We start from the raw sequence: 461,373 nt of genomic DNA, 5'->3' as shown, positions 1-461,373 counted from the left end.
AAGGTGCTGAAGGTCTGCAGTCTCCGATCGTCAAGTTCCTGGGTGAAGACGTTGCCATGAAGGTAATGGAGCGCCTGGAGGCCAAGAACGGCGATATCGTCTTCTTCGGTGCTGATAAGGAAACTGTCGTCAACGAAGCCCTGGGTGCGCTGCGCATCAAGGTCGGTGAAGACATGAACCTGATCGAGCGCGAATGGGCGCCGCTGTGGGTTGTCGACTTCCCGATGTTCGAAGAAACATCCGACGGTAGCCTGACGGCGTTGCACCACCCGTTCACCGCGCCGAGCTGCACCGCTGCTGAGCTGCTGGAGCAACCTGAAGGCAAGCTGTCTCGTGCCTACGATATGGTGCTGAATGGTACCGAGCTGGGCGGCGGCTCTGTCCGTATCCACGATCAGGAGATGCAGCGTGCTGTATTCAAGGTGCTGGGCATCAGCGACGAGGAAGCGGAAGAAAAATTCGGCTTCCTGCTCAATGCATTGAAGTTCGGTGCGCCGCCTCACGGTGGTCTGGCGTTTGGTCTGGATCGTCTGGTGATGCTGATGACAGGTTCTTCTTCTATTCGTGAAGTGATTGCCTTCCCGAAAACGCAGAGTGCGGCTTGTCTGCTGACAGACGCACCGGGTGAGGTCAGCGCGGCTCAGCTGCGCGAACTGAACATCAAGCTGCGCAAGACTCCCTGATCGCGCACCTGGGGCGACCACTTGAGTCGCCCCATTTCATTGTAAGACACGTATAAGATCACAGAGCCTGCTGGGCTCTGCAATCAATCGAGGATGTTTTATGGCAGGTCATTCCAAGTGGGCTAACATCAAGCACCGCAAGGCGGCTCAGGACGCCAAGCGTGGCAAGATCTTCACCAAGCTGATTCGTGAGTTGACGGTTGCCGCCAAAGAAGGTGGTGGCAGCGTGGAAGATAACCCGCGTCTGCGTGCGGCCGTCGATAAGGCGCTGGGCGCCAACATGAAGAAGGATACCATCGAGAAGGCAATCGCTCGTGGTGCCGGTGGTGGTGAAGGCGATAACTACGACGAGTTGACCTACGAAGGTTACGGCCCCAACGGGGTGGCGATTCTGGTTGAAGTAATGACCGATAATGTCAACCGTACCGTGTCTCAGGTGCGTGCGGCCTTCAACAAGGCGGGCGGCAACCTGGGTACTAATGGCTCTGTAGCCTACCTGTTCGAAAAGAAAGGTCAGATTACCTTTGGTGAAGGCGCCGATGAAGATGCGGTCATGGAAGCCGCGCTGGAGGCGGGTGCCGATGATGTGGTGACCAACGATGATGGCTCCATCGACGTGTTTGCGCCCTGGCAAGAGTTTATGGACGTTAAACAGTCGCTGGTCGATGCAGGTCTGGAGCCGGTCTACGCCGAAGTGGGCATGATCCCGGCCACCACCGTTGAGTTGGATGTGGATGCCGGTGGCAAGGCGCTGAAACTGATCGATGCACTGGAAGATCTGGATGATACCCAGAACGTCTATCACAACGCCGATATTCCTGAAGAAGCAATGGAATAAGCCTTCCATATTGCGGATCACAAGAACCGGGGGCAACCCCGGTTTTTTGTGGGCAATTTAAAGTGCTTTAGTGTATAAATGTACAGCCTTGTGCATTGAGGCCCGTGGGGCTTTCTGTAGTATCGGGAGGAACCCATGCTGATCCTGGGAATTGACCCCGGTTCGAGAATTACCGGTTATGGTGTGATCAACGCGGTTGGTGCTCGTGTCGAATATGTCGCCAGTGGCTGCATTCGCATCAGCGGTGAACTTCTGGCTGAGCGCCTGCAGCAGGTGTATGCCGGCGTCACTGAAGTGATCGAGCGCTACCAGCCACAGGAGATGGCGATTGAGCAGGTATTTATGTCCAAGAATGCCGACTCGGCTCTCAAGCTGGGACAGGCGAGGGGCGTAGCGATCGTAGCCGGTGCCAATCAGGCGTTGCCGGTCGCTGAATATGCGGCTCGCCGCGTCAAGCAATCCGTAGTTGGCAATGGTGGTGCCGATAAGGCCCAGGTGCAACATATGGTTGCGCACTTGCTCAAATTACCGGGGTTACCGCAAGCGGATGCTGCCGATGCCTTGGCAATTGCGCTCTGTCATGCGCACACTAATGCTGGTCAGGTGCCGCAGGTACGTAGTCGAAGCCGCAGCAGTGGCCGTTGGCGGCTATGATTTTTATGGAGACAGTTGATTCGTGATTGGACATCTCAGAGGTCGAATTCTGGAGAAGCAGCCGCCCTGGTTGTTGCTGGATGTTAATGGTGTTGGCTACGAGGTCGAGGCCTCAATGAACACCTTTTATAAGCTGCCGGAACTTGGGGCTGAAATCGGCCTGCACACCCATTTTGTAGTGCGTGAAGACGCGCAGTTGCTGTATGGCTTTGCTGATCAGCAGGAAAAGCTGCTGTTTCGCTCGCTGATCAAGGTAAATGGTGTGGGCCCGAAAATGGCGCTGGCCATTCTGTCTGGCATCAGTTCCGAAGAGTTTATCCGTAGCGTACACAATGAAGACAGTACGGCGCTGGTGCGTGTTCCTGGTGTGGGCAAGAAAACAGCGGAACGTCTGATTGTTGAGATGAAAGATCGATTGAGCCTGTTGCAACTGCCGACGCTGACCGAGCTGGAATTGAGTTCTGGCAATCTGCCGGTGGCCGAGGTGGCTAGTACGGACTGTCGTGCTGAGGCGGAGAGCGCGCTGGTTGCGCTGGGTTACAAGCCACAACAGGCAACACGGGCCATTGAGCAGGCGGCCAAGGTGGTGGGGGATGCGGCTGTGACCGAAGAGCTGATTCGCCAGGCGCTGAAAACCATGGTAACCGGCTGAGTGAAAGGTAAGGCATGAAGATCGAAGCAGACCGTTTTATCACTCCGCTGACAGCTGCGCCCACGGAAGAGGTTCATGACCGGGCGATTCGTCCCAAGCTGCTGGCCGATTATGAAGGACAGCCCGCCGTGCGTGAGCAGATGGAAATTTTCATCGATGCCGCACGTCGTCGCGAGGAAGCGCTGGATCATACGCTTATTTTCGGCCCTCCGGGGCTGGGTAAAACCACACTAGCCAATATCATCGCGCACGAGATGGGCTCCCAGATAAAGACCACGTCCGGACCGGTGCTGGAAAAGGCCGGTGATCTGGCGGCGTTACTGACCAATCTTGAGCCGGGGGATGTGCTGTTCATCGATGAGATTCACCGGCTCAGTCCCAATGTGGAAGAAGTGCTTTATCCTGCGATGGAGGACTATCAGCTGGATATCATGATTGGTGAAGGTCCGGCTGCTCGCTCGATCAAGCTGGATCTGCCTCCGTTCACGCTGGTAGGTGCGACTACGCGGGCTGGTTTGCTGACTTCGCCACTACGTGATCGCTTCGGCATTGTGCAGCGGCTGGAATACTATTCGGTTGAAGATCTGACCGGCATCGTAATGCGTTCAGGGCAGTTGTCGGGTACTGAAGTTGATCAGGATGGCGCGCGAGAAATTGCTCAGCGGTCTCGTGGTACCCCTCGTATTGCCAATCGCCTGTTGCGCCGTGCACGTGATTTTGCCGAAGTAAAAGGGGATGGTTGTATCAGCAAGCCGATAGCAGATCTGGCATTGAATATGCTTAATGTGGATGAGCGTGGTTTCGATCATATGGACCGCCGCCTGTTATTGGCAATGATCGAGAAATTCGGCGGAGGTCCTGTCGGTATCGACAGCTTGGCGGCTGCAATCAGCGAGGAGCGCGACACTATTGAAGATGTGCTCGAGCCCTACCTGATTCAGCAGGGCTTTATTATGCGTACACCGCGTGGCCGAATTGTGACAGACCATGCCTATGTTCACTTTGGCATCGAAAGGGCTGATTAATATCAACCGATGAGCATTCATCGAGATGTGTGCGAAGAGCAGATGATTGAGATCAACTATTAACCAGCGATCTCGCACTACTATGAAGGCATCCATCAAACGGAGGCCTGAGCAATGGCAGCAGTACTGAGTCACGACGAGCTGGAGCATATGGCGGAAGCCTTGCATGAACTGCTGGCGGCGCTGCATGAAGAGCTTGCCGATGAGCTGAACGAGATTGAGCATGTCCGGCACCTGCTTAAGCGCCAGTCGAGTGGTCAATCTGATCGACAGGCTGTCCTTGAAGTGGCTCGCAGGCTCAATCTTGATCATATGCGGCACCATCTGGAGTCAATTGCGGCCTGCAATCAGGCGTTGGAGCGTATTAATCGTGGGCGCTTTGGTCGCTGCAGTAAATGTGGTGAGGCGATTGAGTTGAATCGGTTGCGCGCCGACCCGCTGGTGGATTCCTGCCTGAGCTGCCATGGCTGAGGCTTTGTTTTAAAACCGGCTGCTGTTATTGTTTGTGCCAATCTCAAACCTGATCGGGTTGCCGGCATGCCATTTCAGTGGCCGATACGCGTTTATATCGAAGATACCGACCTGGGCGGTATCGTCTACTACGTCAATTATCTCAAGTTCATGGAGCGGGCTCGTACCGAGTTACTGCGTCATTTTGGCTATTCCCAACAGCAGCTGACACGTGAAGATGTGCTTTTCGTGGTTACGCATGTGGATGGGCGCTATTTGCAACCTGCGCAACTCGATGATGAACTTCTTGTCAGTGTGGTCGTCGAACGAGCATCCGGCGCGCGCGTGAACTTTCTGCAAAAAATTACCCGTGCTTCAGATTCTGTTCTGCTTTGTCAGGCTAAAGTAGCAGTCGCCTGTGTGTCGGCATCTCGGCTCAAACCGCGACGCTGGCCGGCAGAGATGTTGGAGCAACTGATGTCAAGTTCTGTTCAACAGCTTACCCCTGAGGAGAAATAATGGAAGACAAGCTGTCAATCTGGAGTCTCGTGTTGAATGCGAGCCTGGTCGTGCAACTGGTAATGCTGCTGTTAATGCTGGCTTCCTTCCTTTCATGGGTGATGATTTTTCAGCGCAACCAGGTGATGCGCAAGGCTCGCCGCTCGTTGCGTCAGTTTGAAGACCGTTTCTGGTCAGGTGTCGATCTTGGCGAGCTGTTCAGAGAAGTGAGCCAGACGCCCAATGCCAACAGCGGCGCCGAAAATATCTTTCGTGCCGGTCTGCAGGAGTATACGCGCCTGACTCAGAAAACGGGCAGTGACCCCGAAATGGTAATGAACGGTGTTCAGCGTGCCATGCGTGTTGCCATGGCGCGTGAAGAGGAGCGCCTGGAGCGTCATCTGCCGTTTTTGGCTACGGTTGGCTCTACCAGCCCCTACGTGGGCCTTTTTGGTACCGTTTGGGGCATCATGAACGCCTTCCGTGGCTTGGCCAATGTGCATCAGGCGACGCTGGCATCGGTTGCGCCAGGTATTTCTGAAGCCCTGGTGGCAACAGCTATCGGTCTATTCGCCGCTATCCCGGCTGTTATTGCGTTCAACCGTTTCTCGGCTCAGGCAGAGGGCTTGCTGAATGCCTACGATACCTTTGCCGATGAGTTCTCCAGCATCCTCTATCGCCGCGTACATCGCGCTGCCTGAGGCTGAGCAATGATTCGTAAAGAGCGCAAGAAACGCAAGCTGAATTCAGACATCAATGTGGTGCCCTACATTGATGTAACTCTGGTGCTGCTGGTGATCTTCATGGTGACAGCGCCCATGCTGACACAGGGGGTCAATGTTGAGTTGCCTCAGGCGGCGGCCGAGCCGGTTGAAGACCAGAATGAAGAGCCGGTTATCCTGACCGTCGATGCTGACGGGCTGTACTACATCAACGTAGGTGGTGACGAGAAAGACGCCATCAGCCGTGATGAGGTCGCTGAGCGGGTGGGCAAGATTTTGGCCTCGGCTCCCGAGAAGCTGTTGCTGGTAAGAGGAGATAAGGCTGCCAGTTATGACCAGGTCGTGCAGCTGATGGTTCTGTTGCAGCAGGTGGGTGCCAGCAGTGTCGGACTGGTGACGGAATAGGATAGCCTGTGGAGATCAGAAGCTATATCGTTCCGTTTCTGCTGGCGCTGGGAGTGCATGCCGGAGTGCTGGTGTTGCTGGGTACCCACTGGATTGATCATGCCGAGCCTCGGCGTCAGGTACCCAGGCATATCGAGGCTCAGATGATCGACCTGACCGCCTTGGCCAAGCGTGAAGCGGAGCAGGCGCGCGTTGCGGAAGAAAAGGCGCGGCAGGCCGAGCAGGCCCGACAGGCTGAGCGCAAGCGTCAGGAGCAGGCAGCTGCCGAGAAGCGTCGCCAGGAGCTGGCCAAGCGTCAGGCTGAAGCGGATGCCAAGCGCAAGGCGCAGCAGGATGCTGAGCGTAAGCGTCAGCAGGAGTTGGCCAGGCAGCGAGCTGCTGAGCAGAAGCGCCAGGCTGAACAGGCGGCAAAGCGTAAGGCAGAAGCCGCGGAGCGCAAACGCAAGGCTGAAGAACTGGCACGTCAGCAAGCGGCAGAGGCCAAACGCAAGGCGGATGCGGCAGCGAAAGCAGAGGTTGAGCGCAAGCGACAGCAGCGGCAGGCTGAAGCCGAGCTGCAGCAAGCGTTGCAGCGTGAGCAGCAAGCGCGTGAGGCTGCTGCCAGACAGACTTCTCAAGCCGTGATCGGTGACATTCAGTCGTATATTCAGGCGATGCTGCAAAGCAGCTGGCGGATTCCGAGTACGGCACGTAATGGCATGGAGGCGGTTGTAGCGATCCATTTTTTGCCCAGCGGCGAGGTTGATCAAGCCTATATCGATACCAGTAGCGGTAATGCTGCCTTTGATAACTCAGCAATTCAGGCAGTATATCGGGTACAGCGTTTCCCGCGTGTGGCTGAGATCGATCCGATTCTGTTCGAGCGTCGTTTACGCAAGTTGTTGGTTAAATTCAGGCCGGAGGGACTTAGGTGGTGAGAATGAAGCGCGTATTCATGACGCTGGTGTTGATGCTGGTGTCTGTCATGGCCAGGGCCGAGCTTGTGGTTGAAGTGACCCAGGGGGTAGAAGCTCCAACCGCAATTGCTGTCGTGCCTTTTGGCAATGAGACCGGCAGAGCCTTGAATGAAGATGTGGCGGCCATTGTGCAGCAGGATTTGCAGCGCAGCGGCTTTTTTCAGCCAATGGCACGCGAGAACATGCTGGGCTTCCCGGTGCAGCAGTCTGAGCTCTATTTCCGTGACTGGCGCATTGCCAAGATGGACTATGTGGTGATTGGTCGTGCGGTACCGGTAGGTGCGGATGAAATCAGTGTGCGTTTTGAGCTCTACGATGTGCTCCGTGAGCAGTCATTGCTGAGTGAGCAGGTGACTACTGGCCGCGATAATCTTCGGGATGGAGCGCACTTCATCGCGGACCGTCTGTTTGAGCGTTTGACCGGGCTCAAGGGGGCTTTCTCGACTCGGATTGTCTATGTGACAGCGGAGCAACTTGCAGCTCAGAAGCAGCGTTTCAGGTTGCAGCTGGCGGACTGGGATGGTGCGCGGGCGCGTACTATTCTGGAGTCGTCAGAGCCGATTCTGTCGCCGGTGTGGTCAATGGATGGTTCCAAGCTGGCTTATGTGTCCTTCGAAACAGGCAAGCCGGCTATCTATGTTCAATACCTGGCGACCGGTCGTCGTGAGCGCATCCAGTCCTTCCCGGGTCTTAACGGTGCGCCGGCCTGGTCGCCGGATGGTACTCGGCTGGCGCTGGTGCTGTCGCGTGATGGCAACCCGGAGGTCTATGTGCTGGATCTGCAGAGTCGTCAGCTGCAACGGATTACGCGCCACTATGGCATCGATACCGAGCCGAGCTGGTCGCCGGATGGCCAGTCACTGATCTTCACCTCTGATCGTGGCGGACAGCCACAGATCTACCGTCTGGAGCTGAGCAGTCGCAAGCTGGAGCGCCTGACGTTCGAGGGGAACTATAATGCGCGTGGGCGCCTGACGCAGGATGGGCGTTTCCTCGCAATGGTGCATCGCAGCAGTGGTGGCGGCAACGGCTTTGATATTGCAGTGCAGGATCTGAAAACCGACCGTCTCGATGTACTCACCCGTTCCGGTATGGTGGAATCACCCAGTATTGCACCGAACGGAAGTGTGGTGATCTATGCTACGCAGGAAGGGACGCGCGGGGTGCTTTCGGCTGTGTCACTGGATGGGCGTGTGCAGTTCAGGATGCCGGCGGTCAGCGGCGATGTGCGTGAGCCTGCGTGGTCACCCTATCTTCGCTGAAGTGGTAACAGGTATTTAGTACAGTGACGTCAAAATCTGTGCTTACTCTATTTCTATAATTCAAACTTGGTTTCAAGCATTAATACAGGGGAAACAACATGCAGGCAGGTAACCTGACCAAATCCGTGATCATTTCTGCTGCCATGATCTGGGCAGCCGGCTGTAGTACAACCAGCACCACAACTGACGCAGGTTCAGCCGGAATGGGAGCGAGTGATCAGGCTGGCGGTGCGAGCAGCTATGGTAGTGCTGGTGGCAGCCTCAGCAGTGGTGCGGTTGTTACTGCAGAAGACCTGAAACAGCTGCGTACCGTCTTCTACTTCGATTTCGACCAGTCCGTTGTGCGCCAGGAAGGTTTTGCCGATCTGGAAGCGCATGCTCGCTACCTGGCGCAGAATCCGTCTGCATCAGTGCGTCTGGAAGGCCATGCTGACGAACGTGGAACACGTGAATACAACATTGCGCTGGGCGAGCGTCGTGCGCAATCCGTGGAACGCCTGCTGGTGGTCAACGGCGCATCTGCCAATCAGGTGGAAACGGTCAGCTACGGTGAAGAAAAGCCGGCCGTGCTGGGTCATGACGCTACCTCTTGGTCACAGAATCGTCGTGTCGAGCTGAAATACCTGAGCAAGTAATCGGGTTATGATGAAGGGTTGTCGTCGACTGCTGTTTTCGGCATTGGCGTTGTCTGCGCTTTCCGTGCAGGCAGCGCCAGTGACAGTGGTGGAAGTTTCCGAGGTTGGGGCGGGGGGCGTGTCTTCGTCTCAACCGCGGGCAATGTCAGCGCAAAATGAGATGTTCTTCATGCTGCAGCAATTGCAGGATGAGGTGCGGGCTCTGCGAGGCGTGATCGAGCAGCAGCAGTATCGTCTCGATCAGTTGGAGCGTCATCAGCGAGATCGCTACCGCGACATGGATAAGCGGATCAGCCTGCTGTTCCAGCAGCTGCCACAGGGTGCTGGAACAGCGGTAGTGGGGGGCGCTGACAGCGTTGCTGCCGATACTCAAGCTGCTGCTGAAGCTGCACAGTCACAGGTTGCGCCTGTTGATCAGGCGTCCACGGAAGACGCGGAGCAGGGGGCTGGGGAGCAGCAGGTATATGAAGCCGCCTTTGCCAAGGTCAGGGCGCGAAACTTCGGTGCTGCCGAGGCAGAGCTTAAGGGCTTTATCAACCAATACCCCGATAGTGCTTTGCAACCTAATGCCTGGTACTGGCTGGGAGAAGTGTATCTGGCCCAGCAAAATACAGCTGATTCCGAAGCTGCTTTTGCTCGTGTCGTCGAGCAGTACGCTCAGCATGGCAAGGCGGCCGACGCACTGTATAAGTTGGGTGTCTTGTCAGGGCGTTCTGGTAACGCAGCCAAGGCACGACAGTTGATGCAACAAGTGGTGCAGGAATATCCGCAGGCGCCTGCGGCAGATCTTGCACGTGGTTATCTGAAGCCGTAACAAAGATGGGATTGATGAAACAAGATGTAAAACGAGCGGTCGTGCTGCTATCGGGTGGTCTGGATTCCGCCACGGCCTTGGCCATGGCCAAGGATCAGGGGTATGACTGTTATGTGCTCAGTTTTGATTATGGGCAGCGTTCCTTGACTGAGCTGAATGCTGCCCGGGCGATCGCTGAACAGATTGGCGTTGCCGATCATCGAGTGCTGCGTCTGCACCTGGAAGACTTTGGTGGTTCCGCGCTGACCGATACCAATATAGAGGTGCCGGAAGGCGAAACCGAAGGCGTTCCCGTGACCTATGTGCCGGCCCGAAATACGGTGTTTTTGTCGCTGGCGCTGGGGTGGGCTGAAGTGTTGGATGCTGATGCAATTTTTATCGGCGTTAATGCGGTGGATTACTCCGGCTATCCCGATTGCCGTCCGGAATTCATTGCGGCCTTTGAGACCATGGCTAATTTGGCGACGCGACGCGGTGTTAATGGTGACCCTATTCATATCGAAACGCCGCTGATGCATTTGACCAAGGCCGACATCATCGCTGAGGGAACAAAGCTGGGGATTGATTACGCGCTGACCGTATCCTGTTATCAGGCGGATGAAGACGGTCGGGCCTGTGGGCGTTGCGATAGCTGTCGACTGCGTGCCAAGGGCTTTGTGGATGCAGGTGTGGCTGATCCAACGCGTTACGTGTAAAAAAATTCAAAAGGGGCTTGCCATCTGCCTGAATTCGCGTAGAATGCGCAGCCCATCGGGTCGTTAGCTCAGTTGGTAGAGCAGTTGGCTTTTAACCAATTGGTCATAGGTTCGAATCCTATACGACCCACCATCTACCCTTCGATAAATCAGGCTGTCTGCCTGGTTCTTATGTGGGTCGTTAGCTCAGTTGGTAGAGCAGTTGGCTTTTAACCAATTGGTCATAGGTTCGAATCCTATACGACCCACCATTTTCCCGCTTTTCTGTTACAGTTAATGGTATAGCTTCGCTCGAAATCGAGTGAAAGCCCGATTCGATGCATTAACTGTGGTGCAACTATGGTATAATCCACGCCCCATTATTTTTGCCCTCAATGCCCTCAATGGCATTAATCCGCGGGAAGATAAGAACCAGAACTATGTTGAGTAAGCAAGATATCGATGATCGCATCCTGGTACAGGAGCACTTTGCGCAGGAGCACCTGCCATCACAGATGGGGTCTGCTGAAATCGAAGAGTACAAGGAGAAGATCCGTCGACTGCTGGTCGAGAAGGATGCCTGTCTCGTCGCGCACTATTACACCGATGACCTGATTCAGCAGTTGGCGGATGAAACCGGTGGCTGTGTAGCAGACTCCCTCGAAATGGCACGTTTTGGCTCTCGTCACCCTGCGTCTACTCTGATCGTTGCGGGTGTTCGATTTATGGGTGAAACGGCCAAGATTCTGAACCCGGAAAAGCGCATCCTGATGCCGACGCTGGAAGCGACCTGCTCACTTGATATCGGCTGCCCGGCGGATGAGTTTGCAGCTTTCTGCGATCAGTATCCTGATCACGAGGTGGTGGTCTATGCCAATACCTCGGCTGCCGTGAAAGCACGCGCGGACTGGGTGGTCACATCCAGTATTGCGTTGAAAGTGGTCGAGCACCTGGTTGATCAGGGCAAGAAAATCATCTGGGCTCCGGATAAGCATCTGGGTGAATATGTCCGTAAGGAAACCGGTGCCGATATGATTCTCTGGGACGGAAGCTGTATCGTCCATGAGGAGTTCAAGGCCAAGGGGATTCTGGATCTCAAGCAGGTTTATCCCGATGCGGCGGTGCTGGTGCACCCCGAGTCACCGGATGCTGTGGTGCAGATCGCTGATGCTGTGGGTTCTACCAGTCAGTTGATCAAGGCCGCTCACGACCTGCCGAATGAAACCTTTATTGTTGCAACCGACCGCGGTATTTTCTACAAGATGCAGCAGGCGGCCCCTGGCAAGCGTTTTCTGGAGGCGCCGACGGGCGGCTCGGGTGCAACCTGTCGCAGCTGTGCTCACTGTCCGTGGATGGCGATGAACGGCCTGGATAATATCTTGGCCGCACTCGAAAACGGCACCGACGAGATCCTGGTTGATGATGATCTCAGGGAGCGTGCGCTCAAGCCGCTGCAGCGGATGCTGGACTTCTCGGCAGATTAAGCATCTCGTGATGCAATAAAAAGCCCGCAGATCATTTCGATCGAGCGGGCTTTTTTGTGTCTGCTTGGTAACCTAGAACTGCTCTTTCATCTCCTGGCGTAGCGCGCGCGCTTCCTGCTCACGTTGGTCCAGTCTGGCGATATCGGATGCTGTCAGTCCCTTGCCGCGGCGGGCATAGGTGATCTGTTTGAGTGCCAAGTCTATTTGTGCTGTCAGCATGAAGTACTCGATGCGTGCCTCATGTACGCCGAGTGTGTTACCGGCAAGCCCTTCGGTCTCGGCCAGTTGGAACCAGATTTGAGTATCGTTGGGGTAATCTCGGGCCAGAGATTTGTATTCGCGGAGTGAAGCGGATAATTGCTCATTGCTGCGCAGTACGCGGGCGTTAAGGGAGCGTACTGGCCTGCTATCAGGGTAGAGTGCGAGCAATTGGCGTGTCAGTTCCAGCGCTTTAGTGTAGTTTTCTTGCTGTAATAAACCTTCAATGCGGCTGTATTCAACGTAGGGGTGCTGGCGCAGTTCGACAGGCATTTGTGCGCGAGTCTGCTCAGCGAGTTCGAAATCCTGGTTGGCAATGGCAGCTAGCATCAGTCCGTAGCGACTGTAAGCACTGGTGTTGCGGCTGAGGCTGTTGCGAAAATGCTCGAGTGATGCGACTGGAGATTTTGCAAACTGGACATCCATGCGTGCTTTGATCAGCGAGAATTCGGTACTGTTGGATTTCTCGCGCACGTCAGGCAGTTGGCTGGCACGGTTCAGCGAGTCGGCTATGCGTGATTCGGTCACCGGGTGGGTGAGTAGAAACTCAGGTGGCCGTTGACCGTAAAACTGATAATTGCGCTGCAAGCGGCTAAACATCTGGGGCATGGTATGTGGGTCGAAATTGGCTGATACCAGTGTCTGCATGCCGACCCGGTCGGCTTCCTGCTCGTTACGTCGGCTGAAAGCGAGCTGATTCTGCGCTGAAGCCCCCATCGTTGAGGACATCACGGCCACGCCACCTTCTGTGTCGGCTGCGGCAACCAGGATGCCGGCCAGTATGCCTGCAAGCATCAGAGGGCGATTGCGGCGTTCTTCCTCGAGGCGCTGAGCAAAATGGCGTTGGCTGAGGTGGGCCAGTTCATGGGCAATGACCGATGCCAGCTCTCCTTCGCTTTCCGCAGCAAGAATCAGGCCTCCGTGTACGCCAATCACGCCGCCGGGGACCGCGAAGGCGTTGAAGCTGGGGTTGGCAAGCAGGAAGAGTTCAAGTCGGCGGTCCTGAACCTGGCTGTGCGGCAGCAGACGCCACAGCAGGTCTTCAAGATACTGATAGGTAATCGGGTCCTCAAGCATGGGGGCTTGTCCACGCAGTATCCGGGCCCAGTTCCGGCCCAGCCGGTACTCAGATTCCAGGCTGACAATGGAAGATGTGCCATCATTAAGCAGTGGCAGGTTAAAGGGATCTTCGGCGCGGCTGGGGATTGCAATAAGCAGCAGGGAGAAGAGCAGGCTGCTGAAAATAGTGTTGCGCATGAGCATTACTGATTGCCTTCCGAATTATTCTGGCCTGGGTTTAATGATATAGTGCTTGCCATTCGAATGTGTGGCCAGTGTATCGCAGGAATCGTAGTGATGAGACCTCCAGAACATGATCAGGAACTTGATGCCAGCGGATTAAGTTGCCCCATGCCCTTACTAAAAGCCAAGTTGGCACTGCATCAGTTGTCACCGGGGCAGGTACTGAAGGTAATTGCGACCGATGCTGGTTCGGTGCGTGATTTTCCGGCCTACACCGAGGTGTCAGACCATGAGTTGTTGCATACGTTCAGTGACGATCAGCATTTCATCTATTGGATTCGGCGTGGCAAGGACGCCTGAGGTGTAATATGCGCAAAATCTTCAGCAAATGGATCGACCGTTATTTCTCCGATGAAGAAGCACTGTTCCTGTTTCTTCTGCTGGGTGGTGCCCTGGCGGCTATCTGGATGTTGGGTCAGCCGCTGGCGCCGGTGATTGCCAGTGTCATCCTGGCCTTTCTGATGCAAGGCACGGTCGACTGGTTGCAGCGCAGGGGGGTGGGGCATCTTATTGCAGTAATCTCGGTGTTCCTGGTGTTCATCGGCTTTGTCGCCGCCTTCTTGCTGTTTGTCCTGCCAATTGTCTGGCAGCAGCTGGTCAACCTGTTTACGGAGGCGCCGAGAATGGTCTCCGAAGTGCAGGCACAGTTGTTGGTGTTGCCGCAGCGGTACCCTGAACTGGTTTCAGAAGCGCAGATCCGTGAGCTTTTTGCGGCTGCCGGTAATGAACTGAGCCGTCTCGGTCAGTGGGTATTGACCTTCTCGCTCAATTCCATCACCGGGATAGTTACGCTGTTGATCTATCTGGTCCTGGTACCAATTCTGGTGTTTTTCTTCCTCAAGGATGGACGCAAACTGGTTAGTGGATGGACCTCCTTCCTGCCCGAAAAGCGTCAAATGATGACTCGGGTCTGGCATGAAATGGATCAGCAGATTGCCAATTACGTGCGAGGCAAGGCGATCGAGATCCTGATCGTGGGTGCAGTGACCTACATCACTTTTGTGTTTTTCGGCATCAACTACGCGGCGCTGCTGGGGATAATGGTCGGGTTATCGGTGGTGATTCCCTATATCGGTGCTGCCGTCGTTACCTTGCCGGTGATGTTGATTGCGCTTTTTCAGTGGGGCTGGAGCAGTGATTTTATGTACGTGATGATTGCCTACGGCATCATTCAGGCGCTGGATGGCAATGTGCTGGTGCCCTTGCTGTTTTCCGAAGCGGTCAATCTGCACCCGGTGTCGATCATCGTCGCTGTGCTGGTGTTTGGAAGTTTCTGGGGGTTCTGGGGCGTGTTCTTTGCCATCCCGTTGGCGACGCTGGTCAAGGCAATTCTCAGTGCCTGGCCAAGGGTGACGGAAGAAGCGGAAGCCTCCGCCTGCTAGGCGGAGGCTGGTAGGCTTAAAGGTCTTTAACGGCTTCCAGCACTTCGGCGGCATGCCCCTTGACCTTCACCTTGCGCCATTCCTGGCGCAGGACTCCCTCCTTGTCGATCAGGAAGGTGCTGCGCTCGACGCCCATGTATTCACGGCCGTACAGCTTTTTCAACTTGATCACATCGAACAGCTGACACACGGCTTCGTCCTTGTCGCTGATGAGCTCGAACGGGAAAGACTGCTTGCTCTTGAAGTTCTCATGGCTGCGCAGTCCGTCACGGGAAACACCGAAAATCTCGGTATCAAGCGCCTGAAACTCGGTATAGAGGTCACGGAAGTCCTGGCCTTCGGTGGTGCAGCCCGGCGTGCTGTCCTTGGGGTAAAAATAGATTACGATGTTCCTGCCCTTGAGGGAACTTAGTGCAACCTCGGTTTCGCTGGTGGCAGGAGCGGTGAAGTCGGCAACGGGCTGGCCGATGGCGGGTGCAGTCATGATGAAATGTCCTCGGTGACTAAAAAGTGCGGCGTACTACTACGCTCAGTGCACATAATTCGTTTAGAATGCGGCCTTTACGATATCAAAAAAGTGTCTGCTGGTTGAGGCCGAGAGCCCGCACCGGTAGCATGATGCAACAAGTTGAGAGTTCTCAGACAAATGGAGACAGAGATGATTCGCGGCAGTATTGTAGCGCTCGTGACCCCGATGACAGCCAATGGAGAGATCGATTGGGCTGCTCTGGATAAGATAGTGGATCTCCATATCGAGAAGGGTACCGACTCAATTGTTGCTGTGGGGACGACAGGGGAGTCGCCGACTCTGGATTACGACGAGCACCTGGATGTGATCAAGGCGATCATCAAGCGTGTTGATGGCCGAATTCCGGTTATTGCCGGTACCGGCGCCAACTCCACTAAGGAAGCGATCGAAATGACCGATCGTGCGGCCAAGGCTGGTGCAGACGCATGCCTGCTGGTGGTGCCTTATTACAACAAGCCGACTCAGGAAGGCCTTTATCAGCACTTCAAGGCGATCGCTGAAGCCGTGTCCATTCCCCAGATCCTCTACAACGTACCCGGTCGTACCTCCTGTGACATGCTGCCGGAAACCGTATATCGACTGGCAGAGATCGACAATATCGTCGGCATCAAGGAAGCGACCGGTGACCTGGAGCGTGCACGTGAGCTGATTGCCAAGGTGCCGACCGATTTCGCCATCTACTCCGGTGATGATGCGACTGCAATCGAGCTGATCCTGATGGGTGGGCAGGGCAATATCTCTGTTACTGCCAACGTGGCACCGGCTGAAATGGCTGAGCTCTGCCGTCTGGGACTGGCCGGTGAAACCGAAGCCGCTCGAGCGCTGCAGCAGAAGCTGATGCCGCTGCACACCAACCTGTTTGTGGAAGCGAACCCGATTCCGGTGAAATGGGCGATGGCAGAGATGAAACTGATCGGCGAAGGCATCCGTCTGCCGTTGACTGTCCTGTCTGAACAGTATCAGGAACTGGTACGTAACTCACTGCACGAAGCTGGCATCATCTAACAGGATTTGGCATGACTACACTTCGGACCACCTATCTTCCGCTGGCGCTGGCGGTTTCCGTCGCCTTGACCGGCTGCAGTATGGTCGAAAACAACCCTATCTATGGTGATAGCGGCGTCATCCGCGACCGCAGCCAGGATTATGAGTTGGCACGTAAAAGCGAGCGCCTGCAGTTGCCACCACATCTGCGCAGCAAGGATATGCAGGAGCAGTTGGTTGTGCCGGATGTGGGTGTAACTGCTACCCAGAGCGAAGCCGAGTTCGAAGTGCCGCGGCCGGAGTTCTTCTATGCCGAGTCGGGCAGCGACAGTGTCAACTTTCGTCGGGTTGAGGGTGAGAAGGTTATTCTCGTCGATGAACCAATTGCCGATGTCTGGCTGAAGGCGCAGGACTTCTGGGCCTTTAATGACCTCGATGTTGTTCGCTCCGATCCGCGTCAAGGGGTGATGGAGACTGACTGGATCGTGCTCGATGGCCGCGAGTACAGCTTCATGGATCTTTGGGTCAAGCGTTTGACGTTGCAGGACGTTGAAGGGCCGACCCGTAACAAGCTGCGCATGACGTTGCGTCCGGATCCTGAAAACTATGGTCGCACGGCCGTACGCCTCAAGCATGTTCAGTATCCGGAAGGTGCGGATGTGACTAGCATCGACTGGGACAAGCAGGCGCGTGACGTGAGCTACAAGTCCGACATGATGTTCGAGCTGCTACGCTATCTGAGCAAGGCCAGCTCTCAGCAGGCGTCAAACACACTGGTGTCGCTGCAGCAGCAGCGGGCTGACCGTCCGTTGCTGGGGCGTGATTCTCGCGGCAATCCGGTGCTGAAGATCAGTGCGCCCATCGATACTGCCTGGGCACAGGTCAGTGAGGCGCTGGATGCGGCGCAAGTTGATGTGGGCACTCGGGATCAGGAAACCGGTATCTTCTATCTGACCTACACCACGACCACGCCGTTCGATGATACCGAGAAGATGGGCTTCTTCGAATGGCTGCACTCCGACCGCGGCGAAATCAAACTGGATACCAGTATGATCAGCGCAGCGCTGGGTGGCGACGAGGAGTCCGAGGGCGGTGTGCGCTACAGTGCTGTCGGCACCCTGCCGTCTTCTGAGCGGGTCGAAGATGATGGTGAGCTGACCACGGAACTGTCAGATCCTAATAATCCGGCTAACCAGAAAGGCTACAAGATCTGGTTCGGCGGCAAGGTGGTTTATGTCTTCGGCAGTGGCGAGAGCGGCAACTACAATGCCGAGACCGGCAATTACGAACATACCGGTCGCTATCAGCTGAAGCTGAACCGTACACGTTCGGGTGTTTTCCTTTCGGTTCACAATGCTGACGGGCTTGAAGCGCCGGCAATTGTGGCTGAGGAAATTCTCTGGGCCGTTAAGGACCAGTTGCCGCAGGCGCAGTGATCCATCAGCAGAATGTAAAACGGGAGCTTCGGCTCCCGTTTTTCGTTGTGCGGTCTATAGCTGAGGTTTCAGAATGGGCAGGGGGCTTCGAACGCCATCCATTCCCCACTGACGGGGTGCTTGAGTCCCAGCTGCTCGGCATGGAGCAGCAGGCGATCACTGGCGGTTATATAGGGCTCAGAGGCATAGAAGCGATCACCAATGATCGGGTGGCCAAGCGCTTGCATATGCACGCGTAACTGATGTGAGCGGCCAGTGATCGGATGCAGCAGAACCCGGCAGCGATCGTCATAGCTTTGCACGCATTCCCAGTCGGTAGTAGCAGGTTTGCCGTCGACGGGATCCACCATCTGCCGTGGGCGGTTGTCCCAGTCGCAGCGCAGCGGAAGTTCGACACGGCCAGAGTATCGCTCAGGGATACCGGCGATGATTGCCTGATAGCGTTTGGTTGGAACCCGCTGCTGAAACTGGATGCTCAGGTTGCGATGGGCTTCGGCATCGAGGGCCAGAATCAGTAGTCCTGAGGTTGCCTGATCCAGACGGTGAACGATCCGCGCCGTGGGAAAACGCTGCTGGACGCGGCGCCACAGGCAGTCTTGCTTGTCCTCACCGCGGCCGGGGACGCTAAGCAGTCCGGAAGGCTTGTTGACCACGACGATGCTGTCATCGCTGTAGAGATATTCAGGCATGATCACGCTCAAGCAGCAGCATGGACTCGACATGGGCGGTATGCGGGAACATGTCCATGATGCCAAAACGGGTGACCCGGTAACCTGCCGCGGTCAGCAGTGGCAGATCGGCAACCAGTGCAGACGGGTTACAGGAGATGTAGAGTACTTTGCTGGCACCGTAACCTGACAGCTCCTTGACCGCCTCACGTGCACCCGTGCGAGGAGGGTCCAGCAGGATCAGGTCGAAGCCTTCACGGAACCAGGTTGCGTGGCGGAAGCTGGCGCTAAGGTCGGCTCGATAGAAGAGCGCATTCTCGATGCCAGCACGGTTGGCGTTGTGTCGGGCGCGCTCAACCATCTCCGCTGAGCCTTCGATACCGACCACCTGGGCAGCTTTGTGAGCAAGTGGCAGGGTGAAGTTACCCAGACCGCAAAACAGGTCCAGCACCCGCTGTTCGGGCTTTGGATCAAGCCAACTCAGTGCTTGGTCGATCATCGCCTGATTGATTTCGGCGTTGACCTGGATGAAGTCTGTCGGGCCAAATCCGAGCTCGAGGTCGCTGCTGGGGAGTGTGTAGTGAGCCAGCCCTTCATCAATGCTGATCTCCTGATCATTCAGCCCGATGACCAGTTTCAGTTGCAGCTTACGGCTGATCTGCTTGAGTCGCTCCAGCAGTTCATCTTTGGGTTTGCGGGTACAGCGGAAACGAATGAAGCCGTCTGTGTCGCCGCAGCTGAGATCGACGTGGGTCAGGTTGCGGATGTCTCCGAGGTCATTCAATGCTTCGCGCAGCAGGGCAAAGACCGGTTGCAGGCGCGGTGTCAGTACCGGACAAGTATCGATATTGAGTAGTTTGTTGCTGCCACGGCGACGGAACCCCACCAGAATTTCGCCGTCACGCTGGCGCTGGTTGATGCCGATACGTGCCGCACGACGATAGCCGGTGGCGGAACTGATCAGCGGAGGCTCGATCCGCTCCGGTACTACATCGGCAAAACGTGCCAGCTGGTCGAGCACCTGCTGCTGTTTATGCTCGCGCTGCTGTTCAATGCTCAGATGCTGGAGGTCACAGCCGCCACACTGGGCATAATGCGGGCAGGGCGGAATAACCCGGTGAGGGCTTTCGATCAGCACCTCGATCAGTTCGGCTTCGTTATAGCGCTTGTGCTGGGTAGTGATGCGTGCGCTCAGTGTTTCGCCTGGCAATGCTCCGGCAACGAAGGTGGTTTTGCCGTCAATTTTGGCAATGCCACGCCCTTCGTGGCTGAGGCGCTCGACCTCCAGCGTGAGCGGGGGTTGTGATGGGGTGTTGGCTTTGCGGGCACGTGCAGGCGCACCGAACTGAATTCTTTTACGGCTCATGTCATAATTTCCGCGGGATCAGCCGCCCATTGTAGCAAAGCGCGGTCACTCACGTTAATCCATCGTCCCCCTGATATGAGGAAAACCGATGAACCAGGAGCATCCGTTTGCCCCTTATGTACGCATACTTGGCAAGGGCAAGAAGGGCAGTCGTTCGCTGACAACAGAAGAGGCCGAAACGGCCATGGGGATGATTCTGGATCAGCAGGTGCTGCCGGAGCAGCTCGGTGCTTTCCTGATGCTGATACGGATGAAGGAAGAAGCGCCGGAAGAGTTGATGGGGTTTGCGCAGGCAGTTCGGGCCAGGTTGTCACCCCCGGATATGGCTGTGGATCTGGACTGGTCCACCTATGCGGGCAAAAAACGCCGTTTGCCCTGGTTTTTGCTTGCAGCGCTGGTGTTGGCCGGTCAGGGGATTCGTATCTTCATGCACGGCGCACATGGTCATACGCCGGGCCGAATCTATACCCAGGATATGCTGAAGTTGTTCGGCCTGGACGTTGCGGACGACTGGCAACAGGTTAAACAGCATCTCGAAAAGCACAGCATTGCCTTCATGTCGATTGACACTATGGTCCCGAAATTGGGGGAATTGATTGCGTTAAGGCCGGTCCTGGGCCTGAGATCACCGGTCCATACCCTGTGCCGCCTGCTCAATCCGCTTGCCGCTCCCTGTTGCGTGGATGGCGTGTTTCACCCGCCCTATGCCCCCATGCACCAGCGTACAGCTCAATTGCTGGGCACCCGCTACAGTCTCACCATTCGTGGAGATGGGGGCGAAGCTGAAATGAAGCCGGATTCCGACTCGGAACTGCACTGGGTGTGTGACGGTGAGTTGTCAGAAGAGTTCTGGCCACGATTGTATGACCAGCGTCTGGTCAGGGAAGATGAGTTGGATCCTCAGGATCTTGTGCGTTTCTGGCGTGGCGAGATCAGTCATGAATACGGTGAGGGGGCTGTTGTCAGTACACTTGCCGGTGTGCTGCGCCTGCTGTCAAAGGGAGAGCAAAAGCCGATGCAGGAATGGGTGCAGCAGGCCTTTAAACTTTGGCAGGGGCGCAATAAACAGGCGTTTTGATCAATATCCGATCAATTTACTCGGGTTTGGTTTGGGTGTATCCTGAAGTCATCTGATATACAGAATCTTCACAAGGTTTGGTTATGACAATTACGGTTACAAAATCTGCCGAGCGTTATCTGGCAGAACTGCTCGAGAAACAGAATGTAGAAGGCATTGCCGTGCGCCTGTTCGTGACGCAGCCGGGTACGGCATATGCCGAGACTTGCCTGGCCTATTGCCGTCCGGATGAGGTCAACCCGGAAGATGAAATCATGGACATGGAGCTGCTGCGTTTTTACATGGAGCGCAACAGCATGCCTTACCTGGAAGAAGCCTACATAGATTTTGCTGAAGATCGCATGGGCGGTCAGCTGACCATCAAGGCGCCTAATGCCAAAGTACCCAAGGTCTCGCCAGATAGCCCGATGGATGAGCAGATCAACTACATTCTTTACTCGGACATCAATCCGGGGCTGGCGTCCCACGGGGGCGAGGTAAAATTGGTTGAGTTGGTGGAAGAAGATGCAGGTATGATTGCGATCCTGCGTTTCGGTGGTGGCTGTCAGGGTTGTAGTGCCGTTGACATGACATTGAAGGATGGTGTTGAGAAGACGCTTGTCGAGCGTGTGCCCGGTTTGGCTGGTGTACGTGACGTGACAGACCACAGCGTTCGTGAAAACGCCTATTTCAAGTAAACACCTCCTGCTTTTCCCCACGTGAAGGAGGCGATAGTCTCCTTCACGCTCTCTCCGATCAGTCATTCAGTGAAAAAACCTGTTTAAGCAGTTGTAATTGCTCGATCCACCCCCATTGAAAGACTAACCTGATATTACCCAAGTCGCGTCATTACCCGAATGGCGCCCTGTAGAGAGGCACTCCATCATGGAACAATTTGAAGCAAAAGATGACGCCGTGACCGTCGAGCTTCCGGTTCTGCCGCTGCGCGATGTGGTGGTTTATCCCAACATGGTGATTCCACTGTTTGTCGGCCGCGAGAAGTCTATCCATGCGCTGGAGCTGGCGATGGCAAGCGACAAGCAGATATTGCTGGTGGCGCAGAAGAGTGCTTCCGAAGACGAACCTGCTGCCGAGGACCTGTTTGCAGTTGGCTGTGTGGCCAATGTTCTGCAGATGTTGAAACTGCCCGACGGCACGGTCAAGGTCCTGGTTGAAGGTGACTACCGTGCCCGGATTGAATCTCTGCATGAAGAGCCCGAGTATTTCAGTGCAGCGGTCAGCGTGATGCCGATCGAGACTGTTGGCGTGACTGAAGCGGAGGTCTATAAAAAGACCGCGCTGGATCAGTTTGAGCGCTTCTCTCAGGTCAACAAGAAGATTCCGTCCGAAGTGCTGAGCTCATTGCAGAATATTGACGAGATCGGTCGCCTGGCGGACACCATCGCAGCACACATGTCACTGAAGCTTGATGAAAAGCAGAACATTCTGGAAATCCTCGGCGCCCGTCAGCGTCTGGAGCACCTGATGTCGCTGATGGAAGCCGAGATTGACCTGGTCGAGGTGGAGAAGCGAATCCGTGGTCGCGTCAAGAAACAGATGGAGAAAAGCCAGCGCGAGTACTATCTGAATGAGCAGATGAAGGCAATTCAGAAAGAGCTGGGCGATATGGACGAAACAGGTGCTTCCGATATGGAGGAACTGAAAGCCCGTATCGAAGCCGCCGGCATGCCGCAGGAGCCGCTGGACAAGACCTTGAGCGAGTACAACAAGCTCAAGATGATGTCACCGATGAGTGCCGAGGCAACCGTCGTTCGTGGCTACATCGACTGGATGCTGCAGATCCCCTGGGTCAAGCGCTCCCGTGTACGCCTCGATATGAAACACGCTGAGAAGATCCTGAATGAAGATCACTACGGCCTGGAAGAAGTGAAAGACCGAATCCTCGAATACCTGGCGGTACAGAAACGGGTGAAGAAGCTGAAAGGGCCGATCCTGTGTCTGGTTGGACCTCCGGGCGTGGGCAAGACCTCACTGGGTCGTTCCATCGCGCGTGCTACTAACCGCAAGTACGTCCGCATGGCATTGGGCGGCGTACGTGACGAGGCCGAAATTCGTGGTCACCGTCGTACCTACATCGGCTCCATGCCGGGCAAGCTGATCCAGAAGATGTCCCGTGTCGGCGTGAAGAACCCGCTGTTCCTGCTTGACGAGATTGACAAGATGGGCATGGATCATCGTGGTGACCCGGCCTCGGCGCTGCTGGAGGTGCTTGACCCTGAGCAGAACAGCAGCTTCAACGACCATTACCTGGAAGTGGATTACGATCTGTCCGACGTGATGTTCGTGTGTACCTCCAACTCGATGAATATCCCGGGCCCGCTGCTCGACCGGATGGAGATCATTCGTATCCCCGGCTATACCGAGGACGAAAAACTCAATATTGCACGCAAATACCTGATCACCAAGCAGCTTAAGAATAACGGGATCAAGGCGAAAGAGCTCGAGATCACCGATGATGCTGTTGTCGGTCTGATCCGTTACTACACTCGAGAAGCAGGTGTGCGTGGCCTGGAGCGCGAGATCGCCAAGATCGCCCGTAAGGTGGTGCGTGAGCTGGCCCTTGAGGACAAGGGGGGCTCCATTCGTGTGACCGCGGATGAGCTGGAGCACTACAACGGCGTCAAGAAGTTCAAGTTCGGCATGGCCGAAGAGCAGGATCAGGTCGGTCAGGTGACAGGGTTGGCCTGGACATCCGTGGGGGGTGATATCCTCACCATCGAAGCGGCTGTAGTACCGGGCAAGGGGCGCCAGATCCATACCGGCTCCCTCGGTGATGTGATGAAGGAATCGATCCAGGCGGCGATGACCGTGGTTCGCAACCGAGCGCGCTCATTGGGAATTGCTCCGGATTTTCACGAGAAGCGTGATATCCATATCCACGTACCTGAGGGTGCTACGCCGAAAGATGGCCCCAGTGCCGGTATCGGCATGTGCACAGCCGTCGTGTCAGCACTGACCGGTATTCCGGTACGCTCTGATGTGGCGATGACCGGTGAGATTACCCTGCGTGGACAGGTATTGGCGATCGGCGGTTTGAAAGAAAAGCTGTTGGCAGCCCACCGTGGCGGAATTCAAACTGTGATCATTCCAGAGGAAAATACCCGCGATCTGAAGGAAATTCCCGACAATATCAAGGCTGATCTCGATATTCGCCCGGTGAAGTGGATCGATCAAGTACTGGACATTGCGCTGGCCTACCAGCCGAAACCGCTGCCTGAGCCGGAAGAAGAAAGTGCTTCTGCTGAAACAAACAATGCCCGCAATGGCTCAAGTCAGCTAAGTACGCATTAACGCAAAGCCCCGGCAGAAAAGGGCTGCAGCCAGTTGACACCGGTTTCGGGCAGTTGGTATAAAGTTGCAGACTATGCGCTGGGCAACGACAACGGATAGAAATAGACAACGATTTTTACAAGGGGAACATTGTGAATAAATCTGAACTGATTGACGCTATTGCAGCATCAGCTGACATTCCTAAAGCAGCCGCTGGTCGCGCTCTGGATGCGACTCTGGAAGCAGTTACCGAAGCGCTGCAGCGTGGTGAGTCTGTTGCTCTGGTAGGTTTTGGTACCTTTGCTACCAAGGAACGCGCAGCACGTACTGGTCGTAACCCGCAGACTGGTAACCCGATCGAAATCGCTGCTGCTACCCTGCCGACTTTCAAGCCGGGTAAAGCACTGAAAGACGCGGTAAACAAGTAAGCAGGATCTAAGGTCCTGATTGCGACGGAGCGGTAGTTCAGTTGGTTAGAATACCTGCCTGTCACGCAGGGGGTCGCGGGTTCGAGTCCCGTCCGTTCCGCCAACTTTCGATCATGTTCGATTACGTATCGAATGCTTAAAGTGATCTAAAAAAGCGCATTCGTCAGAATGCGCTTTTTTTATAAATCAGAGTGTACGCAACAATGCTTCAAACCATCAGGGAAAATTCACAGGGGATCATCGCCAAGGTGATCGTTGGTCTGATCATCGTCACCTTTGCACTCTTTGGGGTCGAGTCACTGATTGGTCTTGCCAACAGCGAAAAGGCACCGGCTGAGGTCAATGGAGAAGAAATCAGCAACATCGACCTGCAACGCGAGGTAGAGCTGCAGCGCCGGCAGATTCTGTCCCAGATGGGTGAAAACGCGGACCCGGCCGCAATTGATGAAGTAGCCCTGCGCCGCTCGGTACTCGATCGCCTGGTTGATCGGGAAATTCTGCTGCAGTCAGCGAAGAACCAGGGGCTGTATGTTTCCGAGCAGATGATCGACCAAATGATCGTCGCCGATTCAAGTTTTTATGGTGAAGATGGCCAGTTTGATCGCAACCAGTTCGAAGCGGTGCTGAGAAGTGTTGGCCTGACGCCGCTGATGTACCGTGATCAGCTGCGCAAGGCGCTGATGACTGCGCAGGAGCGCAATGCCTACACCCTCTCGTCTTTTGCAACACCTGTGCAGGCTGAACAGCTGGCCAAGTTGGCAGCTCAGACACGTGACGTTGACTGGATTCGTTTTACGCTGGCGGATGCGTTGGCCAACGTTGATGTGACCGAGGAGCAGCTGCAGGCTCGTTATGATGAAAACCCGCAGCGTTTCATGACCGAAGCCCAGGTGGTGTTGTCTTATATCGAACTGAACCAGGCTGACTTTGCTGATCCTGACAGCGTCAGCGAAGAAGATCTGCGCAGTGCCTATGAGCAGGAACTGGCCCGCTTCCAGGCTGAAGACGAGCGTCAGGCATCCCACATCCTGTTTGAGCTGGGAGAAGGTTCTGAAGCCGATGTGCGAGCGCAGGCTGAAGCGGTGCGTGAGCGCATTCTGAGTGGTGAGTTGAGCTTTGCGGATGCGGCGGCCGAATACTCTGCTGACCCGGGATCAGCTGCTGCAGGTGGTGATCTGGGCTTCAATGGTCGTGGTGTCTTTGTGGGTCCGTTTGAGGATGCACTCTTTGCAATGAAGGAAGGTGAGCTTTCTGAGCCTGTTCGCACCGAGTTCGGTTATCACCTGATTCAGCTGAATGAGATCCGTGCTACCGCAGCGCCGACGTTTGCCGAGCGCAAGGCTGAACTCAAGTCGGAGTTGGCGGATGCAGCGGCTGAAGCTGACTATGTTGAAGCGCTGGAGCGTCTGGCTGACCTGAGCTTTTCTGCTGCTGATCTGCAGGTTCCGGCCGAAGAGCTGGGTCTGAAAATTCAGCAGACCGAAGCTTTTGGCAAGAGTGGAGGTGAGACCGCACTGACTTCTAACGCCAAAGTGCTGCGTGCCGCTTTCGGTAACGACCTGTTGGAAGAGCAGTTGAACAGTGCGCCTATCGAGCTGAGCCGTGAGCAGGCTGTGGTTGTGCGTGTGAAGGAAGAAATTCCGGCCCGTCAACAGAGCCTGGAAGAGGTCAAGGATCAGCTGGTGGCCGAATTGAGTCAGGAGCAGGCGGCTGCCGGCCTGAAGAGCCGTACCGAAGAGCTGGTGAAGCAGCTGTCTGAAGGCAAGACTCTGGAAGAACTGGCCGCTGATCTGGCATGGAGTACGGCCGATGCCGTGGCGCGTGATACTGGCAGCATGCCGCTGGATCTGAATCGTGCCGCCTTCGAACTGCCACGCCCAAGCGGGAATCAGGCTAGTCTGGAAGCGATTGAGCTGGCTGGGGGTGATTATGCAATTGTTCGCGTGCGTGCCGTCAACGAACCGGAGCAGGTTGATGAATTGCTGGCACAGCAGTTGAAGCAGTCACTGGGTGCACGTCAGGCGGATTCGTACTTCCGTGCCCATGTTCAGGGGCTGAACGCCAGTGCAGACGTCGAGCGTAACTGATCGCGCTTGATCGACTTGCAGAAAAAAGAGCCACCCTGGGGTGGCTCTTTTTTTTTTAGGGGGGCTGTAGAAGGGATGGACTTGGTGATTAACCTGAATCAGCCAGGAAAGCCCCGCTGTCCAAAGAAGCAGCCGCCATCAGACGTTGGGTATAGGATTGCTTCGGGTTGGTGTACAGATCTTCGGTTGCACCCGACTCGACAACCCGACCGTGCTGCATCACCATGACTCTGTGGCTCATGGCGCGGACAACAGCGAGATCGTGGCTGATAAACAGATAGCTGAGGCCATAGCGCTGTTGCAGGTCACGCAGCAGCTCAATGATCTGCTTCTGTACCGTCCGATCCAGTGCCGATGTGGGCTCATCCAGAATGATAAGCTCTGGTTTCAGTACCAGCGCACGGGCAATCGCGATGCGTTGACGCTGACCACCGGAAAACTCATGTGGATAGCGGTGGCGTACTTCAGGATCCAGACCAACATCGCTCAGCGCCTGTGACACTCGCGCAATCTGCTCCTGGGGTTCCTTATAGCCCTGTACGCCCAGTCCCTCGGCGATGATTTCAAATACGCTCATGCGTGGGCTTAGGCTGCCAAATGGGTCCTGAAACACGACCTGTAATTGCTTGCGCAATGGGGTGATCTGTTTCTGCTTCCATGACGAGATCAGTTGTTGCTTGAAATGGACTTCGCCCTGGCTGCGGATCAGGCGCAGGATGGCCAGTGCCAGCGTGGTTTTACCTGAACCGGATTCGCCCACGATGCCCAGGGTTTCGCCGGTACGCAGCTGCAGGTCAATTCCATCTACGGCGCGGTGGACCTGTTGAATACGCTTGAATATGCCTTTGCGTTGCTCGAACCTCACTTCCAGCTTGCGAGTGCTCAGCAGCTCGGCAGCATCAGGGCTGAGCGGGTGTGGCATTCCTTCGGGCTCGGCGGCCAGGAGTTTGCGGGTGTAGTCATGCTCGGGGCTGCTGAACAGGGCATCGCAGGGGCGATTCTCAAGCAGCTTACCCTGGTGCATGACACAGATACGGTCGGCTACTTTACGCACCACGTTCAGGTCGTGTGATATCAGCAGGATCGCCATGTTGAATTTCTGCTGCAGCGATTGCAGCAGTTCAAGGATCTGCTGCTGGATGGTGACATCCAGTGCGGTTGTTGGCTCATCGGCAATCAGTAGCTCCGGTTCATTAGCAAGCGCCATGGCGATCATGACGCGTTGACGCTGGCCCCCGGAGAGTTGGTGCGGATACTGGCCAAGGCGTTGTTCGGGCTGGTCGATGCCCACCAAAGAAAGCAGTTCGATCACCCGGGTGCGACAGGCCGTAAGGCTGAGCCCCTTGTGCAGGCGCAGGGTTTCACTGATCTGCTTCTCCAGAGTATGAAGCGGATTCAGGGATGTCATCGGTTCCTGAAAGATGATGCCGACTCGGTTGCCCCTGATCTGTTGCATCCGTGATTCCTGGGCTTGCAGCAGGTTTTCGCCCTTGTACAGGATATGGCCGCTGGGGTAGTGCACCTGGCGATCAGATAGCAAGCGCATCAGTGACAATGCGGTCACGGACTTGCCTGATCCCGATTCGCCCACCAGGGCCAGGGTCTTGCCGGCCTCGATATCAAAGCTGACGTCGTCAACGGCTGGTTCGTGGCTGCTGTTGAACTGAACCGAGAGATGCTTGACCGAGATAAGCGCAGGATTCATGTCAGACTTTCCTTGGGTCGAAGGCATCACGTACCGCCTCGCCGATGAAGATCAACAGGGTCAGCATGATGGCCAGTGAGCAGAAGGCCGTGATACCGAGCCAGGGCGCATGCAGATTTTCCTTGCCCTGTGCGACCAGTTCGCCCAGTGACGGGGAGCCAGGGGGCAGGCCGAAACCCAGAAAGTCGAGGGCTGTGAGCGTCACAATGGCGCTATTGAACACAAAGGGCATGAAGGTCAGGGTGGCGATCATGGCGTTGGGCAATACATGTCGATACATGATGCGCAGATCGCTCAGGCCAAGTGCCTTGGCGGCACGTACGTACTCCAGGTTGCGGCCACGCAGGAACTCGGCACGTACCACGTCTACGAGATTCATCCACGAGAACAGTAGCATGATGCCGAGCAGCCACCAGAAGTTGGGCTGCACCAGGCTGGCCAGAATGATGAGCAGGAAGAGCACCGGCAAGCCGGACCATATCTCGATGAAGCGCTGGAACAGCAGGTCGATGCGGCCTCCATAGTAGCCCTGGATGGCGCCGGCACAGACGCCGATGATGGAGCTGGCGATGGTCAGGGCGAGCGCAAACAGCACCGAAATGCGAAAGCCGTAAATGACCCGTGCCAGCACATCGCGACCCTGGTCATCGGTTCCGAGCCAATTGGTTCCGGTCGGCGGGGAGGGGGCGGGCTGGTCAAGGTCATAATTGATAGTGCTGTAACCAAAGCGGATCAGGGGCCAGATCATCCAGCCATCATTGGACTGAACCATCTCCTGCAGGTATGGATCGCGATAGTCGGCTGGCAGGGCGAATTCGCCGCCAAAATCGGCTTCGGTATAGTCGTTCACCAGCGGCCAATACAGCTGTTGCTGATGGCTGATGAGGATGGGGCGATCATTGGCAATCATTTCGGCAAACAGGCTTAGAGTAAACAGCAGCAAGAAGATCCAAAGAGACCAGTAGCCGCGGCGGTTACGCTTGAAGGTCTGCAGACGGCGGCGCTGGATGGGTGTCAATGTCATCCTTCAGACCTCCCGGCTGGCAAAGTCGATGCGCGGATCCACCAGTGTATAGGTGATGTCGCTGACCAGTTTCATCAGCAGTCCGACCAGGGTAAAGATGTACAGGGTGCCGAAGATTACCGGGTAATCACGGTTAATGACCGCCTCGTAGCCAAGCAGCCCCAGGCCGTCGAGCGAAAAAATCACTTCAATCAGCATTGAGCCGGTAAAGAAGATGCCGATCAGTGCGGCGGGCATGCCAGCGATGATCAGGAGCATGGCATTGCGGAACACGTGTTGATAGAGCACGGCGTTCTCGCTCAAGCCCTTGGAGCGCGCTGTAAGCACGTACTGCTTGTTTATCTCGTCCAGGAACGAGTTTTTGGTCAGCATGGTCAGTGTGGCGAAGCTGGAGATGACAGAGGCCAACACCGGCAGGGTGATGTGCCAGAAATAGTCGCCAATCTGCTGCCACCAGGCCAGCTCATGGAAGTTTTGCGAGGTCAGGCCGCGCAGAGGAAACCACTCCAGATAGGTGCCGCCGGCAAAGAGTACGATCAACAGAATGGCAAACAGGAAGTTGGGGATGGCGTAGCCCAGGATGATCGCGCTGCTGGTCCAGACATCGAAAGGTGTGCCATCACGAACCGCTTTGCGAATGCCCAGCGGGACCGATATCAAGTATGTGAGCAGGGTTGTCCAAAGTCCCAGAGAGATGGAGACTGGCAGCTTCTCCACGATCAGTTCGGTCACGGTCTTGTCGCTGTAAAAGCTCTTGCCGAAATCGAACTGGAGATAGTTGACCAGCATCTGATAGAAGCGCTCGTGAGGTGGCTTGTCAAATCCGTAGAGCTGCTCGATCTCGGCTACCAGCTCGGGGTCCAGTCCCTGGGCGCCACGGTAACCGGATTCATTCTGGCTGCCCGCTGCAATATCTGACTGGGGACCGCTGCCGATGCGGTTGCCTGCGGTTACACCCAGCCCCTGCAGCTGCGCCAGTGTTTGCTCGACCGGGCCGCCGGGCGCAAACTGAACCAGCACAAAGTTGAGCAGCAGGATGCCGAACAGAGTCGGGATAATCAGCAGCAGGCGACGAACGATATAAGCGGCCATCAGGGCTTCATCCACCAGGTATCCAGGCCCAGGTCATAGGTTGGACTGACCTTGGGATGTTCGAATTTATTCCAGTAGGCAATGCGCCAGGCGCTGATGTGGTAGTGCGGGATCACGTAATGGTTCCACTGCAGTACACGGTCAAGGGCGCGGGCACGAAGCACCAGCTGTTCGCGGTCAGGTGCGGTGATCAGCTGCTCGACAAGATAGTCGACGGCCGGATCCTGGATGCCAATCAGGTTGCGGCTGCCCGGGGTCTTGGCTGCCTCGGAACTCCAGTAGTCGCGCTGTTCGTTGCCGGGTGAGCTGGATTGGCCAAAGCCGTACACCACCATGTCGAAATCGAACTGGCGCAGACGGTTGATATATTGGGAGACGTCAACGATGCGGATGTCCGCGCTTATACCCAGACGTTCCAGGTTGCGGATGAAGGGTGAAACTACACGTTCAAACTCTTTCTGCACCAGCAGAATTTCGAAATGAAAAGGCTTTCCTTCCGCGTTTACCAGCTTGCCATTCTTCAGGGTCCAGCCAGCCTGTTGCAGCAGGTGAAGTGCCGTCCGCAACTGCTGACGGTTGCGGCCGCTGCCGTCGGTGCTGGGGGCCTGGTAGACCTGGGTGAATACTTCCGGCGGCACCTGGTCACGGACCGGCTCAAGGATCCTCAGCTCGTCCGGGCTTGGTAACTCGGTAGCGGCCATCTCTGAATTGGAGAAATAGCTGTTACTGCGAGTGTAGGCGCCATAGAACAGGTTGCGGTTCGTCCACTCGAAATCAAAAGCGTTGGCCAGCGCTTCGCGTACCCGTTTGTCGCTGAACAGGGGGCGGCGGGTATTCATGATGAAGCCCTGCATACCCCGTGGATTGCTGTGTGCAATCTCTTCCTTGCGGATACGACCGTCATCGAAGGGAGCGCCGGTGTACCCGGTTGCCCAGGCCTTGGAGGCATTTTCACTACGGAAATCGTATTCCCCTGCCTTGAAGGCTTCCAGCGCAACCGTGCCATCTCGGTAGTAATCGAATTGGCGTTGATCAAAATTGTATCGGCCGCGGTTCACCGGCAGATCAGCAGCCCAGTAGTCGCGGCGTCGTTCATAGGTCAGGCTGCGCCCCGGATCCAGTTGGCTGATTGTATAAGGACCGGATCCGACCGGGATATCCAGCGAGGGGGCGGCAAAATCACGCCCAGCCCAGTAGTGCGCCGGCAGAATGGGAATCTCGCCCACGATCAGGGGCAGTTCGCGATTGAGGCTGCTACCGAACTCGAAACGAACGCTGCGTTCGGAGAGTGCCTGGATATCACTGATGCCGGCATAGTAGCTCTTGAAAAAAGGGCTGCCCTTTTCCAGCAAGGTCTCAAAGGTGAATACCACGTCTTGAGCAGTGACCGGCTGGCCATCACTGAAACGTGCTTCGGGGCGCAGGTCGAATTCAATCCAGCTGCGATCATCGGCAACGCGCAACTGTTCAGCCAGAAGGCCGTACAGCGAGAAGGGTTCATCCAGTGCGCGGCTTAGCAGGGTGTCATAGAGCAGGCTGGTGCCATCGGCGACAGTGCCCTTGATGATGAAAGGGTTCAGGCTGTCAAAAGTGCCGATGGAGGCTTCCCTGAGGCTGCCGCCTTTGGGGGCTTCAGGGTTTACATAGTCAAAATACTGAAAATCGGACGGGTATTTAAGCTGTCCATGCATGGCGATCCCATGCCGGGCTTCGGCCGCCGTGGTGAGCGTGGAGAGCAGGCTGAACGCGATGAATGCACTAACCGCAAGGAGGTAGCGGTGGATGTTGACTGAGTCGGACACAGTATTCCCCTCAAGGTCATGCGTGTGATTTTTATAATGAATTCAATTGCCTGTGACAGTTTAATTCCGTTCAGGTTCGCTGTTGCGGGCGAATTGATGCAGGCGGTCATGACGCTCAGACCGCTTGACGCCGTCCGCCTTGAGTTGTTGGTGATGATCATGCAGTCGGGACAGCAACTCCTGGTTGCCGCCGGCGAGCTGTTTGATCAGGTCCTGATCCATCCAGTGCTGGATCTTGCGGAACAGCACCCATTTGAATGCGACCGCCAGAATGACCGAAACAACAATGATGAAAATACTCAAGCTATCCATGGTTTAGCTCGCATCGGCAATGTTGACATACAGGGTCAGGGGCTGGCCGGGACGCAGCAGTTGATCAGCGTTGATCTGGTTCCAGTTGATGATGTCGCTAACGCTCACGCCGAAACGGCTGGCGATAGCTGAAAGCGAATCCCCCTTGCGGATACGGTAACCCACTTTCCGCGTCATGTCGCGGGATTGCATGCTCGGGAGTGTCGGCAGGGTGGCGGCGGCCTGTTCCGCGCTGACGTTAAGTACCAGCAGCTGCTGGCCGGTTCGCAGCGTATCGCCGGGCGCCATCTGGTTCCAGCGTGCCAGCTCGCGTACACCCACGCCGTATTTTTGGGCGATGCTCCAGAAGCTCTCACCGGAGCCGACCTGATGGTAAAGCTTGCGGCTGTGACGTTGCTCCAGCTGCTGGATGCGGGCACGTTTGCGCTGGCTTTCGCTGAGCGCGTAATGGCTTGCGTCATGAGCCGGCTTTGGGACAACCAGTCCCTGACCGATACGGATGGTGTTGCCTTTGAGGTTATTACCTTGGCGAATAACTGCGACCGAGCTATTGAAGCGCTTGGCAATGGTGCTCAGGGTGTCGCCGGCCTGCACTTTGTAACGATGCCAGCTGACACGCTGCTCCGGTGGCAGTTGTGCCAGATGCGCCTGAAGCTTTTCCGCGCGGTCGACCGGAATGAGCAGTTGGTGCGGGCCTTCAGGGTCTGTTGCCCATCGGTTGAAGCCCGGGTTGAGCTGGTAGAGTGCCTTCAGCTCCATTTCAGCCATTTCGGCGACCTGGGCCAGATCGATCTGGCCACCGGTTTCAACGATCTCGAAATGAGGTTCGTTGTCGATCTGTGTCAGCGTCAGGCCAAGCTCGTCTGCATCACGCACCATTTTGGCCACTGCCAGCAGTTTGGGGACATAGGCCTTGGTTTCACGAGGCAGGTCTAAAGACCAGAAGTCGGTCGCTTTGCCCTGCTCGCGATTGCGACGGATCGCTCTGTTAACCGTGCCGCCACCGGCATTGTAGGCCGCGAGGGCTAGCAGCCAGTCACCGTCAAAGCGTTTGTGTAGCTGTTGCAGATAGGTCAGTGCGGCATCCGTAGAGGCGAGGATGTCGCGACGGCCGTCATACCACCAGTTGGATTTGAGGCCGAAGTGGCGTGCGGTACCCGGGATGAACTGCCAAGGCCCGGCTGCGCGGCCATGGGAGTACGCAAAGGGGTCGTAGGCACTTTCGACAACCGGCAGCAAGGCGATCTCAGCGGGCATGTCGCGCTTGAGCACTTCGTTGAGAATGTAATGGTAATACGGCTGTGCACGTTCGGTAACGCGTGTCAGGTACGACGGGTGGCGGTTGTACCAGTTCAGCTGCGTCTGGATGCGAGGCTGTTCAAGGTCGAGCGGCAGCTGCATGTGCTGCCGGGTCAGGGTCCATAGATCAGTCTCAGCCGGGGTGGGCTTGGATGCAACGATGCGGGCCTGGGCGCTTGCTTCGGTTTGCGACAGTGGCTTGGTGGCGATCGCGGATTCTGGTTTTACGGAATTGGTTTGACAGCCGGCAAGTAACATTCCCAATGTCGCGGCCATGGCGGCGGCAGGCACAAGTCGCATCGAATTTCAGTCCTGAAATAACCTTAAAAAACATGATTCTATGGACCCCGGACTTGAGGGTCAATCAGAACTGGTTTTTCCACTCGCGCAGGGCTGCCAGAACCTCGACATCGGTCTGCAGCGGGTTGCCACAGAAATGTTCGGCTGCACGTACGACGTCAGTTTCGCTGGTTCGCATAAACGGATTGATGCGCTTTTCCTGCCCAATGGAGGATGGCAGAGTAGGTTTGTCTGCCTGGCGCAGCTGGTGACAGTGCTGGCGTGCCTGTTGAATATCACTGTTTTCCGGTTCAACGCTGGCGGCAAATGTCAGGTTTGCCAGGGAGTATTCGTGGGTGCAGTACACCTCGGTGTTATCAGCCAGGGAAGCGAAGTACTGCATGGCGGTCAGCATCTGTTTTGCAGTGCCTTCGAAAAGGCGGCCGCAACCGGCCAGAAACAGGGTGTCACCGCAAAACAGCTGAGGTGTCGTGTCCAGGTGCAGGTAGCTGATATGGTCGCGGGTATGTGCCGGTACCTCATGCACGTTCAAGGTTTGTCCGAGCAATTCAATGCTCTCACCGGTTTTGAGCGGGTGAGTGATGCCGTCGTAAGGTGAGTTGGCCGGTCCGTAAACCGGAGCGTCGTACTGTTCGTGCAGCGCCTTGGCCCCGCCAGTGTGATCGTTGTGGTGGTGCGTAATCAGGATCGCTTTCAGTGTTTTATGCTCCTGGGCCAGCCATTGCTGAACGGGTGTCGCATCACCCGGGTCTACCACTATGGCGGCGTCAGGGTCAGCAGAAGTGCTAAGCGCCCAGATATAGTTATCGTTGAAGGCAGGAATGGGAGTGACGATAAACATGATGGTTTCCTGTTGGTTGTGGCGTGGACAGGGCAATTCCTGGTTCAGGGCCTTTTGTGGGTACTGTATACTGAAACGAGTTTACATTCAGGCCAGTACAGGGGCTTTGCATGAAGTTTACTGAGCAACTGCCATACTCGCAGCTGATACCCTTGCTTAGCCATTGGTTTGACAGTCCGCTGGGGCAGGAGTTGCTGCAGCAGGAGCAGGCGTTTGCGGAGGAGGTCTTGCCGACGCTCTTTGGTTATCACCTGCTGCAGGTTGGCTGGGATCATCGTCAATGTCTGTTTCCGGCCAGTCCCGTGTCTCGCAAGGTGATGTTGATCCCCCAGATGCAGCTGGGTGCGGATGCCCGTACGTTGATTGCTCACCCAACGGAGCTGCCAGTTGTGTCCAATGAGATCGATGTGGTCATTCTGCATCATGCCCTGGACTATGCCGACAACCCGCACCAGGTATTGCGTGAGGCAGCGAGGGTGCTGCGCCCGGGTGGGCACGTGTTGAGCTTCAGCTTCAATCCTGCCAGTTACTGGGGGCTGTGGCGGTTTTTCAAGCGTCGCATGCCGCCACTTTGGGGGGGGCATTTCATCAGCCAGGGGCGTCTGCATGACTGGTTGGGGTTGCTCGAAATGACTGAGCTGAAAACGGAAAGTGCCTGTCACCACCTTCCTATTGAAAGCGAGCGCTGGCGTCGACGCCTTGGGCTGTTTGAATGCTGTAGCCGGCGCCTGCCACTCACCAGTGGTGCGGTGATGATGGTGTTGGCGCGCAAGGATGTGGTTGGCATGACTCCGTTAAAAGCCGAATGGAAACAGAAACGCTTGCTTGGCATGCCCGTGCCCGAGCCGAAACCGACCGCCAGAGGATGAACGATTTGAAAGCAGTAGAAATATTTACCGACGGCGCCTGTAAGGGCAACCCCGGGCCGGGAGGCTGGGGGGCGCTGCTTCGTTATGGGGAGCAGGAGAAAGAGCTATATGGCGGTGAATGCGAAACCACGAACAATCGTATGGAACTGCAGGCTGCCATTTCGGCGCTGGCCAGTCTGAAGCGCTCCTGCAAGGTGGTGCTGACAACTGATTCCCAGTATCTGCGGCAGGGGATCATGAGCTGGATGGCAGGCTGGAAGCGCAATGGCTGGAAGACGGCATCCAGGCAGCCGGTAAAGAACCAGGACCTGTGGCAGGCACTGGATGAGCAGGTTGCCCGACACGAGATCGACTGGCGTTGGGTCAAGGGGCATAGCGGCCACCCTGAAAACGAAAGAGCTGATCAGCTGGCTAACCGAGGTGTAGAGGAGTACGGCAAGTCGTGAGTGTACGTCAGATCATACTGGACACCGAAACAACCGGTATCGATCCGGAAGCTGGGCATAACATTATCGAGATCGGTTGCGTCGAGATGGTGCGCCGTAAACTGACCGGTAATACCTGGCACAAATACCTGAAACCGGATCGGGATGTGGAAGCCGAGGCGATTGAAGTTCACGGTATTACTAATGAATTTCTGGCCGATAAGCCCAAATTCGTTGAGTTGGGTGCTGAATTCCTGGAATTTGTGCGTGGCGCCGAGCTGATCATCCACAACGCGGCGTTTGACGTTGGCTTCCTCGATACCGAACTGGCACGGAATGGTTTCAGTGAGCGGATCGAGCAGATCTGCACGGTGACCGATACACTGGCGTTGGCGCGCAAGAAGTATCCAGGTCAGCGCAACAGTCTTGATGCGCTCTGTCGTCGCTATGGTATCGACAACTCGCACCGTGAGCTGCACGGGGCGCTGCTTGACTCCGAGATTCTGGCGGATGTTTATCTGGCCCTGACTGGTGGTCAAACCAGTTTGCAGTTGGGGCAGTCCGGGCAGGACGGTGAGGGCGGAGATGAGCCTATCCGTCGTGTGAACACTGAGGGAATGACGCTGAAAGTGTTGCGAGCGTCTGTCGAGGAGTTGGCCGAGCATGATGCCTTTCTGGATTTGCTGGACAAAAAGAGTGATGGAGCGGTCTGGCGTCAGCTGGACGCCCCAGGGCAAGGGTGATCGATGAAGCGTATGGCGCAGGCGGAACACTACTATCTTTGCCATGAAGGTCGGCTCCTTTGGCGGGATACGCAGCTGGAATTTGCATGGCCGGAAATTCAGGGGGTTCGGGAAACCGTCGAGTGCAGTCTGGAGGTTGAGGATGGCTTTGGCCTCTGGGTGCTGCGCGAGTGCCCCGAAGGCATGACCTCCGAGATGAGCCTGCGCCGAGCGCTGGCACAGGCTGTCGATGAGGCTGAATATGCGCGACTGGCACGCGCGGCTCAGTTGGCGACCTGGTTTGATCAGCACCGCTATTGTGGCCGCTGCGGTTCCTCGCTCGCAGCGCATGGGCAAGATCTTGCTCAAGAATGCCCGCAGTGCAAGCTGGTGCAGTATCCGCGTATCTCCCCCTGCATCATCGTGCTGGTTCGTCGAGGAAGCGAATGTCTGTTGGCGCGTTCAGGGCGCTTCCCGCCCGGTCGTTTCAGTACGCTGGCGGGCTTTATTGAAGCTGGGGAGAGTGCTGAAGCAGCAGTACAGCGGGAAATTCGTGAAGAAGTCGGGATCGAAGTAGAGAATCTGGAATTTTTCGCCAGCCAGTCCTGGCCATTTCCGCATCAGCTGATGCTGGGCTTCTTTGCTGACTATGCCGGTGGGGATCTGGTGCCTGATGGTGAGGAGATACTGGAAGCAGACTGGTTTGGTCGGGACAACCTGCCGGACCTGCCGCCTCCGTTCAGTATCTCACGTCAGTTGATCGATCGTTTCTTTGCTCTTCAGGCGGAACTCAGCGACTGAACAGTTTGCCAAGGCGCGTGGCCAGCATCACGTTGCCTTCGGCGCGCAGTTGTCCCTTCAAATAGGCGCTCATGCCGTCTTGCTCGCCGTTGATGACACGGATGAGCGTCTCTTCATTCAGGTGCAGCACCAGGTTGGGATCCTCATGTTCACCGAAGCGGCTCTGGCAGCTGTTCTCCTCTATGCTGATGAAGAATGACTCGGCATCGGAAAGGCGGAACTGGAACACTGCATTCAGGCCACTGGCCTGGTCGGGGTTGAATTTTTCCGGCAACTTGTTGACGATGCGTTCGAGCGTCAGAGGCGAAGTCATGTTGGGTCTTGTCCTGAAGTGCTTATGGGCATGATCTGTATCGGGTTTATGGTACAGTAGCCCGGACTCTGAAGCGAACCCCTGTGCATGTGCGGAGAGATAGATTGACAGCCTTTTTTGCGGAGTATGGCCTTTTCCTGGCCAAAGTAATCACCCTGATTGCCGGTGTGCTTTTGCTGGTTGGGGGTATAGGTGCACTGATAGAGCGTCGACGTGAACATCGTGAGGGACATATCGAGGTCAAAAGCCTTAATGATCACCTCGAAGATATGAAAACCGATATTGAGGCAGCCGTCGTTGACGAAGCGCTGGCCAAGCAGCATGAAAAGACTCGCCGCAAGCAGGAGAAGGCTGAAGCCAAGGCGCTGAAGAAGACGCTAAAGCAGGGCAAGGAGCCCGAAAAGCCACGCAAGCGCGTCTTTGTGCTCAATTTCGATGGTGATATTCACGCATCAGGGGTAGAAGCCCTGCGTGAAGAGGTCACGGCTGTGCTGACCATTGCGGACAAGGATGACGAAGTGGTGATTCGCCTTGAAAGCCCGGGTGGTCTTGTGCATGCCTATGGTCTGGCCAGCTCCCAGCTGGAGCGGATAAAGAAAAAAGGTATTCGCCTGACAGTCTGTGTGGACCGCGTGGCCGCAAGCGGTGGTTACATGATGGCCTGTATTGCGGATCACCTGGTCGCAGCACCTTTTGCACTGGTAGGGTCCATTGGCGTGGTGGCGCAGTTACCGAACTTCCACCGCCTGCTGCAGAAGCACGATGTGGACTATGAAGTCCTGACGGCCGGTGAATATAAACGCACGCTGACGGTGTTCGGTGAGAATACCGATAAGGGCCGTGAGAAGTTCATCGAAGAGCTGGAGGATACTCATGATCTGTTCAAATCATTCGTATCTGAATATCGTCCGCAGCTGAACGTGGAAAAGGTTGCGACCGGTGAGGTGTGGTTCGGGCGCAGGGCCTTGAACGAACAGTTGATTGATACCATCTCAACCAGTGATGACTACCTGTTCGAGCTTTGTCAGGAGCACGATGTTTTCGAACTGCACTATGAGGTCAAAATCGGCCTGCAGGAGCGCCTGGGGCAGTTGGCGGTCAATACCTCGGATAATTTGCTGCTACGCTGGTGGCAGCGAGTCATGAACAGTCGCTTGATGTCGCGTTAACTTGGAGAGGGTTGGCATGGATGAGTTGCCAAGGCCCAAGTGGAGAAAGACTAATAATATGTCCGCAGATAATACTTTCATGAACTCGACTTCGGATACGTCCAGCCGCATCGTTCAGGCAGCCGAAAAGCTGTTTGCCGAGCAGGGCTTCAAGGAAACCACGATGCGTCAGATCACCACGCTGGCTGATGTGAACCTGGCGGCGGTGAACTACCACTTCGGCTCCAAGAAGGGGCTGATCCACTCAGTGGCCGCGCAGTCCTTGACTCCCTTGTGTAATGCAATTGAGGAAGGTCTGAGCAAGCTGGGTGTCAACTCGCCAGCGCCAGGCTTGCCAGAGCTAATGCATATACTGGCTGTCGCGTTGGTGCGAGTGCATCATCGCACTGATTACTCGCTATCTGTGCTGATGCGCCTGCTTGATCAGGCCTATCGTCCGGCCCAGCAGGATCTTCAGCAGTTTATTCGCGAACAGTATGGCAAGCGAATTGCGGTATTCCTGCACTATCTGCGCAAGAATACATCCGCGCTGAGTGAGCGCGAGTTTTTCTGGCGGCTGCATTTTCTGATGGGATCAGTGATTTTTACATTGTCCAACATGCATGCGCTGGTTGCGCTGGATCAGCCAGATGCCGTGGAAGAGATCGAAGTGGAAGCGATCCTGCAGCGGATGATTCCGGTGATCTGTGCCGGCATGCAGGCACCGGGACAGGAGCACTGATGTCGCTCTGGCTTCGGGTCTCTGTAAAGCAGCAGTTGCTGGAACTGTTGTGCCAGGATGGTGTCACTTGTAGCTATCCAGTGTCGACGGCGCTGGCCGGACCTGGAGAGGCTAATGGTTCAGGTTGTACGCCTCGCGGGCGTCATTACATCCGTGCCTGCATAGGTGCAGGTCTGCCTTCGGGTACCGTTTTTGTGGCGCGACGGCCGACTGGGGAGATATACAGCCCGGAACTGGCCGTACAATACCCGGAACGGGACTGGATCCTGAGCCGAATTCTCTGGTTGTGCGGGTTGGAAAAAGGTTTCAACCGCGGCGGTGATATGGATACACAGCGCCGCTATATCTACATTCATGGTACCCCTGACAGTGAGCCCATGGGGGAACCGCGTTCTCATGGCTGCATCCGGATGCGCAATGCCGATCTCATCGAGCTATTTGATCAAGTGCAACCGGGTACGCCCGTTTTGATTGAAGAGTGATCAAATATGACCACAGGTGTTTTGATGCTGGACCTGGAGGGGCTGGCGCTCACTCCTGAAGAGGCCGCTATTCTGCAGTCCCCTGAAGTGGGGGGGCTGATTCTGTTCAGTCGTAATTATGACACACCCGAACAGTTGCAAAGCCTGATGCAATCGATCCGGCAGATTCGACCAGACCTTCTGGTTGCGGTCGATCAGGAAGGTGGGCGTGTGCAGCGTTTCCGTAACGGGTTCACCCGGCTGCCGCCGATGTCGGTGTTGGGTAAACGCTGGCTGGACAATCCTCACCGGGCGATCGCCCAAGCCCATGAAATCGGTTGGCTATTGGCGACTGAGCTGCGTCAGTACGATATCGATATCAGCTTTGCGCCAGTTCTGGATCTCGATTGGGGGAATAGCAGCGTAATCGGTGATCGTGCTTTCGGTCAGACGCCGGAAGCAGTGACAGAACTTGCCGGTGGTGTCATGGCTGGCATGCATGAGGCAGGCATGGCGGCCACCGGCAAGCATTTCCCGGGTCATGGCTGGGTACAGGCTGACTCCCACCTGGAGCTGCCGGTAGATGAGCGCAGCTTCGATGAGATTGAGCAGCAGGATCTGCGACCCTTTGACGCATTGATTCGCCGAGGGCTTGATGGTCTGATGCCAGCCCATGTGGTGTACCGCCAGGCCTGCTCGGCTCCGGCGGGGTTCTCCACCTTTTGGTTGCAGCAGATCCTGCGCCAGCGCCTGCACTTTGATGGTGTCATTTTCAGTGATGACCTGAGCATGGAAGGTGCCAGCATGGCCGGTAGCTATGCGGACCGCTGTGACCGGGCGCTGGCAGCCGGCTGCGATATGGTGCTGGTCTGCAACCACCCGGAAGGGGCGAAAGAGGTCCTGAAGCACCTGCAGCACCATCCGGTTGATGCTTCTCATCGTCTTGCCCGGATGCGTGCGCGCCCGGCCAGGGTGCCAGATGAGGAACGTCTGCAGCAAAGTCGCACATTGGCAGCGGAGCTGATCAAGGAGGCCTGATGCTGGAACAGCTGCTCGAGCCCATACTCACCCCTCTGTTTCATCAGTGGCCGGTGTTGAGCGATTATGCCTGGCAGGTTGCTGCCACGGTGGTGGTCGCGGCTGTATGGCTGTTGACCGTGAGTTTTAACTGGATCACCGCGCGCATGATCAGACACCTGAGCCAGAAGGCTCCGGTCTGGGATGAGCTGTTTTTGCAATCGATACGTACGCCGCTGCGTTTGTTGATATGGGTGATTGGCCTGTCGCTATTGCTGGAGATTTTCAGTCGCAATGGGCTTCCGGTCGGTACCGGAGTAGGCAGTGAAGTTCGACGTTTCGGGGCAATATTGATTGTCGCCTGGGGACTGCTGCGCTTTATTACTACTGCCGAGAACTTCTTCACGACTCCGGTGAAGGGGCGCAAGCAGGTAGATCGCACAACCGCTGATGCCGTGGCAAAACTGCTTCGGCTGGTGGTAACGATCCTGGCGGGCTTGACCTTGCTGCAGTCTGCCGGCGTCAGCATCTCGGGCATCCTGGCCTTTGGTGGTATTGGTGGTATTGCAGTCGGTTTTGCCGCGAAAGACCTGCTGGCCAACTTTTTTGGCGGGTTGATGGTCTATATGGATCGGCCTTTTCGGGTCGGTGACTGGATTCGTTCACCGGACAAGGATATCGAGGGTACGGTTGAGTATATCGGCTGGCGCCTGACCCGAATCCGCACCTTTGACCAGCGGCCGCTATACGTGCCCAATGCGACCTTTGCCAATATTGCGGTGGAAAACCCCTCTCGCATGCGTAATCGGCGCATTTACGAGCATATCGGTGTGCGTTATGACGATGCTGCCAAGGTGAAGCCTATTGTCGATGATGTACGTGCAATGCTGCAGTCACATCCCGAAATCGATACGCGTCAAACGCTGATCGTGCATTTGAACCGCTTTGGTCCGTCGTCACTGGATTTCATGGTCTATACCTTCACCAAGACCACGCAGTGGGTGAAGTTTCATGCAATCAAGGAGGATGTGATGCTGAAGATTGCCGACATCATTTTCTCGCACGGTGCCGAGTTCGCGTTCCCGACACAAACCATTCACCTCGCGGGTCAGGAGTTGCCAGAGCCGGAGGCTCTGCCTGGAATGGCTCAAGAGGCGGCTGATGTCATCCGCAGCAACTAGTACTCAGACCCGCTGGCTTAAACAGCTGGCGCGGTCCGAAAAAGCCTGGACCTGGATCAGTATTCTGGCAGGTGTTGGCATCGGTCTAATGCTGATTGTGCAGGCACACCTGCTGGCAACCCTGATCAGCGATACCCTGTTTGATCCTGCCTCTACATCCATTGCCTGGCCGCTGATTGGCGGCCTGTTGGTGGCGCTGTTGATGCGTGCGTTGCTGGGTGTGTTGCGTGAATGGGCGGGACAGCAGAGCTCCATTCGTGTTCGGCGGAGGCTGCGCGCGCAATTGTTGCAACAGTTAACTCGCCTGGGACCGGCTTATACCAGTGATCAGCGCAGCGGTGAGCTGGGCAGCGAGTTACTCGAGCAGGTTGAAGCCCTGGATGGTTTTTTTGCCCGTTACCTGCCGCAGATGGCCCTGGCTGCGATGTTGCCACTGATTATTCTGGCGTTTGTCTTCCCGGTTAACTGGGCTGCGGGACTGATTTTTCTGCTGACGGCACCGCTGGTGCCGGTGTTTATGGCCCTGGTGGGCACCCGGGCAGCCGAAGCCAATCGGCGCAATTTTGCTGCGTTGTCGCAGCTCAGTGCCCACTTTCTGGATGTGGTCCAAGGTATTGTGACCCTGAAACTGTTTGATCGGAGTAGGGGGCAGGCTGAATTCATTGAGCGTGGTGCTGAGGAGTTTCGCCAGCGCACCATGCAGGTACTACGGCTTGCCTTTCTGTCATCGGCGGTGCTTGAGTTTTTCGCTTCCATTTCCATCGCCGTGGTGGCGGTCTATCTGGGTTTCAGTTTTCTGGGGCATCTGGACTTTGGTTACTGGGATGCACCGGTTAACCTGTATCAGGGGCTGTTCATTCTGTTACTGGCGCCTGAGTTCTATCTGCCGCTGAGAGAACTGGGTACCCATTACCACGCCAAGCAGGAAGCGGTTGCCGCGGCCGAGCGGCTGCGTGTGCTTCTGGAGGAAGCTCCTGTTGCCATTGATGAGGCAGGACAGGGAATCGATGGTCGGGTAACAGAGGTCAGTATCATCGATGCCCGGCTGCAATATCCGGGGCAAGCGGATCCGGTCTTTTCCGGTGTCAGCCTGAAACTCAAGCCCGGTCGTATCGTTGCACTGATCGGCCCGAGTGGTGCAGGCAAGTCCAGTCTGCTGCAGGCTCTGCTGGGGTTTCGTCGGCTTGATCAGGGCGAAGTTAAGGTCAATGGGTATTCACTGGAGCGTGTTGGTCTGCAGTCGTGGCTTGAGCAGGTGGCCTGGGTCAGTCAGCACACCACACTGTTTCCGGGCACGCTGCGTGACAATTTGCTGCTGGCTGACCCGGATGCCGATGAACATCGTCTTTATGTGACCCTTGAGCAGGCCAATGCGCTCGAATTCGTACAGCGTCTGCCCGAAGGCCTTGATACGGTGGTAGGTGAGCGTGGTACCGGCTTGTCCGGTGGCCAGATCCAGCGCCTCGCGTTGGCGCGTGCCTTTCTCAAGGATGCGCCTGTGTTGCTGCTGGATGAGCCGACTGCCAATCTGGATCGTGAGAGTGAAAGCCTGGTGCTGTCGTCCCTGAAGCAGCTCTGTGACGGGCGAATGGTATTGATGCTGACGCACCGAAAAACCTCGATGTTGCAGGCCGATGAGGTCTGGCAACTGGAGAAGGGTAAGCTGCAGCAGGTTGACGGGGTAATGTCATGAAGGTGCTTTGGCCATTTGTTCGCATGCTGGGTGTCCATCGGGGCTGGGTTGCCCTGGGAGTACTGCTCAGTCTGATAACCCTGTTATCCGCCATTGGCCTGTTGACCCTGTCGGGATGGTTTATCTCGGCATCAGCACTGGCGGGGGTAACCGCGCTGGGGGCGAAGCAATTCAACTACTTTACACCGGGGGCCGGGGTTCGTGGATTTGCCATTTTCCGCACGGTGGGTCGTTATTTCGAGCGTATTACCACGCATGAGGCTACTTTCCGTGTGCTGGCTCATCTGCGCAGCTGGTTCTATCGTCGCCTGGAGCTGCTCGGGCCGGCGCGTTTGCAGTCGTATCGCTCTGCTGACCTGCTGAATAGACTCGTCACTGATATCAATGCGCTGGATAATCTCTACCTGCGGGTGCTGGTGCCGACGCTGGTTGCAGGTGCTGTTGGCTTGCTGGTGGTGCTGTTTCTTGCAGCCTTCAGTGTCGCAGTGGCTCAGGTGACGGCGGTTGCCCTGCTGCTGGCCGGTGTGTTGTTGCCTTGGGGGGCGCAGCTTGCCGGACGACGTGCCGGTCGTACCCAATTGCTCGCGATCAGTGCACTGCGAACTCGGCTGTTGGCACTGGTACAGGGGCAGGTGGATCTGCAGATCTACGGCGGTGTGGCGCCTGCAGTTGAACAGGTCCACCAGGCTGAGGTCGTGCTACAGAAAACACAGCTGCGTATGGCGATGATCAATGGCTTGACCACGGCCATGATGACGCTGATTGCCGGGGGCGCGGGTATTGCGGCGCTGATTCTGGGGATCGAACTGGTACATGAAGAGGTGTTGGTGCCGGCTCAGCTGGCGATGCTGGTGTTCTGTGTACTGGCGGTGTTCGAGGCGGTGGCCCCACTACCGTTGGCGTTTCAGTATTGGAGCAAGACATCGGCAGCTGCAGGGCGCCTGGTAGAGATTACTGAACAAAAGGCCGAGATTAACTTTCCCGATCAGAGTGTGGAGCCTGAGCAACCGGGGCGGGTGGAGTTCAACGATATCTGCTTTCGCTATGACAAGGCTGCGCCCTGGGTGCTGGAGCATTTTTCCTTGTCAGTGTGTCCCGGTGAACGCCTGCTGATTCTTGGTCACACTGGCAGTGGTAAAAGCAGTTTGATCAATCTGCTGGCTCGTTTTCATGAGCCTGACAGCGGCAGTCTGCACCTGGCAGGGCAGCCGATTCAGGCATATGACGAACCGACCCTGAGGTCGCAGATGAGTGTGCTGTCACAGCCCGTCCAGCTGTTCGCCGGCAGTGTGGCGGATAATCTGCGCCTGGCGGATGTTGACGCAACTGATCAGCAGATGTTGCACGTGCTGGCGCAGGTCGCGTTAAACGATGAGCTGGGTGAGGATCCACTGCACTATCAGGTGGGGGAGTCGGGCAGTCGTCTGTCAGGTGGTCAGCGCAAACGTATGGGGCTTGCGCGTGCTCTGCTCAAACCGGCGCCACTGTTATTGCTGGATGAGCCTACTGAGGGGCTGGATGCGAGAACCGAGGCGGTTGTTGTCGGAGCGATGCTGTCGCACTTTAGGGGACGTACGTTGCTGATGATCAGTCATCACCTGCAGATGGCAGAGCATTTCGATCGCATCATCGTGCTGGATCGCGGCACGGTCATCGAGCAGGGAGCGCCAGAAGAACTGATGGCACGCGCTGAGAGTCGCTACAATCAGCTGCGTGCCGTTTGAGGCATTGAAGCTCTAGTTCAGCGAGCGAATGCGCAGCAGAACGCCAAAGCGCGGGTGGTCAATGTAGTGGGTCTCGTTGGATCGCATGCGGCGTGATTGAGTCATGCGCCAACGGTCTGTGCTGCCTGTCAGGTTATCCACTGGGGTGACGACTTCAATAGAGGAGTCCGTCTCGGTTGGGTTCAGTCGCTCTGGCTGTTGTATCGGTAATGGCGCGGATGCCGTTAGTTCCAGTGTCGGCTGGGCATGCAGGAAGCGGTTTTTGTAAACCTTCAGGCTGCCATCCAGCTGGTAGTCGTCAAAATCGGCCTTGATGCGCACCTCTCGCGCCCCGGACTTGCCCCCGATCGACTGCAGCCAGCCGCGATGGTACAGCAGCTTATAGCCACCGCTACGTGACAGCGCGGCAGCATCGCCACCCAGAACCAGGTCGTTCTGGGGCAGTTCTTCAAAGTTGGCCAGCGGATAGCCATCCCAGGGTTGCGGGTAGAGGCTGGCGCTCAGATCCAGTGGTGGCTGCTCTGGCCAGTATTCCTGCTCGACCCCGTTAGAGTTTTCATGGCTGAATACCAGCATTTCCACCTTGTACAGATCTGCAGCCTGGACGACTGTCGGCAGGGTGGTAAGGGCAGCCAGTGCCAGTGAGCGGCGCAATAGGGAGGCCATGAGTTACGAATTCTCCTTGGGGGACAGTTGGGTCAGCAGGCGTTCAACCGCTTCGAAGCGGGAGGCGACCTTTTCCATGGGCTGAGTAAAACGCAATATGCTGGCGCCGTCCAGACGGAAACGGTCCGGCTGGCGCTGAATCATGGTGATCAGCGTCATGGGGTCGACATTCGGCTCGGCTTCGAACTCGATGCGGCCGCCCTTGTCGCCGGCATCCAGTTTGACGATGCCAAGCACTTCTGCGCGCAGTTTGAGGTGGGTCAGGCGCAGCAGGTTTTTGGTAGGCTCCGGCAGCAGGCCGAAGCGGTCGATCATCTCGACCTGCAGCTCGTCCAGTGCCGCGGCACTGTCCGCATTGGCGATGCGCTTGTACAGGATCAGGCGGTTGTGTACGTCCGGGATGTAGTCTTCCGGAATCAGGGCCGGAAGGTGGAGGTTGATCTCACTGCCGTGATGCAGCGGCTTGTCCAGGTCGGGTGTCTTGCCTTCCTGGATCGATTTGATCGCCTGGTCCAGCATCTCCATGTAGAGACTGAAACCAACGCTCTGCATCTGACCGCTTTGCTCTTCACCGAGTAGTTCGCCAGCTCCGCGGATCTCAAGATCGTGGGTGGCGAGGGTGAAGCCGGCGCCGAGCGTGCTTGATTGGCCGATCGCTTCCAGGCGCTTGACCGCATCAGGTGTCATTAGCTTCGGTGGCGGTGTCAGCAGGTAGGCATAGGCCTGGTGGTGTGAGCGGCCGACACGGCCACGCAGCTGATGTAGCTGGGCCAGACCAAATTTGTCAGCGCGGTCAATGATGATGGTGTTGGCACTGGGGACATCAATGCCAGTCTCGATAATCGTGGTGCAGACCAGTACATTGAAACGCTTGTGATAGAAATCGCTCATCACCTGCTCCAGCTCGCGCTCACGCATCTGGCCGTGACCGATGGCGACACGGGCTTCGGGCACCAGGTCATTGATCTCGGCGGCGACCTTCTCGATCGTTTTAACCTCGTTATGCAGGTAATACACCTGACCACCACGCAGCAGCTCACGCAGGATTGCTTCCTTGATCATTGGTTGGTCGCTTTGGCGCACAAAGGTCTTGACCGACAGTCGACGCGCAGGTGGTGTCGCAATGATGGACAGGTCACGAATGCCGGACATGGCCATATTCAGTGTGCGCGGGATCGGGGTTGCGGTCAGGGTGAGGATGTCGACCTCGGAGCGCAGGGACTTGAGGCGTTCCTTCTGCTGTACGCCGAAACGATGTTCCTCATCGATGATCAGCAGGCCCAGATCACTGAAACGGATGTCGCCCTGCAGCAGCTTGTGGGTGCCAATGAGAATATCGACCTTGCCTTCGCCCAGTGCCTCGACGGTGGCCTGTTGCTGCTTGGCGCTTTTGAAGCGCGAGATCAGCTCGACCTCGACCGGCCAGTCGGCAAAACGGTCACGGAAATTCTCGAAATGCTGCTGCGCCAGCAGCGTTGTAGGTACCAGGATCGCGACCTGCTTGCCACTTTGCACCGCGATAAAGGCGGCGCGCATGGCGACTTCGGTCTTGCCGAAGCCGACGTCGCCACAGACCAGTCGGTCCATTGGTGAAGGAGCGCGCATGTCCGTTACGACGGCATTGATGGCGTTGGCCTGATCTGGAGTCTCCTCAAACGGGAAGCTGGCGGCAAAGCGAAGATACTCGTCCTCAGTACACTCGAAGCTGAAACCCTTGCGTGCGGCGCGACGGGCATAGATATCGAGCAGCTCGGCGGCGGAATCCCTGACCTTCTCAGCGGCCTTGCGGCGCGCCTTGCTCCACTGCTCGGTGCCAAGTTTATGCAGCGGGGCGGACTCGTCGCTGGCTCCGGAATATCGGCCGATCAGGTGCAGGGAGGCGACGGGTACGTAGAGCTTGGCCTCATCGGCATACTCAAGTACCAGAAACTCATCGGTCTGTTTATCGACGTTGATGGTTTGCAGGCCCAGATAGCGGCCAACACCGTGATCAATATGAACCACAGGTGCGCCGATGCTCAATTCAGACAGGTGGCGAATGGCCTGATCGGCATCGATCTGTTCTTTTTCGCGGCGACGGCGCTGGAAAATCTGGCGTCCGAACAGCTGGCTCTCGGTGACCAGTTGCAACTGATCATCAACGCAGAGGCCGAGCTCGAGCGGGTAGGTGGTAATGCCCAGAACGGGACGCTGGCTGGCAAAGTCCTGCCAGTCCTTGCATTCGGTTAACGACAGTCCTGACTTGCGAGCATGCTCCAGCAGTGCCTCGCGACGACCGGCTGATTCAGCGCAGATGAGAGTTGGCAGCGGGTGGTTGTCCAGTTCTGCCTTCAGGCGGGACAGCGGAGTCTGGGTCTCGCTGCTGCCAAGGTCCGGTGGCTCCGTGCAGGGCAGGTTGTCCCGGCCTGGCTTGACCTCTTCGGGATCGGTATTGAGGCGCGTTACCGGGTAATCACGCAAGCGGGTAAACAGCTCATCCGTGGCCAGAAAGAGTTCATCAGGGCTCAGTACAGGCCGTTGCAGGTCGCCGCTGCGTTCATCGTGGCGAGTGCGTGCGTCATTACAAAAATGATCAGACGCGGTTTTTAGGGCCTGGTCATGCAAAACCAGGGTGTTATCCGGCAGATAATCGAACAGCGTTGCGGTCTGGTCGAAAAACAGCGGCGCGTAATACTCGATGCCAGGCGGTGTCAGTCCGCTGGAGACATCCTGATACACGGGACAGCGTGTGTGGTCCACGTCGAAGCGTTCGCGCCAGCGCTGTTTGAAACGGGTAATGGCGTTCTGGTCGAACGGAAATTCCCGGGCAGGCAGCAGTCGCACCCGTTCAACCTTGTCGATGGAACGCTGGGTCTCGGGGTCGAAAGTGCGGATGCTGTCGATCTCGTCATCGAACAGGTCAATGCGCAGCGGTTGGTCTGACCCCATAGGGAAGAGGTCGATGATCGCACCGCGGATGGCAAATTCTCCATGTTCATACACCGTGTCCACGGCATGGTAGCCGGCATCGGTAAAGCGTTGGCGCAGGGCGATGCTGTCCAGGCGTTGGCCGGTTTCCAGGAACAAGGCATTGGCCGTCACGAAACTGGCAGGCGGCAGGCGATGTAGCAGAGTGGATGCGGGAACGATCAGGACGCCGCGTTGCTGGTCCGGCAGTTGGTGCAGGGTCTGGATACGGTTGGAGATGATGTCCTGGTGTGGAGAAAAACTGTCATAGGGCAGTGTTTCCCAGTCAGGCAAAAGGGATGCGGGCAGGCTGTCACCACAGAAAAACCGTACTTCCTGCAGCAGGCGCTCAGCACTTTCCATATCCTGGCTGATCAGCAGGATCATGCCGGTATGCTGCTGACTGATCTGTTCGATCAGCAGGCCGGTGGCACTGCCGATGACCTTTCCCAGTCGCTTTTGATCGCCCGGGCCTTTGGGGGTAGGGATGCGGAATAGCGCTGACAACTTGGGCTCCTTGATCCTGCTGAAAAGAATGAAGTTTACCTGTTGCCGGGCATTGGCGCAGCCTCGGAATAAGGTCGGGACCAAAGTCTAGGAACTTGGGTTTGCTCCGGGTCGCTGAAAAGAGGATAATGCGCGCACCCAAATTGAGCGATGACAATTTCGGAGTTACCCCGTGAGCCAAGAACTGATTTTTGCAGACTGGAAAGCCCGCGAAGCAATCGCAGAAGCGATGGTGCCCCTGGTCGGCCGTCTGTACCGTGACCGTAACATTGAAATCTCTGTTTATGGTCGTCTGATCGTTAAACGGTCTGTGATCAATATCCTGAAAGCACACCGTTTCGTGCGCCAGATCGAAGGTGAAGAGATCTCCGTGGTCGATACCTTTCCGGTCCTGGAAGCTGTTGCTGAAATGGATGTAACCAATGCGCACATCGATATTGGCAAGCTGGCGGTAAAATTCCGCGACGAAGGCAATGGTCGTACTCTGCAGGCGTTCCTGCAGGAAGAGCTGGCAGGTGCTTCAAATGAGCCGGCTGAAGCTCATGAGAGCACCGACGTTGTGCTGTACGGTTTCGGTCGTATCGGCCGCCTGCTGGCGCGCCTGATGCTGGATCGTGCCGGCAGTGGTCACTCTCTGCGTCTGCGTGCCATCGTGGTGCGTAAGGGTAAGGCCGACAACGATCTGGAAAAACGCGCCAGCCTTCTGCGTCGTGACTCCGTACATGGTTCCTTCCAGGGCACCATCCAGATCGATGAAGAGAATAACGCGATCATCGCCAACGGCAACTACATCCAGGTGATCTTCGCGGATGGTCCGGACCAGGTAGATTACACCCAGTACGGCATCAAGAATGCGCTGGTAATCGATAACACTGGTATCTGGCGTGACGAAGCTGGCCTGTCACTGCACCTGAAATCCAAGGGCGTTGCGCGTGCGTTGCTGACGGCTCCGGGCAAGGGTGTGAAGAACATCGTAATGGGTGTGAACCACAACGATGTCAACGATGATGATCGTGTCCTGTCTGCGGCATCCTGTACCACGAATGCGATCGTGCCGGTACTGAAGGCGGTCAACGATCAGTTTGGCGTGGTTAATGGTCACGTTGAGACCGTTCATTCTTACACCAACGACCAGAACCTGATCGACAACTACCATAAAGGTGATCGTCGTGGTCGCGCTGCCGCGTTGAACATGGTTCTGACCGAAACCGGTGCTGCCAAGGCGGTTGCCAAGGCTCTGCCGGAGCTGGAAGGCAAGCTGACCGGCAACGCCATTCGCGTACCGACTCCGAACGTTTCCATGGCGATTCTGAACCTGAACCTGGGTAAGGAAACCAGCAAGGAAGAGCTTAACAACTACCTGCGTGACGCTGCGCTGTATTCTGAGCTGCAGAAGCAGATCGACTACAGCAACTCGCCTGAAGCCGTGTCTTCCGACTTTGTCGGCTCGCGCGCTGCTGGTGTTGTGGATGCGCTGGCGACCATCGTTGATGGCAATCGCTGCGTACTGTACGTGTGGTATGACAACGAGTTCGGTTACAGCTGCCAGGTAATTCGCATGGCCCAGCATCTGGCCAAGTGCACCCTGGACGCGTTCCCGAAAGCCAAGCACTGATTGCTGCTGGTTGATGAGAAGGCCGCTAAGTTAGCGGCCTTTTTTGTGCGATTAATTTTATATTTCCAAGCAGAATATATATATATCCTAAAAGTCTATCGTACCGATTACAATTTATTCGCCATTCGCCTAAGTAAAACAGTGGTTTGTAGCAAAATGACAACCGACTCGGTTATACTTGCAGGGATTTTTTGGTGGGAAATCTTTCGGTTGGTCGATCGATGACGAAGCATGTTTCATGCAGCGTTCAGCTTCGTTCGAGCAACAGAAGGCCTCCTGAATATTTTAGAAAGTTGGGTGAGACGAATGATCAAGATCAATAAGGGTCTGGATCTACCGATCGCAGGCGCGCCTGAACAGACCATTCACGATGGTTCCAAGGTGCGTACTGTGGCCCTGCTTGGCCAGGATTACATCGGCATGAAGCCGACAATGATGGTCAAAGAGGGTGACCGGGTGAAACTCGGTCAGGTGATCTTTACCGATAAGAAAACAGAAGGGGTTCAGTACACGGCTCCCGGCGCCGGCACCGTGCGTGCCATCAATCGTGGCGAGCGTCGTGTTCTGCAGTCCGTGGTCATTGAACTGGATGATCAGGAAGAGTCTGTTGAATTCGCCAGCTATCCCGCTGCCGAACTGGGCAAACTGTCCCGCGAACAGATTGAAGAAAACCTGCTGGCGTCTGGTTTGTGGACTGCATTCCGTACACGTCCGTTCAGCCGTGTACCGCAGGTTGGTACTACTCCCAGCTCCATCTTCGTTACGGCAATTGATACCAACCCGCTGGCAGCTGATCCGGCACTGATCATCAATGATCAGGCTGAAGCGTTCAGCAACGGCCTTAAACTGCTGACTCGTATGGGCAGTAAGCAGGTCTTCCTGTGCAAGGCGAGCGGAGCCAATGTTCCGACTGTTGACGGCGTGCGTGTCGAAGAGTTCGGCGGTAAACACCCGGCCGGCAATGCCAGTACTCACATCCATTTCCTGGACCCGGTTTCGCAGACCAAAACGGTCTGGACCATCGGCTATCAGGACGTGATTGCTTTCGGCAAGCTGTTCACTGAAGGCTGTCTGCCAACTGAGCGTATTGTTGCTTTGGCAGGTCCCCAGGTGGACAAGCCGCGCCTGCTGCGCACTCGCGTAGGTGCTTCTACCGAAGAGCTGTCAGCAGGAAGCCTTAAAGCAGGCAAGAATCGTGTCATCAACGGTTCCGTCTGGAATGGTCGTACAGCTATGGGGCCGCAAGCCTTTGTGGGCCGTTATGCCAACCAGCTAAGCGTGTTGCTGGAAGGTGATAGCCGCGACTTCATGGGCTGGATTGCGCCGGGCAGCGACAAGTTCTCCGTGCTGAACATGTTTGCTTCCGTGTTTTCTCCGAGCAAGAAGTTCAATTTCACTACAACGACGAACGGTTCCGAGCGGGCAATGATTCCGGTTGGACAGTTCGAAGCGTTGATGCCGCTGGATATCCTGCCGACACAGTTGCTGCGTGCACTGGTGACCGGCGATATCGTGACCGCGATGCAGCTTGGTTGTCTTGAGCTGGATGAAGAAGACCTGTCTCTGTGCACCTTCGCGTGCCCAGGTAAGTACGAGTACGGTCCGATTCTTCGCGACAACCTGACACGCATCGAGCAAGAGGCGTAAGAGAGGCTGGTCATGAGTTTGAGAACCGTTCTGGATAAAATGGAGCCGCATTTCCATAAAGGCGGCAAATACGAAAACTGGTACGCACTGTATGAGGCAGTGGATACCATTTTCTACACTCCGGGTCATGTGACCAAAACTGCGGCACACGTACGTGATGGTGTTGACCTGAAGCGCATCATGATTCTGGTGTGGCTGTGTACCTTCCCGGCGATCTTCTTCGGCATGTACAACGTTGGTCTGCAGGCCAATACTGCTATGGCCGAACTGGGTCTGACCGAGTCCACTGGCTGGCGTGGTGCCCTGGCGGCATCCCTGACCGGTTTTAGCCCGGACAGCATCTGGGATAACATCATTCACGGTGCGGTCTACTGGTTGCCGATCTACATCACGACTTTTGTGGTAGGTGGTTTCTGGGAAGTGCTGTTCGCCATGAAGCGTGGCCATGAAGTAAACGAAGGTTTCTTCGTAACCTCTGTGCTGTTTTCCCTTATTCTGCCGCCGACTATTCCGCTGTGGCAGGTGGCGCTGGGTATCAGCTTCGGTGTGGTAATCGGCAAGGAAGTGTTCGGTGGTACCGGCAAAAACTTCCTCAACCCTGCGCTGACCGGTCGTGCTTTCCTGTTCTTCGCTTACCCGGCGCAGATGTCTGGTGATGCGATCTGGACTGCGGTTGACGGTTTCTCCGGTGCGACTCCGCTGGGTCTGGCGGCCATGGGTGGTGTTGAAGCGATCTTGAATGCCAATGTGACCTGGTTCGATGCTTTCATCGGTACTATCCAGGGCTCTGTAGGTGAAACTTCGACACTGGCGATTCTGATTGGTGGTGCGGTCATCCTCTTTGCCCGTATTGCGGCCTGGCGCATCGTTGCTGGCGTGTTCCTGGGTATGGTGGCGATGTCCACCGTGTTCAACATGATCGGCTCTGAAACTAACCCGATGTTCAACCTGCCGTTCTGGTGGCACCTGGTACTGGGTGGTTTTGCCTTTGGCATGATCTTCATGGCAACCGATCCGGTATCTGCTTCCATGACCAATACCGGCAAGTGGTTCTTCGGTGCCCTGATCGGTGTGATGGTCGTTCTGATCCGTGTTGCCAACCCGGCCTTCCCGGAAGGCATGATGCTGGCGATTCTGTTTGCCAACCTGTTTGCACCGCTGATCGACAACTTTGTTGTACAGGCGAACATTAAGCGGAGGATGAAGCGTAATGTCGGCTAATAACGATACGATGGGCAAAACTCTGCTGGTCACCATTCTGCTGTGCGTAATCTGCTCAGTTGTGGTGTCTTCTGCAGCGGTTATCCTCAAGCCCAAGCAGGTTGCCAACAAGGAGCTTGACCGTAAGAGCAATATTCTTGCGGCTGCCGGTATCTCTGATCCGAGCAAGAGCGTAGACGAACTCTTCCAGCAGATCACCACGCGCTATGTTGATCTCGATAGTGGCAAGTTTGTCGAAATGCCGGCCGGTTATGACGACACCAAGGCTGCCAAGGATCCGCAGCAGGGTACTCAGTTGGCTCGCAAAGATGATATTGCCGGTATCAAATACCAGGCGAACATCAAGCCGGTTTACCTGGTGCTGAATGCTGAAGGTGGTGTGGCTAAAGTGGTTCTGCCGGTACATGGCAAGGGTCTCTGGTCTACGCTGTATGGCTTCCTGGCACTGGAAGGCGACCTGAACACTGTTGTCGGTCTGGGCTTCTACTCCCATGCTGAAACTCCGGGTCTGGGTGGTGAAGTTGACAACCCGGCTTGGAAGGCGCTGTGGCCCGGCAAAAAAGTGTACGGCAACGATACCACTGATCCCCAGATCGGCCTGATCAAGGGTGCGGTTGATGCGTCTACGCCGAATGCCGAGTTCAAGATCGATGGTCTGTCCGGTGCCACGCTGACCAGTAATGGTGTAACCCACCTGGTTCAGTTCTGGATGGGCGAGAATGGCTATGCGCCGTTCCTGAACAACCTGCGCGCAGGGGAGGCTTAATCCATGTCCAAGACTAAAGACGTTCTGGTAACGCCGATTTTCAAGAACAACCCGATCGCACTGCAGATTCTGGGTGTATGTTCTGCGCTGGCAGTTACCTCCAACATGTCAACTGCCCTGGTTATGACCCTGGCAGTAATGGCCGTAACGGCGTTCTCGAACTTTTTCGTGTCGCTGATCCGTAACCACATTCCGGGCAGCATTCGAATCATCGTTCAGATGACCATCATTGCCTCTCTGGTAATCGTGGTTGACCAGTTCCTCAAGGCGTTTGCCTACGAGATTTCCAAGCAGCTGTCGGTATTCGTTGGTCTGATCATCACCAACTGTATCGTAATGGGCCGCGCGGAAGCCTACGCCATGAAGAATCCGCCGATCCCCAGCTTCATGGATGGTATCGGCAACGGTCTGGGCTACGGTGCTGTACTGATGTTCGTTGGCTTCTTCCGTGAACTTTTCGGTTCCGGTTCCCTGTTCGGTATCGAAATCCTGCCGTTGATCAACAACGGTGGCTGGTACCAGGGTAACGGTCTGCTGCTGCTGCCGCCGAGTGCGTTCTTCCTGATCGGTATGTTCATCTGGATCATCCGTACCTGGAAGCCGGAGCAGGTTGAAAAACCGGAGTATGAAATGGCTCCGAACACCAAGAAGGAGGCTGCGTAAATCATGGAACAGCTGATCAGCCTTGCTGTTAAGGCGATTTTCGTTGAAAACATGGCGCTGGCCTTCTTCCTCGGGATGTGTACCTTCCTGGCGATCTCGAAGAAGGTTCAGACTGCAATTGGTCTGGGTATTGCCGTTATCGTGGTGCTGGTCATCACCGTGCCGGTCAACAACCTGATCTTCAACTATCTGCTGCGTGAAGGTGCGCTTGCTTGGGCCGGTTATCCTGACGTGGACCTGAGCTTCCTGGGCTTTATCTCCTACATCGGTGTAATCGCCGCGATCGTTCAGATCCTGGAGATGTTCCTGGACAAGTTCGTGCCTGCTCTCTACAACGCGCTGGGTGTATTCCTGCCGCTGATCACCGTGAACTGCGCCATCATGGGTGCAGCTCTGTTCATGGTGGAGCGTGACTACAACTTCGGCGAGAGTGTTGTGTACGGTGCGGGTGCTGGTATCGGTTGGGCGCTGGCGATTGCTGCCCTGGCGGGTATTCGTGAGAAGCTCAAGTACAGTGATGTGCCGCACGGCCTGCGTGGCCTGGGCATCACCTTCATCACTGTGGGTCTGATGTCTCTTGGCTTCATGTCGTTCTCCGGCGTACAGCTGTAAGCGATCGACACGGAATGCTTAAAGGATAGGATAAACTGATGAATACAGAAGTCATTATCCTCGGCGTTGTGATGTTTACGGCGGTGGTGCTTGCACTCGTTGCCGTAATCCTCGCAGCCCGAGCCAAGATGGTCAGCTCCGGCAATGTGACCATCGAGATCAACGATGATCCGGAAAAGTCGATCACTGTACCGGCTGGTGGCAAGCTGCTGCAGACCCTGGCTGACAAGGGGATCTTCCTGGCCTCCGCCTGTGGCGGTGGTGGTACCTGTGCGCAGTGCAAATGTCAGGTGACTGAAGGTGGCGGTTCAATGCTGCCGACCGAGGAGTCTCACTTCACCCTGCGTGAAGGCAAGGAAGGCTGGCGTCTGTCCTGCCAGGTTGCCGTTAAGCAGGATATGAAGATTCACGTTGAAGACGACGTCTTTGGTGTGAAGAAGTGGGAATGCACCGTCGAGTCCAACCCGAACGTTGCAACCTTCATCAAGGAGCTGACCCTGCGTCTGCCGGAAGGCGAAAACGTGGACTTCCGTGCTGGCGGCTACGTTCAGCTGGAAGCGCCGGCTCACGTCGTGAACTACAAGGATTTTGATATCCAGCCTGAGTTCCGTGGTGACTGGGACAAGTTCGACATGTGGCAGTTTGTGTCCAAGGTTGATGAGCCGGTTATCCGTGCTTACTCCATGGCCAACTACCCGGAAGAGAAGGGTATTGTTAAGTTCAATATCCGTATCGCTTCGCCGCCTCCGGGCAGCCAGGGGATTCCGCCGGGTCAGATGTCGTCCTACGTGTTCAGCCTGAAGCCGGGTGACAAGATCACCGTGTACGGACCCTTCGGTGAGTTCTTCGCCAAGGATACCGACAACGAAATGGTCTTCATCGGTGGTGGTGCCGGTATGGCTCCGATGCGCTCGCACATCTTTGACCAGCTCAAGCGTCTGAACTCCACCCGCAAGATCTCCTTCTGGTACGGTGCGCGTTCTGTACGCGAAGCCTTCTACGTGGAAGAGTTCGACCAGCTGGCGGAAGAGAACGAGAACTTCACCTGGCATCTGGCACTGTCTGATCCTCAGCCTGAGGACAACTGGACCGGTTACACTGGCTTTATCCATAACGTGCTGTATGAGCACTACCTGCGTGACCATGATGCGCCGGAAGATTGTGAATACTACATGTGTGGTCCGCCCATGATGAACGCATCCGTAATCAAGATGCTGGAAGATCTGGGTGTCGAGCCTGAAAACATCCTGCTGGATGACTTTGGTGGCTGATATTGATGGTTGATCAGATACGTCTGACTAAATGGCTGGCAGCTTCGCTGCTGGCCGTTTTTGTTTTGGGGGTGTTGGGTTGTAACCAGGCACCCAGGGAGTCGGTTATTGGCTTCCAGGGTTTGACCATGGGGACCAGTTTCAGCATGAAATGGGTCGATACCGATGACAGTCGCCTGGCCGGTATCCGCAGTGAAGCGGGAGTGTTACTGGCTAAAATCAACCAGCAGATGTCCACCTATATTGATGACTCCGAGTTGTCTCTTCTTAACCAGGTCGGTACTGGTGTTAAGCATCCTGTCGGTGCTGAATTAATGCAGGTGCTTTTGCTGGCTCAACAGGTCAGTGACAAAACCAACGGGGCTTTTGACGTAACCGTGGGGCCGCTGGTCAATCTGTGGGGTTTCGGCCCCGATGGGCGCATTACCCATCAGCCCGAACAAGCGGCCATTGACCGTTTGAAAGAAAAAATAGGCTACCGATTCCTGCATTTGGATCCTGCTGCTGGCACGGTGCTCAAAGAGCATGATCAGTACGTCGACCTGTCGGCCATCGCCAAGGGCTATGGTGTCGATCAGTTGGCTGCGTTGCTTGAAGTTCATGGCATTCAGCGCTACCTGGTTGAAATTGGTGGTGAACTGCGCATAAAAGGCTTGAAGCCGGGTGATGAGCCCTGGCGCCTGGCGATTGAAGCGCCCCAGGCGGGTGAGCGTCAGGTACAGCAGGTGATCAGTATTCAGCAAGGGGCGGTAGCGACTTCGGGTGATTACCGCAATTACTTTGAAGAGGGTGGTGTCCGTTATTCCCATACCATAGATCCACGGACCGCTCATCCGATTCGGCATCGGTTGGCTTCGGTCACGGTGATTACTGATAATTGTGCTGAAGCGGATGCATTAGCAACTGCCCTGATGGTGATGGGCGAGGAACAAGGTTACAATTTTGCCATCGAACAGGGTCTGAAAGCCCTGTTTATTAGCAAGGCAGATGAGGGATTTGAAACCCGATATACACCTGGATTTGATCCTTATCTGCAAGAATCCATTGGGGGGTAGTGATGGAGACGATGATTCTGACTTTCGCGGCATTGTTGCTGATAGTGGTTGCCATGTCAGTTGGTGTTTTACTCGGTCGTAAACCGATCGCAGGATCCTGCGGCGGCATGGCTTCGTTGGGCATGGATACCGTGTGCGATATTTGCGGTGGCGACCCCAACAAGTGTGACGAAGAGCAGGAGCGCCAGGGTGCGGTGGCACCGGCGGAACTTGCCTACGAAGTTAAGGCTAAAGGTTAATTGTTGTTGTAATCGGGATCTCTAAGCTGGTGTTCGGCCGCAGGTTACTTGGGTCAGCATCAGATTTGATCAACTAAGGGGAAAGTAATGGCTGTATATGACTATGACGTCGTGGTAATCGGTTCCGGTCCTGCGGGTGAGGGGGCTGCAATCAATGCGGCCAAGCAGGGGCGTCGGGTGGCAATTGTGGAGGAGCAGGATACCGTTGGTGGCAACTGCACCCACAAGGGCACCATCCCGTCCAAGGCGCTGCGTCATTCCGTCAAACAGATCATTGAGTTCAATACCAACCCGATGTTCCGTGATATCGGTGAGCCGCGCTGGTTCTCTTTCCCCAAGGTGCTTAAGCGTGCGGAGAAGGTGATTTCCAATCAGGTTATGCTGCGCACTAACTTCTATGCGCGTAACCGTGTCGATGTATTCTTCGGTCATGCCAAATTCCTCAAGCAGGGTGAGATCCAGGTTGAAGGCCGCAGCAGCGGTCGTGAAATCCTGCGGTCGAAGAACTTTGTCATTGCGACTGGTTCCAGCCCCTGGTGCCCGCCGGATATCGACTTCAGTCATCCGCGTATCTATAACTCCGATACCATTCTGAAACTGAGCCATACGCCACGTACGTTGGTAATTTTTGGTGCCGGTGTTATTGGTTGTGAGTATGCCTCCATCTTCAGTGGCCTGGGTGTCAAGGTTGACCTGATCGATATGCGAGACCGCCTGCTGTCATTCCTTGATGACGAGATCTCTGACGCGCTGAGTTACCATCTGCGTAACAACGCGGTGAAAATCCGTCACAACGAAGACTATGAGTCGGTTACGGGTGATGCTCACGGGGTTACCATCTCGCTGAAATCCGGTAAGCGTATTCGCGCAGATGCTTTCCTTTGGTGTAACGGCCGCACCGGTAATACCGCGGGTATGGGGCTTGAAAATATTGGTCTGGAAGCCAACAGCCGTGGTCAGCTTGGTATCGATGAGCACTACCGCACTGCAGCCGAAGGTGTTTATGCTGTTGGTGATGTGATTGGCTGGCCAAGCCTGGCGTCGGCGGCGCTTGACCAGGGGCGTTCCGCTTCTGCCGATATGCTGTCCGAGGATGATTTCCGATACATCAACGATGTTCCGACCGGTATCTACACCATTCCTGAGATCAGCTCTATTGGCAAAACCGAGGAAGAGCTGACTTCAGAGTGCGTACCTTACGAAGTGGGACAAGCGTTCTTCAAGGATACAGCCCGTGCTCAGATTTCCGGTGAGCCGGTTGGTATGCTGAAGATTCTGTTCCACCGTGAAACGCTGCAGATTCTGGGTATTCACTGCTTTGGTGACCAGGCGTCCGAGATTATCCATATCGGCCAGGCGATCATGCGTCAGGAAGGTGAAGCGAATACGTTGAAGTACTTCATCAACACGACCTTCAACTATCCGACCATGGCGGAAGCCTACCGTGTTGCGGCTATTTCAGGTCTCAACCGCATTGCCAATCTGTAACCCCGGCAGCTATTTAAAAAACCGGAGCAATCAGCTCCGGTTTTTTTTGTCCTGCTTCGGCGGCAGATATACGTCATCTTCCAGATAACGGCCCTTGACCTGCAAGCGGGCCTCAATCCAGCGGTTATACAGTTTCCACAGCAGGAAGCCGGGCGTCATCATCAGCATGATGGCAACCATCAGGCCGGCGCCGGCGTGTGATGCCGGAAAAAAATCCACCATCCATTGCAGGATGCCGAGTTCGCGGCCGGCATAGAACCAGAGGATCAGGCCAATGAACCCGATAGCAGTGGCCAGCAGATAGAGGCGGGGGTGGGGCGTATCCAGAGGTTTTTGACTCATCTATAGCGGTCCAGTGGGCTGATCGAAAAGTTTCGACCGCCATCATAGCAGCTACGCATTCGCCTGCTAAGGCATGTGATGTTGCAGGGCGCCGACGTAAATGCCTGCAGCGGTTATGAATTTTTCGATTCTGTTAGAGCTTGCGCAACAACTGTGATTTAATCCTGCACCATGTTTAGACCATTATCGATATTTGTCGGCTTGCGCTATACCGCAGCGAAGCGCGGCAACCACTTCATTTCGTTCATCTCTCTGGTGTCCATGCTCGGACTGATGCTGGGTGTTGCGGCCCTGATCGTCGTGTTGTCCGTAATGAACGGCTTTGACCGTGAATTGCGCCAGCGCATTCTTGGCATGGTGCCTCATGCCACTCTGGCCGGTTATGGCGATCAGGGGCTGGAGGACTGGTCGCCACTGCGTGATCAGGTGTTACAGCAGCCAGGTGTTGAGGGCGCTGCTCCTTATGTGCAGGCGCAAGGCATGCTGACTAGCCGTGGTCGTGTTCAGGGGGTATTGGTTAACGGCATTGACCCTGAACTCGAATCGACCGTATCCATTATCAGCCAGCATATGCAGGAAGGCGATATCGCTCAGCTGCAGTCTGGCAGTTATGGCATTGTGTTGGGGGAATTGCTGGCGCGCTTTCTGGGTGTTGGTGTCGGCGACAAGGTGACGCTGGTGTTGCCTGAGGCTTCAATCAGCGTGGCCGGTGTAATACCCCGGTTGAAACGTTTTGATGTTGTGGGTGTTTTCTCCGTCGGTGCCGAGCTGGATGCCAATCTGGCTTATATCCATTTGGCGGATGCGGCACGTATCAAGCGTATGACAGCGGGTCATGTGGATGGCCTGCGTATCAAGTTCGATGATCTGTTCAGCGCCCCCCAGCAAGCGCGCGCCATTGCGCAGGGGCAGTCCCGTCCGCTCTATGTCAATGACTGGACCCGCACCCACGGTAACCTGTTTCAGGCGATTCAGATGGAGAAGCGCATGATTGGCTTGCTCCTGTTGCTGATTGTCTTTGTTGCGGCGTTCAATATTGTTTCAACCCTGGTGATGGTGGTGACTGACAAACAGTCTGATATTGCCATTCTAAGAACCATGGGGGCTACGCCGGGTGTTATCCTGCGCGTGTTCATGGTTCAGGGGATACTGATCGGTGTTATTGGTACTGCTCTGGGAGTGTTGCTGGGTGTTACGCTCGCACTGACGGTCACCGACCTCGTGGCCTGGATTGAACGCATGCTTGGCATTCAGTTTCTGTCCGCCGATGTTTACTTCATCAGCTATTTGCCGTCGCAATTGATCTGGTTTGATGTTGGAGTTATCACGCTGGCAGCCCTGGCGATCAGTTTTGTGGCGACGCTCTATCCCGCGTGGCGGGCATCACGCACTCAACCGGCGGAGGCGCTGCGTTATGAATAAGGCAGTTCTGACCTGTCAGGGTATCGATAAAAGCTATCAGGAAGCGGGCCAACCGATCCATATCCTGAAATCAATCGATCTGACAGTGGCTTCGGGAGAGCGGCTTGCCATCGTGGGCAGCTCCGGCAGTGGTAAAAGCACGCTGCTCAATATTTTGGGTGGCCTGGATAAGCCTGACGCCGGAGAGGTGCAGGTGGCGGGGCAGTCCCTCTACGGGGTTAATGAACGCCAGCGTTCAAGCCTGCGCAATCACCAGCTGGGATTTGTGTATCAGTTCCATCATCTGTTGCATGAATTTAGTGCGCTGGAGAACGTTGCGATGCCGCTGTTGATCGCGGGAGAAGCCAGCGGCAGGGCAGCCGAACGTGCCGTTGAATTGCTGGAGCGTGTTGGGTTGCAGCATCGCCTTAGACACAAGCCCGCACAATTGAGTGGCGGTGAGCGTCAACGTGTTGCGATTGCGCGTGCGTTGGTGAATGAGCCTGCTTGCGTGCTGATGGACGAGCCTACCGGTAACCTGGATCGTCATACGGCCGAAGATGTGCAGAACTATCTCAACGAACTGAATGCAACGCTTGATACTGCGTTTGTCATTGTCACTCATGACATGCAGCTGGCGGGGCAGATGGAGCGTGCACTGGAGCTGGTTGACGGTGTTCTGAGCGAGTGCCGTACAGCCTGATTCAATGCGAATTGTGCTTGCGCTTGCTGCGCAGTTGAACTCGCTTGCGCCAGCTTCTGCCGACGTGCCAAATCCAGAAGCGGCTTATGGTGACATAACCCAGAAGGCTGAACGCAATTCCGCAGACCAGGCTGCCCAGCAGCAGGGGCCACCAGATGGAGGCGAACTCGGCCTGCATGGTTGCCAGGTCCCATGACCATTGGTGGGCAGGCCCCGACTCCATCCCCAACATCCAGGTACCCAAACGATAGCACGCGTAGAAAATGGGTGGCATTGTGAATGGGTTGGTTATCCAGACCAGACCCACGGAGATGGGCAAGTTGCTTGAAACAAGAATTGCCAGAAGTGCCGCCACGATCATTTGACCGGGAATGGGTAAAAAGGCACAAAAAATTCCAACCAGGAAGGCGCGAGCAACGGATTTGCGCGTCAGGTGCCAAAGGTTGGGGTCGTGAAGGTGTCGGCCAAGCCAGCTGAGATGACGGTGTGACTTTAGCATCTTCTCATCGGGCATGTATTTTTTAATCAGCTTGCGAGGCATTGAGACAGATTCACTGGTTCTGGCGAGTGCGCTCATTATGCCGCCAGAACTTGGTTAAGCCAACCGTAAGGATCAAGGATGATCGCTTATCTTCTTGGAATCATTGGTGTAGCTTTTGCTCCTTCGCTGAGTTGGGCCTGGTGGGGAGTGCTGGTTGGACTATTATTTGCCTGCCTGAAACCGCTTCGCAAGATGGCGTTGTTATTTGCCTGTGGCGGCTTGATAGCCAGTCTGTATGGTCATTGGCAATTGGCACATCGTTTTGAACTGCCGCCACGTGATGTGGAGTTGGCAGCGGAAGTCGTCGGCTTGCCCGATTATCGCGCGGGGCAATACAGCCTTTTGCTGCGCCCCTCGCATACCTCCACCCTGCCGTCAGCCGTTCGACCCTTGCGCCTCATCAAAGCAAGCTATTACGGTAATGATCACTCGTTTGCGGTGGGGGATCAGCTGCAGCTGATTGTCCGACTCAAGTCGCCGCAAGGCTTGAGCAACCCGGCTGCATTTGATCTTGAGCGTTACTACCTCAGCCAGGGGATCGATGCGCGTGGCTACATCCGGCAGGTGATCGATCAGCACTCGGCTGCGCCTTCGCTAATGCAGGCGCGACAGTACCTGGCCGACTGGTTTGACCAGATATTCAGCGAAACGGGCTCGGTTACACTGAGAGCTCTGGTGCTCGGGGATCGCAGCCGTCTGACCTCGGCGCAGTGGGATACCTTGCGTGTCACGGGTACTGCGCACCTCTTTGTCGTCAGTGGGTTGCATGTGGCTATCATTGCCGCGTTGGGCTGGTGGCTGGGGCGCTTGCTGCAACTACCAGCACTCATGCTGCGCTTGCAAGGCTCTTGTTTGCGAATGCTGCCTGGGTTGATTGCGCTCTGCATCGCTGGTGTCTATGCCTGGATGTCTGGCTGGGGAATTCCCGTGCAGCGTGCCTGGCTGATGTTGGCCGTGTTTATCGCGGGTGGCTGGCTGCTTCAGCCCCTGTCTGGTTGGCAGCGCTGGCGCATGGCGTTGTTGGTCATCGTCAGTTTACACCCCTTATCCGTGCTCGAAGCTGGCCTGTGGCTGTCGTTTGCGGCCGTGGCGTTGATTCTTTGGCTATGGCAATGCTCCGCCCAGCCGGGAGGAATTGCCGGGAAGCTCGGTTTTGGTGTGAAACTTCAGCTTGTGCTCTTTATTGGCATGATGCCGTTGATGGTATCGCTGTTCAATCAGTTCAGCCTGCTGTCGGTTCCGGTTAATCTTGTCGCCGTTCCGCTACTGACCCTGTTGCTTTGGTTTTTGCCGGCGTTGCTGATGGTATGTATGTTTAGCGGCGATATCGTCTTACTGGTTGATGAATCCATAGCAGGGATCTGGGGTCTGTTGAGCTGGTGCGCTGAAGTGCCCGGCTTGCACACTGAGGTTTCAGTCTCATTCGGTTATCTTGTGCTTTTGGCGCTGGCCGCGGTGCTCTTGTTGTTGCCGATGCCTATGCTGCAGCGATTCATGATATTTCCCATGTTGGCTCCGGTACTATCGGCTCAGAACCCACAGCTGGATGAGGGTGCATTCACGGCATGGATATTTGATGTGGGGCAAGGGCAGGCGGTGTTGATAGAAACGGCCGGTGGTGCCCTGTTGTATGATACCGGGCCAGGCTATCCCGGTGGTGGTGCTGCTTTTCCATTCGCGATCCAGCCACTGCTCGATATGCAGGGTATACGCCATCTGGATGCCCTGGTGGTGAGTCATGGCGACAGTGATCATGCCGGTGGTTATGATGCTTTAAGCAATAATCTGACGGTTGGTCGGTTTTATGCTGGAGAGCCTACGCCGTTGCCCGGTGCTGTTCAGTGTTCGCAGCAACAGTGGCAATGGGGCGGTGTGCTGTTCAGGTTTCAACGTGCGTTTGTGCAACGGCCCGATACGCTCAGCAGCAATAACCGTTCATGTGTGCTACGTGTCGAAAATGACCGGTGCAGCCTGCTGTTGACCGGGGATTTGGATGCCAGTGGCGAGTACCGGCTTCTCTCAGGTGGTTACCGTCTGCCGGTTACCTGGCTGGTAGCGGGGCATCATGGCAGTCGTGATTCAACCACGGGGGCTTTGCTGGACTGGTTACAGCCGGACAAGGTGTTAATTAGCGCGGGTCGAAACAACCGATTTGGCCATCCGCACGCAGCGGTTGTCAGCCGTTTGGGAGTGAGGGGCATCCCCTGGATGCAAACGGCCGAGGCCGGGGCGATTAAATTGGTTGCCGATTCGGAACACTGTTCGGCTGAAGCCTATCGACGGACAAAAAAGCGTTATTGGACAGCCAGTTAACGCCTTACTCCGGGTAAGGATGCTGTGATAGAGTTGACTCATTAACAGGAGGTGAGTTCAAGGTGTTTGAGATTATTGTTGCCGGTGGCTGGTTGATGCTGCCTATCGTAGCCTGCTCCATTGTGGCATTGGCAATCTGTGGCAATCGACTGCTGGTTTTGCGCCCGCAATTGATCACGCCGTCGGGTCTGTTGGCTGAGGTCTGGGAATTGACCCAGAGTCGGCAGTTGACGGCCGAGCGCCTTGCAGCAATCCGTGCTGCTAGCCCCTTGGGGCGAATCATCGTCTCTGGTCTGAACAACTCACGCCATGGTCGTGAAATCATGAAGGAGAGTATTCAGGAAGAAGCGTCTCATGTGGTGCATGACCTTGAGCGATTTCTGAACCCTTTGGGCACTATTGCTGCCATCACGCCTTTGCTTGGCCTGTTGGGTACCGTCATCGGTATGATCAAGGTGTTCATGGAAATCATGATCCAGGGGACGGGCAATGCCAGCATACTGGCCGGGGGCATCTCCGAGGCCCTGATCACCACGGCGGCGGGCCTTTCGGTGGCTATCCCGGCGCTGGTCATGCACCGTTATTTTCAACGCCGTATCGATAGTCTTGTACTAACCATGGAGCAGGAATCAATCAAGCTGGTTGAAGCCATTCATGGCGATCGCGAAGTCGATATCCACTAAGCGCGGAGGTGGCGGTGAAATTTCAACGTCAACGACGTGAAGAGATCAACATCAACCTGACCCCATTGATCGATGTGGTGTTCTTGCTGCTGATCTTCTTCATGATTACGACCACCTTTACTCAGGAATCTCATCTCAGTATAAGCCTGCCAGAGGCGTCTACTGAGGCCCGCGATATGGCAGATGAAGTAGAGTTCATTGATGTGGTTGTCGGGGCAGAGGGGCAGTTTTCGGTTAACGGCCAGCCGCTGGTAACCAGTGACGCGCTGACGTTGAAGCGGGCCATTTTGAAGCTGGCAGGGGAGCAGCGTGATCTTCCCTTTGTCATTACGGCTGATGCCAATGCCCGGCATCAGGCAGTGGTGATCGTGATGGATGTGGCAGGACAGCTTGGCTTCTCCCGCCTGAGTATTGCGACACAGAAAGCTGGCGACTGATGTCACTGGAGCGTTCATGGTATTCAGGTGCTGGCTGGCTCAAGCTATTGCGCCCCCTGTCATCTCTGTTCAAGGCTCTGGTATTGAGGCGATTCGAACGCCAGCGTCGTACAGGTGCGGCTGCCGCCTGTAATCCTGTGCCTGTGGTGATCGTTGGTAATATCAGCGTGGGCGGTACCGGTAAGACTCCTCTGGTTATTGCCCTGATTGAGATACTCAGGGCTCAAGGCTACCGCCCCGGGGTAGTGAGTCGTGGTTACGGCGCCAAACCTGAATCCCATCCCTGGCTGGTGACGCCCCTTACCCCGCCTGGCGAAGGCGGCGATGAACCCTGTCTTATCGTTCAGCGTACCGGCGTGCCGCTGGTCATCGACCCCGATCGGCCGCGTGCGGTCGAAGCTCTGTTGTCAGGGCATGATTGTGACCTGATCATCAGTGATGACGGGTTGCAACATTATGCTCTTGCGCGGGATCTCGAGATTGCAGTGATTGATGGTGTGCGTGGCCTGGGAAATGGGCGCTGTCTGCCGGAAGGGCCGCTTCGTGAGCCGCCGGAGCGCCTTGCTCATGTGGACTGGGTACTGATCAATGGTGCGGATCGTTGCCCCGGTCTTCCTGAGCTTGCACAGTCACCGGTGAAAATGCAGCTGGTTCCTTCGATGCTGGTACCATTAACCACGGGACCGGAGTTGAACCCTGCACACTGGCCTCACGGGCAACAGGTTCATGCCGTTGCCGGAATCGGCAATCCTGTCCGTTTTTTCGATACACTGAGGGCATTGGGGTTTGAGCCAATCGAGCATCCGTTGGCAGATCATGCCGAGATTACACCGGAAATGCTCGATTTTGATCCGCCATTACCTATTATCATGACGGAAAAGGATGCCGTGAAATGTCGTGCCTTCCAGACGACGGGATGTTGGGCGCTTCGAGTCGATGCGCAGCTGGGGGCGCAGTTCCAATCACAATTTTTACAGCGACTGGCACAGGTGTCAGCGCAACATACAGGACAGCAAAATGGATCCGAAACTGCTTGATATTCTGGTATGCCCCGTATCCAAGGCACCACTGGAGTGGAACAAAGAAACCAATGAGCTGATCTGCCGTAGCAGTGGTCTGGCCTATCCGATTCGAGATGACATTCCTGTAATGCTGGAATCGGAAGCGCGTACTCTGACGACTGAAGAGCGCCTGAAGGAGAGTCAGTAAGTCATGAGCTTCTCCGTTGTCATCCCGGCGCGCTTTGCGTCCAGTCGTTTCCCGGGCAAGCCTTTGGCAGATCTCGCCGGCAAGCCGATGGTGCAGCATGTCTATGAACGTGCCTGCGAGAGTGAGGCGGTGCGTGTCATCATCGCGACCGACGACGAACGCATCGCCCAGGTGGCCAGGGACTTCGGTGCCGAAGTATGCATGACATCACCGGATCACCCTTCGGGCACTGATCGACTGCAGGAAGTGGTGCATACACTGGGTTTTTATGCCGATGATATCGTGGTCAATGTGCAGGGTGACGAGCCGTTGATTCCGCCACGCATCATTAATCAGGTCGCACATAACCTGATGGCCCTGCCGACTGCCGGAATCGCGACACTTTCGGAGCCAATTGAGACCGTTGAAGCCTTGCTGAACCCTAATGTGGTGAAAGTGGTAACCGATCATCAGGGTATGGCGCTGTACTTCAGTCGCGCTCCTATTCCCTGGCCGCGTGATGCATTCATGCAGCAGCAGGACAGGATGCCCGAAGGTTTCTCCTGGCAGCGTCATATCGGCATGTACGCCTACCGTGTCAAGATGCTTAACGACTTTGTGGGGTGGTCGCCGGCACCGCTGGAACACACCGAGTGCCTTGAGCAGCTGCGTGCGCTTTGGCATGGGGTGGGAATTCATGTGGACGCCGCAGATGAAGCACCGCCGACCGGTGTTGATACGCCTGAAGACCTGGCACGTATTGCCGAGCTGCTGGCGGCACAATAAATTTGCCGCCATCTTTGTAAAGAAGGTATTTCCGTGACCAAGAAAACCTCCGTTCTGTTTGTTTGCTTAGGCAATATTTGCCGCTCGCCGACCGCACATGGAGTGTTCGAGCAACTGATCGAGCAGCAGGGCGCATCTGAACGTTTTATGATCGATTCCGCCGGGACTGCAGCCTACCATGTCGGTAAGCCGCCGGATACTCGCACCCAGGCTGCGGCCCGTCGCCGCGGTTATCCGCTGGAGCATCTCAGGGCGCGCGCTGTCGAATTGGCCGACTTCGACAGCTTTGACTACATCCTGGCAATGGATGCAGCCAATCTGCGTGAACTGCGCAGTCTCTGTCCGCGTGGTTTTCGTGGTCATCTTGGGCTGTTTCTCGATTTTGCTGAGAGTATCAAGCACAAGGAGGTGCCGGACCCCTACTACAGCTCAGGTGAGCAGGGGTTTGAAGAGGTGCTTGATCTGGTCGAGAAGGCCAGTCAAGGGCTCTATCGCCACCTGATGCAGGAGTCGCAGTGTTAACAGGATTATCTGCCGAACGCGAGGCTTCGCTGACCGGGCTGAACACCTTCGGTTTTGATGTCGTGGCTGATCAGTTGGTCAGCATTACCGACACTGAGCAGTTGGCGCAATTGATGCGACAGTTGGAGGTTGATCCTCAGCCGCTGCTGGTGCTTGGTGGTGGCAGTAACCTGGTGTTAAGCCGTCGCATACCCGGTGTCGTGGCCCGAATGGCGATCAGGCGCTGGGAGTCCAGAACTGAGGGTGATGAGGTCCTGCTTTGGGTCGGTGCGGGTGAAGGCTGGCATGAGACGGTTGAGCGTACCTTGCAGCAGGGCTGGTACGGGCTTGAAAATCTGGCGTTGATCCCGGGTACAGTCGGTGCTGCCCCAGTGCAGAATATTGGTGCCTATGGCGTTGAGTTGAAGGATTGTCTCAATCGGGTTGAGGTGTACGATCGGCAGGAGCAACGGCTGCGATTACTGGAGGCTGAAGCTTGCAACTTTGCCTACCGTGACAGCCTGTTCAAATCCGGTGAGCCTGGTCGCTATATCATTACGGCGGTTGAATTCAGATTGAGTACCAAGGCTCAGGTCAAGTCTGGTTATGCCGCCTTGCGCGCTGAGTTGGAAGGGCAGGATGATCCTGCACCGGAACAGGTATTTGCGGCAGTGTGTCGGGTGCGTCAGCGCAAGTTGCCAGCGCCGGAGAGACTGGGAAATGCGGGTAGCTTCTTCAAGAACCCGGTGATCAGTACCGCGCAGTGTCACCGCTTGCGTGAGCAGGAGCCTGATCTTGTGTTCTACCCGGATCCGTCAGGCGGCTGTAAGCTGGCAGCTGGCTGGCTGATCGATCGCTGTGGCCTCAAGGGGTATCGCCAGGGAGCAGTGGGGACCTATCCTGAACAGGCTCTGGTGCTGGTGAACTGGGGTGGGGGTGATCGAGCGGCTATTGAAGGGCTGGCTGGCTATATCCAGCAGCAGGTCAAGCGACGCTTTGATGTTGAACTGGAGCCTGAACCGCGTTTCTATCCCTGATACACGTCGGTAGTCAAATACTGAAAAGCCGCTGCAGTTTAACGCTGCAGCGGCTTTTTTGTAGGTTGTAGCGACCGTCCCACGGTCGCTACTGTCTGCCAAGTTCAGCTGTCTTGCGACTGCTGGCGGCGGCGTACTTCACGAGGATCGTTAGGGGCGCGGCCGGCACGACGGCGACGTGTGCGAGGCTCTTCGGACTTGTCCGTGTCTGCCTTGTCCTGATCCTGTTCCGTTGCTTCGTTTACTGCTTCCGGCTGGGCAGGGGCAGTCGCTTCAGCTTCGATTATGGTCTCAGTTTCAGTCTCGGTTTTGGCCTCGGCTTGGGCTGGAGTCTCGACTGCTTCCTTTTCGGCTACCGGCTTTGTGTCTGCCTCTGCCTTTACCACTGGCTCTGCTTTGGCTTCATCCATGGTTTTGGCTTCTTCGGCCTCTACTGGCTGGACTTCAGCTTCAGGCTGGGCTGTCGGTTCTGCCTGCTTCTGAGCGGGCTCGGTAGTGGGTGCTTCGACAGCTTTGGCTTCTTCAGTACCAAGTGTTTCGAGTGGCAGCTCCTGCTGCGTTTCCTCTGCAACTGGAGTGACTTCGGGCGTATCAGATGTAGCCTGTTCGGCATTATCCTGCTGCTTGTCCGATTTGCCACGGCCGCGCGCGGGGCGGCGACGACCACGTGAGCTGCGCTTGGGCTTTTGCTTGTCGTCAGCGTCAGTGTTGGCTTCTTCCTCAGACTGCTCCGTGCGCGTAGTGTCTTCTGTCGGCTGAGTAGCAGTTTCATCTGCAATTGCGGTATTGGTGCTGTCCGGTTCGGCCGTTTTTGCGGCCTCTGCTACTACGCTCTCCGTTGCCGCTTCAGGCGCTGCTTCTGTCTGCTTGGCTGTGGCATCTACTTCGGAAGTGGGTGCCTTTGCCTCTGTCGTCAATGATTCCTGTTGCTCAGCGGTCTCAGAGGTTGCGGCAACAGTGGTTGTCGCTTCTTCGCTGGACAGTGTCTCATTGGTGACTTTTTGTTCACCCAGCAAGGCCTGGATTTCCTGCTCAGCAGCATCATCACGCATCTCTTCCGGAAGCGGGGTGCGAGTAGCCTGGCGCTCGTCGGTATTACGGCGGCGGCGACCGCGGCGACGGGAAGCGCGGCTGCCGTCTTCGCGGCTCTCGGATTTTTCCTGCTTGCTCTGCTGATCATCCTTGTCCGGCTGCTGCTGTTCTGTAGCAGTGGCGTTGTCGGGTGATTTGGCTTCCTGAGTGTCGTCACGACGGCTGCGGCGGCGACGACGGCGGCTGCCTTCCTTCTTCTCGCTACCTTTCTCGCCACCTTTTTCGACAACTTCGCTGTCACCGATCGCGGGCAGATTCTGATCGCGCTCTACGGTGATGATTTCGTCATTGTCGCGCTTATCACGGTTACTGCGGCGACGATCGCCATCGCGACGGTTGCGAGAACGACGATCACGTCCGCTTCTGGAGTCGCTGCTGCGGGCTTCACGGCGGGGGCTCTTGTCCTCAGAGGGCTGTTCCTCTTTGGCTTCACGCTTAGCAGGTTTTTCATCCGCTGCAGCCGGTTTGGCCGTCGAGGTCTTGCTGCCACCGAACAGACTGCGCAGTGCGCCCAGGATGCGTTCGCCAAACGAGGTGGCTTGGATGGGCTGGGGGGCTTCGGCTGCTTTTGCAGGCTCGGCTTTCTCGCTCTTTTGCGGTTTCTCGGCCTTGGCTTCCTGCTTTTCTTCAGCGGCAGGCTGGGGGGCGCGAGTTGGCGGAACTACGGCCTTGACCGCGGCCTGCTCGCGCTTGGCTGCTGGCGCACGGCCGCTCTCTTGCGGTGCGGCTTCAGTTTCCGGCTGCAAATTGTAGCTGGCGTCCTGGGTCGTGGTGACCGTGTGGTCTTCGCGCAGGCGCACAACTTCGTAGTGCGGGGTTTCCATGTTCGGGTTCGGTACGATTACGACGCGCACCTGGTGTCGCATCTCGATGCCGTGGACTTCGTGACGTTTCTCGTTAAGCAGGTACGTAGCCACCGAAACTGGCAGGATGGCCCGGATTTGAGCCGTGCGATCCTTCGAGGACTCTTCTTCAATCAGGCGCAGGATCGACAGTGCCAGAGACTCGGTATCACGGATGCTGCCCTGACCATGGCAGCGAGGGCAAACACTGCCGCGCGATTCTGCCAGCGAGGGGCGCAGGCGCTGGCGAGACATCTCCAGCAGGCCAAAGCGGGAGATGCGGCCCATCTGTACGCGTGCGCGATCCAGCTTGAGCGAGTCACGCAGACGGTTTTCCACTTCACGCTGGTTCTTGATCGGTGTCATGTCGATGAAGTCGATCACGATCAGGCCGCCGATATCACGCAGGCGTAGCTGGCGTGCAATCTCTTCCGCCGCTTCCAGGTTGGTCTGCAGGGCCGTTTCCTCGATATCGCCGCCGCGGGTCGCGCGGGCGGAGTTGATATCGATGGAGACCAGTGCTTCAGTCGGGTCGATCACGATGGAGCCGCCAGACGGGAGTTTGACCTCGCGTTCGAAAGCGGTTTCGATCTGGCTTTCGATCTGGAAGCGGTTGAACAGCGGTGTTTGTTCCTTGTACAGCTTGATGCGGTTTTCGTAGCTGGGCATCACCTGCTGTACGAACAGCAGTGCCTGTTCGTAGACGCTGGGGTTATCGATCAGTACTTCGCCGATATCCGCCCGCAAATAGTCACGCACGGCACGGATGACAACGTTGCTTTCCTGATACACCAGGAAGGGAGCTGGGCGCTCATTAACGGCCTGGACTGCATCCCACAATGTGATCAGGTAGTCCAGGTCCCACTGCAGCTCTTCAGAACTGCGGCCGATGCCGGCGGTGCGCACAATAGCGCCCATGCCATCGGGGATGTTAACGCCTGACAGTGCTTCCTTGAGCTGAGTACGGTCGTCGCCTTCGATGCGACGGGAAATGCCGCCCGCACGCGGGTTGTTCGGCATCAGAACCAGGTAGCGGCCTGCCAGGCTGATGAAAGTAGTGAGTGCGGCGCCCTTGTTGCCACGCTCTTCCTTGTCAACCTGAACGATGACCTCGGTTCCTTCCTTAACCACTTCCTTGATGTTGGGGCGCTGTCCACGTTCCGGCTGTTTGCAGAAGTATTCGCGGGAGATCTCTTTCAGTGGCAGGAAGCCGTGGCGTTCGGCACCGAAATCTACAAAAGCGGCCTCAAGGCTGGGTTCCACACGTGTAATGCGGCCCTTGTAGATATTGGCTTTCTTCTGTTCACGGCTATCAGACTCGATATCCAGATCGAAGAGGCGCTGGCCGTCAACCAGCGCTACGCGCAACTCTTCAGGCTGAGTTGCGTTGATTAGCATTCTTTTCATGTTGTGTGCGTTCTCATAAACGCAACGCTTCTCGCCCTGCTGTGAGGGAGAAAAAATAATGTCCAGTCTTGGGATGCGGCTGCCGATGATGCAAGCAACCTGTGCAGCCACGCAAACGGCGGGCTGTCACGATCGTCAGTGAAGGAAACGCAGACCTATGTCGTTATTGTCTCTGGCTGTGGCTGCCTGGGTGTAAGTACAGGCAGGTTCCTGGTCAGCGTGCGTCTTCACCTCCAACTGAACCTTCCGTCCGGCGAAGGTCGTGAAAGCGTTACGTGAAAGTGTTGTATTTCACGATAAATCTTGTGTTCTGCCATCGATCGGGGCTTGAGCGGCCACTCGTCCAAAAAAAAGGCGGGGCCTGCTGCATGGATTTGAAATTTACTAAAGCCAACCGACCGCAGCATCGCTAGAATATAACAGTTAACCCCCAAAGGCATCAATTGAGAGTCAATCCGTCGGTATGACGCATAAACAACAGCAGCAACAGCAACAACAGGTTCGTTTCGTGGAAGTGGATGCGGACCAGGCAGGGCAGCGCATCGACAATTTTCTGCGTACAGCGCTAAAGGGCGCGCCCAAGAGTCTTATTTACCGCATCCTGCGCAAGGGTGAAATCCGGGTTAACAAGAAGCGTGTGAAGCCGGATACACGGCTCAATGCCGGGGATCTTATCCGTATTCCACCGGTGCGTGTTCCCGAACGGGGTGAAAGTGCGCCTGTTGGTACCGGCCTTGCCGAACACCTGGAAAGTGCCGTGCTTTACGAGAGTGACAGCCTGATTGTGATCAACAAGCCGGCAGGACTTGCTGTACATGGTGGCAGTGGGGTCAGTCTCGGGCTGATCGAAGCTCTGCGTCAAATTCGTCCAGACTGTCGTTTTCTTGAGCTGGTACATCGGCTGGACCGAGATACGTCCGGCTGCATTATGGTGGCCAAGAAGCGCAGCATGTTGCGCTACCTGCACGATGCTTTGCGTATGCGTAAGGTCAACAAGGTCTATCATGCTCTTGTAGTGGGACGCTGGCCGAGTCGTCGCAGCAAGGTGGATGCACCATTGCAGCGTTTTGAACTCAAGTCCGGGGAACGAATCGTCAAGGTCCATCCTGAAGGTAAGCCATCAGTAACTGAATTCAAGGTGCTGAAACGTTATCAGGATATGGCAACACTGGTTGAAGCCCGGCCACTGACGGGGCGCACGCACCAGATTCGTGTGCATACTCAGTTCGCCGGTCATCCGATTGCCGGTGATGTGAAATACACACCTGACGAGGACAACCGCGAGTTCCGTCAGCAGGGGATCAGACGATTGATGCTGCATGCCGCTCGTCTGGAGCTGTCCTTACCGGATGGTGAGCGTTTGCGTGTTGAAGCCCCTTTGGATACCGATACGGAAAGTGCCTTGTCGAGGTTGGCTGCCGAGCAGGCTGTGTGAGTACAGGAAAGGATAGTGATGGATTTGCAGCGCAGGACCGAAATTTTCACGGTTGCCGATCAGTGTTTGACCTCGGGAGAGGTGCCCAGCTCTGAACGTTTGATAGCACAGATGCCGGATGTCGCGCCGGCGCATCTGGAGCAAGTGCTGGGAGAGTGGTGGCAGCAGTTGCCCGTGCGGGTGCGGCTGCAGGAGATGCCGGGCTCAGCCGTGCCAGAGGTGCCCGAGTCAATGCAGCATCTTTTTGCCCGAGTCTGGCGCCAGGCTATGGATGAAGCCTCCAGGCTACATCAGCAGCAGGCGCAGGAATCAGCCCCTGATACAGCAGAACAGCAGCGTGTCTGTGATGATGCCTTGAAACGTTCTCGAGATGAAATCGTCGAGCTTGAGCAGCGTTATCGTGAGCAGTCATTCAAGCTGGATCAGGCACAGGAGCGTCAGACGGCTCTTGAGGGTGAGCTGCACCAGTTGAAGCAAGACCGTGCTTCGGAAGTGACTGAGCTGCAGAAGGAAAAGCAGTTAAGGGTCAATGCTCAGCAGGACCTGGAGCAGCTGCGGAAAACCTACGAGGACGCACAGCGCGTGTTTGATCAGCGCGTCCGTGATGAGCAGCTGCACAACCTGGAAGCGCTGGCGAAGGCGGAAGTGGATACGCGGCACTATCGAAACGCGTTGGACAAGTTGCGCGATGAGAGCGGTCGCAAGGAAGCAGATCTGGCTCGAGAGGCGAATGAGCTGCGAAACCGCCTTTCTCGAAGTGAGGCCAAGGTCGAGACCCTGTCCAGCCAGGTGCGTGCTCAGGAAGAAGCCTTGCGTGAGCTGCAGTCACAGGATGCTCAGCAGCAGCGGGAACAGGCGCAAATCAGTGCGCAATTGCTTTCTGCCAACAACCGTAACAAGCGCAGCGAGGAGCAGTTGCGCCAGCTTGAAGATCGCCTGCAGGGTTTGAACCAGAAACAGGCTGAAACCAGTAGTGACAGTGCACGCCGAGAGGCGCAACTGCGCACTCAATTGCAGCAGCGCGAAGATGAGGTGCAGAAGGTTCAGGCCAAAGCTCAGGCGTACGAGATGCGCGTTGAGGCTCTGGAGGAAGAGATTCGGCGTCTCAAACAGCGTGGCTAGCAGGGCGTTGGAAGTCACTAATTTGACTGTATATTCCCAAGTGTTATATTAAAAAAATCTTTATAACCCGAATAGAGTAAAGTCGATGAAGCTGCAGCAGTTGCGCTACATATGGGAAGTGGCTCGCCACGACCTGAACGTGTCGGCCACCGCCCAGAGTTTGTATACCTCCCAGCCTGGTATCAGCAAGCAGATCCGTCTGCTTGAAGATGAGCTGGGTGTTGAGGTGTTTGCCCGCAGTGGCAAGCACCTGACACGTGTCACGCCGGCGGGTGAGGCGATACTGGCGATTGCTGGAGAGGTGCTGCAGAAGTGTGATGCCATCCGTCAGGTTGCTCAGGAGTTCAGCGATGAGCGTAAAGGCAAGCTTGAGGTGGCAACGACACATACTCAGGCACGTTACGCTCTGCCGGCTACCATTCATGATTTCATCAAGGTGTACCCCGATGTGTCTTTGCACATTCATCAGGGTACTCCGATGCAGATCTCCGAGATGGCAGCGGATGGAACGGTCGACTTTGCCATTGCGACCGAGGCGATGTCCCATTTCAGCGACCTGATCATGATGCCCTGCTATCGCTGGAACCGTTCGGTGGTTGTGCCAGAAGGGCACCCGTTGACTGAACTGCCGGAGCTCACGCTGGAAGCCTTGGCCGAATGGCCGATTATCACGTATGTGTTCGGTTTTACAGGTCGTTCCAAGCTGGATGATGCCTTCACCAATAAGGGCCTTGAGCCTAAGGTGGTGCTGACTGCCGTGGACTCTGACGTGATCAAAACCTATGTTCGCCTTGGTCTTGGCGTAGGTATTATTGCCACCATGGCGTTTGAGGAGGGTAAGGATGACGGGCTGGTTGCACTGGATGCCAGTCATCTGTTCGAGCCCAGTATTACGCGCATCGGTTTCCGCAAGGGCAGTTTCCTGCGTGGCTATATGTATGAGTTCATTCAGACCTTCGCGCCACACCTGACGCCTGATGTTGTTCGCAAGGTTCAGGCGTGCAGCAACCGTCATGACATTGAGGCGCTATTTGAGGGGCTGGAACTCCCTGAGCATTGAAAGGGAATAGGCGACAGGGTACATTGTGGCGCAATTTATTAACTGACTGGAGGCGTCCCGCGTGGAACTGGCTTGTCTTGACCTGGAAGGTGTTCTGATCCCCGAAATCTGGATTGCGTTTGCTGAAGAAACCGGTATCGAGGAGTTGAAAGCCACGACCCGGGATATCCCTGACTACGACGTGCTGATGAAACAGCGCCTGCGCATTCTGGATGAGCACGGCCTGACTCTGCCTCAGATTCAGGACACCATTAGCCGCCTGTCGCCGCTGGAAGGCGCGCGTGAGTTCGTTGATTGGCTGCGCGAGCGTTTCCAAGTCGTCATTCTGTCCGACACCTTCTATGAGTTCGCGGCTCCTCTGATGAAGCAGTTGGGTTTCCCGACGTTGTTGTGCCACAAGCTGGAAGTCAATGGCGAAGGTCGAATCACTGACTACACGCTGCGTCAGCGTGACCCCAAGCGTCAGTCCGTGCGTGCATTCCAGCTGCTGAACTACCGCGTCATTGCTACCGGCGATTCCTACAACGATACCACCATGCTGGAGCAGGCCGAATCCGGTATCCTGTTCCATGCCCCGGATAACGTGATCGCGGAGTTCCCGCAGTTCCCGGCCGTCCACAGCTATGAGGATCTCAAGGCTGAATTCGTCAAGGCCAGCGTGCGTGATCTGACGATCTAAGTCGTTGCAGTATCCTGCCTCGGGCATCATATGCTCGAGGCTGTTCGGAGGAGGTCCTGATCAATGAAACGTTATTTGCGCAAGCCGTTGATGCTGGGTGTATACCTGCCTGCCGCGGCGCTTACGCTGGGGGCCTTCTCATACCAGCCTCTGGAATACTCGCTGCCACTTGAACTGCCGGAGCCCAAAGTGGCTGAAGTTCAGCTGGAAGAGCCGCACACGCTGGCTGAAGTGAGTATTGCTGACTTTGTCTACACCATTCAGCCGGGTGACACGCTTAGTACTATTTTTGAGCGTCTTGGTGTTTCTCAAAAAGAAATGTATCAGGTGTTGGAGAGTGATGTTTCCATTCTGGCGCTGGATACGTTGAAGCCGGGCGACAAGCTGGGTTTTTGGCTGGAAGAGGGCAGGCTGCAGCAGCTTGAACTCAGGTTTAATGTTGCGCATCAAGTCGTCTTCAGTCGTGCTGCTGAGGATACCTTCGAATACAGCGAAGTGCTGGTCGAAGGGCAGTGGCGCGAGCAGGTGGTGTCCGGTGAAATTAATGGCAGTTTTTACACCTCTGCCAAACGGGCCGGTTTGAATGCTGCCGAAATACAGCGCATTTCTGCGCTGCTTCAGGACAAGATTAATTTTCGTCGTGATCTGCGTGCCGGTGACCGTTTCCAGGTTGTACGTGCCGAGCAGTATATCGATGGTGAGGCAACCGGTAATACACGGCTTGAAGGTCTGCGCGTGTTCAATCGCTCACGTGAGTTGACCGCCTTCATGTTCGATGGCAATTACTATGACCTCAATGGCGAGAGCCTGGCGCGTGCCTTCATGCGGTATCCGACCAAGCGTCGTTTCCGCCTCAGCTCCCAGTTCAACCCCTATCGTAAACATCCGGTGACGGGGCGCGTGCGTCCACATAACGGCACCGACTTTGCCACGCCGATCGGAACGCCAGTTTTGGCAACCGGTGATGGTGTGGTCACCCGTGTGACCAAACACCCCTATGCTGGCCTGTATATCGTTATCGAGCATGGCGAGAAATACAAAACCCGCTTCCTTCATCTAAGCAAGGCGTTGGTGCGCAAGGGGCAAACGGTCAGCCGTGGTCAAAAGATTGCGCTGTCGGGAAATTCAGGTCGTTCCACGGGGGCGCATCTGCATTACGAATTGCATATCAATGGACGTCCGGTAAATGCGATGAAAGCCCCGATCCCGGTCGCTGATGCCGTCGGCAAGGATGACCGTATGGCTTTCAATCAGCTTAAGGATCGTTTGCTTGAGCAGATGAATGCCAATCAGGGCTGAGGTCTGATAGCCCCAGCCCTCGTCAGTGGTTAGTCAAGCCGCTGCAATCCGTTGATCAGGTTGTTAACCTTGTTAAAGGTCTCCTGATATTCCTCATCGATCTGTGAGTCGGCGACGATACCACCTCCGGCCCAGCAGTAGATCGCCCCTTCCTGACATAGCAGTGTGCGTATGGTGATGCTGGTATCCATGCGTCCGCAGCTGCTGATATAGCCTATGGAGCCGCAGTAGATTGAACGGCGCTGGGGCTCCAGTTCATCAATGATTTCCATGGCTCTGATTTTGGGTGCTCCGGTGATGGAGCCGCCCGGAAATGCATCGCGCAGGAGCTGCAGAGCGCTGGTGTCGGCGCGCAGTTGTCCTGTAATAACACTGACCATGTGATGGACATTGGGATAGGGCTCGATACTGAACAGCTCGGGCACCTTGATGCTCCCGGGTGTGCAGTTGCGGCTGAGATCATTGCGCAGCAGGTCAACAATCATCAGGTTTTCGGCACGGTCCTTGGCAGAGTGCAATAATTCGTTTGCCAGTGCCTCATCTTCAGGCGGTGTCCGGCCACGAGGGCGGGTGCCCTTGATTGGTCGGGTCTCTACCTGTTCATTTCGATCGCTGAGCAGAAAGCGCTCTGGAGACAGGGACAGAATGGCGCCTTCTGGCATATCCATGAAAGCGGCGAAGGGTGTAGGCGCAACCTGTCTCAGTGCCTGGTAGGCCTGCCAGGGATCACCTTCAAATGTCGCTTTGAAGCGCTGTGCGAAGTTGATCTGATAACAATCTCCCGCATGGATATAGTCATCGATTCGCTGCAGGGCATTGCGATAGTCATCTGCACTTAAATTACTGGCAAAGGGGGTGGTCAGCCGAAATGTCTGTGGTTCGAGGCTGGCTGGTGCTGCCAGTCGTTGTTGAATCTGGTGCAGCAGGCCCAAATCTGCGAGGGGGTGGCTGATCAGGCGACAGGTGCGCAGCTTGTGGTCAACGACAATGGCCCAAAGATATCGTCCGACCAGTAGCCAGGGGTAGTCAATGTCCGCCTCGGCATGTTGTGGCAGTTGTTCAACTGCACGCCCAAGGTCGTATCCGAACAGGCCGATAAGGCCGCCACAGAATGGCAAGTCATCTACGGGTTGTGCAGTGCCCAATTCAGCGAGGCAGTGATCCAGGTAGGCGAAGGGGTCCCGGTGTTCAGTATCCAATGCTCGCTGTTGACCATCGAAAGCCTTGAGCCCTTCAGGGCCAAAGCGGATGATGCGATCCGGTGCGGCTGACAGGATGTCATAGCGGCCACCAAGGGCATCCGGCTGGCTGCTGTCGAGCAGAATGGCGTGTCCAAACGGACGGATACGTTCCAGCAGTTCGTGGGTACTTTGACCGTATTCAAGGAACTGCTGATGAATCAACTGTTGAGTCAACCCGGGTCCTCGGTAAAAGCGAATATTCTATCATCCTTCAGCAGTATGGGGGCGTTCATTGTGACGATGGGGCGTATAATGCACGGGTTGTTTTGGTTGGAAGGTCGTCATGAAACACCCTTGTGAAATTAAGGAAGCTTTGCTGGCATTGCCGGATCAGCAGTTGCATTACCGTATATACCGCAATCGACATGCGATGACTGATCGCCGCTTGCTGTTGATACACGGGGCTGGCGTGGCTGGAGAGGACACCTGGCACATGCTAACGGCCTTTTTGACCCAGTGGAGTGAAATTCTGGTACCGGACCTGCGTGGTGCCGGAAACAGCTACTACCCCGATCGCCAGGAGCATGCCTTTGATGTGTATGATCTGGTCAGCGATATGGGGGCGCTGGTCGACCATTTGGGTTGGTGGCAGTTCGATCTCGGCGGCTATTCCCTGGGGGGGTTGGTGAGCATGTTGCTGAAACAGCGCTATAGCGACCGTATCGGTAAACAGTACCTGCTGGAGTCGGCAGTACTGGATCGTCCAGACTGGGAAAGTACTGTCGAGCTGCGTCGGCGGTATTCCGAGGCGGCTGTTCATCTGCGTTCGACAGATCGCGATCAGGGGATTCGTCAGTTTCTCGATACCATCTCGCCTAATCGCAAGGTTTCACCGCAAACTGAGTCGGTTGCCGTCAGCCGGCTGGCACGCCGGCCATTGGGTTTCGCCCATTCGCTTGATGCTGTTACTTCTGCCATCAATAGCATCGACCGTGAAGCATTGCTTGCAGCTCAAGGAGATGTCAGCAGTTTCATTGGTGGTCAGAGTGTCGAGTTAATGCATCAGCTACACTTGAGTCTGGCTGAGCAGATGGCGAACTGGCACTACTTTATGGTGCCGGGAACCGATCATTCCTTGCCGTTTCAAAAGCCGCGCCAGATTGCGCGCATTATGAATGAGGAGCTTGAACGCTACCTCTAACGGGCTGTTGAAGACCTATCTGCATTGCCGAATGCTTCGATTGAACAGGCCTGAAGTGCCCATTTAGTCCACTAGACTGTGACTTTTCGCCTGTTTTTGTCTTGCCTCGGTTGCTTCGATAGTGGCTTCAATCAGCTGCTAAGCTGTCTGAGGGAATCCCCCTAGACTTTTGTCTGATGTTGACAATTTTTCTCTATGGTTGAGTTGACGCTCGGTTTTGGCACCGGTATTGTTGCTTCTGAAAATATTGTCGACAATCTTGATCAGGGTTGTGCAGAACGTGAGTAAAAAAAGCGGAGAGCTGAAAGTGGTTCCACTGGAACCTGAAACGCGAACACTGGCAGATCGCGTCTGCCGGCAGATCGTGACGGCCATCGTCAAGGGAGAGATCCCCCCGGGCCAGAAGATCAGTGAGCCGGAACTGGCGCGTACCTACGGCATCAGCCGGGGGCCACTGCGTGAAGCGATCCGTCGCCTGGAAGGATGGCGGCTGGTAGAGCGCAAGGCCCATGTCGGCGCTCGAGTGGTTCAGCTGTCGACACGTGAGCTGATTGAGATCTATCGGGTGCGTGAGGCACTCGAAGGCATGGCCTGCCGCCTGGCAGCGAAGAACATGACGGATGAAGAGATCGCCAGCCTCAAGCAACTGCTCGATGAGCACGAAGCCTCGGTTGATCAGCGCGAAGGGCGCTCTTACTTTCAGAAAGAAGGTGACCTCGACTTCCATTACCGAATCGTACAGGGCAGCAAGAACGCCAAGCTGCTGGAGCTGCTTGGCGATGACCTGTACCACCTGGTACGTATGTACCGTTATCAATTCAGTGTTTCCAGTTCCCGTCCGAAACGGGCACTCAAGGAGCATCGTCAAATCATCGATGCAATCGAGTCCCGGGATGAAGAGCTGGCCGAGATGCTGATGCGTCGCCATATCAGTGCGGCCCGTCGCAATATCGAAGCCAAACTGGATACCGAGACCAAACCAGAAGGGGATAAACATGGCTGAGAAACTGACTGCAGGTGCACGCTTCCGTAAAGCTCTGGCTGAAAGCCAGCCGCTGCAGATCGTGGGTACCGTCAATGCTTACAACGCAATGATGGCGACTCGTGTAGGTCACCAGGCGATCTACCTGTCCGGTGGCGGTGTTGCCAACGCTTCCTACGGCCTGCCGGATCTGGGCATGACCTCCATGAACGATGTGGTTGAAGATGTACGTCGTATCACCAGCGCTGTTGATACCCCGCTGATGGTTGATATCGATACCGGTTGGGGCGGTGCATTCAACATTGCACGCACCATCAAGGAGATGGAAAAGGGCGGCGCTGCAGCTGTTCACATCGAAGACCAGGTTGCGCAGAAGCGTTGTGGTCACCGCCCGAACAAGGAAATCGTCTCTCTGGAAGAGATGGTCGACCGTGTAAAGGCGGCTGTAGATGCACGTACCGATGATGATTTCTTCATCATGGCGCGTACTGATGCGTTCCAGATGGAGGGTCTGAACGCGGCTGTTGAGCGTGCTCAGGCATGCCTGGAAGCGGGTGCTGATGCGATCTTCGCTGAAGCGGTTCACACTCTGGATGATTACCGTGCATTCTCCAGCGGCATCAACGGTGCCCACCTGCTGGCGAACATTACTGAATTCGGTGCCACGCCGCTGTTCAATAAGGCTGAACTGGCTGAAGCCGGTGCCACCATGGTGCTGTACCCGCTGTCTGCCTTCCGTGCCGCCAACAAGGCTGCACTGAACGTATACGAGCACCTGCTCAACGACGGTGACCAGAAGGCCGTAGTCGATACCATGCAGACTCGCATGGAACTGTACGATTTCCTCAACTACCACGACTTCGAACAGAAGCTGGACGCCCTCTTCAAAGAAGGCAAAAACAAATAACGATAAGTCATCATCCGCCTTGCGGATCGAGATAACTGGTACAGGGAGGCCTTGCCTCCCGGCAACAGATTAAGGAGATACAGATGGCAGAAGCAAAGAAACTCGGTGGTGCTGGTCTGCGTGGACAATCCGCAGGTGAAACCGCTCTGTGTACCGTGGGTAAAACCGGTGCCGGTCTGACCTACCGTGGCTACGACATCAAGGAACTGGCCGACAAGGCACAGTTTGAAGAAGTTGCTTACCTGCTGCTGTACGGCAAGCTCCCGAATCAGGCGGAGCTGGATGCCTACAAAGCCAAGCTGAAAGGCATGCGTGGGCTGCCGGAAGCGCTGAAGGTCGTACTGGAACAGATTCCGAAAGATGCTCACCCGATGGATGTGATGCGTACCGGTTGTTCAATGCTGGGTAACCTGGAGACCGAAATGGACTTCAGCGAGCAGCATGACAAGGTCGACCGCATGCTGGCCGTGTTCCCGTCGATCATCAACTACTGGTACAACTTCGCCCACAACGGCAAGCGTATCAATACCGAGACCGACGCTGACTCCATTGGCGAGCACTTCCTGTGGACCCTGCATGACAAGAAGCCGGATCCGCTGCACGTTCAGGTGATGCATGCATCCCTGATTCTGTACGCTGAGCACGAGTTCAACGCCTCTACCTTCACTGCACGTGTCTGTGCCTCTACGCTGTCCGACATCCATAGCTGTGTAACCGGTGCTATCGGTTCCCTGCGTGGTCCGCTACACGGTGGCGCCAACGAAGCGGCCATGGCGATGATCGAGCAGTGGAAATCTGCTGATGAAGCTGAAGAGGCGATCATGGGCATGCTGGCGCGCAAGGACAAGATCATGGGCTTCGGTCACGCGATCTACCGCGAATCCGACCCGCGAAACGCCATCATCAAGGAATGGTCCGAGAAGCTGGCCGAGCAGGTGGGTGACAGCGTGCTGTACCCGGTTTCCGAACGTGTTGAAGCGGTCATGTGGCGCGAGAAGAAACTGTTCTGTAACGCGGACTTCTTCCATGCGTCTGCTTACCACTTCATGGGTATTCCGACCGAGCTGTTCACGCCGATCTTCGTGTGTTCGCGTGTCGCCGGCTGGACCGCTCACGTAATGGAGCAGCGTGCCAACAACCGTATCATCCGCCCGTCCGCGGACTACACCGGCCCTGAATCGGCCGAGTGGGTACCGATCGAAGAGCGCGCCTGATGCGCCGGGGTGTAGTCATCACTGGCTACACCCCTTTTATTATCGGTATACCGGCCTGGATGCAGCGTGCCCCTGGGGTACAGATGCATCTTCAAGGCCCGCGTCAATGAATACTACTTGATGGACACCCGACGCCATGAATACAGAATTTCGTAAATCTTTGAAGGGCACTGACCTGGATTACTTCGATACCCGCGCGGCGGTCGAAGCGATTGAAGCCGGTGCCTACGCCAAACTGCCGTATACTTCTCGTGTACTGGCCGAACAGCTGGTTCGTCGCTGCGAGCCGGAAGCGCTGACTGCTTCCCTGAAGCAGTTGATCGAGCGCAAGCGCGATCTGGACTTCCCCTGGTATCCGGCCCGCGTGGTGTGTCACGACATCCTGGGTCAGACCGCACTGGTCGACCTGGCTGGTCTGCGTGACGCCATCGCCGATAAGGGTGGTGACCCGTCCAAGGTCAACCCGGTGGTACCGACTCAGCTGATCGTTGACCACTCTCTGGCCGTTGAAGCACCAGGCTTCGACCCGGAAGCGTTCGAAAAGAACCGCGCCATCGAAGATCGTCGTAACGAAGACCGTTTCCACTTCATCGATTGGACCAAGACCGCGTTCAAGAACGTGGACGTAATCCCGGCCGGTAACGGCATCATGCACCAGATCAACCTGGAGAAGATGTCTCCGGTGATCCAGGCCCGTGACGGTGTTGCTTATCCGGATACCTGTGTCGGTACCGACTCCCACACCCCGCACGTGGATGCGCTGGGCGTTATCGCCATCGGTGTTGGCGGTCTGGAAGCCGAAACCGTGATGCTGGGCCACCCGTCCATGATGCGTCTGCCGGATATCGTCGGTGTTGAGCTGACCGGTCAGCGCAAGCCAGGTATCACCGCCACCGATATCGTGCTGGCCATCACCGAGTTCCTGCGTCAGGAGCGTGTGGTTGGTGCTTACCTGGAATTCTTCGGTGAAGGTGCCGACAGCCTGTCTATCGGTGACCGTGCCACCATCTCCAACATGACACCGGAATACGGTGCGACTGCGGCGATGTTCTACATCGACGATCAAACCATCGATTACCTGAAGCTGACTGGTCGCGAGCCGGAACAGGTAGCGCTGGTGGAGCAGTACGCCAAGGAAACCGGTCTCTGGGCTGATGACCTGAAGACCGCGCAGTACGAGCGTGTTCTGACCTTCGATCTGTCTACCGTTGAGCGCAACCTGGCTGGCCCGTCCAACCCGCACCGTCGTCTGCCGACTGCGGCACTGCAGGAGCGTGGTATCGCTGACGAAGCCAAGCTGGCTGACGCACGCAAGGAAGAGGAAGAGGGCCTGCTGCCGGATGGCGCTGTCATCATCGCAGCGATCACTTCCTGCACCAATACCTCCAACCCGCGCAACGTGGTAGCGGCCGGTCTGCTGGCGAAAAAAGCCAACGAGCTGGGTCTGATCCGCAAGCCCTGGGTCAAGTCTTCCTTCGCGCCGGGTTCCAAAGTAGCTCGCCTATATCTGGAAGAAGCTGGCCTGCTGCCGGAACTGGAAAAGCTGGGCTTCGGCATCGTGGCTTACGCCTGCACCACCTGTAACGGTATGTCCGGTGCGCTGGATCCGCAGATCCAGCAGGAGATCATCGATCGCGATCTGTACGCCACCGCTGTACTGTCCGGTAACCGTAACTTCGACGGTCGTATCCACCCTTACGCCAAGCAGGCTTTCCTGGCGTCTCCGCCGCTGGTTGTGGCCTACGCCATCGCCGGTACCGTGCGTTTCGATATCGAGAAAGACGTGCTTGGCACTGACCAGAACGGTAACCCGGTTACCCTGAAAGATCTGTGGCCGTCGGACGAAGAGATTGATGCGATTGTCAAGGAAAGCGTTAAGCCGGAACAGTTCAAGCAGGTCTACATCCCGATGTTCGACCTGGGCCAGGTTGAAGAAGCGGAAAGCCCACTGTACGACTGGCGCGAGATGTCTACCTACATCCGCCGTCCGCCGTACTGGGAAGGTGCCCTGGCCGGTGAGCGTACTCTGAGCGGCATGCGTCCGCTGGCGGTACTGGGTGACAATATCACCACCGATCACCTGTCACCGTCCAACGCGATTCTGGCCAGCTCTGCTGCCGGTGAATATCTCGCCAAGATGGGCCTGCCGGAGGAAGACTTCAACTCCTACGCGACTCACCGTGGTGACCACTTGACCGCTCAGCGTGCAACTTTCGCTAACCCGAAACTGCTCAACGAGATGTGTCTGGACGATAACGGCGAAGTGATTCAGGGTTCTCTGGCTCGTCTGGAACCGGAAGGTCAGCAGATGCGCATGTGGGAAGTGATCGAAGCCTACATGAACCGTAAGCAGAACCTGATCATCGTTGCCGGCGCTGACTACGGTCAGGGCTCATCCCGTGACTGGGCGGCCAAGGGCGTGCGTCTGGCTGGCGTGGAAGCGATCGTCGCTGAAGGCTTCGAGCGTATCCACCGTACCAACCTGGTCGGCATGGGCGTACTGCCGATGCAGTTCAAGGAAGGTGATACTCGTCACACTTACGCTATCGATGGTACTGAGACCTATGATGTGAAGGGCGAAATTGCTCCGGGTGCAGACCTGACGCTGGTGATCAACCGTCGCAACGGCGAAACTGTTGAAGTGCCGGTGACCTGCCGTCTGGATACCGCTGCTGAAGTGGCTACCTACAAGGCTGGCGGTGTGCTGCAGCGCTTCGCCAAGGAGTTCCTGGAAGCGGAAGGCGCTGCCTGATTTCGAACTCTTGAAAACTGCCCGGGCCATCCATGATGGTTCGGGTATTTCCCGGAGCAGAAACTGGTTCCGTGCCGGGATGTAACTGCATCGGAGACGCCGTAAACCCATTCATGGGGGCTCGCTGTTGCCATCCATGGCGACAGACGGTCCGCTGCAGCCATACCCCGTCACTTCCTCATATTCCTCAGCGGCTTTCTGCATTCGGCAACCGACTTATTTTGGAGCATTTACATGTCCAGTGTTCCCCAGATCAAAGTACCGGCCACCTACATCCGTGGCGGTACCAGCAAGGGCGTTTTCTTCCGTCGTCAGGATCTGCCTGAAGCCTGTCAGGAGCCCGGAGAAGCCCGTGACAAACTGCTGATGCGCGTGATTGGCAGTCCCGATCCCTATGGTCAGCAGATCGATGGTATGGGTGGTGCCACATCATCCACCTCCAAGACTGTCATCCTCGACAAAAGCACTCAGCCTGACCATGATGTTGACTATCTGTTTGGTCAGGTAGCGATCAACAAGGCGTTTGTTGATTGGTCCGGCAACTGCGGTAACCTGACCGCAGCCGTGGGCGCGTTTGCCATCAGTGGCGGTCTTGTTGACCCTGCGCGCATCCCGGAAAATGGTATCTGTACCGTGCGTATCTGGCAGAAGAACATCCAGAAAACCATCATCGCGCATGTGCCGGTCACCAATGGTGAAGTGCAGGAAACCGGTGATTTTGAACTGGATGGCGTCACTTTCCCTGCAGCCGAAGTGGTGATTGAGTTCATGGATCCGGCCGATGGCGAAGGCTCCATGTTCCCGACCGGTAATCTGGTCGACGACCTGGAAGTGCCGGGCGTGGGTACCTTCAAGGCGACCATGATCAACGCTGGTATCCCGACCATCTTTGTTAATGCGTCTGATATTGGTTATACCGGTACCGAACTGCAGAAAGACATCAATGGCAATGCCGAAGCGCTGGCGCGTTTCGAAACCATGCGTGCCTATGGTGCGGTGAAGATGGGCCTGATCAAGGACATCGAAGAAGCGGTTGCCCGTCAGCATACGCCGAAGATCGCTTTCGTGGCGCCAGCGACCGACTATGAAGCGTCCAGTGGCAAGCAGATCGGTGCAAATGACATCGACGTCTGCGTACGTGCGCTGTCAATGGGCAAGTTGCACCATGCCATGATGGGTACTGCATCCGTGGCCATCGCAACCGCTGCGGCTGTTCCCGGCACTCTGGTCAATCTGGCCGCCGGTGGCGGTGCGCGCGAAGCCGTAACCTTCGGCCACCCCTCTGGCACCCTGCGTGTCGGCGCGGCGGCGGAAGAAGTAAACGGTGAATGGACGGCCAAGAAGGCTGTCATGAGCCGCAGTGCTCGCGTGTTGATGGAAGGTTTTGTCCGCGTACCGGGTGATACTTTCTGATCTGCTACCTGTGCTGAAGCATCCTGGCTTTATCCTCGAACGCCTGATGAGTAATCATCAGGCGTTTTTATTCTGTGTCTTGCAAATCAGCTGTTTATTCGCTACTGCTAATAAGCTGTATCCGAAAGACATCACTGTCTGAATTGCGTAAACTGGGAGACATCATTCAAATAGAGTAGATCCCTGTATGACGCGCACGCTACTGCGCTCGGGCTTGAAGCCGAGGGTTGTATATCTAATTATTGTGCTGCTGTTAGTAGTTGGCGGAATTCTGACGGAGTATGTTGTCGGAATGGCCAAGCAGCGTGCTGCTCAAATACGCAGTATGGAGGCAACGGCGCTGTTGGCCAGCATGCGAGCCCAGCTGGAAACCGAAGTCAATTCCGTACTCTATCTGTCCCGCAGTCTGACCACATTTGTTTCAGCCTATCCAGATAGCTCACCCGAACGCTGGTATGAACTCTCGCGCGAAATTATTGGCGACGCGCCGCTGGTACGCAATATTGGTCTGGCCCCTGATAATGTCATGCAGTTTGTATATCCGCTGGAAGGGAATGAAGCGGTCATCGGGCTGGATTACCGTACCAACAAGGAGCAGTGGCCAGCTGTTGAAGAGGCGATCATCAGCGGCAAGATGAAACTTGCTGGCCCCGTGAATCTTATCCAGGGCGGGCAGGGGGTCATTGCCCGTGCACCAATCCATTACCGTCATGGAACAGCGCGGCATTATTGGGGGCTGGCATCGATCGTGCTTGATTTTGACACCTTGATGAACAAGTCAGGCATAAAAGAGACCGCTTCAGGTTTCGAGATCGCTATCCGCGGCCGTGACGGTACTGGTGAAACAGGTGATATATTCTTCGGTGATCGGGCGGTGTTTGTCGACCCTGTAGCCAAAATGCAGATATTTTTCCCCGGTGGTGTCTGGGTGATTGCGGCCAACCCCATTCATGGCATCAATGCGTCCGTGATCTGGATGCGGCTGACTGCTTGGGGGCTGCTGGCAGTTCTGGCAGGCTTGATCATGCTGATGTACCGCTTGTACCGTCTTGCTCACCACCAATCGAACACGGATAGCCTGACCGGTGAGGCCAACAGGCGCTCACTGATGCACCGTGCTGAGCACCTTGCCCAGCTCTATCCTCGTTCCGGAATAGGTTTTGCCCTGTTGTTTATCGACCTGAACCACTTCAAGGCGGTTAATGACACCCATGGGCATCACATGGGTGACCTTTTGCTGATTGCCGCTGCCCGCCGGCTGCGAGATAACTGCCGCGCCACCGACACGCTGGCACGTAATGGTGGCGATGAGTTTATTCTGTTACAGCCGGGTGTTGGACTTGAGGATGTGCGCAGGCTGGCTGCCAAGCTTGAGCAGCTGATGGCAAACCCCTTTGAGATAGCTGGCCTTGAGTTGAGTATTTCAGCGAGCGTTGGATATGCCGTATTTCCAAACGAATCCAATGACTGTGAAACCGTAATCAGCCTGGCCGATAGCCGCATGTATGCTCGCAAACGCAAGAAGAAGGCGTTGGAGCAGCGGGGCAGGCAAGATGATATCGAGGAAGTGGTCGTCGTCGAGTAAACACGAAGTGGTGTTCAAAACTGGGCGGCACGAATGGCCGCCCAGAGGTTGGATCAGCGATCGTTCAGCTCATCCTTGAGTTTTGCATCCATTTCACGCATGCACTTTTCAGTGGCTTCCCAGTCAATGCAGGCATCGGTCACGGACACCCCGTGCTTGAGCTGAGTCAGGTCATCAGGGATGGACTGGTTACCCCATTCCAGGTTGCTCTCAATCATCAAGCCGACAATGGATTTATTGCCTTCCAGAATCTGGTTCGCCACATTCTCAGCGACCAGCGGTTGCAGAGCAGGATCCTTGTTGGAGTTGGCATGGCTGCAATCCACCATGATGTTGGCTTGCTGGCCCGCTTTTTCCAGGGCCTGTTCGCACAGCTTTACGCTGACAGAGTCATAGTTCGGCTTGCCGTTGCCGCCACGCAGGACTACGTGACCGTAGCGGTTACCACGCGTGCGCACGATCGATACCTGACCATCACCGCTCATGCCGAGGAAGCTGTGTGGGTGCAGCACGGACTTCATGGCATTTACAGCGACGTCCAAGCCGCCATCGGTACCGTTCTTGAAGCCAACTGCGCAGGACAGACCTGAAGACATTTCACGGTGTGTCTGCGACTCAGTGGTACGTGCGCCAATCGCAGACCAGCTGATCAGGTCCTGCATATACTGCGGGGTGTTCGGATCCAGAGCTTCAGTTGCCAGCGGAAGGCCCATTTCGGACAGGTCGAGCAGCAGTTTACGCGCAATGTGCAGGCCTTCTTCGATATCGAAGGAGTCGTTCATGTGCGGGTCGTTGATCAGGCCTTTCCAGCCCACGGTGGTACGGGGTTTCTCAAAATAGACGCGCATGACCAGATACAGGGTGTCTTTCACTTCCTCAGCCAGGGCTTTCAGCTTACGGCCATATTCGAGCGCTGCTTCAGGATCGTGAATGGAGCAGGGGCCCACAACCACGAACAGGCGCTTGTCCTTGCGGTCGAGGATATCCTTGATTACCTGACGGCCTTCCATCACGGTTTTGGCAGCGGCTTCAGTCAGCGGCAGCTTGGCCTTGAGGGCTTCCGGCGTGATCAGCGGGATATTGGATTCAATATTGAGGTCTTCTACGCGTGTATCGGTCATCTTATAGTCCTGGCAGCGGCATTTAATGCTGAATGTCGGCTTTATTGGCTAGCCGATCCGTTCTGTTTTACCACATCGCTGCGGCGGTTATAAGTATCTGAAGGTGTGAGATTTAGTGGCCGATACCGGTGCTATGTGCAGGAGTGTTAAACTTGCCATACGTTCAGGACCTGTTGAGAACATTTCGATGCTCTTGAGGTCAGACCTGAGTGATGTGACGAAATAAGGATGATCGCTTTGTTGACACGTGCGCTATTGCAGCCCTTGCTGGTGCTGTTGGTAACCCTTTCTACAACGATGACAGCCCACGCAAGCCTTTTTGGCGGGGTGGCCAGTAATCAGCCTTTGGACGTGGATGAGGCCTTCCGACTGCGTGTCGAAGCAGCGGATGCCGGTATCACTCGGTTGGTCTGGGATGTTGAGCCTGGCTATTACCTGTACCGGGAGCGTATCCAGATCGATATGCCCGAGGGCGTCGAGCTGGTTGAGCGGCACGATGCCAGCGGTGACATGAAAGATGATCCCCTGTTCGGCCAGGTTGAGGTGTATCACAATCTGGCTGAAGTGGCATTGTTGCTGGGGCATAGTGAGGGTGCGAATGACAGTGCCGATCTGCAGGTCAGCTATCAGGGCTGCTGGGAGGGGGGCATCTGCTATCCGCCCGTCACCAAAACGGTCAGTGTCAGCGATTTGCCGGCGGCTGCTGGGCTGAGTTGGCCGACTGACAAGGCATCTCAGGTTGAATCAACGCCTCAAGAAGTAGCTGAGTCAGCGGTCCCTCTGAGTGAGCAGGATCAGTTTGCACGGCTGCTGGCTGACGGCAACTGGCTGCTCATGCTGGGTGCCTTTTTCCTGGCAGGCCTTGCGTTGTCATTAACTCCCTGTGTTTTGCCGATGATCCCGATATTGTCCAGCATCATCGCGGGACAAGGGCATCATCTCAGCACCATGCGTGCCTTCCTGCTGTCACTGGTCTATGTGCTGGCGATGGCGCTCACCTATACTCTGGCAGGTATCGCCGCAGGTCTTTTTGGGGCCAATCTGCAGGCCGCGTTCCAGAATCCCTGGATTATCGGCAGCTTCAGTGCGGTGTTCGTACTGCTGGCCTTTTCCATGTTTGGCTTTTACGACCTGCAATTGCCTTCTGCATTGCAGAGCCGGCTCAGCAATGCCAGTCATCGGCAAAAGGGCGGCACGCTAACCGGTGTCGCGGTCATGGGGCTGCTGTCCGCCCTGATTGTCGGACCCTGCATGGCGGCTCCTCTGGCGGGCGCGTTGATCTATATCGGACAGAGTGGTGACCCTGTGCTTGGCGGCAGCGCACTGTTCAGCCTGTCCATGGGGATGGGCGTTCCCTTGCTGCTGGTGGGTGCCTCTGCCGGCAAGTTACTGCCACGTGCCGGTGCCTGGATGGAAGCAGTCAAGGCGGGCTTTGGTGTCCTGCTGCTGCTGATGGCTGTCTGGATGCTTGATCGGCTGCTGCCGACATCGGTCACCATGTTGCTGTTCAGTCTTGTACTGCTGGTCAGTGCGGTATATCTGGGCGCACTGGATCGTCTGCCGGAACATGCTCGCGGCTGGCACCGTTTCTGGAAAGGAATGGGTGTGGTACTGCTGGTGTATGGCGTGGCTCTGCTGGTGGGGGTGCTCTCAGGTGGCAAAAGTCTGCTCTATCCGTTGCAGGGGGTTGTGGGCGGTGTAGTGGCTCAGAATACTCAGTCTGCCAAGCTGCCATTTGAAACCGTCAGCCGCGAAGCTGACCTGGATCGTCTGCTGGTGCAGGCTCGACAGCAAGGGCAGCCGGTCATGCTGGATTTCTATGCCGATTGGTGTATCTCCTGCATCGAATTGGACTATGTTACTTTCAGTGATGCAGGTGTTCAGCAGTCGTTGGCGCCGTTCAAGCTGATCAAGCTGGATGTTACCGCGAACGATGAGGGAGCCAAGTCCCTGTATCGCCGTTTCTCTATCATCGGGCCGCCGGCACTGATCTTCTATGATGCCAGCGGTCGGGAGCGGCCTGAACTGACTCTGATCGGGGTAATTGACCCGGAGGACTTTATTGCGCAGGTTGGCCGCGTCCAGTTGTAATAATCAACCGGAGGTGATGCGTGAACAGGGGAGTTGCACTGCTGCTGGCGGCTTATGTCGGCAGCTTGATGGCTGCAGATCCGGAGCAGGGCAAGGCGCTCTATTATGGTGTCGAAATTGAACGCACTATTCAGGGCGAGCATTATACCGATGCCAACTGCGAGACCTGCCATGGCGAAGATTTCTATCAGCGCCAGGAGCGCAAGGTGCAGAGCTATGCAGCTTTGGAAGCCTTTGTGGAAGGCTGTAACACCAATCTGGATGTGGGCTGGTTTCCCGATGAGGTGACCGATGTCAGTGCCTGGTTGAACCGGGAATACTACCGTTTCGAGGAGTGAGTCAGAGGCCCCGCAATGAGCGGGGCCTCTGCGTTCAGGGTCCAGCTGAATTCAGGACCCATATACGCTCAGGACTGCAGTTCCGGCAGGTTGCGGAAAAGCTCCAGTGCTTCGGGATTGGCCAACGCATCCTTGTTCTTCACTTCTTCGCCCATGACCACCTTGCGTACGGCCAGTTCGACAATCTTGCCACTGATGGTGCGCGGGATGTCGCTGACCTGCACGACCCGTGCGGGTACGTGGCGAGGAGTCGTGTTGGCCCTGATGGTATCCTTGATCGTCTTGATCAGGTTATCGTCCAGCTCCAGGCCATCCTGCAGGCGCACAAACAGCACCACACGCACATCATTATCCCAGGGCTGGCCGATGCAAAGGCTCTCCAGTACGCCGTCTACCTTTTCCACCTGGCGGTAGATCTCAGCGGTACCGATACGTACGCCGCCGGGGTTGAGCACGGCATCCGAGCGGCCGTGAATGATCAGGCCGTCATGCTCGGTGATTTCGCCATAGTCGCCATGGGCCCAGATATTGTCGAACTGACCGAAATAGGCATCGTGATACTTGCGGCCCTCAGGGTCGTTCCAGAAGGCGACAGGCATGGACGGGAAGGGCTGGGTACACACCAGTTCGCCTTTGTCCCCGCGGACTGGTTGGCCGTTGTCGTCGAAGATCTCTACGGCCATGGCCAGGCCACGGCACTGCAACTCGCCGGCATACACCGGACGGATTGGGCAGCCCAGAGCGAAACAGGAAATGATGTCGGTGCCACCGGAGATAGACGAAAGCTGCAGGTCGGCTTTTATGTCCCGATAGACGTATTCGAAGCTCTCGTGCGCCAACGGTGAACCGGTAGAGAGCACTGCTTTCAATGCGGAAAGGTTGTGGCTTTCGCGCGGTTTAACACCGGCTTTCTCCAGTGCCGCAATATATTTTGCGCTGGTGCCGAAAATGCTGATCTTCTCCTGCTCGGTGATATCCCAAAGTACGCTGGGTTCTGGCGCAAAAGGGGAGCCATCAAAGAGTACAAGTGTACATCCGGTGGCCAGACCGCTGACCAGCCAGTTCCACATCATCCAGCCACAGGTGGTGTAGTAGAACAGGCGGTCATCACGTCCGACATCCGTGTGCAGGATATGCTCTTTCAGGTGCTGCAGCAGGGCGCCGCCCGCGCTGTGCACGATGCACTTGGGCACGCCGGTGGTGCCGGAGGAGTACATCACATACAGTGGATGATCGAACGGCAATTGTTCAAAAACGACCTCTTCAGCCTCGGCATCGATAAAGTCGTCCCATAGCACGGCCCGATCAAGGCCGCTGATATCAGGCTGAGCCTCTATGAACGGCGCGACTACGATGGTTTCCACCGAGTGCAGTTGATGGGCGATACCCTGAACCCGCTCCAGGCTGTTGAGTACCTTGCCGTTGTAGCGATAACCATCGGTGGTGAGCAGTACCTTGGGTTCCACTTGGCCGAAGCGGTCCAGTACACCGTTGATACCGAAGTCCGGGGAGCAGGAGCTCCAGATGGCGCCGATAGAAGCCGTTGCCAGCATGCCGATCAGCGTGGCCGGAACATTGGGCATGAAGCCTGAGACTCGGTCCCCCTGGGTAACCCCCTGTTTACGCAGTGCGCTCGCCAGGCGGGCAACCTGTTTATACAGCTCGGCATGGCTCAATTCGATGCGTGTTTCGTCCTCACCACGGAAGATGACGGCGGGGCGGTCGTCGCGGTAGCGAAGCAGGTTTTCGGCAAAATTGAGTCGAGCTTCAGGGAACCAGCGTGCGCCCGGCATACGGTCAGGGTGCTCAAGCACTGTCTCGCCGCGATTTGAAGCAATTACGCCTGCGTAATCCCAGAGATCGCTCCAGAATGTTGGGCTGTTCTCGATACTCCATTGGTACAGACTGTCATAGCAATCCAGAGACAGGTTGTGCGACCGGTTCAGCTTCTGCATGAAATCGTAAATGCGGGTGCGTTCGCAACGGGACTGGTCCGGTGTCCAGAGTGGCGCTGTCATCGACCTCTCCTGATCTAATTTTTATGGATGAGATATCGTAGCGGTATATCAATGAAAGTTTACGTTTACGTAAACTTTCATTGATCTGTGGATCAGAGTCAAGAGCAGCCAGGGAAAATACCTGACAGAGGGTGTTAACGCAGGTAAGTTTTGCTTATTTCGCGGAAACGGTCGGTCCCCGCACAGCGAAGCCATTCGAAAGCAACCATTTCACGGGTGACCACATAGATGCCGCATTGGCGGAAACGAGCCAGTGCCGCAGCCTTGTCGGCAGGCGAGCGAGAGGATACGCAATCCTCAACGATATACACTTCTCGGTCCTGCTGCTGGAGCTCCAGCGCAGTCTGCAAAACGCAGACATGCGACTCCATGCCGACGAGGATGACCTGATTACGTTCGCCGGCGTTAATGACTCGGCTCGGCTCTTCATCGGACATGGCCGAGAAGTGAATTTTCTCAATGATGTTTTCAGGCCGGATTCGTTCACGAATGCTTGGCAGGGTCGTGCCCAGTCCCTGGGGATACTGTTCGGTTGCAAGGACAGGTACATCCAGCTGGTTGGCGATATCGATCAGCCAGGCGCAATTGGAGACAGTTTGCTCGGCCTGGTGGATGACTGGAGCCATCCGTTCCTGAATGTCGATCACCAGCAGGCAGGATCTGTCGGGATGAATCAGCATAGTCTCTTCCTCCTGTTATGACTGGCTGCAGCATAGCCCGAACAGAACCGGCAGGGAATTGCACAACGGATACGAGCAGGACAGGATAGAAAAAAATGGCAGACCGAGGTCTGCCATCTAAGGGCAAAGTATTATTGCTTGCTTCGGATTAATGGTAACCCGAAGGGAAGATGAGAGTGTCACCGAACCTGAACTCGGCAACATTTTTGTATGCTAGCACAAACCTAAAAGAGATACAGTTTTATGCATTAAAAAAATAATTGTGTATCGTAATGTTTGGCTGTGTACATAATAGGGTGCTGGAGCCCTGTCGCTTTGCATGTTAGAACTGAACAGAATAATGATAAGCCTGTAGCCAAGGAGAACCCATGAAAGTCTACTCAATTGATAGCATCACCCCAGTGATCGATCCAACCGCCTATGTCCATCCCAGTGCTGTTCTGATCGGGGATGTAATCATTGGGCCGCGTTGCTATGTGGGGCCGGCGGCCTGTTTGCGTGGGGATTTTGGCCGTCTGGTACTGAAGGAAGGCGCCAATATCCAGGATACCTGTGTCATGCACGGGTTCCCGGGCACGGATACAGTTGTTGAAGAAGACGGGCATATCGGCCATGGCGCTGTGTTGCACGGCTGCGTGGTCAAGCGTAATGCTCTGGTGGGCATGAACGCGGTGATTATGGATGGCGCAGTCGTTGGCGAGTCATCGATCGTTGCGGCCATGGCGTTCGTCAAAGCCAAATTCGAGGTTCCGGATCGCAGCCTGGTAGCGGGCTCGCCGGCGAAGGTCATTCGTGAACTGGGTGAGCAGGAAATTGCCTGGAAATCAGCCGGGACACGACAGTATCAGGATCTGGCCGTTCGCAGTCTGAATACCATGCAGGAGGTTGAAGCGCTGACTGAGGTTGAGCCGGACCGTAAACGGTTGAGCTTTGATGAAGACGTGGTTCCGCTGTATCAGGTCAAGCAGAAGTCAGAGTAGTCGCGAGAAAGTGGAGGCTGGCGCCTCCACTTGAAACTTACTCTTCAGGCTTTTGATCATCGCCTTCATAAAACTGCGGCCAGTAGCGCTCTACGACCGGGCCGTGGGTATCGAAGGTATGGCAGGTGTTGAGCATTGGCGGCCGTTTGTCGCCATGGGCGCCAAAATCTTCCCGTTTTTCACGTTCGTGATGGGTCGTCTGGTAGGCTGTTGTAGCCAGCACGCCCAGCATTTCCAATAGATGGGTACAACCCTGAGTGCCGCCCAGCAGCTCGCGGGTCAGGCGGGTAAAACCCGGTGCGATCTGGTGGCCGATGAGCTTACGGAAGCTGTCGGCAATCTCCGGACAATAGCGGAAAGGCGTGTAATCCATACAGGCCTCTACGTCGAGGATGTTCAGGTCGTAATCGATAGTCAGACGTAGTGACATCTTGTGCAGAGGCTCGCCGGCCGGAATAACACCATTGTTGCGTTCGGCAACTTGCAGGTCAAAACTCTTGATATCAATGAGTTCGCCCTCGATATCCCAGAGGCCGTCCTTGCGTTTGTAGCCATTGCAAGTGACATGGCGGGTGTGCACCGACTCGCGTTCAGCGGGCGTAGACAGGGGCATGGTAGTTTACCTCGATTGTGTATACGGGCTCAGAGGCCACCAAACCGCTTGTAGAAGCGTGGCGCCGGTTCAGGCAGGGGGCCGTCGGCCGTTTCCTGGGTTTCAGAGAGCCACTGATCAGCCTTGGCATAGATCAGTCGATAGATATTGCGGCATAAAACGCGTGCCGAGGTGCCAGCCCAGTCTGCCGGCAGAAGTTTCTCCGGTAGCAATGGGTCACGCAGCAGCAGGCGTCGGTAGTGATGAATCAGCAGAGTGCGCAACTGGAAACACTGCTCGGGTTCAAGTTCATCGGTCGCTTTCAAGGCGCGCAGAATGGGGCGGAAGCGGTCGAGGAACTGCTGATAGTCCTCAGCCAGCTGCTGCAGGTTCCAGCATTCGTGAACCAGTTGCTTCAGAGCGTCTGATGTTTGGGTGCCAACCATTTCGGCACGCATGTGAATCACTTCATTCTGTACGCAGAGCTCTTGTAAGGTGTTGCTCAGCTCCTGGGCATCGGCCATCGGATGCGCCATGATGCTGGGTGATATGTTGCCAAAACCTTGCCATTCCAGCTCCTTTTTCAGCACCTTGCGCAGCTCGTTATCGAGCTGGTTGGCCAGCACCATGTCCCATTTGCCGTCCCATTCGGGATAGAGTTCAGCATAGATACGACGGAAGGCGCTTTCAAAGCGGCGGCGACCCGAGTCGGTCAGACTGTAATAGCTGCGTCGTCCAATCTGGTTGGAGGTAAGCCAGTTGTCCTTGGTCAGGCGAAAGATTGAGGTTCTGACCAGGCGCTGGTTGAGCCCAAGAGGCTCGAGCAGGTTGATCAGGCTGCCAAGCCAGACTGTACCGCCACGAGCTGCAATGGCATCACCAAAAATGGTGATAATCAGCGAGCCCCCGCGAATGGGTCTTTGTTCCTGGAACTCCTGAACGAGCTCTTCAATACAGCGTATTTTGGTCATGCCTCGAGTCTGTTTGGTCGATACTGGCCGTCGTGCCGGGTTGACCCGTGGTCATTCAGCAACCAGCGGGCAGTGGATTCTAAGTTGCCCAGCGCAGTTCATCAAGGATTGGGCCAGGCTGGAACTGCGATGATTAACAAATGATACAGTTAAAATACTAATAATAAATATAAAGTGTCATATTCATTTGTCCAACCCGAAACGTACTTTCAGCTCATCAGCTATCTATGGCATATCTTGTTGAGGCCGAACGTATCTGCTGTTTGCCAGAAGCGCATTGGAACTATAGCTGCTATCGACAATTGGAAAACGGCAGTTTAATGGGAAAATTCTGGTTTTATGGTGGTTGACTTTACGCATATGGCAAAGTAGCTTTCATCGCAAGCAGGATGCTTTCCATGCAAAATGCATGGGTATTGAAAAGGAGTTCACATGCCTCAAGACGGTTCAGTCGCGCCTAAAGAGCGTATCAATATCAAGTACGTCTCCTCTGCTAAAGGTCAGCAGAGCGAGATGGAACTTCCCTTCTGCACAAGCCGTTCAAGTTCACCGTAGCACTGAACAAGGCTGTCCCGCTGATGTACAACGCCCTCTCTTCGGGTGAGAAGCTGACCAAGGTTGAACTGAAATGGTACCGCACCTCCATTGAAGGCAAGCAGGAGCACTTCTTCACCACCTCGCTGGAGGGGGCAACCATCGTCGACATCAACTGCCATATGCCTCACTGCCAGGACCCACAGAAGGCGGATTTCACCCAGCTGATTGAAGTGTCCAAGGCCTACCGCAAAATCGACTGGGATCACGTCAGTGCCGGTACCTCCGGTTCCGATGACTGGCGCAAACCGATCGAAGCCTGATGCAGGCAGGCGCCTGGCGCTGTCCAGGCGTCTTCACTGGTTTCCAGTCATCCAGCAGTCTTGATCCCACCATTCAAATGTCTGCTGTATTTTGTATGTAGTGGCTCAAAAATCCCGGACACCCATTTAGGTTGTACAGTCGCCACCGAAGAATAGGTGTCCAATGGAAAACAACGTCGTTCGTTTTCAATTGAGTTTAAGCGCGAAGCCGCCAGTCTGGTGGTCGATCAGGGCTATTTCGTTGCCGAGGCAGCTAGAGCAGTTGATGTTGGAGCCAGTCCATTGTGTCGCTGGGTTAAGCAGCTTCGAGAGGAACGGGATGGTGTGCCCCCGGAGTCCAAGGCAAGTACGACGGAACAGCATAAGATTCAGGAGCTGGAGGCTCGCATCAGCCGTTTGGAGCGGGAGAAAACGATCGTACGGGCTGATAGACCAGTCGAGTCAGCATGAGCCCTTCGAGCTGGTCTGTAGCTCCTTTGAGATTGCCCGCTCCAGTTATTACGAGCAAGCATGTCAGGCTTTCGGCACCTGAAAAAATGCTATGAAAGCCAACAAAAAGCCAGATGCCAGGCTGAAGATAATCAGGACTTGCGCGCTACCTGCTCTGAGTTGAATCCCATCAGTGCCAGTACGGTGAATACCAGCGTCGTACCCAGGGTGATTAGCAGCGCCTGCAGGTTCAGCTCCATGTACAGTGCGAAACGCACCAGCTCTACGGCGTGGGTGAAAGGATTAACGCTGCAGATCCAGTACAACCATTCGCTGGATTCGCGCATCTTCCACAACGGGTAGAGCGCAGAAGACATGAAAAACATCGGGAAAATGACGAAATTCATCACCCCGGCAAAGTTCTCCAGCTGGCGTATACGGGACGACAGGAATAGCCCTATGGCACCCAGCATCAGTGCCGTCAGCAATAGTGCTGGCAGCACTGTCAGCAATCCCAGTAGTGGCGGTTCCACATTGACCAGAAAGCCCAGCGCGATAAAGGCATACACCTGGGCCAGCGACAGCAGGGCGATGGCGACCAGCTTGCAGAACAGCAGCCAGGCCCGCGGCAATGGGCTCATCAGCAGCACCTTCATGCTGCCCATTTCACGGTCATACACCATAGACAGCGAGCTTTGCATGCCGTTGAACAGCAGAATCATGCAGCAAAGCCCCGGCAGGATGTAAGTTTCGTAGGTGATGTAGGTTTCATACGGCGGAATGATCGAAACACCCAGTGCGGCACGAAAGCCGGCGGCGAACACCACCAACCAGAGCAGGGGGCGCACCAGTGCGCTGAGAAACCGGGTGCGCTGATGGACAAAACGCAAAAATTCGCGTTTAAGGATCCCTTTCAGAGCGATAGCGTAAGCGGTCATGCGCATGCGGTATTGTCCTTGAGTCCGGTGATCTGCTCGAACGCTTCTGCAAGGGTCGCTGTCCGTTGTTGCCGGCAAATGTCATGGGCCTGTGCGTTGGCCTGAATGCGTCCCTGATGTAACACCAGTACAGGATCGTCTGCGGCTATCTCTTCGATCAAGTGGGTGGCCCAGAGAACGGTTAGTGAATTGTCGCGGCAAAGGTCGCGTACATGGCGGTTGATCGACTGACGGGCTGCCGTATCCAGTCCGACTGTCGCTTCATCCAGTAGCAGGATGGGGGGGCGGTGCAGCAGCGCGCGTGCGATCTCAACACGACGTCGATGGCCGCCATTGAGGCTGCGGATACTGTCGTTGAGGCGGTCGCCCAATCCCAGCCGCTCCAGCAACTCGGCGGCTTCACGTTTGACCTGGCAAGACGACAGGCCGTGCAGGGCGCCGTGGTATTCCAGGTTTTGCAGCACACTCAGGTCGAGGTCGAGGGTGCTCTGCTGGAACACAACCCCAAGCTGTTGTTTGAGCTTGCGTGATTGACACGTGATCGATTGGTCATCCAGCAGTATTTCCCCCTGTTGCAAGCTGTACAGCTGGGTCAACAGGGCATACAGCGTGCTTTTACCGGCCCCATTGGGGCCGAGCAGGGCATTGAGCTGGCCATCGACGAGGCGGAAGCTGACATCCTGCAACGCCTGCCGGGGCCCATACCGAAAACTTAACTGGCGTACTTCAATGCCCATCTGTTACTCCTGATCAATCCACCGTGTCTACTTAAGCGTGTCTAATTCAATGTAACGACGCCCCAGGGGTAGCGGCCAACCTTGATTGACTTGATCACCTTGAGGTCATTAACCTCGATCACGGATACGTCACCGCTCACGCCATTGGTCGTCAACAGATACTTGTGATCAGGTGTGAACTCCATGTGCCAGACCCGGCGGCCTACGAGCAGATAGTCCATTACCTCGTAGGTTTTGGCATCCACTACGGCAACATGGTTGGCCGGGCCCAGGGCTACGAAGGCGTACTTGCCGTCATCCGACAGCTTCACACCGACCGGCTGGATCTTGTCCGGGTGGATGCCACGAATCTGAAAGGTCAGTTTCTTGATGATCTCGCGGCTGGCAACATCCACGACCGATACCGTGCCGCCGATCTCGGACGAGGCCCAGAGAGTGTCTCCCTGCTTGGTGAACTCGACATGACGAGGGCGCTGATCCACCAGCGTATTGTCGATCAGTTCATTGGTTTCGGTATCGATCCAGTGCAACATGCTGGTGGTTTCACTGGTGTTCACCGCCCAGCGCCCATCCGGACTAACGGCCATTCCTTCAGGCTCTACACCCACATCGATCTGGGCCAGTACTTCATGGCTTTGGGTATCGACCACGGTGACCAGGGCGTCATCCTCGTTGGAGATGTAGAGGCGGCGGTTGTCCGGGTGCAGCGAGAACTGTTCCGGGTCCTCGCCGGAAGGCAGGTTGGCGATAATCTTGTGAGTCGCCAGGTCGAGCACCTGGACCGTATCCGAGTCACTGGCACAGATATAGAGCTTGCTGTTGTCCTTGGACAGGGCGATGCCACGCGGTCGCTCGCCCACCTCGATGGTCTTGGTGACTGCCATGGTGTCCAGGTCGATCACCGACAGGGTGTTGTCCTTTTCGTTGGACACATACGCCGTGGCTGCCTGGGCCGCCGGGCTGGCCAGCAGGGCGGTGATCAACAACGATTTCAGGAAAGGGGGCTTGTACATCAGGAGTCTCCTTTGACAGAACACTGGCTTTCGCGCTGGTCAAAACCCAGCGTATCCAGATCGGTAGTCGGGTGCAGATAGCCAGCCTGGGGTGACTGGGATACCAGGGCGCGCGGGTGGATCAGAGGAATGGGCTGGCGCAGTTGTCCACTCCAGTCACGGTATGACAGCTTGCGCCCCTTGAAGGCACCGAGCTGAAATTGCTCGGACAGGATGAAGTTCTTGAGCACAGCTGGATCGGTTTGACCCGTCTGGGTGACCGCTTCAGCCAGCGTCCGTACACCGGCCCAGCTAGCGTAGTCGTGACTGTTCATCCAGCGATCAGCCAGTTTCTCGAACCGGCTCTGCAACTGGGCAGCCCCCCAGGCTTCCACGACACGATGCCAGGTAACCGGGGACATCCCCTGGGTACCGACCACCGGGCGTGGATACCAGGTGTTGAAGGGCACGTATTCACCGAAATCACCACGTTCGTCAGCAACCACGACGACATCATACTCGTCGGTCTGGGTGAATGGGGGCAGCTCTTTCTGCGCGGTACGGCGCAGATCGGTATCGAAACTCCACTGCTTGCGTTCGACGATGGTTGCGCCCATGCGTTCTGCACTGCGCACGACGGAGTCGGCGTACGCCTTGTCTTCCTGTGTCTGACCTTCCAGCAACAGCCAGCGATTCCAGCGCTTGCTGGCCAGCCATTGCGCCAGCGCATCAGTCAGCATGGCACGGGACGGGATGCTGTGCAGCATTCCCGGTACACACTGTTGGGTACGCAGCACATTGTCCTGGCTGCCAGCATTGATCAGCAGTACATCAGCCGGCAGCTCTGCGGCAACAGACACCAGCTGATCCCGTGTCAGGTTAAGCACAAACAGGCGCACACCCTGCTCGTAAAGTGCACGGGTGGCTGGAAGAATTTCTTCCGCCTGATCGGTGCTGTTGGCATGGAGGGTGTAGTGCTGTTTAAGAAAGCGGCCCGTGGTGTTGCTGTCCTTGATGCCAAGTTCAGCGCCCCTCAATCCGGCATCTGCAGGTTCAGGCAGGATGTTGGATAAAACAGGGCCATGGTCCGGTTCAAAACCGATATAGCCAATCTCGATCTCCAGGGGGGCAGGCGTGGCGCTGGCTAGCGAAGACAAAGCCAGGGTCGCGACGCTCAGTAGTCGGGGCAGCGTGTTCATCAGGTTACACTCGGGCGTTATCGTTGTTATAAGTTGAGCTATGAACTGAGCTTAGGGGGGAAAGGGGTGGGTTTAAATATTCAGAAAGTCTGAAACAATCAGTACCGAAGTAGTATGTTTTCGTGAGTGGCGCTCACTAGGATGTTGGGGGAAGATCACAACAAGAACAGGAAATAGCCATGAAATCCCCCATTCGTACCCTGACACTCGCCCTGACGTTGGCCAGTGCAGCGCTGTCCACGACGACCGTCCAGGCAGAGGGTGACCTTACCACCCGTCCCGAGCGCCTTCCCGATCTGGTACTGGGCAGTGAGGTGACTGACTATGCCATGTCTCAAACCCGTTATGAGATGGAAACCGGCAAAGCCTACCGGCTCAAGGTTGTCTCCAGCGGGCTGAAGGAATATGCGATGCAGTCGCCGGAGTTCTTCACTTCGATTTTCCTGCGCAAGGTTGAGGCCGGCGGAATGGAGATCAAGGCGATTACCCTGACTGAACTGGAATTCGAACAGGAAGGCGAGGCTGAGATCTTTTTCGTACCGATCAAGCCGGGCGAATATGAATTCTACATGGAAGGCTTGGAGCACAAGGGCATGGAAGGCGTGTTCAGCGTCCGCTGATAAGGACTGGATCGAATGCGTGCGGTCGTTCGTCTGAATGTGCTGGTGGCAGCTGCCTTTCTGCTGGCCTTGATGCTGAGCCTGTTTGGCCTGATGCGTCAGGCGAAAACAGATATACAACGTGAGCTGGAAGCCGGTATGGCGGTTGCTGGCCAGTTAATTGAAGATGTACAGCATAATCCCGCACGCTTGCCGTCATTACTATCGGTCGACCTGCGTCATCTGAAGCTCTACAGACTTTCAGCGGGCATGTCTCCGCCTCCCTTGCGGATAGAGGGAGTACCTGGCTGGTTTGCACGCTGGATCTGGCCTGTCAGCAGCCCCCAAATCGAGCGTCGAATGTTTTTGCCGGACGGGCATACGCTGGTGTTGATCGCCGATCCCGAGGACGAATTGGAAGAGGTTTGGGAATCCGCACTGCAGGTGTTTGCGTTGTTTATCGGTGGTGCTTTGCTTTCGATTGGCGCCATTACCTGGGGGCTGTCGCAAGGCATGAGGCCTTTTGGCCAGGTGTTGGCAGCGTTGGACCAAATTCAACGGGGTCACTTTACTGCACGGCTGCAGGCCTACTCGGTGCCCGAGGCCAACCGCCTTGCCAGCCACTTCAATCGTATGGCTCAGGCATTGGAACAGGAACAGGCCGACAACCGACGCCTGACTCGTGAGCTAATGGCCTTGCAGGAAAAGGAGCGTGCCTATCTTGCCCGTGAATTACACGATGATCTGGGCCAGTACTTGACCGGTATCAGCGCCCAGGCGTACCTGATCGGCCAAACCGCCAATCAGCCCGAACTGGTCGCCAAAACTGCGCCCAGGATTGTCACTGATTGTGAGGCGATGCAGAAGGGTTTCAGACGGCTGATACGCTCGCTCCATCCGCTAATACTGGAACCATTGGGGCTGGAGGAGTCTCTGCGCAGCCTGGTCGAACAATGGCAACAAAGCAGCGGTACCCATTGCCAGTTGTCGATCAAATCCCTGCCATTACTCAGCGATGAGACTTCGACCCACCTCTATCGCCTGCTGCAGGAAGCCTTGAACAACGTTGCCCGGCACGCCCAGGCTACACGAGTGGTGATCAGCATCGAAACCCGGGGCCAGCGCCTTTATGTAAACGTCATCGATGATGGTCAGGGGATTCCTGTTGGTGTCCGGCCAGGGGTGGGTATCAGGTCCATGCATGAACGGGCTCGCTATATGGATGCGACATTGACCCTGTCATCAGAGCAGGGAAACGGCCTGAAGCTGATGCTGGACTTGCCAATAGTAACCGGAGTGGAAGCATGAGAATTTTGTTGGCCGATGACCACGCGGTCGTACGCCAGGGTTATGCCAGCCTGTTGGCGGCCATGTTGGAAGAATGTGAAATTATCGAGGCCTCCTGCGGTTGGGAATCGCTGTCGCTGTGGCAGCAGCATCAACCTGATGCCCTGGTGCTTGATATTAACCTGCCGGATATCAGTGGTATCGAAACGGCTAAACGTATCCTGCAGCGTGACAGTGGAGCCCGCATACTGTTCTTCAGCATGTATGACGAGCTGCCGATGGTGCAGCAAGCACTCGATGTGGGCGCTCTTGGTTATATCACCAAGTGCAGCAGTCCCGAGGTCCTGCTTGAAGCAGTACGCAAGGTACTGGCAGGCCAGCCATATGTTGAGCACGACCTGGCCACACGGTTGGCGATGCAGCGAAACAGCGGTATGGACCCGCGGCTGGAAGGGATGACCCAGCGGGAATTCGAGATCTTTGTCATGCTGGCCCGGGGGCTTACGCCCAAATTGATCGCTGAGCAGCTATGTATCAGCGTCAAGACAGTCTCCAATCACAGCACGCTGCTGAAAAACAAGCTCCAGGTTTCCTCTACGGCGGAGTTGGTTCACTTGGCAATCCAATGCGGATTGCTGAAGCTTGGCAACACCCTGACCGGATAGTCTTGCTGAGGCTAAGGTTCAAAACATCTAGCATATAGCTAAAAGAACTAAATTCTTTCTTGTAGCCTTAAAATCATTATATAGCATGAAAGATCATAGCCTTTTAAAGGAGTGGTCTCTCATGCGTACCTTAATCTCCATTCTATTGGCCACTGTGCTTGGCTGGTCGTCAGCCGGCATGGCCGCGGAGCCCCTTGAAGTAGGCTACATGCCTATTATTCCTGTTTCTCAGGCCTTTGTAGCACTGGAAAGCGACCGACTTGCTGAAGCCGGCATCAAGGATCCAGAGTTGATCCAGTTCCAGAATGGCCCCGCTATGGTTCAGGCATTGCTGGCAGGCCAGCTGGATATCGCCTACCTGGGCATAGGACCAGCAATGGTAGCCAGAGCCAAGGGGGCCGATATCAAGGTTGTTGCCTCCAATATCGTTGAACAGATCAGTCTGGTAGCCCTGGGTGAACTGGCACCGTACTTTGAGTCAGGCGAGCAGAATACGGCATTCAGCCGTTTTACGGCAGACAAGGGGCGCAAGCCGGTGATTGCGACCTTCCCCGTAGGATCGGTTCCTGAAACCGTGCTGCAATACTGGTTGCGTAAGCAGTTACAGATTGATCCGACACAGATCGAGGTGATATATCAGGGTGCTGCACAAGTTCAGCAGTCCCTGCTGACGGGGGCTGTGGATGGTGCCGCCATACTGGAACCTGTCGTCAGTATCAGTCTGGATCGATTGCCTGAAGCCAGAGTGGTTGCCAGTGGTTCGCAAATGTTTCCCAGCCAGCCTGGGGCCGTACTGATTGTGCGTGAATCTCTGATAAACAATCAGCCAGAGCTGGTACAGGCACTGGTTGCGGTACATGCAGATGTCTCCCGGTTACTGCGTGAGCATCCCGAGCAGACGGTCGCCGCCGTGAAGCGATATGTCGGTGGTGGCAGGCTGCCGGAAGCGATCGTGAAACGTGCTTTAGAGAACTCAAGTGCGCATTTCATTGACGACCCTCGTAAAATCATCGGCGGTACCCAGGCCATGCATGACTTCCAGGCCGAGATCGGGACACTCAAGGCTCATGTAGACCTTAATGAGCTGTTCGATACACGTTTCTACGAGGCGCTTGATCGCTGATGAACCGCGAGCCGAAGTTATCCTTGTGGGCCCGCAGCCCATTGGGACGAGCAGTGCTTGGATTTACTGGGCTGGTTTTGTTCGTGGCGGGCTGGAAACTGGCTCAAGTGACTGGATGGGCGCAGGCCGGAACCATTCCGGACCCTTTTTTGCTCCCCCAGACCCTTGAGGATGAGTGGTCCACTGGGCGCCTGTTACCTGCGATCCTCTCAAGCCTGGTGCATTATGTTTGGGGCCTGGGTCTGGGAACATTTCTTGGTTTTCTGATTGGTGCGGTTACGGCTTCATCCCATTGGGCTGATGCCCTGCATGCCTGGCTGGCGCGTATTCTGCGACCCATTCCTCCTCTTGCCTGGGTTGTCTTCGCTATCGCCTGGTTCAAGGTAAGTCATGCTGGTGCCGCATTTGTAATCGCTATCGGTGTCTTCTGGGTTAATTATTTTGCCACCTGGTCAGCGGTCAGGAACGTTGAGCCCAAATACTACGAGTTGGCCCGCGCTTTTGGTCAGCAAGGTCACCTGAATCAAGCGCTGAACGTTACGCTGCCGGCTTCCGCACCCGGAATACTGGCGGGCATGCGCACAGGAATCGGTCAGGCCTGGATGACGTTGATTGCTGCCGAGTTATTAGGTGTGCCCGGCATGGGGCAGGAGATGAACGCCGCAGCCGGCGTTGGTGCCTACGAGGCAGTCGTCATCTACATGTTGATCATCTCTCTGGTCTACACACTGAGTGATACGCTGTTTGCCCGAATTGAAAAGCGAGTGTTGCAATGGCGCCCATCCTGAACATCGACAATCTGAGTTTTCATTACGGCAACAGCGCAGAGCCGGTGTTTGCCGGCTTGAACCTGCGTATTGAAAAAGGAGAATTTGTAGCGGTTGTGGGCGGATCAGGCGTCGGCAAATCAACGTTACTCAAGTGCGTTGCCGACCTGGCAGACAGCAGTGCAGGATCAATTTTTCTTGATATTCCGGAACGCCGTTCCTGCCGCCGGCGTGCAACAGTGTTCCAGGATGGGCGTTTGTTGCCATGGAAACGACTGAAGCACAACATCGCCTACGGTCTGAAAGGACTTGACCTTAAGCGTGAAGAACGTGAAGCGCGGATCGCCGAGGTGCTTAGCCTGACACGCCTGAGCGAACTGGCAGACCGCTGGCCACATCAACTGTCAGGTGGTCAGGTCCAGCGTGCAGGTATTGCACGCGCATTGGCTGTGCATCCGGAATTGCTGCTCATGGATGAGCCCTTCAGTGCCGTTGACGCTATTACCCGTCAGCACCTTCAGGATGAATTACTGCGGATCTGGGAAAAAACGGGGGCAGCGGTCATGTTCATTACCCACGATATCGAAGAGGCTGTCTATCTGGCTGACAGGGTTGTGGTATTGTCTGGAACCCCGGCACATCTTGCCCTGGATCAGGAGGTAGCACTGCCTCGCCCACGCGGACGAAATGCAGAGGATTTGCAACAACTGGCACATGCCATCGCACAGGAGCTTTAACCATGGAAACACTGAAAGTGTTGATACACGCCCCGACACCGGAAGCTCTACACAGAGCCCAATCCAATGTACGCAACCTGTTGAAACTTGAGCCTGGTGCGGAGGTGGAGCTGGTGGTGAACGGCCCAGCCGCCGCTATCGCCGCAGGGATTGCTGACACTGAGATACTGTCGCGCCTGGTGCTTTGCAGCAACAGCCTTGAAAAACAGGGAGTGAGTGCACAGGATGGGGCAAGAGTGGTGCCGGCTGCGGTACAGTATCTGGCCCGGCAGCAGCAACAAGGTTGGGCGTACATAAGAGCCTAAGGCACAGATTTACACGCCAAAGGTAAACTGCCCAGTGTTGCCGTGCTCAGGTGATTAAGACCAGAACCCGATCAGCAATGCTGACCGGGTAAGATCCATCAATATAATTCGGAAACTCAGGCTGCCTGATGCCATGGACGATGTAGTCTCAAGCCGAGACGGTTGAGGTCCGGTACCAACAGATTCGCTACCAACACCGCAAAGCAAAGACCGTCAGCATAGAGGCCAAACTCTCTGACCAGTTCTGTCACAACACCTATCGTAGCCCCGAACAAAATGCGCGCACTCCGGTTGTCCGGGCTCGTTACCGGATCTGTGGCGATAAAGAACGCTGTGAAAACATAACCGCCCAGGCTCAGGCTGTGGAGGCTTTCCTGAGCACTATGACCGGCCAGAATACACAGAGAGACCGAACAGGTGATCATTGCCAGAGGTATTTCGAATCTGATGACCCGCATCGCAGCAAGCAGCAGTCCTCCGCCTAGATAACCTATCCATGAAAGGAGAGGGGCCGGCTCATCCAAGGCACCTCCAGAGAGTGGTGTTGCACCCGTCATGATATCGACGGGGTAACGAGGTTCTAGCTGCAACTGATGCAGCAATACTTCCTGGGCAGTCAGCCCGAGCGTCCAGGGAGTATTTAGATCCGGAGCAGGCATCAGTTGTTGGTAAAAACAGATGGCAACAACTGCAAGCCCGGCCATGGCGGGGTTTAACCGATTTGCACCCAGCCCGCCATTTGCATGTTTCACCAGTCCCAAAGCTACAACACTGGCGATTGCCATCATCCAAAGAGGTGTCATCAACGGCAGTGCACGAGCAAGAATCAGCGCACACACGAGCCAGCTGAGGTCACTCAGTCCTCTGGCCAATGATTTACGGCAAAGGTATAGCGCTCCCATCTCGACCAGAAGTGCCAGTAAGAGGCACCAAATGACCTGTAACCAGACCACAGGACCGTATTGCAGACCATACAGCCATGTCCCCGGCAACATGGCCAGGGTTACCGTGGCCATGATTCCCTGTGTGCTCCGGGGCATCAAACTCATCCGGTACGACATATCAGGGCTTCCTTTTTTATGGCTCTGAAGCTGTCACGCAGCGGCAGATTGCTGGGACAAACCTGACTGCACGCTCCGCATTCAATACAGGCATCAAGCCGCAACTGTTTCAGGTCATGTTGGTTTCGTGAGCGGGCAGCTTCCAGTAATGACATGGGCTGCAATGCCATTGGGCATGCATCGACACAACGGTTGCATCGAATACAATCAGATTCATCGCCTTTTGCAGGCCAGAGCCGATTGGCACCAAAAATCAGGCAACTGCTGGTTTTACCGGTTACTGCATCAATTTCCTCCAGTTTACGCCCCATCATGGGGCCGCCGACATGAATATCACGGGCGTCAGAATCTGGTTCAGCTATCTTGCGAAGCAGATTGACAGGGTAGCCAAGCGGGACTTCGTAATTGCCGGGGTGTTTACATCTGCCTGTCAGTGTCACTACACGTGATATCAGTGGTTCACCATGAAATACGGCTCTGCCAAGCGCGTAAAGAGATGCCACATTGAGAACCTGAACACCGATTTCGGCTGGCAATTGTCCCGGCCGCAGGCGGCGCCCGCTTAGTGCACGTACCAGCATGGGTTGCCCACCGGCAGGATAGCGCGCAGGCAGCGTTCTGATTTTGACAGAACTGCCTGCAGCGGCAGTGGCCTGGCGAAGGGACCGAATTGCCTCGGGCTTGTTGCTCTCAACGCCGATAAACGTATTAGATACACCTGACAGCTTGGCCAGATAATCGGCCGCCTGGATGACATCGGCAGCCCGTTCGCGCATCAAACGGTCATCACAGGTGAGAAACGGCTCGCATTCAGCACCATTGATCAGCAACAGATCGGGTGTACCAGCACCGCCAAGCTTAAGTCCGGTAGGGAAACCCGCACCACCAAGCCCCGCGAGCCCCATGCGCATCGCATACTCAGCCAGTTCCGACAGGCTGGATGGAATATTGGCTTGTTCACGTGGTCCCCAGCGATCAAGTCCATCGCTCTCAAGCAAAATGGCTTCACTAGTATGGTCACGATCGGCGACAGGGATGCTGACAACGCCACGGACGGTGCCAGAAGTGCTCGCATGGGCCCACAAGTTTTTGCTGTCTCCCGTGGCAATTACCTGTCCCTTAAAAACCTTTTCGCCGGCTTTTACGCAGGGTGCAGCACGGCTTCGTCCTTGCTCGACTGGTATGGTCAGAAGCATACGACCGATGGAAACAGAACGGATTGGAACCTGGTTAGACAGTGATTTATGGTCTTGCAGTCTGACGCCGCCGTACCATTTTTTTGGGGGAATCAGGCTCAAGTTGAATAGGGTGCGCCATTTGAAACCTTGTCGCTGTTCTCTTGGAGCATGGGTAATACATTGCATCAGATGGCTCTGCTTTTACCAGTTAGGCATTTTTGTTGGGCGGGGAATATTATGAAATACCCAAGCCAAATGCAACGCATTAGCATTTGCATTAATGTTTGTGGGTTGATGATGTAAGATACGCTCAAGATTACGGACGTAAGCTGCAGATTTTGTTCAGTGATTGGGCTGACTGATAGGCTGTACTCAAAATCGGCCAGGGTTAATATGCTTCAAAGACGTCCCTGCTTGCGGAGTCGCCGGGTAACCGACCAATGGTATAGGCGACTGGCGAGGGGTCTGAGCAGTGGTAAGCCAATAAGCCAGCCGAGGAGTCGATAGTGGGGTATACGTGTCATTAACACACGATAGGCATCCAGTTCAGACAGGATACGGCCATCGGCCGTGCGAATATGAAGTTCGGTCAGTGCCTTGCGTGGGTCGATTCCCAGCTCAACCAGTTCCTTGTCGCGGCCGGTGATATCAAACCATTCCACCTGCGTGTTGGCATCGGGATCAAGACGTTCATAGTTCTCCCGGTCCTGGATGCATCGTGGACAGGCACCATCATAAAAAACGGTAATCTTGTCGTCTGATTCCGGCATGGCGCGACTTCTATTCGGTTCAGTATCTAACTAATCCTAAGAGTAGCCGATTCTGCTCAGGTACGGTTTTGTATCACCCGCGTCCTAAGACTGAACTTCTTGGCTATGGAGAGGAAGAACTCTGCCCCTGGGATCTGGGTGTGATGCTCAGAGTCGACGACACAATGCATTGCAGAAGACTATGATTTTGTTGTCACACTATCTTCACCAGGACTTTCAGGCACGGTTTACCGCCAAGTCGCTACCTGCAAAATGAGGATTTCAAACGACCCTATGGTGGTTGTGAGTGCGCGCTGAAAGGCGAGGGAGGAAGGTTTACGCGTAGTAGACAGCTCGATAATGCCCTCCATTGTGGGCGGCAATACCATGGCACCTACCATCATGATTGCGGAAAAAGCCGCTGATATGATCAAGGCGGACTGGCAATAGAGTGAAAATGGCAGGAATGGCGTTTAGAACATGAACGCCATTCTGGTTGTTTATTGCATCTGATGCTTGGGCACCATCCAGTCCTGCGGGCAGTTTTTACAGCCTACCATGTGTGTGCCCTGGAAAGTTGCAAAACGGATGCTGGCGCCACGCAGGTCAGTCCCTTGCATGTTGGCGTAATTCAGCTTGGCCTCCTGAAGATTGGCGTTCTGCAGGTTGCAGTTGATGAAGCGGGTTTTGGTCGCCCACACCATCTCCAGGTTGGTTGCATAGAGCACGGCATCAATAAAACGGGCGTTGCTCAATCGGGCGAATGAAAGGTCGGCGCCATCCAGTCGTGTTTCCTTGAAAGAGGCGCCTTGGGCATGCATCGCCCAACCCGCCACGGCAACCATGTTGGCATAATCCAGTATTGCGCCTTTTAGATTGGCCTTTTCAAAATTAGCTCGGCTGAGCAGGGCGTAGCTAAGATCGGCACCACTGAGGTTGGCACCACGAAGATCGGCGTGGCGAAGATCGGCGTAGCGCAGGTTGGCACCACTCAGATCGATACGGTCCAGTTGCTGGCCGGACAGGTCAGTTGCGGGAAGATCAGCACCGGCACACTGGGCTTCAATACCGGGCTCACATTGAGCGGCCACCGCAGATGACAGCACCAGAGTCAGCACGCCGGTTGAAAGCAGGCTAGCTTTTGCCATGATCAGGTCTCCAGAAAAGGGGCCTGCCTGGGAGGCAGGCCCGAGGACAGCATTAACCGTTCACGCGGTCATTGCTTCTTGGCCACCTTGTCTGCCCACTTCGGCAGTTTGAAGGCCCAGAAAGAACCACCTTGGGGCACCGGCTTGGTCAGGTCGGCCATATCGCCACCCCACAGCGGTACGGCACCGCCGTAACCCGACGCAATACCGACATACTGCTCGCCATCCATCTCCCAGGTCACCGGGCTGGAGACGATGCCGGAGCCGGTCTGGAACTTCCACAGTTCTTCACCGGACGTTGCATCAAAGGCTTTCAGGTAACCATCACCGGTACCGGTGAACACCAGACCGCCCTTGGTGCTCAGGACACCCGCCCACAGCGGCAATTTTTCCTTGTGTTCCCATTCGATCTTGCCGGTAATCGGGTTCATCGCGCGCAGAATGCCGACATGGTCGTCATACATCTTGCGGATACGGAAACCCTGCCCCAGGTAGGCAGCACCTTTCTGGTAGGTGACCTCTTCGGTCCAGTAGTCTTCTTTCCAGTGGTTGCCCGGCACATAGAAGAGCCCGGTATCCTGGCTGTACGCCATCGGGTTCCAGTTCTTGCCGCCGAGGAATGGCGGTGATACTTCGATGGACTCACCTTTCTTTTCGCCCGGCTGGGGGGCTGGCGGACGCTGGCCTTCTACTTCGACCGGACGGCCCGTGTTCGGATCGATATGCGTGGCCCAGGTGATGTTGTCGACGAACGGGAAGGCGCGGATGAAGTCACCATCTTCGCGATCGACGACGTAGAAGAAGCCGTTACGGTCTGCGTGAGCGGTGGCCTTGACCGTTTTTCCGCCATCTTCGTATTCGAACAGCACCAGCTCGTTGTTGCCTGAGAAGTCCCATGCATCGTTCGGGGTGTGCTGGTAGAACCAGTCTACTTCACCGGTGGTTGGATCGACGGCTACTTGGCCAGAGGTGTAGAGGTTATCGTAATCCTGGGGATTGCCACCCTCAGAGGTACGTTCCCAGGTGTTCCACGGAGCCGGGTTGCCGGCACCGACGATGATGCGGTTGTTTTCAACATCGAAGCTGGCGCTCTGCCAGGGGGCGCCACCACCGTGGCTCCAGGCTTCAACCTTGCCGGTCTCTGTATTGGGGTCATCCGGCCAGGTCGGTGCACGCGGATCGCCGGTCGGGGTACTTTCCTTACCATTGAGGCGTCCCATGTGGCCCTCAACGAACGGACGCATCCAGATCTCCTTGCCCGTGTCCGGATCGCGCGCAAAGAGCTTGCCTACCACACCGAACTCATCACCGGAGGAGCCGTGTATCAACATCACCTTGCCGGTTTTCTGGTCCTTGATCAGGGTAGGAGCACCCGTCATGGTATAACCGGCCGTGTGATCGCCGAATTTCTTCTTCCAGACGACCTTACCGGTGTCCTTGTTCAGGGCGACTATGGTTGCATCCAGGGTACCGAAGAAGACTTTATCGCCGAAAATGGCGGCGCCACGGTTAACCACGTCGCAGCAGGGGCGGATATCATCCGGCAGGCGTGCCGTGTAATCCCAGAGTTTTTTTCCGGTCTTGGCATCAATGGCAAAAATACGTGAATAGGAGCCGGTGATGTAAATGACGCCATCATGTATCAGTGCCTGGGACTCCTGACCACGCTGTTTCTCATCACCGAAGGAAAATGACCAGGCCGGTGTCAGCATCTCGATGTTCTCAGTGTTGAGCTGGGTCATCGGGCTGTAACGCTGGGCCTTGGGACCAATACCATAGCCAAGAACATCCTCAGGTGTTGCCTGGTCATTGAGAATGTCATTCCAGGTCACTTTCGCGGTGGTGGCCTGTACAGCGGTACTGCTCAGTCCGATGGCGGCACCTAACATGAGTGCCTGTATTTGCTGGCTCAAACCTTTGCGACGGGGCGCTGTTCTTGTTGTTGTCATCATTTCAATACCCTGTTGGTGAATGGCATCAGCGAGGCAATGGCCAGGCTGGTGTGTGCAAGGGCATTGTGCGAATCAGAACTGTATGACGGCCACGGCAAAGCGCCCGCAAGGATCGGGGGTCAGGCAAAGGGGTAAAGGGATATCAACCTGGGTGAGCGGGATTTATTCCCGACAAATCATAAGCTTATGCGTAAGTTTTACGACTTTGGGCGGGGTGTGTCAAACCTTGGTCCTGTTCCTGCTCTGAATTTACTACCAAGGGACCATATTTTGCCTGCCAAGGTGTAATTCTGAGACTGGCGTGCCTGGTTCATCATGAAGTCATCAAAGTCGGGCGGCTGCGCTCGGCATTCCGATTAGCCGATAAAAATAATGGTGACCCCGCATGTCCAAGCTGAACAAGATCACAGGTCTGATGGCCGCTGCCGCAATGGCTACCGCAGTTTCCGGTACTGTTCTGGCACACGGTGATGTGACGCCTCAGGCTGTCGATACAGAAGGCCTCACACCACTGGGTGAAGAGTGGGCTGATACCAACCCTTATCGTGACAGCGATGATTTCGACCGTGCTGTTGAAATCGGTGCCTCTGCTTATAACCAGAACTGCGCCCGTTGTCACGGCCTCGATGGCATTTCCGGCGGGATTGCACCTGATCTGCGTTATCTGACTGCCGACTACGATGGTGACGAGTGGTTCAAATACCGCGTCATCAATGGCGCAGTGCGTGACGGAGCCGTTTACATGCCGAAGATGGCGGAGACGCTGAGCCAGGAAGCGCTTTGGTCAATCCGCAGCTGGCTGGAGACGAAGTATGTTGAGGAATAAGCTGGCCGCGCTGCTTATACCCCTTCTGACAGGCCTGCTCGCTTGCGAGCAGGCTTTTGCGCGTCTGTACGATGATGTCATGGCGTCTGGTTACATCCGCATGGGAGTTTACAAGGACTTCCCGCCTTACTCGTTCATGCGAGACGGTGAACCAGCCGGGGTCGATGTTGAGATCGCTCAACGGGTAGCCAAAGCCTTCGATCTAGAGCTGCAACTGCACTGGATCACCCCTGACGAAAATCTCGAAGATGACCTGCGCAACAACGTATGGAAGGGACACTACCTGGACAAGGACGAAGAAAATCCGCTGGCCATGAAGCATCTGGCTGACGTAATGCTGAGGGTGCCCTACGACAAGGCCTATGCCTACAAGCAGGACTCTCTGGGCTATTTGATCAATGAGCAGGTCGTGATGAAAGCCCCTTATCAGCAGGAGCGGTGGCAGGTTGCTTACGACAGCAAGAAGCTGGAGGCGGTTCGCACCGTTGCGGTATTCCAGTATGAACCCATAGGGGTTGAGGTTGATAGCGTACCCGCTTTCTACTTTACCTCGGCCATGGGGGGGCGCATGCGCAACATGACGCACCATTACGCCTCACCACGTCTGGCCTTTGAGGCCATGCAGCAGGGCAAGGTGGCCGCTGTCATGGCGATGCAGTCAGAAATCGACTGGCTGCTGGGTCAGGCAGGCAGTGCCCAATATCGTCTGGCCGAAAACGGCTTCCCGACCATGGGTAAGCAGACCTGGGATATTGGCATCGCCATCCGACAGACCGACCGTCAGCTGGGTTATGCCGTCGAGGAAGTGCTGGATAGAATGATTCGTGACGGCGAAATGGCTGAACTCTTCGCTGCTTACGGCCTGCGCTATACCAAGCCGGAGTTCTATCAAGTGATGGCGGAGGGAAGCGCTGCCAACTAAGCACCTGCCTGAACAATAAAAACAACACGAGGTAGAAAACATGACAGGAATTTATCGTCTGCTAACAGGGCTTCTGGCCCTGTTTGTCTTTAGCGCTCAAGCGACCCAACCGGATGACCCGCTTGAGTCCGTCATGTGGGATTACACCCGCAAGATTTTTATCGGTAACACAGACTACCGATTCGATCCGAACATCCGGATTGAAGTCCCCGCCTTTGCGGAGGATCCGACCCAGGTGCCTATTACGGTGGATGCTCGTGCTCTCAAAGGGAATATCGACCACATTGTCGTATGGGCTGACCTGAACCCCATCCAGCATATCTTTAACTATTACCCCAGCGAACAGGCCAGTCCCAAGGTTTCATTGCGCATCAAGGTGCAGCAAAGCACGGCCATTCGTGCAGCGGTGCTGACCAAAGATGGCAATTGGCATATTGGTTATGCGCAGCTAGAGGCGGCCGGCGGTGGCTGTACCACACCTAGTATGGGTAATGCCGATCCGTACTGGCAAAGCCATCTCGGGGAAGTAAAGGCCAGGCGATTTAACACCGAAGAAGAGGGCGGGGCGCGCTACAAGTTTCGTGTGATCCATCCCATGGATACGGGGCTGGTCGATGCGATCCCGGAATTTTACCTGCAGCAGGTGGAGCTCAAGGGGCCAAATGGCGACACCGTGGTGCGTATGGAACTGTCACCGCCGGTTTCGGAGAATCCGGTCATCAGCTTTGATCTCAATGATCGCCGTGACGGATACCAGCTTTGGATACGTGATAACGGTGGCAACGAGTTCAGCCAGGCGCTTTAAGGAGGCCACATGAGAATTCTGACAATACTGCTGGCGCTGACACTGGGCCTGCCAGCCAGTGCAGCTCAACTGACATACGATCTCAAGGCTGAAGAAGTTGCCAAGGATACCTGGTTTATTGAGGGCAAGACGGAAGACTTCAGTTTTGAGAACGGTGGCAACATCGTGAATACCGCCTTCATCGTGACTACTGAAGGCGTTCTGGTACTGGATACCGGGGTATCAAAACGCTACGGGGAAGCCCTGCATGAGCTGATCCGCAATACGACGGATCAGCCAATCAAGCTGGTCATCAATACCCATCAGCATCCCGATCACTTTCTTGGCAACCAGGCCTTTGTGTCTGCACCTATTGCATCGCTGCAACAAACACAGCAACAGATCCTGCAGAACGGCAATGCGTTCGCGGAGAACATGTACCGACTGGTGGGCGACTGGATGAGAGGTACCGAGGCTGTAGCTCCCAATCAGCTGATTGAGCCGGGCATGATGCAGATGGGTGATCATCAGCTTGAATGGATTGAACTGACCGGCCACAGCGGTGCCGACCTGGTGCTTTATGACCATACAACCGGGGTGCTTTTCCCGTTTGATATGGTGTTTTATCAGCGCGCACTGACCACTCCTCATACGCCGGGGCTCAAGCAGTGGCAGAACGAGCTGGAGCAGCTGCGGCAGATACCGTTCAAGCTGATGTTGCCGGGCCATGGACCCAGGGTAACCGACCGGCGCGCACTGGATCAGATGAAGGATTATCTGATGTGGCTGGATAGCACGCTGAGATCATCGGCGGAGCGTGGCATGAGCATGACGGAGGTGATGGCCCAGCCCATTCCTGAACGCTTCAACAGCATTGCGCTGCGTCGTGCCGAATTCGAACGTACCGTATTTCATCTCTACGCAAACTACGAAGAATCTGTTTTCGACCAGTGATAGCCCTGAAAAGCCCCATATTTCGGGGCTTTTTGGCGAGTATTACTACCAAGTGAGGAGAAAACTGCTTCGCCGGTTCAATTGTTGGATCTGTGGTCAGATTCAAAAATGCCTATACGGATCGGGAAAATTTCCCGATTTCTCCTGGAAAACAAAAAAATCCTAAAAGGGGACAGCAATGAAGAAAATTGGCCGCAGCAAAGGCTTTGCCCTGACCGCTCTGGTTGCTGCCATGTCCTGTGCCAGCGTTGCACAGGCAGGCATCACCGACAAGGATATCCTTGCCGACCAGATGACCACTGAAGACGTGGTATCCAATGGTCTGGGTCCGCGCGCTCAGCGCTACAGCCCGCTGGACAAACTGAATGCTGAAACCGTCAAGGAACTGCGTCCGGTATGGTCGTTCTCCTTCGGCGGCGAGAAACAGCGTGGGCAGGAATCTCAGCCGATGGTTAAGGACGGTGTCATGTATGTCACCGGCTCCTATTCCCGCGTATTTGCCATCGATGCCAAGACCGGTGAAGAGCTGTGGGAATACAATGCTCGTCTGCCGGACGGCATCATGCCCTGCTGTGACGTAATCAACCGTGGTGTTGCCCTCTATGGCGACCTGGTGATCTTCGGCACCCTGGATGCCAAGCTGGTAGCCCTGAACAAGGACACCGGTAAAGTTGTCTGGAAGAAGACCGTAGCTGACTACAAGGAAGGCTACTCTCTGACCGCCGCACCGCTGGTGGTTAAAGGCAAGATCATCACCGGTGTATCCGGCGGTGAGTTTGGTGTTGTCGGCAAGGTAGAAGCCTATGACGCCAAGACCGGTGACATCGTCTGGACGCGTCCGACCGTTGAAGGTCACATGGGCTACATCTGGAAGGATGGCAAGAAGGTTGAAAACGGTATCTCCGGTGGCAAACCGGGCGAAACCTGGCCGGGTGACCTATGGAAGACCGGTGGTGCAGCAACCTGGTTGGGCGGCACCTACGATCCTGAAGTCGACCTGATGTTCTTCGGTACCGGTAACCCGGCTCCGTGGAACTCTCACCTGCGCCCGGGTGACAACCTGTTTTCATCCTCCCGTCTGGCGATCGACCCGGACACCGGCAAAATCGTTTGGCACTTCCAGACCACTCCGCACGATGGTTGGGACTTCGATGGTGTAAATGAGCTGATCTCCTTTGACTACAAGGACGGTGGCAAGACTGTTAAAGCAGCAGCAACTGCTGACCGTAACGGCTTCTTCTACGTACTGAACCGTGAAAACGGTGACTTCATCCGTGGCTTCCCGTTCGTTGACAAGATCACCTGGGCGGAAGGTCTGGATGACAAGGGTCGTCCGATCTTCAAGGAAGGTGGGCGTCCGGGTAATCCGGCGGATGCCAAAGAAGGCAACAAGGGTGAGCCTGTAGTCTCTGCTCCGTCCTTCCTGGGTGGCAAGAACTGGATGCCGATGGCGTTCAGCCAGGATACCGGTCTGTTCTATGTGCCGTCCAACGAATGGGCCATGGATATCTGGAACGAGCCAGTATCCTACAAGAAGGGTGCTGCTTACCTGGGTGCTGGCTTCACTATTCGTCCGATGAATGACGACTACATCGGTGTGCTGCGTGCGATCGATCCGAAGTCAGGTAAGGAAGTGTGGCGCTACGAGAACTATGCTCCGCTGTGGGGCGGCGTTCTGGCCACCAAGGGTAACCTGGTGTTCACCGGTAACCCGGAAGGCTACCTGATGGCGTTCGACGCCAAGAGCGGTGAAATGCTTTACAAGTTCCAGACTGGTTCCGGCATCGTCGGCTCTCCGATCACCTGGGAGATGGATGGCGAGCAGTACGTGTCCGTCGTTTCTGGCTGGGGTGGTGCGGTACCGCTTTGGGGTGGCGAAGTGGCCAAGCGCGTGAAGCACCTGAACCAGGGTGGTTCCGTGTGGACCTTCAAACTGCCGAAATAACGCTGATTATCAGCTGAAGCTCTGTTGTTCAAAGCCCTGCCGGGTAACCGGCGGGGTTTTTTGCGTTGAACTTTTGCAGAGTATTAAATCTAATTAAAACAGCGGGTTATCATGACTCTCTAATGTTGCACCTGCTTCTGCTACCTTGGGTCAGGGTCGTACGACCGGGGCAGCACTACCAGTATTGCTGCACCTGGTGAAACACCAAGGTGGCAATCGATTCCCTCCTGTGCAGCATGTGTTATCTCCTCATCAAACGGGATGATCAAGCCATCGTAATCACGATGTCATGACTGAAGTTTGAATCTGGGGGAAACCATGAAAAATAAAAAAATGACCACCAAACTGCTGCCCGCGATGATCGCGTTGGGCATGGCCACACAGGCACACGCTGGCATTACACTGTACGACAAGGAAGGGACTACCTTCAGCACCGATGGCCTGATCAACGCTTTCTATGTTCAGAGCGACAACGACGGTCGTCAACAGTCCCGCGTCAAGATGGGCTTCCTGCCCAACTGGATCGGCTTCAACTTTGGCAAGGAAACAGGCGATCTGAAGTTGGGCGCTCGTTCCTCATTCTGGGTCAGCATCAACGATTCTGATGTCGTACGCGCCAACAACCAGGGCCGCGGTGAATCTCTGGGTACTGACACCGGTATCGATGTGCGTCAGTTCTACGGTACCGTTGACGCTGACTGGGGTCAGGTGTTGATCGGTAAGGATTTCGGCCTGTTCAACCGCACCAACATCATGTCCGACGAGCTTTTGCTCGGCTACGGCCAGACCTCTGATTCCCTGGGGCTGATCGACGGCGGTAACGTTTCCTTCGGTAACATCGGCAGCGGTTACACCTATCCGTTCCCGAAGGCACAGATCACTTACCGCACCCCGACCAAGAATGGCTTCCAGCTGGCAATTGGTATTCTTGATCCGAGCAAGGCCGATACGGATTCCTCAGAAGAAGCACCCCGTTTTGAAGGTGAGCTGACCTACGGTACCGACTTTGATAATGGTTCTTTCAAAGCCTGGCTGGGCGGCCTCTACCAGAGCTCTGATGATCCCGATGGCGCTGACGTAAATAGCATCGACTCGACCGGTGTGTCCTATGGTGCCAATGTTAAATTTGGCGACCTGTCATTGACCGCGTCCGGCTTCCAGAGCGAAGGTATTGGTACCATTGCTGCCATCGACAACCTGGTGGTTGCTGAAGATGTAGAGCTCGAAGGTTACCTGGTACAGGGTTCCTACACCTTTGGCCCGAACCGTGTTGCTCTGTCTTACGGCGAAAACGATGGTGATAATGGCGTAGACTTTAACTACGAAAATACAGCCGTTGCCTGGTTCTACACTGTGAACAGCAACCTGAAACTGGTTGCAGAATATGACCAGACTGAAGTGACCGTCGCCGGCGTGGAAGCTGAACAGAACGACACTGTAGCCTTGGGTGCCGTTCTGACCTGGTAAACCGCGTTGTTGTAAAACTGGACCGCACAACTGGACCCCTTCACCGGTTGTGCGGTTTTTTCATTCATGCCGCTAGACGAAACTACAATACGCATTTCTCCTCCGGCCCAAGCTGAGTCCTTGCGAGGACGCAGCTACCTTCTGAAATTTTGCTAATGCTTCATTGTCGGCTAGTGCTTTGGTAGTAGTTTTACAAAAGAAAGATCTTGTCCAATCTTCTGCGAATCATTTTCCTATACATATCAAATAGATATCTTTTGTTTTTATTTTTGAACAAAGTACTGAAGTAGAATTACCTGTCCATCTGGGCCCGATTACAATTTAAATTGCCATGTTTTTCAGCGCGAGTGCCAACCAATGAACGCGCCCTTGTTCAAAGAACCGATACGTTCCGCCATGTCATCCTCGCGCGATCCACATCGTGCTGCAGCTGAACTGGCGGCTGAACTCAACAACATCGAGCTGGGGTTTGTGCTGTTTTTCTGCTCCGCCGAGTATGATCTTGAATTGCTATCCTGCGCCTTGACGGCCGCCTTTCCGGATGTGCAGGTCGCAGGATGTACGACTGCAGGTGAGCTGACTCCCCGTGGCTATGACCAGGGGACGGTCACGGCCATAGGTTTCGACCGCAATCTGTTTTCCATTGAGGTCGGGCTGGTCGAAGAACTGGACCAGTTTACGCTGACCGAAGCGCAGGCACTGATCGACAAACTGGTTGCCGGCTGCCGTGAGAGAAGAGTGGCGCCCACCAAGGGGCATACCTTTGCCCTGACGCTGCTCGATGGCTTGTCTAGTCAGGAAGAGCTGGTTTTGCTCACACTTGACTCGGTGCTGGGCAGTATCCCTCATTTTGGTGGTTCAGCAGGAGACGATATCCACCTGACAGGCACTCATGTGTATTACGATGGTGCGTTCCGTACCCGCGCCGCAGTAGTTGTAATGGTAAACACGCCGCTCGATTTCGAAGTGTTTACGACCCACCATATGCGTAGCCTGGAACAGAAACTGATTGTCACCCAGGCGGACCCTTCCACTCGCACGGTTTATGAGCTGAACGCAGAGCCGGCCGCCATCGAGTATGCGCGACAGCTGGGCTTGAATCCCGATGAGCTCGACTACCGTGTCTTTGCACTTAATCCGCTGGCCGTTCGTATAGGGCAGGAGTATTACGTGCGCTCGATCCAAAAGGTTAACCCGGACATGAGCCTGACCTTCTACTGTGCCGTGGAGAACGGGATTGTGCTGACCGCAATGCAGCCTGATGCGATGCTCGCCAATCTGGCTCAGCGCTTCGAATCGATCGAGCAAACACTGGGTGAGCCGTTGATCACCATTGGCTGCGACTGCTTCCTTAGACGATTGGAAGCGGAATATACCGGGCGCACGGAAGCAACATCTGATTTCCTGGTCGAGCACAATGTGATCGGTTTCAATACCTACGGCGAACAGTTCGATGGTATGCACCTCAACCAGACCTTTACCGGGGTCGTGATTGGCAGGACAGCAAATGAGTTCTGATTCTACGCACGAACAGTTATTGGCAAGGATTGCTCAGCTTGAGCAGGAAAACGACAAGCTGACCCGGATGAAAGATGCGCTGATCGAGCGTGTCGAGTCGAGCAGTACGGTGCGTACGGCACCTTACGCCGCCTTCGAGCACTCGGTAGTACTAGCAGAACAGGTTCGTGAACGTACTGAAGCACTGAATACCGCACTGGCCGAGCTCAAGCGCAGCAATTTCGCTCTTAAACAGGCCAATCAGGAGGCTGCAACTGCGCATCAGCGCCTTATCGATGCCATAGAGAGCATTTCAGATGCTTTCGTGCTTTTTGACAAGCAGCGACGGATCCTGTTGTTCAACAGTCGTTTCCGTGAATACTGGGAAGGCACGGGTACTGAGATCGAACGCGGCACCACGATTCAGGATGTCAGTAGACTGGCGATTGAGTGTGGTGTCATTCTCGAAGAACATGTCGGGCGAGGGGATGAAGCCACCGTTTACCGGTTGGCTACAGGTCGCTGGGTGCAGGTTAGCGAGCGTCATACCGGAGAAGGTGGTCTCGTCATTCTGTACACCGATATCACCGACCTCAAGGCCAGTGAAGCGGCACAGCGGGAACAGGCGTTGGCGCAGAAAAGCCGACTGTTGCAGAGTACGGTCGACAACCTGTCTCAGGGCGTCGCACTGGTCAACCCGGATGGCTGCCTGGAAGTATGGAACGACCGTTTTCTGGAACTTACTCATGTGCAGGCCGCTGACGGAATGCCCTTTGACCAGCTGCTGCAGCAATCCGAGGTTGCGCTGCTCACCCCTGAGCTGCGTGACAGCACTGGTAAATGCCTGCATGAGATGGAACAACGTCTGTCTGATGGACGCGTGCTGGAGATTCGTACGCACCCCATGCCATCGGGTGGCTTCGTCAACACTTATACCGATATCACCGAGCGCTACCAGTATGCTGAGACGCTGCGCGAGAACGAGCATTGGCTGCGCCTGATTACCGACCATGTACCGGCCCTGATCGCTTACGTGGGTGAAAATGGCTGCTTCCAGTTCACTAACCAGGTTTACGATGACTGGTATGGCTGGCCACGTGGCACCCTGATTGGACAGAGTATTCGCCAAGTACACGGCGACCAGCTGTACGGACGACTGGAGCCCTATATCCAGCGCGCGCTGGGGGGCGAGAACACCACATTCGAGATTGACGAATACAATGCAGCTGGCGAGACACGCCATATGCTCAAGTCCTACGTTCCCAACCTGGATGGAGAAGGGCGTGCGGTCGGGTTCTTCGTGCTGATCCGTGACATTACTGAACGCAAGCGCACCGCGATGGCACTGCAGCAGGCGTATCAAAATCTTGAGCAACGGGTTCGTGAGCGCACTTCTGAACTGACTGAAGTGAATCAGCAATTGCGCCAGGAGATCGACGAGCGGCGCGAAATTGAGGCACGCCTGCTTGAAGCCAAGCAGGATGCTGAACAGGCCAATCTGTCCAAAACCAAATTCCTGGCGGCCGTCAGTCATGACCTGCTGCAGCCGCTGAATGCCGCCCGGCTGTTTACCGGCGCCCTATTGGAGCAAGCCATGCCGGAACGGATCGGCTCTCTAATCTGTTCAGTCAGCAACTCGCTGCAGGACGTGGAAACCCTGTTGGGCACCCTGGTTGATATCTCCAAGCTGGATGCCGGTGTAATCAAGCCAGACATCAGCGCTTTCCGTCTCAATGAACTGCTCGACACCCTGGCTGCGGAGTATAACCAGGTCGCGGCGGCCGAAGGGCTCAGGTTTCGGTTCCGTGGCAGTGATGCCGTCGTCGTTAGTGATGCTACGCTGCTGGCGCGTATTCTGCGCAACTTCCTGACCAATGCCCTGCGCTATACCCCATCTGGAGGTGAGATACTGCTCGGTTGCCGCCGTCGCGGCGACAAATTGCTGATTGAGGTTTGGGATACCGGATCCGGTATCCCTGCGGACAAGCTGACCGAAATTTTTCAGGAGTTCCGCCGCATACCCAATACCAACCATCAACAGGACAAGGGGCTGGGTCTGGGGCTGGCGATTGTCGATAAAATCAGCCATATGCTGGAGCATCCGATCAAAGTCCGCTCTCGCGAAGGGGTTGGCTCGGTATTTTCTGTAGAGCTGCCAGTCGGGCGGCTTAATCCGCAATCCTTTACCCCCAGATTCAGGGAGCCCGGCATCGATAACCAACTTCAGGGTGCCCGTATCTGGATGGTCGACAACGATGCTGCCATCTGTGCCGGCATGGCAACGCTCTTGGGTGGCTGGGGCTGCGATGTAGTGACCGCGCTGGGGCTTGAAGATCTTCAACAGCAACTCTCGGTTGGCAGTGAGCCACTGGACTTGTTGATCGCCGACTACCACCTGGATGATGGCGCCACCGGCATCGATCTGGTACGGGATATACTCCAGCAGAGGTCAGATACACCACCGGTCCTGATGATTACGGCGAATTACAGTAATGAGTTGAAGCAGGAGGTGAAGGAGCAGGGTTATCTGCTGATGAACAAGCCAATTCGACCATTGAAACTGAAAGCAACACTGGCGCACCTGTTGCAGGGCCGGAGCTAACCGGCCCAGACTGGAGTCGTTTAACGACGGAGATACTGCGCGAAATCGATATCACTGGCAGACAGGATCGCCTGTACGCGGTTATGGACACCAAGCTTGCGCAGAATGGCGGAGACGTGTGCCTTGACCGTTGTTTCGGCGATATGCAGGTTATATGCGATCTGTTTGTTGGACTCTCCCTTGGCCATCCGTTCCAGCACCAGCAGTTGGCGACGTGTCAGGGAGGAGAGAAGTTCAGGTGCAATTTGGGGGTGCTCGCTGGTTCGGCGGTTACGACGACTACTGTCCTGATCACTCTGACGAATGATGTCAGAAGGCAGGTAGACATTGCCATCCAGAATCTGCTGCAGTGCTTCCGTCATTTGTGCACGCGGTGATGACTTCGAAATGAAACCGACAGCACCACAAGTGATAGCCTGAAGTACGACCTGCTTGTCATCTTCGGCAGAAACGATCACGACCGGAATGGTCGGGGCTTCGTTACGCAGAGAAATCAGCCCGTTGAGGCCGTTCATGCCCGGCATGTTCAGATCAAGAAGTACCAGATCAAGATCATCGTGTTCCTGAGCCAGCGCAAGCGCACTTTCGAGATCTTCGGTTTCGATGGTTTCAGTATCAGGAAATCCGGTTTCGATTACGTTGGTAATCGCTTCACGGAATAGCGGATGGTCATCGGCGATGAGTATTTTGTACACGTTAATTTCCCCATTTATCGTTATTATTCAGTCACTCATGGACCATCCGTGTCAAATAGTTTGTCTCATTTCTGGAGTCCGACCGCAAGTTGAAAGGGTAGTGGGGTCGCCTTTTCCAAACTAAGATCCGCCTCTTGCCAGCCATCCGTACCTTCGGCATACCAGTACACTTGGCGATAACCCCATTGCGATGCCCGTTTAACGGCGTTCCACGACATCCAGCAATCCGCTGTGCAGTAAAAGACCAATGGATAATCCCTATCCCCTGAACTGGCCTGTAACAGCCCCTGGCGGAAATATTCGGCCCAGTCGGGCGCCAACTCTCCCAGCCCCACATTGGGCATCCAGAGGCTGCCAGGCAGGTTGAAACGGGGCTTGGTCAGCAGAAAGATGCCATCCTGCCAGCGTACCGGCTGAACATCGATCAGTGCAGGGCGGGGCTGCTGGCGTATCAAAGCCTGCAAAACGCTAGTGTCGATTCGTTCTCCGCCCTCTGCTACATCTGGTGTCGGGCTGCGATAGCGGGCGATCCTGAACCCTTCCCAGGAAAACATGAGATCGATATTCGAGCCACCAGTGACAGTCTCGGCGTGTGTCTGTCCAAGGGTAAGCCCTGCTAAAGCCACAACAGCCAGTCGTTTCAAAATCGAATTCATATAGGTTTCTCCATGATGCTATTACACCTTGGAGTGCTTTTAGGATGAATTCGACGTTGGCGGCAAAAAACCAACACCTAAGTAGTAAGTGCACTCATGTAGTGTAAGGTATTGATCATGCAAACATGACTTTGAACATTGCTGCGCTGGATAAGCCTGCATATGATTAAGCAATTGCTGTATCAATGAGTAAAAAACATGTTTCAGGAACGACGTATCTATCCCCGTATCCCCTGCAAGGTGGATGCTGAACTGGAAACCACAACTGGCCAGATGTTCGATGTTCGACTGATCAATATCAGTCGCAGTGGCTTTTATATTGAAGGCGGCGATGACCTGTCCGACTTGCAACCACCCGAGGGGCTGGGTGCCACCGAAATTTGGCTGCATTTCGGCCTGGAAACCAGTGCGCTGCATTGCCATTGTCGAATCATCTACAAGCGCCGCAATGCACATGACAGTATTGGTCTTGGCCTGCATATCATCTCTACTGATGAAGCAGCGTTGAACACCATTGAGCATTATGTTACCGCCAACCTTAACTGAACGCGTATCCGAGGCCTGTTTTGATCAGACCTTTTCATCTGGTATTACTTGCAGCGTTACTCATCGGATTCTGGGTGACCGATCCCTTCTCGGGCTCGCAAACCACTGTTGAAACACCACGGCTCGATGTGGCGGTCGATCGCAACCAGCCAGTGCAGAAAAACCTGTCGCCGGCACCCAGCGTTCGCTTCAATGAGTATCAATTGACGCTGCTGGCCGAGTTCTCGGTTGATGCGCGTGTGTTGGGGCGCGAAGATTACCGCTTCGGCCGTGAAGCTGAACTTTCCCCCTGGGACTTCGCACTGGGGTGGGGCGAAATGGCCCGCCCTGAAATTGCCGAGCAGTTTGAGATTCGCCAGTCAGGTCGTTGGTACTACTGGCGCAGTAAACAGCTGCCGATACCGCAGCAGAAGGTCCAGACCAGTAGTGCCAACATGCATCTGATTCCAGCAAATGCTCAGGTTCGTGAGCAGCTGGAGCAGATCGATGAAGAGGACCAGCTGCGCCTGCGCGGGTTTCTGGTTGAGGCCAGAGGTGACGACGGTTGGCGCTGGCGCAGCTCGTTAACTCGGAGTGATACCGGCAACGGTGCCTGTGAGGTTATTCTGGTGACCGAGGTGCTTTAAGCGCTTCCGTTCGCAGTGGCGCCTTGCGCTGCTCGGCCCGGATGTTGATCAGGTTGCCGGCCAGCATCAAGCCCGCGCCAAGGGCAACAGGCAGGTCGATGACTTCCTCATAGAACAGATAACCTACCACCGCGATCAGCGGCAAGCGCATGAAGTCCATGGGCACCACCACTGTGGCATCAGCCAGTTTGAATGCGCGCGCCATGCAATAGTGTGCACTCATCGCGGTCACCGCTACCAGTAAAATCCACGGCAGGCTATTCAGTTCCGGCGTTTTCCAATCCATCAATGAAGGCACCAGGCCGAACGGCAGCTGCATCATTGTCATGTAGAACAGAATGCACAGCGGTGTTTCCGAAGCTGACAGCGACTTGGTCTGTATATAGGAAATGGCATAGCCGACCGCACCCGCCAGCACCGCCAGGGCTGCCGGATGAAGGGAGCCCATCCCGGGGCGCAAAATCAGTAACAGACCGGATATGCCGAACACCAGAGCGGTCAGCCTTGGCAGAGTCAGGCGCTCACCCAATACCATCCACGCCAGCAGTGCAGTCCAGATCGGTGTCGTGAATTCAATCGCTATCACTTCGGCCAGCGGAATAAACGCCAGGCCATAAAACCAGCCGTACTGGCCACCAAAATGTGCAATGTTACGCATCAGGTGTCCACCGGCCCGGTTTGTCTTAAGCTGCGCCCAGCCACTTCTGGCAACCAGCGCGCCGATCAGCAGTACACCGATCAGGCTGCGGAAAAACAGGATTTGAAATGTGGTCAGATCCTGGGACAGCTCACGTCCGGAAACGGCCATGGCCATGAAGGAGAAGAGGGCACCGGTCATCCAGAAAGCGGCAACCAATGCGGGGTGTCGATCCTTGAGCATGTTTAGACTCGCCAAAAAATGGGCAAGGTTAGCAACTTAATGACGGTGATGAAACCGGCGCTCCAAAACGCAGGCCGTGCCGGGCACGCCTAGAGTTCCTCAACAGCGATTAGCCGTTCACGCATGGGCTGGTTGCTCAGCAGATCGGCCAGTGTATATTGCGACAGGCTGTCAAAAAAGGCTCGTTGTGCCTCGGCTAGCACTGACTGGAGGCTGCAATTGCTGGCCAGACGACAGGGTGAACGGTGGCAGTCCACCAGGGGGGATGTGCCCTCGGTCTGAGCAATCAGAGCGCCGAGGTTGATCGCTTCCGGTTCCAGAGCGAGGCGAATACCACCTTTCTTTCCGCGGTAGGTTTCCAAATGCCCACTTTTGCCCAGGGCGTGAACCACCTTACGCAGATGCTCCAATGAAATGTCATAGAAGTGAGCGATTTCACTCAGCGTTGCAAGCCTGTCCGGGTTCATGGCTACATAGAACAGGACACGAAGAGAATAATCGGTAAAGCGGCTCAATTGCATTGATAGGGTCTCAATTCGGCTCTGACCATCGATGATACAAGATAACAGCCGCAATTATAATCATGGCCATAAAGGTCAAGGTATGCGTAAAAAGATATTGGCATGCTTGCCTTTTAGCATTGAAAGAGCTATCAATAGCAACATGTTCATACGGAATCAGAAGGCGCTTTCACGGCGCCTTTTCATGTTTTAGAGCCTGCGACATGCACAACCCGATCAGATCGAAAACGTACCCGGCCTGCAGTGTTTCAGGCCCGTTAGCCCGCCTTTGAATCTGATCTGCCTGCATCAGATCGGTGCAGGCTCACGGGTCTTTCCACTTAGCAATCTGTTTCCTTACGTTGTCCCCAAGACAGGGGGGCATCTTTGTATATCAATGGAGTAAAAAATGGCTGATATGCCCGGTATCAAGGTATCTGAAAAAGATATCGACCAACTCGAGGCCATGCTGGAGCGCAAGGAGTATCGTGATAACTCCTCACTGGATGGGTTGCGCGCTGAACTGGACCGTGCCGATGTTGTGCATCTGGACGAGCTGCCAGAGAACGTTGTGCGGATGAACTCGACCGTAACATTTGAAGTAGTGGAGAGTGGACAGAAGTTTCACCGTACTCTTTACTTCCCACACCAGATGGCCGGCAAGGAACATGCAATCTCGATTGTCGCGCCTATTGGCTCTGCCTTGCTGGGCCTTGAAGTCGGTCAAACCATCGACTGGACACTGCCGGGAGGCAAGCACAGCCATGTCCGCATCATCGAAGTGAGTCATGCCTGACTTCCCGTCATGACTAAAAAGGCCGGTTCGTGAGAACCGGCCTTTTCATTTGCAGTCAGATCAAGTTATCTAACAATCAACCTTTACGCTGGTCGAAAACACGCTTGGCTTTGCCCTCTGAGCGGGGGATGCTGCCAGTCGGTACGATATCGATCTTGGTGCTGATACCGATGTAAGACTTGATGTGGTGCTGCAGTTCCTTGATCACCGCGGCCTCGTCAGCGCCTGAGGCTTCAGGGGCCAGCTCGACTTTGACATCAACCAAATCCAGGTTGCCATTCTTGGTGATGACGATTTCATAATGCGGTGCCAGAGCGGAAACTTTCAGAATCTGCTCTTCAATCTGCGTCGGGAACACATTCACACCACGGATGATCAGCATGTCATCAGAACGGCCAGTGATCTTGTCGATGCGGCGCATCGGGCGGGCAGTACCCGGCAGCAGTCGAGTCAGGTCACGGGTACGGTAGCGGATAACCGGCATCGCTTCTTTGGTCAGTGAAGTGAAAACCAGTTCACCGTATTCACCGTCAGGCAGGACTTCGCCGGTGTTCGGGTCGATGATTTCCGGGTAGAAGTGGTCTTCCCAGATGGTGGGACCGTCTTTGGTTTCGATGCATTCCATCGCAACACCCGGACCCATGACTTCGGACAGGCCGTAGATATCAACGGCGTTGATACCGGCACGCTGCTCGATATTCTTGCGCATTTCATCGGTCCAGGGTTCGGCACCGAAAATACCGGTACGCAGCGGCAGTTCACGCGGATCGACACCCTGACGTTCCATCTCATCCAGGATGTTCAGGAAGTATGACGGGGTCACCATGATGATGTCCGGTGCAAAGTCCTGAATCAGCTGAACCTGCTTCTCGGTCTGACCACCGGACATGGGGATCACGGTGCAACCCAAACGCTCGGCACCATAATGTGCACCCAGACCACCGGTGAACAGGCCGTATCCGTAGGAAACATGTACCTTGTCGCCACGATGACCGCCAGCTGCACGAATAGAGCGCGCTACGACATTTGCCCAGGTATCGATATCGCCCTGGGTGTAGCCTACGACTGTCGGCTTGCCAGTGGTACCTGAAGAAGCATGGATACGGACAACCTCATCCATAGGTACAGCAAACATGCCGTACGGGTAGTTCTCGCGCAGGTCGTTCTTGGTGGTAAACGGAAAGTGCTTCAGGTCCTCAAGCGATTTAAGCTCAAAGGGGTGAATGCCTTTCTCGTCACACTTTTTCTTGAAGTGAGGGACATTGTTATAGCTGTGCGCAAGGCTCCAGCGCAGTCGACGCAGCTGCAGGGCACGCAGCTCATCGATGCTTGCGGTTTCGATTTCTTCCAGGGATCCGCGCAACATTGGCTGTTGATTACTCATGCTTATTCTTATCCCGTTGTCTGTAATAATTATGTTTTGATTCTGGCACCTGATTGGGGATCAGACGCGTTCGATGATAGTGGCGATACCCTGACCGACACCGATACACATCATGCAGAGTGCATAGCGGCCACCAGTACGGTGCAATTCGTACATGGCTGTGGTGATCAAGCGCGCACCGCTCATGCCCAGCGGGTGGCCCAGGGAGATGGCGCCGCCATTGGGGTTGACGTGTGCAGCGTCGTCAGCGAGGCCGAGGTCACGGGTTACCGCGAGCGCCTGAGCGGCGAAAGCTTCATTCAGCTCGATCACATCCATATCATCCAGCGTCAGACCAGCCTTGGCCAGCACCTTACGGGCAGCCGGAGCGGGACCAAAGCCCATGATGCGCGGCTCAACACCTGCAGTTGCCATGGCAACGATGCGGGCTTTCGGCGTCAGGCCATGCGCCTTGGCAGCTTCAGCAGAAGCGATCAGCAGGGCACAGGCACCGTCGTTGACGCCTGAGGCGTTACCGGCTGTTACGGAGCCGCCGGCACGGAAGGGCGCTTTCAGCTTGGCCAGGGTTTCCAGTGTGGTACTGGCACGCGGGTGTTCGTCGGTATCGAAGATGATCGGATCAGCCTTACGCTGCGGAATGGTGACCGGCACGATCTCTTCCGCCAGCTTGCCGTTCTGCTGAGCGGCAGCGGTGCGCTGCTGGCTGCGCACGGCGAAGGCGTCCTGGTCTTCACGGCTGATGTTGAAGTCTGCAGCCACGTTTTCTGCTGTCTCGGGCATGGTGTCCACGCCGAACTCGGCTTTCATCAGCGGGTTGATGAAACGCCAGCCGATGGTGGTGTCATACAGACCGTTCGGGTTGCGAGAGAAGGCTGATTCGGCCTTGCCCATCACGAAAGGTGCACGGGACATGGATTCAACGCCACCGGCAATCATCAGCTCGGTGTCGCCGGACTTGATTGACCGTGCCGCCAGGCCAACTGCATCCATACCGGAGCCACACAGACGGTTTACGGTAGTGCCCGGTACGCTGGTCGGCAGGCCGGCCAGCAGCGAGGACATGCGCGCTACGTTTCGGTTGTCTTCGCCAGCCTGGTTGGCACAGCCGTAGATGACATCGTCAACCTGATCCCAGTCTACCTCCGGATTGCGCTCCATCAGCGCTTTCATCGGGATAGCACCCAGGTCGTCAGCGCGTACGCTGGCCAGAGTACCGGCATAGCGACCGATCGGGGTGCGGATCGCATCACAGATAAAGGCATCTTTCATTGGGTATCTCCTCAGATGGCAGACTCATCTTCCGGCAGCAATGTCCCCTTGATCTGGTAGGACTTGCCACGGAAGAAGGCCAGCTCTTCATTGTTCTGGTTAAAAACAGTGATGTCATATACGCCGGTACGACCCTTGCGCTGACGTTCTTCTGCCACTGCAGTCAGGGTATCCTCAAGAAAACCCGGAGCGACATATTCGATGCTGCAGCCGCTGGCAACGGTTACCTTGTTGTAGCTGTTGCAGGCGTGCGCAAACGCGGTGTCGGACAGAGCAAAGATGAAACCGCCGTGGCACATGCCGTGACCATTGAGCATATCCTTGCGAATCTTCATACTCAGGCGGGCATAGCCCGGACGTGTCTCTTCGATCTGGATGCCCAGGCCCTGGGCCGCATAATCGGTTTCATGCATGGCGGAGCTGCAGGCTGTTGCCAGCTGCTCCGGGGTCATTTCGGATGTACTCATGACTGGCGACCTCTAGCAACCTTGCGCAGCAGCAGGGGAGACGGACGGTAACGATCTTCACCGTAGCTGCCACCCAGATTGCGCAGTACATTGAGGATACGGGACAGGCCAACGGCATTAGCCCAGCTGATCGGTCCGCGCGGGTAGTTAACGCCGCCCTGCATCGCGATATCGACCGCTTCTTCGTTACACACCTGCTGGTTAACGGCGTCGAAGCCCTCATTGGCCAGCATTGCCAGTGTACGCATCACGATCATGCCCGGAATGTCATCGATCACGCTGACCGCCTTGCCCGCAGCCTGGAACAAGCCTGTCGCCTGTTCGATCGCCTTGGCATCGGCCTTGTCGGCCGGGGCAAGCGCGATACGGCTGGCTTGAGCGTAATCCAGCGCCAGATCAAAATGGATCAGGTTCGGGTTGCTGATCTCGGTGGCACGTACGGTAGAGAACTGGCCATTGGTCAGCATCAGCGTGGCATCGCCAACCTGAATGCGGCCGTCACCTTCTGTACGAACCACTTCTACACCCGCGGCCTCAAACAGAGCCACCAGCGGCTCGGCAACACCCAGCTCGCCTTCGATGGTTACGCTGGCAGGCTTGGCAGCCGGAGCCGCTGTTTGCGGCTGAGGTTTCTCGGCGCCTTCGCTGTAATCATAGAAGCCCTTGCCAGTCTTGCGACCGAAGTGTCCAGCATTGACCAGTTCAAGCTGAATCAGGGACGGCAGGAAACGCTGGTCGTTGTAGTAGGCCGCAAACACGGAAGAAGTAACGGCATAGTTGACGTCGTGGCCGATGAGGTCGGTCAATTCAAACGGACCCATGCGGAAACCGCCGGCTTCACGGATGACAGCGTCGATGGTGGCGTTGTCGGCACCGCCTTCCTGGGAGATACGGAAGCCTTCCGCATAAAAGGGGCGTGCGACACGGTTAACGATAAAGCCGGGTGTTGATTTGGCGTGAACAGGCTTTTTGCCCCAGCTGGCAGACAACTCGAAGATAGCATCGGCAATTTCCGGCTTGGTATCCAGGCCGCTGATCACTTCTACCAGCTTCATGATCGGAGCCGGGTTAAAGAAGTGCATACCCACCAGGTTCTGCGGACGCTTCAGCGTGCTGCCGATGGCAGTGACAGAGATAGAGGAGGTGTTGGTAGCCAGTACGGTCTGCTCGGAGCAGATATCTTCCAGCTGGCCAAACACACTCTGTTTCACGTCAAGGCGCTCAACGATGGCTTCGAGTACCAGTGCAGCCGGTGCCATCTCCTCGAGGGAGTTGATCACCTGAATGCGGCCAACCAGAGCGTCAACTGCTTCCGCGGTCATCTTGCCACGGGACACCAGCTTCTGCAGGCCTTTCAGGACGCCTTCACGGCCACGTGCGGCAGCACCTTCGGCGGCATCAAACAGCAGCACAGGGTGGCCAGCCTTGGCGGCGACCTGGGCGATACCTGCACCCATGGTGCCGGCACCGATCACTCCGATAACGGATTCAGTGGTAAACATGCTCATGCTCACTTGCCTTTAAAGGTGGGCTGACGTTTTGCCATGAAGGCCGAAACACCTTCGCGGTAATCTTCTGTGCGACCGGCAAGTGTCTGCAGGTCACGCTCCAGATCCAGCTGCTCGTCGAAGCTGTTGTCCCAGCTGGACTGGATTGCACGCTTGATCAGTGCCAGTCCTTTGGTCGGCTGAGTCGCCAGCTGCTTCGCCATGGTCAGAGCTTCGTCTTTCAGGGTCTCGTCATCAACACACTTCCAAATCATGCCCCAGGCCATGGCCTGCTCGGCGCTGATCTTGTCACCCAGCATGGACAGTGCCATGGCGCGGGCATGGCCTACCAGGCGCGGTAGTGTCCAGGTACCGCCGGAATCCGGAACCAGACCGATCTTGCAGAACGCCTGGATGAAGGAAGCAGAGCGTGCAGCCAGCACGATGTCACAGGCAAAGGCGATGTTGGCACCGGCACCAGCCGCCACACCATTAACCGCACAGATCACCGGCATTTCCAGTGCCTGCAGGCTGCGGATCAGCGGGTTGTAGTTCTTCTCGATGGACTCGCCCAGGTTGGGCATTTCCGCATTGGGATCGACATTACGATCACTCAGGTCCTGGCCAGCACAGAAGCCACGACCATTACCGGTGATCAGCAGACAGCGAACCTCTTCGCTTTTTTTGGCTTGCTTGATCGCATCACGAACTTCAGCGTGCATCTCGGTGTTGAAACTGTTCATCCGGTCCGGACGGTTCAGGGTCAGAACCGCAACCCCGTCAGTAATCTCGAATTCAATCGTTTCGTAAGCCATGTCTTATTTTCCTGTGAAGTTCGGTTTACGTTTTTCCATGAAGGCGGCGATGCCTTCATTGCGATCTTCGGTAGCAGCCAGCAGGGTGAACGCCTTGCGCTCGAGGCTCAGGCCGCTGTCCAGTGTGGTTTCGTAAGCTTTAAGCAGTACTTCTTTCGCCTGACGGACGGCGATCGGTGGCTTGGTGGCAATTTTGCGGGCCAGCTCTGAGGCGCGCTCCAGTGAGCGCTCCGGAATGGTGACCTCGCTAACCAGTCCGAAGTCACGGGCCTGAGCAGCAGAAATGAATTCACCGGACAATACCAGCTGCATCGCCATGGACTTGCCTACAGTACGCAGCAAGCGTTGAGTGCCGCCGGCCCCCGGGATGATACCCAGATTGATTTCCGGCTGCCCGAATTGAGCATTGTCACCTGCGATGACGATATCGGCGTGCATCACCAGTTCACAGCCGCCACCCAGGGCAAAACCGTTAACAGCCGCGATCAGCGGTTTGGTGAACTGTGCGATGGTGCGCCAGTGCAGGACACGGGGATCATTAAGTACACCCACGGCATCCAGCGCTGCCATTTCCTTGATGTCTGCACCCGCGGCAAAAACCTTCTCGTTGCCGGTGACCACCACTGCGCGTACGTCATCATTGCCGGTCGCCCACTGCAGGACATCAGCTATTTCGCTAAGGAGCTGGGTGCGCAGGGCATTGTAGGCTTCAGGGCGGTTGAGAGTAATGGTCAGCACACCATCAGAAACCGCCGAGACAAGAATGTCCTGATACTCGTGTTGCATAGAAATACCGTCATCTGTGTTTTGTTATTGTATCCGGTGCGACCCGTTACGACCGAACCTGACACTTTTGGCGTCGCAGGCGCTGTATTCGCGGGATGCAGCAATTTCTGATTCCGCTATAGTTGAGAGGCCATACGACACTTGCAGTTACGGCAAGATTAACCCAAAAGCGAAAAGAGATACAATATTTCGGGAATACATTGTTCTTTTCGTATCACAATGTTTGTTGTATCGTGTGGTTCACGATCATGAATACTATAGACAGGATCAGACAGCCGCGCTGAGCTATGCGGTCTGCAGGCCAGATGACGTTTATTCGGACGACTGGCGATCCTGAACTGGACCCAATAAACAGAACAAGTCAGCGTCGTATCATGTCGGCGCCAAGCACAATGGGAGATCCCTGATGAGCGAGAATCTTTTTGCCAAGCACAAAGCGACACTGGATGGTGCGCTGGCAGCGATCCACAGCCGTGATTATTTCAGCCCCTGGTCTGAAAACCCCAGCCCCCGCGCTTATGGCGAAACTGCCGCTGCGGATGGCGAAGCTGCATTCAAGGCTCATCTGAACAAGCCGTTCGAACTCGAGATGCCGGGCATCAGTGGTCGTGTTGGCGGTGAAGTTTCTCCTTACGGTATTGAACTGAATGTACAGTACCCGACTGTCGACATGGATAAGCTTCTGCCGGCGATGGATGATGCTCGCAAGGCATGGCGCGATCAGGGTGTAGAAGGCCGTACTGGCATTTGCATGGAAATCCTGGATCGCCTTAACAAGCGCAGTTTTGAAATCGCCCACGCCGTAATGCATACCTCTGGCCAGGGCTTCATGATGGCGTTCCAGGCCGGTGGCCCGCACGCACAGGATCGCGGCCTGGAAGCAGTGGCCTATGGTTATGAGACCATGGCGGGTGTGCCGGCGCAGGCTACCTGGACCAAGCCTCAGGGCAAACATGATCCACTGGTCATGGAAAAGAAATTTACTGCCTGTGGTCGCGGTGTTGGTCTGGTCATCGGCTGTTCCACTTTCCCGACCTGGAATACCTACCCGGGCATGTTCGCTTCTCTGGTGACCGGCAACCCGGTTGTGATCAAGGCGCACCCGGCTGCAGTGCTGCCGGCGGCCATTAGCGTCCAGGTCGCGCAGGAAGTCCTGAAAGAGCAGGGGTTGCCGCCGCACATCGTTTCCCTGTTCGTTGATGCTGATCCTGCCAAGCCGGAAACAATGACGCTGGCCCAGCGTCCGGAAGTCAAACTCATCGACTTCACTGGCAACACGGCTTTCGGTGACTGGCTGGAGCAGAACTGCCCTCAGGCTCTGGTTTACACTGAGAAAGCCGGTGCCAACACCATCGTTATCGACTCTACCGATGACTTTAAAGGTATGGTCCGCAACCTGGCATTCACTCTGAGCCTGTATTCCGGCCAGATGTGCACCACGACTCAGGACATCTTCGTACCTAAAGAAGGTATCGAGACCGATCTGGGCCACAAGAGCTTTGATGAAGTCGCTGAGGCCATCGCCACTGGTGTGACCAAGTTCCTGTCCGATCCTGACCGCGCTGCCATGGTTCTGGGTGCCATCCAGTCCGAAGCAACTGCACAGCGCATTCTGGACAGCAAGGGCTTGGGCAAGGTTGTACGCGATTCCGAAGAACTGACTCACCCGCAGTTCGAAAACGCACGTGTACGCACCCCGCTGATCATGACCATCGATGCTGCCAAGGAAGATGTATGGGGTCAGGAACTGTTCGGTCCGATCAGCTTCATCATCGCTACCGACAGCCGTGACCACAGCATTCAGCTGGCTCGCGACGTGGTCAAAAAGCATGGTGCGATCACCATGGGGTGCTACAGCAGCGACGAAGCTCAGCTGGACAAGATTGAAGAAGCGGCACTCGATGCCTGCGTTGCACTGAGCATTAACCTGACTGGTGGTGTATTCGTCAACCAGAGTGCTGCTTTCAGTGACTTCCACGCGACCGGTGGTAACCCGGCTGCAAACGCGTCCCTGTCTGATTATGCGTTCGTGGCTAATCGCTTCCGTTTCGTACAGAGCCGTCGTCACCCGAAGTGAGTGAGGAGCAGGTAATGGAATTCGAAACTGTATTGGTTGAGATCCGTGACGGTGTTGGCATCGTTACGCTCAACCGCCCCAAGGCGATGAATGCGCTCAACCTGCAACTCACTGCAGAGCTGGGTCAGGCAATCGATGCGTTGGAAGATGATGCGAATGTGCGCTGCATTCTGCTCACCGGGGGTGAGCAGGTGTTCGCGGCCGGTGCTGACATCAAGGAGATGAAGGAGCACGACTTCGCCTCTTTGTATGCGCTTAACTTCCCGTATGTGAAGCGGGACTGCTGGCGTGCCATTGATGAGGCTCGTACTCCGGTCGTGGCTGCCGTTGCCGGTTTTGCCCTGGGTGGTGGCTGCGAGATGGCCATGGCGTGCGATTTCATTATCGCAGCCGAAACCGCCAGGTTCGGTCAGCCTGAGATCGGTATCGGCACCATGCCGGGTGCCGGTGGTACTCAGCGCCTGACCAAGGCGGTTGGCAAGGCCAAAGCGATGGAGATGTGCCTGACTGGTCGCATGATGGATGCCGAGGAAGCTGAACGCAGCGGCCTGGTGTCACGTATTGTGCCGGCAGAAGAGCTGCTTGAAAATGCTTTCAAGACAGCGCGCAAGATCGCGTCGAATTCTGCACCGGCTGTCAGCATGATCAAGCAGGCCGTCAACATGGCGGTGGATGCGCATCTGGCTGATGGCCTGCGACACGAGCGACATGCCTTCCAGTCAACCTTCGCTTTCGAAGATTGCGCTGAAGGAATGAACGCTTTTGCTGAGAAGCGCAAGCCTGAATTCAAACACCGCTGATCATCCTGCCTGATCCAATCCGAAAACCGCTGTCGCTTTCGTCAGCGGTTTTTTCGTTATGGCGAGCGGTAGACGCTGATTGGGCCATGGGTCAGAATACGCACATCCCAAGAATTGAAACACGCTTAACTTAAATGGGTAACCAGATGAAATTCAAAGGAAAGCGCGCCTGGGTAACAGGTGCCAGCTCAGGAATTGGCCAGGCAACAGCAAAGGCTCTGGCGGCTGAAGGTGCTGAGCTTGTGCTCTCGGCGCGTCGTGCTGAGCGCCTCGAGTCCCTGGCAGAAGAGCTGCGTCAGCAGGGAGCTGACGTCCATGTTGAGTCCGTCGATGTCTCGAACCGCAGCGCCATGGAGGCGCTTGGTGAACGTCTGGCGAGCATGGGTGGAGTCGATATCCTGATCAACAATGCGGGCACCATGCCGATCAGTCCTATCATCAATGGTCGCGTCGATGAATGGGATCAGATGATCGACGTTAACATCAAGGGCGTGCTCTATGCGATTCATGCGGTCTATTCAGGCATGGCGGAGCGCAAGCGCGGCCATATCGTCAATGTCAGCTCCATTGCGGCGCGCACTACTTACCCGAGTGCGGGAGTCTATGCCGGCACCAAACATGCCGTCCGTGCCATCTCTGAAACACTGCGTAAAGAGGCTATTCGCTTCGGCGTCCGCGTCACAGACATTCAGCCAGGCTCTGTTGATACCGAGCTGCCGGACAGTATCGGTCATGACAAGATTCGCGGCATCGTGAAGAGCAACATGTACGGTGATGAGGCCAGCATGCTTAGACCCGAAGATATTGCCAATGCTGTCATTTATGCACTTGAGCAGCCACAACATGTAGATGTTGGTGAGCTATTGATCTGGCCAACACGCCAGGAAAACTGATTAAGCGAGTACACCGTAAAGGAGCTAAGCTTGTACAAGCTACTGATATTCGACTGGGACGGTACCATCATAGACTCTACAGAGCGCATTGCATCGAGTATCCGCTCGTCGGCGCGAGATCTTGATTTGCCGGTACCGACCTGGGAAGCAGCCAAGGATATTATCGGTTTGGGTCTACCTGAGGCGATCAAGACACTGTTCCCGAATGAAGGGGATAGCATTATTGATCCTGTACGTGAGCGTTATGCGCACTATTACCTTGAGGCGGATGAGACACCGACCGAGCTGTTTCCTGGCGTGCAGCACGCGCTGGAAAGCCTCAAAGGCAAGGGCTACCGTCTTGCCGTTGCGACTGGCAAGAGTCGTGCGGGCCTTGAGCATGTGTTCGCAGAAACAGGCTTGGGTGCGCTGTTTGAAACCAGTCGCTGTGCGGACGAAACGACGTCAAAGCCTGATCCGCACATGCTTCATGAGTTACTTGAAGAAACTGGCATTGCACGTCAGCAGGCATTGATGATCGGTGATACGGAATATGACCTCGAGATGGGGCAGCGTGCCGGTATGGATACTGTTGCGGTTAGCTATGGCGCGCACCATCTGGACCGGCTCAGAGTGCTTCGGCCGGTGAAAGAGATCCACCACTTCATGGAGCTGGAGTCATGGCTGGATGATCTATCAGCGTAAAGTCACTGAATGAGGGAATGTTGTGAACGATAACCACTGGGGCGAATCCGATCAGCCTGCCGGCAGTAACGCAGGTAATCCGTCATCTACTCAACAAGGTGATGGTCGACCAACGACGCAGAAAGAGTGGCGCCTGATCGAAAAAATGGTCAACAGTCTGCATGTTGAGCATCGACGCTCTCGACGCTGGGGTATTTTCTTTAAGTTGCTGACCTTTGTATATCTGTTCTCGCTATTGGCGATTTTCTATGTCGGCAAGAACTTCGATGCCGATAAGGTCGTTGCTCAGGATCACACGGCGATCGTAGAGGTGAAAGGCCCAATCATGGATGAGGAGCAGGCCAGTGCTGATAGCATTATCTCTGCTCTGCGCGATGCCTTTAAGGCGGATCATAGTCAGGCAGTCATACTCAGGATCAACAGTCCCGGCGGCAGTCCTGTGCAGGCAGGCTACGTCTATGACGAAATCAAGCGCCTGCGTAGCCTTAATCCTGAGAAAAAAGTATATGCGGTCATAACTGATATCGGTGCCTCGGGGGCCTATTATATTGCCGCAGCGGCCGATGAGATTTATGCCGACAAGGCGAGTCTGGTGGGCTCTATCGGAGTGATCTCATCGAGCTTTGGCTTTGTTGACCTGATCGACAAACTGGGTGTCGAGCGCCGTACGCTGACAGCAGGTGAGAATAAGGCCTTCCTGGATCCCTTCTCGCCGCTTAAAGATAAGGATCGTGCATTCTGGCAGAGTGTACTGAATACCACCCACCAGCAGTTCATCAGTCAGGTTAAGCAGGGCAGAGGTGATCGCCTCAAGGGCGGCGACGAACTGTTTTCAGGACTGGTATGGAGTGGTGAGCAAGCGCTCGAACTCGGTCTGATTGACGGCTTGGGCAGTAGTTCGATGGTTGCACGTGACATTATTGGTGTCGAAAAGCTGATTGATTACACCGCACGGCCGAAACCACTCGACCGTCTGATCGAGCGGCTGGGTATCGGTGTAGCCAAGGAGCTGGCTCTACAGATGGGCTTGCGTGACGATTATCAGCTGCGCTGAAACTGAAACGGCGAGACCCCTTCCGCCTCAAGCATCCGCACCAGGCGGATCAGCGGCAGGCCAACCAGTGTATTGGGGTCTTCGCCCTCGAGGCGCTCGAAGAGCACAATGCCGGCACCTTCTGAGCGAAAACTACCCGCACAGTTATAGGGTTGTTCATGTTGAAGGTAGTCTTCGATCAATCCATCAGACAACTTTCTGAAATGAACATGAAAGGGGACGACTTCCACATGAGTCTTGCCTGTTGCTGTGTTCAGCAGGCACAGGCCTGTCAGGAATGTGATTGAACGGCCGGAAAGCGCACGAAGCTGCTCGGTAGCGCGCTCATGGGTGCCGGGCTTGCCGATAATCTGTTCATCCAGAACGGCCACCTGATCCGATCCGATCACTAGTGCATCCTTGTAAGCCGGTGCTACAGCTCTGGCTTTTTCTTCCGCCAGGCGCGACACTAGCGCCGCCGCCGATTCATCCGGTAGCGGAGTCTCGTCAATTTCGGGATGCTTGGTACGATAGGGCAGGCCCAGCTTGTCCAATATTTCCCGTCGCCAGGGTGAACTTGAGGCGAGTACCAGGGTGGGTAACATGATATTTCCTTTCAAGACCACGGTTTACAAATCTTTCTGGTATCATATTAACCCTAAATTTAATCGCTTAAACCCCTATTTTCTTTGACAGCAAGGGGTTCTAACCATAGAATTGCGCGCTTATGTCGTACGGTCCATTACCGAAAAAAGTTGACCCTCGCAAACTAGCCGAGCGGGAAGCGGTATTTAAAGGCCCAGCAGCTGTTGCTGATATGCCTCGTCTTGCGTCCTTCTTGGTTGATGACAGCGGCAGTATTGATGTCGAAGTCGCGTTTGCCAAGGATGAACAGAACCTGCGGGTTCTAAGCGGCAAGATGCATGGCACGGTCAGTATGACCTGTCAGCGCTGCTTGGAACCGGTCAGTGTTGAGATTAATGCTACGCTGAATCTCGCGGTTGCATTGACGGAACAGCAGGCGGAGAATTTACCCCGTTACTATGATCCCTTGATCATGGAAGCGGACGAGATTGAACTGCTGCCAGTTATCGAGGACGAGCTGATGCTGAGTCTGCCGCTGGTTCCTTATCACGATGACTGCAGTATTCAGACCTCGTTCGGTGACGTGGAAACGGCCCGGACGCAGGAAGAAAAACCCAACCCCTTTAGTGTATTGGCCCAGCTTAAAGAAAAGGCCGATAAGAGTTAAACCAGGAGCTAGATACCATGGCAGTACAGCAGAACAAAAAGTCTCGTTCACGTCGCGATATGCGTCGCTCTCACGATGCCCTGAGCAACCCGACTCTGTCTGTTGACGCAACTACCGGTGAAACCCACCGTCGTCATCACGTCAGCGCTGACGGTTTTTACCGTGGCCGTCAGGTAGTTGCCAAAGGCGACGAATAAGCTTGACGGCACAGTATTGCATCGCTGTTGATGCAATGGGCGGGGACTTCGGTCCCCGCGTTACAGTGCCTGCGGCACTGGACGCACTTAAGCGTCACCCCTCCCTGAATATCCTGCTGGTCGGCCATCAGCAACAGATCATCCCTGTACTTGAGCGCCTTGGGCAACAAGAACACCCCCGCCTGGAGCTGCTGCATGCAGAGTCCGTGGTGGCGATGGATGAGCGCCCGACCTTTGCCTTGCGTCGCCGCAAGGATTCCTCCATGTACCTGGCTTTGCAATCCGTTGCCGAAGGGCGTGCTCAGGCCTGTATCAGTGCAGGCAATACCGGTGCGCTGATGGTCATGGGACGTGGCATTTTACAGATGCTGCCCGGCATCGACCGTCCAGCCATCACGTCTGCCGTACCCACGCTGCGCGGACATAGTCATATGCTCGACCTGGGTGCGAACGTTGATTGCTCAGCCGAACACCTGTTGCAGTTCGCCATCATGGGCTCAGTGATGTTGAAAGCCGTGGAGCAGATAGAAGCACCTACGGTTGCATTACTGAATATTGGCGCTGAAGAGATCAAGGGCAATGAACAGGTCAAACTGGCCTCACGATTGCTGGCGGAACAACCAGATCTCAACTACATAGGCTTTGTCGAAGGTGATGGTGTCTTTTCCGGCAAGGCAGACCTGATCGTTTGCGACGGTTTTGTTGGCAATATTGCACTCAAAAGCAGTGAAGGGCTGGCACGATTGATTGGCCGTAAGGTTCGCAAAAGCTTTACCCGCAACCTTTATCGCCGCCTGGTGGCTTTGCTGGCTCGCCCCGTCATCATGGAGCTGCAGCAACAGCTTGACCCCGGCAAGCAAAATGGCGCCAGCCTTCTGGGGCTCCAGGGTATTGTTATCAAGAGTCACGGCGGTGCCAGCCGCCATTGCTTCTCTCACGCTATCGATCAGGCCGTCTCGGAAGTTGAGATGAATATTCCTGAGCGGATCAGCGAACAGCTGGAGCGGTACCTGCACAATTCGGCAGAACCGGAATAAGCCGGACGTTCTAATTACCCCTGAATGTTGTACACTAACGGCCTTTAAAAGCTGTGTTTCTGCACCAGATGCGCAGCATGGAAGTCACTTGTACAGAATATGGGGAAACCATGTCGCAAACGCTTGCTTTCGTTTTTCCTGGCCAGGGCTCTCAGCAGCTGGGAATGCTCTCAGAGCTGGCTGCAGCACACCCGGTCATTCAGCAGACCTTCGCTGAAGCCTCCGATGCTCTCGGGTTTGATCTCTGGAAAATGACCCAGGAAGGGCCGGAAGAGGCTCTGAACAGCACCGAAAACACTCAGCCAGCCCTGCTTACAGCCGGCGTTGCTCTTTGGCGTCTGTGGCAGGAGCAGGGTGGTGCCAAGCCGGCCATCATGGCGGGACACAGCCTGGGCGAATACACTGCACTGGTCTGCGCCGGCGCCCTCTCCCTGGCTGACGGTGTCCGTCTGGTAAAACTCCGCGGCGAATACATGCAGCAGGCCGTGCCGGCAGGTACCGGTGCCATGGCTGCGATTCTCGGTCTGGATGACGAAGCTATTGCCAAAGCGTGCGAAGAAGCGGCTCAGGGCGATGTGGTATCGCCGGTGAACTACAATTGCCCTGGGCAGGTTGTCATCGCCGGGGAGAAGGCTGCCGTTGAGCGTGGTATCGAAGCCTGCAAGGCTGCCGGCGCCAAGCGCGCTGTCCCGCTGCCTGTCAGCGTTCCCTCGCACTGCGCGCTGATGAAGCCCGCTGCCGAGAAGCTGGCTCAGGCATTGAGCGAAATCGACCTGCGGCAGCCGGAGATTCCGGTGGTGCAGAACGTGGCTGCAAGCGTTGCTGCAGATCTTGACACCCTGCGCAACAACCTGCTGGCTCAGCTGTACAGCCCGGTTCTGTGGACCGCATCCGTACAGAAAATGGCTGCAGAGGGTGTTGAAACCCTGGTCGAATGTGGCCCAGGCAAGGTTCTAACCGGGCTTAACAAGAAGATCGACCGCGCGCTGGCCGGTGTTTCCATCAGCGATCCCGCCGGGCTTGAAAAGGCGCTGGGCTGAACATCAACGGATATTAGGAACAGGATCATGAGTATTGAAGGTAAAGTTGCACTGGTGACCGGCGCGACTCGCGGTATCGGCAAGGCGATCGCGATCAACCTGGCATCCCAGGGCGCAGTCGTGATTGGTACTGCAACCAGCGAAAAAGGTGCAGAAACCATCTCTGCCTACCTGGCTGAAGCCGGTAACAAGGGCGTTGGCATGGTGCTGGATGTTTCCGACTCGGCCTCCGTTGAGTCTGTCCTGAAAGGCATTCAGGCCGATTTTGGCACCATCGAAGTCCTGGTCAACAATGCTGGCATCACCAAGGACAACATCCTGATGCGCATGAAGGACGATGAGTGGGATGGTGTCATCAACACCAACCTGAACTCCATCTACCGCCTTGTAAAAGGCTGTCTGCGTGGCATGACGAAGGCTCGCTGGGGTCGTATCATCAGCGTCAGCTCTGTTGTTGCTTCCATGGGTAACGCCGGTCAGACCAACTATGCCGCTGCAAAGTCTGGCATGGAAGGTTTTACACGCGCTCTTGCGCGTGAGGTGGGTTCCCGCAACATTACCGTTAACTGTGTAGCACCGGGCTTCATCGACACCGACATGACTGCAGGTCTGGCGGATGAGCATAAGCAGAACCTGCAGGCGCAGATTCCGATGAACCGTTTGGGTCAGCCGGAAGAGATCGCCGCTGTGGTAGGTTTTCTGGCCGGTAACGGCGGTGCTTATGTCACCGGCGATACCATTCATGTAAACGGCGGAATGTACATGTCCTGATTCCAGACAAACTCGGGCGCATAAAGATTTGTGTTTTTCCCGGATTTGTTGATAATTGGCCGTCAGTTGACGGATTATGAAATTCACACCGTCACGCTTGTTGCCAGAGCGTAATGGGTTTTCTAAAATTCCGAATCACATCCTGCGATGTGATGGTATTGAGAAAAAATAGGAAGAGATATGAGTAACATTGAAGAGCGCGTAAAGAAAATCATTGCTGAACAGCTGGGCGTTAAAGAAGAAGAAGTTGTTAACTCTGCTTCCTTCGTCGAAGATCTGGGCGCTGACTCCCTGGACACTGTTGAGCTGGTTATGGCTCTGGAAGAGGAATTCGAGACTGAAATTCCTGACGAAGAAGCTGAAAAGATCACTACTGTTCAGCTGGCGATCGATTACATTAACGCTCATCAGTAATCAATCCCGACAGAATTAGTCGAAAAGCCGCATCTATATGCGAATATAGTGCGGCTTTTCTTTTGCAAGGCCTGGTAAGGCTGGAGGAGTAGGATGTCTCGCAGAAAAGTTGTTGTGACCGGTATCGGTTTGCTGACACCCGTAGGTAATACCGTCAAGGACACCTGGGACAATATCCTGGCCGGTAAAAGCGGGGCCGCGCCAATTGATTTTTTTGACGCTTCTCAGTTTGCAACGCGCTTCTCTGCATCGGTAAAGGATTTTTCCCTGGAGCCTTACTTGAGCGCGAAAGAAGCGCGCAAGATGGATCTGTTTATTCAGTACGGAATGGTCGCTGCAGCCCAGGCCATCGATGATTCCGGCATTGAAGCCAATGAGAGCAACTCACACCGTATCGGCTGTGCCATCGGTTCTGGCATCGGCGGTCTGCCGATGATCGAGAAAACCCATGATACGCTGAATAACAGCGGTGCTCGTCGTGTTTCACCGTTTTTCGTACCCGGCAGCATCATCAACATGATTTCCGGCAACGTGGCGATCAAATACGGTTTCCGCGGCCCGAACATCGCGATCACTACGGCATGCACCAGCGGTACCCATAATATCGGACATGCCATGCGCATGATTCAGTACGGTGATGCTGATGTCATGGTAGCAGGTGGTGCCGAAATGGCTACTACGCCTCTGGGTGTGGCAGGCTTCTCTGCTGCTCGCGCCCTGTCCACACGTAACGACGACCCGACAGCGGCCAGCCGCCCATGGGACCGTGACCGTGACGGATTCGTACTCGGCGATGGTGCCGGCGTGCTGATCCTGGAAGAGTATGAGCATGCCAAGGCTCGCGGCGCCCGGATTTATTGCGAACTGTCCGGTTTCGGCATGTCCGATGACGCATTCCACATGACCTCTCCGCCGGAGGATGGCGCGGGCGCAGCATTGTCGATGCAGAATGCGATCAATGATGCGGCTATTGCCCCTGAGCGCATTAACTACATCAATGCTCACGGAACCTCTACACCTGCCGGTGATATTGCTGAATCCAACGCCGCCAAGCGTGTGATGGGCAGTGCTGCTGAACAGGTCCGCATGAGCTCAACCAAATCCATGATTGGTCACCTGCTGGGGGCTGCCGGTGCGGTTGAGGCGGCGTTCTGCGTGCTGGCACTGCGTGATCAGGTTGCACCGCCGACGATCAACCTGGACAACCCGTCCGAGGGTTGCGATTTGAACTATGTTGCTCATACCGCGCAGGAATGTGCCATCGATGCAACCATGTCCAACTCCTTCGGCTTCGGCGGTACCAACGGTACCCTGATCTTCAACCGCATCTAAGGAGCGGGGAGGGTGTCCAGCCCTCCCTGTGTTTCGATGCAAGTGCAAACACTGATCAATGGCGAGTTCTCTGACTGTATCGGCGTGGCCGATCGTGGTCTTGCCTATGGTCATGGCGTATTTGAAACCTTTCTGGTTCTCAATGGCACCCCCGTCTTCTACACGGAGCACCTTCAGCGCCTGTTGACAGGGTGCAAGCGGCTCGGCATTCCTGTCGATCAGTTGCCACAGCGGCTCGAGCACGACCTTATGCAACTCGACTACCCGGCAGGCCGTGCCGTGCTCAAGCTTATTGTTACCTGCGGTTCGGGCGGGCGTGGTTATCTGACGCCCAACCCTGCCTCCCCCGTACGTATACTCATGCTGTCTCCATTACCAGAATACCCAGGCCAGCCGGAACAGGGCATCCGAGCGCGCTGGTGTCAGACCCGCCTGGCCTGTCAGCCACTGTTGAGCGGCATCAAACACCTGAACCGCCTGGAGCAGGTTTTGGCACGCAACGAATGGCAGGACCCGGCTATACGGGAAGGGCTGGTCTGCGACAGCCGCGGGTTTGTGGTGGAGGGGACCATGAGCAATCTCTGTTTTATAGCTGGCGGTCGTTTTTGCACGCCCGCACTTGACCAGAGTGGTGTCGAAGGGATCGTTCGCAACCAGTTGCTGCAATTAGCAGCCCTTCAGGGGCTTGAGGTGGAAGCTGGCCGCTATACACCCGACGACGTTCATTCAGCTGATGAGCTCTTCGTCTGCAACAGCTTGATTGGCATTTGGCCTATCGTACAGCTGGGAGATCGTTCATATGAATGGGGAACCTACACACGCCGCCTGCAGTCAGCCCTGAATCAACGGATGGTGCAATGCTGAAACGACTATTTATTGTTTTATTCCTTCTTTTTACCCTTGTAGCGGGCGTTGCCGTCTGGCTGGGGCAGCAGCAATTGCAACGCACTCTGAGTGCCTCGCTCCCGATTAGTGAATCACGCCAACTAGTCATTGAGCAGGGGACCTGGTTCCGCAAGTTTGCCCTGCAGCTGGAGCAGGAAGGGCTGATCGACTCTCATCTTTGGCTGCGCCTTGAAGGCCAGCTGAATCCGGCTGTAACGGCCATCAAGGCAGGGGAGTATCAGCTCGAACCCGGCATGACCCTGCAGCAGCTGCTGGACAAGGTCATCAGCGGTGACACCATCAGTTACACTTTCACGCTGGTAGAAGGCACAACGTTCAAGCAGCTGCGTCAGTCATTGTTGAATAACCAACAGCTGAAGCATGAGTTGACCGGGCTCAGTGAGGCGGCGTTGCTTAAACAGCTGGGCAGTGATGCTGTAGCCGTGGAGGGCTTGTTCCTTGCGGAAACCTATCACTTCAAACGCGGCATGAGCGATCTTCAACTGCTCAAGCGTGCGCATGCTGACCTGAAGCAGGTGTTGGAAAGCGCCTGGGCGACCCGCTCCAAGGATCTGCCTTATGATTCACCTTATGCCGCATTGATCATGGCGTCGATTATTGAAAAGGAAACCGCCGTCCCGTCTGAACGCGGCCAGATCGCCGGCGTGTTCGTGCGTCGTCTCAAGCGTGGCATGCGTCTGCAGACAGATCCGACGGTTATCTATGGCATGGGCGATCGCTACCAGGGCAACATTACCCGCGCCGATTTGAAACGCCCGACCCCCTGGAACACCTATGTGATCAGCGGGCTGCCGCCGACGCCTATCGCTCTGGTTGGACGGGAAGCCATTGAGGCCGCCTTGCACCCTGTGGATGGCAAGGCGCTCTACTTTGTTGCCAAGGGCGATGGTTCGCACCAGTTTTCCAACTCGTTGCAGGAACACAATCGTGCCGTGCGCCGCTATCAGCTCAAGCGTCGTGCTGATTATCGCTCTTCACCGGAGAATTGATGTCGATGACCCAAGGATGCTTTATCACCGTAGAAGGGACGGAAGGTGTTGGCAAAACCACCAACCTGGATTTCATTCAGCGCTGCCTTGAGCGGCAGGGGATCGAAGTCGTCCGAACCCGTGAGCCTGGCGGAACCCCGCTGGCTGAAGACATCCGTGAGCTGCTGCTAACGCCGCGTGAGGAGCCGGTCGCAGAGTTGACCGAGCTCATGCTGATGTTCGCAGCTCGTGCCCAGCATCTGCAGCAGGTTATTCGACCCGCACTGGGCGCAGGTAAGTGGGTGCTTTGCGATCGTTTTACCGATGCGACCTACGCTTACCAGGGCGGTGGCCGTGGTATGGATACAGCCCAGATTGGCACTCTGGAGCAGTTGGTCCAGGGCGAACTGCGTCCTGATTTGACCCTGCTACTGGACCTGCCCGTCGCTACCGGGTTGGCAAGGGCTCGAGCGCGCAGCACACCCGATCGTTTCGAATCCGAGAAAGTCAATTTTTTCGAAGCTGTTCGCCAGCACTACCTGGAACGCGCCGCGAAGGAGCCTGAACGCTTTGCTGTCATTGACGCCGAGCCGGAACTGAAGCAGGTGCAAGCGCAAATCCTTGTTGCTCTGAAGCGCTTGGGAGTCAATGCGGATGTCTGACCTGCTCCATCCCTGGTTCATGCCACAGTGGCAGCGGCTGTGTGCGCAGCAACAGTCGGACCGCCTGCCGCACGCATTGCTGCTCTCAGGCCCCATCGGTGTTGGCAAGCGGGACTTTGCCAGGGCCCTCGCCAACCGGTTGCTTTGTCATCAGCCTACGCCCGAAGGACCCTGTAATCACTGCCATAGCTGCGAGCTTCGCATCGCAGGTCATCACCCAGACCTGGTACAGGTATCACCGGAAGCAGAAGGCAAGCCGATTAAGGTAGATCAGGTGCGCCTGCTGATCGATCACCTGCACAGTACCGCGCAGCAGGGCGGCTACCGTGTGGTGATCATGGAGCCGGCCGAAGCGCTGAATACCTCGTCCGCCAACGCGCTGCTGAAGATTCTGGAGGAGCCGGGAGAAAGCACACTGTTGATTCTGGTTTGCCACCAGCCGGGGCAGCTGATGCCGACGATCCGCAGCCGTTGCCAGCGTATCGACTTCACTACACCGTCTCATGAGCAGGCAGTCAGCTGGCTGTCTGACAAGCTCGGGCTGGAAGCTGACCGAGCTGACCAGCTCCTGCGGCTGTCGCATGGTGCGCCCCTGAAGGCGAGCAGCCTTTATGACAGTGACCTACTGGAGCAGCGCAAGAAATTGATGTCCGGTTTGGCTGACTTGCTGCGCGGACGCGCTGCAGTTACTGACTTGGCGCTACAGTTCAACAAGTTCGACCTGTTACAATGCCTGGACTGGTTGAACAGCCTGCTCAGCGACATCGTGCGCATGCAAATGGCTGGCCTGCCCGAGCCTGTCGTCAACCCAGACATGACACGCATGCTTCAGGCAGTTGCCAAGCAGGCTCACAGCGCTAAAATCTTTGCATTGGCTGACCGAATCCAGGAAGAAAGAGTCAGCCTGATGCTGCGCCAGAACCCGAACCGGCAGTTGCTGCTGGAACGACTCTTGCTGCAATGGTCCGATCTGGCACGAAAAACATAGGAGTGTTGAGTTCATGTCCATCATACCGCGTATCAGCCACGGTATTCTTTCACTGACCATCGACAACAAGGAAAGTCTGTACAAGGCGTACATGCCCTATGTGACCAATGGCGGCCTGTTCATTCCTACCACCCGCACCTATCAATTAGGCGAAGAGGTTTTCATGCTGCTGATGTTGATGGACGAGCCGGACAAGGTGCCGGTTACCGGCAAGGTCGTCTGGGTAACGCCCAAGGCCGCGCAGGGCGGACGCACACCCGGTATCGGTATTCAGCTATCCGGTGACGACACGGCACTGGTTCGCAAGATCGAAACCTATCTCGCTGGCATGTCTGGTACAGGTCGGCGCACCAACACTTTGTAAGCACTCAGAGATCCGATGCTAATAGACTCGCACTGTCACCTTGATATGCTGGACCTGGCCCGGCACGACAACTCTCTTGATAACGTAATCGCCACCGCACGGGAACGAGACGTGGAGAAAATGCTCTGCGTCTGTGTCGACCTGAACAAGTTCGACGCTATGTACCAGACGGCATCGCGTTTTGATAATGTCTGGTTTTCGGCCGGCATTCACCCCTTGCATGTCGAAGAGAGCCCCTTTGATCGGGACCAGCTGGCCCGTCTGGCAGCTGATCCTCGAGTTGTGGCGCTGGGCGAAACAGGCCTGGATTATTACTACTCCACTGAAACGCTCGAACAGCAGCAGGCGAGCTTTGCCGGCCATCTGCAGCTGGCAGGCGAGCTGGATCTGCCGGTCATCGTGCACACGCGTGACGCACGGGACGATACCATTCGTTTGATCCGTGAGCACGGCAATACCGAATCGGCAGGTGTGCTTCACTGCTTCACCGAGTCACTCGAAATGGCGAAATCTGCACTGGACCTGGGGTATATGGTCTCCTTTTCCGGCATCATCAGTTTCCGCAATGCGGCGGAACTGCGTGAAGTGGTCAAGGCGGTGCCTCTCGATCGCATGCTGGTCGAAACCGATTCCCCTTACCTGGCACCTGTGCCTTTCCGAGGCAAGCAGAACCAGCCGGCATATGTCGCTGAAGTAGCTGCCTGTGTCGCCGAGCTCAAAGGTGTTTCGGTGGAGCAGGTGTCTGAGCAGACCACTGCCAACTTCCATAAGCTGTTCAAGCGCACACGTACCAGCTGATCACCATGTACTATCAACCTCCCGTCGATTATATCGAGCCGGTCTTTCGTCCGCCGAGCGAGGCCGACTCGCTGATTCTGCAGGTCACTAACGGCTGTAGCTGGAACCGCTGCACCTTCTGCGATATGTACACAGACGAGCAGAAGAAGTTCCGCCCCAAGCCAGAGGCCGATGTGTTGGCCGAGATCGAGCGCTGCGGCCAGATGATGCCTTGGGTAAGGCGTATCTTCCTTGCTGATGGCGATGCCATGGCCCTGTCGGTACGTCGCCTGACGGCTATCCTTCGCGCGATTCGCACCCATATGCCGCAGGTTCGCCGGGTCTCGGCCTACTGCCTGCCGTCCAACCTGAAACGCAAGAGTGTGGAAGAGCTGGCCTTGTTACGTGAGCTGGGACTGACTCTGATCTACATGGGCGCGGAAAGCGGGTGCGATCAGGTGCTGCAAGCCTTTGACAAGGGTGAGACCTTCGACACTACCGCAGAGGCTTTACTCAAGGCCGGTGAGGCGGGTATCAAGCGCTCGGTAATGCTGATCAATGGAGCTGGTGGTGAGCTCTACTCCGAGCAGCATGCGCTGGAATCCGCTCGGTTGGTCAACCTGGTACAACCTGAGTACCTCGCGACGCTGGTCCTGTTTTTCCGCCGTGATGCTGAAGCAAGGGTAAGGGCAGGGTATGAGGGCAGGTTCAAGCCGCTGGATGCGCAGGGGCTATTTCGTGAAATGCATACGTTGATTGGGGCAACTGACCTCAGGCAGACAATTTTCCGCAGCGATCACGTTTCCAATCGTCTGGTTTTGAAGGGCGTTCTGGGGAAAGACAAGGCCAGCATGCTGAGAGAAATCGAAGCAGCCATTGATTATGCTGGTGGTCACGAAATTCCGCTTTATCACGACAGCGGATTTTAAGTGCCAGCCGCTCCGGTCAAGGAGCGGTTGGCAAAAGAAGGGTAGTCTCTGTTTAGTAACTGCCCTTCAGCTCTTCTTCGCTCAGTGGTGTAATGCTGAGCAGCATCTTGGTCAGATCCAGCAGAATGATCAGGATGTTGTTGTAGTAGCAGACGCCCTGAACAAACCGCTTGGTGGAATCATCACCGGACACGCTGGGCGCACGGTCAACCTCATTATGCGGCAGGTTGATAACTTCATCGACACTGTCCACGACCAGGCCGATCACCTCCTGCTCATTGAACTCAACCACAATCACGCGCGTGTCATCATCATAGGGCGCCAGTGGCAGGCCAAACATCTGCCGGGTATCGATTACGGTAACCACGTTACCACGCAGGTTGATAATGCCAAGAATGGAGCTATCAGCACCCGGTACGGGCGTGATTTCGCTGAAGCGCAGTACTTCCTTGACCTGCATGACATCGATGCCATACAGCTCGTTGTCGACACGGAATGTAGCCCACTGGTGATAGACGACCTCATCCTGCTGGGTCCGCCGGGCGTGCTCCGATTCGGCCTTCTGACCATCCTGCAATGTTTTCAGGTATTCAGCTGCTGCATTCAAGCTCATTGCGTTCGTCCTGTGTCATCCAGGTAGCCAGCCAGCCTAAACCGGCTTCTGTCTGGCCCTGGGGGATATATTCGAGGCTGATGTAGCCAGGGTAACCCTGGCTCTCAAGTGCCTTGAAGAGATTGGTAAAGTTTATTTCACCCGTCCCGGGCTCATGACGCCCGGGAACATCGGCGATCTGTATATGTCCGATTTTGTCTGCATTCTGCTGCAAAGTCGAGATCAGATTACCTTCCATGATCTGCATATGATAGACATCATACTGCAGTGCCGCAGCCGGCAACTCAAGCTGGCTGATCAACTTCAGTACCTGTTCACTGTGATGAAGGTAAAACCCAGGTATATCGCGGGTATTGATCGCTTCGATCATCAGCTCAATACCGGCTTGCCGGCAGCGCTCGGCTGCCAGTTTAAGGTTACCGGCCAGCGTTCTCGCCACCTGTTCTGCCGTGGCATCCTGTGGCATGACGCCCGCAAGACAATTCAACTTGCCAACCTTAAGACTACAGGCCCACTCAATCGCCTGATCAAGACCGGCTGCAAACTCTGTCTCCCGGCCGGGAAGGCAGGCCAAACCACGCTCACCGGCCTCCCAATCCCCTGCAGGAATATTGATCAGTACCAGGTTCAGCTCATGCGCATCAAGCTCCTGCTTGATCTGTTCTGGTGACAGGGTGTAGGGAAACTGAATCTCGACTGCATCAAAACCGGCTGCACGTGCAGCCGCAAAGCGGTCAATCAAGGGGCGCTCGGTGAACAGCAGGCTCAGATTGGCGGCAAATTTCAGCATACTCATTACAGACAGTTGTCCGGTTTGGGTAGCCCAGCGAGGCGAGCCGCCACTTTTGCCGGGCTGCCAGGGAAAAGCTGCATCAGATAAATACTGCGCCCCTTATCCTTGCCCAGCTTGGCTGCAACAGCCTTGACCAATGGGCGCATGGCAGGGGAGAGTTGATACTGCTGATAAAACTCACGCAACAACTGGATGATTTCCCAGTGTGCTTGGGTCAGTTCCAGTTGTTCATCTTCAGCGAGCAATCGCGCCACTTCGGGGGTCCATTGATTGAGGTCGTACAGGTAGCCTTCGTCATCCAGAGCAACGCTCTGGCCATCCACATTCAGTTGCATATCAAAACCAGCTCACTACTCGTTCATGCTTGACCGTCAGCTCGACAAAGCCTGCATCGTCCACTTCGATCAGGTTTTCCGCTTCAATACCACGCGCCTGACGATCAGGCGACAGTGCCACTACCCGAGCAGGGATGCGAGCAAGTTCAGCCCGGTGGTGCGGCAGCAGCCAATAGGTGCCGTCCTCTATTAGGAGCAAGACATCCTCTTCCGCCAGCGCATGGCTGCAGCTAAGGAAAGTATTACGGTCACTGGGCGATGTGTTCAGAATATGCAATGTCATACAGTCAGCACCATGTCATGGCGTTTGATCAGGGCTTGCAGTTCAATACTGTCCAGCGCAATGGGACTGGGCTCAAGGCGCTGCGCCTCCAACCCGTGTAGCGCCAGACTTTGCAGGCTGGTATACACCTGATCAATATCATACAACGGCAGCGCGCCCAGCATCGCATTCAAATTCTTTTCCCCGATAAGGCCGGTATTCTGACCAGGCAGAAGTTGAAGTACCGCGTCATCAAGCAGCAGCAGGGAAACTTGAAGGTCAAATACAGCGCCGCTCAAGGCTATATCCAGTGCTTCGCGGGCAGCAGATGAGCCATAAGGTGCCTTGCGACAGATCACCAGAACCGATTTCTGACTCATCGCTGACCTCCAAACGTGATAACACGATCAGACTGCAGGCCGGCTTCGATCAGTTGCCCAAGTCCCGAGAGTTCAAAGCCATCCGCCAGATTATGGTTGGCTTTTTCATAGCGTTTGGCTTCAGCGGCATCAAGCACGCCACGACGTACAGCTGCGGCTATGCACACCACCATGTCAAGGTCATGCTCCTGCGCCAGCTGCTGCCATTGTGCCGGGATGTTCTGCTCATCACGAGGTGGAGACACAAGTGCGCTGGCGTTATGTACACCATCACGGTAGAAAAAAACCCGGTGAATGGAGTGTCCTGCAGCGAGTACCGCCCTGGCGAAGCGGAGTGCCGTGCCTGCAGAAGCCGATTGATAGGGAGCTGAATGTACGACAAGGGTATAAATCATGCTGCCTTGAACCATGAAGAAAAAAGAGCCCTGAATGAAAAAAGCCCCGCAATCTTAACAGATTTGCGGGGCTCTGGTGGTCAAACCGGGGTTTAGTCGTCGCTGAAGGCGCCGACCAGGCTCAGCAGGTGAACCAGCAGGTTGTAAATACTCAGATAGAGACCAACCGTTGCCATCACGTAGTTGGTATAACGACCGTTAACGATGTTGCTGGTGTCATAGAGGATGAAGCCGGACATCAGCAGAACAACCGCACCGGAGAATGCCAGCTGCATGCCGGAAATGTCGACACCAAACAGCGGCAGTACAAACAGTGCAATCATGGCCACGATCAGGATCATGGAGCCGGCAGCCAGGAACCCGCCCATGAAGCTGAAATCCTTGCGAGAAGTCAGTACATAAGCGGACAAGCCCAGGAAAGTTATCGCGGTCATGCCCATCGCAGTCATTACGATCTCACCACCATTCGGCAGGGCCAGGTAGTGGTTCAGAATCGGCCCCAGACCGAAGCCAAGCAGACCGGTAAATGCGAAGGTCAGCGGCAGGGCAGCAGCGCTGTTCTGCTTGCGGTTAATGACGAACAGCAGTACAAAGCTGATCAGAACGCTGCCAAGGTATACCAGAAACGGCGGATTGATCGCCATGGATACACCGGCAGTTGCGGCGCTGAACACCAGCGTCATCGCCAGTAGCATATAGGTGTTACGGATGACCTTATTGGTCTCCAGTACCGCCTGCGACGAGCGGGCTTCCATTGTACGTACGTTATCCATCATGAACCTCGTTAGTTATTTCCTTCTGCCAGCAATGATGAGGGTTTACACTTTTTTTTCAACACTTTTGGCGGTTTGACTTCAAAAAGATTCCCAGTAGAATTTCCCTTGTGCGGAGGGGTGGCTGAGTGGTCGAAAGCACCGGTCTTGAAAACCGACGAGTCGAGAGGCTCCCAGGGTTCGAATCCCTGCCCCTCCGCCAATCTTTCTTCTAAGACTGTCCTCTCCTCTACGAGTTCCCCGTGTCCGAATCTACACTGCTCGATATTCTGTACGAAGACGAATACCTGGTTGCCGTCAATAAACCCGCTGGGCTTCTGGTACACCCGAGCTGGATCGCGCCAGCGCGTACGCCCAATCTGGTTTCGATGCTGAAGAAACGCTATCCGGGTGAAACCGTGCATACGGTTCATCGCCTGGACCGGGCTACCTCCGGAGTCATCCTGTTTGCTCGCAATAAAAGTGTAGCCCAGCAACTGCAGCAGCAGTTCATCGACCGCGCCATCAAAAAAACCTACCTTTGTGTTGTGCGCGGTTGGACCGATGAAGAAGGACTGATCGATTATCCGCTCAAGGTGATTACCGACAAGCGAGATGACCCGCGAGCTGACCAGGATAAAGAGCCTCAGGATGCAGTTTCGGCCTACCGGCGTATCGCAACCGTCAGCTTGCCTATCCCGGTTGGGCGTTATCCGGAAGCACGCTACTCACTGGTCGAGGTAAAACCCACGACCGGGCGTAAGCACCAGATTCGCCGCCACATGAAGCACATCCTGCATCCTATCGCCGGTGATACCAAACACGGAGAAGGGCGTCATAACCGGTTGTTCCGGGAGAACTTTGATCTGCACCGCATGCTTCTGATGGCGACGGCTGTAGAGTTCATTCATCCGGTTACAGAGTGCACAATTCGCATCGAAGCCGGGGTGGGGGAAGAGGTTCAAAAGCTGTTTGAACGATTTGGCTGGCTGGAGGGTTATCCGGTTACCGCCAGGGTGGATCAGCGGTAACCGGTGGAACATCAGGACAGCCAGTTGTCCGGATCGTTCTCGTCAGCAAATACCTGTGGCCACTCGTCACGGCGATTGAGCATATCGCGAGCGATCGCCTTGGCGCCTTCCAGGTCGTGGCTGGCAGCCCAACCGCACTGCAATTCATTGCAGGCCGGTACTTCAGTTGCTTCCAGTACATCTTCAAGCGTGCGCGCAAATACATCGAGAATTTCGCTGTAGTTGTCATGGTTGAGGACAGACAGGTAGAAACCGGTCTGGCACCCCATGGGGCTGAAGTCCAGCACGCAATCCAGGTGGTTGCGGATCAGCTCAGCAATCATATGCTCCAGCGAGTGCAAGGACGGCATCGGCATATGCGCCTTGTTGGGCTGGCAGAAACGCACGTCGTACTTGTGAACACGGTCCTGCTGACCTTCGGTAACACCGACCAGGCGGACATAGGGGGCCACAACTTTAGTGTGGTTGAAGTTAAAGCTTTCAACGTTCATCAAAAAACCTTTAAGGCTGGGTACTTAGGAGCATTAATTCACCTGTTGCGCCAAAAATGAATGAGCAGTTCAAGGTGATGCCGTGGTCGTATCTTAGCAAAGCCCGCTCGGAAAAGCAGAGACTGTTCGATAGTCATGGCGAACCCGGCTCGGCTACTGTAAGCTTGGCGCCACAACAGCCCCTGTCCCGAAGACTGTTCCCGATTCAGAGCTGCCTGCGCAGACCTCTCCTTACACAACCAAGAGATCACTGAATGAGTTTTGCCTCACTGGGGCTTTCCGCTCCATTGCTTAAGGCTGTTGCTGAACAGCAGTACACCACCCCATCACCGATCCAGCAGCAGGCAATTCCTGCTGTACTGTCCGGTCGAGACGTCATGGCAGCCGCCCAGACCGGCACAGGTAAAACCGCCGGCTTTACCCTGCCCATTCTTGAGCAGCTCAGTCGCGGCACACCAGTGAAGGGCAACAGGGTGCGCGCCTTGATTCTGACACCGACGCGTGAGCTGGCTGCTCAGGTTGCTGAAAGCGTAGCAGTGTATGGCAAGCATTTAAGGCTAAAATCAGCAGTCGTATTCGGCGGGGTCAAGATCAACCCTCAAATGATGAAGCTCAGGGGAGGGGTTGATGTACTGGTAGCCACACCGGGACGTCTGCTTGATCTCTATCAGCAGAATGCGGTGCGCTTTGACAACATCGAAACATTCGTTCTCGATGAGGCCGACCGCATGCTGGACATGGGCTTTATTCACGATATACGCAAGATTATCCAGCTGCTTCCGGCAAAGCGTCAGAACCTGATGTTCTCCGCCACCTTTTCTGACCCGATTCGTAAGCTCGCCAAAGGTCTTATCCATGATCCGGTTGAGGTTTCGGTCACGCCGAGCAACAGCACGGCCAAAACGGTCGCTCAATACGTATACCCGGTCGACAAAAAGCAAAAGCCCAACCTGCTGCTGAAACTGATCGAAGAGCAGCAGTGGCAGCAGGTATTGGTGTTTACCAAAACCAAACATGGTGCCAACCGCCTGACGCGTTTCCTTGATGAGGCCGGGGTTACTGCAGCAGCCATCCATGGCAACAAAAGTCAGGGTGCACGCACCAAGGCTCTGGCAGGGTTCAAGACCGGAGAGGTGCGTGCTCTGGTTGCAACCGATATCGCCGCGCGCGGCCTGGATATCGATCAGTTGCCTCAAGTGGTTAACTTTGAGTTACCGAATGTGGCGGAGGATTATGTTCACCGCATCGGTCGTACTGGCCGTGCCGGTGCAAGTGGTCAGGCTATATCGCTGGTATGTGCTGATGAAAGCGATCTTTTGGGCGGGATTGAGCGCCTGACCCGGCAAACCATTGAGCGCCGGTTGATTGAGGGCTTTGAGCCCGTGCATCCGCTGCCTGAGAATGCACAAAAACCGCGCGGGCACAGTAAGCGCAAACCTCATCACAAGAGCCACAAGACAGACCACCCCGAGCACAAGGATGGTCAGCGTGCACCGGCGGCGCACAAGCCGGCGCGTCGACGCCGTCCTCGCCCCAAGAACGCAGGGCAGAACAATAGAGGACAGTAATAAGCAGGCACAAAAAAAGCGATCCTGAGATCGCTTTTTTTCAATCGGCTCTATGTAAAAAATTACAGAGCAACGATGTTCTCAGCCTGAGGACCTTTCTGGCCCTGAGTTACAGTGAACTCAACCTTCTGGCCTTCCTGCAGGGTTTTGAAACCGCTGCCCTGGATAGCGCTGAAGTGAGCAAAAACGTCCGGGCCGTTTTCCTGTTCGATGAAGCCGAAGCCTTTAGTTTCGTTGAACCATTTTACAGTGCCGGTAGTAGTAGACATTCTATCTTTCCTAAATATCTGAATTATATCGGGCTTGCCCGAGAAAAATGCTCTAAAAGTGGTGCGCTATCTACTCTGTAAGGCTCAGGACGAGTCAACTCAAGGCGGACTTCGAAATGGACGCTGGTAAATATCTTCTTACTTTAAAGCGTTATTCATTCTATAGGGTTACCAGCAAGAGTCAAACATTTATCACAACACAAAAACCCATAGATACCAAGTACATATCATGTATCAATAGTATCATTAAGGTTTCGCCACCAAAGATCAGAACGCCAGTGTCCGAAAGAATTGCCAATTGACCTCACCGTGGTAGCATGCGTTTTTGCATACAATCACGCCATAAGTACCTACAACCAATGACAACAACATCTTCATTCTCAGAGCTGCTTCAGGAACTTGATCGCCCAGCCCGTGTTGCCTTGATCGGCGCCATGGATCAGGAAGTAGAGCTTCTGAAAAACAGCCTTGAAGACCTGCAGGCGCAGACGCTATCCGGCTTTGATTTTTATACCGGTACACTTAACGGGATCGAGATCACTCTCCTCAAGTCCGGAATTGGCAAGGTCAATGCCGCCATTGGCACTACCTTGCTGCTACAGACTTTCTCGCCGGACTGTGTGATCAATACCGGCTCGGCAGGGGGCTTTGACAGTCGCCTGAATGTTGGCGACGTGGTCATTTCGGATGAGGTGCGTCATCACGATGTCGATGTAACCGTATTTGGCTACGAACCCGGCCAGGTACCCGGGTTGCCGCCGGCATTTACGGCTGATCCGCTGCTGGCTCGAATGGCGGAGGAGTGTATCGCCCAGCTGCCACACACCAACACGGTGCGCGGCCTGATCGCAACCGGCGATAGCTTCATGAACTGCCCCGAGCGTGTTGCCCATACCCGAACCCTGTTCCCGACCATGCAGGCGGTAGAAATGGAAGCTGCCGCAATCGCGCAAACATGCCACCAGTTCAATACCCCATTCATTGTCATTAGAGCCCTGTCCGACATTGCTGGTAAAGAATCCAACCTGTCGTTCGAGCAGTTCCTCGAAACAGCGGCAGAGCATTCGGCACAAATGGTCATGGCACTTGTACAGCGCATTGCGGAATACCAGAAAAAACATTAAATAAATAACATAACCATCTGTTTTTAAGGAATAAGCATGATCAAGTCCTTCTACCCGCCACTGCGGACCCTGATGGGGCCTGGCCCTTCAGATGTTCATCCTCGCGTGCTTGCAGCCATGGCCAAGCCAACCATAGGACATCTGGATCCCGCATTTATTGGCATGATGGATGAGGTCAAGCAACTCCTGCAATATGCCTTGCGTACCGAGAATCCTCTCACCATGCCGGTTTCTGCACCTGGGTCCGCCGGCATGGAAGCCTGTTTCGTCAACCTGGTTGAGCCGGGCGATAAGGTCATCGTATGCCAAAACGGCGTGTTCGGTGGTCGCATGAAGGAAAACGTCGAACGCTTCGGTGGCACTGCCCTGATGGTCGAGGACGCATGGGGTACCGCGGTCAGTATTGAAAAAGTACGCGCGCTCATGGAGCAGCATGACGACATTAAAGCCCTGGCCTTCGTGCATGCTGAAACCTCTACCGGGGTCTGTTCTGATGCCCGCGCACTTTGCCGTCTGGCACAGGACTATGGCTGCCTGACGATCGTAGATGCGGTGACATCTCTGGGTGGCGTCGAGCTCGAAGTGGATCAGTGGGGTATCGACGCCCTCTACTCAGGCACCCAAAAATGCCTCTCGGCTCCCCCGGGGATTTCACCTGTGACGTTCAGCGAACGCGCATTGGACAAAGTTCGTCAGCGCACCAGCCGCACTCCGAGTTGGTTCCTCGACAAGACACTGGTGATGGGATACTGGGGGGGCGGTCAAAAGCGCGCCTACCACCACACCGCGCCCGTTAACACGTTATACGGCTTGCACGAAGCGCTGGTCATGCTCCAGGAAGAAGGTATTGAAAATGCATGGCAACGCCACGCACTCCATCACCGCGCCTTGCGAGATGGATTGGAAGCGATGGGTCTGCAGATGGCTGTCGCGGCCGATATTCGCTTACCGCAGCTTAATTCAGTTACCATTCCCGAGGGTGTTGATGATGCGCAGTTGCGCAGCCAGCTGCTGGAAAGCTACGGCCTCGAGATCGGTGCAGGTCTGGGCGCCTTGGCTGGCAAGGTGTGGCGCATTGGCCTGATGGGCAGCTCCTGTACTCGACGTCATGTCATGCTCTGCCTGGATGCGCTGGAAAATACCCTGCTGGAGCAAGGTGCTGATATTCACAGTGGTCGTGCTTCGGCCGCGGCCGCAGCGGCGTATACCAATCCGGAACAATAAGCAGGCACTACAGGAGATCATCGATGGCAAAGGTCGCATTTATCGGGCTCGGCGTAATGGGCTTTCCAATGGCTGGGCATCTGGCCCGCGCCGGGCATGACGTTTGTGTCTATAACCGTACAGCTCAAAAGGCGGAGCAATGGACGCAGGAATACGGCGGTACTTCAGCTGCCACTCCTGCCGCAGCAGCCAATGGCGCCGACTTGGTTTTCACCTGCGTCGGCAACGATGATGATCTGCTGGAAGTGACTACCGGCAGTGAAGGTGTGTTTGCCGGCATGAAGCCTGGCAGCTTGCTTATTGATCACACCACTGCATCGGCAGAAGTGGCGCGCAAACTGGATGCGCTGACCCGCTCTAAAAACATGGGCTTCCTGGATGCTCCGGTATCAGGTGGCCAGGCGGGTGCCGAGAACGGTGTTCTCAGCGTCATGATTGGCGGAGCAGAAGACGACTATGCTCGTGCAGAACCTGTGCTTGAGGCTTATGCCCGATCGCAGAAGCTGCTGGGGCCTGCCGGTAGCGGCCAGCTGGCCAAGATGGTTAACCAGATCGCCATTGCCGGTCTCGTTCAAGGGCTGGCTGAAGCGACACACTTCGTCCAGCAATCAGGCCTGGATGGCGAGGCTGTTTTTGATGTTATACAGCACGGTGCTGCCGGCTCCTGGCAGATGGTGAATCGCCACAAGACGATGCTGAAAGGGGAGTATGATTTCGGCTTTGCCGTAGACTGGATGCGCAAGGATCTGCAGATTGCACTCAATGAGGCACGTCGCAATGGCGCGCGCTTGCCCGTCACGGCGCTGGTAGACCAGTTCTATGGTGACATTCAAGCCAGTGGAGGTGGTCGCCTGGATACCTCGAGCCTCTTGAAAAGGCTTGAGAAAGAGGGGTAAAGCTCCGATAATGCTGCGTTTTGTGTATCCCAACTAGAATGATTACAACCGAGGTAGTTCTATGTTCGATATCGACAAATACAGCATGATCTCTTTTGCCCCGAGCATCCTGATCGTTGCAGCCATGCTGGTGATCAGCTTCTTTGGCCTGCGCTTCATGAAGCGCGAAATCGCCAAAGACGCTGCCAACGCTCAGCAGAAGTAATTCTGCACCGTGCCGGCCCATCTGCCGGCACACGCTCCACCCCTTGCGCTCAAGCTTTAAGGAACTGTTATGACCGTCAATAGCCGAACCAGACTGGAATCAGCCTCACAACAAGCCGAAAAAGAGCGCCACCCTCTACTGTCGGACAATGACATCAACACCATTCTTGTTAATGGTGCCCAGATTTCGCTGAGCAAGCTAAAGCGTGCGCGCTCCTTCGATGCCCGCCTGTACTATTACGCCGAGATCGGCGTTTATCTTGAGGTTTCGTTGTCCCGTGGCGCCGGCATTCTGGATACCACTCGTGAGCAGCTGCAGAGGATCCATACCGAGGCAACGCACCTGCACATGGATGCCAACAAGAACCTCAACGCCGTGGGCTAACACGCTTAGCAGCCCCCGTGACCGAATTTGACAGCAAAGCCTTCCTGAAAGACCTTACCCGCCGGCCCGGCATCTATCAGATGTACGATGAAGCGGACAAGATTCTCTATGTCGGCAAGGCCAAGAACCTGCGCAACCGCGTCAGCAGCTATTTCCGCAGTACGGGCCTGAGCCCGAAAACACAGGCTCTGGTTGCGCGCATACAACGTATCGAAGTTACAGTCACCGGCAGCGAAACCGAAGCCCTGCTGCTGGAGCAAAACCTGATCAAGCAGCAACGCCCGCCGTACAACATCCTGTTGCGCGATGATAAATCCTATCCTTACATTTTCGTATCGGACCGAGACGAGTTTCCGGCTATTCGATTTCGACGCGGCACTGGGCGACAGAAGGGGCGCTACTTTGGCCCCTATCCGAGCTCAGGGGCCGTCCGCGAAAGCCTTAATCTGTTGCAAAAGGTCTTTCGCGTGCGTCAATGTGAAGACAGCTTCTTTCGCAATCGGTCACGGCCATGCCTGCAGCACCAGATCAAGCGCTGCACGGCTCCTTGTGTCGGCCTGATATCGGAAGATGAATACCGTCAGGATTTACAGCATGCCATGCTGTTTCTGGAGGGTCGCAACCATGAAATCATGCAGACCTTGGGCGCCGAAATGGATGCCGCTGCACAGCGATTGGACTTTGAACGAGCCGCCCAGCTGCGTGACCAGATCAGCGCCTTGCAGCAGGTCCAGGAACAGCAGTATGTAACCGGACAGTCCGGCGATGCCGACGTCTTTGGTTGCGCCATACAGCCTGGAGGCGTATCCATCCATGCACTTTTTGTGCGTGGCGGTCGTGTCATTGGCAGCAAGGCCTACCACCCCAGAGTATCGATTGAAGACACCGCGGACCAGGTTTTGGCAGCTTTCATCGCCCAGTTTTATCTAACCGGTCCACGAGAAATACCGCCTGTGATAATCACTGCAGTCGCGATCACGGACGCAGACTGCATGCAGCAGGCACTGGAAAAGCGGCGCGGCAGAAAGGTCGCCATCCAGCACAATGTTCGCGGAGAACGTGCCGGCTGGCAGCGACTGGCACAAACCAATGCCGAGCAACAGCTTGGTAGCCACCTGGCCAGCAAGCAAAATGTTTATAATCGCTTCCTGAGCCTTCAGGATGCTCTGGCACTCGACAACCTTCCGACACGACTTGAGTGCTTTGACATCAGCCACAGCTCGGGCGAGGCCACGGTTGCCTCGTGTGTTGTATTCGATCGCCAAGGTCCGAAAAAATCAGACTATAGACGCTTCAATATCGATGGCATCACTCCTGGGGATGACTATGCCGCCATGCATCAGGCCCTCACACGTCGTTATACCAAGGTGAAGAAAGGGGAGGGTATACTGCCCGACTTGCTCATTATCGATGGTGGCAAAGGCCAGGTTACTCAGGCCATGGATGTACTGGAGGAGCTGCAGATCAACGATGTTGCCGTCGTCGGTATCGCCAAGGGCCCGACACGCAAAGCCGGTTTCGAAGTCCTGATTAGGGGCGACACTGGAGAGGAAAGCATCCTTGCGTCGGATTTACCTGCGCTACACCTGCTGCAGCACATTCGAGACGAGTCCCATCGATTTGCAATCGCGGGGCATCGCGCCCAGCGGGGCAAGGCGCGCCGACAATCAAGGCTGGAAGAGATCCCAGGCGTTGGGCCCAAACGCAGGCGGGAATTACTGCGCCACTTTGGCGGCCTGAAAGAGGTTGAACGTGCCAGTATTGAAGAAATCGCCAAAGTCTCTAGTATAAGCCGGACGCTCGCACAGGAAATATATGCAGCGCTCCACCCCGAAAGTTGACCAGGATGTAACGGGATACTCTTTTGCTAAGAATCAAAATACCCAATTTACTTACACTGCTGCGTATTGTACTGATACCGGTTTTCATACTGATATATTACTTGCCATACAGCTGGGCCCCTTGGGTTGCCTCCGGCATTTTTGGCCTTGCTGCTGTTACCGACTGGTTCGACGGCTACTTGGCTCGTCGCCTGAACCAAAGCTCACCCTTTGGCGCCTTTCTCGACCCGGTAGCCGATAAGCTTATGGTTGCGGCCGCTCTGGTGCTGCTGGTTGAAGCCTTCGCCTCACCGCTCGTTACCATTCCAGCCATCATAATTATCGGACGTGAAATTGTTATCTCCGCTCTCAGAGAGTGGATGGCCGAGCTTGGCCAACGTGCAAGCGTTGCAGTTTCAATGATCGGCAAGATCAAAACCACCCTGCAGATGATTTCAATTCTGGTGCTGATCGCAGCCCCCTTGTACTCAACATTATCCTGGGCTGGCATCGTTGCACTCTATGGTGCCGCGCTGCTGACGCTTTGGTCCATGGTTGTGTACCTTCGTGCTGCATGGCCTCACCTGAGCGAAGACATATAAGTAAGTGGTTAATATTTAAGCAGTTTTTTGTAATTTTTTTCGTAAAAAAGTTGACACGCAAACTTATCTCTCTATAATACGCTCCATTGTTGAGGCGCGGGAATAGCTCAGTTGGTAGAGCACGACCTTGCCAAGGTCGGGGTCGCGAGTTCGAGTCTCGTTTCCCGCTCCAACTCGACAATGGTGAGGCTGGATGGCAGAGTGGTCATGCAGCGGACTGCAACTCCGTGTACGCCGGTTCGATTCCGACTCCAGCCTCCATTTCACTCAGCTGATTGCCTGAAAGGTAATTAGATCAAACATAACCTCGAAACAAAGTTATGTATTTGTTTTGTCGACTGTTTGAATGAGTTCAAAGAGGCATTTTCAAATGCCTGTTGACAGAGTGGCGCATAGATCTATAATGTGCCCCCCACTGTTGAAAGCGGGAATAGCTCAGTTGGTAGAGCACGACCTTGCCAAGGTCGGGGTCGCGAGTTCGAGTCTCGTTTCCCGCTCCAATTCAACAGTATGAGGCTGGATGGCAGAGTGGTCATGCAGCGGACTGCAACTCCGTGTACGCCGGTTCGATTCCGACTCCAGCCTCCATTTCACTCCTTGCGCCATGTATAACAAAGGCGCAATCTTCTGTAAAGCTACCGCAATAGTATTTAACAATACTCACCCCTTCCGGTAGCGTATAAATATATGCTCAATCCAGCGGTTCTATGTAATTGCTCTATCGGCGAATAGTGCTATTTACAAAAAGGGCACCCAAAGGCACCCATCGGAAACGCTCATTTCCAGCGATCAGGCTCGTAACAGAATGTCGGTAGCGACCAGCGCCAGTACAGTGCCGCAAGTCGAATGCTCAAGCCAAAGGCAAACGAGGCTGCAATATTGATGTCCTGATCCAGTCCCATTGCATTCAGCTGCAGGTAGAGCAGGGCAACCAGCAAGGAAACGCTGGCATACAATTCATGACGAAACACCACCGGTACCCGCTGGCAGAGCACATCACGCAAGATTCCGCCAAAAATGCCCGTTATCATCCCGGCCATTACTACAACGGCCATGTTGTATTCCAGGCTGAGCGCAACATTGCAGCCAATGATCGTGAAGGCAATCAGCCCCATTGCATCAAGCAAGAGAAAAAGTTTATGCAAATGATGCATGAAGCGTGCGATGAGAATGGTCGTCAATCCGGCCGAAACAGTCAGATAGATATAGGAGGGGTGTTGCGTCCAGGAGACCGGGAAGTTGCCCAGCAGTATGTCGCGTATAGTGCCGCCACCCAGAGCAGTGATGAAGGCGATCACGCCGACACCAAAGACATCCATATTACGACGGCCGGCAGCAAGCGCGCCTGACATGCCTTCAGCAGTGATAGCGATAAGGTAGATATAGGTGAGCACGAAAACACCTCCCTGATGGGTGAATTTCGCCTCTCCCTCTGTCCGGTTACCTGAGAGTTTGTGCAGATAACTGCATTGCCCCTTCGGTGGACTGGTCGCTGACCAATCTCTCTCCAGTCGACGTATTCAGTTGATATCGCAGTACATGAGCCTGAGCGATTATGGGAGTTTGCGCCTTCGGCGGGATGGTATGACAACCAGCCACTCTCCTGCGATGGCGAGATTATAAAGGCACCAGGCCTGAAGACCAATAGGGGAGCTGCATCAACTGCGACGTTTTATGTCTTTGATAAGGCCGCTAAGGTCAAGGCCGGTATTGGCTGCAAGTGCATCAAGATCGTGGAAGGTGGGGGGGAGTTTCGGGCGGTTTCGCTGCTCTTGTTGCAGCTTTTGTTTTTCTTCCTGCTGTTGTTTTAAGGTCTGCTCGAGTTTCAACTTAATACTTTCCAGCTGCTCGAGCTCTAAACTCATCAGAAAAGCAGAGACATCACAAGTATCGGTCATATTGATCAAACCTGGCAGCCCGTTGCTACCGACAAGAGAGAATGAACAGATATCGAAAATGAGAAAAAAGGCGTAGCGCGATACTGTGTATCATTTGGTGCCCGGAACCGGACTCGAACCGGTACAGCCAAAGGCCGAGGGATTTTAAATCCCTTGTGTCTACCAATTTCACCATCCGGGCTGGAGGAGACGCTGTAAAAAAGCAGGGCCTTTTTAATCAATGCGTTAAGCGCGCATTGTGACTCTCTGATGATAGAAAGTCAATAATCAATGCGCGCCCTTGTCAATTAAAGCCGAGCCATACAGGCCGCGGTATCCAGCATTCTGTTAGAGAATCCCCATTCGTTGTCATACCAGGCGAATACTTTCACCATGGAGCCTGCAACCTGAGTTTGCAGGCTATCAAAGATACAGGACGCACTGTGATGGTTGAAATCGACGGATACAAGCGGCGTATCGTTATATTCGATAATATCCTTCATCCGGGTTTCCGCAGCCTGTCGCATCAGCGCGTTCACCTCCTCAACTGAAGTCTCGCGCGTAGCAGTAAACGTCAGGTCCACCAGGGAGACATTGGCCGTCGGCACCCGCACAGCCAAGCCTGAAAGCTTTCCGTTGAGCTCGGGCAGCACCAGCCCCACAGCCTTTGCGGCACCGGTCTTGGTGGGAATCATCGACAGGGCTGCTGCACGGGCACGATACAGGTCCGTGTGGTAAACATCGGTCAGGTGCTGGTCATTGGTATAGGCATGGATGGTGGTCATCAATCCTTGCGTAATCCCAAGCCCTTCGTTAAGCACCTTCGCCATGGGCGCAAGGCAGTTGGTGGTACAGGACGCGTTGGATACCACTTGATCATCATTGGTCAATGCTGCCTCATTAACACCAAACACTATGGTTGCATCCGCACCTTTGGCGGGGGCTGAAACCAATACCTTTCGCGCACCTTGCTGCAGATGGACCTTGGCTTGTTCGCGTGATGTAAAGCGCCCCGTGCATTCAAGCACGATATCGACATCATAATCACGCCAGGGGAGAGCATGCGGATCCGATTGCTGCAGCATGGGAATGCGATACTCCCCGACCAGCAAATAACCGTCAGCGGTACTGACAGGCCACATGAAGCGACCATGGACCGAGTCAAACTGAGTCAGGTGCGCACTAATGGAGGCGTCACCCAGGTCATTGATGGCAACGATCTGAAACTCCTCCTGACGCCCGCTTTCAAACAGTGCGCGCAGAATATTGCGGCCAATACGACCATAACCATTAATCGCGATTCTAATCGGCATCTGAAATTCTCCTTTGCCACTTTATTGTCATATTAGATGAAATCGCTCGCCAGGGAAGTCTTTGCAATACCGCCACTTGCGGAAAAGCATGATAGGGCGTTAAATACCAATACAAACCTATTGATACGTATTAATCATACATATTGAGTACCGCATGGCCAGAAAGAACGATACTCACAGCCGCGCCATTGAGGTGGCCGACAAACTGCTGGAAGAAGGCATCCGCCCGACGCAACAGAATGTTCGAGAGCGACTAGGTACCGGCAGCCTGACAACCATCAATCGCGCCTTGAACGACTGGTGGCATACTCTCGCAGAGCGGGTACAGCGACGCAACGAGCACCCTGAACTCCCGGAGCCCGTCGTACAACTGGCCAACCAGACCTGGAACCGCGCCCTGGCTTATGCCGAGCACCGCTTCAACCAGCAACGCGCCGAAATCGAGCGCCAGCAGGCCGAGCTTCGCCAGTCAGCAGATGCACAGCGCTCCGGAGGAGAGGCGGCCCTATTGGAGGCCCAGAAACAGAACGCACGCCTGCTTGAACGGTGCGAACGCTTGGGTGACGATAAACATGCACTGGAAAAGCGTATTCTCGAACTTGAAGAGCAGCAGATCCGACTCTGTATGGAGCGTGATCAGGCACAGTACGAAATCAAGCGACTGGAGAAACTCGGCAGCCATCAGGGCATGCATGATGAAGCAATGATTGAACTTCGTGTGCGTTCACGAATTCAGGAAGAAGAGTTGCAACGTCTGCGTCGTCAGAATGATCAACTTAGCAAGGAAAATGCGGCCTACAAGACACGGAACTGATTCGCTCATCAATTAATGTATAGCCCTTAATTACAGCTGCAGGGTCATGTTTTTATGGAGTTTTACCTAGAGTCCGACGCCAAAATCAAGGACATAACGGAGCGCCTCAAGGCATGCCGTTACGGAGATGTGATAAGCTGCACTGATTCAGGGCTGTTCGAAGTTGCCAAAGCCATTCTGGTTCGTGAAAAACTTCCCGGACTGACCATTCAGCTACTTGATAAATCAGAGTACGTCCAACGCTCCGTAACAAGCCACAAACGCCGAGACAGCAGTCAGTCAGATCGATTCAATGACCGCCAGGAAGCCGTTCTGCGAGCCCTGGAGAAAGTCCTCGCGCACTGTGAGAAAGAAGGAATCAGGCTAATCGGCTTCAGCGATGACCTGGTCGCGGTACCGGCCCACCTCGATGACGGCAGCGGATTGTCGGCTGAGGCGGTCGATCTGGATACCTCAGGCGTCTATCGCGGCGCCGAATTTCGAAACAACTAGACCAAAGGGTAAGACGGCCTGAATGTGGAGTTAACATCAATCTGTTAACCTGTTCAGTGTCTAGCACAAGAGGCCCCACCATGAACAACAAGATCCGTATCCTGCTGGTAGACGATCACTCGATTGTACGCGCCGGTTTCCAGCACATGCTGCTTAAGGAGGCGGATATGGAAATTGTGGCCGAGGCTGAGAACGGTAGCCAGGCCGTGGACCTATATCGCAACATAAGACCGGATGTCGTCGTGATGGATCTGGCCATGCCTGCCGACCAGGACAACCCGGAGGCATCATCAACCACCGGCGGACTGGATGCCATCAAGCGCATCATGCTAAACGACCCTGCCGCTCGCATTCTTGTACTTACCATCTGGGAAGCCAGCCCTTATCCACTCCGTGTTGCTGAGGCAGGAGTACAAGGTTACGTTACCAAGCGTTGCGCCCAGAACGAACTGGTTCACGCTGTCCGTGAGGTCTATGCCGGACGCAAATACTTCTCTCCCTCCGTAAGTGAGCAGATCACTCAGGATGCCGAGGGAGGGGCAGAGTGCTCACCCATATCCCAGCTCACCCGTCGCGAGCTGGAGATCTTCACCTTGCTGGCCGAAGGACGCAGCGTCAACGCCATTGCAGAAACTGTATTCCTGAGCCCGAAAACCGTTCACGCCCACCGCGCCAACATCCTGCGCAAGCTCAAGCTCAACAACGGTTCGGAAATCATCCACCTGGCATTGCGCAGCGGCATCATTCAGGCCTGACACCACCGTGTAGGCTATACTGAACAAGACCCAGCAGCAGCAGGTGACATTCCATGTGTGCGCTCAGCCCCGAAATCATCGACATCGGGACGGAGATGGTATTGGAATCCCATCAGCTATGGAAAGCGATCCCGATCGGCAGCCTGATCCAGGTCGAAGCGGACCTGATCGATCATAACCATAAGGTTCTGACGCGAGGACGATTGTATGAAGTTCTCGCCAAGACCGATTTATCACCATGCCACCAGATGTTTGTGGTGCAATCAGAGCTGACCAGCGAGCTGGTAGAGCTGCATCCTGGCCTGATCTGCAATTACCTCGACAGTCCTGCGGATGTTTATCGAGCATAAGCCCACGCCTCCATGCACCCTCCTGGATAACGGCATTACGCAACCCCGCAGCGGAAAAAGGAGGGCAGGTGGGTATGTCTGCAGCATTGCTAAGGATGACTGTTTAAGGGGGTTATCAGCAACACCCGGCTGCACCCCGCTAATGGCATATACCAGTCCTCGCACAAGCATGCATGGTTTTTAAAGAACACTTGATGCATGAAGCCTATCTATCAATAGGTTAAACAAACAAATGAGAATCCACGTTACCAAGAAACTGTCTGACAAACTGATCAATGCTGGAGTCATATTAGCCAGCTCACCTGAAGAAGCCTCATCAGCATTGGGCGACTGGCACGCCAGTATTATTACGATTCAGCAACGACAATGCCTGGTATTCACTCATGATCAGACTCGATTCAGCCTGGTACTGACAGGCGTGATGCAGGAAGAACTCCAGGCGCTGACACTCAGGTTCAAGGACGTGCTGGCTAACACCATGTTCAAACTGGGGTTTCCGGATAAGCTGATTTCACGTGCTACCGGCCATATAAGTGAATTGAGCTTTGACACTCAATGTAGCCGATCAGTCCAGGCCTCATTGCGCACTAAGGTTATAGACCTTGAATCCTATACTTGGGATGGCACCGACATCATGGACCTGAGCCCGTATTCATTATCAGCCAGCCTGTGCGAACGACCATGTCGCACCAAGGGGATGAAGAAAAGCGAATGCCTGTGGCCAGCCAGCGAGATGCGCAAGCTCCTTGAGCATCTGCCTGACACGAATGAAACCGTTCATTAGGAAGCTGTCAGAAACAAGTGAGGCTTATAATCGTGTAGTAAGAAAAGACTGATCGAGTGGCGGTTACATATGAAATACCTGGTGCTATCATGATTATTCAAATACCGTATTTAACATAATATACATTATGCGAACTTATAGTGATGGAGATTAGGGAGCCTTAAAGCAGGCTTTCCAAGGGCACTCTCGGGTTCCATCAGTAACTGCGCTCAGTGCCGATAACCTGATTTATCGGCACCATTATAACCATGTGTTTCTGCACCAATTCACATGCTGTTTCACCAAGTCCGAATGCTTCGCATATTTCAATGCTCATCAAACAAGTGTCCAGCTAATCAGTCATGCGTAATCACTTTTGCAATCACCGTCATAACGATTTGCCGCAAGCCTATACTTGTACATACCAAGGATCATGTGACCGGTTTTCTTTATGTCGATTATCTGGCGCAGCTGGCTGAGTGTTTCAGTCATCATTGGCTTCATGTTGGGTATTCTGGGGGTTCTAATCAGCCTGCAGCACGACGCTATCCTGGCGGCCTTGATCAAACAGCGCCTGGCAGTCGTTGCTCAGTCAGCCGCGAGCAATTTCCAGCCAGCGATCGATATCGGTCTTCCGGTGTCTATGCTACGTAACTCCCAGGTACTACTTGATCGAGCCCGAGGGACGGATCCAAATGCACCGCGTATCTGGATCATCGACAATACTGGCCGCTTAAGCGGCAGTTCGCCGCCAACCAAGCGTCAGACTCTGCATGCTTCCATGTTGCGCACTATGCGCGACAGTACTCGCAGCTGGACGCACGAAACAGATGACGTTTTGTTCAGTGGCATCAATCTTCGCGCATCTGATAGAACTCTGGTCGGTGCAATCCTGGTGTCGTATTCCAAGCAGCGCTTCCATGCCATTAGCCAGTCACTGTCCTATCAGCTGATCCTTGGCGGTCTGGTTATCTGGGCTTTTTTTGCCACTATGGCCTGGCTTCTGCTGTACTTAAAGCTCAGGGATGCCAGCCGAGGCTACAACCAGATCCTCGAATTATTGCATCAGTTCTCAGTTTTAACGGTTGAAGCCCCCTTTCCTTTCCCCCCACGTAATATGAACTGTGGCTTGTTTGCCAAAGTCATACCTGACCTGTATCAGAAGTTGGCTCAGGCCGAAGCACACTATCGACAACACAATACAAGTGTGAGTAACGAAGCCGGTACCCCGTTCGTTACTGTGTATCCTCAGCACAACTCCCTGGCTTATTCGATGATCCGCCACCTATCACCCAGCATAGCCGTGCTGCTCCTGGCGGCAGTGCTCAGTTTCGGCTTCTATGCATACCACGAAACACAGAAATCATTCGAGCCTGAACAGTCAGCCCGACTTGAACTCATTGGCGCCATTGTGAATGCCGATATCCAGCGCGCAGTCAGTGCAGGCATACCCCTGGAAAAACTTGTCGGAACAAATCATTATTTCAATGAGTTACTTAGCTATTTTCCAGAGGTTTCTTACTTTGGTATCGCGAGCGACCATCTCCTCACTGAAGCCGGCGCTCTCAAACAAAGCAGCTTTTGGTCAATTGACTCGCACGAACTTCCGGCTCTTCCGATCACAGATGGCCGGCAACAGATTGGTGAAATACTGATCAAGGCCAATCCTCATTATTTCACTTTGCAGTTTCGTGATGTGCTCCTTGACCTGAGTGTCATCATTCTTGTCGCCATACTGCTGGCTTCTCAGGTACTTGTCGTCACATTCAGTACCTCACTCACCGGTCCGTTCAACCGCCTTGATTATCTGGTCAGCCACCAGGCGCAAGGCGACTTTTCTGTACGTTTGAACCAAAACAGACGCAGTGAAATTGACCGGGCGGCCCGCTTTCTGTCTCAGCGAGCAGAACAAATAGCCGTCACGGCAGCACCTTTGCTTAAAAATGCCTGCCCCCCAAGAATTCTTCAGTTTGCATATTTGAATGATATTCGCCTGCCGGTTTTCTTGTTTGCCGGCGTCGACGCACTTTCGATTTCATTTCTGCCGGTCTATACACGCACCTTGCATAATGCGTTCGACTGGCTGGACGGCACACTGGCCATCAGCCTGCCATTGGCCGGCTACCTGCTTGCAATCACGCTGATCTCTCCCTTCGTTCGCCCCCTGCTCACTCGTATCGGTCACAAGCCTTTGCTGCTCTGGTCTACAGCCCTGGGTCTCTTTGCCTATTTCGGCCTTTGGTCATCTACAACCGTTGCAGAGCTGACAGTCTATCGCGCACTTGCCGGGCTGACTTTTGCACTTGCTACACTGACTTGCCAGGACTACACCCTGGATATCGCACAAAAATCCATGCGCGGCCAGGCTTTAGGTTTTTTCACCAGCGCACTATTCAGTGGCATATTCACTGGCGCGGCTGTCGGCGGAATCCTTGCTGACCGATTGGGTGCTTCATCTGTATTCGCCATTGGGGGAGCAGGAATCATGATTGCAGGTATTCTCGTTAGCCTGCTACTCCCCAGGCATCAGCAACCCGAGCACACGCCCCGCTCCTTGCGTATTAAGATCTGGCAACCCATGCAAAGCATTCGCTTCTGCCTGTTGGTGGCCTGCGTGGCAATTCCGTCCAATGTACTGGTACAGGCCTTTATTGCTTTTTTACTTGCCCTCCAGCTGGACGCGCTTGGGGCTTCGGCTGCGGATATTGGACGCACCCTGATGCTGTTCTATCTGATCATTCTGATCTTGAGTGCAGTTGCTCCTCGACTGCTTTCACCCTGTTTAAATGATTGGGAGAAAACGCTCATCGGTCTTATTATTTCATCAGTGGCCCTGGCTGCAGCGGCCGCATGGCCTACATTTTGGTCAATTGCCAGTGCCGCGATTGCTGCCGGGGTTGGCCTGGCCCTGATTCGTGACCCCGAAGTCTCGCTTGCATTATCGTTGGCAGAGCATGAGTTGCGGCACCTGGGCAACGACTCTATCCTCAGTAGCCTGAGATCCATCGAGCGTGCCGGTAGCCTGGCAGGACTTGTTTTGATCGCCTTGCTGAGCAGTCAGCACGGCTATCCAGTGGCCATGGCGACGATCAGCAGCTGGTTGGCACTGGGTGCTGCCGGCATACTGATGGCACGCAAACATCTTGATGGATTACACCAGGCTTAATCATTAACTGTTTCTATGAACTGCAGCATCTCTACGGACGGAAAGATTCCCAGCCTGCGAGCCGTCTCCATATTCACGACATACGCAAAATTCTTCATTCGTTGAATCGGGATATCACCCGGAGGGATTTTTTCAATCAGGATTTTTCGTGCCAGTTCGCCCGCCAGCTGCCCGACGTCATAATAGCGTGCCGACACGGACATCAAGGCACTGGATTCTCGTACCAGGCGTTCATAGGGGCTGAACAGTGGAATTTCCTGCTGCAGCGCTGATGCCGCCAACAGATCACGGTGCGTATCAAGAAACGAGCTGGACCCCAGATAAAGAAAGTCGACATCACTGCGCTTAAGCGCCTTAATCTTTTCAGGTATATCTTTAGCCACTGGCTGACCTTCTTCATCCAGCGCCAGCTCCAACGCAACCAGGTCAATCCCCATGCTCGGCGCCAACTCGGCCAGCTCTTCCTTTTTCAATACCGAGTTGGGTTCATTGGTGTTGTAGATCAGCCCCAGCCGCTTGAATGAGGGCAAGTATGTACGCATTGCATTGATATTCACCCTTTCCGGCACTCGGTTAAGGGTGCCTGTCAGGTTGGGCCGACCCGAGTAATCCAGGCTGTTTACGATACCCGCACCCACCGGGTCTGCCACGATAGTAAATATCTGTGGTATTTCATGATTGAAGCGATCATCACCCAGCTCGCTCATGCGCCCTGCCAGCGCCAGGCTGACACTGGTCCCCCATGACAGAATCAGATCCGGTTGTATTGCTCTGGCTTCCGCCAGAAATTCGGCCAATCGCTCTCTCTGGCGCGCTGCATCCCGAATGATCAACTCGGTTCCAGGCAGGTGCTTTTCGAGGTAGTCCTTGAACCCTTGGCAGGACTCTTCACAGCCACGCCAATAGACGGCATATATCTGCTTCCCTTTTACCTCTGCAGCTTCGGTTGCCATGAATGGGGTCAGGGTTGCAAAAAGGGTGAACAATAGAGACTTCAGTACTGACATTTTCCGCTCCGCACTTCCTTCGCAGTTTATGCTTAAGCGTAGTATGTGCGAGCGCCCCTGTTGTCATTATTCATGCGCTTCCAACTCCTGCAGCCGATCCAGCTTCTTGCCTGCCGCTGATTCATGACGTTCCACACGGCTGGTATGCAGGTAACGGGATGTCGTATCGATACTGTCATGCCCGGCATCGGCCTGCACATGCGATAACGGACGCTGGTTCAGGTTGATGTCATGTGTAATACCCGTATGCCTAAGACTATGAGATGTCATCTGCCTGATCTCGCTGGCATCTTCGATGAACCCCTCAGCCTCCGCCAGCATGGCGGCTCGCGCAAATAGATCATCCAGAAGCTCTCGAATCTGGCGTATGCCCAGGTTGGCATTTCGGATGCCGGCATCTCGGCCTCGTCCCGCGGGTCGATGTCGAGTAAACAGTGGTGTTTCATCGCCCGGAGGCGGCAATTCAGTCAGGCCCAAGTGGCGACGGTAGCGTTTGAGAGCGGCGAGCAACGCTTTGGATACTGCGACACTGCGCTGCTTGCCCCCCTTGCTGCGCGGGATCTGATAGCTCCATATTCCGGTCTGGCTGTCACGCCGGAACTGCCCCATGATCGGTGCAAACCCCGGACGCGCCGAGACCTCTGATATACGCAGATAACAGCCGTACATCAAACTGAGCAGAAACAGCGTGCGCTCATGCAGCTCTGGCTCATCCTGAGCCAACTGGCGTGCTACACCCATCACATATGACCATTGCAGCTCACTGAATGCCTTGCTGTTCTCGTTATCCTCGCCACTTGCCTGAAATTGGCTGCCAGCCTTGAAGATGCCGCTTTTGAGGATTTGACGTGCCGGGTTACGCTCAGTCAATTCTTCATCGATCAGGTAGCTGTAGTAGGCAGACAGAATCGCCAGTTTGGTTCGCAACGCCTGCTCGCTCAACCGGTAAGGCAGTATCTCACCCTCCTGTCGCCGCCCCAGAAATGGCCGCCAAACCGGGTTCGGGTAGCGCTCGCCGGTTTCCTTGTGGGTCTTGAACTGCGCCGTGTTGAAATAGGCAATCAACTCATCCGGTGGCTGTCGGCAAAACTCTACATAGCGGAACAGGCTGCGCCGGGTAACTTCGAGCGGGCTTGTCTTTTCAATTTCAAAACACCAATACAGAAAGGTGGTCAGCTCAGATCGATAGGTTTTGAAATTGTTCTCGCTCGTACGCTGTTCAAGCAACCAGTCAACCGAATACTCATAGACAAAAGCGGCATCATCCAGCCGATGCAGAGTCAGCGAGGCCAGGTATTCATTGACCTGCGCATTGCCTTCCTCGAGGTATTCCACCGCATCAAACAGCGGTATGGCAGTGGGTATAGTTTCCATTTAACAATCAGTTAGGCTCAATTATTAATGTTTAACATTATCAGTATAACCTTCACCCTGCACCATTCTGTTGTTTCATGCCGCTATTGTTTCCATGAGGCATGCTGGTTAATATATGAGCATTAACTAATAAAGGACAAGAAATCCATGATGATTGTAAACTTCACCCCTCTTCCAGCACTGCTGGGGGGCGCGCTCATCGGCCTTTCTGCCGCTTTTCTGCTGTATGCCAAAGGTCGTGTCGCCGGTATCTCGGGCATAGCCGGTGGCATCATCTACCCGGAAGCAAAGGACGATATCAGCTGGCGTCTGGTGTTTGTGATCGGATTGGTATTGGGTGGTCTTATCTATCAGGCAATTGGTCTGGGCGCGAACGTTGAACAGATTCAGGCCGTCGTCAGCAAGCCCATGCTGATTCTGGGTGGGCTGCTGGTCGGCATAGGGACCCAAATAGGCACCGGCTGCACCAGCGGTCACGGTATCTGCGGCCTCGCACGGAGGAGCCCCCGCTCACTGGTGGCAACACTATGCTTTATGGCCAGCGCTATCGTAACTGTTTATATCACCCGCCACCTGATCGGAGTCGCCTGATATGTCATCTGCTTTTCGCTTACTGCCCGCACTCTTTGCTGGCACCCTGTTTGGACTCGGACTATCGGTTGCACAAATGATCGATCCGGCGAAGGTGATCAACTTCCTTGATTTTGCCGGAACCTGGGATCCATCGCTCGCCTTCGTGATGGCTGGTGGCCTGATTGTCAATCTGATCGTTACGCCTTTCATTCTCAAACGCGGACGCCCGCTGATGGCCGAGTACTTCCGCCTGCCAACCAAAACCGAAATTGACAAGCGCATCGTGATTGGCGGCATAATCTTCGGCATCGGCTGGGGGCTGGCCGGCTACTGTCCTGGCCCCATGATCACGTCACTGAGTTTTGCTGACAGCGATATCCTGACGGTCGTCGCCGCTTTTGTGGTTGGCACTTTTATCAGCCGCTGGGTGTTGGCACATCGTACGGCATGAACCGGGTTGTATCAGAACGCAAAAAGGCAGCCAAAGCTGCCTTTTTTGTTTTTCACCACCTGGGTACTAATCAACCACGCTGTACCAGCCCGCGCTCATCCATCAGCGCTTCAATCTCTGCCAGACTGCTCGGGTCATCGATGGTGGAAGGCACAGTGTATTCCTGACCATCCGCGATCTGACGCATCAGCTTGCGCAGGATCTTCCCGGAGCGGGTTTTCGGCAGACGCTGCACAACCATCGCCTTGTTGAAGCATGCGATCGGGCCGATCTCCTTGCGCACCATGGCGATCAGCTCTTTTTCCAGCTCCTCTTCATCGATATCAACACCGTCCTTCAGCAGCACCAAACCAACTGGTGCCTGGCCTTTCAGACTGTCATTGATGCCGATTACCGCACATTCAGCTACCGCCGGATGGTCAGCAACAATCTCTTCCATCTCACCGGTAGATAGGCGGTGACCCGCTACGTTGATCACGTCATCGGTGCGTCCCATGATGAACACATAACCGTCTTCATCCTTGTAACCACCGTCACCGGAGGTGTAGTAGCCCGGGAAGTCGGACAGGTAACCGGTACGGAACCGCTCGTGGTTATTCCAGATGGTCGGCAGACAGCTAGGCGGCAATGGCAGCTTGATCGCGATCGAGCCCTGCTCACCCGCCGGCAGTTCGTTGCCTTCAGAGTCCAGAATCTGGACGTTGAAACCCGGAATCGGCAGGGTTGCAGAACCCGGCTTGGGCTCCTTGGCCTCGATACCCATCAGGTTGCCGCAGATTGCCCAGCCGGTTTCAGTCTGCCACCAGTGATCGATGACCGGCTTACCGGTTTTCTCGACCGTCCAGTGGTAGGTCGGCGGATCCAGACGCTCACCGGCCATGAAGATGATTTCCAGGTTGCTGAGATCGTACTTGCCGATCTCCAGCCCTTCCGGGTCTTCCTTCTTGATGGCACGGAAAGCGGTCGGTGCCGCAAAGATTGCCTTGATTTTGTACTCGTCACACAGGCGCCAGAAAGCGCCGGCATCCGGCGTACGTACCGGCTTGCCTTCATACACGATGGTGGTAGCGCCAGCCAGCAGCGGAGCGTAAACGATATAGGAGTGTCCCACGACCCAACCTACATCGGATGCCGCCAGGAACACATCCCCTGCGTCGATGTTGTAGATCGCTTTCATTGAGTAGTTCAGCGCCACGGCATGACCACCATTGTCACGCACCACACCCTTCGGCTTGCCGGTAGTACCAGAGGTATAGAGGATATACAGAGGATCGGTACCCTTGACCGGTACACAGTCCGCCGGCTCAGCTGCGGCTACCGCCGCTTCCCAATCCAGGTCACGACCTTCAATCAACTCGGCTTTCGCCTGCGGGCGCTGCAGGACAACACAGGCATCAGGCTTGTGCACCGATTGCTTGATTGCTTCATCCAGCATCGGCTTGTATTCAATGACCTTGGAGACTTCGATACCGCAGGAAGCCGTCACGATCACCTTGGGCTCGGCATCTTCGATACGTACCGCAAGCTCGTGCGGGGCAAAGCCACCAAACACAACCGAGTGGATCGCACCCAGGCGTGCAACGGCATACATGGCGATCAGCGCTTCCGGCACCATCGGCATATAGATGACAACACGGTCACCCTTTTCAACGCCCTGTGCCTTGAGTACACCGGCAAACTTCGCAACTTGGTCGCGCATCTCGCGATAGGTCAGCACCCGCTTGCTGTTGGCAACAGGAGAATCGTAGATAACCGCCGGCTGATCTGCACGGCCATTCTCTACATGGTGGTCCAGTGCCATATAGGCTGTATTCATCTCACCGTCGGCGAACCAGCGATCGATACCGTTCTCATCCCTGGACAGGATCTGCTCCGGTTTCTTGAACCAGGGCAGGTCGGCCGCTTTCTCCGCCCAGAACGCTTCGGGGGCCTCAACTGACTGGGTGTACTCTGCATGATAGGTCATTGCAGCATCCTCTAACTCTCGGTAAGTGGTCTTATTGGATTCTATTTTTATTGTTGACACTTCTGGTCATTTGACGAGGACTTTAACGAAAGTTTCGTCACAGGAAACTAAGACGAAAGGCTTACTAGATACTTAAAACGAACATTAATCCTATATATTTCAAAGCTTTAAGTGGTTTCCCCTGTACTTTGGTATGAGCCGTGAGAATTCGGTGCAACAAAGAGATGCATGATTACTGTCAACATACGGCAATAAAATAAGGGAAAGCCTTGGTTTGACTGACAGTACATTAGCCATGCCTCCAGCAAACCGGGTCATCTCCGGCCAAACGGCTATCAATTAGCCTATATGCCGCGCATCCAGGGCAGACACAAACCCGCAACGGGCACGGCGATACTGCCCGGTCACCACCACCAATCTCCCACGCGCCGTAGCAAACTTTAAATATTTTCAATCATGTATGACCAGCACTCAGGCAAATCCGGTGCCATTTGGACTACAATGCGTCATCTTTAAAAAGGTCACTAATGGATGTACACGTGAACGACAACAATCTGCATGCGCAACTCAGTCACTCTCTGAACCAACGTATCCTGATGCTCGATGGCGGCATGGGCACCATGATCCAGGAGCGTCAGCTGACCGAAGCGGATTTTCGTGGCGAGCGTTTTGCCGATTGGCATCTGGATGTCAAAGGCAATAACGACATGCTGGTGCTGACCCAGCCAGATATGATCCGTGACATCCATACCGCCTACCTTGAAGGTGGTGCTGATATCATCGAAACCAACACCTTCAACGCCACCCGTATCGCCATGGCCGATTACGAGATGGAAGAGCAGAGTCGCGAGATCAACGTGGCCGCCGCTCGCCTCGCCCGCGAAGCCGCCGATGCCATGACCGCAAAGACACCTGATCGTCCGCGTTATGTAGCCGGGGTGCTGGGTCCGACCAACCGTACCTGCTCCATCTCTCCAGACGTGAATGACCCGGGCTTCCGTAACGTAACCTTTGACCAGCTGTTCGAGGCCTACACCGAATCCATCGACGGTCTTATCGAGGGTGGCGCCCAGATCATCCTGATCGAGACCATTTTCGACACCCTGAACGCCAAAGCCGCCATCTACGCGATCGAGCACTATTTCGACCAGCATGACATCCGCCTGCCGGTAATGATCTCCGGTACCATTACCGACGCTTCAGGTCGTACGCTGTCTGGCCAGACCACCGAGGCATTCTGGAACTCCGTACGCCACGCCCGCCCGATCAGTATCGGTCTGAACTGCGCCCTGGGTCCGAAGGAGCTGCGCCAGTACGTGGAAGAGCTGTCCCGCGTGGCCGATACCTTTGTCTCCGTGCATCCCAACGCCGGTCTGCCCAATGCCTTTGGTGGCTACGATGAAACACCTGAGCAGATGGCCGAAGAGATCCGCGAGTGGGCCCAGTCCGGCTTCGTCAACATCGTCGGCGGTTGCTGCGGTACCACACCAGAGCATATCCGTGTCATTCGAGAAGCCCTGCTGGACCAGGCACCACGCCAGATTCCCGAAATCGCCGTTGAGTGCCGCCTGTCCGGCCTGGAGCCGATGAACATCGGGGCCGACACCCTGTTCGTCAATGTCGGTGAGCGCACCAACGTGACCGGTTCCGCCAAGTTCCGTCGCCTGATCAAGGAAGGCGACTACGAAACCGCGCTGGAAGTGGCCCGTCAACAGGTGGAGAACGGTGCCCAGATCATCGACATCAACATGGATGAAGGGATGCTGGATGCCGAAGCGGCGATGATCCGCTTCCTTAACCTGATCGCGTCCGAGCCCGATATCTCGCGTGTACCGATCATGCTCGACTCTTCCAAGTGGAACGTGATGGAAGAAGGCCTCAAGCGCATCCAGGGCAAGGGTGTAGTTAACTCCATCAGCCTCAAGGAAGGTGAAGAGAACTTTATCGCCCAGGCGCGCAAGATCCGTCACTACGGCGCCGCCGTGGTAGTGATGGCGTTCGATGAGACCGGACAGGCTGATACGTACGAGCGCAAGATCGAGATCTGCGAACGTTCCTACCGTGTACTGGTGGACAAAGTCGGCTTCCCGCCGGAAGACATCATCTTCGACCCCAACATTTTCGCCATCGCGACCGGTATCGAAGAGCATAACAACTACGCCAACGACTTCATCAACGCTACCGGCTGGATCAAGCAGCACCTGCCCTATGCCAAGGTCTCCGGCGGCGTGTCCAACGTCTCCTTCTCCTTCCGCGGCAACGACAAGGTGCGTGAAGCAATCCACTGCGTATTCCTCTACCACGCCATCAAGCAAGGTATGGACATGGGCATCGTGAACGCCGGTCAGCTGGCGATCTACGATGATCTGCCTGAAGAGCTGCGCGTACATGTTGAAGATATTGTGCTGAACCGCCGCGAGGACGGCACCGAACGGATGCTGGAGCTGGCCGAGAAATACCGCGGCGGTGCTTCTGAATCTTCGGTCAAGCAGGATCTGGAATGGCGCACCTGGGACGTCAACAAGCGCCTGGCCCATGCGCTGGTCAAGGGCGTTGCCGACTACGTCGATGAAGACGTGGAAGAGTGTCGTCACAACTACGAGCGCCCGCTACAGGTAATTGAAGGTCCGCTAATGGACGGCATGGGTATCGTCGGTGACCTCTTCGGCGCCGGCAAGATGTTCCTGCCGCAGGTGGTGAAATCTGCCCGCGTGATGAAAAAGGCCGTGGCCTACCTGATGCCTTTCATCGAAGAGGAAAAACAGGGCAACGAAAGCAGCTCAGCCGGCAAGGTGATTATGGCCACCGTTAAGGGTGACGTGCACGACATCGGCAAGAATATCGTTGGCGTGGTGTTGCAGTGTAACAACTTCGAGATTGTCGACCTGGGCGTCATGGTGCCAGCAGAGAAGATCCTGCAGACTGCCCGCGAGGAAAACGCTGACATCATCGGCCTGTCCGGCCTGATCACGCCGTCACTGGACGAAATGGTCCATGTCGCCAAGGAGATGCAGCGCCAGGGCTTCGATATCCCGCTGCTGATCGGTGGCGCGACCACCTCCAAGGCGCACACGGCAGTCAAGATCGAACCCAACTACAAGAACAACCAGGTGGTCCACGTTACCAACGCTTCCCGCTCTGTAGGTGTTGCTTCCTCCCTGCTCTCTGCTACCAAGAAAGAAAGTTTTATCAAAGAGATACAGGAAGAGTACGAAGCAGTACGTGAACGTCATGCGGCCCGCCAGCACGACCAGCGTCGTGTCACGCTGGAAGCCGCTCGCGCCAACCGTCAGCCGATCGAGTGGGACGGCTATGCAGCACCCGTACCGGTCAAACCCGGCATTCAGGTATTTGAAGACTACGACCTGGAAGAGCTGAGCCAGTGCATCGACTGGACCCCCTTCTTCCAGTCCTGGGAACTGGCAGGTCGCTTCCCGCGCATTCTCGACGATGAGGTCGTGGGTACGGAAGCCCGTAAGCTGTATGAAGACGCCAAACTGATGCTGCGCGATATCATCGACAACAAGAAGCTGCGCGCCCGTGGCGTCATCGGTCTCTTCCCGGCCAACAGTACTGGTCATGATGATATCGAGATCTATACCGACGACAGCCGCGAACAGGTCCGGATGAAGGTGCACCACCTGCGCCAGCAAACACAGAAAGTGGAAGGCCGCTACAACCACTGCCTCAGCGACTACGTGGCTCCCAAGGATTCCGGCGTTCAGGACTATGTGGGCGCCTTTGCAGTGACCGCGGGCATCGGCATCGACAAGCTGGTCGAGCAGTATGAAGCTGATCACGACGACTACAACAGCATCATGATCAAGGCATTGGCTGACCGCCTGGCAGAAGCCTTTGCCGAGCGTCTGCATCAGCGCGTGCGCACCGAGTTCTGGGGCTATGCTGCAGACGAGAACCTGGACAACGAAGGCCTTATCCGTGAGCAATATCAAGGTATCCGCCCGGCACCGGGCTATCCGGCCTGTCCTGATCACACCGAAAAGGCATTGCTCTGGGAACTGCTTGATGTGGAGCACAACGCCGGCATGACGCTGACCGACAGCTTTGCCATGCTGCCGACCGCTGCCGTCAGTGGCTGGTACTTTAGCCACCCGGACTCACGCTACTTCGGCGTAGCCAAGATCAGTGAAGATCAGGTGGAAAGCTATGCCAAGCGCAAGGGCATGAGCATGGATGAAGCTGAACGCTGGCTGGCACCCAACCTGGGTTATGAGCCGGAAGAAGGCTAACCTGGAATGGACGCAACCACTCGGTTGCGTCCTTCCCGCTTGGCCTGATACAGCGCCGTATCCGCGATCGACCAGGCCTGATCAAACCCCTCCGCCGCCACCATAGTAACGCCAAAACTGGCCGTGACACCCAAACCATCAGGCAGGACCACCAATTCTTCAATCTTGCTGCGTAGCTGCTCTGCCACGGCTATAGCCTGCGGCAGGGAGATACCGCCCAGAACCAGCAGAAACTCCTCTCCGCCAATACGGGCTACCAGATCACCTTGGCGAACATGGCCCGACAAACACTTGGCCACCGCCTTCAGCACCTGATCACCACACTTGTGGCCATACTGATCGTTGACATGCTTGAAGTGGTCGATATCCATCATGACCAGCGCCGTCGTGCTGTCCAGTGTCTGACCGACCAGCCAGTCCTGTAACTGGAATCGATTGCCAATCCCCGTGAGTGCGTCCTTCCGAGCCAACTGCTGCAGCTCCCGGTTCAAGCTGGCCAGTTCAGCAGTACGCTCAGCCACCTGGCGCTCCAGCTGCTCATTACTGGCTTCTATTATCCGGTTGGTTTCCGCCAGACGTTGTTCTACTTCCTTGCGCATGGTCACATCCGAAATACTGCCCACCATGCGCACGGGTTCACCGGAGCCCGAGTATTCGACGACCCGGCCTCGGTCATACACCCAGATTTCGCGACCATCGTTACACAGCATTCGGTGTTCATGCGTATATTCACCAGCGCCGTCCAGTGCATGCTGTACCGCTGTCATCATACTGTTTCTATCATCCGGATGGATCAGATTCGCCAATACCGTCATATCGTGCATGAGCAACTTGTCATCCAGGCCCAGCAACTCGCACCACTTGGGGTTGTGACGAACACGGTTATTACGAATATCCCAGTCCCAGATTCCCTCGCCTGCCGCCTCCATGGCATAGGCGTAGCGTTTTTCCTTCTCTTCAATCAGCTGATAGGCACACCTTAGCTCTGTCACATCGTGCGCGATGATCAGAATGCGATCACTGCCATCTGGCCCCTTCAGTGGCTTTTTGATCGACTGAAAATAGCGCACCTCGCCCGTGCTGGCATCTGTCGACGTTTCTTCGACGATTTCCAGCTCGCCGCCGCGCATTACTGTCTGGATATTTTCCCGATAAAACCGCACCTGTTCGGCATCCGGGTTGTAATCCGCGTCCGTCTTGCCAACCATTTCCTCCGGCGTTGAGCCGTAGAGGCGCGCCAAAGCGCGATTACAGATCAGGAAATGGCCATCCCAGTCCTTCAGCATGATGATATCCGGTGATTCATCGATGACGGTTCTCAACAGGCTTTCACTGCCAAAGCCGGGCTGAAGGCTGGCTTCCTGTTGGCTGGGAGCGCCCGGCCCACGGGCACCGCACTGGTCGCAGCCCAGAAAGCACCGACCCTGCTCGTCTTCAGAAAAAACAAGGTCTGAGGAGCCGCAGTACGGGCATACTTGCTGGCTTATTTCCATGACATATTTCCTACAAAAAAGGGGGCGGAGGCAGCTTATTCCATTATGAAGCAACCCCTGGCTGTTATAGTACTACAACACAGCGTTGCCGCTAAAAAGGTCAAAATCGATCTTCGTTAGCCCTAAGTCGATACTCCCCGGGTAGGAAATCACACATTCAGGCATTATAATTTGTAGCCGTTTTACAAGCGCCGGGCTCTTATCTGGACAGCGCAGAGCGATTATCCATCGCTCGAATGAGCCTTTGGCAATCCAGCCATAAATCATTTCGGGGAAAAACATGCCTACAAAATCAAAAATCATCTACACCCTTACTGATGAAGCACCGGCACTGGCGACCGCATCGCTGCTGCCGATCGTACGCACCTTCGCCTCTACCGCTGACATCGAAGTGGATCTGAGCGACATTTCTCTGGCTGGCCGTATCCTGGCCGCCTTCCCCGAGCGCCTGACCGAAGATCAGCGCGTTGAAGATGGCCTGGCGGCACTGGGCGAGCTGACCAAGGACCCGGAAGCCAACATCATCAAGCTGCCGAATATCAGTGCTTCCGTTCCCCAGCTGCGCGCTGCCATCAAGGAGCTGCAGGGCCAGGGTTACGACATTCCCGAGTACGCTGACAATCCGCAGACTGACGAGCAGAAGGATGCCAATGCTCGCTACTCCAAGATTCTGGGTAGCGCGGTAAACCCGGTTCTGCGCCAGGGTAACTCTGACCGTCGCGCACCGGCTGCCGTTAAAGCCTTCGCGCGCAAGTTCCCGCACTCCATGGGCAAGTGGAGCAAGGCTTCCCGCTCTCACGCTGACTACATGCGTGAAGGCGACTTCTTCTCCAGCGAACAATCCATCACCATGGCAGATGCCGGCGATGTGCGCATCGAGTTCGTAGCCAACGGCGGCCAGCCGGAAGTCAAGAAAGAGCTGAGCCTGGAGAAAGGTGAAGTACTGGATAGCATGTGCATGAGCGCCAAGGCGCTGGATGCCTTCTTCGAAGACACTCTGCAGGACTGCAAAGAGTCCGGCGTAATGTGGTCTCTGCACGTCAAGGCGACCATGATGAAGGTGTCTCACCCGATCGTATTTGGCCACGCAGTACGCGTTTTCTACCGCGAAGTGTTCGACAAGTACGGTGAACTGTTCGACGAGCTCGGCGTTAACCCGAACAACGGCATGAGCAGCGTTTACGAGAAGATCAAGACTCTGCCGCAGTCCAAGCAGGATGAGATTGAAGAAGCGATCCACGCTTGCTACGAGCACCGTCCGGAAATGGCGATGGTTGATTCCGTCAAAGGCATCACCAACCTGCACATCCCGTCTGACGTTATTGTTGACGCCTCAATGCCGGCCATGATCCGCAACTCCGGTCAGATGTGGGGTCGCGACGGCAAGCAGAAAGACACCAAGGCGGTAATGCCTGAGTCTACCTACGCGCGCATCTACCAGGAAGTGATCAACTTCTGTAAGACCAACGGCGCTTTCGATCCGACTACCATGGGTACTGTACCCAACGTTGGTCTGATGGCGATGAAAGCCGAAGAATACGGTTCTCACGACAAGACTTTCGAAGTCCAGGCTGACGGCGTAATGCGCGTTGTCGATGCTGCCGGTAACGTCCTGATGCAGCACGACGTTGAAAAAGGTGATATCTGGCGTGCCTGCCAGACCAAGGACGCGGCAATCCGCGACTGGGTCAAGCTGGCTGTTAACCGCTCCCGTCAGTCCGAGACCCCGGCCGTTTTCTGGCTGGACCAGGAACGTGCACATGACCTGGAGCTGACCAAGAAGGTCAAGGAATACCTGAAAGAGCACGACACCGATGGTCTGGAAATCCACATCATGTCCTACAACGAAGCGATCCGCTTCTCCATGGAGCGCATGATCCGTGGTCTGGACACCATCTCCGTTACCGGTAACGTACTGCGTGACTACCTGACCGACCTGTTCCCGATCATGGAGCTGGGTACTTCTGCCAAGATGCTGTCCATCGTTCCGATGCTGGCCGGCGGCGGCATGTACGAAACCGGTGCTGGCGGTTCCGCACCGAAGCACGTACAGCAGGTTGAGCAGGAAAACCACCTGCGCTGGGATTCCCTGGGTGAATTCCTGGCACTGGGCGTTTCTCTGGACGAGCTGGGCATCAAGCAGGACAACCCGCGCGCGCGTGTTCTGGCCAAAGCGCTGGACAAGGCTACCGAGACCCTGCTGGAAAACGGCAAGTCTCCGTCACGTAAGGTCGGCGAACTGGATAACCGTGGCAGCCACTGCTACCTGGCGCTGTACTGGGCTCAGGAACTGGCCGCTCAGACCGAAGATGCCGAACTGGCAGCCGAGTTCAAGCCGCTGGCTGAAGCACTGAGTGCAAACGAACAGAAAATCATTGCTGAGTTCATCGAAGCTCAAGGCAAGCCGGCCGAACTGGATGGTTACTACCACGCCAGCCTGGAAAACGTTGCCAAGGTCATGCGTCCAAGCGCTACCTTCAACCAGATCATCGACGGCTTCAAGAAGTAATAGCTGAAGACTCGATAGTAAAAACCCGGGCATTGCCCGGGTTTTTTTATATCCGAATTACCTGCCCTACCCCTTTCTTTTCAGTACTAGCAACCCGCCGGCCACGATCAGGCCCATTCCCGCCAACGTCGCAATGCTTAACGCCTCATCCCAGATCCACCACCCCGCTATAGCCGCGAATGGAATCGACGCATAGGTAAAAGGACCCAGCGTACCTGCACCGGCCAGGCCATAGGCGCGACTCAACAACAGCTGAGCCAACGTGGAAGCGGCGGCCAGCGCCATCAGCCAGAGCCAGTCATACCCTTGAGGCGTCACCCAGTTCATCCAGGCAGGAAGTGCCGCAAAAAACGAGCCGAAAAGTGCAAAATAAAACACGATCTGCTGCGGTGATTCTGTTGTGCGCATGGCGCGGATGCACACTTTTGCCGTAGCCCCCAGCGCTGCACCCGCCAAAGCGATCAGCATGCCCCACTCCAACGCGCCTGCACCCGGCTGCAGAATCAGCATCACACCGAGAAAGCCCATCAGGATGGCCCAGCGCACAGCACCCCCGATGCGCTCCTGCAGCCAGATAAAAGCGATCAGTGGCACAAAGAAAGGTGATGTTTGCTTCAGAAGAGCGGCCTGCCCTAATGGCAGGTTGGCCCAGGCGTAATACAGGCAGGACATTGCCGTAATACCCACCAAAGCCCGAACCAAATGCAGATGGATTCGCCGTGTCGGAAGCTCTCTTCGCCCGCGACGAATAATCCAGGGCAGCAGCCACACCAACCCCAGGCTGTTGCGCAGGAAAACCAGTACTTCGGTCGGCAGACTGTCACTCAACTGGCGGATGATGATGCCACTGGCTACCAGCATCCATTCCGACAGCAGAATCAACAGGGCACCCTGCAACAAAGGATTCGCAGTCACACATATCTCCAAACACAAAAAGGCCACCTGGTGCTCCAGGTGGCCTTATCACAGGGTGAGGGCTGGTCAGATTTCGATGCGTTCGAAATCGGCCGGCAGGGACTCAGCTGTTTTCTGGCTGGTCACAACAGCCACACTGGCCCGCTCAGGCTGCAGATAGGTGCTGGCTACACGCTTGAGGTCATCCAGGGTTACCGCCAGTATCTGTTGACGGAACGCTTGACGCACTTCAGGCGTACGTCCAAAGAGGCTGCTGTGATAGGTGGATTTGGCTTCACCGGCCGGAGAACCGGGCTTATCCATGGAACTAATCACACCCAGAATCGCTTCCTGCAGGCGCTGCTGCTCATCTTTGCAGCTTGCCAGCCAATCAACGGCCTGAACGAAATCATCCAGCGTTCCCTCTACGCGCGGGTCACGGTAGGAGAAGAAACGGAACACTGCATCGCCGTTATCCTGCCCGGCACCAGCACCATAAGCACCACCTTTTTCACGGATAGCCCGGTGCAGATAGCCGTTGCGCAGGAAGTCACCCAGTACTGTCAGTGCGGCTGCATCCTCATGACCGGTCGGCACCGTCGGGAAAGCACAGGCACAGAAATTCACCTGGGTACTGGTTAACCAGAGCTGCTTGACGCCCTCGCGGGTCGATGACAGTGACAGTGGTGCAAAGCTCTCGGCAGTCGACAACCCACCCCAGTACTGGTTCAGCTGCTCCAGCATCGCCTGCTGATGCTCCTCTTCCGCCACCAGCAGGTAGCGGCGTGGCGCCACCTTGATCCGTTCATGCAGCGCAGCCAGTTCACCGGCCAGCGCGGCCAGCGCATCCGTGTCCTGCACCTGCTTATCGAGTACCTTGACGCGGCGTACGCCCTCGAGGCCACGCGTCAAATGGCTGAAGCGTGCAACCGGTGCAAACTGGGCGGTAGCCGCCATCATTGCAAGGGCGTGTCCTGAGCCTGTGATGCCCTGCTCACGCCGTGCGCGCTGCTGCGCCACGATCTCACGAATGCGTGACTGCTCGTCAAAACGCGCCTGCTCCAGCGTTTCCGCCATCAACGCTGTCAGCTTGTCGCTGTTGACGCTCAACGCCTTGCCCGACATCACCAGATAACCGGCCACACGCTGCTCGTCATCCACGCCGCCACGCAGGCTGGTATAGGCACTCAGGCCACCCGTGATCTGGCTCTGGTAGGCCTGATTGGCACGGTAATCACGCTCGCCGCAGCCGAGCTCGGTCAAGCAGTAGGTATACAACGGCAGCAATGCCTGTTCCTGCTCGCTGAGTTGCGGCAGGTCCAGAATGACCTGCTGGTATACCAAGCCATTGGTACCGGCACTGAACCAGGTCGTGTCGAGCTTACCCTGCGCCAGGTCAGCGGCGGTTGGCAGATGCAGTTCGGCCGGAACGTCTTCCAGTGTTACGCAAGGCAGAATACTGTCATCATCCACCTGCTGCTGGCGTGCTTCCAACGCTTCCGCCTGTTCGATGACCGCCTGCTTTTGCTCATCATTCAGGGTCGACTTGATCTGCTCCAGTCGTGAGGCTTCAGCTGCGTCACGTCGATCAGCCAGTTCGGCGTCCGGTCGCAACGTCAGACGGACACGGTGAGGGTTGTCGAGCAGCCAGCGTCGAATCAGCCCCGGAATGAACTGCGGGTCCTTGATCTGTTCGCGCAGCTTCTCAAGCGCCGGATCAATATCCAGCACGCCGATCGGATTGCCACGGTGAATAGCGGCCGGCATGGACGCCAGGATCAGCTGCAGGCCGAAAGGATAGCCGTCACCAGTGATTTCGCGCTGACTCAGTTCCAACTGGTGCAGTTGTGCCTCAACCATATCCTGGGGCACACCCTCTTCGGCAACGGTATTCAGGGTATCGATTACCAACTGCTCGAACGCGGCAGCGTGCTCGGGCTCGCTACCTTCCAACCCGCACATAAAGCCCATCTCGCGATTGGAGTCTTCCAGGCCGCACAAGGGGGACGGGGCACTGCCCAGCTCGGTCGATTCAAGTGCGGCACGCAACGGAGAGCTGGAGTTATCCAACAGGACCCGACTGAGTAGATGCGCCTGCATCAGGTCATCCAGATCGATGGAGCGCGGTAGCAGCCATCCCATTACATGATGGGTCGACTGGCTCAGATCGTCCTGCGACAGGGCATACGCCTCTTCGACGCGGACCGGCGCGAAGTAACGCTTCTCGTCATCAACGGCAATCACCTCATCACGACGCTCAAAGCGAGACAGGGCATTGTCTTCGAAACGTTGCTGCAGCTCAGCCACCGGCAAGTCACCGAAGGTCATGAACACGGCGTTGCTGGGGTGGTAATGACTGCGATAGAACTCGATCAGGTCTTCATAGCTGAGGTCCGGAATGCAATCGGGTTCACCACCACTGTTGTGGTGATAGGTGGTCGTCGGGAACAGATAGCGCGTCAAAGTCTGCCAAAGCGTCGACACCGGCGAACTCATCGCACCTTTCATCTCGTTGTAGACCACACCCTTGTACACCAGTGGCGATTCGGCGTTGCCAGCTTCGGCAAATTCAACCCGGTGCCCCTCCTGTGCAAAGTCCAGCGGATCCAGGCGTGAGAAGAAGGTCGCGTCCAGGTAGACATCCAGCAGGTTAAAGAAATCCTTGCGGTTCTGGCTGGCAAAGGGATACGCCGTCCAGTCACTGCTGGTAAACGCGTTCATGAAAGTATTCAGCGAACGACGCGTCATCATGAAGAAGGGATCGCGTACCGGGTAGCGCTCACTGCCACACAGCGCCGTGTGTTCCAGAATATGCGCAACGCCACGGGAATCTTCAGGCACCGTGCGAAAGGCCACCAGGAAAACATTTTCGTCGTGATCCGAGGCTATATGGTAATGCCTCGCTCCGGTCTCGATATGTTCATACTCGGCCACTTCGATGTTGAGGGCTTCCACCGCCCTGCTCTGCAGGAAGCGAAAGGTGGGATGACAAAGTTCTGCGTGCATGAGAGGCCTTATCAATTAACTATTGAGAACTGTTTTATCTCATTGTAACGATTCCCGGTCATCATTGCAGTCCGGTACATCACAGAGATGCACTGTTCTTCCGGCTGTCGTGTTCGAGCAGCCAACGGTGAAGCTTTTACCCGGATGTTCAATGCACTCCTGCATGGCTTTCCGGCCATAAAATCTTTTTGTGCAATGCACAAAAATGCTTGACAGTACATTTCGCGATCAATACAGTGAACACCATGTTGCAATGCACAAAAAAGCAGTACACCCACTGTTAACGTCATTGAGAGGTGACACCATGTACGAGAAGATGAAAGATTCCATGAAGCCTGTTATGGACATGGCCGAGATCAACAAGAAAACCACCGAAAAGCTGATCGCTCTGCAGTCTGCTTACGTGTCTGATTTCGTCAACGCCAGCCTGAATCAGATGAAGACTCTTTCTGAGGTGCGTGAGCCCAAGGCAGCTGTTGAACTGCAGGTTAAATACCTGAAAGAAGTTGAAGCCAAGCTGACCGACGTCGCTGAGAAAGAGATGGCCGCCCTGGTTGAAGCCCGCGAACAGCTGACCGGTCTGGTCGAGAAGAGCGTTGCTGATCTGGGTGACATCAAGGAAATGCCGTTCATGGCTGAACTGGAAAAGTTCATGAAGCCGATGGACATGGCTGCCAAAAGCGCCAAGTAAATGCTTTGCCAGCGCTGCCGCAGTCACTGCGACAGCGCTTTCCCGCTTTCGGGTTGACCTGCAAGCATGTGAACTCCTGAAATGAGCAGGCACACAGTGCTCTCAAACAGGGACACATATCAAGCATGATGCAGTTGCCCAGATTATGAGATTGCAATTCCAGGCGGGTACCACTTAGGATAGCGATTGCTGCACCGCAGTAATCACAAGGAACAGTATACACGTTTCAATTGCATGAAAATAAGGTGAGTGATTATGTACGACAACATGCTTAAAGAGATGCAGGACAAGATGAAGCCGGTTACTGATCTGGTTGAACTCAACCGCAAGGCCGCCGAAAAGATTTTCGCCCTGCAGTCGGAACTGTTTACCGAATCCGTCAATGCCGGCCTGGCTCAAGTCAAGGCGCTGTCTGAGGTGAAAGAGCCGAAGGCTGCCTTCGAATTGCAGATGACCTTCCTCAAGGAACAGGAAGCCAAGTGGAGCAACACGGCTGAACAGGAACTTGCTGCGCTTAACGAAGTTCGTGAAGAACTCACCTCTCTGATGGAGCAGGGTATCGAGTCCATGAACGAACTGCCCTACTTCGACATGAGCAAGTTCGAGCTGCCCGCTTTCGATCTGAAAGGTTTCGACTTCAGCGGTTTCATGCCGAAAGCAGCTGCACAAGCACCGGAAGAAGAGAAGAAGCCGGCACCTGCTGCCAAGCCTGCAGCACGCAAGGCCTCCTCCGCCGCCTCCAGCAGCAGCGCTTCCGCCTAAGCAGAACGACCTTTCTGCATGAGATAATGACCGCTCCTGGCGGTCATTTTTGTTTCAGCGTGCCAGTTCAGGTACCGAACCACGAATTCCCATGGCAAATTCCATTACCCGCTTGCGTGCGGGAGGAACACGCCCAGCCAATCCCAATCCCAGATTGCGCAGCAGTTTCAGGGGCGCAATATCATTGCTGAACACGTGATAAAAACCATCCATGACCTGCATCATCAGCAGATTATGGCGACGGCGCTGCTCTTCGTAGCGTTTCAGGGTTGCCAGAGACTCAATTGCCTCTCCCTGTGCATGTGCAGCCAACAACACTTCAGCCAGTGCAGCCGCATCCAGTAAACCGATATTGACCCCCTGCCCGGCCAGCGGGTGAATCATATGCGCGGCATCCCCTACCAGGACAAGCCCCTCAAGGGCATACTGCTGGGCATGCTGACGACGTAACGGGAAACTGCTGCGACCCTGAATCTCGCTAATCTGGCCCAACTCAGACGGGAAGCGGGCATGCAGCTGCTCAAGGAAAATATCATCCGGCAACGCTCGCAGCCGCTTCACCTCGTTTGGCGTGTTATACCAGACGATAGAGGCGTTATGTCCGCTCAAGGGCAGAAATGCCAAGGGACCCGTGGGCGTAAATTGCTGCCAGGTAATGTCTTCCTGGCCGTAGGCGGTTGTCACGCCCGCCACCAGCGCCTGTTGATGGTAATCCCACTTGGTAACACCAATGCCGGCAGCCTGGCGCACCATGGAATCGCCGCCATCGGCCGCCACCACCAGACGCCCGACTACCTGTTCGCCAGTCTCTAGTTCAACCAGCGTCGCACCGGGAGAGTAGTCAATGCGGCGGGTTCGGGCCGGCGAGATCAAATCAACATTTTCCAGCTGGCGTACCCGCTCAAGCAGCGCGAGCTGAACGACACGGTTCTCGACAATATGTCCCAGATGACTGTAGCCGCTGTCGGCAGCATTGAACTCGGTCGCGCCCTGCTGCGAACTGCTTTCCCAGACTTTCATCCGCTTGTAGGGACAGCTGCGACGGGAGCTGATCCCCTCCCAGGCCACGATATTCTGAAGGAAACGCTCTGAAGCAATGCTCAGGGCCGACACACGAAGGTCATGAGGCTGTTCCGGCGAGTACGCTTCGGGCAGGCTGCTCTCCAGCACACCGACCGACAGACCGCTGCCACCCAAGGCACAAGCCAGTGCCGAGCCGACCATACCGCCGCCCACTATCAGAACATCGTAACGCGTTTTCATCGCTGCGCTCCTTAAGACCGATGATGCAACCCAAACAGTCTGTTGAATATCTATCTACGTTGCCGAATGCGGCGTTAAAAACAGGCTCACAGGCTTTGCCTGAACGCACTTTAGTGCGGCCCCGAAGGGGTGAGCGAAGCGAATAAAATGCTCATTTAGTCCACTAAACTCCGCTTTCTCGCCTGTTTTTGCCCGGGCGGCGATCCGCTAGCCTCGGCCGCCTCGATAACGCTTTTCAATAAACTGCTAGCGCGCCAGTATACCCGATGGCCCTGACGACCGCTTGCCCGAGGTCATTCCCATAACGAAAAAGCCCCGCAAATGCGGGGCTTTAACGAAGCGTTTGAGCTTAGAGCTCGGTCACTCCACCCATGTAGGGCCGGAGCGCTTCAGGCACACGTACTTTGCCTTCCGCAGTCTGGTAGTTTTCCAGTACCGCTACGAGGGTGCGACCAACTGCCAAACCAGAGCCGTTGAGAGTGTGAACCAGTTCCGGCTTACCGGTTTCCGGATTACGCCAGCGCGCCTTCATACGGCGTGCCTGGAAATCGCCCATGTTGGAGCAGGACGAGATCTCACGGAATTTGCCCTGACCCGGCAGCCACACCTCGATGTCGTAGGTCTTGGCAGCACTGAAGCCCAGGTCGCCACCGCAAAGTGCAACCACACGGTACGGCAGTTCCAGCTTCTGCAGGATCGCTTCAGCGTGACCGGTCAGTGCTTCGAGCGCATCCCAGGACTTGCTCGGCTCGACCACGTGAACCAGTTCCACCTTGTCGAACTGGTGCTGGCGGATCATGCCGCGGGTATCACGCCCGGACGCACCTGCTTCGGAACGGAAACACGGCGTATGACAGGTGTACTGCAGCGGCAGGTTGGCCGCATCGACGATCTCGTCACGTACGGTGTTGGTCACCGGCACTTCAGCGGTCGGGATCAGGTAGTAGTCACGCTCGCCGAACGGGATGCGGAACAGATCTTCCTCAAACTTGGGCAGCTGGCCGGTACCCTGCAGGGATTCGGCATTGACCATATAAGGCACGTAGATCTCTTCGTAGCCATGCTCACCGACATGGGTATCCAGCATCAGCTGTGTCAGTGCACGGTGCAGACGCGCCACCTTGCCTTTCATTACCGCAAAGCGGGAACCGGTCAGCTTGGCCGCGGTTTCAAAATCCAGTTCGCCATTCTTTTCGCCCAGCGCTACATGGTCCAGCGGCTCGAAGTCGAGCTCAGCCGGTGTACCCCAGGTGCGTACTTCAACGTTGTCTTCTTCGTCAGCCCCCTCAGGCACGGAGTCATGCGGGATGTTGGGCACACCCAGCAGCAGATCGTCCAGCTGTGCCTGGACTTCGTTCAGGCGCTCCTTGGCGGCATCCAACTGATCGCCCAGATTCTGCACTTCCGCCAGCAGCGGCTGGATGTCTTCCCCGGCCGCCTTGGCCTTGCCGATCCCTTTCGATCGGGTGTTACGCTCGTTCTGCAGGGTCTCGGTTTCGGTCTGGATAGTCTTGCGCTGGTTGTCCAGCTCGACAAATTGCTCCACCGGAAACTCGTAGCCCTTCTTCTTCAGCAGATTGGCCACCTCTTCCGGGTTGGCGCGTACATATTTGGGATCCAGCATGAGATCAAACTTACCTTGTTATCAGAACAGTTGTCAGAACACGTGCCGTCAGAACACGTGTTTTCAGAACAAGCGGGTCAACCACAATCCGGCACCAAGTGCCGCAATGCACAATGAAACGCTCAATAATATATAAATCAGCGCCGACATGACATGCCCCTCACCGATCATCGCCACGGTTTCCAGCGAAAAAGTAGAGAAGGTGGTGAAAGCACCCATAAAACCGACCATTAGCAAAGGCCTGAGCTCCGGTGATAACCGGGCACGCTCCAGAATCAGCACGAAACAAACACCCATCAGGAAAGAGCCCAGCACGTTTACGGTCAGCGTCCCCATTGGCAGGCGGTGCTCGGCATTGTTCAGTACGCCACTGACCCAATACCGCCCAAGCGCACCCAAAGCCCCACCCACTGCTACGGCCACCAAATGCATCATCGTCGTCTCCTGTAACGCTGCTTGGGGCTCTGTGCATCCTGCTGTCGCAGGCGCTGAAGCTTCTCCCGAATTTTGATTTCAAGCCCGCGTGGTTCGGGCTCATACCAGCGCCGGTCAGCAATAGCTTCAGGCAGATAGTTTTCACCCGCCGCATAGGCATCCGGTTCGTCATGGGCGTAGCGGTATTCGGCGCCATAACCCAGATCCTTCATCAGACTGGTCGGTGCATTGCGCAGATGTTCGGGTACCGGCAGCGAACCTTCCTGACGCACCTCCGATTGACACTGATTGAACGCGCGGTACACCGCATTGCTTTTCGGCGCACAGGCACAATAGATCGCCGCCTGGGCGATCGCCCGCTCACCTTCAGCCGGACCAACTCGTTCAAAGGCATCCCAGGCAGACAGTGCCACCTGCATGGCACGGGGGTCGGCATTACCGATATCTTCCGAAGCGATCGCCACCAGACGTCGGGCGACATAAAGTGGGTCGCCACCGCCATCGAGCATGCGACAGTACCAGTACAGCGCACCATCCGGCGAAGAACCGCGCACTGACTTGTGAAAGGCCGAGATCATATCGTAAAAATGATCTCCGCCCTTGTCGAAACGACGACCGCCGGCCTGAAGCACCTCTGTCAGCACTTCAGGCGTAACCTGACGCGTACCATCAGGCTGTTCCTGCGCCAGGTCAGCGGCGATCTCCAGCAGGTTCAGGGCCGTGCGGGCATCACCATCAGCGGCCAACACCAGTTGATCACGCATCTCGGCCGGAATCTGCAATTGTTGCTGCCCCAGACCCTGTTCGGCATCGGCCAGCGCTTGCTCAACAACCCGGCCCAGTTCCTCCTGTGTCAACGAGCGCAGCAGATAGACACGCGCCCGTGACAGCAGCGCGTTGTTCAGTTCAAACGAGGGATTTTCCGTGGTAGCACCGATAAAGATGACGGTGCCATCCTCCACATAGGGCAGGAAGGCATCCTGCTGCGACTTGTTGAAGCGGTGTACCTCGTCCACAAACAGGATCGTCTTGCGCCCACTCTGAGCCTTTACCTGACGTGCCTCATCCACCGCCTGGCGGATCTCCTTGACCCCTGCCAGCACCGCCGAAACCGTCATGAAATGGGCATCCACTTGATGTGCCACCAGTTGCGCCAGCGTGGTCTTGCCAACACCTGGTGGCCCCCAGAGGATCATCGAGTGAATGGCACCCTGCTCCAGCGCTTGACGCAGAGGCTTGCCCGTCGCCAGCAGGTGGCTCTGCCCGATATACCGCTCAAGCGTTGTCGGGCGCATCCGGGCGGCCAGCGGCTGATAACCTTTTACCTGGTCACTGAACAGATCCTGCATTACTGGCCCGGATCCAGAATAACGTCAGATCCCTCCGGGGGGATGAATTCGAACACACCCTCCGGGAGCTCAGGGTCATATTCCAGATCATGCAGTACCAGCATGCTGCGCTGACCGAGACTGTCCTCCATCGACAGTTCGGTGATGCGCTGCTGTTCGAACAACAGACGGATACGCGCAAAGGTGGCGTTCTCGGCATCAAGCGGCTTGAGTTCATACAACGCGACACCACTTTCGTTACCGTCGATTCGCTCGATGCTGAAACGCTCGCTCAGCTGCTCGATCTGGCCATTGAGAATCATCGCCGGAGCACTGTTGTTTTGCCCTGTGGCCGGCTTGCGAGTAACCTGCTCCAGATCGGGATCATGAATCCAGATATAGTCACCGTCGCTGACGATCTCCTGCATGAAGGGCGCTTCGGTCACCCAGCGGAAGCGGTTGGGACGTGCCACGACGAAGTAACCACTGGAGTCTTCGGCACGATCACCATCACTGCTGAGTGCAAACTGGGTAAAGTCAGCCTTTGCCGATGCGTGACCGGACAGCAGATTACTCAACTCCTTGACCGGCCCATCAACAGGATACACCGCCCCATCCGCCGGTGCGGCATTGACAGTACTCACGCCCAGCGTAAATGCGGCCGTTGCCAGCGTTTTTGTCACAAAGGATTTCAACATCGATTAGTCCCTCGGGGGTGGCGGGGCCAGCACTTCACGCTGGCCGTTGCTGCCGGCTTCAGATACCACACCGGCAGCTTCCATGGATTCAATCATCCGGGCAGCACGGTTATAGCCGATCTTCAACTTGCGCTGCACGCTGGAGATGGAGGCTTTGCGCGACTCGGTGACGAATGCTACGGCTTCGTCATAGAGCGGATCCTGCTCATCGTCGAAACCACCACCGCCACTGCCGCCGGATTCACCTCCCCCATCGGACAGGTTGACGTCGATATAGTTCGGCGTCCCCAGCAGCTTCCACTGCTCTACCACCCGATGCACCTCGTCATCGCTGACGAAAGCCCCGTGAACACGGTTGGGAATACTGGTACCTGCCGGTACATACAACATGTCACCGTAGCCCAGCAGGCTCTCGGCCCCACCCTGGTCCAGAATGGTGCGCGAATCGATTTTGGACGAAACCTGGAAGGCGATACGGGTCGGGATGTTGGCCTTGATCAGGCCGGTGATCACATCCACGGACGGGCGCTGCGTCGCCAGGACCAAATGGATACCGGCGGCACGTGCCTTCTGGGCGATACGCGCAATCAGCTCTTCGACCTTTTTGCCCACCATCATCATCATGTCGGCGAACTCGTCGATCACCACCACGATGTAGGGCAGGGTTTCCAGCATGGGAGCCGGCTCGTCATCGGGGTAACCATACTCCTGCGGGTTCCAAAGCGGATCGGGAATTGGCTGCCCTGCCTCCTGAGCATTGATCACCTTGTCATTGAAGCCGGCGATGTTGCGCACGCCCATTTTCGCCATCAGGCGGTAACGACGCTCCATCTCGGCCACACACCAGCGCAGGCCGCCAGCGGCTTCCTTCATGTCGGTGATAACCGGCGTCAGCAGGTGCGGAATGCCTTCATAGATCGACAGTTCCAGCATCTTCGGGTCGACCAGTATCAGACGGACTTCGTCCGGCGTCGCCTTGAGCAACAGGCTCAACAGCATGGCATTCACGCCTACGGACTTACCGGAGCCAGTGGTACCGGCCACCAGCAGGTGGGGCATCTTGGCCAGGTTGGCCACGACCGGATTGCCGGCGATGTCATTCCCCAGCGCCAGCGTCAGGCGCGAAGAGGCTTCCAGATAGGGCTTGGCATTGAGCACCTCGCTGAGCTGCACGGTCTGGCGCACCTCGTTCGGAATCTCGACCCCGACCACTGACTTGCCCGGGATCACCTCGACCACGCGCACACTGGTGACAGCCATGGAGCGGGCCAGATCGCGTGACAGGTTGGAGATTTTGCTGGCCTTGACGCCCGGCGCCGGCTGCAGTTCGAAGCGGGTGATCACCGGCCCCGGATTGACTTCCACCACCTCTGCCTTGACGCCAAAATCGTTCAACTTTGCTTCCAGCAGTCGTGACATCTGTTCCAGATCATCTTCACTGTAGCCTTGTTGCTGCTGTAGCGAAGGCGGATCAAGCAGATCCAGAGATGGCAGGCGCGGCAGCTGCTTGCGCTTCTGCGCCGGCTCTTGCTCGGCCTCCTCAGCCAGAGGCTTATGCGTCTCCGACAGCGGCACGATTTTAAGGCTTTTCTTGGCCAGCACGTCGTCGCTCGCGGGTGTCGCCGGTTTGGCAGGTACGGCCGGGCGCGAAGGAGCTGCCACCGATTCGGTTGCTGGCATCTCGCGGGTTATCTCTTCCACCGACTGCTTGGCTGAAGGCGGCTCTGCCGCCTGCTGTGATTCCGCCTGCGACAGGAGGTGATCGAATGAGGGCTCTACCCTCTCGGCCACCTTCGCCACCGGCAGGTCTGGCTCCTTGATAACAGGCTTGGCGTTGACCACTTCGGCCGCACGCGGCGCCCGCTCGGCTCGCTCTTCCTGCCAGGGAGGCTCTGTTTCCAACGCGTCATCGGGCATCACACCGCCCGCAAAGCGTTCGCGTACACGATCCACCAGGCCCAGGATACTGCCACCCACTTTCTCCAACGCATCACGCCAGGAGATCTCGATAAACAACGTCAGGCCCAGCAGTAATAGGGTCCAGAGTACCACTGAACTGCCGGTGACACTGAACCAGCTCACACTCCAGTCTGAAAGTGCCTCACCCAGAATCCCGCCAACGGTAAAGGGGTAATGCAGCCCTTCATTGGACAGGTGAATGGATGCCAGTGCACAGAGACTGAACAGAAACAGCAGCGCGCCACTGGTACGCAGCATTAAAAATGGCAGGCTGTCGATCAGACCATATCTTGGCCGACGCAGGAAACGCCAGGCCGGCATCAATAACAATAACGGCAACAGGTAAGCGCCAATGCCAACGGCGGAGATGGCGCCATCCGCCAGCCAGGCACCAGCTGCACCGGTGAAATTTTCCACTTGGGGCTGATAGCCCAGATGGGACCAACCGGGGTCTCTCGGGTCATAGCCAATCAGCGCCAGCAACAGAAAAATATTGGCGCCCACCAGCAGAATAAGCCCACTCTCGCGCACTATACTGAGCAACTGTTCCGCCAGAGGGGGTGGGGTTTTGGGCTGGTTATCACTCAATCCGGTTATCCTTACACTCTACAGATCAACAAGCTACGGCAAAAATAACATAATCCGACTCCAGACGCCGAATATTGCCTGCAGCCAAAGCCGCAACATGGACAATCGACCTCAGCGGGTTTAGAGTCAGCTCCATTCTGCCGATGGTTCAGTATACTTGAACCAGCTTACGAACATCTTAATGTGGAAACTGAACACTCATGAGTGAAGTACAACACCATCGTCTGATTATTCTTGGTTCCGGCCCTGCCGGTTACACTGCTGCCGTTTACGCCGCCCGTGCCAACCTGAACCCGGTCGTTATCACTGGCATGCAGGCAGGTGGTCAGCTGACCACCACGACCGACGTAGACAACTGGCCCGGTGATGTTGATGGCGTTCAGGGACCTGAACTGATGCAGCGCATGCAGGCCCATGCCGAGCGTTTCAACACTCAGGTGATTTTCGACCACATCAATGAAACCGACCTGCAGAACCGCCCCTTCCGCCTTAAGGGCGACATGGGCGAGTACACCTGTGATGCACTGATCATCTCGACCGGTGCTTCTGCCCAGTACCTGGGTCTGGAATCTGAAGAAGCCTTCATGGGCAAGGGTGTCAGCGCCTGCGCCACCTGCGATGGGTTCTTCTACCGCGGCCAAAAAGTGGCCGTTATCGGTGGCGGTAACACCGCAGTCGAGGAAGCGCTTTACCTGTCCAATATCGCGGCCGAAGTGACGCTGATCCATCGCCGTGACAGCCTGCGTTCTGAAAAGATCCTGCAGGACAAGATCATGGAGCGAGCCGAGACAGGCAACATCAAGATCCTGTGGAACCACCAGCTTGATGAAGTTCTGGGGGACGATTCTGGCGTTACCGGTATTCGTGTCCGCAGCACGCAGGATGAAAGCACCCAGGAGCTGGAATTGCAGGGTGTATTCGTCGCAATCGGCCACAAGCCAAACACCGACCTGTTCACCGGCCAGCTGGACATGCAGGATGGTTACCTGAAAATCCGCTCAGGCCTCGATGGCAACGCGACCCAGACCAGCATTGAAGGTGTCTTTGCCGCTGGCGACGTCTGCGACCACAACTATCGTCAGGCGATCACCTCGGCTGGTTTTGGCTGCATGGCCGCGCTGGATGCCGAAAAATATCTGGATAATCTCGAAAAATAATGATCCCTTGGCTGGCTGATGACAGCCTGGAATTCCCCCCGCTCGAGCAGGCACTGGTCGAACCCGACGGCCTGCTCGCCGCGGGTGGCGACCTGAGCGAGGCCCGCCTGCTCAGCGCTTACCGCAATGGCATCTTCCCCTGGTACAACCCCGGCGAGCCCATTCTCTGGTGGAGCCCCGATCCTCGCTGTGTACTCTTCCCGCAGGACCTGTACCTGTCGCGCAGCATGCGCAAACGACTGCGCAAGACTGACTACGCTGTCACCTTTGATTGTGCTTTCGCCAAGGTCGTTGCCGCCTGCGCAGCCCCCAGGCGGGGGCAGGAAGGCACCTGGATCAGCGAAGACATTTTCAAGGCTTACTTGAACCTGCACCGTCGTGGATACGCGCATTCAGTAGAGGTCTGGATCGATCAGAAGTTGGTGGGTGGTTTGTACGGTTTGGGTATCGGCAAAGTGTTCTTTGGCGAGTCGATGTTCTCCAGTCAACGCGACTGCTCCAAAATCGCCTTTGCCTGGCTGACCACTCAGCTGCAATACTGGGGGTATGAGCTGATCGACTGCCAGGTCTACAACGATCACTTGGCCAGCCTCGGTGCAACCGAGATTCCCCGTGTGATTTTTGCCCGGGAACTGGCCAGGCTGCGTGACCTGCCCAACGAGCACGACTGGGCATTTTCGATCAGCCGTGATGACGTCACGGGGGGCACAACATGAGCAATCTGCGCACGCTGAGGTTCTACGCCACACCGGAGCACGACTGCAGCTATCTTCCCGATCGACAGGCACGCACCCTGTTCGTCGACCCACGCGCCACCATTGATCGCACCCTGTACAGCCAGCTGTCGGACCTTGGCTTCCGCCGCAGCGGCAGCCATATCTACCGCCCTCACTGCGAAGGCTGTCAGGCATGCGTCTCCGTACGCATTCCGGTGGAACGTTTTCACCCCTCGAAGACGCAACGCAGAATCGCTAACCGCAATGCCGACCTGGTCGTGCGGTCTGCCCCCTGCATGCTCACACCCGAGTACTATGATCTTTATGAGCGGTATATCTGCCATCGACACGCCGACGGCGACATGTATCCGCCCAGTGAAGAGCAGTTCGTCAACTTTCTGGCCGAAGGCGGCACTGACAGCTGCTTCTATGAATTTCGCACACCTGAAGGCAAGCTGATTGCCATCGCGGTATCCGATCGCCTCGAGCACGGATTATCCGCACTGTACACCTTCTATGACCCTGACGAACACAAACGCAGCCTTGGCGTATTCGCTATCCTGTGGCAGATTCGGCAGGCCCAGCGTTTGCAACTGCCTTTCCTGTATTTGGGATACTGGGTGAAAGATTGCCGTAAAATGAACTATAAAACGGCCTATTCACCGCTTGAAATGTTGGTCGACGGTGAGTGGCAAACAAGGTAATTACTTGGTAACACGGATAGATTTTGAATTCGGGCGCAACTTCAGGCAAAATATTGCGCTTTCCAAACAGGCAATCCAGCCTCAAAGGTAGGTAGTGAATGGCTAAAGAAGATTCATTTGAAATGGAAGGGACTGTTATCGATACCCTTCCGAACACCATGTTCCGTGTTGAGCTCGAAAACGGCCATGTGGTGACTGCTCACATTTCCGGCAAGATGCGCAAGAACTACATCCGCATCCTGACTGGTGACAAGGTCAAGGTTGAGCTGACCCCGTACGATCTGAGCAAAGGCCGTATCGTATACCGCGCCCGCTGATTCTTCAGGCGCGGCTGCGGTGGATGGCAGCCATCAGGCTGCCACCGCTGCGACCTCCACACTGATATCCCCGTCGTCCCCAATACCGATTTCCACCTCGCCACCCGACTCGGCCAGGTCGCCAAACAGAATCATCTCGGCCAGCGGCTTCTTCACTTTTTCCTGAATCAGACGCTGCATCGGGCGGGCTCCCATTTTCTCGTCGTATCCATTCTCGGCAAGCCACATGCGGGCTTCATCGCTCACATTAAGCACTACATGTTTCTCATCCAGCTGCGCCTGCAGCTCGGTGAGGAACTTGTCGACCACGCCCTTGACGATATCCAGCGTCAGCGGCTTGAACTGAATCACCGTATCCAGACGGTTGCGGAACTCCGGCGTAAACAGACGCTTGAGTGCCTCCATCGCGTCAGAGCTGTGATCCTGCTGAGTAAAGCCGATCGACGGACGACTCTGTGCCTCGGCACCGGCGTTGGTGGTCATCACCAGGATAACATTGCGGAAATCCGCCTTGCGGCCGTTGTTGTCGGTCAGGGTACCGTTATCCATCACCTGCAGCAGCAGGTTGAATACTTCCGGATGTGCCTTCTCGATCTCGTCCAGCAGCAATACGCAGTGTGGCGACTTGGTGATCGCCTCGGTCAACAGACCGCCCTGATCAAAGCCAACGTAGCCCGGAGGCGCACCGATCAGGCGAGATACCGTGTGTCGCTCCATGTATTCGGACATATCGAAGCGCACCAGCTCGATACCCAGAATACGGGCCAACTGCTGAGTCACCTCGGTCTTACCCACCCCTGTCGGGCCAGCAAAGAGGAAGCTGCCCACTGGCTTATTGGGCTCTTTCAGACCGGCACGGGACAGTTTGATTGCTGACGCCAGGGAATCGATCGCTTCATCCTGCCCCAACACCACCATCTTGAGGTTATTTTCCAGCTTACGCAGCTGGTCCTTATCGGACGTGGAGACACTTTTCGGCGGGATACGGGCGATCTTGGCCACCACGGCTTCGACATCCCCCACATCAATGACTTTCTTGCGGTGTTCCGGTGCCATCAGGCGCTGATAGGCGCCAGCTTCGTCGATGACATCGATCGCCTTGTCCGGCATGTGCTTGTCGTTGATGTAACGCTCGGCCAGCTCAGAAGCCGCCCGTAAGGCCGCATCGGTAAATTCCACTTCATGATGCGCTTCGAAACGGGACTTGAGGCCGTGCAGGATACGGTAGGTATCCTCGACACTCGGCTCCAGCACATCGATCTTTTGGAATCGACGTGCCAATGCCCGGTCTTTCTCGAAGATGCCACGAAACTCCTGGAAGGTGGTCGAGCCTATGCAGCGGATCTCGCCAGAACTGAGCAAGGGCTTGAGCAGGTTGGACGCATCCATGGAGCCACCGGAAGCAGCACCGGCACCGATGATGGTGTGGATCTCGTCAATGAACAGGATCGCTTTCGGTTGCTGCTTGATCTCGTTGAGCAGTGCTTTCAGTCGTTTCTCGAAGTCACCGCGGTACTTGGTACCAGCCAGCAGTGCCCCCAGGTCCAGCGCATATACCACGCTGTCGGCGATGATATCCGGCACCTTCTCCTCAATTATCAGCTTGGCCAGGCCTTCTGCAATGGCGGTTTTGCCCACGCCAGCTTCACCCACCAGCAGCGGGTTGTTCTTGCGACGGCGTGAAAGGATCTGCACGACCCGTTCCACCTCTGAATCACGCCCCACCAGGGGATCGATACGGCCCAGTGCCGCCTGCTGGTTCAGATTGACAGAGTATTGGGCCAGCGCGCTCTTGCTGTTGTCTCGAGCCTCTTCACCTTCGGTTTCCACTTCATGATCGGTGGCTTCACTCTCGTTGATACGGGAAATGCCATGTGAAATGAAATTCACCACATCAACCCGCTCGATGCCCTGCTGCTGCAGCACAAATACGGCGTGGCTTTCCTGCTCACTGAAAATTGCGACCAGCACGTTGGCGCCGCTGACCTCAGTCTTGCCAGATGACTGCACATGGAAGACCGCACGCTGAAGCACACGCTGAAATCCCAGCGTGGGCTGAGTTTCCATGTTGGGAATATTTTCCGGCAACAGTGGCGTGGTTTCGTCAATGAATACGATTAATTGCTGGCGCAGCCGATCCATATCAGCTCCACAGGCATTCAGTACCTCCGCGGCCTGACGGTTGTCGAGCAGCGCCAGCAGCAGATGTTCGACTGTCATGAACTCATGTCGCTTGTCCCGGGCGGACCGGAACGCAACGCTCAGGGTATCTTCAAGCTCTCGATTCAGCATGGCGTTTGCCTCCGTCAGACCGTTTCTACTTCACACAACAGCGGGTGCTTGTTCTCTCTGGCATATTGATTCACCTGTGCCGCTTTGGTTTCAGCCACATCGCGAGTAAATACACCACAGACGCCTTTGCCTTGAGTATGGACGGCCAACATCACCTGTGTCGCCTTTTCCTGGTCCATACCGAAAAAAATCATCAATACTTCGACGACAAAATCCATTGGTGTGTAGTCGTCATTCATCAATACCACCCGGTACATCGGGGGCCGCTTCAGTTGGGGCTTGGTTTCCGCAGTTGCCAGACCGCCAGCGCCCGAATGATCGTCATCCGCGTTATGATCGGAACTCATTAACCTGAACTCATGTACCTTCTGCAGCAACATCTCTACCTTCGATATTAGTCTAAATCCCGCCGGAAAAACCCTGACATCTCTAGTGTCATAAGCAGCAAGTGCTATACTCGGCCTGTATACAAGGAGAGGTTAAAGGCAGCCTGCCGATAAGTCTACGCCGTCGTAGGCTATACAGCTTACTGCCACGCCTGAAGTCCCTGGTTCAATCATAAACACAAGGAACACCGCTTGTACGAACAGGCGGGCAATGACCTAAGAGCCAAGCTCTGAATGTCGCAGGAGGAAGTAGTGATGCAGTTAGGGACTGTGAAGTGGTTCAACAACGCCAAGGGCTATGGTTTCATCCTCTCGGATGCATGTGAAGAGGAGCTCTTTGCCCACTTCTCGGCCATCGTCATGGACGGGTACAAGAGTCTGAAAGCCGGCCAGGCCGTCAAATTCGAAATTCAACAAGGCCCCAAGGGGCTTCATGCCGTCAACATACAATCGGCTGAGTAGCACATACGTATATTAGATGTCGAAGATCCTTCTTTTCAACAAACCGTTCAGAGTACTGACGCAATTCACTGATCAAGAGGATCGCTCGACACTCGCCGATTTCATCAAGGTTCCCGGAGTCTACGCCGCAGGTCGGCTGGATTATGACTCCGAGGGCCTGCTGATCCTGACAGATGACGGCCGTGTACAGCATCAATTGGCCAACCCTGCGTTCAAAATGCCGAAGACCTACTACGCCCAGGTCGACGGCCTGATCTCGGACGAGGCAATCGAACGGCTCCGTCGCGGCGTCACCCTCAAGGACGGCCCTACCCGCCCCGCTCAGGCACAGCGCGTGAGCGAACCGGACTGGCTCTGGCCTCGCACCCCGCCGGTACGCTATCGCAAGGAGCAACCCACCAGTTGGCTGCAATTGACCATTACCGAGGGACGCAACCGACAGGTACGGCGCATGACCGCAGAGGTCGGCTTCCCTACCCTGCGTCTGATTCGCTGGTCGATCGGCTCCTGGTCTCTGGAGCAGCTGCCCCCCGGGCAATGGCGCGAAGAAACCGTGCACTTGCCAAAGAGCAAACCCGCTCTTCGCTCAAAGCCCGGGGAACGCCCTCGGTCAGCAGGGGCACGTCGGCAGCGTCGCTAGCCTAGAGCTTCCAGCGCTCAGCGGCTGCTTGATCCGAGGCCTTCTGTTCCACCCAGTGTTCACCAGCCCGGGTACGCTCTTTCTTCCAGAAAGGTGCGTCACGCTTGAGGTAATCCATCAGGAATGCTGCCGATTCGAAAGCTTCAGCCCGATGCGGGCTGGAGACCCCGACGAAAACAATATTGTCGTTAGGCTGCAACCAGCCCACTCGGTGACAAATCATCACCCGCTCCAACGTCCAGCGTTCCCTGGCTTGGCAAACGATGGCTTTCAGTGCCCGCTCGGTCATGCCCGGATAATGTTCCAGGTACATCCCCTCAAGGCCACCACCCGCCAGTTCACGCACGATACCGGTAAACGTTACGATGGCACCGGCCTCGGCCCCTGCCTCCTTGAGCCAGTCATGAAATTCGCCGGGGTTGAAATCGGCAGTCTGCACCCGTATTAAATCGTTCACCCTGTTTGCCCTCCTATCGGGTACAACAGACAAGGATTGAGCCAAACTGGTATCATTGGCTCCCAGTAAAGCAGAGTATCATGGAGTTGTAATGCGCTGGACACCCCACGCAACGGTCGCATGCATTATTGAGCAGGATGGCCACTTTCTACTGGTTGAAGAAATGGCCAGTGGCCAAAGAGTCATCAACCAGCCAGCCGGCCACCTGGAACAGGGTGAAAGCTTCCTCGAAGCTGCCAAGCGGGAAACACTGGAAGAAACCGGCTGGCTGGTAGAACCCGAAGCGCTGCTCGGCCTCTATACTTATTACGCGCCCTCAAACGGCGTGACCTATCATCGCTTCTGCTTCATTGCACGCGCCGTACGCCAGGTGCCCGATGCCCGTCTCGATGATGGCATCATCGGCCCCCTTTGGCTGACCCGTGAAGAGCTCGAAGCACGCCGCCCCGAGCTGCGCAGCGAGATGGTCACCCGTTGCATCGATGATTACCTGCGTGGCACACGTTATCCGCTGGACTTTATTCAGGAAACCGCTTGAACATGACTGCACCCAAGCCCAACGCCCAGACCAAAGTGATCGTCGGCATGTCCGGCGGCGTGGACTCTTCCGTTTCTGCCCTGCTGCTGATGCAACAGGGCTATCAGGTCGAAGGCCTGTTCATGAAGAACTGGGACGAGGATGACGGCACCGAATACTGTACCGCCAAGGAAGATATGGCCGATGCTCAGGCGGTCTGTGAAAAGCTGGGCATCCACCTGCACTCTGCCAACTTTGCCGCTGAATACTGGGACAACGTGTTCGAACACTTCCTTGAAGAGTACAAGGCCGGCCGCACCCCTAACCCTGACATCCTCTGCAACCGCGAAATCAAGTTCAAGGCGTTCCTTGAATACGCGCAGATGCTCGGTGCCGACATGATCGCCACCGGCCATTATGTGCGCCGCGGCGAGCGCGACGGCCACACCGTATTGCTTAAGGGGCTGGACCCGAACAAGGACCAGAGCTATTTCCTGCATCAGGTTGGTGAAGAGGAGCTGAAACTGACCCTGTTCCCGGTCGGTGAGCTGGAGAAGCCTGAAGTACGCCGCCTGGCAGAAGAACATGGCCTTGTGACTCACAACAAGAAGGACAGCACCGGCATCTGCTTTATCGGTGAGCGCCGCTTCAGTGACTTCCTCAAGCAGTACCTGCCGGCTCAACCTGGCAAGATCGAAACACCCGACGGCGATGTCATCGGTGACCATCAGGGGTTGATGTACTACACCATCGGTCAGCGCCAGGGGCTGGGCATCGGTGGCCTCAAGGACTACCCGGAAGAACCCTGGTTTGCCGCCGCCAAGGACCTGGATCGCAACGTACTGATCGCTGTACAGGGCCAACACCCGCTACTGTTCGCCGATTGGCTACACGCCGGTGATATCTTCTGGATCAGTGGTGAAGCGCCAGAACTACCACTGCGCTGCAAGGCCAAGGTGCGCTACCGCCAGTCCGATCAGGACTGCACCGTGGAAGCCTCGCCAGAAGGCGGCTACAAGGTCGTGTTTGACCAGCCTCAGCGCGCCGTTACCCCGGGCCAGTCCGTGGTGCTCTACCTGGATGATCTCTGCCTGGGTGGCGGCGTGATTGAATACACCTCGCGTCACTCGATTGCCGGATCGGCTAAGGAGGCCTGATGTCGCGTCAACATGATGAACAAACCGTCGCCCTGGCCGGCATGTTTCAGGCCGCCAGCCTGGTGGACCAGATTGCCCATCGTGGCATGGTGCCGCAAAACAGTTACGAAGCCTGCATCGCCAGCCTCTTCGTCACCAGCCCCAAGTTGACCGAAGACGTCTACGGCGGTGTCAGCGAAGTCCCCTACAGCCTGAGCTTGGGACTGCGCCACCTGCAGGATATGGTCGACAAGAACGAAAGCGCCCAGAACAAGCAGATTATCCAGTATGTACTGGGCATGATCATGCTGGAGCGCCAACTGAACAAGCACCCGGACGTGATGGCAAAGGTCGGTGAAGGCATTGATGCCATTGCTGCCAAGGCACGTTACTTCAACAGTCAGGAAGAGACATCTTCAGCCGCACTTGAGCCTGTCGCCTATACCCACCGCAACGTGATCGCAGCGCTGGACAACCTCTATCAGGAAACGATCAGCCATTTCAGCTTCCGCATCCAGGTTGGCGGCGACCCGCGCCACCTGCAGAACAGCGAGAATGCCGCCCGTATCCGTGCCCTGCTGCTGGCCGGCATCCGCGCCACCCTGCTGTGGCGCCAGGTCGGCGGCAAACGCTGGCACATGCTGTTCTTCCGCTCGCGCCTCAAGCCCTCACTGCGTCGCATCATTCGGACTTGAAGCGCGAACATCTATAATTCAGGAGCTTTTCGCCTCCATCTTGTATGGATTTTCCGGCATCAGCTCCCGGGGCAGCGGCTCCCGTCGCGCCCCCTTCTTCGTGCCGTACTGGGTCGACAGGTAATCCAGTATCGTCTCCTCGGTAGCCGCGTCGAACTGCCATAGATTCTGGGTCGCCTGCATCCAGCGAATCAGACCAAGCCAGTAGTTACGCGACCCGCTGTTCTGCGTAACAATACTGGCGGAATGACAGGCAGTGCAGTTATTACGCACCACCTCCCAGCCATCCGCTATGATAAACCCGGTATCAGGGTCCTTCTCCGCCGCCATGACCGGCAGCGGCATGAGTAAAGCCAGCATCAGGCCAGCCAAGAGTAAGGTCTTCATAGTCCCTTCCTCATGCCACCTGAACCGCGATGCGGTGGCAGGCATTATTCAGATAGCCGCGCGGGTTCCAGCCCGGCACCACCATCGGCTGAGAGTGTCCCTCGCTGTCCACGGCGCGAGCCCAGATCTCGTAGTAGCCTTTTTCGGGGAATACCACCTGCAGCGACCAATGCTGCCAGGCCAATCGGTTGGCCGGCTCCTCCAGCTCGGCCCGCTGCCAGGTTGCTCCGAAGTCGATGGATACATAGACATCCTGCACCGACAGGTCTCCCGCCCAGGCATGCCCCCTGACGGCAAGTGCCTGCCCCATTGCATGCGTAATGCCGGATTTGGGGAAGGTAACAAGCGATTTGACCGGCATGGATTCGATAGTCACCATGTCAGATTTCGGCACCTCTGTACCCGGGGCCACCGGGTATTTCGGTACTGAATAGGACGGGGCTGACATTTTTGGCCCATCATGAACCTTGTTACGGATCACGATCTTCTTAAGCCACTTGCCGGATACTGAACCCGGCCAACCACCACAGACCAGACGCAAGGGATAGCCGTTAAGCAGAGGAATATCCTCGTCGTTCATCGCCCAGGCGATCAGCGACTCCTCCTCCAGCGCCTTTGACATCGGCACGCCACGGGAGATCGCCGCCTTGTTCGGATCACGACTCAGGTGCTCGTCGGCACCATAATAGCCAATATAAACAGCATCGGATTTGATACCACAGGCTTCGAGCACATCACGCACACGCACACCGGTAAAGCTTGGGCAAGCCACAGCCCCCACCGTCCACTGGTTACCACTGGCGGACGGCACAAACTCGGAGCGGCCATTGCCACCGCACTCGATCTGCAATTGGTATGTGTAATTCTTGAACTTCTCTTTCAGTTCGGCGATGGTGAACGTCATCGGCTTTTCACAGGACTCGCCTGCGATCTCCAGCGTCCAGGTCGCCGGATCAATCGACTCCATTGCCGGTGGCAAACCATTATTGCGCACAAACATGCGACTCCCCGGGGTCACCCGATCATCTAACAGATGGGCCGGCGTTTCGGCATTGATGGGACGATCATTGAGCACCGTCAAACCATCCTTACCCTCAAGCGTGAACGGTTCCGTAGTGTTGGCGAAAGCTGCAGGAATCAACCCGCCCGGCATCTTGTCCCCGAAAGGAATGGCACTGGCTCCCAGCGCCGACGCCATCGCCAGCAGACTGGAGCGCTTGAGAAAGCCTCGACGTGATGTCGCATCTACTTCACGATCCCAGAGCTGTTGATCCGCCTTGACCGGATCTTCGGCGTAAAGTTCGTGAATGCCACGTGTATCGCTATGCCCGGCAGAGTCGGGTGTTTTCTTGCTCATGGCGAAAACTCCTCACGCCCGGCGGCTGCGCAGTCTCGATCCATATCGAGGGAATCAGTCTGCCAGGCTGTTCTTATTGGTATTTCCATTCAGGCCAGCGCAGCGCACCGGTCTGGGCAGTATCTCGATTTTGAGCGTAGCAGTTTTTTTACAGTTGACTAATTTATGAACTGTGCAAGCAGTTCCAGGGATACGGAAATGAACCCGAAGTGTAACGGCATACCCAGTTGCGGCCGTTTTCCGTATAATCGCCCCTTTAATGACACAAGCTGATAAGTGAGACTGTGTAACATGGAGCTTTCTGCCCTTACCGCCGTATCCCCGGTTGATGGCCGCTACGGCAGCAAAACTGCTGACCTGCGTGCTGTGTTCAGTGAATTCGGTCTGATCCGTTTCCGCGTACAGGTTGAGATCCGCTGGCTGCAGCAGCTGGCCTCCCACCCGCAGATCCAGGAAGTGCCGGCTCTGAGTGCAGAAGCCAACGCCCTGCTGGACAACCTGGTCGACAACTTCAGTGTCGAGCATGCCGAGCGGATCAAGGAGATCGAACGTACCACCAACCATGACGTGAAAGCGGTTGAGTACTTCATCAAGGAGCAGATCGCCGACAACGCCGAGCTGATGGCGGTCAACGAGTTCGTTCACTTCGCCTGCACCTCTGAAGACATCAACAACCTGTCTCACGCGCTGATGCTGCGTCACGGCGTTGAAGTCACTCGCAACCAGATGCAGCAGGTGACCGATGCCATCGCCGCCCTGGGCCGCGAACATGCTGATCAGCCGATGCTGTGCCGTACCCACGGTCAGACAGCTTCTCCGAGCACCATGGGTAAGGAGATGGCCAACGTTGCTTACCGTCTGCAGCGTCAGCTGAAGCAGATCGACAACATCGAATACCTGGGCAAGATCAACGGCGCCGTAGGTAACTATAACGCTCACCTGTCTGCCTACGCGGATATCGACTGGGAAGCCAATGCCAAGTCCTTCGTTGAGAGCCTGGGCCTGACCTGGAACCCGTACACCACTCAGATCGAGCCGCACGACTACATCGCCGAGCTGTTCGATGCCGTTTGCCGCTTCAACACCATTCTGATCGACTTCGATCGCGATGTCTGGGGCTACATCTCGCTGGGCTTCTTCAAGCAGAAGACAGTGGCCGGCGAAGTGGGCTCTTCCACCATGCCGCACAAGGTCAACCCGATCGACTTCGAAAACTCCGAAGGCAACCTGGGTATCGCCAACGCCATCATGCAGCATCTGGCCGCCAAACTGCCGATCTCCCGCTGGCAGCGCGACCTGACTGACTCTACTGTGCTGCGTAACCTTGGCGTGGGCTTCGGTCACAGCCTGATCGCTTACCAGGCCAGCCTGAAAGGCATCGGCAAACTGGAGATCAACGCTGCACGTCTGGCTGAAGACCTGAACAATGCCTGGGAAGTCCTGGCTGAGCCGATCCAGACCGTGATGCGTCGTTACGGCATCGAAAAGCCGTACGAGAAGCTGAAGGATCTGACTCGCGGCAAGGAGATGAATCAGGAAACCATCCAGAACTTCATCGATACGCTGGAAATGCCGGAAGCGGCCAAGGCCGAACTCAAGGCCCTGACGCCTGCCCTGTACATCGGCAACGCCGCCGATCAGGCAAAGCGCATCTAAGCGATTATACGGGGCCTTCTGGCCCCGTTTTCATATCTGCACCGGAGTAGCACGTATGGAAACCCTGCTCAGTTCCGACCAGCACCCAATTCGTTACATCAGCCTTGGCCGAGGCCAGACGATCATATTCCTGCATGGCTGGACTTCTGGCTCCCGCGAGTGGCTGCCCTTTGCCAACGAGCTGAGCGACCGCCAGCATACGTTCTGCTGGGATGCCCGCGGCCATGGTCAGCACCCAACGCCCCCGCTGGAAAGCATGCAAATGAGTCGCATGGCCGATGATCTTGAATGCCTGATGGAGCATCACGGCATTCGCGATGTCGTACTGGTCGGTCACTCCATGGGCGCACTGATCGCGTGGGAATATATCCGCAACTATGGATTGGGGCGCCTGGCCGGGCTCTGCATCGTCGACCAGTCACCCAAGCTGGTGACCGATCAGGACTGGCCACTGGGCATCTACGGCGACTTCGACTACGACCGCAACCAGGCGTTTATCCAACGGCTTGACGAAAACTTCGCCGAAGGCGTACTGGAACTTGCCGCCAACGGTCTCAACGCACGCAGCCGTGACAACTACAGTCAGAACAGCCGTGGCTTCCAGCAAATGCGTGACTACCTGCGTGGACTCAACGGGCCGGCCCTGACTCACTGCTGGGATTCGCTGACGCAACAGGACTACCGCGACCTGCTGCCCAGGATCGACCGGCCAACGTTGATGGTCTATGGCGATACCAGCCAGTTCTATACCCGCGAAGTACCGGAATGGATCGAGGCCCAACTGCCTCACCCCGAGCTGCACATCTACTCCCAGGCCGACCACTCGCCCCACCTGTGGCACAAGGAGCAGTTTGCTCACCACCTCCGCCAGTGGCTGCGTAAGCTGTAACTGCCCCCTCTCATAAGGCCGCGCAGCACCGTTGCCGGCCTATACCTGCCAATGAGTTTTCCTGCACCCGCTAGACCCCTATAATGCGGCCCATTCCAAACTGCGAGGCCGTTATGCTCGAAAACATCCGCATTGTCATGATCAACACCTTCCACCCCGGCAACATCGGCGCAGCCGCCCGGGCGTTGAAGAATATGGGCCTGGGCCAACTCTGGCTGGTGGATCCGGTCGAATTCCCGCATGAAGAAGCCGACTCCCGTGCTGCCGGCGCCAAAGATCTGCTGGATAAGGCTGTCGTCGTCAGCACCGTGGAAGAAGCCATTGCCGACTGTCAGCTGGTGATCGGCACCAGCGCCCGCCAGCGCAGCTTCGACCAGCCGCTGATGGATGCGGAGCAGGCCGCCAGTATGATGACCGATGAAGCACGTAATGGTCAGGTCGCCATTCTGTTCGGTCGCGAGACCATGGGGCTGACCAACGAAGAGATGATGCTCTGCCACCGCCACCTGTATATCGATGCCAACGAAGACTACCCTGTGCTGAATATCGCCCAAGCGATTCAGCTGGTCTGCTACGAGCTGCGCCGTGCATCGAAACAGGTCGATAAGCTGCCGGAGCCGGCGCCCTACCCTCGCCAGCAAGAGATGGTGCTGTTCTACGAACATCTGGAAAAGGTACTGCGCCGCACCAGCTTCATCATTCCGCAGCACGAAGGCCGAGTGATGGACAAGCTGCGCCGCTACTTCAACCGTACCCGTCCGGAGAAGGCCGAACTGGGCATGCTGCGTGGCATCCTGACCTCGGTCGAAGAGGTGCTTGAACGCGAAAAAACTGACCGGGATTAACCCGCTCCGGATATCCGTACTGATAGAGTAAGAATAATCAACCAGATTGGAGAGTAACGGATGAGTCACGCACAATCCCTGCACACCCTGGCTGCACAGGCAGAAGCCCTGCGCGACCAGTTGAGCCGAACTGCCAAGGATTACGAGCAGTTCGAATTCAATGTTACCGGTGTCCACCAGTGCATGCGCCGGATCCAGAAATGTGTCCGCATGGTCGGCAACGACCGCAAGGCCGCCCTCTCCCAGCGGGATACCCGCAAGGTGATGGCCGAACTGGAAGACGCCGTCACCGAAATGGCGGAGCTGTTGAATCTTAATGACTGAAATACACTGGGGCGACCTGAGCGCCGAGCAGTTTCTGCGTGACTACTGGCAGAAAAAACCTCTGCTGATCCGTAATGCCTTTCCTGACTTCGCCCCCTGCATCAGTGCCGATGAATTGGCGGGCCTGGCTTGTGAAGAGGACGTGGAATCACGCCTGATTGAAACTGATCCAGTCAATGGTGACTGGTCGCTGGAGCACGGCCCCTTCGGCGAAGAGCGCTTCGCATCTCTGGGGCAAAAGCCCTGGACCCTGCTGGTGCAGGCAGTCGACCACTGGGTGCCGGAAGTAACGCCACTGATGCAGGCGTTCGACTTCATCCCCCAGTGGCGTCGTGACGACCTGATGATCAGCTACGCCAGCGATGGCGGCGGCGTTGGGCCTCACTATGACAACTATGATGTCTTCCTGCTGCAGGCGGAAGGCGTTCGACGCTGGGAATACGGCGGGCTGTACGGCGAAGACTCCCCTCGCCGCGAAAATACGCCGGTGATGATCCTGCCGGAATGGCAGGCCGAACAAAGTTTCGAGCTGCACCCCGGCGACATGCTCTACCTGCCGCCCCGTGTCGGCCACAACGGCGTGGGTGTCGGCGATGGCTGTATGACCTGGTCGATCGGCTTCCGGGCTCCCTCGCACAGCGAGATCCTGCAGGGTCTGACCCAAGCGGTATGTGACGGGCTCAGCAGCGACCTGCGTTATGAAGATCCCGATCTTGCTCTGCCCGCCCATCCGGGCGAGATCGACCATCAGGCGATCAGCCGTGTGCAGGAGATCATCCAGCACTATTTGAACGACCCTGAACAGCTGACCCGCTGGTTCGGCCAGTCGATGACCGAGCCCAAGTACCCGGACCTGTCCGGCAATGAAGAGCCCTATTCTCTCGACGAGCTCCGTGGGGCCTTGAGTCAAGGCGCTGTACTGCATGCCAACGAGGGTTCCCGATTTGCCTTTACCGGCAATGATGACCAGGCGCTGACACTGTTCGCCGATGGCCATGCCTTTGATCTTAACGCACCTGCAGCAATCCAGTTTGCACAGCAGCTTTGTGCTCGGGATGAGCTAATTGTCCCGGCCGATGAAGCGCTGGAAACGCTGATTTTGCAGCTGCTGAACCAGGGCAGCCTCTACCTGGATCTGTAGTGCGACATCCGAACAAACCCCAAAAGCCACTCCTGACAGAGTGGCTTTTTTGTATGGACTCGACTTTGGTCGTAAGGAATAAGCAGCATAACCCATTGAAATGGAAAATATTTCGCAATCTGTAGTGAATATATTAATTATTAATTTGGAATAAAAAGATTCTTTTTAATAACTTTAAAGTCATGTAAAAACCTGTTTATTCCGCTACGACCAAAGTGGCTACAACTTAAGGTTTAGCCCCTCAAAACTGCGTGGTTACTCGCCTTCAGCCGTTTTTCACCGAAAACCATGCTGTAGTGATTTTACAGTTTTGTCACGATCCCGAGTGTAGTCTGACTACATCCATTTTGCTCTGCACAAAATCGCTTTGACTCCTCGATTTGGGAGGATCATCATTCGCTTCAACACATCGGGACCGACCCCAAACGGTCCGGATGCAAGATAAGGGACTGGCTTCCGTCTAGCCCGTCCCGACATTACCTAAACACAAACACTGTGAAGGAATGACCATGTCAGATTACAAAACTGAAATCGATGCGATCTCCAGCCTGCGTGCTGCTAACGGCGAAAACTGGGGTATCGACCCGGAATACGCCGCTCGCATGCGTCTGCAGAACCGTTTCAAGACCGGTCTGGACATCGCTCGTTACACTGCCAAGATCATGCGCCAGGACATGGCTGAGTACGACGCTGACAGCGCTCAGTACACTCAGTCTCTGGGCTGCTGGCATGGTTTCATCGGTCAGCAGAAACTGATCGCTATCAAGAAGCACTTCGGTAACACCAACAAGCGTTACCTGTACCTGTCCGGCTGGATGATTGCTGCACTGCGTTCCGAGTTCGGCCCGCTGCCCGACCAGTCCATGCACGAAAAGACGTCTGTACCGGCTCTGATCGAAGAACTGTACACCTTCCTGCGTCAGGCTGACGCTCGCGAACTGGGCGGCCTGTTCCGTGAACTCGACGCTGCCAAAGAAGCTGGCGACGCTGCCAAAGAAACTGAAGTACAGGGCAAGATCGACAACTTCCAGACTCACGTTGTGCCGATCATCGCTGACATCGACGCCGGTTTCGGTAACGAAGAAGCGACTTACCTGCTGGCCAAGAAGATGATCGAAGCGGGTGCCTGTGCGATCCAGATCGAAAACCAGGTATCTGACGAGAAGCAGTGTGGCCACCAGGACGGTAAAGTAACCGTTCCTCACTCTGACTTCCTGGCCAAGATCCGCGCCGTACGCTACGCGTTCCTGGAGCTGGGTGTTGACGATGGTGTTATCGTTGCCCGTACCGACTCTCTGGGTGCCGGCCTGACCAAGCAGATCGCTGTAACCAACGAACCGGGCGACCTGGGTGACCAGTACAACGCCTTCCTGGACGGCGACTACGTTGAAAGCGCTGCCGACATCGACAACGGTGACGTGGTTGTTAAGGCTAACGGCAAGCTGCTGAAGCCGAAGCGTCTGGCCTCTGGCCTGTTCCAGTTCAAGAAAGGTTCTGGCGAAGACCGCGTAGTTCTGGACTGCATCACGTCTCTGCAGAACGGTGCTGACCTGCTGTGGATCGAAACCGAGAAGCCGCACGTTGGTCAGATCGCTGGCATGGTTAACCGCATCCGCGAAGCAGTGCCGAATGCCAAGCTGGTGTACAACAACAGCCCGTCCTTCAACTGGACGCTGAACTTCCGTCAGCAGGTATTCGATGCCATGGTTGAAGCTGGTCAGGACGTATCTGCCTACGACCGCGCCAACCTGATGAGCGTTGAGTACGACGAAACTGAACTGGCTGCCGCTGCAGACGAGAAGATCCGTACCTTCCAGCGTGACGCTGCTCGCGAAGCCGGTATCTTCCACCACCTGATCACGCTGCCGACTTACCACACTGCGGCCCTGTCTACTGACAACCTGGCCAAGGAATACTTCGGCGAAGCTGGCATGCTGGGCTACGTGGCTGGCGTACAGCGTAAAGAGATCCGTCAGGGCATCGCATGTGTTAAGCACCAGAACATGGCTGGTTCTGACATGGGCGACGATCACAAAGAGTACTTCTCTGGTGACGCTGCACTGAAAGCCTCTGGTAAAGACAACACTATGAACCAGTTCTAAATTGGTTCAACAACCCCTTGTAAATCAGGGGGTTGTATTTTCGAGCTATTTCGTGCGTCATTCATGTGCCGAAATTCTCATAAGAGCCGCGCCATTCTTCCCCGAGATGGCGCGGTTTTTTTTGTCTGCCCACACCCAGTCAGGTCAGCCATAGCCATACCCGCATGATTCGCTATAATACTGTTTATATATACAGTATATGGATTCATGCTTATGAACGCAGTCATTCTGGCCCGCGCCACAATACACGCCTCTCTGACGATTCCCCTTTTCCTTGATCGCGTTCCGGCCGGTTTTCCCTCCCCTGCCCAGGACTACATCGAAAAGACACTGGATCTGAACGATCTGTGCATCCGTCATCCGGCTGCGACCTACTTCGTACGCGCAGAGGGCGACTCCATGATCGAAGCCGGCATTTTCAGCGGCGACATTCTGGTCGTAGACCGCTCACTCACGGCAGAGCACGGCGACATCGTCATCGCCAGCATCAGCGGCGAAATGACCGTCAAGCAGCTGGAAACACGACCGCAGGTACGTTTGATGCCCTGCAATCCCAGGTATCGGGCGCTCAACGTGCCCGAAGGGTGCGACCTGGAGATCTTTGGCGTCGTCACCAATGTGGTTCACCGCTTCAGGCGCGGGAGCGAACGATGAGCTCGGTTTTTGCTCTCGTCGACTGCAACAACTTCTATGCCTCCTGTGAACGCCTGTTCCGGCCGGACCTGGCGGGCAAGCCCATTGTTGTGCTGTCCAACAACGATGGCTGTATCGTGGCACGTTCTGCCGAAGCCAAGGCGCTGGGCATCAAGATGGGCGTTCCGGTATATCAGGTTGAGCGTTATCTGCAGCAACATGATGTCGCCGTCTTTTCATCGAATTACGCCCTTTATGCCGACATGTCGGCACGCGTCATGAGCATTCTGGAGGAGCTGGCGCCACGGGTGGAGATCTATTCGATTGATGAAGCCTTTCTGGACCTGACCGGTATCGACTCCATCCAGTCACTGGACGCATTCGGTACTCGGATCAGGCAACAGGTAGGCCAGCATACCGGCATCCGCGTCTGTGTCGGCATTGCGCCGAGCAAGACGCTGGCCAAGCTGGCCAACCATGCGGCCAAGCAATACCCGGCCACGGGCGGCGTTGTCGACCTGACGAACCCCGAACGCCAGCGGCGCCTGCTGGCCCTGGTGCCCGTCAGCGAGGTCTGGGGCGTGGGCAGACGCTTGCGCCAACGCCTGGAAACCGATGGCATACGAACGGCACTGGATCTGGCCTCTGCCAATCCGAAAAGCATCCGCCAGCAGTACTCAGTGGTACTGGAGCAAACCGTGCGAGAGCTGAACGGCGAATCCTGCCTGTCACTGGAAGAGATCACCCCGGTCAAGCAGCATGTCATCTGCAGCCGTTCGTTCGGTGAGCGCATCACCACCTTCCAAGCGATGCGGGAAAGCTATCTGTGAATACACAGTACGTGCGGCAGAGAAGCTGCGCCAGGAGAAACAGATGGCCAAGCGGATCTGCATTTTCATGCGCACCAACCGGTTTAACCAGGCAGAGCCTCAGTACATGCCTTCAGTTAGCGCCGAGCTTCCCTTTCCCGCAAACGACACCCGGGACTTCGTGGAAGCCGCCATGCGCCTGCTACGCGCCAGCTGGTAAGGATGGGTACCGTTACATGAAGGCAGGCGTCATGATGACCGATTTCTACGAGCCTGGGGTGTATCAGCCTAGTTTGTTCGATGATGCCAAGCAGAAGCCCAACTCAAAGGCCTTGATGGCGACTCTCGATCACATCAAAAACAGTGGTAAAGGGCATGTGTACATTGCGAGCCAAGGAGTACAGAAGGACTGGAAAATGAAAAGGCAGAGATTATCCCCTGCCTATACTACAAATTGGAAAGACCTACCGGGCGCTATTTAATCACAGCAACCGCTATAGAACTCGTCAAAGTAGATTTCATCCTCACTCCATGGCCCACGTTCAAGTACATATTCGATTGCATGATCTAGAGCTATCCTGGGGTAGGTGTTCTGTAGAGAGCAGTTCAAACTGCGAATAACAGCGTCATCACCCGACGAGGAACCACCAAATGCTGAAGGACTGAAGTCTTCAGCGATAATGCTATATGCATCTTTCTCCGCGAATCGGATACACCCTTTGGGCAAAGCTTTGAACACTGCTTCCCTTACACGCTGACGAAGTAGCGCTTCTTTTTGAAATATATCTTCATAGGGCTTCTTTGGGTTCCATTGGAATTTCCCAGCCGAATCAAGCGTCTTCATCAAAAGGGACCAGTTATTGAAGCCAGCATGCTTGGCTACGAGGTTTTGACACTGGCTTAACGTATTACCGGAGTGTCGTTTTTCCTCTTTTGCTGCTTCTTTGATCGCACTAACAAGGTCTTCGAAACAGTGCTTCTCGAAGAAGCTACGATGCTCATAGGGAGGGAAGTTGGGCTTTTTCATATCCTTATCACTCTTATAGCACTCAAATTACGCAAGAATGCCAGCCCGCAAGCAAACTGCTCTGAGTAAAAAAGAATGATTAGGTTGTCGATGAGGCTGTTCAACTTCGCAACGCGGGCTTGCAGGCGTGCCTCCTACACCTACACACAGATTACTTAAACCAGGTTCAGAGCTCAAGCATAGACAAGGCAACAAGCAAAACCTGCCTCCTGCCAGCAGGATGTACTGAGAGGCGCCTCTAAGGAATTATTCTGCGACTACTTATACCTACACAAGCAGACATCCATATGGGTGCAACTCAGCAAACCCGCCTAAGCTACGCTTAAGTAACGATTGCTCATCCTTTTGTGTAGTAGCCTTCTAACGTTGGCGTTCCACTAACATCACCGGCTGTAACACAAGCCACACCGCCTCTCTCAATAACACGTTTGCGCGCACCTCCGAGGGAAACAGCGATTCTTGGGTAATCCGCTTCTAGGTCGGGGTATTCCTCTTTCAGCCACTGAGGAAAAGCTTGGGTTTGTACAAGTTTCAACTCCTTGCCGTGGGCCTGAACGGTCCCTTCAGCCAGAGCCTTCACCATCGGTAGGGCTGCCCCACCTCCAGTTAATGCTAAACCCAAAGCCCCGTGCGGAGCTCCCTTAACAAAGCTAGGGTGAACTCGGCTTAAAATACGATCTCGACAAGCTTTCAGCGAATCACCAAACTTAACAACTTGTTCTAGCGAGAGGAATTCATCCAACTGAATCGTGACCAACTGATCATTGAACAACCGCACCACCACTTCCTCATCCCTAAACAGGCGCTCTTTATAGTCCCTGAGGTCAAGCTCTAAGTTTCCAAGAATATTAACCCAATGCGCGTGATTAGAGTCCACTCCCGCCTTTTTCAGAATCAGGCCTCGCAGTAGTCCATCAAGATGGTTACCTGCCTCCGTGATCCCTTCTACAGAGCTTTCCACCTCCAACGCTGTACTTTTTCCTGTATTCTCGTCAAAGTGCATACGATATAGACTGAAATCACTGGTACCGGCACCAACATCGACAATCATAATCAGAGAATCAACGCGGTTTTCCCAGCTCATAATTGAACCAGCAACCCCCAAAGGCTCAGTGATATCCTCCATCACAAAGCCAAAGCTACGTTTTTCCTCCCGCAATTTGGTAACTGCCTGTAGAAAGCTGCTAAGCGGAATTCCTTCCTGAAAGCTTCGATCAAAGGTATCTGCTAGAATTTGTGCTTCACCAAGCATAGAACGCAGTATTTGAGCTGAGTCGCGTGCCTTACTACCCTCAAAACATGGCATTGCAAACCGACGAAGAAGGTTGCGGGGCTCACCGCTTTCCTCCAAACACTGGTTTACCGTCCAGGTTAAAAACATCAGGTAAGCAAGAACCATATCGCCATAAGTGATGTCATTATCTGTAGGGTTAAACTTGGCCAGTACTTTGTTGGTTAGACCTTCCTCGGATAGATATCGCTTAATGTTATCCAAGCGCTGGCGAACCCCATCCTGCGCCTCCAGTGCCGAGCGTTGAACTGCCATCTGGCCGAACCAGAGCAAGCCGCCGCCATCAATGAACACGGATGAGACCAACATATTTTCACTGACCTCCTCTTGATCTCCTGGTACACCAAGCTCAAGGACTTCAATATCCTCATAACCACGTGCTTCAGTAGCGTCCTTTACCAAGGTGACTTTCGACATAGCTGTACCGAAATCCAAACAGAGTCGGCGATCAGCGGGTGGATCGGGCAGGTCGAGAGTACTTGTGTCAAGTTCAATACTCGGCGTGGCCGTTGAGATTTCTTCTGGGTGAGTAATATCTATTACTGGCTTCGCTTGGGAAAGGTCTGATTGTGGCGCGAGTTCGGGTGTGGGCTCCAGAGGTTTTACTGGCATCTCTGGCTGTGTAAGCGCAGGTTCATGATTTGCTGCTGGTAGCGTTGCACCATCTAGCGATGCGAGCGCCACCTGGAGCGCCCGCATCTCATCATCAGTTAGTGAACCACTCAACTCGTAACTATCCTTATCCACCTGTCGAATACGTTTCAGCAGGTTTTTAAGTAGAATTTTCGCCTCAATCGCTTCCATACTCATAGCTCCAAACTCTTAGTCAGCTGGTGTCACCCTAGGCTTCACCAATACTTTAATTTTTCCGCCAAAATCTTTCTGTATTCCGTCGCGCTCTACCCTGATCTTACGCACGCCAAGTTGATGCCCACCAAGCATTTCATGCTGTAATGGGTTGTACTCCAATAATGCCCCTTTCAGGTCCATATGCTTCAACTTACGCATAGTAGCCAGCTGCCTCGCAGCTAGCGCAATTTCGCTGTACCTTGCCGCAGCCTTTTTCACGGTCTCTGCCAACGGAGGGTCTGAGATTTCCAAAAAGGGAACTACCGCTCGTTCCAACTTCTCCATTACAGTTTTGCTTTCTTCCACATTGATCAACAAAGAGCCAATCTGTTGATCCTCCGAATTACCCATTCTATGCTCAGCTTTTCGCTGGCTCTCTGTAATCTGACCACCTTGCTCCCACCAAGCCCTAACCTCCGGCTCAATTTCATGCGCATCAGAAAAATGTGCGGTGATTGCAGGCATAACCTGTGCTCGGGAATGATAGGCGCTACACAAAACATCCATTACAGCCTTGTCAGTACGATTTTGCCGAGCCAATACCAATGCAGCCTCTTTCAGGGCGGTACGTACCTTGTCCAAATTATTTGAGTGACGAATCACCTCTTTCCACAGTACACTCCCAAAAGCTGTCCGAGCCTTATCCAACATGATATAGGTTGGGGCTAATAAAGCGTGTGAAAAACGTAATTCGATGATACGCAACAACATGGCTAGCGCATCATCGAGAATATCCGTCAGTACGGCCGTTTCGGCGTCTTTTTTGCTGGTTTTTGTCATAGCTGCGACCCAGTCAGCCAACGCCAAACCTGCATCAGGACCAACTTCACCTTCCCAAACGCGCACTACTTCATTCATGGTGCTGCTTATACGGCGTATGCGCTTGTAGCGCGTGTCGTCACTCTCAATGACTCTTAGTGTCTCGAAGGAATGTTGACTCTGTTGCCAAAACATCGACAGAGAGCCTGAGGATTTAAGTGCCGTATGTAGGAGAACACGGCGTGCCTTTTCCGCGGTATCAGTTAGTACTGCTTGCGTTGTGCAATATTCAGTTATCCAAGATGACTTTAACGCTGAAAAACTAAGGGCTGCATAGTATTTCTCGTCACCATCAGCAAGCTCTTCAATGGGTAACGGGGGCTCATCATACAGCTCCGGCAACCTGGCGAAGACCTCATTCTCGCGACCACGAGCCACCGCAGATAAACGCCCTAACACCGCTGCAGCAAGCAAGCGATTTTCAGCATCATTCCCATCACCCATCAGGGCAAGATCCATTACCGCATCGCAAACGGTAGTAAGGTTGCTATCTTTGATCAACGCTTGGATTTTCTGTTTCGCCATAACGCGAGTCAGCAGTGCATTAACTTCTCTCAGATCGCCTGCTTGCTGGATAAATTCCATTTGCGCCTCAACGCTAAGAATGACCTTAAGCCCTATTTTTATATCTTTGTTTTCCATGCACTAGAGTTCTCCAATGGAATTAGGTGACTGAGTAAATTCTCCAATGATATCTATAAGAATCACCTATAGTGATTAGTGCCTTTCAGTGGTCACAACGTACCGTATAGCTGATTGCTATCAAGAATCTTCTCATTCGCAGAAACTACCTCGTTGAGCTCCCTAAGTTGCTTCACGGTGAGAGAAGCCGATTTCTTCCCGTCTCTTTTTTTGTCAATGTAAGATCCGGGGCCATCATAGAGAACGTTATACGTAGCATCTTCGTGGATCTGAATAACGATTAGGTGCTCAAACGATCTTTTGTCCAAGCCTAGTCCTACGCCCTTACCGTTTTGGATGTGTTGAGTCGTCTTGATCTGCACACTGATCCCAGTGCCGGTCATCACATCGTGTGTTTTGGAATTCGATGGTAACTGCTTGAGGCCCCAGTGCGTTGTTGCAATTGCCTCTCCAACATCCCCTATCATGCGACCATCGAGTGTGAATGGCAGACTTGGGAAGTGCCTGCGCAACTCATTACGAGCCGCATAAAGCTGTTTGAGTGCTTCTGCTGGGGTCATCTCTGTCCTTGAGGCCATCTCACAATCCAAGCCAAGTCCCTCCTGTTCACTACTAATGTAGAGTCCATCACCGCTTACGCCTAACATGTCGGCATCTACTGCACGTAAGCGTTTTTATTACCCTGAATCCGTTCGATTGTTGCTGCACGCTCACGCTCAGCATCGTTAACTGGGTCCATGCGACTCCATGCTTCAAACAACTGCCGCTGTTTGCGGCTGATACTTAGACCGTACTGGTCTGCCATGTAGAAATAAGTTCGCGCTATGTCGCCTCGCACAGATTCAGGTGGCTCTGCTACGCGCTGTTTGAAGTCCACTTCAAAGTCACAAGCACCATAGGCACGCGGCTCACTAGCGATCATGCCAAAGCGGAAGTTGGATCGGTCACCGTTGAGTTCACCAACAGCAGGCACAAGATTGTACAGATCCGCTTCCATCTGTTTGAAGACGGGGTCCTTACCACACCCCTTGCGCCCCCCGTCCTGCCAACACTGCAACTGATGACCAAACTCCCAGGCAGGCACCACATGCTCCCATTCAATGCGGGCCGCTCGGTTGGCGTTCTTGCGCGGTTGCAGACCACAACTATCGGCAAGCGGGGTCAGACGCTTTCGGTCAGGTTTATCTGGATGCGGCGCTAGAGAGTAATCACAACCACAATAGAAGGTTACCCGGTCGGCACCGGTGTAGACCTCACGATCTAGGATCTTCTTGGCGGCGCTGAAGGATGATGGGTGGTCGGCAAATGCCACTGTTGAAGTCAGCAGCAGAACGACGGCCAGATGGTAACGCATGCTATCTCCTTGCATCTCAAACTCCTCGGAAATGTCTCCATTCCCATGCACCAGTAGTGTACCTTATCATCACGGAACCACAATCTAAGGACAGATAGGAATTACAGATGGAAAACCGGATCCCTCTACCAACTGATAGCCTCTACAAATTCTGTGCGCTCTTCGGAACGTTGATCGTTATCTTCTCTTTCGGTGCACTGCTATATGTGAACAAAGCTAAGAATGACCTGGTCTTCTCCTCAGTAGTTCGGTTAGGGGAATTGCAGGACATCCAAAGCCAGCGTGATCTAAAAGCAGCCGAAATAGCCGACAAGAAGTCCATAGAACGCATGCTTGAGATTGCAGGACAGGACCATGACACCCATGTTTTCCTGATTGCTCTCGGGATCGTTGTTGGAACGATTGTGGGCTTGTTCGGTTATCTACGCTGGTACCACAAACTGCAGCGTTACCAGGATGAGATGATGAAGCTGGAGTATTACAAGCTTAGGCGCGAAGTTTCAAAGCTCTGAAGCACAGCACCACTTGTCCCTTGAATCCTCCCCCTCATGACCTCATGTAGATTGTTGGCAATCAAGCCTTATGGAAAACTAAAAAGGACTTTCATGACAATTCAAACCGTCTTGCCTGGTAACGTTGTTGTTACCGATTTTGGCGCATATCAGCATTTCTCCCTGGCGTCCGATCAACTCTCAAGCAACGGCTTCCCCAAACTCATTTCTGCCACTAAACGGACAGGAACTGTCCAGGAAGAAGAATGGGATGCTGTAACCCAGGGCAAAACCACTTTCGTTGCGAAGGTGCCCGAAACTGACTTAGCAGTTTCTGTAATTCTTGAGCGTGCTAGATCTCATATCGGTCAGTGGAAGTACAGTATTACAGGCTCAAACTGTGAGCACTTTGTGAATACAGTACGCGGCCTAAAATTCGATTCTAAGCAAGTATCAGCCGGCGTATCTGGAGCTATGCTGGGCGCAGCTCTGGTTGGCACTCTGTCGGAAAAACCAACTACATTTAAATTCCTGTTAGGGGCTTTGGCAGTCGGTGGTATAGCTGTAGCAGCGAGCAAAGTGAAGTCACAGGACAAACCGCAGTAATAAATTACGAGACGCACAGGGAGGTGCATCGTGACAAGACGTACAAGACTTACCCTGACGAGGAAGAAAGCTCAGGCAATTATCATCGATCATGACATTCGCGTGATCGTCAGAAACGCTCAGGGCGGCAAGGCGAAAATCACCATTGAGGCGCCTGAAGATGTGGACATTATCAGGGAGGAGTTAGATGGCATACTAGATGTTGAAATACCATCTCAAAGCTAACGCTTTGACACCTCTTCTATTAATTCCACGAGAGACTTACCGTTACTTGGTAGTCGGGTGACCGCTTGATCGAACTCTTTGGTGGTAGCTAGCGGCTTATCTTTCCATGGCTCTTGGAAGACTTTGGCATGCTCTGCTGGGATATCCTCAGATGCAACAAATCCATCATCCGGTACACCTGGGTACACGCCAACAACCAGACTTGAAAAAACTGGCAAGTTATTCAAAATACAGTACGACTGTATTGGTTCTAATAATCCACCACTGCTCTTGCTGGCACTTCACTCAACTGCTCAATAGTATTCATAAGTGATCGTTTGCCGCTAGCTTGCCAGCAATACCAGCAAAGGCCATATCTGCTCAGCCCGATGCCCCCTTTTAATCTAACCCTCCCATTCGCTCCATCCTGTTTCTATGATTAAGCATTCCACAGTCGAACAAATGTGATCACTGCAACTCCAACCCCTCCTAGTACAAAGAACACAAGCTGTGCCCAGAAAAGTCCCAATGTTCTCCGGCCTACGAGCCGGGTATCGCGGTGCAGATGACGTTGCCCCTTAGATCGATGACGCGCATTCTGAGCGGTCACTCGAAAGTCATGAAGCCTGTTCAAGGCACAAGCCAAAGCCAGTATGACTGACACACCCAAGGTTACTAAGCAGAAACCTGTCCAAAATTTCAGGTGGGTACTGAACGAATACTCGGGGGAAACGCCAGAAGCAACGAAAACCACTAAACCGATCGACAGCCCAAGCACCAGGTTGGTGACTGCTGATAGCTGAGCGAGCGATATGGCCTGCCAACGCACGAAGCTATCATTGTACCGTTTGCACTCCTCTTCTGATTGCACACCCTCGTTCCCCACCTCAATACTCCTTCAAAGTACTGCATCCCTTCTGAAAGTAGTAATCAAACACCGGCATCGCAAGCCAGAGGAGACAGTAAATGCCATCATCCACTTGTACTGCACCGTGCTGGCTGTCTGGCTTGGATACATCATCCTCTCGATTTGGCAGAACGCTTCTGTACTCACTTCAAGCGGCATAACTCCTTCAAGATTCTTACAGATGGAGTGCAGGCCTGAAAAACATACAGGTGGAGTTGGACACTCAACAGATCAGGGCACTGTAGGTTGGCTGTAACGCCTTACAAAGCTGAAATAGTTGGGATCTGATCACTCATTATTCACTTATGCCGCCTCCTGCCTCCGCTCCCGTCCTCCTTGCGCGCCTCGCTGCGCTCGGTGCTCGGGGACTGCGCTCGGCAGTTCGGCTAAGTAATTTACAGAGCTATTTAGAGATCAGTGATGAGACGCCCTCCGGGCGTTTTGATAGATATTAATATATAAGGATAAAATATCTTTTATAAACAATAGGTTACATACCTAAAGGCAACCAATTGACGTTTCTTAAAACTACAAAAGAAACACTTATTGGTTTCTATCTTAAGGATAAACCGCTAAATTCGTGCTCCCTAAATTCAAATAATACTCTTTACCAAAAACAAGTAAGAAGATTACATGTCAACCACACCCACCCAAAATGAACACATGCAAAAAAGCATCCTAGATGCAGTTACGACCTTAGCCCAAAGAGTCGACAACCAAGACAAGATATCCATCCCATCTGGATTTCGCGGTACTATTGAGCAACGTCCTAAAGGGGAGCTAGGTCAATTCCAGGCAATTGGAATCCTTAGAGATAGTCCATTCGGCCCGCCAGATGTCTTCGATGTATTGGAAAAGACTTCGAAGGGAGCTTTCAAGCTCTTCAATCAAATCAAACTTCACTATGACCGGAAAACTGGACTTGCCAGACTACCGAAGCCCTACGAAACCAAAGGAGAGCAAGTAGTCTTCAGTCGTTACATTTCAGAGCTGAATCGTAACGATCTTGTGAGAAAAGTAAAAAGCCGTAAAACCGCAGACGGCACGGAAGAGCTTGTATTTATGATTAATCCAAGCTTCATAAAGTGCTTCGAATTTAAACGTGCTAAAGCCTTGTGGGACAGCCTTCCTTCAAAAGCCCCCTAACGAACTTTGGGTATGACGATACGATTAATAGCTCTTGCCCAATCCCCAGAGGTAAGGAACCAGGCCTGGAGACCGCCGCGCAGCGGTGGAGGGTCTAGGCCGCCTGTTCCGGCACCGATGGGGATTGGCACTGGGCTCACCTAGCTGCAACGTTCCCAAACAATGGGTATCATTGCCTCCATACACACATCGCACTCAAGGACAGATCCACCCCATGTTTGAACAAGCCTTTAAGAACATCGACGACATCCTGCACAAGGACGCGGGTTGCTCAAGCGAGCTGGACTACACCGAGCAAACGTCATGGATGCTGTTTTTGAAGTACCTGGACGATCTCGAACAAGAGAAGGCGATGCAGGCCGAACTCTACGGCCTGCCCTATGAGTACATCCTGGATCAGGACTACCGCTGGGGCACCTGGGCCGCACCCAAAACCCCGGATGGGCAGTTCGACCATAACAACGCCCTCACCGGCGATGACCTCAAAGAGTTCGTGAACCATGAACTCTTCCCCTATCTGGCTCGCTTTAAACAGAGTGCCGAGAGCCCCAATACCATCGAGTACAAGATCGGGGAAGTCTTTAACGAGATCCGCAACAAGCTCCAGAGCGGCTACACCCTGCGTGATGCCCTGGAGATCGTGGACGGCCTGCGCTTCCGCTCCCAGCGGGAAAAGCACGAGCTGTCCCACCTGTACGAAACCAAGATCAAGAACATGGGCAACGCCGGCCGCAACGGCGGTGAATACTACACCCCCCGCCCGTTAATCCGCGCCATGATCAAAGTGACCCGCCCCACCATCGGGGAACGGATCTACGATGGCGCGGTGGGCTCCGCTGGCTTCCTCTGTGAGGCGTATGACTACCTACGCTATGACGAGCAGGGCAACACCCGCGAAGACCTCTCCACCGGCGACCTGAAGATCCTGCAGGAGGCCACCTTCTTCGGTAAGGAAAAGAAGAGCCTCGCCTACGTTATCGCGATCATGAACATGATCCTGCACGGTATAGAAGCCCCCAACATCGTCCATACCAACACCCTGGCCGAGAACATCCGCGATATCCAGGAGAAGGATCGCTACGACGTCATCCTCGCCAACCCACCCTTTGGCGGGAAGGAGCGCAAGGAGATCCAGCAGAACTTCCCGATCAAGACAGGGGAAACCGCTTTCCTGTTCCTGCAGCACTTCATCAAGATGCTGAAGGCCGGAGGCCGGGCCGCTATCGTCATCAAGAACACCTTCCTGTCTAACACCGACAACGCTTCCATCGCCTTGCGTAAGGAGCTGCTGCAGAGCTGCAACCTGCACACGGTACTGGATATGCCCGGTGGTACCTTTCTCGGGGCCGGTGTAAAAACGGTTGTGCTGTTCTTCACCAAGGGCGAACCCACCCAGAAGATCTGGTTCTATCAACTAGATCCGGGCCGAAACCTCGGCAAAACCAACCCGCTCAACGACCGGGATATGGAAGCCTTCGTGAACCTGCAGCGGGACTTTGCTGACAGTGAAAATTCCTGGTCAGTGGACGTATCCGACATAAATACCAGCACCTACGACCTCTCGGTGAAGAACCCCAATCGTAGTGATGAAGTGGCGCTACGTGATCCAGTGGATATCCTGGATGAGATTGCGGCACTGGATGCTGAAGCGGCAGAGATCCTGGCGGGTATCAGGGGGATGCTGTAATGACTTTTTGGCAACCAAGGAAGCTGTCAGAAGTTTGTGTAATAGACAAACAGCAGGGAAACCACATCGGACTACCCTACGTAGGCATGGAACACATAGAAAGCGGTACGGGACGTTTCATCGGAGACTTGGCACCGGTTGAAGTAAAGAGCACCACCTTCAAGTTCTCATCGGATCATGTACTTTACGGTCGTCTCCGCCCCTATCTAAACAAAGTGATGGTGCCCGACTTCGAGGCGGGACATTGTTCAACAGAAATTTTCCCACTACGTCCAGTTAAAGAGCAACTCTGCAAAAAGTTCTTGTTCTATTGGCTCACCATGCAGTCTACGGTCGATCATATAAATCGAACCTGCACCGGTGCGCGGATGCCAAGGGCAAACATGAACGAAGTTTTAACATTCACTATTTCTGTACCGCCACTGCCCGAACAACAACGCATCGTCACCCTTCTGGACGAATCCTTTGAAGGGATTGAGGCGGCGACCGCGAAGGCAGAGCAGAACCTGAAGAACGCCCGAGGGCTGTTTGATAGCTATCTAAATTCACTATGCAGGAATCATAGTGGAGAAGGCAAAATTACCACACTTGGGGAAGTCTGCGATCTTTACCAAGGACTAGCAATCAATAGTAAAACTAAGCATCTACTAGACGAAAACGGGAGTATTCCATTACTAAGAATAAAAGATCTTAGAAATGGAACCTCTGAGCAATTTGTGAAGAATGAAGGCTGGCCGTCTAATGCCTATATCGAACCCAACGATTTGGTTTACACACGAACAGGACAGATAGGTTTAGTATTCAAAGGGCGAGAAGGCGTACTACATAACAACGCATTTAAAGTATCACCCAGAAGCGAGCTTTCTCCGGAGTATTTGTATTGGTGGCTACAGCATACTGATTTTAAAGATTTAATAATCAGTCTTGCATCCCGCGCGGCTCAACCTGACATAACACACAAGCTATTCAAAGAGCAGAAGATATTTCTTCCAACTATAAATGCACAATTATCAGCAGCAGAAAAGCTCGACCTTCTCAACGAAGAAGTTAGTCAGCTCGCCACTATCTACCAGCAGAAGCTCAGTGCACTCTCCGAGCTAAAACAGTCCATACTCCAGAAGGCCTTCGCCGGAGAACTCCACTAAGTTTGCGATCCAAGGATGGAACCATGAACGAAGCCGAAACCCGCGCCGAACTGATCGACCCCGCCCTGGCTCAAGCCGGCTGGGGTGTTGAGCTGCACAGCTACATCCGGCGCGAATACCCCATCACCTTGGGTCGTCTGCAAGGCTCCGGTAAACGCGACAACCCCAAAGCCGCTGACTACGTGCTGGTCTACCGTAACCGCAAGCTGGCGGTAGTGGAGGCCAAGAAGCGCAGCCTGCCCGATACCGAGGGTGTAGCCCAGGCCAAGGAGTATGCCGAGCGGTTGCAGGTCCGCTTCACCTACTCCACCAACGGGGCCGGTATCTATGAAATCAACATGGAGACCGGGGAGGAGCAGTACGTCGAGCGTTACCCCACTCCTGAGGAGTTGTGGCACCGCACCTTCTCCGAAGAGAACCCCTGGCGCGACCGCTTCGCAGACGTCCCCTTTGAGGATAAGGGCGGCTACTTCCAGCCCCGCTACTACCAGGACGTCGCCATCGAGAATGCCCTGGCCGCGATAGCAGACGGACAGCAGCGCATTCTACTCACCCTGGCCACCGGGACGGGTAAAACCGCTATCGCCTTCCAGCTCGCCTGGAAGCTCTACCAGAGCCGCTGGAACCTCTCTAAAGAGCCCAACCGGCGACCGCGCATCCTGTTCCTGGCGGATCGCAACATCCTCGCGAACCAGGCCTTCAACAGCTTCTCCGCTTTCCCTGAGGATGCCCTAGTTCGAATAGCCCCAGACGAGATCCGCAAGAAGGGTCGGGTGCCTAAGAACGGCAACATATTCTTCACCATCTTCCAGACCTTCATGAGCAAGGAGGATGGTTCCGGTGAACCCTACTTTGGTGATTACCCGAAGGATTTCTTCGACTTCATCATGATCGATGAGTGCCACCGAGGCGGAGCCAATGATGAAAGCACCTGGCGGGGTATTCTGGAATACTTCTCCCCCGCCGTTCAGTTGGGCCTCACCGCTACCCCCAAGCGTCAGGGCAACGCCGATACTTACGCCTACTTCGGCAAGCCGGTCTACACCTACGCCCTGAAGGACGGTATCAACGACGGCTTCCTGACCCCGTTCAAGGTGAAGCAGATCGCCACCACTCTGGATGATTACCGCTACACCTCAGATGATCAGGTGATCGAGGGCCAGGCTGAACTGGGCAAGCTGTACCAGGAGAAGGACTTCAACAAGATCATCGAGATCCGCGAGCGCGAAGCCTACCGGGTCAAGCTGTTCATGGACCTAATCGACCAGAACCAGAAAACCCTGGTGTTCTGCGCCACCCAGAACCATGCCCTGCTGGTTCGGGATCTGATCAACCAGACCAAAACCAGCAAAAACCCGAACTACTGTGTGCGCGTCACGGCAGAAGACGGAGCCATCGGGGACAACTTCCTGGAGGCGTTCCAGGACAACGAGAAAACCATCCCCACGGTACTCACCACCTCACAGAAGCTATCCACCGGCGTGGATGCCCGCAACGTGCGTAACATCATCCTGATGCGCCCGGTGAACTCCATGATCGAGTTCAAACAGATCATTGGACGCGGCACCCGCCTGTACGATGGTAAGGACTACTTCACCATCTACGACTTCGTGAAAGCCTACGAACACTTCAGCGATCCAGCTTGGGATGGTGAACCTGCGCCCTGTGATACCTGTGGCGCTTCCCCCTGCGAGTGTGAACCAGGACCAACCCCACCGCCTCCCGGAGAGTGCGAAAAGTGTGGCCAAAGCCCCTGCATTTGCGAACCAGAACTCTGCCCGGAGTGTGAGAGCACCCCCTGCGTTTGTGAGCGCGTATGCAAAGTCTGCGACCAGACCCCCTGCATCTGTGAGAATAAGCTGAAGGTGAAGCTCTCCGATGGAAAGGTGCGCACCATCCAACACATGATGATCACCACCTTCTGGGATCCAAGCGGCAAACCCATTTCCGCCGGTGAGTTCCTTGAGAACCTCTACGGCCAGCTCCCGGAGTTCTTCAAAGATGAGGATGAACTGCGCGCCCTCTGGTCCGATCCAGAAACCCGCCGTAAGCTCCTCGATAACCTCGCAGAAAAAGGCTTCGGCACCGACCAACTCAACGAGATGAAGCTCATCATCAATGCTCAGGACAGCGATTTATTCGATGTACTGGCTTACGTTGCCTTCACCCTTGACACTCAAACTAGGCAACAGCGCGTGATGGATCGCAAGGCTCACATCTACAGCCACTATGACGACAAGCAGCGTACCTTTATCGAGTTTGTACTGGATCAGTACATCAAGGAAGGTGAGGAAGAACTGGATCAATCCAAGCTGGGGCCATTGCTAGAGCTGAAGTATCACTCGGTGAGTGATGCGGCGGCTGTGTTTGGAGGGGTGACTCAGATCAGAGAAGTGTTCAAAGGCTTCCAGCGGTACCTCTACGATCGAGGATAATCAGAAATAACAAAACGTTTGTCTATCAGGTATTTCCTGAAGCCGATACATACCCGATAGGCTAACAATGACTACACCATCGTGAGGCCATGTAACATGTGACCTCCACGCTGAACCTAGCCCTAATAGAACTCTGGTGACGATATACTAACTCCCTAGAGTCACCTGCCTTCTGCGATATACAGCCGATATCCTATGCCGCGGGTTTTGGGACAATACCGAATAGACCTACGGGGGTTGCGCTTACAGTTACGTTTACAACACAGAGACCTCCCCCCCCCCGAGGGCTTGGCTAGTTTTTCGTATACCCACCCCACCCTCTAATGCACATCCTGGGCTTCAAGCGGCCGGTACGACTTCTCATTCTGCTCATCCTAACCCTAAAACATGCTGACTCGATAAGTCGCAGCTATTACACGAGTTAACTGGGTGGGTAAGGCGACTCCGCCGCTCCTATGGTTTCAATACCGAAGATCAGATCATAAGACTGAACTGGGGCAACTCTCAAACCACTACACGCCCATAGACAGACATCTACCTAGAGGCATCGAATCGGACGGACAAACCAGCCTCTTTTCCACTAATTTCAAGCAATCAAAGACCATTTGAATACCGGCTTCAAGCACCACCTAACGCGGCATTTCAGTCGCATCGAGTAATCAACCACGAGGAAAAAACCATGACATTCAACCAGACTAAGGAAAACAACAATGAGCAGTGACATGCTGTGGGTACGGCTTAATAAGTACCTCAAAGATACCGGAGAAGCCAGGAGCACCTGGTATGCACTCAAGGATAACGGTGAACTGCTCGAAGGAGTGCACTTCCGTTACGACAGTAAGAATCGAGTTTGGGTCAATTTAAAGGCAATGGCAGCATGGGTAGAAGGCAAACAACCAAAGAGAACGCGCAGCCGATAAGGGGCGTCACTATCCGCACAACAGCAGCCGGCACGGAGCTCATCCAGCTGGCTTTCACCTACAAGGGTAAGCGTTACCGTAAATCCCTGAACGTATCACCCACTCCCCAAAACATCTTGGCAGCCAACCGTAGACTCGAGCAGATCCGTCTGGAAATACAGATGGGCTCCTTCCAACTCGAAAAACATTTTGAGCCAAACGACGAATTAGCTACTCTGAAAAAAACCCCACTCAGGGAGCTGATCAAGGAACGAATGGACCGTAAGCTGCGACTGACCGGTCGCAGCGGGTGGGAGCAATCAACCTACAGCGAACGGCTGAAGATGTTCAATCTACACATCGAGCCAACATTTGGTCACCTCACCGTTACCGAGCTAACAGCAACCCACGTAAAAAACTGGCTCAAGAAGAAAACCTTCTCTCTAACCTATGGCCAGCTGCTTATGTCGATCATGAACCCTGTGATCGAGGAAGCTCTAGCGGATGGAGTTATCGATAAGCACCCCTATAAACATGTGAAGTTAGCAGACTACCTGGGGCAGAAGACTACCAAGGAACGTAAAGAACGTATTGATCCCCTTAGTGAGGTCGAGATTTCTCTACTCCTTGATAAGACTAAAGATTCTCAGGAACGTAACTACCTTCAGTTCATGCTGTTCAGCGGACTACGCATGCAGGAAGGTGCTGTGATTCGCTGGGAGGATGTGGACTTCAAGCAGAGGACAATAACTGTCTGCAGGGCTGTGGGACACGACAACAACAAGGAATACCTGAAATCGACCAAGACAGGAGAAGAACGAATTGTCGACTTGATCCCACCGGCGTGGGAGGCTCTTATGAACCAGAGAAAACACACCAGACTCTCCGCTGGCTTTGTATTCCTGCCGACATACTCACGTAGGGACCGAGGCTATGAATGGCCAGCACGGACGTATATACGCAGCATGTGGACTCGGGCACTCAATCGCGCCGGTATCCGCAGTGTCAACCGCTCCCCAAAACAAACCCGCCATACCTTTTGCTCGCTGATGATTGCAGCTGGCAAACCTCTTACTTGGGTGGCTCAACAAGCAGGACACTCCAGCCTTGCGATGCTTGAAAAGCACTACGCCAAAGCAGTCCGTCTAGCGAGCAACAAACACCACGATTACGACTTCAGCTCCGCCCTCGAGGAAGCGCGTCGGCGCGAAGAAGAAGATCAGCAGCACCTCGCCTAAAAGCTGTGTGTCATGCATGTGCTAGTTTTGCATTCTCAACTGTACATTGACAGACAACCTCTCCCATAAAAAACCCTCTTTAACTTATTGAATAATATGTATTTACTGGGCTTCAGAGGAATCTTTGTAGACCATGAACCAGTTCTAAGAACCGGTTCCCCGGGTGCTCTCTGGGCACCCGGAGTGTTCAAAAAGACCGCACCATTCTTCCCCGAGATGGTGCGGTTTTTTTATTCCTGGGCTGCCCCGCGTTACACACGTCTATTCGCTGGCGTCATGCCCACACATTTCTCACAGCAATCCACACTCTCAAACAGAATTGCCGCAACCGTCAGTGCCGTACGGTGACAATCGAACTCTCCCGACAACCGACGAGCTTCAAACTCGGCAATCTGACCGCAGTCCTCTCTGTGCACCAGGTGACACCCCTCCGCTTCAGGGGAAAGGTCAACATAGTACATGGTCATCGTTCATCTCCCGTTCAGATTTAACAGCCCTGCCCTGAAAAGTAGTTGGCAAACTCCTGTCTGACAATGTCCCGGCCTGCTTAAATCACCTCATGGGATCCCGGGTGATGGTCATATTCGTCTGAATCGCTATAATACTGTCTATATATACAGTATATGGATTCGTGCTTATGAACGCTGTCATTCTGGCTCGCGCTGCGACTAACGCCTCGTTGGCAATCCCCTTCTTCCTTGAGAGTGTCCCGGCAGGCTTCCCCTCGCCTGCCCAGGACTATGTGGAGCAGACACTGGATCTTAACGATCTGTGCATTCGCCACCCGGCAGCCACCTACTTCGTGCGTGCCGAAGGCGATTCAATGATTGAGGTCGGCATATTCAGCGGCGACATCCTTGTGGTGGACCGCTCGCTGACGGCCGAACACGGTGACATCGTCATCGCCAGTATCAGCGGCGAGATGACCGTCAAACAGCTTGCAACTCGACCACAGGTGCATCTGTTGCCCCGCAACCCGGCATACCAGGCAATCAATGTGCCGGAAGGGTTCGAACTGGAGATCTTCGGCGTCGTCACCAATGTGATCCACCGCTTCCGGCGCGGGAGTGAGCGATGAAGCCTGTGTTCGCGCTTGTCGACTGCAACAACTTCTATGCGTCCTGTGAGCGCCTGTTCCGCCCCGACCTCGCTGGTCGGCCAATCGTCGTGTTGTCCAACAACGATGGCTGCATTGTGGCTCGCTCCGCCGAAGCCAAGGCACTGGGCATCAAAATGGGCGTACCGGTGTATCAGGTCGAGCGCTATCTTCAGCAGCAGGGCGTGGCCATATTCTCATCCAATTACGCGCTCTATGCGGATATTTCGGCACGCGTTATGAGCATTCTGGAGCAACTGGCTCCGCGGGTGGAGATCTATTCGATCGACGAGGCCTTCCTGGATCTGACCGGCGTGGCTGCCAGCACCTCGCTGAGCGAATTTGGCAGCCAGATCAGGCAGACAGTCGGCCAGCACACCGGTATCCGCGTCTGTGTCGGCATCGCACCGACCAAAACACTGGCCAAGCTGGCCAACCACGCCGCCAAGCAGTACCCGGCCACCGGTGGTGTAGTCGACCTGACCGACCCGGCACGCCAGAGCCGTCTGTTAGCCCTGGTGCCCGTTAACGACATATGGGGCGTGGGGCGACGCCTGAGCCAACGCCTGCAGGCAGATGGCATCAGAACCGCACTGGACCTGGCCGCGGCCGACCCGAAAAGCATTCGCCAGCAGTATTCCGTGGTACTGGAACGGACGCTTCGTGAGCTGAACGGTGAACCCTGCCTGTCCCTGGAAGAGGTGACACCGACGAAGCAGCAGATCATCTGCAGTCGATCGTTCGGGCAGCGCATTACAACTTTTCAGGAGATGCGTGAGGCGATCTGTGAATACACAAGCAGGGCCGCCGAAAAACTGCGTCAGGAAAAACGCATTGCCAAGCGCCTGTCGATCTTCCTGAGAACCAACCGCTTTAATGCCTCAGAGCCACAATACATGCCTTCGCCGGGCGCTGAGCTACCCATCCCGACGGACGATACTCGCGAGCTGGTTGCGGCCGCCGCACGATTACTGCGCACCTGCTGGAAAGACGGCTACCGCTATATGAAGGCGGGCGTGATGCTGACCGATTTCTACGAGACGGGCAGCTTCCAGCCCGACCTGTTCAGCTCCGGCAGCGCCCCCCTCCGCTCAAAAGCACTGATGAGTGTACTGGACACTATTAATCAGGGCGGCCACGGCCGTGTTTTTCTGGCGGGCCAGGGCCTGCACCAGACATGGAGCATGCAGCGCCGCAGCCTGTCCCCTGCCTACACAACGCGCTGGCAGGATCTTCCTGTCGCGAAATAGCCCCGAGACACATGACAACCGTCATTTCAAGGCTATCTTGCTCTTGCCATGACGGGCTAACCAGCTGATATCATTACATCCCTCGGGAACTTCCACGCCAGTTGAGCGTCTCTCCTGAAGCTAAAAATGAAGCCCCCAGTACAAGGAGCATAACAAGTGATTAAAGCTGTAATCGCTTTCCAGGACGGAAACAAGGAGATCGTCTGCCTGCTGACTCGCCCCGTGGCTGGTGAGTATATCGAACACGCCGGTGACTACTACCTGGTCAAGTCGGTCATCCAGCATACCGCCACCAAGGGTGGCGACACGCCTCCCAGAATGGAAATTACAGTCGGTATGGGACGCAGAAAAGGCTCGCACGGACGCGCGATGGAAGACTCCGAATGCGGTTTTTTCACTGGCGTATAAGGCGCCAGCTGGCGCCCTTGGTCTATCCGCTACCGCATCAACAAACAGAACAGAGTATCAATGCCCAGCGGCCTGCATAACCTTGGGCTCCACAAAAGGATTGGCATGCCCCTGAATGGCCGCAATACGCTGGGCGCGCCGCTGTTCAGCCTCATCCACCGGGTCCTGTCTTGACCAGGCCTCGAACAACTGCCGCTGCTTGCGACTGATCTCCAATCCGTAACGGTCTTCCATGTAGAAATAGGTACGCGCGATATCACCACGCACCTGCTCCGGCGGCTCCGCTACACGCTGCTTGAAGTCCACCTCAAAGTCACAGGCACCATAGGCCCGAGGCTCACCTGCAATCATGCCGAAACGGAAATTGCTGCGATCTCCGTTCAGTTCACCCACAGCAGGCACCAGATTGTACAAATCTGCTTCCATTGCCTTGAAAACATCATCCTTATGACAGCCCTTGCGTCCACCTTCCTGCCAGCATTGCAATTGATGACCAAACTCCCAGGCCGGCACCACATGCTCCCATTCGATACGGGCAGCACGATTGGCATTCTTGCGTGGCTGCAGGCCGCAGCTGTCAGCAACAGGCGTCAATCGCGTGCGGCCAGGTTTATTAGGCACCGGCTGCTCATCGAAACGACAGCCACAATAGAAGGTTACTCTGTCATCGGACGGGTACAGATCACGGGAGAGGATTTTCTTGGCAGACGAAAAGGATGTGGGCGGCTCTGCCGCCGCTGAAACCATCGTCAGAGCGGCGATCAAGCCGAAGATCAAGCGCATGAAAACTACCGTATGCAAAGAGGTGAATACACATCCCTGTACACACATGCGTTCCTTGCTGCGGCAGCATCTTCAATGGATTTTTGCCTGGAATCAACACCCTTTTGTGAATCACTTCTGATATGCTGATTGCCAACAGCACAGCAGGAATAGATAACAATAAAGAAGGGGAACACTGATAATGGCTAACACCCCCACCCTTAGGGATGCCCGCCTGACTCTGGAAGAGCGCGTCGCCGTACTGACGCTGGACCGTGACGACCTGCGTAACGCACTGACCGGCACAGCACTGATCGATGATATCGTTGATACGGTTACCTGGGCCAATCGTTCCGCAGACGTTTCAGTACTGATCATCACCGGCAATGGCGGGGCCTTCTGCGCAGGCGGTAATATCAAGGAGATGCAATACCGCGACGGCGACCATCGTGCCGGCCCTTTCGGCGGCAGCGCCCTGGAACTGGAGCACAAGTACCGCCACGGTATTCAACGCATCCCCTTGGCCATCCACCAGGCCGAAATACCCATTATTGCAGCTATTAACGGCCCCGCCATCGGCGCCGGCTGCGATCTTGCCTGCATGTGCGACATCCGCCTCGGTTCCGAACGCGCCACCTTCGGTGAAACCTTCGTCAATCTGGGCATCATCCCCGGTGACGGCGGCGCCTGGTTCCTGCAGCGCCTGATCGGGTACCAGCGTGCAGCCGAGATTACCCTGACCGGACGCCTGGTTCATGCCGAAGAAGCCGTACAACTGGGGCTCATGATGGAACAGGTGCCGGCAGACCAGTTGATGCAAAGGGCCTTGACCCTGGCCAGCCAGATGGCGGCCAAACCGCCACACGCCTTGCGCATGAGCAAGCGACTAATGAAACAGGCTCAGCGCCAGGAGCTGCCTGATTTCCTTGAGCTTTGCGCAGCCTGGCAGGGAATGTTGCATAACACCGATGACCACGCAGAAGCGGTCAACGCCTTCGTAGAAAAACGTGAAGGTAATTACAGAGGGCGCTAAGCGCCCTTTTGTATTAATAATACTGAGTACGTACAAAGGAAATCTCCTACCCCCGCCCTCCTTCTCTTTTGGCTTGGCGCCAATATAGCAAGCACGCAAACACGCCCCTGAAACTGTCCGTTTACGACATTTAATTGACCGATAATGTCACTCGCAATTGACGCAAACTGACTCCAGAACTCTTTGATATTCCGAACGTTCAAGCCCGTGGCCACATTTGCCATGAAAACTGGTGGCATTTGTCATTGGCCCCAACAGCACATTGAACGATTCTTTAGAACACGAAGGACAGCCATAAGCGACCTGTCCTGCTGCTTGCAGCCAAACCATAACAACAAAGAGGGTCGAGTCATGCCCGAGTACAAGGCACCCCTGAAAGATATCCAATTCGTGCTCAACGAACTGCTGTCAATTGATCAGCATTACAGCCAGCTGCCCGGTTGCGAAGAAGCAACCCCCGACATGGTGAGCGCCATCATCGAGGAAGGCGCTCGCTTCTCCGAGCGTGTACTCGCTCCACTGAACCAGGTGGGTGACCGCGAAGGCTGTCAGTTCGACAATGGCACCGTGACTACACCCACCGGTTTCCGCGAAGCCTATCAGCAGTTTGTCGAAGGCGGTTGGCCGTCCCTGTCACACAGCCCGGAATGGGGTGGACAGGGCCTGCCGGACTCCCTGGGCATGGTGGTCAGCGAACTGACCAGCACAGCCAACTGGGCCTGGGGCATGTACCCGGGTCTCAGTCACGGCGCCATGAACACGCTGGAAGAGCACGGCACCGACGAGCAGAAACAGACCTACCTGACCAAGCTGGTATCCGGTGAATGGACCGGCACCATGTGCCTGACCGAACCCCACTGCGGCACCGATCTGGGCCTGCTTCGCACCAAGGCCGAACCCAACGCCGACGGTAGTTACGCCATCAGCGGCACCAAGATCTTTATCTCCGCTGGCGAGCACGACATGGCCGACAACATCGTGCATATCGTACTGGCACGCCTGCCGGACGCACCGGAAGGGACCAAGGGCATCTCCCTGTTCATCGTACCCAAGCACCTGCCGACCGCTGATGGCGATGCAGGCGAACGTAATGGCGTCAGCTGTGGCTCCATCGAGCACAAGATGGGCATCCACGGCAACTCCACCTGCGTGATGAACTTTGATGGCGCAACAGGTTACCTGATCGGCCCGGCCAACAAGGGCCTGAACTGCATGTTCACCTTCATGAACACGGCCCGTTTGGGTACTGCAATGCAGGGCCTGGCACACGCAGAATGGGGCCTGCAGAACTCAGTGACCTACGCTCGCGAACGCCTTCAGATGCGCGCACTGAACGGCCCGGCAGCTCCCGAGAAGGCCGCCGACCCGATCATTGTGCACCCGGAGGTGCGCAAAATGCTGCTGACCCAGAAAGCCTTCGCCGAAGGTGGCCGCGCCCTGATCTACTACTGCTCCATGCTGGTCGACAAGGTCAAGCATGCCGAAGGTGAAGAAAAAGCCAATGCCGATACCCAGCTGGCCTTCCTGACACCGATCGCTAAAGCCTTCCTGACCGAGGTCGGCTACGAGAGTGCCAACCATGGCCTGCAGGTATTCGGTGGTCACGGCTATATCAGCGAATGGGGCATGGAGCAGAACGTGCGCGACTGCCGCATCTCCATGCTGTACGAGGGCACAACCCAGATCCAGGCACTGGACCTGCTCGGCCGCAAGGTGCTGATGACTCAGGGCGAAACCCTGAAGAGCTTCACCAAGGTCATTCATACATTCTGCAAATCCGCAGCAGAAGACCCCAAACTTCGCCCCTTCACCGGCGCGCTGGGCAAGCTGAATGCGGAATGGGGTGACCTGACCCAGCAGATCGGCATGAAAGCCATGACCAACCGAGATGAAGTCGGTGCTGCATCCGTGGACTACCTGATGTACTCCGGTTATGTCACCCTCGCCTACTTCTGGGCTCGCATGGCACAGACTGCACAACTGAAACTGGCCGCCGGTGAAGGCGATGCCGCCTTCTATCGCGCCAAGATCACCACCGCTCGCTTCTACTTTGAGCGCATCCTGCCTCGTACACGCAGCCTGGTGGAAACCATGCTATCCGGTGCTGACAACCTGCTGGAACTGCCGGAAGACCAGTTCGTTCCTGAGTGAGTCTATGAGCCATACTGAAACAGCATGGCCTTAAGCGCACTGACTCCGACCGGCGGAGACTCGCCGGTCGGACATGTGGACCCTGAAACAACAATAAGCAGATGGGCAGATCATGAATAGCGTTAATCAAAACGGTCAATGGATACCTGACCAGCTCAACCCCGCAGGCTACCGGAATATTTCAGAGTTCCTCGCGGATGTCTGCCAAAAGCATAGTGATAAACCGGCCTTCACCAGCTTCGGCCGCACACTGAGCTATGCCGAACTTGATCGACTTTCAACCGCCTTTGCCGTCTACCTGCAGCAGGAAACCGACCTCAAACCCGGCGACCGTATCGCGGTCCAATTGCCCAACCTGATTCAATACCCCGTCGTCCTCTTTGGCGCCTTCAAGGCCGGGTTGGTCGTGGTCAATACCAATCCTCTGTATACACCAGCCGAAATGGAACATCAGTTCCGTGACAGTGGCGCCAAGGCATTGGTCATCCACAAAAGCATGGCGCACAACGCCGAGAAGATTCTTGCCAACACCGAAATTCAGCATGTATTCCTGACCCAGGTTGGCGATCTGCACGGTTTCGTCAAGCGTCATCTGCTCAACGCAGCAGTGAAATACATCAAAAAGATGGAACCCGGTTTCAAGCTGCCGGGGGCCATTGGCCTGCGTGAAGCTCTGCTCAAACACCTGGATCAAAGACCTGAACCGGCCGACCGCAAACCCTCAGACCTGGCGGTATTGCAGTACACCGGCGGCACCACCGGCGTATCCAAAGGCGCCATGCTGACCCATGCCAACCTGCTGTCGAATATGCTGCAGGGTGTCGCCGTCATCAGCAAAGTGGGCAACGACTGGGCCGATAACGTGCTGTCGCCGCTGCCGCTGTACCACATCTACGCCTTTACCGTCGCCCAGATCATTCTGGCTTCGGGCGGGCACAGCATACTCATACCCAACCCGCGCGATCTGCCCGGTCTGGTGAAGGAAGTCAGTCACTGGAAAATCACCACCTTCCTGGGGCTGAACACCCTCTTTGTCGGCCTGTGCAATAACGCGGAGTTTCGCGCCCTGGACTTCAGCAGCTTGCGGATGACCCTGTCCGGCGGCATGGCCCTGACTCACGCCGCCGCCGACCGCTGGAAGGAAGTGACCGGATGCACCGTACTCGAGGCCTATGGCCTGACCGAGACATCACCCGCCGTGTCGATCAACCCACCACATGCCATCCGCACCGGCACCATTGGCCTGCCAGTCCCCGAAACCGAGGTTGCCATCATCGGCCCCAAAGGCGAACACCTGCCGGAAGGCATTCCAGGCGAACTTTGCGTCCGCGGCCCCCAGGTCATGCCAGGCTACTGGCACAACGAAGCTGCAACACAAGCCAGCTTTACCGATGATGGCTACTTGATCACCGGTGATATCGCCGTAATGGAAGAAGGTGGCTACCTGCGCATCGTCGACCGCGCCAAGGACCTGATTATCGTCTCCGGCTTCAACGTCTACCCTAACGAGATTGAAGACGTTGCCACCGATCATCCCGGAATTGTGGAGTGTGCCGCTATTGGCATCGCTGACCCGACCTGTGGCGAGGTCGTCAAGCTGATCGCAGTCCGCAATGACGACACCCTGTCAGAGCAGGACGTTCGCGACTGGTGCCAGGAACGCCTGACCCGCTACAAGGTTCCGAAAATGGTCGAGTTCGTACCCGAACTGCCCAAATCCAATGTAGGCAAGATATTGCGTCGAATGTTGAAACAGGACGATCAGAATGTTGCCTGACAGGAGGTCAATATGCCCTTGAACAAGCCCGTTCGCCGCAAACTGCACCACACACGACAGGTCCAGTGCCAGGGTTTTGAGCGCGAAGACGGCCTTTGGGATATCGAAGCCCATATGACCGACGTGAAGACCCATAGCGTGGACAATACGGAACGGGGCTACGTTGATGCGGGAGAGCCCTTCCATGACATGTGGATGCGGCTGACCATCGACAAGACGATGAAGATTCACCAGGTCGAAGCCGAGGTCGACGCATCTCCATTCAGGCACTGCCCGGGGATCGCCGGCAACTTCCGCCAGCTGGAAGGCACCCGGATAGGACCCGGATGGCACCGCATGACCCGTGAGATGTTCAGTGGCATCCAGGGCTGTACCCATCTGCATGAGCTGTTAACCCCGCTCGCCACAACAGCCCTGCAGACCATTTGGCCCATTCTGGCAGAGGGTCTGACCATCGAAAGAATCACCGAGAAGATGCTGGACAGTTGCCATGGCTGGTCAAGCCAGAGCGAATTTGTTCGCCAATACGTGCCACACCTCTTTGTGGAAGCCGACAACACACAACCAAATACTTCGGAGACCTGAGTAATGGGTATCGAAACCATCATTCACGACAATACGCTGCTTGAGATCAGGCTATCCCGTCCCGGCAAAAAAAACGCCCTGACCCTCGACATGTATTCCGGTCTGATTGAGCAACTGGACGCGGCCGCTGCATCTGAGGAGATCAACGTGGTTATGCTCAGCGGTGCCGGCGACAGCTTTTGTGCCGGCAATGATATTGCCGACTTTCTGGCTGGTGGCGACAACCCTGACTCTCTGAGCGATGTTGTACGTTTTCTCCACACCCTTGTCGATTTCCCCAAGCCGCTATTGGCTGCAGTACAGGGCGATGCCGTTGGCATAGGTACCACCATGCTGTTGCACTGCGACCTGGTCATTGCCGCTGATGACCTGCGCTGCTATCTCCCGTTCACCCGCCTGGGGCTGGTACCTGAAGGGGGGAGTTCTCTGCTGCTGCCGGGCGTACTGGGGCAACGCAAGACCTTTGAATTACTGATCGAAGGCAATCCCTTCGACGCACAGTGTGCCCAGGATGCCGGAATCGTTAACCAGATCGTACCGCGTGAGCAACTGGAGCAGACCGCGCTCAAACGTGCTCATGCACTGTCTCAGCTGCCGACAGAAGCCCTCAAGCTCAGCAAACAGCTGGTGAGGGACCTGCAAAGAGAGCAGTTGCATACCGTGATTGATCAGGAAGCCAAGCTGTTTGCCGAGCGTCTGGCTTCATCGGAAGCCCGGGTAGCCTTCAGCAATTTCCTGAAGGCAGGCTGAGATCTACAGCAGCAGGCTGCACAGCAACCTCTGGCACCTTGTTTTAACAGAAGTAAGATTTCCACGGATGCACAATAATGTCATATATCGATATGAGACCAAGGCTTGTAATAAGAAAAAATGACTAAAAATGTCATCGATCCTGACAAGTCCTGCCATTGTTGCAACCGCACAATTCACTAGACTGAATGCACAGAACCTATAACAACAATTTCCGGTCGCCTCCACACGACCGCGATTGCCTTGGAGTCTGACCATGTTGATGGAAGGAAAAACAATACAGGTTGCCGCAATCGAACCCGGACTGTATGAGCTGGTTTTTGCCAACCGGGACGATAGCGTCAACAAACTGAACCAGGCCACCATGGCCGAACTGCAGCAAGCAGTGAGCACACTGAGCGACCAGGATGATCTGCGTGGCCTGCTGATTCGCAGCGACAAGGACAGCTTCATCGTCGGCGCGGATATCACCGAGTTTGTCGGGCTGTTCTCCGCCGGTGAAGAAGAGATCACCACCGGCCTCAAGCAGATGAACGCGATTTTCAACAGCATTGAAGACCTGCCCTGCCCGACGGTTGCCGCCATCAATGGCGTTGCCCTGGGGGGCGGCTTTGAGCTGTGCCTGGCCTGTGACTACCGTGTCATGACCAGCAATGCCAAAGTCGGCCTGCCTGAAGTCAAACTGGGTATCTACCCGGGCTGGGGCGGTACTGTACGTCTGCCTCGCCTGATCGGTGTCGACAACGCCAACGAATGGATCTGCGGCGGCAGCGAGCAGCGCGCCAAGAATGCCCTTCAGGTTGGTGCTGTGGACGCCGTGGTCGAGCCTGAACTGCTTCGTGACGGTGCGCTGGATCTGTTGCGCGGCTGCATCGCTGGCGAGTTCGACTATGCCGCCCGTCGTACCGAGAAGCAGAGCCCAATCAAGCTCAACCAGGTTGAGCAGATGATGGCGTTTGAATCCGCCAAGGGCATGATCGGCGCCAAGGCTGGCCCTCACTACCCGGCCCCACTGACTGCCCTGACCAGCATCCAGAAGCATGCCAATATGACCCGCGACGACGCCCTTTCAGTGGAAGCCAAGGGTTTCGCCAAGCTGGCTACCAACGCAGTAACACCAGCACTGGTTGGCCTCTTCCTCAAGGACCAGCAGATCAAGCGCACCACCAAACGCTATGAAGCCAATGCCGAGCCCGTACGTCAGGCTGCGGTACTGGGTGCCGGCATCATGGGTGGTGGCGTTGCCTACCAGAGCGCCTCCCGTGGCACACCGATCCTGATGAAGGATATCAATGAAGACGCCCTGCAGCTGGGCCTGAGCGAAGCCTCCAAGCTGTTCAACAAGCAGCTGGAACGTGGCCGACTCGATGGCCGCAAGATGGCCGCAAGCCTGGCGCGCATCCGCCCGACACTGAGCTACGGTGACTTCGGCAACGTGGACCTGGTCGTCGAAGCCGTGGTCGAAAACCCGAAGATCAAGCAGAGCGTACTGGCCGAGGTGGAAAGCCACTTGCCGGAAGGCGCAATCCTCACCTCCAACACCTCTACCATCTCTATCACCGAGCTGGCCAAGGCCTTGAAAAAGCCCGAAAACTTCTGTGGCATGCACTTCTTCAACCCGGTACATCAGATGCCGCTGGTTGAGGTTATCCGCGGCGAACAAAGCTCAGATGCGGCGATTGCACGCACCGTAGCCTACGCCAAGGCAATGGGCAAAACGCCCATCGTGGTGAACGACTGTCCGGGCTTCCTCGTCAATCGTATCCTCTTCCCCTACTTTGCCGGCTTCACCGGGCTGCTGCGTGATGGCGCAGACTACCGCCAGATCGACAAGGTCATGGAACGTTTCGGCTGGCCCATGGGCCCGGCCTTCCTGCTCGACGTCGTAGGCATCGATACGGCTCACCATGCTGGTTCAGTCCTGGCAGCAGGCTACCCCGACCGCATGGGCAAGGATGACGAAACCGTGATCGATCGCCTCTACCAGCTGCAGCGCCTGGGTCAGAAAAACGGCAAGGGCTTCTACAGCTATGAACCGGATCGCAAGGGCAAGCCGAAGAAACTCATTGACGAAGCGCTGCCTGCTCTGCTCGAAGGCGTGGTCGGCCCGGCACGCGAATTCAGCGACGACGAGATCATTGCCCGCATGATGATCCCGCTTTGCATCGAAGCCGTACGCTGCCTCGAAGATGGCATTGCCGAAACAGCGGCCGAAGTGGATATGGGCCTGGTATATGGTATCGGCCTGCCGCCGTTCCGTGGTGGCGCCCTGTTCTACATCGACCAGATGGGTCTCCAGGCCTTCTGTGACCTGGCCGACCAGCACGCCGACCTGGGCAAACTCTATCAGCCGACCGACAAGATGCGCGCCATGGCGGCCGCCGGCCAGACCTACTTTGGATAAGGAGAGCAAGCGATGAGTCTTAAACCAAACGATATCGTCATCATCGACGGGGTACGTAGCCCCATGGCCCAGTCCAAGGGCGGCTCTTTCCGCAACGTCCGTGCCGATGACCTGTCTGCTGCACTGATGCAAGGCCTGCTGGCACGTAACAGTGCAATTGATCCCAAAACCATCGACGATGTGATCTGGGGCTGTGTCAACCAGACCCTGGAACAGGGTTTTAACGTTGCCCGTAGCGCCGCATTACTGGCAGGCCTGCCGCACTCCGTAGCCGGCCAGACTGTTAACCGTCTGTGTGGCTCCTCGATGTCTGCCTTGCATACCGCCGCTCAGGCCATTGCCAGCGGTAACGGCGACACCTTCATGGTGGGCGGCGTCGAACACATGGGCCACATTTCCATCCTGCACGGCATTGATGTCAACCCGGCCATGTCCAAGCAGATCGCCAAAGCCTCGATGATGATGGGCCTGACCGCAGAGATGCTGGGCAAAATGAATGGCATCTCTCGCGAAGAACAGGACGCCTTTGCTGCCCGTTCCCACCAGCTCGCCCACAAGGCTGCCATTGAAGGCCGCTGGGACAACGAGATTGTGCCGCTGGAAGGCCATGACAAACAGGGCTTCAAGCGCCTGGTGACCCGGGACGAGGTCATTCGCCCCGAAACCACCATCGAGACACTTGCTGACCTCAAACCGGCGTTCATGCCGAAAGGTGGCACTGTCACAGCTGGCTCCTCCTCGGCTTTCTCCGATGGCGCTTCAGCCATGCTGATGATGTCCGCGGCTCGCGCTCAGGAACTGGGCCTCAAACCGCGTGCACGCGTTCTCAGCATGGGTGTGGCTGGCTGCGACCCCTCTATCATGGGGTACGGCCCGGTACCGGCGACAGAGAAAGCGCTGAAAAATGCAGGCCTGACCATCAGCGACATGGATGTTGTGGAACTGAACGAAGCGTTCGCCGCTCAGGCCCTGGCCGTCATCAAGGGCCTGCGTTTGCAGGACGTGGTGGATGATAAGGTCAATCTGAACGGCGGCGCCATCGCGCTGGGCCACCCACTGGGCTGCTCCGGCACCCGCATCTCCAACACCCTGATCAACGTGATGGAACAGCAGGACGCCTCCCTTGGCCTGGCCACCATGTGTATCGGCATGGGTCAGGGCATCGCGACCGTGTTCGAACGCCTGAACTAAACCGCTTGCACCTTCCTTTCAGCCCGGCCTTGTGCCGGGCTTTTTTGCCTGGGCTCTAATCGCTTCTTCCGCGCAAAGGGAAAGCCTGCAGCAGCCAGTCAACTCAACGAAAACCGACCACAACGTCCGTTTGTCATTACAACGCCAAGGGTGTCTGACAGAATTGCTCCATGTCTAATGGGCCACATGATGGCGTGAACTTTAGTTGATCGGGCATCCCTTGCGATCAACAAGTCCAACCGCACCTTCTAGCAGGCACTTATCCCGGTTATTTGGGACACCATCACCATCGAGATCATTATCACAAACATCACCGGTGCCATCGCCGTCAAGATCATCTTGTGTGGGGTTGGGCGTTAACACGCAGTTATCTGCCGAGTCGATCCAGCCGTCCGCATCCGTATCTGGGTTGGAAGGCGTGTCATCACACACATCTCCTGTGCCATCACCATCACTATCAAGCTGATCGGGGTTTACGACATAAGGGCAGTTGTCTTTCCGATCTGCGTGACCATCACCGTCTGAGTCGTCGCTTCCTGTTGGGGTGTCACAGGGATCACCAACGCCATCGCTGTCAAAGTCCTCTTGCCCCGGATTATATATCGCAGGGCAGTTATCCTGACTGTCAAAGACGCCATCACCATCGCTATCGGTGGGCGAGTCACAGGCATCACCGATACCGTCACCGTCAATGTCAGCCTGATCAGGGTTGGAAGTGGATGGACAATTATCGTGTCGATTGACGACTCCATCTCCATCAGAATCATCTCCGCCAGAGGGGCCCTCAGAGTCACAAACATCACCCACCCCGTCACCATCTTTATCAGCTTGGTCTGTGTTCGGTGTCAGAGGGCAGTTGTCCATATCATCCGGAATGCCGTCTCCATCTGTATCCGCTTCACATGCATCGCCGACTCCATTCCCATTACTGTCTGTCTGATCCGGGTTGAAATCGAAGGGACAATTGTCAAGCTCGTCCGGTACACCATCACTATCCGCATCAAACGGTTCAGGATCGCACTCATCACCAATACCGTCATTATCACTGTCCAACTGGTCTGGATTAAAGTCGAAAGGACAGTTATCAAACTCATCCGGCACACCGTCACTATCCGTATCAAACGGCTCAGGGTCGCACACATCACCAATGCCATCATTGTCACTGTCTAACTGGTCTGGGTTGTATGTATCGAGGCAGTTATCACAAACGTCACCAACGCCGTCAGCATCTACATCAATTTGCTCCGGATTGAAGGCAAACGGACAGTTATCCAGCTCATCTGGTACACCGTCAGGGTTGTTAAGCCAGACGCGGTTGGGTTGCTGGAGGTTGGCAACAAAGGCATCCAAGTCACCGTCGTTATCCAGGTCACCAATGGCCACATCAACACTGTTTGACTCGCCAAGATACTGGCTATTAGTTAAACCGGCATTCCCGTCGTTTAATAAAACCTGGTTGGAATCATTTGAATTGGCGACGAATACATCTGGAAACAAGTCCTGATTGAAGTCACCAAGCGCAACACCACGACTCAGAAATTCACCTAGTAGTTGCCCGCTATCGACGAACACACCCGTTCCATCGTTGAGCCATATACGATTGGCTCCCGGGATACTGACGCTGGATATGAAAGCATCCAGGTCACCGTCGCTATCCAGGTCGGCCAGCGCGATGCCGTACCCATTGGAGCCAAGGTCTTGGCCACTGTCCGTGAAAAAGCCCGAACCGTCATTGAACCACAGACGGTTGTGGTCTATTGAAGGGCCATTGGTCACCAGCGCATCCAGGTCTCCATCCAAATCCACATCTCCCAATGCAACTCTACGGCTACCGGAATTGCCGATCGCTTGCCCTGTTGAAGAAAAGATAGCGACGCCATTATTGAGCCAAACTCGATTAGGTTGTGCCAGGCCTGCAGCTGTTGTGCCAAGGTTTGCCACAAAGGCGTCAAGATCGCCATCGCCATCAAGATCGCCCAAAGCAACGCGCACGCTGGCTGAGTCGCCCAATAGCTGGCCGCTGTCTGTTAAATTACCGGCCCCGTCATTCAGCCAGACCCTGTTGGGTTGCAGCTCGTTGAACTCAGCCATAAAGAGATCCAGATCACCGTCACCATCCAGATCCCCCAAGGCAGCGTGATAACTGTCGGGTCCCCCGACCAGCCTCTGACCTTCGCTGAACATTCCCGTGCCGTCATTCAACCAAATGCGGCTGGGATTAAATCGATTAGCAACCACAGCATCAAGATCACCATCATTATCGAGGTCGCCCAGTTCAACGCTGACACTTGCGGGGGGCAACGAACCCGTCCCTAATAGCTGGCCGCTATCGACAAATCGGTCGGACTCCGCCCGAATGCTGCTAGAGGCCACTAGGAATAACCCGATTAAATACTTTACAACTTGGCCTAAGTGCTTATTCATGGCCTGTCCCCTCAGTATCTGAGGTGAGAAATCAATATTGAAAGGGTAGTAACCTTCACTTACTGGCGTTACTACCATTTTTGGTAGGGAGTCCGCACAATCTCCGGCGTTACCAGCCCAAGTCGAATTGCTTTCGTAATCGCATAGCTCCTCCCATTCACATTCAGCTTTCTGAAAATCTGTCGCCAATGAAAGCGGACAGTGTGGAAGGTGATGCCCAGGATAATGGCGATTTCCTGGTCGGTTTTGCCTTCAGCCGCCCAGAGCAAGACGTCATGCTCACGCGCTGTCAGCCCTGGCATTTCCACGTGCTTTTGCTGCTGGTACATGGTCCGATAGGTTTCGTGGAAAAAGGTCCCTAGGAGGTATAGGCGGGCCATCAAGTCGTAGTCATTCTTCGCTGGCCCCGGGTCCGAGCGAGCAATTGCAAACCCAGCGATTTCACCCGCAAGGCTGACCATCGGAAATGAGATGCCCGATCGTAGTCCAGCATCTGCGCCTTCATGTATAAGGCGCTTGGCATCTTCGGAAAGGTCAGTACCGGCAAGAATGTCATTCCAGAAACACGGTCGTCCCAACTTCAGCACTTCTTGTACTACCGGGTCGATTCTGAGGTATTCCTTCTCCAGGTAATACTTCATCCAGTCTTCCGGGTAGCTGGAAGCAAGTCCGTGCAATTTCGGTAATCCCAGCGAGGGATGATCGGTGAGCAAACTGTATACGACCCGATCATAACCACTGTCTGCAACGATCTTGCAGAAGTAGTTGAATGCTTCATCTGGTGTCTTGGCGGAGTGAATTAACGCTATGCAGAGTTCAACATCATCTAGATCAGGCACATGAACACCCTCAGTTCTCCCAAGGTGTGTGTGCTTCTGACCTGATGGGTCATGCTGTGCAGGCATGGCGCAGGCACCCAAACTCTTTTCCGGCGACTGTTTCCCTGACGCCTCGAGAGCTTAACCTGTTAAGGCGATCATTCCAGATTCGCACATTGCATCTGTCATGGAGGCTGATAACAGCATCATCACAGGCTCAATAGTGGCCATGAGATACGAGGTTAGAGCCATGCACGAACTGCAATCCTGACTTCCAACAGGGATCTACATCCACCGTAAACGAAGTGCCTGGCAACCCGGCCATTCCAAGGGAATCCGAGGCTTTGCGTAATCGACTGCTTGGCTGATCGTGCCTTTTCAAACACAAATGAGATAAGGCAATTTAGATGCCACTTTGAGCGGGTAAGAACTTAAACAACAGGTTGCGGTCGGTGCTTATTCGCCGACCGCATGTAAAGCGGAAAGAATTGTCAACCGTATGAAAGTCACAATAACATCATGAAACACACGCCACGCCTGTTGAGAGCGGTATTCCTATGCTGGTTTAAACTTCTAGCTGCACCAGAGTCAGGAACAGTTGGGGTGCCCGTATGTAGCAGCTTTGGCTCAGAACCCTTTTAGAGCGAAGGCAGTTCACACCATGAACCCCAATATCAGTGGGCTCTACACTCCTTGTCAAGCTTTAACGACCTTCACTGATTACTTTCATACCCTACACAAACTGCCCCGCACAAAAACCTGACGCCCAGGCCCACTGGAAGTTATGACCTCCCAGATGACCGGTCACATCCAGGCACTCACCAATAAAAAACAGTCCCGGTGCCTTTTTGGCTTCGAAAGTCTTCTGCGAAATTTCGTTGGTATCGATCCCGCCCAGTGTTACCTCGGCGGTGCGGTAGCCTTCGGTACCCGAGGGTTTGACGCGCCAGTGCTTGAACTGCTGAACAACCTCCTGCAGACGGGCATTGCTGTACTGCCCCACTTCACCCTCGAAGCCCCAGAGCTCACACAACGTCTGCGCCAGTCGTTTGGTCATATGCTGGGCCATCAGGGTGCGCAGCTCCGCCTTGGGGCGCTGCTGACGCTGCTCTTTCAGCCAGTCTTCCAGCGCCAGCTGCGGCAGCAGATCGATCTCAATCTCGTCACCGGCATGCCAATAGGAGGAGATCTGCAGAATGGCGGGCCCACTGAGGCCGCGATGGGTCAGCAACAGGTTCTCGCTGAAGCTCATGCCGTTGCAGCTCACCCTCACCGGCTGAGATACGCCGGATAATGGCTTCAGGTGTTCCAGCAGATCCGGCTGCAGGGTAAACGGTACCAGCGCCGCCTGTCGCGGTGTAACCTTGAGGCCGAACTGCTCAGCAACATCGTAGGCAAAACCGGTAGCACCCCCATTGGGAATTGACAGGCCTCCAGAGGCGATGACCACGGACTCGACATCGAACTGTCCACGTGATGTCCTGACATGGTAACCCTGCGCACCCTGCTCCACTTCGAACACACTGGTTTCGGTCATGATCTCGACACCCGCCCAGTCGCACTCGGTCAGCAGCAGCTGCAGGATCTCCTTGCTGGATTCGTTGCAGAACAACTGTCCCGGGGTTTTTTCGTGGTACTCGATACCATGACGATCAACCAGCTCGACAAAGTCGGCAGCCCTGAAGCGACTCAAGGCAGACTTGCAGAAATGCGGGTTGTCGGAAAGAAAGTTGGCCGGCGAATTGTGCAGGTGGGTAAAGTTGCAGCGTCCACCGCCGGACATCAGGATCTTGCGCCCGATCTTCTTGGTATGTTCCAGCAGCAATACCTTGCGGCCCCGGTAAGCAGCGGTAGCGGCACACATCAGCCCTGAGGCGCCCCCGCCGATAATCACAACATCGTAGTTCACAAATGAGCTCACTAATGATTCCACCGGGGCCACCCGGTACGAATTTTACTCTTCAGCCGCCTGTTCCTGCTCACGCTTTTCGGCGTTCAACTTGCGGATCTTGTCAGCCAGCGGACCGCCATGGCGGGTGCCCTTGCGGCCCGCTCTGGTATCACGTTCCTGAGCTGTCATGGTCGCGTCTCTTTTCCTGTCCGCGACCGCCTGATGCTTCTTGCGCTGCTCCTGAGCTTTTTTACGACGGCTTTCCTTACTGGTCGGGTCTGCCAAGAGTTCCTGCTTCTTGGTCTTGCGTTCCAGCACCGTCATCATGCTGCCCAGTTTGCGTGATTTCTTGTTACGACTCATTACTTCTGCTCCTCCGCCTCAGCGGCTGCCGCTTCTGCCGCAGCGGCTTCAGCTGCAGCCAGTTCGGCCTCTATACGTTTACGCTCCCACTCTTCGACGGTTTCGAAGGTGATTTGACCGAGCTTGCCGGCACGCATCTCGGTCAACAGAATTTCCGATGCCTTGTGGCGATCAACCACACCACCCGGACGCAGACAGCCGCGCTTGCGACCAATCTCGTCGAGCAGCTCATCCTGTCCCTGCGGCAAGGCTTTCAGCTTGTAGCGCTCCTGCAATCGCTCCGGATAGTCCAGCAACAGGAAGCCGGCGGCATAAGCAGCCACCATTTCATGCTCGATGGCGGTATCCTTGATAGCACCGCTGGCGGCCAGGCGGTAACCGGAATCTTCGTCCTCGATTTTGGGCCAGAGAATCCCGGGCGTATCCGACAGTGCCATGCCGTTATGGACGCTGTACTTCTTTTGAGCCTTCGTCACCGCCGGCTCATTGCCTACCTTGGCGATTTTGCGACCCAGTAGCGCATTGATCAGTGTAGATTTACCCACGTTGGGGATACCCATGATCATCGCGCGTACCGGCCGATCCTGACGGGTACGTGCCGGTACCATCTGTTTGCACATCTCAGGGATACGCTTGATCAGAGCCTTTTGCTGGGTATCGAGCGCTACCGCGGTGACATCTTCACGGGCATTTAAGTAGTCCAGCCACTCCTGGGTCCGCTTGGGGTCAGCCAGATCCTGCTTGTTCAGCAACTTCAGTACCGGCTTGCCCTTGCGCAATTGGTCCACCAACGGGTTTTCGCTGGACATCGGCAGGCGGGCATCGAGGACTTCGATCACGACATCGATCTCATCCATTACTTGCGCAATTTCCTTGCGCGCCTTGTGCATATGGCCGGGAAACCAGTTGATACGGGTCATGCGTTATCCAGTACTTGTGTTCGGAAGGCCCGACATTATACCTGCGTGTGGGCTTCAACCATACCGGAAAGCCCAAAAGTGGTGATAAAATCCCCCTTTAAATTAAGCTCTACCCGGGGAGATCCATGGAAAGCACAACGGAAAAGAGCCAGACCCTGCTGGCACGGCAACCCATTTTCGATCAGCAGCAACGCGTGATCGCTTATGAGCTGGTTGCCAACGATACGGGTCACCTGAATGCCATGATGGAACTCGACCCCGAGGCCGAGTCCGGCTCCGAACTGCTTCTGCATGCATATACGAGCATCTCTGACCAGGGTGAGATCAAGCGCGTTCCCGCCTTTATCCGGGTCAGCCAGAAAATGATTCTGGACGGCAGCATGCCCACATTACCTGCCAAACAGGTCGTTATTTCAGTTCGCATTACCGAGCCCGACAATAAGGACCTGCTGCGGGCCATCCACGCCATGGTCAAGGAAGGTTATCGCTTTGCCCTGCACGACTTCCGCTATAGTCCGGCTTACGATACCGCATTAAAGCTGGCCAAGATCGTCCGCATCGATGTCAGTGACATGAATGCCGACGAGATCCGTGAACAGGCTCAGCACCTGGAGCCATACAAGTCCACTCTTCTGGCCAGCAACATCTCAACTTTTGAGGCTTTGGATGAGTGCATCCAGTGCGGCTACAAACTGTTCCAGGGCAGCTTCCTGAGCAAGCCCAAGGTCGTCAAGGGCCGCAAGGTCAGTGCTAACCAGATCGCCCTGATGCAACTGATACAGGAGCTTCAGAAGCCGTCAGCCACACCGGAAGCGCTGGAAGACATGATCATCCGCGACCCCATCCTGACCTACAAGCTACTGCGTATCGTTAACTCGGCGGCCTATTCACTGGTGCGTCAGGTCGAGTCAGTTGCCGAAGCTGTTGTGCTGCTGGGAATGGAGCAGGTGCGCAAGTGGGCAACGCTGATCGCCATGTCCGCCAACAAGGATAAGCCGGAAGAACTGACCCGTATTCTGCTCACACGCGGCCACATGTGCGAAATGATCGCGCAAAGCCAGAACCTGCCCAATCCATCCGGTTTTTTCATGGTCGGCATGATGTCCGGTCTGCATGCCATGCTCGACATTGATCAGCCAACACTCCTGGAGCAGCTGCCCCTGGGTGAGGATATCAAACTGGCGCTCAGCGAAGGTCAGGGACCAATGGGGCAGCTACTGACGCAAGTGATGGCTTATGAGTCTGGAGACTGGGACCTGTTGCCGAGCAATTTCGACGTTTCACTCTACGAGGCCGCCTACCGTCACAGCCTGAAATGGACCAAAGAGTCCATGCAGGCGATGTACGAATAATACTAAGTACGGACGGTAAAAAGTACAGACGATAAAAGGCACGCATTCGGTGAAGGGGAAGCCCGAATGCGTGCAACGTATGTCCATATTCTCCTGTCTGGGCAGGTCAGCACACGTCCCGTGCGCTGTTGAATATCAGTATAGACAGCGTTGAAATTTTTTCGCGTCAAAAAACGCCTATTTTTTATACTTTTTTACAACGCCAATTAAAGCAACCGGTTATAGCTGCTGTTTGAAGTTGCACATGAAAAAGTATCAGGAAGGAAGGGAAAATATGAGGGACTGGCGGACGCCAGCCCCCGGCAGGAATCAGCTTTCAGGCAGTTCCAGTTTCTGCGGTGATACCAGCACACCGTTGTTGTCGGCGTAGACGTACTCGCCTGGGCGGAAGGTGACACCACCGAAAGTAACCGGCACGTTCAGCTGGCCAACTCCCAGCTTCTCGGTTTTCATCGGGTGAGTACCCAGCGCCTGTACACCCAGGTTGTCCAGCTCAGAGATCGCATTCACATCACGGATGCAGCCGTAGATGATGATACCTTCCCAACCGTTGTTCTGAGCTTTCTCGGCCAACATGTCACCCAGCATGGCACGACGCATGGAAGCGCCACCATCCACGACCAGCACCTTGCCCTCACCCGGCTGAGCGACCTGTTCGCGCACCAGTGAGTTGTCCTCAAACGCCTTGATGGTGACAATTTCACCACCGAAGGTTTCACGACCGCCATAGTTGCCGAACATGGGTTCAACCACCTGAACCAATTCTTCGAAGTGATCGCAGAGCTCGGGCAGCAGATCTTCCATCGGGGTACTCCTTCAATATCGGTTGAATAATGCCGGGCATGATCGCCGATCCATGCTGCAATTGCACTACAACTTATGCAGTAGAATCGGCGCCCCGGTTTTGCTTATCAATCCTGCAGCGCGGCCAGCAGCGCCTGCACCGGGTGTGGCAACTGCTGAGCGTCGAAACGTTTCACCTGAGAACGGCAGGAATAGCCGGTTGCCACCAGCTTGCCCTTGTTGCCCGGCTCGTTAACGATGCCACGCCAGCTTAGCTCGTAGATATCTTTCGAACGCTGCAGATTATCGCTTTCGTGGCCAAAAGTACCGGACATGCCACAGCAGCCGGTCGAGATCACTTCCAGCTGCTGACCCAGCGCTTCGAAGATCGCCTGCCACTGACGAATGGACGGCGCGGCCGAAGTTTTCTCGGTACAGTGCGCCATCAGACGGTATACGTTGGACGATGCAGCAGGACGTTCAATATTGTCGAGCTGTGCACTCAACCACTCCTGGATCAGCTGTACCGGCGGCAACTCGCCTTCAATCACATCCTTGTACTCCTGACGGTAGGTCAGAGTCATCGACGGATCGATACCAACCAGTGGCACCTCATACTCGGCAAGCTGCTGCAGCATCTGCGCGTTTCGATTGGCCGCCTTGTCGAAGGCTTTCATGAAACCGTGAACATGTAACGGCTTACCGTTGGGCATGAACGGCGCCACCAGTACGTAGAAGCCCAGCTTGCCCAACAGATCGATCAGATCCAGCACCAGACGGGTCTCGAAATAGCTGGTAAAGGCATCCTGCACGATCACCACGGTACGCTGACGCTGGGCGTCGGTCAGGCTTTCAATGGCTTCCGGGGTTGCCCATTCGATACCGCGAGCCTCCAACCCCTTACCAAGGGTATTGGTGCAGATCACAGGGCTGTCGACCATGCCGCCGACGCGACGCATGAAGCTGCGTACCAGCGTGTTGCGCATGGCCCAGTTGTAAGGTGCCGGAAATTTGGACAGCGTCGGAATCATGTACTCCAGGCTGCCCACCAGATAGTCCTTCATCGGGCGCAGGTAACGACCGTAGTAAACCTCAAGGAAGCGGGCACGGAAATCAGGTACGTTCACCTTGATCGGGCACTGACCGACACAGGACTTGCACGCCAGGCAGCCCATCATCGCTTCATGGACTTCGTTGGAGAAATCGTAATCGCCGTTGCGCTTGGCCATCGTATTGCGAATTCGTCCCGGCAGCGAACGGATAAAGCCTCGCTGACGAATCTGTTCGGCCTCAGCCGTCACATCTACACCACGATTGGCCATCAGCCGCAGCCATTCACGAATCAGGGAAGAACGCCCTTTTGGCGAGTGCACACGCTCACGGGTGCCTTTCCAGCTCGGACACATGGCATCGTTCGGGTCGTAGTTGTAGCAGGCACCGTTGCCGTTACAGTTCATCGCTGAATCGTACTGCTCACGAACCGGCTCACTGATCTGACGATCGTGCTGGCCACGAGTGGCAACATTGTCGATCTTGAGCAGTTCGGCACCCTCGATCATCGGCGTGGCGATCTTGCCCGGGTTGAGCTGGTTACGCGGATCGAAACAGCCCTTGATCTGCTGCAACACGGGATACAGCGGCCCGAAGAACTCCGGCGCATACTCTGAACGTACGCCCTTGCCGTGCTCTCCCCAGAGCAGACCCTTGTATTCCTGCGTCAGGCGAACCACTTCGTCGGTGACTTCACGGATCAGGGTTTCCTGTGCCGGGTCTTTCATATCGATAGCGGGGCGAACATGCAGCACGCCAGCATCAACATGACCGAACATGCCGTAGGCCAGCCCCTTGTCATCCAGCACCTTGCGGAACGCCATGATGAAGTCGGCCAGATTTTCCGGCGGCACGGCGGTGTCTTCCACGAAGGGAATCGGGCGCTTCTGCCCCTGGGCGTTACCCAAAAGGCCCACCGCCTTCTTGCGCATGCCCCAAACCTTGTTGATTTCGGCAGCACCGTACACAACGCTGTAGCCAAAGCTCTTGCCCGCCTCACCGTTGACACTCTCCAGGTGTTGGCACAGCTGCTCTACCTTGGCACGCAGCGCAGCTTCATCATCACCGGTGTACTCCACCAGGTTGATGCCCTGAATCGCGGGATCACCTTCTTTTTCCGGGAAGTAGTCACGCACCGTATCCCAGACGATATCGCCCATCGCCAGGTTCAGTACCTTGGAGTCGATGGTCTCGATGGATGTGGGCTGCCACTCCATCAATGCCTTGGCATCGCGCAGCGACGTTTCAAAGCTGTCATACTTGATGTTCACCAATGCCGCATATTTCGGAATAGGCAACACATTGAGCCTGGCTTCAGCAATGAAGGCCAGTGAGCCTTCGGCACCACAGAGGACCGAGTTCAGGTTGAATCGGCCGGACTCGTCACGAATATGAGCAAGGTCGTAACCGGTCAGACAGCGGTTCAAAGTCGGAAAACAGGCGTCGATCTCGGCCTGTTTGGTCTGCTGAATCTCGTCCAGCAGGCGGTGGGCTTCACCCACACGATCTTTCCGCTGCTTGATGCTGCTGAGCTCAGCGTCATCGATCGGGCCGGACTCCCATACAGTGCCATCCAGCCAAACACTGGTAAGCCCCAGAACATGATCACGGGTCTTGCCATACAGCACGGAACCCTGACCACTGGCATCGGTGTTGATCATGCCGCCGACCGTAGCACGGTTACTGGTGGACAGTTCCGGCGCGAAGAACAAACCATAGGGTTTGAGTGCGGCGTTGAGCTGATCCTTGACCACCCCGCCCTGTACGCGCACCCAGCGCTCGTCCGGGTTAATCTCCAGAATACGGTTCATGTGCTTGGAGACGTCGACGATCAGGCCATCGGTCAGGGACTGGCCGTTGGTTCCGGTACCACCACCTCGGGCGCTCAGGACCACATCCTTGAAACGCGGGTCATCGGACAGGGTGGCAATCATGACCAGATCGTCAGTGTTCTTGGGATAGAGCACTCCCTGCGGCAGCACCTGATAGATACTGTTATCGGTTGCCAATACCACACGGTTGGCGTAGTCCGGACTCAGATCACCCTTGAAACCCTGTTGCTGCAGGGTTTCGATAAAGTCCAAATACAGGCTTTGGGTATCATCAATCTTGTCAATGCGTGGGATCATGGTGCTCTCCGGGGCTTTATTCTGTGCGCTCTGGCTTGGCTGCTGATCAGTCTGTCAGCCGGCAGTTACAGCCATTGTTCGATGGTGGCTAATAATGCAGAATCATCATTTATCATTCAAACGATTAAATTCTATCAATTAACAAATATCACTGATCAATATGAGCAGCCCCATCGGCATCCGTCACCTTCACGCCTTTATAGAGGTGTCCCGTTGCGGCAGCTTTACCCGCGCAGCCGGACACCTGCACCTGACCCAATCAGCGTTGACCGCCACTATCAAGCAGCTTGAACAGGATGCAGGCTTGACGCTGTTTGATCGCACCACGCGCAGCGTAGTGCTCAGTGCCGAGGGTGAGCGTTTTCTGCCGGTCGCCGAGCGTCTCTTCTCTGACTTCAATGCCGCGCTGACCGACTTGCGTGCCCGCGCCCAGCTACAACAGGGCCATGTCAGCGTAGCGGGCTCGCCATCTGTGGTGACACGTTTGCTGCCCAGCGCCCTGTCGCAATTCAGCCGCCAGTACCCGTCGATAAAGGTGAACATTCGTGACGAAAGTGCCGGGAACCTTGAACAGAGAGTGTTGAGCAACGAAGTCGATTTTGCCATCGCAGGCAACCACTCTCAGCAAACCGATCTGGACTATGCCCCCCTGATTCGTGATCGCTACGGCCTGGTGGTTCCCTGTGATCACCCTCTGGCGACTCTTCGATCACTGCAATGGCAGCAAGTGCCTGATGACAACCTCCTGCTGCTGTCCGAGGATACCGGTATTCGCGCTCAGCTGACCCGTTTCAGTCAGAGCGGACAGATTCCACTTAAACTTGATCGGGTCCAGATCGAAGTGTCCAACCCGGCCGGCATGGCCGCTCTGATCAGCCAGGGACTCGGGATAACCCTGTTACCGGCCCTGGCAGCGGACGTGCACTCCTTCGCCGGGCTTGCCTTCATTCCTCTTGACCAGCCAGTCATTGAGCGCGAAATCTGCATTATAACCCGCAAGGGGCGTGCGCTCAGCCCTGCTGCAGCCGCTCTGCTTGATACCCTGCGCCAGCACCTTGAACACATCGCACTGCCTGAATGGGTACACACAACCGAATAGGTGTTTTGCGACCGGGCTGCAGCCGTCATATCCGGCCTCGTGCAAAATATAATTGGTCTATGCTGATGCGTGTGCGGAGCACGTCGGTCCGCCAATCTCGACAGAACGCGGCCGGGTCCGCCAATCAAAGGGGAATACCAATGTACAAGACAGTTCTAGCACTGGGCCTTGCGGCCCTGCTAAGTCAAGGCGCGCTGGCTGATGAAATGGCTACGTCAGCGCCTGCCGATGCACAGGTCTACATTATTTCACCAGAGAATGGCACAACCGTTCCACAGACGTTCAAGGTCCAGTTTGGTCTCAGCGGCATGGGGGTAGCGCCAGCCGGGATCGATAAAGCCAACACCGGCCACCACCACCTGATGGTCGATGGCCAGCAGATGCCCATGTCAGGCAAGGCAATGGGCAAAGAGGTAATGCACTTTGGCGGCGGCCAAACCGAAACCATGCTCACCCTTCCACCCGGGCAGCACACATTGCAGTTGATTCTGGGGGACATGGGGCATGCGCCGCACAACCCGCCGGTGATGTCGGAGGTGATTACCGTAACCGTCGAATAGACAGTCATATACCTGACGGGCCTGCTGGCCCGTCAATGTCATCGGCCATGTGTTCCGCCTTGGCCACACTAACCCGATAAGGCCATTACTGCCCCTCCCCATATATTGACGACTCATCTCGTAAAAGCCCCGTGATAGTGACCAAATTGTAAAAGCACCACAGTTATGCAACCATCGGCCCGCGCTTTCACAATCAGTGAAGGCCTGTTTACAGGTTCAGGATTCGAACCTCTATCTCGTATCTCATGGAGGACACATGAAAAGAACGCTCGCCCTGATTTGCCTTGCCACCTTTGCAGCCAACGCCCACGCAGGCGTCAAGGAAAAGAAAGCGCTGCGCGCAGCCGATGAGAAAGTCGCCGCTGCTGCCACCCAAATGCAGACAGCCTGCGGCAATGGTCAGCTAGAAGTGAAGATCGACTGGAATGCAGTCGACGCCATGGCAGAGCAAAACAGTGAAATTATCAAGTCGAAAGGGATGCGACTTGAGTGGGTCTATACCCAGCTTGGTGATCGTACCGTTTCGACCATGGAAGCACTGGGCAAAATTTGTGCAGATGATACGGACTACAAGGGCGCCATCGCAGAAATCAGCATCATTCAGGTGCAACCCAAACCGAAATACGATGACTACAAGTCAGTCTTTTCGTTAGAAGGTACTACACTCAGTATCGATAATGGCTGGTACATGACCCGTTCTGCCAGCGATTTCCGCACCCGTCTGCTAAATCTTTTCTGACCGCAGTAACAAGGCCAAAGCTGCATCGCTTCAAGTCTGCGATGCAGCTTTGATAGCGAGAAGAACCAGCTGAGCCTGTTTCCCGCACGAAAGGCAACAAGGGCCAGAAGTCAGCCCGCTTACCCTTTCAGTACTCTTGCCATTGATAGTCTATGCTGAAGAGTGCAGAAGACCTGCAGCAATCCGAATCCGATATTTCGGGGGAGGCTAGCGTTATGTCCCTTGCACCCACTGTGCAGATGTTCCTGGACCGCCAGCATGTGCCCTATCGCATGTTGCATCATACCTACGCGGAAACCATGATGAGTTCGGCCATTGCCGCTCAGCTGCCCGCTCGTAAAGTCGCCAAGGGCGTGGTACTCAGGGATGAAGAAGGTTTCGTGATGGCCATGGTGCCGTCAGATCGCATGGCAGACCTTGACGCCATCAATCGCAGAATGAACCGCCTGCTGGAACCCGCCTCACAACAGGATGTCAATCTGCTCTTCCGCGACTGCAAACAGGGCGCTGTCCCCTCTTTGGGACAGGCCTACAACATGCCGGTTATCTGGGATGATGCCCTGGCACAGGAAGAAGACTGCTATTTTGAATGTGGCGACCATATGGACCTGTTACGCCTGGACAAGGCCTCGTTCGAGCAACTCATGCACTCGTATCCTCACGGGGCCATCAGTCACTGACTGACTACATCGGATGATTCAAAACGGCGCCTGATGGCGCCGTTTTCTGTTTCGAGGCACAGTATTTCATCGCTGGACTCAACCCACAGCAACAAAGATCCCCCCATAAATTCCAACGCTTTGGTCTACCCCCCAAACCCTACTTTGGGCCCCTTTATCAAGCTGCATCTTGATGCATCTGGAAACGAAGCCTAAAACTGCTCAAGCATGGTGGACTCGCCTTTGCCTGGACACAACGTCTGTCATGTCAGCCCAAGGCTGTTTCGTCTGGAAAGCTGCCATGCAACGGAGAGCGGTACCGGCGCTTGCCGCTTGATTGCTCAACAACATTTACCCGCCCGCAAACATTATCAGAAGGAATCTGACATGTTACACAAAACTACAATAGCCACTATTGGACTTCTGCTTCCCTTATTTGCTTTCGCCGATGAAGCAACCAGTGACCTCAGTTATGAGGCCTATATCGAATCCGACAAGCGTATCAAGTGCCTTTATGGCTATGCCGCCGACAAAACCGGCAACCATGAAGCCGCCATTCGTATCTTTGAGGACTGCATTGAACGCTGGAGCGATGTCTATTCCATGATCTGGCTGGCGCAGATCTACGAGTCCGGGATAGGTGTACCTCAAGACCTGGCCTATGCCACGGCATTGATGAAGAAAGGTGCTGAACTCAATGACGAAGCCGGCTATTCGGTACTGGCACGTTACCACTACGGCAGAGCTCTGTATGAAGGAACAGGTACACCGAAAGACCCGGCTGCAGGCCTCAAGTGGCTGCGTCAGGCCGCTGACGAGGGTAGTGTGGACGCCCAACAATATCTCAGCAAGCTCAACGAACAGTGACTCACACACACTCGTGTGCTTCATGCGTTCAGGGCCTCATTTCCTCCAAAAGGTCGATGAGGCTCTGCAACGCCAGGCTGGGCTGCCCTTGCCACACAAGATGAGTACAGTTTTGTGTCAGGCCCTGTGGCAGCCTGTGCTGCTGCACATGCGTTCCTTGTACCGCGGTCGAAAGTACTGATGCCGGCACTATACCCACGGCAGCGCCGGCAGAAACAGAAGCCACAATGGCGTGATAGGAGCCCAGTTCCATGATTCGCCTGGGGGATACACCTCCTGAGGCCAACCACTCGAGTAGACAGCGCCGATAGGAACAGCCATGAGGAAAGGCAGCAACGGCTCCAATTTCCAACTCCGCAGGTGAACTGACTGGCGGATGTCCAAGCGCAGTAATCAGCACCAGCTCTTCCTGAAACAACGGCAAGGTATTCATCTGTGCCGCATCAAAGGGTTCGGACACCAGTGCCGCTTCTATTTCGTGGTCCCTCAGCATTGCCAGCAGTGCGCCGGTACTTCCTGTCTTCAGGTCCACAGAGACGTCTGGATAGTGCCTATGAAAGCGGGACAGGACGGCGGGCAAACGAACAGCCGCTGCACTTTCAAGCGAGCCCAGGCGCAAGGCCCCAGCAACCCCAATGCCTGTTATCTCCTGTACCACCTCATCCGCCAATCGCAACATTTTATCGGCATGCCCCAGCAGCCGCTGCCCGGCCTCAGTCAGCACCAGATTCCGTCCCTGGCGCCTGAACAGTGCACGACCCAGACGATCTTCGAAGCGTTTGATCCGTGTTGTGATGTTGGACGGTACCCGGTTCAGTACTTCTGCAGCTCGGTGTATGCCTCCTTCGCGCACCACGGCTTGAAAAATCTGAAGGTCTTCAAGCGTTATTGTTCTCATTTAGTGAACCTTAAAAATCGATTATTCAATTTTTAATTATATGCAGCTCCTGTCTAATGGCGAGCATGAACATGCACACAGACATCAAGACGCACAGCCTGTCTACTTCCGTCATCATTACCACCGGCATACTGGCACTGGCCGTTGCCATGGGAATCGGCCGCTTTGCATTTACCCCATTACTGCCGCTAATGCTCAGAGGTGGCACTATTGAGGGCGACGCAGCACACTATTGGGCAAGCGCGAACTATCTGGGTTATCTGCTCGGCGCACTTACAGCTGCAAGACTGCACCGACACACAGTGAAAGGTCTAACGTACGGACTTTTGGGTACAGCCCTGATGACACTCGCACTGGGCTGGGTGGACACGACGACCCTGGCCCTGATCGGTGCCATGCTGCCGTTCAGCTGTAGCATGGCAGCGCTCTTGCTCATCGTTTCATCCCACTGGCTGTGTCAGCAGCCCAGCGCGTCAACCTGATTAGGACGGAGTTTTATGTCTTCACTGACTACCCTCTTCAACATACAACACCCGGTCATCCAGGCCCCCATGGCCGGGGTACAGGGCTGGGAGCTGGCTGCGGCCGTGTCCGAAGCTGGAGGGCTGGGGTCCATTCCCTGCGCCATGCTATCCCCGGATGATCTGCGCCAAGCCGTACGCAATTTTCGCGAGCAGACCTCAAACCCTTTGAATCTCAATTTCTTCAGCCATCAACAACACATTGCCGACCCTGCCAAACAACAAACCTGGCTCGAACGCTTCCTGCCCTATTATGAGGAGTTGGGGGTTGAGCCACCGCCAAGCTCAGCCGCCCCCGGGCGCCAGCCATTCAATCAGGCCATGGCTGACATCGTGACTGAGTTGAAGCCGGACGTTGTCAGTTTTCACTTTGGCCTGCCTGACGCCCATTTGCTGCAACAAGTGAGGGATGCCGGTGCCAGGGTGATTTCTTCAGCCACCACGACCGAGGAAGCCTGCTGGCTCGAACAACAGGGTGTGGATGCCATTATTGCCCAGGGGGTTGAGGCTGGCGGTCATCGCGGAATGTTTTTAAGCGAGGATATCACTCGCCAAATTGGCACTTTTGCCCTGCTGCCGCAGGTTGTTGCGGCGGTTAAGGTGCCGGTCATTGCCGCTGGGGGCATCGCCGATGCGACGGGCGTCCAGGCGGCACTGGTATTAGGCGCAGCTGGCGTACAAGTCGGCACTGCCTATCTGCTGTGCCACGAAGCCAACACCTCATCGATCCACCGCGCCGCCTTACAGAGTGAAGCAGCACACCATACCGTGCTAACCAATGTATTCAGTGGCCGTCCAGCACGTGGCATTGTAAACCGCATGATTCGTGAACTGGGTCCGATCAGTCCGTTCGCACCACCTTTTCCACTCGCGACGGCCGCATCGGCGCCATTACGCAGCAAGTCAGAAAACATGGGCAGTGGCGACTTTACACCACTCTGGGCAGGACAGAATATCAGTGGCTGCCGGATATGTCCGGCAGCCGATTTAACGCGTCACCTGGTCTCGGGACGCCCCACTACCTCCGAGAAATAACCCCCGGCATGTGTTGCATAGCTCCCGGCACTAGCCGGGAGCCTTCAGGAGCACACGTACACAAAGCCCTCCGGCTTCGGCATGATCGAATTCAAGCCGACCATTGTAGCTTTCAGCGATGGACCTGCAGATCGACAGGCCCAAACCGCTGCCTTCACCACTGGTCTCATCAATACGCACGCCGCGTGCCGCCAGGCGCTGCAGGTTTTCATCCGCTACGCCCCTGCCATCATCTGCAACACTCAGACACCAATTACCGTCATCCAGCGCTGGCGCCACGATGCTCAACTGCACGCGCGATTTCGCATGGCGCCAGGCGTTATCCAGCAGGTTGCCCAGCAGCTCAAGCATGTCATCACGATCAAAAGGGATGGCGTCATTCGGCAGGTCAGCATTAAAAGCAAGATCATTGCGCCCAATACGTGCCAGCAGCTGTATAAGGTGTGGAACTTCCTCCCGCGGTACAAACCGCCGCCCGGGGCCTGGAGCACCCGCAATACGTGCTCGTCTTAGTTCCCGTTCAACGCGTTGGAGCAACTCTCTGTACAATTGCATCAGTTGCTCACCCTGCTCCCGGTCCGGATGCTGCTCGGCCATCCACTGTAATTGTTGCAACGGACGTTTCAGCTCATGCGCCAGATTTCCCAGTGCCATGCGTGAACGACTGATCTGCTGCCCCGACTGATGCAACAGCTGCGTGATACTGGCCACCAGGGGGGCGACTTCATCAGGTACATCGCATGGAAATTCCACCGCCTCGCCCGCCTGCTGCTGAGCCAGCGCCCGACGCAGAGGTTCCAGTCGTGCAAAACCCCGATGCAACACCCGCCGCTGCAGCAACAGCAACACCGGCACACTCAGCCCCAGTAACAGCAGCAGAGTCAGCTCAAAGTGCCGCTGATCATGCCGCAGCTGAGCAATATCTTCTGCCAGCCAGAGGGTGAACTCCTGTCCCTGTTTGACGAACCCCTGCTCCACCACCAGCCAGTGCTGATCAGCAACCGGCGCCAGCAGGCTGACAGTCAGCTCTCCGGGTTGCTGAGGCGTTATCCTGGGCTCCACATCCCACAGAGATCGAGAACGGTAAATTCCTGCCTCAGAGACCAACATATAGTAATGACCGGAGTGAACGCGCCGATAGGCTTGCCCCAGCCCCTCGGTATTCAGTCGCCAGGCCCCTTCTGCCGTTCGCTCCAGCGCCGCGATCAGATTTTCGGCCTCATCATCAAGCCGACTCACCACAAAACTTTGGGTAAGCCGGGTCACACTGATATGAACTACTGCCAGCAACAGTAGCAAGACGACCATGAGTCCCAACAAGAGCTGCCGGCGTATGCGCCATTCCAGCGAACCGGGTTTCCGCTTCATATCAGGACGCCGAAGCCGTTGACGACGGCAGACAGTAGCCCTGACCACGCCGGGTCAGGATGACGTCCTTGCCCAGCCGCTGTCGCAACCGGTTGATATAAACTTCGATCACGTTGCTGTCGCGCAGGTGCTCTTCCTCGTAGACATGCTCACTCAGTTCGGTCTTTGACAGGATGCAATCCGCGTTTAGCATCATGTATCGGAGCAGACGGAATTCGGTGCCAGTCAGCTGATGAAGCTGACCTTGTGCATCAGCAACGGTTTGAAGGTTCATATCCAGTTGCATGCCCGCAATCTCGAGCTGGCTGCTGGCATGGCCATGATTGCGTCTTACCAGCGCTTCCAACCGTGCCACAAGCTCTTCCACATGGAACGGCTTGCCGAGATAGTCGTCGGCGCCGGCCTTGAGTCCATCCACTCGTTCATGCCAGGCATCACGCGCGGTCAGAATCAGCACCGGCATATCACGCCCGGCCTGGCGCCAGTGCTTGAGCACCTCCATGCCAGGCTTTTTGGGAAGGCCAAGGTCCAGAATAGCGGCATCAAATGTCTCCTCAAGCCCCATGAACTCGCCATCAACACCATCAAAAGCCGCTTCGACGGCATAACCCGCCTTTTTCAGTGATGATTTGAGACGCTCGACCAGTTCAACATCATCCTCAACCAGCAATAGCCTCATGCTCAGTCCTCAATCTCTTCCTTTAGCACCACACCGGTCATCGGATCCAGTTTGAACTCCCGGACCACCCCATCGGGGTCCAGTATTTCAATCTCATAGATCAGAACGCCATCCTCATATTCGACCTCCACATCGAGCAGCTGCCCCTTGAACCGCTTGGGGTTAAGCGCCATCAACTCGGACAGGGGCCTAATCTCGCCGGCATGAACCCGCTTGAGCACTTCATCCTGGTCCAGGTGTCGGCTGGCAAATGCGGCTGAAGAGGCCAAGGCACCCATCATCAGGACGGGCCATGCGAGCATGTACCTTAACCAAACCATAGAATCCTCCTCAGCCATTATTCAAAAAGACAATGTCAGTCCTGGTCCGAACCACTCGGCGCACGCTTTCGACCGGTCACCATTGATTTCACCAGGCTTTCCCGGTGCCTCAGACTGGCAAGCACGACCCCACCCAGGTGCAGCGCCACCAGTAGCAGCAACAGGTTACCCATCAGCTCGTGAACTTCCTCTATCCAGTCCTCACCCCAGAAGAGATCAGTTCCCAGCCATCCACTTAATGTCAGCAGTGCCAGCGACCCCAGGAGCATCAGCACCATCATCCCACCGGCCGGATTATGGCCGATATGACGTACTTCCTGTCCGTTGCCAATCGCCTTAAGGTAACTTATTACTTTCTCCGGCGAACGTACAAATTGGCTGAAACGTGCATAGCGGGTACCAAAAAGCCCCCAGATAACGCGAAAGACGACTAAGGCCGCCACCGTATAACCGGCCAGTTCATGTAAGTCCTGCCACTCATCCGCGCTCAGCCAGGCCACTGTGAAGCAGACTACCAGCGCCCAGTGAAATAGCCGTACAAACGGGTCCCACACTTTCACAGTGACCATCTCAGCCCCCTTAGTCCTCTACTTCCATCTTAACGATCTCGAACGTTTTCGGATTGAAATAGGCTTCAACCCGACGTTGCTTTTCGTCATAGCCATAGATTTCATAGCAACCATCATCGACCTTGAACTTCTTGACCTCCCAGCCCTTGGCCTGGACGGCATCGCGGAAGGCCTGTTCGCTCTGCCACTCGTTCTTGGGTACATTGCACTTGTCACCGGCCATGGCCGGTGCGGAAACGACGGCGGTTGAGATCAGCAGAGTTGCAAGCAGTGATTTCATAGATCTGACTCCTGTGTTGGTTGACAGGAGCCAGTGTAGAGGGAAGGACTTAAATGAAACTTAAAGGACCGAACCAGGACGGCATCAGTCGTTCAGGTGGATACCCGTTTCATCCTGACGAATTCGACCAGCCTTCAACAACTGACCGAGGGCCATTTTGTATGCCTTTTTGCTGACACCAAAGGTCTCGCGGATAGCATCGGGATCACTCTTGTCACCCAGAGGACAGTGGCCATTTCGTGTTTCAAGGTACTTGAGCACCTGCTGTGCCAGCGGGTCCACGCGCCCATAACCAGGCTTCTCCAGCATGACATCGATCTTGCCATCTTCACGCATCAGCTTGATAAATCCGGACAGACGCTGTCCCGGACGTACCGGGCGGTGAATATCCTGCCGGTGCAACAGCCCCATGGCACGGTTATCGATGATCACCTGATAGCCGATGTCGGTCGGACGGACAACCAGTAGCTCTACCAGTTGAGCCTGCTTGTAGTCCTCACCACTTTCGAGATGCTTTTCCAGTTTGGCAGTAGCCGCGATACGGTTGGTGTTGTCCAGGTACAGGAATACGGTGACGTAATCACCTGCCTGCAGTGGTTTAACCTGCTCGTTGAACGGCAGGAACAGGTCTTTGGGCAGCCCCCAATCAAGAAAGGCACCGATTTTGTTGACCTCAACCACTTTCAGGTTGGCGAACTGTCCCACTTGGGCACGCGGGCGTCGCATGGTCGCGATCGGTTCATCGTTGGAGTCCAGGTAGACAAATACCGACAGGCGATCACCGAGACGGGTATCTTCAGGGACCTCGGACTTGGGTAATAAAATCCCCCCAGCATCACCGCCATCCAGATAAACGCCGAACTCCACTTCGCGAATGACTTTCAGCTTATTGAACTGCCCCGTTTCGGCCATGTACCACCCCTGATTGCATCTGCAGACTCGCCGAAACGTCCTGTGCAGACGCGGCGACAATAAAAAAGGCACTCTTGTGAGTGCCTTGCACAGTATACCCGAGTTTTCAGCCATTGCCGCCGGATTGAGGTAATAGCCGCTATTCAACTGATTCGAACAGGCATATGCTGTTGCGGCCAGACTTCTTGGCCTGGTACATCGCCTGATCGGCCTGCCGGAGCACTTCACTTTTACACTCTTGTACCCCCGAAAACAGCGTCACACCAATACTTGCCGAGCATGTATGACTGACCCACTCAAGCTCCCCCTGATCTGAATCGACAACCAGCCGAAAAGGTTCCACTACTGACTTGCGAACGGCCTCAGCGATCTCCAGTGTCACGAGTTCTGCTGCCTCAGCACAGCCCCCCAGGGAATCCAGAACCACGACAAATTCATCTCCTCCCAGACGGGCAACCAGGTCCGTATGGCGAACACTTCGACTGAGGCGCCTGGCAACCTCGACCAGCAGCTGGTCACCAACCATATGCCCATATTGGTCATTGAGGGGTTTAAAGTTGTCCAGATCCAGCAACATCAAGGCGCCATACTCACCCGTATTCTGACCAGCCGCCAATGTCTCAAGCAGGTGCTCGTTCAGCATCCTGCGGTTTGGCAGGGCTGTCAGTGCGTCATAATAGGCCAGCTCTCGAATGGTATGCTCCGCACGTGTTTTTTCAATCGCAATGCTTGCCAAACGGGCTGTGTGCTCTATCAGCTCGATCTCGGTGTCAATGGGTATCGCCGAGCGGCGATGGTAGATCGCAAAGGTGCCCAGGATGTCACCGGAACCGGCCTTGATTGGCTGTGACCAGCAGGAAACCAGCCCTGCCCCGATTGCAACCGAGCAGGCACCTGCCCAATTCGGGTGAGATGCAATATTTTCAACGATGACTCGCTGACCAGTACAGGCTGCGATACCGCAGGGCCGGCTGTTGTGCCCAATGGCGACCCTGCCCAATGCACGCGTGTACGATTCTGGCAGGCTGGTCGCCACACGGTTCCCAAGGTACTGGCCCTCATCATCTGCCAGCAGGATACTGCACATCATGTCTGGGCACAGGGTTTCAACACCCTGCACTATCGCCATTAAGATCGGGCGCAACTCCTCGCCGCCGGCCAGCATCTCCAGTATGCTGCTACGGAAGCTTTCCAGCTTTTCGGCACGTTTGCGTTGGGAAATATCGACGATGAGACCCAGCATGCCGCCCTGACCATCTCCCAGCTCGAAGGTTTTGCGCTGATATAACACGGTCCGGACACACCCATCCCCGAAGGCCAGTTCAATTTCTTCTCGGGTTTCACCCCGCTCGCGCAACAGTTCCAGATCGGCCTTCTGAAAAGTATGGCGAGACAATTCCGGCAGATAATCGAGATCCATCACCGTTTTGCCAACAAACTCCTCGCGGGCAATTCCAAAAGCCTTTTCATAGGCAGCATTGCACGCAATGAAGACGGCGTTGTTGTCCTTGACGAAGATCGGGTTGGGCAAGGCATCAAGAAAGGCGGAGAACAACGTGACCTGATTTTTCAGTTCACGCTCGCTCTGTGCCAGGCTTTCGAGCAACTGCTTGATTGAGGCGGCATTACCAAGCAGCTCGTGCGATACTCCATCGCCATAGATGTTATCCATAACAAAACCATAGTGCTTAATAAGGAAGCGTTCAGGCCTGAACGCTCTTAGCATACTAGACAAGCTTCAGAAGTAGCTCAAACACTTTTCAGCCCGCTGGTGGCCCCAAGCCAGAGCGCTAAAGCTGGTAAACAGCTACCTCAACCTTTTTTCTTGGCCCGCTTTTTCTTGAAGTAGTCCTTCACTGGGGTGGGTTTGCTTGGCAGGGCCGCTGCGAATCGCTCACGCAGGGCATCTACTCGGCCTTCCTTCTGCTCATGCTGCCTGCGATGCCGGTGCTTGTCACCCGCTTCGCGGAAATCGACAATCTTAAGATCAGTCATGATTCAATCGCTCATCATTTCACTGACCAATATCATCGGCAATGATGTCAGCGTTGTCGATATGCAACACTACACCTTTAGGCGCATAGTGTCGTCATGAGACGCTGTTACAGGCGAGTGGTTTCTACTCGCTCGGCCATCACGACCAGCCGCAGGCTGCCCCCGGTGGTAATCGCATCAAACGGGTAACAGGTCACCAGTAACAGGCCCTTTGGATAGGCTTCAGGACGCAGCTGTACCCTTGCCGAGTCCACAATCTGAACCGCCTCTACCCGGTAAGCCACCTGCCCATCAGTATCCGTCAGGTACAGATTTTGACCAATGGCAATATCTTTTAAAAATGCAAAGTGGGTATCGCGGTGGCCACTTATAATCCGGGCACCGGCTTCCAGCGCCTTTGCCTGCATGTTCTCGCCCGGCCCAAATGCCAGTACGCTACCCGTATCACCCGCCAGTACGATCTGGTTGAGGCCGATTTCAGGCATGCTCAGTTGCGCCACCGGCCAGTGGTCGGCCCAAGGCCATGGCTTGACTGGCTCACCATTGTGCACCGAACGTTCCCAGGCGTCGGCCAGCAGCCATTGGGCCACCTGCGCCTTGGCCGGTATCCAGAGCGCCTGACCGATAAGGCCCAGGCCGACGACACACATCGCTGCCAGCCCTGCCTTGATCAACCACCGGCTCATGCCGAAACCTCGGACTTGCGCTGCACTGCGATCAACAGGCCACCTGCCGCCAGCAGCATTGCCATGCCGATCATCAGTGTCCACTGGTAACCGGTCGCGCCCTGCGCCATCTGCAGTTGCAGACCATGAGGCTTGGCTGTCGGAACCGCCTGCGAGTCTAGTGTCTCGGACAGCGGTCGCACCGGTGTCCGGTCAACCGCGACCATGCTGGTATAGGGCGTTACCAAGTGATACTTCAGACCCAGCTCAATGATGGCTTCACGGATACGCGTCTCGCTCTCGCCATGCAAATAGCGACGACGCCAGTCCTGCACCGCCCGCTGTGCCCAGTCCACCGAAATGCCGTGACTGTCATTTGTTGACTGAATATTCACCGTCTCGGACCAGACGGCATCACCAATACGACCGCTGATCTCCACCTGAGCACCCGATTCCAGTTTCATCGCCAATGCCAAAGGCTCACCGGCATAGAGGTCGGGCACTCGGGATGGCATCACTTCATGCACACCGGCACCGCTAATGCTGATGTTGGCCAGCACCGGTTTGGCCAGGCGATCGAACAGAGCCTGCATCTGCTCCTGCGCTTCACCCGCTGATGCGATATAGCGGTAGGTGCCACGACCTGCAACGGCAGCCTCTTCCATGAAAAAGCTGTTGGGCGCACTGCCAATACCAACGGTGTAGAGTCGAGCATCACCCAGCCTGTCATTAATCAGTTCAAACAGCTCTTTTTCATAGGAGACACTGCCATCGGTGATGAAGATCACCTGACGCAGATGCTGGTTATCATCACTGTCGACCAGTGCCGCCTGTAAAGCCGGCCACATTTCGGTACCGCCACCGGCACTTAAATGTTCGATGAAGTTTATGGCCTGCTGTTTATTACGTGCATTGGCCGCAACCGGAGCCCGATAGAGAGATGAGGTGTCGGAATTGAATTCAATCACATTGAAGGTATCACCCGCCGAAAGCCCCTGTATGCCCGCTATCAACGCAGCCTGTGCCGCCTTGATCGAAGTCCCGCCCATGGAGCCGGACGTATCGATAACGAACGTCACCTCTCGATCAAACACCTTTGTAGCCAGGTCCTGCGGCGGCATCAGCATCAACAACCCGTAATTATCTCCCCCTTCCGTCTGTTCGGAGAAGAAAGCTGCGCTGGGCTGTGCCGAGGCGACCGGCGCCCAGCTCAATACGAAATCCTTATACTCGTCGGCTTCATCAATCAGCACACTGACGACCTGCTGGCGGGTTTCCTCTTCCTGCCTTGTCACGTCATGAGACGAGCTGTTGATATAGCCCAAGGGAAAGCCGGGCTGCAGCGCGACTTCAATCGCCACCTTGCCCTGCTTGTCCTGCTCCTCGGCGCCGTTGACCATACGTGTTTCACGCTCACCGGGCAGTATCTGCCAGCCCTGAGCCAGATTGACCTCTCGTGTTACTTCTCGCGCGGCCGACTCAATCAGGCCCGAATAACGCGGTGTAATCGCAAGCGGGAATCGCAGTGAGAAAGCCCCTTCCTGCCAGACAAGCGTCTGCTGATATTCAATCCGAACGGTGACCTCACCTCCAGGCGGAATATTAGCGACCGATGTATGAAACAGGTTGGGGCGGTCCTGCTCCACCAGCGCCGCCTGTTTGCCTTCGGTTTTGGCCGCTTCGTAAGTTGCTTTTGCCTCTTCCTTTACTTTGATTTCGCCGGCCACGACACGGTCACCGATAATCAGCTGCATATGATCGACAGCAGCTTCGTTAGGCAGCGGGAACAGGTAGAGCGCCTCAGTCCAGTTGCTACCGGGGTTGCTGAACGTTTGTGTCACCTCGGCTCTGAGAATCGGGCCAGTGACCGTCATTTTGACCTGCGTATCCAGCAAGGGCATCTCGCTCATCCGCCCTTCCTCATCCCTCGAGACCAGAGAACCACGTGTTACCTCGCTGGCCTGCAATGTGTCGGCCCTGAGTCCTGCAGCCTGCAGGCATAGCAGCAACCAGCTCAAAACCCATGCCGTGCGCCCGATCTGTGATAACGTACCCATCTCGCTTTCCTCCATCCTGTTGATACCGGCAGGATCGGATACGGGTTTGAGAAAAGTTTGAAGTGAATGTGAAGTCGGCCGTGGAATTGTGAGGGAGCACGGGATGCATGTACTGATCGTCGAGGATGAGCCATCAATTGCGGATACGGTGCAGTATGCCCTGCAAACTGAACATCTTCAGACGACCTGGGTCACGACGGGTCAGGCGGCACTGGAACGACTGCAACAGGATAAGGTCGACCTGATCCTGCTCGATATCGGCCTGCCCGACATGAGTGGTTTTGATATTTGCCGCCACATACGCCAATCCTCATCAATACCCGTGATCTTCCTCACCTCTCGCCACGAAGAGATCGATCAGGTACTGGGGCTGGAGTTGGGCGCCGACGACTACGTCACCAAGCCCTTCAGCCCACGGATACTCACCGCCCGTATCCGCGCTCGTCTGCGCCAGCCGCAAGAAGCCAAAGTAGCGGACGGCGGTTTCGCCCACGACGCCGAGGGCTGCCGCATTACCCTGAACGGTTCGCTGCTTGAGCTGAGCCGGTACGAGTATCGCCTGCTGTTGCTGTTGATGAACCATCCCGGCCGGACCTACTCACGCGAACAGTTGATGGAGCAGGTTTGGGAAGAGCCGGAACGCAGTTTCGATCGCACCGTGGATACCCATATCAAGACCTTGCGCCAGAAGATCCGTGCCATCAATGCCGAATGTGACCCCATCCGCACCCATCGTGGTTTGGGGTACAGTTTCGAGGTAACGGCATGAGCCTTCGCCTGCGCCTGCTGACCGTGTTTCTGGTCAGTGTCCTTACCGGCCTGGGTAGTGTGGTTTACTGGGTACTGGACGAATTGGAGCCCCGCTATCAGGAGGCCCAGGAAGATATTCTGGTCGACTTCAGCGAGTTTACCGCGGCCTTGATCAGCCAGCAGGCCGTAGAGCTTGATGCCGACGGCAGCGTCCAAATCGATACCCGGCTGATGGAGCAGACATTTGCAGCGATTCAGCCCCGTACATTACACGCCCAGATCTACGACCTGCTGAAAACCGAAATCGATATCCGTATCTATGTAACGGATGCACGGGGAACTGTCATCTTTGATTCAGAGGGACAGCAGGATCTTGGCAAGGATTACTCACAATGGCGTGATGTCTACCTGACGTTGCGTGGTCGCTATGGTGCTCGCAGCTCCGACGATACCCCTGATGACCCCGAGAGCGAACGACTCTACACCGCCAGTCCCATTTTGTACCGGGGTGATACGATCGGTGTGGTTGCGATCGGCAAGCCGACCCGCAACATCAACCGCTTCATCGCCCACCTGAGTAACAACCTGGTGTACACCTCAATCGTAATTGCGCTGGGAACCTTACTGGTCGGCCTGCTGATCACCTTCTGGATTACCCGTCCGATGCACCGGCTCGAAGCATATGCTCTTGATGTATCTGAAGGCAAACGGGTTGCCCTGCCGTCACTGGGTAATAACGAAGTTGGCCGTGTAGGCACTGCACTGGAAAGTATGCGGGTCGCACTGGAGGGCAAGTCATATGTAGCTGACTATGTGCAAAGCCTGACCCATGAGCTCAAATCCCCCATTGCAGGGATTCGAGGCGCGGCCGAACTGCTGCAAGAGCCCATGTCGGACGAGCAACGCAACCGCTTTCTCAACAACATCATCGAGCAGGGTTCCAGAATGCAGTCCCTGATCGAACGCCTGCTGGACCTGGCGGCCATCGAGCACCTGAACACCCTGAGCAATGCAGACAGCTTTGCCGTAACCGATCTCATCGATGGGGTGTGTTCTGGCCTTGAAGACTACGCCAGTCAACATCAGGTAGTACTGGATAAACAATGTGATCCGGAAATTAATGCCTACGGTGACTTTGCCTTGCTGAGCGATGCATTGGGTAACCTGATTAAAAACGCCATCGAGTTCGCGCCGGCCGATAGCACCGTAACCATTCGTGCCGAACTCAGCGATGCAGGCATCGGCATTGAAATTCTGGACAGCGGCCCCGGCGTACCCGCCTTTGCGGAAACCAAACTGGTACAAAGGTTCTTTTGTCTGCCTAAACCCGATGGAAGTAAAGGCAGTGGCCTGGGGCTCAGCTTCGTCCACGAGATCATGCAGCTGCATGGTGGTGCACTAAGCTACCGACGTTATACCGAGGTTGCGCCTTATTTGACGGGCTTCAGGCTCGAGTTGCCGCAGGGTGATTAGAAGCCAATAGGGGCCCGTTCATCCCCGCTTGCTTGAAACAGTTTATGGATAATCCCGTGTGTTTTCCGGGTAAATTGGAACCTACCCTCAACGGCCATTGAGAGACTTCACTCAGCGGCTCGATTGAGCGCCAGCTCCTCTTCCGAGAGAGCGATAACAAATGTGTAGCGTTGCATGACTCTTTAGCGATAACTCGAACAGTAATCGGGGCCCCGAGCCCGCATAGCAAGGCAGAGTCAGCTTATTACCATGAACACGCCTTCGTGTTTGCCTGTGAGCAGACCAACCTTCCCATTGTCGTGGTCAATCCAAACAGCATCAGGCGCTATGCCCAAGCCATTAGTGTACTGACAAGATCGATGCCAGTGTCATCGCCCGCTTTGCCGCCACCATACAGCCCGACATTAAACCTACTCCTGACAAACAATCCCTTCTAATCAATGACTTACTAATTCGCCACAGCCAGCTGCTTGAGATGCAAACCATGGAGAAAAACCGACTCCAGATCTTGCCCAACACTACATCGTTCCATCAAAACACTACTGCGTTCGTTACAAACCTTATTCAGGACGGGACACCATCACCAAATAGATCGATGAAGCGGTCATGCAGGTTAAACACTGGCGCACCAAAACCGAGATCCTGACCAGTGTGCCGGGCGTCGGTAAAGTCCTCGCCTACACCTTGCTCAGCGAGTTACCAGAACTCGGCAAACTCAACCGCAAAGAGATCGCTGCACTCGTCGGTGTCGCATCCATGAACCGTGAAAGCGGTACCAGGAGTGGCAAGCGGCGCATCCGTGGAAGCCGTCACCGTATACGCACCGTCATGTTCATGGCGATGCTCCGGGTTGCCGCTAGATTGTTTTAGCCACGCTCGGCGGCGCTTCCAAGCCCAAGGGTTGCCCCCCAAAAAATCGCCCCCTAACCTCTCTAACAAATAGAGTAACGTCACTATTGTTGTCAAAATCCCTATGATTATATGCATGATCTATCCTTTATCGTTTAACGTTTTAATCATACGCATGCGTTTTTTACTCACGAGAGGAGCCGAAAAGAGGGGCTAAGTGGCTGTATTGGTGGGATAAATGGTGAATCACAGCTATTTTCCTCCGTTGAAAACGAGCATGCGCTTTTTCCTGCTGATCCTGCGTGGTATCACGCAACGGTCAACCCAAAATGCCTTGATATTGGACCAATTCCTCGAGTGTGACCCGTCAAAAATGAGCATACCCAAGTGGTAAACCATGCATTGGAGAAGGCTAGCGCCCAATAGACTGTCTAAAAGCCAGAAACTCTGTACACCCGCTCATCAGCCCCAGCTGGCCGGAGCAACAAACCGGTTCCCAAACCCGTACGCCATGTTTACACTCCCGCCTTCTGATGAGCAATAACGGACCATACGCAACATGCGTTATCGTATTTCCACATCCTATTACCGGAAACAAACCGCCAGCCATTTGCTCTGGATGCTGTTCCTGGCCGCTGCGGTACTGGTCAGTCTTTATTATCTGTTTGAAGCCTCTACGGTTGCCGACTTCATTCTGCCGGTGCTGGGAGTAGCCGCCTGTTCCGCCTACTTCATCAAGCTGTTTCGTCATCTCCGACTGGGCCGCCAGGCTTACCCTGAGGTCGAGCTAAGTCCGGAAGCTAAAACTCTGGCAGTCATCCAGGGTGAGTCCCGCGTGGAGGTTGATATCAGCCACATCCTCAACCTTAAACTGCAGTTCAGAGGCAAGCAGCTGGAAGGGATGCAGGTGACAACCGGTGAAGGGGAAGTCGTTCGATTGGAAGGCTATGAGGACATTGCAGCCCTCGGGGAAGCACTTGAGCAACTGACGCCCGACAGCAATGTGACCCGTTCGCGCCTGCGCATTCGCTAACAGAGCGATATTGCGTTCATCGGTCCGAACGGGTGCCGGACCTTATTCTGCAGTTGATTCTGTTTGTCTGTTGATCAGATGCGTCATCAGCGCCCGCATCTTGCCCGGTTTGACCGGTTTATTCAGCACTTGAACGCCCTGCTCACGAAATGCCTTGCGGGTATCGTCGCTTCTATCTGCGGTCAGCATCACCATCGGTATCTCAGCCATACCGGCATTGTTCAGCCAGGATCGCAGCTCAAGTCCGGTTTGCTCATCTTCAAGGTGATAATCCGCCAACACGAGATCAGGCGCCTTCTCGCTGCATGCCTTGCGAGCTTCACTCAAATCCTCAGCCAGCATCACCTCACAGCCCCAGCCACCCAGTAATGCCTGCATGCTGACCAGAATGGCCGGATCGTTATCGAGCACCAGAACACGACGGCCATCCAATAGGTCGCAGCTAGTGACCGGTGTGGGTGCTTCATTGAGCCGGATCTGATGCACCTGAGCTACCAGCGGCACACTGACTTCGAAGCAGGACCCTGCGCCGATGACTGAACGCAGATTGATGGGGTGCTCGAGCATGCGTGCAATACGGTCGACGATGGCCAACCCCAAACCGACACCACCCTTGCGGGTCTGATGGTGGCTCAGACGACAGAACTCCTCAAATATGGCTTCCTGCTTGTCACCCGGGATACCCCCGCCCGTATCCCAAACCTGTATCACCAACACGTCTCCGCGGCGGCGGAATGCCAGCAATACCCCGCCATTGTCGGTATAGCGGAATGCATTACTGAGAAAGTTGCGCAGAATACGGGTCAGCAGACGCAGGTCGCTGGCGATCCAATGATCACGACTGTGAACCTGGAAGCTTAACCCTGCCGCATTTGCGACCGGCTCAAATTCGCTCCTCAGGCTGTCGGCCAGGCGGCTGACAGGGAAGCTCTGGATTTCTGGCTGAACCGCATTCTGGTCCAGTTTGGATATATCCAGCAGGTCGGTCAGCAGGTGTTCTGCCCCATCCAGCGCAAGGTGTACCCGGTTTACAAGATCGGCCTCGGCTTCGGGGAGGTTACGCTCCTGAAGCGCGGCCACCAGCAGGCGGGCCGCATTCATCGGTTGCAACAGGTCATGACTGGCAGCAGCAAGATATTTATCCTTGCTGAGATTGGCCTCTTCCGCCGCTTCCTTTGCACGCAGCATCTCCTGCTCAGCCTGCTGACGGGTGCGCACCTCACGCCACAGACGGTCGTTCAGCTGAACCAGCTCGCGAGTACGTTCATCGACACGCTGTTCCAGCTCTTCGTTCAGTGAGAGCATGCGCTGCTGGACTCTCTTACGCTCGGTAATATCCGCCACGAAGGCCACGATAGCGGCTTCCTCTCCCTTGCGGCGCAGCAGTATGTTCATTGAGACCTCTACTATTTCGCCGGTTGCCTTGCGCAGCCGGGTCTCGTAGAGAAACAACTGGCCATCATTGACCAGCCGAGCCAGCATCAGGCGAAACTCCTGCTCGCTGAGAAGCAGGTCAGTGGCGAAATTCACCTTCTGCGCCATGGACTCCCTGTCGGGATAGCCACAGATTCGCGCCAGTGCTCGATTTGCCTTGCCGATCATACCGGTCAGGTCAGCCTGAAAAATGCCATGCAAGGCGTTGTCAAACAGCCATTTGTAGCGGTTACGCTCTGATTCCAGCTCTTCGATTTTACTGAGCAGTTCCGGGTAATAGCTTTTGCGCGCTGACTGTCCCCCCAGGCCAATCAGGTGCTCAACTGTCAGTTCAGTGGTATCAGAGGGCTTCTTCATATACGGCCTCAACATCACGCCGACTGGATTTTCGCGGATTGGTCAGAATGCACGGGTCCTTAATGGCGTTTTTACTTAAATACGGGATATCGGTCAGATGTACACCTTGTTCTGCAAGCTTCTGGTAGAGACCGACTTCATGTTTGAGCGAGATGACATGTTGCATCAACCGGCGTTTGATCTGGGACTGGCTCAACCCTCGCGGGTCTATCCCCATGGTTTCCGCTACCACGCGGAAACGGTCGGAAGCAGACTCATAGTTGTAGTCGATAACATGCTCAAGCAACATCGCATTGCACAGCCCGTGCGGCAGATCCAGATAGCCGCCCAGGCTGTGTGACATGGCATGAACCGCACCAAGAACGGCATTGGAAAATGCCAGCCCGGCTTTCATCGAACCGAGCATCACCTGCTCACGCAAATGAGTATCCTCGGGTTGCTCTACCAACAAGGCGAGATGAGTATTGATCAGCCGAATCGCATCCAGCGCATGCATGTCGGTCAAAGGACCACTGGCCGTAGACACGAAAGCTTCGATGGCATGAACCAGAGCATCTACACCGGTACAGGCTGTCAGGAAAGTATCCATGGTTCGCGTGGTATCAGGGTCGATCAGCGCCACATCCGGCACCACCGACTTACTGATGATGGAGAACTTCATCTTCTCCTGCTGATTGGAGATGATCGCGAACTGGGACACATCGGCGGAAGTGCCGGCCGTGGTCGGAATACAGATCAGTGGGGGGATTGGGATCTCAATCCGATCCACACCCTCAAACTCAAGAATGCTGCGCCCATGAGTACTGACAATGCCAATGCCTTTGGCGCAATCCATCGGGCTGCCGCCTCCGACAGCCACGATCACGTTACAGCCTTCTTCGTGATAGAGCTCCGCCCCTTTGGCAACCTGCTCTACCCGAGGGTTGGGGGACACGTCGGTGAAAACCACACTGGGAATATGCTGCTCTGCCAGTAACTGCTCGACTTCATCGACCCACCCTGCCTGGTGTACACCAGGGTCGGACACGATCAAAACCTTGCGCGCGCCAAATGTAAGGGCGTAGTTGCCCACCGTTTTGCGAGCACCACTGCCGAAAATAATTTCAGGGGATACAAATTTTCGGAGCCGGGAAACTTCACTCATGAGGATGGCCTGTCTTTTGGCACCGATGCTTGGCCAGTGCCTGATAATTATTATTCACTGCAATCATTATACCCTCGCTCCAAACGACAGACAGTGTACAAACGGATACATAAAGCTACAAAGTTGCACGATATGTACTAGGGGTACAACTTTGGTATTAGGTACCATAGGCGGCAAGAAATCTCGCCAAGGCAGCAGATAAAGGCTGCCCAAACTTCAGGATAATCGCTGTTATGGAACAGACATCTCCTCTCTATCAACATGTGGTCGTAGTCGGCGGCGGTGCCGGCGGCCTGGAACTGGCAACACGGTTGGCACGTAAATACCGGCGCAAGGGCCTTAAAGTCACGCTGGTCGACCGTGAACCGACCCATATCTGGAAGCCCTTGCTGCATGAAGTAGCAACAGGCTCACTGGATGCTGGTATCGATGAATTGAGCTACAGCGCTCAGGCACGAAGTGCCGGCTTCAAGTTTCAGGTCGGCCAGATGGAGTCGATTGACCGCGAACAGCGCTGTATCCATCTCGCAGCGGTCAAGGGACAAAACGGGCAAACCCTGCTGCCGGTACGCACCCTCTACTATGACTACCTGGTCATGGCCGTTGGCAGTGTCACGAACGATTTTGGCGTCGATGGTGTTGCCGAACATTGCACCTTCCTGGACAGCCGCAAACAGGCGGAACAGTTCCGTCGGACTCTGCTCGAGACCTGTCTGAAGGCCAGTAACTCCGATGAACAGCGCTTGCGTATCGCTATAGTCGGTGCCGGGGCAACTGGTGTTGAACTCTCGGCAGAGCTGTTCAATACCGCAAAAGAACTGTCCGCATATGGTATCTCCAAGCTGGATCGCAATCGTCTGGAAGTGATTCTGATCGAGGCCGGCCCGCGTATTCTGCCCGCTCTGCCGGATCGGATCTCGGCAGCGGCCCGGCACGAGCTGGAAAAACTGGGCGTCAGTGTACGTCAGGACACGCGGATTACCTCGGTCAATGAACAAGGGCTGATGACTGATACCGGTGAACTGATCGAAGCAGAGCTTAAAGTTTGGGCCGCTGGTATTCGTGCTCCGGAATTCATCACCCGCCTGGATGGTCTTGAGTTCAACCGTCTAAACCAGCTGCTTGTTGGGCCTGATCTTCGTACGAGCCGGGATGAGCGCATCTTTGCACTGGGTGACTGTGCCGCCTGCGCCCGAACGGACGGTAACGGAAACGTGCCACCCAGAGCCCAAGCGGCTCACCAGATGGCATCCTTCCTGTTCAAGAACTTCCGCCGCATTGTTAAGGGTGAGTCACTGCCCGCGTACGAATACAAGGACTATGGCTCGCTGGTGTCACTGAGCCGCTTCAGTACCGTCGGCAGCCTGATGGGGAACCTGACCAAGGGCAGCATGATGGTGGAAGGTCGCCTGGCGCGGCTGGTGTATGTCTCGCTGTACCGCCTGCATCAGCTGGCCGTCTATGGTTATACCAAAACGTTTCTGATCACCCTGGTTGATCGTATCAACAAGGTGATTCGTCCCCGTCTCAAGTTGCACTGATTCACCGGGAGCCTCGGTCGTACCGAGTATGCAGCACTGAGCCTTGCCGGCCCTTCGGGGCCGGTTTTTTTCATCCTGCAATGCACCCGCCCAGTTAAGCAGTCTGGACCGCTTCTGCTAAGCTTGATGCAGTGCGTGTAAACCGGGTAACCCCATGATGATCGAGCCGCAACGCGTCGCATCGCTGATTCAGGCTGCGCTTATAGCTGACAGCTATTCTTTAGGTTTGCACTGGATCTATGATCATGAGCTGTTGGATCGCCAACCACTTAACCTCAATGAACTCCATCCTCCACTGAGTCACTGGCACGGCACCAAGGCCGCGGGGGACCTGACCCATCACGGGGACCAGCTCTGGCACCTGTATCAATACCTGCAGCAGGATGAACCCGATATCGAACGTTATCTGGATATCTGGGCAGGTTTCGTTGAGCATTACCACGGCTATATCGATAAGGCCACAGCGGCCGCCTACGACAACATTCGTCACGGCATTAGCCCTTCAGGCTCTGCCACGACCGAATTATCGGTCACTTCACGTGTCGCCTGCCCGTTGTTGTATACGACATCAAACCAGGCATATCTGGAACAAGTCGAAGTGTTGACACGGATGACCCATGAATCGGACATCGCGATCGCGAGCTGTCGGTTTTTTGGTGCTGTACTGCTGGACTGTCTGGCCGGCACAGCTGTTGCCGACGCGATAGTCTCTCATTTGGCCGAGCTGCCGTCCTCCCTTCAGACATCCGCACGGCAAGGTATAGCGTCCGCAGATGAAGATACTCGGACAGTTCTGCGCCAGTTTGGTATCGCCGGTGAAATACGATATGGCCTGCCGGGGATCATGCATCTGATTCACCGCTATCAGGATCCAGTGCGGCTACTGCAGGAAAATGCGCTGGCCGGTGGTGACTCCAGTGCCCGCGGCATGATCAGCCTGATGCTGATGGTTGCGGAGCAACCCAAAATACTGAAACAATTGCCGCCGGAATGGATCGAAACCATTCTCAATCGCAGGCAAAAAAATTGATCTGGGTCAGCATATTTCCCGTGTTTTAATTTGACATGATAAATACCTTTCTAACACAGCAGTAAGTCTCTTAGATGAAACATTTGTTGCATTGACATTGCCATGTATAACCCTAGAATGCGCGCTTTATGCGCCTATAATTGGGCGTGATCCAGGCTGGCCCTGCTTCCCCCTCAGCGCATGTTGAATGTGAATGAATTTTGAGCCTCTTCCTGCTCGCAAGGAGCACGCAGGTATAAGCCATTGAAACGGCCGCCGCCAGATAATGCCGAGTTAACCGAGTAATGAAAAAAAACCTGCCTGTTACCGATAACGAAAAACGTTTTCTGGAAAACCAAAAACTGATTTCGACAACCGATCTCAGTGGCAACATTACCCACTGCAATGATGTATTTATCGAAGTCAGTGGCTATTCCAGGGACGAGCTGATCGGGCAACCGCATAACCTGGTTCGTCACCCCGATATGCCCCCAGCCGCTTTCCAAGTGATGTGGGAGCATCTCAAAGCAGGCAAACCCTGGATGGGGCTGGTCAAAAACCGTTGCAAGAACGGCGACTTTTACTGGGTCAATGCCTACGTGACCCCTATCACTGAGAACGGCGTAACCGTCGGTTATGAATCAGTTCGTGTCTGTCCGTCACGTGCCGATGTCAAACGTGCTGAGCGCGTGTATGCCGGAATCAACAAGGGCAAAATGCCCTTCCAGCGCTCATCTCTGCCAACGTTATGGATGATACTGGGCGCTATTCTGGTTGCCGGTGCATGGCTATTCAGCAGTGGTTTCGAGCTGCCGGCTGTAGTGCTGCTGGGGTTGGCTCTTATTGCTTTCCAGGCTCAGGAATACAGGATCCGTGTGCAACGGCAAAAGGGCATACTGGAACTGATGCCTGCAGCGTTTACGCACCCCGTAGCCGCGGCAACCTATACCGACGACAAGGGAGAATTGGCCGCGCTGAAAGTCGCCATTCTCAGTGAACAGGCTCATTTGAATACGGTTTTGACCCGAATTGAGGATGCCGCGCAGATGGTATCCCGGCAGGCCGGCAGTAGCCTGGAGGTGTCTGAAAGCTCGTGTGCGGCCATGCGTCAGCAGCAGCATGAAACCGATCAAGTGGCAGCGGCCATGCATGAGATGACGGCGACCATCGCTGAAGTGTCCAGCCATGTCCAACAAACGGCCAATCAGGCTGAAACGTCAAACGGTACGGCCATCAAAGGCCGAGAACTAGCCTCAATTACCAGTAATTCGATCGCCCAGCTGGGCCAGACAGTAAACGAGATTGCCAAATCTGTGACCGGCCTGGCCGAGCAGACTGGTCAGATCGCTCAGGCGGCTGAGATGATCGAACAGATCGCCGATCAAACCAATCTGCTGGCACTGAACGCCGCCATCGAAGCCGCTCGTGCCGGCGAACATGGCCGAGGCTTTGCCGTCGTAGCTGACGAAGTGCGCCAGCTGGCACTGCGCACTCAAAACTCCACCAAGGAGATTCACGATATCGTTCGTGACTTGACGGCACGTACCGAGGTTTCTGTCACGATCGCCCATGAAGGCCAAAAGGAAGCCGAGGCCGGACTTGAACAGGTGAATGAAGCGGGTGAATTGCTTAACAGCATTTCTGAGATGATGAGCACCATCGCCAACATGTCGATCCAGATGGCAGCTGCCATTGAAGAGCAGGCGCAGGTGTCAGAGGAGATCAATGGTCAGATCGTCAATATTTCCAACCTCTCCACCCAGAGCCTGAACCAGGCAGAAGAGTCAGCCACCACGACCCGCAAGTTGCAGTCAGTGGCGGCAGAGATGCATGAACTGGTGTCAGGCTTTAAACGCTGATCTCATACCAGAATCAGCGCAACGCAGGCGGCGGTCAGTCCGCCCATCGACAGGTTGAACAGGCGCCAATGGCGCGCCGTTTTCAACAGGCGACCGACCGCCACGCCAAATCCGGCCCAGATAGAAATTGCCGGTATCGTCACCAGGGCCATCAAGCTGATCAGCAATGCGGCCGATAACAGAAATCCGTCACCAGCCAGCGTAAACGAGGCCACGCCAGAGATTGCCATGACCCATGCCTTGGGGTTGGCAAATTGGAAGGCCGCAGCCTGTAGTACCGACATGGGCTGCCCCTGCTCTGCTGAGTTTTTACTGGGTGGTGCTGCCGTAGCTATTTTCCAGGCCAGCCACAGCAGATAGGCACTGCCAACCATCTTCAATCCGGTTTGTAGCATTGGCCAGGCGGTAAACAGACTTCCCAAGCCTAATGCAACGGCCGTCATCAAACCCACGCAACCGAGCATCACGCCCATAATGTGAGGCAAGGTTCGTTTAAAACCGAAGTTCGCGCCAGATGCGGTCAGCATCATGTTATTGGGGCCTGGTGTCGCGGTCATCGTAAAAGAAAACAGAATGACCGGGGCAATCAGGGCTACCAGTTCTCCAGTAGCCGTCTCCATGGGTGGTCTCCATCAATTGTAAGGGTTCATTTGGATTCAATCGGCTCTATCATCCGATACAATTAACGTTAATACGGCGCAAACATAACAGCAATTGTTACTTTGTGACTGCTACAATCAATTGTAATCATGACAAATGCAGACAACGGACAGGGTGATGGGAGTGGATATGGATCTGCAGCAGAAGGCGCGTGAACGTTGTAACTGGCTTCCCGAAAGGGAGTTACCCCCCGGGCCAATGTATAAGGCTCTGGTGGATCAACTGGCAAGCGATATCGCCAGCGGAAAGCTTCTGCCCGGCGTACGCCTGCCGCCCCAGCGCCTGCTGGCGGATGCACTAGGGGTTACGGTAGGCACAATTACCCGCGCCTATCGTGAAGCGGAGCGTCGTGGTCTGGTCGAAGCAAGAGTGGGCAGCGGAACACGGGTAAAAGGCAAGACCGAGGCACTGCCCCACTTCCACCACCTCACTCGCGCCGGCCAAGATAGCATTGATCTTTCCTTAAGCATTCCTATACCAACACCCCTGCGCCAACAACAATTGGCTGCCAGCCTGCAGCGCGTATCCTCACGACCAAGCGCAGTTGACGAGGCCCTGGTCTATCAGCCAGAACAGGGTTGCCCGACCCAGCGGGATCAATTGTGCCAATGGCTCGAGTCTCAGGGTCTGCAGATGGATCCGGAGGAGCTGATCCTCACCGAAGGTGGCCAGCATGCGGATTTTCTCGCTTTACAGGCACTGGTGAAGCCCGGAGAAGCCGTCGCCTCGGCGGCGCTGACCTATCCCGGCATGATCGCGGCGGCTCGCCAGCTTGGGCTGAAGCATCTTCCGGTCGGTACTGATTCCGAGGGCATCAGGCCCGACATGCTGGAACGGCTGTGCCAGCAACAACGCATTCGTCTGCTGTACCTGATGCCCGAATATAACAATCCGACCGGCCAACGGATGAGCGAAGCACGTCGATCAGCAATCGTTGAAGTCGCACGCCGACATGACCTTCTATTGCTTGAAGATGGTGTCCAGTTTGTTACCGCCGAATATCGCGGCACACCACTGTATAAGCTTGCACCGGAACGTGCGCTCTATATTTTCAGCGTGTCCAAGCTGTTGGCTGGAGGACTCAGGTTCGGTGCTCTGCGCGCTCCGGCTAACCTGATGGCACATCTCCGTGTTGCCTTGCGTGCCCAGTGCTGGTCGTCCCCGGGATTGATGGGGGCGGTGACCTGCCAATGGCTGGCCGATGGCGGTGCCGATGCATTATTGAACTGGCAGTGGGAGGAAATTCGTGCTCGCCAGGCTCTGGTACAGGAGATTCTGGCACCCTATGAACTCTCGGCTCACCCCTGTGGCTTCCATGCCTGGTTGCGGCTGCCAGAAGGTCTTCGCGCTGTTGATTTCGTGCACCTTGCCGATGGTCGTGGCGTTACACTGATTGCATCGGAGCCATTTTGTGTTGGCAGCCAGCCGGCCCCTCAGGCCGTACGTATCTGTGTCACGCCACCGGCCAGCCGTGAAGCACTGGCGGAAGGACTACAGCGGATCAGAATCCTGCTCGATGAGGCCCCCGCGATTCCGGCACCACTGTTGTAACAACATTCCTTACAAGCCGTGTTATATTCGAATTGTCCCACAACACAGGGAGAACAATATGTTGAGTGTGGAAGTCAGTGGCCTCTTCGGCCTGCTTATCCTGGTTCTGGATGTGCTGGCAATCATCAAGACGGTTCAGAGCCGGGCAAGTACAAGTACCAAGGTTATCTGGGTAGTTGTGGTCCTGCTGCTGCCGGTATTCGGCCTGATTCTGTGGTTCCTGTTCGGCCCCAAGGATTGACCCGACTCTGAAAGCATCACTACATGGCGTCGTGTTTTGGCATCGGCGCCATGATGTGCACGTAAGGTGTATCCCGCCACATCACCCAGGGACCACCATTGTCATGCTCAGTTGGCAGCCCTTCCAGCATGCTGGCATCCGGTACCACAATCATCAGGTGTGGCACACCTTCGCTGATCCATTCATTATCCGCCGTAGCTTCCTTTGCGTAAGGGTCCAGATTACTTTCAGCGGTGCTCCCCTGCAGCATATAACCGAAACCCATCTGGTTGTATTGGGGTTCTGTATGGTTCATCCAGCCCTCGGCCCAGGCCATCCAGGGCGCATCCAGGCACATGGGATCATTGCCCGGGGTAGCCGGCATATCCGGCAGGCAGGTCCAGCCATTGCTGCCGGCCCTCAGCTCCATCATTTCACCGCCCTCTTCCGCCGGCCAGTCCATGATGCGAGCTTCCATTGAGATCGAATCCGGTGCTGCACTCATCGCACTTCTGATTTTGTCCTCATCGGCATAGGCGGAGGTCGCCATCAATGCAGCGACCACTAACGATAGCAGCCCACGCTTGTACACGGGGTTGTGATTAGTTGACATGATCAACTCCCGTTATCTGGTAGCCTGCAACAACTCCCTGCCTCACCTGCTGTCAGTCGGGCGGAGGGGCTTCCGCTTACACTGTGGTATAGCACAGGAGTTGGCAGTTAGAAGCAGTAAATAGGAGGGTGATCGATTTAATGCCTTAACCGGCTGTTCAGGGCATGATGACTGGATTTTCAACAAATACGCGGCAGCATCTCCCCAACCGGCAGGTCCAAGAGCCGCTCGCCCCCCATCAGAGTACGTACCTGGACCCGGCCTCCGGGTCCATCCAGTATTTCACCGATAATGCAGGCATCCAGCCCGGCTGGATGCTGCTGCATTCTGGCCACCAACCCGTCTGCCTGGGCCGCAGGCACAACGGCGACCAATTTACCCTCATTGGCAAAGTGGAGTGCATCCAGGCCCAAAATCTCGCAAACGCCCCTCACCTCGGGTTTCACGGGCAGCTGATCTTCGAACAGGCGAACCGCACACCCTGATGCTTCGGCAAACTCATGCAGAATCGCCGCAACGCCACCACGGGTTGCATCACGCATCGCCCTGATTTCAGGACATTGGTCGAGCATCAGTTCAATCAGCCCATGCAGTGAGCGGCAGTCACTTCTCAGCTCCGCATCCAGCGCCAAGTCACCACGCGCCTGCAAAATGGCCGCGCCATGATCGCCCAGGGTGCCGCTAACGATGATCCTGTCACCGGGCTGGCAACGGCTTGCCGCCACCTCTATACCCTTGGGTATGACACCTATGCCACTGGTGTTGATGAACAGCTTGTCGCCCTTGCCATGTGGAACGACTTTGGTATCCCCAGTGACGATACTGACCCCTGCTTCCTGGGCTGCATCACGCATGGCATGAACGACACGCCGCAGCAGAGCGACTTCAAGCCCTTCTTCGATAATGAACGCACAGGAGAGATAGAGCGGTCTGGCTCCGCCAACCGCCAGGTCATTCAACGTGCCATTGACCGCCAGCGTCCCGACATTGCCGCCGGGAAACTCCAGCGGATCAATCACATAGCTGTCGGTAGTAAAGGCAAGTCGGTCGCCTTGGGCTGCCAGCCGTGCCATATCCAGCCTGGCCTGATCTTCCATTCGCGCCAACTCGGTACTGCCGAAAGCCTCGATAAAGACGGACTCGATCAGGCTGCGCATGGCGCGGCCGCCCGCGCCGTGGGCCATCGTAATACGGGTCTGATCGGTGATTGTTGGCGTCACGAAACGTCGGTCCTTTTATACTGATAGCAGGCCGCACAGGCGCCTTCCGAGGACACCATCAGCGCACCCATTGGGTTTGACGGCGTACAGTAAGTGCCAAATAGCGGGCATTGTTGTGGCTGCAGCTGACCCTTGAGTACCTCGCCACAGTGGCAATCTACGGGATCATCAGCTTGTCGCGACTCAAGCGCGAAGACGCGCTCGGCATCGAAGGCCGCATATGCCGGTTTAAGGCGCACGCCTGAATGCTCTATCTCGCCCAACCCACGCCAGGCGAAGCGTTCACGCAGCTCGAATACCTCGGCCACAGCCTGCTGTGCCTGAGGGTTGCCGCTTCTGCTGACCACGCGGGTGTACTGGTTTTCAACTTCTGCCTGACCACTGTTCAGCTGTTCCAGCAACATCTGGATCGACTGCAGGATATCCAGAGGTTCAAAACCGGAGATGATAAACGGCTTGCCATATTCACGTGCGATGAAGTCGTAGGGTTCCAGACCGATCACCATGCTGACATGCCCGGGACCGATGAAGGCATCCACGCGCACATCCTCATCATCCAGCAATGCCTGGAGGGTCGGCACGATGGTGATGTGGTGACAGAGCAGGAAGAAGTTGCCTACACCTTCACGTGCCGCCTGTTGCAGCGTAAGTGCGGTGCTGGGCATGGTGGTTTCAAAACCCAGGCCGAAGAACACCACTCGTCTGTCGGGGTTCTCTCGTGCGATCTGCAATGCATCCAGCGGCGAGTAGACCATGTGGATATCGGCACCCGCGGCTCGTGCCTGCTGCAGGCTTTGCTCTGAGCCGGGTACGCGCATGGCATCGCCAAAGGTGGTAAAAATCACACCGGGTTCAGCGGCAATCGCCAGACAGTCATCGACCCGCTCCCGCGGCAATACACACACCGGGCAGCCCGGGCCATGGATCAGCTCTATCCCCTCGGGCAGCAGTGCTTCCAGACCGTAGCGGAAAATGGAGTGGGTATGACCACCGCAGACTTCCATAATACGGATCGGCGCACGCGTATGCAGTGCAGGTGAGTTCATCAGAGATGCAATACGATCCAGCAACTGACGGGCAAGGGCCGGATCACGGAATTCATCAACGTATTTCATTGAGACCTTCCCCGCCGGTGCTGTTTTCGTCGGCAAAACTTTCGAGCTCAGCCAGTAATGCCAGGGTCTTGCGTGCTTCCTCAGCATCAATCAGGTTCATTGCAAACCCCACATGCACCAGCACCCACTCACCCAGCAGCGATTGCGGTGACACGCCTTCACTCAGTACACAGGCAAGATTGACACGCCGGCGCACGCCCGATATTTCGACGACAGCCGTCAGGTTATCCGCCTCATCAATGGCGATGATCTTCCCGGGTACACCCAAACACATACAGGGCTCCTTATATGGCTGCCTGATCTGGCGACTGCCTGGTTACGACTGGTGTTACAGCTGAAGTTACAACAGCAACTACAGCTGGGCCTTCAGTGTCTGCAGCTCGCTTTCCAGCTGTTCGACACGCGTTTCAATCTGCTCTCGCCTGTGCCGGCCAAGCCAGTCCAGCCAGCTATCCATCCCCTCACCAGTTCGGGCTGACAGCTGCACCACCTCAATTTCGGGGTTGATGCGGCGGGCATACTCGATGCAGGTCTCGACATCAAAGTCCACGTACGGCAGCAGATCGGTCTTGTTCAGGATCATCAGTCGGGCCGCATGAAACATATCCGGGTACTTGAGTGGTTTGTCGTCGCCCTCGGTGACCGACAGCACCACTACCTTGGCCGCCTCGCCCAGATCAAATCCGGCGGGACAGACCAGGTTGCCCACGTTCTCGATATAGAGGATGCCATCATGGAGCTCAGGTAGCTGCTCCATCGCATGACCGATCATATGTGCATCCAGATGACAGAGTTTTCCGGTGTTGATCTGCACCGCGGCGGCGCCGGTTGCGCGGATACGATCTACATCATGATCGGTTTGCTGATCCCCCTCGATCACGGCGAGCGGTACCTGCCCCAGCTGTTGCTGGAGTGTTTCGGTCAGCAGCTGCGTCTTGCCCGAGCCTGGGCTTGAAACCAGGTTCAACACCAGCAGATTGCGGCGTGCAAAGAGTTCGCGGTTGGCTATTGCATAACGGTTGTTCTGGCTGAACAGGTCCAGCTCAACCTGCAGCCGGCGCTGCTGCTCTGTTTCATGCCCTCCCCCCTGACCATCTTCGTGCTTATCATGATGAGAGTGGTCATGAGAATGACCAAGCGCATGTTGATGTTCGTGGGGCTGACCACAACCGCAAATACCGCACATCACTCCACCTCCAGTTCCCTGATTCGTAACTCCTCGCCCGATAATACCTGCAGTTGATACTGGCCGCACTTCGGGCAGGCCTGGTACCACTGCGATATTGCACTCTCGATGCCACAGGCACGGCATCGGGCTCTGCCGGGCAGTTCCACGACATGCAACCGCGCGCCCTGTGCCAGGGTGCCACGGCTGGCAGCCTCGAAGGCAAATGTCATCGCCTCCGGCACCACCGCGGCCAAAGGCCCGGCTTCGAGCCAGAGCTGCTTCACCCTGTTGAACTGATGCAGTTCGGCCTGTTGCTGCAGCTGCTCAATCAAGGCTCGACACAGGGACAGTTCATGCATCGCTTCCACCTCCCTGTTGCACCCGTGCCAGGGCGACCAGTGCCTGGCCCAGGCTCAATCCCGAATCATTACAAGGCACTTTCCGATGTCTCATAACACTCAGTCCTGCAGTGTCAAAGCGTGACTGCAGCTGGTCGGCCAGGAGGGCGTTCTGCATCACACCGCCGCTCAACACCAGGCTATCGAATGGGCGGTCGCAACGCACGCGCATGGCCAGGTCGAACAGCCCCTGCGCCAGCCCCAGATGAAAGGCTCGTGCCAGTTCCGCTATCGGGCGCCCTGCTCTCAGGTCGCTGATCACCCGGGGCCAGAGGGAACGGGTATCCAGCTGCCATCCACTCTCATCCTCCAGGATTGGAAAAGGATAAGGCACGACCGAGACTAGATCACCGCTGCGCTGTGCCAGCGATTCCAGCGCGATCGCGGCCTGGCCCTCATAGCTGATACCCTCAGCATAGCAGCCCAGTGCCGCGGCCAGCGCATCGAACAGACGACCAGCCGAGCTGGAGTGCGGCGCATTGACGCCCTGCTCGATCATCTGCTGCAGCGTTGCCAGGGGCTTGTTTGCCAGCAGAGGCCAGATATCCCTGGTGGTCACCGGGTCGATACCGGCCTGCAGCAGTTGTGCTACCAGTAGACGCCAGGGCTCGCGAATGGCCGTCTCGCCGCCAGGCATTGGGCAAGGCTTCAGGCAGGCCAGCCGCTCGACATGCCCGTAGCCGCCGTAAAGCAGCTCACCACCCCAGAGAGCGCCATGTTCCCCATACCCTGTTCCGTCCAGGCAAATTGCCAATACCGGGTTTCCACCAAGCGGATAACCGTGCTCACCCAGACAGGCCGCCAGATGTGCTTGGTGATGCTGCACCTGGATCAGCTGACAGTCGTGGTTCCGCAGAGCCTGCTGAGTCGAGAAATAGCCGGGGTGCTTATCACAGGCGACAATGTCCGGTTTAAGCTGGTACAACTGCTGGTAGTGGCCAAGGGCCGTGACTGCCGCCTCATATACCGCCAGTTGCTGCAGGTCGCCCTGATACTGGCTCAGAGTGGCATGCCCGTCCTTGAGCAGACAGAAGGTGTTTTTCAGATCCCCGCCTATGGCCAGGAGTTCTGCGGTTGCTGAAAATCCCTGAGGCAAGGGCAAACTGATGGGCGCAGTCCCGCGCCCCGGCCGCAACACTTCCGCTTGACCTGACCGGGCCTGCACACGCATCACCGTATCATCGATGCGGCTGACAATGGGCCGATCGTGCATCACCAGCAGATCGGCAATATCTGCCAGTTGTACCCGGGCTACATCATTATCGATCACCTGGGGCATCCCCGATCGATTGCCACTGGTCATCACCAGGGGGCCATCGAATGCCGCAAGCAGCAGGTGATGCAGCGGCGTGTAAGGCAACATGCAGCCTAACCAACTTGAGTCGGGTGCGATGGCCTCTGCCAGGCGCTTGCCCTGATCCCGTGGACGCATCAGTACTATTGGGGCCTGCGGCGACGTCAGCAGCTCGGCCTCCTCCGGTCGGGCCTGCACGTATTGGCACAACTGATCCAGGTCGCGGAACATCACCGCCAGTGCCTTGGCGGGCCTCTGCTTGCGCCGACGCATACGCTGCACGGCGTTCTGATTACTGGCATCACAGGCGAGATGGAAGCCGCCCAGCCCTTTCAAGGCGAGTATCTGCCCCTGCTGCAGTTTTGCAGCCATGGCAACAAAGGGGTCACTCGGTTCAACCCGTTCCCCGCTTGCCATTTCCAGCCATAACTGGGGACCACACGCCGGACAGGCGTTGGCCTGCGCATGAAAGCGGCGATCCTCAGGATTGGCATACTCCCGCGAGCAGTCTTCACAGAGGTCGAAAGCCGCCATGCTGGTTCGCACCCGATCAAAGGGCATCCCTTCAATGATGCTGAAGCGAGGGCCACAGTGGGTACAGTTGATGAAAGGATAGCGGTAGCGGCGGTTGTGAGGGTCGAATAACTCAGTCAGACAGGCACTGCAGGTGGTCGCATCTGGCAGGATGGTAGTCATCCGGTCACTGGTGAGTGAGGGCAGGATACGGAACCCCGGCGACATAGCGGCCACCTCATCCGGTGGTAAGGGGTCAATACGCCAATGGTCGATCCTGGCAAGTGGCGGCAGGTTCTGATTCAGCGCCTGCCTGAACAGGGGCAATGCAGATTCAGTGCATACCAGTCTGATCTCCACGCCGGCTGTCGTATTACGCACATGGCCCCACAGGCCAAGCCGTGATGCCGTGCGCCATACATGGGGGCGAAAGCCCACCCCCTGTACGTACCCGTCGATATGAATCCTGTATGCTGCTTGTGGACAATGCCCTAGTGTTTCAGCCAAGGTATCCCTGCTTGTGCTTTATGACCTTGATCGCACTTTAGCACTCTTTGTCGTTTTCGCGGCAGCACCCGCTAGGATTCAATCAGAATTCAGCCGGCCTGCTTTCGCTCCTGTGGCACATCCTTGCGTCTCGCAACCTGTTTTGCCTTGAAGGCTGCAACAGCCTGAGTGAACTCTTCTCCTTGCAACGCTTCAACCAGGACCTCCAGTTCTGCGCTCATGGCACGGTCAAACTCTGATCGTTCGGCACGTCCCATTAACTTTTTGGTCGCCTGGATTGCCAACGGTGCTGCCGCGGCCAGCCGTTGCGCCACCTCAAGCGCGGCTTTCATGACCTGGTCGTCCGGTACCTGGCGATTGATAAGCCCCAGTGTCTCGGCGGTTGCCGCATCAAAGCGCTCGCCCAACAGGAGCAGCTCCGCAGCACGTTGCCGACCCAATAACGCCGGCAGGATGAAAGTCGAGCCGAACTCGGGACAGATCCCCAGCTGTACGAACGGCATCTGGAAAAAAGCGCTCTGCCCGGCGTAGACGAAGTCGCAATGCAGCAGCAGCGTACAGCCGATGCCGACAGCATGCCCTTCAACTGCCGCAACCACCGGCTTTTCGAACCGGCTCAGCTGATTCATGAACCGATACACAGGATGGCCGGCATCTCGGATCGGATTATCCAGAAAATCATCCAGATCGTTACCACTGCAGAACACCCGGTCCGTTCCTGTCAGCAACACCACGCGTACAGACTCATCTTTATCGGCTGCCTGCAAGGCGAGGGTCAGTGTGTTGTAAAGGTCGCTGGTTAATGCGTTCTTGCGGGCCGGATTATCCAGGCCAAGAATTCGTACCGCACCCACACCTTCGACTTTCAGGCCGACTGTATCCATCGCGTCCTCCAATGCTCCCAATTGACGGGGCGAGGGAGCCGTTTCAGGCTCCCCCACCGAACCTGTCCTAGACGGATGTACCGAACTGCTGGCGCAGCGCACGCTTGAGCAGTTTGCCGGAGGTATTCTTGGGCAACTGCTGCACGAAGTGCACATGCTTGGGTACCTTGAAGGGCGCCAGGTTCTCCCTTGCGTGGCGGATCAGTGCTTCAGCATCCGGTTCTGCATCCTGCTTCAGCACCACCACTGCAGCGATCGCCTCGATCCATTTTTCATCGGGCACGCCGATCACCGCCACTTCGTCGACACCCGGATGGGTATAGAGCGCCTCTTCCACATCGCGACTGGCCACCAGTACACCACCGGTATTGACGATGTCCTTGATGCGATCCACGATCCAGATATAGCCCTGCTCATCGCGGTAACCGAGATCCCCCGAGTGGAACCAGCCCCCGGCAAAGGCTTCTGCCGTTTCCTCCGGCTTGTCCCAGTAACCGATCATCAGTTGCGGTGAGCGGTGTACCAGCTCGCCCTGCTCACCGGGCGCACACTCCTCACCGGTTGCGGGATCGATGATGCGGGTTTCCACACTGATGATCGGGCGTCCGCAGGATGCCGGGCGGTCCTTGTGCTCCTCCGGTGCCAATACCGTTGCCAGTGGTGCAATTTCGCTCTGACCGTAGCAGTTGTAGAGGCCTGACAGCGGCAGGCGTTCTCCCAGTTCCTTGACGATCGGCTCCGGCATGATGGAGGCACCGTAGTAGAGCTTCTGCAGATGCTGCAGCTCGGATTCAATAAACTGATCATGGTGCAGCAGCGAGATCCAGACCGTGGGCGGTGCAAAGAAACTGTTCAGCTGTTTTTCCTTCAGCAGCTGCAGGATCACAGCGGGTGTCGGTGTATCCAGCAGACAACTGAACGCTCCCGCCAGTAAAGAGGGCATGGTAAACACATGCATCTGTGCCGAGTGATACAGTGGCAGTGCCGCCAAACAACGGTCCGATGGTTTGATATCCAGGTGCAGCAGACAGCTGGAATATTCCGCCATCAATGAACGGTGAGTGTGCATGGCCCCCTTGGGATCGGAGGTTGTACCCGAGGTGTAGAGGATCTGTACCACGTCGGTATCGGCCAGCTCGACCTCTGGTGCCTGATCACTGCCACTTCCTGTTGCCACAGCCAGGATGTCAAAACCCTTCGCTGCCGGCGTTGTGCTGTGCAGGCTGCCCTGAATGGCCAGGTGCAGCTGATCACCGATCTCGTCGATAAAGCCCTTCAGGCTGTCGTCAGCAAACAGCGCCCGCGCCCCTGACTGAGTCAGCACATAGACCAGCTCGCGTTCGGTCAGCGAGAAGTTGACCGGTACATGGATCAGCCCGGCACGGGTACACGCCAGCCATAGAATCAGGTAGGCGTCCGAGTTCTTGCCATAGGCCGCAACCCTGTCCCCTTTCTGCAGCCCCAGCGCCAACAGGTGATTAGCCACCCGGTTAACCGCTTGATCCAAAGCCTGATACTCCCAGCTGCGCTCAGCGTAGGTCAGTGCGGTCTGGCTGGGGCGCTGCATCGCCGTGCGACGCAAGGCATCGCCGATGGTGTTACGAGTGGCCTGCTGGATCAAAGTCTGCGTTTCAATTGCCATATGCATGTCACACCTCAATTCTTATTGTTTTAGCGTTTCCGAGCATTCAGTTACGTAACGGTTTCCCGGTTTCCAGAAGCGCCTGCATACGTTGCAGGGACGCCGGGTTTTGCAACAGGTCGAGGTTGCACGCGCGTTCGAGGTCACCGAATCCCTCGAACCAGCCGGCACGGGTTGCTTCATTCAACAGAGTCAGCAGGCGCTGTTCCAGCACAGCCTGATAACTGCCTTCTGCGGCTTCAAGCTCCGGGGTCGCCTCAAGCATCGCCCCCAAGCCATCGAAGCCTTTGCCTTGTGCATTCTCGCGCAGACTGCGCGCCTGGGCTATAGCATCGGTCAGTAACCGATCCCGGTTCATGCTGATGCCATCAGAGTCACGCAGCAAGCCCATCTGCCTAGCCTCCAGCGCTGAACCCGTCACCTTCGCTGCAGCGATGAGGTCAAACGTCTTGGCAATGGCCTGCTCAGCACCGAAACGCTCGGCGCAGCGCGCCAGCAACTCCCGGCACCCGCCCCAGCCTGGTACGATGCCAACGCTTGTCTCGACCAGCCCCAGATTGCTTTCCGCATAGGCCTGGATGCGGTTGCAATGGAACATCAGCTCCAGCCCGCCACCCAGTGCCTTGCCAGCCACAGCCGCTACAACCGGTACGGGTGCCTGGCTGATGGCACAGAACAGGCGCTGGCCACGACGCATGTAGGCATCAATGGCACCGTCCTGCTCGACCATGGACAGGAACTCCTTGAGATCCGCACCGGCCGCAAAAATACCGGTATCGCTGTACAGGATCAGGGCCTTGTTGGCAGCGATGGCTTCGGACAGTGCCGCCTCGATCTCATCCAGCAACTGGTTGCTCAAGGCGTTGACCCGGCTGTTGAATTCAAGGCACCAGGCATCAGCGTCCAGCTCGCGCAGGACAGAACGCTCGAACTGATGAATCGGTGCTTTGCGCACAATACGGCTCCAGTCGATGATGCCGGCCGCCGGTTCTCTGGGCTGATATTGACCCTGTTCGTCCAGCTGCTGACCATCCCTGTAACAAACCTGACCATCAGCCTGCTGCAGGAAGCTGCTGCAGTCCTGGCCATCAACCCTCATGCGAGCCATAAATTCAGCCGTACCGATCAGGTCGAGCAGCTCGAACGGGCCAAAGCGCCAGTTGTATCCCAACCGCATCGCCGCATCGATTGAATCAATTTCCGCGGCCACATCCGGCACCATTCGACTGGCGTAATCCAGCACGCGTGACAGCACTCGCCAGGCATAAAGACCGCCTGCATCTTCAGTTGCAATCAGCTCCCTGACCTGCCCCGGTTTCAGCTGGGCCGAAGCCAGCTCGGAGGCTTTGGGGGCACGATGTGCAACGGTTGCCAGATCCAGCACTTCGCGGACCTTGCACCCATCATCTGAAACTGACTGGCGATAGAAACCCTGGAGTACCCGCCCCTTGCGCCCGAACCAGCCGTTGCTGACCATCTGCTCGATCACCGGAACCGTTCCGGCATAATCCTGAAACGGATCATCGGACGGCAACAGACGACTCAGGCTGGCGGTCACTTCCGGCATCAGGTCGATCCCGACCAGATCCCAGAGACCAAATATCCCGGTTTTCGGGAAACCGCAGACCTGCATCACGGCATCGGCATCCTCGACACTCAGGCCCAGCGCAATGGCTTCCTGCAGGGCGACCTGCATCCAATACACCCCCAGGCGGTTGGCGATGAAGCCAGGACGGTCGTTGCACTGGATGACTGTCTTACCCATGCCATGATCGATAAAGGCGTCGATACGCTGTGCTACTTCGGTCAACGTTTCTTCCGAGGTCACCAGTTCCAACAGGCGCATGTACCGTGGCGGGTTGAAGAAATGGGTGACGACAAAGTGTTCGCGCAGGCTCGACGGCATCCCTTCCATCAGCGTTGCCAGTGGAATGGTGGACGTGTTGGAAGATACGATGGCGTCGGGAGCACGCACTTCTTCAATCCGGCGATAGAGCGCCTGTTTGATATCCAGGCGCTCCACGATCACCTCGACAATCCAGTCCGCTTCACGTAACAGTTCCAGATCATCCTCGGTATTGCCCACCTGCATACGCTCGGCCACCGAGGCATCCATCAATGCCCCCGTTGAGCCACCCCTGAGCATTCGGGACAGCGCACCTGCGGCGATGGCATTGCGCGCTTCAGCGGGTGCATCCGCGGCCACTCCAGCCGGAGGAATATCGAGCAGGATCACCCGGGCACCACCATTGGCCGCCTGTGCCGCGATGCCGGCACCCATGACACCCGCGCCGATGACCGCGACCGTCTGAATCGGTTTACATGTATTCATATTCATGACTCACTGCACTCAGATGCGTTCAATGATCAGGGCAATACCCTGGCCGCCGCCGATACACATGGTGATCAGCGCGCGCTTTTTACCGATCCGCTCCAGCTCATACAACGCCTTGAGGGTGATGATCGAGCCAGTGGCACCAACCGGGTGACCATGGGCGATGGCACCGCCATTGACGTTGACCTGGCTCGGGTCAAATTCCAATGTTTGCGCAACGGCCATCGCCTGGGACGCAAACGCCTCATTGGACTCGATGATATCGATATCGGCCATGCTCAGGCCTGCACTCTGAAGCGCACGCTTCACCGCCGGAATTGGTCCCAGGCCCATCAGGTGCGGCTCCACGCCGGCAAAAGCAAAGCTGACAAAGCGCGCTCTGGGGGTAAGTCCGCGGTTCTGCGCTTCCTGCTGTGTAGTCAATACCAGTGCCGCCGCCCCATCGTTGATGCCGGATGCGTTACCGGCAGTGACCATTCCGTCCTGCTTGAAGGCGGCTCGCAATTTCTGCAGCCCGTCAAAGGAAATGTCAGCCCGCACATGCTCATCCTGAGTAAAAGGCAGTGTTTCACGCCCCTTACGAACCGGCACCGGAACGATCTGGGTCGCCAGATGACCGGCATTGATTGCGGCGGCCGCTTTCCGGTGGCTGTCACTGGCATACTGGTCCAGCTGTTCACGGGTAAAGCCATACTGATCGGCGATATTTTCGGCCGTGATGCCCATATGACCACTGCCAAAAGGATCACTGAGAATACCAACCGTCATATCAAGCGCCTTGGCATCGCCCATGCGCTGACCGAAACGCATATTCGGCAACAGATAGGCACCCCGGCTCATGCTTTCCGCGCCTCCGGCCAGGGCCATGCGGCTGGCTCCAGCCTGGATCAGCTGGGCTGCCGATATAAGCGACTGTACCGACGAGCCGCACAAGCGATTGACGTTCAGGGCAGCAGAACTGTCCGGCAGACCGCAATTCAGTGCGATATGGCGTGACAGATAGGCATCCTGGGGGCTGGTCGTGATGATGTGACCAAAAACCGAGTGGTCGATCTCGGCCGCATCCACGCCCGCGCGCTCAATGGCGGCACGCCCTGCGAAGGTGCCCAACTCAGCCGGGGTGTAGGCGGATAAACTGCCGCCGAAATCGCCGATCGCAGTACGTGCGCCGGCAAGGATTACGACATCCTGAAGGTTGATTGTCTCGGTCATCGGGTTATTCCTCTTGTTCTTATTGGTTCAGAGCAGGCTTAGCCCGCACGGCCCAGCATGTCGCGGGCAATCACTTCTTTCATGATCTCGGAAGTGCCGGCATAGATCGTCTGGATGCGTGCATCCACATAGAAACGCGAGATCGGATATTCCAGCGTGTAGCCATAGCCACCAAACAGCTGCAGGCATTGATCGACCGCACGGCACTGCATTTCGCTCAGCATCAACTTGAGTGCTGCCGCATCGGTAGTATTCATTTCGCCACCGGAATAACGCTGCAGGCACTGGGTGAAATAGGCACGCCCCATCTCAAGCTCGGCTCGAATCTGCGCAAGGGTAAAGCGTGTGTTCTGGAAATCGGCGATGCGCTGACCAAAGGCACGGCGCTCCTGGACATATTCCAGCGTCAGCTGCAGAGCACCTTCGATCGCTCCCAACGCCTGAGCACCGACGCCAAGACGCTCACGGGGGAGTTCCTGCATCAGGTAGGCAAACCCCTTGCCCTCCTCACCCAGCAAGGCATCGTCCGGCAGGATCAGGTCATCGAAGAAGAGTTCAGCGGTATCGCTGGCATGCTGGCCGATTTTGCGAAGGGAATTGCCACGTGAGAAGCCCGGCAGTCGGGTATCGGCCAGAAACAGGGAGACGCCTCGGGCACCGGCACTCGGGTCGCTCTTGGCACAGATAATGACCATATCGGCCAACTGACCATTAGTGATGAACACCTTGGCACCGTTCAGTTTCCAGCCGCCCTCAACCTTTTCAGCCGTGGTGCGCATGGCGGCCAGATCACTGCCGGCACCGGGCTCGGTCATGGCAATAGCACCGACCACTTCCCCACTGGCCATACGTGGCAGCCAGTACTGCTTCTGCGCCTCACTGCCCAGATGCAAAACATAGGGCATGACGATATTGGCGTGGATGTTGAAACCACTGGCCAGACCTCCGAACCCCTGACGCGAGATCTCTTCACAGATCATCAGGCAGATATCGACACCGGCACCAGAACCACCCAGCTCCTCGGGCAGATCCACACCCAGCAACCCCGACTCACCCAGACGGTTCCAGAGCTCTCTCGGTACCTGGTGCGCTTCTTCCCAGTGTTCATACTCCGGTGCGACTTCCTGTTGCAGAATGCGTCGTACCATCTCTTCAAACAGCGCCCGGTCTTGGTTGCCGCCCGCTGAATCGGCAGTGGACTGTGCCTGTACGTTCATACTGAGCCCTTCTTTTTGTTCTGGTATTGGGGCCACCGTCCGGTGAACCTTTTGGACCATTAAAGAGCTTTGAATCACAACAATGAATGATGCCCGGGGTCGTTTTAATTGATCCTGGAGGCCACTGATTGCACACTGGAGAGAGATACCCATCCGATGATGGTTCATGCATGAACGGAGAGAACGCATGGAAACAAGGGAACTGCCACAGCCGTCCCAGAAGGCGCATATTGCCAATCATTACATCCGCGCCAGCATCACGGGAGCCCTGCACAGAGGTGCAGATGCCAAATTGCTGATGGCAGCCGCCGGGATTCCGGCTTCATGGCTTGACCAGCGCGAACAGTTGATCACCGAGCATCAGCTTAGTGAGCTGATCAAGGCCGTCTGGCGTTTTACCGGCGATGAATTCATGGGATTGGCAACTCGCACCTGCAAGCGTGGTGTATTTTCCCTGATGGCAGAGTTGGCCCAAGGGGCCAAGACGCTGGGAGGGATGATGCAGCAGAGCGCGCGTTTCTACACGGCCATGTCGGATGATCTGGCGATCGGTCTTCAGCTTGAAGACTCGGACCAGCCGCCTCTGGCTTTCTTCCGCCTGGAACTGCAGCATGCATGTAAAGACCCCGACCATCTGTTGCAGGAGTTCATCATGCTGATGTGGCAGCGCTTTGCCAGCTGGCTGGTCGGTCAACAGCTGCCACTTGCCAGCACCTGTTTTGCCTACCCGGCCCCCGAACATGTTCGGGAATATCGCGCCATGTTTCTGGGCGAGCTGCTCTACAGCCAGCCAATGACCGGTTTTTATCTGCACCCTCGCTATCTGCAGCTGCCGATCATCCGCAATGCCACTGAATTACAGGGTTTCCTGCAGGACTGTCCGGCCGTGATTCTGCATCGACCCGTACGTGACAACAGCCTGCAGACTCGGATCAAAGTCCTGCTGCAACGCTATGACCTCGACCAGATGCCGGAACTGGAACAGGTCAGTGAGATGCTGGCGATCGCCCCACGCACCCTGCGCCGTCGACTGCACGAGGAAGGCTCGTCCATCCGACAGATCAAGGAATCCTTACGCCAGGACTTTGCACTCAAGTTGCTGACCAGTGAGCATCTCAGTGTGCAGGAAGTGGCGGAACAGAGTGGTTTTGCCGAAGCGGCTGCCTTCTGTCGGGCCTTCAAACGCTGGACCGGCCTGTCACCGGCGCAGTGGCGAAAAACACAACGGGCATAGTGATGCACACTCAGGAGTGCTGTAGGTTATCTCTTAGTGCCTTAACAAGCTCGGCCAAGTCGCTTACCGTCAGGGTTGGTTCAATACCCCAGGGATCGAAAACGGCATCCGGAGAACGGCTAACCCATGCTGCCTGCATACCCGAGGCTATTGCACCAATCACATCGAAGGAGTTGCCTGAAACCAGCCACGCGGGACTGCCGCTGGTTACGGCCTCGCGCTGAAAATAGCTGTACACTCCCGGGTCCGGCTTGAAGGAACGCTGCTCCTCCACACTGACGACACCCTCGAAATATTGCCGAATCCCGGCATGTTGCAACAAGGTTTCAACTGTTGCAGCGCTGCCGTTGGAAAAGGCGAACAGTCTGAACCCGCCCTGCTGGAGTTCCGCTAATGCAGCTCTCACATCGGGGAATGCTGGTAATTCCTTATAAAATTCCAACAACTGCTTTTTTTGCGCATCATTCAATGGTTGCTGGTATGACTGGCAGCAATATTCGAGCGCATCACGAGTACATATCGAAAAATCGGTGTACATACGCATCAAACCACGACGGAAACTGTACTCCAGCTGTTTTGAACGCCAGGTTTGCGAAAAAGCCGGAGCCGCTTCCCCTATCATCATTTCCAACAGGCTTAGAACGCCCTGTGTATCTATAAGGGTTCCATATACATCAAATGCGAGTGTTGTGGCCATGGTCGCCTCATATGTCTTCGATGCTTGAGGAATATGTACCTTAGCAGTGGCCATGATCCAAGACCAACCGTAGAGGTACTGATCACCTTAGCAAACACCTATACATAAACAGATACTAATATATAATTCAGATATCTCTAATGAAATGGAGCACAACCATGACGCTGAATGCCGCCCTGCGCCTGATGGCCGGGTCTGTTGTTACCCTGAGCCTGGTTCTGAGTTACTACCATAGCCCGCTGTGGCTTTCGCTGACCGCCTTTGTCGGCTTCAACCTGCTGCAATCGGCGTTTACCCGCTGGTGCCCGGCAATGACCATTTTCCGTATACTGGGTTTGAAGGACGAAGTTTGTGACAGCCAGGGAATGAGCATCAACCAGGGTGTGCATATCATCGCCGGTGTATTGATTCTGGCTACCAGCCTGTCGGTGATACTGGCCCTGCTGCCCCAAGCTCTGCTGGTCCTTACGCTTATTATTGGCCTTAGCCTGATTCAGTCGGCCTTTACCGGCTGGTGCCCTGCTATCCTGGTGGCCAAACTGCTGGGCTTCAAGCCAACACACCCGGCTTGACGATGCCAAGGCCGCTCCCATCTTTTCATCCGGGAGCGGCCTTTCTGTTTGCAGGATCGGTCATTGACATGATTGCCATATTGACTGGCCGCACACAGCAATTTTGTACAATTCTGCCAGCCTGTTCAGGTTAAACTAACGCCATGAGCAAACCACGCGAACAGGCCGAGTATAAAACCGTAGACGAACTGGGTGGTTTGGAATACCTCAGAGCCCAATACCACCGGCAGACCTTTTCTCGCCATACGCATGAAGGCTACTGCTTTGGCGTCATTACGACCGGCGCTCAACGCTTTTTGCGCAATGGCGCACGCCACCTTGCCCCACAGAACAGCATTATTCTGGTTAATCATGATGAGGTGCATGACGGTCATTCCGCCACAGAGAACGGCTGGGCCTATCAGGCGATCTATCCATTATCGGAACAGTTGGCACAGGTGCAACGCGAGGCCGGTTTGCCTGTTAAAGGCTCTATCTACTTCCCATCCCCTGTAGTGGAAGATCCCGAGCTTGCCGGCCTGTTCAGGCTCGCGTTCAACCATCTTGATACCTCCGACAACCGGCTGCTGCGCGAAACCCTGGTGTATAACACGCTGCTCAAACTGATCCAGCGTCATGCCAGTATACGCCCCGAGCTTCAGAATCCATCCGCCGCGCGTGCACGCATGGAGTTGGTACGCCAGTTTCTGGATGACCAGCCCGAGGCTGACATTTCACTGGAGGACCTCTCGCGCTTGAGCGGGGTCAGCGTGTTTCATTTGATTCGTCAGTTCCAGGACTGCTTTGGACTGCCACCCCACGCCTATCAGATACAGGCACGCATCAGACTGGCCAAGCGTCTCATCCGGGCCGGTGAATCCCTTGCCGGGACGGCGGTTCAGGCAGGCTTTCATGACCAAAGCCATCTCAGCCGCCATTTCAAAAAGGCGCTGGGTGTGACGCCCGGACAGTTTGCCCGCTTCCATCAATAGAACTGAGCAGCGCGCAATTACATACAAGTCTGATCCTGACTAACACCCTACTCTTGGTTTCCCATTGACCAGGAGCAGATCTGATGACCGACACGGTTTCACCTATCCAGCAGATGCTGGCCGGCACTCGCATGATTCTCCCTCTCACGCTGGCGGTAATTCCCTGGGGGATTCTTGTTGGGGCCTACGGAGTGGAATCCGGCTTGAGTGCGTTGCATACCCAACTGTTATCTTTGAGCGTATTTGCCGGCGCATCTCAGCTGGTTGCCATAGGGATGCTCGAGTCCGGTGCCGGGATGGCTTCCATATTGTTGACCACCCTGCTGATCACTTCACGACACTTTCTCTACGGCCTGGCCATGCGCCAGGATGTGCAATGTCTGCCGGTTCGCTGGCGTGCCGCACTGGGCTTTCTGCTGACCGACGAACTCTTCGTCATTCGTCATGCTCAAAGCCAGCATTTCTGCCGATGGTTTTTAATCGGTGCCGGTTTCAGCTTCTATGCGGGATGGAATCTGGCCACACTGGCCGGCATTCTGGCGGGTCAGCACCTGCCAGACTTGTCGACGCTGGGGTTGGACTTTGCAGTTGTGGCGATTTTCATCGCGCTGCTGGTACCCGTATTGAGCAACCGCCCAGCCTGGGTTTGCGTGTTTGCATCTGCGTTCACCGCCGTACTGACCCACCTGATCCTGTTACCCGGCGGGTTATTGGTGTCCATGCTGGCAGGAATGGGCTGTGGCTACCTGTGCAGTCGATACCGGGGAGAAAAGAGCACATGATGGAGCTGCTGATTCTGGGAATGACCCTGATCGTCTTTTTAAGCCGTTATCTGTTTCTGGAGCCTCTACTCCCTATTCGGCCCGGGCCACGCCTGCTGCACTTTCTGAGCTTTTCGATACCGGCCGTGCTGGCTGCCGTGATTGCTCCCATGATTTTTGTGCAAAACCAGACACTGCAACTGGAGCCGATGAATCCGTATCTTCTGGGTGCGGTGATCGCGGCGGTTTGCATGAAGCTGACCGGAAAAACCCTGCTGACCGTCACGCTCAGCCTGGTTGTTTTCATGTTGTCCCGATTTTTGCATTCAAGCGGATAAAGCCAGCCGATAATTCAGTAGCGCAGCCGAGGGTTATAGCCCCACAGCATCCGGCCCAGCATGCCGAGTCCCAAGCCGATAATGAAGCCGCCACGCAGACCAAACAACAAGGCCCAGAACAAACGGTTGTTCCAGGTTTGAGGTATGGCATTAAGCACATCCTGTGTCGATATGGCAGGTGAGCTATTGCGTGCAGGTGCGCGCAACAGCAGTTCAATGAAGTGGCCCGCTTCGGGTGCCGAGTAATAGAGCAGGAGTGTGAGTGTCACCATATACCACCCCAACAGGCCCGCCAGACGCGCACTACGTACATAAAGGCCGACACCACAAAGCATACAGACGAACAACAGACCACTGCCAACATGGAATAGTGCTACTACTGGTGTGGTTATCACCAGGCATAGGCGCCATAGGTACGATTCACCCAACAGCCTGAACGTATTCAGTAGATGATCAAGTACTTCAACATCCATCTCTTTACCGATCATTCCAACCTTCCATCTGCAGAGGGTCTAATGCCACCACCCAGCGTCCTGATGATCAAGGTACTGAGCGCATCCACGGCCTCTGCCTTGGATAAAAGCCCCCCGGTCAATGCCCGTGCCAACTCATCACTGGCACCATAAATCGAGATCAAATCCCCCAGAGATTGACTCGGCTCCAGTTGCACAACGGGTCCAAATAATTCGTGATAGAAATCTACGAAGTACCGGCAGATGCGTATACGCAGGTCACGGTATTCAGGATAGTTACACAGGGCCGCAACAACGGCATCGTACACTTCGCCGTTGCGCAAAGTGCACTCGAAATAGGCCATCGCCAGCTTGTGAGCCAGCCCTTCCAGCGTCGGGGCACAGGCTTGGTCAAGACCCCGTATATCCTGCACCAGCCGTTCGTCATAGCCTTGATACAGCTGAACCAGTAACCCCTTGCGATCACCAAAGTGGTTATAGGTCACCGGCTTGCTGACGCCGGCACGCTCTGCCAGCGTCAGCAAGGTCAGCCGTTCAGCTCCCTCTTTACGCACAATCTCGGCGGCCAGCCCTAGCAGCTGTTCGCGTCGGTCGGTCTTGCTCATCCGGGTTTGTGTCATTAAGGGCTACCAGATCCTGAACGGTTTGATTTACTGCGCCGCCAGTGGCAGACCGAACACGCGATCAAAACACCAGCTGTAAACAAAGGTGAAGAACATGAAGAACAGCGTCAACCCAGCATCCAGCAGAAAAGCATCCAGAAGGCTCAGATCAAGCCACCAGGCGAACAGCGGCAGTGTCATCGCCACCAGACCCACCTCGAACCCCACCGCATGACTGATTCTGCGAGCGAGACTGCGTCCGCGCACGACCTGCCGCGACTCCCAGAATTCGAACAGGCTGTTGTAGGCCAGATTCCAGACAATCGCGACCACGACCGTGATCACGCCCAACATGCCCGAATGGGCAGCATCCTTATCCGAATAGAGATAGAACGCCGTACTGATCAGAACCAGAGAAATGAATTCATATAACACCACATAGGTGGCCTTGCGCTTGAACCCTTGCATGAGACTACTCCGCTTGAACATGACATGAGACAGCTCTGTGTTCAGGTCATCGTCGCTGCGGACAGTGTGTGCAGGTGGATGCATGCCGCTTTAACAGGTCAGGCACGCGATCAGCAGCCAGGGCCAAAACCCTTATACTGAGAGACTTTTCTCCTGCCAAAAAGGTCAACATTCCAATGCTCCAACAAATTCCAGAAAATTAGCCCACCCGTATAAGTTACCATTGGTAACTTATACGTCAATCGTTCCTGCGCACCTGAAAGTTGACTGTATCGAGACAGCCAGATAGTTTTGCCGCATTCAAGACCAGGTTCGCTGGTTGCCCTATTTGTTACAGAGGTAATTCCATGTCTGACGCCATTCGTTTAACCCAGTACAGTCACGGTGCAGGTTGCGGCTGCAAGATTTCCCCTGCGGTACTGGATACCATTCTGTCAGGCAGTGGCTCTCAGACACTGGACCCACACCTCTGGGTCGGCAACGCCTCTCGTGACGATGCTGCGGTTTATGCGTTTGACGAGAAAACCGGCATTGTCTCGACCACCGATTTCTTCATGCCAATCGTTGATGACCCGTACGACTTCGGCCGCATTGCCGCCACCAATGCCATCAGTGATATTTATGCCATGGGCGGCACACCGATGATGGCGATCGCCATTCTGGGCTGGCCGATCAACCTGATTCCGGCCGAAGTGGCCGGTGAAGTGATTCGGGGTGCGCGCTCTGTGTGCGATGCAGCGGGCATGCCACTGGCAGGTGGTCATTCCATCGATGCACCCGAGCCCATTTTCGGCCTTGCGGTCACCGGACGTGTCGACAAGGACCGCCTGAAACGTAATGACAGCGCCGAAGCCGGCAACCGACTCTATCTGACCAAGCCACTGGGCATCGGTATCCTCACCACTGCCGAGAAGCAGGGCAAGCTGCGCAGCGATGATGTGGGTGTTGCCCGTGATCTCATGTGTACACTCAACAGTGCCGGGCAGTGCTTTGCTGCGCTGGAAGGTGTCTGCGCCATGACCGATGTGACCGGCTTCGGTCTGTTGGGCCACCTGGTTGAGATGGCCGATGGCAGTGGCTTGACCGCCCGACTGAACTACGAGGCTGTACCGCGCATTGTCGGTATCGATCACTATCTGGCTGAAGGCTGTGTACCGGGTGGAACCGGGCGCAACTTCGATAGCTATGGGCATCGTGTTGCCAGCCTCGACGCTGACCAGAAACAGCTCCTGTGTGACCCTCAAACCAGTGGCGGCCTGCTGGTCGCGGTCAAACCGGAAGCAGAACAGGCGTTCCTGGCCAGCGCTGATGAACTTGGCCTGTCACTGCAACCGATTGGTGAACTGGTCACCGCAGGTGAGTTCGCGGTTGAGGTGTTTTGATGCGCAATAACAGCGAAGACTATCGCAAGATCTTTCTGAGCGGCGTGCCGCTGATCGATACCCGTGCGCCGGTCGAGTTTGCCAAGGGTACCTTCCCGACCAGCCAGAACCTGCCACTGATGACCGATGACGAGCGCCATAAGGTCGGTACCTGCTATAAGCAGCATGGTCAGGAGGCTGCCATCAAGCTGGGACATCGTCTTGTAGACGGTGCCGTCAAGGACGAACGTGTTCGTGCCTGGGTGGAGTTTGCCCAAGCCAACCCTGAAGGCTATCTGTACTGTTTCCGTGGTGGCCTGCGCTCGCGCATTACCCAGCAATGGCTGCACGACGCCGGCATCGACTACCCGATGATTATCGGTGGCTACAAGGCGCTACGTGGCTTCCTGATCGAGACACTGAATGAGGCTGCCGAACAATGCAGCTTCATTCAACTGGGTGGTTTAACCGGTTGTGGCAAGACCGAGTTGCTGCTTCAGCTGGACAATGCTCTCAACCTGGAGGGACATGCCAACCACCGGGGCTCCAGCTTCGGTCGTCATGCACTGCCCCAGCCGACACAGATCAACTTCGAGAACGCCCTGGCAATCGATATCCTGCGCAAGCGTGCTGAGGGGATCAACCACTTCGTGGTCGAAGATGAAAACCGCGCCATCGGCAGTTGCCATGTTCCGCTTGAACTGCACCGCCGCTTTGTCGATTCTCCGCTGGTATGGCTGGAAGACAGCCTCGACAGCCGTGTCGAGCGTATCCTCAAGGACTATGTAATTGATCTCTCCGCCGAGTTCACCGAACTCAAGGGCGAAGATGAAGGCTTCCCTGCCTATGCCGCTCGCCTGCGCCAGAGCCTGAAAAACATCACCAAGCGCCTCGGCAGTGAGCGTTATCAGCGCCTTGCCGATATTATGGACCAAGCGCTGACAATTCAGCAGCAGACCGGCGATACCGCCCTGCACAGGGACTGGATCTCGGCACTATTGAGCGAGTATTACGACCCCATGTACTGCTTCCAGAGTGAACGCAATGCGTCACGGATCGTTTTCCGCGGCAACCGTGCTGAAGTGCTGGAATACCTGTCGCAATAGCCCTGTTTGCGCCCTCAACCTGGGGTGAACGGCCTGCTAATTGCCGTTCATCCACTCAGGTGGATGTTGCCCTCCTCATCCAGGCGCCAGAAAGGGTTGAAGGCGACTTCCCAAAGGTGTCCATCGGGGTCGGCAAAATAGCCCGAGTAACCACCCCAGAAGACCTTCTGAGCCGGCTTGACCAGCTGCCCCCCGGCCTCGACCGCTCTTGCCAGAATCACGTCGGTTTCCTCGTGAGAGGCCGTATTGTAGGCCAGCGTAATGCCCTTGAAACCAGCCCCACCAGGGTTCATCTTCGCATCTTCAGCCAACGCCTCGCGAGGATAGAGTGCAAGAATGAGCCCGTTCAGCTGGAAAAAGACAATCTGCCCTTCACAGACACCGGCGCTCCATCCCATGGATTCGTAGAAAGTGCGTGACCGGTCCAGGCTTTCAACCCCCAGTGTGATGACACTGACACGCTGCTGCATTTCCACGTTCATAGATTAATCACCTCAATTGATCGCTGGGCGATGATGGCCAATCAAAGTATAGGCCCAGGTTCGCAGCGGGACATCCGTATAAAAAATTGAATTCTCGCACTGTGAAGTGATGCAAAACCGTTCAATCTGTCCCTATCATTTTTAAAATTTTTATACCTGTATATACCCGGATTACACGCGTAACCTGCCGCAGAAGTTTCTAGCGGATCATCACGATGGAAAAAATACCTGTTGTCCAAGAACATACGCCTGCCTTTGCCAAAGACGGGAAATTCCATGTACGTCTGATCGAAGGGCGTTTCCAGAACCTTCGCCGATTGACCACCTGGCCACTGATTGCCCTGTTTTTCGGTCTTGTCTGGATCCAGGTCGATGGCACTCCCTGGTTGTTGTTCTCCTTCGAGCAACGACGCATCATTCTGTTTGGTTCTGCCCTGTCCTGGCATGATCTGCCACTGCTGGCGGGCCTGATGATCGCGGGGGCCTGCCTGCTGTTCTTTATGGCAGTTGCCTGGGGGCGGGTCTGGTGCGGCTTTGCCTGTCCGCAAAGCATCTGGACCTGGCTGTTCATTCGCATCGAGGACTTCACTGAGGGCCGTGCCAGCAAGCGAGCCAAGCAGGAGCAAAAAGGACTGACAACCGAACTGTTGCTGCGTCGAACTGCCAAGCACCTGCTGTGGTGGCTGCTTTCATTTGCCACCGCCATCACCTTCACTGGCTATTTCATACCGGTTCGAGAGATCACCGACGCTCTATTTACACTTCAGTTGTCGCCGGCACTGGGCGGCTGGCTGCTGATCATGGCCGGACTGACCTACGCCAATGCCGGCCTGGTACGGGAAAAGATCTGCCTGCACGCCTGCCCCTACTCCCGCTTTCAGGGCGTCATGTTCGACCGAGACACGCGCACCGTGGCCTATGACGTTAAACGGGGCGAACCACGCTCTCACAAACGAGCGCAGGGCAACAACAGCGGTGACTGCGTTGATTGCGGCCTCTGTGTGCAGGTTTGTCCCACTGGCATCGATATCCGCAACGGTCTTCAGGCGGCCTGTATCGACTGCGGCGCCTGCATCGATGCCTGCGATATGGTGATGGATAAGCTCAACAAACCCAGGGGCCTGATCCGTTTTGCATCGGAAACGGAACTGTCAGCCGACAAGCCTCGCTTCATGCGCCCTCGCCTGATTGGCTATGGTACGGCGATCGTCTGTGCGACAGCGGCTGTGCTCTATGGGTTCACCTCAACAACCAGCCTGCTGGTCGAGGTGCGCCGTGATCGCAATGCCCTGTTTATCCAGCTGGATGAAGATACCTTCTGTAATACCTACAGGGTCAAGGTCGAAAGCTTTGCCGATACAGAGTCGATGATCAACGTCTCCGTTATCGGTGACCGGGACTATGAACTCTTTGGTCCCTTGCAGATTGATATGCGTGAAACCGGCTCTGCCTGGGTACCCTACCGCGTATGCGCATCGGATGTAGACACATCGAGATCGGAACTGGCCTTCAACTTTAATGGCCTATCTGTTGCAGCGAGCAAGCAGACCACCTTCCTGGCGCGCCCCGTTCCAAAACAATAACGGGTATCGCCCGCAGCACTCTGTGCTGCGGGCGTTTTCCTCAGGCAATCCTTACGCGCAATTTCGTTCAATACCCGCCATGAGTCAGCCTCTAGACTGCAACCAGCAATACAGTCGGAGGTATCAAAATGTTCAGTCTTCTCCTCTCCATGGCGGCCTTTGCCTTTATTGGTGCAATCACGCCGGGACCCGTCAATATCATTGCGACCAGTTCAGGGGCTACCTTTGGGGCAGCGCGCACCTGTCCGCATGTACTGGGCGCGACACTTGGCTATACTCTGGTGGTGCTCGCAGCAGGCCTGTTGCTCACCTTACTTGGCGAGCAACTGCCAGGCTTCACCGAGGTGCTGTACTACGTCGGCGGTCTGTTTCTGCTCTATATGGCCTATCGCATTGGCTCAATGAAACAGGTGGGCAGCACTGACGGTGATTCAATTGCACAACCTCCGAGGCTGATCGAAGGTGCGCTGGTACAGATGCTCAACCCCAAGGCATGGATGGTTTCCATGTCGGGCGTTGCACTGTTTGTCAGCCAGCAGCCTGACAGCCTGAAGTGGTTGCTGGTTTTTTCCGCAGTATCTTTCGGCATGTGCTTTCTGGGTGTAGGCTTCTGGGCCATCGCTGGTCAATTGATCCGACAGCTGCTCAGCAGCGAAGGACGGCAGATTGCTTTCAACCGGCTGTTGGGTGGCCTGCTGGCCATCACCGTGCTGGTGATGTTTGCTGAACAATGGGGAATTTGATCATGGCTCAGGAAAGCCAACGCCAAAACACTACTCACCTCGCCCAGAGCCCTGCATTGCCATGGGTCGAGATGCGTTTGGCCAACCAGTCCTCTGCCTGCTACCAGGCCCATGCCCACGACGAATTCTCGTTCGGAGTGATCGATGCCGGCCGCGCCAGTTATCGTAATCGTCGGCAACAGCACGAGACCCATGCCGGCATGCTGGTAACGATCAACCCGGGTGACATTCATGCCTGCAACCCTGAAAAAGGTGTCTGGTCCTACCGCATGCTGTTTATCGATACCGACTGGCTTGGACAGCTGCAGTCGGAAATGTTTGGCCCCTCAGCCGAAGACTATTGCCCTTTCCGCAACGATCTCGAAACCAAGGCCGCCTGCTATCAGGGATTTGATCGGCTTTACCAACGGCTGCTGGATGGGGCCCAATCACTGGCGGCGGAAAGTGAGCTAATCGAATTTATCTGCCCACTGCTGGCAGGCAAGCCGGTCACACTGAATGACCGACACAAGTGCCTGCCTGAGCTTGACCGTATCAGTGAGTTGATTCAGGACCGTCTGGAAGACAACCTGACACTGGAAGAGTTGAGTGAAGTCAGTGGGTTCAGTCGTTACCAGCTGATACGACTCTTTCGCAAGCATTACGGCTTGCCGCCTCATGCCTGGCAGCTCGATCAGCGCATTCGTCGTGCACGCCAGTTACTCAAGCAATCCAGGGCATCCCTGGGTGAAATCGCCCTGCAACTGGGGTTTGCCGATCAGGCACACTTTCAGCGCCATTTCAGGCAGCGTACCGCACTGACCCCGGGGCAGTTTCAGGCTTTTTTTCGTTAGCGACTGACAGGATCAGTCTCCACCGTCACCGCCGCCCCCTCCACAGCCCCCACCGGCATCACCGCCACAGGAGTCGCCTGCACCTGAATCACCGCCGCCCGCAGAATCCGCTGCATGCCCGGAGCGCCCTTTACTCCTTCGCCGCAGCGATGCTGGTGCTTTGCGTTTAGAACTCCTGCTTTTGCGCCAAATGATCAGCATGACCGCGGCTGCCACCATCAGAATTACAATGTGATCGTCACTCATCATGCTCCCTCATGACTGAATTAACGGCTTTAGCCATGAGTACTAAAGCAGTAGCTCGTGCATCTGATTTGATATGACTATCAGCAGATTACCCCTCACATTTCTTCCAGAACCTTACCACAGAGTTCAGCTCTGACTTGCGCAAAAACCGTCTACCGCTTCTATTAGATCTTGAGTATTGCAAGCGCAAGATACTATCGAGGGTTATTATCCAAAAAGTGTCGGTTCACGCAGTTGAGAAATAACGTCAGATACCTGCTTTCAATTACAGCAGGATGCCTGGCCCGTGAGCTATGCGACGCGCCGGATCCATGACATGCTGAAGAGCACAAGCAGGTTTCCAGGGAGAATTGAATGAATCACGAACGCTTTTCACTGCAGGGCAAGAACGCTTTGGTAACGGGCGCTTCCAGCGGACTGGGTTGGCATTTCGCTAAAGTACTGGCTGAAGCGGGTGCTACGGTGACGGTCAGTGCTCGTCGTAAGGATCGGCTCGACACCCTGGTGAGCGAGATCGAGGCAAGCGGTGGCAAGGCCTTGGCCGTTGTCATGGATGTAAGCGACAGCGCCTCCATCATCGAAGCCTTTGATCAGGCAGAAGCCAGCTTCGGAGTGATCGATGTATTGGTTAACAACGCCGGTATTGGTGATCCCGATGCCTTTCTCACCATGAGCGAGGCATCCTGGGACAATATGATGGATATCAATCTCAAGAGCGTATGGCGCATCGCACAAGAAGCCAGCCGTCGCCTGGTTGAAGCCCGCAAGCCCGGCAGCATCGTCAATATCGCCTCAATCCTGGGCCTGAGGGTCGGCAGCCAGCTGAGCCATTATGCGACAGCCAAGGCCGGTGTGGTTCAACTCACCAAGGCTATGGGCCTGGAGCTGGCGCGCCACAACATCCGCGTCAATGCAATCGCCCCAGGTTACTTCCTCACCGAGATGAACCGGGAGTTCTTCGCCACTGACAAGGGGAAGTCCTATATCGATCAGAAAGTACCCATGTGCCGTTTGGGTGATATCGAAGAGCTGAGCGGTCCGCTGTTGCTGCTGGCCAGCAATGCAGGTGCTTTCATGACCGGCACCATACTGAATGTTGATGGTGGACACCTCAATAATGCCCTCTGACCCAACCGCCTGTTCCCTATCAGGCCGGCGCTTCCCAGCGGGTGCTTTCAAAGCGATTGAGCAAACGGTCCATGACGAACACCACCATCAGGGATATGAGCACGGCCACTGCCAGAGAGCTGAATCGATAGAGATCACTGAAGAACAGGTCGCGTTCAGGCGTGACATACTGACCAAACAGTATGGCCATGGTGGTGACGGCGGCAAAGCCAGCCCCCGAGGGACCTCCCTCCAGCATGTGGTAGCGGCCAAATACCAGCAAACTGATCCAGAGACCCATCGTGATGAAGGGCAGCACATCGAAGTGGGTCATCAGGACGAACTGGATCACAAGCCCGGCGTTGCAGCCAACCAGAGTGCCCAGAGTACGGTTCCAGGCAGACGGAATTGCACCTCGCCAGCTCATCGGAAAAACAACCAGCAGGCTGGCAATCTGGGCTGATAGCGAGGTTGGCAGATCGAAAACCTGGAAGGTCACGAAGGACAGCGTCGCTACCGTAGTCGCCAGGATCACTTCATGCCTGCGGCTGCTGGCGGTTTTGGTACATGCCGGACGCGGTGCGCGTGGCTCCACATCAGGCAGCAGGATGTGCATCAGGTTACAGATCAGCAAGGTGGTGGCCGTCGACATCAGAAAAGAGGCGATGATGTCAGACACATTTGCGCCGGGGTAGCTGGCAAAGTTGAGCATCATCGACAGGCTGACCACCCCAAGGGCGCCAAACAGCAGGTTCACACCGCGGCTCATCTCCCGGAACAGCAAGGCGAAAAGCGCCATCATCAGCAGTGTCATCGGTACCGGTTTATCTCCAAAAATTCCCTGTACCAGCAAAATCACCGGTACAACCAGCAGTACGGCCCCCAGATACTGACGTATTACATGGGGCACCAGCCTCGGTACCATGCCCAAAAGAAAAATGGGCATTACGGTAAAGAAGGCACCGTAATTCCAGTTCATCAGCTTGCACAGCAGAAACCCCAGGGTGCCACCCAACGCCATGCGCAGGCACTGGCGCAAGTCGTTGCCATTCATCGTGGTTTTGCCGGCGATCAGGATGGGACGAAATTTGCGCATGATCGCCTCAGTAGATGTAATGCATCAGGCTGATGGCGTGAATCTGCAAGGCTCCAAGCCACTGCGCCAGCCCCTGAACCGGAAACAGCTGTACGGTTGCGCGTGCACCAGTCGGCAGCGCCAGCGGCTCGTGCGTGCCGTCGAGCTCCAGATGGACGCGCTGGCGCTGTGCATTACGAACCCAGCGATCGGTTACTTCCGGGGCCGCCAGTCGCCCATCTGCCAACAGCTGGCCTTCCTGTGTGCCGGCATCACGGGCCACGAAATGAGCCTTGAACACCTGACCGGGATAAGCATCGAATACGATGGACGCCTCGTCTCCTGGCCGCAGATAACTGAGAGATTTTTCGCGGAAGTCCGCCACAATATCAGCTTCATCGGCCACCAGTGCTGCCAGGCCATTTCCGGCCTTGGCATAGGTGCCCTCGCGTACCTGCAAGTTTGAAATCACTCCGGCCGATTCCGCACGCACTTCGGTATAAGCCAGATTCAGGCGCGCCTGTTCCAGCGCGTTGCGAGCCTGGGATTCACGAACATTGGAGTCATCGCGCCGACCACGCTGCACCTCGAGTTTAGCGACTTCAGCTGTGGCGCTGTCGAGCGTAGCTTTGGCAGACACCAAGCGTGCGTGTATCTGCTCATACTGTTGTTCAGATACACTATGACTACGCTTCAGAATTTCCAGCCGTTTGCTTTCACGTTCCAGCTCTACGGCAGTGGCTCTTGCAGCCGTCACCCGGGCTTCAGCCGCCTTAACAGCGGCGTCCAGTTGGGCGTTTTGCTGACGAACAGCCTGCAGCGCCAGTTCAGCCTGTTCCACGGCCAATGCAAAGGGACGCTGATCGATCACAAACAGCAGCTCCCCCGCTTCTACATGCTGGTTGTTGTTAACATGCACTTCGGTCACCTGACCACTTATTCTCGGCGCCACCCCTACGACAGGGTGTAGCACCCGTGACTGGGGTGTTAATGGCATCCACAGGTCTGCCGCCAGGAAGTACACAAACGCCACAACAAAGGCGACCAGTGACAGACGCACCCAGCGGGCAAAGCTCTGATCAGGTGTCATTAAGCCTCCTCCAATTTTGTTAAACAGTTCTGGGCATTGACCTCCATGCGCAACAGCACGTCAGCAAAGACATTCAATTGCTCGTCACTAAGTCCCTCATACATCTCACGCCGTATGGCCAGGATGTAGCCGGCAAGTTCATCCACCATCTCGCGACCGCTATCAGTCAGCCACAAGCAATGCGCCCGTCTATCGTTGGGATCCGGACGACGTTCAATTAGCCCCTGCTCCTGCAATTGCTTGATCGTGCGTGTCAGCGAAGGCAGTTCAATCATCAAACTCTTCGCCAATGCCTGTTGCGTACAGCCCTCACCCGTTTTTTTCAGCAACATCAACGCCGTCCAGCGTGACTCTGTCATACCAAGGTGTGCGACTGCCTTGTTGACGGCACTTCGCCAATGCCTGAATACCCGACCCAGAAAAACGCCGAGAGAAGGCTCGAGCGATTCATACAGTTGCGGCTTGTTGGCTGACATGAGATTCCCCCAAAGAATCCGGTGAACTTACTTAGCATGCTAAGTATCCATTTAAGCAAAACTGGATTTAGTTAGCAAACTAAGTGTTTAGCCGATCTCACCCTTCCGCCCTCCGGCAGTTAGCCTCACAATCTGTGAACGGCCGCTACTGCTGCTGACAGTGTCCTGCCAAACATGCTCTGGTCCTGGGGTGAACTCATTAAGTTCTGGATGGGTAGATCAAAAAAGGAGGCCGAAGCCTCCAGGTAACAGCGGTCATTGAGGGAGTGCCGCTTAACTCCACGTGCTCAACTGACAAGGATGCCAGCGAAACACGTGAAATATGCCTTGCGGCCGGCAGATACCGGCTCGAATCAACTCAGGTACCCAACAACAACTTGTCGTCGTCGAGCTCTTCTCCGTCTGGGCGAATCTGAGCAAAGAGGTTCAGCAGATCCTTGACGCCATAATTGCTGCGCTCTTCACCGGACAGGTCAAAAGCGACCTGCCCTTCATGCATCATGATCGTCCTGCTGCCGTGGTCGAGTGCCTGGCGCATGGAGTGCGTCACCATCATCACGGTAAGCTTCTTCTCTGCCACGATCTGGTCGGTAATCTCCATCACCAACGCAGCGGTTTTCGGATCCAGCGCGGCCGTGTGTTCATCCAGCAGCAGGATCTTGCTCGGCTGCAATGCGGACATCAGCAGGCTGACCGACTGACGCTGACCGCCGGAGAGCAGTCCCATCTGGGCATCAAGCCGATCTTCCAGGCCGAGATTCAAGCGAGACAGCTGTTCGCGGAAGAGTTTGCGCAGTCGCTCGTTCAGTGCGAGACGCAAACCACCTCCCTGACCACGACCATAAGCCAGCGCCATGTTTTCCTCGATGGTCATATCGCCACAGGTACCCGCCAGAGGGTCCTGGAACACACGTGCCACATCTCGGGTACGGGCTGCGGCCGACAATTTGGTTACATCCTTGTCGTCGAAGTGAATGCGCCCGGAGGAGCTGCGAATATCGCCAGCGATGGTGTTTAACAGCGTAGACTTACCGGCACCATTGGAGCCGATGACGGTGACAAACTCACCCTGAGGGATGGTCAGGTTTACACCTTGCAGGGCTCGCTTCTCAGTTGCCAGCCCGGCATTGAAGGTCACTTTCAGATGTTCGCAGCGGATCATGCTTCACCTCCATTGGCGGCTTTACGCGCTTTCCACTCACGGCGCAGGTGCGGCAGGATCAGGGCCAGACCAACCAGTACCGCAGTAATCAGGTTTAGATCCGATGTATTGAAGCCGATGAAATCGGCATTCAACGCCACGGCAACGGCCAGGCGGTAGAGCAGCGAACCGACAATACAGCTGATCACGATCACCAGCATGGAACGGCTGTTGAACAGGCTTTCACCCACAATCACGGCAGCCAGACCAACCACGATGGTACCGATACCCATGGTTGAGTCAGCAAAACCGTTGGTTTGTGCAAACAAAGCACCTGCCAATGCCACCAGACCATTCGACAGCGCCAGCCCAGCGAAGATTTTCTGATTGATTACTATGCCATTGGCCTGAGCCATGCGCGGGTTGGAACCCGTGGCACGCATTGCCATGCCGTACTGGGTGTTAAGGAACCATGAGAGCAACAGGCCGATCGCGACCACAACCACGGCCACGAAGATCACCTTGAGGTACATGTTCGGAATACCCAGCGACTCGAACGGAGACAGTACCGTCGGCTCAGTAATCAGCGCCAGGTTGGGCTTGCCCATGATGCGCAGGTTAATGGTATACAGCGCCGTCATGGTCAGGATACTGGCCAGCAGGTGCAGGATATTGAAGCGCAGGTTGAGCCAGGCCGTAAGCAAACCAGCGGCAGCACCGCCAAAGACGGCGCATACAGTGGCCATATATGGGTTTACGCCGGCAATGATCAGCGCCGCTGCCAGTGCAGCGCCAAGGGTGAAGCTGCCATCGACCGTCAGGTCAGGAAAATCAAGTACGCGGAAAGTCAGGTAAACACCGACAGCCACCAGACCGAAAATAAAACCGATCTCCAGCGTACCGAGGAAAGAGAAAAGAGACATTGTTATACCTCAACAGGTGTCACGGTTCGCCACTTGCCCGGCCCATAAGTACTTGAGGGCCAGGCAGCGGCGGAACGGGTATTACTGAATAACCTTGGTAGCGCGATCAAGCACGGACTGAGGAATCTCTACACCCATTCGCTGCGCCATTTTGGTGTTCACGTACAGGTCAGAGCCGGTTGCGACACGTGCCGGGATCTCACCTGCTTTTTCACCCTTGAGGATACGTACGATCACTTCGCCGGTCTGACGGCCGATGTCGTGGTAATTGAAGCCCAGCGCAGCGACTGCACCGCGCTCAACTGAGCCGGTATCGCCGGAGAACACCGGAATACGGCCGTCGATGCCGACCTTAACCACTGACTCCAGTGCAGTCAGAATGGTGTTGTCCGTAGGGCAGTAGATGGCATCGACGTCTCCGATCAGCTTCTGCGATGCCATCATCACGTCAGAGGATTTGGGTGTTGGCGCCTCAACAATCTCAATCCCCTTCTTCGCGGCCTCTTCCTTCAACAGGGCTACGATTGCTACCGCATTGGGCTCACCCGGGTTATAGGGTACGCCCAGCTTTTTCATGTCCGGCAGGAATTCACGTACCAGATCCAGGTGCTGTGCCACCGGCGTCTTGTCAGACAGGCCCGTTACGTTTGCACCCGGAGCCTCGTAGTTGGAAATCAGTTTCGCCGATACCGGATCAGTCACGGCGGAGAAAACCACCGGAATATCACGGGTTGCACTGACGAGGCTCTGAGCTGACGGTGTAGAGATGCCGACGACGACATCCGGTGCTTCACCGACCATCTTGCGGGCAATCTGTGCCGCTATGGCCGGGTTGCCCTGGGCACTCTCGTAGGTGAACTTCATGTTCTGGTCGTTATAACCGTTTTCCGCAAGGGTTTCCTTGATACCATCCCGAACAGAGTCCAGCGCCGGGTGTTCGACAATCGCGGTGGTGGCTACATAGACAGATGCAGCCTGTGCAGTCGACAGCGTCAACGTTGCGGCTGCGATGGCTGTAGTCATCAGTTTTTTCAGGGTCATGGAAGACTTCATTTATGGCACTCCAATTTCTTATCTTTATTCAGGTTATGCAGATGTACTGGGGGCGGTGGTGTATTCAATTTCGAGCCGTCTGGGCTGCTTTCTGGGCATGGATAGCTTCTCTGTAGTTCTTGTGAGCTGGACGTGATCGCCTGATAGACAAATCTCATTGCTGCAGCTGGCCTTATAAGGGAGGGGCCAGAACGTCCAAAGTCACTGAGTAGCGGGTTGGCAATAAACGGGAAAACAGGCGTCGTTGAGGAGTAGTGTGTTGCTCACGCGTGAAAGCGTGTGAACGCTGCCGAGAATGAAATCGCGGGCCTGAAAAACGGCCATTAAAGAGATCATCATTGGCACAAGGCTGACGATAACCGATACGCACGCAGTCAGTAGCAAGCTTGTTTGAAATGTATCTTTTGCGGTTCATTCCGCACCTCAGCATCACGTTCTTATTGTTATGCAAGCCACTCCAGCTGTTTGGGTGACCTGTCGTCGCTGAGAAAAAAGTCTATCCCTTTCATTGCGAAAGGTGCTTGAGTTTTTTGGTTATCAAGCGACCAAAAAATAAAGATCCTTCCGATTATTTCATTTATATGGAAGATTATTTACAACACTCAGTTGAGCGATATCCCGCGCTGACACCCGATGGCTCACTCATCGCACCATCAGATCACTTCCCTTAATAGTCTTTGACTTGCACTAACAGCCTGCAGAACTGCTTATGCTTACATCCCGGGCTGCATTCATTCGCCAACTCGGCTTCAAATTCATTAATATCAACAGGCAGCCTCAACGTCAGGCATGCGGCAGAATATGTAGATGCATGTGAGAAACCCGGCAGTGGAGTGAGTATATGACCCGACAAAGCAATACTTCATGGATTGAGGGTATTGAACAGGTCGTCTCAAATGAATTGCAGTTCAAGGCGAAACTGGATATCGGCGAGGAGGCCTTTACCTCGCTGAGGCTCAAGCGCTACCTGTTGGATGCACTCGATGCCGGCAATGGTGCGGTTGCTGGCGCAGCCCTTGCCAAATCCTCATTCGTAGCCAGCACCTTCTTCGCCCCCAGTGGTTTTCTAGGCATTATGGGTATCGGGACAGCGGCTACTCCTCTCGGCTGGGCCATCGCCGCGGGAGCTGTGGGGGCAGGCCTTAGCGTCATCATCGGCAAGAAGTTTGTTCGCGGCAATTCCTCCCGTGTCACCGTTATCCCCGACTTCATCAATACTCCTCTGGATCTGCTGGCGATTGGACTGTTCGACATGATTGCGACCCTTGGCCTCAAAATGGCCAACATTGATGGCCCTGTCACAGCTGACGAACGGGAACTGATCGAAGGCTATTTCATTGGTGAATGGGGTTATGACCCAGTATTTGTGGCTGCTAGTCTCGACAAGATCAGCAGCGAACTGAAGCAGCACAGTATTCAGGAAGTCGCCCAAAAGCTCGCCGATTTCAAAAAGAACAATCCCGACTGCAACTACAAGTCCATGAGCACCGAGATCCTGCACTTTCTGGACCTGATCATTGCAGTTGATGCTGTAACCGATGAACGGGAACAGCTGGCTCGCGATCGAATCCAGATCATTTTTGACGATGCCAATGCATTCAAGCTGGGGGCCAGGGTGAATCAGTTGGCTCAGGGAGTTGCAGCAGGGGCAAAACAAGGTACTGACCTCTTTGGTCGCGGCGCCAAGGGGGTTGCCAGCGGTATGACCAGTGCCTTGGATGCTTTGAAATCATCCAAAAGAGGCAAGAAGTAACCCACGGCATCCGTTGCAACGAAACACTACTTGCTTCTGCTTTGAATCTGCCGGATATCACCTCATCCCGGTATATTCAGTCGAATGCGCAGAATCTCCAGCTGCAGCCAGGTGAAAGACTAATAACTCAAAGGCTAGATGCTTCTGATTAAGCGGGAAGCGGCGTACAGCCGCGCCATGCGTGGCCCCAGTATTCTCTGAGTCGAGGCACTGGCGCTGAGTCTCGCCCATTCTCGCTCCTGCTCGGGAAGCAGATCAAAGAGACGTTGCGACCGGTTATCGGCTATTTCCGACTCGGCACACTGTGCCGCCACATGGCTCCAGACATACGCATCGGACAGTTCACCCAGTTTTTCATACAGCATTGAAAGACGATACTGAGATGCCGTCATTTCCTGCTCAGCCGCAACCAGATAATAGCTGATCGCCGTTTCGAGATTGGCCTCGACGCCAATCCCGTGTTCAAAGCAGAACCCAAAATTCTGGCATGCCAAGGGATCACCCGCTTCACTGGCCTGTTGGAACAGTGCGACTGCAGCCCGCCTTGAATCTCCCGTCACTGTTACGACCGGCCACGAAGGATCACCTGCAACCGGCCTGCCACGTAGCTGCATGATACCCTGTGCAGTTAAGACGTTAGCAATATTGCCCTGGCCTGCCTCTTTCAGCCATTCCCAAGCCTTACCAGCATCTCTTTCAGTCCCCAGACCGGCAAGGGCCATCATGGCCAGATAATAGGCAGACTCGGGATTTTGCCGTTTGCCCCAATCGCGGCTGTACCAGCGAAATGCGCTCCTGGCACCCGGCGCGATAACCGTAAAACCCGCCTTGCTCAGATTGTACTGATACCAGGCCTCGTTATCCTCGAGGCTCTGCCAGGCCCTTTTCAGCTTGTCGAAGCGTTTGTAGCCATAAGCGCTGGTTTCATCCCATCTGACGAATAGCTGCTCATCATGCAGTTTTCCCAACACTCCCTGATGCAGCATGGGTTTGCGCCGGCTTTCTATGAAATGCATCAGGCCGAACAGAAGCAGCATTAAAGGGATAATGAAGAGCAACACTGATACCCAGGACGCCATATCAGTCACCAACACTCCTCCTATTGATAGGTTCGCCCCTGATGCTTGAGCCAGCCACCTTCGTGGCGTCCCGCCGGGTCATGGTGTGTCCAGTGCACCACGCCTCCTCTGTCATTCCACTCATATTCACCGTTGAATGACACCCGATCTCCGACGCTCAGTGACGGGATTCGTGGTGCAAGATCGATGTTATGGGAGATCAGCAGGGTCTGCCCACTGCCGAGTCGGAGGATGAACTTCTGATGCCGGCTGCCTACAGTGTCATCAGGCAGGATACGGGAAACCACACCGGCTCCCTGTACCTGAACATCGCTGCGACGACTGTCATACAGATGCTGCAGACGACTGTCACCTGCCGCTTCTTCGCTGGACAACGACGGGTCCGCGAGCCCGAGCTGACCACGAATACGGTCGAAGAAGTTAAGGCCCGCCAGAATCATCATAACCAGCAGGATAAGTGATACCACCCGGCCCATCAGCGGGCTGCGAGACATCTTGCTGCGTTTACCGTGTCTGCTCCGGGGCCTGGCTTTGGGCTTGTTTTTTGGGCTGGAAGCGCTGCGCCGCAGCCCTTCAATCTGCACATCGGCCGCACGCCAGCGCCCCTGCTGATCCTTCATCGGCTGGTACTGGATCCGGTCCCCTGACTGCGGCTTGCGCGGAATACTGCCAAAGTCCCGTATATGAACGAACAGGTCCGGGCCGCCATCATCAGGCTTGATAAAGCCAAAGCCCCTGTCGTCCTTCCATGTCTTCAGCGTTCCTTTCTGACATTCCACAACACGTACTCCCTGTCATTCATTGCGCACAGCAGTGGCCCACACCGCCCTCAAGGCCCGCCACCTTACACCCTTCCCGATGTTAATTGAATGCTCGCTGGGTGGGCTTGGTCCCAGTGTGCGGCTGGCGCATAATGCCATTTTATTCAGCCCCCGCGAGATGTAGCTCATGACTGCTGAAAGTGCTCTGTCTTTCTTCCTTGCCGTTCTTATTTTCGGGATCACTCCGGGCCCTGGAGTTTTCGCCATTCTGGCCCGAGCGCTGGTCAATGGTGCCGGCAGCTGCCTGATGCTGGCTACAGGAATGATTTTCAGTGACATTCTGTATCTAGTGGCTGCCTGCCTGGGCCTGGCCGCTATCGCCACCCACTGGTCGGAAGTGTTTACGGCGATCCGGATTATCGGTGCGGCCTACCTGTTCTATCTGGGCTACAAGATGTGGACAGCACCGGTTTCCGCCGACGAAATGAGTAACAGCCGGGTAAGCCGTTCAGGCTTGGCCGGTAGTTTTTTGCAGGGTTTTCTGATTTCGGCGTCGAACCCCAAGGTGATTCTGTTCTATATCGCCTTTCTGCCCACCTTCATGGACTTGAGCGTGCTGACGGCGGGTGATATTGCACTGGCCTCGGTGCTGACACTGGCGGCCCTGATGCTGGGGGTAATGTCGATCGCTGTTTTTGCTGCCAGAGCGAGAGGCTTTTTCCGCTCGGAACGGGCCATGAAACGCTTGAACCAGAGTGCCGGCTCCATCATGGCCAGCGCGGGTGCCTATCTGGCACTGAGGCACTGATCAAATCAATCAGGAGCTGACATTGCCCCTGGGTTCAGCAGTTTACTGTCGTTTTTGAACCGTTTACTGCCCCACTAAAAACGCCCTGATCTGCAACAGATCAGGGCGTTTTTAGTTTCGACCACCAGTTCTCTTACAGAGCCTTGGCCAGCTCGAGCGCCTCGGCAAAGGCCACCTTTGCATCCATGCCACGCGCTTCTCGAGCAGCACCGACACGGTGAACATTGACACCAGCACCTTCCAACTCTTCCGCCAGATCCGCACGCGGACGCTGTCCTGCACAGACGATCACGGTATCCACATCGAGGATCTGCTGTTCACCACGGTACTCGAGGTTGATGCGGTCAGTATCCACCTGGTTGAAGGTCACACCACCCATCATCTGTACGTTGCGCTTTTTCAGCACCTCGCGATGGATCCAGCCCGTTGTTTTGCTCAGCTCGGAGCCTACTTTGATGTCCCGCACTTCGAGCATATAGATCTGACGGTCAACCGCCGGGACCGGCTGCGGCTCCACAAGGCCACCGCGCACCTCAAAGCTGGCATCCACGCCCCACTCGGCCATGAAGCCTTCCTTGCCTTGATGTACGTGCTCATCGGACTCAGTCAGATATTCCGCCACATCGAAGCCGATCGGGCCGGCACCAATGATTGCCACTCGCTTGCCGACCGATTTGCCGTGTTCCAGCACATCCAGGTAGTCAAGATACTGGGCATTTTCGATTCCCGGGATCGGCGGCGTCCAGGGACGTACGCCGGTCGCCACTACCACATCGTCATAGCCTTCCTGCAGCAGCTGTTCCTTATCAGCCGCCTGACCGAGGCGTACTTCTACGCCCGCATTCTCGAAACGCTTTTCGTAGTAACGCAGCGTTTCAAAGAATTCCTCCTTGCCAGGAATACGCGCGGCAATCTCGAACTCACCGCCCAGGCAGGTACGGGATTCAAACAGCGTAACCTGGTGCCCACGTTCAGCCGCTACAGCCGCCACCATCAGACCGGCGGGCCCAGCACCCACGACCGCGATGCGGCGCTTGGCCACAGCAGGTTCCACGCCCGGCTCGGATTCACGACATGCGATCGGGTTGACCAGACAGGTCGTCATCTTGCCTTCAAACACATGGTCCAGACAGCCCTGGTTACAGCCGATGCAGGTGTTGATCTCGTCGCCACGACCTTCAGCAGACTTGTTGACGAAGTCAGGATCAGCCAGGAAGGGACGCGCCATGGAGATCATGTCCGCCTGACCTGAAGCAATCGCCTGCTCGCCCACTTCCGGGGTATTGATACGGTTACAGGTAATAACCGGCACCGTTATTTCTGAACGCAGCTTCTCGGTCACGCCGGTAAAGGCGGCACGGGGAACGCTTGAAGCGATGGTCGGCACACGCGCTTCATGCCAGCCGATACCGGTATTGATGATGGTGGCACCGGACTTCTCGATCGCCTTGGCCAGCGCAACAACTTCTTCCCAGTTGCTGCCGCCCTCAACAAGGTCCAGCATCGACAGCCGGTAAATGATGATGAAGTTTTCGCCCACACGTTCACGCACACGACTCACCACTTCCAGCGGGAAGCGAATACGGTTCTCGAAGCTGCCACCCCAGCGGTCAGTACGCTGGTTGGTTCGCTGAGCAATGAACTGGTTGATCAGGTAGCCCTCGGACCCCATCACTTCAACACCATCATACCCGGCCTCTTTGGCCAGTTCGGCAGCACGCGCGTAATCTTCGATCTGCTGTTCCACTTCCGCGTCGGTCAACTCATGCGGAGCAAAGCGGGTAATCGGGGATTGAATAGCAGACGGGGCGACCAGCGCCGGGGTCATGGCGTAACGACCCGCGTGCAGAATCTGCATACAGATCTTGCCACCGGCTTGATGCACTGCATCGGTGACAATGCGGTGGTGCGGCACTTCGGCGGGATCATCCATCCGCGCAGCCCCATGGAAGACGACGCCGGCAGCGTTGGGCGAAATACCACCGGTCACGATCAAGCCTACACCACCACGAGCTCGGGCAGCGTAGAAGCTGGCCAGCTTCTCAAACCCCTGAGGGACTTCTTCCAGGTTGGTATGCATAGAACCCATCAAGACTCTGTTTTTCAACGTGGTGAATCCAAGATCCAGCGGAGCCAGAAGGTGTGGATAGCGATTTGCAGTCATGTCAGAAACCTCTCAGGGTGCTTGTCAGCCGTTGGTTTATTGTTGTCGGCGCAATCTTTACACCGTCAAGTTATAACATCAACTTGACGCCGTCAAGTTACAGCTTTAGGATTTTCTCATGACAAAAAACAAGACCAAACCCTACCACCACGGTGATTTGCGCACGGCATTGCTTGAAGCCGCCAACAGCATCATTCGTGATTCCGGAATCGATGGGCTTTCCATGCGCCGCCTCGCCGATCAGGTCGGCGTGTCACGAACGGCTCCTTATCATCACTTCAAGGACAAAAACGCCCTGTTGTGTGCCATTGCAGAGATGGGGTTTGAGCATCAGGACACTATGGTCAACGCCATTCTTGGCGAACTGGGTCCCAACGAAGGCAGAGAGCTGTTCGAGCAGTGGGTGCAAGCCTATATCCGCTTTGCGCACGACAACCCGGAAACCTATGACCTGATGTACGGCAAGGAGATCTGGAAGCTGGGTGAGCCCACACCATCCTTGCAGCAGATTTCCAAATCCAGTTTTCGTTTATGGGTGGACCTGGTTGAAAAGATGCAACAACAGAACGTATTACCCGCCAACCATTCGGCATTGAAGACAGCACAGGCCAGCTGGGCTTCACTGCACGGACTGACTCGCCTGCTGATCGACGGCGTATATGTGGAACGCAGGGATCTCGAGGAGATTGCTGAAACACTGGTGGACCTGCTGACGTTGGACAGGAAAACCAGCCCCCCGCGATAGCCCCTTGATGGCCTTGATGTGGATTATCATTCATGAGCGTCCACATCACTCGCTTTTCCCCTATCACATTCAGCACTTAGGCAACCAATTCAGTTAGCCTGGGGGCACCCGGCATTATGAATCGGCATCGCCTGCCTTGTATGCTTAGTCCCAACTCATACCTGGCACAGACTGCGGTTTTAAGTACCTGTCCCTGCGACACTATGTCTCATCCCAAGCTGTTTCCCTTTGCATACAATGCCGGCCATCTCTATTTAACCCGTTCACAGCACACCTGAATCCTGTACGAGTGCCGATGGTTCAATGGACGTGCTGAAAGGGAATTTCAAGAACACTCAGGAGCCTGGATGAAAACCACAAAACACCCCGCATTTCAGCTGGGACAGCTTTCTGCCGCCATTACCTGTATCACACTGGCCCAGTCCGTCAGCGCTCAACAACCGCAAAGCGATGCCATCATTGTCGAGGCTAAAATCGAACAAGGCCCTCTGGAAAATGCAACCCAGGTGCCCCCCTCTACCGTAGAGCAGCTGCGTGCAGCCACCAATGACAGCGCCAGCCTGTTGCGCGATGTGCCGGGTGTCAGCCTGAACGGCGCCGGTGCCGTATCCAGCTTGCCGGTTATCCACGGACTCGCGGATGATCGCCTTCGCGTCAAGGTCGATGGCATGGACCTGATTGCCGCCTGCCCCAACCACATGAACCCGCCGCTGTCCTATATTGAGCCAAGCAATATTGGTCAACTCAAGGTGTTTGCCGGCATCACCCCCGTCAGTGTGGGTGGTGACAGCATTGGTGGCACCATTGTGGCAGACAAGCCTGAACCTGAGTTTGCACGTACCGGCGATACCAGCCTGACCAAGGGTGAAGTCGGTGCCTTCTATCGCAGTAATAACGATGCAGTAGGCGGCAATCTGTCGGCCACTCACGCAACAGAAAACCTGAGCATCAGCTACAGCGGCTCCTGGAGCAAGGCAGACAACTACACCGCCGGTGACGATTTTAAAACCACGACCGAAACGGGTCGTCCCGGTCACACCCTGCCATTGGATGAAGTCGGCTCAACTGCCTACGAAACCCAGAACCAGTCGCTGGGCTTGGGATTCAAATCCGGTGACGATCTGTTTGAAGCCAACCTGGGATACCAGAACATGCCGGAGCAGCTCTATCCCAACCAGCGCATGGACCTGCTCGACAATGAGCAGAAGCTGATTAACCTGGCCTGGACCCGCCGTTTTGACTGGGGGATGCTCGAAACACGTGCCTACCATGAGCAGGTTGACCATTTCATGGATTTTGGTGCTGACAAGCGCTATTGGTATGGCGCGCTTTCTGGTCCCGGCAATCCCTGTAGCCCTATCGGTTTCATGGTTGATGGCATGGCCAATACCTGTGCTGCCGGCATGCCAATGTATTCCGAAAGCGAGAACACCGGCCTGACCCTTAAAGCTGACATCGACCTCAGTGCCGAGCAGCTTCTCCGTGTCGGTGCCGAGTACCAACACTACCGCCTGGATGATTACTGGACTGCCTCTGGCGGCGGCATGGGGCCTGATACTTTCCAGAACATCAACAACGGCCAGCGTGACCGCGCGGCTCTGTTCACTGAACTCGAATCAGAACTCAACGATCGATGGCTGACATTGTTGGGCATCCGTTATGAGCGTGTCTCCATGGATGCGGACGAGGTACATGGATACAGTATGATGGCCAATCAGGGCGCTGAGTCAGCGGCCTTTAACGCCATGGACCGTGATATAACTGACCACAACGTGGACCTGACCGCCCTTGCCCGCTATAAACACAGCGACAGCCTCGACATCGAACTGGGTCTGGCGCGCAAAGTACGCTCACCCAACCTGTATGAGCGTTACACCTGGTCCAGCTGGCCGATGGCAGCAACGATGAACAACTTCGTCGGGGATGGCAACGGCTATGTTGGTGATATGAACCTGGATCCCGAAACCGCCTACACAGCATCAGCCACTTTCGACTGGCATGCTGCCGACCGCAGCTGGATCTTCAAGGCGACCCCTTTCTATACCCGTGTTAATGATTATATTGATGCCGTGGAAAGCGCCAGTTGGAGCGACGATCAGTTCAACGTGCTGCAGTATGCCAACCAGGATGCCCGCCTGTACGGTATCGATCTGTCCATTCAGCTGCCTCTGGCCAGTAATGATTGGGGTGTCTGGGGCCTGAAGAGCGTAATTAACTATACCGATGGCAAAAACCGCACGACTGGCGATGATCTGTACAACATCATGCCATTGAATGGTCGCTTTACGCTGACCCACCAGAAAGGCGGCTGGGATAATGCGCTCGAATGGGTTGTGGTCGATGACAAGGATGACGTCTCCGATGTACGCAATGAGCTTGAAACAGCCGGCTACAGCCTGATCAACCTCCGCGCCAGCCATAGCTGGCAACAGACCCGGTTAGACTTCGGTATTGAAAATCTGTTCGACCGGGACTACGCCCTGCCGACCGGCGGCCTTTACACCGGCCAGGGGCGTACCATGTCAATGAATGGCATCCCTTGGGGCATTGCTGTTCCTGGCATGGGGCGTTCAGCCTACATTGGCGTGAATGTGTCTTTCTGATGTAACGGATCCAGGCGCCAGCCTTTCGCTGACCTGTCCTGACCTTACACATATGAAAAGGCCCTCGATAACGAGGGCCTCAGGGACAGTACACTTACTGGGCGTTTTCAGCCAAGTACGCTTCCGCAATGCGGTGCAAATCCTTCAGTGCTGCTGCGGCATCAACCGGACGATCCGCCACACTTTCTATCCAGGCTTCGTTCATGCCCTTGATTCGTTCTGCAAACTGCAGGGTAAGAGGGTCATTTTCGGTCAGCTGTTTGATGCGAACACCCATCTCGCGGGCTTCATCCAGTCCCTTCGCATCCGAAGCCCCCCAGGCACGACCAGCCAGTGCCGACAGCTTCTCGCCAGATACCGACATGATTGCCTGCTGATCTGCTTCGCTCAGATCTTCGAACACCTCAGGATTCATGAAAATGGTGAAGACTGTGGTGTACATGCCCGACGGGAACAGCGTAACGTCAGTCACCACTTCGCTCAGGCGCGAATACTTGAGCTCCTGAGCCGGGAGGAAAACACCATCAATCACGCCCTGCTGCATCATTTCGTACACCTTGGTTACCGGCGCGAACACGGGCACCACATCCAGGCGTTTGGCTAGCTCGTTGACCACACCACCACCGGTACGAATCTTGCGGTTCTGAAGATCGGACAGATCATTGACTTCAAAGGTCGTGAACAGCTGCCCCGGGCCATGAACAAACTTGCCCAGTACTTTAAGACCATCGAACTCATGCGCTTGCTCGAAGTGTTGTTTGTATACACGCCAGATCGCAACGGACAATGCTTCAGGATCAGCAACTCCGCCAGGAATCTCGACCACGGCCGGCAGCTTGAAGCGCCCCGGCAGATAGCCGTTTACACTAAAGCTGACATCTGCCACGCCATCTTCGACCAGACCAAACATGGTCTTGGGGTGACCAGAGCCATATTCCAGTTCGATTTTGACACGCCCTTCAGTCGCTTCCTCGACCCATTTGGCCCAGGTGGGCCAGACCACATCATTCTGGCTACTGGTAGCCGGGAGCCAGGTAGCAACCCGCAGTGTGGTTTGAGAGTAGGCTACTGTTGAGAACAAAAGTGCACAGGTACATGCAATCGTTTTTATTATATTCATTGTTGGGCCTTTAATATTTATAGGATGGATCTTTTTTCTCAATCAAACGTTCAAGTGCAGCCACCGCATCTCGTCCGGAGCCATATTTCGGATTGAACAGCGGTGTATCACGCGCACAACGCTCCAGAACAGGCTCAGGTATTGCGAGTGTTTTACCCATGGACATGGAAGCCAACTGAACTTCACATGCACGGTTAAGCAACCACATCAGAGAAAACGCCTGAGGTAAATCTGCACCGATAATGACTGGACCGTGGTTTTTCAGCAGCAGAACCTTTTTACCTTCACTGCTGGCGACAATTCGGTCACCTTCATCCATGCGCACGGTGATACCTTCAAAATCATGGTAGGCCACCTGGTTATACAACTGCGCCGAATAGAAATTGGTGAACGACAGACCTTCTTCCAGGCAACACACAGCCAGCGTCGGCGTGGTATGTACATGCATAATGCAGTGACCATCCGGTACATGCTTGTGAATTGCACTATGGAAAGTAAACCCGGCAGGATTAATCGGCCAATCAGAATCGCCGATGATATTACCATCGATGTCGATCTTAACCAAATTGGATGCCCGAACTTCGCTATAATGCAAACCGAACGGATTGATCAGAAAATGATCGGGTTCTCCGGGCACACGCAATGATATATGATTATAAATCGATTCATCCCAATTAAGGTGATCGAAAATCCGGTACATGCAGGCCAGATCCTGTCTTGCCTTCCACTCTTCCGGACTATATTTCAATGGGCGGTCAAAGTAATAATCCTGATTTTTCATAAGGTCTTTTCTCTTTTTCCAAATACTGGAACCAGCATAGGAAAAGGGCCTTCATGAAAAAACAAAAAATCCCGTATAGCAGGTATAGGCACTGCCTATAGGCGTAGTCATCATGAACACCAAACAGCTGACATACTTCGTAAAAGCCGCTGAACTTGGCAGTATTGCAGCTGCCGCACGCGAGCTGGAGATCTCCCAGCCCAGTATCAGCCAGCAGATTTCCGTGCTCGAGCACGAACTCAAGACGACACTGTTCAGCCGTGATGTCCGTGGTGTCTACCTGACCGAAAACGGAGAACGCTTTCTGGCCCACGCACGTTCCATTCTGCGCCAGCTGGATCAGGCGCAGAACGAACTGCACCAGGCGACACAAGCGCCCTCAGGTAAGGTAGCCATAGGCCTGACCCAGCCCATCTGCAACATTCTCGCTGTCCCGCTGGTCACCCTGCTTGAGAAACAGTATCCCGATATAGAGTTGAGCATCTATACAGGGTATTCATCAGATCTGATCAGGATGATGAAGTCGGGTGACATTGATGTTGCGGTGTCCTCCTATGACGAAAGCGACAGCACCAACATCCGCTATGAAAAATTCTTTCGGGAAAATATCTACCTGCTGGTGGGCAGCGAGCGTTCCTTCCCCTTCGATGAAGCCCTGCTACAACAGGGCCGCGTCAGCTTTACGGCCTTGCAAGACTACGAAATCATGGTCACCAGCCGGACCGACTCGCTGGGTTACCTGATCGAGCAGTATGAAAAGGACACCGGCTGTTATCTGCGCAAACGGCAACCTTATGGTCAACTGATGACCACCCTGCAGTATGTTACCGAGGGCCACGGCCTGCTGATTACCCCCTCCTCGTCCTTCTTTCATCTCGAGAGGAATGGTGAAGTCCATGCGCTGGAAATCACAGAGCCTCAACTCTACCGTGAAGTCTTTCTAATGACATCTATCGACAAACCGCTCACCAATGCGATGGCGATGGTAATCCAGCAGATCAGGAACATCACACGTCAGGAAAATGCCAGAGGACACTGGCGAGGTACATTGCTCTAGCACACCAACAAGCCCCCTGGCTGCAATATCGGTGGATACCACTGGTCCATGTATAGGTGGTCCTTATCAAAGCCAGTGCAGGCGAGCTTCCACTGTAGGTCATATTTGAATGGCATCCAATATTTAGTTAATATATTAACTTAATAGAGGAGACCCTAATGAACATTAAGCTGTCTGTTGTCGATCAGTCACCGGTACACGGTTCCCATGCCAAGGTTGAGGCCCCACACCTGACCATCGAACTCGCACAACTCTGTGACGAGCTGGGCTACCACCGCTATTGGGTGGCCGAGCACCACGACAGTGTTCATTTTGCCAACCCCTGCCCTGAAATTCTGGTAGCCAGCATCGCCAGCGTTACCCAGCGGATTCGTGTCGGCAGTGGCGGCGTCATGCTGTCACACTACAGCCCGCTCAAGGTAGCTGAATGCTTCAAGATGATGGCAACCCTGCACCCGGACCGTATCGATCTGGGCGTAGGCCGTGCGCCGGGCGGAACCGGCCTGACCTCTCATGCGCTGGCGTTCCCTCATGAACCGCATCACGGCGACCTCTACGCTCATCAGGCTCAGATGCTCGAAGGCTTCGTTAACGGCACCCTTCCAGCTGAGAATCCCTACAGCAAGATTCATGTCTTGCCGGACAGCTCCCCGAAACCGGAACTCTGGATGCTCGGCTCCAGCGGCGGCAGCGCCGGGCTGGCGGGCCAGCTGGGCTACAACCTGGCGCTGGCCCGTTTCATCGATCCGGACAACTGTCATCCTTCGATCTTCCAGGGCTATCTTGAACAGTGGAAAAAGGCCGGCCATGCAGGTGAACCCAACAAGATGCTGGCAATTGCCTGTATCTGTGCCGAAACCCAGGAAGAAGCAAAATTGCGTGCAGGCACCGCCGTCTACCGCAAGCTTGCCGCCCAGATGGGTCAGCGCGAGGATTTTCTGACGCCGTCAGAGGTGCAGGACCGATACAACGCCATGTCCGCCTCCGACCAGGCCTTCTACAACCACATCCTCAGCGGCTACACCGTCGGTACACCGGACCAGTGCTGGCAGGAGATCGAGCAACTGGCCACGGCGTTCGACTGTGACGAGATCGCTACTGTCACGGTGACACACAACCACCACGACCGAATGGACAGCTATCGCCTGCTGGCCAAACATCTCTGAACGACTCCCCTCGGGGCAGACCGGGCTCAACGCCCGGACCTGCCCCACCCTGATCAACTCGCGCAGCGCTCGGGACCATAGAGGATCGCTTCCGGCCCCATGTCCTTTTCAAGCTGCTCGATGACGTCGCAGTGTTCAAGATTGTCCCCACCAATACCCACCGCCTCCAGCGCTGGATTACCCAGCAGCGGCGAGATATCCCCCAGCGGGTTCGAGTACAGCATCACTTTGCGCAACGCCGGCTTATCGGCCAGGGCGTCAATGTTGACGACCTGGTTATAGTTAAAGGTGACATCCTCCAGTTGCTGGAGTGAAGCGAGAGCCGATATATCAGACACCTGCCCCATCATGGCGGCCACTATTTTGAGTTCCGGCAGCTGTCCCAATGCACTGATACCGGACAGCTGGCTACACTTGTTTGCCTGGAACTCTTCCAGCGCCGGCGCGCCTTCAAGCCCCTCCAATGATTGCAACTGGCGGTTTCCGGCCACGGATATGATTCGCAGTGCGGGCAACTGCCCCATGCCTTTCAAACTGGCCAGTTCGTTGTTCTGCAGGTACAGCTCTTCCAGGTTGTAGAGTGCATCCAGCCCGGCCAGCGTCTGCACCCCCTCATCCTGACACAACAATTCCCTGATCTCGCCCAGCTCATTCAGCCCCTCCTTACGCAACGTATCCGCCACGCAGGCCTGAAGCCCCTTGTCCGCAAACCTGTCCTTGTAGGACGTGTTATCCGAACAGGCGGCCAACATCAAACCCAGCACGCCAACGGCCATACCCGCAATCAATCTCATCCCTTCTACTCCTTGTGTTGTGCCTTGACCGCACGCTCACTGACCCAACGCTCGGCTTCAAGTCGATATAAGCAGTGCTCCCGCAGAGGGGAACCAACCGGCAAGGCCGGGTGCATGAAACTGTCAGGCTGGCGCTCCATACCCAGGCGCTCCATCAGTTGCCAGGAACGGCTGTTGCTCAGTGCCGTGAAGGATACAATGTGCTCCAGCTCAAGTGCATCAAAGCCGAAGGCCAGGGCTGCCGCTGCCGCTTCAGTCGCATAACCTTTGCCCCACGCATGTCGGGATAGGCGCCAACCGATCTCGACACAGGGACTGAACGGGAGTTCCGGTGATGGGCTATTCAAGCCAACAAAACCAACGAAATCACCGCTTGTCTTCACTTCAACTGCCCAGAACCCCCAGCCCTGCTGATCGATAAGCTGTTCAATACGATCAGCCAATGCATCGCTTTCTACCCGATTCAATGTACCAGGAAAGTACCGCATCACCTCTGGATCCGCATTGAGCACGGCAAAGGGCTCACGGTCTTCCGGCCGCCACTGTCGCAGGCATAACCTCTCTGTTTCCATCCTTGTTCCTTACTGTTTCTGTCTAATCACCAGCGCGATGCCGCCCAGTATGGCCAACGAAGCCAGAACCAGTCTCAGGCTCATCACCTCTCCCAGCAGGAGCACACCACCCGCCGCCGCAATAACCGGCACGCTAAGCTGGACGGTCGCGGCGTTCGTCGCTTTCAATAATGGCAAGGCGGTATACCAGATGGCATAGCCCATACCCGAAGCCAGGGCGCCCGAGGCCACCGCATAGCCGATACCGGGAATATCAAAACTGGCACCCGATAGCGTAACCAGACTCAGCACTAGCGCCACCGGAACGGCGCGGATGAAATTGCCGGCCGTCACCTGTGTCGGATCTCCCGCGCCACGACCACGCAGCGAATAAACACCCCAGGCAATCCCGGCCGCCAGCATCAGCAATGACCCGATCAAAGGCGGTGCCGACAGGCCGGGCAGCAGCAGCCCAACCAGTCCACCCAGGGCCAGCGTCAGCCCCAGCAACTGTCCACGCGTAAAGCGTTCACCCTGCCAGAGCCCGTAGCTGATCATCGTTGCCTGAACGGCCCCAAACAGCAGCAGTGCACCGATGCCGGCATCCAGGCTGATATAGGCATAGGAGAAGCCGGCCGCATAGATAAACAGCGCCAGCGCGGATGGCCAACTGCCGTTTCCGCTTACCTTTCTGTTTCTCATCTGCACCAGCAACCAGAGCACCAGCGCCCCCGAGAAAAGGCGGACCAGGGTAAAACTCGCCGCATCAATCTCGGTTTCCCGCAAGGCCAAGCGGCAGAGCAGAGAGTTACCGGCAAAGGCGATCATCGCCAGCGTCGTCAGTCCCAGGGTTCGAATTGCCGGGTTGTTGTTATTGTTCATCGGCCTTCATCCTCGTTGCACGCCCTTGAATTTCAGTTAGCGTCTCATTTAGTACAACTGCATCCAATCCTGCCAAGGGCCTGGTACTAAGGCATATGTCTGCACCTGATGGGCAGTACCACCCACCTCTCAACAGCCCACTGAAGCCAGCAGCATGCGAGCAACATCCTTCGCTTTCAACGCTGCCTGCTTATCCCCTGCGACATGAGCCTGCACGATAGCGCCCTCTTTCAATAGCATCAGAGCTTCAAGCAACTGCTCGGTCTTCTCATTGTCGTCCAGGCAGGCGGCCAATTTGCACCTGACAATAGCCGCTACCTGACGCTTGTGTTCGGCACAGAGCCGATGAATCGGGTGCTCAGGGTCTCCGAACTCTGCACTGACATTGATAAAAAAGCAGCCATGGAACGGCTGTAATGCGTCATCCCTGCCATTGAACCAGTCATCAAGGGCGTCATACAGCGCGTCAACGGCCTTTTTTCCTGCCACTGCCTCCAACCTATGCTCCAGCCACAACAAAAATGCGTTATGCCTGTACTCCACTGTCGCCGCTACCAGGTCATCCTTACCTGGGAAATGGTGGTACAGGGTTTTCTTGGCAATGCCGGACTCGCTCAGAACCCGGTTGACCCCCACCGCATGAATGCCGTCTCGATAGAAAAGATCGAAGGCAGCTCGAACCAGTTGTTCACGTTTATCCACCATCTCTCACCTTGTTTGCTGTACTGAACATGACATTGACACAGGTAGACCAAACTGTCTACCCTAAGTAGACAGATCGGTCTACACACATCAACGAGGTAGAAATGAAATCACGATTCATCCCAAACCATTACAAAGTCGCCCTGTTGGCAGGGGTGGGCGCTGCCCTGTGCATCAGCGGACTTGCCCTTCTCGGCACGATACAAAATGCAATCTGGCTCATGGCGCCTTTCGGTGCCACCATGGTGATCCTGTTCGGCCTGCCCGCCAGCCCTTTGGCACAGCCGCGTAACATTATTCTTGGGCACCTGCTGACTGCGACCGTAGGGCTGGCAGTCGCTTCACTGATGGAGGTTACCCCCTGGTCCCTGGGACTGGCTGTAGGGCTGGCAGTCATGCTCATGCTGCTCACCCGAACCACTCACCCGCCTGCAGGTGCCAACCCATTATTAATCATGCTTGATGGGCAGGACTGGGCATTTCTGTTCACCCCAGTTGCGCTTGGGGCTGTCTGCATCGTGGCGTTCGGTTATCTCTACCATCGCCATATCTCTGGGCAGGCATACCCCGAGCGATGGTGCTGACCTTAATCCCCAGGATGCGCGCTTTGCGACTCTGCGCCAGTTGATTGCCCGCGCGGCTCGCAGAGCGCATCTTCTTTTATCGGACCTACTGTCTTCCTTCACACTTATTGCCACTGCCTATCAAAGCCATTGGCAAATGAAATTTTTCATATCCCTGCTTCATTACTATCCTCAAATCACATCAAACAGGTTTGCTTTCTTATAGTTCCTGTTGTTCCAAGCCTCAGCCAGGGCTGCTGCGTTACATGACGCAAGAGAAATGGTTCCTCTTGAACTGTTTTCGTGCGGCTAACCTGTTAACTCAAGAGAAGGAATTTAGACGTGAGCCAGAATAACAACGCAACCGGCAAATGCCCCGTCATGCATGGCGCCAATACCGCCAGCTGCAATGACAACATGAACTGGTGGCCCAATGCCTTGAACCTGGACATTCTTCACCAACACGACTCCAAGACGGATCCTCTGGGTGAAGATTTTGACTATGCCGAAGCATTCAAAAAGCTGGACCTTGAAGCGGTCAAGAATGACCTCAAGGCGCTGATGACCGACAGTCAGGACTGGTGGCCCGCTGACTGGGGACACTATGGTGGCCTGATGATCCGCATGGCATGGCACGCGGCCGGCTCCTATCGTGTCGCTGATGGCAGAGGTGGTGCAGGTACCGGCAACCAGCGTTTTGCTCCGTTGAACAGCTGGCCGGATAACGGCAACCTGGACAAGGCGCGCCGACTGTTGTGGCCGATCAAGAAGAAGTATGGTAACAAGTTGTCATGGGCGGACCTCATTATCCTCGCCGGCAACATGGCGTATGAGTCCATGGGATTCAAGACTTTCGGTTTCGGCGGCGGTCGTGCCGATATCTGGCACCCTGAAAAGGATATCTACTGGGGCTCTGAACGCGAATGGCTGGCCCCGACCGGCAGTGAAGGCAGCCGCTACTCGGGTCAGCGTGATCTTGAGAACCCGCTCGCGGCGGTCATGATGGGCCTTATCTACGTTAACCCGGAAGGTGTTGATGGCAGCCCCGACCCGCTCAAAACCGCTCAGGACATGCGTGTCACCTTTGAGCGCATGGCGATGAATGATGAAGAAACCGTTGCGCTGACCGCCGGTGGGCACACCGTGGGCAAGGCGCATGGTAACGGTGATGCAGACAACCTTGGCCCCGAACCTGAAGGAGCTCCGATCGAAGAACAGGGCTTCGGCTGGATCAACCACAAAAGCCGTGGTGTGGGTCGTGATACCGTGACCAGCGGCGTCGAAGGGGCCTGGACCAGCAACCCGACCCAGTGGGACTATGGCTACTTCAACATGTTGCTTAACCATGAGTGGGAACTGACCAAGAGCCCGGCCGGAGCCAACCAGTGGAAGCCAGTGGATATCAAGGAAGAGGATATGCCAGTGGACGTGGAAGATCCGTCGATCCGCTGCATGCCGGTGATGACCGATGCCGATATGGCGCTGAAAATGGACCCGGATTACCGCAAAATTTCAGAACGTTTCCAGCAGGATCCCGCCTATTTCGACGATGTGTTCGCCCGTGCCTGGTTCAAGCTGACCCACCGCGACATGGGACCGAAGAGCCGCTACCTGGGGGCGGATGTACCCAGCGAAGACCTGATCTGGCAGGACCCGATCCCGAGTGTAAATTACACGCTCAGTGAGGCCGAAATCGATGACCTCAAGGCCAAGATTCTGGCCAGCGGCCTGAGCGTAGCCGAACTGGTCGCTACCGCCTGGGACAGTGCCCGCACCTTCCGTGGTTCCGACTATCGCGGCGGCGCCAACGGCGGTCGCATCCGTCTGGCACCGCAGAAGGACTGGGCGGGCAATGAGCCAGAACGCCTGCAGAAAGTGCTCAAGGTACTGGCAGGCGTTCAGTCCGGCTGCAGCAAGCCGGTCAGCATGGCCGACCTGATCGTATTGGGCGGTACCGCCGCAGTTGAAAAAGCCGCCAGAGATGCCGGCGTTAATATCACTGTTCCTTTCGCTTCTGGCCGTGGAGACGCCACCGACGAGATGACCGATGCCGCATCCTTCGAGTACCTCGAACCGGTCCACGACGGTTACCGCAACTGGGTCAAGAAGGACTACGTTGTCACACCGGAAGAGATGATGCTGGACCGTACCCAGTTGATGGGACTGACCGCCCCGGAAATGACGGTACTGGTCGGTGGCATGCGCGTCCTTGGTACCAACCACGGGGGCAGCAAGCACGGTGTATTCACCGATCGCGAAGGTGTCCTGAGCAACGACTTCTTCGTCAACCTGACCGATATGGCGAACAGCTGGAAACCGACTGGCAAGAATCTGTACGAAATCGTTGATCGCAAGACCGGTGCCGTTAAATGGACCGCGACTCGAGTGGATCTGGTGTTTGGTTCCAACTCTATCCTGCGCGCCTACGCCGAGGTGTACGCTCAGGACGACAATCAGGAGAAATTCGTCAAGGACTTCGTCAATGCCTGGGCCAAAGTGATGAATGCCGATCGCTTTGACCTGAAATAATCGTTCGCCTCTACGGGCGTTCCTCCCTTAACCACAAGCAGTCGGGTCATTGATACCTGTCTGCTTGTGGTTCTTCTTATTAGCCACAGTCTTCACACCAGCTTTCCTTCAGCTTTCGCAAGAGCACCTATACTCTGTAGAGCATGTTCATAATCCTGTTCGCACTTCCTTTTCGTCAGCCAGAAGGAGCTTAATTGATCCATGGCAGGACCACAGCGCGACTACTACGAGGTTTTGGGTGTCCCACACGACGCCGACAAGCAAACCATCAAGAACGCCTTCCGCAAGCTGGCAATGATTTACCACCCGGACCGAAACAAGTCACCGGAAGCAGAAGCCAAGTTCAAGCAGATTGCAGAAGCCTACGCCATCCTGACTGATCCGCAGAAGCGCAAGGAATACGATGCCCACGGATTCGCTGGTGTTGAAGGCTTTTCGGCTGAAGACCTGTTCTCCGGTATCGACCTGTCCGACATCTTTGGCGACGCAGGCTTTGGCGGCATGGGCAACGGTATCTTTGGAGACCTGTTTGGCCACTCCGGCAAGCACCTCCACCCAGCGCGGGGACGTGATCTCCGGGTACAACTCACTTTACCACTGGAAAAGATCAATCAGGGCAGCGAAGAAATGGTTCATTTTCAGCGCCCTGTTCAGTGCCCTACCTGCAAGGGCTGTGGTGCCGCGCCAGGTACCGCACCGCGCACCTGTGAAGCCTGTGGTGGTAGCGGCCGCCAGATACTGACCCGACAACAAAAACAGGCCAAGGGCAACGTTCAGGTGCAGCAGATCACCACCTGCCCGGTGTGCCAGGGTCGTGGTGAATTTATCGACCACCCGTGCACCAGCTGTCGTGGCAGCGGTCGCACCCAGAAAGATGACAAGCTTAAGGTCACCATCCCGGCCGGTGCTGAGGAAGGCATGGCGCTGCGTATACCGGGACACGGCCTGCCCAGTGACGAACCCGGTGGAGAAGCCGGTGATCTGTACGTGACTGTCAGAACAGCCGCCGATCCCCAGTTTGTTCGCCGCGGCCCTGACCTCTGGCATAACGTACAGCTGTCCATTCCTGATGCGGTATTGGGTACCACTCTGCGCGTCGACACCCTGGATGGCAAGGTGGATGTAAAAATTCCGCCGGGCACTCAAGTTGACGAAGTACTTCGTCTCAAGGGCAAGGGACTGGTGAAATTTGGTGGCTATGGCCGTGGCGACCTGAATCTGCGTCTAGGCCTGCGAATTCCAGACAATATCAGCGAAGAAGAACGCCACCTCTATGAGCAGCTGAGGAAACTCAACTCATGAGTGGCCACCCGAGAGGGACATGATCCATGCCTGATGCTTCGGCCCTTGCCCTGATGCGCACCGCCCGCCTTTCGGTGATCCTGAAATATCTTGGCCAGATCCTGGTGCTGCTGGCCATGCTGACCTCAGTCCCCATGGTTGTTGCCCTGATCCTGGGCGATATGATCGTATCAAGTCGCTACCTGGCCGTCATCAGCCTGATGGCTCTCTGTGCGCTGCCACTGCTGCGCTTGGCCGAACCACGCCGAATCGAGCGCAACGAGGCGCTCTGTGTCACGGCACTGGCATTCCTGATCGTGCCTTTGCTGATGAGCTACCCGCTGATGGCTGGTGGGCTGAGCTGGATCGATGCCTGGTTCGAAGCCGTGTCCGGCATTACCACGACCGGGTTGAGCACCCTGGCCTCGGTTGAAAGCCGGTCGCCAGCCTTCCTGTTCGGACGTGCCTGGATGCAATGGTACGGTGGGCTGGGTATCGCCGTGTTGGCGGTAGCACTGCTGATGGGCCACAGGGTTACCAGCAAGCAGTTGCTGGCGATACAACGCAGACAACCAAAACTGTTGCTCGCCACCTGGTCAACATGATCAAGGAGGAAAAGAGCCTGGAGCTATCAGCACTGATTCATGAAGACGCCGAAGTGTATTCGTTCATCGTCACCGACCACGAGGCCGGCCCGATGAATGACTTTGACCTGCCGAAGGGGTGCCGCCTCATCTGTCTCTACCGTGATGAGAAACTGGTACTACCGGAAGAGACCGACTGTCTCAAACCCGATGACGAGGTCATCCTGATCACACGGGCAGACCGACTGGCCGAGCTGAAGAAACGGCTGGAACACCCAGTCGGCGAAGCTGCGAGCTGACCGACTGGACCGGATCATTCACGGCTGTAGTCAAACTGCTCCATGCCTTCGCTCAGGCAATCCGACAGCATGGGGTGAGCGATCAGGTACTGGGCGGTATGCGTATTCCAGTTATCGGCGGCTTCGGCCAGTGCCTCAGTCCACTCGGCCTTATCGAAATCACCCCGCCCGACCCAGAACAGCGCAACGACTTCCTGCTGCTGATCCGGTTCCAGATCCTGGATGATCGATTCAAACTCAAGAAAGGTCTGATCTTCCGCGTGGTCTGCCAGCGCCTGCCGCGCCCAGTCATCGGCCGGGCTACCCGGCTCTTCAGGGATGACCACCTCTTCCTTGGCATGAAACAGCTGCGCCAGCTGCACCAGACGGCAGAGAGTTTCGGAGTTCACATTCAACATGGTGCCAACCTCCACATGGGTAGTCACACACTTGAGTCTAGTGAATTTTGCCCGTAACCCCATGCCATCTGTTCATATTGATGGCATTAAACGGCTCCGGGCCAGAGCGGCACCAGAGCCAGGTGGTTTAGCGCGCTGCGCGAGCAGCCCGCAGTTTGTGCAGTTTCTTATAGCTTTCGATCAGCTTCTGGTGACGCTCCAGACCTTCCAGCTTCATGCTGGTTGGGGTCAGGCCGCAGAAGGCCCGATCCCCGTTAATGGAGCCAATCACATTCTCCATCACTTCAGTGCCAAACATCCGCGTCAGGTTGTGCTGGTAGTCTTCAAACTCCAGTTCCTCATCCAGCACGATTTCGAGTACCGCACGCAGCGCCTGGTAATAGAGGCCACGCTCGACGGTATTGTCGTTATAGGACAGGAATTCACACACCAGGTCGTAGGCTTCCTCATACTGCTGCAACGCCAGATAGATCATGCCCTTAAGTTCACCGACACAGAGCTGGCCCCAGACGGTATTTTCGTCGAACTCGATACCGATCAGCGTGGGCACTTCGGTGTAATTGTCCAGCTCGCTCTCTTCCAGTCGTTCAACCAGATCCGCCAGGGCATCTTCATCCAGGGAGTGGATATTCAGAATATCCTCACGGAACAGCAGTGCCTTGTTGGTGTTGTCCCAGATCAGATCCTCAACGGGATAGATTTCCGAGTAGTCCGGCACCAGGATGCGGCAGGCGGTTGCACCCAGGTCATCGAACACCGCGATATATACTTCCTTGCCCAGATCCTCGAGGATCTGCATCAGGCGCTCATTCTCCTCTTCGTTGGTGCCAGAGAAGTCCCACTCGCAGAACTCGTACTCGGAACGGGCACTGAAGAAGCGCCAGGAGACGACACCGGTGGAATCGATGAAGTGTTCAACAAAGTTGTTCGGCTCGGTCACCGCGTGGCTATTGAACGTCGGTGCAGGCACATCGTTCAGGCCTTCGAAACTGCGGCCCTGCAGCAGCTCGGTCAGGCTGCGCTCCAATGCCACTTCGAAACAGGGGTGGGCACCGAAAGAGGCAAAGACACCACCGGTGCGCGGGTTCATCAGGGTGACACACATCACCGGGAACTGGCCGCCCAGGGAGGCGTCCTTGACCAGAACCGGGAAGCCCTGCTCTTCCAGTCCTTGAATACCGGCCTGGATATGCGGATATTTCTCCAGCACTTCCAAAGGCACGTCCGGCAGTGCAATCTCTTCTTCGATGATCTGCTTCTTGACCGCACGCTCGAATATCTCAGACAGGCACTGAACCTGAGCTTCATGCAGGGTGTTACCGGCACTCATGCCATTGCTGACGAACAGGTTTTCGATCAGGTTGGACGGGAAGTAGACCTCCTCCTGATCAGACTGGCGCACATAGGGAATGGCACAAATACCACGATCCACGCGGCCGGAATTGGTGTCGATCAGATTGGATGCGCGCAGCTCGCCATCCGGATTGAAGATCTCGAGGCAGTATTCATCCAGCAGCCCTTCCGGCAGTTCGTCATCCGGCCCAGGCTGGAACCACTTTTCAGTGGGATAGTGTACAAAGTCGCTGTTGGCGATCTCTTCACCGAAGTAGTGATCGTTGTAGAAGAAGTTGCAGCTGGCACGTTCGATAAACTCACCCAGTGCCGAACAGAGCGCACTCTCCTTGCTTGCTCCCTTGCCGTTGGTAAAGCACATCGGCGATGCGGCATCGCGGATATGCAGTGACCAGACGTTGGGTACGATATTGCGCCACGAAGACACCTCGATCTTCATACCCAGATCTTCCAGCACCTTGGTCATGTTGGTGATGGTATCTTCCAGCGGCAGGTCCTTGCCCGGAATGTAGGTACGAGCATCGCCTTCCGTCATATCCGAGAACAGCAGCGCCGAGTCTTCATCCAGGCTTGCCACCTGATCGATCTTGAACTCGGGGCCTTCCTGCACCACTTTTTTCACGGTACAGCGGTCAATGGAGCGCAGAATGCCCTGACGGTCCTTTTCAGAGATGGTTTCAGGCAGCTCGACCTGGATCTGGAAGATCTGATTGTAGCGGTTTTCCGGGTCAACGATGTTGTTCTGTGACAGGCGAATATCTTCGGTCGGAATATCCCGCGCCTTGCAGTACACCTTGACGAAGTAGGCCGCACAGAGTGCCGAGGACGCCAGAAAGTAATCGAACGGGCTCGGGGCTGAACCGTCACCCTTGTAACGGATCGGCTGATCCGCCGTTACGGTGAAGTCATCGAATTTGGCTTCGAGCCGAAGGTTATCTAAGAAATTTACTTTGATTTCCATTGAGTCACTTTCTGGATTCGTGGGTGAATGGCACTGCAGAGCAACCTGCAAACACGCTCGTCTGAGCAGTCGAAACCTGCCGTTAAGGAGGAATCTCCAGCGCAAGGCTGCAGGTGTCACGATTTGGCGTGGATTCTAGCATGGATGGCCACTTCGAAACGAAGGGTGAAGACCCCACCAGCACACTAAACTGTCACACCCCAACACTAGAGTGCCTGGCAACCCTCGGCTGAATGATGATCGCCCCCGATGAACCGGTCCGTCTTGCTTGATTTGCTGCGCATTATCGCCATTTCACTGGTAGTCGTGGCCCACGTTGGTCAATTACTGGGTCATGCCAGCGGGGATTTTTTCGGCATCAAAAACCTCTACTTCGTCAGCCTGGGTGGCGTCGGTGTCAGCATTTTCCTGCTGCTATCGGGCATTCTGGCCGGCCTGTCACGTTCCTCACACCAGGAAAGCTACCTCGTTTACCTGCTCAAACGGGCGAGGCGGATCTACCCGCTGTATTGGCTGTCTCTACCACTATGCATTCTGGGTTATGCACTGGGCAACGGGCTGTTTAAGGGTGACTTGCCCGAACTGTTTCCGAATGGATTTATAACCGACCTGTTGGGCAGCCTCACCGGCTTTTATGCCTGGGCGGGGCTCTGGGGCGGCCCCTATAATCCGCCCAGCTGGTATATCACGCTGATCATGAACCTCTATGCGCTCTGCCCGCTGCTGCTCTGGTGCATGCAACGCTGGCCTCATCAGACACTGGCAGCCCTGTTCTGTATCAGCCTTGGCGCACGATATTATGTGGGGCAATGGGGCGTCCCCTTTGTTGAGCCAACATTGCTGGGGCAAGTCGAAGGCTGGTTTTACCGCCAATATGGATTCATGCCAGGTCGTCCCGGCGACTGGTTTCCGCCCTGCCGCCTGTTTGAGTTTGGCCTGGGCCTGTATTTGGCGCTCAGATTGCCTGCGACTATCTGGCTTCGACTGAACATCCTGAGCACCAGCGTTATCCGGCGACTTAGCGACCTGGCCTTTCCCCTGTTCCTGGTTCATTATCCGTTTCTGTTTCTGATACCGGAGTTGGCAGAGCTGGGGCTACCCATTTGGATCGGTCTCATGACCTATATGGCCTTAATGCTGTTTGCCGCAGCTGCAATCAGCCAGCTGGAACACCCGCTTTCACGAGTGGTGGACCAACATTTATCTGCCAGGAAGCTGTAGCATTATCACTGGCTACAAAGCCTCCAAAGGATAAGCCTCCCCTGCCGTCGCCCCGAGTGTATATCTGTTGATATGCACCCCCTCTGCAAAATAGTCATAACTTCCAGGATAAATAGTCCAAACCTGCGTCCCCGCAACAAGCTAGCTTTCTACTTAGATCCGCATTTCTGCGCGTTCCATTCTCGGGCTGCAAGGTTCTCATCCAATAATGGGATGACTCAGTAAACAGAACTGGCGAGGTTTTCCGTGACTATTTTTTATTTCCTTAACCGATACTTCTCGAAACTGACATCCGACAAATCAAAATTGTCAGCAGCTTTCAGGCGGGCGTTTAGTTATAGATGTTTTGCTTTGCTGTCGGCGTTTACCCTTCTGATGTATACCGGCCACGCCTACGCCAGCCTGACCTCCGCCAATGCCGCTGCACCTGACCTGCCCGCCATCGCCCGTGGCGTTCCCATGGGCGGTACCCTGGAATTGTTTAATGTTGATCTCGAGCAAGTGGGCGTATCTGAGCTGGAGTTGGAACGATTCGCGGTATTCTCTTCCGATACCCAGTTGGTCGTTGATAATAACAATTGGGCCACACCGCCCAGTGATGCCTATTTCCGAGGCCGGATCGCGGGGCATGAAAATTCAATCGTTGTGCTTGCCGTACCCGAGCAGGGCCCTATGCGTGGCATCATTACCGACGCGAGCGGCGTTTGGCTGCTGGCGGGCCAATCCAGCCACGCCCCTCGAGGCCTGACCAATCGCAAGGTCAACCTGGAGCTGGAACTGGCCGACAAGCCCTTTGCCTGCGGCAACGAGACCGGGACATTCAATGCCAGTAGCCTGATGCCTGACGGCGGCTCAAGTACATATACAACCGCCGCTTCGCTTCCGGCCAATGTCAGCCATACCGCCCGAGTTGCGGTGGAAACCGATTACGAATTCTTTGCCCTGTTCAATAATGTCGACGAGGCCTATCAATACATCGGCGACCTTTTCGCCTATGCCTCCACGGTTTATGAACGCGAAGTCGATACCAACCTGACCGTCAGCTGGAGCCGCCTGTGGACCAACGGTGCCGCCAGCGATCCCTGGACAGCCAGAAGCGGAACCGATACAGCTTTGTATGAATTCCAGGACCACTGGAACGCCAGCAGTGATGTCCCCGGTGAACGCACCATCGCCCACATGCTGAGCGGCAAGTCCCTGGGAGGCGGTATCGCCTACGTTGGTGTGCTATGCAATGACAGCTATGGCTACGGGGTAAGTGCCAGCCTGGGCGGCAACTTCAACATTAATGATCCGGCCGTGGTGTGGGATCTTCTGGTGGTCACCCACGAGATCGGTCACAACTTCGACTCCAGCCACACTCAGGATTATTGCGGTACCGGCGGCAGCCCTGACCCGGTCGACCGATGCTACACCAGTTCAAACTGCGGCAGCTCCCTGGGCCTGCCCGGCTGGGGAACCCTGTCTGGCGGCACGACGGCTGATAAGCCCGGCACAATCATGAGCTACTGCCACCTGCTCAGTGGCGGCTATTCCAATATCAGCCTTACCTTCGGCCAGGACCACGGATATGGTGTCGATGCCTTCCGCGTACCTAATGTGATGAAGGCCCATGTGGCGAATCGGGCCGCTGCCTTCCCCAACTGCCTGGCTCTACAGGCTTCAGGTACGCCTCCAGTTGCCAACGACGATTATGCGACCACACTTGAAGATAGCCCGGTCACGTTCGATGTACTCTCCAACGATATGGACGCTGACGGCGATGCGCTCACAGTCTCGACCATCACGCAAGGCGGCAACGGGTCTGTCGCCAACAACGGAGACGGAACGCTCACATATACGCCCGATGCCAACTACAACGGTACGGACAGCTTCAACTACAGCATCAGTGACGGTAACGGGGGCAATGACAGTGCGACTGTTAACCTGACCATCTCTGCGGTGAATGACGCACCCAGCGCCGTGGCTCAGTCGGTGACCGTCATCCGCAACGAACCCGTCGCCATTACCTTGACCGGCTCTGATCCTGAAAACACCCCTCTCACCTATTTGGTCGTATTTCCCCCGGCCAACGGCAGCCTGAGCGGCACTGCACCCAACCTGCTCTATACGCCGAATACAGATTACCTCGGTTATGATAGCTTTAGTTTCACGGTCAACGATGGCGCACTGACCTCAGCATCCGCCGAGGTATCGATCACGGTAGAGGACGCGCCAGCTGTTCTCTCTGTAACAGGTATAACCCCCTCTACTGTACCGATTGGCACAGTGGATGCCGCCCTGACTATCAGCGGAACGGGCTTCGATTCAAGCACAGCCATCGCCTTCTCAGGGGGGGCAGGCCCTGCTCCGACGATCACTATCGTCGCAATATCTGCCGATGGCACGACGATCGATGGCTATTTGACTGCCAGAGACGGCGGCCCTAACCGGGATCGCAGCTGGGACCTGACCCTGACCAATGCCGATGGCAGCTCCGATACGCTGACCAATGCACTGCTGGTCAGCATGTCGGCACCGGCCTCGAATACCCCACCGACGGCCGAGTTCAGTTATACCGTTACCGATTTGACAGTGAGTTTTACTGACACCTCCAGCGACAGTGACGGCACTGTCGCTTCCTGGGTGTGGGATTTTGGTGATGACATGAATTCAACCGAACAAAACGTTCAACATACGTATGACATTCCCGGAACCTATACAGTCACACTGACCGTGACCGACGACGAGGGTGCCAGCGATACCACCAGCCAGAACCTGACAGTTGGCGACACAACGGGCGGAATCAGCCTGACGCTGGTCACCCGGAAAAACAAAGGAGCGCGATCTGTTGATCTGGTCTGGAGTGGCGCGACATCTGAAACTGTGATGATCTACCGCGATGGGACATTGCTGGAAACCACCGCCAACGACGGTGCAGAAAGCTACGACCAGAGTACGGGCAAGGCCACGACATACCAGGTGTGTGATACAACAGGCTGCTCCAACGAGGCGATCGCTGTTTGGTAAACGCAGCCGGTGTCGTAAACAGACTGTGACCGTTGAGTGTCCAGCGGCCACAGTCTGCAGGTCCACCACCAGAGGAGTATCGCTGCACACCCCAATTACAAACAGTTACGGCCACCCCCGCACACCATACAAAAACACCCGCCCAAGCATCGCTCAGGCGGGTGTTTTAAGTAGAACGAACAGGCTGTAGTTAACTTAACAGCCTGGTTTGCTCAAAAACTCAGGACTTTTCTTCGTTGGCCAGGAAGAACCAGGTATCCAGGACGGAGTCCGGGTTCAAAGAGACACTGTTGATACCCTGTTCCATCAGCCAACGCGCCAGATCCGGATGGTCAGACGGACCCTGACCGCAGATACCAACGTATTTGCCCTGCTTGCGGCAGGCTTCGATCGCCATGCCCAACAGGCGCTTGACCGCTTCGTTACGCTCATCGAACAGATGCGCAATGATGCCAGAGTCGCGATCCAGACCCAGAGTCAGCTGGGTCAGGTCGTTGGAGCCGATAGAGAAACCATCGAAGTACTCCAGGAACTGATCCGCCAGCAGAGCGTTGGACGGAATTTCGCACATCATGATCAGACGCAGGCCATTCTGACCACGCTTGAGACCGTTGTTTTCCAGCAGCTCAACGACCTGCTTGGCTTCGCCCGGGGTACGTACGAACGGCAACATGATTTCAACGTTGGTCAGCTTCATCTCGTCACGCACACGCTTCAAGGCACGGCATTCCAGTTCGAAGCAATCGCGGAAATTGTCGGAGATGTAACGCGCCGCACCACGGAAGCCCAGCATCGGGTTCTCTTCGCTCGGTTCATAGCGGTCACCGCCGATCAAATGGCCGTACTCGTTCGACTTGAAGTCGGACATGCGCACGATAACCTTCTTCGGATAGAAGGCTGCTGCCAGCGTTGAGATGCCTTCCACCAGCTTGTCGACATAGAAGTCGACCGGTGAAGCGTAACCGCCGATACGACGCTCGATGATCTGTTTGACGTCACGCGGCTGATCATCGAAGTTCAGCAGTGCTTTCGGGTGCACGCCAATCATACGGTTGATGATGAATTCCAGACGCGCCAGGCCAACACCGGCATTCGGCAATGACTGGAAGTCAAAGGCGCGGTCGGGGTTGCCCACGTTCATCATGATGTCGAACGAGAGGTTCGGCATGGATTCGACGCTGTTGCTCTGATGCTCAAAGGCCAGCTTGCCTTCGTAAGCACGACCGGTGTCGCCTTCGGCACAGGAAACGGTCACTTCCTGACCATCGACCAGTTTCTCGGTCGCATCACCGCAGCCTACGATCGCCGGGATACCCAGCTCTCGCGCAATGATCGCCGCATGACAGGTACGTCCGCCTCGGTTGGTTACGATGGCAGCTGCACGCTTCATCACCGGCTCCCAGTCCGGATCGGTCATGTCAGTGACCAGCACATCGCCTGGCTGCACTTCGTGCATCTGCTCAAGGCCGCTGACCACACGTACCGGGCCGGATCCGATGCGATGACCGATAGAGCGACCTTCAACCAGCACCTTGCCCTTCTCTTTCAGCAGGTAACGTTCAATGACGGTGCCCTTGTTCTGGCTCTGTACGGTTTCAGGACGCGCCTGCACCACGTACAGCTTGCCGTCGTCACCATCCTTGGCCCACTCGATATCCATCGGGCGACCATAGTGTTTTTCGATGATCACGGCGATACGCGCCAGCTCTTCTACATCAGCATCGTTGATGGAGAACTGGTTACGCTCGGCCTTGGCCACATCGACGGTTTCCACCGCCTTGCCGGCGCTGCCATCATCGGTGTAGACCATCTTGATCGCCTTGGAACCCAGGGTGCGGCGCAGAATCGCCGGTGCGCCCTGAGCCAGAGTCGGCTTGTAGACGTAGAACTCGTCCGGGTTGACGGCACCCTGAACCACGGTTTCGCCCAAGCCATAGGCGGAAGTGATGAACACGACGTGGTTGAAACCGGATTCGGTATCCATGGTGAACATGACACCGGAAGACCCGGTTTCAGAACGCACCATACGCTGAATGCCAGCAGACAGGGCTACTTCCGCATGTGTAAAGCCCTTGTGTACGCGGTAGGAGATGGCACGGTCGTTATACAGGGAGGCAAACACCTCCTTGATGGCGTGCTTGACGTTATCCAGGCCACGGATGTTGAGGAAGGTTTCCTGCTGGCCTGCAAAAGAGGCATCCGGCAGGTCTTCTGCAGTGGCCGAAGAGCGGACAGCGACGGCAATTTCTTCTCCACCGGTCATCTCTGCCCAGGCTTCATTGATCGCCTTGTCCAGTTCAGGCTGGAATTCTGCCTCCATGATCCACTGACGGATTTTGCCGCCGGTTTCGATCAAGGCGCGGGTATCATCCGCATCCAGTGCTTCAAGCGCCTCATTGATGCGATCTGCAAGACCGCTTTGCGCCAGAAAGTCACGATAAGCAATCGCTGTGGTGGCAAAACCGCCGGGCACACGCACACCCGCATCGCTGAGCTGGTGGATCATCTCACCCAAAGACGCATTCTTGCCGCCGACTTTGTCGACATCTCCCATGCCTGCCTGTTCCAGGCGCAGTACATAATCCTGCAAAGCCAATTCTCCTGAGTCTGAGCCGTTTGACATAAGGATCATTATTATTATTTTCTCCGTAGGCCGGATAATACTGTAGAAAAGCCAAAAAATCTTGGCTTAGGCAAAATGTAATTTAACTACAAAAACATAGCGCTGATTTTCTGCTAAAGTAGCGCTTTCCAACGCCGCTTGGCATCGCTCTATTGTCGACAATCAGGACCGCTACATGACTAGAACCGCCTTCTTTATCTCCGACGGCACCGGCATTACCGCCGAAACCCTTGGCCACAGTCTGCTTTCGCAGTTCGAAGCAATCCGGTTCGAGAAAATCACCCTGCCCTATGTCGACACCATCGAAAAGGCCCAGGCCGTTGTCGAACGCATCAACAAACAGGCGGAAGAAGACGGCAAGCCCCCAATCGTTCTGGATACCATCGTCAATGACGAAATCCGTGACCTGCTGGCCACCTGCAACGGCTTCAAGATCGATGTGTTCTCAACCTTTCTCAAACCGCTGGAAGCCGAACTCGAGACTCACTCGTCCTACTCAGTTGGCAAGTCACACGCCATCAACGAGATGGATCGCTACAAGGACCGTATCGACTCGGTAAACTTTGCGCTCGACAATGACGACGGCGCCCGTACTCGACAGTACAACCAGGCCGATATCATTCTGGTCGGCGTTTCCCGCTGCGGCAAGACACCCACCTGCCTCTATATGGCACTTCAGTTTGGCATCCGTGCAGCCAACTATCCGCTGACCGATGAAGACATGGAAGCCAACCGTCTGCCGGACTGCCTGCAGGAACACCGCCACAAGCTGTATGGCCTGACCATCGACCCCTTCCAACTGGCGGCCATCCGCCATGAGCGTCGTGCCAACAGCCGCTATGCCTCACTGGATCAGTGCGACTTCGAAGTCCGTACAGTAGAGCGCCTGTTCCAGAAAGAAAGCCTCAACTGCATCAATACCACCAACTTCTCGATTGAAGAGATCGCCACCCGCATTATCAACGAAGCAGGACTGACACGTCGCATCAGCTGATCAACGCGGCTTCTCAAAAATCGAAAGGTCAAGCTCGACAGGCTGCCCCAACCAGTAGGCGTGATCGGTATGGTCCTTGTACTCATCACCGGTTACGCCATGCACCAATACATCCAGATCGCCCCGCTCGGCATCCAGCCAGGGAATGAAGGCTTCGAAGTCGCGATGGCTGAACAGAATCTGCACACTCCAGCGGCGATGGGGGCCAACCAGCTTCTGGTGGATACGTCCAACTTTCAGACCGAACTCAGTGGCGATATGCTCACAGAGGCCAGTCACATGCTGAACACTCTGCTCATCGAAATAGATATGGGCGTGATACGCCTTGTGGAGGTTGACCGGATAGTGTTCAGGGCTTGCAGACGTCATGGTATATCCCGTTTACAGCAATCAAACCGGAAGTGTACGCGCCTGGCGCCTGCTATAACAAATCCTTACGCGCCATCTGTGCCGCACCGGGCTTTTCTCATAAAATAGCGCCCTGTTTTCATTCAACTCATTGTGTGGAGTTCTCGCCATGCCAAAAGTGGCTGACGTCAAACGTGGCAACCTGGTCGAAATCAACGGCCAGTATATGCTGATCCAGCAGATCGATATCTCCAGCCCGACTGCACGCGGCGCCAAAACCCTGTACCGCATCCGCTTCAGCAAGCTGCCGGGGGGCGGCAAATACGAAGAGAGCTTCACCGGCGACGACATGCTGAAAGATGCCGCGTTGGAACGTCGCAAGGTGTCCTATCTGTACAAGGAAGGCGACCTGTACACCTTCATGGACGCCGAAGACTACTCTCAGTACATGCTCAACGGCGACGCGATTGAAGCACAACTGCCCTACCTGATGGATGGCATGGAAGGCATTATGGCCTTGCTGGTCGATGGCAACATTCTGACCATTGAACTGCCCTCGACCATTGTGATGGAGATCATTGAAACCGTGCCGGGCATGAAAGCCGCCAGTGCCACTGGCCGCACCAAGCCCGCCAAATTCGCTACCGGACTCGAACTGCAGGTGCCGGAATACCTTGAAGCCGGCGAAAAAGTTAAGATCAATACCGAGACTGGCAAGTTCCTGTCACGCGCATGACCCTCTGTTCAGGGCGGCTGATGCTGCCCTGACACCTCTACCTTGCTAAACACTCGCAAAAATCATCGCACGGAACAGCACGACCGGGCTGGTCCGCATTTGCCGGCAATTCCTTGCCAATTATCATGCAGCTGCAGGCTCTGCACTTCCAAGCAACTGATTTCATTACACTAAAAACATGGCCCAAACCTTGCTTTAGCTTTATATACACCTAAAGACAAGGAGCCCCCATGATCAGGATCGATTCGCTGACTCAGCCCACCACCGGTGTTACAACCCCGACTCCAAAGGATAGCCATCAATCCAGCTTTGCCGCCCTGCTGGCTGAACAGGCCGCCAAAACCGCTGAAACGAGTAAAGCGGTACTGGAAAAGGATCATGAGTCCGATATCCCGCTGACGGCCCCTGATGATACACATCAAGCCAACCCTCGCGATGAGTTGTTGCGCCTGTTGTCGATGAGCCCGGCGGAGCGCATCCGTTACCAGATGCTGCAGGAGATGGGACTCACTGAAGAAGCACTGAAACAACTGCCTTATGAAGAGCGGATGAAGATTGAAGAGATGATCAAGGAAGAGATCGAGCGCCAGCTGGGAGGCGGCGGAAAAGGGTCTGCCGAGGCTCAGCCAGGAGCATCGGTATGACAACACTCCCGAACTCATTTTCAGTCAGTTATCTGACGCCAACGAAGATCGACCCCTGTCAGACTGGTAAACATCTGTGAGCTGCCCGAGCGGCAGTTTCAGGCCGATCGGGCAGTGGATACCTGACCGATCGACCATAGTCTGGCTCAGAGTACCGTCTGAGCCACCTCTTCCGGCTCACGACGGTAGTTGAGCAGACAGGAGAGCGCCGGCAGCAGAATAAGCGCACCCAGCATGTTGAGCAGGAACATGAAAGTGAGCAGGATGCCCATGTCGGCCTGGAAACGGATCGGTGAAAAGGTCCAGAGAACTACTCCGATCGCCAGGGTCAGGCCGGTAAAGGCCACCGATTTGCCCGTACTGCGCAGTGTCGCCAGATAGGCCTCCGGGAGTTCCATTCCCTGCTGCAGGTAGGTATTCAGCCGCGAATAGATGTAGATGCCATAGTCGACCCCAATGCCCACGCCCAGCGCAATCACCGGCAGGGTCGCCACCTTGACGCCGATGCCCAGCTTCGCCATCAGTGCCTGGCACAACAGCGAGGTCAGCGCCAGCGGCAGGATGATACAGGCCACCGTACGTATGGAGCGGAAAGTCAGCAGGCAGAGCAGGCTGACCACACCATAGACCCAGAGCAGCATCTCGTATTGGGCGTCCGCGATCACCTCGTTGGTTGCAGCCTCAAAGCCTGCGTTGCCCGCGCCCATCAAAAAGCTGATCTCGTCACTATTGTGACGTTCGCCGAAATGCTCGACGGCAGTCGAGACTCGCTGCAACGTCGCCGCCTTGTGGTCCTCCAGGAACAGGATCACCGGCAACAATGAGCAGTTGGCGTTCATCAGCCCTGCGGGCACATAACGCAGCGACGAGTTAATGATGTACTGGTTACGGCTGACGCTGCGCCATTTCAGATTGCCTTCATTCAGCCCGGCCGTCACCCGCTCAGCCACATCGACCAGGGAAACACTGCTTTGTATACCCGGCACATCCGACAGGTAGTACTGGAAACGATCCACCAACTGCAGGGTATCGAAGCGGCTGCACTGCTCCGCCGGCGTTTTTACCATCACCACGAAGACATCACTGGAGTTACTGTAGTTCGCCGTGATGTAGGCATTGTCCTGGTTATAGCGTGAGTTTTCGCGCAACTCCGGCGCACCGGCACTGAGGTCACCGATCTGCAGATCACGGCTGGCACCCAGCCCGTACCAGGCCAGAAGCGCCGCAGCAGTAATGGCGATCAACGCACCACGAGGACGGGAAAAGCGTACCAGGGAACGCCAGATAATCGCACTGCGCTCCACACCATGACGCGCCTTGTGAATCGCTTTCTGCCCCACTCCGGTCCAGGAGATCAGCAGCGGCAGCAACAGCAGGTTGGTCACAACGATCACCAGCACGCCTAGTGAAGCCGCCACGGCCAGGTCCTTGATCACCTGAATATCGATCACCATCAGGGTGACAAATCCCAGCCCATCGGACAGCAACGCCGTGAAGCCGGCGATAAAAATCGTACGAAATGCCTTACGTGCGGCACTCAGCTTACAGGCCCCGGCTGCTGCCTCGATGCGCACGTTATTGACTACCTGCACACCGTGGCTCACCCCGATGGCGAACACCAGAAAGGGTACCAGCATCGAATAGGGATCCAGGCCATAGCCCAGCCAGCGCAATAATCCCAGTTGCCAGACTACGGCAATCACCGAGCAAAACAGCGGAACCAGCGTGCCGGCAAGGCTGTGCGAGTAGAGATAAAGCAGGACCAGCGTGACCAGAAAGGCGATACCGAAGAAGGCTGCCACCTGTGCCGCACCATCGATCAGATCACCCACCACCTTGGCAAAGCCGGTGATATGGATCTCGATACGGTCAGACTGGTATTTGTCGCGTACCAGGTTTTCCAGCCGCTGCGAAAACTGCTGGTAGTTCAGCTTTTCACCGGTCTCGGGAATTCGCTCGAACAGCGGCACCTGAATCAGCGCAGAGCGGAAATCATTAGACACCAGACGCCCCAGCTGCCCGGAGCGCAGGATATTGACCTTGAGCTGCTCCAGTGAGGCCGGCGAGCCATCATAATCGTCCGGGATCACCGGGCCGCCGACAAAGCCTTCCTCTGTGACTTCGGTCCAACGCACATTAGGCGTCCAAATCGATTTCAGTGCCGAGCGATCGACTCCAGGCAGAAAGAACAGCTCATCGGTAACCTCTTTGAGTGTTTGCTGGAACTCGGGCTGCAGGATGTCGCCCTCTTTCGCCGCCACCACCACGCGGATGCTGTTACCCAGCCCAGCCAAGTCAACACGATGCTCCAGATAGTTGGCTACATGAGGGTGAGTCGCCGGTATCATTTTGACGAAGCTTGCATCAGGACGGATCTGTATCGCCTGCCAGCCCAGCAACAGGGTCAGCAACATAAACACCAGCGCCACAGGCAGTCGATAGCCGAACAATACTCGTTCAATCAGTTTTTCACTGCCTCGGATCGGCGCCAGCAGCAACGTATCGAGTCGACTCATTGTGCACCTCCTTGTGTCAGCTCTGACAGCTCAACTCTGTGCACACCGCCCTCACCGGCCAGCAGCAGGCGTTCATCCAGCAACAGCCCCGCGGTGTAGCTGAAACGGGGCACCGGTTGTACCGGCACAAAACCCTGTGCCTGCCGCTGCAGTACGACGCCCCCCTGCCCCAGCAGATATAATTGGCCATCACGGGTAATTGCACCATTGAGCGAAGCCCGAGTGGCGACTCGTTCCGGCTGCCAGTCAATACCATCGGTTGAACTGAACAGGTGGCCACGCAGGCCCAGAAGATAGAAGCGATCACTTTCAGCCAGCGCGAAAAACGAGCCTTCGTAGGGTGATGCCGCTGGCTGCCAATTGAGCCCCTGATCATCACTGTACAGGAGGAGTCCTGCTTCCCCTGCCAGCAACATGCGCCCGTCCTGGCCTTGCAGCATCGCATTCAGATGCAGTCGATCCGGGTTGGGGAGTGTATGACCAAGGCTCACCCAGCTTCGACCGCCATCATCTGTTCGGAACAGCACTCCATAGGCCCCAAGCACGTATCCTTGCTGTCGGTTCAGGAACATCAGCCCCAGCAGCGTCGGCATGACACCTTCCTCGAACGATACCTGCAGATCTTCCAGCTGCCATTGCCAATCCTCCCTGATACCCGCGTCGGATTCACCCTGGATTGCCTGTTCCAGATCACTGAGCTGTTGGCGCAGAAGGTCCTGGCCGGATGTCTGGAGTTGCCAGGTATCACCTCCGTCATCAGTACGCATGATGACGCCATCATGCCCCACGGCCCAACCTCGTGTCGCAGTGACCATCTGTACGTCAGTCAGCAATACCGAGACGGGTGAGATGCTTTGCTGCCAACTTTGGCCTCGGTCGTCAGAATAGAGGATGCTTCCCTGCTCGCCGACCGCCAGCAGGCGATTGCGCCCCGGGACTTCGACAAGATCGAGCAATAGCCCCCGCGTGGCACCCGCTGAGTGAAGCGCGGGTTGCTGTACCCGGTCAAAGGGTGTTGCAGCCAGCAGTGGGTGTAAGGGCTGCGCAAGGAGACATGCCAGCACCAGGCTGGGTAACAGAAATTTGTGCATGAAGGACCCGTTTTTGTTGTCATTATCGGGAACCCGGTCGCCAAGGCGCCGGCATCTTGGTGACATACAGGATCAGGGACCAGCGCTCATGCAGCAATGGCATAACTCGCCTGATTCACTGACATTCCGCGTCAGTGAATCAAATAGACAGGTTTTTTCCGTCCTTTAGTGCCTGGTCATCGATCTGCAACTGCTGGCGATAGGCGTCACTGCGACGAAACTCGCCAGGCGTCATACCCGTCCAGCGCTTGAAAGAGCGAAAAAAAGCCGAGGGGTCATCAAAGCCCATCAGTTCAGCCACATCATTGATGGAGAGCTGAGGTGAGCTCATGTAATGAAATGCCGCCCGCTTGCGGCACTCATCCTTGATCGTCTGGTAGGAGGTATTTTCTTCCAACAGGCGCCGTCGCAAGGTCGACACCGACAGGTTCAGCGTTGATGCAATCGACTCGGCACTGGGTAACGGACGACTGAAGTCCTTACCAATTAACGCCTCCACCTGGGAGGTCAGTGTCGCATCATCATTGACCATGGCGATCAACTGGAAAGGTGCGGTTTTAAGGAAGCTGCGCAGCGTCTGCTCGGTTTGAACCGGTGGTTGATCCAGATAGCGAGCAGCGAACACAAGGGCGTTTTCGTGTTGATCAAACCGCACTTCAGATCGGAACAGCTTCTGATAGATATCAGCGTCCGAGGGTGTCGGGAAACTGAAATAGGCCGCTTTCAACTCAACCTGAGCACCCAGCAGCCAACTGATGAAGTGGTGCCACATGGAGAGCGACGTACGGATACGTTCCGGCGTTTCCTGCTGCAACAGGGTATCCAGATCCATCTCGGCATGATCGGTCGGGGCAAAGGATACCTTGGCATAACGCCCCTTGCGGACCAGCACCGGCTTGACCTGTGCACCCCGGCAAATTTCGTGAAAAGCGCTGGCGCGATAAATCACTTTCTCCAGCGTTGGGCAATGGATAATGGCATGGCACATCATGCGAAAGGTCCCATTGGGCACCTTACCACCGCTAATCATGCCAAAATACTCATCCTGAGCGATATACATCAGCCGCTGGTAGAGTGCACCGAATCGCTCGGCGCTGAATTCGGTACGAGTATCTATCTCCGCCGCATCAATGCCGACCGTCTGCAGTAGTTCATCCGTGTCAAAGCCTTGAGCCCGTGCCTGTTGCAGCAGGTTAACCACATACCCCGTCGGCACTGTCACTGTGCGCTGTATCACCTTATTCACCTGTATGTCTTTTTATTTTCGTCAACGAATCTACTGCATTCGGACTACTTTTGTCAGTCATTCTGCACCGGAATGTCATTGAGAAGCCATCGGCGGCCATGGATTATGGGCAACATGGATTAGCCCGAGGTACTCAGCACAACAAAGAAAAACACCTGTTTTTCAGCACATTACCTTTGGCCAGTTTTCCGCATGACCGAACCAGGATAACAATAACAACCTATCGGTGACCGAAATGGAAATAAAAAACGGCACATTTTTTCATCGTTTCAGACAGATCCCGGGCACCCGCCCGACTCTGCTCGCGCTGTTGGTCGCAGCGGCACCCGCTGCACAGGCAATTCAGTTTAATCTGGGTGACGTCGAGGGCCGCTTCGACTCCCAACTGTCAGTCGGTGCCAGCTGGCGCCTCGAAGACCAGGATCCGGCACTGATATCCCGCCCCAACGGTGGCACCAGTGACGGCTCCGGCAGCTATGATGACGGCGACCAGAACTTCGAGCAGGGCGAAACCTTCTCCAAGGTGTTCAAGGGGATCCACGAACTGGATCTGCGCTACGACAATGTCGGTTTTTTCGCCCGCGGCAAGTACTGGTTCGATTTTGAGCTGGAACGTGAAGGGAGACCACATGGTCACGCCCCTAATGGTTACCAGCCAGCTGGCGAACTCAATGACGACAACTTCAACGACTATGCCCAGTTTTCCGGTGCCGAGCTGCTCGACGCCTATATCTACGGCGCTTTTGATCTCGGCAGTGAAGGCCAGCACCCACTGGATGTCCGCATCGGTCGCCAGGTGGTCAACTGGGGTGAAAGTGCCTTCATTCAGGGCGGCATCAATAGCATCAACACCATCGACGTCAGTGCCATCCGCCGCCCCGGCGCTGAAGTCAGGGACGCCCTTCTGCCCGCCAACCAGATCTTCGCCTCACTGGGCCTGAACGAGAACCTGAGTGTCGAGGGTTTCTACCAGTTACAGTGGGAGCCAACTGCCATCGACGGTTGCGGTACCTATTTTTCCACCAATGATTTCGCCGCCGAGGGCTGTAACGGGATTCGTATCCCGTTGCCACTGACCGATCAGCAGTATTTCGATACCGCTTTTACCGCCACAGCGCTGGGCTTTGACCCCGTGGTTTACCGCCATGCTGATGGTCGCCGCGAGGCCGATGACGACGGTCAGTTTGGCGTGGCATTCCGCTATTTTGCCGAGGAGCTGCACAATACAGAATTTGGCTTTTACTACTCCCGCTTTAACAGCCGCCTGCCGGTTACCAGCGGTGTGAACACTCCGGTCTCGGCCGCGGATCTGGCTGCTATTGGCCAGGCTGCCGCCACTCAGTACATTATCAACAATGCCGCTAACCCGCTTGCACCAACACCGGCCGAACTAGAGGCTGCCACAGCCGCAGGCCAAGCAGCCGCGGTACAGGCCGGTACAGCTGGGGTCTTCCAGAGCCGCTATTACACTTCCTATCCGGAAGAGATCGATATGGTCGGTCTTAGCTTCAACACCAATGTCGGTGACCTGGCATGGTCCGGCGAGATCTCTTACAAGCGCGACGTCCCGGTTCAGGTCAACGGCCCTCTGCTGGTGGGTGCCATCCTGACCCAATTCTCCGGTGGTATAGGCAATACCGCTGCCGACCAGTTGGTCACCGCAGCCGGCCCCGGTGGCGAAGTTCAGGGCTACGGCCTGTTCGATGTCACCCAGGTGCAGACCAGTTTGGTCAGCTTCCACGACCGGGTGCTGGGCGCCAGCCGCCTGTCACTGGTCGGTGAATTGGGCTGGACACACGTGCACGGTCTGGATGAAGACGTTAACGCACTCAAGTACGGCCGTGCCGGCAACTTCGGCTACGCTGCCGGGGATGACGAAGGTTTCGTTACCCAGGATTCCCTGGGCTATGTAGTGCGTGCCTCGCTGACCTACCCCAACGCGATCGCAGGGGTCAGTCTGAGCCCTCAAGTCAGCTTCAAGCATGGCGTTTACGGTAACGGTCCAGAACCGGGTGCCGCCTTCCGCGAAGGTGAAAAGGCATTGGGCCTTACGCTGACCGCCGATTATCTGAACCAGTACCGATTGCAGCTCGGCTACACCAATTTCTTTGGTGGTGACTACAACGCCATCGCGGACCGGGACTTCCTGTCACTCAGTGCTTCGGTATCCTTTTGATTCAGGGTTGAGGAGATATAACAATGACAACACGCTTTCCGACCAAACCTTTACTGTTGGCTCTGGCCATCGCACTGCCCGCTCAGGCCGCCGTTTCTCCCGAACAGGCTGCCAAACTGGGCCAATCACTGACACCGGTGGGTGCCGAGATGCAGGGCAATGCCGATGGCAGCATCCCGGCCTGGAATGGCGGGCTGGCCCGGAATGATCAGCGCTACACCAACCCTTTTGCCGACGAACAACCGCTGTTCGTGATCACCGCAGACAATGTCGACCAGTATGCCGACCGGCTCAGCCCCGGCCAGCTGGCCTTGTTCCAGCGCTATCCTGACAGTTTCCGCATGCCGGTCTATACGACACACCGGACAGCAGCCTACCCAGACGCCGTGTATGAGAAGGCACGTAACAACGCGCTGCGTACCGAGCTGACCGAGGACGGCAACGGGCTGCACAACTTCGATGAGACTCTCGCCTTCCCGATCCCTCAAAACGGCCTCGAAGTGATCTGGAACCATATCACCCGCTACCGTGGTGGCGCGCTGGAACGCACCTTCGTACAGGTACCGGTGCAAACCAACGGCGCCTTCACCCCGATCAGAATCAACGAAAAGATGAGCTGGCCCAGTTATCTCAAGGACAAGGAGGCATCGGACAATAACAATATCCTGCTCTATTTCGTGCAACAGGTAGAGGCGCCCGCCCGCTTGACCGGTGAAGTACTGTTGGTTCATGAGACCCTGAACCAGGTGCAGCAGGCACGCCAGGCCTGGACCTATAATGCCGGTCAGCGTCGTGTACGTCGTGCACCGCAGATCGCCTATGATGCACCGGGCACCGCATCAGATGGCCAGCGTACCACCGATAACCTGGATATCTTTAACGGCGCTCCCGACCGCTATAACTGGAAACTGATCGGCAAACAGGAGCTGTATATTCCCTACAACAGCTTCAACCTGGCAGACCGGGGCCTCAAGTATGAAGAGATCCTGCAACCGGGGCACCTGAATCCCGAGCATACCCGCTATGAGCTGCACCGTGTTTGGAAAGTGGAAGCATCGCTGAAGGATGGTGAGCGCCACATTTACGGCAAGCGGGTGTTCTATATCGACGAGGACAGCTGGCAGATCGCCATCGCCGATCACTATGATACTCGCGGCCAGCTTTGGCGCGTAGCCGAAGGGCATGCTTTCCCTTACCGGGATGCGCTGATCCCCTGGTATAGCGCCGAAGCGCTGTACGACCTGCAGTCCGGTCGCTATCTGGTGGGCTGCCTGACCAATGAAGAGGGGCAGGGTTTCGATTTCAACCAGCGCTTCAAGTACAGCGATTTCACGCCACAGGCGATCCGCCGCCTGGGACGCTGAATTCAATTATGACCGCCTGCCGGGTTTCCGGTGGGCGGTTTTTTCGTGCCTGATATTTCACCCCAAAAAACTGTCGCGATATCCGTTTCAGCAACAGGTCGGCAGCAAGTCTGAGCGCTCATCCCTGCTCGCCATGCAGCAATGCCATGACCCTGGCCAAATCCGGCATATGACCGAAGTGCGCCCCGCCAGCCGGTAGCACCTCCCAGTTTGCTTTGGAGTCGGTATGCAGATGCGCCACAATTTCGCCATCCAGCTCACCATCGAGTAATCCTGCCGGCACCCAGTACAGCCCTGTACCCCTTAGCGGGTTAGGCACAGGCGAGCCACAGCAGGAACAAAAATCGCTGCGAAAGCCGGTATCACGGGTGTAGGTGCGGATCAGTTCCTCGCCGGCACGCCATTGGAAATGGTCGTCAGGCACCAGGGTTGCGGCATTGGCACCCGCACCACCCTGTTTACGGCACAAAGAGCAATGGCATTGATAGAGATTGAAACGATTGCCAGTCAGTTCAAACTTCACTTGACCACATAGACACTGGCCTTCCATGACAGCTCCTATTAACGGTTCGGGTTGTTTTCAAATGACCTGTATTCCAAAGCCTTCCTTGACAGCCAGCTTCAGCGCTCCAATTGAGGCAAGGTATCAAAGCCGGGTATACAATCCAGCTTATCCACCCATTCAGCTTTGCTGCCCAGAAAAATTCTGGCATCGGGTTTGATGTCCACGGCTGTATCCAGGCTGCCCGACGGGACAACCAGCAAATTCAAATGCTCGTCATGGGTTGGTAACGCGGACCCACAGTTCAGGCAGAAACTCTTGGAATGTTGGGTTTTATCCAATCGGTAGGTTCTGACACTTTCCCGCCCTTTGAGCCAGTTGAGTGTGGCTGACCGCGAAAACAGATTGGCGGCATGAGCAGAGCCAGTATCTTTCCGGCAGTGCTCACAGTAACAGAGAAAGAATGAGTCGAAGTTACCCTCTACTTCAAATTGCACCCTGTTGCACAAACACGCCCCACGGTGTTTTCTATCCATAGCTCCCTCCTTGTCAGCGGCCATATCCAATGATTTCGCTCATGACCTTCACGATAATCCCTGTGTATAGTAATGCGCGAGTGTCACGGACAGGAACACAGGCTCATGATGCAGGATGCAGAATCAAATCGCCGCCCCCTGGCGGTAAGAAGTCTAGCCATTAGTCACAGGATTGCACGCTGGCTCAGTCGTCGGCAGATTACCCCCAACCAGATCTCGGTCATGAGCGTCGTGTTTGCCGCACTGGGATTTGTTTCCCTGCTCGGTTATGCCTCTCTTGAGCGGGGTGCATTTTTGCTGCTATTGGCAGCAATATGCATCCAGCTTCGGCTGCTGTGCAACCTCTTTGACGGCATGGTAGCCGTAGAGGGCGGTCAACAAACGCCGGCCGGTGAACTGTTCAATGACCTTCCCGACCGTATAGCCGACCCCCTGTTCATCATCGGAGCCGGGCTTGTCACGCAAAGCGCTTATGGCATGCCATTGGCATGGGGTTGTGCCCTGCTGGCTGTCATGACCGCTTATGTACGTGTGCTGGGCGTCAGCATGGGCGGGCCTGCCGACTTCAGGGGCCCCATGGCCAAGCAGCACCGAATGGCGTTGCTGACACTCGCCTTCATCACCCTCTCTGCACTGGAGTTAACGCAGGTGCTGCCTGACATCCGGGCATATCTGATGGAGTCCGTTCTTGTACTCATGCTGGTCGGCCTGCTCGCCACTCTGTGGCGCCGAGTTCAAGGGATCTATCGCTACCACAGCAACAACCCATCCTGACCGGGAATCGACATGGACTTGTCACTGACTTCCTTTATTCCACACCATTCGATGTTACTGATGGCAGCCGTGCTGGCAGCCTTGATCATCGCACAAGCCATCTATCAGTGGCTGAACATGAGCCGTCCTGAGCATGACTATACCGAGCTTCATCTACGTATCCGCTCCTGGTGGTGGATGATCGCGATTGTGTTCGTCGTGTTACTGCTGCCGCTGAGTTACACGATCTTATTTATTGGCTTCCTGAGCTTTATGGCGCTTAAGGAGTTTCTCTCGATAGTGCCTACTCGGATGACCGACCGCCGCGTCATCTTCTGGGCCTACCTATCCATACCTGCACAGTATTACTGGATGTCGATGGACTGGTACGGCATGTTCATCATTTTCATTCCAGTCTACATCTTTCTGTTTCTGCCATTGATATTGGTGCTTATCGGAGAGACCAAAGGCTTTATCCGCTCCGCCGGCATTATTCATTGGGGCGTGATGTTGACGGTCTTCTGCCTCAGCCATGCCGGCTATCTGCTGTTATTGCCCACCAAAAACGAACAGGCGGGCGCTATCGGACTGGTTCTTTTTCTTTTGGTGATGACTCAGTTCAATGATGTTTGCCAGTACGTATCGGGCAAACTGTTCGGACGACGCAAGATCGTTCCCAAAGTCAGCCCGAACAAAACCTGGGCCGGCTTTATCGGGGGCACGGTTACCGTTACAGCCATTTCCATATTGCTGGCTCCCTACCTTACGCCGCTCAGCTGGAAAGAGGGACTGCTGGCGGGCATGATCATCTCCGTTGGCGGCTTTGTAGGCGACCTTGTGATCTCAGCCGTGAAGCGCGACCTGCAAATCAAGGATACCGGACACTTGATCCCCGGACATGGCGGCATTCTCGACCGGATAGACAGCCTGATGTTTACCTCGCCGCTGTTCTTCCATTACATCTATTACCTGCACTACTGAGCTTGCATGGACAGAATACTCAAAATGCTTTTCGTACTGTTGATCGCCAAGCCGCTGGTCAACCTGGCCCTGGGCATCAACCTCCGGCAACTGGAAAAACTGCCCCGCCAGGGCCCTTATATCCTGGCGGCTAACCACAACAGTCATCTGGACGTGCTGGTTCTGCTCTCCCTGTTCCCCATCAGCGCAGTCCACCGGGTACGACCTGTTGCCGCCGCCGACTACTTCCTGTCCAATCCGCTGCGGGCCTGGTTCTCGCTCCATGTGCTAGGCATCATCCCGCTGCAGCGCACACCCGATCGCAAAAACCTGGATACCCTGTTTGGCCAGTGCTCCGAGTCACTGGATAAGGGCGAAATTCTGATCATCTTTCCCGAGGGCAGTCGCGGTAAACCCGAGGTAATGGGTCCCATCAAAAAAGGCATCTACCGACTGCTCAAGGACCGTCAGGATTGTGCTGTCATGCCGATCATGATGCGTGGCCTGGGTCGAGCCCTGCCAAGAGGGACTGCACGCCTTGTGCCCTTCAACTGCGACGTGGTCATCGGTCAATCAATGACCGAACTTGGGGATCCAGCGAAATTTGTATCCCGTCTGCAGGCGGATTTTGATGAACTGTCGACCTATTGCCTGACGTCGACACTGGCAGAGGAAGAGTAGCAACGCCGTTCAGCCGACGGTCTGTTCAGACCGTCTCCGGATCACCTTCAAACAGGCAGCCATATCATTTTGACCGGCAAGCGACTGCTGATGCTGCACGACCCCAATGACAACTGGGTCAACGCCAATGTACAGGAAACCGAGTTGCGCCATATCCAACCGTGGGCCAAGACCAGAGTCTGGGAGACTCATATCCGGGCCAGATGTTCAAAGACGAGGTAGTACGTATAGATCAGGCAATGACCAGCGAGTTTGCGTTATTACCCAACCTTGGCAAGCCAGGCGCGGCGGGACCTGGGTGGTCATTTAATGGCGCGTCGCCCTGACGCGCCGGTGAATCGAGGGTTGAGCCGAGAGGGCCAGGCTAGTTGATCGCCCGCTCACACCCTTCCCAGTAGGGCTTGCGCAGATCCATCTTGCGCAGCTTGCCGGCTCCGGTCATGGGGAAGGGCTGCTCGCGAAAATCGATGCTGCGCGGGCACTTGTAGCCGGCGATTACCTCCTTGCAGACGGCGATCAGCTCCGCTTCGGTCACGTCCTCGCCGGGCTTAAGCCGGACGATAGCATGTACCGCCTCGCCCCACTGCTCGCTGGGGATGCCAATCACCACCGCCTCGTGCACCGCCGGGTGCCGGCTGAGGGCACTCTCCACCTCGGCGGAGAAAACGTTTTCACCTCCGGACACGATCATGTCCTTGACCCGGTCCACCAGAAACAGGAAGCCGTCCTCGTCCAGATAACCGGCGTCACCGGTGTGCACCCAGCCGTCAACCAGAGTCTTTGCGGTCTGCTCCGGCTGATTCCAGTACCCCAACATGGCGTTGGGGCCGCTGATGAGCACCTCCCCCACCTCACCGGGCAGCAGACTGTTGCCCTCGCCATCGATCACCTTGATTTCGACCACAGGCCCGGGTTGACCTGCCGAGCGCAGCTTGCCTGCATTGGGGCCCTCAAATACGTGATATTCGGGGCGCAAGATGCAGCCCATGGGCGCCAGTTCGGTCTGACCGTAGGCCTGGTAGAACGCCACCTGTGGCAACTTGCTTATGGCCTGGCGCAGGGTGCCTTCCGGCATTGGTGAGGCACCGTAAATGATCTTGTCGAGGGAGCTGATATCGGCACCATCAAAGGCGTTCTGCTCCAGCATCATGGCAACCATAGTGGGTACCAGCAGCACGTCGGTCACCCGATGGGTATCGATCGCCTGCGCCACCGCCATCGGCTGGAAGGCAGGAATGAATACGTGGGTATTGCCAGCGATGGTGTTTGCCATGGACATGGCGGCGTCGGCCACGTGGAACATGGGAGCGGCGTGCAGATAACGAATGCCGGCACGGTTGAAATCCAGCCCCGCCATAGCACCGATGGAGCTGGAGTAGAAATTGCGGTGGGAGATCATTACTCCCTTGGGAAAACCGGTAGTGCCTCCGGTGTAGAAAATCCCCAGCAAGTCATCATTGCCCCGTCGTGCATCCTCTACCGGTTCGGCCTGCTCCAGCAGCGCCTCATAGTTGAGCATCCCGGCGGGGGTCTCGCCGTCGCCCATATAGATGAACTGGGTGACGCTTTCGCTGCTGTCACGGATCGCTTCGGCCACCGACAGGAAGGCGTCGTCCACCAACAGTACGCTGCTGCCCGAATCCTCCAGGGAGTAAACGTTTTCCGCCGCCGACCAGCGGGTATTGAGCGGCACCAGCACTGCTCCCGCCCAGGGCACTGCGAAGAAATATTCGTAGTAACGGTCGGAGTTGAGGGCCAGTATCGCCACCCGGTCGCCGGTGTTGATGCCGATCTTCTGCATCCCTCCGGCCAGGCGGGCGACGCGCTGCTGCAGCTGGGCAAAGGTCTGCTGGCGCTCACCGCAGAGAGTCGCAATGGCGCCGGGCTTAATCTGGGCGGAACGGCGGATTGGCTGAGTACAGTACATGGTGTTCCTCTTGTTATTATCTTGGTGGTTATGGCCCCACTATAGGGCCGTCAGCACGATGCGCTCTTTTCTTCACACGCCAACCTGTTTGTCTGTATATGCCAACCTGGGCAACGCCCCTGAGGTAAAGGTTAGACCCCGCTGCTGGATATCCCGGTATCGATTATCCGCTCGCTTGCGATTAAGCACGACTTGATCAACGCCTGCGCGGTATGGCCATACCGCTAGCCCAGGATTATTCGGGCCACGCACAGGGTATTGGCAAATCCAACAAAATAAGTTTGGCGGTTTTCTTTTGATTCACTTTCTTTGGGCAGTCTAAAGAATGAGCTTAAAACCCTGCATAGTGGATGATTCGCCCACTTTAGAGCTGTAGGCGCCCCGGCCGCTATTCAAAGCGGCTGAAGTCCGGCACCCGCTTCTCTCCCAACGCTGCAATCGCCTCGGCCAACTCGCCATAATTCACAGCCCCAGCGAGAACCTCCAGCTCCGCTGCCAGCGCACGTTCCACACCGGGCTGACGACTGTCACGCAGTAACTTTTTGCTGTCGCGCATGGCTTTCGGCGGCATCGCAGCCAAGCTCTGGGCCACGGTCAGCGCGCGGTCCAGCGCCTCGCCGTCACCGACCACTTCATTGATCAGTCCCAGCGCCTCAGCGCGCTGGCCATCAACTGCCTTGCCCAGCAGCAGCAGTTCCGCCGCCCGCCGTTCCCCCAACAGTCGCGGCAGCAGGTAGCTGGAGGCGAACTCCGGGCAGATCCCCAGCTGCACAAATGGCATCTTGAACAGCGCCGAGCGGCCGGAATAAACCAGGTCGCAGTGCAACAGCAGGGTGGTACCGATTCCCACCGCTGCGCCCTCAACTGCAGCCACCACCGGTTTGGGGAAGTCATTCAGGGCCCGCATAAAGTTGAAGATCGGATGGTCGGCATCGCGGATCGGATTGCCTAAAAAGTCTTCCAGGTCATTGCCGCTGCAAAAGCAACCCTCGCTGCCACTGATCACCAGCACGCGCACCGCCGGGTCATCCGCAGCGGCCTTCAATTCGACGCTGAGCCGGTGGTAGATCGCGGCCGACAAGGCGTTACGTCGCGCGATATTGTTCAACTGCAGTTGACGCACCGCACCCTGATTACTCACCAGGACGCTATTTAAGTCTGTCATGGATTACTCCTGTTATATTTTTTAACTGATGGCTTTAAGGGACTTGGGGATACTGCCGCAAGGCGGCTGCAGCTTCGCCCTCGGCGCGGAGGGGTGGATTACTTGGTCGAGAGTGTCCGAATACAACCGGCTCATAAGCAAATTCGAGAAACGAGCAGGCCCCCTCTCCCGGTTAGCCGAGTTACTGGGTTCTGGCGAGACTGGTAACAGCTCCCTTTTTTATAAGCGCGTCGGATTGTCTCCACTTGTATGCTAGAAACCCCGTACCGAAAACTCGCTCAGCGGTAAAAGAACATGCGAATACGTCCTTCAGCATGAGGCAATCCGCGTTCTGATATGCCGAGGACTATCCAGCTTGAGAAACCATCACATTAAGGCCGCAAGGAGAAGGGGGCCCTCGCGGCCTTTAGAAGGCTCATTCAAGATCTAGTCCGCAAGTAACTCACGGCCGATGATCAGTTTCATCACTTCGCTGGTACCGCCGTAGATGCACTGCACACGTGAGTCGGCAAAAGCACGTGCCACCGGATACTCCCACATGTAGCCGTAGCCACCGTGCAGCTGCACGCAGCGGTTGGTCAGCTTGAACTGGAACTCTGACGCCAGCAGTTTAGCCTTGGATGCCGTCACCGCATCCAGTTTGCCTTCTACGTGCAACTCCAGGCAGCGGTCCACAAACACGCGCATGGCAGTTAACTCGGCAGCCAACTCGGCCAGTTCGAACTGGGTATTCTGGAAGGTGGCGATCGACTTGCCGAACGCCTTGCGATCCTTCACATACTCCACGGTCTGCTGCAGGATGGAATCAGCACTGGCAATGGCCATGATGGCAATACTCAGACGCTCCTGAGGCAGTTCCTGCATCAAGTACTTGAAGCCCATGCCCTCTTCACCCAACAGGTTTTCGGCCGGAACGCGCATATCCTGGAAGAACAGCTCTGAAGTATCCTGCGCCTTGAGGCCCACTTTCTCCAGGTTAGTGCCTTTTTCAAAGCCGGGCGTGCCCGCTTCCACCAGGATCAGGCTGATCCCCTTGGCACCTGCCGCTGGGTCGGTTTTGCAGACCACAATCACCAGGTCGGCATGCTGGCCGTTGGTGATGAAGGTCTTGGAACCGTTGATCACCCACTCGTCACCATCACGGACGGCTGTCGTCTTGACGCCTTGCAGGTCGGACCCCGTACCCGGCTCCGTCATGGCGATTGCTCCCACAATGTTGCCACTCAGACATCCGGGCATATACTTGTCTTTCTGTGCCTCGCTGCCGTGATTGAGGATATAGGGCACGACAATGTCGGAATGCAGGCCAAAACCGATGCCGGACAGGCCCAGACGAGCCGCCTCTTCAATGACAATGGCGTTGTAGCGGTAATCCACACCCACACCGCCGTACGCTTCAGGTACTGTTGGTGCCAGGAAACCCTGTTCACCTGCCTTGCGCCAAAGCTCACGGTCGATCTGACCATCCTTTTCCCATTGTGAATGGTAGGGTACGGCTTCGGTCTCGAAGAATTTGCTTACGCTGTCGCGAAACTGCTCGTGTTCGCTTTCATATACGGTTCTTGGGATCATGCTACTCCCTCCTTTCTATTGGTTACTGGAAGGTTTTGCCGGCAGCCAGGGTGCTGACCACGATCTCCGGCGCCTTGAACCGCTCGCCGTAGCGGGCGGCCAGCTCATTGCAGCGATCGATGAAACGTGACAATCCGTAGGTATTTACGAACTGGAGGTAACCACCGGTCCAGGCCGGTGCACCGATACCCAGGATCGAGCCGATATTGCCGTCGGCCACGGTACGCAGCACGCCTTCCTGCAGGCAGCGCAGACTTTCGATCACATTGGAGAACAGCAAACGATCCTTGATATCCGCATCGCTGATTTCGACTTCAGGCTTGTAGTACCGGTCCAGCACCTGGCTGGAAACGGTCTTGCCGCTCTCGCTGTAATCGAAGTAACCGCCGCCATAATGACGTCCTTTGCGGTCCAGCTCATGCACCATATTGGACAGCAGCGCTATCCCCTCGGGGCGCTCCATCGCATTGGCCTGGCGTTTGCCCATGGTTGACTGAGTTTCATCGATACGCACGGTGAGTTGCTGACTGACTTCGTCATGAACGGTCAGCGGCCCCACCGGCATGCCGATTGCCTTGCCCAGCGCATCAATACGCTGCGGGTGCACCCCTTCGGCGACCAGCTGTGCCGCTTCGAACAACTGAGAGCCGAAGGTACGGGAGGTGAAGAAACCGAGATGGTCGTTGACTACAATCGGCGTCTTGCGAATCTGGCGCACATAGTCGAACGCTTTAGCCAGGGTTTCATCGCTGGTCTGTTCACCGCAGATCAGTTCCACCAGCGGCATCTTGTCGACCGGCGAGAAGAAGTGAATACCGATAAAATTGGCCGGTTTTTCAGAGGCCTCCGCCAAGCGAGTGATCGGCAGGGTCGAGGTATTGGAGCCCCAGACGCCGCCTTCGGCGAGATAGGGTTCGCTGGCACGGGTAAGCTTGTGCTTCAGCTCCACATCTTCGAATACCGCCTCGACGATCAAATCACAGCCTTCCAGATCTTCATCACGATCGGTCGCAGTGATCAGTCCCAGCAGCCCCTCTTTCTGTCCCTCATCAGCCCGACCACGTTGAATCGCCTTATCCATCAGTTTGGCACTGTAGGCCTTGCCCTTCTCGGCAGCCTCAAGCGAAACGTCCTTCAACACGACTTCGATACCGACCTTGGCGGAAACAAAGGCGATCCCCTGCCCCATCATGCCGGCACCCAGGATGCCCACTTTCTTCACGCTGGCAGGCGCAATGCCATCCGGACGGCTTGCACCACCGTTCACCTTGTTCATCTGAAAGAAGAAGGCCGTGATCATGTTCTTGGCCTGAGGCGTCGTTACCAATGAGGCCAGGTTCCGTGTCTCGATGCGCAATGCCGTATCCAGGTCCAGCTTGGCCGCCTCGACCGCAGTATCAAGAATTCGCTCTGGCGCAGGCAGCAAACCACGGGTCTTTTGCATCACCATGTAAGGGGCCATGATTGCAGTCTGCTGTACTTTCGGGTTAGCCAGATTACCGCCCGGGATCTTGAACCCCTTGCGATCCCAAGGCTGCTGCGCTGCTTCTTCGTTATTCCCCTGTGCCAGGATCCAGGCTTTGGCTTGTGGCAACAGCTCATCGAGGCTGTCTACAGTGGCATCTATAAGGCCGGCAGACAGCGCCTGTTTGACGTTTGTCTTCTTGCCTTCGAGCAGGTAAAGCAATGCCTTTTCCAGACCCAGCAGGTTGGTCAGCCGCACCACACCGCCCGCACCGGGCAGCAGGCCCAGCGACACTTCCGGCAGACCAACGACCACTGACTTGTCATTCCAGGCCAAACGATAATTACACGCCAGACAGATTTCGAAACCACCGCCAAGCGCCGCACCATTGATCGCGGCAACAACCGGTACCGGCAATTTTTCCAGGCGCCGCAGCCAACCCTTTTCGGTTTCCACCCGGTTAAAGAACTGCTCTTCGCTTCTTTTATCAATCGCCAACAGATCTTTCAGGTCGCCGCCGGCGAAGAAGGTTGACTTGGCTGAAGCAAAAATTACACCGGTCAGGTCGCTTTCCGCCTCAAGATGGGCAATGGTCGCACCCATCGCATCACCATACTCAGCATTCATTGCGTTGACGGGGCCCGTCATGTTCATAGTGATAACGACGATGCCGTCGCTGTCTTTCTTATAGTCGAATACGTTCATTTTCTGGTTACCTAATCCTGTTGCCCGGGTCGCTTACAGACGTTCAATGATGGTGGAGATACCAATACCGCCACCCACGCAGAGTGAAATCATGGCGCGTTTGAGATTACGGCGCTCCAGTTCGTCCAGCATGGTGCTGATCAACATGCCGCCTGTAGCACCCAGCGGATGCCCCATGGCGATGGCACCACCATTAACATTGGTAACAGAAGGATCGATATCCAGATCACGCATGTAACGCAACGCGACTGACGCGAAGGCTTCGTTGATTTCCCAAAGATCGATATCAGATATGGACAGCCCAGCAGTCTTCAGGCACTTCTCTGCTGCAGGGCCAGGACCGATCAGCATGATTGAGGGATCCGTCGCCAATACCGCACCCGCCACAATACGGCCACGAGGCTTGAGCCCCAGGTCCTTGCCAGCTTGCTCGCTACCAATAAGCACGGCACTGGCACCATCAACGATGCCCGAGGAATTACCCGGGGTGTGAACATGGTTGATGTGTTCAACCTGCGGGTATTTGGCCAGTAACATCTCGTCCATTCCCATGGCACCCAATTTTTCGAAGGAGGCACGCAGGTTGCCAAGCGCTTCAAGTGTGGTGTCCGGCTTTATGAAGTCGTCACGCTCTATAATCGCTATGCCGTTTAGATCACGTACCGGCACAACAGAACGGTCGAAGTAGCCGTTGTCGCGGGCATGGGCTGCACGACGTTGAGACTCCAGAGCAAAGGCATCGACGTCAGCGCGGCTCCAGCCCTCCATGGTGGCAATAAGATCAGCACCTATACCCTGGGGCACCGAGTGCTGCGACATAATGAAGGCTGGATCCTGAAACATGGCGCCACCATTGGACCCCATAGGTACCCGTGACATGCACTCAACACCGCCTGCGACCAGCAGCTGATCCCAGCCAGACATGATTTTCTGGGCAGCCGTATTAACCGCTTCGAGGCCCGATGCACAAAAACGATCCAATTGCATACCGGCGATACTCTCGTCCCAGCCCGCATGCATGACGATCGCCTTGGCAATATCACTACCTTGCTCTCCGACAGGAGTCACACACCCCATAACCACATCGTCGACGTAGCTGGTATCCAGATCGTGGCGTGACTGAATTTCGCGCAGCAAACCGGCACCCAGCTCAACTGGCTTCACTTCGTGCAGGGAACCATCCTGCTTGCCCTTACTCCTTGGAGTACGGACGGCTTCGTAAATGTATGCGTGATTGGACATGATCGCCTCGTTATTACATCCGTTTGCGGTAAAACCGAATAGCCTCATTCTGTTGAAGCCATGACCGCTGAACAATGACCATCACAAGATGAAAAATAGACATTTTATTACAAAGGCAACACAATAGGCGCTATCGAATTCGAGCGACCGGGATATCCTCTGAACATGAATCCAACAAAAACATTCACTGTTAGCGCCCAACTGATCGACCACTTCCTTAACGGTGCCCGAGCAGCCGGGCTGGACATACAGCGCCTGTTGCGCAAGGCCGAAATCGACCCGGCACTGCTATCGGCCCCCAAGGGTCGCATTCAGCTGGAGAAGGTGGTTTTACTGCAGCGATACTGCAATGGAGTACTTAAAGACGAAGCAGCCGGAAACCTGAATGCCCCGTTGAGGTTGGGGCATTTTCGCTATATGACGCTTTCCGCGGTTCATGCCGGCAATTTGGCCGCTGCACTGCAGAGGTGCTGTGAATTCTTGAACCTGTTCGAGAACACTTTCCACTTCAGCATGATTACTCAGGGCACGCAAACAGAGTTTCGACTTGAAATGCTCAACGACACGCCATTGCGCACCCCCTATGCCGTTGATTTCATGTTATCGAACATTCATCGTTTTCTTGGTTGGCTGGGCAACCATCGTCTGATATTGAACCAGGTCAATAACACCTTTCCACCGCCGTCTTACCGTGATGAGTACCGCTACACCTACTATGGTGCTCCGGTTTTGTTCAATCAGCCCTACAACAGCTGGATTCTCGAGTCAGAGTACCTCGAACAGCCAATTGTGCAGAGCGAGACTACTGTCGAGGCCTATATGCGCCGGGCACCGCTGGACCTTTATCTGCCGCTGGATGCAGGTGGCAAAATCACCGAGCAGGTCAGAACCAGAATCTGGCAGGGTTTCAGCGACCATGATCTGGCCCCCTCACTGGAGGAAATTGCCCAGGATTGCGGATTAACCCCGCAAACGCTGCGCCGCAGACTCAAAGCCGAAGGCACTCATTTTCAGACAGTAAAGGGACAGGTGCGCCGGGATATCGCCATTCATCATCTGGGCAATAATGAGCACAGTATTGAGGCCATTGCAGCCAAAGCGGGCTACTCGGAGCCCAGCGCCTTTATCCGTGCTTTCAAAATCTGGACAGGCTTTACCCCGCTGCAGTTTCGCAAGGCGCTGGCCACCTAGTATTTACAGCCGAACCAGCCCTTCCTGTGCACAGGAGGCCACCAGCACACCCTTGCGGGTATAGATACTGCCACGACTGAAATGACGCGCATGCCCTGAGCGCGGACTGTCCATGTGATAGTAAAGCCATTCATCGACCCGGAAAGGCTGATGGAACCAGAGTGCGTGATCCAGGCTTGCCACCTGTATCCCCGGCGTCAGCATGCTGAGTCCATGGACACGCAGCCCGGTCAGCATCAGCTCCTTATCGGTCATGTAGGTCAGCAAAGTCTGGTGGGTGGAGAGCTGATCGTCCAGCTCTCCGCTAAAACGGAACCAGTATCCCTGTATCGGCTCAGCCACCACCGGCACAAAGGCACCACCCTCCTCGGGACGACGAATATCCACGACTTCGAGCGGCAGCTCAAAAGGCTGTTGTCCGCCCGGTTCGGATGGCGATAACCGAATGACACGATGAAAGGTGGATGGCAGCGATTCAGGATCGGGAATCCCTTCAGGCATATCCATTTGATGATCGACACCCTGCTCGGGAATATGGAAGGAAACCGCACAGTTGAAGATTGCCTTGCCGCCCTGCTTGGCGACCACTCGACGCGTAGTGAAGCTATTGCCGTCGCGGATCGGATCCACATCGTAGATTATCGGCCTGTTACCGTCACCGGGCCGCAGGAAATAGGCATGCATCGAGTGCGCTATACGATCGGAACCGACAGTACGTGATGCCGCACTCATCGCCTGCGCCAGAACCTGACCGCCGTAGACCTTGGGTAACGGCAACGGCAGCGACGCCCCTCGAAACAGCAGGTCATCCAGCTGTTCCAGTCTCAGGTTTGCCAGTAATTGATTGATATCGAACATCACTGCCTGTCTCCCGGCCAGTTTTTTTCCGCATCCCACGTACTTTATACCACTCCCTGACCGCGCAACTGCGCAATCTTCGCAGGATTCATACCTAGTTCTGCCAATAATTCCTCGGTATGTTCGCCCGAAACAGGCGGAACACCCACTTCGGGCTGATATCGGCTCAACTTGGGCGCGGGAGCTGGCTGCACCATACCCTCGACATTCAGGAAGGTGTTGCGCGCAATATTATGAGGGTGACGCGTGGCTTCGGTCAGATTCAATACCGGAGCAAAGCAGGCATCCGTACCTTCCAGCAATTCACACCATTCATCTCGAGTGCGAGAGAGAAACAGAGTTTCCAGCTCGGTTTTAGCCTGTGGCCAGCAACTGGCATCCCACTGCCTGGCAAACAACGGATGATCGACCAATTCCAGGCGTTCGCTAAGTTCACGGTAGAACTGTGGCTCAAGCGCACAGAGGGTCACGTAGCCACCGTCGGCACAACGATAGGTATCACTCCAGGGCGCTGCCCTGTCGGCCCAGCCAGTGCCGAGACCGTCCTGCAGCTGACCGGTGTGCTTCAGCACCCAAAGCAGAGTCGATAGATAGGCTGATCCATCCGTGATCGCGGCATCAACCACTTGGCCTTCCCCAGTCCGCTGAGCCTGAAGTACCGCGCAGAGAATACCCCAGGCCAGCATCAGGGTGCCGCCGCCCAGATCGCCCACCAAGGTCATCGGGGCCGTCGGAGCATTATTTGCTCCACCGCCATACCAGAGTGCACCGGATATGCCGATGTAATTAGGATCATGTCCGGCCGCCTGTGCCAGAGGGCCAGACTGCCCCCAGCCGGTCATACGTCCGTAAACCAGCCGCGGATTACGTGCCATACACACTTCAGGCCCCAGCCCCAGGCGTTCCATGACGCCTGGTCGGAAGCCTTCGATCAGCACCTCAGCCCCATCGATCAGGTTCAATACCAGCTCGATGCCCTCTGGCGATTTCAGATCCACCGCCAACGATCGTTTGCCGCGATTGAACAGCATCGCCCTGTGACTGTCACCAAGGTCAACACCGTTGCTATTAGCCGTTTTGCGCTCAACAAGCACCACATCAGCCCCCATATCCGCCAGCATCATGCCGGCGCAGGGGCCTGGGCCAAGGCCGGCAATTTCGATCACTTTGATACCTGACAAGGGCGCTTGAATCACAGCCGTCTCCACATCTGATTGAGAGCAAGTAGATATTAAGTGTGAACAAACCGACACAGGGGAACAATGACATCACCACACGGATAAATGAACATAAAATGACAATTGGAGCCTGGATTGAAGGCGTCTAAAGGGAACCAGGAGAGCGTCGCCGCCCTTGGTAAGCGTGGATTAGTGTCCATAAAAGCTGGGCTCCACAGATGGCCGACTGCTGGGCCATCAAGTGGAGAGGAATGAAGTCAGTGACTGCCGACCTGTTGCCCGGCAACCACTTACGACTGGGTTAGCGATCAGGCGCAGGCGCGCTGCTCTGAAGGTAGCGTATTCACTGCTGATGATTGCGCCACAGACTCATTCACTTCCCTTTTAGCGGGTTTGAGCAGGAAATGCGCCAGTGCCGGCAGCAGCGTCAAGGCACCCAGCATGTTCCACAGGAACATGAACGTCAGCAATACGCCCATATCAGCCTGGAACTTGATCGGCGAGAAGTACCAGGTACCCACACCAATCGCCAGCGTGAAGCCGGTAAAGGCCACCGCCTTGCCGGTAGTTTTCAGCGTAATAAAGTAGGCCTGTTGCAGCCCCATACCGGTCTTGAGCAAGGCCTCCAGTCTTGAATAGATATAGATACCGTAATCAACCCCGATGCCCACACCCAGTGCGATAACCGGTAGAGTTGCGACCTTCACACCTATGCCGAGGTAGACCATCAGCACCTGACAGAGCACCGAGGTCAACGCCAGCGGCACCATGATGCAGATGGCAGCCCTCAGTGATCTGAAGGTCAGCAGCACCAGCGTGGTCACAACGCCATATACCCAGAGCAGCATGGTGTTTTGCGACTGGGCGATGACGATGTTGGTGGCCGCCTCGATACCGGCATTACCGGCAGCCTGCAACACCTGGAAGCTGTCCGTGTCGTGCTCATGGGCAAAATCGTCCACGGCAGCTACGACACTTTCCAACGTAGCAGCCTTGTGGTCATCCAGATAGACCAGCACCGGCAACAGGCTGCATGATCCATTAAACAAGCCCACCGGTGCCTTGATCGACGCCGCATCCATCATCGACTGGTTACGATTCAATCCTTTCAGCTTGGGATGCCCTTCGTTCATGGCCGACATGTACAGCTTGCTGAAATCAGCCAGCGAGAACGTGGACTGGACCCCCGGCAGTTGCACCAGGCGCCATTCCAACTGGTCAACCTTGTCCAGAACTTCATAAGCCGAACACTGCTGAGCCGATGTTTTAATCATGACCACAAAGAGGTCGGTACTGGTGGCGTAGTTAGCGGTGATAAACGCGATATCGCGGTTGTAGGTCGAGTCTGGTCGCAGCTCGGGAGCTCCCGGGTCCAGGTCACCAATCTTAAGTCCCTGGCTCAGATAGAGTCCGGCGCCGAACATCAGCACAGCCAGTACCACTGACACGCCCGCCAGCGGCTTTCTGGCAAAGGCGGACAAGCCTTCCCAAACCGGCTGACGGTCACGGGCCTCTACTGCCTTCAACCGCTGCACACTACCCTGACTCATACCGCTGTAGGAGATCAGAATCGACAGCAACACCAGGTTGGTCAGAATAATGGCGGCAATACCGATACTCGCTGCCAGCGCCAAATCCTGGATCACCGCAATCTCGATCACCATAAGCGTGGCGAACCCCACGCCATCACTGACCAGCGCCACCAGTCCCGCGACGTACAGCGCACGAAATGCCCGCTGTGCTGCTTTGAGTCGGGAAGCACCTTTGGCTGCCTCATGGGTAATCGCGTTGAGGATCTGGACCGCATGGCTTACGCCGATTGCGAAGACCAGGAAGGGCACCAGCATCGAATACGGGTCCAGACCGATCTGCAGCACGTTCAACAGCCCCAGCAGCCAGACGACAGCAGCAATAGAGCAGAAAACCGCAATCAGTGTCGACTTCAGGCAACGGCAGTAGCGATAGAGCAGTATCGTTGTGATTGCCACCGCCGCGGCGAAGAAGAGCACGACCTGAGCCAGCCCCTCGATCAGATCACCCACTACCTTTGCAAAGCCGGTGATGCGGATGCGCACAGTGTCACTCTGATACTTGTCGCGAACGAGTCGTTCCAGGTCTGCTGAGAACCGGGTGTAGTCCAATGCTTCGCCAGTATCAGGGTCGCGATCATAGAGCGGAGCATAGATGACCGCGGACTTGAGATTGTTGGCCACCAAACTGCCGATCTGACCAGACTTGAAGGTATTACTCTTCAGCTGTTCGATGCTGCGTGAGGAGCCATCATAACTGGGAGGTATGACTGGGCCACCGGCAAAGCCCTGCTCTGTCACCTCCTGCCAACGGACGGCGGCGGACCAAAGTGACTTCAGCGATCCTCGGTCAACACCATGGATGTAAAACACCTCGTCATGAACCTGGCGTAAAATGTCCTGAAATTCCGGCGTAAAAATATCCCCTTCGGTAGTCTCAACGACGATCCTGACAGCATTCCCCAGCCCTTTCAGGTCACTTTGATGGGCCAGATAATTCTGAATATAGGCATGCCCCGTCGGAATCATCTTTTCGAAACTGGCCTGGGGGCGCAGCTGCAGAGCCTGGAGTCCCAGCCAAATACTGAGACCGAGGAACAGCAACAACAATACGGCGCGATGGCGGAACACCCAACGTTCCACAACCGCTTCCGAATCATCCAGAGGATGGGCAATATGATGAGTAACACTTGAATTTTTCACTGCGTATCACCTCCCTGTGTGGTATTGAGTGTCAGTCGCTGTATTCCGCTTTCGCCCACCAGTAGCAGCTGCTGGTTCATCGACGGCAATACTGCGGTAAAAGCGCCCCTACCTTTCGTGTGCAAAGGCACGGCCCGCCGTTCCGGTGTCACCTCAATCAGCGTGCCGCCATTACCGGTCAAGATCAGCCGGTTGGCATCAAGCCAAGCCCCACCAATCAACGAGCGGTCTGTCCCAAGCTCAAGTGCCTGCCAATTTTCGCCAAGATCACGGGATTCAAAGGCATGGCCTTTCAGACCAAATACCGCCACTTGAGAGCCTTGCCCGGTGATACCGAACAGTGACCCCTCATAGGGTGAATCCAGTGACACCCAACTCGCACCGGCATCTATCGACCGGTAAAGGGATCCTGCTTCACCGGTGATCAGAATGGTGTCTCCCTGTTTAAACATCGAGAAGTAATGGAAGCTATCAGGGTTGGGCAGTTCATGGCCTATGAAGCTCCAGCTCTTGCCACCGTCACGGGTATGCAGAATCAGGCCGAAGGTACCCAGCACCCAGCCCTCTTGCTCGTTATCGAACCAGACATCCAGGAAGGCGCGTGTGGCCCCTTCCTCCACAAAAGACCGTGCATCACTCAGCAGGTAATCCAGCTGATCCAGCTGCCCGGGCGTTGCTGCAGGGTCCTGTTCAAGTGACACCAGTGCCTGCTGCAGCTGTTCTGCTATCAGGGCATTAGCCCTGTGGCCGTCAAGCTGTTTGCGCCAGCTGAGGCCAGCGTCATGGCTGACCAGTACCACACCGCTGTGACCTACGGCCCAGCCAGTCTCGGCCGTGGGAAAGCTGATAGCCGTCAGCGTTTCGCGAACCGGCACCTGTGCCTGCTGCCAGCTTATACCCTGATCGTCAGAGTAAAGAATATGACCCCGTTCACCCACCGTGATGAAACGATCACCCGCCCGGGTGATATCCATCAGTACCGAGCGAGAAGCACGCTCGGTGATCACCGCCGGAGTCTCCAGTGCATCCTGCTGCGCCCACAACGGCGAAGCAAGCACGAGACCAAGAGCCAGTACCGTTCCTCCCGGCACCCGAGTCAGAACCGCGCCCCAAAGGTCTTTAGACTGAAAAAGATTGGAAATAGAAAGCTGTCTCATACAACAAAACCTGTGCAAATCACCGGCCCTGGATTGCAGCTGTGCCCCAGGAAACCGCATGTACGGAGCAAAGGAACCACCGTCGCCACGAAGCCAGCGGTGGCCAGTGTCGGGTACCTCCCCGCTCAATGAGCGAGGTGGTACCCGGAGGTTGGGAGGGAGCTCACCTCACTGTTAGCGATCAGCGGCGTGCCTGCTGCCGGATACTTTGCGGGGTATAGAAATCATCATCTGAAGGCCCCTGAGTTTTGTAACGACCCAGGCTATGTTCCAGAATTGTATAGTCACCGGACAATATATCGTGCTGAGCAAGCGAACGTATGGCCAGTGCATTCTGGTCATAGAAGGTGATGGGGTGTGCGTAGTTGAAGCGCCATAATTCACCACGCCCATCGTAGGAGTCTGAAATCAGCGCACTCCAGCTATCCTCATCGATATAAAAGCGACGCTTGGCATACACGTGACGCTGTCCTTCCTTCAAGTCAGCCTCTATCACCCATACACGGTGCTTTTCCCATCGCTCATAATCAGGATTGATGAAATTGACGGGAAACAGCTCTTCCTTGCTGGCACCTTCTGCCAGGGCATTGATCAGCTTGTAGGAGTTATAGGGCACCAGCAGTTCCTGCTTGCCCACCAGCTTCCAGTCATATCGTTCGGGCGAGCCATTGAACATGAAGGCATCATCATAGGTCGACATACCGTTGGAGCTTGGGTTAGGGGTATCAAATGACAATGTTGGCGCCCGGCGGACACGACGTTGCCCTGGAATATACTGCCAGGCCTGTCGTGGGGTTTCGGCCTGATTAATCGGGTCGATCACCAAGATCACCTCCCCTTTCCGACGCACCGGGGCGGTATACTCCAGGAACAGTTTCATAAAGTTGCCATCGAAGCCTTCTTTACCGCTGCTCTTGTTGTAAAACGGGTAATACTCTCGCACATGTGCGGACGACTCCGAACGTGAGCCGTTGGTATATACGGAGTAATTAATGTACCGGGTATCCTTGCCTTGCCCGGCCCAGCGCAGGTTGTGATTCCAGATCACCTCCAGGCCGCGCTTGGGAATCGGGAACGGAATGCCGCCAAAGGCATTCTCCACCCCTAGGCCACTATCATTGAGCTTCGCATTAAGGGCATTCTGATAGGTGTTTTCCGCCACCCATTGTGGTGCCGGTGCCGAGCGCCGTGTCGGATAGACATTCATTCGGAAGCCTGGATACTTCTCGAACATTTTCTTCTGACCATCGGTCAAATAGTCGGCATGCTCTGCATAATTGCTTGCCGTGACGGTATACAACACCTCATCGTTTGCATACGGATCCATCAGGGTTGGCCCTTCGGCCTGATACCCCGCCGGCACCTGGGTGATCCCTCCATCCCAGGCCGGTATATCAGACCCATTGCCTGCACGCTCTGCTCCCATAGGGGTCAGGCTTGTTTTCAGCTTCGCCGCTTCATCGGCCGAGACGGCTGCCAGCGCACTTCCACTGCCCATCAGCAGAGACGTAATTACAAGCGGTAGGATCGGCGTCTTGAATTTCATCGCTGTTCTCCTTATCTGGCTCCGAGCCAGATGATTTTTATATTTATTAGAATCGGAACTTGTAGTAGAGCGCCGCATAATCACGGTCAGCATTCAGATGGGACAATTCAAGCTTGCCGGTATCGCCAAGAATGTCGTCGACATCGGTCAGATACCAGACGTAGCTGCCCCCGAAGGCATGGGGGCCGCTGGTAAAGTCGGCCTTGAGCGAGAACACTTCGCCCCCTTCTGTAAAGGTGAAGGGCACTGACGAAACCCCATTGAAATCGTTGCGATAGGTTGCACTCGCTTTGAGGTTTACGCTCGGCAGAACGTTGTAGTAATCACCCGTCAGGCGGCCGGTGAAGCTGGCAGCGCTGCGATCGTTATCCAGTGCGTCGCTGACACTACCGCTGACACCATCGATATCAAGCACGCGGTTGTAGCCAATCTCACCGGTGAACACGAGCTGATCCGCAAACGGGTTTTCCGGGAACACATGGATCGCGGATACCTGTGCCTGCACGGTTTTGGCTCGTTCGAATACAAACTGGCCAGGTACATTAAGCTGCACAGGCTGACCATCCCGGTAGGAGATTTCACCACTGACATTGGTATCACCAATGACCGTGCCAAAGCTCAAACCCACCAGATCGATATCTTCAAAATATTCGTGAACGTCCGCAAAACCGGTGCCAGCATTCAGCTGAAGCGCAGGCATGAAATCGTTGTAACGAAGGTAGTACAGACCAAACTCGGTGCTGTTCAGGTTTTCAGCCAGGTAGCGCAGCGCCAGACCCGCCTGCCCCTTGTCCGGCGTATCCTCCATTACAGGGGTGCCGATATCGAGAGTATCGCCCACCGACTCCTGTCCCAGACCATCCAGCACACTGAAGTAACTGCCTGGTGCATCAATTCGCGTTTCCTGCCAGTCATACTGGTAGTACGCACCCAGTGACAGGTTATCCGTCAGACTCGCTTCCACCAAAACCTGGCCGATCGGCATGAAAATATCTTTAAGCTCGACGCCGGGCGCGTTCGCCTTGCTGGCATCCAGCGGCCCCTGTGCCGAGGATATGCCGCCACCGATGAACAGGCTTTCACCCCAGTTCACCACTTGCTCCCCCACCCTCAGGCTGACATAACGGTCGCCAACACTGAAACCGTGGTAAATAAACGCATCCAGCAGTTCAACATCGGATGCATGAAGATCGATACCGTCCTGCTGGAAAGACTTGGCCGGTGCCAGGTCCAGATCATTGTACGCATCGTCATACCAGCCACGCGCACGCAGAAATACCCCGCCGGCACCGTAGTTGATATCCACATCGGTGCCAAAGCTGAGCCGGTTTTGAGTCATGTCGTGCTTGTCAAAATTGCGGTTACCATCGTCCCCCAGCAGCGCAAGAACCGGGTTTCCGCCACCTGACAGGACAGTACTATTCTGACTTTCCATACGCCATTGAGCGTCATACCCCAGGGTGGTATCGATATCAACAGTGACGCCATTGTCCAGCTCGAAGGACGCCGCCATGGCGAGCGGTGACATCAATGATCCAAGCGCCATGGTTAGCGTGGCTTGTTGAATACTTTTGCACAAAGGCCTGGGTCTACGACCACAGAAATTTCTCGCAATTACAGGATCAACCATATGCTATCACCTCAATTTTATTTTTGTTTTGGTTTTATTGGACAAGATACCCCCCTTGGCAACAGTATTAGCTGCCAATATAAAGACACCTTTGTAATTCGTCATACAAGCAAAAATGACAACCAATAATTGGCACTGAAGATATTTTCTATTATTCAAGTTCGACTTCAAACCTGAATAAAATTTCATTTCATTATCAATATTGACTATCTTTCATAATAGCCCTATCGAAACACCACCTTTTTAAAGTATTTTTCTTGAAATAATAAAATCCGTATAATTTCCTATTAAAAATAAGCAATCAGACAGCTTAAAATATTTCAGAGCGTATATATTTCTTGTTTATTTTGCCGACGCTGGTCTTGGGAATATCATCAACAATTCGAATTGTTTTGGGAATTGCCCATTTATTGATGAGACCTTCCGCCACGAATTGCGCCAGATGCTGCTCGATCGATGCCGCGTCAAGGGACCCCGACCTGGATACAATTAATGCATACGGACGTTCACCCCAGCGTTCATCCGGCACACCCACCACGGCAGCACTCTCGACCTTCGGGTGCGAGCTGATCAGGTTCTCAAGATCAAGCGATGAGACCCACTCCCCACCGGTCTTGATCACATCCTTGATCCTGTCCTTGATATCGAGATAACCATCGGGGTGGACGCTGGCCACATCCCCTGTATGCAACCAGCCGCCTTCCCAGAGCTCTTCACCCTTTTCCGGCTCATGCAGATACCCCTGTGTTGCCCATGGAGTTCGAACAACCACCTCCCCCTTGGCGACTCCATCAAAGGGTAACGCTCGTCCTTCGGCATCCCGGATCTGGATATCCACCAGACCAGTGGGCACCCCAGCTTTGATGCGGTACTCCACCTGTTCGTCTATTGGCAGCGACGCCAGCTGCGAAGTTATGCGAGTCAGACTCAGTAGCGGACAGGTTTCCGACATGCCGTAACCGGTAAAGGGCTCAACCCCCATTTCCATCACATGCCGGGCCAGACCGGTCGTCAGGGGGCTGCCACCGATCAGGACCTTCCAGCCGTTGAAGCGGGTTTCCCTGGCTTCATCAGACTGTGTCACCATCTGCAACAAAGTCGGTACGCAATGCGAGAAGGTGACACCCTCTTCACGTATCAGCCGCGCCAGTGCATTGGCTTCATAGCGCCCCGGATAAACCTGTTTGATCCCCAGCATGGTAGCGACATAGGGCACACCCCAGGCATGGGAATGAAACATGGGGGTAATCGGCATGTAGACACTGCCGGGGCCCAGCAATGGATCCGGATTATTGGTCGCCAGTGTGGTCAGCATATTCATGGTGTGCAATACCAATTGCCGATGCGAGAAGTAAACGCCTTTCGGATTGCCCGTCGTCCCCGTGGTATAAAACACCGTCGCCACAGAGTTCTCGTCGAAGTCCGGAAAGTCATAGTCAGGGCTCGCCAGCATCAGCAGCGACTCATACTCGCCAAGCATGTTCAACGAAGACGCCTCGCCCTGCCCATCCGACAGGTGCACATAGCCTTTCACCGTTTCCAGCTGGTCCTTGATGCTTTCAACAACCGGGATGAAATCATCATGCACCAGCACCAGGTCGTCCTGGGCATGGTTCATGGTGTAGAGAATCTGGTCAGCCGATAGTCGGATATTGACCGTATGCAGCACGGCACCGATCATTGGTACGGCAAAGAAGCATTCGAGATAGCGATGACTGTCCCAGTCCAGCACTGCAACAGTATCGCCCGCCTTGATTCCAAGCTCGGTTAGCATATTGGCGAGTCGCTGAACACGCTCGTTGAACTGGGCATAACTGAAGCGTCGGCTACCCTGATAGACGATCTCGTTTTCCTGCTCAAAACGCTGACTGGACGTCAGAATACGCTTGATCAGTAACGGGTACTCATAGGCGGATGAACTGGGAGGCAGAATCTTGGTGTTCATTGTCGTAGTACTCTTATTATTAGTCTGCATAACGCATGAACCGGCTTGATTAGATTCGAAGTCTATGATGTGTTGCATCCAGTTTTCATAAACATGTGACAGGCAAGAAAGGTAATGCTTTTAAGTGCGGCCTCACCGCAGCACTATTGAAGCTGTGACTTTCATGAAAAACCCAATTCTCGCCTTTCAAATATTCTGCTTAGACCTCACTTCTACCGCCGACTCGATTGACACCAGTTTGGATAACCACACCATCTGGAACAATGACATCAGCTTCTTCAAAAATTGACATTACCTTACAAAAACACACTTTCTTTACCAGTTTTTACGCCCCATGATTAGTCTGGCTTTTTAACAGTACACAGCCCTTTTAATACAGCCCCCTGTTCAGCACCTCCTGTTGCGTGAAAAGTCAAATATGATGTTTCTATTGTCAAATTCCGGATTGGGTCGTTGTTATGCTTGGTTACTCAGTCGGCGAGGCCCCCCTGTTAACAATTAAACGCAGGCCATTGTATTTAAAGATAAAAAAACTCATCCATAAAAGAACCAATTATCTGGCAAAGCAGGAGAGGCTAAAGATGGAGACAGATGGTCGAACAATCGTTGTTACAGGCGCTGGCAGAGGTCTTGGCCGTGCAATTTCACGCCATCTCGCAGATAAAGGCGCCAACCTGGCGCTGATCGATCTCAATAGAGAGGATCTTGACCAAACAAGACAATTGATCAGCCAATCAGGAGGCATAGCCGCGAGTTACATCTGTGATATTACTCAGGAAGCAGAGGTCGAGGCAGTATTCAAAGACATCATGGCCGACTTTGGTGCCATCCATGCTCTGGTAAACAATGCAGGCATCACACGTGATGGCTTACTGGTGAAAACAGAGCACGGCAAAGTCATCAAGCGCATGAGTTTTGATCAATGGCAGCAGGTCCTTGACGTGAATCTCACGGGTACCTTTCTCTGTGGCCGTGAAGCTGCAACCCGGATGATCGACAATGCCACCCGCGGGATCATCATCAATATTTCCAGCCTTGCCTGGAGCGGAAATGTTGGCCAGAGCAATTATAGCGCCGCCAAAGCTGGCATCGTTGCCTTGACTTCCTTGTGGGCCCGGGAACTCGCACGTTACTCTATTCGGACCGGCGCGATCGCCCCGGGTGGGATTGCAACTGACATGGTCATGGCGATGCCTGAAGAGGCTCGAAAAAACCTTGAAACGATGATTCCGGCAAGCCGACTGGGTACGCCCGAAGAAATTGCGCAGGCGGTTAGCTTCATCGTTGAAAACGACTACTTTAATGGTAGGTTGTTGGAGATCGATGGCGGATTAAGGATCTGACTTCTCCAGAATTTTTATGGCAGACGTCGTACATCATAACCCCTGAGCCAAGAGTTCCATCACTCGATAATGATGAGTACGATCGGGATAACACTATCCTGACGGCTGCACCCACGGCAGCATGAAATACAATAACAATAATGAGATCCTCGCTCAGCGTACTCCAAAACATGATGAAGAGTTGACTGGCAAGGATCACAGAAGGAGGCGTAACCTATGCTGCCTTTGGTTAAAGCAGGGGCTCTAAGCGGATATGGTGAGCTGCTGGCTGTATACGGAATCGACCTTAACGCTGTGTTGCAGTGCTTGTCACTCCCCTCGGATTATTTGACCGACCCGGAGCGACTGATCCCGGTAGAAGCCAAAGTGGATCTGCTGGAGGCAGGCGCCCTTTTGACCAAACAGAGTGACTTCGGCCTTCAGCTTGCTCAACGCCAGAACATTCTTTCCATACTGGGCGCAATCGGCTTATTGGCACAACAGTGCAATACAGTTGGAGAGGCTCTACAGGCCATTGCCACTTATGTCACTCAGCATATCCAGGGGTTAAATATGGCCCTTGAGGTCAAGAATGATATCGCCCTGTTTCATACCCACCAGACCCTTTCCAGAAATACCTGTCTCTCAAGACAAAATATAGACCACTCTATATGCAATGTTTTTAATGGCATCAACTTCCTGTGCGGGGGGAAACTTACGGTACGATCAGTCTATCTGGCTGGCGATGCTCCACGTTGCTTAACACCTTACACCCGAATTCTGCGTGCGCCTATTGCGTTCGAGCATGAACGTAACACCCTGGTCTTTGACCGCAGCTATCTGGACTCCCCTGTCACCAACGCTAACCCGTCAATGCGACTCTTGCTTCAAAACCACCTGAAAAAGCATCATTCTGACAACCTCGTTTATCAAACACGATGGATTATTGCCAACCTGCTCCCCCGCCAAAGCGTCACCCTTGAAGAGGTTGCAGACAACCTGGGAATTGCTCCCCGTACACTCCAGTACAAACTCGCCACTTTTTCAGTCAGCTTCCAGCAGCTTCTTGATGAAGTTCGTATTAAACAGGTCTGCGGTTACATTGCAGAATCGAATCTCTCTCTTACCGAAATTGCCGATCTGGTTGGGTACAGTCAACTGAGTGCCATGACACGCAGCTTCAAGCGAATCATGGGCGTCAGCCCAGGTGGATGGCGGAAAAACCTGCGTCGAGAACTCTACCCTAGGATTGCGTGATTGGTAAAACAGCCCGTACCAAGTGTCAAATCAGAATTATAAGACCCGGTATGCTTAGTTCAGATCAATAACGATTTGCTCAAGGATAGGTCGATGCAGTCATGCTTTATTTCACCAAGACAACCGACTTCCTGCACCTAGTGGCCCATATTTCCAGTGACTGAATGGCGGCCTGCTATGCGGATAAGTGACTGGCATGTGCAAAAATCAATATATTTATCCATGATTTCAGCCTTCTGTGTAAATTCAATACTCACTAGGGCGTTTTTTAACCTCCTTTACCAGAACGGATGTAATTATATTTATTCAGATTCATAAATCGGTATTTACCGATGAAATATCGCAATCGGAAATCTGCTCATCATATTGACCTCATGACAGAAAAATAACTAGCACACATAGAGGAAAACCCATGATTAATACTCTTCCCATGTTTTCAAACCGAGAGGATGTTCAACAGTTTGAACTACAACATCCGCTCGACAGCCTTGACCTTCCGCCCAACACACTGGAACTTGTACAACGATCTGCGACTCAGTTTGGCGACCGTCCAGCCCTGACATTCCTTCTCGAAGGCACGACCAGAGAACCGGGCATCACGTACAGCTACAGGGATCTTCTGGCCAGGATCATTCAAACAGCCAACGGCTTCGCGTCACTGGGATTGAAGGGTGATGAAGTTATCTCCATGCTGCTGCCTAACCTGCCGCAAAATCACTTCACACTCTGGGGAGGAGAAGCCGCCGGTATCATTAACCCGATAAATCCGATGCTGGAGCCGGACCATATCGCCGGAATTCTCAATGCCGCCAACACCAAATTGCTGGTTGCCCTGGCCCCATTCCCCGGCACCGATACCTGGGACAAGGTCGAGCAAATCAAGCCACTGGTCCCCAGCCTTGAGAAAGTCCTCTACGTCGATATGTGCCAGTTCCTCCCATCTGAACAGGTCACAGCTATCCGCACTGAGCTCCCCCTCCCAACGGAAGATTGGGCAATCAATTTTGATCGCTGGATTGCGACTCAACCCGATGGCCAGCTAACGACCAAGCGCACAATTTCCCCTCAGGATGTAGCTTCACTCTTCCATACAGGTGGCACGACCGGGGTGCCCAAGCTGGCCCCACACAGCCACTACAATGAAGTTATCGACTCCCTGATGGTTAAAGTCCATCTCGGCTTTCGCGACACCGATACCCTGCTGACCGGCTTGCCAACTTTTCACGTCAACGGTGCGTTGGTCACGGGGCTGGCATCATTCTTGAGTGGTGCCCATGTGGTTCTGGCTTCAGCACAGGGGTTCCGCAGCCCAGACATCATTACCAATTTCTGGAAGCTGGTGGAAAAGCACAAAATCACCTTCTTCAGCGGTGTACCGGCCATTTTTGCCGGGCTCCTACAAGTACCGGTTGGTGACGCGGATATCAGCTCAATCAAGGCTGCTTTGAGCGGGGGCGCGGCGCTGCCACGAGAGGTACATCGCCAATTCGAAGCGCTGACTGGCTGCGCACTGATCGAAGGTTATGGACTGACAGAAAGTACGGCCGCCAGCATAGCGAACCCTCCCGCGGGTGAGCGCCGTACCGGTTCGATCGGCATCTGTATGCCCTATACCGAAGGCAAAGTTGTACTGCTGGATGAGCAGGGGCAATACCTGCGAGATTGCCTGACAAATGAGTCAGGTTCTCTGGTTCTGCGTGGCCCCAATATTTTCAAAGGCTATACCGACCCGACCAAGAATACCGATATCTGGGTCGATGGTGACTGGTTCAATACGGGCGACCTGGCCCGCCAGGATGAGGATGGCTATTTCTGGATTACTGGCCGCAGCAAGGACCTGATCATTCGCGGTGGACATAATATTGATCCGGGCATGATTGAGGAAGCCCTGAACCTGCACCCCGAGGTCGTGATGGCTGCCGCTGTCGGCAAACCCTGCCCCCGCGTTGGCGAACTGCCGGTGGCCTATGTCACCCTGACCGCAGGAAGCGAAGTTTCAGAAGATGAGCTGTTGGCATTCTGTCAGCAGGAGATCAGTGAGCGGGCCGCGATTCCGAAAGAGATATGCATCGTTGAGGAGATTCCACTGACAGCGGTCGGCAAAGTCTTCAAGCCATCACTGCGCCTGATGTCGATGCGCTATGTGCTGCAGCAGGAGCTGGAAGAACTGTTGGGACAGACAGGTTTCGAGGTGGAAGTTGAAGCCTGCAGCAAGCATGGTCAAAAAGCGACTATCCAGCTCTTGGACGAGGGTGCCGTTGCCAAGCGTGCCCAACTCGAAGACAAACTGGGCAACTACGCAATCCACTACGAATTCATCTAGCCGGCACCTACGACCGCCTGATTCCGGAACTGCTCAGTGCCCACCCCTGTGGCGGGCGCTGCTTCCCCCAAATTATCAGCTCAATGACGAGAGGCTGTTGACTATGGCTGCCAAACGATCCCCCCCGCGCTGCTCTGATTTTACCCCTGTTGTTCAGTACTCTACCCGCTCTTGCCAATGCATCCTCAATCAAACCGGCTGCCGAGCCACAGCCGGTTATACCCGATAGCTTTATTCGCGCTGAAACCGACCGCATGTTTGCCGGTATCACCCAACGGTCCGGTGGCATTAATAAACTCTGGAAAGTGCGCCGGCCAGTGGCACTGGATCAGCAGCCGGTGATCCGAATAAACCGCGATACCCTGTATATCGGCGCTGTCGTCGATACCGAAGGCGGTGCCAGCTTTACGTTGCCGGAGATGCCGGAGATGCCGGAGATGCCGGATGATCGCTACTCGTCCGTGATGATGATTGACAACGACCATTACACCTCTCAGGTCATCTACGTACCCGGCACCTATCAAATCGCCCAGGACACCAAGTATGTACTGGTCGGCGCACGCTTTCATATCAAGGATCCGCAGGACGAAGCCGAAATCCAGCTACTGAACCAGCTTCAGGACCAGTTTGTCATCACGGCCAACAACACCGATTTATTGCGAGCCTATATCTGGGACCTGACTTCTCTTCAAGAGCTGAGAAGTGGATACGAAAGCGAATTTCAGCAACTCGACCAGTATGCATCGGACTGGATGGGACCACGTGGTAAGGTAAACGAGGAAACCCGACATCTGGCCTCCGCCGGCGCCTGGGGCCTGCTCCCTGAGCAGGATGCCACCTATATCAACTACTCCGGCCATCATGATTAGAGGATCTGCCACAGTGCAACCTACCAGCAGCCGGATCATTACGCCTTCTGGTCCATTACCGTCTACAACGCCAACGGCTATATGGACAGCGACAACAACATCGTCAACTCATCCAATGTGGCGCTGAATGATGATGGCAGCTTTACGATGTATTTCGGCTTCGAGGAGGCTTGTGACCAGATTACCAACCGAGTCGACACCAGCCCCGACTGGAATTTCCTGATGCGGATTTACCGCCCGGGCAAATCAGTACTGGATCTCAGCTACAAACTGCCTAAAGCCAAACCCGTCGAGCCTTTCGTCCGTGAAAATGTTGCTCATCCGTATGATTACGGCGTCGACAGCACCGCCTATCGCGTATCCGAGAGCAATACCTATATTCAAAAACACCTGAAAAAAGCCGGTATTAACACCTTTACGCACCAGCGGGAGATGGTCAGGGTCGACACCCAACAAGTGATCCGTGAGAACCAGGATACGCTCTACTCCAGTGCGGTGGTCGACGTAAGCGAAGGCGCGACCATCACCGTTCCGTCGTACTCGGCTTACTCGATCGTTCAGGTGATCGATATGCAAAACTACAGCATCGGCGCTGTTTATGCGGGTGAATCACTGAGCATTGATAAAAACGACCTCAGTTATGGCGATTACGTATACCTGAATGCACGTACCCAACCCACCTCCGACGATGCAGCAGGTCTGGAAGCCGCCCACCGCCAGCAGGATGCCTTGTTGATCGAAGCCGGATCCGCCAGGCCCTATACCACACCTGATATCGTGATTTCGGATGAATAGCTAATGAACATACGCACTGCACACATCAAGGACGTGGCTCAAGGCAAGATCAAGGCAAGATCAAGGACTACACCAAACTGATGGGTACCCGTGATTTCGTTTATCCTCAGGGCCATCTATATGCCACCGCATACGGCTGGGGCGGCCTGCCGGTTCAGGATGCCGGCTACCTCGTTGTTCACTCCAAGGCGGAACCCAGCGTCTGTTCACAGCTGCGGCTTGATCCCCCGCCCTTGAATTACGCAAAAGGCGGTTTCTGGTCGGTCACAACCTACAACCAGCAGGGCTGGCTCACACGGGACAAGGCTGCGATCTCCCATCGTGAGACCAGCGCCAACACCGACGGCAGTATCACCCTGAGGTTCAACTGCCCCGGAGCAGGCAACAATCTGGACACTGTTGAGCCTTTCGCTGCACTGCTGCGGCTATATGTTCCTCAAAACCAGACACCCTTTGTCCAATACCTCCAACATGCCAGGCAAAAATATGTCATCACCCCAAACACAGAGGGTGAAGACAAATGATCGCCTCCTACTGCATCACCATGTAGACGAGACTCGAACTATTTCGTTTTTTACGGTCCCAAAGAAAATTACAGAAACACACAGCAGGGTGCTGAACGAAGTCGAGAAGTTGCCCCATCAAGGTAAAGATGAATAATTGACGTCTACACGGCCGGGTGGTTGATGAGCCCCATCACCTGGCCTGTTCAGCCCATAATACCGCGGTAAAACGCCAACTCTTGTTCTAACACCGTCGCCTGATTCTTGGGCTGACGGAAACCGTGGGCTTCATTCGGGAAGTAATGGGTTTCAACCCGAATACCGTTGGCCTTCAGGCAATCGGCCATACAGCGGGTCTGTTCGGGCAAGACCACCCTGTCCTGCTCACCCTGAAAGAAGATCACCGGCACCCGGATCTGATCAGCGTGCTGCAGAGGCGAACGCTGGTCATAGCAATCAGGTACCTGCTCTGGATCGCCAATCAGCCAGTGCAGGTAACGGGATTCGAACTTGTGGGTCAGCTGGCTCAACCGGGCAGGATCACTGACGCCATAGAGGCTGGCGCCACCGCTGAAAATGCCGGAATGGCAGAGCGCGCTGAGCGTCGTGTAGCCACCCGCGCTGTTGCCGCGGATGAAGATGGCTCCGGGATCGGCCAGCTTTTGGTCAATCAAATCCTGAGCGACAGCTTCCACATCTTCAACATCGCTGACACCCCACTGCCCGGCCAGTTGCATGCGATAGTCACGGCCATACCCCGTGCTGCCGCGATAATTCACATCGGCGATCATGAAACCACGCTGCGTCCAGTATTGGATGGCAGGCTTGAAAACGGGAGCGGTGGTGGCCGTGGGACCGCCGTGGGTCCAGATGACCAACGGCAAAGCCTTATCTGACGGAACCCCCACTGGACGGTAGAGGAAATAGGGAACCTGGAGGCCCTGGACATAGACACTCAGGCTGACAGGCAAGCTGGGGGTATACTCGGGCACAAGGCCGCCATACAGGATGTCACACTGATCCGGATCATCGGCCGTCAGTTCACTATCAATGGCCAGGATTGCCGGCAGCCGGTCACTGAACTCTGCCACACAGGCCAGTCGAGCAGCGTCACACACCAATGCATGCAGACGCGCCGGCATCAAGCCCAACTCCAGAGGATGCCAGTCCTGAGCATCATGTCGCCAAAGCCGTGAATAGCCTTCACTCTGCCCCAGCACAAGCAACTCCCCTTCTGCATTCCAGCCATAGGTGCTCAGGCCGAACTGCCAAGGGGCGGTGGTGAACTCAGTACGGTTAGGGCAAGCTCCGGGCAGTGGCCGCAGCCCCTGCTCGGTGAGGACCTCAATTCGCCACCAGTTGTCCCGATCACTCACCACATGTAACTGGCCCTGGGGCGAAAAGCGCGGCTGCGCCCAGGCAAACGCCAAGCTGTTTGAAATCTCATGCGGCTGTTCAATGCCACCGGAGTCAGTGAGCTGCGCCAGCATCAAACGGGTACTGCACCAGGGCTGCCAGGGATGATCCCATTCGATCCAGGCCAGCTGTGTGCCGTCCGGACTCAGCGCTGGCGAACTGTAGAAGTCGGCCCCTTCCGCCAGTGTGTTCAGTGCTCCGGTCTGCAGATCAATCGCCACCAGACGATTGCGCGCTTCTGACCCTGCTTGATGGGTCTCGCTGATGGCGATCAAGCGGTTATGCCGAGAGTCATGCTGCAGGTCAGCGAAGCGGGTATCCGCGGCTTGGGTCAGCTGTCTGGGTCCGCCATCAGTACCCAATGACTGCAACCAGAGCTGTTGGTCGCTGTCATTGACGAAACAGGCATGGTCAGCTGCCAGGCACCAGGCGCCACCGCCATATTCATGCACTCGACTGCGCACACTGAAGCTGTCAGGCAGCAGGCTTAGCGCCTGTCCCTGCTCGAAGCGACAGAGACGGTTACAGCCACTGCCAGCATCGAAACTGACACCCAGTACCGCCCCCTGGTAGAACCTCAGGGCGGCATAATCGTGGATAGCGGCAACCGCCGCCTCAGCACTGAGCGGCTGCTCAGCCACGGGCGAATACACGGGAATTGCGCTCGTTACGGAACGTAATGGGCGTATCCTCGCCGACCTGCTCAGCCGCTGCACGGGCATCTAGGATCTTTTGGTGGTGCGGTGACTTGCTGCACACCGGGTCGGCAGCGTTCATGTCGCCGGCCAGCATATAGGCCTGACAACGACAGCCGCCCAGATCATTTTCCTTCTCGTCACAGGAACGGCAGGGCTCCTGCATCCAGTCATCACCCCGGAAGTGATTGAAGCCGAAGGAGTCATGCCAGATATGCTGCACGCTATTGTCTTTCACATTGGGAAACTCGATCGGCAGCATGCGGGCACTGTGGCACGGCAGCGCCGTGCCATCCGGCGTCACGGTCAGGAATATTTCGCCCCAGCCGTTCATACACTTCTTCGGTCGCTCCTCGTAATAATCCGGGGTCACGAAGATCAGCTTGATCGGATTGCCTTCGGCGGCCAGCTTGTCACGGTATTCATTGGTGATCCGCTCGGCCCGCTCCAGCTGTGCCCGGGTCGGCAACAGGGCTTCGCGGTTTTCGTGCGCCCAACCGTAGTACTGGCAGGTAGCCAGCTCCACGTAATCCGCCTCCAGTTCGACACACAGCTCGATGATGCGGTCGATCCGATCGATGTTGTGACGATGGGTCACGAAGTTGAGCACCATCGGGTAACCCTGGGCCTTCACCTCACGTGCCATCTTCAGCTTCTGCTGAAACGCCTTGTCGGAACCGGCCAGCATATTGTTAACCGTCTCGTCGGACGCCTGAAAGCTGATCTGGATATGATCCAGCCCGGCTTCACGGAAGGCCGCGATGCGGTCAGCATTGAGTCCGATGCCGGAGGTAATCAGGTTGGTGTAATAGCCCAGCTTGCGCCCTTCGGCGATCAGTTGCTCAAGATCACGGCGCACCAATGGCTCACCACCGGAGAAACCGAGTTGCGCCGCACCCATCTTGCGCGCCTGACGGAACACATCGATCCACTGTTCAGTGGTCAGCTCCTCGCCATGGTCGGCAAAATCAAGCGGGTTGCTGCAGTAGGGACACTGCAACGGGCACTTGTAGGTCAGTTCAGCCAGCAGCCAGAGCGGTGGGCTCTGGCTGGGCGTGGTATCAGCTGATGCGAATCCAGTTTTGCTCACGGGCAACCTCCAGGAACTCCAGTACATCCGGCCCCAGCTCCCCGGCATCAGGGAAGCGGGCCTCCAGAGAACGGATGATGGCGGCACAATCCTGCTCGCCGTTTACTTCAGCCAGAATGGCACCGGCACTGTCGTTAAGCTTGATCATCCCTTCAGGATAGAGCAGAACATGGCAGTTCTGCGCCTCTTCCCACTGAAAGCGGAACATGGGATTCAGGCTCGGGGTCTGTTCCAGCACGGGTTTATTCATTGAACAGACCTCGATGGTACACCGGCTCTTTGGTCACCGTGTGGTACGGCGGCCGCTCCAGCTCATAGGCCATGCTCATGGCGTCCAGCATGGTCCAGAGCACATCCAGCTTGAACTGCAGGATTTCCAGCATACGATCCTGCTGCTCACGGGTGGTGTAGTGATCCAGCGTGATCTGCAGGCCATGCTCGACGTCACGGCGGGCTTCGGTCAGGCGATTGCGGAAGTACTGATAGCCCTCCTCCTTGATCCACGGGTAATGCGTGGGCCAGGTATCCAGGCGCGACTGGTGGATATGAGGCGCAAACAGTTCGGTCAGCGAGGAGCTGGCCGCTTCCTGCCAGGTAGCACGACGTGCGAAGTTGACGTAGGCATCGACGGCGAAGCGCACGCCCGGCAGTACATGTTCCTGGGACAGGATTTCCTCTCGGGTCAGCCCCACGGCTTCACCCAGCTGCAGCCAGGCTTCGATACCGCCTACGGCACCGTCGTAGCCATCGTGGTCCATGATCCGCTGCAACCACTGTCGACGCACGTCACGGTGCGGACAGTTGGCCAGAATCGCGGCATCCTTGAGCGGGATATTGACCTGATAATAGAAACGGTTGGCAACCCAGCCGCGGATCTGTTCCGGGGTGGACTGACCAGCGTACATGGCGACGTGGTAGGGATGGTGAATATGGTAAAGATCGCCCTTGGCGCGCAAAGCCTGTTCGAATTCGCTGCGGCTCATCGGTTCACGGTTGCTCATGTCGGTATTCCTCAGAGTTCGATGCTCATGCCATCAAAGGCGACCTCGATCCCGTGCTCGGCCAGCACGCCCCGTTCAGGCGAGTCTTCGATCAGGATCGGGTTGGTGTTGTTGATATGGATAAGCACCTTGCGCGGCTTATTAAGCGTATCCAGGTAGGCAATCATGCCATCTTCACCGGACTGCGGCAGATGGCCCATATGCACGCCCAGCTTATCGCCAACACCGGCGTGAATCATCTCGTCCTCGCGCCACAGTGTGCCATCGACCAACAGGCAGTCCGCCTGCTCCATGATCGGACGCAGATGCTCTTCGATCTGGCCCAGGCCCGGTGCGTAGAACAGTGAGCGGCCCGTAGCGTCATCTTTAAGCAGCATGCCGATGTTGTCGCCAGGATGCGGGTCATTACGGTGCGGCGAGTACGGCGGCGCACTGGAGCGCAGCGGCACGGCCGTCAGGGTGATACCGGGCACTTCCGGGATGGTGAATTCGTTGTAGGTATCACTGCTGGGAACCTGGTTCCATACCAGACCACCGTTCCAGTGCTCCAGCATGTTGAACACCGGGAAGCCGGTGCTCAGATCCTGTTTGACCATATCCGTGCAGTAGACCTGGTGCGGACAGCCTTCGCGAAGCATCAGCAGGCCCGTGGTATGGTCGATCTGGCTGTCCATCAATACGACAGCGGCAATACCGGTATCGCGCTTGCCCTGCTTGGGCTGCAGGGGCTCGAAGCTTTCCAGCTGAGCACGGATATCCGGTGAGGCGTTGAACAGGATCCAGTCGCGGCCGTTAAGGCTGGCAGCGATGGATGATTGGGTACGGGCCTTGGCATTCAGGGTGCCGTTACGCAGGCCTTTGCAGTTGTCGCAGTTGCAGTTCCACTGCGGAAAGCCGCCCCCGGCCGCTGAGCCTAAGATCTGTATTTTCATTATTTTGATATCCGCTGGGGGTAGGAATTGCCGTTTGGCAGGAGAAGTGGGCAGCCCTTCAGGACCGCCCGACATGCTTAGCGGTTGGCAAAGTACATGGTAACTTCAAAGCCGATGCGCAGGTCAGTGTAGGCAGGTTTAGTCCACATGATGCTTTCCTCGTTTTTGTTATCGGTGTGTCATTGGAGACACCTTGATAGTAGGCAACTGCCCCCCTGCCCCAACATGGTACTTTGGAACGAATTCAGGGCTGATTTGGTATATCAACTGGTGGCATACAACCGTTGGAACACAGCCTCCGGACACCTTCTGCAGCTCATGCTTCACCCTTCTTGTGCGTCCATGCACTCGTGTTAAGCCTCCCGTGACGTGCCATACATTCACACATAAAAAAACGGCCCGGAGGGCCGTTAAAGTTTTGCTGCAGAGCAGAAGCTGCCAGGGTGAAGCAGCCGTGAATCGCACATCCTTGTGCAGAGCTTCGGAGAGCGCGCGGCCTGTTAGAAGAAGCCTAGCGGGTTGATGTCGTAGCTCACCAGCATGTTCTTGGTCTGCTGGTAGTGGTCGAGCATCATCTTGTGAGTTTCGCGGCCAACACCAGACTTCTTGTAGCCACCGAAGGCAGCGTGTGCCGGATACTGGTGGTAGCAGTTGGTCCAGACACGACCAGCCTGAATGCCACGACCCATGCGGTAAGAGCGGTTCATGTCACGGCTCCATACGCCTGCGCCCAGACCGAACTCGGTATCATTCGCGATGGCCAGCGCTTCCGCTTCGTCTTTGAAGGTAGTCACGGAGACAACCGGGCCAAAGATCTCTTCCTGGAAAACACGCATGTCATTGGTGCCTTTCAGCAGAGTCGGCTGGATGTAGTAGCCGGAGCTCAGGTCATCGCCCAGCTGCTCCTTGTCACCGCCGATCAGCACTTCAGCGCCTTCGTTACGACCAATGTCGAGGTAGCCCAGGATCTTTTCAAACTGTTCCTGAGACGCCTGGGCACCGACCATGGTTTCGGTATCGAGCGGGTTGCCACGCTTGATCTTCTTGATACGGTCGATCACCCGCTCAATGAACTGGTCATAAATGGTTTCCTGAACCAGCAGACGGGACGGGCAGGTGCAGACTTCACCCTGGTTGAAGAACGCCAGCACGGTACCTTCGACACACTTGTCGATGAAGGCATCTTCGTGATCCATGATGTCTTCGAAGTAGATGTTCGGCGACTTGCCGCCCAGCTCAACGGTAGACGGGATGATATTCTCGGCGGCACATTTCAGGATATGGGAGCCCACCGGGGTAGAACCGGTGAATGCGATCTTGGCAATGCGGGTGCTGGTTGCAAGCGCCTGACCAGCTTCTGCACCAAAGCCGTTAACTACGTTCAGCACACCTGCCGGCAGCAGGTCTTCAATCGCTTCAACCAGCTTCAGGATCGACCAGGGAGTCTGTTCAGCCGGCTTCAGTACGATGCAGTTACCTGCCGCCAGTGCCGGAGCGATTTTCCACGCGGCCATCAGCAGCGGGAAGTTCCACGGAATGATCTGACCAACAACGCCCAGCGGCTCGTGGAAGTGGTAAGCAACGGTGTTTTCGTCGATTTCGCCGATGGAGCCTTCCTGCGCACGGATACAACCGGCAAAGTAACGGAAGTGATCGACGGCCAGCGGCACGTCAGCCGCCAGGGTTTCACGAACGGCCTTGCCGTTGTCCCAGGTTTCGGCAACAGCGATCTTTTCCAGATTCGCTTCCAGACGATCGGCAATTTTCAGCAGAATGTTGGAACGTTCAGTAACGGAGGTACGGCCCCAGGCATCCTTGGCGGCGTGGGCAGCATCCAGTGCCAGTTCGATATCTTCGGCAGTGGAGCGCGGGATTTCACAGAAGGCTTCGCCTGTCACCGGTGAGATGTTCTGAAAGTACTCACCCTTGACCGGGGCTTTCCATTCGCCACCGATAAAGTTGCCGTAACGCGGCTGCAGAGTGACAATGGAGTCTGCCTGTCCTGGCTGTGCGTAGATCATATTCTTAGCCTCTTGTTGTTATTCGCATCACGCTCGAAGAGCAGTAACGATTGACGATTCAATCTTAGCTACCGCTATCGATATCCGAGTATAGTGCCTTGGGCCTGAGAATATGGCTCTTTAGTAGTAGACAGTAGGAAGTTTTGAGAGGGGTCAAAATGAGTGGGGGCTGCCCCCCACTCTCGGAGCAGACGTTACCAGTTACCGACCACGTAGCCCAGCTTATCGGGCAGCCAGAGCGCAATGCCCGGCACCAGCATCACCAGCAACAGACTGCAGGCCATGGCAGCAATAAAGATCAGCGCCCAGCCCATGGTGTGCTCAAGACGGATCTTGGCGATCCGAGTGGTCACCATCAGGTTTACCGCCACCGGAGGCGTAAACTGACCGATGGCGATATTCATTGCCAATAGAATACCGAACCAGACCGGGTTCCAGCCAAAGTGATTCATCAGCGGCAGCAGGATCGGGATCAGGATCAGATAGATCGACACCGCATCCAGCAGCATGCCCGCCAGCAGCACCAGCAGCATCACCAGCAGCAACAGCACCCAGCCATTATCGGACAGGGACAGTAAAGCTTCCGCCAGATGCTGGAAGGTACCCAGCGTAGTGCCCGCCCACGCAAAGATGCCGGCCAGCGCGATGATCAGCATTACCACACCTGATGTGACCGCGGCCTCGGTCATCAGGTTGAACAGATCCTTGAAACTCAGGTTACGGTAGATCAGACTGCCGACGATCACGCCGTAGGTCACGGCCACCACGGCCGCTTCCGTTGGGGTGAACAGGCCTGAGCGCAGGCCGCCCAGGATGATCACCGGAGCAAAGAGTGCCGGCAGTGCGGCCTTGAAGCTCTCCCAGATCGGCGGACGTTCTGACGCCTGAGGGTCTTCCCAGCCATGTTTGCGCGCCAACAGCAACGCCGGTACCAGCAACGACAGACCAGCCAGGATGCCGGGAAAGAGACCTGCAGCAAAGAGCGCGCGCAGGTCGACCCCCGGCACCACGATGGAGTACAGGATCAGCGCAATCGACGGCGGAATCAGGATAGCCGTTGATGAAGAGGCCGCGATCAGCGTAGCCGAGAAGGGCTGCGGATAGCCCGCCTTGCGCATGCTGGGCAGCATTACCATGGCGACGGCGGCAGCATCGGCCGGGCCGGATCCGCTCATGCCCCCCATGATCAGGCACACCAGCACGGCCACCACAGCAAGACCACCATGGCGCGGGCCAATCAACGCCTGGGCGAAACGAACCAGGCTCCCCGCCACCCCTGCCCGTTCAAAGATCAGACCGGTAAGGATAAACAGCGGAATGGCGATCAGCGGGTATTTGGCCACGCTGTTGTAGGTGTTGGTACCCAGCGTCGCCAGCATATCCGGTGAAAGGCCGGTGACAATGCCGACCACACCGCCCAGGCCAAGTGCGATCGCCACCGGCACCCCCAGCAGCAGGGCAATCAGGAAGCTGGCGATCATCAGCAGATCAGGACTCATGAATCACCTCCTCGTCTTCTTTGCCGCGCAAACGATCGATCAGGTTCTGGGTCATGCGGATCATGATCGCCGCCGCCATCAGCGGCAGCCAGACCACATAAATCCAGTTCGGTAGCCCCAGCCCCGGAGACAGTGATTCCCATTGATACTCTTCCAGCGCAAACACTGAGCCATACCAGGCCGTGATGCCCAGCACGATCATGCCGGCCAGCCACTGCAGAACAAACACCAGCTTCAACATCCCCTTGGGCAGGTGATGCTCAATCAGTTCAATGCGAATATGCTGATTGTGCCGTGCCGCTACGGCCGCACCGGCAAATGTGAGCAGAACCAGGAAGAACACCGAAAACTCTTCGGTAAAGGCGAAGGATGCATCAGTCGCATAACGGACGATGACGTTACCAAGGCTGATCAGACAGATCGCGATCAGCGCCAGCGTGGCGAGCCAGGCCTCAGGCCTGAACTTGGGGCGTCGAGTAGACATTTCAGCTCCGTTCAAGACAACAACGCCCGCACGAAAGGCGGGCGTTCAGGCGGTTCAGAGACGTTACTTGCGGTTGGCAACCGCGTCCTGAGCCTGTTTGACCAGTTCTTCGCCGATGCGCGGAGTCCATTTCTCGTACACGGACCGGGTCGCTTCAACGAAAGCGGCGTGCTGTTCCGGTGTCAGGTCAGTGACCTCAACACCACGCTCCTTGATCTTGGCCAGAGTAGCCTCCAGCTCGGCACGGGATTTCTCGATCTCCCACTTGCCGGCATCAATCGCGGCCTGCTGCAGCAGCTGCTGATCTTCCGGCGAGAACTGACGCCATACACGGGTGCTAACCGCAAATACCAGCGGATCGGCCATGTAACCCCAGCGGGTCAAGTGCGTCTGGCCCACCTGGTCGATACGTGCCACGTCAAAAACGGACAGCGGGTTTTCCTGGCCATCAACGGCACCCGTGGTCAGGGCCGGCTTGGCATCGGCCCAGCTCATCTGGGTCGGGTTGGCGCCCAAAGCGGTGAAGGTATCCTGGAACAGCGGTGAACCGACCACACGGATCTTCAGACCCTGGAGATCAGACGGTTCATCAACTTTGAGCTTGGAGTTGGACAACTGACGGAAACCGTTTTCACCCCAGGCCAGCGGCGTCACACCACGCTTTTCAATCGCGGCAAATACGGCCTTGCCGGCTTCGCCCTGGGTGATCGCATCGATCGAGGCGTGGTCCGGCATCAGGAACGGCAGTGAGAACAGGTTCAGCTCAGGCACCTGCGGCGACCAGTTGATGGTGGAGCCGACCGACATGTCAATCAGGCCGGAACGCATGGCCGAGAATTCCTTGGTCTGGTCACCTGACACCAGCTGTGCACTGCTGTAGATCTTCATGTTGATGCGCCCTTCTGAGCGCTCCTTCACCAGCTCGACCCATTTGTCAGCAGCCTGCCCCCAGGGGAATGCAGACGGCAGCACGGTAGAGACGGTGTATTCAGCCTTGTATTCGGCATGGGCGATGGGGCTCATCAGCATGCAGGCAGCCGCTGCAGCCATGAATGTACGACGTTTGAGCATCTATCCAGTCCTTTATCGTTATGATCCAGCAGACACGGTGCAACGCAGGTCCAAATTAGTTCGGATGTTAACAACCGCGGGAAGATTATAAAGTGCTGATAGAAGCCGGCGCAAAATGAATTGCTGCAGATTTATAACAAAAAACGAAAAATCCCCGCCAAAGCGGGGATTTTCAGAAGGATACTAGACCAAGGTTTAATGGTCCGGGGCAGCCTTGGGCGCGTCCTGATTCTCGTAGATCAGAATCGGCTCGGAAGTGCCACTGATAACACCTTCGTCGATCACAACCTTGGCTACATTCTCCAATGACGGCAGCTGGTACATGATATCCAGCAAAGTCGCTTCGAGGATGGAGCGCAAACCACGGGCACCGGTGCGACGCTCCAGGGCTTTGGTGGCAACCGCCTTCAGTGCCTCTTCGCGGAAGTCGACTTCAACCCCTTCCATCTCGAACAGTGCCTGGTACTGTTTGACCAGGCTGTTCTTCGGCTCGGTCAGGATCTGGATCAGCGCTTCCTCATCCAGCTCCGACAGGGTTGCGACCATCGGCAGACGACCGACAAATTCGGGGATCAGACCGAACTTGACCAAATCTTCCGCTTCAACATCGTGCAGCACTTCGCTCAGACGGCTCTCGTCCTTGCTCTTGACTACCGCACTGAAGCCGATGGAGCTGCGTTCGCTGCGATCGCGGATGATCTTTTCCAGACCCGCGAAAGCACCACCACAGATGAACAGGATGTTAGACGTATCCACCTGCAGGAATTCCTGCTGCGGATGTTTACGACCACCCTGAGGCGGAACCGATGCCACCGTACCTTCGATCAGCTTCAGCAATGCCTGCTGTACGCCCTCACCAGACACATCGCGGGTGATGGACGGGTTGTCAGACTTGCGCGAAATCTTGTCGATCTCGTCAATGTAGACGATACCCAGCTGGGCTTTTTCGACATCATAGTCACATTTCTGCAGCAGCTTCTGGATGATATTTTCGACATCCTCGCCCACGTAACCCGCTTCGGTCAGCGTGGTAGCATCCGCGATGGTGAACGGAACGTTCAACAGGCGCGCCATGGTTTCGGCCAACAGCGTTTTACCGCTCCCGGTCGGACCAATCAGCAGAATGTTACTCTTACCCAGTTCCACATCGCCCTTCTGCTGGAAACGCAGACGCTTGTAGTGGTTGTATACCGCAACAGCCAGTACCTTTTTGGCGCGCTCCTGACCGATAACATAGTCATCCAGGGTTGCCTTGATCTCTGCCGGTGTAGGCAGGGTCTCACGCGTCTCCTGCTCGTCGATCTCCTGAATCTCCTCACGGATGATGTCGTTACAGAGATCAACACACTCATCACAGATAAAGACAGAGGGACCTGCGATCAATTTGCGCACTTCATCCTGGCTTTTGCCGCAGAAGGAACAGAACAGCTTGCTGCCCTCGCCCCCTTTGCCGGTCGTCTCGTCTGCCATCTTCTTACCTCAAAAAACCATTTACTCTTTGTATGCGCCCGATACCGGACAATTTCAACCCTGAACAGATGATCCGGTCAGGGCAACCCGGTACCGGTGATGACATCAGTCGGTGCCCAGGCGGCGTTCCAAAACGCTGTCGATCAGGCCGTATTCGGCTGCCGTCTTCGAATCCATGAAGTTGTCGCGATCAGTATCACGCACGACGGTCTCGAGATCCTGCCCAGTGTGCTCTGCCAGCAGGCGATTGAGCTTTTCACGGATAGTCAGGATTTCACGGGTATGGATCTCGATATCCGTAGCCTGCCCCTGGTAACCACCCAACGGCTGATGGATCATCATACGGGCGTTGGGCAGCGCAGAACGCTTGCCGGGAGCACCGCCTGCCAGCAGAAAGGCGCCCATGCTGCAAGCCTGACCGATACACATGGTGCTGACGTCCGGTTTGATGAACTGCATGGTATCGTAAATCGCCATGCCAGCCGTTACCGAGCCACCCGGAGAGTTGATGTAGAGGTGGATATCCTTATCGGGGTTCTCGGCTTCCAGGAACAGCAGCTGAGCCACGATCAGGTTGGCCATATGGTCTTCGACCTGCCCCACCATAAAAATCACCCGCTCCTTGAGCAGGCGGGAGTAGATATCGTAGGCTCGCTCACCGCGTGAGCTCTGCTCGACAACCATCGGCACCAGGCCGGAGTTGCTGATTTCGTTGGTGCGCCCAGTGTAGATATCTGCCATGCACTAATTCTCCTTACCCTGATAAGCAAAAAAACGACAGTCAGCCAAGCCAACTGTCGTTTCCTTTATGGCTTACGCCCTGACCGGGGTTCCGGATCAGGCTTCGCTTTCTTCTGCGTCAGCAACTTCTTCCTGCTGCTGAGCCGGCTGAATGGCTTCCTCGTAAGGAACAGCCTTTTCAGTGACTTTAGCAGATGCCACCAGATGATCAACTACCTGATCTTCCAGCACCAGGCTCTTGATCTGGTTCAGGATCTGGTCGTTACCGTAGTACCAGTCGATAACCTGCTGGGCATCCTGGTAAGTGGAAGCCATCTCTTCAACGGTTTCACGAACACGATCTTCGTCCGCTTCCAGTTCAGCCGTCTTAACGACTTCCTGAACCAGCAGGCCGACGCTTACGCGACGCTTGGCCTGATCTTCGAACATTTCCTTCGGCAGCATGTTCGGGTCGATATTAGCATCCTGACCGCCGAACTGCTGGATCGCCTGACGACGCAGGTTGTCGATTTCGCTGTCGATCAGCGCAGCCGGTACTTCGATGGCGTTAACTTTCAGCAGCTCAGTGAAGACCTGATCTTTCAGCTTCATCTTCAGCGCCTGCTTCAGTTCGCGCTCCATGTTCTTGCGTACTTCAGCCTTGAAGCCGTCCAGCTCTTTCTCTTCGATACCGAAGCGAGAGAAGAACTCTTCGTTCAGTTCCGGCAGTTCCTGAGCAGAAACGGACTGTACCTTGGTCTTGAAGACAGCCGCTTTACCTTTCAGGTTCTCAGCGTGGTAGTCTTCCGGGAAAGATACTTCCAGGTCGAACTCTTCGCCCGCTTTCTTGCCTTCCAGGCCAGCTTCGAAGCCCGGGATCATGGCGCCGGAGCCCAGCACCAGGTCGTGGCCTTCAGCCTTGCCACCTTCGAATGCTTCACCATCGATGAAACCTTCGAAATCAATTTTCACGCGATCGCCTTCAGCGGCTGCACGGTCAACTTCAGTCCAGTTGGCCTGCTGCTTCTGCAGGGTTTCGATCATTTTCTCCAGATCGGCATCAGCGATTTCAGCTGTCTGCTTCTCCAGTTCAACACCGGCCAGGTCCTTCAGTTCGATTTCCGGGTACACTTCGAAGGTTGCAACGTACTGCAGGTCTTCACCTTCCTTGTCGTTCTTGAATTCGATGCTCGGGCCACCAGCCGGCTGCAGTTTTTCCTGCTCAACGGCGGTGTAGAAGGTTTCCTGAACTACCTGCCCCAGTACGTCCTGACGGATCGAGCTGCCAAACATGCGCTTGATCACCTTGGGCGGTACTTTACCCGGACGGAAGCCATCCAGACGGCGAGTGCGTGCCTGCTGGGCAACCAGTTTGTCTACGTCCTGGTCGATGCGCTCAGCCGGAACAGTGATGGTCATCTGACGCTCAAGGCCGGAAGTCGTTTCAACAGAAACTTGCATGGAGATCCTCACAAATAGTTTGCAGCATGATGTAGCGACCTGCAGGCTCGTCTTAATATAGAACGACCGACCAGCAGAGCCAAAATTCTAAAGCGCGAAATTTTCATGCAAGCGCCGCCATTAGTCAAGCGAAACGCCACATTACAGAACGCAAAAACAGCGCAAAAAGGCGCCGTAAAATGAATAAAAACAAGGAGATATAAGAAAGAGAGGAGATACACTGGGGTGGACGATGGGGCTCGAACCCACGACCACCGGAATCACAATCCGGGGCTCTACCAACTGAGCTACGCCCACCACATTAGTGTATCGGGTGTTCATGGTGCGGACGGAGAGACTCGAACTCTCACACCTTGCGGCACTGGAACCTAAATCCAGCGTGTCTACCAATTCCACCACGTCCGCATCAGCAAACGCCGATGATGTTGCTTGAGGTAATGGGGTGGACGATGGGGCTCGAACCCACGACCACCGGAATCACAATCCGGGGCTCTACCAACTGAGCTACGCCCACCACAACCTCTTTTTTACTCAACCATCCAGACAGCCTGGCACGCCCGGCAGGACTCGAACCTGCAACCTACGGCTTAGAAGGCCGTTGCTCTATCCGGTTGAGCTACGAGCGCATTATACGCCGCCTCGTCTTGAGTAACACCCCGTCTCGAGGAGGTGCGTATATTAGGCGCACTCCCCGGCCGCGTCAACACCTTTTTTCATTTTTTTTAACAGAAACAACATCCTGTAACCAAAAGAGCGATAAAAGTCCATTGGCTCCCGGGCCTCAAAGATGAGAAAATCACCTCATTCTTTGCATCTACAATGTACTTAAAGGAAAAGACCTCACCCATGAGCGCTCAGATCATTGATGGCAAACAGATCGCGTCCGACGTCCGTCAACAGGTTCGCGCCGGTATCGACGCCCGCCTGGCCGCAGGCAAGCGTGCGCCCTGCCTCGCCGTAGTCCTGGTGGGCAGCGACCCGGCCTCCCAGGTTTATGTTCGCAACAAGAAAAACGCCTGTGCCGAGGTAGGCATCACTTCCAAGGCCTACGACCTGCCGGCCGAGACGTCCCGTGAAGAACTGCTGCAACTGGTTGACGCGCTGAACGAAGACAGCGATGTAGACGGCATCCTGGTACAGCTGCCACTGCCGGCACATCTGGACTCCACTGAAGTACTGGAGCGCATCCGCCCCGACAAGGATGTTGACGGATTCCATGCCTTCAACCTGGGCCGCCTGGCACAGCGCATCCCGGTGCTGCGCCCCTGTACCCCTAAAGGCGTGATGACACTGCTGGCTTCAACCGGCGTCGATTTGCATGGCCAGGAAGCCGTGATTGTTGGTGCGTCCAACATTGTCGGCCGTCCGATGACACTGGAGCTGCTGCTGGCAGGGTGCACCACCACCACGACTCACCGTTTCACCCGCGACCTTGAAGCGCATGTTCGTCGCGCTGATATCGTTGTTGTCGGTGTCGGCATCCCGGGACTAGTCAAGGGCGAGTGGATCAAGCCGGGCGCTATCGTTATCGACGTTGGCATCAACCGCCTGGACGACGGCCGCCTGGTCGGCGATGTTGATTATGCACCCGCCGCTGAACGAGCCGGCTGGATCACGCCCGTACCGGGCGGTGTCGGACCGATGACAGTAGCCAGCCTGATGGAAAATACGCTGGAAGCTGCCAACCGCCTCGACGCCTGATTGCTGAGCCCGGTTCGCCGACTGACGAACCGGGCCTGCTTATCAAGCCACCCACCTGCCAGCGACACAGTCTCACCAGGAACAGTACAGCACTACATCATCAGGAATATGCAGGATGCAACTTGACGCCCAGCTTGATACAAGCACCAGGGACAGCACATGGCGCCACCGAATCCGCCAAAGCCCACTACTGGCGGTACTGATTCTCGCTTCTGGCCTTTGCCTCAGCTTCTACCTGTCATCCAAAGCCGCACAACAGTCTCGCGAACTGACGCTGGATCGCTTTCAGGCCACCGTGCAGCAAACCACCCGGGTCATCCAGGAAAAAATCGACCGCTTTTCCTTGCTTATGATGACCGGCCGAGGCTTGATCCTGAACAACTCATCACTGCCTTCCGCCGAGATCAATACTCGCTGGCATAGAATGTTTGATTCCTTTCAGGTTGATTATGGCGACTTGGGCGTTGTAGGCCTGAGCTTTACCCGTTTCATCCCTGCCCACGAACGCGCAGCCTTTACTGCCAACTTTAACCGGCAAGACACGCGCAGGCTGAAAATCTTCCCGCCACCAGCCGATAATCAACCAAGCCTTGCCGTGCTGCACCTGGTCCCGAAAAGCATTGAAGAGCGAATGCTGGGATATGACCTGATGAGCGAGGAAAAGCGCCGTCAGGCTGTTCTGGAAACCATGCGCACCGGACGCATGGTCCTCAGCCGCCCCCTCTCCCTGCTGCCAACCGACATCAATTCACTGGATTACCTGCAAATGCTGCCTGTACGCAGCACAGAAGACGATGTAACAGACCGCTTCCTGGGCATCGTAACCATTGGTTTCAGCATGAGCATGCTGATCGAAGCAAGCCTCAAAGATCTATCCACGCCAATGCGGGTAGAATTGATCGATACACGCGAATCCCTGAACACCCCCAGCTTCGACACTCACCCTGCCCTCGGCGACACAGAAAGCGCGCTGTCACTCACCAGGGTACTCAATATCGGCAAGCATTCGTTGACATTGCAGATCTCCAACCTTGACCCTGGCGCAAACGCAACCTTCACGCGCCGGTATGACATTGCCACTTTGACATCAGGGCTTTCGCTCACCCTGATGCTGACCCTGATCTCCATGTTCTTCATTATTACTCGCCAACAGGCACTTCAGCTGAGCCGCAAGATGGCCTCGCGCGCCGAAGAGATGCACCAGCGCTACAAATCCCTGTTTGCCCAGTCCCCGGAAGCGATCGTAGTTCATGTCAATGACCGGGTAGAGCTGGCGAACCAGCATGCCGCACGCCTCTTTGGCTGCACCTCACCTGAAGAACTCTACCATCGCCCTATCACCGACCTGGTACACCCAAGCAGCATGGAGCTTGTACGACGTCGACGCGCCACACTAAGCCAGGGCTCACCACTTGAACCCGCCGAGCAACTACTGGTTCGCACGAATGGCCAGCCATTTATGGCAGAGGTTTCCAGCTCTCTGATCAACCACCAGAGCCAGGAAGCAACCCAAGTCATTTTCAGAGACATTTCAGACGAGAAACAGCAACGTCTTGAAGCCCGGATGACCCATATTCTGCTTGAACACAGCCATGATGCACTCATGGTCACCGATGCCAAAGGTCAAATTGAACTGATCAACCCCGCTTTTCAACGCCTGACCGGCTACAGCAGCAAGAACGCCATTGGGCGCACTCCCGACCTGCTGAATTCGGGCCAGCACAGCAGCCAGTTCTTTTATCAACTCTGGTCATCAATCACGGAGAGCGGGCTGTGGCAGGGCGACATCATCAACCGCAGCAGAAATGGCCACCTGTATATTCAGGAAACAGATATCCATGCCCTGCGCAATGAAGATCAGGAGATCACCCATTTCGTTTGCCTGATGCGTGATGTAACCGAACAACGCAATGGCCTTGCCCTGCATACCAATGATGAACGAAGCAAAGCCCGCTGAAGCTGATAACGATTAGCTGCAGCAAACACCAATAAAAACGCCGCCTCAAAGGGCGGCGTTAATGCACAGTATCCGGCAGAATTATTGCTCACGATACCAGCTAGTGCCCTCCCGGCCATCCTTGAGCACGATACCTTTTTCAGCCAAAAGATCGCGCACGCGATCAGCTTCAGCGAAATCTCTATCCTTTCTCGCCTGGTTACGCTGCTCAATCAGGTCCTCGACCTCATCAGCCGTCAGGTCACCCTCACCCGCCTCGCCTTGCAGAAACGCCTTGGGTGACTGCTCCAGCAAACCGATCATGCCGCCAAGCTGCTTCAGCTGCGCCGCCAGTGCGGGCGCCTCTTCAGCCCCCTCACGCACCGCCTTGTTAAGCTCACTGGCCAGTTCGAAGAGAACAGCCAACGCGCGCGGCGTATTGAAGTCATCATCCATCGCCTCACAAAAGCGCGCCTCAAAATCGTTATCCAGGCCTTCTGAGCTTTCCGCAACCTCAACGGCAGCCAGCGCCTGGTAGAAACGCTCAAGTGCACTCTGCGCTTCCTTCAGACCATCCTCGGAATAATCGATATAGCTGCGATAGTGCACACTGGACAGGAAGTAACGTACCACTTCCGGGTTGTAGTGCTTGAGCACCTCTCGAATGGTGAAGAAGTTACCCAGTGATTTGGACATCTTCTCCTTGCCCATGCGAACAGGGCCCGCATGCATCCAGTGATTGGCATAAGTACAGCCGTTGGCCGCTTCGGACTGTGCAATCTCATTTTCATGATGCGGGAATGGCAAGTCGGGGCCACCACCATGAATATCGAAGGTATCCCCCAGGCAGCACTTGGACATGGCAGAACACTCAATATGCCAGCCTGGACGACCCGCCCCCCAGGGAGATTCCCAACTGACCTCACCCGGTTTAGCCGCTTTCCAGAGCACGAAGTCCAGCGGGCTTTCCTTGGCCTCTTCAACCTCGACACGAGCACCAGAGCGCAAGTCTTCGATCACCTTATTGGTCAAGCGACCATAGCTTTCGAACTTCTCAACCCGGTAGTAGACATCACCGTTCTCGGCTGCATAGGCAAAACCCTTGTCGATCAGCGTCTGCACCATATCGATGATATCGCCGATATGCGCGGTCGCACGCGGCTCCTGATCAGGGCGCAGCACATTCAGACGAGTCTCATCTTCGTGCATCGCGGCGATCATACGCTCGGTCAACTGATCGACTGTTTCATTGTTTTCCGCTGCCCTACGGATGATTTTGTCATCCACATCGGTGATGTTACGCACATAATCGACATCCCAGCCGCGAGCTCGCAGGTAACGGGTAATCACGTCGAACGCCACCATGACACGTGCATGACCGATATGACAGAGGTCGTACACCGTAACACCACACACGTACATGCGGATCTTGCCTGGCTCGATCGGTGTAAAAATCGTCTTGCTGTTGGTCAGTGTATTGTAGATATGAAGCATTTGGGTCTGCCGAACTCTGTGAAATGAAAACGCCCATCCCGGGGCGAGGCTACAAACGATGTTTCAAACGTTAGGATTGCGAGGATTATGCCTGAAGATTCAGGCAACTGCGATCAAGGCAACGGGATAAACCCCAGCCAGCTCTGCCCCAGCAGACTGGCTTCCCGAGTTAACAAGAGACCCTCGGGCTGCCAGAGCACTGCCTCCCACTGACCAGCCGGCGAAACAGAGTGCCGACGGGCACGGGACCAATCCAGCTCACCTTGAGCAACAGGCACCAGCCAGATAAAGGCAGAAGAACTGAAGCGCTTGCGGGTATAACCGAGCAAGGCCAGCTGCTGTCGACGGGGATCGTAATCAGCTGCCGTGATCAGCCCACCAACCGGGTATCGCCCCTCACTGGCCAGATCATGACGCCCGCCATCCGCCGTTAACCGATACAGACGAGTCTGCAAATCCTGCCAGTTTTTACTGAACACCCAGAGCTCTTCACCAACAACCGTCGCTGCTTCACAATCATTGTTGTGTTCATAAGCACCGGCTGACGGCTCCGCATCGACAAAGCGAAACTCGGTTAATCGGGAAGGAACTGAATCAACAGCCCCCCGGGCAAGGTCGGTCCAGCGCACTGAGTAGATCTGCATCCATTCCCGCCGTCCCATATTGTTGCCACAGTCAAAGACATGCAGATAGTCTCGATCCTGCGCCAGCTCTTCCCAGTCAAAGTTGAGCGTATCCTGCAGGCGGTACTTTCCAATGACCTCACCACTCTCGGGAGAAATGGCATATAGCCGAGGTTGATCGCCGCTGTCATTGTGGGTCCAAAGACGACCAGCATTCGCTGCCAAACCAGAGGTTTCGCTGACACCCTCTGCCAGCAATGCCTTACGCTCCACCGACAGCCGCTCCTGCGGCGGCGTTGCCGGCGAGCTGGCGCAGCCCCCTGCCAGCAGCACTGAAGCCACCAGCAGACGAGCTGCGAAAGGCCGATACCGCATCCGTTACTTGCCCTGGATCTTGGCCCAGGAGTCGCGCAGGGTGACGGTACGATTGAACACCAGCTGGTTTTCAGTACTGCTGCTGTCAACGCAGAAATAGCCGGTACGCTCGAACTGGTAACGACTTTCGGCAACGGCATGCTTGAGACCGATCTCGGCACGTGCTTCCGTCATCAGGGTCAACGACTCAGGATTCAAGAATTCGTGGAAGTCACGCGTCTTGTCAGCATCCGGGTTTGCTTCGGTGAACAAACGGTCATACAGGCGCACCACACAGGGTACGGAGTTATCTGCTGATACCCAATGAATCACACCGTTGGGTTTGTAGTCGGTCGGGTTCTGCCCCTTGGTCGCGGCATCGTAACTGCAGATCAGCTCAACCACTTCACCCTGCTCGTTCTTGATCACTTCATCACAACGAATAACGTAAGCACCACGCAGACGCACAGCATCACCCGGCGCCATACGCTTCCACTTGCGCGGCTTCTCTTCGGCAAAGTCTTCACGCTCGATCAGCAGGTTACGAGTGAACGGCACCTTGCGGATGCCCATGGACTCATCTTTCGGATGTGCCGGCAGCTCGAACCACTCCTCTTCGCCTTCTGCGTAGTTGGCAATGGTCACCTTGATCGGATCAACGACACACATGGCACGCGGGGCATTGGTATCCAGGTCGTCGCGAATGGCCGCTTCCAGCATACCCATATCGACCACGCCATTAGAACGGGTTACACCAATCATTTCGCAGAAATTACGGATCGACGCCGGTGTAAAGCCACGACGGCGCATACCGGAGATAGTCGGCATCCGAGGATCATTCCATCCCTCTACATGACCTTCATCCACCAACAGCTTGAGTTTGCGCTTACTGGTCACGGTGTAGTTCAGGTTCAGGCGCGCAAATTCGTACTGGCGCGGTGTAGCCGGTACTGGCAGGTTCTCGATGAACCAATCATACAGGGGGCGGTGATCTTCAAATTCCAGCGTACAGATGGAATGCGTGATTCCCTCCAGTGCATCTGACTGCCCATGGGTAAAATCATATGACGGGTAGATGCACCACTTATCACCGGTCTGGTGGTGGTGCGCCTTACGGATACGGTAGATCACCGGATCACGCAGGTTGATGTTTGGTGCGGCCATATCGATCTTGGCACGCAACACACACTCACCCTCGTCGAAATCACCCTTGCGCATCTTCTCGAACAGCTCGAGGTTCTCTTCAACACTGCGCTCACGGTAGGGACTATTCTTGCCCGGCTCGGTCAGCGTACCACGGAACTCACGCATCTCATGCGCACTCAGGCTGTCAACATAGGCCTTGCCTTCCTGGATCAGGTGAACAGCCCAGGCATGCAACTGGTCGAAATAATCCGAGCTGTAGCGGATATCGCCATTCCACTCAAAGCCAAGCCAGCGCACATCTTCAATGATGGAGTCGATGTATTCCTGGCTCTCCTTCTCCGGGTTGGTATCGTCAAAGCGCAGATTACACTGACCGTTAAAGCGTTGCGCCGTACCAAAGTTCAGACAGATCGATTTGGCATGACCGATGTGCAGATAGCCGTTGGGTTCAGGCGGGAAACGGGTCACCACCTGCCCTTCATTCAGGCCTTTAGCGAGGTCATCTTCAATAATCTGGTGGATAAAGTTGTTTGGCTTGGTGCTGTCGTTTGTGGTCATATCCATGTCTTGTCGAAGCTGAAAAAGGCCGGCCGATAGCCGGATACAGTGCCCGGCATTATAACCGCAGAAGCGGCCCAGACGCACCTGTAGCACCGTCAAAAGAAGAAAGCGTCTGCCAGTGGATGCAGCAATTTAATACTTGAGTATAATGGGCGGACACATAAGAGAAACAGGGAAACTGGAAATGATCATCCTGAAAACCAACGTCGGCACAATTACCCTTGAACTGGACCACGATAAGGCTCCAGTTACCGCTGCCAACTTTGAACAGTATGTCCGTGACGGCTTCTATGACGGCGTCATTTTCCACCGCGTCATCGATGGATTCATGATTCAGGGCGGTGGTTTCGAACCAGGCATGATCCCCAAGGAAACCCGCGAACCGATCCAGAATGAAGCGGACAACGGTCTGTCCAACCAGGCTGGCACCATCGCCATGGCACGCACCATGGACCCGCATTCTGCCTCCGCCCAGTTCTTCATCAACGTTTCCGACAACACTTTCCTTGACCACACCGCCAAGAGCACCGAAGGCTGGGGCTATGCCGTATTCGGTAAAGTTGTCGAAGGCATGGACGTGGTCAACAAGATCAAGAAGGCAAGCACAACCATGCGCGCCGGCCACCAGGACGTACCTGTTGAAGACATCATCATCGAGTCCGCCAGCGTCGAACAGCCGGAGGGCTGATGCTGCGTTACTACGTTGCTGACCTGCATCTTGATGCCAAGCGCCCGGATATCATCCGGGCGTTTGAGGTCTTCCTGGACACAAAAGCCAGATACGCAAACGAGCTCTATCTGCTCGGCGATATTTTTGAAGCCTGGATCGGTGACGATGCCCAACCGCATTTCCTGGCACCTATCTTTGACCGTTTCAGATCACTGTGCACATCAGGCATACGCATCTGGTTTCAACACGGCAATCGCGACTTCCTGGTGGGCTCATCCTTTGCGCAGCAAACCGGCCTGAAGATCCTTAACGAAGTACATTATCTTGACACCGTCCACGGCAACACCCTGCTGTTGCATGGCGATCAATTGTGCACGGATGATGTGAACTACCAGGCATTCCGCTCACTGGTTCGCAATCCTGACTGGCAGGCTGAGTTCCTGGCCAAATCCGTGTCAGAACGCCTGGATATTGCGCGCCAACTGCGTGACGCCAGCAAGAAACAGGGTGCGATTAAGGCGGCCGAGATAACCGATGTCACCCCGACAGCCGTCAGCCAGATGATGACTGACGCATCAGCCCCGCTGATGATTCATGGCCACACCCACAGGCCCTGCATCCACCAGGAACAGAGCCCGACAGGTGGCGTACGCATCGTTCTGGGCGACTGGGACAGGCATGGCTGGTATCTGGAGCAGGACGAGCGTGGCAGCCGGTTATTCGCATTCCCGCTACCAGTCGCCGACACCATTACACCAGAACTGCGGGGCCAGCTAGTCGTTCAGGGTCAGCCAGCAACGCCGCACTAGGCTTGCCACTATGGAAGCGGAACTCCTCATCTTCCGCCAGAACCAGCTCCGCTTCCAAACGACGGAAATGCTCAATCCGATCATCGATAGGCCCACCTGCATAGGACTCAGCCAGGCTGAGGTAATCCTGGTAATGGCGCCCTTCCGACTTCAGCAGGGATCGATAGAAGCGCGCCAGCTCCTCATCGAGATCAGGCGCTAATGCAGCAAAGCGCTCACATGAGCGAGCCTCAATAAACGCTCCGATAATCAACACGTCAATCAGACGACCGGGCTCAGAGGTACGCACATCCTTTCTCAAACCTGCCGCATAACGAGCAGGGCTCAGGTGACCATACTGCAACCCGCGGGCATCCAAGATTCCCAGCACCTGCTCAAAGTGAATCAGCTCCTCTCGTGCCAGGCGTGACATCTTGTTCAACAGATCCGAGCGATCGACATAGCGGAACATTAGAGTCATTGCCGTTGATGCCGCTTTTTTCTCACAGTGTGCGTGATCGGTGAGCAACAACTGCATTGCCTCAGGCCGAGCAGCCAATTGGAGCCACTCCTGCGGCGTTTCGCAGCCAAGAAAGCCTTTGATTTCGGCCAGTACATCCATAGCAGTCAAACCATCTCCGAAATTAAACAAACTGCCACTCAAGCGGCAAACGCGGAATTCTACAAATTTGGGCTTTTAATTACCAACGCGCAACTATGCCGCACAGTATCCGATACGACAAAGGCGCCCTAAGGCGCCTTTATCAACACAGACAGCTGGCTACTTAATCAATCAATGTATCAATCAGATCGATCATGAACTCAGTCTGTTCATCTTCCATGAAGTCCCAGCCATCAAGCCCCATGCTCTTGAGAACCTCACGCCCTTTGGGGTCCTCTTCCATATTGAGCAAGCGTTCCGTCAGCAGCTCTATATGCTCCTGCATGCGCGGCCCCGCTACGAGCGTGTGGTGCACCACGCTAATCTGGCTACTCACCAGCGGCTTGGTCTTGTTGCGGACCAACTCCGACAGCTCGTCGTAACCGGCTTTGAGGAAGAAGCCAATATCGGCTTGACCATTGAGCAGAGCCTTGGCGACCAGTACGTAATTGTCATATTCACGGAACGTGACATTACTTTTATCCAGATCCGCAGATTCCAGCATGATCATACCCATGATATGAACATCCGGATCCGCCGTTGTCGCAACCGTGATACCGGCTTCCAGATCCTCAACGGAGCTGCGCAAATCATCCTTGCGCGCTGCGATCACCGCCTCATCAGCTCGGTTGCGAGGACGCACCAGAACCTTGAAGCCCAATTCCCGCACCAGCATGGAGGCATCATAGGGGTTCGCATAGATCAGATCGATCTTGCCGTTGCGAATATCTTCGCGCTGTTGTTCAAAGCTGTCATACAGCTCCAGATGAACAGCCGTACCCAGCTGACGCTGCAACCAGGTATTAAAGATAAACCATCCCGAAAGATGAGCCGGCGGAAAGTCCGGGCTCACCGATAAATTTAATGTCATCGCAGTACCTCACCTAGCGCAGCGTTGCGTACAGAGCTTCGCTCTCCTTGATCTTGCTGCGAGATGGCTTGCGGCGTACGGAGGTGTATCCGACCAGCTCACCATTACGAATATTGGGGATCACGGTCGCCTTGACCCAGTAATAGGCCCCATCCTTGCGCAGGTTTTTTACGTACCCCTGCCATTTTTTTCCCTGAGCAACCGTATCCCAGAGGTCTTTGAAAGCAACGGCAGGCATGTCCGGATGCCGAAGAATGTAGTGATTAGTCCCCAACAGCTCTTCTCGGGAGTAACCGGACATCTCGATGAAAGCACGATTGGCATGGGTAATAATGCCACTGGGATCTGTACGAGAGACAATCAACTTGCCGTCTGGATAGGGTACTTCTCGGTCAACGACTTTGGCCAGCCGCTCGGCGCCATCAAAGTATTTGATCAGCACCTCTGTTACTGAACCTGTATCTTGTTCGGACATACTCACTCCAAACCAGGAAAAAAGCGTGCACTCGACCAGTCAGAACGCATGCACGCCAGGCATGTAATCGATTCAGAGAATCTTGCCGATTGCATCAGCCGCGCGTTTAACATCCAGGAAGATAAGACCCAGTCGCGCATTGGTTTTGGCAACAACCGTCAGTACGGACTCCTGGTTGGCATGGGTCATCAGGATATAGCCTTCCTTGCCCTTCACCAGAACCTGCTCCAGCTCACCACGAGCCAGCTCCTGGGAAGTACGTTCACCCAGCGACAGCATCGCGGCACTCATTGCGCCCACTCGGTCCTCGTCCATACCGGCCGGCAGGAGCGCATCAATCACCAGACCATCTGTGGAAATCACGGCGGACGCTTCGATTTCAGCAGAGGTTCCGTTGAGATCGTTAAGAATAGAAGTCAACATTTCTGAGCGCATGGTAGTCTCCTTTTAGGCCATTAGCGCTGGTTGTAATTCTGCATGAAACGGCTTACCCGTTTCATCAGTAATCCAGGTAGCGTCGGATCAGAACCGACATCAAATCAACAAAAGGCTGCCGGTTCAGATGTGGCATCCCTTCCAGAATCAAAAGAAACTTCTGTTCCCCGACATGCAGAGTCCAGAACCCCAGTTCACTCTGGCCGACCGCATCGATCAGCCCCCAAGATGAACCATCAATCCCAAGGTGGCGACCCAGCAACGCCTGATGACGCTCATGCATGGAAACCAGATCCGCCGCCATACCGGCAATCGCTTCCGCTTCGTCATCTTCAAAGCCAGACTGCCCCAGACAGAACCCCTGATCATCAGCCAGCAGAACACGCCCGTCAGCCAGACTCGGCAACAGTTTGGGCAAGAGTTCCTCAATGGTACCTGCCGCAATGCTTTCCGGAGATTCTGGCAGATCGATAAAGCCATGCTGCACAGCCTTATCCAGCAGCGTTTCGGCTTCTGCCTCAGGCAGGCCAGTCAACTTCTGCAGCAGGGAACTGAGATACGGGATATGAGTATCCGCGCTCAGCAACTGCAGCAACAATGCCCGCAGTGTTTCCGACTCGGTATTCAGGGTTGCATAGTACGCTCCGCTGGGCGTTACCTGAAAATACCGCGGGGTATCATTTTGCTCTTGATTCACGGTTAAACTCCGAAAGATCCATGGTGTGTTACACACATTTCCGGTCAAGGACAGAACAGACCGATGGCGTCCGCTGCCACAAAGAATGAGAACACAAAGCGCTGAGGCACACCTAACATAGAGGCAATATTCTGTGCCGACAGTCGCTGACTTTGCCACAGCTCAGCAATACTTCTCGCATGCGGAGTTTCCAGCAGCCGGTCAAAGTCAGGCATCTCATCCAGAAGTTTTGGCTGCTCCGCCGACAAGGTATCAGGCACACGACCTCGCGCAGTAAAAAGTGCCAACTGCCACAGCAACTCGTCAGCCGCCACTTTGCGACCATGCGGCAACTCGGCCTCAGCACTACGCTCCTGCAGCGATATTTCATCAAAACCAAAGCGGGTACGGGCAAGCTGCAACAGCAAATCAGCATCTATACCCACTAGAAAAACTTTTTCAGCAGGCAGATAAAAGAGTGCACCCGGCACACCCAAAACCTGTTGAACCAGGCCGGTTTCATCACCCTGACGAACGCAACGCTGCACCCAAGGCAACAGCAGGCCATCCAGGCTGAAGTATGCACGGCGGCGTTCGTGTGGCGCATCCAGGTTCACATCAGGAAGACTGCCACAACATTGCTGGATCATTTCAGCTGACAGTTTCGGGGGCTGCAACACCTCTTCAGGCTCGACTACCGGCTCAGGTGACGGCTTGGGAGGGCGATTAGCCTGCTGCTTCTGCAGCTCTTGCTGAGCTTCAAGAATGAGGCTATTCAACTCATTACGCTCCATGCTGAAGCGGCTACGCAAAGCCTCTCCTTCACGCTGCGCACTATCACCTTTCCAGGCTGACAGGGCATCATTACTGCGCTGCTTGCGCGCCTGCCATTCGGCAAACACGGCTGCACGCTCCTTATCCTGCTCACTGGCAGGAACAACGCCCAGATCCTCAGCAACTACCGGCGCCGCATCCAGCCTACCCTTCAGCTTAACCAGCGCATCCAGGAGCCCGCCAAGCGTAAGCGGCCGAAAAAGCGTGATACTCGTCTCGGGCACCCAGGAAGCCGTAGCTTGATCAACCACCGCGATCATTGGCAGCTCGTGCTGTTCCAACCACTTCCCGGTCTGAGCCTTACTATCCCTGTCACTAAACCCAACGATAAGTGCTTCTGCCTGATCCGCGTCGGACAGGCAAAAACCTTCACCTTTATTCCCTTTAAAGAAAAGCTCCAGCATTGCCATCTCGTTGGCAGCGAAGCCGATTAACCCTATTGAATGCTTAGCACCGACCGACATATTTGAATCCTTTTAGGCGGTGTTCAGTGTAATTTCTGCCTGGAAAACTGCATGCAACGGCCGTTACTCAGCACAGCATGCTCAAGAGGCAGTTCCGCCAGTCGTGAAAGGTCGCGCGTATCCACCGCCTTGTTCATGGCAATTCTGCAATCACTCTGCAACAAAGGTCCGGATTGTTGAATCAGGCGATTAACCAGAAATTGACCCCGGCCGCGAAGCACTAACAAAAGATCGATCAGAGCACCGGTCAGTTGTTCGTTATCTGCGCACTGGATGGCTAGATAGATGCGTCGGATATGATTACGCAGTATACGAGGCCGTGCAGCCACCAGGCGCGTCAGGTAACGTAGCGCAACAGTTGGCTGGGCACCTACATAGATCAGTCGCTTGTCGGCTTGCAGATTGAACATGATCTGCAATTTGGATAACTGCAGATCCGCCTTTACCATGCGCTCATCCTGTGCGATTTCAGCCGGACTGTCTGCTGAACTCATCAAGGCTACCTCCTACCTGAGATAATGTATTCGATTGTTATACGTAGCTTTTCGTCGGATTTCAAACACAGCGAATTGAAACTTGACCGGCATCAACAGCACACAACTCTGACAGCTTGGAAAACCGTCTCAGCAAAGCAACTAATAAGCACATAAAAGAGGCGAAAGAGCCTAGCAGCCAAATCATTTCATTCTTATGAAACAAAAGGTTACCCAAACCCTTTATAAATATACAGCCAGATTCAATGACACAGGAACTTCAGCCAGACCGTGAAATAAATAAACGTCTGCAAGTGATAACAAACAGCCGTTTAAACAGCATAATCTTCTAGAAACGAGTGTATTAAACATTCCGTGCCAATAACGCTGCCTTTTATAAAGGGCCGGCTCACAATCATGCCTGGCGCACAAAACTTGAGTTTTCAGTCACCGTCTTCGTGCAATTGTAAACCGCAAAAACCGTGCAAGCCCTTGTAACCTGTATGGTTAGGCGTCTTATACTTTGGTCAGGTAATTGTGTCGACAATCTTAACTTTGCGTCGCCCTTCCGCTAGAATTCGCTCGCCAATCACCATTCGATACCTAGTCGATACGCCGTCGGTGGGGGTTTACCACTCCGGCGTCCGGCGGTGAAAACAGATGAGGGCCATATCGTGCTTGAAGCTTATCGTAAACATGTAGAAGAACGCGCTGCAGAAGGCGTACCGCCGAAGCCGCTTGATCCTGAACAGACCTCCGCTCTGGTCGAACTGCTGAAGAACCCGCCTGCTGGCGAAGAAGAGTTCCTGCTCGACCTTATCACCAACCGTGTACCTGCGGGTGTGGACCAGGCCGCTTACGTCAAGGCCGGTTTCCTGGCAGCCATCGCCAAAGGTGAGGCCTCCTCTCCCCTGATCGACAAGGTGAAAGCTGTTCAACTGCTCGGCACCATGCTGGGTGGCTACAACATCGCGCCGCTGATCGAGTGCCTGGACAACGAAGCACTGGCACCGACTGCTGTTAAGGCGCTGTCTCATACCCTGCTGATGTTTGACGCTTTCCACGACGTACAGGAAAAAGCGGAAGCCGGCAATGAATTTGCCAAGCAGGTTATGCAGTCCTGGGCTGAGGGTGAGTGGTTCACCTCCAAGCCGGAACTGGCTGAGAAAATCACCGTTACCGTATTCAAGGTACCGGGTGAAACTAACACTGACGACCTGTCTCCGGCTCCTGATGCCTGGTCACGTCCTGACATCCCGCTGCACGCCAACGCGATGCTGAAGATGGAACGTGAAGGCATCAACCCGGAAGAGCCTGGTGTTAAAGGTCCGCTGGCCCAGATCGAAGAAGTCAAAGCCAAGGGCTTCCCGGTTGCTTACGTCGGTGACGTAGTGGGTACCGGTTCCTCCCGCAAGTCTGCCACCAACTCCGTACTGTGGTTCTTCGGTGATGACATCCCGAACGTACCGAACAAGCGTGCTGGCGGCTACTGCTTCGGCGGCAAGATCGCTCCGATCTTCTACAACACCATGGAAGATGCAGGTGCTCTGCCGATCGAAATGCCGGTAGACGAGCTGAACATGGGTGACGTGATCGACGTTTACCCGTACGAAGGCAAAGTCTGCAAGCACGGTACTGACGAAGTCATCTCCACTTTCGGCCTGAAGACTCAGGTACTGATCGACGAAGTACGTGCCGGTGGCCGTATCCCGCTGATCATCGGTCGCGGTCTGACCGAGAAAGCACGTCAGGCTCTGGGCCTTGCCCCGTCTGACCTGTTCCGCAAGCCGGAACAGCCGGTTGACACTGGAAAAGGTTACACTCTGGCTCAGAAAATGGTTGGTAAGGCATGCGGCATGGACGGCGTACGTCCGGGCATGTACTGCGAGCCGAAGATGACCACTGTTGGCTCTCAGGACACCACTGGTCCGATGACCCGTGACGAGCTGAAAGACCTGGCGTGCCTGGGCTTCTCTGCTGACCTGACCATGCAGTCATTCTGCCACACCGCCGCTTATCCGAAGCCGGTTGACGTCAACACTCACCACACCCTGCCGGACTTCATCATGAACCGCGGCGGCGTTTCCCTGCGTCCGGGCGACGGTGTTATCCACTCCTGGTTGAACCGCATGCTGCTGCCAGATACCGTCGGTACTGGTGGTGACTCTCACACCCGTTTCCCGCTGGGCATCTCTTTCCCGGCCGGTTCTGGTCTGGTTGCCTTCGCAGCTGCTACCGGCGTTATGCCGCTGGACATGCCGGAATCCGTTCTGGTTCGCTTCAAAGGCAAGCGTAACCCGGGCATCACCCTGCGCGACCTGGTACATGCCATTCCTTACTACGCAATCAAGCAGGGCCTGCTGACCGTAGAAAAGGCTGGCAAGAAGAACGCTTTCTCTGGCCGCGTTCTGGAGATCGAAGGTCTGGAAGAACTGACTGTCGAGCAGGCGTTCGAACTGTCTGACGCTTCCGCCGAACGTTCCGCTGCAGGCTGCACCATCACCCTGTCTGAAGACTCCGTTGCCGAGTACCTGCGCTCCAACATCGTCATGCTGAAGTGGATGATCGCTGAAGGCTACGGTGACGTGCGCACCATCGAGCGTCGCATCAAGGGCATGGAAGAGTGGCTGGCCAACCCGAGCCTGATGCGTGCTGACGCTGACGCCGAGTACGCTGAAGTGATCGAGATCGATCTGTCCGAAATCAAGGAGCCGATCCTGTGTGCTCCGAACGATCCGGACGACGCTCGTCTGCTGTCCGAAGTCCAGGGCGAAAACATCGACGAAGTATTCATCGGCTCCTGCATGACCAACATCGGTCACTTCCGTGCTGCCGGTAAACTGCTGGAAGCCTCCGGCAAGTCTATCCCGACTCGCATGTGGATCGCTCCGCCGACCAAGATGGACGCTGCCCAGCTGACTGAAGAAGGCTATTACAACGTGTTCGGCAAGGCCGGTGCACGCATGGAGATGCCGGGCTGCTCCCTGTGCATGGGTAACCAGGCACGTGTAGCTGCGAAGTCTACCGTAGTATCCACTTCTACCCGTAACTTCCCGAACCGTCTGGGTGACGGCGCTGACGTCTTCCTGGCGTCTGCCGAACTGGCGGCTGTTGCGGCTCTGGAAGGCAAGCTGCCGACCGTTGAAGAGTACATGGAATACGCGAAGAAGATCGACAGCATGGCTGGCGACATCTACCGTTACCTGAACTTCGACCAGATGGAAAACTACGTCGAGAAGGCCAGCAACTTCATTCCGACTGCTGAAGCCTGATCCTGCTGAGGGTGCCACGGCACCCTTCTGCTGACAGACAAACCCCGCTTCGGCGGGGTTTTTGTTTATTGGCGCTCTATTTCAGTCTCAGCCAACCGAGCTGGTATACTGCCGCAATAGATCCGACACGAATAGCCGCATACAGGTCAAGCACCATGAAAACACCCACTCCCGACCAGCCACTGACTCAGGAACAGGAAACAGCCCAAACCAAGAACGGTTTTCTGGTCCTGGCATCACGCCTGCTGCTGGAGGAAAAGCTGCCAATCCGCTTCATGTACAAAACCGTACCCGAGCACCTCAACGACACTGGTTGGCGCATGTACACCGGTTATGAAACCGAGGAGTTTCTGGAGAACGAACTGATCAACATGATGCCGATTCCACTGGAGCGTATCTGCCAGCTCGATCCCTCACTGACCGAACTGCTGGAATATAACGCCGGCACTGTCTGGGAGCGCACCCCTGAATCCGAAGGCTGGGAACGCGTATACGATTTTCGCATACCGGCTCCCAATGTAGAGGTCGACATCACCAATGACGTCGATCGCTTTAGCGAACAGCGAGAAGGCAGCTAACTCAATGCCGGCGTCACTCACACGCCGGCTTTTCACCCTCCTCGGCAAAATATTCGCTGTGATAGCGCCAGGCTTTGACCTGGTCCGACCAGTAGTCAGCCGGCAGCGCAGCCTTGCGCTTGAGCGCACGCAGGAACAACTCAGGCGTCGGCAACCCCTCCCAGACCACCGGCAGAAACGTCGCGCGATTACGCCCTGCCTGTATCAGCAAGCCATCCTCCCTGGGTATCAGCTGCGCTAGCAGATCCGACTCCGAGCTGAAGCTCATCTCCTCCAGAGGCGATAGAATGGAAACCGACACCTGAACCGGCTCCGATGCCTGCAAAGCTTCAAAGCGATAGTCGTATAAGGCTGCCCCGCAAGCGTTGTGCAGTAGATCATGCCCCAAAGGGCGAGTCGCCTGCAACGAGCCTATACACCCCCGCAACTCGGCATGACTTTCCAGCGTCACGAAACAGGCTCTATCCTCCCGTAAAAACGGCTCCAGGCTCGTGATATCCGGCAGCTCCACACTTCCGGTGCGTACCGCCTGGCACACGCCCTCGCGCGCCAGCAACAGAATTGCAGCACGTTGCTGCGAGTTATATTCAGTAACAGACATAGGCACCATACCCCACGACCTGCTGTTTATCACCAGCCGTATCACCCGATGTCATCTGACTAAGGCAGTTGATCTCCAGCCCCTGGTGCTGTGCAGCCAGTAGCAGCCCATTTAGCGCATAACAACCACATGCCTGCTCAGAGCCCAGATGCGGCTCTGCATGACAGATCATCCGACTCGTCACAGCATCAAGCTGACGCGCCTCTTCCCAGGAGTGGTAGTGACTTAAATCACTGCTGATCAAAACCAGCGTCTGTTCATCCTGCCAGCAATACTCGATCAGCTCAGCGACAACGGCGGAATCCGTAGGCCCAACCAGCACAGGGACTAAACGCATCTCGGGCGCGATGTACTGCAGAAAGGGCAGTTGAACCTCCAGTGAATGCTCAGGCAGGTGTACTTCAGGTCGCACAGCCATTGCGAATTGCTCGCATAGCCTGGCCACAAAGGCTCGATCAAGGCGCATGATCCCTAAAGGGGTTTTCCAGTCGGACTCATCCGGGACCGCCATGCCAACCAGAGGAACCCGATGATTGGGGCCCAGCAGGACCACACGCTGCCAATCACATTCGGATAAACTGCGCCGCAGCAGACGATAGGCAACGGCCGCTACAGGCCCTGAATAGACCAGCCCCGCATGCGGCACAACCAGTGCTCTCACTTGCCGGCGTAATTCTGGCGGCTCAGGGGCCTCTGTCAGCATACCGCCCACCAGCTGCTTCAGCGCAGCCTCATCAGCAGGATAGAACAGACCCGCAACCGCGGCGGGTCGCAACATGCCCGTCATGACACACCTCCAGCTTTTGCTATGCTTAATAGTATAGAGGTCGATCGGTATTTTTATCATGGACACCAACCACAGCGTCAGCACGCATTACTGGCACGAACTGGACAATGGCAAACTCCAGTGCGACCTCTGCCCCCGCTTTTGCAAGCTGAACGACGGGCAGCGCGGATTATGTTTCGTACGCGGGCGTGTCGGCAAAGAGATCCGCATGCTGAGCTACGGGCTGTCCAGTGGGTTTTGCATTGATCCGATTGAGAAAAAGCCGCTCAATCACTTCTTCCCGGGTACACCTGTACTTTCGTTTGGCACCGCAGGCTGCAACCTGGCCTGCCGTTTCTGTCAGAACTGGGATATCAGCAAATCCCGAGAGACTGATCGCCTATGCGACAGCGCCTCACCCGAGCAACTTGTCAGTACCGCCGTTGCTAACAATTGCCGCAGCATCGCCTTTACCTATAACGACCCGGTGATTTTTCACGAATATGCCATTGATGTAGCCAAGGCGTGCCATCAGCACGGACTGCAGAGTGTTGCCGTCAGCGCTGGCTATGTATGCCCCAAGCCGCGTGAAGAGTTCTATCAACACATGGACGCGGCCAATATTGACCTCAAGGCGTTTACCGAACGGTTTTACAAGAAGATCTGCGGCGGGGAATTAGCACCGGTACTGGATACATTGGAGTATATCCACCACCAAACCGATACCTGGCTTGAGATCACGACATTACTGATCCCGGGCGAGAATGATTCTGATCGCGAAATCGCGCAACTGTCTCGCTGGATCTGCACCCAACTCAGTGATGAAGTGCCGCTGCATTTCACCGCTTTCCATCCGGACTGGAAGATGCTTGACCACCCGCCCACACCACTGGAAACGTTGCAGCGCGCACGAATGATTGCCCGTGAAGAGGGGCTCAGGTTCGTCTATACCGGAAACCTGCCTGACCCTGAAGGCAACACGACCTACTGCCCGGAATGTAATCGTCCGCTGATCAAACGTGCAGGCTATATGATTCTGGACTGGTCCCTGACACCACAAGGCTGCTGTCGCTACTGCGGCCACCAGCTGGCCGGTCGATTTGAACCGACACCCGGAAACTGGGGCTCAAGACGCCTGCCGGTTAGTATCAACCGTTAGCTTCAACCGCCTGAAGCAATTCAGCGAAACGCTGTGGATCTCGCTCAGCACGCACCTCACTAAACAGGACTTCCGCTTGCTGATAATGGCGCTGCATCATACGCAGCCACTGCTTGGTACGACCATTGATATGCTTTGGCTCCAGGCGCGCCATCACCATCCCATGGTAGACCTGTATCAGTGAGCGGGTTTGCTGCCAGGTCGCTGCCGCACCCAGCCCTTCTTCGCCACAACGAATCGCCTGAGCAAGAAAAGGATTGGCAATTAAACCACGACCAATCATGACATCCTCACAGCCACTGACCTGCCGGCAGCGATGATAATCATCAACCGTCCAGATATCGCCATTGGCTATGACAGGGATCGACACGGCCTCGCGAATCCTGGCTATCCACTCCCAGTGAGCCGGCGGCTTATAGCCCTCTACCTTGGTACGCGCATGGACCGTCAACTGCATGGCACCTGCAGCTTCTATCGCCTGCGCATTTTCAATCGCCAGCGACTTGTCCTGAAAGCCAAGACGCATCTTGGCACTGAGAGGCACTTCAGGCATCAGCGCACGACGAACACCTGCCGTAATGGCATGCACCTCATCCGGATCCTTGAGCAGAATCGCACCACCACGACTCCTGTTGACCGTCTTGGCCGGACAGCCGAAGTTCAGATCAATGCCCGGCGCCCCCATTTCAGCCGCCCTGACGGCATTCTCACCCATGGCGACAGGATCATTTCCCAACAGCTGAACCAGCACCGGCGTGCCCGACGGGGTACGACTGCCCTGCTGCAGTTCCGGCGCAAGGCGCCGAAATACCGATTCCGGCAGCAACTGATCCGTTACGCGAATAAACTCTGTAACGCAAACATCAACACCGGGTATCCTGGTCAGGATATCGCGCAGGGAGTGATCAAGGACGCCCTCCATCGGGGCCAGAAAGATTTTCATCAATATCAGTTTCAGCAGAAAAACGGCCGCTCAGGACAGAGCGGCCGGATGGGATCAATCACGCGTGCAGCGCATCCAGGCCGCGCTGCAGGTCGGCCTTGATATCATCAAGCGATTCCAGGCCCACAGAGAAACGGATCAGGCCTTCACGGATACCGGCGGATTCACGCTCTTCCACACTCATGCGGCCATGCGTGGTAGTTGCCGGGTGAGTGATGGTGGATTTGACATCACCCAGATTCCCCGTAATTGACACCATTTGCGTGGCATCGATAAAACGCCAGGCTTCCTCACGCTCGCCTTCAACCTCAAAGGCCAGCACGCCGCCGAAAGCGGACTGCTGCTTGCAGGCCAGATCATACTGAGGATGCTCAGGCAGCCCCGAGTAGTAGACCTGGCGGATACCCGGCTGCTGTTGCAACCAGGTCGCCACTGCCAATGCACTCTCGCTGTGCGCGCGCATGCGCAGCGGCAGGGTTTCAAGCCCTTTGAGGAACACCCAGGCATTGAACGGACTCATGCAAGAACCACCGGTGCGGATCAAACCAAACACCTCTTCCATTTCCTTGCTGCGACCAACCAACACACCTCCGACACAACGCCCCTGACCATCCAGGTACTTGGTCGCCGAGTGCATGACAATATCAGCACCCAGTGCCAGCGGACGCTGCAGTGCCGGAGTCAGGAAACAGTTATCGACACACAGCAGCGCGTCATGGCGATGAGCGATCTCGGCAACTGCTTCAATATCGGTCAACTCGGCCAGCGGGTTGGACGGAGTCTCCATGAAGAAAAGGCGTGTCTGTGGCGTAACCGCAGCCTCCCAGGCGGCCAGATCAGTTGGATCCACAAAAGTGGTTTCGATGCCGGCACGGCTCAAGTACTTGGTAAACAGAGAGACTGTAGAGCCAAACACACTGCGTGAGCAGACGACATGATCACCATGCTGCAGCAGCGCCAAGCCAAGATTCAGAATGGCCGCCATGCCAGAAGATGTTGCAACGGCACGCTCGCCCCCTTCCAGGGCGGCAATACGCTCTTCGAAAGCCTGCACGGTCGGGTTGGTGAAGCGGGAATAGATATTCCCTTCCTCATCACCACCAAAACGGGCCGCGGCTTCACGCGCACTGGAGAAAACAAAGCTTGAGGTCGCAAAGATCGCATCGGAATGCTCGCCTTCGGCCGTACGGCTTTGACCGGCACGGACCGACAGGGTATCGATGTCATAACCTTCTGATGCGTCGAACTGAATCCGCTGTTCACGCTCGTAACTGGACTGACTCATGAACTACCTCAGTCAATTTTGTTGTGCAGATCAGCAGATTCATTGCCATCGTCTGCAGCGCTTTCGGCGGCTGACTTGGCATCATCATTGCGCTTGGCATCAATGCGTTCCAGGTAATCCGCATCAACGGTACCGGTTACGTAATTACCATCAAAGACACAGGTATCGAAATCTTTGATCTCCGGATTAAAGCAGCTGACAGACGCCTTAAGGTCGTTCAGATCCTGATACAGCATCCAGTCACAACCGATGTATTCACCCACTTCATCCGCAGTACGGCCATGAGCAATCAGCTCAGTGGCGGACGGCATGTCGATACCGTAGACATTCGGGTAACGCACTTCCGGGGCAGCCGATGCGAAGTAGACCTTGCGAGCACCGGCGTCACGCGCCATCTGCACGATCTGCTTGGAGGTAGTGCCACGCACGATGGAATCATCCACCAGCATCACGACCTTATCACGGAACTCGGCCTGAATCGGATTCAGCTTCTGGCGCACGGACTTCTTGCGCTGGGTCTGGCCCGGCATGATGAAGGTACGCCCGATATAACGGTTCTTTATGAAGCCCTCACGGAAGGTCACGCCCAGAGCGTTAGCCATCTCCAGCGCAGCCGTGCGACTGGTGTCCGGAATCGGAATGATCACGTCGATATCATGCTCGGGCATTTCACGCTTGACCTTATCGGCCAGCTTGACGCCCATCTCCATACGCGAGTGGTGTACAGAGACACCATCGATAATGGAATCAGGACGCGCCAAGTAGACATACTCAAACAGGCAAGGCGCAATCTTGCTTTCGGTGGCGCACTGGCGCGTAGATACTCGACCTTCGGTATCAATGAAGATCGCCTCACCCGGTACCAGGTCACGTACCAGCTCGAAGCCGGAGGTATCCAGCGCCACGCTTTCAGACGCGACCATGTACTCTTCTTCGCCCTGATCATTGACGCGCTTGCCATAGACCAGAGGACGAATACCACAGGGATCACGGAAGGCAACGATGCCATAACCGGTGATGATGGCAACCACGGCATAACCGCCCTGGCAACGGCGATGAACCTTCTCGACCGCCTGGAAAATATCATCGGCTTCCGGCGTCAGCTTGCCGATCTGCTGCAGCTCATGAGCAAAAATATTGAGCAGCACTTCAGAGTCGGATGTGGTGTTGATGTGACGCAGATCAGAGCGGAAGATTTCATCAGCCAGCTGATCGGCGTTGGTCAGGTTACCATTGTGTGCCAGCGCAATGCCGTACGGCGAGTTAACATAGAACGGCTGCGCTTCAGCTGAGCTGGAACTGCCGGCAGTCGGGTAGCGCACATGGCCGATCCCCATATTGCCGTTCAGCTTTTTCATGTGGCGAGTGCGGAACACCTCGTTCACCAAGCCGTTGTCCTTACGCAGATAGAAGCGGTTGCCTTCGCAGGTCACCATTCCGGCCGCATCCTGGCCGCGGTGTTGCAACACCGTCAACGCATCAAAAATAGTCTGGTTTACAAAGGACTTGGCAACAATGCCGACGATACCGCACATTCAATCCACCTCAGAAGGATGTCACTAATAGAGAGGCGCCAAGCAGGTTGCTCAGCGTCCGATATTCCAGATCACTTGCCCGACGTCACTGGCCACCTGGCGGGTCCAGCCTTCAAGCAATACAAAATGGGGAATCAGCTCTGATTCCAGCCACCAGCGGTCCTGAACCGCCGGGGTCATGCCCAACAAGGCGACGATCACGATGATGACCAGGCCACCGCGCACAGCGCCAAACCCCATGCCCAACACTCGGTCGGAGCTGGTAAGACCCGTCGCATTAACCAGCGCAGAGAACAGCGTGCCGACAAGCGCACCCGCGATCAACGTGATGATAAACAGAATAGCAAAGGCCGATACCAGGCGCAGTGAAGGGGTCTGAATATAGGACTCCAGCAGCACGCTTAAGGATGGCGAGAACAGGCGAGCCAGAACGAAAGCGGTGACCCAGGTCAGTAGAGAGATAGCCTCACGCACAAAGCCCCGCTTGAGGCTCATCAGGCTTGAGATCGCTATTATGGCAAGAATGGTCCAGTCAGCCCAGTTCATCGTCGTTCGCCAGTGTCGAAAACAGCGCGCATTCTAACAGAGCCCAAGGGGCAACCCAATGGTGAATTCACTGTGTTGTAAATCGAACGATCATACCCTCAAGGGAGTAATCACGCTTAAGCCGAGCCTGCAACTGCTCCAGTCGGCTACGCTGCAGATCAGGGCCTACAAATACACGAACCATATCCGGCCCATGTCGGATATAGACCTTGTACCCCGCCCCGACCAACTCCTTGCGTAGTGACCGGGCATTTGCCTCATCACGGAAGCTCGCCAACTGCAATGTCCAGGCAACCGGAACCTGCTGCTGATCAAGCGCCGGGGTATCAGAGGTTGCGTCGATACTGGGCCGTGCCTTTTCAATCGCCGACCGCAGGGCTGGCGAAGGCACCTTGACCACAGCGGGCGCTGCCGGATCCGCAGGTGCGGCACTGTCCGGCAACGCTTGCCGTGTCGGTTCTATATCAACCGCTTCAGCCATTTGTGGCGCAGGAGGCATTCGCTCCTGCAGATGACGCTCGCGATAACCACTGCCATCAAGCAGTAGCGGAAACAGAATGACGGCCGATACGATGACGGCAGCGGCACCCACCAACCGCTTCTTCTGCTGTTCAGTCATCAACAGGATGCTCCTGTACGCAGTGCCAGAGCCTCGGCAACGGTAAAGAAGGAACCGGCAATAACCACCCCCCCCTCAGGCTGATTTAGCTGCAGATACTCAACCGCGCTTTTAACACTGGCAGCCGGGTGTATCGCCTTCATTGGCACCCCTGCCTTCTGCAGAGCGGTCACTAATACCTCCTTATCGGTACCTCGAGGCACCGACAGCGTGACCGGATACCACTGGCCGACCACCGGAGACAGCTGCTCGACCACCGCCTCGATATCCTTGTCTGCCAGCATTCCCAAAACCAGATGAATCGGCTGTCCCGCTTCTTCACGAAGCCGGGACGCAAGATAGCTCGCGGCCTCAGGGTTATGCGCCACATCCAGCGTTACCGCCAGCCCACCAAGCCGAGTGCGCTGCATACGCCCCGTCAGACAGGCCTGTTCAAGCCCCTGCCGAATCGCCGCTTCACTGACCGGCTTGGGCAGGAACTGCAGGATCTGCATCACCAGAGCAGCATTGGCAAGTGGCAGCCCAGGCACGGGAAGTTGCTCATAGCGGCAGGAAACCCCGTCAGCACTCACACCCTGCCAGTTCCAGCCATCAGCCTGTCGCTCATAGCGGTAGTCAATACCATTGCGGCACAGAGGTGCAGCAATCGCCTCGGCATGCCCAACCAGTCGTGCAGGAGCATCAGGATCTCCGCACAGTGCAGGCTTGCCTGAACGAAACACACCTGCCTTTTCAAACCCGATCGACTCGCGATCAGGCCCGAGCCAGTCCATATGATCCAGCGCCACGGTGGTCACGACTGCAATATCGGCATCAACGATGTTGATCGCATCCAGACGCCCGCCCAGCCCCACTTCCAGCAACGCCATATCAACCTTCAGCTGACTGAAGACCAACAGCGCGGCGAGAGTACCGTATTCGAAATAGGTCAGTGGCGTTTCGCCCCGTGCCTGTTCGATTGCGGTAAACACCTCGCAAAGCAACTCATCCGAAACCGGCTCGCCATTGACGACGATACGTTCGTTGTAGTGCAGAAAGTGGGGTGAGGTATAAACCCCCGTACTGTAACCCTGCTGACGCAGCACAGCGTCCAACATCGCCAGGGTCGAGCCCTTGCCATTGGTACCTGCAACCACGATCCGGGTACTGTTCGACAGGTCGATCGGCAAACGCGCAGCCACGGCGGACAAGCGCGTCAAACCAAGTTCGATCTCACTGGGGTGACAGGCCTCGATACGGCTCAGCCACCCCTCAAGCGTTACCGGATAGGCACTGCCACTCATTCTTTGCCAGCATCCTGGTCTGCTTCAACCACTTCGCCCTCTACAACCGGCGTCGCTTCCGCTGCCACACTGCTATGAGTCAGCTTGCGCAGAATATCGGCAAGACGGGTCGGGAGGTCATTACGACTGATGATCATATCGACCTGACCATGTTCCAGCAGAAATTCGCTGCGCTGGAAACCCTCAGGCAGTTTTTCACGCACGGTCTGCTCGATAACACGCGGGCCAGCGAAACCGATCAAGGCATTGGGTTCAGCCACATTCAGGTCACCCAGCATTGCCAATGATGCCGAAACACCACCATAAACCGGATCAGTCAGAACGGAAATGTAGGGTATACCTGCCTGTTTCAGCTTCTCCAGTGCAGCACTTGTTTTCGCCATCTGCATCAGAGATATGAGCGCTTCCTGCATCCGCGCACCACCAGAAGCGGCAAAGCAGATCAGCGGGATGCGCTCTTCCAGCGCGACACGCGCTGCGCGAACGAACCGTTCACCAACGACCGCACCCATGGATCCCCCCATGAAGTTGAATTCGAAGGCAACAGCTACCACCGGCAGCCCCTGCAGGGAACCACGCATGGCGATCAAGGCATCCTTTTCGCCAGTCTGCTTCTGGGCCGCAGTCAGGCGATCCTTGTATTTCTTGGAATCACGGAATTTCAGGCGATCCACCGGCGTCACATCGGCAGCCAGTTCCTGACGCCCCTCGTCATCAAGGAACAGCTCCAGGCGGCGGCGCGCGTTAAGGCGCATATGATGATCACACTTGGGGCAAACGTTGAGATTCTTCTCAAGCTCAGGCCGATAGAGGATGGAATCGCACTTGGGGCATTTTTTCCACAAACCCTCGGGAATATTGGTGCGCTTTTTTTCGTTGCGCACCAGGGAAGGCACGATTTTTTCCAGCCAGTTACTCATGGTTCACATTCCTATTGTCGCCTGCCAGCCCTTTCCAGGTGCAGGCTGATGGAAATCACATACTCTAATTCACACTGCTTTAAGGCTGCTTAACGGCGGCCATGAAAGCATTAATTTTTGCCGCATCTTTACGCCCGGGAGCGGCTTCAACACCACCCGAAACGTCTACGGCATAGGGTGATACCTGTGCAATCGCCTGTGCCACGTTATCGGCGTTCAGGCCGCCAGCCAGAACTACCCGTGATGCCAGGGATGACGGAATCAGCGCCCAGTCAAAAATTTCTCCAGTCCCACCCGGGACTCCAGGCCGGTATGCATCAAGCAGGATGCCCCGCGCACTGGGATAGCAAGCAACCAGTTCCATAAGGTCCAGCTCGGGACGCACCCTGAACGCCTTGATATAGGGACGCATAAAAGCGCGACAGAAACTTTCCGGCTCATCACCGTGAAACTGCAACAGATCAATACCGGTCTGTTGCACTGTGCTTGCCACTTCAGCATCTGAGGCGTTGACGAACAGCCCCACCGTCGTCACAAACGGTGGCAACTGTCGGATGATATCAGCGGCAACCTCTGGCTTCACGAAACGCGGGCTTGGCGCATAAAACACAAAACCCAGCGCACTAGCACCAGCCTCGATCGCAGACATTGCATCCGCCAGGCTGGTAATCCCGCAAATTTTCACCCGTGTAGTCATGCTTTATCCCGAAAAATGACGCAAGCCGCTAATATTAACAAAGCCGCTTCAGGGCGTCAGTCCGATGTTTGCAGAAAATGCGGCCCGAGCGGCACCTTCGGCAGCTTAAACAGATCCGGGTAGCGCACATCAACGAAATAAAGTCCGTCAGGCGGCGCCGTCACGCCGCCCTGGCGACGATCCTTTGCCTTGAGCACCTCAAGCGCCCAATCCGGCGAGCGCTGCCCTGACCCGACTGCCATCAAAACCCCTGCGATATTCCTCACCATGTGGTGCAGAAACGCATTGGCGCTGACATCAATGACAATCAGTTGCCCGCTACGATAGACACTGAGGTTGCGAATCTCACGAACAGGACTGCGCGCCTGACAACCTACGGCACGGTAAGAAGTGAAATCATGCTCACCGTGCAGGTGCTGAGCGGCCAACTGCATGCGTTCAACATCCAGCTTTCGATGCGTCCAGGTAACACCACCGGCAAGAATCGCCGGACGTGTCGGCGAAGTATAGATCAGGTAGCGATAACGACGCTCCCTGGCCGAAAAGCGGGCATGAAAACACCCTGGCACCTTGGTTGCCCACTTGATCGAAATATCATCAGGCAGATGACTATTAGTGCCCAGCGTCCAGGCCCGCTCATCACGCTCAACCCAGCTGTCAAAATGAATAACCTGATGACTGGCATTGACGCCGGCATCGGTTCGACCGGCACACACCACCTGAACCGGATGGTTGGCAATCACGGAGAGAGCCTGTTCAACCTTAGCCTGTATGGTAGGGACATTATCATATGCCTGCAGCTGCCAGCCCCGGTAGGCCGCACCAACATATTCAACACCCAAGGCATAACGAAAAGGGGCGATCGAAATCGCCCCGGAAGAGTTGTTTTTACTCATCAAATATCTTGATCAGGCCAGCGTCTCCAGAAGTTTCTGCGCTTCATCACGCTGAGTATTGGAGCCTTCGCTGGTAATTTCATTAAGGATATCGCGCGCACCCTCAGTGTCTTCCATTTCGATATAGGCACGCGCCAGATCCAGCTTGGTTTCGATTTCATCCGCATCGCTGAGCAGGTTCATCTTATCCAGAATATCGTCCTGCTCATCGCTGCGCTGCTCATCCAGTTCGATGTCATCATCGGTACTGCCAAGCAGCTCTTCTACTTCACTGTCCAGGTCCATCTCCAGATCATGGGAGATGTTGGCCGTCAGCTCTTCCTCCACCTCTTCACTGGTCAATGCCGTGGCAAAAGCCGCATTTTCAACTTCTTCCTCTGGATTAAAGGAAGACAGCAAGCTTTCCAGATCATCTTCGGCGGATTCAGTATCAATCGCTGCGGGCTCATCATCCGCAAAGCCAAGATCGAATTCAAGTCCGTCATCAGTGTCGGTTTCGGACTGATCATCACCACCCTGCAGCATTGCCTCGAGAGCAGGATCGATCTCAAACTCAACTTCTGGCGCCGCCTCGACGGTTTCATGCAGACTGTTGTCAACTTCTGCATCACTTTCGGACTCAACGGACAGAGCAGAGCCAGCGTTGAACTCAAGCGCATCATCTTCGCCGGAGTCCACACCCAAGGCAATATCAAGCTCGTCCACATCATCGGCCGAGCCATCTTCTGCTGTCACGCTATCACTGAGCAGGAAGTCCAGTTCATCATCAACATCCTGTTCAGCCAGCATCGCATCCAGCTCGCTCGGCTCTTCTTCCGCCTGCTCCAGGGTAAAGTCAAGCTCATCGGCTGCTTCAATGATTTCAGGCTCGTCAGCAGCACTCGCTTCGATTTCTTCCTCAGCCCCAAGCTCAGCCATGGGCTCATCATCCAGCCCAAGATCAAACTCGGCCGAGTCGACACCTGCCAACTCACCTTCCTGCGGCTGATCCAGATCATCGAGATCCAGGTCCAGATCCATATCAAGATCCAGCTCCTGCAGATCCTGCTCAAGGTCTCCTGCCGCAACTTCATCCTCATCCGGCGCCAAAGAATCCATCGGCGGGCGTACAAAATCAGCAGCATCATCAATAATTGCATCATCTTCAGCAGCATTGGCCGCCACTACGGCCGCACCACCCGCCACAGCCGCTGCAGCCAAACCAGCCGATGCCACATCAGGCACAGCATCCCTGTCCTCTTCACGCAGGTCATCAGGTACATTGACCAGTTCGCGCTTACTCTCATCACCTGAGCGCTTGCGGCGCAGGAACAACCAGACCCCACCCAGAAGGGCAATAGCAGCCCCCAGACCACCCAGCACGGTCGGATTTTCAAGCAGCGAGGTCGAATCCTTTTCGGGTTTTGCCGGCACTTCTACCGGGGCTGCCTGCGGTTTGGTCAGTTCAGCCTGCAAGGTCGACATCTGCTGCGACTGCAACTCCAGCAGTCGACTTTGAGACTCCAGCTGTTCCAGCACAGAGCTGAGCTTGTCATTCAAATCCGCGTTATCGCGCTCAAGACGATCAATCTTCTCCTGCGCCATGAGCACTTCATCTTCCAGACGCTCCGCAGCAGCGGAAATCACCTGCCCACCGGACTGGTCAGCGCCGGCAGCATTCTCTTGCGCATCGCTGTCGACGCTACTGGTGGCCGAAGTGAGCTGCTGCGCTTCGACCGACTCCTCCGGCGGCGCCAGAACAGTCAGTTTGCCCTCGTCCTGTGTAGCAACCGCAGTCGACTCAGACTCAACCTGCGGAGCGGTTTCTTCCGCCTTGGGTGTATCGGCAGCCTTGCTGACATCCAGTGGAGCCTTTGCCGCAGCCTTGGGTGAATTGCGACCTTCACGCCACAACTGCATCTGGCGCGCCACTTCAGCAACGGATTCACGATGACTTAACTGCTGAGCTTCGGCGACGGATGGAATATCCATCACCGTCCCGGCCTTGAGGTTATTGATATTCCCTGAGGGGAAGGCCTGCGGGTTCTTGCGCAGCAGGGCCAGCATCATCTGGTGCTCGGTGATACCTTGTGGCTTGGTCTTTTTGGCAATTTCCCACAGGGTGTCATTGACCCCAACATACACCTGCGTTTCGCTATTGGCACGGGTGCGGATATTGCTGCCCGACGGGGTTACTGGACGGGCATCTGCAACCTGCGGCCGAGCTTCGACGGGTTCAACCCGGGCTACACTCAGGCGCTGTGCTACAGGAGAGGCTTCGAAAACGGGAGGATCCAGCAGCAGGGTGTATTCGCGCACCATACGACCGCTGGGCCAGTTCACTTCGACCATGAAGTTCAGGAATGGCTCCTGCACCGGCTCGGTCGATTTCAGGCGAATACGACCAGTGCCTTCAGGCGACACCAGAACCTGAAACTGAATATCGCGAAGATAGCGCGCCTGACTGCCGCCAGAAGCGGTTGCATACTCATCCAGCGAGGCCATTCTCGGCTGAATCTGCAGCGGGGAGAGATCACGTACCTGCGTCAGTTTAATCTCGGCATCAAGCGGTTCATTCAGTGCCGAATTGACTTGAATCTCCCCGAGCCCAAGGGCATTAACCTGTGACGCCCCCAGAGCTGCTGAGACCGCAAGGCTTAAGGCTAGTTTACGCAGCATCGGTTACTCCCTTTGGTGTAGTATGCGCGCCCTCTCCATTTCTCGATGAATCAGAGGGTTACGGATCCATATTTTGTGCAAGTATTATGTTTAAACAGCAGAGGGTCAACCGCACTCTCTGCTGCTATTTTGCGACTATTCCTGCAGCGCCAGTGCAATTTCCAGCGCCACCAGCGCGCTGCCTCGACCCAGATCATCACTCAGGGCATGCAACCCGAAGCCACTGTCACCCGAGGCATCCGGCCTGATTCGATTGACGACAACAACATCCTGCCCGATGACGTCATTCACCAGGCTGGCCGGCTTTTTCGCCGCCTGATCGAAACGTACGCCTTTGGCCTTGTCCATCAGCAGCTGGAGATTGTCGACCTCCAGTGACTGGCGCGTTTCCGCCTGTGCAACGACCACATCACCGTAAAACACGGGGACACGCACGGCACTCACATCCAGCTCCAGGTCTTCATCTCCCAGCAGCTGCGGCAACTGCTGCAGTACCTGCTCCTCCAGCGAGGTGTAACCGGAAGGCTGAACCTCTCCCACACTGGGAATCAGGTTGAACGCGATCTGGCGCTCAAAATAATCAGCATCCACATCCCGACCATTGAGCAACCTGGCTGTTTCCGAGGCCAGGGCCTCAACACCCTTGCGGCCCGCTTCAGAAGCCGCACAGAGCACCGTCAGGTTGAGCTTAAGTATCTGATATTCATGGTGCAGCGGTGACAGTGCCAGCGCAGCGGTAATAGTAGCCGATCCCGGCACACCGATAATACGACCTGCGTCAATCGAACCGAGCACCTCACCATTGATCGCAGGCACGACCAGCTGCGGCTGCTCACCATAGTGTTGCGGATAGAGGTCAATAACAATCGCAGAGGACAGACCTTCCAGCGTTTTGATCGTATCGGCATCCAATTCAGCCATACAGACAAACACCAGCGCCAGCCCCTCACCGGTAAACTCATCAAGCGGCCGAGTGCGGCAGGCACTGCCTCTGAACATCAGGCTACGCCCGGCACTGTCAGCCTCTTCGTACAGCGACATGGTTTCAACCTGCAGCGCTGACTCATCCAGCAGCTCCAGCAACTTTTCCCCTTTCAGGGTATCCGGTCCGATTAAAGCAACGTTCATTGACATCTTTTCAAGGGTCTCACAAAGCAAAACAGCCCGGGCAAACGCCGGGCTGAGAGGTGTTACAACAGATCTGCTCGATTATCGCTCAAGCAGGATGCGCAGGATACGGCGTAGCGGTTCAGCCGCACCCCAGAGCAACTGGTCACCGACGCTGAAAGCGTTCAGGTAGTCAGGCCCCATCTTCATCTTGCGCAGACGACCGACCGGAATGTTCAGCGTACCGGTCACCTTGGTCGGCGACAGATCACTGATGGTCGCTTCACGCTCGTTCGGCACCACGCTGACCCAGTCGTTGGCCTCAGCAATCATCTGCTCGATTTCATCCATCGGCAAGTCCTGCTTCAGCTTAACGGTGAAGGCCTGGCTGTGACAGCGCATGGCACCGATACGTACACAGGTACCATCGATCGGGATCGGACTGTCGGACAGGCCCAGGATCTTGTTGGTTTCAACGAAGCCCTTCCACTCTTCCTTGCTCTGACCATCAGCCACAGCCTTGTCGATCCAGGGAATCAGGGAACCGGCCAGCGGCACACCGAAGTTATCAGTGGCGAAGGCGTCACCGCGCATGGTTTCGACGACCTGGCGGTCGATATCCAGAATCGCGGACGCCGGATCAGCCAGCAGTGCTTCGGAACCGGCATGAATCTGGCCCATCTGAGTAATCAGTTCACGCATGTTCTTGGCGCCGGCACCGGATGCAGCCTGGTAGGTCATGGAAGAAATCCACTCAACCTGACCAGCCTTGAACAGGCCACCCAGCCCCATCAGCATCAGGGATACGGTACAGTTGCCGCCAACAAAATTCTTGATACCGGCATCGATACCGCGGTCAATGACATCACGGTTAACCGGATCCAGTACGATCAGGCTGTCATCAGCCATACGCAGGGTTGAAGCTGCATCGATCCAGTAGCCATTCCAGCCGGACTCACGCAGTTTCTGGAACACTTCCGTGGTGTAGTCGCCACCCTGACAGGAAACAATGGCGTCCATCTGTTTCAGCTCTTCAATATCACGCGCATCTTTCAATGCGGGAATATCCTTGCCGATGTCAGGACCTGCTGCTCCAGTCTGAGAAGTGGTGAAGAAAACCGGCTCAGCAATATGATTAAAATCCTGCTCTTCCAGCATGCGCTGCATCAGAACAGAACCGACCATGCCACGCCAGCCGACAAAACCTACACGCTTCATTCGTGCCCCCAATATTGTTGTAGTGCTGTAAAACAAAACTCTGGCCAGGCCAGACGGACGCCCGACAGCGACGGGCATCCGCTTATACTCAAGAGATCAAGCGTTGAGTGCAGCGACAACTGCATCACCCATCTCTGCGGTGCTGACCTGACGCATACCCTCGGACATGATGTCACCGGTACGCAGCCCCTGATCCAGCACCTTGCTTACAGCCGCTTCGATCTGATCGGCTGCCTCACCCTCATTCAGAGAGTAACGCAACATCATAGCGACTGAGAGGATGGTTGCCAACGGATTCGCCTTGCCTTCGCCCGCGATATCCGGAGCTGAACCATGGCAAGGCTCGTACATGCCCTTGCCGTTTTCGTCCAGCGAAGCGGACGGCAGCATGCCGATTGAACCGGTCAGCATGGCTGCCGCATCAGACAGGATATCGCCGAACATGTTACCCGTGACCATCACGTCAAACTGCTTGGGCGCACGCACCAGCTGCATCGCCGCATTGTCCACGTACATGTGACTCAGTTCAACATCCGGGTATTCCTTGGACAGCTCTTCCATGATCTCGCGCCAGAGCACGGTCACTTCCAGCACGTTGGCCTTGTCGACAGAGCACAAACGCTTGTCACGGGCACGGGCAGCTTCAAATGCAACACGGCCGATACGACGAATCTCATTCTCATCGTAAACGTAGGTGTTGAAGCCCTCACGGATACCGCCTTCCTTCTCGCGCACGCCACGCGGCTGACCGAAGTAGATGCCGCCAGTCAGCTCACGCACGATCAAAATATCCAGACCGGACACCACCTCCGGCTTCAGAGTAGACGCATGTGCCAGCTGCGGATAAAGGATGGCCGGACGCAGGTTACCGAACAGACCCAGCTGGGAACGAATACCCAGCAGCCCTTTTTCGGGACGGATGGCAAAATCCGGGTTGGTATCCCATTTCGGACCACCGACAGCGCCCAGGAGGATGGCATCAGCCGCCTTGGCAGCCGCCAGGGTTTCTTCCGGCAGCGGCACGCCGGTCGCATCGATGGCAGCACCACCGACCAGCGCTTCATTGATCTCCAACCCCATGCCGTGGCGCTCATTGACCAGTTCCAGCACCTTGCGCGCTTCGGTTACGATTTCAGGACCGATGCCGTCACCCGGCAATACCAGTACATTCTTGCTCATGTCACTATGTTCCTTGAATTCAAAAACGGTTACTTGATCGCATCGAACAGCCAGGGTGCTTCCTGACGGCGGCGCGCTTCGTAGGCCTTGATCTCATCGGCATGCTGCAACGTCAGACCGATATCATCCAGGCCGTTCAGCAGGCAGTGCTTACGGAAAGCATCCACTTCGAAGCCAAACTCTTCACCAGCCGGGGTTACCACGACCTGACGCTCCAGATCGACTGTCAGTTCATAGCCTTCAGCTGCATCCACTTCACGGAACAACTGATCGACCTGTGCTTCCGGCAACACGATCGGCAAAAGACCGTTCTTGAAGCAGTTGTTGTAGAAGATATCGGCAAAGCTCGGTGCAATCACCACACGAATGCCAAAATCATCCAGTGCCCAGGGCGCGTGCTCACGACTGGAACCGCAACCGAAGTTTTCACGCGCCAAGAGTACACTGGTGCCCTGGTAGCGCGCCTTGTTGAGCACGAACTCCGGGTTCAGCGGACGACCTGAGCAATCCTGGTCCGGCTGACCTTCATCAAGGTAACGCAGCTCATCGAACAAATTGGGGCCGAAGCCGGCACGCTTGATCGACTTCAGAAACTGCTTCGGTATGATCATGTCGGTATCGACGTTGGCACGATCCAGCGGTGCAGCAATACCGGTGTGTTGGGTAAACTTTCTCATCTCGCTCTCCCGTCTTACTGCATCAATTCACGTACATCAACGAAGTGACCGGTCACGGCCGCTGCCGCCGCCATCGCCGGACTCACCAGATGGGTACGGCCACCGAAGCCCTGACGACCTTCGAAGTTACGGTTGGAGGTAGAGGCGCAGTGCTCTCCCTGCCCCAGCTTGTCCGGGTTCATCGCCAGACACATGGAGCAGCCCGGCTCACGCCATTCCAGACCGGCTTCCGTAAAGATCTTGTCCAAACCTTCTTCTTCCGCCTGCGCCTTGACCAGACCCGAGCCCGGCACCACCAGCGCCTGCTTGATATTGGCAGCGACCTTGCGACCTTTCACCACCTCAGCGGCAGCGCGCAGGTCTTCGATGCGCGAGTTGGTGCAGGAACCGATAAAGACACGATCCAGCTGGATATCAGTGATTTTCTGATCGGCCTGCAGTCCCATGTACTGCAGGGCGCGGCGAATGCCATCCGCCTTGACCGGGTCGGTTTCGGATTCCGGATTCGGCACCAGCGCACTGACCGGCGCCACCATTTCAGGAGAGGTACCCCAGGTCACCTGCGGCAAGATATCTTCCGCCTTGATTTCAACCACGGTGTCGAACTGCGCATCTTCGTCAGACACCAGCTCTTTCCAGGCCGCCGCGGCAGCACCCCACTGTTCTTCACTGGGCGAGAACGGACGACCACGGAAGTATTCGATTGTGGTCTCATCAACCGCGACCAGACCGACACGTGCACCGGCTTCAATCGCCATGTTGCAGATCGTCATGCGCCCTTCCATGGAGATGGAGCGGATCGCACTGCCACCGAACTCAACCGCATAACCGGTACCACCTGCAGTACCGATCACGCCGATGATGTGCAACACGACGTCTTTCGCCGTGACGCCGGCACCCAGCTCACCGTCAACACGCACCAGCATGTTCTTCATCTTTTTGGCAATCAGGCACTGGGTTGCCAGTACATGCTCAACCTCGGAGGTGCCAATACCATGCGCCAGGGCACCGAAGGCACCGTGGGTAGAGGTATGGGAATCGCCACACACCACAGTGGTACCCGGCAACGTCATGCCCTGCTCGGGTCCGACGACATGCACGATACCCTGTCGATGATCGTTCATCTTGAACTCGGTAATACCAAATTCGTCACAGTTGGCATCCAGTGTCTTGACCTGAATGCGCGACACAGGGTCGGCAATCTGATCGACGCCAGCCGAACGTTCAGTGGTCGGCACGTTGTGATCAGGAGTCGCCAGGTTGGCGTCGATACGCCAGGGCTTGCGACCAGCCAAGCGCAGACCTTCGAACGCCTGCGGTGAGGTCACTTCATGCAGGATCTGACGATCGATATAGATCAGTGCACTGCCGTCATCGTTCTGGCGCACCAAGTGGGCATCCCAGAGCTTGTCATATAAGGTTTTTCCGGCCATGTTGCTCTCCTGTAAATTGATCCGGTCTCATGGCGATTTGGACTCATCCTAATCCAGCCCAACCAAACAAACAAATTCATAATTTTTATATTTTGAATTCCCCTTGGGAATATATAAACTACCCAGCTTAACTATTATCGACCCTCATACTTCATGGATACTGCCGGCCTACACGCTTTTGTCACTGTCGCCGATACCGGCTCCTTTTCTCAGGCGGCTCAGCTGCTGTTTTTAACCCAATCCGCGGTCAGCAAGCGCATTGCTCTGCTTGAAAGCCAGCTCGATTGTCGCCTGTTTGACCGTATTGGTCGCCAGGTGTTGCTGACCGAGCCCGGCCAGGCTCTGCTCCCCAAAGCCCGCGATATCCTTGCCGCCATGGATGATGCCGAACGGATGCTGGGCAACCTGTCTGGTCGTGTAGTCGGTCGACTGGCCGTAGCCGCCAGTCACCACATCAGCCTGCACCGCCTGCCACCACTGTTGAAACGCTTCGTTGAAAATTATCCTGAGGTCGAACTGGATTTGCAGTTTGCCGCCTCAGAGGTCGCCTATGAAGGTGTTCTGCGCGGCGACCTGGAACTGGCCCTGATCACACTGGCACCGGAGCAGGACGAACGCATCTGCGCCCGCACGGTCTGGAGTGACCGCTTGCAGTATGTGGTTGGCCGCAATCACCCCCTGGCCGCCAACATCCACCCGGACCTGACCGAACTCAACCGCTACCCCGCAATCTTGCCCGGCCCCGATACCTTTACCCACCAGCGCGTACGCCAGCAACTGGCCCGCCAGGGCCTGGAACTGAACCTGGGCATGAGTACTGACTATCTGGATACTATCCGCATGATGGTCAGCATCGGCCTCGGCTGGAGCCTGCTGCCGGAAACCATGATTGACGATCAGCTGGTTCGCCTGGATACCGGCACCGAAGCAATCGTTCGCCCCCTGGGATACATCCACCACCGCGACCGAACCCTGAGCAACGCCGCCCGCGAGTTGGTCCAGCTGCTTGAAGCAAGCGTTTAACAACTTTCAGGCATGGTTTAAGATCAACAGTCTAACCGCCCCCGGAGACGTGAAGTGAGCGAGCAACTGCTGAACATGATGCGCCAGTGGCTGGAACAACTGGAGCAGGGACAGAACAGCCCCCATGCAAGCCGTTATTGGCAGGAGCTGCAGTCACAGCTGTCGCAGAACGCATCTGAAGGGGTATCGCCACTCCAGGCGGACCTGCTTTACCGTATCACTCGCCAGAGCGAACACTTCCGTCACTTTGCCGCCGACCTTCTCAAACTGTGCGACGAACAACAGAGCATCGCTCCCGAGCAATTGATCGACAGCTTTCGACAGCACCTGGATCAGCTCAGCCTGGACTGGGTATTGTCGAACTGGCCACTACCCGAACAGCTTGCAGCCACCCTGGCGCTTCTGACCGGTCAGGACTCGCCACTGCATGCCGGCTTGAAGCAGCTAAACCCGTTACTGCAGCAATTACTGGGAATACTGGAACCACAGCTTCAGCCCTCCGTGCTCCAGCAGCTGCGTAACAACCTGAACCTGCTGGAGGCATTCGAACGTGCGCGCGAACGCTATCTGCTACAGCTCGGCCACATTAACAGTGAGGCCCTGGTCAGACTCGGCCATGAGCTGGCCGGCAGCAGCATTTCCGATCTGGAACAGCTGCACCACCTCTGGTTCCGGTGCTATGAAGAGTGTTATCAGCAGCGACTGAACCAGCAGGACTACCAGCAAGCCTTCGGCGCCCTTTGCAATGCCGCCATGGCCATGCGTCAGGGCTGGCAACAGCAACTTGATCTGCTATATGCCAGATGCGGCCTGGTCACGCTGTCACAGTATGACGAGCTGAGCCGCCAGCATCACGAACTACGCCGCCGCGTACGAATGCTTGAGCGCCAGCAGGGCTCTGCACCACAGGGACATCCACCCCATTCCAAGGACTCGCATGACGCGAATTAAAGTTGACGCTCTCCGTATTCAGCAACAGGCAGAGCAGCAGCAGGACCTTGCCCGTCGCATCAATTCCACGGCGCGAAGCACCTGCCCACACTTGCCAACACCTCACCGGGTATTGATGCGCAGCGGCAGCCTCCAGCTTCTCAAGTTTGAGCCAGTCACCGAGTCACGAATCAAAACACCGCTCCTGATCTGCTATGCATTGGTAAACCGCCCGTGGATCCTGGATTTAAGCCCGCAGCACTCCATGATTCGCAGTTTGCTGGCAGAAGGCATTCCGGTATACCTGATTGACTGGGGGTATCCCGGCCGCTGTGACCGACACCTGACACTCGATGATTACCTCACCGATCTGCTTGACCGCTGCGTCGACAAGGTCTGCACAGACAGCGACAGCAAGTCAGTCAACCTGATGGGGGTATGCCAGGGCGGTGTATTCAGCCTGTGCTACAGCCTGCTGTATCCGCAAAAGGTGCTCAACCTGATCACCATGGTCACACCCGTCGACACCTCCGTGAGCCGCTTCACCCTTAACCGCCTCACCCGTGAGATCGATATAAAGCTGGCCACTCAGACCTATGGCAATCTGCCAGGCCTGCTGCTCAATGAGCTCTTTACAGCTCTGCAACCGATGCGATTGGGACTGGAGAAGCGACTCGCTGCCAGCCGGCAGCTTTGCGCAGACGACGCAACCGTGCAGCATTATCTGCTGATGGAACAATGGCTACAGGACTGCCCGGACCTTGCAGGAGAAGCCCTGCATGATTTCATCGGGCTTTTTTTCCGTGACAACGCACTGATGTCACGGCAAGGGTTCAAGCTGGCGGGATCAACACTCCGGCTGAAGACGCTTTCGCAGCCACTGCTTAATATCTATGGCAAACGCGATCAACTCGTTCCACCGGAGGCCTCGTCGGCACTGAAGCCGACACTGAAAGGAAAAGATTACAGCGAGATAATCGTGGATGCTGGACACATCGGCGTGCTCAACGGAGGCAGAGCCCTGAAGACCCTGCCACCGCAGATTCGCACTTGGCTGCAAGAACGCGAGCCGGCCTAGCCGTTACTTATCGGTCTCATCCTTGCTGCCAGCAGCTTCGGATGGACTTTCCGTGCCTGCCGACTCATTCTTGGCCGCTTCAGCCTGCTCTTCCTCGGCCGTACGCGGCGCGAACATATTCCAGACCGCCATATTTTGATCAGCGATGCGGCCCATCATGGTCAGCGGATTAGCAGCCCCCATCATGGTCTGCATCTGCTCACGGATACGATCCTGATGCTCCAGAAAGGCCGCGATGCTCTGCTCCAGATACTGACTCATCATCCCCTGCATACTGTCACCGTAAAAACGGATCAACTGCTGCAGCACCTGGTTTGTCAGCAGGGTTCCATGACCCTCTGCCTCCTGCTCACTGATGATCTGCAGCAGGATATTACGCGTCAGGTCATTGCCGGTCTTGGAATCCTGAACCTGGAAGTTTTCACCATTGAGCACCAGCTGCTTGACGTCCTCAAGGGTGACATAGCAACTGCGTGATGTATCGTACAGGCGTCGGTTGGTATATTTACGCAGAATCCGCACGGCTGATTCTCCTGCTCCACTCTGGCTCATCCACTCTTTCCATTCAGTCGGCGTCGCGCTTGTCCTTCCCGTACTGACTCATCATTCCGAACATCAGTTTCTGGAAGGCCTCCATCGAGCCGATACCACTGTTGAGGTAGGGTTTCAGCAGCGTCAACGGGTCATACCCCTCAACACCCGCATCCATCTGCTCCCTGACCTTGTCGATCATTTCCTGCTGCAGCGCGGCAACATCTGGCAAACCCAGCGTCCGCCGCAGCTCTTCGGGCGTCATTTCGATATCAATTCTGAAATTCATGCCTGGTCACCCGATCTAAAAAGGTTCACTTCATACTATAGCAATAGCCCTTTAAAACAACATTATCCGTCATTTTGCTGCGCTTTATCCGGGTATATCCAGATTAATGTCAACACAATTGCCAGCACCGACACCACCGCTGCGAGCGCAAAAGTCGAAGCGCCCCAGCCACTCCAGAGCTGACCAGCCACAACGGCCCCCAGAGCACCACCGGCCCCGAAACCGACACTGGAAAACAGGGCCTGGCCACGCCCTTGGGTGGATGCTGAGAAGTAATGCTGCACCAGCGCGATGCCTACGGCATGCAAACTGCCAAAGGTCGCCGCGTGTAAACACTGGGCGAACAACATTACTTCCAGACGCTCAGGCAGCCAGGCCGTCAGTGACCAGCGCAGCACGCAAAGTACCAGACTGACCAGCAGGATGTACCGCATACTGAACCGCTCAAGCAAGCGCGGCATGAAGGCAAAGAGGACAACTTCCGCAACCACCCCCAGCGCCCAAAGCAAGCCGATCTCAGCCCGGTCATAACCAAGTTCCTGCATCATCACGCTATAAAACGTGTAATAGGGCCCGTGACTGAGCTGCACCAGAAAACAGACCAGGAAGAACACAATAACCTGAGGCTGACGCAGAATAGGACCAATAGCGCTTCCTCCTGCCTCTTCAGACAGCGCTCGGTCAGTACAGGAGTCGAGCAACAGGGTGTTCAACCAGATCAGTATCATCAGCCCCAGCACCATCACCGGCAGCCATTCGATGCTCAGCCAGTCCAGCACCCAGCCGATCAACACTACGGCCAGGATAAAGCCGATCGAACCCCATAGCCGGATGCGACTGTACTGCGACCGGTTTTCCCCCAGACAGGTCAGGGTGATCACTTCGAATTGCGGCAAGACCGCATTCCAGAAGAAGCTGAACAGTGCCATCACCAAAGCGATGCCCACCGCCTCCGTTTGCCAGAAGATCGCCAGAAAACAGACCCAGCTGGCCAGAGCGCCCAGGCGCACTATAGCCACACGTCGCCCCGTTCTGTCTGCCAGCCAGCCCCAGAGGTTCGGCGCCAGCACCCTTGAAACATGGAGAATCCCCATCAGCCAACCGATAGTAGCCGCATCCAGCTTCAGCCACTGCAGATAGAGCGTCCAGTACGGCAGCAGAGTGCCCAACAGGGCAAAATAGAACAGATAGAACCCGGACAAACGAAAGTAAGGCATGGCGATCCAAACATGAAAAAGCCGGCACAGTGGCCGGCTTGAGTATCAGCGTGATGACTTGGCTTTACAAGTCATCCAGTGCGCCCAGCACGTACTGCGGCAGCGCGAAGCTGGCAACATGCAACGCCGGGTTGTAGTACCGGGTCTGGATGCCACTGCGCTCAAAGCGTTCGCGGATCAGCTCGACGCTCTGCTGACGCAGCTCGGTATTGTCGGTGGCCCAGGCAAAGGCCATGACACCACCGACATAGGTCGGCACCGCGGCATTATAGAAGCTCTGATCCGCAAAATAGGGACCCAGACGACGACGAGTGGTGACCAGCTCTTCCGGCTGCATGAACGCAACACCGTTCTGAGCCACAAATACGCCACCTTCCGTCAGGCAACGCTTGCAACCTTCATAGAAACGACTGGAGAACAGCACCTCACCCGGACCCATCGGATCAGTGCAGTCGGAGATGATTACATCAAAGGTTTCAGTGCATTCGTTGACGAACTCGACGCCATCGGCAATGACGATATTGGCACGAGAATCGTCAAAAGCACCTGCAGAGTGGTTCGGCAGGTACTGCTTGCACATATCGATCACGGCCTGGTCGATCTCGACCTGGGTGACATGCTCGACTGATTGATGACGCAGCACTTCACGCAGGATGCCACCATCACCACCACCGATGATCAGCACACGCTTGGCATTGCCATGGGCCAGAATCGGCACATGGGTCATCATTTCGTGGTAGATAAACTCATCACGCTCAGTCGTCTGAATGATGCCATCCAGAGCCATCACCGTGCCGAACTCACTGTTACGGAAGATGATCAGCTCCTGGTGCTCGGTGCGATGTTCGAACAGCACCTCATCCAGGGTAAAGCTTTGACCGTAGCCCTTGTACAGGCTCTCAAGATAGGTAGTCGTCGTCATCGATGCTCACCTTGCCACGCAGAATTTCTTCGACATTCACCTCTGTCGGTGCGAATGCCGCTTCCAGAACGGGAACCGCCTTGGCAGGCTCTGACTCACCGCACATGAAGACATCAAAAGCCGCAAAATTGCGTTCCGGCCAGGTGTGCACACTGATGTGGGACTCAGCCAGCACCGCCACCCCGGAGATACCGCCGTTCGGTGTAAAGTGGTGCAGGTGGATATGCAGCAGTGTTGCCTTGGCCGCCTTGATCGAATCACGCAGGGCCCTCTCCATCACTTCCAGATCGTCAAGGCGGGAAGCACCGCGCAGATCGATGATCAGATGGGTACCAGCATAACGGTGACCGTCACGCTCGATGAAGAAATCCAGACGCTCCTCATCGTCGCCCTGGGTATAGGCGGGCCACTCGGCAACACTGCCTGCAGCCTCTTGGTCGTTCACTTCAGACGCCAGGTCAATAGCTTCTTGCATGGGGATGACTCCAAACAAGTCTGTGCTTACACAGAGTTCATAAAAACAAAAACCCAACCTTTCTGGCTGCGCCAAAGTTCGATGAAAGCTTTACTGTCACTGGCTGATGCGTCATCAGGCACCGTCCAGATCGCTCCATGAACTCTGCACACCCCAAAAGGTTGGGACGTATCAAATTCTGCCGCATTTATACCGCGTTATGCCCAAAATTCAAGCAAAAACGCCCGGCCGTCACGAAAAAATCATCTTTTTACCGTAACATCAATCGGTTAACGCTCAGAGCTGCTTCAGCACCGGCAAACCTGAGGCCACGTCAGCATTCTGCCCCCGGTCACGCATCAGGTGATCGAGCAATACGATCGCCATCATCGCTTCGGCAATCGGCGTCGCGCGAATGCCAACACAAGGGTCGTGACGGCCCTTGGTCACCACCTCGATCTCCTCACCGGCAGCATTGATGCTGCGACCCGGCAACCGCAGGCTGGAAGTCGGCTTGAGTGCGATATGCGCCTCGATCGCCTGGCCGGTGGAGATACCGCCCAGAATGCCGCCGGCATGGTTGGACAGGAAGCCCTCCGGCGTCATCTCGTCACGGTGTTCGGTACCCTTCTGATTGACCACCGCAAAACCGTCACCGATCTCGACCCCCTTGACCGCATTGATACTCATCAAGGCATGCGCCAGATCGGCATCGAGTCGATCAAAGATCGGCTCACCCAAGCCAACCGGCACACCGGTGGCCTGCACGGAGATGCGCGCACCGATGGAGTTCCCCTCCTTGCGCAGCGCATCCATATACTCTTCCATCTCGGCCGCTGCCTGCGCATCCGGCGAAAAGAAGGGGTT

431 protein-coding genes, 13 tRNA genes, 3 pseudogenes and 2 riboswitches (2 of these 449 only partly in view) are annotated in these 461,373 nt (G+C 55.5%); of the genes and pseudogenes, 244 read left to right on the top strand and 203 right to left on the bottom strand.

Annotation, left to right across the window (positions count from 1 at the left end; translation table 11 throughout):
* The 17 genes from aspS to nadA form a co-directional block, all read left to right on the top strand.
* Window positions 1–683, top strand: the 3' portion of a protein-coding gene (gene aspS / locus ABD013_RS05580) for an aspartate--tRNA ligase (RefSeq protein WP_343803434.1). The gene continues 1,081 nt to the left of window position 1, outside the view; 683 of the gene's 1,764 nt are visible here — the last part of the coding sequence; its start codon lies off the left edge, out of view; its stop codon occupies window positions 681–683.
* Window positions 684–783: 100 nt separating this feature from the next.
* Complete coding sequence (locus ABD013_RS05575; RefSeq protein WP_343803431.1) at window positions 784–1,521, top strand: YebC/PmpR family DNA-binding transcriptional regulator; 738 nt, start codon at window positions 784–786, stop codon at window positions 1,519–1,521.
* Between the two features lie 135 nt (window positions 1,522–1,656).
* Window positions 1,657–2,175 (top strand): crossover junction endodeoxyribonuclease RuvC, encoded by a 519-nt coding sequence (gene ruvC, locus ABD013_RS05570; protein ID WP_343803428.1) that lies wholly within the window; start codon window positions 1,657–1,659, stop codon window positions 2,173–2,175.
* Between the two features lie 22 nt (window positions 2,176–2,197).
* Entirely contained in the window at window positions 2,198–2,827 is a 630-nt protein-coding gene (gene ruvA / locus ABD013_RS05565; RefSeq protein WP_343803425.1) for a Holliday junction branch migration protein RuvA, read from the top strand.
* Between the two features lie 14 nt (window positions 2,828–2,841).
* Window positions 2,842–3,852, top strand: coding sequence for a Holliday junction branch migration DNA helicase RuvB (gene ruvB / locus ABD013_RS05560; RefSeq protein WP_343803422.1), 1,011 nt, complete (start codon window positions 2,842–2,844; stop codon window positions 3,850–3,852).
* A gap of 114 nt (window positions 3,853–3,966) precedes the next feature.
* Window positions 3,967–4,323, top strand: coding sequence for a TraR/DksA family transcriptional regulator (locus ABD013_RS05555; protein WP_343803420.1), 357 nt, complete (start codon window positions 3,967–3,969; stop codon window positions 4,321–4,323).
* A 66-nt stretch (window positions 4,324–4,389) separates the two neighbouring features.
* The gene (gene ybgC / locus ABD013_RS05550) at window positions 4,390–4,821 is read left to right on the top strand and encodes a tol-pal system-associated acyl-CoA thioesterase (protein WP_343803417.1); all 432 of its coding nucleotides are present in this window, start codon (window positions 4,390–4,392) and stop codon (window positions 4,819–4,821) included.
* Window positions 4,821–5,501, top strand: coding sequence for a protein TolQ (tolQ, locus tag ABD013_RS05545; RefSeq protein ID WP_343803414.1), 681 nt, complete (start codon window positions 4,821–4,823; stop codon window positions 5,499–5,501). Before ybgC ends, tolQ begins: the two co-directional genes overlap by 1 nt.
* Before the next feature lie 9 nt (window positions 5,502–5,510).
* Window positions 5,511–5,927: a protein TolR gene (gene tolR, locus ABD013_RS05540; RefSeq protein ID WP_343803411.1), complete on the top strand. Its 417-nt coding sequence runs from the start codon at window positions 5,511–5,513 to the stop codon at window positions 5,925–5,927.
* Window positions 5,928–5,935: 8 nt separating this feature from the next.
* Complete coding sequence (gene tolA, locus ABD013_RS05535; protein WP_343803408.1) at window positions 5,936–6,844, top strand: cell envelope integrity protein TolA; 909 nt, start codon at window positions 5,936–5,938, stop codon at window positions 6,842–6,844.
* 2 nt (window positions 6,845–6,846) lie between these two features.
* Complete coding sequence (gene tolB / locus ABD013_RS05530; RefSeq protein ID WP_343803406.1) at window positions 6,847–8,145, top strand: Tol-Pal system beta propeller repeat protein TolB; 1,299 nt, start codon at window positions 6,847–6,849, stop codon at window positions 8,143–8,145.
* A gap of 98 nt (window positions 8,146–8,243) precedes the next feature.
* Window positions 8,244–8,780, top strand: a complete 537-nt coding sequence (gene pal, locus ABD013_RS05525; protein ID WP_343803403.1) for a peptidoglycan-associated lipoprotein Pal — start codon at window positions 8,244–8,246, stop codon at window positions 8,778–8,780.
* Window positions 8,781–8,787: 7 nt separating this feature from the next.
* Window positions 8,788–9,594 (top strand): tol-pal system protein YbgF, encoded by an 807-nt coding sequence (gene ybgF, locus ABD013_RS05520; protein WP_343803400.1) that lies wholly within the window; start codon window positions 8,788–8,790, stop codon window positions 9,592–9,594.
* Window positions 9,595–9,608: 14 nt separating this feature from the next.
* Window positions 9,609–10,289 carry a 7-cyano-7-deazaguanine synthase QueC gene (gene queC, locus ABD013_RS05515; RefSeq protein WP_343803398.1) on the top strand — a complete coding sequence of 227 codons (681 nt, stop codon included), beginning with the start codon at window positions 9,609–9,611 and terminating at the stop codon, window positions 10,287–10,289.
* 57 nt (window positions 10,290–10,346) lie between these two features.
* Window positions 10,347–10,422 (top strand) — tRNA-Lys (locus ABD013_RS05510).
* A 42-nt stretch (window positions 10,423–10,464) separates the two neighbouring features.
* Window positions 10,465–10,540, top strand: a tRNA-Lys gene (locus ABD013_RS05505).
* 168 nt (window positions 10,541–10,708) lie between these two features.
* Window positions 10,709–11,752 carry a quinolinate synthase NadA gene (nadA, locus tag ABD013_RS05500; protein WP_343803395.1) on the top strand — a complete coding sequence of 348 codons (1,044 nt, stop codon included), beginning with the start codon at window positions 10,709–10,711 and terminating at the stop codon, window positions 11,750–11,752.
* Between the two features lie 72 nt (window positions 11,753–11,824).
* Here nadA and ABD013_RS05495 read toward each other — a convergent pair whose 3' ends face one another.
* Window positions 11,825–13,267: a M48 family metalloprotease gene (locus ABD013_RS05495; protein ID WP_343803392.1), complete on the bottom strand. Its 1,443-nt coding sequence runs from the start codon at window positions 13,265–13,267 to the stop codon at window positions 11,825–11,827.
* A 66-nt stretch (window positions 13,268–13,333) separates the two neighbouring features.
* Between ABD013_RS05495 and ABD013_RS05490 the strand changes: the two genes are divergently transcribed.
* Together ABD013_RS05490 and ABD013_RS05485 are read left to right on the top strand one after the other, a co-directional pair.
* Window positions 13,334–13,612, top strand: coding sequence for a sulfurtransferase TusA family protein (locus ABD013_RS05490; RefSeq protein ID WP_425543391.1), 279 nt, complete (start codon window positions 13,334–13,336; stop codon window positions 13,610–13,612).
* A gap of 8 nt (window positions 13,613–13,620) precedes the next feature.
* Complete coding sequence (locus ABD013_RS05485) at window positions 13,621–14,694, top strand: AI-2E family transporter (RefSeq protein WP_343803387.1); 1,074 nt, start codon at window positions 13,621–13,623, stop codon at window positions 14,692–14,694.
* Between the two features lie 16 nt (window positions 14,695–14,710).
* Here ABD013_RS05485 and ABD013_RS05480 read toward each other — a convergent pair whose 3' ends face one another.
* A complete protein-coding gene (locus tag ABD013_RS05480) occupies window positions 14,711–15,178 on the bottom strand; it encodes a peroxiredoxin (protein ID WP_343803384.1) in 468 nt (155 codons plus the stop codon).
* Window positions 15,179–15,352: 174 nt separating this feature from the next.
* Here ABD013_RS05480 and dapA point away from each other — a divergent pair, with 174 nt between their 5' ends.
* Both dapA and bamC read left to right on the top strand, forming a co-directional pair.
* On the top strand, window positions 15,353–16,228 hold the full coding sequence (gene dapA, locus ABD013_RS05475) for a 4-hydroxy-tetrahydrodipicolinate synthase (protein ID WP_343803382.1): 876 nt from the start codon (window positions 15,353–15,355) through the stop codon (window positions 16,226–16,228).
* A gap of 11 nt (window positions 16,229–16,239) precedes the next feature.
* The gene (bamC, locus tag ABD013_RS05470; RefSeq protein ID WP_343803380.1) at window positions 16,240–17,643 is read left to right on the top strand and encodes an NlpB/DapX family lipoprotein; all 1,404 of its coding nucleotides are present in this window, start codon (window positions 16,240–16,242) and stop codon (window positions 17,641–17,643) included.
* A 68-nt stretch (window positions 17,644–17,711) separates the two neighbouring features.
* On the opposite strand, the gene ABD013_RS05465 is transcribed toward bamC, so the two are convergent.
* Together ABD013_RS05465 and rlmD are read right to left on the bottom strand one after the other, a co-directional pair.
* On the bottom strand, window positions 17,712–18,332 hold the full coding sequence (locus tag ABD013_RS05465; protein WP_343803377.1) for an RluA family pseudouridine synthase: 621 nt from the start codon (window positions 18,330–18,332) through the stop codon (window positions 17,712–17,714).
* The gene (gene rlmD, locus ABD013_RS05460) at window positions 18,325–19,677 is read right to left on the bottom strand and encodes a 23S rRNA (uracil(1939)-C(5))-methyltransferase RlmD (protein ID WP_343803374.1); all 1,353 of its coding nucleotides are present in this window, start codon (window positions 19,675–19,677) and stop codon (window positions 18,325–18,327) included. The genes ABD013_RS05465 and rlmD overlap by 8 nt, the downstream gene beginning before the upstream one ends.
* A gap of 88 nt (window positions 19,678–19,765) precedes the next feature.
* On the opposite strand from rlmD, the gene ABD013_RS05455 reads away from it, so the two are divergent.
* The 6 genes from ABD013_RS05455 (at window position 19,766) to ABD013_RS05430 (ending at window position 26,540) form a co-directional block, all read left to right on the top strand.
* Window positions 19,766–20,755, top strand: coding sequence for a glycosyl transferase family protein (locus tag ABD013_RS05455; protein ID WP_343803372.1), 990 nt, complete (start codon window positions 19,766–19,768; stop codon window positions 20,753–20,755).
* A gap of 83 nt (window positions 20,756–20,838) precedes the next feature.
* A complete protein-coding gene (nfuA, locus tag ABD013_RS05450; protein WP_343803369.1) occupies window positions 20,839–21,432 on the top strand; it encodes a Fe-S biogenesis protein NfuA in 594 nt (197 codons plus the stop codon).
* A 187-nt stretch (window positions 21,433–21,619) separates the two neighbouring features.
* Entirely contained in the window at window positions 21,620–24,046 is a 2,427-nt protein-coding gene (gene lon / locus ABD013_RS05445) for an endopeptidase La (protein ID WP_343803366.1), read from the top strand.
* Between the two features lie 131 nt (window positions 24,047–24,177).
* A complete protein-coding gene (locus ABD013_RS05440) occupies window positions 24,178–24,453 on the top strand; it encodes an HU family DNA-binding protein (protein WP_343803364.1) in 276 nt (91 codons plus the stop codon).
* A 26-nt stretch (window positions 24,454–24,479) separates the two neighbouring features.
* Window positions 24,480–24,556 (top strand) — tRNA-Asp (locus tag ABD013_RS05435).
* A 100-nt stretch (window positions 24,557–24,656) separates the two neighbouring features.
* Window positions 24,657–26,540: a SurA N-terminal domain-containing protein gene (locus tag ABD013_RS05430; RefSeq protein WP_343803361.1), complete on the top strand. Its 1,884-nt coding sequence runs from the start codon at window positions 24,657–24,659 to the stop codon at window positions 26,538–26,540.
* Between the two features lie 88 nt (window positions 26,541–26,628).
* Here ABD013_RS05430 and ABD013_RS05425 read toward each other — a convergent pair whose 3' ends face one another.
* The 7 genes from ABD013_RS05425 to gloB form a co-directional block, all read right to left on the bottom strand.
* Complete coding sequence (locus ABD013_RS05425) at window positions 26,629–28,245, bottom strand: ABC transporter ATP-binding protein (RefSeq protein ID WP_343803358.1); 1,617 nt, start codon at window positions 28,243–28,245, stop codon at window positions 26,629–26,631.
* Window position 28,246: 1 nt separating this feature from the next.
* Window positions 28,247–29,269, bottom strand: coding sequence for an ABC transporter permease (locus ABD013_RS05420; RefSeq protein WP_343803355.1), 1,023 nt, complete (start codon window positions 29,267–29,269; stop codon window positions 28,247–28,249).
* A gap of 3 nt (window positions 29,270–29,272) precedes the next feature.
* The gene (locus ABD013_RS05415; protein ID WP_343803991.1) at window positions 29,273–30,361 is read right to left on the bottom strand and encodes a microcin C ABC transporter permease YejB; all 1,089 of its coding nucleotides are present in this window, start codon (window positions 30,359–30,361) and stop codon (window positions 29,273–29,275) included.
* Window positions 30,361–32,163, bottom strand: coding sequence for an extracellular solute-binding protein (locus ABD013_RS05410; RefSeq protein ID WP_343803352.1), 1,803 nt, complete (start codon window positions 32,161–32,163; stop codon window positions 30,361–30,363). The genes ABD013_RS05415 and ABD013_RS05410 overlap by 1 nt, the downstream gene beginning before the upstream one ends.
* Window positions 32,164–32,223: 60 nt before the next feature.
* On the bottom strand, window positions 32,224–32,475 hold the full coding sequence (locus tag ABD013_RS05405) for a hypothetical protein (RefSeq protein WP_343803349.1): 252 nt from the start codon (window positions 32,473–32,475) through the stop codon (window positions 32,224–32,226).
* 3 nt (window positions 32,476–32,478) lie between these two features.
* The gene (locus ABD013_RS05400; protein WP_343803346.1) at window positions 32,479–34,074 is read right to left on the bottom strand and encodes a lytic transglycosylase; all 1,596 of its coding nucleotides are present in this window, start codon (window positions 34,072–34,074) and stop codon (window positions 32,479–32,481) included.
* A 64-nt stretch (window positions 34,075–34,138) separates the two neighbouring features.
* Window positions 34,139–34,915, bottom strand: a complete 777-nt coding sequence (gene gloB / locus ABD013_RS05395; RefSeq protein WP_343803343.1) for a hydroxyacylglutathione hydrolase — start codon at window positions 34,913–34,915, stop codon at window positions 34,139–34,141.
* 110 nt (window positions 34,916–35,025) lie between these two features.
* Between gloB and ABD013_RS05390 the strand changes: the two genes are divergently transcribed.
* The 4 genes from ABD013_RS05390 to nudC are packed head-to-tail and all read left to right on the top strand — an operon-like array spanning window position 35,026 to window position 37,732.
* Window positions 35,026–35,784 (top strand): class I SAM-dependent methyltransferase, encoded by a 759-nt coding sequence (locus tag ABD013_RS05390; RefSeq protein WP_343803340.1) that lies wholly within the window; start codon window positions 35,026–35,028, stop codon window positions 35,782–35,784.
* A 5-nt stretch (window positions 35,785–35,789) separates the two neighbouring features.
* Window positions 35,790–36,230, top strand: a complete 441-nt coding sequence (gene rnhA / locus ABD013_RS05385) for a ribonuclease HI (protein WP_343803337.1) — start codon at window positions 35,790–35,792, stop codon at window positions 36,228–36,230.
* On the top strand, window positions 36,227–36,952 hold the full coding sequence (dnaQ, locus tag ABD013_RS05380) for a DNA polymerase III subunit epsilon (RefSeq protein WP_343803334.1): 726 nt from the start codon (window positions 36,227–36,229) through the stop codon (window positions 36,950–36,952). The genes rnhA and dnaQ overlap by 4 nt, the downstream gene beginning before the upstream one ends.
* 3 nt (window positions 36,953–36,955) lie before the next feature.
* Complete coding sequence (gene nudC, locus ABD013_RS05375; RefSeq protein WP_343803331.1) at window positions 36,956–37,732, top strand: NAD(+) diphosphatase; 777 nt, start codon at window positions 36,956–36,958, stop codon at window positions 37,730–37,732.
* Here the strand turns inward: nudC and ABD013_RS05370 are convergent.
* Window positions 37,722–38,045 (bottom strand): SCP2 sterol-binding domain-containing protein, encoded by a 324-nt coding sequence (locus ABD013_RS05370; protein ID WP_343803328.1) that lies wholly within the window; start codon window positions 38,043–38,045, stop codon window positions 37,722–37,724. The genes nudC and ABD013_RS05370 overlap by 11 nt on opposite strands.
* 104 nt (window positions 38,046–38,149) lie before the next feature.
* On the opposite strand from ABD013_RS05370, the gene sohB reads away from it, so the two are divergent.
* From sohB to cydC, 7 genes are read left to right on the top strand one after another with little or no spacing between them, the layout of a single operon-like run.
* The gene (gene sohB, locus ABD013_RS05365; RefSeq protein ID WP_343803325.1) at window positions 38,150–39,214 is read left to right on the top strand and encodes a protease SohB; all 1,065 of its coding nucleotides are present in this window, start codon (window positions 38,150–38,152) and stop codon (window positions 39,212–39,214) included.
* A 58-nt stretch (window positions 39,215–39,272) separates the two neighbouring features.
* Window positions 39,273–39,935 carry a TetR/AcrR family transcriptional regulator gene (locus ABD013_RS05360; RefSeq protein WP_343803322.1) on the top strand — a complete coding sequence of 221 codons (663 nt, stop codon included), beginning with the start codon at window positions 39,273–39,275 and terminating at the stop codon, window positions 39,933–39,935.
* Window positions 39,935–40,417, top strand: a complete 483-nt coding sequence (locus ABD013_RS05355; protein WP_343803319.1) for a L,D-transpeptidase family protein — start codon at window positions 39,935–39,937, stop codon at window positions 40,415–40,417. The genes ABD013_RS05360 and ABD013_RS05355 overlap by 1 nt, the downstream gene beginning before the upstream one ends.
* A 6-nt stretch (window positions 40,418–40,423) precedes the next feature.
* Window positions 40,424–41,434: a beta-N-acetylhexosaminidase gene (nagZ, locus tag ABD013_RS05350; RefSeq protein ID WP_343803316.1), complete on the top strand. Its 1,011-nt coding sequence runs from the start codon at window positions 40,424–40,426 to the stop codon at window positions 41,432–41,434.
* Window positions 41,434–42,594, top strand: coding sequence for a mechanosensitive ion channel family protein (locus ABD013_RS05345; protein WP_343803314.1), 1,161 nt, complete (start codon window positions 41,434–41,436; stop codon window positions 42,592–42,594). Before nagZ ends, ABD013_RS05345 begins: the two co-directional genes overlap by 1 nt.
* A complete protein-coding gene (cydD, locus tag ABD013_RS05340; RefSeq protein WP_343803311.1) occupies window positions 42,575–44,287 on the top strand; it encodes a thiol reductant ABC exporter subunit CydD in 1,713 nt (570 codons plus the stop codon). Before ABD013_RS05345 ends, cydD begins: the two co-directional genes overlap by 20 nt.
* Window positions 44,284–46,011, top strand: a complete 1,728-nt coding sequence (gene cydC / locus ABD013_RS05335) for a thiol reductant ABC exporter subunit CydC (protein WP_343803308.1) — start codon at window positions 44,284–44,286, stop codon at window positions 46,009–46,011. The genes cydD and cydC overlap by 4 nt, the downstream gene beginning before the upstream one ends.
* Window positions 46,012–46,023: 12 nt before the next feature.
* Here cydC and ABD013_RS05330 read toward each other — a convergent pair whose 3' ends face one another.
* Complete coding sequence (locus tag ABD013_RS05330; protein ID WP_343803306.1) at window positions 46,024–46,677, bottom strand: peptidoglycan binding protein CsiV; 654 nt, start codon at window positions 46,675–46,677, stop codon at window positions 46,024–46,026.
* A gap of 3 nt (window positions 46,678–46,680) precedes the next feature.
* The gene (gene mfd / locus ABD013_RS05325; RefSeq protein WP_343803304.1) at window positions 46,681–50,130 is read right to left on the bottom strand and encodes a transcription-repair coupling factor; all 3,450 of its coding nucleotides are present in this window, start codon (window positions 50,128–50,130) and stop codon (window positions 46,681–46,683) included.
* A 172-nt stretch (window positions 50,131–50,302) separates the two neighbouring features.
* Here mfd and ABD013_RS05320 point away from each other — a divergent pair, with 172 nt between their 5' ends.
* From ABD013_RS05320 to sthA, 10 genes are all read left to right on the top strand, one after another.
* Complete coding sequence (locus ABD013_RS05320) at window positions 50,303–51,745, top strand: glyceraldehyde-3-phosphate dehydrogenase (RefSeq protein ID WP_343803303.1); 1,443 nt, start codon at window positions 50,303–50,305, stop codon at window positions 51,743–51,745.
* A 306-nt stretch (window positions 51,746–52,051) separates the two neighbouring features.
* Window positions 52,052–53,392: a Na(+)-translocating NADH-quinone reductase subunit A gene (locus ABD013_RS05315; RefSeq protein ID WP_343803301.1), complete on the top strand. Its 1,341-nt coding sequence runs from the start codon at window positions 52,052–52,054 to the stop codon at window positions 53,390–53,392.
* Window positions 53,393–53,404: 12 nt separating this feature from the next.
* Window positions 53,405–54,613 (top strand): NADH:ubiquinone reductase (Na(+)-transporting) subunit B, encoded by a 1,209-nt coding sequence (locus ABD013_RS05310; protein WP_343803299.1) that lies wholly within the window; start codon window positions 53,405–53,407, stop codon window positions 54,611–54,613.
* Entirely contained in the window at window positions 54,603–55,379 is a 777-nt protein-coding gene (locus ABD013_RS05305) for a Na(+)-translocating NADH-quinone reductase subunit C (RefSeq protein WP_343803296.1), read from the top strand. Before ABD013_RS05310 ends, ABD013_RS05305 begins: the two co-directional genes overlap by 11 nt.
* Before the next feature lie 3 nt (window positions 55,380–55,382).
* Complete coding sequence (locus ABD013_RS05300) at window positions 55,383–56,042, top strand: NADH:ubiquinone reductase (Na(+)-transporting) subunit D (protein ID WP_343803293.1); 660 nt, start codon at window positions 55,383–55,385, stop codon at window positions 56,040–56,042.
* Between the two features lie 3 nt (window positions 56,043–56,045).
* On the top strand, window positions 56,046–56,654 hold the full coding sequence (gene nqrE / locus ABD013_RS05295) for an NADH:ubiquinone reductase (Na(+)-transporting) subunit E (RefSeq protein ID WP_343803290.1): 609 nt from the start codon (window positions 56,046–56,048) through the stop codon (window positions 56,652–56,654).
* Window positions 56,655–56,692: 38 nt separating this feature from the next.
* Window positions 56,693–57,925, top strand: a complete 1,233-nt coding sequence (gene nqrF, locus ABD013_RS05290) for an NADH:ubiquinone reductase (Na(+)-transporting) subunit F (protein ID WP_343803287.1) — start codon at window positions 56,693–56,695, stop codon at window positions 57,923–57,925.
* Between the two features lie 5 nt (window positions 57,926–57,930).
* The gene (locus ABD013_RS05285; protein WP_343803284.1) at window positions 57,931–58,980 is read left to right on the top strand and encodes an FAD:protein FMN transferase; all 1,050 of its coding nucleotides are present in this window, start codon (window positions 57,931–57,933) and stop codon (window positions 58,978–58,980) included.
* Window positions 58,981–58,982: 2 nt separating this feature from the next.
* Window positions 58,983–59,219, top strand: a complete 237-nt coding sequence (gene nqrM / locus ABD013_RS05280) for a (Na+)-NQR maturation NqrM (RefSeq protein WP_343803280.1) — start codon at window positions 58,983–58,985, stop codon at window positions 59,217–59,219.
* An 87-nt stretch (window positions 59,220–59,306) separates the two neighbouring features.
* Window positions 59,307–60,707 carry a Si-specific NAD(P)(+) transhydrogenase gene (gene sthA, locus ABD013_RS05275; RefSeq protein WP_343803277.1) on the top strand — a complete coding sequence of 467 codons (1,401 nt, stop codon included), beginning with the start codon at window positions 59,307–59,309 and terminating at the stop codon, window positions 60,705–60,707.
* A 30-nt stretch (window positions 60,708–60,737) separates the two neighbouring features.
* On the opposite strand, the gene ABD013_RS05270 is transcribed toward sthA, so the two are convergent.
* The gene (locus ABD013_RS05270) at window positions 60,738–61,049 is read right to left on the bottom strand and encodes a hypothetical protein (RefSeq protein ID WP_343803274.1); all 312 of its coding nucleotides are present in this window, start codon (window positions 61,047–61,049) and stop codon (window positions 60,738–60,740) included.
* 171 nt (window positions 61,050–61,220) lie between these two features.
* On the opposite strand from ABD013_RS05270, the gene ABD013_RS05265 reads away from it, so the two are divergent.
* Window positions 61,221–62,471: a lipoprotein-releasing ABC transporter permease subunit gene (locus tag ABD013_RS05265; RefSeq protein WP_343803271.1), complete on the top strand. Its 1,251-nt coding sequence runs from the start codon at window positions 61,221–61,223 to the stop codon at window positions 62,469–62,471.
* The gene (lolD, locus tag ABD013_RS05260) at window positions 62,464–63,153 is read left to right on the top strand and encodes a lipoprotein-releasing ABC transporter ATP-binding protein LolD (protein WP_343803268.1); all 690 of its coding nucleotides are present in this window, start codon (window positions 62,464–62,466) and stop codon (window positions 63,151–63,153) included. Before ABD013_RS05265 ends, lolD begins: the two co-directional genes overlap by 8 nt.
* Before the next feature lies 1 nt (window position 63,154).
* On the opposite strand, the gene ABD013_RS05255 is transcribed toward lolD, so the two are convergent.
* Window positions 63,155–63,730 (bottom strand): DUF2062 domain-containing protein, encoded by a 576-nt coding sequence (locus ABD013_RS05255; protein WP_343803265.1) that lies wholly within the window; start codon window positions 63,728–63,730, stop codon window positions 63,155–63,157.
* Between the two features lie 42 nt (window positions 63,731–63,772).
* Between ABD013_RS05255 and ABD013_RS05250 the strand changes: the two genes are divergently transcribed.
* The 8 genes from ABD013_RS05250 (at window position 63,773) to murB (ending at window position 70,639) form a co-directional block, all read left to right on the top strand.
* The gene (locus ABD013_RS05250) at window positions 63,773–66,007 is read left to right on the top strand and encodes a DNA internalization-related competence protein ComEC/Rec2 (RefSeq protein WP_343803262.1); all 2,235 of its coding nucleotides are present in this window, start codon (window positions 63,773–63,775) and stop codon (window positions 66,005–66,007) included.
* Window positions 66,008–66,069: 62 nt separating this feature from the next.
* Window positions 66,070–66,690: a MotA/TolQ/ExbB proton channel family protein gene (locus ABD013_RS05245; protein ID WP_343803259.1), complete on the top strand. Its 621-nt coding sequence runs from the start codon at window positions 66,070–66,072 to the stop codon at window positions 66,688–66,690.
* A gap of 14 nt (window positions 66,691–66,704) precedes the next feature.
* Window positions 66,705–67,127, top strand: a complete 423-nt coding sequence (locus tag ABD013_RS05240; protein WP_343803256.1) for an ExbD/TolR family protein — start codon at window positions 66,705–66,707, stop codon at window positions 67,125–67,127.
* On the top strand, window positions 67,127–68,164 hold the full coding sequence (gene lpxK / locus ABD013_RS05235) for a tetraacyldisaccharide 4'-kinase (protein WP_343803253.1): 1,038 nt from the start codon (window positions 67,127–67,129) through the stop codon (window positions 68,162–68,164). The genes ABD013_RS05240 and lpxK overlap by 1 nt, the downstream gene beginning before the upstream one ends.
* Complete coding sequence (locus tag ABD013_RS05230; protein WP_343803250.1) at window positions 68,145–68,336, top strand: Trm112 family protein; 192 nt, start codon at window positions 68,145–68,147, stop codon at window positions 68,334–68,336. The genes lpxK and ABD013_RS05230 overlap by 20 nt, the downstream gene beginning before the upstream one ends.
* A gap of 3 nt (window positions 68,337–68,339) precedes the next feature.
* On the top strand, window positions 68,340–69,101 hold the full coding sequence (gene kdsB, locus ABD013_RS05225) for a 3-deoxy-manno-octulosonate cytidylyltransferase (protein WP_343803247.1): 762 nt from the start codon (window positions 68,340–68,342) through the stop codon (window positions 69,099–69,101).
* Between the two features lie 33 nt (window positions 69,102–69,134).
* Window positions 69,135–69,623, top strand: coding sequence for a low molecular weight protein-tyrosine-phosphatase (locus ABD013_RS05220; RefSeq protein WP_343803243.1), 489 nt, complete (start codon window positions 69,135–69,137; stop codon window positions 69,621–69,623).
* Window positions 69,617–70,639 (top strand): UDP-N-acetylmuramate dehydrogenase, encoded by a 1,023-nt coding sequence (gene murB, locus ABD013_RS05215; RefSeq protein WP_343803240.1) that lies wholly within the window; start codon window positions 69,617–69,619, stop codon window positions 70,637–70,639. Before ABD013_RS05220 ends, murB begins: the two co-directional genes overlap by 7 nt.
* 104 nt (window positions 70,640–70,743) lie before the next feature.
* Here the strand turns inward: murB and rne are convergent, their stop codons facing one another.
* A complete protein-coding gene (gene rne / locus ABD013_RS05210; RefSeq protein ID WP_343803237.1) occupies window positions 70,744–73,980 on the bottom strand; it encodes a ribonuclease E in 3,237 nt (1,078 codons plus the stop codon).
* 463 nt (window positions 73,981–74,443) lie between these two features.
* On the opposite strand from rne, the gene rluC reads away from it, so the two are divergent.
* From rluC to ABD013_RS05185, 5 genes are all read left to right on the top strand, one after another.
* Window positions 74,444–75,415, top strand: a complete 972-nt coding sequence (rluC, locus tag ABD013_RS05205) for a 23S rRNA pseudouridine(955/2504/2580) synthase RluC (protein ID WP_343803234.1) — start codon at window positions 74,444–74,446, stop codon at window positions 75,413–75,415.
* An 18-nt stretch (window positions 75,416–75,433) separates the two neighbouring features.
* The gene (locus tag ABD013_RS05200; RefSeq protein WP_425543390.1) at window positions 75,434–76,537 is read left to right on the top strand and encodes a DNA-binding protein; all 1,104 of its coding nucleotides are present in this window, start codon (window positions 75,434–75,436) and stop codon (window positions 76,535–76,537) included.
* An 85-nt stretch (window positions 76,538–76,622) separates the two neighbouring features.
* Window positions 76,623–77,597 carry an HTH-type transcriptional regulator CysB gene (cysB, locus tag ABD013_RS05195; RefSeq protein WP_343803228.1) on the top strand — a complete coding sequence of 325 codons (975 nt, stop codon included), beginning with the start codon at window positions 76,623–76,625 and terminating at the stop codon, window positions 77,595–77,597.
* A 61-nt stretch (window positions 77,598–77,658) separates the two neighbouring features.
* Window positions 77,659–78,276: a bifunctional phosphoserine phosphatase/homoserine phosphotransferase ThrH gene (gene thrH / locus ABD013_RS05190; RefSeq protein ID WP_343803225.1), complete on the top strand. Its 618-nt coding sequence runs from the start codon at window positions 77,659–77,661 to the stop codon at window positions 78,274–78,276.
* A 63-nt stretch (window positions 78,277–78,339) separates the two neighbouring features.
* Complete coding sequence (locus ABD013_RS05185) at window positions 78,340–79,575, top strand: peptidoglycan DD-metalloendopeptidase family protein (protein ID WP_343803222.1); 1,236 nt, start codon at window positions 78,340–78,342, stop codon at window positions 79,573–79,575.
* 29 nt (window positions 79,576–79,604) lie between these two features.
* Here the strand turns inward: ABD013_RS05185 and pabB are convergent, their stop codons facing one another.
* Window positions 79,605–80,990 (bottom strand): aminodeoxychorismate synthase component I, encoded by a 1,386-nt coding sequence (gene pabB, locus ABD013_RS05180; protein ID WP_343803219.1) that lies wholly within the window; start codon window positions 80,988–80,990, stop codon window positions 79,605–79,607.
* 109 nt (window positions 80,991–81,099) lie between these two features.
* Here pabB and ABD013_RS05175 point away from each other — a divergent pair, with 109 nt between their 5' ends.
* The 7 genes from ABD013_RS05175 (at window position 81,100) to ABD013_RS05145 (ending at window position 90,810) form a co-directional block, all read left to right on the top strand.
* Window positions 81,100–81,957, top strand: coding sequence for an alpha/beta fold hydrolase (locus ABD013_RS05175; RefSeq protein WP_343803217.1), 858 nt, complete (start codon window positions 81,100–81,102; stop codon window positions 81,955–81,957).
* 280 nt (window positions 81,958–82,237) lie between these two features.
* A complete protein-coding gene (locus ABD013_RS05170; RefSeq protein WP_343803214.1) occupies window positions 82,238–82,960 on the top strand; it encodes a GntR family transcriptional regulator in 723 nt (240 codons plus the stop codon).
* A complete protein-coding gene (gene prpB / locus ABD013_RS05165; RefSeq protein ID WP_343803212.1) occupies window positions 82,953–83,846 on the top strand; it encodes a methylisocitrate lyase in 894 nt (297 codons plus the stop codon). The genes ABD013_RS05170 and prpB overlap by 8 nt, the downstream gene beginning before the upstream one ends.
* Before the next feature lie 83 nt (window positions 83,847–83,929).
* Window positions 83,930–85,060 (top strand): bifunctional 2-methylcitrate synthase/citrate synthase, encoded by a 1,131-nt coding sequence (gene prpC / locus ABD013_RS05160; RefSeq protein ID WP_343803210.1) that lies wholly within the window; start codon window positions 83,930–83,932, stop codon window positions 85,058–85,060.
* 136 nt (window positions 85,061–85,196) lie between these two features.
* Complete coding sequence (gene acnD, locus ABD013_RS05155) at window positions 85,197–87,812, top strand: Fe/S-dependent 2-methylisocitrate dehydratase AcnD (protein ID WP_343803208.1); 2,616 nt, start codon at window positions 85,197–85,199, stop codon at window positions 87,810–87,812.
* A gap of 234 nt (window positions 87,813–88,046) precedes the next feature.
* Window positions 88,047–89,225, top strand: a complete 1,179-nt coding sequence (gene prpF, locus ABD013_RS05150; protein ID WP_343803206.1) for a 2-methylaconitate cis-trans isomerase PrpF — start codon at window positions 88,047–88,049, stop codon at window positions 89,223–89,225.
* Between the two features lie 292 nt (window positions 89,226–89,517).
* On the top strand, window positions 89,518–90,810 hold the full coding sequence (locus ABD013_RS05145) for a diguanylate cyclase domain-containing protein (RefSeq protein ID WP_343803204.1): 1,293 nt from the start codon (window positions 89,518–89,520) through the stop codon (window positions 90,808–90,810).
* A 53-nt stretch (window positions 90,811–90,863) separates the two neighbouring features.
* Here ABD013_RS05145 and ABD013_RS05140 read toward each other — a convergent pair whose 3' ends face one another.
* Complete coding sequence (locus tag ABD013_RS05140; RefSeq protein WP_343803202.1) at window positions 90,864–91,931, bottom strand: 3-deoxy-7-phosphoheptulonate synthase; 1,068 nt, start codon at window positions 91,929–91,931, stop codon at window positions 90,864–90,866.
* Window positions 91,932–92,159: 228 nt separating this feature from the next.
* Between ABD013_RS05140 and dsbD the strand changes: the two genes are divergently transcribed.
* Together dsbD and ABD013_RS05130 are read left to right on the top strand one after the other, a co-directional pair.
* The gene (gene dsbD / locus ABD013_RS05135) at window positions 92,160–94,022 is read left to right on the top strand and encodes a protein-disulfide reductase DsbD (protein WP_343803200.1); all 1,863 of its coding nucleotides are present in this window, start codon (window positions 92,160–92,162) and stop codon (window positions 94,020–94,022) included.
* Window positions 94,023–94,042: 20 nt separating this feature from the next.
* Window positions 94,043–94,360: a hypothetical protein gene (locus tag ABD013_RS05130; RefSeq protein ID WP_343803198.1), complete on the top strand. Its 318-nt coding sequence runs from the start codon at window positions 94,043–94,045 to the stop codon at window positions 94,358–94,360.
* Between the two features lie 68 nt (window positions 94,361–94,428).
* Here the strand turns inward: ABD013_RS05130 and ABD013_RS05125 are convergent, their stop codons facing one another.
* A complete protein-coding gene (locus tag ABD013_RS05125) occupies window positions 94,429–96,378 on the bottom strand; it encodes an acetoacetate--CoA ligase (RefSeq protein WP_343803196.1) in 1,950 nt (649 codons plus the stop codon).
* A gap of 134 nt (window positions 96,379–96,512) precedes the next feature.
* On the bottom strand, window positions 96,513–97,058 hold the full coding sequence (locus ABD013_RS05120; protein ID WP_343803194.1) for a hydrolase: 546 nt from the start codon (window positions 97,056–97,058) through the stop codon (window positions 96,513–96,515).
* Window positions 97,059–97,426: 368 nt separating this feature from the next.
* Here ABD013_RS05120 and paaY point away from each other — a divergent pair, with 368 nt between their 5' ends.
* The gene (gene paaY, locus ABD013_RS05115) at window positions 97,427–98,038 is read left to right on the top strand and encodes a phenylacetic acid degradation protein PaaY (protein WP_343803192.1); all 612 of its coding nucleotides are present in this window, start codon (window positions 97,427–97,429) and stop codon (window positions 98,036–98,038) included.
* 37 nt (window positions 98,039–98,075) lie between these two features.
* On the opposite strand, the gene ABD013_RS05110 is transcribed toward paaY, so the two are convergent.
* Both ABD013_RS05110 and paaX read right to left on the bottom strand, forming a co-directional pair.
* Window positions 98,076–98,651 carry a DUF2889 domain-containing protein gene (locus tag ABD013_RS05110; RefSeq protein ID WP_343803190.1) on the bottom strand — a complete coding sequence of 192 codons (576 nt, stop codon included), beginning with the start codon at window positions 98,649–98,651 and terminating at the stop codon, window positions 98,076–98,078.
* Between the two features lie 29 nt (window positions 98,652–98,680).
* On the bottom strand, window positions 98,681–99,601 hold the full coding sequence (paaX, locus tag ABD013_RS05105; protein WP_343803188.1) for a phenylacetic acid degradation operon negative regulatory protein PaaX: 921 nt from the start codon (window positions 99,599–99,601) through the stop codon (window positions 98,681–98,683).
* A 432-nt stretch (window positions 99,602–100,033) separates the two neighbouring features.
* Here paaX and ABD013_RS05100 point away from each other — a divergent pair, with 432 nt between their 5' ends.
* The 3 genes and pseudogenes from ABD013_RS05100 to ABD013_RS05090 form a co-directional block, all read left to right on the top strand.
* On the top strand, window positions 100,034–100,156 hold the full coding sequence (locus tag ABD013_RS05100; RefSeq protein ID WP_343803186.1) for a type VI secretion system contractile sheath small subunit: 123 nt from the start codon (window positions 100,034–100,036) through the stop codon (window positions 100,154–100,156).
* Window positions 100,129–100,458, top strand: a pseudogene (gene tssD / locus ABD013_RS05095) (type VI secretion system tube protein TssD); the annotation flags it as partial. The gene ABD013_RS05100 and the pseudogene tssD, both read left to right, overlap by 28 nt.
* 156 nt (window positions 100,459–100,614) lie before the next feature.
* A pseudogene (locus ABD013_RS05090) lies at window positions 100,615–100,963 on the top strand (transposase); the annotation flags it as partial.
* A gap of 76 nt (window positions 100,964–101,039) precedes the next feature.
* Here the strand turns inward: ABD013_RS05090 and ABD013_RS05085 are convergent.
* The 4 genes from ABD013_RS05085 to ABD013_RS05070 are packed head-to-tail and all read right to left on the bottom strand — an operon-like array spanning window position 101,040 to window position 104,753.
* Entirely contained in the window at window positions 101,040–101,831 is a 792-nt protein-coding gene (locus tag ABD013_RS05085; protein WP_343803184.1) for an ABC transporter permease, read from the bottom strand.
* The gene (locus tag ABD013_RS05080) at window positions 101,822–102,562 is read right to left on the bottom strand and encodes an ABC transporter ATP-binding protein (protein WP_343803182.1); all 741 of its coding nucleotides are present in this window, start codon (window positions 102,560–102,562) and stop codon (window positions 101,822–101,824) included. The genes ABD013_RS05085 and ABD013_RS05080 overlap by 10 nt, the downstream gene beginning before the upstream one ends.
* A gap of 41 nt (window positions 102,563–102,603) precedes the next feature.
* Window positions 102,604–103,575 carry a YVTN family beta-propeller repeat protein gene (locus tag ABD013_RS05075; RefSeq protein ID WP_343803180.1) on the bottom strand — a complete coding sequence of 324 codons (972 nt, stop codon included), beginning with the start codon at window positions 103,573–103,575 and terminating at the stop codon, window positions 102,604–102,606.
* Complete coding sequence (locus ABD013_RS05070) at window positions 103,575–104,753, bottom strand: ABC transporter substrate-binding protein (RefSeq protein WP_343803178.1); 1,179 nt, start codon at window positions 104,751–104,753, stop codon at window positions 103,575–103,577. The genes ABD013_RS05075 and ABD013_RS05070 overlap by 1 nt, the downstream gene beginning before the upstream one ends.
* A 179-nt stretch (window positions 104,754–104,932) precedes the next feature.
* On the opposite strand from ABD013_RS05070, the gene ABD013_RS05065 reads away from it, so the two are divergent.
* The 7 genes from ABD013_RS05065 to ABD013_RS05035 all read left to right on the top strand — a co-directional run bounded on the left by ABD013_RS05065 (window position 104,933) and on the right by ABD013_RS05035 (window position 110,236).
* Window positions 104,933–105,373, top strand: coding sequence for a cupredoxin domain-containing protein (locus tag ABD013_RS05065; protein WP_343803176.1), 441 nt, complete (start codon window positions 104,933–104,935; stop codon window positions 105,371–105,373).
* Between the two features lie 15 nt (window positions 105,374–105,388).
* Window positions 105,389–106,660 (top strand): histidine kinase, encoded by a 1,272-nt coding sequence (locus tag ABD013_RS05060; protein ID WP_343803174.1) that lies wholly within the window; start codon window positions 105,389–105,391, stop codon window positions 106,658–106,660.
* Window positions 106,657–107,304, top strand: coding sequence for a response regulator (locus ABD013_RS05055; protein ID WP_343803172.1), 648 nt, complete (start codon window positions 106,657–106,659; stop codon window positions 107,302–107,304). The genes ABD013_RS05060 and ABD013_RS05055 overlap by 4 nt, the downstream gene beginning before the upstream one ends.
* A 121-nt stretch (window positions 107,305–107,425) precedes the next feature.
* Window positions 107,426–108,427: an ABC transporter substrate-binding protein gene (locus ABD013_RS05050; RefSeq protein WP_343803169.1), complete on the top strand. Its 1,002-nt coding sequence runs from the start codon at window positions 107,426–107,428 to the stop codon at window positions 108,425–108,427.
* Window positions 108,427–109,215, top strand: coding sequence for an ABC transporter permease (locus ABD013_RS05045; RefSeq protein WP_343803166.1), 789 nt, complete (start codon window positions 108,427–108,429; stop codon window positions 109,213–109,215). Before ABD013_RS05050 ends, ABD013_RS05045 begins: the two co-directional genes overlap by 1 nt.
* Window positions 109,200–109,931 (top strand): ABC transporter ATP-binding protein, encoded by a 732-nt coding sequence (locus ABD013_RS05040; RefSeq protein WP_343803164.1) that lies wholly within the window; start codon window positions 109,200–109,202, stop codon window positions 109,929–109,931. The genes ABD013_RS05045 and ABD013_RS05040 overlap by 16 nt, the downstream gene beginning before the upstream one ends.
* A 2-nt stretch (window positions 109,932–109,933) precedes the next feature.
* Window positions 109,934–110,236 carry a DsrE family protein gene (locus ABD013_RS05035; protein ID WP_343803161.1) on the top strand — a complete coding sequence of 101 codons (303 nt, stop codon included), beginning with the start codon at window positions 109,934–109,936 and terminating at the stop codon, window positions 110,234–110,236.
* Window positions 110,237–110,352: 116 nt separating this feature from the next.
* On the opposite strand, the gene ABD013_RS05030 is transcribed toward ABD013_RS05035, so the two are convergent.
* From ABD013_RS05030 to ABD013_RS05020, 3 genes are all read right to left on the bottom strand, one after another.
* Entirely contained in the window at window positions 110,353–111,276 is a 924-nt protein-coding gene (locus ABD013_RS05030) for an RnfABCDGE type electron transport complex subunit D (protein WP_343803988.1), read from the bottom strand.
* 5 nt (window positions 111,277–111,281) lie between these two features.
* Window positions 111,282–112,661 (bottom strand): electron transport complex subunit RsxC, encoded by a 1,380-nt coding sequence (gene rsxC / locus ABD013_RS05025; RefSeq protein ID WP_343803158.1) that lies wholly within the window; start codon window positions 112,659–112,661, stop codon window positions 111,282–111,284.
* Window positions 112,662–112,873: 212 nt separating this feature from the next.
* Window positions 112,874–113,245, bottom strand: a complete 372-nt coding sequence (locus ABD013_RS05020) for a thiol-disulfide oxidoreductase DCC family protein (protein ID WP_343803155.1) — start codon at window positions 113,243–113,245, stop codon at window positions 112,874–112,876.
* A gap of 321 nt (window positions 113,246–113,566) precedes the next feature.
* Between ABD013_RS05020 and ABD013_RS05015 the strand changes: the two are divergent.
* Window positions 113,567–113,674: pseudogene (locus ABD013_RS05015) on the top strand (hypothetical protein); the annotation flags it as partial.
* A 50-nt stretch (window positions 113,675–113,724) separates the two neighbouring features.
* Here ABD013_RS05015 and ABD013_RS05010 read toward each other — a convergent pair.
* Together ABD013_RS05010 and ABD013_RS05005 are read right to left on the bottom strand one after the other, a co-directional pair.
* Window positions 113,725–114,372, bottom strand: a complete 648-nt coding sequence (locus ABD013_RS05010) for a pentapeptide repeat-containing protein (RefSeq protein ID WP_343803152.1) — start codon at window positions 114,370–114,372, stop codon at window positions 113,725–113,727.
* Window positions 114,373–114,440: 68 nt separating this feature from the next.
* Window positions 114,441–116,261, bottom strand: coding sequence for a PQQ-dependent methanol/ethanol family dehydrogenase (locus ABD013_RS05005; protein WP_343803149.1), 1,821 nt, complete (start codon window positions 116,259–116,261; stop codon window positions 114,441–114,443).
* Window positions 116,262–116,709: 448 nt separating this feature from the next.
* Here ABD013_RS05005 and pedF point away from each other — a divergent pair, with 448 nt between their 5' ends.
* The 8 genes from pedF (at window position 116,710) to ABD013_RS04965 (ending at window position 127,321) form a co-directional block, all read left to right on the top strand.
* Complete coding sequence (gene pedF / locus ABD013_RS05000; protein WP_343803146.1) at window positions 116,710–117,150, top strand: cytochrome c-550 PedF; 441 nt, start codon at window positions 116,710–116,712, stop codon at window positions 117,148–117,150.
* Window positions 117,137–118,072, top strand: a complete 936-nt coding sequence (locus ABD013_RS04995) for a substrate-binding periplasmic protein (protein WP_343803143.1) — start codon at window positions 117,137–117,139, stop codon at window positions 118,070–118,072. Before pedF ends, ABD013_RS04995 begins: the two co-directional genes overlap by 14 nt.
* Before the next feature lie 40 nt (window positions 118,073–118,112).
* Window positions 118,113–118,877: a quinoprotein dehydrogenase-associated SoxYZ-like carrier gene (locus ABD013_RS04990; protein WP_343803141.1), complete on the top strand. Its 765-nt coding sequence runs from the start codon at window positions 118,113–118,115 to the stop codon at window positions 118,875–118,877.
* Between the two features lie 9 nt (window positions 118,878–118,886).
* A complete protein-coding gene (locus tag ABD013_RS04985) occupies window positions 118,887–119,810 on the top strand; it encodes a quinoprotein relay system zinc metallohydrolase 1 (protein ID WP_343803138.1) in 924 nt (307 codons plus the stop codon).
* 178 nt (window positions 119,811–119,988) lie between these two features.
* Entirely contained in the window at window positions 119,989–121,755 is a 1,767-nt protein-coding gene (locus ABD013_RS04980; protein ID WP_343803135.1) for a PQQ-dependent methanol/ethanol family dehydrogenase, read from the top strand.
* A gap of 318 nt (window positions 121,756–122,073) precedes the next feature.
* Entirely contained in the window at window positions 122,074–123,222 is a 1,149-nt protein-coding gene (locus ABD013_RS04975) for a porin (protein ID WP_343803132.1), read from the top strand.
* A gap of 396 nt (window positions 123,223–123,618) precedes the next feature.
* On the top strand, window positions 123,619–124,740 hold the full coding sequence (nosP, locus tag ABD013_RS04970) for a nitric oxide-sensing protein NosP (protein ID WP_343803129.1): 1,122 nt from the start codon (window positions 123,619–123,621) through the stop codon (window positions 124,738–124,740).
* The gene (locus ABD013_RS04965) at window positions 124,730–127,321 is read left to right on the top strand and encodes a hybrid sensor histidine kinase/response regulator (protein ID WP_343803126.1); all 2,592 of its coding nucleotides are present in this window, start codon (window positions 124,730–124,732) and stop codon (window positions 127,319–127,321) included. Before nosP ends, ABD013_RS04965 begins: the two co-directional genes overlap by 11 nt.
* Window positions 127,322–127,341: 20 nt before the next feature.
* Here ABD013_RS04965 and ABD013_RS04960 read toward each other — a convergent pair whose 3' ends face one another.
* Window positions 127,342–128,016, bottom strand: a complete 675-nt coding sequence (locus tag ABD013_RS04960) for a response regulator (protein ID WP_343803123.1) — start codon at window positions 128,014–128,016, stop codon at window positions 127,342–127,344.
* A gap of 65 nt (window positions 128,017–128,081) precedes the next feature.
* Complete coding sequence (locus tag ABD013_RS04955) at window positions 128,082–128,672, bottom strand: PQQ-dependent catabolism-associated CXXCW motif protein (protein WP_343803120.1); 591 nt, start codon at window positions 128,670–128,672, stop codon at window positions 128,082–128,084.
* A gap of 198 nt (window positions 128,673–128,870) precedes the next feature.
* On the opposite strand from ABD013_RS04955, the gene ABD013_RS04950 reads away from it, so the two are divergent.
* Together ABD013_RS04950 and ABD013_RS04945 are read left to right on the top strand one after the other, a co-directional pair.
* Window positions 128,871–129,218, top strand: coding sequence for a PilZ domain-containing protein (locus tag ABD013_RS04950; RefSeq protein ID WP_343803118.1), 348 nt, complete (start codon window positions 128,871–128,873; stop codon window positions 129,216–129,218).
* A 74-nt stretch (window positions 129,219–129,292) separates the two neighbouring features.
* Window positions 129,293–129,844 (top strand): hypothetical protein, encoded by a 552-nt coding sequence (locus ABD013_RS04945; protein ID WP_343803115.1) that lies wholly within the window; start codon window positions 129,293–129,295, stop codon window positions 129,842–129,844.
* Here the strand turns inward: ABD013_RS04945 and ABD013_RS04940 are convergent.
* The gene (locus ABD013_RS04940; RefSeq protein ID WP_343803112.1) at window positions 129,819–130,724 is read right to left on the bottom strand and encodes a DMT family transporter; all 906 of its coding nucleotides are present in this window, start codon (window positions 130,722–130,724) and stop codon (window positions 129,819–129,821) included. The genes ABD013_RS04945 and ABD013_RS04940 overlap by 26 nt on opposite strands.
* A gap of 89 nt (window positions 130,725–130,813) precedes the next feature.
* Window positions 130,814–131,245 (bottom strand): RrF2 family transcriptional regulator, encoded by a 432-nt coding sequence (locus ABD013_RS04935; RefSeq protein WP_343803109.1) that lies wholly within the window; start codon window positions 131,243–131,245, stop codon window positions 130,814–130,816.
* Between the two features lie 388 nt (window positions 131,246–131,633).
* Between ABD013_RS04935 and rnk the strand changes: the two genes are divergently transcribed.
* Window positions 131,634–132,020 (top strand): nucleoside diphosphate kinase regulator, encoded by a 387-nt coding sequence (rnk, locus tag ABD013_RS04930; RefSeq protein WP_343803106.1) that lies wholly within the window; start codon window positions 131,634–131,636, stop codon window positions 132,018–132,020.
* Between the two features lie 76 nt (window positions 132,021–132,096).
* Here rnk and paaK read toward each other — a convergent pair whose 3' ends face one another.
* From paaK to paaF, 6 genes are read right to left on the bottom strand one after another with little or no spacing between them, the layout of a single operon-like run.
* Window positions 132,097–133,404, bottom strand: coding sequence for a phenylacetate--CoA ligase PaaK (gene paaK / locus ABD013_RS04925; RefSeq protein ID WP_343803103.1), 1,308 nt, complete (start codon window positions 133,402–133,404; stop codon window positions 132,097–132,099).
* Between the two features lie 60 nt (window positions 133,405–133,464).
* A complete protein-coding gene (gene pcaF, locus ABD013_RS04920) occupies window positions 133,465–134,673 on the bottom strand; it encodes a 3-oxoadipyl-CoA thiolase (RefSeq protein ID WP_343803100.1) in 1,209 nt (402 codons plus the stop codon).
* Between the two features lie 11 nt (window positions 134,674–134,684).
* Window positions 134,685–135,140 carry a hydroxyphenylacetyl-CoA thioesterase PaaI gene (gene paaI / locus ABD013_RS04915; protein ID WP_343803097.1) on the bottom strand — a complete coding sequence of 152 codons (456 nt, stop codon included), beginning with the start codon at window positions 135,138–135,140 and terminating at the stop codon, window positions 134,685–134,687.
* A complete protein-coding gene (paaH, locus tag ABD013_RS04910; protein ID WP_343803093.1) occupies window positions 135,137–136,642 on the bottom strand; it encodes a 3-hydroxyacyl-CoA dehydrogenase PaaH in 1,506 nt (501 codons plus the stop codon). The genes paaI and paaH overlap by 4 nt, the downstream gene beginning before the upstream one ends.
* An 8-nt stretch (window positions 136,643–136,650) precedes the next feature.
* Window positions 136,651–137,442 carry a 2-(1,2-epoxy-1,2-dihydrophenyl)acetyl-CoA isomerase PaaG gene (paaG, locus tag ABD013_RS04905; RefSeq protein WP_343803090.1) on the bottom strand — a complete coding sequence of 264 codons (792 nt, stop codon included), beginning with the start codon at window positions 137,440–137,442 and terminating at the stop codon, window positions 136,651–136,653.
* Window positions 137,443–137,445: 3 nt separating this feature from the next.
* Window positions 137,446–138,228, bottom strand: coding sequence for a 2,3-dehydroadipyl-CoA hydratase PaaF (gene paaF / locus ABD013_RS04900; RefSeq protein WP_343803087.1), 783 nt, complete (start codon window positions 138,226–138,228; stop codon window positions 137,446–137,448).
* Window positions 138,229–138,634: 406 nt separating this feature from the next.
* Here paaF and paaN point away from each other — a divergent pair, with 406 nt between their 5' ends.
* From paaN to sppA, 5 genes are all read left to right on the top strand, one after another.
* A complete protein-coding gene (gene paaN, locus ABD013_RS04895; RefSeq protein ID WP_343803084.1) occupies window positions 138,635–140,305 on the top strand; it encodes a phenylacetic acid degradation protein PaaN in 1,671 nt (556 codons plus the stop codon).
* A gap of 14 nt (window positions 140,306–140,319) precedes the next feature.
* Window positions 140,320–141,105, top strand: a complete 786-nt coding sequence (locus ABD013_RS04890) for an enoyl-CoA hydratase-related protein (RefSeq protein WP_343803082.1) — start codon at window positions 140,320–140,322, stop codon at window positions 141,103–141,105.
* A gap of 146 nt (window positions 141,106–141,251) precedes the next feature.
* On the top strand, window positions 141,252–141,998 hold the full coding sequence (locus ABD013_RS04885) for an SDR family oxidoreductase (protein ID WP_343803080.1): 747 nt from the start codon (window positions 141,252–141,254) through the stop codon (window positions 141,996–141,998).
* A gap of 30 nt (window positions 141,999–142,028) precedes the next feature.
* Window positions 142,029–142,682 (top strand): HAD family hydrolase, encoded by a 654-nt coding sequence (locus ABD013_RS04880; RefSeq protein ID WP_343803077.1) that lies wholly within the window; start codon window positions 142,029–142,031, stop codon window positions 142,680–142,682.
* Between the two features lie 22 nt (window positions 142,683–142,704).
* Window positions 142,705–143,736 carry a signal peptide peptidase SppA gene (gene sppA, locus ABD013_RS04875; protein ID WP_425543386.1) on the top strand — a complete coding sequence of 344 codons (1,032 nt, stop codon included), beginning with the start codon at window positions 142,705–142,707 and terminating at the stop codon, window positions 143,734–143,736.
* Here the strand turns inward: sppA and ABD013_RS04870 are convergent.
* Window positions 143,724–144,320: a Maf family protein gene (locus ABD013_RS04870; RefSeq protein WP_343803074.1), complete on the bottom strand. Its 597-nt coding sequence runs from the start codon at window positions 144,318–144,320 to the stop codon at window positions 143,724–143,726. The two genes, sppA and ABD013_RS04870, sit on opposite strands and share 13 nt — an antisense overlap.
* 122 nt (window positions 144,321–144,442) lie before the next feature.
* On the opposite strand from ABD013_RS04870, the gene ABD013_RS04865 reads away from it, so the two are divergent.
* The 14 genes from ABD013_RS04865 (at window position 144,443) to ABD013_RS04800 (ending at window position 155,352) form a co-directional block, all read left to right on the top strand.
* A complete protein-coding gene (locus ABD013_RS04865; protein WP_343803071.1) occupies window positions 144,443–144,967 on the top strand; it encodes a YceD family protein in 525 nt (174 codons plus the stop codon).
* A 17-nt stretch (window positions 144,968–144,984) separates the two neighbouring features.
* A complete protein-coding gene (gene rpmF / locus ABD013_RS04860; protein WP_239039323.1) occupies window positions 144,985–145,164 on the top strand; it encodes a 50S ribosomal protein L32 in 180 nt (59 codons plus the stop codon).
* A 2-nt stretch (window positions 145,165–145,166) separates the two neighbouring features.
* A complete protein-coding gene (gene plsX, locus ABD013_RS04855; protein WP_343803068.1) occupies window positions 145,167–146,201 on the top strand; it encodes a phosphate acyltransferase PlsX in 1,035 nt (344 codons plus the stop codon).
* Between the two features lie 110 nt (window positions 146,202–146,311).
* Window positions 146,312–147,241: an ACP S-malonyltransferase gene (gene fabD, locus ABD013_RS04850; RefSeq protein WP_343803065.1), complete on the top strand. Its 930-nt coding sequence runs from the start codon at window positions 146,312–146,314 to the stop codon at window positions 147,239–147,241.
* Window positions 147,242–147,268: 27 nt separating this feature from the next.
* The gene (fabG, locus tag ABD013_RS04845; protein ID WP_343803063.1) at window positions 147,269–148,012 is read left to right on the top strand and encodes a 3-oxoacyl-ACP reductase FabG; all 744 of its coding nucleotides are present in this window, start codon (window positions 147,269–147,271) and stop codon (window positions 148,010–148,012) included.
* Window positions 148,013–148,192: 180 nt separating this feature from the next.
* On the top strand, window positions 148,193–148,426 hold the full coding sequence (gene acpP / locus ABD013_RS04840; RefSeq protein WP_010323864.1) for an acyl carrier protein: 234 nt from the start codon (window positions 148,193–148,195) through the stop codon (window positions 148,424–148,426).
* Between the two features lie 93 nt (window positions 148,427–148,519).
* The gene (fabF, locus tag ABD013_RS04835; RefSeq protein ID WP_343803060.1) at window positions 148,520–149,758 is read left to right on the top strand and encodes a beta-ketoacyl-ACP synthase II; all 1,239 of its coding nucleotides are present in this window, start codon (window positions 148,520–148,522) and stop codon (window positions 149,756–149,758) included.
* A gap of 36 nt (window positions 149,759–149,794) precedes the next feature.
* On the top strand, window positions 149,795–150,622 hold the full coding sequence (gene pabC / locus ABD013_RS04830; RefSeq protein WP_343803057.1) for an aminodeoxychorismate lyase: 828 nt from the start codon (window positions 149,795–149,797) through the stop codon (window positions 150,620–150,622).
* On the top strand, window positions 150,616–151,653 hold the full coding sequence (gene mltG, locus ABD013_RS04825; RefSeq protein ID WP_343803054.1) for an endolytic transglycosylase MltG: 1,038 nt from the start codon (window positions 150,616–150,618) through the stop codon (window positions 151,651–151,653). The genes pabC and mltG overlap by 7 nt, the downstream gene beginning before the upstream one ends.
* A 5-nt stretch (window positions 151,654–151,658) precedes the next feature.
* Window positions 151,659–152,294 carry a dTMP kinase gene (tmk, locus tag ABD013_RS04820; protein WP_343803982.1) on the top strand — a complete coding sequence of 212 codons (636 nt, stop codon included), beginning with the start codon at window positions 151,659–151,661 and terminating at the stop codon, window positions 152,292–152,294.
* Entirely contained in the window at window positions 152,287–153,282 is a 996-nt protein-coding gene (locus ABD013_RS04815) for a DNA polymerase III subunit delta' (protein ID WP_343803051.1), read from the top strand. Before tmk ends, ABD013_RS04815 begins: the two co-directional genes overlap by 8 nt.
* 13 nt (window positions 153,283–153,295) lie before the next feature.
* On the top strand, window positions 153,296–153,646 hold the full coding sequence (locus ABD013_RS04810) for a PilZ domain-containing protein (RefSeq protein ID WP_343803048.1): 351 nt from the start codon (window positions 153,296–153,298) through the stop codon (window positions 153,644–153,646).
* Between the two features lie 15 nt (window positions 153,647–153,661).
* A complete protein-coding gene (locus ABD013_RS04805; RefSeq protein WP_343803045.1) occupies window positions 153,662–154,444 on the top strand; it encodes a TatD family hydrolase in 783 nt (260 codons plus the stop codon).
* Between the two features lie 5 nt (window positions 154,445–154,449).
* Window positions 154,450–155,352 (top strand): radical SAM protein, encoded by a 903-nt coding sequence (locus ABD013_RS04800; RefSeq protein ID WP_343803043.1) that lies wholly within the window; start codon window positions 154,450–154,452, stop codon window positions 155,350–155,352.
* A gap of 52 nt (window positions 155,353–155,404) precedes the next feature.
* On the opposite strand, the gene ABD013_RS04795 is transcribed toward ABD013_RS04800, so the two are convergent.
* The 7 genes from ABD013_RS04795 to ABD013_RS04765 all read right to left on the bottom strand — a co-directional run bounded on the left by ABD013_RS04795 (window position 155,405) and on the right by ABD013_RS04765 (window position 158,903).
* Window positions 155,405–155,965 carry a chemotaxis protein CheW gene (locus tag ABD013_RS04795; RefSeq protein WP_343803040.1) on the bottom strand — a complete coding sequence of 187 codons (561 nt, stop codon included), beginning with the start codon at window positions 155,963–155,965 and terminating at the stop codon, window positions 155,405–155,407.
* Window positions 155,943–156,761 (bottom strand): hydroxypyruvate isomerase, encoded by an 819-nt coding sequence (gene hyi / locus ABD013_RS04790; RefSeq protein ID WP_343803037.1) that lies wholly within the window; start codon window positions 156,759–156,761, stop codon window positions 155,943–155,945. Before hyi ends, ABD013_RS04795 begins: the two co-directional genes overlap by 23 nt.
* Complete coding sequence (locus ABD013_RS04785; RefSeq protein WP_343803034.1) at window positions 156,761–157,093, bottom strand: TusE/DsrC/DsvC family sulfur relay protein; 333 nt, start codon at window positions 157,091–157,093, stop codon at window positions 156,761–156,763. Before ABD013_RS04785 ends, hyi begins: the two co-directional genes overlap by 1 nt.
* Before the next feature lies 1 nt (window position 157,094).
* Window positions 157,095–157,376, bottom strand: coding sequence for a sulfurtransferase complex subunit TusB (tusB, locus tag ABD013_RS04780; RefSeq protein ID WP_343803031.1), 282 nt, complete (start codon window positions 157,374–157,376; stop codon window positions 157,095–157,097).
* Window positions 157,373–157,735 (bottom strand): sulfurtransferase complex subunit TusC, encoded by a 363-nt coding sequence (gene tusC / locus ABD013_RS04775; protein ID WP_343803028.1) that lies wholly within the window; start codon window positions 157,733–157,735, stop codon window positions 157,373–157,375. Before tusC ends, tusB begins: the two co-directional genes overlap by 4 nt.
* Window positions 157,732–158,130, bottom strand: a complete 399-nt coding sequence (gene tusD / locus ABD013_RS04770) for a sulfurtransferase complex subunit TusD (protein ID WP_343803025.1) — start codon at window positions 158,128–158,130, stop codon at window positions 157,732–157,734. Before tusD ends, tusC begins: the two co-directional genes overlap by 4 nt.
* Window positions 158,131–158,222: 92 nt before the next feature.
* Window positions 158,223–158,903 (bottom strand): Bax inhibitor-1/YccA family protein, encoded by a 681-nt coding sequence (locus tag ABD013_RS04765; protein ID WP_343803022.1) that lies wholly within the window; start codon window positions 158,901–158,903, stop codon window positions 158,223–158,225.
* Window positions 158,904–159,017: 114 nt separating this feature from the next.
* On the opposite strand from ABD013_RS04765, the gene ABD013_RS04760 reads away from it, so the two are divergent.
* Window positions 159,018–159,105: transfer RNA gene (locus ABD013_RS04760), tRNA-Ser, on the top strand.
* 40 nt (window positions 159,106–159,145) lie between these two features.
* Entirely contained in the window at window positions 159,146–159,913 is a 768-nt protein-coding gene (locus ABD013_RS04755; protein WP_343803019.1) for a pseudouridine synthase, read from the top strand.
* A gap of 11 nt (window positions 159,914–159,924) precedes the next feature.
* Here ABD013_RS04755 and ABD013_RS04750 read toward each other — a convergent pair whose 3' ends face one another.
* Window positions 159,925–160,404 (bottom strand): S-ribosylhomocysteine lyase, encoded by a 480-nt coding sequence (locus ABD013_RS04750; protein ID WP_343803016.1) that lies wholly within the window; start codon window positions 160,402–160,404, stop codon window positions 159,925–159,927.
* Between the two features lie 254 nt (window positions 160,405–160,658).
* Between ABD013_RS04750 and ABD013_RS04745 the strand changes: the two genes are divergently transcribed.
* Window positions 160,659–161,972 (top strand): DEAD/DEAH box helicase, encoded by a 1,314-nt coding sequence (locus ABD013_RS04745; RefSeq protein WP_343803013.1) that lies wholly within the window; start codon window positions 160,659–160,661, stop codon window positions 161,970–161,972.
* 62 nt (window positions 161,973–162,034) lie between these two features.
* Here ABD013_RS04745 and cspE read toward each other — a convergent pair whose 3' ends face one another.
* Window positions 162,035–162,241: a transcription antiterminator/RNA stability regulator CspE gene (cspE, locus tag ABD013_RS04740; RefSeq protein ID WP_217333244.1), complete on the bottom strand. Its 207-nt coding sequence runs from the start codon at window positions 162,239–162,241 to the stop codon at window positions 162,035–162,037.
* Window positions 162,242–162,600: 359 nt separating this feature from the next.
* Between cspE and mtnN the strand changes: the two genes are divergently transcribed.
* From mtnN to ABD013_RS04685, 11 genes are all read left to right on the top strand, one after another.
* Window positions 162,601–163,365: a 5'-methylthioadenosine/S-adenosylhomocysteine nucleosidase gene (gene mtnN, locus ABD013_RS04735; RefSeq protein ID WP_343803006.1), complete on the top strand. Its 765-nt coding sequence runs from the start codon at window positions 162,601–162,603 to the stop codon at window positions 163,363–163,365.
* Between the two features lie 36 nt (window positions 163,366–163,401).
* A complete protein-coding gene (locus ABD013_RS04730; protein ID WP_343803003.1) occupies window positions 163,402–164,589 on the top strand; it encodes a pyridoxal-phosphate-dependent aminotransferase family protein in 1,188 nt (395 codons plus the stop codon).
* A gap of 23 nt (window positions 164,590–164,612) precedes the next feature.
* Window positions 164,613–165,485, top strand: a complete 873-nt coding sequence (locus tag ABD013_RS04725) for an NAD(P)-dependent oxidoreductase (RefSeq protein WP_343803000.1) — start codon at window positions 164,613–164,615, stop codon at window positions 165,483–165,485.
* A gap of 61 nt (window positions 165,486–165,546) precedes the next feature.
* Window positions 165,547–165,690 carry a hypothetical protein gene (locus ABD013_RS04720; RefSeq protein ID WP_343802997.1) on the top strand — a complete coding sequence of 48 codons (144 nt, stop codon included), beginning with the start codon at window positions 165,547–165,549 and terminating at the stop codon, window positions 165,688–165,690.
* Between the two features lie 69 nt (window positions 165,691–165,759).
* Window positions 165,760–166,074: an excinuclease ABC subunit C gene (locus tag ABD013_RS04715; protein ID WP_343802994.1), complete on the top strand. Its 315-nt coding sequence runs from the start codon at window positions 165,760–165,762 to the stop codon at window positions 166,072–166,074.
* Between the two features lie 17 nt (window positions 166,075–166,091).
* Entirely contained in the window at window positions 166,092–167,915 is a 1,824-nt protein-coding gene (uvrC, locus tag ABD013_RS04710) for an excinuclease ABC subunit UvrC (RefSeq protein WP_343802991.1), read from the top strand.
* A gap of 32 nt (window positions 167,916–167,947) precedes the next feature.
* A complete protein-coding gene (gene pgsA / locus ABD013_RS04705) occupies window positions 167,948–168,496 on the top strand; it encodes a CDP-diacylglycerol--glycerol-3-phosphate 3-phosphatidyltransferase (RefSeq protein WP_343803979.1) in 549 nt (182 codons plus the stop codon).
* A gap of 96 nt (window positions 168,497–168,592) precedes the next feature.
* A tRNA-Gly gene (locus tag ABD013_RS04700) sits at window positions 168,593–168,668 on the top strand.
* 15 nt (window positions 168,669–168,683) lie between these two features.
* Window positions 168,684–168,757, top strand: a tRNA-Cys gene (locus ABD013_RS04695).
* Between the two features lie 163 nt (window positions 168,758–168,920).
* Window positions 168,921–168,996, top strand: a tRNA-Gly gene (locus tag ABD013_RS04690).
* A gap of 14 nt (window positions 168,997–169,010) precedes the next feature.
* Window positions 169,011–169,084: transfer RNA gene (locus ABD013_RS04685), tRNA-Cys, on the top strand.
* Between the two features lie 188 nt (window positions 169,085–169,272).
* Here ABD013_RS04685 and ABD013_RS04680 read toward each other — a convergent pair.
* From ABD013_RS04680 to gap, 4 genes are all read right to left on the bottom strand, one after another.
* A complete protein-coding gene (locus ABD013_RS04680) occupies window positions 169,273–169,890 on the bottom strand; it encodes a trimeric intracellular cation channel family protein (RefSeq protein WP_343802989.1) in 618 nt (205 codons plus the stop codon).
* A gap of 28 nt (window positions 169,891–169,918) precedes the next feature.
* Window positions 169,919–170,017, bottom strand: a riboswitch (glycine riboswitch).
* A gap of 2 nt (window positions 170,018–170,019) precedes the next feature.
* A riboswitch (glycine riboswitch) is annotated at window positions 170,020–170,112 on the bottom strand.
* A gap of 42 nt (window positions 170,113–170,154) precedes the next feature.
* Window positions 170,155–170,394, bottom strand: coding sequence for a hypothetical protein (locus tag ABD013_RS04675; protein WP_343802986.1), 240 nt, complete (start codon window positions 170,392–170,394; stop codon window positions 170,155–170,157).
* A 95-nt stretch (window positions 170,395–170,489) separates the two neighbouring features.
* Window positions 170,490–170,575 (bottom strand) — tRNA-Leu (locus tag ABD013_RS04670).
* Between the two features lie 106 nt (window positions 170,576–170,681).
* Entirely contained in the window at window positions 170,682–171,686 is a 1,005-nt protein-coding gene (gap, locus tag ABD013_RS04665; RefSeq protein ID WP_343802983.1) for a type I glyceraldehyde-3-phosphate dehydrogenase, read from the bottom strand.
* A 154-nt stretch (window positions 171,687–171,840) separates the two neighbouring features.
* Here gap and ABD013_RS04660 point away from each other — a divergent pair, with 154 nt between their 5' ends.
* The 6 genes from ABD013_RS04660 (at window position 171,841) to ABD013_RS04635 (ending at window position 178,026) form a co-directional block, all read left to right on the top strand.
* Window positions 171,841–172,500: a DNA-binding protein gene (locus tag ABD013_RS04660; RefSeq protein WP_343802980.1), complete on the top strand. Its 660-nt coding sequence runs from the start codon at window positions 171,841–171,843 to the stop codon at window positions 172,498–172,500.
* 54 nt (window positions 172,501–172,554) lie between these two features.
* On the top strand, window positions 172,555–172,992 hold the full coding sequence (locus ABD013_RS04655; protein ID WP_343802977.1) for a response regulator: 438 nt from the start codon (window positions 172,555–172,557) through the stop codon (window positions 172,990–172,992).
* An 80-nt stretch (window positions 172,993–173,072) separates the two neighbouring features.
* On the top strand, window positions 173,073–173,747 hold the full coding sequence (locus ABD013_RS04650) for a response regulator (protein WP_343802974.1): 675 nt from the start codon (window positions 173,073–173,075) through the stop codon (window positions 173,745–173,747).
* A 53-nt stretch (window positions 173,748–173,800) separates the two neighbouring features.
* Window positions 173,801–174,097, top strand: coding sequence for a hypothetical protein (locus ABD013_RS04645; RefSeq protein ID WP_343802971.1), 297 nt, complete (start codon window positions 173,801–173,803; stop codon window positions 174,095–174,097).
* A gap of 232 nt (window positions 174,098–174,329) precedes the next feature.
* The gene (locus tag ABD013_RS04640) at window positions 174,330–174,881 is read left to right on the top strand and encodes a DUF6933 domain-containing protein (RefSeq protein ID WP_343802968.1); all 552 of its coding nucleotides are present in this window, start codon (window positions 174,330–174,332) and stop codon (window positions 174,879–174,881) included.
* A 430-nt stretch (window positions 174,882–175,311) separates the two neighbouring features.
* Window positions 175,312–178,026: an MFS transporter gene (locus tag ABD013_RS04635; RefSeq protein WP_343802965.1), complete on the top strand. Its 2,715-nt coding sequence runs from the start codon at window positions 175,312–175,314 to the stop codon at window positions 178,024–178,026.
* Here ABD013_RS04635 and ABD013_RS04630 read toward each other — a convergent pair.
* Together ABD013_RS04630 and ABD013_RS04625 are read right to left on the bottom strand one after the other, a co-directional pair.
* Window positions 178,023–179,033 carry an ABC transporter substrate-binding protein gene (locus ABD013_RS04630; protein ID WP_343802962.1) on the bottom strand — a complete coding sequence of 337 codons (1,011 nt, stop codon included), beginning with the start codon at window positions 179,031–179,033 and terminating at the stop codon, window positions 178,023–178,025. The two genes, ABD013_RS04635 and ABD013_RS04630, sit on opposite strands and share 4 nt — an antisense overlap.
* Window positions 179,034–179,099: 66 nt before the next feature.
* A complete protein-coding gene (locus ABD013_RS04625; protein ID WP_343802959.1) occupies window positions 179,100–180,407 on the bottom strand; it encodes a tyrosine-type recombinase/integrase in 1,308 nt (435 codons plus the stop codon).
* Window positions 180,408–180,554: 147 nt separating this feature from the next.
* Here ABD013_RS04625 and ABD013_RS04620 point away from each other — a divergent pair, with 147 nt between their 5' ends.
* Window positions 180,555–180,998, top strand: a complete 444-nt coding sequence (locus ABD013_RS04620) for a YeeE/YedE family protein (protein ID WP_343802956.1) — start codon at window positions 180,555–180,557, stop codon at window positions 180,996–180,998.
* Between the two features lies 1 nt (window position 180,999).
* Entirely contained in the window at window positions 181,000–181,431 is a 432-nt protein-coding gene (locus tag ABD013_RS04615; RefSeq protein WP_343802953.1) for a DUF6691 family protein, read from the top strand.
* 70 nt (window positions 181,432–181,501) lie between these two features.
* Here the strand turns inward: ABD013_RS04615 and ABD013_RS04610 are convergent, their stop codons facing one another.
* On the bottom strand, window positions 181,502–183,442 hold the full coding sequence (locus ABD013_RS04610; RefSeq protein ID WP_343803976.1) for a propionyl-CoA synthetase: 1,941 nt from the start codon (window positions 183,440–183,442) through the stop codon (window positions 181,502–181,504).
* Between the two features lie 482 nt (window positions 183,443–183,924).
* Here ABD013_RS04610 and metH point away from each other — a divergent pair, with 482 nt between their 5' ends.
* Complete coding sequence (metH, locus tag ABD013_RS04605) at window positions 183,925–187,647, top strand: methionine synthase (RefSeq protein WP_425543385.1); 3,723 nt, start codon at window positions 183,925–183,927, stop codon at window positions 187,645–187,647.
* On the opposite strand, the gene ABD013_RS04600 is transcribed toward metH, so the two are convergent.
* Entirely contained in the window at window positions 187,644–189,140 is a 1,497-nt protein-coding gene (locus ABD013_RS04600; RefSeq protein WP_343802947.1) for a diguanylate cyclase, read from the bottom strand. The two genes, metH and ABD013_RS04600, sit on opposite strands and share 4 nt — an antisense overlap.
* A gap of 280 nt (window positions 189,141–189,420) precedes the next feature.
* On the opposite strand from ABD013_RS04600, the gene ABD013_RS04595 reads away from it, so the two are divergent.
* The gene (locus ABD013_RS04595; protein ID WP_343802944.1) at window positions 189,421–191,649 is read left to right on the top strand and encodes an NADP-dependent isocitrate dehydrogenase; all 2,229 of its coding nucleotides are present in this window, start codon (window positions 189,421–189,423) and stop codon (window positions 191,647–191,649) included.
* Window positions 191,650–191,715: 66 nt separating this feature from the next.
* Here ABD013_RS04595 and ABD013_RS04590 read toward each other — a convergent pair whose 3' ends face one another.
* Together ABD013_RS04590 and ABD013_RS04585 are read right to left on the bottom strand one after the other, a co-directional pair.
* Window positions 191,716–192,564: a DMT family transporter gene (locus tag ABD013_RS04590; protein ID WP_343802942.1), complete on the bottom strand. Its 849-nt coding sequence runs from the start codon at window positions 192,562–192,564 to the stop codon at window positions 191,716–191,718.
* A 66-nt stretch (window positions 192,565–192,630) separates the two neighbouring features.
* Window positions 192,631–195,549, bottom strand: coding sequence for an insulinase family protein (locus ABD013_RS04585; RefSeq protein ID WP_343802939.1), 2,919 nt, complete (start codon window positions 195,547–195,549; stop codon window positions 192,631–192,633).
* A gap of 304 nt (window positions 195,550–195,853) precedes the next feature.
* On the opposite strand from ABD013_RS04585, the gene ABD013_RS04580 reads away from it, so the two are divergent.
* Window positions 195,854–196,240 (top strand): phasin family protein, encoded by a 387-nt coding sequence (locus tag ABD013_RS04580; RefSeq protein WP_343802936.1) that lies wholly within the window; start codon window positions 195,854–195,856, stop codon window positions 196,238–196,240.
* A gap of 255 nt (window positions 196,241–196,495) precedes the next feature.
* Window positions 196,496–197,002, top strand: a complete 507-nt coding sequence (locus ABD013_RS04575) for a phasin family protein (RefSeq protein ID WP_343802933.1) — start codon at window positions 196,496–196,498, stop codon at window positions 197,000–197,002.
* Window positions 197,003–197,056: 54 nt separating this feature from the next.
* On the opposite strand, the gene ABD013_RS04570 is transcribed toward ABD013_RS04575, so the two are convergent.
* The 6 genes from ABD013_RS04570 to ABD013_RS04545 form a co-directional block, all read right to left on the bottom strand.
* Window positions 197,057–198,265 carry a UbiH/UbiF/VisC/COQ6 family ubiquinone biosynthesis hydroxylase gene (locus ABD013_RS04570; protein ID WP_343802930.1) on the bottom strand — a complete coding sequence of 403 codons (1,209 nt, stop codon included), beginning with the start codon at window positions 198,263–198,265 and terminating at the stop codon, window positions 197,057–197,059.
* 349 nt (window positions 198,266–198,614) lie between these two features.
* Window positions 198,615–199,889 (bottom strand): serine--tRNA ligase, encoded by a 1,275-nt coding sequence (gene serS, locus ABD013_RS04565; RefSeq protein ID WP_343802927.1) that lies wholly within the window; start codon window positions 199,887–199,889, stop codon window positions 198,615–198,617.
* A 63-nt stretch (window positions 199,890–199,952) separates the two neighbouring features.
* Window positions 199,953–200,324 (bottom strand): fluoride efflux transporter CrcB, encoded by a 372-nt coding sequence (gene crcB, locus ABD013_RS04560; RefSeq protein ID WP_343802924.1) that lies wholly within the window; start codon window positions 200,322–200,324, stop codon window positions 199,953–199,955.
* Window positions 200,321–201,673, bottom strand: coding sequence for a replication-associated recombination protein A (locus ABD013_RS04555; protein ID WP_343802921.1), 1,353 nt, complete (start codon window positions 201,671–201,673; stop codon window positions 200,321–200,323). Before ABD013_RS04555 ends, crcB begins: the two co-directional genes overlap by 4 nt.
* On the bottom strand, window positions 201,673–202,350 hold the full coding sequence (lolA, locus tag ABD013_RS04550; RefSeq protein WP_343802918.1) for an outer membrane lipoprotein periplasmic chaperone LolA: 678 nt from the start codon (window positions 202,348–202,350) through the stop codon (window positions 201,673–201,675). The genes ABD013_RS04555 and lolA overlap by 1 nt, the downstream gene beginning before the upstream one ends.
* A gap of 3 nt (window positions 202,351–202,353) precedes the next feature.
* A complete protein-coding gene (locus ABD013_RS04545) occupies window positions 202,354–204,897 on the bottom strand; it encodes a DNA translocase FtsK (RefSeq protein ID WP_343802915.1) in 2,544 nt (847 codons plus the stop codon).
* A gap of 200 nt (window positions 204,898–205,097) precedes the next feature.
* Here ABD013_RS04545 and trxB point away from each other — a divergent pair, with 200 nt between their 5' ends.
* The 4 genes from trxB to infA all read left to right on the top strand — a co-directional run bounded on the left by trxB (window position 205,098) and on the right by infA (window position 207,791).
* A complete protein-coding gene (trxB, locus tag ABD013_RS04540; RefSeq protein WP_343802913.1) occupies window positions 205,098–206,054 on the top strand; it encodes a thioredoxin-disulfide reductase in 957 nt (318 codons plus the stop codon).
* The gene (gene aat / locus ABD013_RS04535) at window positions 206,054–206,770 is read left to right on the top strand and encodes a leucyl/phenylalanyl-tRNA--protein transferase (RefSeq protein WP_343802910.1); all 717 of its coding nucleotides are present in this window, start codon (window positions 206,054–206,056) and stop codon (window positions 206,768–206,770) included. The genes trxB and aat overlap by 1 nt, the downstream gene beginning before the upstream one ends.
* The gene (locus ABD013_RS04530; protein WP_343802907.1) at window positions 206,767–207,474 is read left to right on the top strand and encodes an arginyltransferase; all 708 of its coding nucleotides are present in this window, start codon (window positions 206,767–206,769) and stop codon (window positions 207,472–207,474) included. Before aat ends, ABD013_RS04530 begins: the two co-directional genes overlap by 4 nt.
* 98 nt (window positions 207,475–207,572) lie before the next feature.
* Window positions 207,573–207,791, top strand: coding sequence for a translation initiation factor IF-1 (gene infA, locus ABD013_RS04525; protein ID WP_091824146.1), 219 nt, complete (start codon window positions 207,573–207,575; stop codon window positions 207,789–207,791).
* Window positions 207,792–207,824: 33 nt separating this feature from the next.
* Here infA and clpA read toward each other — a convergent pair whose 3' ends face one another.
* Together clpA and clpS are read right to left on the bottom strand one after the other, a co-directional pair.
* Complete coding sequence (gene clpA, locus ABD013_RS04520) at window positions 207,825–210,083, bottom strand: ATP-dependent Clp protease ATP-binding subunit ClpA (protein WP_343802904.1); 2,259 nt, start codon at window positions 210,081–210,083, stop codon at window positions 207,825–207,827.
* A 14-nt stretch (window positions 210,084–210,097) separates the two neighbouring features.
* Window positions 210,098–210,430, bottom strand: coding sequence for an ATP-dependent Clp protease adapter ClpS (gene clpS, locus ABD013_RS04515; protein WP_425543389.1), 333 nt, complete (start codon window positions 210,428–210,430; stop codon window positions 210,098–210,100).
* Window positions 210,431–210,724: 294 nt separating this feature from the next.
* Here clpS and cspD point away from each other — a divergent pair, with 294 nt between their 5' ends.
* Both cspD and ABD013_RS04505 read left to right on the top strand, forming a co-directional pair.
* On the top strand, window positions 210,725–210,931 hold the full coding sequence (gene cspD, locus ABD013_RS04510) for a cold shock domain-containing protein CspD (RefSeq protein ID WP_343802898.1): 207 nt from the start codon (window positions 210,725–210,727) through the stop codon (window positions 210,929–210,931).
* A gap of 16 nt (window positions 210,932–210,947) precedes the next feature.
* The gene (locus tag ABD013_RS04505; protein ID WP_343802896.1) at window positions 210,948–211,571 is read left to right on the top strand and encodes a pseudouridine synthase; all 624 of its coding nucleotides are present in this window, start codon (window positions 210,948–210,950) and stop codon (window positions 211,569–211,571) included.
* 1 nt (window position 211,572) lies between these two features.
* On the opposite strand, the gene moaE is transcribed toward ABD013_RS04505, so the two are convergent.
* Window positions 211,573–212,028, bottom strand: coding sequence for a molybdopterin synthase catalytic subunit MoaE (moaE, locus tag ABD013_RS04500; RefSeq protein ID WP_343802894.1), 456 nt, complete (start codon window positions 212,026–212,028; stop codon window positions 211,573–211,575).
* Between the two features lie 91 nt (window positions 212,029–212,119).
* On the opposite strand from moaE, the gene ABD013_RS04495 reads away from it, so the two are divergent.
* From ABD013_RS04495 to hflD, 3 genes are read left to right on the top strand one after another with little or no spacing between them, the layout of a single operon-like run.
* Entirely contained in the window at window positions 212,120–212,566 is a 447-nt protein-coding gene (locus tag ABD013_RS04495) for an NUDIX hydrolase (RefSeq protein ID WP_343802891.1), read from the top strand.
* Between the two features lie 2 nt (window positions 212,567–212,568).
* Window positions 212,569–213,702 (top strand): tRNA 2-thiouridine(34) synthase MnmA, encoded by a 1,134-nt coding sequence (gene mnmA / locus ABD013_RS04490; RefSeq protein ID WP_343802889.1) that lies wholly within the window; start codon window positions 212,569–212,571, stop codon window positions 213,700–213,702.
* On the top strand, window positions 213,702–214,376 hold the full coding sequence (gene hflD, locus ABD013_RS04485; RefSeq protein ID WP_343802886.1) for a high frequency lysogenization protein HflD: 675 nt from the start codon (window positions 213,702–213,704) through the stop codon (window positions 214,374–214,376). The genes mnmA and hflD overlap by 1 nt, the downstream gene beginning before the upstream one ends.
* Before the next feature lie 18 nt (window positions 214,377–214,394).
* On the opposite strand, the gene ABD013_RS04480 is transcribed toward hflD, so the two are convergent.
* Both ABD013_RS04480 and ABD013_RS04475 read right to left on the bottom strand, forming a co-directional pair.
* Window positions 214,395–214,763, bottom strand: a complete 369-nt coding sequence (locus tag ABD013_RS04480) for a hypothetical protein (protein ID WP_343802883.1) — start codon at window positions 214,761–214,763, stop codon at window positions 214,395–214,397.
* Window positions 214,764–214,773: 10 nt separating this feature from the next.
* Window positions 214,774–216,120 carry a sulfite oxidase gene (locus ABD013_RS04475; RefSeq protein WP_343802880.1) on the bottom strand — a complete coding sequence of 449 codons (1,347 nt, stop codon included), beginning with the start codon at window positions 216,118–216,120 and terminating at the stop codon, window positions 214,774–214,776.
* Window positions 216,121–216,411: 291 nt separating this feature from the next.
* On the opposite strand from ABD013_RS04475, the gene purB reads away from it, so the two are divergent.
* The 10 genes from purB to ABD013_RS18470 all read left to right on the top strand — a co-directional run bounded on the left by purB (window position 216,412) and on the right by ABD013_RS18470 (window position 225,001).
* Window positions 216,412–217,776, top strand: coding sequence for an adenylosuccinate lyase (gene purB / locus ABD013_RS04470; RefSeq protein WP_343802877.1), 1,365 nt, complete (start codon window positions 216,412–216,414; stop codon window positions 217,774–217,776).
* Between the two features lie 55 nt (window positions 217,777–217,831).
* Window positions 217,832–218,665: an alpha/beta fold hydrolase gene (locus ABD013_RS04465; protein WP_343802873.1), complete on the top strand. Its 834-nt coding sequence runs from the start codon at window positions 217,832–217,834 to the stop codon at window positions 218,663–218,665.
* Between the two features lie 113 nt (window positions 218,666–218,778).
* Window positions 218,779–219,510, top strand: a complete 732-nt coding sequence (locus ABD013_RS04460) for an RNA methyltransferase (RefSeq protein WP_343802870.1) — start codon at window positions 218,779–218,781, stop codon at window positions 219,508–219,510.
* A gap of 60 nt (window positions 219,511–219,570) precedes the next feature.
* On the top strand, window positions 219,571–219,834 hold the full coding sequence (locus ABD013_RS04455; protein ID WP_343802867.1) for a hypothetical protein: 264 nt from the start codon (window positions 219,571–219,573) through the stop codon (window positions 219,832–219,834).
* A complete protein-coding gene (locus ABD013_RS04450) occupies window positions 219,827–220,975 on the top strand; it encodes a ribosomal protein uL16 3-hydroxylase (protein ID WP_343802864.1) in 1,149 nt (382 codons plus the stop codon). Before ABD013_RS04455 ends, ABD013_RS04450 begins: the two co-directional genes overlap by 8 nt.
* Before the next feature lie 509 nt (window positions 220,976–221,484).
* Window positions 221,485–223,077, top strand: a complete 1,593-nt coding sequence (locus tag ABD013_RS04445; RefSeq protein WP_343802861.1) for an isocitrate lyase — start codon at window positions 221,485–221,487, stop codon at window positions 223,075–223,077.
* Between the two features lie 213 nt (window positions 223,078–223,290).
* On the top strand, window positions 223,291–223,731 hold the full coding sequence (umuD, locus tag ABD013_RS04440; protein WP_239042263.1) for a translesion error-prone DNA polymerase V autoproteolytic subunit: 441 nt from the start codon (window positions 223,291–223,293) through the stop codon (window positions 223,729–223,731).
* Window positions 223,728–224,540, top strand: coding sequence for a Y-family DNA polymerase (locus ABD013_RS18480; RefSeq protein ID WP_425543384.1), 813 nt, complete (start codon window positions 223,728–223,730; stop codon window positions 224,538–224,540). Before umuD (ABD013_RS04440) ends, ABD013_RS18480 begins: the two co-directional genes overlap by 4 nt.
* Complete coding sequence (locus tag ABD013_RS18475) at window positions 224,470–224,739, top strand: DinB/UmuC family translesion DNA polymerase (RefSeq protein ID WP_425543383.1); 270 nt, start codon at window positions 224,470–224,472, stop codon at window positions 224,737–224,739. The genes ABD013_RS18480 and ABD013_RS18475 overlap by 71 nt, the downstream gene beginning before the upstream one ends.
* A 16-nt stretch (window positions 224,740–224,755) precedes the next feature.
* A complete protein-coding gene (locus ABD013_RS18470; RefSeq protein WP_425543382.1) occupies window positions 224,756–225,001 on the top strand; it encodes a DUF4113 domain-containing protein in 246 nt (81 codons plus the stop codon).
* Here the strand turns inward: ABD013_RS18470 and ABD013_RS04430 are convergent.
* The 5 genes from ABD013_RS04430 to ABD013_RS04410 form a co-directional block, all read right to left on the bottom strand.
* Window positions 224,998–225,546 carry a hypothetical protein gene (locus ABD013_RS04430; RefSeq protein WP_343802858.1) on the bottom strand — a complete coding sequence of 183 codons (549 nt, stop codon included), beginning with the start codon at window positions 225,544–225,546 and terminating at the stop codon, window positions 224,998–225,000. The genes ABD013_RS18470 and ABD013_RS04430 overlap by 4 nt on opposite strands.
* A 337-nt stretch (window positions 225,547–225,883) precedes the next feature.
* Window positions 225,884–227,641: a hypothetical protein gene (locus tag ABD013_RS04425; RefSeq protein WP_343802856.1), complete on the bottom strand. Its 1,758-nt coding sequence runs from the start codon at window positions 227,639–227,641 to the stop codon at window positions 225,884–225,886.
* Between the two features lie 18 nt (window positions 227,642–227,659).
* Entirely contained in the window at window positions 227,660–229,147 is a 1,488-nt protein-coding gene (locus tag ABD013_RS04420; RefSeq protein ID WP_343802854.1) for a hypothetical protein, read from the bottom strand.
* A gap of 92 nt (window positions 229,148–229,239) precedes the next feature.
* Window positions 229,240–229,794: a DUF6998 domain-containing protein gene (locus ABD013_RS04415; RefSeq protein ID WP_343802851.1), complete on the bottom strand. Its 555-nt coding sequence runs from the start codon at window positions 229,792–229,794 to the stop codon at window positions 229,240–229,242.
* Between the two features lie 8 nt (window positions 229,795–229,802).
* Window positions 229,803–230,501, bottom strand: a complete 699-nt coding sequence (locus ABD013_RS04410; protein ID WP_343802848.1) for an endonuclease — start codon at window positions 230,499–230,501, stop codon at window positions 229,803–229,805.
* A gap of 107 nt (window positions 230,502–230,608) precedes the next feature.
* Here ABD013_RS04410 and ABD013_RS04405 point away from each other — a divergent pair, with 107 nt between their 5' ends.
* The 11 genes from ABD013_RS04405 (at window position 230,609) to ABD013_RS04355 (ending at window position 244,013) form a co-directional block, all read left to right on the top strand.
* A complete protein-coding gene (locus ABD013_RS04405; RefSeq protein ID WP_343802845.1) occupies window positions 230,609–231,013 on the top strand; it encodes a hypothetical protein in 405 nt (134 codons plus the stop codon).
* Window positions 231,014–231,106: 93 nt separating this feature from the next.
* The gene (locus tag ABD013_RS04400) at window positions 231,107–231,598 is read left to right on the top strand and encodes a lecithin retinol acyltransferase family protein (RefSeq protein ID WP_343802842.1); all 492 of its coding nucleotides are present in this window, start codon (window positions 231,107–231,109) and stop codon (window positions 231,596–231,598) included.
* 30 nt (window positions 231,599–231,628) lie between these two features.
* On the top strand, window positions 231,629–231,823 hold the full coding sequence (locus ABD013_RS04395; RefSeq protein WP_343802839.1) for a carbon storage regulator: 195 nt from the start codon (window positions 231,629–231,631) through the stop codon (window positions 231,821–231,823).
* A 1,519-nt stretch (window positions 231,824–233,342) separates the two neighbouring features.
* Window positions 233,343–233,855 carry a hypothetical protein gene (locus ABD013_RS04390; RefSeq protein WP_343802836.1) on the top strand — a complete coding sequence of 171 codons (513 nt, stop codon included), beginning with the start codon at window positions 233,343–233,345 and terminating at the stop codon, window positions 233,853–233,855.
* A 214-nt stretch (window positions 233,856–234,069) separates the two neighbouring features.
* The gene (locus ABD013_RS04385; protein WP_343802833.1) at window positions 234,070–235,542 is read left to right on the top strand and encodes a class I SAM-dependent DNA methyltransferase; all 1,473 of its coding nucleotides are present in this window, start codon (window positions 234,070–234,072) and stop codon (window positions 235,540–235,542) included.
* Window positions 235,542–236,687 carry a restriction endonuclease subunit S gene (locus ABD013_RS04380; protein ID WP_343802830.1) on the top strand — a complete coding sequence of 382 codons (1,146 nt, stop codon included), beginning with the start codon at window positions 235,542–235,544 and terminating at the stop codon, window positions 236,685–236,687. The genes ABD013_RS04385 and ABD013_RS04380 overlap by 1 nt, the downstream gene beginning before the upstream one ends.
* Before the next feature lie 23 nt (window positions 236,688–236,710).
* Window positions 236,711–239,122, top strand: a complete 2,412-nt coding sequence (gene hsdR, locus ABD013_RS04375; RefSeq protein ID WP_343802827.1) for an EcoAI/FtnUII family type I restriction enzme subunit R — start codon at window positions 236,711–236,713, stop codon at window positions 239,120–239,122.
* An 850-nt stretch (window positions 239,123–239,972) separates the two neighbouring features.
* Window positions 239,973–241,259, top strand: a complete 1,287-nt coding sequence (locus ABD013_RS04370; RefSeq protein ID WP_343802824.1) for a tyrosine-type recombinase/integrase — start codon at window positions 239,973–239,975, stop codon at window positions 241,257–241,259.
* Between the two features lie 637 nt (window positions 241,260–241,896).
* Window positions 241,897–242,337, top strand: coding sequence for a translesion error-prone DNA polymerase V autoproteolytic subunit (gene umuD, locus ABD013_RS04365; protein ID WP_343802821.1), 441 nt, complete (start codon window positions 241,897–241,899; stop codon window positions 242,335–242,337).
* The gene (gene umuC / locus ABD013_RS04360) at window positions 242,334–243,605 is read left to right on the top strand and encodes a translesion error-prone DNA polymerase V subunit UmuC (protein ID WP_343802818.1); all 1,272 of its coding nucleotides are present in this window, start codon (window positions 242,334–242,336) and stop codon (window positions 243,603–243,605) included. The genes umuD (ABD013_RS04365) and umuC overlap by 4 nt, the downstream gene beginning before the upstream one ends.
* A 156-nt stretch (window positions 243,606–243,761) precedes the next feature.
* On the top strand, window positions 243,762–244,013 hold the full coding sequence (locus ABD013_RS04355; protein ID WP_343802815.1) for a hypothetical protein: 252 nt from the start codon (window positions 243,762–243,764) through the stop codon (window positions 244,011–244,013).
* Between the two features lie 57 nt (window positions 244,014–244,070).
* Here the strand turns inward: ABD013_RS04355 and ABD013_RS04350 are convergent, their stop codons facing one another.
* The gene (locus tag ABD013_RS04350; RefSeq protein ID WP_343802812.1) at window positions 244,071–244,796 is read right to left on the bottom strand and encodes an endonuclease; all 726 of its coding nucleotides are present in this window, start codon (window positions 244,794–244,796) and stop codon (window positions 244,071–244,073) included.
* A 181-nt stretch (window positions 244,797–244,977) separates the two neighbouring features.
* On the opposite strand from ABD013_RS04350, the gene ABD013_RS04345 reads away from it, so the two are divergent.
* From ABD013_RS04345 to fadA, 7 genes are all read left to right on the top strand, one after another.
* Window positions 244,978–245,808 carry an enoyl-CoA hydratase-related protein gene (locus ABD013_RS04345; protein WP_343802809.1) on the top strand — a complete coding sequence of 277 codons (831 nt, stop codon included), beginning with the start codon at window positions 244,978–244,980 and terminating at the stop codon, window positions 245,806–245,808.
* Between the two features lie 351 nt (window positions 245,809–246,159).
* Window positions 246,160–247,959: an acyl-CoA dehydrogenase C-terminal domain-containing protein gene (locus ABD013_RS04340; RefSeq protein WP_343802805.1), complete on the top strand. Its 1,800-nt coding sequence runs from the start codon at window positions 246,160–246,162 to the stop codon at window positions 247,957–247,959.
* 112 nt (window positions 247,960–248,071) lie between these two features.
* The gene (locus tag ABD013_RS04335) at window positions 248,072–249,736 is read left to right on the top strand and encodes an AMP-binding protein (protein WP_343802802.1); all 1,665 of its coding nucleotides are present in this window, start codon (window positions 248,072–248,074) and stop codon (window positions 249,734–249,736) included.
* Between the two features lie 12 nt (window positions 249,737–249,748).
* Entirely contained in the window at window positions 249,749–250,321 is a 573-nt protein-coding gene (locus ABD013_RS04330; RefSeq protein WP_343802801.1) for a DUF2889 domain-containing protein, read from the top strand.
* Window positions 250,322–250,324: 3 nt separating this feature from the next.
* Window positions 250,325–251,071: an enoyl-CoA hydratase-related protein gene (locus ABD013_RS04325; RefSeq protein ID WP_343802799.1), complete on the top strand. Its 747-nt coding sequence runs from the start codon at window positions 250,325–250,327 to the stop codon at window positions 251,069–251,071.
* 256 nt (window positions 251,072–251,327) lie between these two features.
* On the top strand, window positions 251,328–253,475 hold the full coding sequence (fadB, locus tag ABD013_RS04320; RefSeq protein ID WP_343802796.1) for a fatty acid oxidation complex subunit alpha FadB: 2,148 nt from the start codon (window positions 251,328–251,330) through the stop codon (window positions 253,473–253,475).
* 12 nt (window positions 253,476–253,487) lie between these two features.
* Complete coding sequence (gene fadA / locus ABD013_RS04315; protein ID WP_343802793.1) at window positions 253,488–254,666, top strand: acetyl-CoA C-acyltransferase FadA; 1,179 nt, start codon at window positions 253,488–253,490, stop codon at window positions 254,664–254,666.
* 201 nt (window positions 254,667–254,867) lie between these two features.
* Here the strand turns inward: fadA and ABD013_RS04300 are convergent, their stop codons facing one another.
* The 5 genes from ABD013_RS04300 to ylqF all read right to left on the bottom strand — a co-directional run bounded on the left by ABD013_RS04300 (window position 254,868) and on the right by ylqF (window position 261,082).
* A complete protein-coding gene (locus ABD013_RS04300; protein ID WP_425543381.1) occupies window positions 254,868–257,090 on the bottom strand; it encodes an FG-GAP repeat domain-containing protein in 2,223 nt (740 codons plus the stop codon).
* A gap of 71 nt (window positions 257,091–257,161) precedes the next feature.
* Window positions 257,162–257,995, bottom strand: a complete 834-nt coding sequence (locus tag ABD013_RS04295; protein WP_343802790.1) for an autoinducer binding domain-containing protein — start codon at window positions 257,993–257,995, stop codon at window positions 257,162–257,164.
* A 646-nt stretch (window positions 257,996–258,641) separates the two neighbouring features.
* Complete coding sequence (locus ABD013_RS04290; RefSeq protein ID WP_343802787.1) at window positions 258,642–259,817, bottom strand: BaiN/RdsA family NAD(P)/FAD-dependent oxidoreductase; 1,176 nt, start codon at window positions 259,815–259,817, stop codon at window positions 258,642–258,644.
* A gap of 45 nt (window positions 259,818–259,862) precedes the next feature.
* Window positions 259,863–260,162 carry a hypothetical protein gene (locus ABD013_RS04285; RefSeq protein WP_343802784.1) on the bottom strand — a complete coding sequence of 100 codons (300 nt, stop codon included), beginning with the start codon at window positions 260,160–260,162 and terminating at the stop codon, window positions 259,863–259,865.
* The gene (gene ylqF / locus ABD013_RS04280; RefSeq protein WP_343802781.1) at window positions 260,162–261,082 is read right to left on the bottom strand and encodes a ribosome biogenesis GTPase YlqF; all 921 of its coding nucleotides are present in this window, start codon (window positions 261,080–261,082) and stop codon (window positions 260,162–260,164) included. The genes ABD013_RS04285 and ylqF overlap by 1 nt, the downstream gene beginning before the upstream one ends.
* Before the next feature lie 125 nt (window positions 261,083–261,207).
* Here ylqF and ABD013_RS04275 point away from each other — a divergent pair, with 125 nt between their 5' ends.
* Window positions 261,208–262,434, top strand: a complete 1,227-nt coding sequence (locus tag ABD013_RS04275) for an EAL and HDOD domain-containing protein (RefSeq protein WP_343802778.1) — start codon at window positions 261,208–261,210, stop codon at window positions 262,432–262,434.
* A gap of 309 nt (window positions 262,435–262,743) precedes the next feature.
* Here ABD013_RS04275 and rraA read toward each other — a convergent pair whose 3' ends face one another.
* Together rraA and ydiJ are read right to left on the bottom strand one after the other, a co-directional pair.
* Window positions 262,744–263,238: a ribonuclease E activity regulator RraA gene (gene rraA / locus ABD013_RS04270; protein ID WP_343802776.1), complete on the bottom strand. Its 495-nt coding sequence runs from the start codon at window positions 263,236–263,238 to the stop codon at window positions 262,744–262,746.
* A 107-nt stretch (window positions 263,239–263,345) separates the two neighbouring features.
* Window positions 263,346–266,396, bottom strand: a complete 3,051-nt coding sequence (ydiJ, locus tag ABD013_RS04265; RefSeq protein ID WP_343802773.1) for a D-2-hydroxyglutarate dehydrogenase YdiJ — start codon at window positions 266,394–266,396, stop codon at window positions 263,346–263,348.
* Window positions 266,397–266,556: 160 nt separating this feature from the next.
* Here ydiJ and ABD013_RS04260 point away from each other — a divergent pair, with 160 nt between their 5' ends.
* The 5 genes from ABD013_RS04260 to ABD013_RS04240 all read left to right on the top strand — a co-directional run bounded on the left by ABD013_RS04260 (window position 266,557) and on the right by ABD013_RS04240 (window position 270,320).
* Window positions 266,557–267,495 (top strand): LysR family transcriptional regulator, encoded by a 939-nt coding sequence (locus tag ABD013_RS04260; RefSeq protein ID WP_343802770.1) that lies wholly within the window; start codon window positions 266,557–266,559, stop codon window positions 267,493–267,495.
* Between the two features lie 140 nt (window positions 267,496–267,635).
* Window positions 267,636–268,055: a DUF4399 domain-containing protein gene (locus tag ABD013_RS04255; RefSeq protein ID WP_343802768.1), complete on the top strand. Its 420-nt coding sequence runs from the start codon at window positions 267,636–267,638 to the stop codon at window positions 268,053–268,055.
* A gap of 256 nt (window positions 268,056–268,311) precedes the next feature.
* Window positions 268,312–268,794: a hypothetical protein gene (locus ABD013_RS04250; protein ID WP_343802765.1), complete on the top strand. Its 483-nt coding sequence runs from the start codon at window positions 268,312–268,314 to the stop codon at window positions 268,792–268,794.
* Between the two features lie 215 nt (window positions 268,795–269,009).
* A complete protein-coding gene (locus tag ABD013_RS04245; RefSeq protein ID WP_343802762.1) occupies window positions 269,010–269,474 on the top strand; it encodes an aminoacyl-tRNA deacylase in 465 nt (154 codons plus the stop codon).
* Window positions 269,475–269,840: 366 nt separating this feature from the next.
* A complete protein-coding gene (locus ABD013_RS04240; protein ID WP_343802759.1) occupies window positions 269,841–270,320 on the top strand; it encodes a tetratricopeptide repeat protein in 480 nt (159 codons plus the stop codon).
* Window positions 270,321–270,348: 28 nt separating this feature from the next.
* Here the strand turns inward: ABD013_RS04240 and ABD013_RS04235 are convergent, their stop codons facing one another.
* Window positions 270,349–271,218, bottom strand: coding sequence for a LysR family transcriptional regulator (locus ABD013_RS04235; protein ID WP_343802756.1), 870 nt, complete (start codon window positions 271,216–271,218; stop codon window positions 270,349–270,351).
* 71 nt (window positions 271,219–271,289) lie between these two features.
* Between ABD013_RS04235 and ABD013_RS04230 the strand changes: the two genes are divergently transcribed.
* Entirely contained in the window at window positions 271,290–271,700 is a 411-nt protein-coding gene (locus ABD013_RS04230; RefSeq protein WP_343802752.1) for a YbfB/YjiJ family MFS transporter, read from the top strand.
* Window positions 271,701–271,715: 15 nt separating this feature from the next.
* A complete protein-coding gene (locus tag ABD013_RS04225; protein WP_343802749.1) occupies window positions 271,716–272,774 on the top strand; it encodes an NAD(P)H-dependent flavin oxidoreductase in 1,059 nt (352 codons plus the stop codon).
* Window positions 272,775–272,804: 30 nt separating this feature from the next.
* Here the strand turns inward: ABD013_RS04225 and ABD013_RS04220 are convergent, their stop codons facing one another.
* The 10 genes from ABD013_RS04220 to ABD013_RS04175 all read right to left on the bottom strand — a co-directional run bounded on the left by ABD013_RS04220 (window position 272,805) and on the right by ABD013_RS04175 (window position 281,619).
* A complete protein-coding gene (locus tag ABD013_RS04220; protein WP_343802746.1) occupies window positions 272,805–274,142 on the bottom strand; it encodes a sensor histidine kinase in 1,338 nt (445 codons plus the stop codon).
* Between the two features lies 1 nt (window position 274,143).
* Window positions 274,144–274,821 carry a response regulator transcription factor gene (locus ABD013_RS04215; protein ID WP_343802743.1) on the bottom strand — a complete coding sequence of 226 codons (678 nt, stop codon included), beginning with the start codon at window positions 274,819–274,821 and terminating at the stop codon, window positions 274,144–274,146.
* Between the two features lie 2 nt (window positions 274,822–274,823).
* Window positions 274,824–275,123 carry a PepSY domain-containing protein gene (locus tag ABD013_RS04210; protein ID WP_343802740.1) on the bottom strand — a complete coding sequence of 100 codons (300 nt, stop codon included), beginning with the start codon at window positions 275,121–275,123 and terminating at the stop codon, window positions 274,824–274,826.
* A gap of 53 nt (window positions 275,124–275,176) precedes the next feature.
* Window positions 275,177–275,710 carry a cytochrome b/b6 domain-containing protein gene (locus ABD013_RS04205; protein ID WP_343802737.1) on the bottom strand — a complete coding sequence of 178 codons (534 nt, stop codon included), beginning with the start codon at window positions 275,708–275,710 and terminating at the stop codon, window positions 275,177–275,179.
* Window positions 275,711–275,720: 10 nt separating this feature from the next.
* A complete protein-coding gene (locus ABD013_RS04200) occupies window positions 275,721–275,990 on the bottom strand; it encodes a PepSY domain-containing protein (RefSeq protein ID WP_343802734.1) in 270 nt (89 codons plus the stop codon).
* Between the two features lie 84 nt (window positions 275,991–276,074).
* The gene (locus ABD013_RS04195) at window positions 276,075–276,902 is read right to left on the bottom strand and encodes a CvfB family protein (RefSeq protein ID WP_343802732.1); all 828 of its coding nucleotides are present in this window, start codon (window positions 276,900–276,902) and stop codon (window positions 276,075–276,077) included.
* Between the two features lie 139 nt (window positions 276,903–277,041).
* A complete protein-coding gene (locus ABD013_RS04190; RefSeq protein WP_343802729.1) occupies window positions 277,042–278,574 on the bottom strand; it encodes a diguanylate cyclase domain-containing protein in 1,533 nt (510 codons plus the stop codon).
* A 140-nt stretch (window positions 278,575–278,714) separates the two neighbouring features.
* The gene (locus ABD013_RS04185; protein WP_343802726.1) at window positions 278,715–278,897 is read right to left on the bottom strand and encodes a tRNA (uracil-5-)-methyltransferase; all 183 of its coding nucleotides are present in this window, start codon (window positions 278,895–278,897) and stop codon (window positions 278,715–278,717) included.
* A gap of 107 nt (window positions 278,898–279,004) precedes the next feature.
* The gene (locus tag ABD013_RS04180; RefSeq protein WP_343802723.1) at window positions 279,005–279,583 is read right to left on the bottom strand and encodes a class GN sortase; all 579 of its coding nucleotides are present in this window, start codon (window positions 279,581–279,583) and stop codon (window positions 279,005–279,007) included.
* The gene (locus ABD013_RS04175; protein ID WP_343802720.1) at window positions 279,580–281,619 is read right to left on the bottom strand and encodes a marine proteobacterial sortase target protein; all 2,040 of its coding nucleotides are present in this window, start codon (window positions 281,617–281,619) and stop codon (window positions 279,580–279,582) included. The genes ABD013_RS04180 and ABD013_RS04175 overlap by 4 nt, the downstream gene beginning before the upstream one ends.
* A 103-nt stretch (window positions 281,620–281,722) precedes the next feature.
* Between ABD013_RS04175 and creB the strand changes: the two genes are divergently transcribed.
* The 4 genes from creB (at window position 281,723) to ABD013_RS04155 (ending at window position 285,724) form a co-directional block, all read left to right on the top strand.
* Entirely contained in the window at window positions 281,723–282,388 is a 666-nt protein-coding gene (gene creB, locus ABD013_RS04170; protein WP_343802716.1) for a two-component system response regulator CreB, read from the top strand.
* Window positions 282,385–283,842, top strand: a complete 1,458-nt coding sequence (gene creC, locus ABD013_RS04165; protein WP_343802714.1) for a two-component system sensor histidine kinase CreC — start codon at window positions 282,385–282,387, stop codon at window positions 283,840–283,842. The genes creB and creC overlap by 4 nt, the downstream gene beginning before the upstream one ends.
* A gap of 606 nt (window positions 283,843–284,448) precedes the next feature.
* Window positions 284,449–284,712, top strand: coding sequence for a transposase (locus ABD013_RS04160; protein ID WP_343802712.1), 264 nt, complete (start codon window positions 284,449–284,451; stop codon window positions 284,710–284,712).
* A 538-nt stretch (window positions 284,713–285,250) separates the two neighbouring features.
* The gene (locus ABD013_RS04155) at window positions 285,251–285,724 is read left to right on the top strand and encodes a hypothetical protein (RefSeq protein WP_343802710.1); all 474 of its coding nucleotides are present in this window, start codon (window positions 285,251–285,253) and stop codon (window positions 285,722–285,724) included.
* Between the two features lie 42 nt (window positions 285,725–285,766).
* Here ABD013_RS04155 and ABD013_RS04150 read toward each other — a convergent pair whose 3' ends face one another.
* Both ABD013_RS04150 and ercA read right to left on the bottom strand, forming a co-directional pair.
* Window positions 285,767–287,515: a PAS domain-containing hybrid sensor histidine kinase/response regulator gene (locus ABD013_RS04150; RefSeq protein WP_343802708.1), complete on the bottom strand. Its 1,749-nt coding sequence runs from the start codon at window positions 287,513–287,515 to the stop codon at window positions 285,767–285,769.
* On the bottom strand, window positions 287,499–288,659 hold the full coding sequence (gene ercA, locus ABD013_RS04145; protein WP_343802704.1) for an alcohol dehydrogenase-like regulatory protein ErcA: 1,161 nt from the start codon (window positions 288,657–288,659) through the stop codon (window positions 287,499–287,501). The genes ABD013_RS04150 and ercA overlap by 17 nt, the downstream gene beginning before the upstream one ends.
* A gap of 233 nt (window positions 288,660–288,892) precedes the next feature.
* On the opposite strand from ercA, the gene ABD013_RS04140 reads away from it, so the two are divergent.
* From ABD013_RS04140 to ABD013_RS04130, 3 genes are all read left to right on the top strand, one after another.
* Window positions 288,893–290,200 carry an NAD(P)/FAD-dependent oxidoreductase gene (locus ABD013_RS04140; RefSeq protein WP_343802701.1) on the top strand — a complete coding sequence of 436 codons (1,308 nt, stop codon included), beginning with the start codon at window positions 288,893–288,895 and terminating at the stop codon, window positions 290,198–290,200.
* Between the two features lie 154 nt (window positions 290,201–290,354).
* The gene (locus tag ABD013_RS04135; RefSeq protein WP_343802698.1) at window positions 290,355–291,230 is read left to right on the top strand and encodes an ADP-ribosylglycohydrolase family protein; all 876 of its coding nucleotides are present in this window, start codon (window positions 290,355–290,357) and stop codon (window positions 291,228–291,230) included.
* A gap of 284 nt (window positions 291,231–291,514) precedes the next feature.
* Window positions 291,515–293,068: a methyl-accepting chemotaxis protein gene (locus ABD013_RS04130; protein WP_343802695.1), complete on the top strand. Its 1,554-nt coding sequence runs from the start codon at window positions 291,515–291,517 to the stop codon at window positions 293,066–293,068.
* A gap of 2 nt (window positions 293,069–293,070) precedes the next feature.
* Here ABD013_RS04130 and ABD013_RS04125 read toward each other — a convergent pair whose 3' ends face one another.
* Entirely contained in the window at window positions 293,071–293,688 is a 618-nt protein-coding gene (locus ABD013_RS04125; RefSeq protein WP_343802692.1) for a LysE family translocator, read from the bottom strand.
* Between the two features lie 169 nt (window positions 293,689–293,857).
* On the opposite strand from ABD013_RS04125, the gene ABD013_RS04120 reads away from it, so the two are divergent.
* On the top strand, window positions 293,858–295,279 hold the full coding sequence (locus ABD013_RS04120; RefSeq protein WP_343802689.1) for an aminotransferase-like domain-containing protein: 1,422 nt from the start codon (window positions 293,858–293,860) through the stop codon (window positions 295,277–295,279).
* Between the two features lie 58 nt (window positions 295,280–295,337).
* Window positions 295,338–295,520, top strand: a complete 183-nt coding sequence (locus ABD013_RS04115) for a PLDc N-terminal domain-containing protein (protein ID WP_343802686.1) — start codon at window positions 295,338–295,340, stop codon at window positions 295,518–295,520.
* A gap of 19 nt (window positions 295,521–295,539) precedes the next feature.
* Here ABD013_RS04115 and ABD013_RS04110 read toward each other — a convergent pair whose 3' ends face one another.
* From ABD013_RS04110 to ABD013_RS04055, 12 genes are all read right to left on the bottom strand, one after another.
* Window positions 295,540–296,112, bottom strand: a complete 573-nt coding sequence (locus ABD013_RS04110) for a hypothetical protein (protein ID WP_343802683.1) — start codon at window positions 296,110–296,112, stop codon at window positions 295,540–295,542.
* A gap of 179 nt (window positions 296,113–296,291) precedes the next feature.
* Window positions 296,292–297,332 (bottom strand): hydrogenase expression/formation protein HypE, encoded by a 1,041-nt coding sequence (gene hypE / locus ABD013_RS04105; protein WP_343802680.1) that lies wholly within the window; start codon window positions 297,330–297,332, stop codon window positions 296,292–296,294.
* Complete coding sequence (gene hypD, locus ABD013_RS04100) at window positions 297,329–298,447, bottom strand: hydrogenase formation protein HypD (protein ID WP_343802677.1); 1,119 nt, start codon at window positions 298,445–298,447, stop codon at window positions 297,329–297,331. The genes hypE and hypD overlap by 4 nt, the downstream gene beginning before the upstream one ends.
* The gene (locus tag ABD013_RS04095; RefSeq protein WP_343802674.1) at window positions 298,434–298,721 is read right to left on the bottom strand and encodes a HypC/HybG/HupF family hydrogenase formation chaperone; all 288 of its coding nucleotides are present in this window, start codon (window positions 298,719–298,721) and stop codon (window positions 298,434–298,436) included. Before ABD013_RS04095 ends, hypD begins: the two co-directional genes overlap by 14 nt.
* A gap of 78 nt (window positions 298,722–298,799) precedes the next feature.
* A complete protein-coding gene (gene hypB, locus ABD013_RS04090; protein ID WP_343802672.1) occupies window positions 298,800–299,633 on the bottom strand; it encodes a hydrogenase nickel incorporation protein HypB in 834 nt (277 codons plus the stop codon).
* On the bottom strand, window positions 299,633–299,974 hold the full coding sequence (hypA, locus tag ABD013_RS04085) for a hydrogenase maturation nickel metallochaperone HypA (protein ID WP_343802669.1): 342 nt from the start codon (window positions 299,972–299,974) through the stop codon (window positions 299,633–299,635). Before hypA ends, hypB begins: the two co-directional genes overlap by 1 nt.
* Complete coding sequence (hypF, locus tag ABD013_RS04080) at window positions 299,967–302,327, bottom strand: carbamoyltransferase HypF (protein WP_343802666.1); 2,361 nt, start codon at window positions 302,325–302,327, stop codon at window positions 299,967–299,969. Before hypF ends, hypA begins: the two co-directional genes overlap by 8 nt.
* Window positions 302,328–302,416: 89 nt before the next feature.
* A complete protein-coding gene (locus tag ABD013_RS04075; protein ID WP_343802663.1) occupies window positions 302,417–303,211 on the bottom strand; it encodes an enoyl-CoA hydratase in 795 nt (264 codons plus the stop codon).
* 67 nt (window positions 303,212–303,278) lie between these two features.
* On the bottom strand, window positions 303,279–304,853 hold the full coding sequence (locus ABD013_RS04070; RefSeq protein WP_343802660.1) for a fatty acyl-CoA synthetase: 1,575 nt from the start codon (window positions 304,851–304,853) through the stop codon (window positions 303,279–303,281).
* Between the two features lie 46 nt (window positions 304,854–304,899).
* Window positions 304,900–307,185, bottom strand: coding sequence for a 3-hydroxyacyl-CoA dehydrogenase/enoyl-CoA hydratase family protein (locus ABD013_RS04065; RefSeq protein ID WP_343802657.1), 2,286 nt, complete (start codon window positions 307,183–307,185; stop codon window positions 304,900–304,902).
* 18 nt (window positions 307,186–307,203) lie between these two features.
* Window positions 307,204–308,400: a beta-ketothiolase BktB gene (gene bktB / locus ABD013_RS04060; protein WP_343802654.1), complete on the bottom strand. Its 1,197-nt coding sequence runs from the start codon at window positions 308,398–308,400 to the stop codon at window positions 307,204–307,206.
* Window positions 308,401–308,438: 38 nt separating this feature from the next.
* On the bottom strand, window positions 308,439–309,617 hold the full coding sequence (locus ABD013_RS04055; RefSeq protein WP_343802651.1) for an acyl-CoA dehydrogenase family protein: 1,179 nt from the start codon (window positions 309,615–309,617) through the stop codon (window positions 308,439–308,441).
* 187 nt (window positions 309,618–309,804) lie between these two features.
* On the opposite strand from ABD013_RS04055, the gene ABD013_RS04050 reads away from it, so the two are divergent.
* Window positions 309,805–310,851: an AraC family transcriptional regulator gene (locus ABD013_RS04050; RefSeq protein WP_343802648.1), complete on the top strand. Its 1,047-nt coding sequence runs from the start codon at window positions 309,805–309,807 to the stop codon at window positions 310,849–310,851.
* Between the two features lie 10 nt (window positions 310,852–310,861).
* Here ABD013_RS04050 and ABD013_RS04045 read toward each other — a convergent pair whose 3' ends face one another.
* Entirely contained in the window at window positions 310,862–311,548 is a 687-nt protein-coding gene (locus ABD013_RS04045; protein ID WP_343802645.1) for a haloacid dehalogenase type II, read from the bottom strand.
* Window positions 311,549–311,706: 158 nt separating this feature from the next.
* On the opposite strand from ABD013_RS04045, the gene ABD013_RS04040 reads away from it, so the two are divergent.
* The 4 genes from ABD013_RS04040 to ABD013_RS04025 all read left to right on the top strand — a co-directional run bounded on the left by ABD013_RS04040 (window position 311,707) and on the right by ABD013_RS04025 (window position 314,190).
* On the top strand, window positions 311,707–312,120 hold the full coding sequence (locus tag ABD013_RS04040) for a YgaP family membrane protein (protein WP_343802642.1): 414 nt from the start codon (window positions 311,707–311,709) through the stop codon (window positions 312,118–312,120).
* 143 nt (window positions 312,121–312,263) lie between these two features.
* On the top strand, window positions 312,264–313,091 hold the full coding sequence (locus ABD013_RS04035) for an AraC family transcriptional regulator (protein WP_343802639.1): 828 nt from the start codon (window positions 312,264–312,266) through the stop codon (window positions 313,089–313,091).
* Between the two features lie 83 nt (window positions 313,092–313,174).
* The gene (locus tag ABD013_RS04030) at window positions 313,175–313,873 is read left to right on the top strand and encodes an AzlC family ABC transporter permease (RefSeq protein ID WP_343802636.1); all 699 of its coding nucleotides are present in this window, start codon (window positions 313,175–313,177) and stop codon (window positions 313,871–313,873) included.
* Complete coding sequence (locus ABD013_RS04025) at window positions 313,870–314,190, top strand: AzlD domain-containing protein (protein ID WP_343802633.1); 321 nt, start codon at window positions 313,870–313,872, stop codon at window positions 314,188–314,190. The genes ABD013_RS04030 and ABD013_RS04025 overlap by 4 nt, the downstream gene beginning before the upstream one ends.
* A gap of 14 nt (window positions 314,191–314,204) precedes the next feature.
* Here ABD013_RS04025 and ABD013_RS04020 read toward each other — a convergent pair whose 3' ends face one another.
* Genes ABD013_RS04020 through ABD013_RS04010 form a run of 3 tightly spaced genes read right to left on the bottom strand, consistent with a single transcriptional unit; the run spans window position 314,205 to window position 315,733 of the window.
* Window positions 314,205–314,678 (bottom strand): hypothetical protein, encoded by a 474-nt coding sequence (locus ABD013_RS04020; protein WP_343802630.1) that lies wholly within the window; start codon window positions 314,676–314,678, stop codon window positions 314,205–314,207.
* Window positions 314,675–315,283, bottom strand: coding sequence for a TetR/AcrR family transcriptional regulator (locus tag ABD013_RS04015; protein ID WP_343802627.1), 609 nt, complete (start codon window positions 315,281–315,283; stop codon window positions 314,675–314,677). Before ABD013_RS04015 ends, ABD013_RS04020 begins: the two co-directional genes overlap by 4 nt.
* A 30-nt stretch (window positions 315,284–315,313) precedes the next feature.
* Window positions 315,314–315,733, bottom strand: a complete 420-nt coding sequence (locus ABD013_RS04010) for a PACE efflux transporter (protein ID WP_343802624.1) — start codon at window positions 315,731–315,733, stop codon at window positions 315,314–315,316.
* 347 nt (window positions 315,734–316,080) lie between these two features.
* Here ABD013_RS04010 and selD point away from each other — a divergent pair, with 347 nt between their 5' ends.
* The gene (gene selD / locus ABD013_RS04005; RefSeq protein ID WP_343802621.1) at window positions 316,081–317,115 is read left to right on the top strand and encodes a selenide, water dikinase SelD; all 1,035 of its coding nucleotides are present in this window, start codon (window positions 316,081–316,083) and stop codon (window positions 317,113–317,115) included.
* Window positions 317,115–318,200: a tRNA 2-selenouridine(34) synthase MnmH gene (gene mnmH, locus ABD013_RS04000; protein ID WP_343802618.1), complete on the top strand. Its 1,086-nt coding sequence runs from the start codon at window positions 317,115–317,117 to the stop codon at window positions 318,198–318,200. The genes selD and mnmH overlap by 1 nt, the downstream gene beginning before the upstream one ends.
* Window positions 318,201–318,247: 47 nt before the next feature.
* Here mnmH and ABD013_RS03995 read toward each other — a convergent pair whose 3' ends face one another.
* Window positions 318,248–318,682 (bottom strand): VOC family protein, encoded by a 435-nt coding sequence (locus tag ABD013_RS03995; RefSeq protein ID WP_343802615.1) that lies wholly within the window; start codon window positions 318,680–318,682, stop codon window positions 318,248–318,250.
* Between the two features lie 215 nt (window positions 318,683–318,897).
* On the opposite strand from ABD013_RS03995, the gene ccoG reads away from it, so the two are divergent.
* The 4 genes from ccoG (at window position 318,898) to ABD013_RS03975 (ending at window position 323,215) form a co-directional block, all read left to right on the top strand.
* A complete protein-coding gene (gene ccoG, locus ABD013_RS03990) occupies window positions 318,898–320,265 on the top strand; it encodes a cytochrome c oxidase accessory protein CcoG (RefSeq protein ID WP_343802611.1) in 1,368 nt (455 codons plus the stop codon).
* A 128-nt stretch (window positions 320,266–320,393) separates the two neighbouring features.
* Window positions 320,394–321,008 (top strand): LysE family translocator, encoded by a 615-nt coding sequence (locus ABD013_RS03985; protein WP_343802608.1) that lies wholly within the window; start codon window positions 320,394–320,396, stop codon window positions 321,006–321,008.
* 2 nt (window positions 321,009–321,010) lie between these two features.
* Window positions 321,011–321,841, top strand: coding sequence for an AraC family transcriptional regulator (locus ABD013_RS03980; protein ID WP_343802605.1), 831 nt, complete (start codon window positions 321,011–321,013; stop codon window positions 321,839–321,841).
* Between the two features lie 600 nt (window positions 321,842–322,441).
* Complete coding sequence (locus ABD013_RS03975) at window positions 322,442–323,215, top strand: SDR family NAD(P)-dependent oxidoreductase (RefSeq protein ID WP_343802602.1); 774 nt, start codon at window positions 322,442–322,444, stop codon at window positions 323,213–323,215.
* Between the two features lie 19 nt (window positions 323,216–323,234).
* On the opposite strand, the gene ABD013_RS03970 is transcribed toward ABD013_RS03975, so the two are convergent.
* The 6 genes from ABD013_RS03970 to ABD013_RS03945 all read right to left on the bottom strand — a co-directional run bounded on the left by ABD013_RS03970 (window position 323,235) and on the right by ABD013_RS03945 (window position 328,952).
* Entirely contained in the window at window positions 323,235–324,290 is a 1,056-nt protein-coding gene (locus ABD013_RS03970) for a DUF2955 domain-containing protein (protein WP_343802599.1), read from the bottom strand.
* 7 nt (window positions 324,291–324,297) lie between these two features.
* Window positions 324,298–325,359: an HlyD family secretion protein gene (locus ABD013_RS03965; protein ID WP_343802596.1), complete on the bottom strand. Its 1,062-nt coding sequence runs from the start codon at window positions 325,357–325,359 to the stop codon at window positions 324,298–324,300.
* A complete protein-coding gene (locus ABD013_RS03960) occupies window positions 325,359–325,835 on the bottom strand; it encodes a MarR family winged helix-turn-helix transcriptional regulator (protein ID WP_343802593.1) in 477 nt (158 codons plus the stop codon). Before ABD013_RS03960 ends, ABD013_RS03965 begins: the two co-directional genes overlap by 1 nt.
* 358 nt (window positions 325,836–326,193) lie before the next feature.
* Window positions 326,194–326,997 carry an ABC transporter ATP-binding protein gene (locus tag ABD013_RS03955; protein ID WP_343802590.1) on the bottom strand — a complete coding sequence of 268 codons (804 nt, stop codon included), beginning with the start codon at window positions 326,995–326,997 and terminating at the stop codon, window positions 326,194–326,196.
* Window positions 326,994–327,899 carry an ABC transporter permease gene (locus tag ABD013_RS03950; protein ID WP_343802587.1) on the bottom strand — a complete coding sequence of 302 codons (906 nt, stop codon included), beginning with the start codon at window positions 327,897–327,899 and terminating at the stop codon, window positions 326,994–326,996. The genes ABD013_RS03955 and ABD013_RS03950 overlap by 4 nt, the downstream gene beginning before the upstream one ends.
* 81 nt (window positions 327,900–327,980) lie before the next feature.
* Window positions 327,981–328,952: an ABC transporter substrate-binding protein gene (locus tag ABD013_RS03945; protein WP_343802584.1), complete on the bottom strand. Its 972-nt coding sequence runs from the start codon at window positions 328,950–328,952 to the stop codon at window positions 327,981–327,983.
* 841 nt (window positions 328,953–329,793) lie between these two features.
* On the opposite strand from ABD013_RS03945, the gene ABD013_RS03940 reads away from it, so the two are divergent.
* The gene (locus tag ABD013_RS03940; RefSeq protein ID WP_343802581.1) at window positions 329,794–330,705 is read left to right on the top strand and encodes a tellurite resistance TerB family protein; all 912 of its coding nucleotides are present in this window, start codon (window positions 329,794–329,796) and stop codon (window positions 330,703–330,705) included.
* 134 nt (window positions 330,706–330,839) lie between these two features.
* Here ABD013_RS03940 and ABD013_RS03935 read toward each other — a convergent pair whose 3' ends face one another.
* Both ABD013_RS03935 and ABD013_RS03930 read right to left on the bottom strand, forming a co-directional pair.
* Window positions 330,840–331,784, bottom strand: coding sequence for a tetratricopeptide repeat protein (locus ABD013_RS03935; protein WP_343803973.1), 945 nt, complete (start codon window positions 331,782–331,784; stop codon window positions 330,840–330,842).
* Window positions 331,785–331,804: 20 nt separating this feature from the next.
* Window positions 331,805–332,563 (bottom strand): DUF3465 domain-containing protein, encoded by a 759-nt coding sequence (locus tag ABD013_RS03930; protein ID WP_343802578.1) that lies wholly within the window; start codon window positions 332,561–332,563, stop codon window positions 331,805–331,807.
* 169 nt (window positions 332,564–332,732) lie between these two features.
* Between ABD013_RS03930 and ABD013_RS03925 the strand changes: the two genes are divergently transcribed.
* On the top strand, window positions 332,733–333,353 hold the full coding sequence (locus ABD013_RS03925) for a LysE family translocator (protein ID WP_343802575.1): 621 nt from the start codon (window positions 332,733–332,735) through the stop codon (window positions 333,351–333,353).
* Window positions 333,354–333,486: 133 nt separating this feature from the next.
* Here the strand turns inward: ABD013_RS03925 and ABD013_RS03920 are convergent, their stop codons facing one another.
* Window positions 333,487–335,517: an oxidoreductase gene (locus ABD013_RS03920; RefSeq protein ID WP_343802572.1), complete on the bottom strand. Its 2,031-nt coding sequence runs from the start codon at window positions 335,515–335,517 to the stop codon at window positions 333,487–333,489.
* Window positions 335,518–335,635: 118 nt separating this feature from the next.
* Between ABD013_RS03920 and ABD013_RS03915 the strand changes: the two genes are divergently transcribed.
* Window positions 335,636–336,262, top strand: coding sequence for a TetR/AcrR family transcriptional regulator (locus tag ABD013_RS03915; RefSeq protein WP_343802569.1), 627 nt, complete (start codon window positions 335,636–335,638; stop codon window positions 336,260–336,262).
* A gap of 347 nt (window positions 336,263–336,609) precedes the next feature.
* Window positions 336,610–338,865, top strand: a complete 2,256-nt coding sequence (locus ABD013_RS03910) for a TonB-dependent receptor plug domain-containing protein (protein ID WP_343802566.1) — start codon at window positions 336,610–336,612, stop codon at window positions 338,863–338,865.
* Window positions 338,866–338,959: 94 nt separating this feature from the next.
* Here the strand turns inward: ABD013_RS03910 and ABD013_RS03905 are convergent, their stop codons facing one another.
* Both ABD013_RS03905 and ABD013_RS03900 read right to left on the bottom strand, forming a co-directional pair.
* Window positions 338,960–339,946 (bottom strand): TRAP transporter substrate-binding protein, encoded by a 987-nt coding sequence (locus ABD013_RS03905; protein ID WP_343802563.1) that lies wholly within the window; start codon window positions 339,944–339,946, stop codon window positions 338,960–338,962.
* Window positions 339,947–339,995: 49 nt separating this feature from the next.
* On the bottom strand, window positions 339,996–340,766 hold the full coding sequence (locus tag ABD013_RS03900; RefSeq protein WP_343802560.1) for a class II aldolase/adducin family protein: 771 nt from the start codon (window positions 340,764–340,766) through the stop codon (window positions 339,996–339,998).
* Window positions 340,767–340,878: 112 nt separating this feature from the next.
* Between ABD013_RS03900 and ABD013_RS03895 the strand changes: the two genes are divergently transcribed.
* Both ABD013_RS03895 and ABD013_RS03890 read left to right on the top strand, forming a co-directional pair.
* Window positions 340,879–341,823: a LysR family transcriptional regulator gene (locus tag ABD013_RS03895; protein ID WP_343802557.1), complete on the top strand. Its 945-nt coding sequence runs from the start codon at window positions 340,879–340,881 to the stop codon at window positions 341,821–341,823.
* A gap of 158 nt (window positions 341,824–341,981) precedes the next feature.
* Window positions 341,982–342,989 (top strand): MsnO8 family LLM class oxidoreductase, encoded by a 1,008-nt coding sequence (locus ABD013_RS03890; RefSeq protein ID WP_343802554.1) that lies wholly within the window; start codon window positions 341,982–341,984, stop codon window positions 342,987–342,989.
* 53 nt (window positions 342,990–343,042) lie between these two features.
* On the opposite strand, the gene ABD013_RS03885 is transcribed toward ABD013_RS03890, so the two are convergent.
* The 4 genes from ABD013_RS03885 to ABD013_RS03870 all read right to left on the bottom strand — a co-directional run bounded on the left by ABD013_RS03885 (window position 343,043) and on the right by ABD013_RS03870 (window position 345,921).
* Entirely contained in the window at window positions 343,043–343,783 is a 741-nt protein-coding gene (locus ABD013_RS03885; protein WP_343802551.1) for a leucine-rich repeat domain-containing protein, read from the bottom strand.
* A 5-nt stretch (window positions 343,784–343,788) separates the two neighbouring features.
* Window positions 343,789–344,355, bottom strand: coding sequence for a GNAT family N-acetyltransferase (locus ABD013_RS03880; protein ID WP_343802548.1), 567 nt, complete (start codon window positions 344,353–344,355; stop codon window positions 343,789–343,791).
* A gap of 9 nt (window positions 344,356–344,364) precedes the next feature.
* A complete protein-coding gene (locus ABD013_RS03875; protein ID WP_343802545.1) occupies window positions 344,365–345,216 on the bottom strand; it encodes a DMT family transporter in 852 nt (283 codons plus the stop codon).
* A gap of 129 nt (window positions 345,217–345,345) precedes the next feature.
* Window positions 345,346–345,921, bottom strand: coding sequence for a TetR/AcrR family transcriptional regulator (locus tag ABD013_RS03870; protein WP_343802542.1), 576 nt, complete (start codon window positions 345,919–345,921; stop codon window positions 345,346–345,348).
* Between the two features lie 101 nt (window positions 345,922–346,022).
* Here ABD013_RS03870 and ABD013_RS03865 point away from each other — a divergent pair, with 101 nt between their 5' ends.
* The 5 genes from ABD013_RS03865 (at window position 346,023) to ABD013_RS03845 (ending at window position 351,174) form a co-directional block, all read left to right on the top strand.
* Window positions 346,023–346,502: an HPP family protein gene (locus ABD013_RS03865; protein ID WP_343802539.1), complete on the top strand. Its 480-nt coding sequence runs from the start codon at window positions 346,023–346,025 to the stop codon at window positions 346,500–346,502.
* 321 nt (window positions 346,503–346,823) lie between these two features.
* Complete coding sequence (gene katG / locus ABD013_RS03860) at window positions 346,824–349,010, top strand: catalase/peroxidase HPI (RefSeq protein WP_343802536.1); 2,187 nt, start codon at window positions 346,824–346,826, stop codon at window positions 349,008–349,010.
* 201 nt (window positions 349,011–349,211) lie between these two features.
* Window positions 349,212–350,312, top strand: coding sequence for a molecular chaperone DnaJ (gene dnaJ / locus ABD013_RS03855; RefSeq protein ID WP_343802533.1), 1,101 nt, complete (start codon window positions 349,212–349,214; stop codon window positions 350,310–350,312).
* 26 nt (window positions 350,313–350,338) lie between these two features.
* A complete protein-coding gene (locus ABD013_RS03850) occupies window positions 350,339–350,896 on the top strand; it encodes a potassium transporter TrkG (RefSeq protein WP_343802530.1) in 558 nt (185 codons plus the stop codon).
* Window positions 350,893–351,174, top strand: a complete 282-nt coding sequence (locus tag ABD013_RS03845; RefSeq protein ID WP_343802527.1) for a TrkA C-terminal domain-containing protein — start codon at window positions 350,893–350,895, stop codon at window positions 351,172–351,174. Before ABD013_RS03850 ends, ABD013_RS03845 begins: the two co-directional genes overlap by 4 nt.
* Before the next feature lie 14 nt (window positions 351,175–351,188).
* Here ABD013_RS03845 and ABD013_RS03840 read toward each other — a convergent pair whose 3' ends face one another.
* Both ABD013_RS03840 and ABD013_RS03835 read right to left on the bottom strand, forming a co-directional pair.
* Window positions 351,189–351,572: a DUF3775 domain-containing protein gene (locus ABD013_RS03840; protein ID WP_343802524.1), complete on the bottom strand. Its 384-nt coding sequence runs from the start codon at window positions 351,570–351,572 to the stop codon at window positions 351,189–351,191.
* Window positions 351,573–351,699: 127 nt separating this feature from the next.
* Window positions 351,700–353,886: an OsmC domain/YcaO domain-containing protein gene (locus ABD013_RS03835; RefSeq protein WP_343802521.1), complete on the bottom strand. Its 2,187-nt coding sequence runs from the start codon at window positions 353,884–353,886 to the stop codon at window positions 351,700–351,702.
* 249 nt (window positions 353,887–354,135) lie between these two features.
* Between ABD013_RS03835 and ABD013_RS03830 the strand changes: the two genes are divergently transcribed.
* Window positions 354,136–355,107: an acyltransferase family protein gene (locus ABD013_RS03830; protein ID WP_343802518.1), complete on the top strand. Its 972-nt coding sequence runs from the start codon at window positions 354,136–354,138 to the stop codon at window positions 355,105–355,107.
* Window positions 355,108–355,482: 375 nt separating this feature from the next.
* Window positions 355,483–358,116, top strand: a complete 2,634-nt coding sequence (locus ABD013_RS03825; RefSeq protein ID WP_343802515.1) for an Ig-like domain-containing protein — start codon at window positions 355,483–355,485, stop codon at window positions 358,114–358,116.
* A gap of 220 nt (window positions 358,117–358,336) precedes the next feature.
* On the opposite strand, the gene ppsA is transcribed toward ABD013_RS03825, so the two are convergent.
* The gene (gene ppsA, locus ABD013_RS03820) at window positions 358,337–360,670 is read right to left on the bottom strand and encodes a phosphoenolpyruvate synthase (protein WP_425543388.1); all 2,334 of its coding nucleotides are present in this window, start codon (window positions 360,668–360,670) and stop codon (window positions 358,337–358,339) included.
* Window positions 360,671–360,914: 244 nt separating this feature from the next.
* Here ppsA and ppsR point away from each other — a divergent pair, with 244 nt between their 5' ends.
* Window positions 360,915–361,733 (top strand): posphoenolpyruvate synthetase regulatory kinase/phosphorylase PpsR, encoded by an 819-nt coding sequence (gene ppsR, locus ABD013_RS03815; protein WP_343802509.1) that lies wholly within the window; start codon window positions 360,915–360,917, stop codon window positions 361,731–361,733.
* On the opposite strand, the gene ABD013_RS03810 is transcribed toward ppsR, so the two are convergent.
* Window positions 361,734–362,102: a DOPA 4,5-dioxygenase family protein gene (locus tag ABD013_RS03810; protein WP_343802506.1), complete on the bottom strand. Its 369-nt coding sequence runs from the start codon at window positions 362,100–362,102 to the stop codon at window positions 361,734–361,736.
* A 148-nt stretch (window positions 362,103–362,250) separates the two neighbouring features.
* Here ABD013_RS03810 and efpL point away from each other — a divergent pair, with 148 nt between their 5' ends.
* On the top strand, window positions 362,251–362,817 hold the full coding sequence (efpL, locus tag ABD013_RS03805; protein ID WP_343802504.1) for an elongation factor P-like protein EfpL: 567 nt from the start codon (window positions 362,251–362,253) through the stop codon (window positions 362,815–362,817).
* A 230-nt stretch (window positions 362,818–363,047) separates the two neighbouring features.
* On the top strand, window positions 363,048–363,461 hold the full coding sequence (locus tag ABD013_RS03800) for a hypothetical protein (protein ID WP_343802501.1): 414 nt from the start codon (window positions 363,048–363,050) through the stop codon (window positions 363,459–363,461).
* Between the two features lie 146 nt (window positions 363,462–363,607).
* Here the strand turns inward: ABD013_RS03800 and ABD013_RS03795 are convergent, their stop codons facing one another.
* The 3 genes from ABD013_RS03795 to ABD013_RS03785 form a co-directional block, all read right to left on the bottom strand.
* Window positions 363,608–365,977 carry an efflux RND transporter permease subunit gene (locus tag ABD013_RS03795; protein WP_343802498.1) on the bottom strand — a complete coding sequence of 790 codons (2,370 nt, stop codon included), beginning with the start codon at window positions 365,975–365,977 and terminating at the stop codon, window positions 363,608–363,610.
* The gene (locus ABD013_RS03790) at window positions 365,974–367,068 is read right to left on the bottom strand and encodes a WD40/YVTN/BNR-like repeat-containing protein (RefSeq protein WP_343802495.1); all 1,095 of its coding nucleotides are present in this window, start codon (window positions 367,066–367,068) and stop codon (window positions 365,974–365,976) included. The genes ABD013_RS03795 and ABD013_RS03790 overlap by 4 nt, the downstream gene beginning before the upstream one ends.
* A 139-nt stretch (window positions 367,069–367,207) precedes the next feature.
* Window positions 367,208–368,305, bottom strand: a complete 1,098-nt coding sequence (locus ABD013_RS03785) for an AraC family transcriptional regulator (RefSeq protein ID WP_343803970.1) — start codon at window positions 368,303–368,305, stop codon at window positions 367,208–367,210.
* 244 nt (window positions 368,306–368,549) lie between these two features.
* Here ABD013_RS03785 and ABD013_RS03780 point away from each other — a divergent pair, with 244 nt between their 5' ends.
* Together ABD013_RS03780 and ABD013_RS03775 are read left to right on the top strand one after the other, a co-directional pair.
* Window positions 368,550–370,490: a DUF1302 domain-containing protein gene (locus ABD013_RS03780; protein ID WP_343802492.1), complete on the top strand. Its 1,941-nt coding sequence runs from the start codon at window positions 368,550–368,552 to the stop codon at window positions 370,488–370,490.
* A 23-nt stretch (window positions 370,491–370,513) separates the two neighbouring features.
* Window positions 370,514–371,854 carry a DUF1329 domain-containing protein gene (locus ABD013_RS03775; RefSeq protein WP_343802489.1) on the top strand — a complete coding sequence of 447 codons (1,341 nt, stop codon included), beginning with the start codon at window positions 370,514–370,516 and terminating at the stop codon, window positions 371,852–371,854.
* Between the two features lie 118 nt (window positions 371,855–371,972).
* Here the strand turns inward: ABD013_RS03775 and ABD013_RS03770 are convergent, their stop codons facing one another.
* Together ABD013_RS03770 and ABD013_RS03765 are read right to left on the bottom strand one after the other, a co-directional pair.
* Window positions 371,973–372,404 (bottom strand): GFA family protein, encoded by a 432-nt coding sequence (locus tag ABD013_RS03770; RefSeq protein WP_343802487.1) that lies wholly within the window; start codon window positions 372,402–372,404, stop codon window positions 371,973–371,975.
* 71 nt (window positions 372,405–372,475) lie between these two features.
* A complete protein-coding gene (locus ABD013_RS03765; protein WP_343802484.1) occupies window positions 372,476–372,892 on the bottom strand; it encodes a GFA family protein in 417 nt (138 codons plus the stop codon).
* Between the two features lie 105 nt (window positions 372,893–372,997).
* Between ABD013_RS03765 and ABD013_RS03760 the strand changes: the two genes are divergently transcribed.
* Genes ABD013_RS03760 through ABD013_RS03750 form a run of 3 tightly spaced genes read left to right on the top strand, consistent with a single transcriptional unit; the run spans window position 372,998 to window position 375,286 of the window.
* Window positions 372,998–373,666 (top strand): CDP-alcohol phosphatidyltransferase family protein, encoded by a 669-nt coding sequence (locus tag ABD013_RS03760; RefSeq protein ID WP_343802481.1) that lies wholly within the window; start codon window positions 372,998–373,000, stop codon window positions 373,664–373,666.
* A 12-nt stretch (window positions 373,667–373,678) separates the two neighbouring features.
* The gene (locus tag ABD013_RS03755; protein ID WP_343802478.1) at window positions 373,679–374,626 is read left to right on the top strand and encodes a phosphatidate cytidylyltransferase; all 948 of its coding nucleotides are present in this window, start codon (window positions 373,679–373,681) and stop codon (window positions 374,624–374,626) included.
* 24 nt (window positions 374,627–374,650) lie between these two features.
* Window positions 374,651–375,286: a lysophospholipid acyltransferase family protein gene (locus ABD013_RS03750; protein WP_343802475.1), complete on the top strand. Its 636-nt coding sequence runs from the start codon at window positions 374,651–374,653 to the stop codon at window positions 375,284–375,286.
* Window positions 375,287–375,650: 364 nt separating this feature from the next.
* Here ABD013_RS03750 and ABD013_RS03745 read toward each other — a convergent pair whose 3' ends face one another.
* The 5 genes from ABD013_RS03745 to ABD013_RS03725 form a co-directional block, all read right to left on the bottom strand.
* Window positions 375,651–377,213, bottom strand: coding sequence for a long-chain-fatty-acid--CoA ligase (locus ABD013_RS03745; protein WP_343802472.1), 1,563 nt, complete (start codon window positions 377,211–377,213; stop codon window positions 375,651–375,653).
* 388 nt (window positions 377,214–377,601) lie between these two features.
* Window positions 377,602–378,378 carry an enoyl-CoA hydratase-related protein gene (locus ABD013_RS03740; RefSeq protein ID WP_343802469.1) on the bottom strand — a complete coding sequence of 259 codons (777 nt, stop codon included), beginning with the start codon at window positions 378,376–378,378 and terminating at the stop codon, window positions 377,602–377,604.
* 426 nt (window positions 378,379–378,804) lie between these two features.
* The gene (locus tag ABD013_RS03735; protein ID WP_343802466.1) at window positions 378,805–379,950 is read right to left on the bottom strand and encodes an acyl-CoA dehydrogenase family protein; all 1,146 of its coding nucleotides are present in this window, start codon (window positions 379,948–379,950) and stop codon (window positions 378,805–378,807) included.
* Window positions 379,951–379,972: 22 nt separating this feature from the next.
* Window positions 379,973–382,120 (bottom strand): 3-hydroxyacyl-CoA dehydrogenase NAD-binding domain-containing protein, encoded by a 2,148-nt coding sequence (locus ABD013_RS03730; RefSeq protein ID WP_343802463.1) that lies wholly within the window; start codon window positions 382,118–382,120, stop codon window positions 379,973–379,975.
* Window positions 382,121–382,153: 33 nt separating this feature from the next.
* Complete coding sequence (locus tag ABD013_RS03725) at window positions 382,154–383,362, bottom strand: acetyl-CoA C-acetyltransferase (RefSeq protein ID WP_343802461.1); 1,209 nt, start codon at window positions 383,360–383,362, stop codon at window positions 382,154–382,156.
* Window positions 383,363–383,527: 165 nt separating this feature from the next.
* On the opposite strand from ABD013_RS03725, the gene ABD013_RS03720 reads away from it, so the two are divergent.
* Window positions 383,528–384,553 carry an AraC family transcriptional regulator gene (locus tag ABD013_RS03720; RefSeq protein ID WP_343802457.1) on the top strand — a complete coding sequence of 342 codons (1,026 nt, stop codon included), beginning with the start codon at window positions 383,528–383,530 and terminating at the stop codon, window positions 384,551–384,553.
* A gap of 3 nt (window positions 384,554–384,556) precedes the next feature.
* Here ABD013_RS03720 and ABD013_RS03715 read toward each other — a convergent pair whose 3' ends face one another.
* The 7 genes from ABD013_RS03715 to ABD013_RS03685 all read right to left on the bottom strand — a co-directional run bounded on the left by ABD013_RS03715 (window position 384,557) and on the right by ABD013_RS03685 (window position 395,599).
* A complete protein-coding gene (locus ABD013_RS03715) occupies window positions 384,557–385,411 on the bottom strand; it encodes an acyl-CoA thioesterase (protein ID WP_343802454.1) in 855 nt (284 codons plus the stop codon).
* A gap of 44 nt (window positions 385,412–385,455) precedes the next feature.
* Window positions 385,456–386,607 carry a CaiB/BaiF CoA transferase family protein gene (locus ABD013_RS03710; protein ID WP_343802452.1) on the bottom strand — a complete coding sequence of 384 codons (1,152 nt, stop codon included), beginning with the start codon at window positions 386,605–386,607 and terminating at the stop codon, window positions 385,456–385,458.
* A 290-nt stretch (window positions 386,608–386,897) separates the two neighbouring features.
* Window positions 386,898–389,321: an efflux RND transporter permease subunit gene (locus ABD013_RS03705; RefSeq protein WP_343802449.1), complete on the bottom strand. Its 2,424-nt coding sequence runs from the start codon at window positions 389,319–389,321 to the stop codon at window positions 386,898–386,900.
* Window positions 389,318–390,478 (bottom strand): YCF48-related protein, encoded by a 1,161-nt coding sequence (locus ABD013_RS03700; protein ID WP_343802446.1) that lies wholly within the window; start codon window positions 390,476–390,478, stop codon window positions 389,318–389,320. Before ABD013_RS03700 ends, ABD013_RS03705 begins: the two co-directional genes overlap by 4 nt.
* 181 nt (window positions 390,479–390,659) lie before the next feature.
* A complete protein-coding gene (locus ABD013_RS03695; protein WP_343802443.1) occupies window positions 390,660–392,024 on the bottom strand; it encodes a DUF1329 domain-containing protein in 1,365 nt (454 codons plus the stop codon).
* 46 nt (window positions 392,025–392,070) lie between these two features.
* Complete coding sequence (locus ABD013_RS03690; protein ID WP_343802440.1) at window positions 392,071–393,570, bottom strand: DUF1302 domain-containing protein; 1,500 nt, start codon at window positions 393,568–393,570, stop codon at window positions 392,071–392,073.
* Window positions 393,571–393,964: 394 nt separating this feature from the next.
* Window positions 393,965–395,599: a fatty acid--CoA ligase gene (locus ABD013_RS03685; protein ID WP_343802437.1), complete on the bottom strand. Its 1,635-nt coding sequence runs from the start codon at window positions 395,597–395,599 to the stop codon at window positions 393,965–393,967.
* A gap of 581 nt (window positions 395,600–396,180) precedes the next feature.
* On the opposite strand from ABD013_RS03685, the gene ABD013_RS03680 reads away from it, so the two are divergent.
* The 6 genes from ABD013_RS03680 to ABD013_RS03655 all read left to right on the top strand — a co-directional run bounded on the left by ABD013_RS03680 (window position 396,181) and on the right by ABD013_RS03655 (window position 402,689).
* Complete coding sequence (locus ABD013_RS03680; RefSeq protein WP_343802434.1) at window positions 396,181–396,942, top strand: SDR family oxidoreductase; 762 nt, start codon at window positions 396,181–396,183, stop codon at window positions 396,940–396,942.
* A 216-nt stretch (window positions 396,943–397,158) separates the two neighbouring features.
* Window positions 397,159–398,178: an AraC family transcriptional regulator gene (locus ABD013_RS03675; protein WP_343802431.1), complete on the top strand. Its 1,020-nt coding sequence runs from the start codon at window positions 397,159–397,161 to the stop codon at window positions 398,176–398,178.
* Window positions 398,179–398,590: 412 nt separating this feature from the next.
* On the top strand, window positions 398,591–400,501 hold the full coding sequence (locus ABD013_RS03670) for an acyl-CoA synthetase (RefSeq protein WP_343802428.1): 1,911 nt from the start codon (window positions 398,591–398,593) through the stop codon (window positions 400,499–400,501).
* A 254-nt stretch (window positions 400,502–400,755) separates the two neighbouring features.
* Complete coding sequence (locus ABD013_RS03665) at window positions 400,756–401,370, top strand: DUF1254 domain-containing protein (protein WP_343802425.1); 615 nt, start codon at window positions 400,756–400,758, stop codon at window positions 401,368–401,370.
* Between the two features lie 3 nt (window positions 401,371–401,373).
* The gene (locus ABD013_RS03660; protein WP_343803967.1) at window positions 401,374–402,165 is read left to right on the top strand and encodes a DUF1254 domain-containing protein; all 792 of its coding nucleotides are present in this window, start codon (window positions 401,374–401,376) and stop codon (window positions 402,163–402,165) included.
* Between the two features lie 80 nt (window positions 402,166–402,245).
* Window positions 402,246–402,689, top strand: a complete 444-nt coding sequence (locus ABD013_RS03655; protein ID WP_343802422.1) for a DUF1214 domain-containing protein — start codon at window positions 402,246–402,248, stop codon at window positions 402,687–402,689.
* A gap of 185 nt (window positions 402,690–402,874) precedes the next feature.
* On the opposite strand, the gene ABD013_RS03650 is transcribed toward ABD013_RS03655, so the two are convergent.
* The 17 genes from ABD013_RS03650 to ABD013_RS03570 form a co-directional block, all read right to left on the bottom strand.
* Window positions 402,875–404,737: an alpha/beta hydrolase family protein gene (locus tag ABD013_RS03650; RefSeq protein WP_343802419.1), complete on the bottom strand. Its 1,863-nt coding sequence runs from the start codon at window positions 404,735–404,737 to the stop codon at window positions 402,875–402,877.
* A complete protein-coding gene (pqqE, locus tag ABD013_RS03645; protein ID WP_343802416.1) occupies window positions 404,718–405,869 on the bottom strand; it encodes a pyrroloquinoline quinone biosynthesis protein PqqE in 1,152 nt (383 codons plus the stop codon). Before pqqE ends, ABD013_RS03650 begins: the two co-directional genes overlap by 20 nt.
* Window positions 405,841–406,119: a pyrroloquinoline quinone biosynthesis peptide chaperone PqqD gene (gene pqqD, locus ABD013_RS03640; protein WP_343802413.1), complete on the bottom strand. Its 279-nt coding sequence runs from the start codon at window positions 406,117–406,119 to the stop codon at window positions 405,841–405,843. The genes pqqE and pqqD overlap by 29 nt, the downstream gene beginning before the upstream one ends.
* Window positions 406,112–406,870, bottom strand: a complete 759-nt coding sequence (pqqC, locus tag ABD013_RS03635; RefSeq protein WP_343802410.1) for a pyrroloquinoline-quinone synthase PqqC — start codon at window positions 406,868–406,870, stop codon at window positions 406,112–406,114. The genes pqqD and pqqC overlap by 8 nt, the downstream gene beginning before the upstream one ends.
* An 11-nt stretch (window positions 406,871–406,881) precedes the next feature.
* Window positions 406,882–407,802 (bottom strand): pyrroloquinoline quinone biosynthesis protein PqqB, encoded by a 921-nt coding sequence (pqqB, locus tag ABD013_RS03630; RefSeq protein WP_343802408.1) that lies wholly within the window; start codon window positions 407,800–407,802, stop codon window positions 406,882–406,884.
* Between the two features lie 77 nt (window positions 407,803–407,879).
* Window positions 407,880–407,951, bottom strand: coding sequence for a pyrroloquinoline quinone precursor peptide PqqA (gene pqqA / locus ABD013_RS03625; RefSeq protein WP_003243383.1), 72 nt, complete (start codon window positions 407,949–407,951; stop codon window positions 407,880–407,882).
* 351 nt (window positions 407,952–408,302) lie between these two features.
* A complete protein-coding gene (exaC, locus tag ABD013_RS03620) occupies window positions 408,303–409,823 on the bottom strand; it encodes an acetaldehyde dehydrogenase ExaC (RefSeq protein WP_343802405.1) in 1,521 nt (506 codons plus the stop codon).
* 194 nt (window positions 409,824–410,017) lie between these two features.
* Entirely contained in the window at window positions 410,018–411,322 is a 1,305-nt protein-coding gene (locus ABD013_RS03615; protein ID WP_343802402.1) for a TRAP transporter large permease, read from the bottom strand.
* On the bottom strand, window positions 411,312–411,806 hold the full coding sequence (locus ABD013_RS03610; RefSeq protein ID WP_343802399.1) for a TRAP transporter small permease: 495 nt from the start codon (window positions 411,804–411,806) through the stop codon (window positions 411,312–411,314). The genes ABD013_RS03615 and ABD013_RS03610 overlap by 11 nt, the downstream gene beginning before the upstream one ends.
* Window positions 411,807–411,869: 63 nt before the next feature.
* Window positions 411,870–412,856 (bottom strand): DctP family TRAP transporter solute-binding subunit, encoded by a 987-nt coding sequence (locus ABD013_RS03605; protein WP_343803964.1) that lies wholly within the window; start codon window positions 412,854–412,856, stop codon window positions 411,870–411,872.
* 216 nt (window positions 412,857–413,072) lie between these two features.
* On the bottom strand, window positions 413,073–414,347 hold the full coding sequence (clpX, locus tag ABD013_RS03600; RefSeq protein ID WP_343802396.1) for an ATP-dependent protease ATP-binding subunit ClpX: 1,275 nt from the start codon (window positions 414,345–414,347) through the stop codon (window positions 413,073–413,075).
* Between the two features lie 105 nt (window positions 414,348–414,452).
* Window positions 414,453–415,088 (bottom strand): ATP-dependent Clp endopeptidase proteolytic subunit ClpP, encoded by a 636-nt coding sequence (gene clpP, locus ABD013_RS03595; protein ID WP_343802393.1) that lies wholly within the window; start codon window positions 415,086–415,088, stop codon window positions 414,453–414,455.
* A 96-nt stretch (window positions 415,089–415,184) separates the two neighbouring features.
* Window positions 415,185–416,528 carry a trigger factor gene (gene tig, locus ABD013_RS03590; protein WP_343802390.1) on the bottom strand — a complete coding sequence of 448 codons (1,344 nt, stop codon included), beginning with the start codon at window positions 416,526–416,528 and terminating at the stop codon, window positions 415,185–415,187.
* 221 nt (window positions 416,529–416,749) lie between these two features.
* Window positions 416,750–416,825: transfer RNA gene (locus tag ABD013_RS03585), tRNA-His, on the bottom strand.
* 23 nt (window positions 416,826–416,848) lie between these two features.
* Window positions 416,849–416,933 (bottom strand) — tRNA-Leu (locus ABD013_RS03580).
* Window positions 416,934–416,966: 33 nt separating this feature from the next.
* Window positions 416,967–417,042, bottom strand: a tRNA-His gene (locus tag ABD013_RS03575).
* 35 nt (window positions 417,043–417,077) lie between these two features.
* A tRNA-Arg gene (locus tag ABD013_RS03570) sits at window positions 417,078–417,154 on the bottom strand.
* A gap of 220 nt (window positions 417,155–417,374) precedes the next feature.
* On the opposite strand from ABD013_RS03570, the gene folD reads away from it, so the two are divergent.
* A complete protein-coding gene (gene folD, locus ABD013_RS03565) occupies window positions 417,375–418,229 on the top strand; it encodes a bifunctional methylenetetrahydrofolate dehydrogenase/methenyltetrahydrofolate cyclohydrolase FolD (protein ID WP_343802387.1) in 855 nt (284 codons plus the stop codon).
* 115 nt (window positions 418,230–418,344) lie between these two features.
* Complete coding sequence (locus tag ABD013_RS03560; RefSeq protein ID WP_343802384.1) at window positions 418,345–420,186, top strand: PAS domain S-box protein; 1,842 nt, start codon at window positions 418,345–418,347, stop codon at window positions 420,184–420,186.
* Between the two features lie 81 nt (window positions 420,187–420,267).
* Here the strand turns inward: ABD013_RS03560 and cysS are convergent, their stop codons facing one another.
* The 3 genes from cysS to ABD013_RS03545 all read right to left on the bottom strand — a co-directional run bounded on the left by cysS (window position 420,268) and on the right by ABD013_RS03545 (window position 424,340).
* The gene (cysS, locus tag ABD013_RS03555) at window positions 420,268–421,659 is read right to left on the bottom strand and encodes a cysteine--tRNA ligase (protein WP_343802381.1); all 1,392 of its coding nucleotides are present in this window, start codon (window positions 421,657–421,659) and stop codon (window positions 420,268–420,270) included.
* Between the two features lie 113 nt (window positions 421,660–421,772).
* Window positions 421,773–422,657: a hypothetical protein gene (locus ABD013_RS03550; protein ID WP_343802378.1), complete on the bottom strand. Its 885-nt coding sequence runs from the start codon at window positions 422,655–422,657 to the stop codon at window positions 421,773–421,775.
* Between the two features lie 3 nt (window positions 422,658–422,660).
* On the bottom strand, window positions 422,661–424,340 hold the full coding sequence (locus ABD013_RS03545; protein ID WP_343802375.1) for a glutamine--tRNA ligase/YqeY domain fusion protein: 1,680 nt from the start codon (window positions 424,338–424,340) through the stop codon (window positions 422,661–422,663).
* Between the two features lie 187 nt (window positions 424,341–424,527).
* On the opposite strand from ABD013_RS03545, the gene ABD013_RS03540 reads away from it, so the two are divergent.
* Window positions 424,528–425,031: a peptidylprolyl isomerase gene (locus ABD013_RS03540; RefSeq protein ID WP_343802373.1), complete on the top strand. Its 504-nt coding sequence runs from the start codon at window positions 424,528–424,530 to the stop codon at window positions 425,029–425,031.
* Entirely contained in the window at window positions 425,031–425,822 is a 792-nt protein-coding gene (locus tag ABD013_RS03535) for a UDP-2,3-diacylglucosamine diphosphatase (RefSeq protein WP_343802370.1), read from the top strand. Before ABD013_RS03540 ends, ABD013_RS03535 begins: the two co-directional genes overlap by 1 nt.
* On the opposite strand, the gene ABD013_RS03530 is transcribed toward ABD013_RS03535, so the two are convergent.
* The 6 genes from ABD013_RS03530 to ABD013_RS03505 form a co-directional block, all read right to left on the bottom strand.
* A complete protein-coding gene (locus ABD013_RS03530; RefSeq protein ID WP_343803961.1) occupies window positions 425,764–426,423 on the bottom strand; it encodes a MiaE family protein in 660 nt (219 codons plus the stop codon). The genes ABD013_RS03535 and ABD013_RS03530 overlap by 59 nt on opposite strands.
* A gap of 163 nt (window positions 426,424–426,586) precedes the next feature.
* Window positions 426,587–427,333, bottom strand: a complete 747-nt coding sequence (locus tag ABD013_RS03525; RefSeq protein ID WP_343802367.1) for a phosphate/phosphite/phosphonate ABC transporter substrate-binding protein — start codon at window positions 427,331–427,333, stop codon at window positions 426,587–426,589.
* 13 nt (window positions 427,334–427,346) lie between these two features.
* Window positions 427,347–427,808 (bottom strand): PAS domain-containing protein, encoded by a 462-nt coding sequence (locus ABD013_RS03520; RefSeq protein ID WP_343802364.1) that lies wholly within the window; start codon window positions 427,806–427,808, stop codon window positions 427,347–427,349.
* Window positions 427,809–427,880: 72 nt separating this feature from the next.
* Window positions 427,881–428,243 (bottom strand): roadblock/LC7 domain-containing protein, encoded by a 363-nt coding sequence (locus ABD013_RS03515; RefSeq protein WP_343802361.1) that lies wholly within the window; start codon window positions 428,241–428,243, stop codon window positions 427,881–427,883.
* A gap of 64 nt (window positions 428,244–428,307) precedes the next feature.
* Complete coding sequence (locus ABD013_RS03510; RefSeq protein WP_343802358.1) at window positions 428,308–428,940, bottom strand: hypothetical protein; 633 nt, start codon at window positions 428,938–428,940, stop codon at window positions 428,308–428,310.
* Between the two features lie 44 nt (window positions 428,941–428,984).
* The gene (locus ABD013_RS03505) at window positions 428,985–430,013 is read right to left on the bottom strand and encodes a hypothetical protein (protein ID WP_343802355.1); all 1,029 of its coding nucleotides are present in this window, start codon (window positions 430,011–430,013) and stop codon (window positions 428,985–428,987) included.
* Between ABD013_RS03505 and ABD013_RS03500 the strand changes: the two genes are divergently transcribed.
* A complete protein-coding gene (locus ABD013_RS03500) occupies window positions 429,993–430,187 on the top strand; it encodes a hypothetical protein (RefSeq protein WP_343802352.1) in 195 nt (64 codons plus the stop codon). The genes ABD013_RS03505 and ABD013_RS03500 overlap by 21 nt on opposite strands.
* Before the next feature lie 53 nt (window positions 430,188–430,240).
* On the opposite strand, the gene ABD013_RS03495 is transcribed toward ABD013_RS03500, so the two are convergent.
* The gene (locus ABD013_RS03495) at window positions 430,241–430,711 is read right to left on the bottom strand and encodes a hypothetical protein (protein WP_343802349.1); all 471 of its coding nucleotides are present in this window, start codon (window positions 430,709–430,711) and stop codon (window positions 430,241–430,243) included.
* 653 nt (window positions 430,712–431,364) lie between these two features.
* On the opposite strand from ABD013_RS03495, the gene acnB reads away from it, so the two are divergent.
* Together acnB and ABD013_RS03485 are read left to right on the top strand one after the other, a co-directional pair.
* On the top strand, window positions 431,365–433,962 hold the full coding sequence (gene acnB / locus ABD013_RS03490; RefSeq protein ID WP_343803959.1) for a bifunctional aconitate hydratase 2/2-methylisocitrate dehydratase: 2,598 nt from the start codon (window positions 431,365–431,367) through the stop codon (window positions 433,960–433,962).
* Window positions 433,963–434,117: 155 nt separating this feature from the next.
* Window positions 434,118–434,540, top strand: coding sequence for an immunity protein Imm33 domain-containing protein (locus ABD013_RS03485; protein ID WP_343802346.1), 423 nt, complete (start codon window positions 434,118–434,120; stop codon window positions 434,538–434,540).
* Between the two features lie 13 nt (window positions 434,541–434,553).
* Here ABD013_RS03485 and amrA read toward each other — a convergent pair whose 3' ends face one another.
* Both amrA and amrB read right to left on the bottom strand, forming a co-directional pair.
* Window positions 434,554–435,141, bottom strand: coding sequence for an AmmeMemoRadiSam system protein A (amrA, locus tag ABD013_RS03480; protein WP_343802343.1), 588 nt, complete (start codon window positions 435,139–435,141; stop codon window positions 434,554–434,556).
* Window positions 435,128–435,928 carry an AmmeMemoRadiSam system protein B gene (gene amrB, locus ABD013_RS03475; RefSeq protein WP_343802340.1) on the bottom strand — a complete coding sequence of 267 codons (801 nt, stop codon included), beginning with the start codon at window positions 435,926–435,928 and terminating at the stop codon, window positions 435,128–435,130. The genes amrA and amrB overlap by 14 nt, the downstream gene beginning before the upstream one ends.
* A 58-nt stretch (window positions 435,929–435,986) precedes the next feature.
* Between amrB and amrS the strand changes: the two genes are divergently transcribed.
* The gene (gene amrS, locus ABD013_RS03470) at window positions 435,987–437,066 is read left to right on the top strand and encodes an AmmeMemoRadiSam system radical SAM enzyme (protein ID WP_343802338.1); all 1,080 of its coding nucleotides are present in this window, start codon (window positions 435,987–435,989) and stop codon (window positions 437,064–437,066) included.
* Here the strand turns inward: amrS and ABD013_RS03465 are convergent.
* The 15 genes from ABD013_RS03465 to leuC form a co-directional block, all read right to left on the bottom strand.
* A complete protein-coding gene (locus ABD013_RS03465) occupies window positions 437,056–438,009 on the bottom strand; it encodes a tRNA dihydrouridine synthase (protein WP_343802335.1) in 954 nt (317 codons plus the stop codon). The genes amrS and ABD013_RS03465 overlap by 11 nt on opposite strands.
* Before the next feature lie 58 nt (window positions 438,010–438,067).
* A complete protein-coding gene (locus tag ABD013_RS03460; protein WP_343802332.1) occupies window positions 438,068–439,294 on the bottom strand; it encodes an O-succinylhomoserine sulfhydrylase in 1,227 nt (408 codons plus the stop codon).
* A gap of 8 nt (window positions 439,295–439,302) precedes the next feature.
* Window positions 439,303–440,829 carry an amidophosphoribosyltransferase gene (gene purF / locus ABD013_RS03455; RefSeq protein ID WP_343802330.1) on the bottom strand — a complete coding sequence of 509 codons (1,527 nt, stop codon included), beginning with the start codon at window positions 440,827–440,829 and terminating at the stop codon, window positions 439,303–439,305.
* A 51-nt stretch (window positions 440,830–440,880) separates the two neighbouring features.
* Complete coding sequence (locus ABD013_RS03450) at window positions 440,881–441,375, bottom strand: CvpA family protein (RefSeq protein WP_343802328.1); 495 nt, start codon at window positions 441,373–441,375, stop codon at window positions 440,881–440,883.
* Window positions 441,376–441,442: 67 nt separating this feature from the next.
* The gene (locus ABD013_RS03445; protein WP_343802325.1) at window positions 441,443–441,994 is read right to left on the bottom strand and encodes an SPOR domain-containing protein; all 552 of its coding nucleotides are present in this window, start codon (window positions 441,992–441,994) and stop codon (window positions 441,443–441,445) included.
* Window positions 441,994–443,277, bottom strand: a complete 1,284-nt coding sequence (gene folC / locus ABD013_RS03440) for a bifunctional tetrahydrofolate synthase/dihydrofolate synthase (RefSeq protein WP_343802322.1) — start codon at window positions 443,275–443,277, stop codon at window positions 441,994–441,996. The genes ABD013_RS03445 and folC overlap by 1 nt, the downstream gene beginning before the upstream one ends.
* Window positions 443,274–444,197, bottom strand: coding sequence for an acetyl-CoA carboxylase, carboxyltransferase subunit beta (accD, locus tag ABD013_RS03435; RefSeq protein WP_343802319.1), 924 nt, complete (start codon window positions 444,195–444,197; stop codon window positions 443,274–443,276). The genes folC and accD overlap by 4 nt, the downstream gene beginning before the upstream one ends.
* Window positions 444,198–444,276: 79 nt before the next feature.
* Entirely contained in the window at window positions 444,277–444,894 is a 618-nt protein-coding gene (locus ABD013_RS03430; protein WP_343802316.1) for a phosphoribosylanthranilate isomerase, read from the bottom strand.
* Window positions 444,895–444,950: 56 nt separating this feature from the next.
* Window positions 444,951–445,790, bottom strand: coding sequence for a tRNA pseudouridine(38-40) synthase TruA (gene truA / locus ABD013_RS03425; protein WP_343802313.1), 840 nt, complete (start codon window positions 445,788–445,790; stop codon window positions 444,951–444,953).
* A gap of 12 nt (window positions 445,791–445,802) precedes the next feature.
* Window positions 445,803–448,448 carry a motility hub landmark protein FimV gene (locus tag ABD013_RS03420; protein ID WP_343802310.1) on the bottom strand — a complete coding sequence of 882 codons (2,646 nt, stop codon included), beginning with the start codon at window positions 448,446–448,448 and terminating at the stop codon, window positions 445,803–445,805.
* A 135-nt stretch (window positions 448,449–448,583) separates the two neighbouring features.
* Window positions 448,584–449,576 carry an Asd/ArgC dimerization domain-containing protein gene (locus ABD013_RS03415; RefSeq protein WP_343802308.1) on the bottom strand — a complete coding sequence of 331 codons (993 nt, stop codon included), beginning with the start codon at window positions 449,574–449,576 and terminating at the stop codon, window positions 448,584–448,586.
* Window positions 449,577–449,657: 81 nt separating this feature from the next.
* The gene (gene asd / locus ABD013_RS03410) at window positions 449,658–450,773 is read right to left on the bottom strand and encodes an aspartate-semialdehyde dehydrogenase (RefSeq protein ID WP_343802305.1); all 1,116 of its coding nucleotides are present in this window, start codon (window positions 450,771–450,773) and stop codon (window positions 449,658–449,660) included.
* A gap of 96 nt (window positions 450,774–450,869) precedes the next feature.
* A complete protein-coding gene (gene leuB, locus ABD013_RS03405; protein ID WP_343802302.1) occupies window positions 450,870–451,952 on the bottom strand; it encodes a 3-isopropylmalate dehydrogenase in 1,083 nt (360 codons plus the stop codon).
* Window positions 451,953–451,981: 29 nt separating this feature from the next.
* Window positions 451,982–452,629: a 3-isopropylmalate dehydratase small subunit gene (leuD, locus tag ABD013_RS03400; protein WP_343802299.1), complete on the bottom strand. Its 648-nt coding sequence runs from the start codon at window positions 452,627–452,629 to the stop codon at window positions 451,982–451,984.
* Window positions 452,630–452,643: 14 nt separating this feature from the next.
* Window positions 452,644–454,062 carry a 3-isopropylmalate dehydratase large subunit gene (gene leuC, locus ABD013_RS03395; protein ID WP_343802296.1) on the bottom strand — a complete coding sequence of 473 codons (1,419 nt, stop codon included), beginning with the start codon at window positions 454,060–454,062 and terminating at the stop codon, window positions 452,644–452,646.
* A 153-nt stretch (window positions 454,063–454,215) separates the two neighbouring features.
* Here leuC and ABD013_RS03390 point away from each other — a divergent pair, with 153 nt between their 5' ends.
* From ABD013_RS03390 to ABD013_RS03380, 3 genes are read left to right on the top strand one after another with little or no spacing between them, the layout of a single operon-like run.
* Entirely contained in the window at window positions 454,216–455,085 is an 870-nt protein-coding gene (locus ABD013_RS03390) for a LysR family transcriptional regulator (RefSeq protein WP_343802293.1), read from the top strand.
* Between the two features lie 54 nt (window positions 455,086–455,139).
* On the top strand, window positions 455,140–456,036 hold the full coding sequence (locus ABD013_RS03385; RefSeq protein ID WP_343802290.1) for a poly(R)-hydroxyalkanoic acid synthase subunit PhaE: 897 nt from the start codon (window positions 455,140–455,142) through the stop codon (window positions 456,034–456,036).
* Window positions 456,023–457,093, top strand: a complete 1,071-nt coding sequence (locus ABD013_RS03380) for an alpha/beta fold hydrolase (RefSeq protein WP_343802287.1) — start codon at window positions 456,023–456,025, stop codon at window positions 457,091–457,093. Before ABD013_RS03385 ends, ABD013_RS03380 begins: the two co-directional genes overlap by 14 nt.
* Before the next feature lie 3 nt (window positions 457,094–457,096).
* On the opposite strand, the gene phaR is transcribed toward ABD013_RS03380, so the two are convergent.
* The 6 genes from phaR to aroC form a co-directional block, all read right to left on the bottom strand.
* Entirely contained in the window at window positions 457,097–457,645 is a 549-nt protein-coding gene (gene phaR / locus ABD013_RS03375) for a polyhydroxyalkanoate synthesis repressor PhaR (protein ID WP_343802284.1), read from the bottom strand.
* Between the two features lie 13 nt (window positions 457,646–457,658).
* Window positions 457,659–457,913 (bottom strand): DUF6489 family protein, encoded by a 255-nt coding sequence (locus tag ABD013_RS03370; RefSeq protein WP_343802281.1) that lies wholly within the window; start codon window positions 457,911–457,913, stop codon window positions 457,659–457,661.
* A 62-nt stretch (window positions 457,914–457,975) separates the two neighbouring features.
* Entirely contained in the window at window positions 457,976–459,130 is a 1,155-nt protein-coding gene (locus ABD013_RS03365) for an MFS transporter (RefSeq protein WP_343802279.1), read from the bottom strand.
* Between the two features lie 64 nt (window positions 459,131–459,194).
* Window positions 459,195–460,052, bottom strand: a complete 858-nt coding sequence (speE, locus tag ABD013_RS03360; RefSeq protein WP_343802276.1) for a polyamine aminopropyltransferase — start codon at window positions 460,050–460,052, stop codon at window positions 459,195–459,197.
* Entirely contained in the window at window positions 460,030–460,527 is a 498-nt protein-coding gene (speD, locus tag ABD013_RS03355) for an adenosylmethionine decarboxylase (protein WP_343802273.1), read from the bottom strand. Before speD ends, speE begins: the two co-directional genes overlap by 23 nt.
* Window positions 460,528–460,803: 276 nt before the next feature.
* Window positions 460,804–461,373, bottom strand: partial view of a chorismate synthase gene (aroC, locus tag ABD013_RS03350; protein ID WP_343802270.1) — the 3' portion only. The gene runs 528 nt beyond the window's last position; 570 of the gene's 1,098 nt are visible here — the last part of the coding sequence; its start codon lies beyond the right edge, outside the window; the stop codon is at window positions 460,804–460,806.

This window comes from Marinobacterium maritimum (genome assembly GCF_039523155.1).
Classification (GTDB): Bacteria; Pseudomonadota; Gammaproteobacteria; order Pseudomonadales; family Balneatricaceae; genus Marinobacterium; species Marinobacterium maritimum.
This window is presented reverse-complemented; position numbering and strand designations above follow the sequence as displayed.

Excerpts from the sequence above, each read along its gene's own strand:
- ABD013_RS05045 (WP_343803166.1), top strand. The coding sequence starts at position 108,427 with ATGAACCGCGAGCCGAAGTTATCCTTGTGGGCCCGCAGCCCATTGGGA.
- speD (WP_343802273.1), bottom strand. The coding sequence starts at position 460,527 with ATGCAAGAAGCTATTGACCTGGCGTCTGAAGTGAACGACCAAGAGGCT.
- ABD013_RS05110 (WP_343803190.1), bottom strand. The coding sequence starts at position 98,651 with ATGCCCCTGTCTACGCCCGCTGAACGCGAGTCGGTGCACACCCGCCAT.
- ABD013_RS04990 (WP_343803141.1), top strand. The coding sequence starts at position 118,113 with ATGACAGGAATTTATCGTCTGCTAACAGGGCTTCTGGCCCTGTTTGTC.
- bktB (WP_343802654.1), bottom strand. The coding sequence starts at position 308,400 with ATGACCGAGACAATCAACCTTCAGGATGTCGTAATCCTTGCCGGCGCA.
- crcB (WP_343802924.1), bottom strand. The coding sequence starts at position 200,324 with ATGATGCATTTGGTGGCCGTAGCAGTGGGTGGGGCTTTGGGTGCGCTT.
- hsdR (WP_343802827.1), top strand. The coding sequence starts at position 236,711 with ATGAACGAAGCCGAAACCCGCGCCGAACTGATCGACCCCGCCCTGGCT.
- ABD013_RS03810 (WP_343802506.1), bottom strand. The coding sequence starts at position 362,102 with ATGACGTCTGCAAGCCCTGAACACTATCCGGTCAACCTCCACAAGGCG.
- ABD013_RS04505 (WP_343802896.1), top strand. The coding sequence starts at position 210,948 with ATGTCGAAGATCCTTCTTTTCAACAAACCGTTCAGAGTACTGACGCAA.
- ABD013_RS04120 (WP_343802689.1), top strand. The coding sequence starts at position 293,858 with ATGGATCTGCAGCAGAAGGCGCGTGAACGTTGTAACTGGCTTCCCGAA.
- prpC (WP_343803210.1), top strand. The coding sequence starts at position 83,930 with ATGGCAGAAGCAAAGAAACTCGGTGGTGCTGGTCTGCGTGGACAATCC.
- ABD013_RS05405 (WP_343803349.1), bottom strand. The coding sequence starts at position 32,475 with ATGGATAGCTTGAGTATTTTCATCATTGTTGTTTCGGTCATTCTGGCG.
- ABD013_RS04245 (WP_343802762.1), top strand. The coding sequence starts at position 269,010 with ATGTCCCTTGCACCCACTGTGCAGATGTTCCTGGACCGCCAGCATGTG.
- ABD013_RS03695 (WP_343802443.1), bottom strand. The coding sequence starts at position 392,024 with ATGAAATTCAAGACGCCGATCCTACCGCTTGTAATTACGTCTCTGCTG.
- ABD013_RS04045 (WP_343802645.1), bottom strand. The coding sequence starts at position 311,548 with ATGGCCACAACACTCGCATTTGATGTATATGGAACCCTTATAGATACA.
- ABD013_RS04300 (WP_425543381.1), bottom strand. The coding sequence starts at position 257,090 with ATGAATAAGCACTTAGGCCAAGTTGTAAAGTATTTAATCGGGTTATTC.
- ABD013_RS03910 (WP_343802566.1), top strand. The coding sequence starts at position 336,610 with ATGAAAACCACAAAACACCCCGCATTTCAGCTGGGACAGCTTTCTGCC.
- ABD013_RS03460 (WP_343802332.1), bottom strand. The coding sequence starts at position 439,294 with ATGAGTCAGTCCAGTTACGAGCGTGAACAGCGGATTCAGTTCGACGCA.
- ABD013_RS04050 (WP_343802648.1), top strand. The coding sequence starts at position 309,805 with ATGGAAACAAGGGAACTGCCACAGCCGTCCCAGAAGGCGCATATTGCC.
- accD (WP_343802319.1), bottom strand. The coding sequence starts at position 444,197 with ATGAGTAACTGGCTGGAAAAAATCGTGCCTTCCCTGGTGCGCAACGAA.
- ABD013_RS04225 (WP_343802749.1), top strand. The coding sequence starts at position 271,716 with ATGTCTTCACTGACTACCCTCTTCAACATACAACACCCGGTCATCCAG.
- ABD013_RS18470 (WP_425543382.1), top strand. The coding sequence starts at position 224,756 with ATGAAGGCAGGCGTCATGATGACCGATTTCTACGAGCCTGGGGTGTAT.
- ABD013_RS04450 (WP_343802864.1), top strand. The coding sequence starts at position 219,827 with ATGACTGAAATACACTGGGGCGACCTGAGCGCCGAGCAGTTTCTGCGT.
- tusB (WP_343803031.1), bottom strand. The coding sequence starts at position 157,376 with ATGACATTGCATATTCTGAACACATCGCCCAGTGACCGTAATACTTTC.
- nfuA (WP_343803369.1), top strand. The coding sequence starts at position 20,839 with ATGACAATTACGGTTACAAAATCTGCCGAGCGTTATCTGGCAGAACTG.
- ABD013_RS04210 (WP_343802740.1), bottom strand. The coding sequence starts at position 275,123 with ATGCTCGCATGGCCCGTCCTGATGATGGGTGCCTTGGCCTCTTCAGCC.
- ABD013_RS04430 (WP_343802858.1), bottom strand. The coding sequence starts at position 225,546 with ATGAAAAAGCCCAACTTCCCTCCCTATGAGCATCGTAGCTTCTTCGAG.
- ABD013_RS05465 (WP_343803377.1), bottom strand. The coding sequence starts at position 18,332 with ATGCCTGAATATCTCTACAGCGATGACAGCATCGTCGTGGTCAACAAG.
- ABD013_RS03915 (WP_343802569.1), top strand. The coding sequence starts at position 335,636 with ATGACAAAAAACAAGACCAAACCCTACCACCACGGTGATTTGCGCACG.
- ABD013_RS04410 (WP_343802848.1), bottom strand. The coding sequence starts at position 230,501 with ATGCGTTACCATCTGGCCGTCGTTCTGCTGCTGACTTCAACAGTGGCA.
- clpA (WP_343802904.1), bottom strand. The coding sequence starts at position 210,083 with ATGCTGAATCGAGAGCTTGAAGATACCCTGAGCGTTGCGTTCCGGTCC.
- truA (WP_343802313.1), bottom strand. The coding sequence starts at position 445,790 with ATGAGTAAAAACAACTCTTCCGGGGCGATTTCGATCGCCCCTTTTCGT.
- ABD013_RS04745 (WP_343803013.1), top strand. The coding sequence starts at position 160,659 with ATGAGTTTTGCCTCACTGGGGCTTTCCGCTCCATTGCTTAAGGCTGTT.
- paaH (WP_343803093.1), bottom strand. The coding sequence starts at position 136,642 with ATGTTTACCACTGAATCCGTTATCGGAGTGATCGGTGCCGGCACCATG.
- ABD013_RS04180 (WP_343802723.1), bottom strand. The coding sequence starts at position 279,583 with ATGAGCCGGTGGTTGATCAAGGCAGGGCTGGCAGCGATGTGTGTCGTC.
- ABD013_RS04575 (WP_343802933.1), top strand. The coding sequence starts at position 196,496 with ATGTACGACAACATGCTTAAAGAGATGCAGGACAAGATGAAGCCGGTT.
- ABD013_RS05120 (WP_343803194.1), bottom strand. The coding sequence starts at position 97,058 with ATGCTGATTCATCCCGACAGATCCTGCCTGCTGGTGATCGACATTCAG.
- tolB (WP_343803406.1), top strand. The coding sequence starts at position 6,847 with ATGAAGCGCGTATTCATGACGCTGGTGTTGATGCTGGTGTCTGTCATG.
- speE (WP_343802276.1), bottom strand. The coding sequence starts at position 460,052 with ATGACGACGACTACCTATCTTGAGAGCCTGTACAAGGGCTACGGTCAA.
- ABD013_RS03690 (WP_343802440.1), bottom strand. The coding sequence starts at position 393,570 with ATGGCGCTTGGATCATTGATGTCACCGCTCGCCATGGCGGCGTCCTTC.
- cydC (WP_343803308.1), top strand. The coding sequence starts at position 44,284 with ATGAAGGTGCTTTGGCCATTTGTTCGCATGCTGGGTGTCCATCGGGGC.
- ABD013_RS05390 (WP_343803340.1), top strand. The coding sequence starts at position 35,026 with ATGAAGTTTACTGAGCAACTGCCATACTCGCAGCTGATACCCTTGCTT.
- ABD013_RS04580 (WP_343802936.1), top strand. The coding sequence starts at position 195,854 with ATGTACGAGAAGATGAAAGATTCCATGAAGCCTGTTATGGACATGGCC.
- ABD013_RS03380 (WP_343802287.1), top strand. The coding sequence starts at position 456,023 with ATGACGCGAATTAAAGTTGACGCTCTCCGTATTCAGCAACAGGCAGAG.
- ABD013_RS03515 (WP_343802361.1), bottom strand. The coding sequence starts at position 428,243 with ATGCGCTCAGAAATGTTGACTTCTATTCTTAACGATCTCAACGGAACC.
- ABD013_RS05100 (WP_343803186.1), top strand. The coding sequence starts at position 100,034 with ATGCCTCAAGACGGTTCAGTCGCGCCTAAAGAGCGTATCAATATCAAG.
- ABD013_RS04660 (WP_343802980.1), top strand. The coding sequence starts at position 171,841 with ATGGCCAGAAAGAACGATACTCACAGCCGCGCCATTGAGGTGGCCGAC.
- ABD013_RS03825 (WP_343802515.1), top strand. The coding sequence starts at position 355,483 with ATGTATACCGGCCACGCCTACGCCAGCCTGACCTCCGCCAATGCCGCT.
- ABD013_RS03995 (WP_343802615.1), bottom strand. The coding sequence starts at position 318,682 with ATGAACGTGGAAATGCAGCAGCGTGTCAGTGTCATCACACTGGGGGTT.
- clpP (WP_343802393.1), bottom strand. The coding sequence starts at position 415,088 with ATGGCAGATATCTACACTGGGCGCACCAACGAAATCAGCAACTCCGGC.
- hypA (WP_343802669.1), bottom strand. The coding sequence starts at position 299,974 with ATGCATGAACTGTCCCTGTGTCGAGCCTTGATTGAGCAGCTGCAGCAA.
- ABD013_RS05070 (WP_343803178.1), bottom strand. The coding sequence starts at position 104,753 with ATGAACACGCTGCCCCGACTACTGAGCGTCGCGACCCTGGCTTTGTCT.
- ABD013_RS05250 (WP_343803262.1), top strand. The coding sequence starts at position 63,773 with ATGATCGCTTATCTTCTTGGAATCATTGGTGTAGCTTTTGCTCCTTCG.
- pal (WP_343803403.1), top strand. The coding sequence starts at position 8,244 with ATGCAGGCAGGTAACCTGACCAAATCCGTGATCATTTCTGCTGCCATG.
- ABD013_RS04030 (WP_343802636.1), top strand. The coding sequence starts at position 313,175 with ATGACCGACACGGTTTCACCTATCCAGCAGATGCTGGCCGGCACTCGC.
- ABD013_RS04260 (WP_343802770.1), top strand. The coding sequence starts at position 266,557 with ATGAGCAGCCCCATCGGCATCCGTCACCTTCACGCCTTTATAGAGGTG.
- ABD013_RS04125 (WP_343802692.1), bottom strand. The coding sequence starts at position 293,688 with ATGGAGACGGCTACTGGAGAACTGGTAGCCCTGATTGCCCCGGTCATT.
- ABD013_RS03745 (WP_343802472.1), bottom strand. The coding sequence starts at position 377,213 with ATGTACTGTACTCAGCCAATCCGCCGTTCCGCCCAGATTAAGCCCGGC.
- ABD013_RS04065 (WP_343802657.1), bottom strand. The coding sequence starts at position 307,185 with ATGAATACATGTAAACCGATTCAGACGGTCGCGGTCATCGGCGCGGGT.
- ABD013_RS04295 (WP_343802790.1), bottom strand. The coding sequence starts at position 257,995 with ATGCCTGCACAGCATGACCCATCAGGTCAGAAGCACACACACCTTGGG.
- ABD013_RS04330 (WP_343802801.1), top strand. The coding sequence starts at position 249,749 with ATGCCCTTGAACAAGCCCGTTCGCCGCAAACTGCACCACACACGACAG.
- rnk (WP_343803106.1), top strand. The coding sequence starts at position 131,634 with ATGGCTGATATGCCCGGTATCAAGGTATCTGAAAAAGATATCGACCAA.
- ABD013_RS04190 (WP_343802729.1), bottom strand. The coding sequence starts at position 278,574 with ATGGATAACATCTATGGCGATGGAGTATCGCACGAGCTGCTTGGTAAT.
- ABD013_RS04285 (WP_343802784.1), bottom strand. The coding sequence starts at position 260,162 with ATGAGTCGTAACAAGAAATCACGCAAACTGGGCAGCATGATGACGGTG.
- ABD013_RS04425 (WP_343802856.1), bottom strand. The coding sequence starts at position 227,641 with ATGGAAGCGATTGAGGCGAAAATTCTACTTAAAAACCTGCTGAAACGT.
- cysS (WP_343802381.1), bottom strand. The coding sequence starts at position 421,659 with ATGCTTCATATCTACAATACACTGACCAACAGCAAGACGATTTTTACA.
- kdsB (WP_343803247.1), top strand. The coding sequence starts at position 68,340 with ATGAGCTTCTCCGTTGTCATCCCGGCGCGCTTTGCGTCCAGTCGTTTC.
- ABD013_RS05480 (WP_343803384.1), bottom strand. The coding sequence starts at position 15,178 with ATGACTGCACCCGCCATCGGCCAGCCCGTTGCCGACTTCACCGCTCCT.
- ppsR (WP_343802509.1), top strand. The coding sequence starts at position 360,915 with ATGACTAGAACCGCCTTCTTTATCTCCGACGGCACCGGCATTACCGCC.
- pabC (WP_343803057.1), top strand. The coding sequence starts at position 149,795 with ATGCAAGTGCAAACACTGATCAATGGCGAGTTCTCTGACTGTATCGGC.
- ABD013_RS05415 (WP_343803991.1), bottom strand. The coding sequence starts at position 30,361 with ATGGCCGCTTATATCGTTCGTCGCCTGCTGCTGATTATCCCGACTCTG.
- amrA (WP_343802343.1), bottom strand. The coding sequence starts at position 435,141 with ATGTCTGTTACTGAATATAACTCGCAGCAACGTGCTGCAATTCTGTTG.
- ABD013_RS05300 (WP_343803293.1), top strand. The coding sequence starts at position 55,383 with ATGTCCAAGACTAAAGACGTTCTGGTAACGCCGATTTTCAAGAACAAC.
- ABD013_RS03610 (WP_343802399.1), bottom strand. The coding sequence starts at position 411,806 with ATGTCTACTCGACGCCCCAAGTTCAGGCCTGAGGCCTGGCTCGCCACG.
- ABD013_RS04160 (WP_343802712.1), top strand. The coding sequence starts at position 284,449 with ATGCAGGTTAAACACTGGCGCACCAAAACCGAGATCCTGACCAGTGTG.
- acnD (WP_343803208.1), top strand. The coding sequence starts at position 85,197 with ATGAATACAGAATTTCGTAAATCTTTGAAGGGCACTGACCTGGATTAC.
- ABD013_RS05485 (WP_343803387.1), top strand. The coding sequence starts at position 13,621 with ATGCGCAAAATCTTCAGCAAATGGATCGACCGTTATTTCTCCGATGAA.
- ABD013_RS04150 (WP_343802708.1), bottom strand. The coding sequence starts at position 287,515 with ATGAAGAAGCCCTCTGATACCACTGAACTGACAGTTGAGCACCTGATT.
- ABD013_RS04015 (WP_343802627.1), bottom strand. The coding sequence starts at position 315,283 with ATGACACAAACCCGGATGAGCAAGACCGACCGACGCGAACAGCTGCTA.
- bamC (WP_343803380.1), top strand. The coding sequence starts at position 16,240 with ATGACTACACTTCGGACCACCTATCTTCCGCTGGCGCTGGCGGTTTCC.
- ABD013_RS05360 (WP_343803322.1), top strand. The coding sequence starts at position 39,273 with ATGTCCGCAGATAATACTTTCATGAACTCGACTTCGGATACGTCCAGC.
- ABD013_RS03770 (WP_343802487.1), bottom strand. The coding sequence starts at position 372,404 with ATGGAAGGCCAGTGTCTATGTGGTCAAGTGAAGTTTGAACTGACTGGC.
- ABD013_RS03670 (WP_343802428.1), top strand. The coding sequence starts at position 398,591 with ATGATTAATACTCTTCCCATGTTTTCAAACCGAGAGGATGTTCAACAG.
- ABD013_RS05055 (WP_343803172.1), top strand. The coding sequence starts at position 106,657 with ATGAGAATTTTGTTGGCCGATGACCACGCGGTCGTACGCCAGGGTTAT.
- ABD013_RS05490 (WP_425543391.1), top strand. The coding sequence starts at position 13,334 with ATGTGTGGCCAGTGTATCGCAGGAATCGTAGTGATGAGACCTCCAGAA.
- ABD013_RS04075 (WP_343802663.1), bottom strand. The coding sequence starts at position 303,211 with ATGGATACAGTCGGCCTGAAAGTCGAAGGTGTGGGTGCGGTACGAATT.
- pqqC (WP_343802410.1), bottom strand. The coding sequence starts at position 406,870 with ATGAGCAACCGTGAACCGATGAGCCGCAGCGAATTCGAACAGGCTTTG.
- ABD013_RS03925 (WP_343802575.1), top strand. The coding sequence starts at position 332,733 with ATGACTGCTGAAAGTGCTCTGTCTTTCTTCCTTGCCGTTCTTATTTTC.
- rpmF (WP_239039323.1), top strand. The coding sequence starts at position 144,985 with ATGGCAGTACAGCAGAACAAAAAGTCTCGTTCACGTCGCGATATGCGT.
- amrS (WP_343802338.1), top strand. The coding sequence starts at position 435,987 with ATGGACACCAACCACAGCGTCAGCACGCATTACTGGCACGAACTGGAC.
- ABD013_RS04240 (WP_343802759.1), top strand. The coding sequence starts at position 269,841 with ATGTTACACAAAACTACAATAGCCACTATTGGACTTCTGCTTCCCTTA.
- ABD013_RS04720 (WP_343802997.1), top strand. The coding sequence starts at position 165,547 with ATGTTCGATATCGACAAATACAGCATGATCTCTTTTGCCCCGAGCATC.
- nudC (WP_343803331.1), top strand. The coding sequence starts at position 36,956 with ATGAAGCGTATGGCGCAGGCGGAACACTACTATCTTTGCCATGAAGGT.
- efpL (WP_343802504.1), top strand. The coding sequence starts at position 362,251 with ATGCCAAAAGTGGCTGACGTCAAACGTGGCAACCTGGTCGAAATCAAC.
- ABD013_RS03520 (WP_343802364.1), bottom strand. The coding sequence starts at position 427,808 with ATGTCCGAACAAGATACAGGTTCAGTAACAGAGGTGCTGATCAAATAC.
- ABD013_RS04415 (WP_343802851.1), bottom strand. The coding sequence starts at position 229,794 with ATGTTAGGCGTAAGCGGTGATGGACTCTACATTAGTAGTGAACAGGAG.
- fabG (WP_343803063.1), top strand. The coding sequence starts at position 147,269 with ATGAGTATTGAAGGTAAAGTTGCACTGGTGACCGGCGCGACTCGCGGT.
- ABD013_RS04955 (WP_343803120.1), bottom strand. The coding sequence starts at position 128,672 with ATGAATTCGATTTTGAAACGACTGGCTGTTGTGGCTTTAGCAGGGCTT.
- ABD013_RS03560 (WP_343802384.1), top strand. The coding sequence starts at position 418,345 with ATGCAACTTGACGCCCAGCTTGATACAAGCACCAGGGACAGCACATGG.
- ABD013_RS04455 (WP_343802867.1), top strand. The coding sequence starts at position 219,571 with ATGAGTCACGCACAATCCCTGCACACCCTGGCTGCACAGGCAGAAGCC.
- fadA (WP_343802793.1), top strand. The coding sequence starts at position 253,488 with ATGAGTCTTAAACCAAACGATATCGTCATCATCGACGGGGTACGTAGC.
- ABD013_RS18480 (WP_425543384.1), top strand. The coding sequence starts at position 223,728 with ATGAGCTCGGTTTTTGCTCTCGTCGACTGCAACAACTTCTATGCCTCC.
- ABD013_RS04750 (WP_343803016.1), bottom strand. The coding sequence starts at position 160,404 with ATGAACGTTGAAAGCTTTAACTTCAACCACACTAAAGTTGTGGCCCCC.
- ybgC (WP_343803417.1), top strand. The coding sequence starts at position 4,390 with ATGCCATTTCAGTGGCCGATACGCGTTTATATCGAAGATACCGACCTG.
- ppsA (WP_425543388.1), bottom strand. The coding sequence starts at position 360,670 with ATGGGAGATGTCGACAAAGTCGGCGGCAAGAATGCGTCTTTGGGTGAG.
- asd (WP_343802305.1), bottom strand. The coding sequence starts at position 450,773 with ATGAAGCGTGTAGGTTTTGTCGGCTGGCGTGGCATGGTCGGTTCTGTT.
- ABD013_RS03750 (WP_343802475.1), top strand. The coding sequence starts at position 374,651 with ATGCTTTTCGTACTGTTGATCGCCAAGCCGCTGGTCAACCTGGCCCTG.
- rsxC (WP_343803158.1), bottom strand. The coding sequence starts at position 112,661 with ATGCAATGTATTACCCATGCTCCAAGAGAACAGCGACAAGGTTTCAAA.
- ABD013_RS04935 (WP_343803109.1), bottom strand. The coding sequence starts at position 131,245 with ATGCAATTGAGCCGCTTTACCGATTATTCTCTTCGTGTCCTGTTCTAT.
- ABD013_RS04135 (WP_343802698.1), top strand. The coding sequence starts at position 290,355 with ATGATGATCGAGCCGCAACGCGTCGCATCGCTGATTCAGGCTGCGCTT.
- ABD013_RS04445 (WP_343802861.1), top strand. The coding sequence starts at position 221,485 with ATGTCAGATTACAAAACTGAAATCGATGCGATCTCCAGCCTGCGTGCT.
- ruvB (WP_343803422.1), top strand. The coding sequence starts at position 2,842 with ATGAAGATCGAAGCAGACCGTTTTATCACTCCGCTGACAGCTGCGCCC.
- ABD013_RS03445 (WP_343802325.1), bottom strand. The coding sequence starts at position 441,994 with ATGACTGAACAGCAGAAGAAGCGGTTGGTGGGTGCCGCTGCCGTCATC.
- ABD013_RS04650 (WP_343802974.1), top strand. The coding sequence starts at position 173,073 with ATGAACAACAAGATCCGTATCCTGCTGGTAGACGATCACTCGATTGTA.
- ABD013_RS03875 (WP_343802545.1), bottom strand. The coding sequence starts at position 345,216 with ATGAACAATAACAACAACCCGGCAATTCGAACCCTGGGACTGACGACG.
- ABD013_RS03765 (WP_343802484.1), bottom strand. The coding sequence starts at position 372,892 with ATGGATAGAAAACACCGTGGGGCGTGTTTGTGCAACAGGGTGCAATTT.
- ABD013_RS04810 (WP_343803048.1), top strand. The coding sequence starts at position 153,296 with ATGTCCATCATACCGCGTATCAGCCACGGTATTCTTTCACTGACCATC.
- ABD013_RS03685 (WP_343802437.1), bottom strand. The coding sequence starts at position 395,599 with ATGAACACCAAGATTCTGCCTCCCAGTTCATCCGCCTATGAGTACCCG.
- ABD013_RS05555 (WP_343803420.1), top strand. The coding sequence starts at position 3,967 with ATGGCAGCAGTACTGAGTCACGACGAGCTGGAGCATATGGCGGAAGCC.
- ABD013_RS04885 (WP_343803080.1), top strand. The coding sequence starts at position 141,252 with ATGAAATTCAAAGGAAAGCGCGCCTGGGTAACAGGTGCCAGCTCAGGA.
- tusD (WP_343803025.1), bottom strand. The coding sequence starts at position 158,130 with ATGATTTATACCCTTGTCGTACATTCAGCTCCCTATCAATCGGCTTCT.
- ABD013_RS05345 (WP_343803314.1), top strand. The coding sequence starts at position 41,434 with ATGCTGGAACAGCTGCTCGAGCCCATACTCACCCCTCTGTTTCATCAG.
- leuB (WP_343802302.1), bottom strand. The coding sequence starts at position 451,952 with ATGAGCAAGAATGTACTGGTATTGCCGGGTGACGGCATCGGTCCTGAA.
- ruvC (WP_343803428.1), top strand. The coding sequence starts at position 1,657 with ATGCTGATCCTGGGAATTGACCCCGGTTCGAGAATTACCGGTTATGGT.
- ABD013_RS05330 (WP_343803306.1), bottom strand. The coding sequence starts at position 46,677 with ATGGCCTCCCTATTGCGCCGCTCACTGGCACTGGCTGCCCTTACCACC.
- ABD013_RS03900 (WP_343802560.1), bottom strand. The coding sequence starts at position 340,766 with ATGAAAAATCAGGATTATTACTTTGACCGCCCATTGAAATATAGTCCG.
- paaG (WP_343803090.1), bottom strand. The coding sequence starts at position 137,442 with ATGGCTTACGAAACGATTGAATTCGAGATTACTGACGGGGTTGCGGTT.
- ABD013_RS04020 (WP_343802630.1), bottom strand. The coding sequence starts at position 314,678 with ATGATCGGTAAAGAGATGGATGTTGAAGTACTTGATCATCTACTGAAT.
- ABD013_RS03955 (WP_343802590.1), bottom strand. The coding sequence starts at position 326,997 with ATGATCCGCTGCGAACATCTGAAAGTGACCTTCAATGCCGGGCTGGCA.
- ABD013_RS03840 (WP_343802524.1), bottom strand. The coding sequence starts at position 351,572 with ATGTTGAATGTGAACTCCGAAACTCTCTGCCGTCTGGTGCAGCTGGCG.
- ABD013_RS04940 (WP_343803112.1), bottom strand. The coding sequence starts at position 130,724 with ATGCTCAAGGATCGACACCCCGCATTGGTTGCCGCTTTCTGGATGACC.
- acpP (WP_010323864.1), top strand. The coding sequence starts at position 148,193 with ATGAGTAACATTGAAGAGCGCGTAAAGAAAATCATTGCTGAACAGCTG.
- ABD013_RS04220 (WP_343802746.1), bottom strand. The coding sequence starts at position 274,142 with ATGAAGCGGAAACCCGGTTCGCTGGAATGGCGCATACGCCGGCAGCTC.
- paaI (WP_343803097.1), bottom strand. The coding sequence starts at position 135,140 with ATGAGTACATCCGAAATGACCCCGGAGCAGCTGGCAACAGCCTGCAGC.
- lon (WP_343803366.1), top strand. The coding sequence starts at position 21,620 with ATGGAACAATTTGAAGCAAAAGATGACGCCGTGACCGTCGAGCTTCCG.
- ABD013_RS03430 (WP_343802316.1), bottom strand. The coding sequence starts at position 444,894 with ATGACTACACGGGTGAAAATTTGCGGGATTACCAGCCTGGCGGATGCA.
- nqrF (WP_343803287.1), top strand. The coding sequence starts at position 56,693 with ATGAATACAGAAGTCATTATCCTCGGCGTTGTGATGTTTACGGCGGTG.
- ABD013_RS05060 (WP_343803174.1), top strand. The coding sequence starts at position 105,389 with ATGCGTGCGGTCGTTCGTCTGAATGTGCTGGTGGCAGCTGCCTTTCTG.
- ABD013_RS03680 (WP_343802434.1), top strand. The coding sequence starts at position 396,181 with ATGGAGACAGATGGTCGAACAATCGTTGTTACAGGCGCTGGCAGAGGT.
- ABD013_RS04235 (WP_343802756.1), bottom strand. The coding sequence starts at position 271,218 with ATGAGAACAATAACGCTTGAAGACCTTCAGATTTTTCAAGCCGTGGTG.
- ABD013_RS04725 (WP_343803000.1), top strand. The coding sequence starts at position 164,613 with ATGGCAAAGGTCGCATTTATCGGGCTCGGCGTAATGGGCTTTCCAATG.
- ABD013_RS05030 (WP_343803988.1), bottom strand. The coding sequence starts at position 111,276 with ATGCCCCGGAGCACACAGGGAATCATGGCCACGGTAACCCTGGCCATG.
- ABD013_RS05040 (WP_343803164.1), top strand. The coding sequence starts at position 109,200 with ATGGCGCCCATCCTGAACATCGACAATCTGAGTTTTCATTACGGCAAC.
- ABD013_RS03865 (WP_343802539.1), top strand. The coding sequence starts at position 346,023 with ATGAAATCACGATTCATCCCAAACCATTACAAAGTCGCCCTGTTGGCA.
- paaN (WP_343803084.1), top strand. The coding sequence starts at position 138,635 with ATGAGCGAGAATCTTTTTGCCAAGCACAAAGCGACACTGGATGGTGCG.
- ABD013_RS03885 (WP_343802551.1), bottom strand. The coding sequence starts at position 343,783 with ATGAGATTGATTGCGGGTATGGCCGTTGGCGTGCTGGGTTTGATGTTG.
- ABD013_RS03935 (WP_343803973.1), bottom strand. The coding sequence starts at position 331,784 with ATGGCGTCCTGGGTATCAGTGTTGCTCTTCATTATCCCTTTAATGCTG.
- ABD013_RS04345 (WP_343802809.1), top strand. The coding sequence starts at position 244,978 with ATGGCTAACACCCCCACCCTTAGGGATGCCCGCCTGACTCTGGAAGAG.
- ABD013_RS04985 (WP_343803138.1), top strand. The coding sequence starts at position 118,887 with ATGAGAATTCTGACAATACTGCTGGCGCTGACACTGGGCCTGCCAGCC.
- metH (WP_425543385.1), top strand. The coding sequence starts at position 183,925 with ATGGATGTACACGTGAACGACAACAATCTGCATGCGCAACTCAGTCAC.
- ABD013_RS04995 (WP_343803143.1), top strand. The coding sequence starts at position 117,137 with ATGTTGAGGAATAAGCTGGCCGCGCTGCTTATACCCCTTCTGACAGGC.
- ABD013_RS04185 (WP_343802726.1), bottom strand. The coding sequence starts at position 278,897 with ATGACTGATCTTAAGATTGTCGATTTCCGCGAAGCGGGTGACAAGCAC.
- ABD013_RS04010 (WP_343802624.1), bottom strand. The coding sequence starts at position 315,733 with ATGCAAGGGTTCAAGCGCAAGGCCACCTATGTGGTGTTATATGAATTC.
- purF (WP_343802330.1), bottom strand. The coding sequence starts at position 440,829 with ATGTGCGGTATCGTCGGCATTGTTGCCAAGTCCTTTGTAAACCAGACT.
- dsbD (WP_343803200.1), top strand. The coding sequence starts at position 92,160 with ATGATCGCTTTGTTGACACGTGCGCTATTGCAGCCCTTGCTGGTGCTG.
- dapA (WP_343803382.1), top strand. The coding sequence starts at position 15,353 with ATGATTCGCGGCAGTATTGTAGCGCTCGTGACCCCGATGACAGCCAAT.
- ABD013_RS04335 (WP_343802802.1), top strand. The coding sequence starts at position 248,072 with ATGAATAGCGTTAATCAAAACGGTCAATGGATACCTGACCAGCTCAAC.
- rne (WP_343803237.1), bottom strand. The coding sequence starts at position 73,980 with ATGAAAAGAATGCTAATCAACGCAACTCAGCCTGAAGAGTTGCGCGTA.
- ABD013_RS05065 (WP_343803176.1), top strand. The coding sequence starts at position 104,933 with ATGAAATCCCCCATTCGTACCCTGACACTCGCCCTGACGTTGGCCAGT.
- ABD013_RS04805 (WP_343803045.1), top strand. The coding sequence starts at position 153,662 with ATGCTAATAGACTCGCACTGTCACCTTGATATGCTGGACCTGGCCCGG.
- ABD013_RS03780 (WP_343802492.1), top strand. The coding sequence starts at position 368,550 with ATGGAAATAAAAAACGGCACATTTTTTCATCGTTTCAGACAGATCCCG.
- ABD013_RS03655 (WP_343802422.1), top strand. The coding sequence starts at position 402,246 with ATGGGTACCCGTGATTTCGTTTATCCTCAGGGCCATCTATATGCCACC.
- ABD013_RS04655 (WP_343802977.1), top strand. The coding sequence starts at position 172,555 with ATGGAGTTTTACCTAGAGTCCGACGCCAAAATCAAGGACATAACGGAG.
- ABD013_RS03985 (WP_343802608.1), top strand. The coding sequence starts at position 320,394 with ATGTTCAGTCTTCTCCTCTCCATGGCGGCCTTTGCCTTTATTGGTGCA.
- ABD013_RS03735 (WP_343802466.1), bottom strand. The coding sequence starts at position 379,950 with ATGATCCCAAGAACCGTATATGAAAGCGAACACGAGCAGTTTCGCGAC.
- clpS (WP_425543389.1), bottom strand. The coding sequence starts at position 210,430 with ATGAGTTCCGATCATAACGCGGATGACGATCATTCGGGCGCTGGCGGT.
- ABD013_RS03940 (WP_343802581.1), top strand. The coding sequence starts at position 329,794 with ATGACCCGACAAAGCAATACTTCATGGATTGAGGGTATTGAACAGGTC.
- ABD013_RS05400 (WP_343803346.1), bottom strand. The coding sequence starts at position 34,074 with ATGCGACTTGTGCCTGCCGCCGCCATGGCCGCGACATTGGGAATGTTA.
- sthA (WP_343803277.1), top strand. The coding sequence starts at position 59,307 with ATGGCTGTATATGACTATGACGTCGTGGTAATCGGTTCCGGTCCTGCG.
- ABD013_RS05285 (WP_343803284.1), top strand. The coding sequence starts at position 57,931 with ATGGTTGATCAGATACGTCTGACTAAATGGCTGGCAGCTTCGCTGCTG.
- leuD (WP_343802299.1), bottom strand. The coding sequence starts at position 452,629 with ATGAGAAAGTTTACCCAACACACCGGTATTGCTGCACCGCTGGATCGT.
- ydiJ (WP_343802773.1), bottom strand. The coding sequence starts at position 266,396 with ATGATCCCACGCATTGACAAGATTGATGATACCCAAAGCCTGTATTTG.
- paaF (WP_343803087.1), bottom strand. The coding sequence starts at position 138,228 with ATGCAACACGAGTATCAGGACATTCTTGTCTCGGCGGTTTCTGATGGT.
- ABD013_RS04765 (WP_343803022.1), bottom strand. The coding sequence starts at position 158,903 with ATGGATAACGTACGTACAATGGAAGCCCGCTCGTCGCAGGCGGTACTG.
- hypB (WP_343802672.1), bottom strand. The coding sequence starts at position 299,633 with ATGTGCGGTATTTGCGGTTGTGGTCAGCCCCACGAACATCAACATGCG.
- ABD013_RS04195 (WP_343802732.1), bottom strand. The coding sequence starts at position 276,902 with ATGGCCGAAACGGGGCAGTTCAATAAGCTGAAAGTCATTCGCGAAGTG.
- ABD013_RS03980 (WP_343802605.1), top strand. The coding sequence starts at position 321,011 with ATGGCTCAGGAAAGCCAACGCCAAAACACTACTCACCTCGCCCAGAGC.
- ABD013_RS03365 (WP_343802279.1), bottom strand. The coding sequence starts at position 459,130 with ATGCCTTACTTTCGTTTGTCCGGGTTCTATCTGTTCTATTTTGCCCTG.
- umuC (WP_343802818.1), top strand. The coding sequence starts at position 242,334 with ATGAAGCCTGTGTTCGCGCTTGTCGACTGCAACAACTTCTATGCGTCC.
- ABD013_RS04630 (WP_343802962.1), bottom strand. The coding sequence starts at position 179,033 with ATGTCAGTACTGAAGTCTCTATTGTTCACCCTTTTTGCAACCCTGACC.
- mnmH (WP_343802618.1), top strand. The coding sequence starts at position 317,115 with ATGCGCAATAACAGCGAAGACTATCGCAAGATCTTTCTGAGCGGCGTG.
- gloB (WP_343803343.1), bottom strand. The coding sequence starts at position 34,915 with ATGTTTATCGTCACTCCCATTCCTGCCTTCAACGATAACTATATCTGG.
- ABD013_RS04595 (WP_343802944.1), top strand. The coding sequence starts at position 189,421 with ATGCCTACAAAATCAAAAATCATCTACACCCTTACTGATGAAGCACCG.
- clpX (WP_343802396.1), bottom strand. The coding sequence starts at position 414,347 with ATGGCAGACGAGACGACCGGCAAAGGGGGCGAGGGCAGCAAGCTGTTC.
- hyi (WP_343803037.1), bottom strand. The coding sequence starts at position 156,761 with ATGAGTATGCTGAAATTTGCCGCCAATCTGAGCCTGCTGTTCACCGAG.
- ABD013_RS05020 (WP_343803155.1), bottom strand. The coding sequence starts at position 113,245 with ATGCCGGAATCAGACGACAAGATTACCGTTTTTTATGATGGTGCCTGT.
- ABD013_RS04035 (WP_343802639.1), top strand. The coding sequence starts at position 312,264 with ATGAGCAAACCACGCGAACAGGCCGAGTATAAAACCGTAGACGAACTG.
- ylqF (WP_343802781.1), bottom strand. The coding sequence starts at position 261,082 with ATGACCCGTATCAACTGGTTTCCCGGCCATATGCACAAGGCGCGCAAG.
- ABD013_RS04405 (WP_343802845.1), top strand. The coding sequence starts at position 230,609 with ATGGAAAACCGGATCCCTCTACCAACTGATAGCCTCTACAAATTCTGT.
- ABD013_RS03540 (WP_343802373.1), top strand. The coding sequence starts at position 424,528 with ATGATCATCCTGAAAACCAACGTCGGCACAATTACCCTTGAACTGGAC.
- ABD013_RS04255 (WP_343802768.1), top strand. The coding sequence starts at position 267,636 with ATGTACAAGACAGTTCTAGCACTGGGCCTTGCGGCCCTGCTAAGTCAA.
- ABD013_RS04640 (WP_343802968.1), top strand. The coding sequence starts at position 174,330 with ATGAGAATCCACGTTACCAAGAAACTGTCTGACAAACTGATCAATGCT.
- cysB (WP_343803228.1), top strand. The coding sequence starts at position 76,623 with ATGAAGCTGCAGCAGTTGCGCTACATATGGGAAGTGGCTCGCCACGAC.
- ABD013_RS03760 (WP_343802481.1), top strand. The coding sequence starts at position 372,998 with ATGATGCAGGATGCAGAATCAAATCGCCGCCCCCTGGCGGTAAGAAGT.
- ABD013_RS03970 (WP_343802599.1), bottom strand. The coding sequence starts at position 324,290 with ATGCGCAAATTTCGTCCCATCCTGATCGCCGGCAAAACCACGATGAAT.
- nqrM (WP_343803280.1), top strand. The coding sequence starts at position 58,983 with ATGGAGACGATGATTCTGACTTTCGCGGCATTGTTGCTGATAGTGGTT.
- ABD013_RS04645 (WP_343802971.1), top strand. The coding sequence starts at position 173,801 with ATGTGTGCGCTCAGCCCCGAAATCATCGACATCGGGACGGAGATGGTA.
- fadB (WP_343802796.1), top strand. The coding sequence starts at position 251,328 with ATGTTGATGGAAGGAAAAACAATACAGGTTGCCGCAATCGAACCCGGA.
- ABD013_RS04975 (WP_343803132.1), top strand. The coding sequence starts at position 122,074 with ATGAAAAATAAAAAAATGACCACCAAACTGCTGCCCGCGATGATCGCG.
- ABD013_RS03390 (WP_343802293.1), top strand. The coding sequence starts at position 454,216 with ATGGATACTGCCGGCCTACACGCTTTTGTCACTGTCGCCGATACCGGC.
- ABD013_RS04815 (WP_343803051.1), top strand. The coding sequence starts at position 152,287 with ATGTCTGACCTGCTCCATCCCTGGTTCATGCCACAGTGGCAGCGGCTG.
- tolQ (WP_343803414.1), top strand. The coding sequence starts at position 4,821 with ATGGAAGACAAGCTGTCAATCTGGAGTCTCGTGTTGAATGCGAGCCTG.
- pcaF (WP_343803100.1), bottom strand. The coding sequence starts at position 134,673 with ATGAAAGATGCCTTTATCTGTGATGCGATCCGCACCCCGATCGGTCGC.
- ABD013_RS03740 (WP_343802469.1), bottom strand. The coding sequence starts at position 378,378 with ATGACAGACTTAAATAGCGTCCTGGTGAGTAATCAGGGTGCGGTGCGT.
- serS (WP_343802927.1), bottom strand. The coding sequence starts at position 199,889 with ATGCTGGATCCCAAATATGTACGCGCCAACCCGGAAGAGGTGGCCAAT.
- ABD013_RS05575 (WP_343803431.1), top strand. The coding sequence starts at position 784 with ATGGCAGGTCATTCCAAGTGGGCTAACATCAAGCACCGCAAGGCGGCT.
- amrB (WP_343802340.1), bottom strand. The coding sequence starts at position 435,928 with ATGACGGGCATGTTGCGACCCGCCGCGGTTGCGGGTCTGTTCTATCCT.
- ABD013_RS04380 (WP_343802830.1), top strand. The coding sequence starts at position 235,542 with ATGACTTTTTGGCAACCAAGGAAGCTGTCAGAAGTTTGTGTAATAGAC.
- nagZ (WP_343803316.1), top strand. The coding sequence starts at position 40,424 with ATGACCACAGGTGTTTTGATGCTGGACCTGGAGGGGCTGGCGCTCACT.
- rlmD (WP_343803374.1), bottom strand. The coding sequence starts at position 19,677 with ATGAGCCGTAAAAGAATTCAGTTCGGTGCGCCTGCACGTGCCCGCAAA.
- ABD013_RS04025 (WP_343802633.1), top strand. The coding sequence starts at position 313,870 with ATGATGGAGCTGCTGATTCTGGGAATGACCCTGATCGTCTTTTTAAGC.
- ABD013_RS04175 (WP_343802720.1), bottom strand. The coding sequence starts at position 281,619 with ATGGGTACGTTATCACAGATCGGGCGCACGGCATGGGTTTTGAGCTGG.
- hflD (WP_343802886.1), top strand. The coding sequence starts at position 213,702 with ATGTCGCGTCAACATGATGAACAAACCGTCGCCCTGGCCGGCATGTTT.
- ABD013_RS04460 (WP_343802870.1), top strand. The coding sequence starts at position 218,779 with ATGCTCGAAAACATCCGCATTGTCATGATCAACACCTTCCACCCCGGC.
- ABD013_RS05085 (WP_343803184.1), bottom strand. The coding sequence starts at position 101,831 with ATGCGCATGACCGCTTACGCTATCGCTCTGAAAGGGATCCTTAAACGC.
- ABD013_RS05265 (WP_343803271.1), top strand. The coding sequence starts at position 61,221 with ATGTTTAGACCATTATCGATATTTGTCGGCTTGCGCTATACCGCAGCG.
- ABD013_RS03730 (WP_343802463.1), bottom strand. The coding sequence starts at position 382,120 with ATGAACGTATTCGACTATAAGAAAGACAGCGACGGCATCGTCGTTATC.
- ABD013_RS04275 (WP_343802778.1), top strand. The coding sequence starts at position 261,208 with ATGGAAAGCACAACGGAAAAGAGCCAGACCCTGCTGGCACGGCAACCC.
- infA (WP_091824146.1), top strand. The coding sequence starts at position 207,573 with ATGGCTAAAGAAGATTCATTTGAAATGGAAGGGACTGTTATCGATACC.
- ABD013_RS05050 (WP_343803169.1), top strand. The coding sequence starts at position 107,426 with ATGCGTACCTTAATCTCCATTCTATTGGCCACTGTGCTTGGCTGGTCG.
- ABD013_RS04340 (WP_343802805.1), top strand. The coding sequence starts at position 246,160 with ATGCCCGAGTACAAGGCACCCCTGAAAGATATCCAATTCGTGCTCAAC.
- cydD (WP_343803311.1), top strand. The coding sequence starts at position 42,575 with ATGTCATCCGCAGCAACTAGTACTCAGACCCGCTGGCTTAAACAGCTG.
- ABD013_RS03960 (WP_343802593.1), bottom strand. The coding sequence starts at position 325,835 with ATGTCAGCCAACAAGCCGCAACTGTATGAATCGCTCGAGCCTTCTCTC.
- ABD013_RS04615 (WP_343802953.1), top strand. The coding sequence starts at position 181,000 with ATGTCATCTGCTTTTCGCTTACTGCCCGCACTCTTTGCTGGCACCCTG.
- ABD013_RS04600 (WP_343802947.1), bottom strand. The coding sequence starts at position 189,140 with ATGGAAATAAGCCAGCAAGTATGCCCGTACTGCGGCTCCTCAGACCTT.
- ABD013_RS04785 (WP_343803034.1), bottom strand. The coding sequence starts at position 157,093 with ATGCAACTGAATGTGGATGGCCAGAGCGTTGCTCTGGATGACGAAGGC.
- ABD013_RS05420 (WP_343803355.1), bottom strand. The coding sequence starts at position 29,269 with ATGACATTGACACCCATCCAGCGCCGCCGTCTGCAGACCTTCAAGCGT.
- ABD013_RS03790 (WP_343802495.1), bottom strand. The coding sequence starts at position 367,068 with ATGCACAAATTTCTGTTACCCAGCCTGGTGCTGGCATGTCTCCTTGCG.
- ABD013_RS04130 (WP_343802695.1), top strand. The coding sequence starts at position 291,515 with ATGAAAAAAAACCTGCCTGTTACCGATAACGAAAAACGTTTTCTGGAA.
- ABD013_RS03465 (WP_343802335.1), bottom strand. The coding sequence starts at position 438,009 with ATGAAAATCTTTCTGGCCCCGATGGAGGGCGTCCTTGATCACTCCCTG.
- ABD013_RS03665 (WP_343802425.1), top strand. The coding sequence starts at position 400,756 with ATGTTTGCCGGTATCACCCAACGGTCCGGTGGCATTAATAAACTCTGG.
- selD (WP_343802621.1), top strand. The coding sequence starts at position 316,081 with ATGTCTGACGCCATTCGTTTAACCCAGTACAGTCACGGTGCAGGTTGC.
- ABD013_RS05355 (WP_343803319.1), top strand. The coding sequence starts at position 39,935 with ATGTCGCTCTGGCTTCGGGTCTCTGTAAAGCAGCAGTTGCTGGAACTG.
- rraA (WP_343802776.1), bottom strand. The coding sequence starts at position 263,238 with ATGGAAGATCTGCTGCCCGAGCTCTGCGATCACTTCGAAGAATTGGTT.
- ABD013_RS03720 (WP_343802457.1), top strand. The coding sequence starts at position 383,528 with ATGAATCCAACAAAAACATTCACTGTTAGCGCCCAACTGATCGACCAC.
- ABD013_RS04555 (WP_343802921.1), bottom strand. The coding sequence starts at position 201,673 with ATGCAGGATCTGTTCAGTGACCAGGTAAAAGGTTATCAGCCGCTGGCC.
- ABD013_RS04215 (WP_343802743.1), bottom strand. The coding sequence starts at position 274,821 with ATGAGGCTATTGCTGGTTGAGGATGATGTTGAACTGGTCGAGCGTCTC.
- ABD013_RS05425 (WP_343803358.1), bottom strand. The coding sequence starts at position 28,245 with ATGAATCCTGCGCTTATCTCGGTCAAGCATCTCTCGGTTCAGTTCAAC.
- ABD013_RS05075 (WP_343803180.1), bottom strand. The coding sequence starts at position 103,575 with ATGTACAAGCCCCCTTTCCTGAAATCGTTGTTGATCACCGCCCTGCTG.
- ccoG (WP_343802611.1), top strand. The coding sequence starts at position 318,898 with ATGGAAAAAATACCTGTTGTCCAAGAACATACGCCTGCCTTTGCCAAA.
- ABD013_RS05255 (WP_343803265.1), bottom strand. The coding sequence starts at position 63,730 with ATGAGCGCACTCGCCAGAACCAGTGAATCTGTCTCAATGCCTCGCAAG.
- ABD013_RS03920 (WP_343802572.1), bottom strand. The coding sequence starts at position 335,517 with ATGACTGCAAATCGCTATCCACACCTTCTGGCTCCGCTGGATCTTGGA.
- ABD013_RS04980 (WP_343803135.1), top strand. The coding sequence starts at position 119,989 with ATGAAGAAAATTGGCCGCAGCAAAGGCTTTGCCCTGACCGCTCTGGTT.
- nqrE (WP_343803290.1), top strand. The coding sequence starts at position 56,046 with ATGGAACAGCTGATCAGCCTTGCTGTTAAGGCGATTTTCGTTGAAAAC.
- pqqB (WP_343802408.1), bottom strand. The coding sequence starts at position 407,802 with ATGAAAATACAGATCTTAGGCTCAGCGGCCGGGGGCGGCTTTCCGCAG.
- ABD013_RS05430 (WP_343803361.1), top strand. The coding sequence starts at position 24,657 with ATGCTTCAAACCATCAGGGAAAATTCACAGGGGATCATCGCCAAGGTG.
- aat (WP_343802910.1), top strand. The coding sequence starts at position 206,054 with ATGATCCCTTGGCTGGCTGATGACAGCCTGGAATTCCCCCCGCTCGAG.
- lpxK (WP_343803253.1), top strand. The coding sequence starts at position 67,127 with ATGTCACTGGAGCGTTCATGGTATTCAGGTGCTGGCTGGCTCAAGCTA.
- umuD (WP_239042263.1), top strand. The coding sequence starts at position 223,291 with ATGAACGCAGTCATTCTGGCCCGCGCCACAATACACGCCTCTCTGACG.
- ABD013_RS03965 (WP_343802596.1), bottom strand. The coding sequence starts at position 325,359 with ATGACACCTGATCAGAGCTTTGCCCGCTGGGTGCGTCTGTCACTGGTC.
- ABD013_RS04325 (WP_343802799.1), top strand. The coding sequence starts at position 250,325 with ATGGGTATCGAAACCATCATTCACGACAATACGCTGCTTGAGATCAGG.
- lolA (WP_343802918.1), bottom strand. The coding sequence starts at position 202,350 with ATGTTGAAATCCTTTGTGACAAAAACGCTGGCAACGGCCGCATTTACG.
- ABD013_RS03530 (WP_343803961.1), bottom strand. The coding sequence starts at position 426,423 with ATGGATGTACTGGCCGAAATCAAAGGCTTTCTTGGCTGCGAAACGCCG.
- ABD013_RS04250 (WP_343802765.1), top strand. The coding sequence starts at position 268,312 with ATGAAAAGAACGCTCGCCCTGATTTGCCTTGCCACCTTTGCAGCCAAC.
- ABD013_RS04585 (WP_343802939.1), bottom strand. The coding sequence starts at position 195,549 with ATGCACGCAGAACTTTGTCATCCCACCTTTCGCTTCCTGCAGAGCAGG.
- paaK (WP_343803103.1), bottom strand. The coding sequence starts at position 133,404 with ATGAGTAATCAACAGCCAATGTTGCGCGGATCCCTGGAAGAAATCGAA.
- ercA (WP_343802704.1), bottom strand. The coding sequence starts at position 288,659 with ATGAGTGAAGTTTCCCGGCTCCGAAAATTTGTATCCCCTGAAATTATT.
- ABD013_RS03950 (WP_343802587.1), bottom strand. The coding sequence starts at position 327,899 with ATGTCTCTTTTCTCTTTCCTCGGTACGCTGGAGATCGGTTTTATTTTC.
- ABD013_RS04795 (WP_343803040.1), bottom strand. The coding sequence starts at position 155,965 with ATGAGCTTGAATGCAGCAGCTGAATACCTGAAAACATTGCAGGATGGT.
- fabF (WP_343803060.1), top strand. The coding sequence starts at position 148,520 with ATGTCTCGCAGAAAAGTTGTTGTGACCGGTATCGGTTTGCTGACACCC.
- ABD013_RS03800 (WP_343802501.1), top strand. The coding sequence starts at position 363,048 with ATGATCAGGATCGATTCGCTGACTCAGCCCACCACCGGTGTTACAACC.
- ABD013_RS03880 (WP_343802548.1), bottom strand. The coding sequence starts at position 344,355 with ATGGAAACAGAGAGGTTATGCCTGCGACAGTGGCGGCCGGAAGACCGT.
- tmk (WP_343803982.1), top strand. The coding sequence starts at position 151,659 with ATGACCCAAGGATGCTTTATCACCGTAGAAGGGACGGAAGGTGTTGGC.
- ABD013_RS03870 (WP_343802542.1), bottom strand. The coding sequence starts at position 345,921 with ATGGTGGATAAACGTGAACAACTGGTTCGAGCTGCCTTCGATCTTTTC.
- ABD013_RS03715 (WP_343802454.1), bottom strand. The coding sequence starts at position 385,411 with ATGTTCGATATCAATCAATTACTGGCAAACCTGAGACTGGAACAGCTG.
- ABD013_RS03525 (WP_343802367.1), bottom strand. The coding sequence starts at position 427,333 with ATGACATTAAATTTATCGGTGAGCCCGGACTTTCCGCCGGCTCATCTT.
- ABD013_RS03830 (WP_343802518.1), top strand. The coding sequence starts at position 354,136 with ATGAACCGGTCCGTCTTGCTTGATTTGCTGCGCATTATCGCCATTTCA.
- rluC (WP_343803234.1), top strand. The coding sequence starts at position 74,444 with ATGACGCATAAACAACAGCAGCAACAGCAACAACAGGTTCGTTTCGTG.
- paaY (WP_343803192.1), top strand. The coding sequence starts at position 97,427 with ATGAAAGTCTACTCAATTGATAGCATCACCCCAGTGATCGATCCAACC.
- ABD013_RS03415 (WP_343802308.1), bottom strand. The coding sequence starts at position 449,576 with ATGAACGTTGCTTTAATCGGACCGGATACCCTGAAAGGGGAAAAGTTG.
- ABD013_RS04205 (WP_343802737.1), bottom strand. The coding sequence starts at position 275,710 with ATGGTCACTGTGAAAGTGTGGGACCCGTTTGTACGGCTATTTCACTGG.
- nosP (WP_343803129.1), top strand. The coding sequence starts at position 123,619 with ATGTCATCCTCGCGCGATCCACATCGTGCTGCAGCTGAACTGGCGGCT.
- phaR (WP_343802284.1), bottom strand. The coding sequence starts at position 457,645 with ATGAGCCAGAGTGGAGCAGGAGAATCAGCCGTGCGGATTCTGCGTAAA.
- ABD013_RS04040 (WP_343802642.1), top strand. The coding sequence starts at position 311,707 with ATGACGCTGAATGCCGCCCTGCGCCTGATGGCCGGGTCTGTTGTTACC.
- ABD013_RS03450 (WP_343802328.1), bottom strand. The coding sequence starts at position 441,375 with ATGAACTGGGCTGACTGGACCATTCTTGCCATAATAGCGATCTCAAGC.
- ABD013_RS03755 (WP_343802478.1), top strand. The coding sequence starts at position 373,679 with ATGGACTTGTCACTGACTTCCTTTATTCCACACCATTCGATGTTACTG.
- ABD013_RS03845 (WP_343802527.1), top strand. The coding sequence starts at position 350,893 with ATGATCAAGGAGGAAAAGAGCCTGGAGCTATCAGCACTGATTCATGAA.
- folD (WP_343802387.1), top strand. The coding sequence starts at position 417,375 with ATGAGCGCTCAGATCATTGATGGCAAACAGATCGCGTCCGACGTCCGT.
- creB (WP_343802716.1), top strand. The coding sequence starts at position 281,723 with ATGCATGTACTGATCGTCGAGGATGAGCCATCAATTGCGGATACGGTG.
- queC (WP_343803398.1), top strand. The coding sequence starts at position 9,609 with ATGAAACAAGATGTAAAACGAGCGGTCGTGCTGCTATCGGGTGGTCTG.
- ABD013_RS04625 (WP_343802959.1), bottom strand. The coding sequence starts at position 180,407 with ATGGAAACTATACCCACTGCCATACCGCTGTTTGATGCGGTGGAATAC.
- ABD013_RS04115 (WP_343802686.1), top strand. The coding sequence starts at position 295,338 with ATGTTGAGTGTGGAAGTCAGTGGCCTCTTCGGCCTGCTTATCCTGGTT.
- ABD013_RS04480 (WP_343802883.1), bottom strand. The coding sequence starts at position 214,763 with ATGAAGACCTTACTCTTGGCTGGCCTGATGCTGGCTTTACTCATGCCG.
- hypD (WP_343802677.1), bottom strand. The coding sequence starts at position 298,447 with ATGAAATACGTTGATGAATTCCGTGATCCGGCCCTTGCCCGTCAGTTG.
- ABD013_RS03890 (WP_343802554.1), top strand. The coding sequence starts at position 341,982 with ATGAACATTAAGCTGTCTGTTGTCGATCAGTCACCGGTACACGGTTCC.
- mnmA (WP_343802889.1), top strand. The coding sequence starts at position 212,569 with ATGACTGCACCCAAGCCCAACGCCCAGACCAAAGTGATCGTCGGCATG.
- ABD013_RS03550 (WP_343802378.1), bottom strand. The coding sequence starts at position 422,657 with ATGCGGTATCGGCCTTTCGCAGCTCGTCTGCTGGTGGCTTCAGTGCTG.
- ABD013_RS03615 (WP_343802402.1), bottom strand. The coding sequence starts at position 411,322 with ATGAGTCCTGATCTGCTGATGATCGCCAGCTTCCTGATTGCCCTGCTG.
- ABD013_RS04465 (WP_343802873.1), top strand. The coding sequence starts at position 217,832 with ATGGAAACCCTGCTCAGTTCCGACCAGCACCCAATTCGTTACATCAGC.
- creC (WP_343802714.1), top strand. The coding sequence starts at position 282,385 with ATGAGCCTTCGCCTGCGCCTGCTGACCGTGTTTCTGGTCAGTGTCCTT.
- ybgF (WP_343803400.1), top strand. The coding sequence starts at position 8,788 with ATGATGAAGGGTTGTCGTCGACTGCTGTTTTCGGCATTGGCGTTGTCT.
- ABD013_RS04570 (WP_343802930.1), bottom strand. The coding sequence starts at position 198,265 with ATGAAAACGCGTTACGATGTTCTGATAGTGGGCGGCGGTATGGTCGGC.
- ABD013_RS04095 (WP_343802674.1), bottom strand. The coding sequence starts at position 298,721 with ATGTGTTTGGGTGTACCCGGGAAGATCATCGCCATTGATGAGGCGGAT.
- tig (WP_343802390.1), bottom strand. The coding sequence starts at position 416,528 with ATGCAAGTTTCTGTTGAAACGACTTCCGGCCTTGAGCGTCAGATGACC.
- ABD013_RS03420 (WP_343802310.1), bottom strand. The coding sequence starts at position 448,448 with ATGCTGCGTAAACTAGCCTTAAGCCTTGCGGTCTCAGCAGCTCTGGGG.
- ABD013_RS05005 (WP_343803149.1), bottom strand. The coding sequence starts at position 116,261 with ATGTTAGGTGCCGCCATCGGACTGAGCAGTACCGCTGTACAGGCCACC.
- ABD013_RS05140 (WP_343803202.1), bottom strand. The coding sequence starts at position 91,931 with ATGACCGATACACGCGTAGAAGACCTCAATATTGAATCCAATATCCCG.
- ABD013_RS04055 (WP_343802651.1), bottom strand. The coding sequence starts at position 309,617 with ATGAACGTACAGGCACAGTCCACTGCCGATTCAGCGGGCGGCAACCAA.
- pqqD (WP_343802413.1), bottom strand. The coding sequence starts at position 406,119 with ATGAATAAACCCGTGCTGGAACAGACCCCGAGCCTGAATCCCATGTTC.
- ABD013_RS05305 (WP_343803296.1), top strand. The coding sequence starts at position 54,603 with ATGTCGGCTAATAACGATACGATGGGCAAAACTCTGCTGGTCACCATT.
- tusC (WP_343803028.1), bottom strand. The coding sequence starts at position 157,735 with ATGAGTCAGAAATCGGTTCTGGTGATCTGTCGCAAGGCACCTTATGGC.
- pedF (WP_343803146.1), top strand. The coding sequence starts at position 116,710 with ATGTCCAAGCTGAACAAGATCACAGGTCTGATGGCCGCTGCCGCAATG.
- ABD013_RS04155 (WP_343802710.1), top strand. The coding sequence starts at position 285,251 with ATGCGTTATCGTATTTCCACATCCTATTACCGGAAACAAACCGCCAGC.
- ABD013_RS05080 (WP_343803182.1), bottom strand. The coding sequence starts at position 102,562 with ATGGGCATTGAAGTACGCCAGTTAAGTTTTCGGTATGGGCCCCGGCAG.
- prpF (WP_343803206.1), top strand. The coding sequence starts at position 88,047 with ATGTCCAGTGTTCCCCAGATCAAAGTACCGGCCACCTACATCCGTGGC.
- ABD013_RS05270 (WP_343803274.1), bottom strand. The coding sequence starts at position 61,049 with ATGAGTCAAAAACCTCTGGATACGCCCCACCCCCGCCTCTATCTGCTG.
- ABD013_RS03945 (WP_343802584.1), bottom strand. The coding sequence starts at position 328,952 with ATGAAGTCTTCCATGACCCTGAAAAAACTGATGACTACAGCCATCGCA.
- ABD013_RS04385 (WP_343802833.1), top strand. The coding sequence starts at position 234,070 with ATGTTTGAACAAGCCTTTAAGAACATCGACGACATCCTGCACAAGGAC.
- ABD013_RS04110 (WP_343802683.1), bottom strand. The coding sequence starts at position 296,112 with ATGTCAACTAATCACAACCCCGTGTACAAGCGTGGGCTGCTATCGTTA.
- ABD013_RS04350 (WP_343802812.1), bottom strand. The coding sequence starts at position 244,796 with ATGCGCTTGATCTTCGGCTTGATCGCCGCTCTGACGATGGTTTCAGCG.
- ABD013_RS05230 (WP_343803250.1), top strand. The coding sequence starts at position 68,145 with ATGGATCCGAAACTGCTTGATATTCTGGTATGCCCCGTATCCAAGGCA.
- ABD013_RS03795 (WP_343802498.1), bottom strand. The coding sequence starts at position 365,977 with ATGAGTCGACTCGATACGTTGCTGCTGGCGCCGATCCGAGGCAGTGAA.
- ABD013_RS03485 (WP_343802346.1), top strand. The coding sequence starts at position 434,118 with ATGAAAACACCCACTCCCGACCAGCCACTGACTCAGGAACAGGAAACA.
- ABD013_RS05455 (WP_343803372.1), top strand. The coding sequence starts at position 19,766 with ATGAACCAGGAGCATCCGTTTGCCCCTTATGTACGCATACTTGGCAAG.
- ABD013_RS04800 (WP_343803043.1), top strand. The coding sequence starts at position 154,450 with ATGTACTATCAACCTCCCGTCGATTATATCGAGCCGGTCTTTCGTCCG.
- ABD013_RS04715 (WP_343802994.1), top strand. The coding sequence starts at position 165,760 with ATGACCGTCAATAGCCGAACCAGACTGGAATCAGCCTCACAACAAGCC.
- ABD013_RS03535 (WP_343802370.1), top strand. The coding sequence starts at position 425,031 with ATGCTGCGTTACTACGTTGCTGACCTGCATCTTGATGCCAAGCGCCCG.
- ABD013_RS04230 (WP_343802752.1), top strand. The coding sequence starts at position 271,290 with ATGCACACAGACATCAAGACGCACAGCCTGTCTACTTCCGTCATCATT.
- ABD013_RS05145 (WP_343803204.1), top strand. The coding sequence starts at position 89,518 with ATGGCCAAGCAGCGTGCTGCTCAAATACGCAGTATGGAGGCAACGGCG.
- gap (WP_343802983.1), bottom strand. The coding sequence starts at position 171,686 with ATGCCGATTAGAATCGCGATTAATGGTTATGGTCGTATTGGCCGCAAT.
- ABD013_RS04620 (WP_343802956.1), top strand. The coding sequence starts at position 180,555 with ATGATGATTGTAAACTTCACCCCTCTTCCAGCACTGCTGGGGGGCGCG.
- ABD013_RS03495 (WP_343802349.1), bottom strand. The coding sequence starts at position 430,711 with ATGAGTTCAGCAGACAGTCCGGCTGAAATCGCACAGGATGAGCGCATG.
- ABD013_RS03700 (WP_343802446.1), bottom strand. The coding sequence starts at position 390,478 with ATGAGACAGCTTTCTATTTCCAATCTTTTTCAGTCTAAAGACCTTTGG.
- ABD013_RS04400 (WP_343802842.1), top strand. The coding sequence starts at position 231,107 with ATGACAATTCAAACCGTCTTGCCTGGTAACGTTGTTGTTACCGATTTT.
- trxB (WP_343802913.1), top strand. The coding sequence starts at position 205,098 with ATGAGTGAAGTACAACACCATCGTCTGATTATTCTTGGTTCCGGCCCT.
- ABD013_RS05200 (WP_425543390.1), top strand. The coding sequence starts at position 75,434 with ATGGATTTGCAGCGCAGGACCGAAATTTTCACGGTTGCCGATCAGTGT.
- ABD013_RS03605 (WP_343803964.1), bottom strand. The coding sequence starts at position 412,856 with ATGGCTGCAGCGGCTGCCTGCATGCTGATGAGCCCCATCGCCCATGCC.
- ABD013_RS04390 (WP_343802836.1), top strand. The coding sequence starts at position 233,343 with ATGTCAACCACACCCACCCAAAATGAACACATGCAAAAAAGCATCCTA.
- paaX (WP_343803188.1), bottom strand. The coding sequence starts at position 99,601 with ATGACCAAAATACGCTGTATTGAAGAGCTCGTTCAGGAGTTCCAGGAA.
- ABD013_RS04140 (WP_343802701.1), top strand. The coding sequence starts at position 288,893 with ATGGAACAGACATCTCCTCTCTATCAACATGTGGTCGTAGTCGGCGGC.
- ABD013_RS03850 (WP_343802530.1), top strand. The coding sequence starts at position 350,339 with ATGCCTGATGCTTCGGCCCTTGCCCTGATGCGCACCGCCCGCCTTTCG.
- ABD013_RS03775 (WP_343802489.1), top strand. The coding sequence starts at position 370,514 with ATGACAACACGCTTTCCGACCAAACCTTTACTGTTGGCTCTGGCCATC.
- ABD013_RS03505 (WP_343802355.1), bottom strand. The coding sequence starts at position 430,013 with ATGATCGCGGTGGTTGATCAAGCTACGGCTTCCTGGGTGCCCGAGACG.
- ABD013_RS03975 (WP_343802602.1), top strand. The coding sequence starts at position 322,442 with ATGAATCACGAACGCTTTTCACTGCAGGGCAAGAACGCTTTGGTAACG.
- ABD013_RS04495 (WP_343802891.1), top strand. The coding sequence starts at position 212,120 with ATGCGCTGGACACCCCACGCAACGGTCGCATGCATTATTGAGCAGGAT.
- cspE (WP_217333244.1), bottom strand. The coding sequence starts at position 162,241 with ATGTCTACTACTACCGGCACTGTAAAATGGTTCAACGAAACTAAAGGC.
- ABD013_RS03675 (WP_343802431.1), top strand. The coding sequence starts at position 397,159 with ATGCTGCCTTTGGTTAAAGCAGGGGCTCTAAGCGGATATGGTGAGCTG.
- ABD013_RS04965 (WP_343803126.1), top strand. The coding sequence starts at position 124,730 with ATGAGTTCTGATTCTACGCACGAACAGTTATTGGCAAGGATTGCTCAG.
- ABD013_RS03835 (WP_343802521.1), bottom strand. The coding sequence starts at position 353,886 with ATGGAAATCAAAGTAAATTTCTTAGATAACCTTCGGCTCGAAGCCAAA.
- mltG (WP_343803054.1), top strand. The coding sequence starts at position 150,616 with ATGCTGAAACGACTATTTATTGTTTTATTCCTTCTTTTTACCCTTGTA.
- ABD013_RS04870 (WP_343803074.1), bottom strand. The coding sequence starts at position 144,320 with ATGTTACCCACCCTGGTACTCGCCTCAAGTTCACCCTGGCGACGGGAA.
- purB (WP_343802877.1), top strand. The coding sequence starts at position 216,412 with ATGGAGCTTTCTGCCCTTACCGCCGTATCCCCGGTTGATGGCCGCTAC.
- ABD013_RS03545 (WP_343802375.1), bottom strand. The coding sequence starts at position 424,340 with ATGACCACAAACGACAGCACCAAGCCAAACAACTTTATCCACCAGATT.
- cspD (WP_343802898.1), top strand. The coding sequence starts at position 210,725 with ATGCAGTTAGGGACTGTGAAGTGGTTCAACAACGCCAAGGGCTATGGT.
- ABD013_RS04865 (WP_343803071.1), top strand. The coding sequence starts at position 144,443 with ATGTCGTACGGTCCATTACCGAAAAAAGTTGACCCTCGCAAACTAGCC.
- tolR (WP_343803411.1), top strand. The coding sequence starts at position 5,511 with ATGATTCGTAAAGAGCGCAAGAAACGCAAGCTGAATTCAGACATCAAT.
- ABD013_RS04675 (WP_343802986.1), bottom strand. The coding sequence starts at position 170,394 with ATGACCGATACTTGTGATGTCTCTGCTTTTCTGATGAGTTTAGAGCTC.
- ABD013_RS04635 (WP_343802965.1), top strand. The coding sequence starts at position 175,312 with ATGTCGATTATCTGGCGCAGCTGGCTGAGTGTTTCAGTCATCATTGGC.
- dnaJ (WP_343802533.1), top strand. The coding sequence starts at position 349,212 with ATGGCAGGACCACAGCGCGACTACTACGAGGTTTTGGGTGTCCCACAC.
- exaC (WP_343802405.1), bottom strand. The coding sequence starts at position 409,823 with ATGATCTACGCACAGCCAGGACAGGCAGACTCCATTGTCACTCTGCAG.
- ABD013_RS05125 (WP_343803196.1), bottom strand. The coding sequence starts at position 96,378 with ATGACAGCGCCACTCTGGACACCGGACCAGTCCCGTTGCGAACGCACC.
- fabD (WP_343803065.1), top strand. The coding sequence starts at position 146,312 with ATGTCGCAAACGCTTGCTTTCGTTTTTCCTGGCCAGGGCTCTCAGCAG.
- ABD013_RS03370 (WP_343802281.1), bottom strand. The coding sequence starts at position 457,913 with ATGAATTTCAGAATTGATATCGAAATGACGCCCGAAGAGCTGCGGCGG.
- ABD013_RS05185 (WP_343803222.1), top strand. The coding sequence starts at position 78,340 with ATGAAACGTTATTTGCGCAAGCCGTTGATGCTGGGTGTATACCTGCCT.
- ABD013_RS04730 (WP_343803003.1), top strand. The coding sequence starts at position 163,402 with ATGATCAAGTCCTTCTACCCGCCACTGCGGACCCTGATGGGGCCTGGC.
- nadA (WP_343803395.1), top strand. The coding sequence starts at position 10,709 with ATGTTGAGTAAGCAAGATATCGATGATCGCATCCTGGTACAGGAGCAC.
- mtnN (WP_343803006.1), top strand. The coding sequence starts at position 162,601 with ATGACAACAACATCTTCATTCTCAGAGCTGCTTCAGGAACTTGATCGC.
- leuC (WP_343802296.1), bottom strand. The coding sequence starts at position 454,062 with ATGGCCGGAAAAACCTTATATGACAAGCTCTGGGATGCCCACTTGGTG.
- prpB (WP_343803212.1), top strand. The coding sequence starts at position 82,953 with ATGGCTGAGAAACTGACTGCAGGTGCACGCTTCCGTAAAGCTCTGGCT.
- umuD (WP_343802821.1), top strand. The coding sequence starts at position 241,897 with ATGAACGCTGTCATTCTGGCTCGCGCTGCGACTAACGCCTCGTTGGCA.
- ABD013_RS05035 (WP_343803161.1), top strand. The coding sequence starts at position 109,934 with ATGGAAACACTGAAAGTGTTGATACACGCCCCGACACCGGAAGCTCTA.
- ABD013_RS03725 (WP_343802461.1), bottom strand. The coding sequence starts at position 383,362 with ATGTCCAATCACGCATACATTTACGAAGCCGTCCGTACTCCAAGGAGT.
- ABD013_RS05310 (WP_343803299.1), top strand. The coding sequence starts at position 53,405 with ATGAGTTTGAGAACCGTTCTGGATAAAATGGAGCCGCATTTCCATAAA.
- ABD013_RS03895 (WP_343802557.1), top strand. The coding sequence starts at position 340,879 with ATGAACACCAAACAGCTGACATACTTCGTAAAAGCCGCTGAACTTGGC.
- lolD (WP_343803268.1), top strand. The coding sequence starts at position 62,464 with ATGAATAAGGCAGTTCTGACCTGTCAGGGTATCGATAAAAGCTATCAG.
- ABD013_RS04200 (WP_343802734.1), bottom strand. The coding sequence starts at position 275,990 with ATGAAATCACTGCTTGCAACTCTGCTGATCTCAACCGCCGTCGTTTCC.
- ABD013_RS05370 (WP_343803328.1), bottom strand. The coding sequence starts at position 38,045 with ATGACTTCGCCTCTGACGCTCGAACGCATCGTCAACAAGTTGCCGGAA.
- ABD013_RS05495 (WP_343803392.1), bottom strand. The coding sequence starts at position 13,267 with ATGCGCAACACTATTTTCAGCAGCCTGCTCTTCTCCCTGCTGCTTATT.
- ABD013_RS04530 (WP_343802907.1), top strand. The coding sequence starts at position 206,767 with ATGAGCAATCTGCGCACGCTGAGGTTCTACGCCACACCGGAGCACGAC.
- ABD013_RS05010 (WP_343803152.1), bottom strand. The coding sequence starts at position 114,372 with ATGGCAAAAGCTAGCCTGCTTTCAACCGGCGTGCTGACTCTGGTGCTG.
- ABD013_RS04950 (WP_343803118.1), top strand. The coding sequence starts at position 128,871 with ATGTTTCAGGAACGACGTATCTATCCCCGTATCCCCTGCAAGGTGGAT.
- folC (WP_343802322.1), bottom strand. The coding sequence starts at position 443,277 with ATGAGTGGCAGTGCCTATCCGGTAACGCTTGAGGGGTGGCTGAGCCGT.
- ABD013_RS04475 (WP_343802880.1), bottom strand. The coding sequence starts at position 216,120 with ATGAGCAAGAAAACACCCGACTCTGCCGGGCATAGCGATACACGTGGC.
- ABD013_RS05315 (WP_343803301.1), top strand. The coding sequence starts at position 52,052 with ATGATCAAGATCAATAAGGGTCTGGATCTACCGATCGCAGGCGCGCCT.
- ABD013_RS05175 (WP_343803217.1), top strand. The coding sequence starts at position 81,100 with ATGAAACACCCTTGTGAAATTAAGGAAGCTTTGCTGGCATTGCCGGAT.
- ABD013_RS04420 (WP_343802854.1), bottom strand. The coding sequence starts at position 229,147 with ATGGAAAACAAAGATATAAAAATAGGGCTTAAGGTCATTCTTAGCGTT.
- ABD013_RS04890 (WP_343803082.1), top strand. The coding sequence starts at position 140,320 with ATGGAATTCGAAACTGTATTGGTTGAGATCCGTGACGGTGTTGGCATC.
- ABD013_RS04070 (WP_343802660.1), bottom strand. The coding sequence starts at position 304,853 with ATGGCAATTGAAACGCAGACTTTGATCCAGCAGGCCACTCGTAACACC.
- ABD013_RS18475 (WP_425543383.1), top strand. The coding sequence starts at position 224,470 with ATGTCATCTGCAGCCGTTCGTTCGGTGAGCGCATCACCACCTTCCAAG.